At 33.3% G+C, this 461,373-nt stretch carries 441 protein-coding genes, 8 tRNA genes, 3 rRNA genes, 5 pseudogenes, 7 riboswitches and 5 other annotated features (1 of these 469 cut by a window edge); of the genes and pseudogenes, 373 read left to right on the plus strand and 84 right to left on the minus strand.

Annotation, left to right across the window (positions count from 1 at the left end):
- Positions 1–1,225: the 3' portion of a glutamine--tRNA ligase/YqeY domain fusion protein gene (locus tag HYG84_RS06400; RefSeq protein WP_212381384.1), read on the plus strand. It extends 428 nt beyond the left edge of the window; only the last 1,225 of its 1,653 coding nucleotides appear in the window; its start codon lies beyond the left edge, outside the window; its stop codon occupies positions 1,223–1,225.
- Between the two features lie 124 nt (positions 1,226–1,349).
- On the opposite strand, the gene HYG84_RS06405 is transcribed toward HYG84_RS06400, so the two are convergent.
- A complete protein-coding gene (locus tag HYG84_RS06405) occupies positions 1,350–1,604 on the minus strand; it encodes a TIGR03905 family TSCPD domain-containing protein (protein ID WP_212381385.1) in 255 nt (84 codons plus the stop codon).
- 223 nt (positions 1,605–1,827) lie between these two features.
- On the opposite strand from HYG84_RS06405, the gene HYG84_RS06410 reads away from it, so the two are divergent.
- The 4 genes from HYG84_RS06410 (at position 1,828) to HYG84_RS06425 (ending at position 7,593) form a co-directional block, all read left to right on the plus strand.
- Positions 1,828–3,219 carry an MATE family efflux transporter gene (locus tag HYG84_RS06410; RefSeq protein WP_249168725.1) on the plus strand — a complete coding sequence of 464 codons (1,392 nt, stop codon included), beginning with the start codon at positions 1,828–1,830 and terminating at the stop codon, positions 3,217–3,219.
- Positions 3,220–3,386: 167 nt separating this feature from the next.
- Positions 3,387–4,877 carry a flavocytochrome c gene (locus tag HYG84_RS06415; RefSeq protein WP_212381386.1) on the plus strand — a complete coding sequence of 497 codons (1,491 nt, stop codon included), beginning with the start codon at positions 3,387–3,389 and terminating at the stop codon, positions 4,875–4,877.
- Positions 4,878–5,027: 150 nt separating this feature from the next.
- Positions 5,028–6,770 (plus strand): cache domain-containing sensor histidine kinase, encoded by a 1,743-nt coding sequence (locus tag HYG84_RS06420; RefSeq protein WP_212381388.1) that lies wholly within the window; start codon positions 5,028–5,030, stop codon positions 6,768–6,770.
- Between the two features lie 55 nt (positions 6,771–6,825).
- The gene (locus HYG84_RS06425; RefSeq protein ID WP_212381390.1) at positions 6,826–7,593 is read left to right on the plus strand and encodes a response regulator transcription factor; all 768 of its coding nucleotides are present in this window, start codon (positions 6,826–6,828) and stop codon (positions 7,591–7,593) included.
- A 130-nt stretch (positions 7,594–7,723) separates the two neighbouring features.
- On the opposite strand, the gene HYG84_RS06430 is transcribed toward HYG84_RS06425, so the two are convergent.
- Positions 7,724–8,128 (minus strand): bactofilin family protein, encoded by a 405-nt coding sequence (locus HYG84_RS06430; protein WP_212381392.1) that lies wholly within the window; start codon positions 8,126–8,128, stop codon positions 7,724–7,726.
- A gap of 75 nt (positions 8,129–8,203) precedes the next feature.
- Positions 8,204–9,160 carry a M23 family metallopeptidase gene (locus HYG84_RS06435; protein WP_212381394.1) on the minus strand — a complete coding sequence of 319 codons (957 nt, stop codon included), beginning with the start codon at positions 9,158–9,160 and terminating at the stop codon, positions 8,204–8,206.
- Between the two features lie 190 nt (positions 9,161–9,350).
- Here HYG84_RS06435 and HYG84_RS06440 point away from each other — a divergent pair, with 190 nt between their 5' ends.
- From HYG84_RS06440 to HYG84_RS06465, 6 genes are all read left to right on the plus strand, one after another.
- Positions 9,351–10,181 carry an ABC transporter substrate-binding protein gene (locus HYG84_RS06440; protein ID WP_212381396.1) on the plus strand — a complete coding sequence of 277 codons (831 nt, stop codon included), beginning with the start codon at positions 9,351–9,353 and terminating at the stop codon, positions 10,179–10,181.
- Positions 10,182–10,213: 32 nt separating this feature from the next.
- Positions 10,214–10,894, plus strand: a complete 681-nt coding sequence (locus HYG84_RS06445) for an amino acid ABC transporter permease (protein ID WP_212381398.1) — start codon at positions 10,214–10,216, stop codon at positions 10,892–10,894.
- Entirely contained in the window at positions 10,887–11,609 is a 723-nt protein-coding gene (locus tag HYG84_RS06450; RefSeq protein ID WP_212381400.1) for an amino acid ABC transporter ATP-binding protein, read from the plus strand. Before HYG84_RS06445 ends, HYG84_RS06450 begins: the two co-directional genes overlap by 8 nt.
- 255 nt (positions 11,610–11,864) lie before the next feature.
- Entirely contained in the window at positions 11,865–12,587 is a 723-nt protein-coding gene (locus HYG84_RS06455; RefSeq protein ID WP_212381402.1) for an AzlC family ABC transporter permease, read from the plus strand.
- Entirely contained in the window at positions 12,577–12,912 is a 336-nt protein-coding gene (locus HYG84_RS06460; protein WP_212381403.1) for a branched-chain amino acid transporter permease, read from the plus strand. The genes HYG84_RS06455 and HYG84_RS06460 overlap by 11 nt, the downstream gene beginning before the upstream one ends.
- A gap of 126 nt (positions 12,913–13,038) precedes the next feature.
- A complete protein-coding gene (locus HYG84_RS06465; protein WP_212381404.1) occupies positions 13,039–13,896 on the plus strand; it encodes a DegV family protein in 858 nt (285 codons plus the stop codon).
- A gap of 292 nt (positions 13,897–14,188) precedes the next feature.
- On the opposite strand, the gene HYG84_RS06470 is transcribed toward HYG84_RS06465, so the two are convergent.
- Positions 14,189–14,500: a hypothetical protein gene (locus HYG84_RS06470; RefSeq protein WP_212381405.1), complete on the minus strand. Its 312-nt coding sequence runs from the start codon at positions 14,498–14,500 to the stop codon at positions 14,189–14,191.
- A 404-nt stretch (positions 14,501–14,904) separates the two neighbouring features.
- On the opposite strand from HYG84_RS06470, the gene HYG84_RS06475 reads away from it, so the two are divergent.
- From HYG84_RS06475 to HYG84_RS06490, 4 genes are read left to right on the plus strand one after another with little or no spacing between them, the layout of a single operon-like run.
- On the plus strand, positions 14,905–15,927 hold the full coding sequence (locus tag HYG84_RS06475) for a siderophore ABC transporter substrate-binding protein (protein WP_212381406.1): 1,023 nt from the start codon (positions 14,905–14,907) through the stop codon (positions 15,925–15,927).
- Between the two features lie 19 nt (positions 15,928–15,946).
- Complete coding sequence (locus tag HYG84_RS06480; RefSeq protein WP_212381407.1) at positions 15,947–16,960, plus strand: ABC transporter permease; 1,014 nt, start codon at positions 15,947–15,949, stop codon at positions 16,958–16,960.
- On the plus strand, positions 16,957–18,021 hold the full coding sequence (locus HYG84_RS06485; protein ID WP_212381408.1) for an iron chelate uptake ABC transporter family permease subunit: 1,065 nt from the start codon (positions 16,957–16,959) through the stop codon (positions 18,019–18,021). Before HYG84_RS06480 ends, HYG84_RS06485 begins: the two co-directional genes overlap by 4 nt.
- Positions 18,018–18,770, plus strand: a complete 753-nt coding sequence (locus tag HYG84_RS06490) for an iron ABC transporter ATP-binding protein (protein ID WP_212381410.1) — start codon at positions 18,018–18,020, stop codon at positions 18,768–18,770. The genes HYG84_RS06485 and HYG84_RS06490 overlap by 4 nt, the downstream gene beginning before the upstream one ends.
- Positions 18,771–19,000: 230 nt before the next feature.
- On the opposite strand, the gene HYG84_RS06495 is transcribed toward HYG84_RS06490, so the two are convergent.
- The 3 genes from HYG84_RS06495 to HYG84_RS06505 form a co-directional block, all read right to left on the minus strand.
- Positions 19,001–19,771 carry a response regulator transcription factor gene (locus HYG84_RS06495; protein ID WP_212381412.1) on the minus strand — a complete coding sequence of 257 codons (771 nt, stop codon included), beginning with the start codon at positions 19,769–19,771 and terminating at the stop codon, positions 19,001–19,003.
- Positions 19,743–20,966 (minus strand): sensor histidine kinase, encoded by a 1,224-nt coding sequence (locus HYG84_RS06500; RefSeq protein ID WP_212381414.1) that lies wholly within the window; start codon positions 20,964–20,966, stop codon positions 19,743–19,745. Before HYG84_RS06500 ends, HYG84_RS06495 begins: the two co-directional genes overlap by 29 nt.
- 312 nt (positions 20,967–21,278) lie before the next feature.
- Entirely contained in the window at positions 21,279–22,436 is a 1,158-nt protein-coding gene (locus HYG84_RS06505) for a 1-propanol dehydrogenase PduQ (protein WP_212381416.1), read from the minus strand.
- A 469-nt stretch (positions 22,437–22,905) separates the two neighbouring features.
- On the opposite strand from HYG84_RS06505, the gene HYG84_RS06510 reads away from it, so the two are divergent.
- Entirely contained in the window at positions 22,906–23,835 is a 930-nt protein-coding gene (locus HYG84_RS06510; protein ID WP_330655596.1) for a choline kinase family protein, read from the plus strand.
- 300 nt (positions 23,836–24,135) lie between these two features.
- Here the strand turns inward: HYG84_RS06510 and HYG84_RS20825 are convergent.
- Positions 24,136–24,258, minus strand: a pseudogene (locus HYG84_RS20825) (hypothetical protein); the annotation flags it as partial.
- Positions 24,259–24,658: 400 nt separating this feature from the next.
- On the opposite strand from HYG84_RS20825, the gene HYG84_RS06520 reads away from it, so the two are divergent.
- Positions 24,659–25,360 (plus strand): hypothetical protein, encoded by a 702-nt coding sequence (locus HYG84_RS06520; protein ID WP_212381418.1) that lies wholly within the window; start codon positions 24,659–24,661, stop codon positions 25,358–25,360.
- Positions 25,361–25,654: 294 nt separating this feature from the next.
- Here HYG84_RS06520 and HYG84_RS06525 read toward each other — a convergent pair whose 3' ends face one another.
- On the minus strand, positions 25,655–25,861 hold the full coding sequence (locus HYG84_RS06525) for a hypothetical protein (RefSeq protein WP_212381420.1): 207 nt from the start codon (positions 25,859–25,861) through the stop codon (positions 25,655–25,657).
- A gap of 648 nt (positions 25,862–26,509) precedes the next feature.
- On the opposite strand from HYG84_RS06525, the gene HYG84_RS06530 reads away from it, so the two are divergent.
- The 21 genes and pseudogenes from HYG84_RS06530 (at position 26,510) to HYG84_RS06630 (ending at position 45,003) form a co-directional block, all read left to right on the plus strand.
- Positions 26,510–27,604, plus strand: coding sequence for a hypothetical protein (locus tag HYG84_RS06530; RefSeq protein ID WP_212381422.1), 1,095 nt, complete (start codon positions 26,510–26,512; stop codon positions 27,602–27,604).
- Positions 27,604–27,870 carry a hypothetical protein gene (locus HYG84_RS06535; protein WP_212381424.1) on the plus strand — a complete coding sequence of 89 codons (267 nt, stop codon included), beginning with the start codon at positions 27,604–27,606 and terminating at the stop codon, positions 27,868–27,870. The genes HYG84_RS06530 and HYG84_RS06535 overlap by 1 nt, the downstream gene beginning before the upstream one ends.
- 124 nt (positions 27,871–27,994) lie before the next feature.
- Positions 27,995–28,291: a BMC domain-containing protein gene (locus tag HYG84_RS06540; RefSeq protein WP_212381425.1), complete on the plus strand. Its 297-nt coding sequence runs from the start codon at positions 27,995–27,997 to the stop codon at positions 28,289–28,291.
- A 26-nt stretch (positions 28,292–28,317) separates the two neighbouring features.
- Positions 28,318–28,620 (plus strand): BMC domain-containing protein, encoded by a 303-nt coding sequence (locus HYG84_RS06545; RefSeq protein WP_212381426.1) that lies wholly within the window; start codon positions 28,318–28,320, stop codon positions 28,618–28,620.
- 48 nt (positions 28,621–28,668) lie between these two features.
- Complete coding sequence (locus HYG84_RS06550; RefSeq protein ID WP_212381427.1) at positions 28,669–30,159, plus strand: aldehyde dehydrogenase family protein; 1,491 nt, start codon at positions 28,669–28,671, stop codon at positions 30,157–30,159.
- An 83-nt stretch (positions 30,160–30,242) separates the two neighbouring features.
- Positions 30,243–32,789, plus strand: a complete 2,547-nt coding sequence (gene cutC, locus HYG84_RS06555; protein ID WP_334301088.1) for a choline trimethylamine-lyase — start codon at positions 30,243–30,245, stop codon at positions 32,787–32,789.
- A gap of 120 nt (positions 32,790–32,909) precedes the next feature.
- Entirely contained in the window at positions 32,910–33,860 is a 951-nt protein-coding gene (cutD, locus tag HYG84_RS06560; protein ID WP_212381429.1) for a choline TMA-lyase-activating enzyme, read from the plus strand.
- Between the two features lie 43 nt (positions 33,861–33,903).
- Entirely contained in the window at positions 33,904–34,257 is a 354-nt protein-coding gene (eutS, locus tag HYG84_RS06565; protein ID WP_212381430.1) for an ethanolamine utilization microcompartment protein EutS, read from the plus strand.
- Positions 34,254–34,700 carry a EutP/PduV family microcompartment system protein gene (locus HYG84_RS06570; RefSeq protein WP_212381432.1) on the plus strand — a complete coding sequence of 149 codons (447 nt, stop codon included), beginning with the start codon at positions 34,254–34,256 and terminating at the stop codon, positions 34,698–34,700. The genes eutS and HYG84_RS06570 overlap by 4 nt, the downstream gene beginning before the upstream one ends.
- Positions 34,701–34,712: 12 nt before the next feature.
- Positions 34,713–35,384, plus strand: a complete 672-nt coding sequence (locus HYG84_RS06575) for an ethanolamine utilization protein (protein WP_212381433.1) — start codon at positions 34,713–34,715, stop codon at positions 35,382–35,384.
- Positions 35,366–36,211 (plus strand): ethanolamine utilization protein EutJ, encoded by an 846-nt coding sequence (gene eutJ, locus HYG84_RS06580; protein WP_212381435.1) that lies wholly within the window; start codon positions 35,366–35,368, stop codon positions 36,209–36,211. The genes HYG84_RS06575 and eutJ overlap by 19 nt, the downstream gene beginning before the upstream one ends.
- 13 nt (positions 36,212–36,224) lie before the next feature.
- Positions 36,225–36,530 (plus strand): BMC domain-containing protein, encoded by a 306-nt coding sequence (locus HYG84_RS06585; protein WP_212381437.1) that lies wholly within the window; start codon positions 36,225–36,227, stop codon positions 36,528–36,530.
- On the plus strand, positions 36,524–36,787 hold the full coding sequence (locus tag HYG84_RS06590) for a EutN/CcmL family microcompartment protein (protein WP_212381439.1): 264 nt from the start codon (positions 36,524–36,526) through the stop codon (positions 36,785–36,787). Before HYG84_RS06585 ends, HYG84_RS06590 begins: the two co-directional genes overlap by 7 nt.
- Positions 36,788–36,804: 17 nt before the next feature.
- The gene (locus tag HYG84_RS06595; RefSeq protein ID WP_212381441.1) at positions 36,805–38,133 is read left to right on the plus strand and encodes a 4Fe-4S dicluster domain-containing protein; all 1,329 of its coding nucleotides are present in this window, start codon (positions 36,805–36,807) and stop codon (positions 38,131–38,133) included.
- Between the two features lies 1 nt (position 38,134).
- A complete protein-coding gene (locus HYG84_RS06600; RefSeq protein ID WP_212381443.1) occupies positions 38,135–38,683 on the plus strand; it encodes a BMC domain-containing protein in 549 nt (182 codons plus the stop codon).
- A 59-nt stretch (positions 38,684–38,742) separates the two neighbouring features.
- Positions 38,743–39,417 carry a cupin domain-containing protein gene (locus HYG84_RS06605; protein ID WP_212381445.1) on the plus strand — a complete coding sequence of 225 codons (675 nt, stop codon included), beginning with the start codon at positions 38,743–38,745 and terminating at the stop codon, positions 39,415–39,417.
- Between the two features lie 23 nt (positions 39,418–39,440).
- Positions 39,441–39,704, plus strand: a pseudogene (locus HYG84_RS20745) (BMC domain-containing protein); the annotation flags it as partial.
- A 504-nt stretch (positions 39,705–40,208) separates the two neighbouring features.
- Positions 40,209–41,744 carry an acetaldehyde dehydrogenase (acetylating) gene (locus tag HYG84_RS06615; protein WP_212381450.1) on the plus strand — a complete coding sequence of 512 codons (1,536 nt, stop codon included), beginning with the start codon at positions 40,209–40,211 and terminating at the stop codon, positions 41,742–41,744.
- A 1-nt stretch (position 41,745) separates the two neighbouring features.
- The gene (locus HYG84_RS06620) at positions 41,746–42,396 is read left to right on the plus strand and encodes a phosphate propanoyltransferase (RefSeq protein ID WP_212381452.1); all 651 of its coding nucleotides are present in this window, start codon (positions 41,746–41,748) and stop codon (positions 42,394–42,396) included.
- Positions 42,397–42,432: 36 nt separating this feature from the next.
- Positions 42,433–42,732, plus strand: a complete 300-nt coding sequence (gene eutM / locus HYG84_RS06625) for an ethanolamine utilization microcompartment protein EutM (protein ID WP_212381454.1) — start codon at positions 42,433–42,435, stop codon at positions 42,730–42,732.
- A 159-nt stretch (positions 42,733–42,891) separates the two neighbouring features.
- Entirely contained in the window at positions 42,892–45,003 is a 2,112-nt protein-coding gene (locus HYG84_RS06630; protein WP_212381456.1) for a methyl-accepting chemotaxis protein, read from the plus strand.
- Between the two features lie 384 nt (positions 45,004–45,387).
- Here HYG84_RS06630 and HYG84_RS06635 read toward each other — a convergent pair whose 3' ends face one another.
- Complete coding sequence (locus HYG84_RS06635; protein WP_212381458.1) at positions 45,388–45,573, minus strand: arginase family protein; 186 nt, start codon at positions 45,571–45,573, stop codon at positions 45,388–45,390.
- Positions 45,574–45,728: 155 nt separating this feature from the next.
- Here HYG84_RS06635 and HYG84_RS06640 point away from each other — a divergent pair, with 155 nt between their 5' ends.
- The 5 genes from HYG84_RS06640 to saoX all read left to right on the plus strand — a co-directional run bounded on the left by HYG84_RS06640 (position 45,729) and on the right by saoX (position 50,726).
- Positions 45,729–46,892, plus strand: coding sequence for a double-cubane-cluster-containing anaerobic reductase (locus tag HYG84_RS06640; protein ID WP_212381460.1), 1,164 nt, complete (start codon positions 45,729–45,731; stop codon positions 46,890–46,892).
- 28 nt (positions 46,893–46,920) lie between these two features.
- Positions 46,921–47,727 carry an ABC transporter substrate-binding (seleno)protein SaoB gene (gene saoB / locus HYG84_RS06650; protein ID WP_311144040.1) on the plus strand — a complete coding sequence of 269 codons (807 nt, stop codon included), beginning with the start codon at positions 46,921–46,923 and terminating at the stop codon, positions 47,725–47,727.
- A gap of 14 nt (positions 47,728–47,741) precedes the next feature.
- The gene (gene saoA, locus HYG84_RS06655) at positions 47,742–48,611 is read left to right on the plus strand and encodes an ABC transporter ATP-binding protein SaoA (protein ID WP_212381466.1); all 870 of its coding nucleotides are present in this window, start codon (positions 47,742–47,744) and stop codon (positions 48,609–48,611) included.
- 63 nt (positions 48,612–48,674) lie between these two features.
- Positions 48,675–49,502, plus strand: a complete 828-nt coding sequence (saoP, locus tag HYG84_RS06660; protein ID WP_249168726.1) for an ABC transporter permease subunit SaoP — start codon at positions 48,675–48,677, stop codon at positions 49,500–49,502.
- A gap of 42 nt (positions 49,503–49,544) precedes the next feature.
- On the plus strand, positions 49,545–50,726 hold the full coding sequence (saoX, locus tag HYG84_RS06670) for an ABC transporter substrate-binding subunit SaoX (RefSeq protein WP_212381468.1): 1,182 nt from the start codon (positions 49,545–49,547) through the stop codon (positions 50,724–50,726).
- Positions 50,727–50,811: 85 nt separating this feature from the next.
- On the opposite strand, the gene saoC is transcribed toward saoX, so the two are convergent.
- The 4 genes from saoC to saoD all read right to left on the minus strand — a co-directional run bounded on the left by saoC (position 50,812) and on the right by saoD (position 53,057).
- Positions 50,812–51,282, minus strand: a complete 471-nt coding sequence (saoC, locus tag HYG84_RS06675) for a Cys-Cys-COOH (seleno)protein SaoC (protein WP_212381469.1) — start codon at positions 51,280–51,282, stop codon at positions 50,812–50,814.
- Positions 51,283–51,285: 3 nt separating this feature from the next.
- Entirely contained in the window at positions 51,286–52,383 is a 1,098-nt protein-coding gene (gene saoE, locus HYG84_RS06680) for an efflux transporter SaoE (RefSeq protein WP_249168727.1), read from the minus strand.
- Between the two features lie 7 nt (positions 52,384–52,390).
- Entirely contained in the window at positions 52,391–52,660 is a 270-nt protein-coding gene (gene saoT / locus HYG84_RS06685) for a thioredoxin-like (seleno)protein SaoT (RefSeq protein WP_249168728.1), read from the minus strand.
- A 64-nt stretch (positions 52,661–52,724) separates the two neighbouring features.
- Entirely contained in the window at positions 52,725–53,057 is a 333-nt protein-coding gene (gene saoD, locus HYG84_RS06690) for a DsrE-related protein SaoD (protein WP_212381470.1), read from the minus strand.
- A gap of 197 nt (positions 53,058–53,254) precedes the next feature.
- On the opposite strand from saoD, the gene HYG84_RS06695 reads away from it, so the two are divergent.
- Positions 53,255–55,327 carry a molybdopterin-containing oxidoreductase family protein gene (locus tag HYG84_RS06695; protein ID WP_212381471.1) on the plus strand — a complete coding sequence of 691 codons (2,073 nt, stop codon included), beginning with the start codon at positions 53,255–53,257 and terminating at the stop codon, positions 55,325–55,327.
- Between the two features lie 134 nt (positions 55,328–55,461).
- Here the strand turns inward: HYG84_RS06695 and HYG84_RS06700 are convergent, their stop codons facing one another.
- A complete protein-coding gene (locus HYG84_RS06700) occupies positions 55,462–56,211 on the minus strand; it encodes a peptidylprolyl isomerase (RefSeq protein ID WP_212381472.1) in 750 nt (249 codons plus the stop codon).
- 113 nt (positions 56,212–56,324) lie between these two features.
- On the minus strand, positions 56,325–58,109 hold the full coding sequence (locus HYG84_RS06705) for a M3 family oligoendopeptidase (protein ID WP_212381473.1): 1,785 nt from the start codon (positions 58,107–58,109) through the stop codon (positions 56,325–56,327).
- A 243-nt stretch (positions 58,110–58,352) separates the two neighbouring features.
- A riboswitch (Lysine riboswitch) is annotated at positions 58,353–58,530 on the plus strand.
- Between the two features lie 142 nt (positions 58,531–58,672).
- Between HYG84_RS06705 and HYG84_RS06710 the strand changes: the two genes are divergently transcribed.
- The 11 genes from HYG84_RS06710 (at position 58,673) to cls (ending at position 74,385) form a co-directional block, all read left to right on the plus strand.
- A complete protein-coding gene (locus tag HYG84_RS06710; RefSeq protein ID WP_212381477.1) occupies positions 58,673–60,400 on the plus strand; it encodes a Na+/H+ antiporter NhaC family protein in 1,728 nt (575 codons plus the stop codon).
- 296 nt (positions 60,401–60,696) lie between these two features.
- Complete coding sequence (locus tag HYG84_RS06715; RefSeq protein WP_212381479.1) at positions 60,697–61,392, plus strand: response regulator transcription factor; 696 nt, start codon at positions 60,697–60,699, stop codon at positions 61,390–61,392.
- Positions 61,382–62,950 (plus strand): sensor histidine kinase, encoded by a 1,569-nt coding sequence (locus HYG84_RS06720; RefSeq protein WP_212381482.1) that lies wholly within the window; start codon positions 61,382–61,384, stop codon positions 62,948–62,950. The genes HYG84_RS06715 and HYG84_RS06720 overlap by 11 nt, the downstream gene beginning before the upstream one ends.
- Before the next feature lie 73 nt (positions 62,951–63,023).
- Positions 63,024–63,373: a binding site (T-box leader), on the plus strand.
- A gap of 91 nt (positions 63,374–63,464) precedes the next feature.
- The gene (gene asnA / locus HYG84_RS06725) at positions 63,465–64,487 is read left to right on the plus strand and encodes an aspartate--ammonia ligase (RefSeq protein WP_212381484.1); all 1,023 of its coding nucleotides are present in this window, start codon (positions 63,465–63,467) and stop codon (positions 64,485–64,487) included.
- A gap of 118 nt (positions 64,488–64,605) precedes the next feature.
- Positions 64,606–66,327, plus strand: a complete 1,722-nt coding sequence (locus HYG84_RS06730) for an ABC transporter ATP-binding protein (RefSeq protein WP_212381486.1) — start codon at positions 64,606–64,608, stop codon at positions 66,325–66,327.
- A 175-nt stretch (positions 66,328–66,502) separates the two neighbouring features.
- Entirely contained in the window at positions 66,503–67,102 is a 600-nt protein-coding gene (locus tag HYG84_RS06735) for an accessory gene regulator ArgB-like protein (protein WP_212381488.1), read from the plus strand.
- 21 nt (positions 67,103–67,123) lie between these two features.
- Positions 67,124–67,246, plus strand: coding sequence for a cyclic lactone autoinducer peptide (locus tag HYG84_RS06740; RefSeq protein WP_212381490.1), 123 nt, complete (start codon positions 67,124–67,126; stop codon positions 67,244–67,246).
- Positions 67,247–67,305: 59 nt separating this feature from the next.
- Positions 67,306–67,773 (plus strand): hypothetical protein, encoded by a 468-nt coding sequence (locus HYG84_RS06745; RefSeq protein WP_212381492.1) that lies wholly within the window; start codon positions 67,306–67,308, stop codon positions 67,771–67,773.
- Positions 67,774–68,123: 350 nt separating this feature from the next.
- On the plus strand, positions 68,124–69,023 hold the full coding sequence (locus HYG84_RS06750; RefSeq protein WP_212381494.1) for a sensor histidine kinase: 900 nt from the start codon (positions 68,124–68,126) through the stop codon (positions 69,021–69,023).
- Positions 69,024–69,288: 265 nt separating this feature from the next.
- Positions 69,289–72,807 carry a pyruvate:ferredoxin (flavodoxin) oxidoreductase gene (nifJ, locus tag HYG84_RS06755; RefSeq protein WP_212381496.1) on the plus strand — a complete coding sequence of 1,173 codons (3,519 nt, stop codon included), beginning with the start codon at positions 69,289–69,291 and terminating at the stop codon, positions 72,805–72,807.
- A 138-nt stretch (positions 72,808–72,945) separates the two neighbouring features.
- Positions 72,946–74,385, plus strand: coding sequence for a cardiolipin synthase (gene cls / locus HYG84_RS06760; protein ID WP_212381498.1), 1,440 nt, complete (start codon positions 72,946–72,948; stop codon positions 74,383–74,385).
- A 67-nt stretch (positions 74,386–74,452) separates the two neighbouring features.
- Here the strand turns inward: cls and HYG84_RS06765 are convergent, their stop codons facing one another.
- Positions 74,453–74,827: a class II SORL domain-containing protein gene (locus tag HYG84_RS06765; protein WP_212381500.1), complete on the minus strand. Its 375-nt coding sequence runs from the start codon at positions 74,825–74,827 to the stop codon at positions 74,453–74,455.
- A gap of 224 nt (positions 74,828–75,051) precedes the next feature.
- Positions 75,052–75,678: an energy-coupled thiamine transporter ThiT gene (gene thiT / locus HYG84_RS06770; protein WP_212381502.1), complete on the minus strand. Its 627-nt coding sequence runs from the start codon at positions 75,676–75,678 to the stop codon at positions 75,052–75,054.
- 76 nt (positions 75,679–75,754) lie between these two features.
- A riboswitch (TPP riboswitch) is annotated at positions 75,755–75,848 on the minus strand.
- Between the two features lie 184 nt (positions 75,849–76,032).
- Between thiT and HYG84_RS06775 the strand changes: the two genes are divergently transcribed.
- From HYG84_RS06775 to HYG84_RS06785, 3 genes are all read left to right on the plus strand, one after another.
- A complete protein-coding gene (locus tag HYG84_RS06775) occupies positions 76,033–78,036 on the plus strand; it encodes a methyl-accepting chemotaxis protein (protein WP_212381504.1) in 2,004 nt (667 codons plus the stop codon).
- Positions 78,037–78,177: 141 nt separating this feature from the next.
- The gene (locus HYG84_RS06780; RefSeq protein ID WP_212381506.1) at positions 78,178–78,675 is read left to right on the plus strand and encodes an SEC-C metal-binding domain-containing protein; all 498 of its coding nucleotides are present in this window, start codon (positions 78,178–78,180) and stop codon (positions 78,673–78,675) included.
- 99 nt (positions 78,676–78,774) lie between these two features.
- Positions 78,775–79,260, plus strand: coding sequence for a dUTP diphosphatase (locus HYG84_RS06785; protein WP_212381508.1), 486 nt, complete (start codon positions 78,775–78,777; stop codon positions 79,258–79,260).
- Positions 79,261–79,278: 18 nt separating this feature from the next.
- Here the strand turns inward: HYG84_RS06785 and HYG84_RS06790 are convergent, their stop codons facing one another.
- Entirely contained in the window at positions 79,279–80,646 is a 1,368-nt protein-coding gene (locus HYG84_RS06790; protein WP_249168729.1) for an MATE family efflux transporter, read from the minus strand.
- Between the two features lie 637 nt (positions 80,647–81,283).
- On the opposite strand from HYG84_RS06790, the gene HYG84_RS06795 reads away from it, so the two are divergent.
- The 4 genes from HYG84_RS06795 (at position 81,284) to HYG84_RS06810 (ending at position 84,631) form a co-directional block, all read left to right on the plus strand.
- The gene (locus HYG84_RS06795) at positions 81,284–81,766 is read left to right on the plus strand and encodes a metallophosphoesterase (protein WP_212382112.1); all 483 of its coding nucleotides are present in this window, start codon (positions 81,284–81,286) and stop codon (positions 81,764–81,766) included.
- A 21-nt stretch (positions 81,767–81,787) separates the two neighbouring features.
- Positions 81,788–82,789, plus strand: a complete 1,002-nt coding sequence (locus HYG84_RS06800) for a hypothetical protein (protein WP_212381510.1) — start codon at positions 81,788–81,790, stop codon at positions 82,787–82,789.
- Between the two features lie 113 nt (positions 82,790–82,902).
- Positions 82,903–83,733: a nitroreductase family protein gene (locus tag HYG84_RS06805; protein ID WP_212381512.1), complete on the plus strand. Its 831-nt coding sequence runs from the start codon at positions 82,903–82,905 to the stop codon at positions 83,731–83,733.
- A gap of 43 nt (positions 83,734–83,776) precedes the next feature.
- Positions 83,777–84,631: a bifunctional 5,10-methylenetetrahydrofolate dehydrogenase/5,10-methenyltetrahydrofolate cyclohydrolase gene (locus HYG84_RS06810; protein ID WP_212381514.1), complete on the plus strand. Its 855-nt coding sequence runs from the start codon at positions 83,777–83,779 to the stop codon at positions 84,629–84,631.
- A gap of 148 nt (positions 84,632–84,779) precedes the next feature.
- On the opposite strand, the gene HYG84_RS06815 is transcribed toward HYG84_RS06810, so the two are convergent.
- Positions 84,780–86,765, minus strand: a complete 1,986-nt coding sequence (locus HYG84_RS06815; RefSeq protein ID WP_212381516.1) for a methyl-accepting chemotaxis protein — start codon at positions 86,763–86,765, stop codon at positions 84,780–84,782.
- Positions 86,766–87,118: 353 nt separating this feature from the next.
- On the opposite strand from HYG84_RS06815, the gene HYG84_RS06820 reads away from it, so the two are divergent.
- The 9 genes from HYG84_RS06820 (at position 87,119) to HYG84_RS06860 (ending at position 97,444) form a co-directional block, all read left to right on the plus strand.
- Complete coding sequence (locus HYG84_RS06820; protein ID WP_212381518.1) at positions 87,119–88,447, plus strand: hypothetical protein; 1,329 nt, start codon at positions 87,119–87,121, stop codon at positions 88,445–88,447.
- A gap of 98 nt (positions 88,448–88,545) precedes the next feature.
- Positions 88,546–89,874 carry a glutamate--cysteine ligase gene (locus HYG84_RS06825; RefSeq protein WP_212381520.1) on the plus strand — a complete coding sequence of 443 codons (1,329 nt, stop codon included), beginning with the start codon at positions 88,546–88,548 and terminating at the stop codon, positions 89,872–89,874.
- Positions 89,849–91,183 (plus strand): circularly permuted type 2 ATP-grasp protein, encoded by a 1,335-nt coding sequence (locus tag HYG84_RS06830; RefSeq protein WP_212381522.1) that lies wholly within the window; start codon positions 89,849–89,851, stop codon positions 91,181–91,183. Before HYG84_RS06825 ends, HYG84_RS06830 begins: the two co-directional genes overlap by 26 nt.
- A 320-nt stretch (positions 91,184–91,503) precedes the next feature.
- Positions 91,504–91,722, plus strand: coding sequence for a FeoA family protein (locus HYG84_RS06835; protein WP_212381524.1), 219 nt, complete (start codon positions 91,504–91,506; stop codon positions 91,720–91,722).
- Positions 91,723–91,740: 18 nt separating this feature from the next.
- Entirely contained in the window at positions 91,741–93,600 is a 1,860-nt protein-coding gene (gene feoB / locus HYG84_RS06840) for a ferrous iron transport protein B (RefSeq protein ID WP_212381525.1), read from the plus strand.
- A gap of 22 nt (positions 93,601–93,622) precedes the next feature.
- Positions 93,623–93,769 carry a hypothetical protein gene (locus HYG84_RS06845; protein WP_212381526.1) on the plus strand — a complete coding sequence of 49 codons (147 nt, stop codon included), beginning with the start codon at positions 93,623–93,625 and terminating at the stop codon, positions 93,767–93,769.
- A 150-nt stretch (positions 93,770–93,919) separates the two neighbouring features.
- A complete protein-coding gene (locus HYG84_RS06850; protein ID WP_212381527.1) occupies positions 93,920–95,125 on the plus strand; it encodes an AI-2E family transporter in 1,206 nt (401 codons plus the stop codon).
- 363 nt (positions 95,126–95,488) lie between these two features.
- Complete coding sequence (locus tag HYG84_RS06855; protein ID WP_212381528.1) at positions 95,489–96,229, plus strand: beta-ketoacyl-ACP reductase; 741 nt, start codon at positions 95,489–95,491, stop codon at positions 96,227–96,229.
- A 36-nt stretch (positions 96,230–96,265) separates the two neighbouring features.
- Positions 96,266–97,444 (plus strand): acetyl-CoA C-acetyltransferase, encoded by a 1,179-nt coding sequence (locus HYG84_RS06860; protein WP_212381529.1) that lies wholly within the window; start codon positions 96,266–96,268, stop codon positions 97,442–97,444.
- Positions 97,445–97,534: 90 nt separating this feature from the next.
- Here HYG84_RS06860 and HYG84_RS06865 read toward each other — a convergent pair whose 3' ends face one another.
- On the minus strand, positions 97,535–98,392 hold the full coding sequence (locus HYG84_RS06865) for a DMT family transporter (protein WP_212381530.1): 858 nt from the start codon (positions 98,390–98,392) through the stop codon (positions 97,535–97,537).
- Between the two features lie 362 nt (positions 98,393–98,754).
- Here HYG84_RS06865 and HYG84_RS06870 point away from each other — a divergent pair, with 362 nt between their 5' ends.
- Positions 98,755–99,918 carry an MGDG synthase family glycosyltransferase gene (locus HYG84_RS06870; protein WP_212381532.1) on the plus strand — a complete coding sequence of 388 codons (1,164 nt, stop codon included), beginning with the start codon at positions 98,755–98,757 and terminating at the stop codon, positions 99,916–99,918.
- A 59-nt stretch (positions 99,919–99,977) separates the two neighbouring features.
- Here the strand turns inward: HYG84_RS06870 and HYG84_RS06875 are convergent, their stop codons facing one another.
- Complete coding sequence (locus tag HYG84_RS06875) at positions 99,978–101,207, minus strand: S8 family peptidase (protein WP_212381534.1); 1,230 nt, start codon at positions 101,205–101,207, stop codon at positions 99,978–99,980.
- A 330-nt stretch (positions 101,208–101,537) separates the two neighbouring features.
- Here HYG84_RS06875 and HYG84_RS06880 point away from each other — a divergent pair, with 330 nt between their 5' ends.
- Both HYG84_RS06880 and HYG84_RS06885 read left to right on the plus strand, forming a co-directional pair.
- Positions 101,538–102,002: a C-GCAxxG-C-C family protein gene (locus HYG84_RS06880; protein ID WP_212381536.1), complete on the plus strand. Its 465-nt coding sequence runs from the start codon at positions 101,538–101,540 to the stop codon at positions 102,000–102,002.
- A gap of 13 nt (positions 102,003–102,015) precedes the next feature.
- Positions 102,016–102,954, plus strand: a complete 939-nt coding sequence (locus HYG84_RS06885; RefSeq protein WP_212381538.1) for a TDT family transporter — start codon at positions 102,016–102,018, stop codon at positions 102,952–102,954.
- A gap of 135 nt (positions 102,955–103,089) precedes the next feature.
- Here HYG84_RS06885 and HYG84_RS06890 read toward each other — a convergent pair whose 3' ends face one another.
- A complete protein-coding gene (locus HYG84_RS06890) occupies positions 103,090–103,638 on the minus strand; it encodes a helix-turn-helix domain-containing protein (RefSeq protein ID WP_212381540.1) in 549 nt (182 codons plus the stop codon).
- Positions 103,639–103,776: 138 nt separating this feature from the next.
- Here HYG84_RS06890 and HYG84_RS06895 point away from each other — a divergent pair, with 138 nt between their 5' ends.
- Together HYG84_RS06895 and HYG84_RS20510 are read left to right on the plus strand one after the other, a co-directional pair.
- Positions 103,777–104,631 carry a DMT family transporter gene (locus HYG84_RS06895; RefSeq protein ID WP_212381542.1) on the plus strand — a complete coding sequence of 285 codons (855 nt, stop codon included), beginning with the start codon at positions 103,777–103,779 and terminating at the stop codon, positions 104,629–104,631.
- 23 nt (positions 104,632–104,654) lie between these two features.
- The gene (locus HYG84_RS20510; protein WP_256442587.1) at positions 104,655–104,777 is read left to right on the plus strand and encodes a hypothetical protein; all 123 of its coding nucleotides are present in this window, start codon (positions 104,655–104,657) and stop codon (positions 104,775–104,777) included.
- Between the two features lie 61 nt (positions 104,778–104,838).
- Here the strand turns inward: HYG84_RS20510 and HYG84_RS06900 are convergent, their stop codons facing one another.
- The 4 genes from HYG84_RS06900 to HYG84_RS06915 all read right to left on the minus strand — a co-directional run bounded on the left by HYG84_RS06900 (position 104,839) and on the right by HYG84_RS06915 (position 109,160).
- Complete coding sequence (locus HYG84_RS06900; protein WP_330655598.1) at positions 104,839–105,408, minus strand: nucleotidyltransferase family protein; 570 nt, start codon at positions 105,406–105,408, stop codon at positions 104,839–104,841.
- A 113-nt stretch (positions 105,409–105,521) separates the two neighbouring features.
- A complete protein-coding gene (locus HYG84_RS06905) occupies positions 105,522–105,992 on the minus strand; it encodes a (2Fe-2S)-binding protein (RefSeq protein WP_212381547.1) in 471 nt (156 codons plus the stop codon).
- Positions 105,992–106,828: an FAD binding domain-containing protein gene (locus tag HYG84_RS06910; RefSeq protein ID WP_212381549.1), complete on the minus strand. Its 837-nt coding sequence runs from the start codon at positions 106,826–106,828 to the stop codon at positions 105,992–105,994. Before HYG84_RS06910 ends, HYG84_RS06905 begins: the two co-directional genes overlap by 1 nt.
- On the minus strand, positions 106,815–109,160 hold the full coding sequence (locus HYG84_RS06915) for a xanthine dehydrogenase family protein molybdopterin-binding subunit (protein WP_212381551.1): 2,346 nt from the start codon (positions 109,158–109,160) through the stop codon (positions 106,815–106,817). The genes HYG84_RS06910 and HYG84_RS06915 overlap by 14 nt, the downstream gene beginning before the upstream one ends.
- A 295-nt stretch (positions 109,161–109,455) precedes the next feature.
- Here HYG84_RS06915 and HYG84_RS06920 point away from each other — a divergent pair, with 295 nt between their 5' ends.
- The 16 genes from HYG84_RS06920 (at position 109,456) to HYG84_RS06995 (ending at position 124,886) form a co-directional block, all read left to right on the plus strand.
- Positions 109,456–110,073, plus strand: a complete 618-nt coding sequence (locus HYG84_RS06920; protein WP_212381553.1) for a TetR/AcrR family transcriptional regulator — start codon at positions 109,456–109,458, stop codon at positions 110,071–110,073.
- Between the two features lie 110 nt (positions 110,074–110,183).
- On the plus strand, positions 110,184–111,038 hold the full coding sequence (locus HYG84_RS06925; protein WP_212381555.1) for an ABC transporter ATP-binding protein: 855 nt from the start codon (positions 110,184–110,186) through the stop codon (positions 111,036–111,038).
- Positions 111,035–111,739: a fluoroquinolone export ABC transporter permease subunit gene (locus HYG84_RS06930; protein ID WP_212381557.1), complete on the plus strand. Its 705-nt coding sequence runs from the start codon at positions 111,035–111,037 to the stop codon at positions 111,737–111,739. Before HYG84_RS06925 ends, HYG84_RS06930 begins: the two co-directional genes overlap by 4 nt.
- Position 111,740: 1 nt before the next feature.
- A complete protein-coding gene (locus HYG84_RS06935) occupies positions 111,741–112,460 on the plus strand; it encodes a hypothetical protein (protein WP_212381559.1) in 720 nt (239 codons plus the stop codon).
- Positions 112,461–112,804: 344 nt separating this feature from the next.
- Entirely contained in the window at positions 112,805–113,707 is a 903-nt protein-coding gene (locus HYG84_RS06940) for a PstS family phosphate ABC transporter substrate-binding protein (RefSeq protein ID WP_212381561.1), read from the plus strand.
- A gap of 225 nt (positions 113,708–113,932) precedes the next feature.
- Positions 113,933–114,748, plus strand: coding sequence for a phosphate ABC transporter permease subunit PstC (gene pstC, locus HYG84_RS06945; RefSeq protein WP_249168730.1), 816 nt, complete (start codon positions 113,933–113,935; stop codon positions 114,746–114,748).
- On the plus strand, positions 114,748–115,596 hold the full coding sequence (gene pstA / locus HYG84_RS06950; protein WP_212381562.1) for a phosphate ABC transporter permease PstA: 849 nt from the start codon (positions 114,748–114,750) through the stop codon (positions 115,594–115,596). Before pstC ends, pstA begins: the two co-directional genes overlap by 1 nt.
- A 22-nt stretch (positions 115,597–115,618) precedes the next feature.
- Positions 115,619–116,371 (plus strand): phosphate ABC transporter ATP-binding protein PstB, encoded by a 753-nt coding sequence (gene pstB, locus HYG84_RS06955; RefSeq protein ID WP_212381565.1) that lies wholly within the window; start codon positions 115,619–115,621, stop codon positions 116,369–116,371.
- A 12-nt stretch (positions 116,372–116,383) separates the two neighbouring features.
- Positions 116,384–117,034 (plus strand): phosphate signaling complex protein PhoU, encoded by a 651-nt coding sequence (phoU, locus tag HYG84_RS06960; RefSeq protein WP_212381567.1) that lies wholly within the window; start codon positions 116,384–116,386, stop codon positions 117,032–117,034.
- A 289-nt stretch (positions 117,035–117,323) separates the two neighbouring features.
- Entirely contained in the window at positions 117,324–118,175 is an 852-nt protein-coding gene (locus tag HYG84_RS06965) for a patatin-like phospholipase family protein (protein WP_212381569.1), read from the plus strand.
- 275 nt (positions 118,176–118,450) lie between these two features.
- Entirely contained in the window at positions 118,451–119,188 is a 738-nt protein-coding gene (gene sufC, locus HYG84_RS06970; protein WP_212381571.1) for a Fe-S cluster assembly ATPase SufC, read from the plus strand.
- Between the two features lie 84 nt (positions 119,189–119,272).
- On the plus strand, positions 119,273–120,676 hold the full coding sequence (gene sufB / locus HYG84_RS06975) for a Fe-S cluster assembly protein SufB (RefSeq protein ID WP_212381573.1): 1,404 nt from the start codon (positions 119,273–119,275) through the stop codon (positions 120,674–120,676).
- A gap of 11 nt (positions 120,677–120,687) precedes the next feature.
- Positions 120,688–121,872, plus strand: coding sequence for a Fe-S cluster assembly protein SufD (gene sufD / locus HYG84_RS06980; protein ID WP_212381575.1), 1,185 nt, complete (start codon positions 120,688–120,690; stop codon positions 121,870–121,872).
- Positions 121,865–123,106 carry a cysteine desulfurase gene (locus HYG84_RS06985; RefSeq protein WP_212381577.1) on the plus strand — a complete coding sequence of 414 codons (1,242 nt, stop codon included), beginning with the start codon at positions 121,865–121,867 and terminating at the stop codon, positions 123,104–123,106. Before sufD ends, HYG84_RS06985 begins: the two co-directional genes overlap by 8 nt.
- Positions 123,096–123,530, plus strand: a complete 435-nt coding sequence (sufU, locus tag HYG84_RS06990) for a Fe-S cluster assembly sulfur transfer protein SufU (protein WP_212381578.1) — start codon at positions 123,096–123,098, stop codon at positions 123,528–123,530. The genes HYG84_RS06985 and sufU overlap by 11 nt, the downstream gene beginning before the upstream one ends.
- 114 nt (positions 123,531–123,644) lie before the next feature.
- Positions 123,645–124,886 (plus strand): FMN-binding protein, encoded by a 1,242-nt coding sequence (locus tag HYG84_RS06995; RefSeq protein WP_212381581.1) that lies wholly within the window; start codon positions 123,645–123,647, stop codon positions 124,884–124,886.
- A 67-nt stretch (positions 124,887–124,953) separates the two neighbouring features.
- On the opposite strand, the gene nhaC is transcribed toward HYG84_RS06995, so the two are convergent.
- Positions 124,954–126,372, minus strand: coding sequence for a Na+/H+ antiporter NhaC (nhaC, locus tag HYG84_RS07000; protein WP_212381583.1), 1,419 nt, complete (start codon positions 126,370–126,372; stop codon positions 124,954–124,956).
- Positions 126,373–126,905: 533 nt separating this feature from the next.
- On the opposite strand from nhaC, the gene nuoE reads away from it, so the two are divergent.
- The 5 genes from nuoE to HYG84_RS07025 all read left to right on the plus strand — a co-directional run bounded on the left by nuoE (position 126,906) and on the right by HYG84_RS07025 (position 134,859).
- Entirely contained in the window at positions 126,906–127,436 is a 531-nt protein-coding gene (nuoE, locus tag HYG84_RS07005; protein ID WP_212381585.1) for an NADH-quinone oxidoreductase subunit NuoE, read from the plus strand.
- A 3-nt stretch (positions 127,437–127,439) separates the two neighbouring features.
- Complete coding sequence (locus tag HYG84_RS07010) at positions 127,440–129,194, plus strand: NADH-quinone oxidoreductase subunit NuoF (protein WP_212381587.1); 1,755 nt, start codon at positions 127,440–127,442, stop codon at positions 129,192–129,194.
- A 22-nt stretch (positions 129,195–129,216) separates the two neighbouring features.
- The gene (locus HYG84_RS07015) at positions 129,217–132,795 is read left to right on the plus strand and encodes an NAD(P)-binding protein (protein WP_212381589.1); all 3,579 of its coding nucleotides are present in this window, start codon (positions 129,217–129,219) and stop codon (positions 132,793–132,795) included.
- 161 nt (positions 132,796–132,956) lie between these two features.
- The gene (locus HYG84_RS07020) at positions 132,957–134,459 is read left to right on the plus strand and encodes a leucyl aminopeptidase (protein WP_212381591.1); all 1,503 of its coding nucleotides are present in this window, start codon (positions 132,957–132,959) and stop codon (positions 134,457–134,459) included.
- Positions 134,460–134,679: 220 nt separating this feature from the next.
- Entirely contained in the window at positions 134,680–134,859 is a 180-nt protein-coding gene (locus HYG84_RS07025; RefSeq protein WP_212381593.1) for a hypothetical protein, read from the plus strand.
- Positions 134,860–134,980: 121 nt separating this feature from the next.
- On the opposite strand, the gene HYG84_RS07030 is transcribed toward HYG84_RS07025, so the two are convergent.
- Positions 134,981–135,142: a hypothetical protein gene (locus tag HYG84_RS07030; RefSeq protein WP_212381595.1), complete on the minus strand. Its 162-nt coding sequence runs from the start codon at positions 135,140–135,142 to the stop codon at positions 134,981–134,983.
- 334 nt (positions 135,143–135,476) lie between these two features.
- On the opposite strand from HYG84_RS07030, the gene HYG84_RS07035 reads away from it, so the two are divergent.
- The 18 genes from HYG84_RS07035 to spoIIR all read left to right on the plus strand — a co-directional run bounded on the left by HYG84_RS07035 (position 135,477) and on the right by spoIIR (position 152,579).
- On the plus strand, positions 135,477–136,910 hold the full coding sequence (locus tag HYG84_RS07035; protein ID WP_212381596.1) for an N-acetylmuramoyl-L-alanine amidase: 1,434 nt from the start codon (positions 135,477–135,479) through the stop codon (positions 136,908–136,910).
- Between the two features lie 180 nt (positions 136,911–137,090).
- Positions 137,091–137,378, plus strand: coding sequence for a Veg family protein (locus HYG84_RS07040; RefSeq protein WP_212381598.1), 288 nt, complete (start codon positions 137,091–137,093; stop codon positions 137,376–137,378).
- Positions 137,379–137,581: 203 nt separating this feature from the next.
- Positions 137,582–138,805, plus strand: a complete 1,224-nt coding sequence (gene arcA / locus HYG84_RS07045) for an arginine deiminase (protein WP_212381600.1) — start codon at positions 137,582–137,584, stop codon at positions 138,803–138,805.
- A gap of 54 nt (positions 138,806–138,859) precedes the next feature.
- Positions 138,860–140,500 carry a M20/M25/M40 family metallo-hydrolase gene (locus tag HYG84_RS07050; protein ID WP_212381602.1) on the plus strand — a complete coding sequence of 547 codons (1,641 nt, stop codon included), beginning with the start codon at positions 138,860–138,862 and terminating at the stop codon, positions 140,498–140,500.
- Positions 140,501–140,539: 39 nt separating this feature from the next.
- A complete protein-coding gene (locus HYG84_RS07055) occupies positions 140,540–140,791 on the plus strand; it encodes a GIY-YIG nuclease family protein (protein ID WP_212381604.1) in 252 nt (83 codons plus the stop codon).
- Positions 140,792–140,876: 85 nt separating this feature from the next.
- Positions 140,877–140,962, plus strand: a riboswitch (cyclic di-GMP riboswitch).
- Positions 140,963–141,065: 103 nt separating this feature from the next.
- Positions 141,066–142,109 (plus strand): tetratricopeptide repeat protein, encoded by a 1,044-nt coding sequence (locus HYG84_RS07060; protein WP_212381606.1) that lies wholly within the window; start codon positions 141,066–141,068, stop codon positions 142,107–142,109.
- 64 nt (positions 142,110–142,173) lie between these two features.
- On the plus strand, positions 142,174–142,707 hold the full coding sequence (locus HYG84_RS07065; RefSeq protein WP_212381608.1) for a metalloprotease family protein: 534 nt from the start codon (positions 142,174–142,176) through the stop codon (positions 142,705–142,707).
- Positions 142,708–142,950: 243 nt separating this feature from the next.
- Positions 142,951–144,525 carry a DUF3794 and LysM peptidoglycan-binding domain-containing protein gene (locus tag HYG84_RS07070; protein WP_212381610.1) on the plus strand — a complete coding sequence of 525 codons (1,575 nt, stop codon included), beginning with the start codon at positions 142,951–142,953 and terminating at the stop codon, positions 144,523–144,525.
- Between the two features lie 122 nt (positions 144,526–144,647).
- Positions 144,648–145,526: a 4-(cytidine 5'-diphospho)-2-C-methyl-D-erythritol kinase gene (gene ispE, locus HYG84_RS07075; RefSeq protein ID WP_212381611.1), complete on the plus strand. Its 879-nt coding sequence runs from the start codon at positions 144,648–144,650 to the stop codon at positions 145,524–145,526.
- Complete coding sequence (locus tag HYG84_RS07080; protein WP_212381614.1) at positions 145,519–146,199, plus strand: GntR family transcriptional regulator; 681 nt, start codon at positions 145,519–145,521, stop codon at positions 146,197–146,199. The genes ispE and HYG84_RS07080 overlap by 8 nt, the downstream gene beginning before the upstream one ends.
- A 61-nt stretch (positions 146,200–146,260) precedes the next feature.
- On the plus strand, positions 146,261–146,995 hold the full coding sequence (locus HYG84_RS07085) for a nucleotidyltransferase family protein (RefSeq protein ID WP_212381615.1): 735 nt from the start codon (positions 146,261–146,263) through the stop codon (positions 146,993–146,995).
- Positions 146,996–147,165: 170 nt separating this feature from the next.
- Positions 147,166–147,477, plus strand: a complete 312-nt coding sequence (locus HYG84_RS07090; RefSeq protein WP_212381617.1) for a GerAB/ArcD/ProY family transporter — start codon at positions 147,166–147,168, stop codon at positions 147,475–147,477.
- Positions 147,474–147,692, plus strand: coding sequence for a hypothetical protein (locus tag HYG84_RS07095; RefSeq protein ID WP_212381619.1), 219 nt, complete (start codon positions 147,474–147,476; stop codon positions 147,690–147,692). Before HYG84_RS07090 ends, HYG84_RS07095 begins: the two co-directional genes overlap by 4 nt.
- A gap of 27 nt (positions 147,693–147,719) precedes the next feature.
- Positions 147,720–147,926, plus strand: coding sequence for a CLC_0170 family protein (locus HYG84_RS07100; protein WP_212381621.1), 207 nt, complete (start codon positions 147,720–147,722; stop codon positions 147,924–147,926).
- Between the two features lie 17 nt (positions 147,927–147,943).
- Complete coding sequence (locus tag HYG84_RS07105; RefSeq protein WP_212381623.1) at positions 147,944–149,524, plus strand: spore germination protein; 1,581 nt, start codon at positions 147,944–147,946, stop codon at positions 149,522–149,524.
- A 6-nt stretch (positions 149,525–149,530) separates the two neighbouring features.
- Positions 149,531–150,640, plus strand: coding sequence for a GerAB/ArcD/ProY family transporter (locus HYG84_RS07110; RefSeq protein ID WP_212381625.1), 1,110 nt, complete (start codon positions 149,531–149,533; stop codon positions 150,638–150,640).
- Positions 150,633–151,805 (plus strand): Ger(x)C family spore germination protein, encoded by a 1,173-nt coding sequence (locus HYG84_RS07115; RefSeq protein WP_212381627.1) that lies wholly within the window; start codon positions 150,633–150,635, stop codon positions 151,803–151,805. Before HYG84_RS07110 ends, HYG84_RS07115 begins: the two co-directional genes overlap by 8 nt.
- Positions 151,806–151,895: 90 nt before the next feature.
- Complete coding sequence (gene spoIIR, locus HYG84_RS07120) at positions 151,896–152,579, plus strand: stage II sporulation protein R (protein WP_212381629.1); 684 nt, start codon at positions 151,896–151,898, stop codon at positions 152,577–152,579.
- A gap of 110 nt (positions 152,580–152,689) precedes the next feature.
- On the opposite strand, the gene HYG84_RS07125 is transcribed toward spoIIR, so the two are convergent.
- Complete coding sequence (locus HYG84_RS07125) at positions 152,690–153,241, minus strand: cupin domain-containing protein (RefSeq protein WP_212381631.1); 552 nt, start codon at positions 153,239–153,241, stop codon at positions 152,690–152,692.
- A 274-nt stretch (positions 153,242–153,515) separates the two neighbouring features.
- On the opposite strand from HYG84_RS07125, the gene HYG84_RS07130 reads away from it, so the two are divergent.
- The 12 genes from HYG84_RS07130 to HYG84_RS07185 all read left to right on the plus strand — a co-directional run bounded on the left by HYG84_RS07130 (position 153,516) and on the right by HYG84_RS07185 (position 169,448).
- Positions 153,516–154,736 (plus strand): DUF819 family protein, encoded by a 1,221-nt coding sequence (locus HYG84_RS07130; RefSeq protein ID WP_212381633.1) that lies wholly within the window; start codon positions 153,516–153,518, stop codon positions 154,734–154,736.
- 58 nt (positions 154,737–154,794) lie between these two features.
- Complete coding sequence (locus tag HYG84_RS07135) at positions 154,795–155,769, plus strand: dipeptidase (RefSeq protein WP_212381634.1); 975 nt, start codon at positions 154,795–154,797, stop codon at positions 155,767–155,769.
- A 426-nt stretch (positions 155,770–156,195) separates the two neighbouring features.
- Complete coding sequence (locus HYG84_RS07140) at positions 156,196–157,287, plus strand: D-alanine--D-alanine ligase family protein (RefSeq protein ID WP_212382116.1); 1,092 nt, start codon at positions 156,196–156,198, stop codon at positions 157,285–157,287.
- A 21-nt stretch (positions 157,288–157,308) separates the two neighbouring features.
- A complete protein-coding gene (locus HYG84_RS07145) occupies positions 157,309–157,734 on the plus strand; it encodes a DUF1934 domain-containing protein (RefSeq protein ID WP_212381636.1) in 426 nt (141 codons plus the stop codon).
- 100 nt (positions 157,735–157,834) lie between these two features.
- On the plus strand, positions 157,835–158,476 hold the full coding sequence (locus tag HYG84_RS07150; protein WP_212381638.1) for a cyclodeaminase/cyclohydrolase family protein: 642 nt from the start codon (positions 157,835–157,837) through the stop codon (positions 158,474–158,476).
- Between the two features lie 114 nt (positions 158,477–158,590).
- A complete protein-coding gene (locus tag HYG84_RS07155; RefSeq protein WP_212381640.1) occupies positions 158,591–160,258 on the plus strand; it encodes a PucR family transcriptional regulator in 1,668 nt (555 codons plus the stop codon).
- A 116-nt stretch (positions 160,259–160,374) separates the two neighbouring features.
- Positions 160,375–162,375, plus strand: a complete 2,001-nt coding sequence (locus HYG84_RS07160; protein ID WP_212381642.1) for a methyl-accepting chemotaxis protein — start codon at positions 160,375–160,377, stop codon at positions 162,373–162,375.
- 168 nt (positions 162,376–162,543) lie between these two features.
- Entirely contained in the window at positions 162,544–163,905 is a 1,362-nt protein-coding gene (locus HYG84_RS07165; protein ID WP_212381644.1) for an MATE family efflux transporter, read from the plus strand.
- Positions 163,906–164,221: 316 nt separating this feature from the next.
- Positions 164,222–165,346, plus strand: a complete 1,125-nt coding sequence (locus HYG84_RS07170) for a DUF3798 domain-containing protein (protein WP_249168731.1) — start codon at positions 164,222–164,224, stop codon at positions 165,344–165,346.
- Between the two features lie 113 nt (positions 165,347–165,459).
- Complete coding sequence (locus HYG84_RS07175; RefSeq protein WP_330655600.1) at positions 165,460–167,064, plus strand: sugar ABC transporter ATP-binding protein; 1,605 nt, start codon at positions 165,460–165,462, stop codon at positions 167,062–167,064.
- 1 nt (position 167,065) lies between these two features.
- The gene (locus tag HYG84_RS07180) at positions 167,066–168,106 is read left to right on the plus strand and encodes an ABC transporter permease subunit (RefSeq protein ID WP_212381646.1); all 1,041 of its coding nucleotides are present in this window, start codon (positions 167,066–167,068) and stop codon (positions 168,104–168,106) included.
- A gap of 1 nt (position 168,107) precedes the next feature.
- Entirely contained in the window at positions 168,108–169,448 is a 1,341-nt protein-coding gene (locus HYG84_RS07185) for an ABC transporter permease subunit (RefSeq protein WP_212381648.1), read from the plus strand.
- A 217-nt stretch (positions 169,449–169,665) separates the two neighbouring features.
- On the opposite strand, the gene HYG84_RS07190 is transcribed toward HYG84_RS07185, so the two are convergent.
- Genes HYG84_RS07190 through HYG84_RS07200 form a run of 3 tightly spaced genes read right to left on the minus strand, consistent with a single transcriptional unit; the run spans position 169,666 to position 171,229 of the window.
- Positions 169,666–169,989 (minus strand): TfoX/Sxy family protein, encoded by a 324-nt coding sequence (locus HYG84_RS07190; protein WP_212381650.1) that lies wholly within the window; start codon positions 169,987–169,989, stop codon positions 169,666–169,668.
- Positions 169,990–169,998: 9 nt separating this feature from the next.
- Positions 169,999–170,259, minus strand: coding sequence for a DUF3795 domain-containing protein (locus tag HYG84_RS07195; protein WP_212381652.1), 261 nt, complete (start codon positions 170,257–170,259; stop codon positions 169,999–170,001).
- Between the two features lie 52 nt (positions 170,260–170,311).
- Positions 170,312–171,229: a helix-turn-helix transcriptional regulator gene (locus tag HYG84_RS07200; protein ID WP_212381654.1), complete on the minus strand. Its 918-nt coding sequence runs from the start codon at positions 171,227–171,229 to the stop codon at positions 170,312–170,314.
- 497 nt (positions 171,230–171,726) lie between these two features.
- Between HYG84_RS07200 and HYG84_RS07205 the strand changes: the two genes are divergently transcribed.
- The 5 genes from HYG84_RS07205 to HYG84_RS07225 all read left to right on the plus strand — a co-directional run bounded on the left by HYG84_RS07205 (position 171,727) and on the right by HYG84_RS07225 (position 177,210).
- A complete protein-coding gene (locus tag HYG84_RS07205; RefSeq protein WP_212381656.1) occupies positions 171,727–172,425 on the plus strand; it encodes a DUF5058 family protein in 699 nt (232 codons plus the stop codon).
- A 15-nt stretch (positions 172,426–172,440) separates the two neighbouring features.
- Complete coding sequence (locus HYG84_RS07210) at positions 172,441–173,112, plus strand: hypothetical protein (protein WP_212381658.1); 672 nt, start codon at positions 172,441–172,443, stop codon at positions 173,110–173,112.
- A 23-nt stretch (positions 173,113–173,135) separates the two neighbouring features.
- Positions 173,136–174,296 (plus strand): M20 family metallopeptidase, encoded by a 1,161-nt coding sequence (locus HYG84_RS07215; RefSeq protein ID WP_212381660.1) that lies wholly within the window; start codon positions 173,136–173,138, stop codon positions 174,294–174,296.
- A gap of 11 nt (positions 174,297–174,307) precedes the next feature.
- Positions 174,308–175,486: a M20 metallopeptidase family protein gene (locus tag HYG84_RS07220; protein WP_212381662.1), complete on the plus strand. Its 1,179-nt coding sequence runs from the start codon at positions 174,308–174,310 to the stop codon at positions 175,484–175,486.
- Between the two features lie 101 nt (positions 175,487–175,587).
- Complete coding sequence (locus HYG84_RS07225; protein WP_212381664.1) at positions 175,588–177,210, plus strand: PucR family transcriptional regulator; 1,623 nt, start codon at positions 175,588–175,590, stop codon at positions 177,208–177,210.
- Positions 177,211–177,257: 47 nt separating this feature from the next.
- On the opposite strand, the gene HYG84_RS07230 is transcribed toward HYG84_RS07225, so the two are convergent.
- Positions 177,258–177,797: a peroxiredoxin gene (locus tag HYG84_RS07230; RefSeq protein WP_212381666.1), complete on the minus strand. Its 540-nt coding sequence runs from the start codon at positions 177,795–177,797 to the stop codon at positions 177,258–177,260.
- 266 nt (positions 177,798–178,063) lie between these two features.
- Between HYG84_RS07230 and HYG84_RS20515 the strand changes: the two genes are divergently transcribed.
- The 10 genes from HYG84_RS20515 (at position 178,064) to HYG84_RS07275 (ending at position 188,176) form a co-directional block, all read left to right on the plus strand.
- Positions 178,064–178,195 carry a hypothetical protein gene (locus tag HYG84_RS20515; protein WP_256442590.1) on the plus strand — a complete coding sequence of 44 codons (132 nt, stop codon included), beginning with the start codon at positions 178,064–178,066 and terminating at the stop codon, positions 178,193–178,195.
- A gap of 1 nt (position 178,196) precedes the next feature.
- On the plus strand, positions 178,197–178,955 hold the full coding sequence (locus HYG84_RS07235) for an N-acetyltransferase (protein WP_212381667.1): 759 nt from the start codon (positions 178,197–178,199) through the stop codon (positions 178,953–178,955).
- A 1-nt stretch (position 178,956) separates the two neighbouring features.
- A complete protein-coding gene (locus tag HYG84_RS07240; protein ID WP_212381668.1) occupies positions 178,957–179,844 on the plus strand; it encodes an SPL family radical SAM protein in 888 nt (295 codons plus the stop codon).
- Positions 179,845–180,184: 340 nt separating this feature from the next.
- Positions 180,185–181,363, plus strand: a complete 1,179-nt coding sequence (locus HYG84_RS07245) for a carboxylate--amine ligase (RefSeq protein WP_212381669.1) — start codon at positions 180,185–180,187, stop codon at positions 181,361–181,363.
- A 51-nt stretch (positions 181,364–181,414) separates the two neighbouring features.
- Positions 181,415–182,920: a Mur ligase family protein gene (locus HYG84_RS07250; RefSeq protein ID WP_212381670.1), complete on the plus strand. Its 1,506-nt coding sequence runs from the start codon at positions 181,415–181,417 to the stop codon at positions 182,918–182,920.
- 8 nt (positions 182,921–182,928) lie between these two features.
- Positions 182,929–183,639 (plus strand): aspartate/glutamate racemase family protein, encoded by a 711-nt coding sequence (locus HYG84_RS07255; protein ID WP_212381671.1) that lies wholly within the window; start codon positions 182,929–182,931, stop codon positions 183,637–183,639.
- Positions 183,640–183,930: 291 nt separating this feature from the next.
- The gene (locus tag HYG84_RS07260; RefSeq protein WP_212381672.1) at positions 183,931–185,313 is read left to right on the plus strand and encodes an L-cystine transporter; all 1,383 of its coding nucleotides are present in this window, start codon (positions 183,931–183,933) and stop codon (positions 185,311–185,313) included.
- 50 nt (positions 185,314–185,363) lie between these two features.
- On the plus strand, positions 185,364–185,648 hold the full coding sequence (locus HYG84_RS20630) for a CC/Se motif family (seleno)protein (RefSeq protein WP_330655601.1): 285 nt from the start codon (positions 185,364–185,366) through the stop codon (positions 185,646–185,648).
- A 54-nt stretch (positions 185,649–185,702) separates the two neighbouring features.
- Complete coding sequence (locus HYG84_RS07270; RefSeq protein ID WP_212381676.1) at positions 185,703–185,855, plus strand: hypothetical protein; 153 nt, start codon at positions 185,703–185,705, stop codon at positions 185,853–185,855.
- 344 nt (positions 185,856–186,199) lie between these two features.
- On the plus strand, positions 186,200–188,176 hold the full coding sequence (locus tag HYG84_RS07275) for a methyl-accepting chemotaxis protein (RefSeq protein WP_212381678.1): 1,977 nt from the start codon (positions 186,200–186,202) through the stop codon (positions 188,174–188,176).
- 119 nt (positions 188,177–188,295) lie between these two features.
- Here the strand turns inward: HYG84_RS07275 and pepT are convergent, their stop codons facing one another.
- The 5 genes from pepT to ygiD all read right to left on the minus strand — a co-directional run bounded on the left by pepT (position 188,296) and on the right by ygiD (position 193,450).
- Entirely contained in the window at positions 188,296–189,519 is a 1,224-nt protein-coding gene (gene pepT / locus HYG84_RS07280) for a peptidase T (RefSeq protein ID WP_212381680.1), read from the minus strand.
- A 143-nt stretch (positions 189,520–189,662) separates the two neighbouring features.
- Positions 189,663–191,030, minus strand: coding sequence for a sensor histidine kinase (locus HYG84_RS07285; RefSeq protein WP_212381682.1), 1,368 nt, complete (start codon positions 191,028–191,030; stop codon positions 189,663–189,665).
- Positions 191,027–191,689: a response regulator transcription factor gene (locus tag HYG84_RS07290; protein WP_212381683.1), complete on the minus strand. Its 663-nt coding sequence runs from the start codon at positions 191,687–191,689 to the stop codon at positions 191,027–191,029. Before HYG84_RS07290 ends, HYG84_RS07285 begins: the two co-directional genes overlap by 4 nt.
- A gap of 94 nt (positions 191,690–191,783) precedes the next feature.
- Positions 191,784–192,446 (minus strand): SHOCT domain-containing protein, encoded by a 663-nt coding sequence (locus HYG84_RS07295; protein WP_212381685.1) that lies wholly within the window; start codon positions 192,444–192,446, stop codon positions 191,784–191,786.
- A 245-nt stretch (positions 192,447–192,691) separates the two neighbouring features.
- Positions 192,692–193,450, minus strand: coding sequence for a 4,5-DOPA dioxygenase extradiol (gene ygiD, locus HYG84_RS07300; RefSeq protein ID WP_212381687.1), 759 nt, complete (start codon positions 193,448–193,450; stop codon positions 192,692–192,694).
- A 295-nt stretch (positions 193,451–193,745) separates the two neighbouring features.
- On the opposite strand from ygiD, the gene HYG84_RS07305 reads away from it, so the two are divergent.
- Positions 193,746–194,630, plus strand: a complete 885-nt coding sequence (locus HYG84_RS07305) for a DUF4392 domain-containing protein (protein WP_212381689.1) — start codon at positions 193,746–193,748, stop codon at positions 194,628–194,630.
- Positions 194,631–194,794: 164 nt separating this feature from the next.
- A complete protein-coding gene (locus HYG84_RS07310) occupies positions 194,795–196,099 on the plus strand; it encodes a CAP-associated domain-containing protein (RefSeq protein WP_212381691.1) in 1,305 nt (434 codons plus the stop codon).
- Positions 196,100–196,217: 118 nt separating this feature from the next.
- Here the strand turns inward: HYG84_RS07310 and HYG84_RS07315 are convergent, their stop codons facing one another.
- Both HYG84_RS07315 and HYG84_RS07320 read right to left on the minus strand, forming a co-directional pair.
- Positions 196,218–196,937, minus strand: a complete 720-nt coding sequence (locus tag HYG84_RS07315) for a phosphatase (protein WP_212381693.1) — start codon at positions 196,935–196,937, stop codon at positions 196,218–196,220.
- Between the two features lie 129 nt (positions 196,938–197,066).
- The gene (locus HYG84_RS07320; RefSeq protein WP_212381695.1) at positions 197,067–198,248 is read right to left on the minus strand and encodes a cation:proton antiporter; all 1,182 of its coding nucleotides are present in this window, start codon (positions 198,246–198,248) and stop codon (positions 197,067–197,069) included.
- Positions 198,249–198,304: 56 nt separating this feature from the next.
- Positions 198,305–198,363: riboswitch (Fluoride riboswitch) on the minus strand.
- Positions 198,364–198,590: 227 nt separating this feature from the next.
- On the opposite strand from HYG84_RS07320, the pseudogene HYG84_RS07325 reads away from it, so the two are divergent.
- The 4 genes and pseudogenes from HYG84_RS07325 to HYG84_RS07340 all read left to right on the plus strand — a co-directional run bounded on the left by HYG84_RS07325 (position 198,591) and on the right by HYG84_RS07340 (position 201,029).
- Positions 198,591–199,216: pseudogene (locus tag HYG84_RS07325) on the plus strand (IS607 family transposase).
- Positions 199,194–200,327, plus strand: coding sequence for an RNA-guided endonuclease InsQ/TnpB family protein (locus HYG84_RS07330; RefSeq protein WP_212381697.1), 1,134 nt, complete (start codon positions 199,194–199,196; stop codon positions 200,325–200,327). Before HYG84_RS07325 ends, HYG84_RS07330 begins: the two are co-directional and overlap by 23 nt.
- Positions 200,328–200,500: 173 nt before the next feature.
- Positions 200,501–200,764 carry a YkgJ family cysteine cluster protein gene (locus HYG84_RS07335; RefSeq protein WP_212381699.1) on the plus strand — a complete coding sequence of 88 codons (264 nt, stop codon included), beginning with the start codon at positions 200,501–200,503 and terminating at the stop codon, positions 200,762–200,764.
- Positions 200,765–200,801: 37 nt separating this feature from the next.
- Complete coding sequence (locus HYG84_RS07340; protein ID WP_212381701.1) at positions 200,802–201,029, plus strand: EFR1 family ferrodoxin; 228 nt, start codon at positions 200,802–200,804, stop codon at positions 201,027–201,029.
- 68 nt (positions 201,030–201,097) lie between these two features.
- On the opposite strand, the gene HYG84_RS07345 is transcribed toward HYG84_RS07340, so the two are convergent.
- A complete protein-coding gene (locus HYG84_RS07345; RefSeq protein WP_212381703.1) occupies positions 201,098–201,487 on the minus strand; it encodes a hypothetical protein in 390 nt (129 codons plus the stop codon).
- Between the two features lie 133 nt (positions 201,488–201,620).
- On the opposite strand from HYG84_RS07345, the gene HYG84_RS07350 reads away from it, so the two are divergent.
- Positions 201,621–202,940: a pyridoxal-phosphate dependent enzyme gene (locus HYG84_RS07350; RefSeq protein ID WP_212381705.1), complete on the plus strand. Its 1,320-nt coding sequence runs from the start codon at positions 201,621–201,623 to the stop codon at positions 202,938–202,940.
- Positions 202,941–203,049: 109 nt separating this feature from the next.
- Here HYG84_RS07350 and HYG84_RS07355 read toward each other — a convergent pair whose 3' ends face one another.
- Genes HYG84_RS07355 through HYG84_RS07365 form a run of 3 tightly spaced genes read right to left on the minus strand, consistent with a single transcriptional unit; the run spans position 203,050 to position 206,379 of the window.
- Positions 203,050–204,957 (minus strand): CotH kinase family protein, encoded by a 1,908-nt coding sequence (locus tag HYG84_RS07355; RefSeq protein WP_212381707.1) that lies wholly within the window; start codon positions 204,955–204,957, stop codon positions 203,050–203,052.
- A 12-nt stretch (positions 204,958–204,969) separates the two neighbouring features.
- A complete protein-coding gene (locus tag HYG84_RS07360) occupies positions 204,970–205,662 on the minus strand; it encodes a DUF4956 domain-containing protein (RefSeq protein ID WP_212381709.1) in 693 nt (230 codons plus the stop codon).
- A 30-nt stretch (positions 205,663–205,692) separates the two neighbouring features.
- Positions 205,693–206,379, minus strand: coding sequence for a polyphosphate polymerase domain-containing protein (locus HYG84_RS07365; RefSeq protein WP_212381711.1), 687 nt, complete (start codon positions 206,377–206,379; stop codon positions 205,693–205,695).
- Positions 206,380–206,569: 190 nt separating this feature from the next.
- On the opposite strand from HYG84_RS07365, the gene HYG84_RS07370 reads away from it, so the two are divergent.
- Positions 206,570–207,241 carry a response regulator transcription factor gene (locus tag HYG84_RS07370; RefSeq protein WP_212381713.1) on the plus strand — a complete coding sequence of 224 codons (672 nt, stop codon included), beginning with the start codon at positions 206,570–206,572 and terminating at the stop codon, positions 207,239–207,241.
- A gap of 2 nt (positions 207,242–207,243) precedes the next feature.
- A complete protein-coding gene (locus tag HYG84_RS07375; protein WP_212381715.1) occupies positions 207,244–208,452 on the plus strand; it encodes a sensor histidine kinase in 1,209 nt (402 codons plus the stop codon).
- Between the two features lie 75 nt (positions 208,453–208,527).
- Here the strand turns inward: HYG84_RS07375 and HYG84_RS07380 are convergent, their stop codons facing one another.
- Positions 208,528–209,895 carry an MATE family efflux transporter gene (locus HYG84_RS07380; RefSeq protein WP_212381717.1) on the minus strand — a complete coding sequence of 456 codons (1,368 nt, stop codon included), beginning with the start codon at positions 209,893–209,895 and terminating at the stop codon, positions 208,528–208,530.
- A 288-nt stretch (positions 209,896–210,183) separates the two neighbouring features.
- Here HYG84_RS07380 and HYG84_RS07385 point away from each other — a divergent pair, with 288 nt between their 5' ends.
- Positions 210,184–210,681 (plus strand): methylglyoxal synthase, encoded by a 498-nt coding sequence (locus HYG84_RS07385; protein WP_212381719.1) that lies wholly within the window; start codon positions 210,184–210,186, stop codon positions 210,679–210,681.
- 188 nt (positions 210,682–210,869) lie between these two features.
- On the opposite strand, the gene HYG84_RS07390 is transcribed toward HYG84_RS07385, so the two are convergent.
- The 3 genes from HYG84_RS07390 to cysK all read right to left on the minus strand — a co-directional run bounded on the left by HYG84_RS07390 (position 210,870) and on the right by cysK (position 214,368).
- Complete coding sequence (locus tag HYG84_RS07390; RefSeq protein WP_212381720.1) at positions 210,870–211,769, minus strand: polysaccharide deacetylase family protein; 900 nt, start codon at positions 211,767–211,769, stop codon at positions 210,870–210,872.
- 33 nt (positions 211,770–211,802) lie between these two features.
- On the minus strand, positions 211,803–213,164 hold the full coding sequence (locus HYG84_RS07395; RefSeq protein ID WP_212381722.1) for an MATE family efflux transporter: 1,362 nt from the start codon (positions 213,162–213,164) through the stop codon (positions 211,803–211,805).
- Between the two features lie 271 nt (positions 213,165–213,435).
- On the minus strand, positions 213,436–214,368 hold the full coding sequence (gene cysK, locus HYG84_RS07400; RefSeq protein ID WP_212381724.1) for a cysteine synthase A: 933 nt from the start codon (positions 214,366–214,368) through the stop codon (positions 213,436–213,438).
- Positions 214,369–214,610: 242 nt separating this feature from the next.
- Here cysK and HYG84_RS07405 point away from each other — a divergent pair, with 242 nt between their 5' ends.
- From HYG84_RS07405 to HYG84_RS07415, 3 genes are all read left to right on the plus strand, one after another.
- Complete coding sequence (locus HYG84_RS07405; RefSeq protein WP_212381726.1) at positions 214,611–215,207, plus strand: hypothetical protein; 597 nt, start codon at positions 214,611–214,613, stop codon at positions 215,205–215,207.
- Positions 215,208–215,636: 429 nt separating this feature from the next.
- A complete protein-coding gene (locus HYG84_RS07410) occupies positions 215,637–216,644 on the plus strand; it encodes a GIY-YIG nuclease family protein (RefSeq protein ID WP_212381728.1) in 1,008 nt (335 codons plus the stop codon).
- A 144-nt stretch (positions 216,645–216,788) separates the two neighbouring features.
- The gene (locus tag HYG84_RS07415; protein WP_212381729.1) at positions 216,789–217,355 is read left to right on the plus strand and encodes an HDIG domain-containing metalloprotein; all 567 of its coding nucleotides are present in this window, start codon (positions 216,789–216,791) and stop codon (positions 217,353–217,355) included.
- Positions 217,356–217,627: 272 nt separating this feature from the next.
- On the opposite strand, the gene HYG84_RS07420 is transcribed toward HYG84_RS07415, so the two are convergent.
- Complete coding sequence (locus tag HYG84_RS07420) at positions 217,628–218,320, minus strand: cyclase family protein (protein WP_212381731.1); 693 nt, start codon at positions 218,318–218,320, stop codon at positions 217,628–217,630.
- 464 nt (positions 218,321–218,784) lie between these two features.
- On the opposite strand from HYG84_RS07420, the gene ftcD reads away from it, so the two are divergent.
- The 21 genes from ftcD (at position 218,785) to HYG84_RS07525 (ending at position 237,855) form a co-directional block, all read left to right on the plus strand.
- Positions 218,785–219,693 carry a glutamate formimidoyltransferase gene (ftcD, locus tag HYG84_RS07425; protein ID WP_212381733.1) on the plus strand — a complete coding sequence of 303 codons (909 nt, stop codon included), beginning with the start codon at positions 218,785–218,787 and terminating at the stop codon, positions 219,691–219,693.
- Between the two features lie 159 nt (positions 219,694–219,852).
- Positions 219,853–221,268: a dihydroorotase gene (locus HYG84_RS07430; RefSeq protein ID WP_212381735.1), complete on the plus strand. Its 1,416-nt coding sequence runs from the start codon at positions 219,853–219,855 to the stop codon at positions 221,266–221,268.
- A gap of 12 nt (positions 221,269–221,280) precedes the next feature.
- Positions 221,281–221,883, plus strand: a complete 603-nt coding sequence (locus HYG84_RS07435) for a cysteine hydrolase family protein (protein ID WP_212381736.1) — start codon at positions 221,281–221,283, stop codon at positions 221,881–221,883.
- 84 nt (positions 221,884–221,967) lie between these two features.
- Positions 221,968–222,522 (plus strand): UbiX family flavin prenyltransferase, encoded by a 555-nt coding sequence (locus tag HYG84_RS07440; protein WP_212381737.1) that lies wholly within the window; start codon positions 221,968–221,970, stop codon positions 222,520–222,522.
- 23 nt (positions 222,523–222,545) lie between these two features.
- Positions 222,546–223,898 (plus strand): UbiD family decarboxylase, encoded by a 1,353-nt coding sequence (locus tag HYG84_RS07445; protein WP_212381738.1) that lies wholly within the window; start codon positions 222,546–222,548, stop codon positions 223,896–223,898.
- Positions 223,899–223,969: 71 nt separating this feature from the next.
- Entirely contained in the window at positions 223,970–224,236 is a 267-nt protein-coding gene (locus HYG84_RS07450) for a BMC domain-containing protein (RefSeq protein ID WP_305829066.1), read from the plus strand.
- 22 nt (positions 224,237–224,258) lie between these two features.
- Positions 224,259–224,579, plus strand: coding sequence for a hypothetical protein (locus HYG84_RS07455; RefSeq protein WP_212381739.1), 321 nt, complete (start codon positions 224,259–224,261; stop codon positions 224,577–224,579).
- A gap of 22 nt (positions 224,580–224,601) precedes the next feature.
- Positions 224,602–225,039, plus strand: coding sequence for a BMC domain-containing protein (locus tag HYG84_RS20635; protein ID WP_330655603.1), 438 nt, complete (start codon positions 224,602–224,604; stop codon positions 225,037–225,039).
- A 3-nt stretch (positions 225,040–225,042) separates the two neighbouring features.
- A complete protein-coding gene (locus HYG84_RS07465; protein ID WP_212381741.1) occupies positions 225,043–225,318 on the plus strand; it encodes a BMC domain-containing protein in 276 nt (91 codons plus the stop codon).
- A 32-nt stretch (positions 225,319–225,350) separates the two neighbouring features.
- Positions 225,351–225,782, plus strand: a complete 432-nt coding sequence (locus HYG84_RS07470; RefSeq protein WP_212381742.1) for a hypothetical protein — start codon at positions 225,351–225,353, stop codon at positions 225,780–225,782.
- A gap of 33 nt (positions 225,783–225,815) precedes the next feature.
- A complete protein-coding gene (locus HYG84_RS07475) occupies positions 225,816–226,118 on the plus strand; it encodes a EutN/CcmL family microcompartment protein (RefSeq protein WP_212381744.1) in 303 nt (100 codons plus the stop codon).
- Between the two features lie 75 nt (positions 226,119–226,193).
- Complete coding sequence (gene ade, locus HYG84_RS07480) at positions 226,194–228,005, plus strand: adenine deaminase (protein WP_249168732.1); 1,812 nt, start codon at positions 226,194–226,196, stop codon at positions 228,003–228,005.
- Between the two features lie 117 nt (positions 228,006–228,122).
- Complete coding sequence (locus HYG84_RS07485; RefSeq protein WP_330655604.1) at positions 228,123–229,475, plus strand: NCS2 family permease; 1,353 nt, start codon at positions 228,123–228,125, stop codon at positions 229,473–229,475.
- 168 nt (positions 229,476–229,643) lie between these two features.
- Positions 229,644–230,981 carry a 5'-deoxyadenosine deaminase gene (locus HYG84_RS07490; protein WP_212381748.1) on the plus strand — a complete coding sequence of 446 codons (1,338 nt, stop codon included), beginning with the start codon at positions 229,644–229,646 and terminating at the stop codon, positions 230,979–230,981.
- A 103-nt stretch (positions 230,982–231,084) separates the two neighbouring features.
- Positions 231,085–231,972 carry an FAD binding domain-containing protein gene (locus tag HYG84_RS07495; RefSeq protein WP_212381750.1) on the plus strand — a complete coding sequence of 296 codons (888 nt, stop codon included), beginning with the start codon at positions 231,085–231,087 and terminating at the stop codon, positions 231,970–231,972.
- An 11-nt stretch (positions 231,973–231,983) separates the two neighbouring features.
- Entirely contained in the window at positions 231,984–232,460 is a 477-nt protein-coding gene (locus tag HYG84_RS07500; RefSeq protein WP_212381751.1) for a (2Fe-2S)-binding protein, read from the plus strand.
- Positions 232,457–233,713, plus strand: a complete 1,257-nt coding sequence (locus HYG84_RS20640; protein WP_212381752.1) for a xanthine dehydrogenase family protein molybdopterin-binding subunit — start codon at positions 232,457–232,459, stop codon at positions 233,711–233,713. Before HYG84_RS07500 ends, HYG84_RS20640 begins: the two co-directional genes overlap by 4 nt.
- Before the next feature lie 2 nt (positions 233,714–233,715).
- Entirely contained in the window at positions 233,716–234,702 is a 987-nt protein-coding gene (locus tag HYG84_RS20645; protein ID WP_212381753.1) for a xanthine dehydrogenase family protein molybdopterin-binding subunit, read from the plus strand.
- A 52-nt stretch (positions 234,703–234,754) separates the two neighbouring features.
- Positions 234,755–236,488, plus strand: a complete 1,734-nt coding sequence (gene ade / locus HYG84_RS07515) for an adenine deaminase (protein WP_330655605.1) — start codon at positions 234,755–234,757, stop codon at positions 236,486–236,488.
- Positions 236,489–236,518: 30 nt separating this feature from the next.
- On the plus strand, positions 236,519–237,289 hold the full coding sequence (gene yqeC, locus HYG84_RS07520; protein WP_212381754.1) for a selenium cofactor biosynthesis protein YqeC: 771 nt from the start codon (positions 236,519–236,521) through the stop codon (positions 237,287–237,289).
- Positions 237,286–237,855: a nucleotidyltransferase family protein gene (locus tag HYG84_RS07525; RefSeq protein ID WP_212381755.1), complete on the plus strand. Its 570-nt coding sequence runs from the start codon at positions 237,286–237,288 to the stop codon at positions 237,853–237,855. The genes yqeC and HYG84_RS07525 overlap by 4 nt, the downstream gene beginning before the upstream one ends.
- Positions 237,856–238,055: 200 nt before the next feature.
- Here the strand turns inward: HYG84_RS07525 and HYG84_RS07530 are convergent, their stop codons facing one another.
- The 3 genes from HYG84_RS07530 to HYG84_RS07540 form a co-directional block, all read right to left on the minus strand.
- On the minus strand, positions 238,056–239,525 hold the full coding sequence (locus HYG84_RS07530) for a methyl-accepting chemotaxis protein (protein WP_212381756.1): 1,470 nt from the start codon (positions 239,523–239,525) through the stop codon (positions 238,056–238,058).
- 428 nt (positions 239,526–239,953) lie between these two features.
- The gene (gene trhA / locus HYG84_RS07535) at positions 239,954–240,622 is read right to left on the minus strand and encodes a PAQR family membrane homeostasis protein TrhA (protein ID WP_212381757.1); all 669 of its coding nucleotides are present in this window, start codon (positions 240,620–240,622) and stop codon (positions 239,954–239,956) included.
- A gap of 98 nt (positions 240,623–240,720) precedes the next feature.
- Positions 240,721–241,233 carry a tryptophan transporter gene (locus tag HYG84_RS07540; protein WP_212381759.1) on the minus strand — a complete coding sequence of 171 codons (513 nt, stop codon included), beginning with the start codon at positions 241,231–241,233 and terminating at the stop codon, positions 240,721–240,723.
- A 239-nt stretch (positions 241,234–241,472) separates the two neighbouring features.
- Positions 241,473–241,731 (minus strand) — a binding site (T-box leader).
- Between the two features lie 250 nt (positions 241,732–241,981).
- On the opposite strand from HYG84_RS07540, the gene accB reads away from it, so the two are divergent.
- The 7 genes from accB to HYG84_RS07575 all read left to right on the plus strand — a co-directional run bounded on the left by accB (position 241,982) and on the right by HYG84_RS07575 (position 248,498).
- Positions 241,982–242,476 (plus strand): acetyl-CoA carboxylase biotin carboxyl carrier protein, encoded by a 495-nt coding sequence (gene accB / locus HYG84_RS07545; protein ID WP_212381761.1) that lies wholly within the window; start codon positions 241,982–241,984, stop codon positions 242,474–242,476.
- 6 nt (positions 242,477–242,482) lie between these two features.
- Complete coding sequence (locus HYG84_RS07550; protein ID WP_212381763.1) at positions 242,483–243,832, plus strand: acetyl-CoA carboxylase biotin carboxylase subunit; 1,350 nt, start codon at positions 242,483–242,485, stop codon at positions 243,830–243,832.
- 17 nt (positions 243,833–243,849) lie between these two features.
- Positions 243,850–244,707 (plus strand): acetyl-CoA carboxylase, carboxyltransferase subunit beta, encoded by an 858-nt coding sequence (gene accD / locus HYG84_RS07555; protein ID WP_212381765.1) that lies wholly within the window; start codon positions 243,850–243,852, stop codon positions 244,705–244,707.
- Positions 244,700–245,650: an acetyl-CoA carboxylase carboxyltransferase subunit alpha gene (locus HYG84_RS07560; RefSeq protein WP_212381767.1), complete on the plus strand. Its 951-nt coding sequence runs from the start codon at positions 244,700–244,702 to the stop codon at positions 245,648–245,650. The genes accD and HYG84_RS07560 overlap by 8 nt, the downstream gene beginning before the upstream one ends.
- A 560-nt stretch (positions 245,651–246,210) precedes the next feature.
- The gene (locus tag HYG84_RS07565; protein WP_212381769.1) at positions 246,211–246,972 is read left to right on the plus strand and encodes a MerR family transcriptional regulator; all 762 of its coding nucleotides are present in this window, start codon (positions 246,211–246,213) and stop codon (positions 246,970–246,972) included.
- Positions 246,973–247,036: 64 nt separating this feature from the next.
- On the plus strand, positions 247,037–247,768 hold the full coding sequence (locus HYG84_RS07570; protein ID WP_212381771.1) for an ABC transporter ATP-binding protein: 732 nt from the start codon (positions 247,037–247,039) through the stop codon (positions 247,766–247,768).
- Positions 247,755–248,498 (plus strand): ABC transporter permease, encoded by a 744-nt coding sequence (locus HYG84_RS07575; RefSeq protein WP_212381773.1) that lies wholly within the window; start codon positions 247,755–247,757, stop codon positions 248,496–248,498. Before HYG84_RS07570 ends, HYG84_RS07575 begins: the two co-directional genes overlap by 14 nt.
- A 180-nt stretch (positions 248,499–248,678) precedes the next feature.
- Here the strand turns inward: HYG84_RS07575 and HYG84_RS07580 are convergent, their stop codons facing one another.
- Entirely contained in the window at positions 248,679–249,374 is a 696-nt protein-coding gene (locus HYG84_RS07580) for a response regulator transcription factor (protein ID WP_212381774.1), read from the minus strand.
- A 173-nt stretch (positions 249,375–249,547) separates the two neighbouring features.
- Here HYG84_RS07580 and HYG84_RS07585 point away from each other — a divergent pair, with 173 nt between their 5' ends.
- Positions 249,548–251,389, plus strand: a complete 1,842-nt coding sequence (locus HYG84_RS07585; RefSeq protein WP_212381776.1) for a sensor histidine kinase — start codon at positions 249,548–249,550, stop codon at positions 251,387–251,389.
- Between the two features lie 86 nt (positions 251,390–251,475).
- A complete protein-coding gene (locus HYG84_RS07590; protein WP_212381778.1) occupies positions 251,476–253,230 on the plus strand; it encodes a flavocytochrome c in 1,755 nt (584 codons plus the stop codon).
- Positions 253,231–253,409: 179 nt separating this feature from the next.
- Here HYG84_RS07590 and HYG84_RS07595 read toward each other — a convergent pair whose 3' ends face one another.
- The 3 genes from HYG84_RS07595 to HYG84_RS07605 all read right to left on the minus strand — a co-directional run bounded on the left by HYG84_RS07595 (position 253,410) and on the right by HYG84_RS07605 (position 256,702).
- The gene (locus HYG84_RS07595; RefSeq protein WP_212381780.1) at positions 253,410–253,919 is read right to left on the minus strand and encodes a flavin reductase; all 510 of its coding nucleotides are present in this window, start codon (positions 253,917–253,919) and stop codon (positions 253,410–253,412) included.
- Positions 253,920–254,222: 303 nt separating this feature from the next.
- Positions 254,223–254,990 (minus strand): response regulator transcription factor, encoded by a 768-nt coding sequence (locus HYG84_RS07600; RefSeq protein WP_212381782.1) that lies wholly within the window; start codon positions 254,988–254,990, stop codon positions 254,223–254,225.
- Positions 254,978–256,702 (minus strand): sensor histidine kinase, encoded by a 1,725-nt coding sequence (locus tag HYG84_RS07605; protein ID WP_212381784.1) that lies wholly within the window; start codon positions 256,700–256,702, stop codon positions 254,978–254,980. The genes HYG84_RS07600 and HYG84_RS07605 overlap by 13 nt, the downstream gene beginning before the upstream one ends.
- 183 nt (positions 256,703–256,885) lie before the next feature.
- On the opposite strand from HYG84_RS07605, the gene HYG84_RS07610 reads away from it, so the two are divergent.
- On the plus strand, positions 256,886–258,670 hold the full coding sequence (locus HYG84_RS07610) for a flavocytochrome c (protein ID WP_212381786.1): 1,785 nt from the start codon (positions 256,886–256,888) through the stop codon (positions 258,668–258,670).
- 274 nt (positions 258,671–258,944) lie between these two features.
- Entirely contained in the window at positions 258,945–260,699 is a 1,755-nt protein-coding gene (locus HYG84_RS07615; RefSeq protein WP_212381788.1) for a flavocytochrome c, read from the plus strand.
- Positions 260,700–260,807: 108 nt separating this feature from the next.
- On the opposite strand, the gene namA is transcribed toward HYG84_RS07615, so the two are convergent.
- Positions 260,808–261,827: an NADPH dehydrogenase NamA gene (gene namA / locus HYG84_RS07620; protein ID WP_212381789.1), complete on the minus strand. Its 1,020-nt coding sequence runs from the start codon at positions 261,825–261,827 to the stop codon at positions 260,808–260,810.
- Positions 261,828–261,899: 72 nt separating this feature from the next.
- Between namA and HYG84_RS07625 the strand changes: the two genes are divergently transcribed.
- On the plus strand, positions 261,900–262,067 hold the full coding sequence (locus HYG84_RS07625) for a hypothetical protein (RefSeq protein ID WP_212381791.1): 168 nt from the start codon (positions 261,900–261,902) through the stop codon (positions 262,065–262,067).
- A 135-nt stretch (positions 262,068–262,202) separates the two neighbouring features.
- Here HYG84_RS07625 and HYG84_RS07630 read toward each other — a convergent pair whose 3' ends face one another.
- A complete protein-coding gene (locus HYG84_RS07630; protein WP_212381793.1) occupies positions 262,203–262,367 on the minus strand; it encodes a hypothetical protein in 165 nt (54 codons plus the stop codon).
- 332 nt (positions 262,368–262,699) lie between these two features.
- Here HYG84_RS07630 and lysA point away from each other — a divergent pair, with 332 nt between their 5' ends.
- Genes lysA through HYG84_RS07645 form a run of 3 tightly spaced genes read left to right on the plus strand, consistent with a single transcriptional unit; the run spans position 262,700 to position 266,266 of the window.
- Positions 262,700–264,094, plus strand: a complete 1,395-nt coding sequence (lysA, locus tag HYG84_RS07635) for a diaminopimelate decarboxylase (protein ID WP_330655606.1) — start codon at positions 262,700–262,702, stop codon at positions 264,092–264,094.
- Between the two features lie 52 nt (positions 264,095–264,146).
- Positions 264,147–265,076, plus strand: a complete 930-nt coding sequence (locus tag HYG84_RS07640; protein WP_212381795.1) for a S66 peptidase family protein — start codon at positions 264,147–264,149, stop codon at positions 265,074–265,076.
- On the plus strand, positions 265,076–266,266 hold the full coding sequence (locus HYG84_RS07645; RefSeq protein WP_212381797.1) for a M20 metallopeptidase family protein: 1,191 nt from the start codon (positions 265,076–265,078) through the stop codon (positions 266,264–266,266). Before HYG84_RS07640 ends, HYG84_RS07645 begins: the two co-directional genes overlap by 1 nt.
- Positions 266,267–266,636: 370 nt before the next feature.
- Here the strand turns inward: HYG84_RS07645 and HYG84_RS07650 are convergent, their stop codons facing one another.
- A complete protein-coding gene (locus HYG84_RS07650) occupies positions 266,637–266,867 on the minus strand; it encodes a hypothetical protein (RefSeq protein WP_212381799.1) in 231 nt (76 codons plus the stop codon).
- Between the two features lie 217 nt (positions 266,868–267,084).
- Between HYG84_RS07650 and HYG84_RS07655 the strand changes: the two genes are divergently transcribed.
- A complete protein-coding gene (locus HYG84_RS07655) occupies positions 267,085–271,227 on the plus strand; it encodes a DUF11 domain-containing protein (protein ID WP_212381801.1) in 4,143 nt (1,380 codons plus the stop codon).
- Positions 271,228–271,566: 339 nt separating this feature from the next.
- Here HYG84_RS07655 and HYG84_RS07660 read toward each other — a convergent pair whose 3' ends face one another.
- The 5 genes from HYG84_RS07660 to HYG84_RS07680 form a co-directional block, all read right to left on the minus strand.
- Positions 271,567–272,400 carry a sulfurtransferase gene (locus tag HYG84_RS07660; RefSeq protein WP_212381803.1) on the minus strand — a complete coding sequence of 278 codons (834 nt, stop codon included), beginning with the start codon at positions 272,398–272,400 and terminating at the stop codon, positions 271,567–271,569.
- Positions 272,401–272,772: 372 nt separating this feature from the next.
- The gene (locus HYG84_RS07665) at positions 272,773–273,252 is read right to left on the minus strand and encodes a DsrE/DsrF/DrsH-like family protein (RefSeq protein WP_212381805.1); all 480 of its coding nucleotides are present in this window, start codon (positions 273,250–273,252) and stop codon (positions 272,773–272,775) included.
- A 159-nt stretch (positions 273,253–273,411) separates the two neighbouring features.
- Positions 273,412–274,764 carry an aminotransferase class V-fold PLP-dependent enzyme gene (locus HYG84_RS07670; RefSeq protein ID WP_212381807.1) on the minus strand — a complete coding sequence of 451 codons (1,353 nt, stop codon included), beginning with the start codon at positions 274,762–274,764 and terminating at the stop codon, positions 273,412–273,414.
- A gap of 137 nt (positions 274,765–274,901) precedes the next feature.
- Positions 274,902–275,198 carry a YciI family protein gene (locus HYG84_RS07675; protein WP_212381809.1) on the minus strand — a complete coding sequence of 99 codons (297 nt, stop codon included), beginning with the start codon at positions 275,196–275,198 and terminating at the stop codon, positions 274,902–274,904.
- 114 nt (positions 275,199–275,312) lie between these two features.
- Positions 275,313–276,338, minus strand: coding sequence for a branched-chain amino acid aminotransferase (locus tag HYG84_RS07680; RefSeq protein WP_212381812.1), 1,026 nt, complete (start codon positions 276,336–276,338; stop codon positions 275,313–275,315).
- Between the two features lie 299 nt (positions 276,339–276,637).
- On the opposite strand from HYG84_RS07680, the gene HYG84_RS07685 reads away from it, so the two are divergent.
- A complete protein-coding gene (locus HYG84_RS07685) occupies positions 276,638–277,027 on the plus strand; it encodes a bacteriohemerythrin (protein WP_212381813.1) in 390 nt (129 codons plus the stop codon).
- A gap of 62 nt (positions 277,028–277,089) precedes the next feature.
- Here HYG84_RS07685 and HYG84_RS07690 read toward each other — a convergent pair whose 3' ends face one another.
- On the minus strand, positions 277,090–278,373 hold the full coding sequence (locus HYG84_RS07690; RefSeq protein WP_212381815.1) for a glycosyl hydrolase family 18 protein: 1,284 nt from the start codon (positions 278,371–278,373) through the stop codon (positions 277,090–277,092).
- 328 nt (positions 278,374–278,701) lie between these two features.
- Between HYG84_RS07690 and HYG84_RS07695 the strand changes: the two genes are divergently transcribed.
- The 4 genes from HYG84_RS07695 to HYG84_RS07710 all read left to right on the plus strand — a co-directional run bounded on the left by HYG84_RS07695 (position 278,702) and on the right by HYG84_RS07710 (position 282,936).
- Positions 278,702–279,844 carry a THUMP domain-containing class I SAM-dependent RNA methyltransferase gene (locus tag HYG84_RS07695; RefSeq protein WP_212381817.1) on the plus strand — a complete coding sequence of 381 codons (1,143 nt, stop codon included), beginning with the start codon at positions 278,702–278,704 and terminating at the stop codon, positions 279,842–279,844.
- 294 nt (positions 279,845–280,138) lie between these two features.
- Positions 280,139–281,299, plus strand: coding sequence for a DUF819 family protein (locus HYG84_RS07700; RefSeq protein WP_212381818.1), 1,161 nt, complete (start codon positions 280,139–280,141; stop codon positions 281,297–281,299).
- Between the two features lie 143 nt (positions 281,300–281,442).
- Entirely contained in the window at positions 281,443–281,769 is a 327-nt protein-coding gene (locus HYG84_RS07705; RefSeq protein WP_212381819.1) for a DUF3870 domain-containing protein, read from the plus strand.
- A gap of 81 nt (positions 281,770–281,850) precedes the next feature.
- Complete coding sequence (locus HYG84_RS07710) at positions 281,851–282,936, plus strand: dipeptide epimerase (RefSeq protein ID WP_212381820.1); 1,086 nt, start codon at positions 281,851–281,853, stop codon at positions 282,934–282,936.
- Positions 282,937–283,056: 120 nt separating this feature from the next.
- On the opposite strand, the gene HYG84_RS07715 is transcribed toward HYG84_RS07710, so the two are convergent.
- On the minus strand, positions 283,057–283,476 hold the full coding sequence (locus HYG84_RS07715) for an OsmC family protein (RefSeq protein WP_212381821.1): 420 nt from the start codon (positions 283,474–283,476) through the stop codon (positions 283,057–283,059).
- Between the two features lie 187 nt (positions 283,477–283,663).
- Here HYG84_RS07715 and HYG84_RS07720 point away from each other — a divergent pair, with 187 nt between their 5' ends.
- From HYG84_RS07720 to nrdJ, 38 genes are all read left to right on the plus strand, one after another.
- Positions 283,664–285,061, plus strand: coding sequence for a sigma-54 interaction domain-containing protein (locus HYG84_RS07720; protein WP_212381822.1), 1,398 nt, complete (start codon positions 283,664–283,666; stop codon positions 285,059–285,061).
- Positions 285,062–285,328: 267 nt separating this feature from the next.
- Positions 285,329–286,366: a zinc-binding dehydrogenase gene (locus HYG84_RS07725; protein WP_212381824.1), complete on the plus strand. Its 1,038-nt coding sequence runs from the start codon at positions 285,329–285,331 to the stop codon at positions 286,364–286,366.
- Positions 286,367–286,413: 47 nt separating this feature from the next.
- Positions 286,414–287,664, plus strand: a complete 1,251-nt coding sequence (gene ablA, locus HYG84_RS07730; protein WP_212381826.1) for a lysine 2,3-aminomutase — start codon at positions 286,414–286,416, stop codon at positions 287,662–287,664.
- A 125-nt stretch (positions 287,665–287,789) separates the two neighbouring features.
- Complete coding sequence (locus tag HYG84_RS07735) at positions 287,790–288,821, plus strand: hypothetical protein (protein WP_212381828.1); 1,032 nt, start codon at positions 287,790–287,792, stop codon at positions 288,819–288,821.
- Between the two features lie 2 nt (positions 288,822–288,823).
- Positions 288,824–290,356, plus strand: a complete 1,533-nt coding sequence (locus HYG84_RS07740; RefSeq protein ID WP_212381830.1) for a MutS-related protein — start codon at positions 288,824–288,826, stop codon at positions 290,354–290,356.
- Positions 290,357–290,367: 11 nt separating this feature from the next.
- Positions 290,368–291,921, plus strand: coding sequence for a lysine 5,6-aminomutase subunit alpha (locus HYG84_RS07745; RefSeq protein ID WP_212381832.1), 1,554 nt, complete (start codon positions 290,368–290,370; stop codon positions 291,919–291,921).
- Positions 291,921–292,676, plus strand: a complete 756-nt coding sequence (locus tag HYG84_RS07750) for an OAM dimerization domain-containing protein (protein WP_212381834.1) — start codon at positions 291,921–291,923, stop codon at positions 292,674–292,676. Before HYG84_RS07745 ends, HYG84_RS07750 begins: the two co-directional genes overlap by 1 nt.
- Before the next feature lie 403 nt (positions 292,677–293,079).
- Positions 293,080–293,445, plus strand: coding sequence for a hypothetical protein (locus tag HYG84_RS07755; protein WP_212381836.1), 366 nt, complete (start codon positions 293,080–293,082; stop codon positions 293,443–293,445).
- Between the two features lie 373 nt (positions 293,446–293,818).
- Positions 293,819–294,250, plus strand: coding sequence for a hypothetical protein (locus HYG84_RS07760; RefSeq protein WP_212381838.1), 432 nt, complete (start codon positions 293,819–293,821; stop codon positions 294,248–294,250).
- Between the two features lie 166 nt (positions 294,251–294,416).
- Entirely contained in the window at positions 294,417–295,145 is a 729-nt protein-coding gene (locus tag HYG84_RS07765; RefSeq protein ID WP_212381840.1) for a LytR/AlgR family response regulator transcription factor, read from the plus strand.
- Positions 295,146–295,208: 63 nt separating this feature from the next.
- On the plus strand, positions 295,209–296,558 hold the full coding sequence (locus HYG84_RS07770; protein WP_212381842.1) for a sensor histidine kinase: 1,350 nt from the start codon (positions 295,209–295,211) through the stop codon (positions 296,556–296,558).
- A 130-nt stretch (positions 296,559–296,688) separates the two neighbouring features.
- Positions 296,689–297,267, plus strand: a complete 579-nt coding sequence (locus tag HYG84_RS07775) for an accessory gene regulator ArgB-like protein (RefSeq protein WP_212381844.1) — start codon at positions 296,689–296,691, stop codon at positions 297,265–297,267.
- A gap of 26 nt (positions 297,268–297,293) precedes the next feature.
- Entirely contained in the window at positions 297,294–297,425 is a 132-nt protein-coding gene (locus HYG84_RS07780; protein WP_212381846.1) for a cyclic lactone autoinducer peptide, read from the plus strand.
- A 325-nt stretch (positions 297,426–297,750) separates the two neighbouring features.
- Positions 297,751–298,470 carry a DUF881 domain-containing protein gene (locus tag HYG84_RS07785; RefSeq protein ID WP_212381848.1) on the plus strand — a complete coding sequence of 240 codons (720 nt, stop codon included), beginning with the start codon at positions 297,751–297,753 and terminating at the stop codon, positions 298,468–298,470.
- A gap of 136 nt (positions 298,471–298,606) precedes the next feature.
- The gene (locus HYG84_RS07790) at positions 298,607–299,341 is read left to right on the plus strand and encodes a vWA domain-containing protein (RefSeq protein WP_212381850.1); all 735 of its coding nucleotides are present in this window, start codon (positions 298,607–298,609) and stop codon (positions 299,339–299,341) included.
- Positions 299,342–299,413: 72 nt separating this feature from the next.
- A complete protein-coding gene (locus HYG84_RS07795; protein ID WP_212381851.1) occupies positions 299,414–300,316 on the plus strand; it encodes a protein kinase domain-containing protein in 903 nt (300 codons plus the stop codon).
- A 99-nt stretch (positions 300,317–300,415) separates the two neighbouring features.
- Entirely contained in the window at positions 300,416–301,798 is a 1,383-nt protein-coding gene (gene tilS / locus HYG84_RS07800; RefSeq protein WP_212381852.1) for a tRNA lysidine(34) synthetase TilS, read from the plus strand.
- Positions 301,799–301,906: 108 nt separating this feature from the next.
- Complete coding sequence (ftsH, locus tag HYG84_RS07805; protein WP_212381853.1) at positions 301,907–303,844, plus strand: ATP-dependent zinc metalloprotease FtsH; 1,938 nt, start codon at positions 301,907–301,909, stop codon at positions 303,842–303,844.
- Positions 303,845–304,365: 521 nt separating this feature from the next.
- Entirely contained in the window at positions 304,366–306,045 is a 1,680-nt protein-coding gene (locus tag HYG84_RS07810; RefSeq protein ID WP_212381854.1) for an acyl-CoA mutase large subunit family protein, read from the plus strand.
- Positions 306,046–306,070: 25 nt separating this feature from the next.
- Positions 306,071–306,469, plus strand: coding sequence for a cobalamin B12-binding domain-containing protein (locus tag HYG84_RS07815; RefSeq protein WP_212381855.1), 399 nt, complete (start codon positions 306,071–306,073; stop codon positions 306,467–306,469).
- A 45-nt stretch (positions 306,470–306,514) separates the two neighbouring features.
- Complete coding sequence (gene meaB / locus HYG84_RS07820; protein ID WP_212381856.1) at positions 306,515–307,459, plus strand: methylmalonyl Co-A mutase-associated GTPase MeaB; 945 nt, start codon at positions 306,515–306,517, stop codon at positions 307,457–307,459.
- Between the two features lie 123 nt (positions 307,460–307,582).
- Positions 307,583–307,990 (plus strand): methylmalonyl-CoA epimerase, encoded by a 408-nt coding sequence (gene mce, locus HYG84_RS07825; RefSeq protein WP_212381858.1) that lies wholly within the window; start codon positions 307,583–307,585, stop codon positions 307,988–307,990.
- Between the two features lie 2 nt (positions 307,991–307,992).
- Positions 307,993–309,540 carry a methylmalonyl-CoA decarboxylase subunit alpha gene (gene mmdA, locus HYG84_RS07830; protein WP_212381860.1) on the plus strand — a complete coding sequence of 516 codons (1,548 nt, stop codon included), beginning with the start codon at positions 307,993–307,995 and terminating at the stop codon, positions 309,538–309,540.
- Positions 309,541–309,572: 32 nt separating this feature from the next.
- Entirely contained in the window at positions 309,573–309,968 is a 396-nt protein-coding gene (locus tag HYG84_RS07835) for an OadG family protein (RefSeq protein ID WP_212381861.1), read from the plus strand.
- Between the two features lie 65 nt (positions 309,969–310,033).
- Positions 310,034–310,426, plus strand: coding sequence for a biotin/lipoyl-containing protein (locus HYG84_RS07840; protein ID WP_212381862.1), 393 nt, complete (start codon positions 310,034–310,036; stop codon positions 310,424–310,426).
- Positions 310,427–310,462: 36 nt separating this feature from the next.
- Positions 310,463–311,662: a sodium ion-translocating decarboxylase subunit beta gene (locus tag HYG84_RS07845; RefSeq protein ID WP_212381863.1), complete on the plus strand. Its 1,200-nt coding sequence runs from the start codon at positions 310,463–310,465 to the stop codon at positions 311,660–311,662.
- Positions 311,663–311,734: 72 nt separating this feature from the next.
- The gene (locus HYG84_RS07850; RefSeq protein ID WP_212381864.1) at positions 311,735–312,715 is read left to right on the plus strand and encodes a biotin--[acetyl-CoA-carboxylase] ligase; all 981 of its coding nucleotides are present in this window, start codon (positions 311,735–311,737) and stop codon (positions 312,713–312,715) included.
- A gap of 224 nt (positions 312,716–312,939) precedes the next feature.
- Positions 312,940–313,431, plus strand: coding sequence for an ECF transporter S component (locus HYG84_RS07855; protein WP_334301089.1), 492 nt, complete (start codon positions 312,940–312,942; stop codon positions 313,429–313,431).
- 33 nt (positions 313,432–313,464) lie between these two features.
- Positions 313,465–314,268, plus strand: a complete 804-nt coding sequence (locus tag HYG84_RS07860; protein WP_212381865.1) for a type III pantothenate kinase — start codon at positions 313,465–313,467, stop codon at positions 314,266–314,268.
- Positions 314,269–314,379: 111 nt separating this feature from the next.
- Positions 314,380–315,354, plus strand: a complete 975-nt coding sequence (dusB, locus tag HYG84_RS07865; RefSeq protein WP_212381866.1) for a tRNA dihydrouridine synthase DusB — start codon at positions 314,380–314,382, stop codon at positions 315,352–315,354.
- A gap of 67 nt (positions 315,355–315,421) precedes the next feature.
- Positions 315,422–316,345: a quinate 5-dehydrogenase gene (locus HYG84_RS07870; RefSeq protein WP_212381867.1), complete on the plus strand. Its 924-nt coding sequence runs from the start codon at positions 315,422–315,424 to the stop codon at positions 316,343–316,345.
- A 302-nt stretch (positions 316,346–316,647) separates the two neighbouring features.
- Positions 316,648–317,127: a transcription elongation factor GreA gene (gene greA, locus HYG84_RS07875; protein WP_212381869.1), complete on the plus strand. Its 480-nt coding sequence runs from the start codon at positions 316,648–316,650 to the stop codon at positions 317,125–317,127.
- Between the two features lie 19 nt (positions 317,128–317,146).
- Positions 317,147–318,631: a lysine--tRNA ligase gene (gene lysS / locus HYG84_RS07880; RefSeq protein ID WP_212382125.1), complete on the plus strand. Its 1,485-nt coding sequence runs from the start codon at positions 317,147–317,149 to the stop codon at positions 318,629–318,631.
- A gap of 359 nt (positions 318,632–318,990) precedes the next feature.
- A 16S ribosomal RNA gene (locus tag HYG84_RS07885) occupies positions 318,991–320,519 on the plus strand.
- Between the two features lie 250 nt (positions 320,520–320,769).
- Positions 320,770–323,706, plus strand: a 23S ribosomal RNA gene (locus HYG84_RS07890).
- Between the two features lie 202 nt (positions 323,707–323,908).
- Positions 323,909–324,025 (plus strand): 5S ribosomal RNA (rrf, locus tag HYG84_RS07895).
- Together the 16S, 23S and 5S rRNA genes form the textbook arrangement of a ribosomal RNA operon.
- A 235-nt stretch (positions 324,026–324,260) precedes the next feature.
- On the plus strand, positions 324,261–324,773 hold the full coding sequence (locus HYG84_RS07900; RefSeq protein ID WP_212381871.1) for a thioredoxin family protein: 513 nt from the start codon (positions 324,261–324,263) through the stop codon (positions 324,771–324,773).
- A gap of 287 nt (positions 324,774–325,060) precedes the next feature.
- Positions 325,061–327,415, plus strand: coding sequence for a ribonucleoside-triphosphate reductase, adenosylcobalamin-dependent (gene nrdJ, locus HYG84_RS07905; RefSeq protein ID WP_212381873.1), 2,355 nt, complete (start codon positions 325,061–325,063; stop codon positions 327,413–327,415).
- A 119-nt stretch (positions 327,416–327,534) separates the two neighbouring features.
- On the opposite strand, the gene fusA (HYG84_RS07910) is transcribed toward nrdJ, so the two are convergent.
- Positions 327,535–329,601: an elongation factor G gene (fusA, locus tag HYG84_RS07910; RefSeq protein ID WP_212381874.1), complete on the minus strand. Its 2,067-nt coding sequence runs from the start codon at positions 329,599–329,601 to the stop codon at positions 327,535–327,537.
- Positions 329,602–330,049: 448 nt separating this feature from the next.
- Here fusA (HYG84_RS07910) and HYG84_RS07915 point away from each other — a divergent pair, with 448 nt between their 5' ends.
- The 6 genes from HYG84_RS07915 (at position 330,050) to disA (ending at position 337,074) form a co-directional block, all read left to right on the plus strand.
- Positions 330,050–330,559: a UvrB/UvrC motif-containing protein gene (locus HYG84_RS07915; RefSeq protein ID WP_212381876.1), complete on the plus strand. Its 510-nt coding sequence runs from the start codon at positions 330,050–330,052 to the stop codon at positions 330,557–330,559.
- A gap of 11 nt (positions 330,560–330,570) precedes the next feature.
- On the plus strand, positions 330,571–331,593 hold the full coding sequence (locus tag HYG84_RS07920; protein ID WP_212381878.1) for a protein arginine kinase: 1,023 nt from the start codon (positions 330,571–330,573) through the stop codon (positions 331,591–331,593).
- A gap of 23 nt (positions 331,594–331,616) precedes the next feature.
- The gene (locus tag HYG84_RS07925; protein ID WP_330655607.1) at positions 331,617–334,058 is read left to right on the plus strand and encodes an ATP-dependent Clp protease ATP-binding subunit; all 2,442 of its coding nucleotides are present in this window, start codon (positions 331,617–331,619) and stop codon (positions 334,056–334,058) included.
- A 185-nt stretch (positions 334,059–334,243) separates the two neighbouring features.
- Entirely contained in the window at positions 334,244–334,396 is a 153-nt protein-coding gene (locus HYG84_RS07930; protein WP_212381880.1) for a hypothetical protein, read from the plus strand.
- Between the two features lie 66 nt (positions 334,397–334,462).
- Positions 334,463–335,824 (plus strand): DNA repair protein RadA, encoded by a 1,362-nt coding sequence (radA, locus tag HYG84_RS07935; RefSeq protein WP_212381882.1) that lies wholly within the window; start codon positions 334,463–334,465, stop codon positions 335,822–335,824.
- Between the two features lie 173 nt (positions 335,825–335,997).
- The gene (gene disA / locus HYG84_RS07940; RefSeq protein WP_212381884.1) at positions 335,998–337,074 is read left to right on the plus strand and encodes a DNA integrity scanning diadenylate cyclase DisA; all 1,077 of its coding nucleotides are present in this window, start codon (positions 335,998–336,000) and stop codon (positions 337,072–337,074) included.
- 43 nt (positions 337,075–337,117) lie between these two features.
- On the opposite strand, the gene HYG84_RS07945 is transcribed toward disA, so the two are convergent.
- Positions 337,118–337,513 (minus strand): DUF1573 domain-containing protein, encoded by a 396-nt coding sequence (locus HYG84_RS07945; RefSeq protein WP_212381886.1) that lies wholly within the window; start codon positions 337,511–337,513, stop codon positions 337,118–337,120.
- Positions 337,514–337,898: 385 nt separating this feature from the next.
- Between HYG84_RS07945 and HYG84_RS07950 the strand changes: the two genes are divergently transcribed.
- From HYG84_RS07950 to HYG84_RS08320, 75 genes are all read left to right on the plus strand, one after another.
- Positions 337,899–338,402 carry a CarD family transcriptional regulator gene (locus HYG84_RS07950; protein ID WP_212381888.1) on the plus strand — a complete coding sequence of 168 codons (504 nt, stop codon included), beginning with the start codon at positions 337,899–337,901 and terminating at the stop codon, positions 338,400–338,402.
- A 172-nt stretch (positions 338,403–338,574) separates the two neighbouring features.
- Positions 338,575–339,684 carry a PIN/TRAM domain-containing protein gene (locus HYG84_RS07955; RefSeq protein ID WP_212381890.1) on the plus strand — a complete coding sequence of 370 codons (1,110 nt, stop codon included), beginning with the start codon at positions 338,575–338,577 and terminating at the stop codon, positions 339,682–339,684.
- A 217-nt stretch (positions 339,685–339,901) separates the two neighbouring features.
- A complete protein-coding gene (ispD, locus tag HYG84_RS07960; protein ID WP_330655608.1) occupies positions 339,902–340,612 on the plus strand; it encodes a 2-C-methyl-D-erythritol 4-phosphate cytidylyltransferase in 711 nt (236 codons plus the stop codon).
- Position 340,613: 1 nt separating this feature from the next.
- Positions 340,614–341,087: a 2-C-methyl-D-erythritol 2,4-cyclodiphosphate synthase gene (gene ispF, locus HYG84_RS07965; RefSeq protein ID WP_212381892.1), complete on the plus strand. Its 474-nt coding sequence runs from the start codon at positions 340,614–340,616 to the stop codon at positions 341,085–341,087.
- Positions 341,088–341,102: 15 nt separating this feature from the next.
- The gene (locus HYG84_RS07970) at positions 341,103–341,828 is read left to right on the plus strand and encodes an ABC transporter ATP-binding protein (RefSeq protein WP_212381894.1); all 726 of its coding nucleotides are present in this window, start codon (positions 341,103–341,105) and stop codon (positions 341,826–341,828) included.
- A complete protein-coding gene (locus tag HYG84_RS07975; RefSeq protein WP_212381896.1) occupies positions 341,821–343,017 on the plus strand; it encodes an ABC transporter permease in 1,197 nt (398 codons plus the stop codon). The genes HYG84_RS07970 and HYG84_RS07975 overlap by 8 nt, the downstream gene beginning before the upstream one ends.
- Before the next feature lie 170 nt (positions 343,018–343,187).
- Positions 343,188–343,399: a binding site (T-box leader), on the plus strand.
- A 63-nt stretch (positions 343,400–343,462) separates the two neighbouring features.
- Positions 343,463–344,905 (plus strand): proline--tRNA ligase, encoded by a 1,443-nt coding sequence (proS, locus tag HYG84_RS07980; RefSeq protein WP_212381898.1) that lies wholly within the window; start codon positions 343,463–343,465, stop codon positions 344,903–344,905.
- 202 nt (positions 344,906–345,107) lie between these two features.
- On the plus strand, positions 345,108–345,896 hold the full coding sequence (locus tag HYG84_RS07985; protein WP_212381899.1) for a TraX family protein: 789 nt from the start codon (positions 345,108–345,110) through the stop codon (positions 345,894–345,896).
- 267 nt (positions 345,897–346,163) lie between these two features.
- Positions 346,164–346,874 carry a response regulator transcription factor gene (locus tag HYG84_RS07990; RefSeq protein ID WP_212381900.1) on the plus strand — a complete coding sequence of 237 codons (711 nt, stop codon included), beginning with the start codon at positions 346,164–346,166 and terminating at the stop codon, positions 346,872–346,874.
- Between the two features lie 2 nt (positions 346,875–346,876).
- Entirely contained in the window at positions 346,877–348,295 is a 1,419-nt protein-coding gene (locus HYG84_RS07995; protein WP_212381901.1) for a sensor histidine kinase, read from the plus strand.
- A gap of 105 nt (positions 348,296–348,400) precedes the next feature.
- A complete protein-coding gene (locus HYG84_RS08000) occupies positions 348,401–349,273 on the plus strand; it encodes a DUF1002 domain-containing protein (RefSeq protein ID WP_212381902.1) in 873 nt (290 codons plus the stop codon).
- A 76-nt stretch (positions 349,274–349,349) separates the two neighbouring features.
- Positions 349,350–350,828, plus strand: coding sequence for a glutamate--tRNA ligase (gene gltX, locus HYG84_RS08005; RefSeq protein WP_212381903.1), 1,479 nt, complete (start codon positions 349,350–349,352; stop codon positions 350,826–350,828).
- A 5-nt stretch (positions 350,829–350,833) separates the two neighbouring features.
- Positions 350,834–351,053, plus strand: a binding site (T-box leader).
- Positions 351,054–351,109: 56 nt separating this feature from the next.
- Positions 351,110–351,775 carry a serine O-acetyltransferase gene (cysE, locus tag HYG84_RS08010; protein ID WP_212381904.1) on the plus strand — a complete coding sequence of 222 codons (666 nt, stop codon included), beginning with the start codon at positions 351,110–351,112 and terminating at the stop codon, positions 351,773–351,775.
- Positions 351,775–353,169, plus strand: coding sequence for a cysteine--tRNA ligase (gene cysS, locus HYG84_RS08015; RefSeq protein ID WP_212381905.1), 1,395 nt, complete (start codon positions 351,775–351,777; stop codon positions 353,167–353,169). The genes cysE and cysS overlap by 1 nt, the downstream gene beginning before the upstream one ends.
- A gap of 18 nt (positions 353,170–353,187) precedes the next feature.
- Positions 353,188–353,628, plus strand: a complete 441-nt coding sequence (locus HYG84_RS08020) for a Mini-ribonuclease 3 (protein WP_212381907.1) — start codon at positions 353,188–353,190, stop codon at positions 353,626–353,628.
- A 2-nt stretch (positions 353,629–353,630) separates the two neighbouring features.
- Positions 353,631–354,008 (plus strand): hypothetical protein, encoded by a 378-nt coding sequence (locus tag HYG84_RS08025; RefSeq protein ID WP_212381908.1) that lies wholly within the window; start codon positions 353,631–353,633, stop codon positions 354,006–354,008.
- Position 354,009: 1 nt separating this feature from the next.
- Positions 354,010–354,786: an FAD-dependent thymidylate synthase gene (gene thyX / locus HYG84_RS08030; RefSeq protein WP_442860802.1), complete on the plus strand. Its 777-nt coding sequence runs from the start codon at positions 354,010–354,012 to the stop codon at positions 354,784–354,786.
- 29 nt (positions 354,787–354,815) lie between these two features.
- The gene (rlmB, locus tag HYG84_RS08035; RefSeq protein ID WP_212381910.1) at positions 354,816–355,562 is read left to right on the plus strand and encodes a 23S rRNA (guanosine(2251)-2'-O)-methyltransferase RlmB; all 747 of its coding nucleotides are present in this window, start codon (positions 354,816–354,818) and stop codon (positions 355,560–355,562) included.
- A 15-nt stretch (positions 355,563–355,577) separates the two neighbouring features.
- A complete protein-coding gene (locus HYG84_RS08040) occupies positions 355,578–356,090 on the plus strand; it encodes an NYN domain-containing protein (RefSeq protein ID WP_212381911.1) in 513 nt (170 codons plus the stop codon).
- Between the two features lie 87 nt (positions 356,091–356,177).
- Positions 356,178–356,819 carry an RNA polymerase sporulation sigma factor SigH gene (sigH, locus tag HYG84_RS08045; RefSeq protein ID WP_212381912.1) on the plus strand — a complete coding sequence of 214 codons (642 nt, stop codon included), beginning with the start codon at positions 356,178–356,180 and terminating at the stop codon, positions 356,817–356,819.
- A gap of 177 nt (positions 356,820–356,996) precedes the next feature.
- Positions 356,997–358,190, plus strand: a complete 1,194-nt coding sequence (tuf, locus tag HYG84_RS08050) for an elongation factor Tu (protein WP_212381913.1) — start codon at positions 356,997–356,999, stop codon at positions 358,188–358,190.
- 258 nt (positions 358,191–358,448) lie between these two features.
- Positions 358,449–358,598, plus strand: coding sequence for a 50S ribosomal protein L33 (rpmG, locus tag HYG84_RS08055; RefSeq protein WP_012158354.1), 150 nt, complete (start codon positions 358,449–358,451; stop codon positions 358,596–358,598).
- A 40-nt stretch (positions 358,599–358,638) separates the two neighbouring features.
- Complete coding sequence (gene secE / locus HYG84_RS08060) at positions 358,639–358,857, plus strand: preprotein translocase subunit SecE (protein ID WP_212381914.1); 219 nt, start codon at positions 358,639–358,641, stop codon at positions 358,855–358,857.
- 59 nt (positions 358,858–358,916) lie between these two features.
- A complete protein-coding gene (nusG, locus tag HYG84_RS08065; protein WP_212381916.1) occupies positions 358,917–359,435 on the plus strand; it encodes a transcription termination/antitermination protein NusG in 519 nt (172 codons plus the stop codon).
- A gap of 79 nt (positions 359,436–359,514) precedes the next feature.
- On the plus strand, positions 359,515–359,940 hold the full coding sequence (gene rplK / locus HYG84_RS08070; RefSeq protein WP_212381918.1) for a 50S ribosomal protein L11: 426 nt from the start codon (positions 359,515–359,517) through the stop codon (positions 359,938–359,940).
- Between the two features lie 68 nt (positions 359,941–360,008).
- The gene (gene rplA, locus HYG84_RS08075) at positions 360,009–360,707 is read left to right on the plus strand and encodes a 50S ribosomal protein L1 (protein WP_212381920.1); all 699 of its coding nucleotides are present in this window, start codon (positions 360,009–360,011) and stop codon (positions 360,705–360,707) included.
- A gap of 69 nt (positions 360,708–360,776) precedes the next feature.
- Positions 360,777–360,907, plus strand: a sequence feature (ribosomal protein L10 leader region).
- Between the two features lie 44 nt (positions 360,908–360,951).
- Complete coding sequence (gene rplJ, locus HYG84_RS08080) at positions 360,952–361,455, plus strand: 50S ribosomal protein L10 (protein WP_212381922.1); 504 nt, start codon at positions 360,952–360,954, stop codon at positions 361,453–361,455.
- 61 nt (positions 361,456–361,516) lie between these two features.
- Positions 361,517–361,882 (plus strand): 50S ribosomal protein L7/L12, encoded by a 366-nt coding sequence (rplL, locus tag HYG84_RS08085; RefSeq protein ID WP_212381924.1) that lies wholly within the window; start codon positions 361,517–361,519, stop codon positions 361,880–361,882.
- Positions 361,883–362,435: 553 nt separating this feature from the next.
- A complete protein-coding gene (rpoB, locus tag HYG84_RS08090) occupies positions 362,436–366,158 on the plus strand; it encodes a DNA-directed RNA polymerase subunit beta (RefSeq protein WP_212382131.1) in 3,723 nt (1,240 codons plus the stop codon).
- A 97-nt stretch (positions 366,159–366,255) separates the two neighbouring features.
- Positions 366,256–369,792: a DNA-directed RNA polymerase subunit beta' gene (rpoC, locus tag HYG84_RS08095; RefSeq protein ID WP_212381926.1), complete on the plus strand. Its 3,537-nt coding sequence runs from the start codon at positions 366,256–366,258 to the stop codon at positions 369,790–369,792.
- A gap of 132 nt (positions 369,793–369,924) precedes the next feature.
- Positions 369,925–370,167 carry a ribosomal L7Ae/L30e/S12e/Gadd45 family protein gene (locus tag HYG84_RS08100; RefSeq protein WP_212381928.1) on the plus strand — a complete coding sequence of 81 codons (243 nt, stop codon included), beginning with the start codon at positions 369,925–369,927 and terminating at the stop codon, positions 370,165–370,167.
- A gap of 106 nt (positions 370,168–370,273) precedes the next feature.
- The gene (rpsL, locus tag HYG84_RS08105; RefSeq protein ID WP_212381930.1) at positions 370,274–370,696 is read left to right on the plus strand and encodes a 30S ribosomal protein S12; all 423 of its coding nucleotides are present in this window, start codon (positions 370,274–370,276) and stop codon (positions 370,694–370,696) included.
- A gap of 143 nt (positions 370,697–370,839) precedes the next feature.
- Positions 370,840–371,310, plus strand: a complete 471-nt coding sequence (gene rpsG, locus HYG84_RS08110; RefSeq protein WP_212381932.1) for a 30S ribosomal protein S7 — start codon at positions 370,840–370,842, stop codon at positions 371,308–371,310.
- 27 nt (positions 371,311–371,337) lie between these two features.
- Positions 371,338–373,464, plus strand: coding sequence for an elongation factor G (gene fusA, locus HYG84_RS08115; RefSeq protein ID WP_442860800.1), 2,127 nt, complete (start codon positions 371,338–371,340; stop codon positions 373,462–373,464).
- A gap of 107 nt (positions 373,465–373,571) precedes the next feature.
- Positions 373,572–374,765, plus strand: coding sequence for an elongation factor Tu (tuf, locus tag HYG84_RS08120; RefSeq protein ID WP_212381913.1), 1,194 nt, complete (start codon positions 373,572–373,574; stop codon positions 374,763–374,765).
- A gap of 328 nt (positions 374,766–375,093) precedes the next feature.
- Complete coding sequence (gene rpsJ / locus HYG84_RS08125) at positions 375,094–375,408, plus strand: 30S ribosomal protein S10 (protein WP_212381936.1); 315 nt, start codon at positions 375,094–375,096, stop codon at positions 375,406–375,408.
- Positions 375,409–375,503: 95 nt separating this feature from the next.
- Positions 375,504–376,136: a 50S ribosomal protein L3 gene (rplC, locus tag HYG84_RS08130; RefSeq protein ID WP_212381938.1), complete on the plus strand. Its 633-nt coding sequence runs from the start codon at positions 375,504–375,506 to the stop codon at positions 376,134–376,136.
- 26 nt (positions 376,137–376,162) lie between these two features.
- Complete coding sequence (gene rplD, locus HYG84_RS08135) at positions 376,163–376,786, plus strand: 50S ribosomal protein L4 (RefSeq protein WP_212381940.1); 624 nt, start codon at positions 376,163–376,165, stop codon at positions 376,784–376,786.
- A complete protein-coding gene (rplW, locus tag HYG84_RS08140) occupies positions 376,786–377,076 on the plus strand; it encodes a 50S ribosomal protein L23 (protein ID WP_212381941.1) in 291 nt (96 codons plus the stop codon). The genes rplD and rplW overlap by 1 nt, the downstream gene beginning before the upstream one ends.
- 35 nt (positions 377,077–377,111) lie before the next feature.
- Positions 377,112–377,942, plus strand: coding sequence for a 50S ribosomal protein L2 (rplB, locus tag HYG84_RS08145; protein WP_212381943.1), 831 nt, complete (start codon positions 377,112–377,114; stop codon positions 377,940–377,942).
- 43 nt (positions 377,943–377,985) lie between these two features.
- Positions 377,986–378,267 (plus strand): 30S ribosomal protein S19, encoded by a 282-nt coding sequence (gene rpsS / locus HYG84_RS08150; protein WP_212381946.1) that lies wholly within the window; start codon positions 377,986–377,988, stop codon positions 378,265–378,267.
- Between the two features lie 33 nt (positions 378,268–378,300).
- Positions 378,301–378,633, plus strand: a complete 333-nt coding sequence (gene rplV, locus HYG84_RS08155; RefSeq protein WP_212381948.1) for a 50S ribosomal protein L22 — start codon at positions 378,301–378,303, stop codon at positions 378,631–378,633.
- A gap of 19 nt (positions 378,634–378,652) precedes the next feature.
- Positions 378,653–379,375: a 30S ribosomal protein S3 gene (gene rpsC / locus HYG84_RS08160; RefSeq protein WP_212381950.1), complete on the plus strand. Its 723-nt coding sequence runs from the start codon at positions 378,653–378,655 to the stop codon at positions 379,373–379,375.
- 32 nt (positions 379,376–379,407) lie between these two features.
- Positions 379,408–379,851: a 50S ribosomal protein L16 gene (gene rplP / locus HYG84_RS08165; protein WP_212381952.1), complete on the plus strand. Its 444-nt coding sequence runs from the start codon at positions 379,408–379,410 to the stop codon at positions 379,849–379,851.
- Complete coding sequence (rpmC, locus tag HYG84_RS08170) at positions 379,841–380,044, plus strand: 50S ribosomal protein L29 (RefSeq protein ID WP_212381954.1); 204 nt, start codon at positions 379,841–379,843, stop codon at positions 380,042–380,044. The genes rplP and rpmC overlap by 11 nt, the downstream gene beginning before the upstream one ends.
- Positions 380,045–380,078: 34 nt before the next feature.
- Positions 380,079–380,333: a 30S ribosomal protein S17 gene (rpsQ, locus tag HYG84_RS08175; protein ID WP_212381956.1), complete on the plus strand. Its 255-nt coding sequence runs from the start codon at positions 380,079–380,081 to the stop codon at positions 380,331–380,333.
- A gap of 26 nt (positions 380,334–380,359) precedes the next feature.
- On the plus strand, positions 380,360–380,728 hold the full coding sequence (gene rplN, locus HYG84_RS08180) for a 50S ribosomal protein L14 (protein WP_212381958.1): 369 nt from the start codon (positions 380,360–380,362) through the stop codon (positions 380,726–380,728).
- A 17-nt stretch (positions 380,729–380,745) separates the two neighbouring features.
- Positions 380,746–381,057, plus strand: coding sequence for a 50S ribosomal protein L24 (gene rplX, locus HYG84_RS08185; protein ID WP_212381960.1), 312 nt, complete (start codon positions 380,746–380,748; stop codon positions 381,055–381,057).
- Between the two features lie 28 nt (positions 381,058–381,085).
- The gene (gene rplE, locus HYG84_RS08190; protein WP_212381962.1) at positions 381,086–381,625 is read left to right on the plus strand and encodes a 50S ribosomal protein L5; all 540 of its coding nucleotides are present in this window, start codon (positions 381,086–381,088) and stop codon (positions 381,623–381,625) included.
- Positions 381,626–381,642: 17 nt separating this feature from the next.
- Complete coding sequence (locus HYG84_RS08195; RefSeq protein ID WP_212381965.1) at positions 381,643–381,828, plus strand: type Z 30S ribosomal protein S14; 186 nt, start codon at positions 381,643–381,645, stop codon at positions 381,826–381,828.
- Positions 381,829–381,851: 23 nt separating this feature from the next.
- Positions 381,852–382,250 (plus strand): 30S ribosomal protein S8, encoded by a 399-nt coding sequence (gene rpsH / locus HYG84_RS08200; RefSeq protein WP_212381967.1) that lies wholly within the window; start codon positions 381,852–381,854, stop codon positions 382,248–382,250.
- 29 nt (positions 382,251–382,279) lie between these two features.
- Positions 382,280–382,819, plus strand: coding sequence for a 50S ribosomal protein L6 (gene rplF / locus HYG84_RS08205; RefSeq protein ID WP_212381969.1), 540 nt, complete (start codon positions 382,280–382,282; stop codon positions 382,817–382,819).
- 19 nt (positions 382,820–382,838) lie between these two features.
- Positions 382,839–383,207, plus strand: coding sequence for a 50S ribosomal protein L18 (rplR, locus tag HYG84_RS08210; RefSeq protein ID WP_212381971.1), 369 nt, complete (start codon positions 382,839–382,841; stop codon positions 383,205–383,207).
- An 18-nt stretch (positions 383,208–383,225) separates the two neighbouring features.
- On the plus strand, positions 383,226–383,732 hold the full coding sequence (gene rpsE, locus HYG84_RS08215; RefSeq protein ID WP_212381973.1) for a 30S ribosomal protein S5: 507 nt from the start codon (positions 383,226–383,228) through the stop codon (positions 383,730–383,732).
- A gap of 13 nt (positions 383,733–383,745) precedes the next feature.
- Positions 383,746–383,925 (plus strand): 50S ribosomal protein L30, encoded by a 180-nt coding sequence (rpmD, locus tag HYG84_RS08220; RefSeq protein WP_212381975.1) that lies wholly within the window; start codon positions 383,746–383,748, stop codon positions 383,923–383,925.
- A 17-nt stretch (positions 383,926–383,942) separates the two neighbouring features.
- Positions 383,943–384,386, plus strand: coding sequence for a 50S ribosomal protein L15 (gene rplO, locus HYG84_RS08225; protein ID WP_212381977.1), 444 nt, complete (start codon positions 383,943–383,945; stop codon positions 384,384–384,386).
- A 1-nt stretch (position 384,387) separates the two neighbouring features.
- Positions 384,388–385,662, plus strand: a complete 1,275-nt coding sequence (gene secY / locus HYG84_RS08230; protein WP_212381980.1) for a preprotein translocase subunit SecY — start codon at positions 384,388–384,390, stop codon at positions 385,660–385,662.
- Between the two features lie 72 nt (positions 385,663–385,734).
- Positions 385,735–386,385 (plus strand): adenylate kinase, encoded by a 651-nt coding sequence (locus tag HYG84_RS08235; protein WP_212381982.1) that lies wholly within the window; start codon positions 385,735–385,737, stop codon positions 386,383–386,385.
- Positions 386,385–387,131, plus strand: a complete 747-nt coding sequence (gene map / locus HYG84_RS08240; protein ID WP_212381984.1) for a type I methionyl aminopeptidase — start codon at positions 386,385–386,387, stop codon at positions 387,129–387,131. The genes HYG84_RS08235 and map overlap by 1 nt, the downstream gene beginning before the upstream one ends.
- A 22-nt stretch (positions 387,132–387,153) precedes the next feature.
- Positions 387,154–387,432 (plus strand): KOW domain-containing RNA-binding protein, encoded by a 279-nt coding sequence (locus tag HYG84_RS08245; RefSeq protein WP_212375625.1) that lies wholly within the window; start codon positions 387,154–387,156, stop codon positions 387,430–387,432.
- A gap of 27 nt (positions 387,433–387,459) precedes the next feature.
- Positions 387,460–387,678 carry a translation initiation factor IF-1 gene (gene infA, locus HYG84_RS08250; RefSeq protein WP_212375628.1) on the plus strand — a complete coding sequence of 73 codons (219 nt, stop codon included), beginning with the start codon at positions 387,460–387,462 and terminating at the stop codon, positions 387,676–387,678.
- 16 nt (positions 387,679–387,694) lie between these two features.
- Positions 387,695–387,808, plus strand: coding sequence for a 50S ribosomal protein L36 (gene rpmJ, locus HYG84_RS08255; protein ID WP_013382261.1), 114 nt, complete (start codon positions 387,695–387,697; stop codon positions 387,806–387,808).
- A 219-nt stretch (positions 387,809–388,027) separates the two neighbouring features.
- Positions 388,028–388,399, plus strand: coding sequence for a 30S ribosomal protein S13 (gene rpsM / locus HYG84_RS08260; protein ID WP_212375631.1), 372 nt, complete (start codon positions 388,028–388,030; stop codon positions 388,397–388,399).
- 22 nt (positions 388,400–388,421) lie between these two features.
- The gene (gene rpsK, locus HYG84_RS08265) at positions 388,422–388,823 is read left to right on the plus strand and encodes a 30S ribosomal protein S11 (RefSeq protein WP_212375634.1); all 402 of its coding nucleotides are present in this window, start codon (positions 388,422–388,424) and stop codon (positions 388,821–388,823) included.
- A gap of 23 nt (positions 388,824–388,846) precedes the next feature.
- Positions 388,847–389,470 carry a 30S ribosomal protein S4 gene (gene rpsD, locus HYG84_RS08270; protein WP_212375637.1) on the plus strand — a complete coding sequence of 208 codons (624 nt, stop codon included), beginning with the start codon at positions 388,847–388,849 and terminating at the stop codon, positions 389,468–389,470.
- Positions 389,471–389,532: 62 nt separating this feature from the next.
- Positions 389,533–390,480, plus strand: a complete 948-nt coding sequence (locus HYG84_RS08275; RefSeq protein WP_212375640.1) for a DNA-directed RNA polymerase subunit alpha — start codon at positions 389,533–389,535, stop codon at positions 390,478–390,480.
- Between the two features lie 22 nt (positions 390,481–390,502).
- Entirely contained in the window at positions 390,503–390,844 is a 342-nt protein-coding gene (gene rplQ / locus HYG84_RS08280) for a 50S ribosomal protein L17 (RefSeq protein WP_212375643.1), read from the plus strand.
- A 513-nt stretch (positions 390,845–391,357) separates the two neighbouring features.
- Positions 391,358–392,197 (plus strand): energy-coupling factor transporter ATPase, encoded by an 840-nt coding sequence (locus HYG84_RS08285; RefSeq protein WP_212375646.1) that lies wholly within the window; start codon positions 391,358–391,360, stop codon positions 392,195–392,197.
- Positions 392,182–393,045 (plus strand): energy-coupling factor transporter ATPase, encoded by an 864-nt coding sequence (locus tag HYG84_RS08290; RefSeq protein ID WP_212375649.1) that lies wholly within the window; start codon positions 392,182–392,184, stop codon positions 393,043–393,045. Before HYG84_RS08285 ends, HYG84_RS08290 begins: the two co-directional genes overlap by 16 nt.
- On the plus strand, positions 393,038–393,838 hold the full coding sequence (locus HYG84_RS08295; protein WP_212375652.1) for an energy-coupling factor transporter transmembrane component T family protein: 801 nt from the start codon (positions 393,038–393,040) through the stop codon (positions 393,836–393,838). Before HYG84_RS08290 ends, HYG84_RS08295 begins: the two co-directional genes overlap by 8 nt.
- 25 nt (positions 393,839–393,863) lie before the next feature.
- On the plus strand, positions 393,864–394,610 hold the full coding sequence (gene truA, locus HYG84_RS08300) for a tRNA pseudouridine(38-40) synthase TruA (protein ID WP_212375655.1): 747 nt from the start codon (positions 393,864–393,866) through the stop codon (positions 394,608–394,610).
- 127 nt (positions 394,611–394,737) lie between these two features.
- Complete coding sequence (gene rplM, locus HYG84_RS08305; RefSeq protein ID WP_212375658.1) at positions 394,738–395,166, plus strand: 50S ribosomal protein L13; 429 nt, start codon at positions 394,738–394,740, stop codon at positions 395,164–395,166.
- A gap of 30 nt (positions 395,167–395,196) precedes the next feature.
- Complete coding sequence (gene rpsI, locus HYG84_RS08310) at positions 395,197–395,589, plus strand: 30S ribosomal protein S9 (protein WP_212375661.1); 393 nt, start codon at positions 395,197–395,199, stop codon at positions 395,587–395,589.
- A 214-nt stretch (positions 395,590–395,803) separates the two neighbouring features.
- Positions 395,804–396,163 carry a spore coat protein gene (locus HYG84_RS08315; RefSeq protein WP_212375664.1) on the plus strand — a complete coding sequence of 120 codons (360 nt, stop codon included), beginning with the start codon at positions 395,804–395,806 and terminating at the stop codon, positions 396,161–396,163.
- Positions 396,164–396,409: 246 nt separating this feature from the next.
- Positions 396,410–396,949 (plus strand): YhcN/YlaJ family sporulation lipoprotein, encoded by a 540-nt coding sequence (locus HYG84_RS08320; protein WP_212375667.1) that lies wholly within the window; start codon positions 396,410–396,412, stop codon positions 396,947–396,949.
- Between the two features lie 112 nt (positions 396,950–397,061).
- Here the strand turns inward: HYG84_RS08320 and HYG84_RS08325 are convergent, their stop codons facing one another.
- Complete coding sequence (locus HYG84_RS08325) at positions 397,062–397,802, minus strand: N-acetylmuramoyl-L-alanine amidase family protein (protein ID WP_212375670.1); 741 nt, start codon at positions 397,800–397,802, stop codon at positions 397,062–397,064.
- 146 nt (positions 397,803–397,948) lie between these two features.
- Here HYG84_RS08325 and HYG84_RS20830 point away from each other — a divergent pair, with 146 nt between their 5' ends.
- Entirely contained in the window at positions 397,949–398,101 is a 153-nt protein-coding gene (locus tag HYG84_RS20830; protein WP_442860803.1) for a hypothetical protein, read from the plus strand.
- Positions 398,102–399,014: 913 nt separating this feature from the next.
- Positions 399,015–399,944 (plus strand): CsxC family protein, encoded by a 930-nt coding sequence (locus HYG84_RS08330; protein ID WP_212375672.1) that lies wholly within the window; start codon positions 399,015–399,017, stop codon positions 399,942–399,944.
- A gap of 604 nt (positions 399,945–400,548) precedes the next feature.
- Here the strand turns inward: HYG84_RS08330 and HYG84_RS08335 are convergent.
- On the minus strand, positions 400,549–400,773 hold the full coding sequence (locus tag HYG84_RS08335) for a hypothetical protein (RefSeq protein ID WP_212375675.1): 225 nt from the start codon (positions 400,771–400,773) through the stop codon (positions 400,549–400,551).
- A 167-nt stretch (positions 400,774–400,940) separates the two neighbouring features.
- Between HYG84_RS08335 and cwlD the strand changes: the two genes are divergently transcribed.
- Entirely contained in the window at positions 400,941–401,660 is a 720-nt protein-coding gene (cwlD, locus tag HYG84_RS08340) for an N-acetylmuramoyl-L-alanine amidase CwlD (protein WP_249168560.1), read from the plus strand.
- Here the strand turns inward: cwlD and HYG84_RS08345 are convergent.
- Positions 401,638–402,030, minus strand: a complete 393-nt coding sequence (locus HYG84_RS08345; RefSeq protein ID WP_212375678.1) for a phage holin family protein — start codon at positions 402,028–402,030, stop codon at positions 401,638–401,640. The genes cwlD and HYG84_RS08345 overlap by 23 nt on opposite strands.
- Before the next feature lie 189 nt (positions 402,031–402,219).
- On the opposite strand from HYG84_RS08345, the gene HYG84_RS08350 reads away from it, so the two are divergent.
- Positions 402,220–403,047 (plus strand): Mrp/NBP35 family ATP-binding protein, encoded by an 828-nt coding sequence (locus HYG84_RS08350; protein WP_212375681.1) that lies wholly within the window; start codon positions 402,220–402,222, stop codon positions 403,045–403,047.
- 171 nt (positions 403,048–403,218) lie between these two features.
- Here HYG84_RS08350 and HYG84_RS20835 read toward each other — a convergent pair whose 3' ends face one another.
- On the minus strand, positions 403,219–403,413 hold the full coding sequence (locus HYG84_RS20835; RefSeq protein WP_212382134.1) for a sodium:solute symporter family transporter: 195 nt from the start codon (positions 403,411–403,413) through the stop codon (positions 403,219–403,221).
- Positions 403,414–403,466: 53 nt separating this feature from the next.
- Between HYG84_RS20835 and HYG84_RS08360 the strand changes: the two are divergent.
- From HYG84_RS08360 to HYG84_RS08380, 5 genes and pseudogenes are all read left to right on the plus strand, one after another.
- Positions 403,467–403,631: pseudogene (locus tag HYG84_RS08360) on the plus strand (glycine/betaine/sarcosine/D-proline family reductase selenoprotein B); the annotation flags it as partial.
- A 153-nt stretch (positions 403,632–403,784) separates the two neighbouring features.
- Positions 403,785–404,960, plus strand: a complete 1,176-nt coding sequence (locus tag HYG84_RS08365) for an ATP-binding protein (protein ID WP_212375687.1) — start codon at positions 403,785–403,787, stop codon at positions 404,958–404,960.
- A 271-nt stretch (positions 404,961–405,231) separates the two neighbouring features.
- Positions 405,232–407,601, plus strand: a complete 2,370-nt coding sequence (locus HYG84_RS08370) for a DMSO/selenate family reductase complex A subunit (protein WP_212375689.1) — start codon at positions 405,232–405,234, stop codon at positions 407,599–407,601.
- 27 nt (positions 407,602–407,628) lie between these two features.
- A complete protein-coding gene (locus HYG84_RS08375) occupies positions 407,629–408,201 on the plus strand; it encodes a DMSO/selenate family reductase complex B subunit (protein ID WP_212375692.1) in 573 nt (190 codons plus the stop codon).
- A gap of 149 nt (positions 408,202–408,350) precedes the next feature.
- Positions 408,351–409,073 (plus strand): TorD/DmsD family molecular chaperone, encoded by a 723-nt coding sequence (locus HYG84_RS08380; RefSeq protein WP_212375695.1) that lies wholly within the window; start codon positions 408,351–408,353, stop codon positions 409,071–409,073.
- 414 nt (positions 409,074–409,487) lie between these two features.
- Here HYG84_RS08380 and HYG84_RS08385 read toward each other — a convergent pair whose 3' ends face one another.
- Both HYG84_RS08385 and HYG84_RS08390 read right to left on the minus strand, forming a co-directional pair.
- Positions 409,488–409,769 (minus strand): spore coat protein, encoded by a 282-nt coding sequence (locus HYG84_RS08385; protein WP_212375699.1) that lies wholly within the window; start codon positions 409,767–409,769, stop codon positions 409,488–409,490.
- 46 nt (positions 409,770–409,815) lie between these two features.
- Positions 409,816–410,058 (minus strand): hypothetical protein, encoded by a 243-nt coding sequence (locus tag HYG84_RS08390; protein ID WP_249168562.1) that lies wholly within the window; start codon positions 410,056–410,058, stop codon positions 409,816–409,818.
- A gap of 188 nt (positions 410,059–410,246) precedes the next feature.
- On the opposite strand from HYG84_RS08390, the gene HYG84_RS08395 reads away from it, so the two are divergent.
- The 3 genes from HYG84_RS08395 to guaA all read left to right on the plus strand — a co-directional run bounded on the left by HYG84_RS08395 (position 410,247) and on the right by guaA (position 414,784).
- Positions 410,247–411,341, plus strand: a complete 1,095-nt coding sequence (locus HYG84_RS08395; RefSeq protein WP_212375701.1) for an aldo/keto reductase — start codon at positions 410,247–410,249, stop codon at positions 411,339–411,341.
- A 130-nt stretch (positions 411,342–411,471) separates the two neighbouring features.
- Positions 411,472–411,573, plus strand: a riboswitch (purine riboswitch).
- A gap of 204 nt (positions 411,574–411,777) precedes the next feature.
- The gene (guaB, locus tag HYG84_RS08400) at positions 411,778–413,235 is read left to right on the plus strand and encodes an IMP dehydrogenase (protein ID WP_212375704.1); all 1,458 of its coding nucleotides are present in this window, start codon (positions 411,778–411,780) and stop codon (positions 413,233–413,235) included.
- Between the two features lie 16 nt (positions 413,236–413,251).
- Positions 413,252–414,784, plus strand: coding sequence for a glutamine-hydrolyzing GMP synthase (guaA, locus tag HYG84_RS08405; RefSeq protein WP_212375707.1), 1,533 nt, complete (start codon positions 413,252–413,254; stop codon positions 414,782–414,784).
- Between the two features lie 161 nt (positions 414,785–414,945).
- Here the strand turns inward: guaA and HYG84_RS08410 are convergent, their stop codons facing one another.
- On the minus strand, positions 414,946–415,119 hold the full coding sequence (locus HYG84_RS08410) for a helix-turn-helix domain-containing protein (RefSeq protein WP_212375710.1): 174 nt from the start codon (positions 415,117–415,119) through the stop codon (positions 414,946–414,948).
- Between the two features lie 281 nt (positions 415,120–415,400).
- A riboswitch (purine riboswitch) is annotated at positions 415,401–415,502 on the plus strand.
- Positions 415,503–415,695: 193 nt separating this feature from the next.
- Here HYG84_RS08410 and HYG84_RS08415 point away from each other — a divergent pair.
- From HYG84_RS08415 to purD, 9 genes are all read left to right on the plus strand, one after another.
- Entirely contained in the window at positions 415,696–417,054 is a 1,359-nt protein-coding gene (locus HYG84_RS08415; protein WP_212375713.1) for an NCS2 family permease, read from the plus strand.
- Positions 417,055–417,127: 73 nt separating this feature from the next.
- Complete coding sequence (locus HYG84_RS08420; protein ID WP_249168563.1) at positions 417,128–418,300, plus strand: 5-(carboxyamino)imidazole ribonucleotide synthase; 1,173 nt, start codon at positions 417,128–417,130, stop codon at positions 418,298–418,300.
- Between the two features lie 10 nt (positions 418,301–418,310).
- Entirely contained in the window at positions 418,311–418,817 is a 507-nt protein-coding gene (purE, locus tag HYG84_RS08425; RefSeq protein WP_212375716.1) for a 5-(carboxyamino)imidazole ribonucleotide mutase, read from the plus strand.
- Positions 418,818–418,845: 28 nt separating this feature from the next.
- Positions 418,846–421,038, plus strand: coding sequence for a phosphoribosylformylglycinamidine synthase subunit PurL (gene purL, locus HYG84_RS08430; RefSeq protein WP_212375719.1), 2,193 nt, complete (start codon positions 418,846–418,848; stop codon positions 421,036–421,038).
- Positions 421,005–422,402, plus strand: coding sequence for an amidophosphoribosyltransferase (purF, locus tag HYG84_RS08435; protein ID WP_212375721.1), 1,398 nt, complete (start codon positions 421,005–421,007; stop codon positions 422,400–422,402). Before purL ends, purF begins: the two co-directional genes overlap by 34 nt.
- A 19-nt stretch (positions 422,403–422,421) precedes the next feature.
- A complete protein-coding gene (gene purM / locus HYG84_RS08440) occupies positions 422,422–423,450 on the plus strand; it encodes a phosphoribosylformylglycinamidine cyclo-ligase (RefSeq protein WP_442860793.1) in 1,029 nt (342 codons plus the stop codon).
- Positions 423,447–424,070 carry a phosphoribosylglycinamide formyltransferase gene (gene purN / locus HYG84_RS08445; RefSeq protein WP_212375727.1) on the plus strand — a complete coding sequence of 208 codons (624 nt, stop codon included), beginning with the start codon at positions 423,447–423,449 and terminating at the stop codon, positions 424,068–424,070. Before purM ends, purN begins: the two co-directional genes overlap by 4 nt.
- Positions 424,071–424,099: 29 nt before the next feature.
- Entirely contained in the window at positions 424,100–425,629 is a 1,530-nt protein-coding gene (gene purH, locus HYG84_RS08450; RefSeq protein WP_212375730.1) for a bifunctional phosphoribosylaminoimidazolecarboxamide formyltransferase/IMP cyclohydrolase, read from the plus strand.
- A 20-nt stretch (positions 425,630–425,649) separates the two neighbouring features.
- The gene (purD, locus tag HYG84_RS08455; RefSeq protein ID WP_212375733.1) at positions 425,650–426,903 is read left to right on the plus strand and encodes a phosphoribosylamine--glycine ligase; all 1,254 of its coding nucleotides are present in this window, start codon (positions 425,650–425,652) and stop codon (positions 426,901–426,903) included.
- A gap of 91 nt (positions 426,904–426,994) precedes the next feature.
- On the opposite strand, the gene HYG84_RS08460 is transcribed toward purD, so the two are convergent.
- Positions 426,995–427,195, minus strand: coding sequence for a hypothetical protein (locus HYG84_RS08460; protein WP_212375736.1), 201 nt, complete (start codon positions 427,193–427,195; stop codon positions 426,995–426,997).
- 182 nt (positions 427,196–427,377) lie between these two features.
- On the opposite strand from HYG84_RS08460, the gene HYG84_RS08465 reads away from it, so the two are divergent.
- Positions 427,378–428,169, plus strand: a complete 792-nt coding sequence (locus HYG84_RS08465; protein ID WP_212375738.1) for a methyl-accepting chemotaxis protein — start codon at positions 427,378–427,380, stop codon at positions 428,167–428,169.
- Between the two features lie 67 nt (positions 428,170–428,236).
- Here HYG84_RS08465 and HYG84_RS08470 read toward each other — a convergent pair whose 3' ends face one another.
- The 4 genes from HYG84_RS08470 to dapG all read right to left on the minus strand — a co-directional run bounded on the left by HYG84_RS08470 (position 428,237) and on the right by dapG (position 432,016).
- On the minus strand, positions 428,237–429,073 hold the full coding sequence (locus HYG84_RS08470) for a MetQ/NlpA family ABC transporter substrate-binding protein (protein ID WP_212375741.1): 837 nt from the start codon (positions 429,071–429,073) through the stop codon (positions 428,237–428,239).
- Between the two features lie 6 nt (positions 429,074–429,079).
- Positions 429,080–429,730: a methionine ABC transporter permease gene (locus HYG84_RS08475; protein ID WP_212375744.1), complete on the minus strand. Its 651-nt coding sequence runs from the start codon at positions 429,728–429,730 to the stop codon at positions 429,080–429,082.
- A complete protein-coding gene (locus tag HYG84_RS08480; RefSeq protein ID WP_212375747.1) occupies positions 429,730–430,527 on the minus strand; it encodes a methionine ABC transporter ATP-binding protein in 798 nt (265 codons plus the stop codon). Before HYG84_RS08480 ends, HYG84_RS08475 begins: the two co-directional genes overlap by 1 nt.
- A gap of 92 nt (positions 430,528–430,619) precedes the next feature.
- A riboswitch (SAM riboswitch) is annotated at positions 430,620–430,723 on the minus strand.
- 69 nt (positions 430,724–430,792) lie between these two features.
- Positions 430,793–432,016, minus strand: a complete 1,224-nt coding sequence (gene dapG / locus HYG84_RS08485) for an aspartate kinase (protein WP_212375750.1) — start codon at positions 432,014–432,016, stop codon at positions 430,793–430,795.
- A 396-nt stretch (positions 432,017–432,412) separates the two neighbouring features.
- Between dapG and brnQ the strand changes: the two genes are divergently transcribed.
- The 6 genes from brnQ to HYG84_RS08515 all read left to right on the plus strand — a co-directional run bounded on the left by brnQ (position 432,413) and on the right by HYG84_RS08515 (position 441,517).
- Positions 432,413–433,720, plus strand: a complete 1,308-nt coding sequence (gene brnQ, locus HYG84_RS08490) for a branched-chain amino acid transport system II carrier protein (protein WP_249168564.1) — start codon at positions 432,413–432,415, stop codon at positions 433,718–433,720.
- A gap of 374 nt (positions 433,721–434,094) precedes the next feature.
- On the plus strand, positions 434,095–435,312 hold the full coding sequence (locus HYG84_RS08495; protein ID WP_212375756.1) for a dicarboxylate/amino acid:cation symporter: 1,218 nt from the start codon (positions 434,095–434,097) through the stop codon (positions 435,310–435,312).
- A 554-nt stretch (positions 435,313–435,866) separates the two neighbouring features.
- On the plus strand, positions 435,867–436,064 hold the full coding sequence (locus HYG84_RS08500) for a twin-arginine translocase TatA/TatE family subunit (protein WP_212375759.1): 198 nt from the start codon (positions 435,867–435,869) through the stop codon (positions 436,062–436,064).
- A 398-nt stretch (positions 436,065–436,462) separates the two neighbouring features.
- Positions 436,463–438,613 (plus strand): DNA helicase PcrA, encoded by a 2,151-nt coding sequence (pcrA, locus tag HYG84_RS08505; protein WP_249168752.1) that lies wholly within the window; start codon positions 436,463–436,465, stop codon positions 438,611–438,613.
- An 89-nt stretch (positions 438,614–438,702) separates the two neighbouring features.
- Entirely contained in the window at positions 438,703–440,670 is a 1,968-nt protein-coding gene (ligA, locus tag HYG84_RS08510; RefSeq protein WP_212382142.1) for an NAD-dependent DNA ligase LigA, read from the plus strand.
- Between the two features lie 157 nt (positions 440,671–440,827).
- Positions 440,828–441,517, plus strand: a complete 690-nt coding sequence (locus HYG84_RS08515) for a TIGR01906 family membrane protein (protein ID WP_212375762.1) — start codon at positions 440,828–440,830, stop codon at positions 441,515–441,517.
- Positions 441,518–441,550: 33 nt separating this feature from the next.
- Here HYG84_RS08515 and HYG84_RS08520 read toward each other — a convergent pair whose 3' ends face one another.
- Positions 441,551–441,946, minus strand: coding sequence for a rubrerythrin family protein (locus HYG84_RS08520; protein WP_212375765.1), 396 nt, complete (start codon positions 441,944–441,946; stop codon positions 441,551–441,553).
- Positions 441,947–442,106: 160 nt separating this feature from the next.
- Here HYG84_RS08520 and gatC point away from each other — a divergent pair, with 160 nt between their 5' ends.
- The 5 genes from gatC (at position 442,107) to HYG84_RS08545 (ending at position 447,641) form a co-directional block, all read left to right on the plus strand.
- Complete coding sequence (gene gatC, locus HYG84_RS08525; RefSeq protein WP_212375769.1) at positions 442,107–442,373, plus strand: Asp-tRNA(Asn)/Glu-tRNA(Gln) amidotransferase subunit GatC; 267 nt, start codon at positions 442,107–442,109, stop codon at positions 442,371–442,373.
- A gap of 10 nt (positions 442,374–442,383) precedes the next feature.
- Positions 442,384–443,844, plus strand: a complete 1,461-nt coding sequence (gene gatA / locus HYG84_RS08530) for an Asp-tRNA(Asn)/Glu-tRNA(Gln) amidotransferase subunit GatA (RefSeq protein ID WP_334301078.1) — start codon at positions 442,384–442,386, stop codon at positions 443,842–443,844.
- A 15-nt stretch (positions 443,845–443,859) separates the two neighbouring features.
- Entirely contained in the window at positions 443,860–445,287 is a 1,428-nt protein-coding gene (gatB, locus tag HYG84_RS08535; protein WP_212375775.1) for an Asp-tRNA(Asn)/Glu-tRNA(Gln) amidotransferase subunit GatB, read from the plus strand.
- A gap of 359 nt (positions 445,288–445,646) precedes the next feature.
- Positions 445,647–446,003 (plus strand): spore coat protein, encoded by a 357-nt coding sequence (locus tag HYG84_RS08540; protein ID WP_212375778.1) that lies wholly within the window; start codon positions 445,647–445,649, stop codon positions 446,001–446,003.
- Positions 446,004–446,255: 252 nt separating this feature from the next.
- Positions 446,256–447,641, plus strand: coding sequence for a hypothetical protein (locus HYG84_RS08545; RefSeq protein ID WP_212375780.1), 1,386 nt, complete (start codon positions 446,256–446,258; stop codon positions 447,639–447,641).
- Between the two features lie 113 nt (positions 447,642–447,754).
- On the opposite strand, the gene HYG84_RS08550 is transcribed toward HYG84_RS08545, so the two are convergent.
- Positions 447,755–447,916 carry a hypothetical protein gene (locus HYG84_RS08550; RefSeq protein ID WP_212375784.1) on the minus strand — a complete coding sequence of 54 codons (162 nt, stop codon included), beginning with the start codon at positions 447,914–447,916 and terminating at the stop codon, positions 447,755–447,757.
- A 91-nt stretch (positions 447,917–448,007) separates the two neighbouring features.
- Between HYG84_RS08550 and HYG84_RS08555 the strand changes: the two genes are divergently transcribed.
- The 16 genes from HYG84_RS08555 (at position 448,008) to HYG84_RS08630 (ending at position 457,197) form a co-directional block, all read left to right on the plus strand.
- The gene (locus tag HYG84_RS08555; protein ID WP_212375787.1) at positions 448,008–448,598 is read left to right on the plus strand and encodes a hypothetical protein; all 591 of its coding nucleotides are present in this window, start codon (positions 448,008–448,010) and stop codon (positions 448,596–448,598) included.
- 57 nt (positions 448,599–448,655) lie between these two features.
- Complete coding sequence (locus tag HYG84_RS08560) at positions 448,656–449,645, plus strand: AIR synthase family protein (protein ID WP_212375790.1); 990 nt, start codon at positions 448,656–448,658, stop codon at positions 449,643–449,645.
- Between the two features lie 252 nt (positions 449,646–449,897).
- A complete protein-coding gene (locus tag HYG84_RS08565) occupies positions 449,898–452,039 on the plus strand; it encodes an N-acetylmuramoyl-L-alanine amidase (RefSeq protein WP_212375793.1) in 2,142 nt (713 codons plus the stop codon).
- Between the two features lie 164 nt (positions 452,040–452,203).
- Positions 452,204–452,725: a DUF2179 domain-containing protein gene (locus HYG84_RS08570; protein WP_212375797.1), complete on the plus strand. Its 522-nt coding sequence runs from the start codon at positions 452,204–452,206 to the stop codon at positions 452,723–452,725.
- A 98-nt stretch (positions 452,726–452,823) separates the two neighbouring features.
- Entirely contained in the window at positions 452,824–453,795 is a 972-nt protein-coding gene (locus HYG84_RS08575; RefSeq protein WP_212375800.1) for a GerMN domain-containing protein, read from the plus strand.
- Positions 453,796–453,940: 145 nt separating this feature from the next.
- Entirely contained in the window at positions 453,941–454,738 is a 798-nt protein-coding gene (rph, locus tag HYG84_RS20840; RefSeq protein ID WP_212375803.1) for a ribonuclease PH, read from the plus strand.
- A complete protein-coding gene (locus HYG84_RS20845; protein ID WP_212375806.1) occupies positions 454,728–455,360 on the plus strand; it encodes an XTP/dITP diphosphatase in 633 nt (210 codons plus the stop codon). Before rph ends, HYG84_RS20845 begins: the two co-directional genes overlap by 11 nt.
- Positions 455,353–455,826 (plus strand): metallophosphoesterase, encoded by a 474-nt coding sequence (locus HYG84_RS08590; RefSeq protein WP_249168565.1) that lies wholly within the window; start codon positions 455,353–455,355, stop codon positions 455,824–455,826. Before HYG84_RS20845 ends, HYG84_RS08590 begins: the two co-directional genes overlap by 8 nt.
- A 419-nt stretch (positions 455,827–456,245) precedes the next feature.
- Positions 456,246–456,319 (plus strand) — tRNA-Gly (locus HYG84_RS08595).
- Between the two features lie 8 nt (positions 456,320–456,327).
- Positions 456,328–456,404: transfer RNA gene (locus tag HYG84_RS08600), tRNA-Arg, on the plus strand.
- 8 nt (positions 456,405–456,412) lie between these two features.
- Positions 456,413–456,488 (plus strand) — tRNA-His (locus HYG84_RS08605).
- 5 nt (positions 456,489–456,493) lie between these two features.
- Positions 456,494–456,570: transfer RNA gene (locus tag HYG84_RS08610), tRNA-Gln, on the plus strand.
- A 33-nt stretch (positions 456,571–456,603) separates the two neighbouring features.
- Positions 456,604–456,686, plus strand: a tRNA-Leu gene (locus tag HYG84_RS08615).
- A gap of 3 nt (positions 456,687–456,689) precedes the next feature.
- Positions 456,690–456,764, plus strand: a tRNA-Gly gene (locus tag HYG84_RS08620).
- Positions 456,765–456,772: 8 nt separating this feature from the next.
- A tRNA-Arg gene (locus tag HYG84_RS08625) sits at positions 456,773–456,849 on the plus strand.
- Between the two features lie 271 nt (positions 456,850–457,120).
- Positions 457,121–457,197: transfer RNA gene (locus HYG84_RS08630), tRNA-Arg, on the plus strand.
- A gap of 405 nt (positions 457,198–457,602) precedes the next feature.
- Here HYG84_RS08630 and HYG84_RS08635 read toward each other — a convergent pair.
- Entirely contained in the window at positions 457,603–457,773 is a 171-nt protein-coding gene (locus HYG84_RS08635) for a helix-turn-helix domain-containing protein (RefSeq protein ID WP_212375809.1), read from the minus strand.
- A gap of 264 nt (positions 457,774–458,037) precedes the next feature.
- Between HYG84_RS08635 and HYG84_RS08640 the strand changes: the two genes are divergently transcribed.
- The 8 genes and pseudogenes from HYG84_RS08640 to HYG84_RS20850 all read left to right on the plus strand — a co-directional run bounded on the left by HYG84_RS08640 (position 458,038) and on the right by HYG84_RS20850 (position 461,330).
- A complete protein-coding gene (locus HYG84_RS08640) occupies positions 458,038–458,700 on the plus strand; it encodes a CPBP family intramembrane glutamic endopeptidase (protein ID WP_212375812.1) in 663 nt (220 codons plus the stop codon).
- Between the two features lie 120 nt (positions 458,701–458,820).
- The gene (locus tag HYG84_RS08645) at positions 458,821–459,102 is read left to right on the plus strand and encodes a hypothetical protein (RefSeq protein ID WP_212375814.1); all 282 of its coding nucleotides are present in this window, start codon (positions 458,821–458,823) and stop codon (positions 459,100–459,102) included.
- A gap of 19 nt (positions 459,103–459,121) precedes the next feature.
- Positions 459,122–459,547 (plus strand): annotated as a pseudogene (gene tnpA / locus HYG84_RS08650) (IS200/IS605 family transposase); the annotation flags it as partial.
- A gap of 209 nt (positions 459,548–459,756) precedes the next feature.
- Positions 459,757–459,975 (plus strand): alpha/beta-type small acid-soluble spore protein, encoded by a 219-nt coding sequence (locus HYG84_RS08655; RefSeq protein WP_212375817.1) that lies wholly within the window; start codon positions 459,757–459,759, stop codon positions 459,973–459,975.
- Positions 459,976–460,070: 95 nt separating this feature from the next.
- Positions 460,071–460,214, plus strand: coding sequence for a hypothetical protein (locus HYG84_RS08660; RefSeq protein ID WP_212375820.1), 144 nt, complete (start codon positions 460,071–460,073; stop codon positions 460,212–460,214).
- Between the two features lie 12 nt (positions 460,215–460,226).
- Positions 460,227–460,367: a phage holin family protein gene (locus HYG84_RS08665; protein WP_212375823.1), complete on the plus strand. Its 141-nt coding sequence runs from the start codon at positions 460,227–460,229 to the stop codon at positions 460,365–460,367.
- Positions 460,368–460,870: 503 nt separating this feature from the next.
- Positions 460,871–461,065, plus strand: coding sequence for a hypothetical protein (locus HYG84_RS08670; RefSeq protein WP_212375826.1), 195 nt, complete (start codon positions 460,871–460,873; stop codon positions 461,063–461,065).
- Between the two features lie 178 nt (positions 461,066–461,243).
- Positions 461,244–461,330 carry a Maff2 family mobile element protein gene (locus HYG84_RS20850; RefSeq protein WP_442860804.1) on the plus strand — a complete coding sequence of 29 codons (87 nt, stop codon included), beginning with the start codon at positions 461,244–461,246 and terminating at the stop codon, positions 461,328–461,330.
- The last annotated feature ends 43 nt before the right edge of the window (positions 461,331–461,373 follow it).

The following is a 461,373-nucleotide window of genomic DNA, read 5'->3' on the forward strand; positions in this document are numbered from 1 at the left end:
GTACAGAAATAGAAGTATTGAAGAAAACCTTGATCTTTTTGATAGAATGAGAAAAGGTGAATTTAAAGATGGTGAAAAGGTTTTAAGAGCAAAGATAGATATGAGCTCTCCAAATATGAATATGAGGGATCCTGTTATTTACCGTATAGTTCACGCAAGTCACCACAATACAGGAGATAAATGGTGTATTTATCCTATGTACGACTTTGCGCATCCATTAGAGGATGCTATAGAGGGTATAACTCACTCTATATGTACAATGGAATTTGAAGACCATAGACCTTTATATGATTGGGCTGTTAGAGAGTGTGAAATGGAGTCTCAGCCTCAACAAATAGAGTTCGCTAGACTAAATATGACTAATACTGTTATGAGTAAGCGAAAATTAAAGCAATTAGTGGATGAAGGGGTGGTAGACGGTTGGGATGACCCACGTATGCCAACTATTTCGGGATTAAGGAGAAAAGGATACACGCCTAAGGCTATTCGTAATTTCTGTAGAGAAATTGGAGTATCTAAAAACCAAAGTATTGTGGATGAGCAAATGCTAGAGCATTTTATCCGTCAAGATTTAAATGAAATTGCACCTAGAACTATGGCAGTTTTAAGACCACTTAAAGTAGTTATTACTAATTATCCAGAGGGACAAGTGGAAATGCTGGATGCAGAAAACAATCCAGATGATCCATCAATGGGAGTACGTAAGATTCCATTCTCTCGTGAAATATATATAGAGCAAGAGGATTTCATGGAAAATCCACCTGCAAAATATTTTAGACTATTCCCTGGTAATGAGGTTCGTTTAAAGCACGCTTACTTTATTAAATGCAACGATGTAATAAAGGATGCAGATGGCAATGTTGTGGAACTTCATTGTACTTATGATCCAGAAACAAAGAGTGGAACTGGATTTACAGGAAGAAAGGTAAAGGGTACTATCCATTGGGTAGATGCTAGTAATTCTACACCTGCAGAGTTCAGACTATATGAGCCACTAATATTAGATGAAGATGGGGAAGACGATAAACATTTTTTAGAACAAATTAATCCAAACTCCCTAGAAGTATTACATGGTTTTGTAGAAGATAATATGAAGGATGTAGAGGCACACTATAAGTTCCAATTCTTTAGACATGGATACTTTAACGTAGATCCAAAGCATAATAGTAATGATAATTTAGTGTTTAATAGAATAGTTTCTTTAAAAAGTTCTTTTAAACTCTAATTAAACTAAAAAACCTTATATCTTTAGAATATAAGGAATAAGTATTATTTTTATAGAGAGGCCATTAAGCTTTAATAGAAATGGCCTTTCTTTATTGCCTAATACTCTTCACAAAGGAATATTATTAATTATTGTTTTCTTCAATATATGCAACTAAGGCTTTAGACAACTGATCTGGACAGGAGGTACTCTTTGCTCCGCATTTAATACCCTGTAGTCTTTTAATAGCCTCATAAATATCCATACCTTCTACTAACTGACTGATCCCAAAAAGATTACCAGGACATCCAGATTCAAAGGATACATTGTGTAATTTGTCTTGTTTTACATCGAAGCTTATTTTTTTCGAACAAACCCCTGAAGGTGTATAACTGCTCATATGTAAAGTCTCCTTTCTAGTTATTGGTGCACTAATAATATACACGACAATTTAAATCATAATAGAAAGTATATAAGAGTGTCAAGGTATATAACAGCATTGTAGTACTTATTATTTAAAGTTAATAAATTAATTACATAAAGTGCTTGAAGAGTTTTTTAAAGATCTGATATAATACTTTAAGTTTGGAAATAAAATTTATAAATTAAAGGAGGTAGTGGCTTTGGTTAAAGAAAATCAACTAACGCAGGGAAGTATATCAAAAGCATTAATTAAACTAGCACTTCCTATTATGGGAACATCTTTTCTACAAACTGCATATACTATTACGGATATGTTTTGGATAGGGAGGGTAGGTACTAAAGCTGCTGCAGCCGTAGGTACAGGTGGTTTCTTTACATGGCTTGCTATGGCGTTTATCATACTATCTAAAGTTGGAGCAGAAGTAGGGGTCGCTCAATCTATAGGCAGGAATGATGTTAAAGAGGCAAGAAGATACATTAGACATACAATCCAACTAAATGTATTTTTAGCGATTATTTATAGCATTACGCTTATTACTTTTAGACATTCTCTTATAGGGTTTTTTAATTTAGGGGATACAGAGGTAATTGAAATGGCTACCTCTTATCTTGCTATTGTTTCTCTAGGATTAGTATTTTATTTTATAAATCCAGTATTTACAGGTATTTTAAATGGATATGGAGATAGCAAGACACCATTTTATATAAATATGATTGGATTGATTGCAAATATTGTATTAGATCCACTATTTATACATGGAATGGGCCCTATTCCTGCAATGGGAGTAAAGGGAGCTGCTATAGCCACAGTAATAGCACAAGCTATTGTAAGCTTGGTCTTTATATTTAGAATTGCTTTTGCAAAGGGAGAGCTTTTTAGCGATATTGGATTTTTAAAAGCACCGGATATGGATCATATGAAGCATATTATAAGATTGAGCCTACCTGTTGCTTTACAAAATGCATTGTTCTCCATTATCGGAATGTTTATTGCTAAAATAATTGCGCCTTGGGGACACACGCCTATTGCGGTACAAAAAATTGGATCTCAAATAGAGGCCATTTCTTGGATGACGGCAGGAGGATTTTCTACAGCCCTTAGCACTTTTGTTGGACAAAATTATGGAGCTAAAAAATGGGATCGTATATATAAAGGATACTTTGTTGCAATTGGACTAGTAAGCATTATCGGAGTTGGAGCAACACTTTTATTGACATTTGGAGCAGGACCCGTTTTCTCTGTGTTCTTAAATGAAGAAGAAGCAGTTGCACACGGTATTGCATATTTAAAGATATTAGGATTATCCCAGTTATTTATGTGCATTGAAATTACTACAGCGGGAGCCTTTAATGGCTTGGGAAAAACAGTACCACCTTCTATTATAGGTATTGTATTTAATGCCCTACGTATTCCAGCTGCCATGATTCTATCTGCCCCCCATCTATTAGGATTAAATGGGATATGGTGGAGCATAAGTATAAGTAGTATATTTAAAGGAATTATATTAACAAGCTGGTTTATTTTATTTCTTAGAAAAAATTCATATCATCTACATGAAAAACAGTTAGAAGCTGTAGCGCAACAATTGTAGACTTTTAGAAACCACCCTTAGGGTGGTTTTATTGTATATTTTAAAATATAAACTGTACGAAAAAGTACAAAAAACTACGATAAATTACAAATACAATATATAAAAGTTGCCTTATAATAAATAATAGAAATTGACAAAAAAATAACATTTTATAGAGGAGGCACTTTATGAAAAGCTTTAAGAGGATTAGTATTATTTTATTAGCTATTGTTTTATCTTTATCAGCTGTTGGATGTGGTCAAAAAAATGGTGAAAATACAGACGCAGATACACCAAACAAAGATGGACAGGTTAAAGAAGAAGTTTATGATGTAGTTGTAATTGGTGGCGGAGGAGCAGGACTTTCTGCTGCAATAGAAGTGAAAGGTGCAGGAGCCAGTGTAGTTGTATTAGAAAAGATGTCATTTATAGGTGGTAATACATTAATATCTGGTGGAGAGTTAAATGCTCCTGAAACATGGATTCAAGAAAAATTAGGTATTGAAGATAGTATAGAACAATATAAAGAAGATACATTAAAGGGCGGAGACAACCAAGCTGATGAAAAATTAGTAACCGTTTTGGCTAACAATGCTCGTAGTGCCATAGAATGGTTAAGGGACGAAGTTAATGTTTCATTTAGAGAAGACTATTTAATGCAATTTGGTGGACATTCTGTTCCAAGAGCAGCTTACCCTGAAGGTGGTTCTGGCGATGAACTTATCAGTAAGCTAGGAGCTAAAGTAGAAGAAATGGATATACCTGTAAGAAAACAAACAAAAGCTGAGGAAATCCTTACAGATGAAAGTGGAAAAGTTAATGGAGTAAGAGCCGTAGATAAAGATGGTAACGAAATTATATTTAAAGCAAACAAAGGTGTTATAGTAGCAACAGGCGGATTTGGTTCTAGCTTAGAAATGAGAAAGAAATATAATCCTGAGTACGATGAAAGATATATGAGTACAGATCAACCAGGTTCTACCGGAGATGGAATTGTTATGGCAGAAGGATTAGGTGCTGCTTTAATAGGAATGGAAAATATTCAAACCTATCCAACTTGTAGCCCAGTAACAGGTGTTTTATCTTATGTAGCTGATACTAGATTTGATGGAGCTGTATTAGTTAATAAAGAAGGTAATAGATTTGTTGAGGAATTAGACAGACGTGATGTTATTTCTAAGGCTATTTTGTCTCAAACTGACGGAATGGGTTATTTAATATGGGATACAACTGTTAAAAACAAAAGTCATATGGATAATTATATGAAGGAATTTGATCAGTTAGTGAAACAAGGTACTCTTATTAAGGCAGATACAATTGAAGAAGCAGCAAAGTTTTTCGATATTAATGTTGATCAATTAAAAGAAACTATAGCGAAATATAACGAATATGCTGCTAATGGAAAAGATGAAGATTTTAATCGTAGAGGTGAAATTATAGGATTAACAGAAGCTCCTTACTATATTCAGAAAGTAACTCCTTCTGTACACCATACAATGGGTGGTCTTAAAATCGATACAGAAGCTAGAGTAATAAATAATGAAGGTAATCCTATTCCTGGATTATTTGCTGCTGGAGAAGTAACTGGAGGAATTCATGGAACAAATAGATTAGGTGGAAACGCAATTACAGATATTGTTGTATTTGGTAGAATAGCAGCTGAAAGTGTGCTTAAGTAAGTAAAATAAATAATGAAGAAAAATCCCTATGAGTTTTTAATTTTATAGGGATTTTTCTTCATATACCTTTTGTAATAGGTAGTATAAGGGTATACTTTAATAGGTAAATATAATTGTTGACTATAGAATCGAAAGGCTATGGTGTAATTTATGAAAACCTTAAGAACAAAAATACTTTTGTATTTTGCTACAGTTACTACAATAATGATCCTGCTATTAGTAGTATTGGTTAGAAATCAAATCAAAAATACTAACATACCATTGACAATAGATTTAAGTCAGCAAATTATTACTGCAAAGTCTGGAGAAGTAGGCGCTTGGATTAATCAGCGGATTGCAGAATTGAAGGTGTTTAGTGAAAACGAAACCCTAATTTCCATGGATATGGATAAAACAAAGCCATATATGAGAAAAATGGATGAAAGTCATGGGGAGGAATTTGAATCCTTTGCTATTATCACTCCAGAGGGACATGCCTGGGTAACCAACGATACCTATATTGATGTAACCAATAGATCCTATTTTGAAAAAATAAAGACAGAGGATTTGGATTATGTAATTAGCGATCCAATTATTTCTCGTTCTAATGAAGAGCCTATAGTTGTTATTATCCATACCATAAGGGATAATGCTGGAAAGCCGGTGGGCTATATTAATGGAGCAATATATATATCTAAGCTATCGGCTATTGCATCAGAGGTTAAGATGTATAATGGATTAGCTTGGATATGTGATAGAAATGGACAAGTATTTACTATGGAGGAAGGCTATATAAATAAATCCTTTAACATCTTTGAAAGTGAAACCTATGGATATATAGGAGCGAAACATATAGGTGGCAAAACAGTGGAAGGGATAGAAGGTATTGATAGAATACAAGATTTTATGGGAAATAATATTATAGTTTTATATGCACCTATTCCATATGCGGAAGGATGGTCCTTAGGTATTAATTTTCTTGAGAGGGAGATGACACAAGATACGGACAGACTCCTTCAAATGATTCTAGTTTTTGGATTTTTTATTATTACTAGTTTAATATTAATTTCTCTATTTCTATCATCCTCTATAGTTAAGCCGATTAAGGAATTACAAGGTTTAATGAAGGACGTAGAGGAAGGAAATTTAGATATTGTTTATTCCCATCCTGGAGAGGATGAAATTGGCCAACTGGGAAAAAGTTTTAACAAGATGGTAAGGCAGATTAAGAATTTAATTAGAACCGTTTATATAGAACAAAAAGACAAGAGAGAAGCAGAACTGAGGGCTCTACAGGCTCAGATTCAACCACATTTTTTATATAATACTTTAGATACAATTCATTGGATGGCGATAGAACATCAGGCCTATGATATTGTAGATATGGTAGATGCACTTACCAATCTGTTTAGAATATCTATAAGCAGGGGCGAAGAAATAATTTCATATTTAGAGGAGATTAAGCATATTGAAAGCTATTTATTTGTTCAAAAGGTTCGTTACGAAGATAAATTAGAATATGAAATGTCTTGGGATGAAAAACTAAAGGAATGTAAGGTTTTAAAGTTAATTATACAACCATTGGTGGAAAATGCTATATACCATGGCATTAAAGGAAAGAAGGGTACAGGAAAAGTATTAATAGAAGGAAAAATAATAGGTAAAGAAGTGGAGTTAAAAGTAGCAGATGATGGTATTGGAATGGAAAAAGAGAAGTTATTACAAATTATAGATGTATTAGAAGGTAGAAGTAAGGGCGAAGGGGTAGGCTATGGTATGTTTAATGTAAATGAAAGAATTAAGCTTATGTTTGGAAATAAATATGGTATTAGAATTAAAAGTGAATATGGAAAAGGTACGGAAGTTATACTTAGACATCCACTTATTATGGATAATATAAAGCTTATAGAGTGAAGGCTGTACATGCATTAGAACCATTTAAAATACATCGCAGGAAAGGTGAGGTCCTATGTGGAAAGTGCTTATTGCAGATGACGAGCCTAAAATTAGAAAAGGATTAAAAAAGATGCTACAGTCCTTTAATTTGGAGCTAGAAATAGTGGCGGAAGCAGAAGAAGGGGAGATGGCCTTAGATTTAGCAAAGGAGCATATACCTCATATTCTTTTAGTCGATATTAACATGCCTTTTTTAGATGGTCTAGGTTTTATTGAAAAAGTGCATAATTTTTTGCCATATTCTATTGTAATTATTATCACAGGATATGATGAATTTCATTATGCTCAGAGAGCTATTAAATTACAGGTATTTGATTATTTATTAAAGCCTATAAACTCTGAAGAACTGAAGAATATTATAATTAAGGGAATAGTACATCTACAGAATCAGCCTAAAAATATGGAAAATATAGGTGCAATAAATAATAATGAAGAGGAATATAGTCCAATAGTAGTGCTGCTTAAAAACTACATGGACAGTCATTACATGCAGGAGAATTTATCTCTACATGAAGTAGCTGAAAAATTTGATATTAGCCCCTCCTATTTAGGTAAGTTAATGAAACATGAGCTAGGTAAGACTTTTATAGAATACTTAACAGAAATAAGAATAGAAAATGCTAAAAAGATGCTTCAAGAAGAAAATATAGGCATAAAAATCCATGAAGTAGCGCAATTGGTCGGATATAGTAGCCAGCACTACTTTAGTAGAGTATTTAAGAAGGAAGTAGGAGTCAGTCCCATTGAATACAAACAGAATATAAAAATAGAACCATTATAAATTGACTTGTTGTACTAGTTAAAAATTACAAATAAAAAACTCTAGCTTCTACTGGTCGATTGCTTTTAAATAGAATCCACTTAAAAATTTATGGTACTTATATCTAAAATCAAGTAGTGTAGAAAATCAATTAATTTTCTACACTACTTGATTCAGATTTTTTTGACTTGTGTTTAGAATTTATTTCATTTGTTGTCATTTTAGAGCTACCTTCAAAAACTCCATTTTCATCGATTATTAGAGATTTAACAGAAATATCACCAATTACTTTTCCTGTAGAGGTTAGCCTAAGTTGTTCATTGGCTATTATATTACCGTCTACATTGCCACCTACTATTATATTTGAGCCCATAATATTTCCAATAACTTGACTACTCTCACCTATGTAAATGTCGCCTTCTACTTTTACATCACCCTTAATCTTACCGTCAATTCTAATAGTTCCTTCAGCAGTTAATGTTCCTTCAAAGGAAGTATTTTTACCTATAAGTGTATCAAATTTTGAGAAATCCGCTGTCTGTTTTTTACTGAACATAATTATTATCCCCCTATAAAGTGTATTTAATTAAAGATTGAAGATCCTTTAATTAGTTAAAATTAACGATAAAATCTAGTTTTCTATCAGGTCTAATGGATTTATAGGCTCATTATTAAGTCGTACTTCAAAATGAACGTGTGGACCTGTACTTCTCCCAGTACTCCCTACTTTAGCAATAACTTGTCCTTTTTCTATCTGGTCACCTACGGAAACAAGAATTTCTTGATTATGAGCATATATTGAGGTATATCCATAGCCATGGGAAATCATTACTACTTTCCCATATGCGCCATTATATCCAGAATATGTTACAATTCCACTTCCAGCAGCTATGATATCTGTTCCTAGTTTATTTGAAATATCTATCCCATTATGAAATTCTCTGTTTCTTCCTGTAGGTGAAATACGATATCCAAAGGGTGAAGATATCCTGCCAGGATTAGGCATTAAATTGGGGAGCGCATCCAGATATTCTAGCTGTTGCTCAACATTTAAAATAAGTTTTTCCATATTTTCTTTCTCACGGTCTATTAACTGTGTTAGGAAGTTTATTTCTTCCTCATATCCTTGAGAAGAAAAAATATTGCTTTGTGCAGATCGAGAGACTATATTCGGTGAATAAGAGTAAGCGAATAAAATATCTGTTATTTCTGGTAAACTAGTATCTTCATTATTAGTATCTAAACCTACCATGTTTAATACTTGATTTTGAATTTTATTTAAATCTGCTAATTTTTCATCTACCTTTATAGAGTAATTTTTTAATTCAGCTATTTCATATTTTTGACTTTCATTTTCTAATTTCAACTCAGCAATCTGGTTGTTTGCAGCAATTAGTTTATGCCTTATGCCAAAGTAGCCACTAGAAAATATGATAGAGCTTAAGATCACAAAAAATAAAGATAGAATTATTACTTTTGAAAGCAAATTAGGTAGAGAAAACTTTATAATTTTTTCTGAAGAATTAGGGAGAATCATAAAAGTAAGATTTGACTTTGTTCTATTTTGAAAATGCTTTAGTTTTTTCATAAATAAAAAACCTCCTCGAAACTTTAAGGACAGGCCTAACTGGTATAAATTATTCTACATAAAAAAGAAAATACCTTTTTAAAATTTTTAAAAAAGTTGTTGCATATTTATTTATATGATTGTATAATATTCCAATAGGATACATATACATAGATATGTATAATTATTAATAAATCGAGGGGGAATTAAAATGAAAAAGTTTTCTAAATCAGCTATTATATCACTTATAATAGGAGTAGCTATTTTATTTACTGCATGTGGTAATGCTACTGTTAGTAATAATAATGCAGAGGAGTCTCTTTCTAAGTTAGATCAAATAAAAAAAGCAGGTAAGATAGTTGTTGGTACAAGTGCAGATTATCCTCCATATGAGTTTCACAAGGAAGTTAATGGTAAGGACGAAATAGTAGGTTTTGATATTGAAATTGCAAAAGAAATTGCAAAGGATTTAGGTGTAGAACTTGAAATAAAGGATATGGATTTCGATGGATTACTATTAGCACTAAATGCTGATAAGGTAGACTTTGTAATGGCTGGTATGACTCCAGATCCAGAAAGAGTGAAAGCTGTAGACTTTTCTAAAATATACTATAATGCAGTTCATGGCATAGTTATTAAAGCAGAAAATAAAGATACATTTAAGACAGTAGATGATTTAACTGGTAAAAAAATAGGAGCACAAAAGGGTGCTATACAAGAAAAAATTGCAGAAGCTGAAATTAAAGACCTTCAATTAAAGTCATTGGCTAAAATACCAGATCTAGTTCTTGAAGTTAAAAATAATAAAATAGATGCATTAGTTATGGAAAAACCAGTAGCAGACTCTTATGTAGATAAAAACAAGGATTTAATGCTTATGGATGTTACATTTGACGATGGCGAAGGTGGTTCTGCAGTTGCTGTTAAGAAGGGAAGTACAGATCTAGTTAATGAGATAAACAAAACTCTAGACCGCTTAATCAAGGATGGATCTGTAGATAAATTTGTACTAGAAGCTATAGAAATGGTAGATGGGGAGTAGTAGTACGACTTAAAGGAAGGAAGGGCTAAAAAATGAATTTTAGTTTTTTACCAAAATATTATACATTCTTTATTAATGGAGCAAAAAATACAGTATTACTTGCATTTTTCACCGTGGCCTTAGGCGTAGTATTTGGTGTGTTTTTAGCCCTAATGAGAATCTCCAAAAATAAGGTTCTGAATTTTATTTCTACTGCCTATGTAGAGGTTATTAGAGGGACACCATTACTCGTTCAAATATTTATAATATATTATGGATTACCTGCTATAGGTATTAATTTCCCATCTGTTGCCTTTTTAGGCAGTACTGGCGAAGAGTTTGTGGCAGGAATTATAGCTCTATCAATTAATAGTGGAGCCTATGTTGCGGAAATTATACGTTCTGGTATTCAGTCGGTAGATAATGGGCAGATGGAGGCAGCACGTTCCTTGGGTATGTCCTACTCCATGTCTATGAGACATATTATTATACCTCAGGCATTTAAAAATATTTTGCCTGCTCTAGGTAACGAGTTTATTGTTATTATTAAGGAATCCTCCATAGTATCGGTTATTGGTATAAATGAGCTTATGTATAATGCCAACACTGTAAGGGGAAATACCTTCATACCTCTAGAACCTTTAATAGTGGCTGCGGGAATTTACTTTGTTTTAACATTTACCCTATCTAAACTACTGGGAATCGTCGAAAGGAGGATGAAGGTAAGTGATTAAAGTAAAAGGACTTGTAAAAAATTTTGGAAAACTTAATGTATTAAAGGATATAAATACGGACATTAAAAAGGGTGAAGTTGTAGTAGTTATTGGGCCCAGCGGATCTGGAAAAAGTACCTTTTTAAGATGTCTTAACCTACTAGAAGAGCCTACAGCTGGGGAAATAATCTTTGAAGAAAAGAAAGTTACTGATAAAGAGACTAATATAGACCTTTTAAGACAAAATATAGGAATGGTGTTTCAGCAATTTAATTTGTTTCCCCATATGACTGTTTTAGAAAATATTACTTTAGCACCCATTAAGCTTAAGAAGATTTCTAAGAAAGAGGCAGAAAAAATAGCTATGGACTTACTTAAGCAAGTAGGTCTTGAAGATAAGGCGGGGGCTTATCCTAACCAGTTATCTGGAGGACAAAAGCAAAGAATTGCCATAGTTAGAGCCTTAGCAATGTCTCCAGATGTAATGTTATTTGACGAACCTACATCAGCCCTAGACCCAGAAATGGTAGGGGAGGTATTAGAGGTAATGAAAAAGCTAGCAAAAGAAGGCATGACAATGATAGTAGTTACTCATGAAATGGGCTTTGCTAGAGAAGTAGGTACTAGGCTTATGTTTATGGACGGTGGAAACATTGTAGAAGAAGGTGCGCCAAAGGATATTTTTGACAACCCTCAGAATCAGAGAACAAAGGAGTTTTTAAGGAAAGTGTTGTAAATTTCACTTATTAAATACCTATAATAAGTATTTAATAGCACTTAGAAAGAAAAGTTAATAGAACTCCTGAAATTAGGGAGTAATATAACTAAGAATAATAGATGAACTGGATTATATAGTTCATCTATTATTCTTTTGACCATATTTAAGAATAATGTATTTTCTAATTCGAGCAATATTATTTATAATATAATTATGCTATAATATATTTTCATAATACAGCATAATAAATAGGGCAAATATGGAGGGACATATATGAAAAAAGCAATTAAAGCAGCATTTCCAGCTACAATACCAGTTATGCTAGGATACCTTTCAGTAGGAGTGGCCTTTGGATTGTTATTTGAAAAGTCTGGATATAATTTTATGTGGGCAATTTTTATGAGTATAGCTGTATATGCAGGATCTATGCAGTTTATAGCTATTAGCCTATTAACAAGTGGAGCAGGCTTAATGGAAATAGCATTGGTGACATTATTTGTAAATATTAGACATTTTTTCTATGGGTTATCGTTTATAGATAAGTTTAAAGGTATGGGAAAGAAAAAAACATATATGATTTATTCTCTTAGTGATGAAACTTACTCACTATTATGTTCTTCGAAAGCACCTGAAGGTGTTGATAATAATTCATTTCTTTTTTGCATTGCACTTTTGAATCAAATATATTGGATAGTAGGTACATTTATTGGCTCTATTGCAGGTTCACTGATAACATTTAATACAAATGGAATTGATTTTGCAATGACCGCCCTATTCGTAGTTATTTTTATTGAGCAGTGGTCTACTTATAAGACCCATATTCCAGTACTAATTGGTATTGCATCTACTATTCTATCGCTTTTAATCTTTGGAGTTGATAATTTAATTTTACCTTCTATGGTATTAATAACTGTTGCCCTGATGATATTTGAAAAACAGATAGATAGGAAAACTTCGGAAGATAATAGTGGGGAGGTAGTAAATAGTGAATGTTAATAGTAGTTATACTTTAATTGCAATATTAGTTATTGGAATTGTTACATTTGCTATAAGGATAGCCCCTTTTATTTTATTTGGAAAAGATAAAGCTACACCAAAATATATAGAGTATATAGGTAATTATTTACCTCCTGCAGTTATAGCTATGCTTATAATCTACTGCTTAAGAAACGTTAATATATCTGCATTTCCGTTTGGGATTCCGGAGGTAATCGGGGTTATAACAGTGGCAATTTTGCACATATGGAAACGTAATAACTTGATTAGCATAATTGGTGGAACAGCTATATATATGATTGCAATTCAGTTTATATTTATATAATTTTGATTTGTTCTAAATAAACAATAGTATTGTTTTTTTATAATCTATGAAAGCATGCATTTATAGATTTTTTATGTTAAAATTATATAAATATTAAAAACAAGTAAACTGGAGTGAAATGTACATATGGCTATTAAGATTTTAACTGACAGCACAAGCTATATTGAGGAATCTTTAAGAGAAATTTTAGATATAAGGGTAGTATCTTTGAATGTAGAGTTTGAAGATATTACTTTTAAGGAAACTGAAATAGACAATGAAAGTTTCTATAAGATGATGGATAAGAAAGGAATACCTAAATCATCACAGCCTTCTATAGCAGACTTATATGATGAAATGGAGAGAGTAGTAAAGCAAGGTGACGATTTAATTTGTATTTTTTTATCATCAGATATGAGTGGTGCATACTCAACTGCCCACTTGGCGAAGAATATGATTCTAGAAAATTACCCTAATGCTAATATAGAGATTATAGATTCCAGATCAAATTGTATGCAGTTAGGGTTTGCTACTATAGTAGCAGCAAGAGAGGCTAAAGAAGATAAGAGCTTAGAGCAAGTTAAAGAAGTAGCTGAGAACAATACTAAAAAAAGCAGATTTTTATTTATACCAGCTAATCTAGAGTACTTACAAAAGGGTGGAAGAATTGGAAAAGCAAATGCTATAATTGGAGATCTCCTAAAAATTATTCCTATTTTAACTGTAGAAAATGGAGTGACTACAGTATTTAAAAAAGTTAGAACAAAGGGAAAAGCTGTATTAACTATAGTAAAGCAAGTATTGAAGGATATAGAAGCTCTAGGGCTAGGGGAAATTGTAGTCCATCATATTAACTGTATTGATGAGGCTAAAAATGTAGTTAAACAAATAAAAGAATTTGTAGATGTGGATATTAAGATACAAGATATAGGACCAGTAATTGGGTTGCATGTTGGCCCAGGGGCAATAGGTATAGCATATTATACTAAAGAGGATATTAGATAGGTAACAGCATAATGGGCGAGTCTTCTTGATTTCTAATGATGAATTTAACAACTTGCGCAAGACCTTATTGTTTATACTACTATTACATGGGGTGGATAACATGAAAGTTATTGATTTAACACATAAAATGCATAAAGATTAGCATTATAATATAAAATATAGGTTGTGCGGTTTGACATTAATGTTAAGGCATGCTTAAAAAACGCTGCAAATATAAACAATAGATATGCTAGGGAAATAGCTAATCTATTGTTTTTTTATATAAAAAATATTAGTCTAGGGCACAGGGTAGCTATTTGGATTTTACAAGTTTAGCAGGTATTTCTGGTGGCGGTGCTGGGGGACCAGCTAGAGGATGCCTAGGGGCATGAACTATAGTAATGCTGTTTAATATAACTTCTTTTTCAATCAACCTTTGGTTTTCATCATACTTTTCTCTGATTTCTGCCCTTGGAACTACTACTGTTACTTCATGGGGAATTCCCTTGTCTGTTATTCTATTCATCTTTATATATAAGTCTTCAAGTTTCAATTCAATACAATCACATTGAGACTTTGCCTTTCTGCATAAAATAAACTTGGATAAGATAGATTGAATGGACATAAAATTTCCTCCCTCCTATATGTAGATTATTCAGCCGATGTACATTCGGTGAGGGATAAGTCTATACAATTAAACGAGCATATTGCTTGCATCAATTAAGAATACAAGGTTACAAAGCTTTTAATTTAGATGTTTAGTGAAAAACTCGGTAAGTGCAGGCTATACTCCCAAGTTAAAAAAATTAAAGCTATAAGAAATAGTTGACAATATTTTCTGATGTGATATACTTGACTAGAATATTGAGGTTGATAATCATTATCATAGCATTTGTATTGTAACTGTGCACTATAGTGAAATAAAGCAAATTATTACTTAAATTACGCATAAAAATATGGAATAGATATTGATTCCATCAATTCAATGATTTGATTGTCAATCATATTTATACATAAGGAGAGAGAGAGATGAAAAAATCTAAGTTTTTTAAATTAACTGCTATTATAGCAACTTTTGTTTTGATGTTGACAGCTTGCACAAATTCAGGTAATAAAGCTGGTGACGCTGAAACTAATGGGCAATTAAATGAGTCTGTTGAAGTTTCAACGGTTGATATCACTGATGCTCATGGAACTGTTACTGTTCCTGTAAATCCAAAGAATGTAGTTGCTTTAGATAATAGAACCTTTGAAACTTTATCTGATTGGCGAATTGAATTAGCAGCTGTTCCAAAGAGTGTAATGCCTGCGGATTCACCATATGTAGGTAATGAGTCAGTTCAAGATATTGGGAATCATCGTGAGCCAAATCTTGAAATTATAGCAGCTGTAGAACCTGAACTTGTAATCATTGGTCAAAGATTTGCTAGCTACTATGAAGAAATAAAAAAATTAGTGCCAAATGCAGCTGTTATCGATCTTAACTTTGATGTTTCTAAGGAAGCTGATACACCTGGAGATAACTTAGTAAATGGACTTAAGAATTCTACAATCGCTTTGGGACAAATTTTCGATAAAAATAAAGAGGCTGAACAATTGGTAGCTGATTTTGATCAAGCTATCGAAAAGGCTAAGTCTGCATATAATGGAACGGATACAGTTATGAGTGTTGTAGTTTCTGGTGGAGATATTGGTTTTTCAGCTCCTCGTTCTGGACGTGTTTGGGGACCAATGTATGAAATTTTTGGATGGATTTCTGCATTAGAAATTGGTGGTGCATCTTCGGACCATCAAGGTGATGATATTTCTGTTGAAGCTATTGCACAAAGTAATCCAGATTGGATTTTTGTACTAGATCGTGATGCTGCAGTATCTTCTACAACTGATGCAGTTCCTGCTCAGGATGTTATCGATAATTCACCTGCTCTTCAAAACACAACTGCTGTTTCTGAAGGACGAATAGTTTATGCACCAGCAGACACTTACACTAATGAATCAATACAAACTTATCTAGAGTTATTTGAAGAACTTGCAAATGCCTTAGCTAAGTAGCATAAAGGAGTGTAACGTAGTGCTGAAAAATACAATACAAAAAATGTATGGGGCTGAGAACTCTCAGCCCCAACATTATAATCACAATAAAATATGGACAAAACCTTTTATATTAGCAATTACAGTTGTTATTATGTTAGGTATTATATCATTGTTTACTGGAGTTTATGATATTCTAGGGCAAGAGGATGGAATGCGTATGTTTTTCATAACTCGTGTTCCAAGAACGGTTTCACTAATGCTTACTGGAGCTGCAATGTCAATGTCAGGACTCGTAATGCAACTTATTACACAGAATCGTTTAGTTGAATCTACCACAACAGGAACTATTGAATGGGCAGGTTTGGGTCTTATTTTCGTTTATTTATTATTTCCCGCACCAACTTTAGTTCAACGAATGACCGGTGCAATCCTTTTTTCTTTCATAGGAACTATGATTTTCTTTTTGTTTTTAAGAAGAGTTAAGCTTCGTTCGTCTTTAATCGTCCCAATTATTGGGATGATGCTTGGAGCAGTCATTTCTGCAATTTCCACTTTTATTGGACTCGTTTTTCAAATGACGCAAAATATTGAAGCTTGGTTTGTAGGTTCTTTTGCATCGGTTCAAATTGGAAGATATGAATATTTATGGCTAATTGTTATGGTTACTTTTTTTATTTTTATCTATGCTGATAGATTGACTTTAGCTGGACTAGGGGAAGATGTTGCAACAAGCCTTGGCGTAAATTATAATAAGATAGTTCTTTTGGGTACTGGTCTTATTTCTTTTGCAGTTGGAATTGTTGCAGCTGTTATTGGAAACTTACCTTTTTTAGGTTTAATTGTACCCAATATTGTTTCAATGTATAGAGGCGATGATCTTAGGAGTAATTTGCCATGGGTATGTGTGTTGGGAATGGGTACTATAACTGTCTGTGACATAATTTCTCGAACAATTATAATGCCTTTTGAAGTACCTGTTTCTTTGATACTTGGAACAGTGGGGTCAGTTGTATTTATTGTTATTTTATTGAGACAAAGGAGGCTAAGATGAACGAATTAATATATAGTAATAAAGAAAATATCGAAATCGATTCTAGCCTTCATAATGAAAATAGATCAGCTAGAGCTTTCCGCTCTAAGAAAGAAGAAAAACGTTATTGGATTTTGTTAATAACATTGATTACCTTGGGCGCTCTTGCTTCCTATGGACTTTTGGTTTATAACAATCCAGTTCCAGTAGGTTCCCCTTCTTTTATCCCGGTTGTTAGAAGAAGGATGGTAGCCCTTGTTGCAATGATTATTACTGCAACTTGTCAGAGTTTATCGACCGTTGCTTTCCAATCGATTACGAATAATAGGGTTATAACTCCTTCACTTTTAGGTTTTGAAGCACTTTACTCAACAATTCATACTAGTACAATACTTTTCTTTGGTGCTAGTGCGTTTATAAATTTTAGTGGTGTTGGGTCATTTATATTTCAAGTTGTTGTTATGGTCTTGATGTGTTTGATACTTTATGGATGGTTGCTTTCTGGAAAGTATGGGAATTTACAACTTATGCTTTTGGTTGGAGTTATTCTCGGAACTGGGCTGAGATCTTTGTCATCTTTTATGAGAAGACTTCTTGCGCCGTCTGAGTTTGATATTTTACAGGCAAGATTGTTTGGCTCTGTAAATAATGCGGATTCTGCATATTTTTCTGTTGCAATTCCAATTGTAATAATTGTAGCATTACTTCTTCTTGCTTTTTCTAAGAATTTAAATGTATTGTCACTTGGAAAGAATGTCGGTACTTCTTTGGGCGTTAATCATCAATTTAGTGTAATTTATACTCTGATATTAGTTTCTGTTTTAATGTCAATTTCAACGGCTCTGGTTGGACCACTTACTTTCTATGGATTTTTAGTTGCAACTTTGAGTTATCAAGTGGCACCAACTTATGATCACAGATATATTTTTCCAATGGCTCTTGCTGTAGGATTTTTGATACTAACGGGTGCATACTTTTTTATGTATCATGTATTCAATGCGCAAGGTGTAGTTTCAGTTATTATCGAAATGTTTGGTGGAATAACATTTTTAGTTGCAATTTTAAGGAAGGGGACGCTATGATAAATATTGATAATGTTAAAAAGGTATATGGTGATGAGGTAGAAATAGGACCTGTGAATATTAAAATACCAAAAGCTGGTCTTACTTCTTTAATTGGACCAAATGGTGCTGGAAAGTCTACGACACTTTTGATGATCGGAAGACTTTTGGATATGGATGAAGGCCAAATTAAGGTGGCAAATATGGATGTTTCTGAATCTAAATCAGAGGACTTAGCAAAAATTTTGACTATTCTAAGGCAAGAAAATCATTTTGTAACGAGGCTTACTGTTAGGCAATTAGTTGGATTTGGACGTTTTCCATATTCGAAGGGAAGACTAACTAAGGAGGATGAGGCTATTATTTCTAGATATATCGATTTTTTAGGCCTGACTAATCTAGAAAATAGATATTTAGATGAGCTTTCTGGTGGTCAAAGGCAAAGGGCATATGTAGCAATGGTTTTATGCCAAGAGACTGAATATGTACTTTTGGATGAGCCGCTGAACAATCTTGATGTTGCTCGTTCTGTTCAAATGATGGAGCATTTGAGGCATGCGGCTAATGAATTTGGAAGAACAATTCTGACTGTTATGCATGATATAAATTTTGCAGCCAAATATTCTGATAGAATTTGTGCTATGAAAAATGGACAAATTGCTGCTTTTGGAACAGTAGAAGAGGTTATGGACCCAGAAATTTTGACAGATATTTTTGAAACGAAAATAGAAATTATCGATGGTCCTCATGGGCCAGTAGCGATTTATTAGTTATAAGATTAAATAAAAAATTGTTTTGTTAAAGACAATTTTCAGTTTTTTAGAAAGTAGAGTGAAAATTTTGCTCTACTTTTTTGGTGCGCCCAGTAGTGGGGTTTTCTTTTTATTGATTTATTGTAACATTTAAAAGCATTAGGGACGGTTATTTCTGCTTTTGGGAGTCTATAACCTAGATCAACAAAAAGTATAGAAAACCCCACTTACAGTGAGGTTTCTGCAGTTCAATCATCTGATTTCAGTGAATATGCCTTTTTTCTATATGTCTGTGGAGTCATGTTCATCTGCGCACAGAATACCCTATTAAAATAAGATGGATCTGAAAAACCACATTCAGATGAAATCCGGTAAGCAGGATAATTGGTTGTCTCCAACAATCTGCAGGCATATTGAATTCTTAGTTGAGTGATATACTCAGTAAATGCAACACCCATTTCCTTTTTAAAAACACGGCTGAAATATTTGGGATGCATAAACACCTTGGATGCAGCCATTTCCAAAGTCAATTTTTCTCTCAAATGTTCTTTTATATATTTTATGGATTCATTGATAAAATATTGTTGGTCATCCTTAATATTCGCATTGTTTTCTTCAGGCTTGTCTTCTATTAGAACATGACTGTTGGATGTTGCATTTAACATTTTTTGGAATATCTCTTTGAAGGCGGTAGGTTTGACAGGCTTTAAAAGATATTCGAAAACCCTAAGATTGATGGCTTTTTGAGCATATGAAAAGTCTGAATGGGCGGACAAAATGGTGATACAAACGTTAGGTAAAAACTTTCTGATCTCCTGAATGGCAGTCAGACCATCTATTTCAGCAATCATTAAATCCATTATAATAATATTCGGTCGATACTGCTTTGCCAATTGAACAGCTTGAACTCCACTTCCACAAGTCAGTAGCTTATCCTCTGGAAGAAGCTGGTCAAGCACAACTGTTTTGAGGAACTCTTGTTCAAGTATTTCATCTTCTACAATTAATACCACATTCATCGCTAGCACCTCCCAATGGTTGTGTTGGAATCGTGATGGTTACTGTACTTCCAGAATAGTCAGACTTTGCGATTTCCAATCCATAACGTTCTCCATAATATTGTTTTAAACGTTTATCCGTACTTCTAAACCCTAGACCCGATTTATTTTCAGACTGTTGTATTTTATCTAAAACATCCTTTGGGAAACCGTTTCCATTATCTGCAATGGAAATAACGATCACCTTTTTATATTTTTCTGCATAAATACTGATTTTACCCCCATCACGTTTTGGGGTGATACCATGAATAAGGGCGTTCTCAACAATGGGTTGTATTACCATATTGGGGATTCTATAAGATTTAATTTTCTCCGGGACGTCTATGGTATATTCTAAACGATTTTTAAATCGTACCTTTTGTATATACAAATATTTTTCTATGTTGTCTATTTCAGAAGCTATAGTATGAAGCTGGTCATCTTGCTTTAAATTGTATCGTAGCAAATCGGAAAGACAGTAGATAAGTTCCTCTGTTGTATGGGAATGCTCAAAATACGCGATTCGGGCGATACAGTTCAAGGTATTAAACAAAAAATGCGGATTAATTACTAAAGACATGTTCTTAGCTTCTAAATCGATAATCTTTTTCTCAAGCATTTCCTTCTCAATTGATAGCCTTGTCACATTTGAATCCACATGACTAACACTTTCTGATAAGTCAAGAGAAATATTATTAGCAATGTGGCGGCACAACTGTTCGTGTATTTTAATTTTATCTAACTCTACAGTTTTCAATCCAGCAATAGACTTAGCGATAAATTCTAATTCAACGTTTCTGTCATTTTTTAGAGACTGCACATCAATCATATATTTTTTATATTCCGTATCCTGTGAATGCACTTGCATACCAGCTATATAACCCAAAGTCTTATCTTGCACCTTAATAGGTAAACAGATGTTTTGGAGTCCATATCGGCAGACAAAGCTACTCTCCTGATGAGGATTGAACTGGCTTTTGTAGTCACAGCATACCTGGCTTCTGTTTTCCATGCATACGTGACTACAAAAATCTGGGGCTGGGATAAGCTCAAGCAAAATATTGCCATTTGTATCTACTAAAAATAAAGAAATATCTGATAAGGATAAAATACCACTATAGCGGGTATATAAATTGGAGTTTATAAACTTTTTAAGTGGATTATCGACTTTATTCATTCTTATAATACACCTTCCCGAAATGCAATTCTTAATTGAAAAAATAAAAACTGCTGAGTTTATATTATTTGAAAAGACTTTTTCAAATTTTAAAAAGCTTCTGTTGTTATTTTAATATATAAAATTAACAAAGTAAATAACATATCTTAGGTTTACAATAAATAACACACAAGAAAAGACTGGAACTTTTTTTTCGAGGTACTAGATTTTGTCGGGTATAAGTAATAAATAAACCTCCCCTTTGTAAGAAATGGGGAGGTTATTTCGAGAATAAAATATTTTTTATCTAATTTTTATGATTTTGAAGATTTATTAATAACATTTTTGATAAATTCTAATCAGATCTTCCTTAGAAGGTTGTTTTGGATTAGTAGGGGTACATCGATCGAGCATAGCTGTTTGAGCCATTTGGTCCAGTACTCTCTCAAATTTAGTTTGCTCAATTCCAAGGGTTCTTATATTATCTTCAATATCCAGTGCTTTTTTCAGTCTGCTTACAGCAAGCATGAAATTAACAGCTCCTTCACGACGTGTCCTAGCCGGAAGTTGCAGAACTGTTGCCAGTTTTGCATATTTTTCGGTAGCATAACCACTGGCACTTCCATCTAAGTCAGAGTTAAACTCCATCACTGCATTTAGCATAAGCGCATTAGAGCGACCATGTGCAATGTGAAAAGTTCCCCCAAAGGCATGGGCAAGGCTATGATTGATGCCGAGGCCCGTATTTGTAAATGCCATTCCCGCCATACAGGAAGCATTCTGAACACGATCCCTCGCATTAGCATTATTGATGTCTTTGTAGAGGACTTCAAGATTTTCGAATATAAGTTTGATTGCTTTTTCTACAAGAGCGTCTGTAAAGTCGGTTGCTTTTGTGGAAACATAAGCCTCTATGGCATGAACCAAAACATCTATTCCTGTATCTGCTACCACACGTTGTGGAACATGCTGGATACAGGTAGAATCTAGTATAGCAATATCTGGTGCTATAAACTCATCTACGATGCATACCTTTTCTCCCTCATCAGAGGTAATGACGGAAAAGTCAGTTACTTCAGAGCCAGTTCCACTTGTAGAAGGAATCGCAATAAAGAGTGGTCTTTTTATTTCCATACCCTCTATGGCTCCAAACTTCCACGCAAAATAAAGAATTCCTTTGGCAGTATCAATGGCAGAACCTCCGCCGATTGCAACCAAAACATCTGCGTCACTTTCCCTATAGAGCTTTAGCCCGTCTGCAATTACTTTAACATCAGGATCAGGGCACACCTCTGAAAAAACTTTGGAGCTTATTCCTGCTTCGCTTAAGTAGTCTACCGTTTTTTGAAGATATCCTAATGTTTCCATTATTGAATCAGCAACAATAAATGCTCGAGATCCGGAAATCTGTTTTAAAAGCTGTAGGGATTGATTGTTAAAATAAACCTTCGATTTAAGCATAAACTTGTCTTTTATGATAATTACCTCCATTCCTAGGAAATTTTATTAGACAACACAATTAGTTAATTAATTAATTAACTAACATAATAAGTTAAGCTAATGATTATTTATGATATCATACAAAACAATGGTTTTATTGAAGATTCACCATATAATTGTAGTACTATTGTATCTGATTGAAATCCGACATTGTACAAAATCTATCTTCTTGAATAATGGCTGTTTAATGTGGATAAAGGTTTACTCTATGCTCAATAATTATCTATAAAAATATCAATTTTTTTATAGCATAAAAATGGTAACTGCTCTAAATAGTTCAGATAGAGTGAATTGAAAGTATGTATAAAGTAATGTATTGATTCTCTAGACTATTCTTGCTATAATAGATTAAACTTCCGTTGGTTAACAACTCGCTTTTTAGGTCATTGTTTTCGTTTAGAAAGTTGGACCTATCTAAAAATTGGATTTTCATAATGATAAATAATAAATTTTAATATGTATGGTGGAATTACTGATGAAAATAGAAGAAATAGTACAAAAAAAACTACGTATCGTTTTTAACGATGAAAGTATTGTATTCGATAAATCTCGTTTTACAGGTGGGCTTACTAATTACAACTATATTATGAATATCAAGGGTAAGGAATATGTTATTCGACAACCGGGTGGTATGACGGATCAGATGATTGACCGGAAAATTGAAAAGATCAATAATAATATTGCATCGGAACTGGGACTGAATTCTGAGTGTATTTATTTTGATGAGATCAACGGGATTAAAATTAGCGCATATATTCAAAATAGCAAAAACATTGCTCTTTCCAATCCTCACTGTCCTGCTAACTTGAGAGCTGTATCTAGTTTAATGAAAAAAACCCACTCCAGCCCAAAGTATTTTCCGAACTCTTTTGATTTTGAGACTGAGTTAAATAAATATGAACAAATAGTTAAAAAGCTTAACGGTGATTTTTTCTTTGACTATATTACATTGAAAAAACAACTGATTGACTTTCTAAGAGAAAATGCCAAAAATGTAATTTCTGTCCCCTGTCATAACGACACAGTTCCCGAAAATTTTGTCATTGACAATAATGGCAGAATATATCTTATAGACTGGGAATATTCTGGAATGAACGATCCAAGCTGGGATGTGGCTGCATATATTCTTGAATCGAAGCTAACAGAAGAGTCAATTGAATACCTTATTTTGGATTACTATGGGCAATTACCCACACCTGAAGAAGTATTAAAGATAAAATGCTTTATGTTAGCACAGGATTTGCTTTGGACAGTATGGGCATTGATTAGACACTACAATGGTGACGATTTTCTGGACTACTGTTACATTCGATACGAACGTTTTCGAAAGAACATGAAGGCAATTACAGTTTCATCGGAATACTCCATTGCTGATATGGTAAAGGATTAAGCAGTTATATTTATAACTCCTTCTGTAGGAGATTATTGTATGATGTATCATACTGCAACATTTATAAATATATAATATAGGGACTTATCACTGGTAAAGCGATAATGTTTAGATGATTTAAAAAAGACACTTTGAGAAAGCCCCGTGCTAATAAGGATGTTTTCAGTTTTTGAGATTTGCCGTAGGATTTTAAAGTCCTACGGCTTTTCTCTTGCCTTAAACCCTGCCCACAAAGTTGAAATAAACATCAACCTGCTGGATGTAGTTTTTCTTCTTGTACGGCTCGGAACGCTCATGATCCTATTCCGTGCTGATTCCTGCTTCATGTTCCGTATGCTCCTTAGCTTCGGAGGTTACACGCTGAATCTCCGCCAGCACGATTTGGCGCAGTGCCATGACCTTGATGGTGTGGGGCGTACACTCGTCCTTGTGCTTATGGTACTTTCCACAGACATAAGTAAATTGCCTTTCATTCCATCTCCCCTTGCCGCAAGCGGCAGGAAGTCACTTTGCTCCAAAAGCTAAAAATCATGCTCGTACCTCCTTTCGGTACGGCCTTTTCTACCGTAAATTTATGGTAGCAGATCCGGCGAAATTTGTCGAGCTGAAACGTGAATGTCAAAGGAAGAAATTATGACAAAATACGACTGCTATGGTATACTGAATTAAAGTAATATTTTGCTAATTTGTTTAAATTTGAAAGCTGAAGTTGTTACTGAACAGGCCAAATAATACAGTTTGATTATCTGAATTTAAATTAGATCCAAATATACTTTTATCGTAAACAGATTACACTATATAGAATGAATTTGGAGGAAAGAAAATGAATTATTATGAAGCATGGTTACAATCGGGCGCAACTTGGATGAAGGCTTACCGCAAGCAGCTGATGCGCAAGCATACGCATTTTATTATCCCTGCTGTTGTGCTGGTATTGGTGGCGGTTTTTGCTTTTGCTGCGGTGTCAAACGGCGGTACCAGTGAAGATATTACCGGCGGTATATTTACAGGGATTTTGCTTGGAGCAGTAGTTTGTGGAATCTATATGCTAATATTGCTCCCCGGGCTCAGTCCCAAACGAATGAGCCGGAATATCAAGAGCGCCGTTAAACTATTGGATATGAGCGAAACAGAACAGGAGCAGCTTGGCCGCGAAATGCTGGAAGCAGAAAAAGACCCTGCGTGCGTATTGGAGTATAAGATGGTGGGGCCTAATTCGAAGGGTACTCCCGCGAAATTCATTATCTCTCCGAACTATGCCTGCTTATGGGGTGGCTATCCGCTTGTAATTTTGGTGAGCCTTTCAAGGCTTGCGGATGTGCGCGCGGCGGAGGAACGCAAAACAGCGGTAACACACGGGGCAAAAATAGACACCCATCACCGCTTTGATCTCCATACCATCACCTTTTACTACAAAGGCTCAGATCAAGACGGGGACAATGGCATGGGATTTTTTGATGAGGCGATTCGGGACGAGGTGTTTAGAATGATTGAGGCGCAGCGAGCAGATACCGTTTTGCACTAAAAATGGCGGCTGAAAGGGGACATTGTATGGACAACATGAAAAATCAGATAAAGGAACTCATAAATACAAATAAGGAGATTTTTGCAGACGCATTTTTAAACAGGTATCCTTAGCCACAGCGATACTTATTTGCATTCAGGGATGTTTCCGACAGCCAAAATCCAGATGGGAAGGGCATCGATTTATAATAACCGATAATTTGGGCGCGGAAGTAGTCTTGCTTGATCAAGATAATGAAAAGAATAACAAGTATGTTTTTAAATTTGAATAACAATATAAGAGGAAGCGCTCTGTTCAAAATGAACAGGCGCTTCCTCTGTCTATATCGCTAAGTCGGATGCGCTCCATTGTATCTTTTTCCGGCATAGGGTGTACATTCAGATAATTCGGACGTATCCGTCCATATTTCCCCAATTTGTCAAGCTCTCCTTTTCCGTCAATTTCAATGTTGAGGTACAGTAACCCATCAATCTCCGTGTATTCAAATTCAAACTTTGCCATAAAGCAAATTCTCCAATAAAGATTATTTACAATTCATCGGTCATCGTTCGGCTGTGTGCGAAACAATTATGATTTTCATAAACATCCTTATTGGAGGATTGCTAAATCAAGGTGTCTTTTTTGTTTTTATGGATATTATGAAATAAAAATTTCATTTTGGATGTGAATATTGATGTACTTAAAGTACAACAAAATATACAACATATTAGCTAAAAAATAAAACTGGGTACCATTAGTACAAAAAAGTTACGATAGTACAATAACACTAAAAAATTGAAGGATTTTATACAGCAAAGTAGTACGATTTATGCCATGGAAAAATGCATTGTTAAGTTATTATTAATATAAGAAATTATAAATGTTTAAAAATTAAGAAAATCATGAGGTAATGCATTACTAGCTAAAAATAAATCTTAGAGTAACTAGAATCACATAAAAATAACATAAAGTTATGGAAAGAGATCATCATTATATTTATATTTTTATATAGTTTTGCACGAATTGTAATTTAATTTTTAAGAGAAAACTTTCTAAAGCTCAAGCTCAAATAAGATTTTGCTATTATTTTAACAAGCGCAAAACTATAGTGTATTTTTAAATGATGATATAAAAAAACAAAAGAAAACCTAAATGAGGGGAGTTTTGCTAATGAACAAAGCAACACCAGCAGCCAATGCACCTGCAATTGCTGCTAAAAACAAATTATCATCACAGTTCTTCAAAAAAGGTGTAACAATCGGCTTATTATCTGGCCTTGTTTACGGGCTGTATACAGCGTTTCTAACGCTGGGTATGGCAAAAGGGGTTTGGGCTGACTGGTATGGTCCTAACACAGCTGGTTTATCAGCTTTCTTTATTACTTTTGTCCTAGGAGCATTAGGCAGTGCAGTAAATGATAGTATCAGTGGTGTTTTTGCATTGATCAACGTAGGAATTAAAGGTAAGATGAGTGACTTTTTTAGAACGATTAAAACTGTTCCTGGGGTTATGATGATTTTGGCAGCGTTAATCGGAGGACCGATCGCCAGTGCAGCATACATTATTGCGATCCAACAGGCAGGTTCTATCGTTATTCCAATTGCCGCTTTAAACACAGCAGTTGGTGCTGTTTTAGGTAAGGTTTTATTCAAGCAAGAGCTGAGCAAGAGAATGGTAGCCGGCGTTGCGATTTGTGTTTCAGCTGGTGCTTTAATCGGTAGTACAGGTCTTGGTGGCGATGCACCGGAGGGATTAGTAACTGGAATTGGTATCGCATTGATTGCAGCTTTAGGATGGGGTCTTGAAGGATGTGTGGCTGGTTTCGGAACATCAATGATTGACTCTGAAATTGGAATTACCATCAGACAAACAACATCTGGTTTAGGAAACTTACTTATTTTACTTCCAGTCTTCGGTATAATTGGTGGAAATCCAAAGCTTTCCATGAGCTTAACACTTCAAGCCTTTACTAGTGGTCCTGCAATGATTTGGTTCCTTGTATCTGGTATTTGTGCATATTATACTTTTATGTTCTGGTATAAAGGAAATGGAATGTGCGGTGCTGCTCTAGGAATGGCTTGTAATGGTACTTATTCATTCTGGGGACCTTTCTTCAGCTGGATTTTATTAGGTGTAATCTTTGGAATGGAAGGCATGGAATTACCTCCAGTTGCTTGGGTTGCTGCTGTATTAATGGCAATTGGTATTTCAGTAATTGCAATGAACCCAATGGACTTATTTAAAAAAGAAGGAGGACAAGCTTAATGAAACCACTGAATTATGCTATTTTAAAACATTTTACAAAGGTTAAAGAAGCTTGCACAGAAGATGTTATTGAGGCTTTGAAAGGTGAATATGGAAACTTTAAAGCTCTTAATAAAGATGAAGTACTGGCTGCTTTAATGACAGCAGAGGCTAATGGTCTTCTTGAAGAATCAAGATTTGAACTAGATAAAACAAATGCGTTAAGAATTTACTATCGTGCACACAAAGAAGGTGCAGATACAATAAATAAATACATTAAAGACTAATAAACTAATAACTTGATTATTACTTAAATTATATGAGCTTAAATAATAAATGGACATTTATCAAGCAGGAGCGAAATGATTGAAAATAAACTAAACAATAAAGATTTGAAAGGATGAAAATAGGATGAGATACTACGGAGAAGAAGCATTAGGTCTTATTGAAACAGTAGGTATGGTTCCTGCGATTGAGGCGGCAGATAAAATGCTAAAGGCTGCTAATGTTGAGCTGGTATCATATGAAAATGTGGGGTCTACTCTTGTTACGATTATGGTAAAGGGTGATGTTGGCGCTGTTAAGGCATCTGTAGAAGCAGGAGCTGCTGCTGCCGCAGCAATAGGTAAATTAACAGCACAAAATGTTATGCCACGACCTATTCGAGCTATTGGAGATATTGTTTCAATATATGATATTGATAAATAAAATAACAGAGGAGAGTGAAGCTGCATATGAGCAATTATAAGGCTTTAGGTTTAATAGAAACATTTGGTATAGTTTATGTTTTGGAGGCTGCAGATGCAATGTGTAAGGCTGCGGATGTTGAATTGATTGGTTTTGAAAACGTAGCTTCTGGCTATATTTCTGTATTAGTTAGAGGAGACGTAGGGGCATGTAAAGCAGCTGTAGAAACCGGGATAAAAGCTGTTGAAGATATGGGCTCTGAAGTTTATAGCTCGGTTGTTATTGCAAGTCCCCATCAAGACGTTGAAAAGATTATTTCGCGCTATTCGCTTGAAACTTTAAATCTTTAATAGATCACTAATACAGATATTTAATAGAGATGAAAGGGAGAGATATAAATGAACATTATAGATAATGATTTGCTCTCCATACAAGAGGCTCGAATTCTTATAGAAAATGCAAGTGAAGCACATAAACAATTGGCAACCTTTCCGCAGGAAAAACTGGATGAGATTGTTGAACGTATGGCAGAAGAAGTTGGAAAATATGCATGTGAACTTGCAGTGATGTCTCGAGATGAAACTGATTATGGAAAATGGCAGGATAAGCATACTAAAAATCGGTTTGTTTGCGAATATGTTCCGACTAGACTTAGAGGAATGCGCTGTGTCGGTATTATTAGCGAAGATAGAGAGAATAAGACTATGGATGTAGGGGTACCCATGGGTGTAATCGTTGCATTAAGTCCTGCAACTAGTCCTGTTTCCACTACCATATATAAAGCTTTAATTGCAATCAAGTCGGGAAATGCAATTGTTTTTTCACCACATCCTAGAGCAAAGAATACAATTGGTAAAGCTCTGGACAGTGTGATACGAGCTGCTGAAGGATATGGATTACCAGCAGGGGCTCTTTCATATTTGCACACTGTAACATCTGCCGGGACAATAGAATTAATGAATCACAAAGAAACTTCACTTATTATGAACACTGGTGTTCCAGGGATGCTTAAGGCGGCACATAGGTCTGGAAAGCCTGTAATTTATGGTGGAAATGGTAATGGACCTGCATTTATTGAACGCACAGCTGATATAAAGCAGGCGGTGAAAGATATTATTGCCAGTAAGACATTTGATAATGGAATGGTATCAGCGTCGGAACAATCTATTATTGTAGATAGTTGTATTGCAGCAGAGGTTAAACAGGAGATGCAAAACAATGGTGCGTATTTCATGACAGAGGAAGAGGCACAAAAACTTGGGTCACTGTTATTTCATCCAGATGGGAGAGTAAACTCTGAGGTGGTAGGTAAATCTGCATTAGAATTGACCAAGAGAGCAGGCTTTTGCGTTCCTACGGGCACATTAGTACTAATTTCTGAGCAGAAATACGTTTCTGAGACTAATCCTTATTCTAGAGAAAAGCTTTGTCCAGTTGTGGCTTACTATATTGAAGACGATTGGATGCATGCCTGCGAAAAATGTATAGAGCTATTATTAAGCGAGAGAAATGGACATACCCTTGTTATCCATTCTAAAGATGAAGAGGTAATTCGCCAGTTTGCATTGAAAAAGCCAGTTGGCAGAGTGCTTGTAAATACGCCAGCCTCCTTTGGAAGTATGGGCGCAACAACCAATTTATTTCCTGCCTTAACTCTTGGAAGTGGATCAGCAGGTAAGGGAATGACTTCAGATAATGTTTCACCTATGAATTTAATTTATATTCGTAAAGTAGGATATGGTGTCAGAAATATAGATGATATGACTAATGGAGCTTTAACAAGTCAAAAGATATCTATGGGCTGTATGCCACAGGCTGAAGAGCATAATCAAGATGGAATTAAGATGTTACATCATATCTTAGAAAAGGTTTTAAAAGAAATAAAATAGTTATTTAGATTTGTTTAAGTATTGTAGATAAATATATACAATCAGATAGTTAAATAAGAAATAATAAAAAAGAACTGGAGGTAATGATTTTGGATATTCGTGAATTTTCAAATAAACTTGCAGAAGCCACCCAAAATATGTCTACAGAGGAACGATCATCTTTAATAAAGATTTTTGAAGGCATTTCAAAAGAAATCACAAAAAATGATACTACTAGTTACACACAGTCAGATACGAAAGATATGGGAGTTCCAGATGGAATAACAGAACGACTAAAGAGACTAAAGGAAACATATTTAAAGTGGCAACCTACTATAACTACACATCGTGCTCGTGCTATTACTAAGATTGCTAAGGAAAATCCTGGTATGCCGAAAACCTTACTAAGGGCTAAAAGTTTTCGCTATTGCTGTGAAACTGCACCTTTAGTAATTCAAGAAAACGAGTTAATTGTTGGGGCTCCTTGTGGTGCACCTCGTGCTGGAGCTTTTTCTCCCGATATAGCATGGAGATGGATGGAAGATGAAATTGATACAATCGGTACTCGTCCTCAAGATCCATTTTATATATCAGAAGAAGATAAAAAGTATATGCGTGAAGAGCTTTTTCCATTCTGGAAAGGTAAATCTGTTGATGAATACTGTGAAGACCAATATCGTGATGCTGGAGTTTGGGAAATTTCAGGAGAATCCTTTGTTTCAGATTGCTCATACCATGCATTAAACGGTGGTGGGGATTCTAACCCAGGTTACGATGTAATCCTAATGAAAAAAGGTATGTTAGATATTCAGAGGGAAGCACAAGATCATTTAGATAAGCTAAGCTATGAAAATCCTGATGATATTGAAAAAATTTACTACTATAAAGCTGTTATTGAAACTACTGAAGGAGTTATGATTTATGCTAAGCGCTTATCTGATTATGCAGCTGAACTAGCAGCAAAAGAGACAAATCCTAAGCGTAAGGCAGAATTACAAAAGGTTTCTGAAATAAATAAAAGAGTTCCAGCTCATAAACCTAGCACTTTCTGGGAAGCAATTCAAGCTGTTTGGACTGTAGAGTCTTTGTTAGTAGTTGAAGAAAACCAAACAGGTATGTCAATTGGTCGTGTTGACCAATATATGTATCCTTTCTACAAGGCAGATATAGAAAGTGGACGTATGTCTGAATTTGAAGCGTTTGAATTAGCAGGCTGTATGTTAATTAAAATGTCAGAAATGATGTGGGTTACTAGTGAAGGTGGTTCTAAATTCTTCGCAGGATATCAGCCATTTGTTAATATGTGCGTTGGTGGTGTTACCCGTGAAGGTCTTGATGCAACAAACGATCTGACATATCTATTAATGGATGCAGTTCGCCACGTTAAAATTTATCAACCGTCCTTAGCAACACGTATTCATAGTAAGTCACCTAAGAAATATTTAAAGAAAATTGTTGAAGTTGTTCGCTCTGGTATGGGATTCCCAGCATGCCATTTCGATGATGTTCATATTAAGATGATGCTAGCAAAAGGTGTCTCTATAGAGGATGCCCGTGACTATTGTTTAATGGGCTGCGTAGAACCACAAAAATCTGGCCGTCTATATCAGTGGACTTCTACAGCCTATACACAATGGCCTATTGCTATTGAACTAGTTCTTAACAAGGGTGTTCCACTATGGTATGGCAAGCAGGTTTGTCCTGATATGGGTGATTTAAATAGCTTTAAAACTTACGAGGACTTTGAAAATGCTGTTAAAGAGCAGATTAAATATATTACAAAGTTAAGTGGTATAGCTACTGTTATATCACAGCGTGTCCACAGAGAATTAGCTCCAAAGCCTCTAATGTCCATCATGTATGAAGGCTGTATGGAAAAGGGTAGAGATGTTTCTGCTGGTGGTGCTATGTATAACTTTGGTCCAGGTGTTGTGTGGAGTGGTTTAGCAACATATGTAGATTCTATGGCTGCTATTAAGAAGCTTGTATATGATGAAAAGAAATATACATTACAAGAGCTGAATGAAGCATTAAAAGCTGATTTTGTAGGCTACGATCAACTGAGAAACGATTGCCTAAAGGCTCCTAAATATGGTAACGACGATGACTATGTAGATTTAATTGCTGCTGATCTAATTAACTTTACTGAGCAAGAACATCGTAAGTACAGAACTTTATATTCTGTTATGTGCCATGGTACGCTATCTATTTCTAACAACACTCCTTTTGGTCAGTTAACTGGTGCATCTGCAAACGGACGTAAAGCTTGGGTACCATTATCCGATGGTATAAGCCCAACTCAAGGAGCAGATTTTAAAGGACCTACTGCAATAATTAAATCTGTTTCTAAAATGGCTTGCGATAACATGAACCTAGGTATGGTTCATAACTTTAAGCTAATGGCGGGGCTATTAGATACAGCAGAAGGTGAGGAAGGCATTATAACATTATTACGTACTGCTTGTACGATAGGTGTTGGTGAAATGCAGTTCAATTATTTAGACAACAATACTTTAATAGAAGCGCAGAAACATCCAGAGCAATACCGTGACCTGATAGTTCGTGTGGCAGGCTATAGTGCATTCTTCGTTGAACTTTGCAAGGATGTTCAAGATGAGATAATAAGCAGAACTATGTTAACACATCTTTAGTCATAATTATTTAAAAAAATTAGTCTAATTTATCTGACATCCAGTGCTAATATGCCTTATAGAGTATTAGCACTGGCTCAGATGAATTATCTAAATGAATCAAACGGGGGATTAGATGATATGAGTAATAAAAAGGCAGCTATAGTTGAAAGAAAAGCAGTTATATTTAATGTACAAAAATACAATATGTATGATGGACCAGGAATAAGAACATTGGTATTTTTTAAAGGATGTCCATTACGTTGTAAGTGGTGCGCCAATCCCGAAGGATTAGAACGAAAATATCAAATTATGTTTAAAAGTGCTTCCTGTATAGATTGCGGTACTTGTGCATCTGTTTGCCCTGTTGGAATTCATTCTATAAATCAGGAAGGAAAGCATGTAGTTAATCGTAGTATTGATTGTCTAGGATGTCGTAAGTGCGAGGAAGTCTGCACTGAATCCGCATTATCTATTGTGGGAGAGGTAAAAACAGTTTCGGAGCTTTTGAAAATTATAGAAGAAGATACAGCTTTTTATGATATTTCAGGTGGTGGTGTCACTTTAGGTGGCGGTGAAGTAACAATGCAGTCAGAATTTGCCGCAAATCTACTTATGGTTTGCAAGCAAGAGGGAATAAATACAGCCATTGAAACCTGTGGCTATGCAAAGCTTGAATCCATGCTTGAAGTTGCTGAATTTACAGATTTATTCCTTTATGATTTAAAGCATATCGATTCGGAAAAACATTACCAGTTCACGGGAGTGCGTAATGAACGAATCCTAGAGAATCTAAAGGAGCTGCTTCATCGTAGGTATAACGTAAAGGTAAGAATGCCACTTTTAAAGGGTGTAAATGATAGCCAAGATGAGATTGAAAGAGTAATACAGTTTTTAATGCCTTATCGTGATTACAAAAACTTTAAGGGCATAGATCTACTTCCTTATCATAAACTGGGCGTAAATAAGTACAAGCAGTTAGATATGGAGTATCAAATGCAAGGAGAATTCTCATTAAACAATGATGAGTTGGAAACTATTGAAAGCTGGATTAAACAGTATGATTTTCCAGTTTCAGTGATAAAACATTGATAAACTAATGCTTATATAGAAAATAGATTGAGAGGTAGTTTTTATGGGAGCTGTTGGAGAAAAGCCAATAGAACGTATAATACAAGAATCAGTACCTGGAAAGCAGGTTACAATCGCCCATATCATTGCATCACCTATGCCGGACATCTATGAACGTTTAGGAATAGATGATAAAGGAGCCATTGGAATTTTAACATTAACACCATATGAAACGGCTATTATTGCAGCTGATATTGTAACTAAGACTGCGGATGTTGAAATTGGTTTTCTAGATAGATTTACGGGATCTTTGATTATTACTGGGGATGTACAGTCTGTTGAGACAGCACTTAATGCGGCAAATGACACTCTGAAAAATCTGTTAAATTTTACGACAGCACCTATTACAAGAACATGAGAAAGAAAAGAGTAATGATAATTGGGCCTACAAAAAGTGGGAAGACCACATTGATAAATGCGTTAAATGATTATGATGGCCCACTTAGAAAGACCCAAGATATTATTTATGGAAAAAATACCATAGACATTCCTGGTTCTTATATTGAAAATACGTGGATGTACAAGCATCTAATTGCAGTATCTCAAGATGCATCCCATGTTTTAATATTAGTGGATCAGTCAAGATGTGACAATGTGTACTCACCTGGCTTTGCAAGGTCTTTTAGATGTCCAGTAATCGGTGTAATAACTAAAGTTGATTTAATGCCAGAAAACGAGAAGTTATGCTATAAGCAGTTAAAAGAAATAGGAGTAGAAGAGCCTTATTATAAAATAAGTGTTCCAATGGGAAAAGGTATAGAAACACTAAAAGAACGCTTGTTTTCAAGACAAGAAAAGTAAAGGGGAATTAATATGAGGTTTATAACCGAAGAAGATTTACGGAACTTATTTAGAAAAGAACCTTTTACTGTTTATGAGATAAAAGCAGGAGAAAGACTTACACCCGGAGGACGTCAGTTTTTATTAGATCGAGGGATAAATATGGTTGAGGGTGACTCCTTGATTGAAAAAGGTACTGAAGGTGAGAAGATACAGCATAATTGGATAGAAACAAGAAATGACTGGAAGCAGAAAATGTTCTATACAAAGATGAAATCAATGGAAGTATTGTTTCTTATTACTGCAGAAGAACTTTTAAGTAGAGATGTTCTTTTAGCTCAAAGTGTTATAAATTTGGGTAAAGAATTTTCAAATATTAAAAGTGATTTAAAGAATAATACCGTTGAAACACTTTGCTGTAAGGAATGTACAGGGATAAAAGGAGATAATATTTCTGATGATTTGGATGACTGCTTTGAAATCACAGGTTTCCACATACAATTAGAAAATGGCAGAGATATCATTATTCTCCATAGACTTAGGTGTGCTCTTAGGGAGCTAGAGCCTTTTATTTTAGAACTATTTGAGAACAATGACAATGAATTTTGTAAAGGGGTTATCGGGAAGGTTAATCAGAGTATTAATACCTTATCCCAAATGATTTGTTCTATTTTTGGAGGGAAAAAATGTCAAAGAGAGATTTAAATTATGAATATTGTGATCAGCTTATCCGAGACTTCGAAGATGTAGTGGAACAACCAATTATAAATAAATCTTCAGTTTACTATACTGGAGTAGATTTAGGTACGGCATGTGTTGTTTTGGCAGTTCTAGATGAAAACTATAAACCAGTTGCAGGTGCTTACCGATATGCTGACGTAGTTCGTGATGGTATGGTTGTAGACTACATTGGTGCAATAAAGGTTGTTAGAGAATTAAAGCAGGAGCTAGAAGAAAAATTAGATACAGAGCTAATTTATGGAGCTGCTGCAATACCACCAGGAACAGATATTTTGGACTCAGGAGCAGTTAAAAATGTGGTTCAGGCTGCTGGTTTTGAACTAACTAATCTACTTGATGAGCCTACAGCAGCTAATAAGGTTCTAAAGATTCAAAATGGTGCAGTTGTTGACATAGGTGGTGGAACAACTGGAATTTCAATACTAAAGAATGGTGAAGTTGTTTATATTGCTGATGAACCAACGGGAGGTACTCATTTCTCTTTAGTTGTTTCTGGTGCATATGGAATGTCATTTCAAGAGGCTGAGCTGTATAAAAGAGACCCTAGAAATCATAGAGAGCTATTACCTGTATTAAAGCCAGTAGTTGAAAAAATAGCATCTATTATAAATCAGCATATTAAGGATCATGATGTGAAGGAAATATATTTAGTTGGAGGAACCTGCTGTCTAACAGGCCTCGAAGATATTATAGAAAAAAAGACAGGTATCTTTACTCATAAACCTCAAAATCCTATGTTTGTGACTCCTTTGGGAATAGCATTTAGCTGCACACAAGAAAGTATAGGTTAGGAGATGTTTGATTATGGAATTTAGAATTATTAAATCTCCATCAAAAAGTACTATTGATATTCTTATGAAGCGATTAGGAACTGGAGCTAGTAAGGACTTGAATTGCATCGATGCTATTGGTCTGGTGCAAGGCAGAATGATAGATATGATTTGTGCAGCTGATATTGCTGAGAAAGCTGTTGGTGTTACAGTGTCAGATATTCGAGGAAGTTGTCCTCAAAACATGATAATGATAGCTATCTTTGGTGATACTGCATCTGTTGAATCAGCTATTTCGGAGATTAAATGCAATTTAGAAAAGGAGAAAGCTATATGTTAACTGGAAGGCTAATTGATAATATATGGGCAACTAGAAAAGCAGATTCACTGAATGGATTAAAATTTATGCTGGCAGAGGTAATTGGCGGTAGTAACATGGGACAACGGTTAATAGTTATAGATAATATTGGTGCTGGTATAGGCGATAGAGTTATTATTTGCACAGGATCAGCCGCTCGTAGAATGCTATGCAATGATGATATTCCAGTTGATGCAGCTGTTATTGGAATTATTGATGAAGATTGTAATTTTGAATAAATTCGGGAGGTACAATAATGAATCTTCTTGATATGGTAAGAGAAGCCGGTATTGTCGGTGCAGGAGGGGCAGGGTTTCCTACCCATGTAAAACTTGAATCAAAGGCTGAATATATACTGCTTAATGGAGCTGAATGTGAACCTTTATTGAGGGTAGACCAACAGCTTATGGAATTGTTTCCAGATGAAATTATAAAAGGCTTTGAAGCAGCAGGGAGATTTGTTGGTGCAAGTAAAGCCCTTATAGGTATAAAAGGAAAGCATAAAAAAGTAATTTCTATATTGCAGGATAGAATTGATATGCTTCAGCTAAGAGACTTTGTTGAAGTAAAGGAATTACCAGATATTTATCCAGCAGGTGATGAACAGGTACTAGTTTATGAGCTAACAGGCAGAGTTGTTCCTGAAGCTGGTATACCAATTCAAGTTGGATGTGTAGTAGTTAATTCAGAGACTGCATTAAATATATACTATGCAACTAATAAAGAACCAGTTACACAAAAGTATATTACAGTTGCAGGTGATATTCCGAAACCTTTAACAGTTAAAGTTCCGGTAGGTACACCTATTATGGATGTTTTAAAGCTAAGTGGCATTGAAAACTTTCATGATTATGCAGTTATTGATGGTGGTCCTATGATGGGGCCTGTTATGAGCAACTTAGATGGGTATGTTACCAAGAAAAACAAGGGCTTCGTAATTTTAAAGAAGGATCACCATTTAATAAGAAAAAAATCTGTTAGCTTAGAGCAGGCAAGAAGAGTTAATAGGTCAGCCTGTGAGCAGTGCCGTATGTGTACGGATATGTGTCCACGTTATCTGCTTGGACATGAAATGCAGCCTCACAAGATGATGAATGCTTTAAATTATGCTCTAACAGATATGGAAGGTCAAAAGATTGCGCAGCTCTGTTGCCAGTGCAATTTATGTGAATTATTTTCATGTCCAGCAGGGCTTTATCCTAAATCTGCAAATACCTATTTCAAAGAAAAACTGGCAGAGGAAAATATAAGATACAAACCGAAGAAGTCGGAGTTTACATCCCGTAAAAGTCGAGAATATCGTATGCTTCCAAGTAAGCGTCTTATAGCTAGATTAGGCCTGATGAGTTTTGATAATCCAGCTCCTATGACAGAAGTTGAATTAAGCTCAGAAATGGTATATATCTCAACGAGGCAGCATGTAGGGGCACCTGCGGTTCCTATTGTTTCTGTTGGAGAGCATGTTGAGGCAGGTCAACAAATAGGTAGAATTTCTGAAGGCAGCTTAGGGGCTACTATACATGCAAGTATCTCAGGAAGTGTAGTTGAAATTGAAAAAGATTTTATTGTAATAAGGAGGGACTAATATGCCAAAAGCAATAGGAATGGTTGAATTTTCAAGTATCGCCCGGGGAATATATGCAGCAGATCAAATGGTAAAGGTTTCTGATGTTGAAATAGTTACAGCTGGTTCTACCTGTCCCGGCAAATATATTGCAATTGTTCATGGTGATGTTGCATCAGTTTATGATGCAGTGAGTACCGGTGAAAGAGTAGCAGAAGAATATTTAGTGGATTCAATTGTTATACCAAATGTTAGCCCTCAGATATTTCCAGCAATTACAGGTGCAACCATGCCAGATAGTATTCAGGCTTTAGGCATTATCGAGTCTTTCGCTCAAGCGACCATGATTATCGCTGCCGATGCAGTCCTTAAGGCAGCAGAGTTACAGCCCTTAGAATTGCGTTTAGGAAATGGATTGGGAGGGAAGTCATTCTTTACTTTCACTGGCGATGTGGCGGCTGTACAGGCTGGTATTGAAGTTGGGAAGGCTGCTGCTAAGGATAATGGACTCTTAGTAAATGTAGAGATTATACCTTCTCCATCCCCTGTATTGGTGACATCTTTACTTTAATATATAAGAATTTATTTGGATAAAAGGTGTCTTAATACTATAGGAGAGGATGTGAAAACATGAAAAAATTGATCTGTGCAAAGGATGTTGAGGCTGCTGGAAATCAAGGGGAAAAAGTGATTTGCATTGACAGCAATACAATTATTACTCCTTCAGCAAAAGATGTAGCAAAAGCATGTGGAATAGAATTTTCTACAGAAGCATCTGTTTGTGAGTCAAAGAGTGCTTGTGAAGCAAAAGTAGCTGAAACAGTTAAAAACTGTGGTGAAGGACTGGACAGTGAAATGATTTATAATCTACTCAAGACTATGATGGATAAGGGACTTTTAAATGGAATACTGGATTCAATTATGAAGCCTAAGCCCTATGAAGCTGAAACTGCTTCTAATGGATTAAAGGTAGTACGTGGCAGCTCTGTAAAGTTTGACACTTTTGATACTGGAAATCCTAATGCAAAGGTATCCTATCAAGAGTTAATCAGTAAAGAAGAGTCTGCTATGAGTGCTGGCTTCCTAACTATTGATAATTCTAAATTTGACTGGGAGCTGACTTATGAAGAAATTGATTATGTAATTGAAGGAACTTTAACAGTTACTATTGATGGTAAGACTTTAACAGCATATCCTGGCGATGTAGTCTATGTTCCATCAGGTTCAAAAGTTATTTGGGGTTCCCCTGATAAAGCTAAGGTGTTTTATGTTACCTATCCAGCCAATTGGGCTGATCTTGTATAAGCTAAAGCTAGGGAGGGTTAGCAATGCAGGCACTTGGATTAATTGAAACAAAAGGACTTATTGCAGCTACAGAGAGTGCAGATGCTATGCTAAAGTCGGCAGCTGTGAATCTCTTAGAAAAAACATATGTTGGAGGCGGTCTCGTTTCCATTGCCATAACTGGTGATGTTGGAGCTGTGAAGGCAGCTGTAGAGGCTGGTGGGGCAGCAGTAAGAAACATTGATGAAAAACTACTGGTCTCACAACATATAATTCCTCGTCCCCATGAGGAATTAAACAGCATAATTTTAGCAGCTAAAACAGAACAAGAAGAAATAGTAGAAGAAACTGTAACAACAGAGACAGAACAAGAAGTACCAATTGATGAAAGTGTAACAGCAGAAATAGAAAAAAAAGAAACATTAATTGAAGAAGTTGTAGCGATAAAGTCTGAGCCAGAAGCAGTAACTCAAAATTCAATAGTGAAAGATTCAAACATAGATAAATCTGAAGAAGAAGCTGTTGGTTCTATACAAATAGATTTTAGTGAGTCTCATAATAAGGAAGCTATAGATAATATGCTACTTGAATATGGTTTAGAAAAAACCATTGAACTTATTAAAAGTTTCAAGGTTGTAAAACTTCGAGATTTAGCTCGTGAATATAAGGATTTTGGCATAGTAGGAAGAAAGATTTCTAAAGCAGACAAGAAGCTATTAATTGCAGAGTTTAGAAAATATTACGAGAATAACTAATTAAATTCAAAATTTAAAATATAGATTAAAGCACCACAAAGAAGGAGGGCTATAATTTTGGAAAGCATTGATCGTGATTTACGTTCAGTACAAGAAGTAAGAGATCTTGCACGATTAGGAAAAGTTGCTGCAAATCAGCTTGCTGACTATACTGAAGAACAAATTAATAGGATTTTATGCAACATGGTTAAAGTAGCGAAAGAAAATGCAGTTTCTCTGGCTAAAATGGCTGTAGAGGAAACTGGATTTGGTAAAGTTGAAGATAAAACATATAAAAATCATATGGCTTCTGTTATGCTCTATGAATCAATTAAAGATATGAAGACTATTGGTGTGATCAAAGAAGATATTAATCAGCAAGTAATAGATATTGCTGAGCCTATGGGTTTATTAATGGGTATTGTACCATCAACGAACCCAACATCTACTGCTATTTTTAAAGCAATAATAGCAATTAAATCACGTAATGGGATTGTTTTTTCACCCCATCCTTCAGCATTAAAATGTACACTTAAAGCTGTAAGTTTAATGCATGATGCAGCAGTAGAAGCAGGAGCTCCTGCAAATATTATAAGCAGCATTTATACACCAACTATACAAGCTACAAACGAGCTAATGAAACATAATGATATTGCCATGATTATTGCAACAGGAGGCCCAGGAATGGTAAAGGCAGCCTATAGTGCTGGCAAGCCTGCTTTAGGTGTTGGTGCTGGTAACTCACCAGCCTATATTGAAAGAACTGCTAATATCCAAAAAGCAGTTAGCAATATTATTGCAAGTAAGACTTTTGATAATGGTACAATTTGTGCATCTGAACAATCAATAATTGTGGAAGAGTGTAATCGTGAAGAAGTAGTAGCTGAGCTTAAGAAGCAAGGCGGATACTTTATGACAGCAGAAGAAACTGAAAAAGTTTGTAGGCTGCTATTTAAGAATGGTCACACAATGAATGCTAAGTTTGTAGGTAGAACTCCACAGGTTATTGCAGAAGCAGCAGGAATTTCGATTCCAGCAGGAACAAAAATTCTAATTGGAGAGCAGCAAGGTGTTGGTGCGGAATATCCATTATCATATGAAAAGCTTACAACAGTTATAGCTTTCTACACAGTTAAGGACTGGCATGAGGCATGTGAGCTTAGTATACAACTACTTCAAAATGGTATAGGCCATACTATGAGCCTTCATACTGAAGATAGAGATATAGTAATGAAGTTTGCTAAAAAGCCAGCGGCTCGTATTTTAGTGAATACAGGTAGCGCCCAAGGTGGAACTGGTGCAAGTACAGGCCTTATGCCTTCATTTACACTAGGTTGTGGTACATGGGGAGGAAGCTCAGTTTCCGAAAATGTTACTCCAATGCACTTGGTTAATATAAAAAGGGTAGCATATGGATTAAAGGACTGTAGTACATTAGCTTCTGCTGATTCTTCTTTCAACTATCCTGAACTTAATAACTATGAAGTAAAGAGTGAAACAGGATGCTCTGCAACTAATTCTGCTTTAAATGGATTAAAAATAGATTGTACTGATAATGAAAAACTTTTAAACCTAGTAAGTGAATTAGTAAAAGCTATGAAGGGAGCCAACTAAAATGGATAATTTCGAAGCTGTCTTAAAGCTTTTTCTAGAGGCAGTTCAAGCTAACATATCTTCAGTAGAAACAAAACAAGATATACACGAAATTCCAGTAGGGGTTTCCAACCGCCATGTTCATCTGTCACAGGCAGATGTGAACTGTTTATTTGGAGAAGGTTATCAGATGACAAAAATGAAAGATTTGTCACAGCCTGGACAATATGCTTGTAAGGAAACAGTGACAATCTGTGGACCAAAGGGCGCAATTGAAAAAGTTAGAGTTTTAGGTCCAGTGCGTAGTAAGACCCAGGTAGAAGTTTTAACAGGAGATTCCTTTAAGTTAGGTGTAGCATCGCCCATAAGGTTATCAGGTGATTTACATGGAACGCCTAGAATAACATTAGTTGGCCCAAAGGGTTCTGTTCAAATTACTGAAGGTCTAGTTGTAGCACAACGACATATTCATATGAATTGTGAAGATGCTAAGCGCTTAGGCGTACAAGATGGACAGGTAGTCTCAATTGAGGTTAATGGTCCAAGAGGTGGTATTTACAATAATGTTGCCATTAGAGCAAATGGTACTTCTGCTTTAGAGCTTCATGTTGATACTGAAGAAGCAAATGCTATGAGTATTAATTCGTTATCTAAAATTAAAATTATAAAATAAAAAATAAAAAATAAAAAAAATTAGGAGGAATAAAAAATGAAATATGATGCATTAGGAATGATAGAAACAAAAGGTTTAGTTGGAGCTGTTGAGGCTGCAGATGCAATGGTTAAGGCGGCAAATGTTTACCTAGTAGGTAAAGAGCATATTGGTGGAGGTTTAGTAACAGTAATGGTAAGAGGAGATGTTGGAGCTGTAAAGGCAGCAACAGATGCTGGAGCTGCAGCTGCACAAAGAGTTGGAGAGTTAATTTCAGTTCATGTTATTCCACGTCCACATGTTGAAGTTGAAGGTATTCTTCCAGCAGGAAAGATAGCAAAGGAATCTGTAAAGTAATAGCATCAATATGATTTTAACTAAACGGTAGGGCTTAAGCCCTACCGTTTAGTTATATATGCACCCGGAACAAACAAAAAGGAATATATGGTCAATGAAATCAATTAAATGGAGAATGCTTTGAAAATATGGAATGTAAAAAAAGGAGGCATAAAAAATATGAAATCAATTAAATCAAGAATGGTTGTAAGTATTTTGTCAATTGTTTTAGTAATATTCGCATCAGTTATTGGATTTTTTACATTTAAGTTCAACAGTATGGAAAGAGAAAATGCCATAGATTATGTAGAAACAGTAGCAGAAAAATATGTAGAGTTAGTCCAAAGTGAATTAGAGGAGGCATTGACTATTGCTGAAACAATATCTGATGCATTTGAAGGAATGAAACAAAGTGGAAATGCTGATAGATCCACAATGAATGAAATTATGAAAAATACCATAAATAAAAATAAAAATCTAGTAGGAGTATGGACAACTTGGGAGCCAAATGCTTTAGATGGAAAAGATAGTGAATATGCAAATACTAATGCACACGATCATACAGGACGATTTAATCCGTACTGGAATAGAGTGAGTGGTACAGTTGTTCACGAACACGGTTCAGATACATATGATAATTTAGATGATAGTGGGTTATGGTATCAAACTTCTAAGCAATCAAAACAACCAGCAGTTTTAGAACCATTTACATATAGATTTCAAGGTCGAGATATAACCCTGGTTTCTGTTACAGCTCCTATTATATATAATAATGCAGTTGTTGGAGTTGTCGGAGTAGATATTTCTTTAGATAGGCTGCAAGAAATCATATCAAATATAACTTTGTATGATAATGGGTATGCCCAATTGGTTACCGGTCAGGGAGAAATTATAGCACATAGAGATAATGAGCTTCTTGGAAAAAATATATTTGGAATATTGGACGATAATGAAGCTAAAGAAGCTATATCTAGTGGAGAACATTTGATGTTAGAAGGAAATATCTCTTCTAATGGAGAAAAACAAACTTTAGTATTAGATCCTGTAATGACTGCTGATACAGATTTTAAATGGTCTTTTATATCCGTTATACCTGAACATGAAATATATAAAGAATTAGATAAATTTATAACTATAGCTATCATTATAAGTACTATAGGAATTCTAATATTAATAGGGTTTATTCTAATTATTACACAATCTATAGCGAGGCCAATTATAGATGTATCCGAATCCATTAAAAAGCTATCTAATTTTGATCTAAGTATTGATAAAAATAGTAAATCAAAACAATATTCAAATAGAAAAGATGAAATAGGGATTATGTCTAAATCTTTAGAAACGATGCAGGAAAATTTCATTAGTTTAATTAAAAGTGTTTCAGATACTTCCCACCAGGTAGCTTCTTCTTCTCAGGAGCTAACAGCTATTATTGAACAATCACTTATGACCTCAGAGGAAATAGCTAGAGCAATTGACGGAATAGCTAGAGCAACTAATGAACAAGCCAAGGATACAGAAATAGGAGCAGAAGAAATCTATATGTTAGGAAAAGAGATAGAAAACAATAAAGAATGTGCAAATAAATTAAGCAAGGCTGCAAATGAAGTAGATAGTTTAAAAAATGATGGAATTAAAATTGTGGAAGATCTTGTTGAAAAAACTAAGGCTAGTAATAGCTCTGCTACTGAAATATCTGAAATTATAATAAATGCCAATCAAAGTGCAGAGAAAATTGAAAATGCCAGTCAAATGATAAAAAGCATTGCAGAGCAAACAAATTTATTGGCTTTAAATGCAGCTATAGAAGCAGCCAGAGCAGGGGAAGCTGGTAGAGGATTTGCAGTTGTTGCAGATGAAATAAGAAAACTGGCAGATGAATCTAACAGATTTGCAGGAGAAATAACTATAGCCATAGAGGATTTAACAGATAAAACAGAATATGCAGTTGGCACAATACAGGAAGTTAGCCAAATAATAAAACTTCAAACAGATAGCGTAGCAATAACAAGCACTAAATTTGATGGTATTGCTTCTGCTATCGAAAATGTAAAAGAAGCAATAGAATCTATTATTCAATCAGGATTAAAAATGGAAAATAAAAAGGAAGAGATTATACAAGTAATACAGAGCTTATCTGCTATATCTGAGGAAAATGCAGCTACAACAGAAGAAGTATCCGCTTCTGTAGAGGAACAAGCTTCATCTATGGCAGAGATCTCAAATGCCAGTGAGGCCTTATCAAAACTAGCAGAAGAAATGCAAGATGGTATTGCTAAATTTAAATATTAGATTATATGGTGTCTAGTTGTATATGAGAGCTTCTTTATGCTTAAAAGCTTTGCAGATAATTTATCAAAATCATATTATAATAATAATAATATGATTAATAAAAAGAGGTGCTTTATAAGACCAAATTTAAGAAATCAGATGGATTACAGAAAATAGATATTAATTTAAAGGGAGCTAATAATATTATAGTAGAGTTTTCTGTGGAACAAAGTAGCAATTTAAATTATTTCGTTTTACTAGAGCCTAAATTAAAATAATTATGTTTATCAATAAAGGATATAAAAAACCTCACTAAGTAATAGCGAGGTTTTTTATATTGCAGATATTTAAAAGTATGGTCAAGCAGCCCCATGCAGGTTTTAACAGTTATTCCAGATTCGTCATCTAGTGTAGGATTAATTCTACAAAGTCCATTGAAGTTACAAATCTTTCTTTTAATAATTTTTCAATTGTAAATTTACCTTCATCTAAAGTAAAACCGTTAGGCTCAGGTGTTCCTGTACATGGCACAAGGGAGGGAGCTAAAACATCTATATCAAAGCTTAAGTGAACCCCATCTCTAAAAAGCATTGGGACGATTTTTTTTGATTGCTATTTTTTATATTTGTATTTAAAAAATATATAAATAGGGACTTAGATATAGATATATCCAATGATAAAGATTGGTACAAGTATGTTATATTGTTAATATAATAACTACCTATATAGTCTATGGAGGCTTAAAAATGTATAACTTACCTAAAATGTTTAATGAATATGATGAAGCAAGACAAAAAGGGTTTATAAAGGTAAAAGATTATAAAGAACAAGGTAGGAAGATAGTAGGCACATTTTGCACTTATACTCCAAAAGAAATAATTGAGGCGGCAGGTGCTATCTCTGTAAGTTTATGTGGTACTAGTGAAGAACCTATACAAGATGCAGAGAGGGATTTGCCTAGAAATCTTTGTCCTTTAATTAAATCAAGCTATGGATTTGCTATAACTGATAAGTGCCCTTATTTTTACTTTTCAGATTTAATAGTTGGAGAAACTACATGTGATGGAAAGAAAAAGATGTATGAACTACTGGGAAAATTAAAATCTATGTATGTGATGCAGCTTCCTCAAAACAATAAAGATGAAGAATCCTTAAATCTATGGAAAAAGGAAGTAATAAAGCTAAAGGAACGCTTAGAAAGTGAGTTCGGAGTAGATATAACTATAGAAAAGTTAAAACAAGCGATAAAACTTGTAAATGAGGAGCGAAGAGCAAAAGAGGAGTTTTATGGATTAGGGAAATTATGTCCACCACCAATGACAGGCCTAGAGATGCAAAAGGTTCTATATGGTTCTCAGTTTAAAATGGATATAAGAGAAAGCATAGAGAATCTAAGAGAACTTACGGATAAAATTAAAAAAGAATATGAATCAGGCAAGACTAATGTGTCTAAAGATGCACCAAGAATACTAATAACAGGTTGTCCTATAGGTGGTGCCTCTGAAAAGGTTATAAAAGCTATAGAAGATAATGGTGGAGTAGTAGTATGTTATGAAAATTGTGGAGGAGTTAAAGCTACATACACAAAAGTTGACGAAGAGAAAGATCCTATAGATGCAATAGCAGAAAAATATTTGAGTATACCATGTTCAGTAATGTCCCCTAATGAAGATAGACTTAACCTGATTTTGGAAATAATTCATGAATATAAGATAGACGGAGTGGTAGAAGTAATCCTTCAAGCTTGTCATACTTATAATATTGAAAGCTATTCTGTAAAGAAATTTGTTACAGAAGAGAAAAACACACCTTATATAAGTATAGAAACAGACTATTCTCAGAATGATATGGGGCAAATTGGAATAAGAGTAGGAACATTTATAGAAATGATTATAGAAATGATGTCTTAAGAAAGAGTAGTATTAGAGGGAGAATTATATGAATACAAATCAAAAATTATTTTTATTTTTTCTAGTAATATGCATCATAGGAATTGGATCTATTTTTATTCTACCTAAAGAAGAATATGTTGCAAATACAGATATGAGTCTAAGAATCGGAGCTGGAGATGATATTACAGGATTACTTCTACAGCAGATCATGAGAACAAGCAATAATATGGGGAGAGAGAATCTCGTCAAGGGAGAAGCTCAAAAAAGGATTTTTGAGGACTTTACTTTTAAGGATTGCTGAAGTAACACAGCACAATGGGCCTTGAGCTCAGAAGAAATCGATATGGCCTTTTATTGTAACCATATAGCTTTGCATTTAGTGCGTTCTAGTGATGACTTTGAAATTTATGCACCAGTCATTATGAATGGTGAAATTATTGCCTATAATAAGGAACTGGATAATATGTACAAGCTAGGTATGGGCCAAAAGAGAGAACATTTACATAAGGTCTCTAAGGAGAATTATCCACAGATTCAAGAGATTTTGGAGATGCAACCTATATCCTTGCCGTATTCTTTGGAAGAAGGACAAATAGATGGTGCAGTTATGGATGTAACTAAGGCAGCCTTATTGCCAAAATTCAATTTTGCATCCCTTTCAGAAAATGACTATGTTTCTTTCGTTCTAGTTGTTAGGAAGGATATTATAGATACCAGAGCTTTTAGAGATTTTTTAGATGTGTACAATAAGACAATAGAAGAGTTAAGCCAAACGGAAACACTTATTACACACATGGGTATGACAAAGGAATTTTGGGATAAAGCAAAATTAAAATTTCTAAGTTTAGAATAGGAAAGGTGGATTAAATGTCAATATCAATACAAGGAATAACTAAAGTTTTTCCCAACAGAAGAGATAAAAAGGCAAATAATATTGTATTACAAGATATCTCATTTGATGTGAATGAAGGTGAATTTGTTTCCTTATTAGGTCCCTCCGGTTGTGGAAAGACAACAACATTAACAATTGTTGCAGGGTTTTTAAAGCATAATGGTGGGAATGTTTTTGTCAATGGGAAAGAGGTGAATAAACCAGGGCCGGATAGAGCCTTTGTGTTTCAAAATTATGCTTTGTTTCCATGGATGAAGGTAAAGGAAAATATTATGTATCCTATGAAGCTGAGAGGTATACCAAAAAGAGAACGTGAGGAGAAGCTAAAAAATTTATTGGAGATGGCGCAGCTTGAAGATTATGGAAATTATTATATTCATGAAGTATCAGGTGGTATGAAGCAAAGAATAGCTTTACTACGAGCCTTAGCTTGTGACCCAGATATTTTGTTAATGGATGAACCCTTGGGTGCAGTTGATTTTCAAATGCGTCAATTACTTCAAATTCAATTAGAATCTATGTTGCAAGCAAACAAGAAAACAGCTCTTATGGTTACTCATGATGTTGATGAAGCTATCTATTTAAGTGACAGAGTTATTGTTATGTCAAGAGATCATGGAAAAATATTGGCTGATTTAAAAATTCAGCTTCCTAGACCTAGAGATAGAAAGAATGAAAAATATCATCAATATACTAATGAATTAACTGACATCTTAAGAACTGCACTAGATGGTGATGTTAAAAATAAAGAAGATGAGGAATTATTAGAATTTATTAATACATCAAAACAAAAAGAGAATACAAACAAACCTTATTCTCAAAAACCAGCTCTTCAAGGAAGATAATAAATTTAGTTTTGAATTAGATTTAAGACATATTTTGAAATACTAGGAGGTGAGTAAATAAAAATGAACGCACAACAGAAACAAGTTAATAGAATGGTACACGCAACCAAAATGAAAGATAGACGTGCATGGAAAAACTCAAGTGGAAAGGACTTTAATTATCATACTCCTATAGCTATTATTATACTGGGAATTATATGGATGATAGCAGCTAGAATTGTAAATAAACCATTTATTTTCCCTTCCCTAGAAAGTGTAATTGAAGCATTTTTTAAAGCGATTACAGACTTATATGTATTGAGAAATATTGGAATTACCATACGCCGAGTTATGACAGGTGTATTCTATGCATTTATTATAGGGTTACCTATTGGTATGATTATGGGATATTCACAAAATATGTTACGAGCTTTTGCACCATTTATCAATTCACTTAGGCAAGTTCCAATTATGGCCTGGGTACCATTGTCCATTATATGGTTCGGCCTTGGAGATGGACCAACAATTTTCATGATTGCATTTACTGGAATATTTACAGTTATTTTAAATACCATTGCTGGAGTACAGGATATTAGTAAGGAATATTATCATGCTGCTCGTAGTATGGGTGCAAGAACAATTGATATTATTAAAGACATTGTACTTCCTGGTTCTCTACCAGGAATCATCACAGGGATTAGATTAGCAATTGGTTTGGGCTGGATGTCGGTTATCTGAGCGGAGTTCATTGCGACGAGTGCCGGGTTCGGTTACTGTATAGTAGAAGCTCAATCTAGAATGGAAACCCATACAATAATTGCGTATATGATTATAGCTGGATTGATTGGATTTTCCATTGACAAGGTGATGCTCTTAATTGAAAGTATGTTATTAAGATGGAAGGCAGACTAGAAAGTATTTTTTAGACAGCAAAACTAGAGGGAGAGATCAATTATGAAAAAAAGGGTGATTTTAGCTATTCTTGCATTATCGATGATGCTAGCTGGTTGTACAGATAGCAGTCAACAAAGTGTTGTAATCGAAGATATTGATTATGACCCTGCTGCAGAGGTAGTAAGGTATGAGTTAGAAGAATTAAATGATGCAGACAAGGAATATGTTGTACAGTTAGGATATAGAGATTGTGATCACATGGTGCCAGCTATTATAGGGGAAAAGGCAGGGATTTATAAAGCTTTAGGGCTTAATGTTGTAGTTACAAAGACAGGTAAGATTATGGAAGCCATGTCCTCAGGAGAATTAGATGTAGGATATCAAGGTATTGAAGGAGCTATTAATTCTGTTAATCAGGGAGCACCACTATTTATGGCAGCAGCTAATCATTTAGGAGGGTCTAGATACTTAGTTGTAAGCAATGACATTAAAGAACCAAAGGACTTAATAGGAAAAAAAATAGCTGTTGGATCTGGGGCAGAAGCAAAGCCAGAATGGCGAAAATGGGCTGAAGAGTTGGGCATTCCAGCTGAGTTAGAAAACTATGAAGTAGTGGATATGTCTGATAAGGATAAAGTTTTTGCATTAAAAGCAGGACAGCTAGATGCCTTTTCTGCCTGCGATCCTTATGGTTCTCTAGTAGAATTTGAAGGTTTTGGTCGTATTATGGCAACTGGTTGGGGTGCACATGTTTCAGAGGATATGGAAGAAGGTTGGGGAATATGCTGTATTTACGCTATGAACAATGATTTCCTAGAGGAACATCCAGAATTGGCGAGAAGATTAGTTCTTGCACATTCTCTTGCTATTAAATACTTGTATGAACATCCATACAATGCAGCTATGATGTTTGCTGATGGATTTGGAACAGTACCAGAAGTTGCACTAAAAACTGTGTATATGAAAACTGTTGCTGAAGGAAGAACAATTACATGGCAATTCTCAGAAGAAAACTTAAATAATTATATTGATTACTTCTATGACTATGAAATTGCAGAAGATAATATTCCAAATATAAATGATATTGAAAAATTCATGTCAACAGATTTACTAGAAACCTGCGGTATTGAAGATTTCGATACATTCATTGAAGAAGCAAATATTGATAAGGAGTTCCCAGTTGGTATGAGCTATGACGATTGGCTAGCTAAGGCAAAAGCTATAGATGGTATTACAGAGTAGAAGTATAAGAAATAGTTAAAAATATTACATAAATAAAGAGGATATAACAAAGTACTTTGTTATATCCTCTTTATTATTTTATAAGTTAACAACAATCTTCCATACCTTCCCCAAACAAATTTTTCAGCTCTGTATCATCAATTAACCTAAATATAGAGTAACCGAAATTCTCATCCTTTGAACCAGATATAATAATCTCTATTGGTCCAGTTTTATCGATATCCTTAAATTCTATTTTTAGGTTTTCTATTGGAGCAGGAATGTGGTCAGATAACTGAAATCCATCTTCTTTATCTATAACTACAAGCATTGCATTTTTTCTTTTAGATTCATTATAGATTACCAGTAAGTCCTTACGTCCATCATCATTTAAGTCTTCATATCCACACTTTAAAACCTCATTGTTTGGAAAATTTTCTTTAAAGTATATAAGAAGTTCATTATCTGGCTCTACCCCTAGTGCCTCTATAGTATTACTTTTTTTTAGAGAAAAAGAATAGAGCCCTAATGCAAAAATTACAAATATGATTAGTAGATTTTTAAATTTTTTATTCATATTTTACATCACCTGCTCAGTACTTTTTTTAAAGAAATCCTTAACTTTAGGATACATTCCCTTTAGGAAAAATAGGAAAATGATGAATGAGCATAAGTACTTAACTGGTTCTGGCAAGTTAAAAAGTAATTTATTTGCACTTTCAATGCTATTATCAATCCTATTAAAGTTAACAGCAGGCTTAAACCCAGGCATAAGCCATAAATTAGTTAGATAACCAACTATTAATGAAAAGACAGAGATAGTTACTCCATATATTACAGCTGTTTTCTTACCAATTAACTTATAAATACTAAGTAGCTCAGGAATATTAGTAGCTGCACCTGCCATCAAAAAGGTAATAGCAGCACCAGGTGAAGCACCACTTGCAATTAGAGCAGCTATAAAAGGAATATGTCCAACAGCACAAACATACATGAATGCAGCAAGAACTGCTACATTCCAAAGTGATAGCATACTAGGATTTCCTAAATACTTTTGTATAAATGTATCTGGAAATGCAGTTAGAATAAATCCTCCAAACAACATACCTAAAACTACGTATTTACTTAATACTACAGCTAAATCACCTATTACCCACTGAATACCGGATCTAAATTTTTCTAGTAAAGTGATTTTTTCTATCGGTTTTAATGAACTAGCTATTATTTCTTCTTCTAGGCCTTCTTTTCTTACTTCATTGCCTCCCAGTTTATTGCCGATTATTCCTACAATAAAAGGAAGCAAAAGTCCTGCAACTATATTTATTATAGTTATTTCTTTACCTAATAAGCCATAGCTAAGTATTAGTGCTATAGGATTTAGTACAGGAGTAGATGCCATAAAAGCTAGTGTGGGCCCTACATATGCTCCAGAGTAGTATAGGCTAATGCCAAGTGGAATTGTACCGCAACTACAAATAGGTAAGCAAGTACCTGAAAGTGTTGACTTTAAAATAGAGCTAAGCTTAGTATTTCCTAAGGCTTTATGAAATCTCCTAGGAGAAATAACATCATGCAAAAGCCCTGCTACTATGTAACTAAAAACAAGCCAACCAGAAGCTCCATTTAATAAACTTATTGAGGTAAATATAATGTCCTTTAAAAAATCTAGTATTAACAATAAAACATCACCTCATATCATCTAGCTCACTAACAGCTAGAGCAATTTCATTTTCGATAATATTCTTAGATATTCGTTGAATTTTCTTTTTTTCATTTATAATTAAAGTTCCTCTAAATATAACTCCATACTTCTTAACATAGCTCATATCTTTGCCTGCTATATAAATCTTCACATCGACCTTATCTTTGTATTTTGCTGCAGCAGCCTCTACAGCTCGGGTATACCCATCGCAGCTAGGTCAAGTATTAATAAACTCAACTAGAACCTTTGACATTTATACACCTCATTCCTAGTGAATAAAATAACAAAATCCGTAAAAACGGACTCTTTATTGTAGGTTAGAATGTAATTACCTGATCAAGTTCTACTGAACCAAGAGCACCATATAGTACTGGAAAACAACCGATTGCAGCACCTGGTATAAGTCTATTTTCAATTTGTCTCTCAAGGGCACATTGGTCACATGCTAATAATATCATACCTGTTTCTTCATGAAGTTTTTGAAGTCTTTCACCTATATCAGTTTCGTTCAATAATAAGAAGGTATTATCGAATAAGAAAAACATCCCTATTACCTCAGCACCATGATTACCAGCTTCTAATTGTGGAATTACCATATCTCTTAAAATAGCTCTTGAATTATCCGAGCTTATAACATATGCAACTTTCATCCAAATCCCTCCTTCCATCGTCAAAATTCGTCTTAATAATAACATATTTGTCTAAAAAATAACAATTGCAATATATTATAATAGAATTCTCATCTATTAATATTATCTATTTAACAATTACTGATTGTGATGTTATCATAACAAGTAAAAGGCAATAAAAGATGTGATATGAATAAGGGTATTGGGGGAATGTGTGAATGATTAAGGGAATATGTGGTTTTTGTGGCGGAAACTGTGGAATTGAACTACTGGTAAAGGACAATAAAATAATTGAAGTTAAGGGAGATAAAAACCATCCCATAAGTAAAGGATTTATCTGTCCAAAGGGAAAGGCCTTACCTGAAATAGTTCATTCTAAAGATAGATTATCCAAGCCAATGAAAAAAGATGAAAACGGTAATTGGATAGAGATAGACTATAAAGATGCTATTGATATTATAACTAGAAAATTAAAATCATTAAAAGATGAATTTGGAGCAGAAGTCTTATCAATGCATACGGGTGAAGCAGGAGTGAGAAGACAGTTTCCAGAGTATGTAAAAAGGTTTTGTCAGTGTTATGGAACACCTAACTACTCAGCAGCAGGAAGTCATTGTCACCTATCAAAACAAATGGCAAACATGGTGACTATGGGAATGCTACCAAGTGCTGATTATAAGAACAGTAAATGTATAGTTTTATGGGGTTATAATCCAGCTAATGCTCATCCATATATGATGATGGATATAAATGAAGCTGTTAGAAAAGGAGCTAAATTAATAGTCGTAGATCCTAATAGAATACAAACTGCTAAAAGAGCAGATATTCATTTAAAACTTAGACCTGGAACAGATGGAGCATTAGCCCTAGGACTTATTTATGTAATTATTAAGGAAAATAACTATGATAGAAAATTTGTAGAAAACTGGACTATAGGTTTTGACAAATTAGTGGATTTAGTTAAAGATTATACACCGGAGTATGTTGAAGGAATTACAAATATTCCTGCTGAAACTATTGTAGAAACAGCTAGAATGTTTGCAAAGAATAAACCAGCAAATATTTCTCCCGGAATAGCAATAGAGCTATTGACAAATGGATTTCAAACCGCAAGAGCAATTTCAATACTTCAAGCAATAACAGGAAATATTGATTTAGTTGGTGGAGCTATGATGAATTCACCTGCACCTTTATCTCCAATAAAGTGGGAAAACCCTAGATATAATAAGAAACCTATAGGAAGTACTGAGTTTCCTTTATTTTATGAAACCTTTGATGCAGCCCAAGCCAATATTATTAGTGATGTCATACTTGAAGGTAAGCCTTACCCATTAAAAGCTATGATAGTAATAGGAAGCAATCCAATACTGACATGGCCAAATGCTAATAAGTTAAAAAAGGCTTTAAAGTCCCTTGACTTATTAGTTGTAATGGACAACTTTATGACAGAGACGGCAAAACTTGCGGACTTAATTATTCCTGGGAGTTTCTTTGTGGAAAGATATGAAATATGGAATAAAAGGGGCATGTTGAATGAGGGTATCTTAGGCCTGTCATCTAAAATAATTGATAATGAATATGGCACTTCAGAATGGAAGTTTATTAGCGATATAGCAAAAGCCATGGGATACGAGGAAGAATTTCCTTGGAATACAGAAGAGGAGGCTATTGATTATAGGTTTAAAAAACTTGGACTAAGTTTTGAAGAAATATCTGAAATGTATTATGGATATAAATATGAGGATTTTAAAGAAAAGAAATACGAAGAAAAAAGATTTGATACACCTACAGGTAAAGTAGAAATATACTCAAAAAATTTAGAAGAATTAGGCTATGATCCTCTGCCTATATACTATGAACCACTAGAAAGTCCAATGTCTACTAAGGATTTAGCTAAGGAGTATCCTTTTGTACTTTCTACAGGAGCTAGATATTTAGAATATTACCACTCAAGATATAGAAATATAAAATCCATTAAGGACTATAAAAATGAGATCGAGCCAACAGTTAAAGTTCATCCTGAGGCAGCAGAAAAAGAAGGTATTAAGAATGGGGATATGGTGAAAGTTGAAAGTTTAAGAGGAAGCATAAAATTAAGGGCAGAAATAACAGATAATATACTTCCTACAACAGTTCTCATACCTCATGGTTGGAATAATGCAAATGCAAATGAGTTAACAGACAATGAGAAGCTAGATCCTATAAGCGGATTCCCACCGGGTAGGGCATTGTTAGTTAAAGTAAAGAAAATATTCAATTTAGATACTATTGATAAAGGATTAGGAGAGTGAATTTCCAAAGGAGAAAATCAATATTGACCAGGGTGTGCATTAAAAAACCTCACAATTGTGAGGTTTTTTAATGTGCGCCCAGCATGGGCGATAACTTGACGGAAAATAAAATAATTATTTTCCTTCTACTATATTTATTCGTTAATTGTAACTTCGTATTCTTTTTTTAATTCATCAACTCTATTAAGATATGTTTCTTGTTGTTTCATAGCCATTAATTGTTGGCTTAATTGACTTTTAACTTCATCGAAGGCTTTTATAGACTCCTCTTTCTTATCAACTACTTTAATAATGTGATAACCAAATTGAGTTTTAACAGGAGCGCTAACTTCTCCAGCTTTCATATTAAATGCAGCAGCTTCAAACTCAGGAACCATTCTTCCCTTTGTAAAGTATCCTAAATCTCCACCTTGAGCATTAGATGGGCAGTTAGAATATTTTGTAGCAGCTTCTTCAAATGCTAATCCGTCAATAATTTCCTTAGCAATTTCTTCAGCTTTTGCTTCATCCTCAACAAGAATGTGGCTTGCTTTTACACTTTCAGGCTCTTTAAACATATCTTTATGTTCGTTATAATAGTTTAAAAGGTCCCCTTCACTTACTTTAATATCTTTTAATAGGTTATGAATTGCAAATTGCTTCAAAATATTATCTTGCATTCTTTTCGCTTCTTGGATATAAATTTCATCTTTATCGAGTCCACTTTTAACTGCATCTAAGTAAAATAGTTCTTGGCTAACTAACTCTTGTAGTAATTGTTTTCTACCTTCTTCAGAGTTAAATTGCATTGCTCTTTGAGGATCTAAGCTATTTAAAAGCAGGTTAAAGTCTTGCTCTGTTACTTCTCTACCACCAACAGTGGCTAATACCTTTTTATTATCCATTAGTAGACGCTCCTTTATTAGTTTATCTTTATTCTTACCCATAATAACAAAAAAAGTAAAGTATGTCCAATAAACATAGTATATGGGACTTTTAAAGAATTAATAGAAGCATTTTATTTATTTTTCAATCTCTCATCTGCAAGCTCTACAAATTTTTCAATATCCTTTTTAATTAAATCCAAAGAGCTTCTCCAAAAATCAACTGATGTAACATCTATATCCATAACTTTACCCACATCTACAATGTTGTTTTTACCAGTTGCCTCTAGTAGATTATTGTACTCATTAACAAAGGATTCACCACGTTTTAAATACTCGGAGTAAAGTCCCTTTGAAAATAATAGTCCAAAAGCATAGGGGAAGTTGTAAAAATGGCGTTCTGGCATATAATAGTGAGACTTGTTTATCCACATAGAGTCATGTAGTACATTATGATCTAATCCATTTCCATAGGCTTCTTTTTGTGCGCTTATCATTATTTCTTTCAGCTCATTAACTGAAAGGGAACTATCTTCACGGCGTTTAAATACTTCAGATTCAAATAAGAAACGACTATATATATCCACTATTACCTGCCCTGCGTCAGAAATAGAGGTTTCTAATATTGCAAATGCTTCTTCTGCTGTGGCAGTTTTTAATGCCCCATTTATAATAATAGTTTCAGCAAATATAGATGCAGTTTCTGCAAGTGGCATTGGGTAACGACTGTTCAATAGACTTGCGTTTTTCAGGCAGTGCCCATGATAACCATGACCTAACTCGTGAGCTAATGTAGTCATATTACTGAAACTACCATCAAAGTTAGCTAAAATTCTACTTTCTTTAATAGGGTGTAAATTAGAGCAGAAGGCGCCACCTCTTTTACCAATTCGTGGCTCTGCATCTATCCAGTTTTTATCAAAGGCTTTTTGTGCAAAATCCCCGAGCTCTTTGCTAAAGGTATTAAAATTATCCACGATATACTTCTGTGCTTCTTCATATGTAAACTCCATACCTACATTTCCAATTGGTGCAAACATATCATAGAAAGGTAGTCCATTACTATGTCCTAATAGCTCTCCTTTTTTACGATAATATTGGTGAAAGAATGGTAGGCTTTCCTTCATAGCAGTTAGCATTGCATCTAAGGTTTCTCTATTCATCCTAGATGTAATAACCGCTTGCTCTAGAGGAGATGCAAAGCCACGTTTTTGTGAGATCGTAATTGATTCACCCTTAATACCATTTAATGCAGCTGCTGAGCTTTCTTCAATTTTTAAATAGGATTTTAATTCTGCTTCGTAGGCTGTTTTTCTTGTAGTGGCATCAGCACTATAGGCCATGTTTCTAACCACAGGTAGAGGAAGCTGTTTCTCTTCTCCATCTATTGTAATATCTACAAGTAGGGTAGAGGATAATAATTGTTGTAATTTAGTCCACGCCTTTGCTCCTGTTTGGCTCATTTTAGAAATTAATATTTCTTCCTTTTCGCTCAGAAGATACTGATTATTTAGCATAATATCCTCTAAGTAGAATTGATGTTCCTTTAAAAGAGGAGAAGACTGTATTATTTCTTCAATATTTTCTATATTACCAAGCCATTTTTCAAATTGAACAGTTGCTTCTGCTAAATTTGAAGCCTTACTTTGAAGTTGATCTGCTATTTTAAGAGCAGTTTCATTTTTGGCATCTACACTAGATATAAGCACAGAATAGCTTATTAATCTAATATATATGCTACCAAACTCTTGTTGCTTTTTAACATAGTTTTCTATTTTTTCTTTTGCTCCTTCAGTACTTTGTAACTCCTTTTTTACCCAAATAATTAATTCTTGAATATATTCGTTACACTTATCCATATCATTTCTAAATTCTGTTGATTCAAAGGATGTGTAAAGCTCATTTAAACTCCAACGCATAATAATCCCCCTTTTGATTTGAATAAAATATTTGGAAAATTCGGCTATTATCATAATACACTTTATTCATTTCGAATTCAATATATTTCGATAGTCTAATATATTTTATTTCAAATTTTATGTTTAAAATATCTATAACTTTATAATATACTTAGAAATTATTAGAAATATACAAAAAATAATCTACCTATTGACTAAATAAGCAAAATGGTGCATAATGTTTAAATAAGTGCAAAGTGAATAATTAAAGGTAGAGGCGCAATCTTTAATAGTACTATTGTGGAGGTAAGCACGATGATACGATAGGAAAGGAAAGATTGCCGAAGTATATGGTTTAAGCTAAAGGGCCATATAACTGGTCTTGCATATAATATATGTAAGATTGTCACAAATAACCTATTTGTGGGGAGCTATCATTCAAACTAAAACATAAAATAGACATAATTTATTATTGTCTATGTTTGAAAAGTCTTGAGTGAAAAAAGCTTAAGGCTTTTTGTTTTGTTGAAGAGTTCTCCCTCCTAACCGTTTAGTCACTACACAAAATTAAGGAGGAGAAGAAAATGAAAAGGAAAAATCTTATCGCAATTACCACTCTAGTTTTTACTTTATTACTATCTATTACTGCTTTTGCAGAACCAACTGTAGCAGAAACAAATGCTGCTAGGTTTGGTGTTTGGACAATTATTCCCCCACTGATTGCTATTATATTAGCATTCATTACAAAAAATGTTATCTTATCATTATTTATTGGTGTATTCTCGGGAACGTTTTTATTACAATTGAATGGTTTTAATGTAGGACCAGCATTTGTTAATGGGTTTTTAGATATTATTAACAGGGTTATAGAATCACTATCAGATCCATGGAATGCAGGTGTTATTCTTCAATGTTTAACTATTGGTGGACTAATAGCTTTAGTTAGTAAAATGGGAGGAGCAAAAGCTATTGCCGAAAGCTTAGCTAAAAAGGCGAAGTCTCCTACTAGTGCTCAGATTATTACCTGGTTAATGGGGCTTTTAGTATTCTTTGATGACTATGCAAACTCATTAATCGTCGGACCGATTATGAGACCTATTACTGATAAAATGAAGATTTCAAGAGAAAAATTAGCTTTTGTCGTTGATGCTACAGCAGCACCTATTGCAGGTATTGCTTTAATATCTACATGGATAGGACTTGAAATAAGTTTAATAAGGGATGGATATTTATCTATTGGTCAAGAGGTTAATGCTTATGGTATATTTATTTCTACTATTCCTTACAGATTCTATAATATATTAATGCTATTATTCGTAGTTATTACAGCTGTTTTGGTAAAAGAATTTGGTCCAATGCTTAAGGCTGAAAGAAGAGCAAGAACTACTGGAAAAGTAATGGCTGACAGCTCTCAAGTTGCAGCATTTTCTGAGGATAAATCCTTAGAGCCTAAAGAAGGAATTAAATTAAGCATTTGGAATGCTATTATTCCTATAGGTACTTTAATAGTTTTTGCATTTGTAGGTTTTTATTTTGATGGATATAAAGCTATAATGGGTGGAGAAGATGCAGCTCTTATTGAACTATTAAAAAGTTCTCCATTATCATTTGCATCTATTAGAGAAACATTTGGTAACTCTGATGCTAGTATCGTTTTATTTCAGGCAGCATTACTTGCAAGTATTGTAGCTGTTATAATGGCTGCTGGACAAAAAATTCTTACTGTCTCAGAAGCACTTGAAGTTTGGGTAGAGGGTATGAAATCTTTAGTAATTACAGGGGTTATTCTACTATTAGCTTGGTCATTAAGTAGTGTTGTTAAAGAACTTGGGACAGCAGCATTTTTAGTATCTACACTATCAAATACTATTCCAAAGTTTTTACTACCTTCTATTATTTTTATATTAGGTTCAATTATTTCATTTGCAACAGGAACTTCATATGGAACAATGGGAATATTAATGCCATTAGCTATTCCATTGGCTCATGCTATATCACCAGATGCAACCTTTATTGTGATTAGCGTTGGAGCAGTACTGACAGGATCTATTTTTGGAGATCATTGCTCTCCAATATCAGATTCAACTATTTTATCCTCTATGGGTAGTGGTTGCGATCATATTGATCACGTAAAAACTCAGCTTTTGTATTCTCTTACTGTAGGCGCAATTACAATAGTATTTGGATATATCCCAGCAGGATTAGGATTACCAATTTTTATAGTGCTACCAGTAGCTATGGTCGCGGTATGGGCTACTGTATACTTCTTTGGTGAATCTCCTGAAGTACCAGAAGAAGTTAAAGCTGCATAGAAACATAGGATACTACAGATTATAAAATAACAATTAAAAATAGAGGCTACCTTCTAGAAAAGAGGTAGCCTCTATTTGTAAAGATCTCCAGTATTTCTAGTATTATTAACCTATTGAAAAACTGGAGGATGTAAACATTTTGAGTACTTGAAAATTAATATAATTTTAAGTGCGACATGAAGCTTTACTATGAAAGCAACAGCAGAATTTTAAGCTTTTTTTAAGATTTTAACTATCATTTGTTAAGGACTTTTAGCTATAATATAGTTAGCATAGAGTAGAAGGAAGGGTTACTTATGGCAAAGGAAAAAATACTTGTTGTAGATGACGAGAAGGAAATAAGGGATCTAATAGAGATTTACCTAAAAAATGAGGGCTTTGATGTTATTAAAGCATCTGATGGTATAGAAGCCTTAGACATACTAGAAAAAGAAAAAGTTCATCTTATTATACTAGATATTATGATGCCTAAAATGGATGGTATAAAGGCTTGTATGAAGATTAGAGAAGAAAACAATGTGCCTATTATAATGCTTTCTGCAAAGGCAGAAGATATGGATAAAATATTTGGGTTAACTACTGGTGCAGATGACTATATAACAAAACCATTTAATCCATTGGAGTTAATTGCACGGGCTAAATCTCAAATTAGAAGATATACAAAGCTTAATAGTATAGCTACAACTACAGGCGAGGAAATAGAAATTGACGATTTAGTAATTAATGTATCTACTCATGAAGTTAAAATAAATGGTAAGGATGTTAAACTCACACCTAGAGAATTCGATATATTAGAACTATTAGCTAGAAATAGAGGTATGGTTTTTAGTATGGAGAAGATCTATGAAAAGGTTTGGAAGGAGGATTTTTTTGACTCCACTAACACTGTAATGGTACATGTAAGAAAAATTAGGGAGAAGATCGAAGAAAATCCCAGAAGTCCTCGATATATAAAAACTGTATGGGGGGTAGGATATAAAATTGAAAGTTAAGCCTAAAAAACCTAGATTTAGATTACTTCGTAAAATGTTTTCGCCAGTTAGAAAGCTATGTACTACTCTAGACAATGTTATCTCATTAGTAAGGGAGCGAGTTGGAAAGAGTGTACGTATGCAATTAATGGCTACTTTTATAGTTTGTCTTCTAAGTGCAATGGTGGTAGCATCTGCAACTGATAGCTATTTATCTAAGCTGAATAGAGATCCTGTTGTAGACTATTCAAATGGAGCAGAATCTATAGATTACTATGCTAGAAACATTGTACAAGACTTAACTGACTATATACAGGCTAGGTACGACGATAAGCATGAAATAATATGGGAAGAAGAGTATGGTAGAATAGAATTGGAAGAATATATTAAACATGTACTGAATAGATGGAATGGGAAAACAAAGGCTCTTATAGTTGATATGGACGGAAATGTCCTTTATCGTTCTGAAAATGCTACAGAAAATCAGGTAGATCTTCATAATACTATTCGTAATGCCATGAATACCCGTATTGATTCTTATAGGCTTCATGAGAGAGCAGAGTTTAGTAGCTTTTACCCTATTACCATAAATGATATAAGGGCATATGTAATTGTTAGTGGTATGCCTGAGGCAAGTATTACCTATCATGAAGGAGGAGGAGGATTTGTTCCTGTAATCCTAGGAGTTGCTACCTTTATATTGCTTTTTTACTTCGCAACACAGCAAAAGATGAAATATATTGAAGAACTAGCATCTGGACTTTTAGAAATTTCAAAGGGTAACTTAGACCATAGAATAGTCGGAAAAAGTGACGATGAGCTAGGGTCTTTAGCTAATAATATTAACTTTATGGCAGAGGAGTTAAAAAATAAAATAGAAGAGGAAAGAAGGGCAGAAGTGCTTAAAAATGAACTAATTACCAATGTTTCTCATGATTTAAGAACTCCCCTTACTTCCATTATGGGCTATTTAAATCTGTTGAAGGACAGAAAATATGAGACTGTGGATGAAGCTAAGCAATATTTAGATATTGCTTATGGAAAATCTGAAAAGCTAAAGGTTCTAATAGAGGACTTATTTGAATATACAAAGGTTACAAACCAAGGAATACAATTATCTCTAGAGAAGGTATATTTAAACGAACTTATAGATCAATTAACTGAAGAGTTAGTTCCCATTTTAGAAGAAAAACAATTAGTGTTTAAAAAGGAATTTTCAAAAGAGAAAGCTATAGTGTTTGCTGATACAGATAAAATGGTGAGAATATTTGAAAATCTTTTGACAAATGCAATTAGATACAGCAAAGAACAGGCAGAAATATTAATAAAAACTACAGTAGGAGAAAAGCATATTACAGTATGCATAGAAAACAAGGGAGAACCTATTAGCCGTGAAGATTTAGATCGTATATTTGATAGGTTTTTCAAGGTTGAAAAATCAAGAACATCTAATTCAGCAGGGTCTGGATTGGGATTAGCTATCTCTAAAAACTTAATAACACTTCATGGGGGAAGAATTTGGGCAGATTGTAAAGAGGACACAATACAATTTTTTGTTGAGTTAAATAAATTTTCTTAAAATCACAAATAATACTATTGACATTATAAATGTAATAATATACAATGTAATGAATAAATTTAATATAAACCTTTTAAAGACAATGAGGAAAAGAGTAAGCATGAGGAAGTAGTTTTAGCGAGTTGGTGACAGTGGAAGACCAATACGAAGCCTATGTTGAAGAACATTTCTGAGTTCCTAACCGAAATCTTGATGATAGTAGGCTTAGGCGGAGCCAAACCGTTATAGATTGGAAAGTATCGAAATCGTAGTTTGATAGCACTAGACGACTTTTGAACACTTGAAATTTTTTACCGAAGGCTAAAATTTTAGGTGAGACAGGAATCGAGGCTATAGAAACAGACGACTTTTTCCGTACTGATTTAAGAGAGCCGTTTGGCTAATTAAGGTGGTACCACGGAAGTTAAGTCTTTCGTCCTTATTTTTATAGGGATGAAGGGCTTTTTTTATTTTCTAAAAATATATTTTTAAAATTGCATCGGCCGTGCAAAAAACTAAAACTGGAGGTAAAACCATGAAAAATATAAAAGAAAGATTAATAATACCAGTAGGATATAAAACTAGTTTAAATATTAAAGAAACAGAAATAGCTATTAAAAAACTGAAGGATTTTTTCGAAACAGAACTATCTAAAGTTTTAAGATTAACTAGGGTTTCTGCGCCGCTATTTCTTTGCCCACAAACAGGAATGAACGATAACTTAAGTGGTGTGGAAAGGCCAGTATCCTTCGACATTAAAGATATGGAAGGACAGTATGTAGAGATAGTGCATTCTTTAGCCAAGTGGAAACGCATGGCACTACATCGGTATAAATTTGAGACTGGAGAAGGTTTATATACGGATATGGATGCTATTAGGAGGGATGAAGAATTAGATAATATTCATTCTATTTATGTGGATCAATGGGACTGGGAAAAGATTATTGACAAAGAACATAGAAACGAAACTACACTGAAAGAAATAGTTGAAGATATTTATGGTGTTTTTAAAAGCACTGAAGACTATGTACACAATCTATATCCTGAGTTAGATCATGTATTACCAGAAAAGATTACCTTCATTACATCTCAAGAATTAGAAGATATATATCCTAATTTATCATCTAAAGATAGAGAGAATGCAATAGCTAAAGAAAAAGGCGCAGTGTTTATTATGAAAATAGGAGGAAAGCTAAGATCAGGTGAAAGGCATGACGGTAGGGCGCCAGACTATGATGACTGGGAGTTAAACGGAGATATTATATTTTGGTATCCTACGCTAGATATGGCTTTAGAACTTTCATCAATGGGTATAAGGGTAGATGAGGAAAGTTTAGAAAAACAATTAAAGATAGCAGGTTGTGAGGAAAGAAGTAGCTTTGATTTTCATAGATTAGTTTTAGATAAAAAACTTCCGTATACAGTCGGTGGTGGAATAGGTCAATCTAGAATATGTATGTTTTTCTTAAAAAAAGCTCATATCGGAGAAGTGCAAGCAACTATATGGCCTAAGGAAATGATCGATACTTGTGAAGAATATAATATAGGGCTGCTTTAGTCTAAATACAGCAACAAAACTTTGCAGAGTATTATGAATATGGTATAATGTGAAAATAACAATAATTAGATATACGAAATAAATAGTATATCTTAATAGTAGAGGGAGAGTTATGCCTATGATAAAACTTTTTGCGAAGTATTACCGAAATCATTTACCATTGTTTTATTTAGATTTTGCATGTGCATTTTTAATGGCAGGATTAGACCTGGTTTTTCCTAATGTTGTTAGAAAAATGATAGATGATATTATACCTGCAAGGAATCTTTCCTTAATTATATGGGCAGGAGTAGGGTTGCTAATTTTATATGTTGTTAGGGCAGTTTTACAGTATATAGTTGATTATTGGGGACATGTTATGGGTACAAGGATTGAATATGATATGAGAAAAGATTTATTTAATCATATACACAAACTATCCTTTAGTTATTTTGATAATACAAAAACAGGTCATATTATGTCTCGTATAGTAAATGACTTAAATGAAATTTCAGAGTTAGCCCATCATGGACCAGAAGACCTCTTTATTGCCACAGTTACATTGTTAGGTTCATTTATTATTCTACTAAACCTTCATTGGCCTTTAGCTCTAATTACTTTTTCTGTAGTACCTATGATGTTAGGATTTGCTATTTTTAAAAATAAAAGAATGCAGTTCGCTTTTAGAGAAATGCGTTTAAAAATTGCAAATGTTAATGCTCAGGTAGAAGATAGTGTTTCGGGAGCAAGAGTAGTTAAATCTTTTACTAATGAGTGGTACGAAGAGCAAAAATTTGAGAAGGGGAACATGAACTTTAGAAAATCTAGAGAAAGTGCATTTAAAGTAATGGCTGGCTTCTTCTCTGGTGTAACCTTTTTTTCCAATTTGATTAATTTAGTTGTAATAGTGTTCGGCGGTATATTTGTATATTATGAACAAATGACACCTGGAACTTTAGTGGGATTTTTACTATATGTTTCTATGTTTTTACAACCAATTCGAAGACTTACAACATTAATAGAAAACTATCAGAATGGTATGTCTGGGTTTGCTCGATTTGTAGAAACTTTAAACTTAGAGCCTGATATTAAAGATGATCCAAAAGCTGTGGATATTGATAGAGTAAATGGAGAAATTATATTTGATAATGTCACCTTTAGTTATAATAATAAAGAAAATGTATTAGATAGTATAAGCCTATCAATTAAACCAGGAGAAACCATTGCTTTTGTAGGTCCATCTGGAGGTGGGAAAACCACACTATGTAGTCTAATACCAAGGTTCTATGAAGTGGATAAGGGTAGTGTTAAGGTTGATGGTATAGATATTAAAACAATTACACAGAGGTCACTAAGAGAAAATATAGGTATTGTTCAGCAAGATGTATTTCTATTTTCCGGCACAGTAAGAGATAATATTGCCTATGGACAAATAGGTGCAACAGATGAACAGGTTATAGATGCGGCTAAGAAAGCTAATGCTCATGAATTTATTATGGCACTTGAAAATGGTTACGACACTTATATTGGCGAAAGAGGAGTTAAGCTATCGGGAGGACAAAAACAGAGGCTTTCTATTGCTAGAATATTTTTGAAGAACCCTCCAATTCTAATATTAGATGAAGCTACATCTGCTTTAGATAATGAAACAGAAAAGGTTATTCAAGAATCTTTATTCGACCTAGCAGAAAATAGAACAACCTTAGTAATTGCTCACCGCTTAGCTACTATTAGAAATGCAGATAGAATTGTAGTTTTAACTGATGAAGGTATTGCAGAAGAAGGAACACATAAGAATTTATTGGAAAAAGACGCAATTTACGCAAACCTATATAAGACACAGTTTGATGGATTTATGTAATTACCCCCCTATTGGGGGTTTTGTTTTTTAACAATATGAAATTAGAACTATAGCCCTATTGTATGTGAAATAAATATATAAAATATTTTGAAGTAAAATAGAGGAGTATATCAAAATATGTCGAATAGATGTCTTGTATGCATTTATATATTACATAGGGAGAAGATGGATATATATGTGGATTGAAAAAAAGCTAATAGATGGTTTGAAAAATGAATTAAAGTTATCTGAAGATAAGCTAGAGATAGTAACATTTGGCTATAGATTACTTATATATAGTATTTTAGGCTATTCTTTTATAGTTTTAGTAGCCCTATTATTTGGAACATTAGGTGCCACATTAACTGCGGCTATAACAGCTTCTGTATTTAGAATTTTTTCAGGTGGTGCTCATGCCAGCACCCAAAAAAGATGCACAATTATAGGGGCTATAATTTTTAATTTAATTGGACTTATAGCTACTATTTGTTATAATAGCATATCTTTGTACTTAATAAATTTGCTCTCTTGGATTACTGCCATAGTTGCTTTAATTACTTTTATTTTATATGCTCCAGCTGACACTCCAGGTAAGCCAATTACTACTAAAGTCCAAAGGGATGAATTAAAAAAAATGTCTATTGCACTTTTAGTTATTTGGATTGTATTAAGTAAATTTGTTTTTAAAGGGGAAACAAATATATACAAACTATATTTTTTATCCAGCACATTAGGTTTAGCATGGCAGAGTGTAAGCTTATGGCCCTCTACTTATCGATGGAACATATTCAAGTGAAAGTATTAAGGAGGAATAAAAATGAAGAGAAAATTAATGGGATTAATAGTAACACTTTTAAGTTTTTTTGCTTTAGCTAATGTAGCTTCTGCAAGTACTGTTTTGAGCTATCAGCCAGAACTTCCAAAGTCTTTAAAAAAATAAGTACAAAATAAGTAAAAATAAGGCCTAGCAAATAATCATTACATCGAGGAGGAAGCCATATGCGATACTTAACACATTTTGTACATGCATTTTTAATGTTTGTTGCCCCTTTAAAATTTTTAAATTATAAGCCGACTATTAAACAAAGATCCTTATTTACATTAATTTATGGCTTAGCGATAATTTTTTCAAGGAGAATATATGATTTTCTTCCATTGACCTTTGGAGCGCATACTATATTACTGGTTCCTATAAGCATAGTATTATTTAAAAAGATATTAAAGGATTTTAGTTGGTCAAAATCCATATATACAGCTTTAATTCTTTTTATAGCTTTATTAATAAATGATGCACTTATATTGTTGCCTAGCATGAAATTATTTGATTTAACTGTTCTAAAAATAGAAACTAATAGTTTTTTAGCATTTTTAATAACAATGCTATTATCAAACTTTACTTTGATTTTAGTATATATTGTTGGATATTTAAAAAATAAAAAAGACAAACAAATTTCTTTAAATAGCTAAAAAACAACTTCAGCCCTTAACAGAGGTTGAAGTTGTTTTTATAACACATATGAAATTATGTACTTTTTAAAATTGGCAATAAGTCATAATTTCCGTAATAAGTTTAAATAAAATCTACATTGAGAATCTTTGAGAAAGATTTTGTTCTATTTTATTTAAGTAAATGGCATAATAAAATTCAATACTCAAGACCTATTGTGTATAAAAAGTAAGCGGAATATTTTTAGGGAAAATAAAGGGATATATCAAGATGCGTCGAATGTACTGTTGTTAGCTAGTATCAGTTTTGGATTATAATAAGTTAAAAAAAAGACAAGTATACACTTTCTAGAATAGTAGGTGAATAAATATTGAAGACTAAAATATTTAGGTTAAGTTTAAATGATAAAAAAGATAATGTTAAAATGTTATTTTTGGCCCAGATTTTTGTTATAATTGCAACCATGGTTTATTTTAGTTTAGCTAAATGGAACATGATAGAGGATCAGTACCATCCTATTGCTGGAGACAGGGTATTAATGTCCTTGCTTATATTATGTGGAGTTGTTGGAATTGGATCAATGTACTTATTTAATGAAGTAGTAAAGTTAATTGAGAAGGAAAAGGATTATGAATTACAGAGAATTAAAATTGTACAAATGCAGGAATTTAACGATTTGTTAAGGGCTCAAAAACATGATTTTTCCAACAATCTTCAAGTAATATGGGGAATGCTAAGTCTTGGAAAAGCTGAGAAAGCGAAGGCCTATTTAGAAAATTATACAAATATGTTAAAAATAGATGAAGAGGAACTAGAAGAAATTAATCAAATAAATAATACTTATCTATATACCTTGTTTTTAAACAAGTGCTATATGTGTAAAGATATGGAGATAGATATTCACTATAGTATAGATCCAAATATTTGTCTAGATAGATTTAATCCAATTGACCTTATTAGAATATTTGGCAACTTAATTGATAACGCTATTTATGCTGTAAAGGAGTTAGAAAAACAATATAGAGAGATTTTAGTAGATATATATTGTGATGACAATAATTACTTTTTTAGTGTTTGTAATAAAGGCTCTGTAATACCTAATGATATAAAGAATAAAATATTTAAACAAGGATTCACTACTAAAGGAAACAATGGGAGTGGTATGGGGTTATATAATGTTAATCAATTAATAAATAAGTATAGAGGAAAGGTTTGGGTTGAAAGTAACGAGCATAGTGGAACCCAATTTGTTGTAAATATACCTAAATAAGATGGGAAATAATGTATACACTGTAGGCGTCATATTAGACTATATTTTCTCAAAATTCATTAAAATATAAACTTTTCTAAAAAAGTATCATTATTAATTAGCTAAATTACAATGTTTGACATAGTATTAAACAAAATTTTTAACAATTCTAAAAAGTTGCTCTATAAATTTGCAATTTTTTTTTATATAATAGTATTGTATACAAGACACAAAATTTTGTCTTTTATAGATAATAATTTTAAATATATATTAAGGGGGAATAAAAATGGCAAGAAAAATGAAAACCATGGATGGTAATGCTGCAGCTGCCCATGTTGCTTATGCTTTTACAGATGTAGCCGCTATCTATCCTATTACACCATCTTCAAACATGGCAGAAAACGTTGATGAATGGAGTGCTAATGGACAAAAAAACATTTTTGGACAAACAGTTCAAGTAACCGAGATGCAATCTGAGGCAGGAGCCGCAGGAGCAGTTCACGGTTCATTATCAGCAGGTGCTTTAACTACAACATTTACAGCATCTCAAGGTTTATTATTAATGATTCCTAATATGTATAAAATTGCAGGAGAATTATTACCAGGAGTATTCCATGTAAGTGCTCGTGCTATTGCTGGACATGCACTTTCAATATTTGGTGATCACTCTGACGTAATGGCTGCAAGACAAACGGGATGTGCTATGCTTGCTTCTGGTAGTGTTCAAGAAGTTATGGACTTAGCAGGAGTAGCTCATTTAACTGCTATTAAAGGAAGAGTACCATTTATTAATTTCTTTGATGGTTTCAGAACTTCTCACGAAATGCAAAAAATTGAAGTATTAGAATATGATGAGCTTGCAAATCTTGTAGATTGGGAAGCTGTTAAGGCTTTCAGAAATAGAGGACTAAATCCAGAGCATCCATATTTAAAAGGAACAGCTCAAAACCCAGATATTTTCTTCCAAGCTAAGGAAGCTGCTAATACATATTACGCTGCTATTCCTGACCTTGTAAATGATTACATGAAGGAAATAACTAAATTAACAGGTAGACACTATGCTCCATTTACTTACTATGGTGCAGAAGATGCAGAAAATATTATTATTGCAATGGGTTCTGTAACAGAAACAACTGAAGAAGTAGTAGACCACCTAAATGCAAAGGGAGAAAAAGTAGGTCTTATAAAAGTACATCTTTATAGACCTTTCTCAGAAAAATATTTCTTTGATGTTCTTCCAAAAACAGTGAAGAGAATAGCTGTACTTGATAGAACTAAAGAGCCAGGTGCATTAGGCGAGCCATTATACCAAGATATTAGAACATTATTCTTCGATAAAGAAAATGCTCCTCTAATAATAGGCGGAAGATATGGTCTTGGATCTAAGGATACAATTCCAGCTCAAGTTAAAGCTGTATTTACTAACCTTAAATCAGAAAAACCTAAAAATGGATTCACTATTGGTATAGTAGATGATGTTACAAACACATCTCTACCTGTAGAAGAAGACGTTGTAACTGCTCCAGAAGGAACAATTAGATGTAAGTTCTGGGGATTAGGATCTGACGGAACAGTAGGTGCAAATAAGAGTGCTATCCAAATCATTGGAGATAATACAGACATGTACGCACAAGCATATTTTGCATATGACTCCAAAAAATCTGGTGGTGTTACAATTTCCCACTTGCGTTTTGGTAACCAGCCTATTAAATCTACCTATTTAATTGACCAAGCAGACTTTATTGCCTGCCATAACCAAGGATATGTATACCAATACGATCTAGTAAAAGGACTTAAAAAGGGTGGAATATTCCTACTTAACTGTATCTGGTCACCAGAAGAGTTAGAAGAAAGACTACCTGCATCAATTAAAAAATATATTGCAGATAACAACATTAATTTCTATACATTAAATGCAACTAAAATTGCATCTGAAATTGGACTAGGTGGAAGAATTAATATGATTATGCAATCTGCATTCTTTAAGTTATCACAGGTTATTCCAGTGGAAGATGCTATTAAGTACTTAAAGGAAGCTGTTGTAGATTCTTACGGATTAAAAGGTGAGAAAATAGTTAATATGAATAACGAGGCTATCGAGCGTGGTGTAGATGCATTAGTTAAGATTGATGTACCTGCTAGTTGGGGTAGTGTAGTTGAAGAAGCTGCTGCTACAGTTGCTCAAGATGAGCCAGATTTTATCAAGAACATCTTAAGACCAATGACAGCACAGCAAGGTGACGATCTTCCAGTAAGTGCTTTTGTTGATATGGCTGACGGAGTATTCCCAATGGGAACTACAAAATTTGAAAAGCGTGGTATTGCTGTTAATGTACCAGAGTGGTATAGCGATAAGTGTATCCAATGTAACCAATGTTCATTTGTATGTCCACATGCAGCTATTAGACCGTTTTTATTAGATGAAGAAGAGGCTAAAAATGCTCCGGAAGGATTCAACACAATAAAAGCAATGGGTAAAGAATTTGAAGGATTACAATATAAAATTCAAGTAAGTGCATTAGATTGTACAGGTTGTGGAAACTGTGTTGACATTTGTCCTGCAAAAGAAAAGGCTATAGCAATGATGCCTCTTGAGCCACAAGTAGAAGCGCAAAGAGAAAACTGGGAATATGCTATGACTGTAACAGATAAATCCCACTTAACAAATAAATTTACATTTAAAGGTAGCCAATTTGCTAAGCCTCTATTTGAGTTCTCAGGAGCTTGTGCAGGTTGTGGTGAAACTCCTTACATTAAGCTAGCTACCCAATTATTTGGAGATAGAATGATAATTGCCAATGCTACAGGTTGTTCTTCAATCTATGGTGGTAGTGCCCCATCTGTTCCGTACTGCACAAATGCAGAAGGACAAGGTCCTGCTTGGGCTAACTCATTATTTGAAGATAATGCTGAGTACGGATACGGTATGTTCTTAGCTGTTAAGCAAATGAGGAATAGATTAACAGACTTAATGACACAAGCATTAGAGCTTAATATTGCTGACGAATTAAAGGATGCTTTCAAAGCTTGGTTAGAAGGAAAAGATAATGCCGATGCATCTAAGAAGGCTACTTATGATATGCTATCATTACTTGATGCAGCTAAAGGTAATGCTGTAATCGATGAAATAATCGAGAAGAAAGACTTCTTAGTTAAAAAATCTCAATGGATCTTCGGTGGAGATGGTTGGGCTTATGACATCGGATTTGGTGGATTAGACCACGTAATAGCTTCTGGAGAAGATGTAAATATTCTTGTTGTAGATACAGAGGTTTATTCAAACACAGGAGGACAATCTTCAAAATCATCTCCAACAGCTGCTATTGCTAAGTTTGCATCTGCTGGTAAGAGAACTAAGAAGAAAGACCTTGGTATGATAGCAATGAGCTATGGATATGTTTATGTAGCGCAAGTATCTGTAGGAGCTGATAAAAATCAATTAATGAAGGCTATGAAAGAAGCAGAAGCATATAATGGACCATCTATTATCATTGCTTACTCACCATGTATTGCTCATGGTATTAAAGCAGGAATGGGCAAAACTCAAGAGCAAGGTAAGAAAGCTGTTGAGGCTGGATACTGGCATCTATACAGATTCAACCCAGAGTTAAAAGAGCAAGGACAAAATCCATTTACACTAGATTCTAAAGAGCCTACAGCATCATTTAAAGACTTCTTATTAAGTGAAGTACGTTACGATTCATTAGTTAAGACATTCCCAGAAGTAGCAGACATGCTATTCGAGAAGTCTCAAAAAGAAGCTAATGAAAGATATGAAACATACAAACGTTTAGCTGGAAAATAATATAAACGATAGAAGCGGGGCTTATGCCCCGTTTCTTTTTGCTAATAGTTAGCATATAATGGGTAATAATAATGAAATAATATACAGATCGAAATTGGTTATATGTTGTTTCTAGATTAGTATTTAGGGGGATTATGAATGAATGTACTTCAAGTTATTACTATACTGTATACAATAATAAATATAATTATTGGTGTAGATGTATTATTAGACAATCGTGATCCTTCTAGTACGATCGCATGGCTTATGGTTTTATTCATTTTACCAGGAGTAGGAATTTTTCTATACTTATATATTGGACGGAATCATCGTAAACAGAAAACCTTCATTAAAAAAAGAAGAGAAGATTATATTATTTTAGACCATCTATTAAATGAGCAATTAGTATCTACAAACTATGGAGAGCTATTTAAAAGAACTTTTAATGATACTAGAGGAAAGGTTATTCCGCTTCTATTAAATAATACCCGTTCTCCAATTACGGTAAATAATAAGGTGAAGGTACTACAGAATGGTGAGGTAACTTTTTCAGAAATGTTAGCCTCTATTAATAACGCAAAAGAGCATATTCACATGGAGTATTTTATTATAAAAGATAGCCATATAGGTAGAAAGTTTCAGCAAGCCTTAATAAAAAAGGCACAGGAAGGACTTGAGGTGCGTCTCATATATGATGCTGTTGGTAGCTGGAGGTTGAAAAAGAGTTTTCTTAAACCATTAAAAGATGCAGGAGTACAGATGGAAGCATTTTTACCTGTAACATTACCTTTGTTTGGAAGTAGACTAAACTATAGAAATCATAGAAAGATACTAGTTGTAGATGGTAAAGTAGGATTTGTCGGTGGGATTAATATAGGGGATGAATATTTAGGAAAAAATAAAAATATGGGATTTTGGAGAGATACCCATCTAAAACTTCAAGGGGAAGCTGTATATGTACTCCAAGGAATATTTTTAGCAGATTGGTACTTTGTTTCTAAGCAAACTATAGATAATTTAAAGTATTTTCCATCTCAAGGATATTGTGGAGAAAAAATTGTGCAAATTGCATCTAGTGGTCCAGATTCCTATTGGGCATCTATCCACCAAGCATATTTTTCTGCTATTAATAGTGCAAGAGATAGACTATATATTACAACTCCGTATCTTGTTCCAGATGAAGGTATTTTACTTGCATTAAAAACAGCTGCATTAAGAGGAGTAGATGTTAGATTACTTCTTCCGATTAAACCAGATCACAAAACTGTATTCTGGGCATCTAAGTCCCATTTTATTGAGTTGCTAGAGGCGGGGGTAAAAATTTATCAATATGGTAAAGGTTTTGTTCATGGGAAGGTATTTATTGTAGACAATAACTTTACTTCTATAGGTACAGCAAATTTAGATATACGAAGCTTCAATCTGAATTTTGAAGTAAATGCTTTTATTTATGATAAGGAAGTAAATTATAAAATAGCTAGAGATTTTATAGAGGACTTAAGAGTTAGTAAGGAAGTTCTATTAGACGAATATGAAAAAAGACCATTTATACACAAGGTTAAAGAGTCTATAGCTAGAGTTTTTTCACCTATACTATAGCAAAAAATCTAGGGGCTAGTATAAAGTTACCCCTAGACTTTTTATTATATTATATTGCAAGAAGAAGCTATTCTACTACGATTTCTTGGCTGCTTTCCCATAGACCGTGGATATTGCAGTAGCTTTGAGCATAAATAGTACCAGATTTATTTAATTTTACACTAGTGCATCCTACAGGTTCTGTAAAGTTTTCTCCCTCTCCATGAGCTGTAAATGTGAAGTTAGCAAGCTCCACTGGGAATTTTGCACCTTCTGCATGGAAATATACTTTAAACCAAGATATATAGTGTTCCAATGTATTTGGATGACCTATTGCATCACCTACAGATACCTTTAATTCAAAAGTTTCTCCTGCCTTTACTTTTTCAGGAGCATGTATTACTGGAACATGTTTTTCGCCTTTCCAATCTCCGCTTTGTAAAAATTGACCTAATGTTTTCATTAAAATCATCCTTCCTTATATGTTATGTATCTAAGTTTAATCGCTATAACCTCAGTTATATATATAACCATTATTTTAGTTTTATAACAATTTTATTCATAAAATATAAAAGAAATAATTATTTAGCTAATTTTTAGTTTTAGAGTAGATGCCACTTTCTTTAATTAAAAAAGTGGCATCTATGATTATTCTTATTAAATTTTATAATATATTTATATATGTTTTTAAGCAGAAATTTTTTGCACTTGCTTAATAGCATTTTGTATTTGTGGAATAAGGCTAATAATAGCACAAATTAATGTATCTGTTCCAATAACTAATCCGTTTACAATAAGTGAGTAAAGCAATGGATTCATTCCTTCTGGTGCATAGGAACCGAAGAAGATAACACCGGATAGGAAGCTCATAAAAAACTTACCAAAACCTCCAATAAGACAAGATATGGCAATGTTTTTACGATATAATCCAGCTAGTCCTAAGGCTCCATAGGCTAAAGGATAGTCTAGAAAAAATTGTGCCCAATGAATAATATACGGGTCTTGAATTAGTTTAATCATACCAAAGGCAAATCCAGCCAATATACCCGCAGTAGGACCAAACATAATAGCAAATATAAACATAGGTAACATGCTAGCTGGTGTTATACTACCACCTTGTGAGAAACGATATAGACGTATATAGGAAAGAACAAAAGATAGAGCTATACATAAACTGCCATATACTATTACCTGAGTATAATTAGATTTTTGAGACTCTTTTTTTCTTCTAAAAGCAAAGGCTACAGAAATTAATACTAAGGAAGCTAAAATGATGATGGTTATAGGCTTGAGTTGTAGTAATTTTTCAAACATAATAATACATCCTTTCTTTTGTATCTATCACTGTGTGGATATAAAAAAACGTGAAAAGAAAGCCTTTTCACGTTAATGTACATAGAATCCGCTTTCCTACGCAGGTTTTAACCTACAGGTTCTAAGGGTCGGAATACTCCTCTCAGCACATGGCACCCCCAGCGATAAATATTTTTTCTTTTATTATAACACAATTTCAGAAATAAGTCTTAGATATTTATTTAGAGGCAGGATAATTTTGTAAAAGTAGTACTTTAGACCTATATATATAAATATTACATAATTCTACAATATATGATAAAATGGTAACATATTTATATGTTGGTATTAATTTCTTAATGGGAGGAAAAAACTGTGAAATCTATACGTAAGCAAATAATAATGTTTTTTGGATTGTCAATTACTACTTTATTAGTAATAATGGGGTTTTTTGTTCACACGCAAGTTAGAGATACTATTATACCTCTAACGGAAGGAATGATAGTTCAAGTAGCTGATGCTAGAGATGGGGAAATATCTCAATGGATGCAAGGAAATAGCCATGAAGTTAAAGCAATATCATCAGAAAAAATTATTAGGTCTGGTAATTGGGAAGAAATAAAACCATATTTAGAGTATAGAGGCACCCAATTAAGAGAGGATTTTCTATTAATGTGGTTTGCAGACTTAGATGGAAATTTTCATACAACAACCGGTGGTTCAGGCAACATAAGAAATAGAGAAGACTTTAAGGCTATTGTAGATGAAAAGAAAGAAATGTACATATCTAATCCTATGATATCTGAAGTAACAAAGGAGCCAATAGTAACAATTGTACATCCTGTTAAGAATGAAGGTGGAGAATTAATTGGTGCCTTTGCTGGGGTAATAAAAATTGATAAACTATCAGAAATCGCTAATGATATTGGTATAGGAAATAATGGATTTGGTATGATTGTAGATGGTGCTGGTTTAGTTTTGGCTCATCCTGATGATGAAACAAGATTAAAATTAAATCTTAATACTGGTTCCGAAAATGGGTATGAGGGGCTGGAAGAAATAGCACAAAGAATGGCAGCTGGTGAGACGGGTAGTCAAATATATAAAGATGCAGATGGTCAAAGAAACTTTTTGATATTTTCTCCTATTGGTGCTACTCCAGGTTGGAGTTTGGCTATTAAGATACCAGTGGATCAAATAAGACAGGCAAGCGATAGCATTTTAAATACTATTATTATATTGACATCTATTGTTATTGCGATAACTTTAGTTGTATTTTATATTATATCAGGTTCAATAAGTAGGCCTATAGTTGAAAGTGCAAATTATGCAAATCAAATTGCCAATTTAGATGCTTCAAAAAATGTACCTGATAAGCTTTTAGCAAGGAATGATGAAGTAGGTACTTTAGCACAGTCTCTACAATCAATTGTAGAGAAGTTAAGGGATTTTATAGGTACTGTTGGAGATTCTGCAGATCAGGTCTCTATCTCGTCACAAATTTTAGCAAACACATCTGAACAGTCGTCTGCTTCCTCAGAGGAAGTAGCAAGAACAATAGAACAAATAGCTGAAGGGGCTACAGAACAGGCTGAAAATACTGAAGAAGGAGTAAGAAAAACAGATGAATTAGGAGAGATTATTGAATTAGAGCTAGAGTGTATAGTCGAGATAATGAAGCAGGCGGAGGCAGTTATGCAACTAAAGGATGATGGAGCAGCCATTGTTTCACAATTAACAAATAAAACTAATGCAAGTATCAATGCTATTAAAGAAGTACATGATGGAATTATAAAAACAAATGCTAGTTCAGAAAAAATAGATGAAGCAAGTAAGGTGATACAAAGTATAGCAGAACAAACTAATTTATTAGCTTTAAATGCTGCTATAGAGGCTGCAAGGGCAGGTGAAGCTGGAAGAGGATTTGCTGTAGTGGCAGAAGAAATAAGAAAATTAGCAGAGCAATCTAGTAATTCTACTAGAGAGATTGAAGAAGTAGTTAGGGAGTTACAAAGCAATTCACAGATTGCAGTTGAAATTATTACTAATGTGGCTGAGATTACTAGAGATCAGGAAAATAGTGTTGAAATGACTAAAAATTCTTTTGACGGAATTTCAGATGCTATTATAATGACACAGGCAATGATGAATGAGCTCAATGAGGCTGGTAAAGATATGGCAGAAAAGAAGAACGAAATAATAGGAATTATTCAAAATTTATCTGCTATAGCTCAGGAAAATGCAGCTGCAACTGAGGAGGCTTCTGCTTCTACAGAAGAACAATCAGCTTCCATGGAGGAAATTTCTAGTGCTAGCAATGACATGGCTAACTTAGCAAATGAATTAAAAGAAGTAATTTCTAAATTCAAGATTAGCTAATATATATTTTATGAAATAAAAAAGAAATATAAAATAATTGGCAAAAAAATCAAAACTAACTATAGGAATATAGTTGAAAGGATAAATACAATATAATATAATAGTAACGGTCAAAGTTTATTTAGAGAAGGAGAAAGAGAAATGAGCTTATATAGTCAATGGAAACAAATTGCCTTTGAACATACAGAGGAACAGCAAGCTGTTAAATTCTGGAACGAATATTGCGCAGTAGAAAAAACAATATATGAAAAAGTTTTAGAAGGTCCTACAACTACTATAAAAGGGATACTTGCTGACTTGGCAAAAGAATATGGAGTTGACAACGTTACTTTTGTAGGATTTATTGATGGGATCAATACTAGTCTTCAGCCAGAGATCAATTTAGAAGAGTTAGATGAAAATAGTACTGTAGAGTTAAACATCGATTTAGAAAAGCTGTACTATAACATGTTAGGAGCTAATGCTGAATGGCTTTATACTTTACCTCAGTGGGATAATATTCTTACTGAAGAAAAGAGAAAAGAAATCAAAAAGTCCTATAACTCTACTAAAACTGTAGTTAAAGAAGATAAAATAGGTAGAAACGAAGTGTGCCCTTGTGGTAGTGGTAAAAAATATAAGAAGTGTTGTGGTAAATAACTAGTATATATAAGACTGTCTATAGATTAGTAGGCAGTCTTATTATTTTAGATATCAGTATAGGAATTTTTGATATGCTATATAGAATGGAGGATTAAAATGGATTTAATTAAATTATATGAAATACAAAAGCAACTAGATGATCGTATACATATAGAACATGGACTTAATGGTAAAAACCTTATACCATATAAAATATTAGCTCTGCAGGTAGAGTTAGGAGAATTAGCTAATGAAACTCGTTGTTTTAAGTTTTGGAGTAATAAAGGAGCTTCTTCTAAGGAGGTTATTTTAGAGGAATATGTAGACTGTCTTCATTTTATTTTAAGTATAGGTTTGGATAGTGGATTAACAAATATTAATTTAAAGCAAATTAATAATTCTAATGATCTAATAGATCAATTTCAAAATATATTTACCCGCGTTATTACATTTCAATATGAGCCTGTAATAGATAACTATGAAAAATTATTTAATCATTTCCTATTATTAGGCAAAAAATTAGATTTTACAGAGGAAGAAATATATGCCTCTTATTTAGAAAAGAATAGAATAAATCATCAAAGGCAGGATGAAGGATATTAAGTAATAAAGAAGAAGGCACTAAGCAAGCGCCTTCTTCTTTATTATTTGTTTTTGCCATTTGCCGCTTAGGTAAACTATAAGACCAAAAATACAGATTAATCCATTACTAAGTACCATAGCATACCAAACACCACTAGAACCCCAATGTGTATATTTTTTAAATAACATAATCATTGGAATACGTATACCCCACAGACGGCCCATATCCATCATCATAGCATATATAGTATGGCCAGAACCTTGGAAGGTGCCTACAAAAACTTGGAAGAATCCCATTAGTGGTAATGATGCAGATATAAGTTTTAAGTATTCTGTACCTTGTCTAAAAACTTCAGGATCATTTTTTACAAATATTGATACAATATTTGGAGAAGCAATAAATAAAATAATACCACCGATAATCATAAATATAGTAGAAAGTCTCATTGATGTTTTAAAAGCTAATGTAGTCCTATCCTTTTTATTTGCACCTAAATTTTGACCAATAATAGTAGCAAGAGCATTGCCAATTCCCATAACAGGCATTAATATTAGAGAGTTAATTCTATTTCCTATCCCAAAAGCGGCTAAAGTATCTGCACCGTATGAAATAACAAATCCATTTAAAATAACAAATCCAAAAGCTGCTGCAGATTGGCCTAAGGAAGCGGGTAATCCAATACTAATAATCTCACCAAGAGTTTTTCGATCTAATCCTAAATTATTTTTGTCTAAATAAATTCCGTTTTTCTGGGCAAATAAAGTGTAAATAGCGTATAAGGCAAAAATCATTCTAGATAAAACCGTTGCTATTGCTGCTCCCCTAATACCCATTCCAAAGGTAAATATGAATATTGGATCTAAAATGATATTAAGAATTACACCCATTACATTTAAAACCATAGGCGTAACTGTATCTCCCTGACCTTGCTTTATAGAAGTGTAAACAAGAAATAGGAACATACCTGGGATTTCCCAAAACATAATTGATAAATATTCAGTGCTATAGGTAAATACATCACCATTTCCCCCCATAGCCTTTACTATGTAGGGAGTAGAAAAATAACCTATAATACCAAGAATAATAGATAAAATTACAGAAAAGCTGAACATCTGGGTGGCTACTCTTGTTGCATCTTTTTCTCCATTAGAGCCAATATACTGAGATATTAAGGCAGTTCCAGCAACATTAATACCTGTTCCTACGGATAGGGTTAAAAAAATCACAGGAAATACTAATGTAATAGAGGCCATTTCTAGGGTTCCTAACTTACTTACCCAATAAGTATCTGCTAAATTATATAGGGTTTGAACCAAATTGTTAAACATAATTGGGGCAGCTAAGGTTAATATAACTCTAGACATGTTTCCTTCTAAGATGAGTTTTTGTTTTTCTTTGTAGTTCATCCTTATTTAGGCAAAATCAGTGCCCATTTCAATATGGGATGTATTGCCAACTCCTTTCTTTTTTAAAATCTATTCTATGGCGTATAGGAAGGTATAGAACTTATTAATATATTTCCGTAAAATACATTTCAACAAAGTTTTCTCCGATTTAAAAAGATTTGCTAGAAGCCCTTGTTCATATATTTAGATACGCTAAATATATTATAGCAGATTTATTTAAAAATTCAAAAACCTTTTTTATTATCAATTTTACACATACAATTGTTAAAAACAGCTTGATATCCATCATCTCTCTATATTACGTATATATAATTATATCAATTGATTGGCAAAAAAATAGATAATGGATAAATACGCACTGAGTAGTCAAACTATTTTGACTTGTACATACAATCCATGTAAAATTATAATAGAGATATATTGAAATAGAGTATTGCACAATTTCAGTACTAGAGAATTACAGTAACAATGGGGTTAAAGGTTGTAAGAGAGGAGGAGATTAATTATCAGATCTAGACTAAAGGAAAAAATATATCTGTGTATAAACAGGCCGTATATACCACCGGAGATAAAGAACGAAAAAGGTCCTATCTTATTACATATCAGCGATACTCCAGAAGAATCTTACCAATACATTATGAAGGCTATTAATAATATTAATCCACAATATATTGTGCATACTGGGGATATCGTAGACAATATAAAGTTAGAGACTAACCATAAATATTTACCGCTGTATGAAAGGGGCCTAAAAAAATTTATTGATTGTATAGAAGGCCATAGTGCAACCCCCTATTATGTGATGGGAAACCATGATGATATAGATAGTGTTATAAAGTTCTCAAATAAGGGTATTATTTTTAAAAAAGGAGTAATAGAAATAGAAGGGTGCTCATTTTATGTAAGTCACGAGTATGAAAAATCCAATAATAAGACAGACTATTGTCTATTTGGTCATTCCTTTGATCCTGTTCATCATAAAGAGGAGGATAAAGTTATTTTAAATGGGTTACTCAACATGAATGCTATTGCCTTATCCACAGGAAAAATTTATAAAATTGAATATCCCTTGGGGATAAACTATTATAGAAAAATGGAAAGAGGCAGTATAGGACTATAGAATCATTAGGGGGAGATAACTATGCTTTTTTTAAGAATGGGAGCTAGACTTTTATTTTTAAGAACAGATAATACAGAAGAGTTGAAAGACTTTATTGTAAAAAAATTGGATGGCAAACTTAGAGAATTTGAGCAATGTTTAGATGAATCAACAGAGGATAGTACAATTGTTTTTATAACAGATGCGCAACGAGAAAAGACAGATATAGATGATGCAAAATATATTATTTTAATAAGAGAGCCATCTTCTATATTTTTAGCTTCTATTTTAACTAGCCATCTAAGTGGACTTATACATAGGGCAGATTTGGGACCAGCTTGTCTAATAATGAGAATTGCCGGGGATGAAAACAAAGTAGTAGATAGATTGAAAAAATCCTATGATGGAGAAATTATTTCCTGGAAGGAAGGTATTAGAAAAGGCGAAAAAATGGATACGCTACTGGCACTAACGAATAAGCCTATAGGTGGTAAATTAGGTGGAAAGGATTTTATTGAAAGCTTACTATTATTACCTCATCCTGTTAATAATGTTCAAAAAAGGCTTAGGCTAGAGGGGATTGTATTTCTTACTCAAAGTATGGATGGTGGACAATGGTACGAATTAAGGATTAATATATATGATTCTAAGGGATACTATTCTGAACATTATAGAAGACTTATGTTAGTTTTAAATCAGCTAGAGCTAGGTATGGCTTTAGGAGAGACTTGGACACGGGACCATGCTCTAGTACTATACTCTGTACTAGCCTATCAAGTGCGATTGTTTACACTTTACCCTCCGGAAAAAGTAAAAAAAATATTATTAGGATTAGAGTATAATGAAGAAGGAGAACGTTTAGTAGACTTTGATCTATACTATCGTAACAAGAAGGTATCTTGGGTAGATATTGAAAGAAAGCAGAAAAAACGAAATAAGGTAGACGAATGTAAACAATACAGGAAAGAGTTACTTGAAAAATTACCTGAGGCAACTATAGAAAAGTTGATACAATTAGAGTTAGAAATTAAGCAAAAGGAATAGTGAAATCGGCTATTTTGCTTTTGTATAAATTTAGATTATTAAAGATTGGATTTGTATTTAAGAGGGTATACAAAAATAATATATTATATAGAATATAAAAAGGAGTGAGGGTCATGAGATTTATTAATTTACTTGAAAATCGGAAATCTGTTAGGGAGTATCAGAAAAGTCGATTAAGTTCTAAGGAAATTAAAGAGCTGGAGAAGTTTTTAGATGAAGTAAAGGTATTACGAAAGAATATAGAGGTTAATTTTGCTTTTATTGAAGATGGTTGGGGAAAAGAGGAGATTTTAAGAGGAAGAGCAGGCTATGTGGGTAACCCAATTTTAGCCCCTAATTATATTGCATTACTTAGCGAACCTAAGGAAGGATATTTATTAAATACAGCTTATATTTTAGAACAATTAGTGTTAAAGGCAGTAGAGCTTAACATAGGAAGTTGTTGGGTTTCAGTAGAGAAGGATGCAAGTGGGTTGAAAGATGCTCTTGGAATAGATAAACCAGGCGAAATAGTTGCTATGGTGGCTCTTGGATATCCAAAGACACGTATACCATTTACTAAAAAGAGTGTAAGTTCACGTATAGGAGTAGAAGATTTTGTATTTAAGGGTCAGTGGGGCAAGTCTATTTCTCATGAGGAGCTAGAGATGATGGGAATAGAGAGAATATTACATAGTATTAGGTTAGCACCATCTTGGGCAAATCTTCAGCCATGGAGACTAATTATAGATAATGATCAGATTATTTTAACTGTAGGTGGAAAAGATGTTGCGGAAAAGCATCTTATGTTAGATGCTGGTATTATGATGCTTTACATGGAAAGAGCCTTTAACCAAGAAGGATTAGTAGCAAATTGGAGTATATATACAAAGGAACTAGATGGCGACTTTTCTGAATATAATATACCTTCGGAATACAGAGCTATTGGCACACTACATATTTAAATAAAAACTAGGCTACAAATATTACTAGAGAGGGGTTATGTAAGTGGCTACATTATTAAAAGGAAAGCCTGTTGCTGATAATATTAGTGAAGGCTTAATAAAAGAAGTGGAGATTTTGAAAGAAAAAGAAACAACTCCAAAGCTTGCAATTATTAGGGTAGGTGCAAGACCAGATGACTTGGCATATGAAAGGGGTGCATTAAACAGATGTGCTAAGGTTGGAGTACAAACAGATGTAAAGGAGTTACCAGAAGATATTACACAAGAAGACTTCATCGAAGAATTGAGAAAGGTAAATAAGGATACCAATATTCATGGAATATTGGTGTTTAGACCTCTTCCTAAGCATTTAAACGAAGAAGTTATTAAATATGAAATTGCACCAGAAAAAGATGTAGATTGCTTTAGTCCTATTAATGCTGCAAAACTACTAGAGGGAGATGATACAGGTTTTCCTCCGTGTACACCTATGGCAGTTATTGAAATTTTAAAGCACTATCAGGTCCCTATGGAAGGGAAAAAGGCAGTGGTTTTAGGAAGATCAATGGTTGTAGGTAAGCCTGCTGCATTATTACTACTTAAGGAAAATGCTACAGTAACAATTTGCCACTCCAGAACACAAGAACTCTCTCGGGTTACCCAAGAAGGAGATATTTTAGTAGCAGCAATAGGTAAGGGTAAATTTGTAAAAGAGGATTTTGTAAAAGAAGGGTCAGTAGTTATTGATGTTGGTATAAATGTAGATGAAGAAGGAAATTTACATGGTGATGTGGATTTTGGTCAGTGCGAAAAGAAGGCTAGTATGATAACACCTGTACCTGGTGGTGTAGGATCTGTAACCACTTCAATTTTAGCTAAACATGTAATTAAAGCTTGCAAACTCCAAAATAATCTTTAAAAAATTATCCACCACTATCACATCGATCTTTGTACCACTGAAATTTCTAATTTTCATTAAAAATTTCAAGTGTAAAGAATATTATTTGTTTAATTTTTAGATAGAAAACAGAAATAGTCTCTAGGAATTTCCTAGAGACTATTTTTAACTATATTTTAAATACTTCTACTTGAGACTTTAATTGTCCAGCCAAGTCATTTAAGTGATCTGCTGCATTGGCTACTTCATCAACAGCTGAAGCAGTTTGTTCCATGGCAGCAGTAACTTCTTCAGAGGCAGCCGCTGTCTGTTCGGACACTGCAGATATATTTTCTATAAAAGAAACAATATGGCCACTATTTTCAGTCATCTCATCTATGTGGGTAGTTAACCCCTTAATTTTTTCCGTCATTTTCTCTATTGAATCATATATACTTCCAAAGGAAGTGCTCACATCCTCTACTGCTAAAATTTGATCATCAGTTTGAGATTTTACCTCACCCATTATTGATACTGCATTACTACTTTTTGTTAATATATCCGTAGTAATATACCTTATTTCATCAGTAGACGAACTAGATTGCTCAGCTAATTTCCTAATTTCTTCAGCAACTACTGCAAATCCCCTACCAGCTTCTCCAGCTCTGGCAGCTTCAATAGCAGCATTAAGAGCTAATAAATTAGTTTGGTCTGCTATAGAGCTAATGGTCTGTAATATTACACCAATTGACTGTGTGTGTTCATCAAGTTCCTTGATAGCTATTTCAACTCGATGAATTGCATCTTTATTGCGATCTGTTTTTTCTGTTAACTCTTGTACAGTTTCAACACCTTTTTCATTGGCACCTACCACCTCATTTGATAATTCTAACATTTCTATAGTTTCATTATTTAATTCAGTAAATTTTTCAGATAACTGATGAATCATAACAGCACCTTGCTCTGCATCTCTAGCTTGATCAGAAGCACCTCTTGCGATTTCTTCTACCGTTCTACTAACTTCTTCAGTGGAAGCACTAGTTTGTTGTGAAGATGCAGCTAAACTGTCAGCAGCCAAATTAATTTCACTTGAAGCTTTTTGTACATTAAATAACAATTGTCTAGTATGCTCTATAGTTTTATTTATAGTTATTGATAGTGATCCTATCTCATCATGTGAAGTGATATTAGTACGTACAGTAAAGTCTCCACTTCCTATTCTATCCATATCTTTAACTAGTTTACCTGTAGCCCTTGTAATACCTAATGCAAAGAAAATACCGATAATGATAGTAATTAATAGAGATAATCCTCCGTATAACATACTTTGATTGAGTATTGTAGAAGTATTATGCTCTATTTCGCTAATAAAAACTGTACCTATTACTTTCCAACCAGTTCTGTCTATATTATCAAATACTCCAATACGATCTTTATCTCCATAAGTATATTCTACCGGCTCCATATTGTTGGATCTAATAGCATTAAGAAGATCTGGTACTGGAAGCTCTTGTCCTACAAGTTCTTTATCCGGATGTATTATTAAGACACCGTTATTATCTGATAATGATAAATATCCTTCTTCTCCTATGGTGGCATCTGTTAACATGGTCGATATGCTATCTAAGGACACATCAATACCTACAACACCAATAAACTCATTGTCGTTTCTCCTATTATATACAGGTTTTGAAACCGTAATTGTAAGGTTACCTGTAGCTTCATCCACATATGGACTAGTCCAAGAGATGCCATTATTTTTAATCGCACCTGTATACCATTCTCTAGTTTGAGGATCAAAATCTACTGATAAATCTATATGAGGATAAATAAGAGTTTCTTTATCCCTTGTACCTAAATAAATAGATTGTATATTTTTATGGGTATCTTTAATGGATTTTAAACTCTCCATCATCCAAGATTTAGATGCCTCAACCGTGTATATTTGCTGAACATTAGCATCTTCTGACAACATATTCGTAGCTTCTTCCATAGAGTTCATAAATACATTAAATGTATCACTCATTCTATAGGTAATTTCATGGGAACTTTCTTCTAGTGATGTAGTTAAAATTTTATTCGCAACTCGATAGTTAACAAAGCCCAAAAATACAGTAGGAAGCAAAGTTAGGACTACGAGCAAGGCGACAATTTTCCACTTTAAAGACATTTTCATTATAAATCTCCTCTCATAAAAAATTTGACTATAATTGTCTAGAAAATTGCATATTATAATTTTACAAAATATTTGGTAGAATCCATTATGCAATCTCTTTAGTCAAGTAATTTGCTTAATTATGTAATTGCCCTAAAAGTACATTATATAATTCAACAAGTTTTTTAGCAATCCTTTATTTGAGTCCTAGAAAGTTATTGCATTCAATCTAAATTTAAATAAGTCTAAACTGGGTTTAAATTGAAATACGTTATTTTTAAGAAATATATAGAACCTTAGAACTATTAACTATTGAATTAATTTATTAAAAAAGGGAAAAATACAATAAACATAGTGTAAGGTGGTGCAATGTTATGAAAAAAAGGTCATTTTTATGTATAAATATCCTTGTAATTTTAATAGTATTTATAGGGTGTTCTAAAATATCAAAGGAAGAAAGTAATAATAATTTGCCTATTAATATGAAAAAGGGAGAACTTTTTCAAGTAAAATCAGTAGGAAAATTTTCTAGTATTAATGGATTTAAAGTAGAAGATGGCAAGTTCTTTTTTAGTGGAATTAAAAATGATAAATGGGGATTTTATGCATTAGATTTAAATAGCCACAGTCTAGAACAAAGATATAGTCAAGTTGGAGAATATGATGTTTTTATTCCACTAAATGGGCGGGATGCTATATATGTAGATTTAGATGGAAGACTATTTGTTAGACAGAATGGTAATGATAGAAAAATAGATGAGGAAATATATGGATCTTATAGTCCTAATATATTGGTTTCACCAGATCAGAAAGGAATTTTATATACTAAGGGAGTTCGAGGAGAATCAGATTTATATAGATATATGCTGGATGAAGATGCTCCTATAAAAATAAAGGATAAGATTTCTAAGGATGCATTTTTTACATTTTCATACACAACTCATTGGAGTAACAAAAGTCACTGCTTTATATTTGACAATAGAGAAATTTATGATAGCAATGGTAAACTATATGATACTATAGATGCAACTGCAGCAAAGTGGTCTCCAAATGATGAGATGGTAGCATTTATTAGAGAACCAAAAATATTGAAAAACAAACAAATTTTTGTAGGAGATTGGCAGTCTTACATAGGTACTGAGTTCGCTGTTTATAATATAGATGACAAAAATGACAAGACTATATATAAAAATGATATAGGTTTAATAGATGCTATAGATAATATCCAGTGGTCCAAGGATAGCTCTCTTGTAGGGCTTTCAGTGGGGAAAATAAACAGGAATACAAATGGAGAACTTGAGAATATAGATTACGAAAAAATATTTATTTATAGCTTTAAAACTAAAACAGGAAAAGAAGTAGGTAATATGCCTTATAACTTTTATGAGGTATTGTTTGACACATACATATATGGAAGCAGTATAGGAAAAAGGGATAGGGTAGAGATTGTTGAGGTTTTTGAAGATAATAGAAAAATCTTTGATAAACCAGTTATTTTGAATAGTAAAGATATGTTTGTTATTTCATATGAGGATACGGCATATTTAATTAACGGACGCGAGTTGATAGAAATAAATAGAGCAGGAGAGAGTAAAAAGATTATAGATCTTCCATGGGATATTAGTGAGATGTATTTTGATTCTAAAACACAACAATTAATTATTATTGATAAGGATTATTTTTTATTTGTAATAAAAATGTAATAAATATGTGAAAAAAATGTGTAAAACTGTTTTGTTTAGGGTACTAAAGTATTAATGTATAATTTATATGAATTTTTATCGAGATGAGGGTAGGTCATATGAAATATGAAAAAAATCTAGAATCGATTGTATCAATAATTAAACAAGGGGAAAAATCACTAAATCAGTTTAGAATAGGCGTTGAGTTTGAACATATTGTTGTTAAGGAAGATACCTTACAATCTGTTACTTATTATGGAGAGGAAGGTATAGAAGGAATCCTCAACAAGCTACTATTAAAAGGATATAAAGGTAAATATGAAGAAGAATATCTAGTAGGGTTAACTGGAGAAGACAGAGAAATTACATTAGAACCTGGGGGACAGTTAGAGATCAGCATCAAACCCTGTGGTACTATAGATGAGATAAAGTCTATTTATTTTAATTTTTTAAATGACATAGTACCTATATTAGAAGAACGAAATCTATTACTAATGGCAATAGGATACCATCCAAAGTCATCTATTGACCAAATTCCTTTTAATCCTAAAAAAAGATATGAATATATGTCTAAATATCTTGGAGAAAAGGGAAAGTATGCTCATAATATGATGAAGGGTACAGCGGCTCTTCAAGTATCTATAGATTATATTAATGAGGAGGATTTTATTAGAAAGTTTAGGGTGGCTAATTTTATTAGCCCATTACTATATTTAATATCAGATAATTCACCTATTTTTGAAGGACAAATTTATTATAAATTTGGTTTGAGAAGTCTTATATGGGAAAATACAGATAAACAAAGAAGTGACATTGTGCCTAATTCATTAAACAAGAAATTTGGCTATAAAGATTATGGGAAATATATATTAAGTGTTCCGCCTATTTTAGTTATGAAAGATGGAGAGTTTATTGGTACCGGCGATAAGACTGTAGAGCAGATTATGGAAGAATATACTTTTTCTGAAGAGGAAATAGCTCATATTATGACCATGGTATTCCCAGATGTTAGGGCAAAACACTATATAGAACTTCGCATGGGAGATTCTTTACCATATCCATATAACTTCTCCTATATTACCTTAATTAAAGGGATATTTTACAATGAAATCGCTTTAGAGTACTTATACAAATTATCTTTGAGAGCTGAGGATGATCAAATTCATATAGCTAAAGATCTTATGCACGAAAAGGGATTTGGTGCGCACATAGGATCAAAAGCCGCATATGATTTTATTCGTATAATGTTTGATTTAGCGAAAAAAGCTTTAAGTCCAGAAGAGAAGGAATTGTTAATGCCCTTGGAGAAACTATTAATCAATAAAAATAATTTATCCACCATATCTAAAGAGAGAGTCAGAAATGAGGGAGTAAGCGGATTAAAGTGGTGCAATTTAAACCAATGGGTGAGAGGGGAAGAAGATGTCCATAACAAGGGAATTATATAATACTTATGAAGATATTGTAATGAAAAACAAAGATGCTTTCCTTAAAGATTATAGTCAAGTAATGCGAAGAGTAGAAGAGTCACCAGCAAAATATAAAGGGAATCCGGTAGAGTTTTTGTATCAGCCAATGCTTCTAGCTGAAGATGATTTTAAGCGTTTTAAAAGCCTTACAGATCAATTGATAAAAATACTGAATAAAGTTATAGATAAATATATAGAGGATGAAAACTTTCGATCTTACTTTGGATTTTCACCTCTTCTAGAGCAACTTATTTTAAAAGATCCGGGGTATAGTATAAATATACCAATGGGTAGATTTGATATTTTTTATAATCTGGACGGTAGTTTTCAATTTTGTGAATTAAATGCTGACGGTTCCTCGGGAATGGTAGAAGCCAGGGAATTACAAAAAATAATTGGAGAATCCTTTGCAGTAGATAAATTGAAAAAGTCGCATATATTACAGGATTTTGAGCTGTTTGATTCTTGGACAGAGGCTTTATTAGCTAATTATAAGGAATTTAGTAAGAGTGATGACAAGCCTCAAATTGCAATTATAGACTGGTTAGATGGTGACCCTCCTAGTGAGTTTGTAGAATTTAAAAAAACCTTTGAAAACTTTGGATGTAAAACAGTTATTGCAGACCCAAGAGATCTAGTTTATAGAGATAATAAACTCTACTATGGAGACTTTAGAATAGACTGCATATATCGTAGAGCCGTAACATGGGAGATTGTAGAAAAGCAAGATGAAGTAAAGGACTTTATTAATGCGTATTTAGATGGGAAGATATGTGTAGTAGGGCCTATACGGTCTCAAGTAATCCATAACAAAATAATATTTGCAATTTTGCACGATTCTACAAAGACACCTTTCTTAACAGAAGAAGAAAGAGAGTTTGTGAAAAAACATATTCCATATACTACTATATTTGATATAGAAAACGAAGAACTATTAGAATTTACTATTAGGAATAAAGATGAATTGGTTTTGAAGCCTATGGATAAATACGCATCAAGAGGAGTACGTATAGGTGCTGATTTTACTAAAGAAGAGTGGAAAAAGATTATAAAAGAAGAAGCGAAAGATGAATATATATTGCAGCAGCTTTGCAAAATACCTAAACTACCAATGGCTATGGTAAAGGATAATGATATTAAATTTGTAGAAAACAATTACTTAATTGGACTGTTTATGTATAACGGAAAGCTTCAAGGGCTATATACTCGTACAGGTACTAAGAATATTATAGGAAGTATAGTGGAGTGTTATACAGTACCTAACTTTATTGTGTCTAAGAATATGTAAGCTTTATAAATATAGAGAGTTTTTTAAAGAAAGAGTAGATTGGTAATACTTTCGGCATTTAATAGGGTAGCATTAAACTAGCTTTTATTGTTGACGAGAAGCAGAAACTTCAAATAATAATTATATTCTAAGATAATGAGAGAATTCTAAAATAGAGTTCTCTTTTATTTTTGTATAATAGCGTCAGGCGATTTTGTTTTTTTGTTGACAAAAAAATATAAGAGGAGTATATTATAAATGAAAATGGTAATCACTTACATTGTTCTAATGATAATGACTTTTAAATTCAAATTCATATAATTACTTGGAGGTGTACTGTAATGACGTTAGATAGTGCAGTAAAGGGGCAGAGAATTGAAATACTTAATATACCTGATGCTGGTATTCGTGCTCAGGCTATAAGATTTGGAATTTGTGAAGGGGCACAGCTTATATGTGCAGAAAAATTGCCAGCTGGACCAATTATTTTGCAAAATAGAATGCAAGAAATAGCGATTGGGCGTAGACTTGCAGAGACTATACAAATAAAAATTATATAATGAATGTGAGGTATAAGTATGAGTGGTCATGATTTAGATACGGTTGTAGAAATTCCTGAAGGTAGCAAGAAAATAGTATTAGTAGGGAATCCGAACGTAGGAAAATCAGTTTTTTTCAATGCTTTAACAGGCGTATATGTGGATGTATCTAACTTTCCAGGAACTACAGTTGATATTAGCCATGGAAAGTATAAAGATGATTTTGTAATGGATACTCCTGGTGTATATGGAGTATCATCATTTAACGATGAAGAAAAAGTAGCTAGGGACGTTATACTCAATGGAGATATTATTTTAAATGTAGTAGATGCTGTACATTTAGAGAGGGATCTATTTTTAACTCAGCAAATAATAGATATGGGTAAGCCTGTAATTGTGGCACTTAATATGATGGATGATGTTAAAAGAAATGGAATGAATATTGATATTAAACAACTTTCAAAAGAGCTAGGTGTTAAGGTAATAGCTACCACAGCCATAAAGGGAGAAGGAATTGAAGATGTAAAAGATGCCATCTGCTGTGCTACATCAGGAAATCAACTAGATATAGTAAAAAAATATATGCCTGCTGTAGAAGATCAAGTTGAAGTAGCTTCGGAGGCTCTATTAGTACTAGAAGAAGATGAAAATGTTATTTCTCGTAATAATGTTACATTTAATGATAAACTCCGAGAAACAATCTATATGGAAAGAAGACGAAGAGTAGATGCAATAATTAATAAGGTAGTTTCTGAAAATACTCAAGGAGCATCTTTTAAAACTAAGCTTGGAAGATGGATGGTCCAACCTTTAACAGGTATTCCTATTTTAGCTTTTACATTATTTATTATGTACCAACTTATAGGAGTATTTGTAGCACAAACAGTTGTAGGAGTTACAGAAGAAGTTATAATGGGCACTTATTATAATAATTTTATTATGAATTTATTCTCTGGATTAATTGTAGAAGAGAGTTTTATAGGTAAGTTATTAATTGGAGAATTTGGATTATTTACTATGACTCCAATCTATTTATTGGGACTGTTATTACCTTTAGTAGTTGGTTTTTATCTTATACTTTCAGCTCTGGAGGACTCGGGATATTTGCCAAGAATAGCTACCTTAGTAGACCGTATGCTTATGAGTTTAGGTCTAAATGGTAGGGCAGTTATACCAATGATACTTGGGTTTGGGTGTGTTACTATGGCCACTATTACGACCCGACTATTAGGATCAAAAAGAGAGCGTTTTATTGCAACTATGCTATTAGGATTAGCAATACCTTGTTCTGCCCAGATTGGAGTTATTGCAGGATTAGTTGCTCCATTAGGATTTAAATATACTATGATATATGTTATTACTATATTTGCTGTATTTGTAATTATAGGAACATTACTAAATAAAGTAATGCCTGGAAAGTCAACTGACTTATTAATAGATTTACCACCACTACGATTACCACAGTTATCTAATGTGCTTAAGAAAACTTACACTAAATCTATTATGTTTATGAAGGAAGCGGGACCATTGTTCGCACTAGGAGCAGTAATAATTACAGTTATGCAGTATACTGGTGCTTTAGATGGGGTAATAGGAGTTTTTGCACCAATAACACAAGGATTCTTAAGGCTAGATCCTCGAGTAGCTACAGCTTTTATTATGGGTATAGTTAGAAGGGACTTTGGAGCAGCAGGACTAGACTCTTTAGTTAAGGCAGGTTTATTATCCCCTCCACAAATAATAGTATCTTTAGTTGCTATTACTTTATTTGTTCCTTGTATCGCAGCTATCATGGTTATATTTAAGGAAAGAAGCTGGCAAGAATCAGTAGGTATTTGGATTGGTAGCTTTGTAATTTCTTTCTTAACAGCTGGAATATTAGCGCAAATTATTATATAAGTGTAAAAGAGAGGGTGAAGTAATGATGGTTACTTGTCCTAAATGTAAGTTAGAAATAAAAGATGGTGAAGAAGGACGTTGTCCTAGATGTTATACTATTTTAAAAGTGTATAAAAAATGTGAGGATTGTAAAGGATGCACCTTATTTAGAGCATGTAAAAAAGATTAATGTAGCCCCAAGCTAATCCCCTTTGGACCAAATAAGTGTAACCGAAGGGGGTTATTTTAAAATTAAGTTAAATATAAGTGGAATTTATAGGCCATATACTGTAGAATCATATTAAAGAAAAGTTTAAACATACAGATAAGGGTGAGAAGAATGAAAATTAAGCTAGATAAGCAATATTTAAAGTACTCTTTATATGCTTTTTTAACAATAGCACTATCCATTGTTTTCTATTTATCCTTAGGAAATTTAGGTTATTTTTTACAATGGATATCTATTCAGACGAGTAGACTTAAGAAGGTTTTAAGTCCTGTTATAATGGCTATTTTCATAGCTTATTTATTAAATCCAGGTGTTAGGTGGTTCGAGACCCAGGTATATAATAAAATTGGTAGAATAAAATCTATTAGGAAGCTACCGAGAGTATTGAGTATTTTAACTATATACCTATTCTTATTCGGCCTAATTGCGATGGTAATAGTTTTTGTTGCTCCACAGATTGGTAGTAACATAGCTGAAATTAGCCGAAGGGTTCCAGAATATATAAACTCTACAATTGATATTGTAGATGAGTGGTCCAACAAATGGTCTAACGAGCTTAGTGCAGCTAATAATGTTTATAACATTACTGGGCACATTGAAAAGAATATTAATGAAATATTTACAAATGCAAGTAAATTGCTGGATTATATTTTCAACAATATTGTTATGGGAGTTATGAATATTACATCTGGAATATTCAATTTCATACTAGGTATAATTATTTCCTTCTATTTATTAGGCGATAAGGAATCTTTTAAGAGGGGGATAGAAAGAATATTACGTGCAATATTTCATGGAAAAACAGTAGATAGATTAAAAGATTTTGGAAGAGAAGCGGATACAATATTTGGGAAGTTTATAGTAGGAAAATTTATAGATTCTTTTATTATAGGTGCACTTTGCTTTGTGGGATTAACTATATTAAAAATACGATATGCTTTACTAATTAGTGTTATTATAGGAGTTACTAACATGATTCCTTATTTTGGACCATTTATCGGTGCGGTACCAGCAGTAATTATAACATTTTTTGATAGCCCTATAAACGCCTTATGGGTTACAATATTTATATTTATACTTCAACAGTTTGACGGATTGATTTTAGGACCTAAAATCCTTGGAGAGAGTGTAGGGCTAAGTCCATTTTGGATTATTTTTTCTATAGTTTTAGGTGGAGGACTTTATGGAGTAATCGGAATGTTCCTTGGAGTACCTGTAGTAGCTATTGTAATAACCTTTGCTAATAGATTAATTGATTGGCAGTTAGAGAAAAAGAGTATAAAAATATATGAAGAAGATATACGACTAGATAAATAAAAGCAACATTTTAAATGTTAATTGTAGATAAAAGGAACAGTTTCCCATAGATATGTACAAGAAATGTACATGTATAATTCACATAATATAAATGATAAAGCAGCTGTATAATTCAATGTAAAAGAAATATACAGCTGCTATTTTCATATATTATATAGAGTAAGGTTTGTAGGTGATTATATTCACTGCTATAGTCAGCAAAGGTAAAAGTTTTCTTGAGTAAAAGCAGTTAAGGTGCTTATTTTTACATACAATAAGGTGGTCAATTGTAGGGGATAAAAAATGGCATGGAATTTGCAATGCTTATTGATGATAGAAAATTCAAATAAATTATATATTAATAATATAAAGGGAGGGGTTTAAATGAGATTAGATGGAAAAGTTGCAGTAGTAACAGGTTCAACTTCAGGTATTGGTAAGGCAACTGTATTAAGGTTTGCAGAAGAAGGAGCAAAAGTAGTTGTTTGGGGTATTTCAAATGAAGAAGTTAATCCGATGGTGACTGAGCTTAAAGATAAAGGCGCAGATGTTTTAGGTGTGGTAGCAAACGTAGTTAATAGCGAAGAAGTTAATAAAACTATGAATGATATTAAAAATCACTTTGGCAAAATCGATATTATTGTTAATAATGCAGGCATTACAGCAGATGCACAAATATTAAAAATGACTGAGGATCAATTTGATAAGGTAATAGCTGTTAATCTAAAAGGAGTATATAATACAGGGCAGGCGGCAGCCAAAATAATGGCTGAGCAAGGCTTTGGTGTTATCCTAAGTACATCCTCGGTAGTAGGTTTATATGGAAACTTTGGTCAAACAAACTATGCGGCAACAAAATTTGCTGTCATTGGTATGACAAAAACATGGGCAAAGGAGCTAGGTAGAAAAGGTATTAGAGCTAATGCAGTAGCACCAGGATTTATTGCTACAGAAATGACTGCTAAAATGCCTGAAAAGGTTTTAGATATGATGAAGGATAAATCTCCACTAAAAACATTGGGGGATCCATCTGATGTTGCCAATGCTTTCTTGTTTTTAGCCTCCGACGAAGCCAAGTTTATAAGTGGTGAAGTACTATCTGTAGATGGAGCTGTTACATTATAGATTTATATATTAAATGATAATAAAGAGGTGTAATACATGAGAGAAATTGTAATAGTGAGTGCTGCTAGGACACCAATAGGAAACTTTGGTGGGGCACTTAAAGATATAAGTGCGGCAGATTTAGGTGCAACAGCTATTAAGGGTGCATTAGATAGAGCAGGAATTACAGGAGATATGGTAGATGAAGTTCTTATTGGATGTGTTTTACAAGGAGGAGTTGGACAAAATGTAGCAAGGCAGGCAGCCACTAAAGCAGGTATACCTTATGAAGTATCTTCTATGGCTATTAATAAGATATGTGGATCAGGACTTAGGGCAGTTTCTCTAGGCGCTCAAACGATTATTGCTGGTGATAATGACATTGTAGTAGTAGGTGGAACAGAGAGTATGTCTCAGGCTCCATATGTTTTAAAGGATATGAGATGGGGATCTAGAATGGGAGATACAAAGGTAGTAGATACTTTAATTAACGATGCATTAACCTGTGCCTTTAATGATTACCACATGGGTATAACTGCAGAAAACCTTGCAGAAAAATACAATATTTCTAGAGAAGAGCAAGATAAATTTGCAGTCGAAAGTCAAAACAAAGCTGAAAAAGCACAGAAAACTGGATTATTTGATGCAGAAATAGTACCTGTTATTGTAAAGACCCGAAAAGGAGATATCCTTGTAGATAAGGACGAGTATATAAAATATGGAACAACTATGGAATCTGTAGAAAAATTAAGACCAGCATTTAAAAAGGATGGTACAGTAACAGCTGCAAATGCTTCTGGAATTAATGATGGAGCTGCTGCATTGGTACTTATGAGTAAAGAAAAGGCTGATGAGCTAGGAATTAAACCATTAGCTAAATTAGTAGCCTATGCTTCAGGCGGAGTAGAGCCTGCTATTATGGGCTATGGACCTGTAGCTTCTACGGAAAAAGCATTAAAAAAATCAGGCTGGAAGGTTGAAGATTTAGATATTATTGAGGCCAACGAAGCGTTTGCTGCTCAAGCTCTATCTGTAGCTAAGGGACTAAACTTCAATGATGAGATAGTTAATGTTAAAGGTGGGGCAATAGCTTTAGGTCATCCGGTAGGAGCAAGTGGAGCAAGAATTTTAACTACTCTGCTTTATGCAATGGAAGAAAGAGATGCTAAAAAAGGATTAGCAACACTTTGTATCGGTGGAGGTATGGGTACATCTGTGTTAGTAGAAAGAATATAGTATTGACAAAATGCCACATGGAGTTAATTCTCCTTGTGGCATTTTTAATGAAAGCTTTGTTATTTTGGCAAATTCTATATAAGCTAATATTTATTGAACATCTAGGACATGCTTCCTAGCCCTATAGTTTAAATAAGCTCCTGTTAAAATACAAAGTACACCTAATGTACTTAATAGATTAGGTATCTCTCCCCATAAGATAATTCCTATAAATATAGAAAATATAGTATTGCCATATGAATAAATAGATAAATCCCCTGCCTCTGCATAACGATAAGCATGGGTCATTAGATATTGAGCAAATGTTGAGAATACGCCCACAGTCAGTAAAGATATAAAGGATACTGTATCTGGCATAACAAAATCACCTAATACCATAAAGGGTATAGTTATAATAGTCGATATTCCTGTAAAGTAAAATACAATCATATGAGGTGTATCAGTTAGTCTTAAATGACGTATCATTGTGTATGCGGAAGCCGCAAATATTGAGGATAGTATTCCTACTACTGCTGGTAAAATAGTATAGTTAAATTGAGGTTGAGCTATAAAAACCACGCCTATTAATGCTAATATGATAGCAGGAATTTGAAGCTTCTTAATTTTTTCGCCTAAAAACATGGCAGCTAGAATAATTATAAAGAATGGGTTTAATTGGTTTAATACTACTGCATCAGCTAAGGGAAGATTATCTATTGCATAAAAATAAAAAACGACTCCTAAAAAACCTAAAATAGCACGATAGGATAAATACTTAGTATTATTTCCTCTAAAACTTTCCCCCGATTTAAAAATCATATATCCAGATACTACAAAACCGACTATATTTCTGAAAAACACCTTTTCCATTGTAGGTATATTGCCAGAAAACTTAACTGCCCCTGCCATTAAGGCGAAGAATAAAGATGATGCTAACATATATAAAATGCCTTTATTTCGATCCGCCACCCTATTACCCCCTTACAAAATTTTTGAAAAATCTTCTGTGTATTATACTATGATATTATACTATGATATTATAGTTGGGATGGTACTGTAAAAAATGAGGAATGATATATCTAGTATCTATAGAGCTTGATATATTTTAACAATTATTCATTATATATTATTATATGGAAATTTTAAGAGAAATTTAATATTTGATTAAGACCGCTTTAACATTATGCTGATATAATTAAAATAAATCCAGTAGGAATGTTATTAAGTTGAAGAATTAATTTTAATATATATATAAATATATAGATGAGAAATGGATAGTAAATACATTAATTGGGTAATGTTGTAATATATATAATGGGGGATGAAAGAGTATGTTAACAAACAAATATAAAATAATGATTATGACAGCTTCTGTAGGTTGTGGACATGACCAGGCAGCTAAGGTTATAAAAAAACATCTATTAGATAAACACGACAATTTAGATATAGAGATTATTGATTTTATTGATATTTTTCCGTCTACAATTGGAAGTCTTATTAAGGCAACCTATTTAAAGATGATAGATATGGTTCCTAGCTGGTATAATCTTTTATACCAAGGAACTATGAGGCTTAATCAACAAAGCAAGGTAAGCAGTATATTTGCACATAAATATAAAAAGAAAGTCGCGACACTAATTGAAGCTTCAAACCCAGATATGATTTTATTTACTAATCCTTTTCCATCAACTCTAGTATCGCATTTAAAAAGGAAAAATAAAATTAACACATATACTGCGAGTATAATTACTGACTATACTGCTCATAGCGTGTGGCTTGATTCCACTATTGACAGCTACTTTGTTGGCAGCAATATTTTAAAACAGGAGATGATAGATAGAGGTATAGAAGGTTCAAAGATACGTGTAACGGGAATACCTATTGAAGGTAAATTTAATACACCAGTTAATAGGGAAGAAAAAATGATAGAGTTAGGTTTAGAATTAGATATACCTACTGTATTAATTATGGGTGGTGGTCTAGGATTAGGATCAATAGAAGAGGTTCTAAAAACTACAGATAAAATTAATAAACCCTTACAGCTAATAGTAGTTGCAGGTAAAAATCAATATTTAAAGGAAGAACTAGAAAATAGGGTCTATAATCTAAAACATAATGTGAAGATACTAGGATTTTGTGATAATGTTCATGAGTTGATGGAATGTTCGCATCTTTTAGTTTCGAAGGCTGGGGGGCTAACAATGACAGAAGCAGTTACTAAAGAGCTACCAGTATTAGTTTTTGATCCTATACCAGGTCAAGAAGTAAAAAATGCTCAATACTTTTCAGATATAGGGGCAGCAATGTATCTAAAAGACTTAAATGAGCTAAGAGATGCCATTGAAGAACTATTATATGAAAGCCCACAAAAGAGAGAAAAGATGGTAAAATGTTGTTCTGTAATTCGTAAACCACATGCTGCAGAAGATGTTTCGAAATTTATATTTAAAAAAATAGACAATAGAGCTTCTAAAAAAACTCCTATGATTAAGTAGGAGTTTTTTTGTGGTGCGCCCAGCATAGGTGATAACTTGCTGTCCTTTTGTATTTTTTCTTAATTATTAATGGTTGAAGTAATCGTGGAAATTAGTTTTTTAGGATTAACTATTTTCATGTTTTTACCTTCATATTTATTATCTTGTTTTATCTCATCGAGTGTGTCTCCAGTTGATAAAGCTAAATCCCAAAATATATCTGGAGTTATGTCCGGATTTACTTCACATGCCAACGCATATAGTCCACTAATGTATGGTATAACCATACTCCACGCACCTTTACTATACATTACATACTCATCTTTTCCAGTTGGACTGGCTAGCCATCTTGCATCCATAGGCACCATTAATATATCCTCTGCTGCCTCATATGGTTCAAGATAATAGTCTGCACTATATGATTCTATATACTTTGGATCAGACATTGGATTCCTGTTAAGTCCAGCAAAGTGAAGATTATCAGTGTCAAAAAGTCGTGCTGTCACGATAAATATGTTCTCTTGTCTTGCTTTTTCAATAGCATTGTAAATTGCTTCTGCATTTTTGCTGTTTGGATCCCAACCAGATGATATTGATACTACTTTGATTTTATTGTCTTCTGGTAAATCTTTATTTATTTCAATCATTCTTTCTATAGCGTTTGCTAGATGTATATATCCATTTTCATACTCTGTATCCTCGTCTAAATATGCAATATAGTATATGTTGGCATCAGGAGCTACCCCTACATCTCTTCCACATAGTATTGATGTTATAGGCGTTCCATGATAGTGAGCTGGTCCATCCATATCGAATATCTCTTCATATACTTTTATATTATCTTTAAATTCTTTATGGTCTACTAATAAGCGCCCATCAATTATCCCTACATTTACACCTTTTCCAGTAATCTTTTCTTTGTGCAGATAATCGATATCTAGTCCTGGTTGCTTACCATACTTTATAATGGTTTCTATATTAAATCCGTCAGGAAGCTTTTTCGGCCATTTTGTTTGACTATCAAATATAAAACGTTCAAAATTTACTTGTGTTAAATCTAAGTCAGATATATCGTATCCCCTTAACTCATACTGGCCCCTATTTTCATCAAAAACTTCCTTAATATCTAATAGTTTTCCCCTATTATAATTTATAGGTTCTGGATATACTTCTATTTTCTGTTCAAAGTTCTGTTTCTCTCCTGAATCAAATTTTTCAGTTATAGACTGAGCTGCTTGGCTTGTACACCCTACAAAAACTGTGCTAATTAGTACAATAATTAATACTATACTTAATAATTTGTTTCTCACTTTAATACCCCCTTCGTTTACCACTCTAGTACCCCCTTTAAGATTTGTAAGAGCAAAACATTTACCTAATTATACCAATAAAGAACCAAGAAGTCTACGCTCTTTGTTGCTTTAATTGATTTAACCCTGAAACTACCAACTTATCTACTTGTGTCTCTACATTTAATGGGATACCAATATGTATAATTATATTTATTTTTTCAATACATAATGATTGTTTAATAGATAGAATCTATTTTTAATTCCTTATTCCCTATGCTATATTGAAATTATTCAGATATTGTATAAATATTTAACGATTTTATTTAATTTAAAGGGAGGGATTACCAAATGAAAAAAGAAATAAGTATACGCAAAGTTAAAGAGGATGCAGAGGCTTTATATAGAAAGGGAGATTTCTTTTGCTCTGAAGCTATAGTTAGTTCTATTAGAGATAACTTTGAAATTGATATGCCTGAAGAAATGGTGGCTATGGCGTCTGGATTTCCTATAGGAATTGGTAAGTCAAAATGTGTATGTGGAGCTGTATCTGGTGGTATTATGTGTCTTGGGTACTTCTTTGGAAGAACCAAGGGTGGAGACACTAAAGTTCAAAATACCTTAGCACTTGCTAATGAATTACAAGAGAGCTTTAAAAACAACCATAAGGTTTTATGTTGTAAGGTATTAACACACGGAATGGATATGGGCTCCGGAGAGCATAAAGAACAATGTATTTCTTTTACAGGTGAAATAGCAGAAAAGGCAGCTGAGATTATAGCTAGAGAATTAAACATTGTAAATATTGATAAATAATGGGGTGATGGATATGGGGCGAATCATTAAAAAAGTACCTATACCAATGGCAGGCTTAATGCTAGGTTTAGCTGCATTAGGCAACTTAATTCAATCCTATGGAGATGTGTATAGAAATATATTAGGAGGAATATCGGCAGTTTTGCTACTTTTACTTATACTAAAGATAGTTGCAGATCCTAAAGGAGTAAAAGAGAGCATGGATAATCCAGTTGTGGCTAGTGTAAGTCCCACTTTATCAATGGGAATTATGCTTTTAGCTACTTATATTAAACCATATTATCCTTCTGTTTCCTATGGTATGTGGATAGTAGGACTTGGACTACATGTTGTTTTAATACTTTACTTTACAAAGAAATACTTGTTAAATTTTAATATTAAAAAGGTTTTCCCAAGCTGGTTTATTGTTTATGTAGGAATTGTGGTAGGAAGCGTAACTGCACCTGCTTATAATCAAGCTATAATTGGACAGTATTTATTTTGGTTTGGATTTATTTCTTATTTAGTATTACTGCCAATTGTTATATATCGGATTGTAAAGGTAAAGGGAATTCCAGAACCTGCGCTACCTACTATAGCCATATTTGCGGCACCTGCTAGCCTTTGTTTAGCTGGATATATAAATTCTTTCCCCAATAAAAATATGGGTATTGTAGGATTTTTAGCGGCATTATCCTTAATTATGTTAGCAGCAGTCTTATTATATATGCCAAAACTATTAAAGCTTCCTTTTTATCCTAGTTATTCTTCATATACCTTCCCATTGGTAATTAGTGGAGTTGCAATTAAGCTTACTAACGGATTTTTAGCGAAATCAGGTAATCCGATAGCTTGGTTAAAACCTATTGTGAAGTTTGAGGAAGTTATAGCCGTATTATTTGTATTATATGTATTGATTAAGTATATTCAATTCCTGTTCTCAAGTCCAAAGGCAACAACTGTAAAAGCTTAATAAGTTTAAAATAAAAAATATAGTGTAATACCTTAAAACCACCCTAAGAGTAAATATATAGGGTGGCTTTTTCTATTCTCACATTATAATCCTTCCTAGACTAAAAATGCTGCTATCATAACGAAGGCAGCATTTTTAGTAGTAATAAATTATATCTGTAAATTCAAGAACCGTATCCAAATTATTGATAAAGGTATGTGGAAGGGAACAGTCAAATTGGATAGAGTCACCTTCTTGAAGCACATATTCCTCTGTAGTCAGCCGAATTGTCAATTCACCCCGAATTACAAAAATATATTCCTGAGTTTTAGTATTATGACCGTCAGAGCTATGCTTACAATGAGGCTGCAGCTCAACCTTAAATAATTCAAAACTACGGTTGGGGTTGGTGGTGTAGTAACAGTAGGAGACAAAGGAATTCTTATTCTCTGACTGCTTCTTACAGTCACTCTTGCGGATGATAACGGCATCGTTCATTGGAGAATCGATCAGTCGGGTATAGGGCACATTTAGACCGATGGCAATCTTCCAAATTGTGTTAATAGTTGGATTAGACTCACCTTTCTCTATCTGAGAGAGCATTACCTTACTGACACCTGACAACTCGGATAACTGACCGAGACTAAGATTGCGATCCGTTCTTAATCTCCTTAAATTTGTAGAAATTATATAATTTAAGTTCATAAAAATCCTCCTATTGACAAATATACCGTACATTTGTATAATTTATTTAACGTTTAATAAAACGAATGATTGTAAAATATATTGTAGCAGATTGCCATCTATATTTCAAGTAAAAAGGCAGTTCGAAAGGAGACCATTATGAAGAAGGCAAGGATTCAATTTGTTTTGTCAATGCTGATTGTAGGAAGCATGGGTTTGTTTGTTAAGAACATTCCATTTTCATCTGCTCAGATTGCACTGGTAAGAGGCATATTGGGCTGTGCATTTATATTTGTGTTTGGCTTACTATCAAGTGAGAAAGTCAGTGGAGAGAAAATAAAAGCAAACCGATGGATTTTAATTGCTTCTGGTATTGCACTTGGAGGGAACTGGATTCTTCTTTTTCAGGCTTATAAGTACACAACCATATCTAATGCGACCATCTGCTATTACTTTGCTCCTGTACTTGTAATGATTCTGTCTCCATTGATTTTGAAAGAGTCACTCAATACATTAAAGGTGATGTGTATCGTTGCTGCCTTAGTTGGGCTAGTTTGTATTGCAGGTGTAAGCCAGACATCAGGTGTAAATGATTTTGTAGGTGTTCTGTACGGTCTTGTAGCGGCGGTTCTATATGCAACTGTCATATTCTTAAATAAGCAATTGAAGGATATTACAGGAATTGAAAGCTCTATTGTGCAATTGGGGATTGCAGCTGTATCACTGCTTCCGTATGTGCTTCTGGTTGATGGTATCCAGCTTGACAAAATGACAGTAAAGCCGATTGTGTTGCTTTTGATTGTAGGTGTCGTACATACCGGAGTTGTCTACCTATTATATTTTTCATCTATGAGAGAACTTTCTGGTCAGAGCATAGCAGCACTAAGTTATATTGATCCAGTAGTCGCCATCATTTTAGCTACCATATTTCTGCATGAAAAAATGACGATTGTGCAGCTAATTGGTGGGATTCTTATACTTGGGGCAACATTTGTAAATGAGATATATGGATAAAGAAAAAAATAAGGAAGAAGATTTTGAAGAAGATATTATATATGCCAAAACTATTAAAGCTTCCTTTTCATCCTAGTTATTCTTCATATACCTTCCCATTTGTATTTAGTGGAGTTGCAATTAAGCTTAATAAGTTCAAAATATAATCATAAAAACCATCCTAACATGAACATAGGATGGTTTTGCAATTGAATAAAAACTTGGCTTCTAATCCTTTGTTTGAAAATACATAAGAACCTTTTTGTAGTCCTCAATAGTATCTATATCCATTAGTATACCAGGGTCTGTAACATTTATAGACGCGAATCCTTTTTTAGTAGTAAAATCACGTAAGGTTTTACAAGTATGATCTTTTGATAATTCTTCTATTAAATAGCTTTTCATCAATAATGGATGACCTTTCCTTCCATTGTATGTAGGAATGACTATGTCTTCATCAATTTTTAACATATCTATGTAAGTTTGTTTATCAACTACAGGATAGTCTCCAGGAATTAGAAATACTCTTTCTCCTACAATATGACTAAATCCCATTTTTACCGAACTAAACATACCATCTAAATAATTAGGATTATCAATTAATTCTACTTTAGGATATTTATTCAATATATGCTTTATATCTTTTGAACTATGACCACCTACTACTATGATTCTCGAGCATAGATCACGCATTCCACAAATACATCTCTCGATTACAGTGGATCCATTTATGTTTAGTAGTAATTTATTAGTACCTAATCTCGTTGATAATCCACCAGCTAAAATTATTCCTTCCACTTTCATCTCTTCTAAATTCCATTCTATTTTAAATTAATTACTGAATGAAGAATATGAACACGCTTACATATATGGAAAATAATGGTTTATATTTTATAATTATTTAATATTTTTTAAACCTCACTATTCAAAATTGACTTTATAGCATTTTCAATCTCTTCATATCCTGTGCATCTACATAAATTAGACTGAAGCCACTCTTGTATTACATAATCATTTGCATTAGGATGAATATTTGAAAGTGCATGACAAACCATTAAAAATCCAGAAGTGCAGTAACCACATTGGAAACCCCAATTTTCAACAAAGGCTTTTTGAATAGGAGCATCTTTTAGTCCTTCCACAGTAAGGATTTTCTTTCCTACGGCCTCTACGGTAAGCATAAGGCAAGCTTTTATAGGCCAGCCATCTACTAAAACAGTACAGGCGCCGCAGTCTCCATTTTCGCAGCCAGGCTTTACACTAGTAAGGCCAAGTTCTTTTCGTAGAGTGTGCAATAAAATATCGGAGGGCTCAGCAATTATTTTTCTATCTTCTCCATTTATATTTAGGGTTAAGACGGTAGCATTTAAAATTTTAAGCATTAACTTATCACCTCAAATTTATTTAAGGTCTCATGTAACATTGTATTTAGTATAAATTTTCTATATTCCGAAGAACCACTAATATCGTTTAATATCTGACTAGGTATATTGTTAATAGCCGTATTTATTCTTTCATCTATAGAAATTAAATTATCGTTTAAAATATCTTCAATTAAAGACGATCTAAAAGGGTATTCACACAAACCACTGAAAGCAATATTTATATTATTATTATTTTTCAAAGCAGCTATTGTAATTAGAGGGTAATCTATCTTCTCATTTTTTGTTCTCTTTACATGTATATAAGGTAGAGAAAGAAATTGATTATCTATAATTACTTTAACAATCATCTCTCCTTCGGTAAGCTGAATCTGTTTATCAAATACTTCCCTTAAGGGCACTCTTTTGTTTCCGTCTATACCTGCTATTACTATTTCACTATCTGTCACTAAAAGGGGTAGTATAGCCTCACGATATATTATGGTAGCGGCTAAATTACCACCAAGTGTAATTTTTCCTTGTATTGTATGATCTGCTATTCTTTTAACGGTTAAACTAAGCAGAGGGAAAAGGTTTAATTCGGCAATATTGGTAAGCGTTACAGCTGAACCAATTATTAGTTCGTTATTTCTCAATTGATGTATATTGCATTCTGGGATACCTTTAATATCGATGACTCCCTCCGTATATACATTGTGCATTCTAGCCATACTAATAAATTCTGTTCCACCCCCATAATAGATGGGCTTTTTTCCTATAGTTTTTAATTTGTTAAATAGATTAACAGCCTCTTCCACTGTTTCTGGTTTATAATATTCAAAATCAAAAGGTATCATACTTACCTCCAGTTTTCATTTTCCATATTTCTTCAGGTGAAATAGGTATTTTATTAAAATCAGATTCAGTTGCTAAGGATATTGCATTAGCAAAAGCAGCAGGTATTCCAAGAATACCATGTTCACCCATACCTCTAGCACCAAATGGGGCATCAATCTGAGGTGTTTCAATAAAATCAACTATATATTTAGGATTTTCTCCAAATCTCATTAATTTATAAGTTCTCAGTGAAGTATTTTCTAATATTCCAGCATTATCATAAGAAAATTCCTCTCTAGTAGCTAAGCCTAGACCCATGTTCATACCGCCCATTATAAGCCCTGCAGCTGTTTTGGGGTTAATAACTTTACCTACATCAATAACGGTTACAGCTTTTAACAATCTATAAGTATAACTTTTAGGATCATACTCTATTTCTACAGCTTGAGCGCCTACAGTCCAAGACACTCCTACCTTACCTTTTCCTGTTTCCTTATTCAATGGAGTTAAATGCTTCATCATGTAGTTGCCATGTGAAATTATTTGCCCACCTATAGATGTTCCATCTGGATATCTATATCCATGGGCTAAATCCTTAAATTCAATATATATTTCAGGATTATCTTTTAAATATACTCTCTGATCCCCTATATCTAAATCATCTGGAGGACATTTAAGCACTATGGCTCCAATAGAGCGGAGCTGCCGTATTAGATCCGCAGCTGCATTAATGGCAGCATTTCCAGCCATAAAGGTTGTCATGCTTGCAACTGTTTTCCAATGTTTAGGAGTAACTTGAGTATCTACATCCATAACTACGTGGATTTTATTAACGTCGATTTTCATTTTTTCTGCTAGTATTTGAGATACAGTAGTTTTCATTCCAGGACCGATTTCAACAGCTCCAAAGTTAAGGTTTATACTCCCGTCAGTGTTTAAAGTAAGTATAACTCCAGATGTGGCATTAGTCGGAGAATCAGATGTTTTCCAAAAACAACTTATTCCTTTTGCTAGTATCATATCATTTGCTGTTTCTATTCTGGCACCTTCCTGCCAATTGATAATTTCCTTTAACCTTAGTAGGCAGTTTGTTAAGTGTCCTGTATTACTTAGTGTCACCTTTGATTGTGTTGGAGTAAAGTTACCTTGGGTTATGGAATTTTTTATTCTTAATGCTATAGGATCTATTCCCAATGAAGACGCTAACTTATCTAGCATTCTTTCAATACAGAAAGTAAATGCTGTATGGCCAAAGCCACGGTAAGACGTAACATAAGTATTATTAGTATAAACGGTAAATGAATCGCACCATACATTTTCAATATTATAGGGCCCAGAACAATTAACTGCTATTGCTTTAGCCATGCGTGGTCCAGTATCGGAATAAGCACCGCAACCTACAAAATAAGTACATTCTAAAGCTTTTATTAAGCCATCTTTAGTGGCTCCAACTTTAAGCTTAGCTTCAACATCTATTTTAGATGGCGAGCTAGTTATATCCTCTTCTCTAGAATTAGCTACTTCAACTAATCTTCCTCCAACTGCCTTTGAAGCAAGATACGCTATAAATTCAAGATCGACAGTAGCTTTTCCACCAAATGCCCCCCCAACCAATGGAACACGAACAATAACATTGCCTTCTGGTATATTATAAAGTTTACTTAATCTTTTCTTTACCGAGAAAGGGGCTTGTGAAGATGTATATATTATTACATTCCCATCTGGCAATATTTGAGCTTTAGCATTTCTAGTTTCCATAGCAAGATGATCTGATTTAGGAAGTGAAAAATTTGATTCTATAATAACATCACTTTCTGCCCATCCTTGAGATATATTTCCTTTTCGTATTTTTACATGATCTGCGATATTTGAATTAGCTTTTGGATATACATCGTTAACTGTACAATGATAATGTCCTAAGTTTTTGTGTATTAAAGGTGCATCTGATTTTATAGAATCACTTATGGAATTTACTATAGGTAGAGGTTCGTAGACAACATTTATAAGCTTTACAGCTTTCATAGCCTCTGCCTCGCTATTTGCTACTACTACAGCCACTGGCTCACCAAAATATCTTACCTTATCCCTTGCAATAGGAGGTCTATCTTCAATGATAGAACCACTTAGAATAGGAAAGTAATCACCCGTAATTACAGCTTGAACACCAGTGGCTTTAGCTGCTCTTGAAATATCAATGTGTTTTATTAATGCATGGGCATGGGAGCTAGTAAGCATTTTGGCGTATAAAGTATTAGGACTGGTTATATCCGCATTATATTTCGCAGCTCCAGTAACTTTATCCCAAGCCTCTTTCCTTGGAATACTTATTCCGATTCTCCCTACATCATTCATAGAGACCTCTCCTTGTAGATAAATATTTAATAAATAACTATATGCTTTAAAATATTTTCTCCATATATGCTCAGTATATTCAATGAATCATATATATATCTAAGAGTAAAAACCTACTAGGATTTAAGTCTAATAAAATAATAGAATAAAACATTTGATAAATCCTAATTAAACACAAAGATGCTTAAGGTAAAAATCTATTGATTTGTATGTTAAATCTTTTTTATTTTTTCTCAAATGCTTTATTTAAATTAGTATTGTGATATAATATATAAAAAAGAACAGGTGATTTTTTATGCAAGTACTTAAAGAGGAAGTAAAACAATCAATCTTGGATAGTGGAAAAGCAGAGTTCTTAAAGAATGGGTTTGAAAAAACATCTATGAGGCAAATTGCAAAGTCAGCTGGTACTACTATAGGAAATCTATATAACTACTTTACTAGCAAAGAGGAAATTTTTTATATTATTACTACTCCAGCGTTTGATGAATTTATTTCGCTTTTGAATAATCATGAGGATGAAAGCTTTAAAGATTTTACTTTTGATGAGGGTATTAATATCGATTTTTTAAAGACTATTATTAAATTTTGTCTTAATAAATATGATAGTATGTTTGATTCTAGTTTTTTAATTTTGGTTGATGGAAGTAAAGGAACTAAGTATGAAAATATAAAGTCTAAGTTTATTGACTTATTATCAGAACATTTATCAGTTCATCTAAAGAATACAAATATTTCAGATGAGAAGAAAGAGAATATCTTCGGATTTTGTCATGCTGTAGCTTCAGGGTTTATAGAAGGAATGATGGATATACTAAGAACCTCCTATTCAAGAGAAGAAAAGAAGAATTTATTGACAGAGTATTTTCTATTTTATATTATTGGTGTATTTAATATAACGGCAAACAGGTAATTATCATAAATAAGTGATTACCTGTATTGCTAGTACTTAACGACTTTATTTTTTTAATTTAAAAAAGAACAAGTGATTTTTATTATTCTATTTTACATGGAGGGATTATTGTGATAGTAGTTGAAAATTTGAGATTTTCATATCCTTATTCAAAAAAAGAAATATTAAAGGACTTAAATTTCAAAGTAGAAAAGGGGCAGATATTTGGATTTTTAGGACCAAGCGGTGCAGGGAAGAGCACAACCCAAAGAATATTAATAGGACTTATGAAAAATTATGATGGAAAAGCTATTGTAATGAACAAAGAAATAAGAGATTGGAGAGGAGATTATTATGAAGAAATAGGAGTTTCTTTTGAACTACCTAACTTATATCATAAGCTTACTGCCATAGAAAATTTAAACTTTATTCGATCTTTTTATAATGGACCTACAGAAGAGCCGAGAAAACTTTTAGAGTTAGTAGGATTAGAAGATAAAGCTAACATCAAGGTTGGTAAATATTCAAAGGGAATGAAGATGAGATTGAACTTTGTTAGGGCTTTAATTCATCAGCCCCAATTGATATTCCTTGATGAACCAACTTCAGGATTAGATCCTGTTAGTGCTAAGAAAATAAAAGAGATTATCTTACAAAAAAAGAAAGAAGGAAAAACTATTTTTTTAACTACTCATAATATGCAAGTAGCTGAAGAGCTTTGTGATCAAGTTGCTTTTATAGTAGATGGAGAAATTAAACTCATTAGTTCTCCAAAACAGTTAAAGTTGAGGGGAACTCGATCGATTGTTACCGTGGAATATGAAAGTAAAGGAATTATTCTATCTAAGGAATTTTCTTTGGAGTCTATAGGAGAGAATAAACAATTTATTAAATGCCTTCAAGAAAATAAAGTAAAGACAATGCATAGTCAGGAAGCAACTTTAGAAGATATTTTCATTGAGGTAACAGGAAGGGGACTAATATGAAAAGATTAATTAATAGTATTAAAGGTGATATAGCTTTACAAATAAAATATGGATTTTATACTGTGTATATTGTGATTACCTTAATATATATTCTAATTTTAAGATATTTACCAATAGAGCTAGTATCAAAAGGTATTATATTTGTCATTTTACAAGATCCATCTGTTCTTGGCTTTTTCTTTATTGGTGCAATTATATTATTAGAAAAAAGCGAAAATGTAATAGAGCATTTGGTCTGTACTCCATTAACTATTAATGAATATATAATTTCTAAGGTAATTTCTCTTTCGGTTCTATCCTTGGCTACAAGTTTGGTTATTGTATTTTTTGCATATGAATACCATGTAAATTATTTTTTATTAGTAACAGGCGTAGCTATAACTTCTTTTCTTTTTATTTTAATTGGTATAGTAGCGGTAGCTCGATTTAACACAGTTAATCGTTATATGTGGAGTTCAATTCCTTACATTATGGTGTTGTTTTTACCCTTGCTAGAGCACTTTTCTATAATTGAAAGTCCTTTGTTTTATATTTTTCCTACCTATGCTTCTTTGTTGTTGATAAGAGGGGCCTTTTATTCAATTAAGTTATGGCAATTTTTATATAGTGTTGTTTATTTGATGCTTTGGATTTTTCTAGTTTATAAATGGTCATATGCTTGGTTTTATAAATACATCATATTAGACCAGGGGGGAAAATAAGATGAAAAAGTTTCTTAAATTAATGATTAATGATATAAGGAATATGACAAGAGAACCTATGTTTATTTTAATGACTATAGGGCCTTTTATTTTAGCATTAATAGGACGTTATGGTATTCCCGTAATATCAAGGAAATTTAAACCCTATATTAATCTTGCTGCTCACTATAATATCATTTCAGCTTATTTTTTAGCTTTTCCAGCCTTGTTAATAGGGGTAATGATAGGTCTTTTATTGCTGGATGAAAAAGATGATGGTGTACATTTAGCGTTAATGACTACTCCACTTGAGAAAAAAGGATATATAGCATATAGATTGCTTTTTCCTACAATAATTAGTTTTTTCTATGCCATAGTTATATTACCTATTGTAGGTTTCACTTCTATCTCTTTTATACCCACTCTATTAATTGCTACTATGATGTCCTTAGAGGCACCAATGGCTGCTTTATTTATATCAAGCTTTGCAAGTAATAAAATAGAGGGATTAACATTGTCGAAAACATTAAGTGTTTTAATTTTATCACCTTTATTAGGATATATACTAAAGTCAATATGGCGATGGACTGGAGCTATATTTCCATATTATTGGTCAATACTATCGGTTGTTAGAGCAGTTGAAGGAGGAATAGAATTTTGGCTTTTTATTGTTATTGGAATGATTAATCATATCCTAATTTTAACAGTGCTTATAAAGCGGTTTAACCGCAACATATGCTAGAATTCATTTGATTAAAATAAGATATATATGACAAACATATATATCTTATTTTTTTATTTTATAAATTAGATTTTCCAATTTAGCAAATCAATTAACATCAAGTTAATATAAAATTAATTATCCTAACAAAGAAACCAAGTATACTGAACATTGTGGACAACTTTGCTTTGGAATGGGAATTGCAATGGGATTTAAAATAGTTAACACAAACATAACATGCGATTAACAAATATAACAGAGGATTAACTTAGGGTTAACCATTAAAAAGCAGCAGGATATTATAATTAATTTGTAAGGTAGGGAATACAAATTAAAACATTGGGATTACGAAGGGAGAATGTAAATTGAAAAAAATAGCTTTATTATTAGCATTGGTAATGGCGGCGTCAGTAGCATTAATAGGTTGTGGAAAAGATACACCAACCAACAAAGATAACAATTCAGGTTCTGTAGAGCAAAATGAAAATAATGGAGTTGATTTTAGTAAATTAGTAGAGATTAAGGGTTCTGATACTATGGTTAACCTTGGACAATTATGGGCAGAACAATTTATGGATAAAAACCCAGAGGCTCAACTGGCAGTTACAGGTGGAGGATCTGGTACAGGAATTGCAGCAATTATTAACGGAACTGCTGATATTGCACAGTCATCTAGACAAATAAAGGATAAGGAAATGGAAGAGGCAAAGGCTAACAGTTTTGAACTAAAAGAATTTGTTGTAGGTAGAGATGGTATTGCCATTGCAGTAAATAAAGATAATCCTATAGAAGCTTTAACATTAGAACAGCTTAAAGATATTTTTACAGGAAAGATAACTAACTGGAAAGAGATAGATGGTAATGACGAAAAAATTGTAATTATGTCAAGGGAATCTAACTCAGGAACCTATGTGTTTTTTAAGGAATTTGTATTAAAGGACGAAGAATATGCTACCTCTGCTCTATTAATGCCATCAAACCAAGCTATAGTTGAAGGATTAAAACAAGATACAAGTGGAATTGGCTATATAGGGCTTGCTTATGCTAACGATGAAATTAAGGTTATACCTGTTAAAAAAGACGATAACAGCGAAGGTGTAATGCCATCCTTAGAAACTATTAATGCAGGGGATTACCCGGTTTCTAGACCATTATTCTTATACACAGCAGGAGACCCAGATGGTGTTGTTAAATTATATATGGACTTTATTATGGGACAAGAAGGACAAGGTATTGTTGAAGAAATTGGATTTATTCCGGTTAAGTAGCAGATATTGATTATTAATAGACTTAGGGGTTCGGGTGGAGTTAAAGCTCTATCTGAACTTGGTCTTTGCTATAGAAAATACGAGATAATCGTGAGGTGATTATATAAGGAAGCTACTATAAACATACCAAAAACCCAGCATAGGAAAAGCCTTAAGAAGACTGTTGAGAATCAACTTGGAGAATATTTAATAGAAAAAGCAATTTTCATACTGGGTATCACTTCAGTGGTTATAGTTTTATTAATCTTCTTTTTCCTATTTAGATCTGGAATAGCACTTTTTAAAGACATATCTTTAAAAGACTTTTTGTTCGGGAAAAATTGGTTTCCGGTATCTAGCAATCCTCAATATGGGATTTTACCTTTAGTGGCAGGATCTCTATTGGTGACAGCAGGGGCTATTATCATTTCTGTCCCTATAGGAGTAGGTTGTGCCATATATATTTCTCAGGTTGCAGGACCTAAAACTAGAACTGGATTGAAGATTATTATAGAGTTTTTATCTGCAATTCCTTCTGTAGTGTTGGGGTTTTTAGGAATGGTAGTATTGTCTATGTTGGTAAAAAATGCTTTCTCCTTATCAACAGGGTTTACTGCCTTAACTGGTTCTATATTAGTATCATTAATGGCTTTACCAACAATAGTAAGTATTGCAGATGATGCTATTAATGCTTTGCCTAAGGAGTATAATGAGGCTTCCTTAGCCCTGGGGGCTACAAAATGGGAAACTATTCGATATGTTTTAGTTCCTGCTGCATCTTCGGGAATCATTGCTGGTATAATGCTCGGAATTGGAAGAGCTATTGGGGAAACAATGACTGTTATGATGGTAACAGGAAATGCAGCGAAGATAACTGGAAATATTTTATCTCCTGCTAGAACAATGACAGCTACAATTGCGGCGGAAATGGGGGATACAGTAAGAAATGGTACTCATTACAATGCCTTATTTGCTGTAGGTATTGTACTGTTATTAATGAGTACAGCTATAAATATAATTGCAGATTATGTAGTTTCCCGGTCTAAAAAGGAGGCACAGTAATGGATAAGAAAAAAATTCAAGAAAAAGTTGCCTTTAGCATTTTAACCTGTACTATGCTACTTGTAGTAATACCAATAATACTAATTATAGGATTTATTTTATATAAAGGAATTGAAACTATTAATTGGGGCTTTATAACCGAAATGCCTAGGAAGGGAATGAAGGAAGGTGGAATTTATCCTGCTATTGTTGGTACGGTGTATTTAGTACTTGGAACAATGGCCTTTGCACTACCTTTAGGTATTGGATCCGCTATATATTTAAATGAATATGCGAAAAGAGGAAGACTGACAAAGCTAATAAGACTTGCTATATTAAATCTTGCTGGAGTTCCTTCAGTTGTTTATGGTCTATTTGGATTAGGATTGTTTGTGTTTTTTTTAGGTTTTGGTACTTCAATTTTGGCGGGTTCATTGACATTAGCGTGTCTCATTCTTCCAGTAATAATTACGGCATCTGAAGAGGCTTTAAAAAGTGTGCCTGCAGAATATAGGGAAGCCTCTTTAGCACTAGGAGTTACAAAATGGCAAACTATAAGGCATGTAGTTTTGCCCTATGCAATGCCTGGAATTTTAACTGGAGCAATATTAGGTATAGGTAGGGCGGCGGGAGAAACAGCACCGATATTATTGACTGTAGCTGCATTCTTTTTACCTAGATTACCAAAATCAATTTTTGATCAGGCTATGGTTCTACCTTATCATCTATATATTATTTCTACTCAAGTACCTAATATGCCTGAAGGTATTCAATACGGAACTGCTCTTGTGCTATTAGGAGTAATTTCTATATTTTTTATTATTGCAACTACAATTCGAATTAAAATGAAAGTAGCCAATCGTAGTTAACTAAGGGATCAGGAGGTAAAATATGTCTAAAATTTTAGTTAAGGACCTAGATTTATATTATGGAAGCTTTCAAGCATTAAATAATATTTCCTTAAATATTGATGAAAAAAAGGTAACAGCTTTAATTGGACCTTCTGGCTGTGGTAAATCAACATTTTTAAGAACATTAAATCGAATGAATGATTTAATAGAAGGGATTCGTATAAATGGGAATTTAGAACTAGAAGGGCAAAATGTATATGAAAAAGATGTAGATGTAGTTGCCCTTAGAAGAAGGGTAGGTATGGTATTTCAAAAACCAAATCCTTTTCCAAAATCAATTTATGAAAATGTGGCCTACGGTTCTAAAAGATATGGAGTGAATTCTAAAATAGAGCTAGATGAGATCGTTGAGAAAAGCTTAAAAAAAGCAGCTCTATGGGATGAAGTTAAGGATCGGCTAAATAAATCTGCCCTTGGACTATCTGGTGGGCAACAGCAAAGGCTATGTATTGCAAGGGCACTGGCGATGGAGCCAGAGGTGTTGTTAATGGACGAACCTACATCTGCATTAGATCCAATTGCTACAGCTAAAATCGAAGAGCTTATTATGGAGCTAAAAAAAGAGTATACAATAATAATAGTAACTCATTCAATGCAACAGGCTGCAAGAATATCAGATAGTACTGCTTTTTTCCTAATGGGAGAATTAATTGAAGTAGGGAAGACAAAGGATATTTTCACAACACCTAGGGATAAGCGAACAGAGGACTATATTACAGGTCGTTTTGGATAGAGAGGAGATAAAATGAGAGAAAGATTTATTAACCAATTAAGAGAACTAAATATTAAGCTATTAAGAATGGGCTCTATGGTTGAAAATATTATTGAAGTATCCGTTCAATCCTTAGTAAACAAGGATCTAGATATGGCAAGGAAGGTGTACGAGCTGGATGACGAGATAGATGAATTAGAACTGAAGATTGAGAATGACTGTATGCAGTTACTAGCCCTTCAACAGCCAATGGCAAAGGATTTAAGAACTATAGGAACTATATTAAAAATTATAACTGACTTAGAAAGAATGGGGGATCATGCGGTTAATATTGCTAAGATTACTATTAAAATAGGGAACGCACCTCTTATTAAGCCTCTTATTGATATTCCTAGGATGGCAAAGTTAGCAGAAGACATGGTAAGTAAAAGTCTAGATGCTTTTATGAAGGAAGATGTAGAATTAGCTAAAGAGGTTGCTTTTGAGGATGAAGCAGTAGATGAAATTTACGAAGATATATATATGGAACTGATTGAAATGATGATTGAAAAACCAGAAATCATTCAACAAGCTACCTATTTACTTTTTATCGGTAGGTATTTAGAGCGTATCGCTGACCATGCTACCAATGTAGGAGAACGGATTATTTATATGGTAACAGGGGAAAGGGTGGAAATAAATTAAATAAAGTTATATTTATAGCCATGCAATGGATACAGGATATTTTACTGTATTCATTACATGGCTTTTGGAATTTAAATAGAAGCTTTAGGATCTAATAGTATATGTTTTGTTAAAGAGTACATTTAATTTTATATAAAAAAGGAATAAATATTATTAGTATAGAAGGGTATAAAGTGGAACATGTTCCTTATATATTTGTTTCTTAGTTCTAACTTTATAGAAAAAGAGAAGTTCTAGAACTGAAGTGTATCGGACATACTTTAAATAGACAGGAAGGGGGAGGTATATTATGAAAAAAATAGGATTAGTACTTGAAGGTGGAGGAATGAGGGGAGTTTATACCAGTGGTGTATTGGACTTTTTTATGGAGAACAATATGTATTTTCCTTACACAATAGGAGTTTCAGCAGGAGCTTGTAATGCTGTATCCTATATTTCTAGACAAATTGGGCGAAGTAAGAAAGCCACAGTAGATTCCATAGATGATCCTAACTATATAAGTTATAGAAACTTGATTCGTCACGGTTATTTATTTCATATGGATTTAATATTTGATGAAATGCCAAATAAACTTATACCCTTTGATTACGAAACCTTCTATAATTCTAAAGAGGAATGTGTAATTGTTGCATCCAACTGTGAGACTGGTAGGCCCGTATATTTTTCTAAAAAAGATTGTAAAGATATAATGATGGTTTGTAGAGCTTCTAGTAGTCTTCCATTAGTTTCTAATATTGTTGAAATAGATGGTATGCCTCTTATGGATGGTGGAATAACGGATTCTATACCCATAAGGAAATCAATAAATGATGGTAATGAAGTAAATGTCCTAATTTTAACTAGGGATAGGGAATATAGAAAGAAGCCTACTCGGGGTAAGTGGCTATTTGAAAAGGCATACGAAAAATATCCAAAGTTCCAAGAAGCTATTTTAAACCGATACAAATCATACAATAAAACTTTAGATTATATTGATGAACTTGAAAAAGAAAACAAGGTATTTGTTATTAGACCCAGTGAACCGGTCAAAATAAAGCGTATTGAAAAAGATACGGAAAAGCTTACAGAACTTTATAATGCAGGCTATGAAGATGCAAAAGTCATTTTTCCTAAGTTGTTAGAATGGATTAGTGACAAATAATAAGATAAGTCAGTTTAAAGGTTGAAACGAAATACACCTTTAGGCTGGCTTTTTTATTAGATGAAAGCATTCATTAAAGATGTTTTACCCAATATATGATGAAAATAATATAAATTTCTGTATACATTAAATAATTAATACAATAATTTAATGATAATGATTATTGCTATTAACCATAGTAATATGATAAAATAATAAATATAATTCCGAGCTACCAACTAGGAATTAAGAAAAAGCTAAATTAAAATAATAATAAATAAAAAGGAGTTATGAAAATGAGTAAATCGTTGCTTAAGATTAATAACTTACATGTTTCTATAGGAGAGAAAAGAATCTTAAAGGGTTTAAATTTAGAGATTAAACCTGGTGAAATTCACGCAATTATGGGACCTAACGGTGGGGGTAAAAGTACATTATCCAACACTATAATGGGAAGTCCAAAAGGTGTAGTGGAGGAAGGAAGTATTTTACTAGAAGGGGAAGAGATAAATAATTTAACAACAGATGAAAGAGCAAAAAAAGGAATCTTTTTATCCTTCCAATATCCAGAAGAAATTCCTGGAGTAACAGTACAAAATTTTTTAAGAACTGCTTACAATGCAGTTAAAAATGAAAATATTTCAATTTTAAAGTTTGAAAAGCTATTGAAAGATAAGATGGCTTTATTAGATATGAAGGAAGAATATGCAAATCGTTATTTAAATGAAGGCTTCTCTGGTGGAGAAAAGAAAAAGAATGAAATTTTACAAATGTCTATTTTAGGGCCTAAGCTTGCTATTTTAGATGAGACGGATTCAGGGTTAGATATTGATGCATTAAGAATAGTATCAGAAGGAGTTAATAAGGCAAAAGCAGAGGATACAGCAGTTCTTATTATTACTCACTATAATAGAATTCTTGATTATATTAAGCCAGATGTAGTGCACGTATTGATGGACGGTAAAATTGTAAAAAGCGGTGATCGTAATTTAGCTAAAATGCTAGAAGACACAGGATACGAAGATATTAAATGATATATTCAAAATAAGTTCTATTAGTATTTTATTTTAAGTCTGTAAAAAATGTATATTACAACTCTGCTTAAGGAGGTAAAATAAGTGAGCAAAAAATATATAGAAGATATCGATTTTAGTCGTTATGACGTTAAAAATGAAGTTAGATTTAGCTATAAAACAGAAAAAGGTCTAACAAGAGAAATAGTTGAAGCCATATCCAACCAAAAGAATGAGCCCGATTGGATGAGAGATTTTCGATTAAAGTCCTTAGATATTTACAATAGCAAACCAATCCCGACTTGGGGGGTAGATCTTAGTGAACTAAATCTAGATGAAATAATTACTTATTTAAGATCAGACACTAAAATGAATCATACTTGGGATGATGTGCCAGATGATATTAAAAATACCTTTGAGTTGTTAGGCATTCCAAAGGCAGAAAGAGAAGCCTTGGCAGGTGTGGGGGCCCAATACGATTCGGAAGTAGTATACCACAGTATGCAAGACGAATTAGCAAAGCAAGGTGTTATATTCACTGATATGGAAGCTGCTGTAAGAGATCATGGAGAAATGGTTAAGGAATATTTTATGACAAAATGTGTTCCTCCAAATGATCATAAATTTGCAGCCTTACATGGCGCAGTATGGAGTGGAGGTAGCTTTGTTTATGTACCACCTGGGGTAAAGGTAGAAATCCCACTACAAGCATACTTTAGAATGAATGCTCCAGGTTCTGGGCAGTTTGAGCATACTTTAATTATTGTAGATAAAGGGGCAGAACTTCATTTTATTGAAGGATGCTCGGCGCCTCAATATTCAGTCCATAACCTACATGCGGGTTGCGTGGAGCTTTTCGTAAAGGAAGGTGCTAGATTAAGATATAGTACGATAGAAAACTGGAGCCGTAATACTTATAACTTAAATACAAAGAGAGTTATCGTTGAAAAAGATGGAATAATGGAATGGGTATCTGGGTCCTTTGGTAGTAAAGTTTCTATGCTATATCCTTGTACAGTTTTAAAGGGTGAAGGTGCGAAGGTGGACCATACTCAAATTACCTTTTCAGCTAGGGGGCAAAACTTAGATACAGGATCTAAAATAATCCATGCGGCACCTAATACAACATCTAGAGTTATTTCAAAGAGCATTTCTAAGGATGGAGGTATTGCATTTTATAGAGGATTATTAAGAGTTGCTCCTAATGCACATGGTTGCAAGGCAAATGTGGAGTGTGAATCCCTAATGCTAGATAATGAATCAAGAGCGGATACTGTACCAATTATTGAACTTATGAATGATGATATAGATATTGGGCATGAAGCAAAGGTAGGAAGGATTAGTGAAGAACAAATATATTATTTAATGAGTAGAGGAATTGGAGAACAAGAGGCAAAAGCAATGATCGTAAGGGGCTTTGTTGAACCTATTGCAAACTCCTTGCCTTTAGAATATGCGGTTGAGCTTAATCGATTAATTAAACTAGAGCTAGAAGGAGCAATAGGTTAGGAGGGAGAAAAATGATAAAAGTGCAGCCAATGGATGAAAATACTTGTACAGAAATAAGCAGAGAAGATTCTTCGTATGTGCAAGTGGAAAGAAATAAGGCATTAAAATTGTTTTTGAATGAATCTGTGCCAAAGTGGAAGAGGGTAAAGCTAAATGATTTCAAAGTTCCGAGTTACAGTAGATATGAATATCCATATTTTAAAATTGGAGCAGAAACTGAATTTTGCCTAGAGGAAATATCAATTGCCCTTAATGATAACTCTAGGGTTAAGGAAGTCGTTAATATAAATAAAAGTTTCGGCGTTGGCAAAAAGTTTACATCAATGGTTGAAGCTTTTTACAATGCTGGAATAATGCTTCATGTTCCTAAAAATACTCAGGTTTCAAATGTTATTAAAATTGATTACAGATTGGATAGAGATAACCCACTACTATTAGATTACAACATTATTTTGGCAGAACAGAGCAGTAAGGTTACTATTGTAATAGACTACAATAGTGAGAATGGAGTAGATAGTCTATTCCACAATGGAATTACTAAAATAATTGCAAAGGCAGATTCAGAAGTAAATATTGTTAAACTACAAAGAATGCAGGATACTTCCTATCACTTTGACTCTAACATCGCTATAGTAGAAGGAGATGCAAGGGTAAATTGGTACACAATTGAAATGGGCAGTTTTTTGAGTGCAACAGATTTCAGCACCTATTTAGATGAAAGGGGAAGCGAAGGTACACTTAAGTCTTTATTTTTAGGTGATGGAGAAAGAAAACTAGATATGTCTTATCAAATGACACATTTAGGTGCTAACTCAAATAGTGATATTCAAAGCCACGGAGCATTAAAGGATAAAGCCTACTCTATTTTTAGAGGTAACTTAGACCTGAAAAAGGGTGCTAAAAAATCTGTTGGAGCAGAAAGTCAAACAGTTCTTTTGTTAGATAAGGAAGTTCGCTGCGATGCTTTACCTGTGTTGCTTTGTGAAGAGGACGATGTAAAAGCTAATCATGCAGCTAGTGCAGGGCAATTAGAAAAAAGTAAGCTTTATTACTTGATGAGCAGAGGACTATCTATGTTGGAAGCAAAAAAACTTATTATAGAGGGCTCTTTTAGACCTATCATAGATCAGATCCCTATGGTAGATATACGAGAAATTGTGGAAGAGGAAGTTACAAGGAGGATTATCCATGGATAATACTTTTGATATTAAACAAATAAGAAAAGACTTTCCTATACTTCAGACAACTGCCTACGGAAAACCTTTAATATATTTAGATAGTGGAGCCACTACTCAAAAACCTGTTCAAGTAATTAAGACTATGGAGAGATACTATAAGGAGTACAATGCCAATGTCCATCGTGGAGCACACTATTTAAGCATAATGGCTACAGAGGCCCATGAAACTGCGAGAGAAAGAGTTGCAGGTTTTATAGGAGCGTCTAACTCAAGTTCAATTATATTTACAAGAAATGCTACGGAAGGGATAAATTTAATAGCATATGCTTGGGCTATGGATCATCTTAAAGCAGGAGATGAAATTATTCTTACTATAGCAGAACATCACAGTAATATACTTCCTTGGCAATACGTCGCACAAAAAACTGGAGCGATTTTAAAATATGTCTATTTAACAGAAGATGAAAGATTAGATATAGACCAGTATAGAAAAATGATTAATAGTAAAGTAAGGCTAGTAACAATTCAGCATATGTCTAATGTTTTAGGTATTATCAATCCTGTAGAGGAAATTATTAGTCTAGCCCATGAAAAAGGAGCGAGGGTTTTAGTAGATGGAGCCCAAAGTGTTCCACATATGCCGGTTGATGTATCTAAACTAGACTGTGATTTTCTAGTGTTCTCTGCTCATAAAATGTGTGGGCCAATGGGGATAGGTGTACTATATATTAAGAAAAATATGTTAGATCAAGTAAACCCATTTCTCTTTGGTGGAGAAATGATTGCAGAAGTGGAGGAGCAAAGTGCAACCTTTGCACCAGCTCCACTAAAGTTTGAGGCAGGGACACCAAATGTAGGCGGAAGTATTGGTCTTGTAAGCGCTATTGACTATTTAGAGTCTATAGGAATGGATAAAATTTTAGAGCATGAAAGGCAGCTTACCTCCTTTGCAATAAAAAAAATGTCCTCTTTAGATTTTATAAAAATACACGGACCTTTAAATATGAAAAACAGAGGAGGAGTTATTTCCTTTAGCGTAAAGGGAGTTCATCCCCATGATGTGGCTACTATATTAGATCAAGATGGTATTGCTGTTAGAAGCGGTCATCATTGTGCCCAGCCTTTAATGAAATACTTAGATGTACCAGCTACATCTAGGGCAAGCTTTTATATTTATAACACTATGGAGGAAGTAGAGATATTTATCAATAGACTTAAAAATATAAGGAAGTGGTTTAAATATGGATCTTAATCAATTATATTCCCAAGTTATTTTAGAGCACTATGAAAATTCTACTCATCGTAGAGAAATGGAGGGAGATCACATATGTGAGAGGGGATATAGTCCTCTTTGTGGTGATGATATAACGCTACAGGTAAAGTTTAATAAAAATATTATTGAGGATGTAGCCTTTAAAGGTAAGGGCTGTGCTATAAGCCAGGCTTCTACTTCTATGCTTATTGATCTTATAAAAGGAAAAAATGTAGAAGAAGTTTTAAAACTTATTGATGAATTTTTGAAGATGATTAAAAAGGAAGATGGAGATTATGAAATTCTGGAGGATGCGCAGATTCTACAAGGCGTTTCAGACTTTCCAGCTAGGATTAAATGTGCAGTTTTAGCATGGCATACACTTAAAAATATAATTGTAAAACAATATGAAATGAGCAAGTAATAAATAACGTATATTGATTAATCTACATTATTAAAAAGTTGTTTTAAAAAGACAAGAACTATGATATGATGATGTAGTGTGATACAATTATAACAATTTTGGAGGTGTCTAGTTGTGGATAAACAACAAAAAATTGCACTTATTTTAATGCCTATATTAGCAATTGGTATTTTGGCAGGCGGAATGTTTATGTCAGGTAAAGCGAATCCGGCTTCAGCTGCTACTTATACAGACGGTGTATACGAAGGTGAAGGAGAAGGATTTGCAGGAGCAATTAAAGTTAAGGTTGCAGTAGAAGGTGGAAAAATTGCTTCTATAGAGCTATTAGAGCATGGTGAAACAGAAGGAATCGGCGATAAGGGAGCAGAAGCAGTTATTGCAAGCATTATTGCAGAGCAAAAAACAGATGTAGATGTATCATCTGGAGCTACATTATCAAGTAATGGTGTAATGGAAGCTGTTAAAAATGCTTTAGCTGGTGCTGGAGGATCACAAAGCTTTACAGATGGAGAGTTTGAAGGTGAGGCAGAAGGATTCCACGGAGTTCTTAAACTTAAGGTTAAAGTAGATAGCGGAAAAATCACTTCTATAGAATTATTAGAGCATGGCGAAACTGAAGGAATCGGTGACGTAGGAGCTCAAGAAGTTATTGATAGAATTATTGCAGAACAAAAAACAGATGTTGATGTATCAACTGGAGCTACATTCTCAAGTAATGCTGTAATGGAAGCTGTTAAAAATGCTTTAGCAGGAGGAACTGGTGGAGCAGAAGAAACTGCTGAAGAAATTGAATTTATTGATGGAGTTTACGAAGGAGCAGCAGAAGGCTTCCATGGAAATATTAAAGTTAAAGTAGAAGTTAAAGATGGAAAACTTGTAATTGTAGAGGTTTTAGAGCAGGATGAAACAGAAGGAATCGGTGATGTTGCTTTAGAAGAACTTTCAGAAACTATGGTTACAGAGCAAAATATTGAAATTGACAATGTATCAGGAGCAACTTATTCAAGCAAAGGAATTAAAGAGGCTGTTAAAAATGCTCTATTATCTGCTGGTTCTGCAGAAGCTGTAGAAGCTGTTGAGGAAATTGAATTTGTTGATGGAGTTTATGAGGGAGCTGCTGAAGGCTTCCACGGAGATGTTAAAGTAAAGGTTGAAGTTAAAGACGGAAAGCTTGCTAAAGTAGAAGTTTTAGAGCAAAGTGAAACAGAAGGAATAGGTGATGTTGCTCTAGAAGAATTAGCAAATACTATGGTTGAAAAGCAAACTGTTGAAGTTGACGATGTATCAGGAGCAACTTTCTCAAGTACAGGAATTAAAGAAGCTGTTAAAAGTGCATTAAAAGGTACATCTAAATAAATAAGGACACTAAAAAACCTCGAGGAAGCTCGAGGTTTTTTAATGTCTAGAATTCGATGCGATGTTATTAAATAGGCTTTATTTGCTTACTGCCGTTTTTTTTATTATTATCTATCTTGGTAATACTAAATCCTGTATATCCATAAATTATAGCAATAATAGGATTAATTATATTTAAGAAAGCAAATGGTGCAAATGCAAATGGTGAAACCAATAGAGCACTGTGCATAAATGCTCCACATGTGTTCCAAGGTATTAATGCTGATGTTAAAGTACCCGCATCCTCTAGGGTTCTTGATAATACTTTAGGATGAATTCCTCTTTCATCATAAACATCTTTGTACATTCTACCAGGTATTACTATTGATAGATACTGGTCTGCAGCAAGGAAGTTAACTGCTATACTAGTTAGAATGGTAGCTGTAATTAATGACCCTGTATTGTTGGCAAATTTTAAAATAGTATTGCCAATAGCTTGAAGCATTCCGGTTTTTTCCATAATACCGCCAAATGTCATAGCTAATAAAATTAGTGAAACTGTCCACATCATAGAGTCTAATCCACCACGGTTTAAAAGCTCATCAACCATTTCAACACCACTCTCAATTTCGAAACCATAGTGAGCAGCATTTATAATGTCTCCAATGTTAGATCCCTGGAATATTGCGGCAAATATACCACCAATTGTAGTACCTGCAATTAAGCCTGGTAGTGCAGGAATTTTAAGTACTACTAAAATAATAACTATAACTGGTGGAAGTAGAAGTAAAGGTGAAATATTAAAGTTGCTCGATATACCATTTAAAATGATATCAATATTAGCTGTATCTAGTACTTGCCCTGCATATTTGATACCTATAATACCATATAAAATTAGTGCTATTATAAAGCTAGGAAGAGTAGTATAAAGCATATGCTGTATATGCTCAAATAGTGTGGCTCCTGCCATTGCAGGTGCTAGATTTGTAGTATCTGAAAGGGGTGACATCTTATCTCCGAAGTATGCACCTGAAACAATTGCACCGGCCACTATTTCCATAGGTATGCCTAATCCTTGACCAACTCCCATAAGTGCTATACCTACAGTACCAGCTGTAGTCCAAGAACTACCTGTAGCTAGAGAAACTATGGCACATATGATTGCTGTAGCCACTAAGAATATTCCAGGTGATAAGATCTTTAATCCGTAATAAATCATTGTAGGAACTGTGCCACTTAAAATCCAAACTCCAATTACAGTACCTATTATCATTAATATTAATATAGCTTGCATTGCCATTTGAATAGTTTCAATTGATCCCTTTTCTATCTCATTCCATTTATATCCTAATGAGAATATAGCTATTCCAGCAGCTACTACAATAGCAACAATTATAGGAATATGAGGATCCGCTTCAAACTTTGTAATTGCTATAAATAATGATGCTACCAATACAATAATAGGGATAAAAGCATGAACAAGCGTAGCTTCTTTTTTGGTTTTCATAAAAATAAATTCCTCCCCCAAATAATGTTAATTAATTAACTATTCTGTTTTAATAATCAAGCTATATTTTAAATCCAATCCTCCCTTCTCAAATATATAAATTAATACTCTGTTTAGGTTAAGTTATCATCTAGCGCGAACCCTAACTTCTGTGGTTTAAAGAGGTAGACTTTGTTTAGATTCTTCTACTTGATACAATAGTTTTGAAAAACTGGCTCTTGAATCAAGTATAATTATAAATATATTACTATAAATTTATAGAAAATTCAAACATATTTTCAAATAGATAATTTATTAAAAGCAAAAGATATGCTTCCAAAAATAAGAAGATTACTTAACCTAAAAGTCATTTACAAGATTTTAGTACCATGTTATTATATAGTTGAAATGTTTTAAATGGTCAGTCAACGTTTAATTTTTAACTAATTATTAAGATAAATCTTAGAGAATATTAATAGGTTATTGAAGTTTTGTAGCATAAAAATATATTTTTATACTACAAAACACATTTATGTTGGAAGGAGTGGGGATAAATGGCTTGTTGTGAAGGAAAAAAGGATTATAAGAGCACAGCAAATGTTACAGTACGGGATGAGGGCAAGCTGGCATCAATTCTTAGTAAGTATGAGGGAAAAAAAGGGAGCCTTATTAGCATTTTACAAGATGTTCAGGAGTACTATAACTATTTACCAATAGATGCTCTAGACTATATAGCTAAGGAGACTGGTATTAAGCCTGCTAAGATACATGGCGTTGCTACATTCTATACTCAATTTCGATTAAAACCAGTAGGTGAAAATTTAATAATGCTTTGTCAAGGTACTGCCTGTCATGTAAATGGATCTAAGACTATTGAGGAAGCAATTAATGAGGAATTAAAAATAAAAGACGGAGAAACAACGGAAGATAACTTATTCACTTTAATAAATGTAGCCTGCCTAGGTTGTTGTAGCCTATCACCAGTAATGATGATAAATGATGAAACATATGGTAAATTAACACCAGAAAAAACAAAGAGCATTATTAGGGAAATTAAGGATAAACAACAAATAAAGGGGGCTTAATATATGAAAATTATTGTGGGGCAAGGTAGCTGTGGGATAGCTGCCGGTGCTAATAAAGTATATGATGCCATAGCAGAAGAAATAAAAGATATGAATATAGATGTGGAGTTAACTACTACTGGCTGCATAGGAATGTGTTATTTAGAACCAATTGTAGATTTTATTGATGATGATGGAGAAAAAACAGTTTTTGTAAAAGTTGATGCTAAAATGGCTAAGGAAATTGTTAATGGTATAGTTCAGAATAACGAGAACTCCAATGAGTATTTAATAGATGAGATTGATATAGGTATTCTATCTAAACAAAAACGTGTGGCTTTAAAAAACTGTGGAGTAATCAATCCAGAAAGTATTGATGAATATATAGCTTCTGGTGGGTATAAGGCTCTTAAAAAGTGTCTTGAAAGTATGACCCCGGAAGATGTTATAGAAGAGATTAAAATTGCAGGGTTAAAGGGAAGAGGAGGAGCAGGTTTTCCAACATGGTTTAAGTGGAATGCAGCGAAGCAATCTCAAGGCAATGTTAAATACGTGGTATGTAATGCAGATGAAGGTGATCCAGGTGCCTTTATGGATAGAAGTATACTAGAAGGTGATCCTCATAATTTAATAGAAGGAATGATAATAAACGGATATGCAATAGGGGCTTCGGAGGGAATTGTTTATGTAAGAGCCGAGTATCCATTGGCTATAAAACGACTAAATAATGCAATAGAACAAGCTAGAATTAGAGGTTATTTGGGCAAAAATATTTTTGGATTAGATAAATTTGATTTTGATTTAAGAATTAAGGCAGGTGCAGGGGCATTTGTATGTGGGGAGGAAACAGCACTTATTGAGTCTCTACAGGGTGAGAGAGGTATGCCTAGATTAAAGCCTCCGTTCCCAGCACAAAAAGGCTATTGGGATAAGCCTACTAATATTAATAATGTTGAAACCTTTGCAAATGTACCGTGGATATTAGCAAACGGTGGAAGTGCCTTTTCTTCTATGGGTGCAGAAAATAGTAAAGGGACAAAAGTTTTCGCCCTAACTGGCAAGATTAATAAAGGTGGACTAGTCGAAGTTCCTATGGGGATACCTCTAAGGGAAGTAATATTTGATATAGGTGGAGGAATTATCGACAATAAGCAGTTTAAGGCAGTACAAATGGGCGGGCCATCTGGAGGATGTATACCTGCTAATCTTTTAGATACATCAGTGGATTATGAGTCTATTTCTAGGGTAGGAGCCATTATGGGTTCTGGTGGTATGGTTGTTATGGATGAAACAACCTGTATGGTAGATATGGCAAGATTTTTCCTAGACTTTACTCGTAAAGAATCCTGTGGAAAGTGTATTCACTGCAGAATAGGTACAAAAAGGATGCTAGAGATATTAACCAGAATTTGTGAGGGTGAAGGACAAGAAGGAGACATCGAACTTTTAGAAGACCTAGGAGAAAAAATAAAGGAAGGCTCCTTATGTGGACTAGGTCAATCAGCACCAAATCCAGTACTAAGCACTATTAGGTACTTTAGAGATGAATATGAGCGTCACATTAATGATAAGAAGTGTCCTGCTAAGCAATGTACTAATTTATTAGAATATATGATTTTAGATGATAAATGTATTGGATGTGGTCTTTGTAAACGAAACTGCCCTGTCAATGCTATTGCAGGAGAACGTAAAGAAGCTCATAGAATTAACCAAGAAATATGTATTAAGTGTGGTAAGTGTTATGAGGCTTGCAAGTTTAGTGCAGTGACAGTTGACTAATACACATAGGGGGGAATAAAAAATGCCTAATATTAGGATGAATATAAATGGTACCGAAGTAATTGGATATAAGGGACAGACTATTTTAGAAGTAGCAAAAGCTAACAACATTGAAATTCCCACACTTTGTTATGATGAAAGAGTTAAGATATATGGTTCCTGCGGGCTTTGTGTTGTTGAAGTAGAAGGAACACCCAAGCTTTTAAGAGCCTGTGCTACAGAAGCTGCTGAGGGTATGATAGTTGCTACTAATACTGAAAGAGTTAAGGGTTCAAGGAAGATTGCCTTAGAATTACTTTTATCAGATCATGTTGGAGATTGTAGACCACCTTGCGTTTTAGCCTGTCCAGCAGGTACAGATTGTCAAGGTTATGTAGGACTTATTGCCAATGGACAATATAAAGAGGCAGTAGAATTAATAAAGGAAAAACTACCATTACCAGCTAGTATTGGTAGAGTTTGTCCTCATCCTTGCGAAACTGCCTGTAGAAGACAAACCTTAGATGATCCAATTTCAATCGCTTGGTTAAAGAGCTTTGTAGCCGACATTGATCTAAAAGATCCCAATGTATTTATGCCAGAAATGAAACCATCTACAGGTAAGAAGGTAGCTATTATCGGTGGAGGGCCAAGTGGACTTACTGCTGCTTACTATTTAGCTAAAGAAGGACATAAGCCAGTTATATACGAGGCAATGCCAGAACTTGGTGGTATGCTAAGATACGGTATTCCACAATATAGATTACCAAAGGAAGTCTTAAATAAGGAAATTGATATTATTAAAAAAATGGGAGTAGAAATGCTAACCAATATTAAAATTGGTAAAGACATAGACCTAACTCATTTAAGAGAAAATTACGATGGGGTATATGTTGCAATAGGTGCATGGAACAGTACAAAGCTTAACTGTGCTGGAGAAGACCTACAAGGAGTTATTGGAGGAATAGACTTTTTAAGTAAATTTGCAGTTAATGAGCCTATTAAAATAGGTGAAAGGGTGGCAGTAGTTGGTGGTGGAAATACAGCTATGGACGCTTGTAGAACAGCCATTAGATTAGGGGCAAAAGAAGTCTATAACATATATAGAAGAACAAAGGATGAGATGCCTGCAGAAGCGGTAGAAATAGAAGAAGCAGAAGAAGAGGGAGTTAACTTCAAGTTTTTAGTTAATCCTATCGAAATAATAGGAGAAAATGGAAAAGTGTCTAAAGTAAGACTTCAAAAAATGAAGTTAGGTGAGCCAGATGAAAGAGGAAGAAGAAGACCGATTCCAATAGAAGGTGAAGAAGATATAATCGAAGTAGATTCTGTTATAGCTGCAATAGGCCAACAGGTAGATATAAAAGGTTTCGAAGATATTTCATTGACTAGATGGGGAACTATTTATGCCGATGAAAACTCATTCCTTACAAATTTGCCTGGAGTATTTGCAGGAGGAGATGCTACTAATAAAGGTCCTGATATTGCTATTACTGCAATTGGAGAAGGAAAGAAAGCGGCGGATGTAATTTGTAAATATTTAGAGGGCAGGGTTATTCCGTATGAAAATTCTTTCTATGTGACTAGAGATAATGTACCAGAAGAAGAATTTGCTCATATAAAAAGAGAATATAGACCTAAAATGTCTCATTTAGCGCCAGAGGTAAGAAAGAAAAACTTTGGGGAAATCGTTGCAGGATATACAGAAGAAGATGCTAAAAGAGATGCTATGCGTTGTTTAGAGTGTGGTTGCCATGATGTATTCGAATGTAAGCTATTAGAATACTCTAATGAATACAAAGTAGAACCACAAAGATTATCCGGAGAAATGCACTATCGTCAAGAGGATGATGGGCATCCGTTCATCATTAGAAATTCTGATAAATGTATTTTATGTGGACTTTGTGTTAGGGTTTGCGATGAAGTTGTAGGTGCTACTGCTCTTGGACTCTTAAATAGAGGCTTCGATACTATAGTTCAACCAGCTTTTGATCTGCCTTTAAAGGATACAGACTGTGTAAGTTGTGGACAGTGTATAAGTGTATGTCCTACTGGAGCCTTGCAAGAAAGATTAACTATAGAAAAATCTGTACCTCTTGTTACTAAAACAACTCATACGGTTTGTTCACATTGTAGTGTGGGTTGTAATATGGATTTAAATACTAAAGGAGATCTATTAGTTAGGGCATTACCTAGAAAAGAGAATCCTTTAGACGATGAGCTTCTTTGTGCGAAGGGACGTTTTGGTTTTGATGTAACTCAAGCTGGAAAGAGGATAACCAAGCCATTAATTAGAAAAGAAGGAAAGTTAGAAGAAGTAACCTGGGATGAAGCTCTACTGTATACAGCTAAAAAGGCACAAAGCTTAGGTCTTTTATATGGTAGCAATTCTTTAGGTGTTTCCGTTTCAGATAGATATACAAACGAAGAAATTTATTTAATATCTAAGTTTGGTAAAGATGTATTAAAAACTCAAAACATAGGTTCTTTTAATAATACTGTGAGTGGACTTAAAGATGTTTTAGGTTACGATGCATCTACTAACACATTTGATGAGTTAACTGGAGCAGAGACCATTGTTCTTGTTGGATCCAACATTATGAAAAATCATCCTATAGCAGGATTTAAGATTAAAAAAGCTATAGAGCGAGGAGCTAAATTAATAGTAATAAATCCTGAAAAAACTAAGATAGACAGTATGGCTCATATTAAGGTGAATCCTTCTAATAGCACACTATTTTTAAAGGAAATCTTAAATGCTCTTATTAATGGCGGTTTTGCACCTAAGGCTAATAGCTGTCAAGGATTTGAGGAACTAAAGGAAAGTTTATCAAATGTTCAAATTAGTCCTCAAGCCGCTGATATTGCACAAATATATGGAAAATCTAAAAGGGCTATAATCTTATTTGAGCAGAAGAATATTACCTCTGATGCTGCAGCGCTTTTAGCGAATATGGCAGTTTTAAGTGGACATATTGGCAAACCACGTAGTGGTATTATTCAATTAAAGCAAAACAATAATAGTCAAGGGCTTAAAGACATGGGCGTTTATAAAGACTATAAAGAGTTAGAGAAATCTATAGACAATAAAGATATTAGAGGTTTATTAGTATTTGGCGAAGATATACCTAATATTGACCTTAATAACTTAGATTTTCTAATGGTTCAAGATACCCATATTACAGATACAGCTGACAAGGCAGATGTAGTTTTACCTGCTGTAAGCTTTGCGGAATCCAGCGGAACCTACACTAATACTGAGAGAAGAATACAAAGATTAAATAGAGCCATTAAGCCACTTGCTGAATATGAAAATTGGCAGGTAATTGTAAAACTTGCAAACACATTAAATAAAGATTTTGAGTATTATAGTCCAGCTGAAATATTAAAAGAGATAGAAATGACGAAACCAGAATATTTTGGACTAAACAAAGTAGAGGGTAAAGATGCATTCTGGCCGATAAATGGTAGTAGAGTATTGTATGAAAATGGATTTAATTTTACAGATGGTAAGGCAAGACTTAAAGTTGTAGAGGATGGTAAGTTATTTGTAAATAATGTAAACACAAATAATTTAACAAATGCCTTTGCGGAGTATTTAGAAAAGGAAAGACTTATATAGGCATTAAAAAACCCCTCGTATTAAAAACGAGGGGTTTTTAGCTATTAACTTTTTGAAAATTAAAATTAATATTTAATCCTTTTTATTTTGGTATATCTAAAGGATTAAAGGGTATTAATGTAGAAGAGAAAATGAAAATTATTTATAATGGAGGTTTTCAAATGAAGGTGCAGGTAATTAAAGATCAAATTAAAGATGTTATGACTGATGCAATAATCATTGGTATTTATGAAGGTGTAAAAAGCTTAAGTAGTGCATTACATAGCATTGATGAGCAATTAGGTGGTATTATTTCAGAAATGATCAGCAATGAGTCATTTAAAGGAAAAGAGGGAGAAACCTTATTAGTACATAGTCTTGGTAAGGTTCCAGCTAAAAAAATACTATTATTAGGACTTGGACAGGAAGAAAACCTTAAGGAAGATACTATACGTAGATTAGTGGCTAAGGCAGTTAAGGAAGTAGAAAAAGTTAAGGCAGCGACAGTTGCAATTATGCCTATAGGTTTAGATAGAAATATTGCTGCTGAGGTGGTTGGACAGTGCATTATGGAAGGGGCAATGTTAGCATTATATAAATTTAATAAATATAAAACAACTGATAAAAGCGGACCAGAAGTGGGTATAAAAGAAGTATACATACTAAATGAAGATGTATCAACAAATGAACGACTAGAAAGAGGAATTGGAGTAGGAGAAAAACTAGCAAATGGTACTATTATAGCCAGAGATCTTGTTAATGAACCAAGTAATGTATTAACACCGACAGCAATGTCTAATAAAGCTATTGAAATTGCAAATAAACATGGTCTTGAAGTTAGCATTCTAGAAAAAGAAGATATGGAAAAGTTAGGAATGGGAAGCTTCTTAGGAGTAACTAAAGGAAGTGAAGAGCCACCTAAATTAATAGCTATAAAATATTTTGGTAACAAAAATAATGATGAAATCATAGGATTAGTAGGAAAAGGATTAACTTTTGACTCTGGTGGAATATCCTTAAAGCCAGGTGCAGGAATGGATGAAATGAAGAATGATATGGGCGGAGGTGCGTCTGTATTAGGTGCGATGGATGTAATCGGAGCTCTTAAGCCAAAAGTTAATGTTATTGGTATAGTAGGTGCTTGTGAGAATATGCCGTCGGGTAAAGCCTACAAGCCAGGAGATATTCTAACTTCTATGGATGGAAAAACAATAGAAGTATTGAATACTGATGCAGAAGGTCGACTAGTTCTTATTGACTGTATTACATATGCCATACAGCAAGGAGCTACAAAATTAGTAGATATAGCTACATTAACAGGAGCTTGTATTGTTGCTCTAGGTAATATAACAACGGCTTTAATTTCCAATAATGATGATTTTGTAAAACAGGTAGAGAAAGCAGCTGAAAATGCAGGTGAAAGGGTATGGCAATTACCTTCATTTCCAGAGTATAAGGAATTAATTAAAAGTGATATAGCGGACCTTAAAAATGTTGGAGTTAGAGGAGCAGGTACGATTACAGCAGGATTATTCCTAGGAGAATTTGTGGGAGATCGTCCTTGGGTGCATATGGATATTGCTGGTACAGTTATGACATCTAGTGATAAAGGCTACAATGTTAAAGGTGCAACTGGTGTAGCTGTAAGAACACTTTATCATTTGGTAAAATCTATGGAAAAGTAAAATAAAAATAATTTGGATGATTGTATGTAAATGTAATATACTAATAAGGCTATAGTCAAAATACTATAGCCTTAATTAAACTATATATCCATAAGGAGGAAAAATTATGAATATAAACTTAACTGATTCTGCTAGAGAAGAAATATTAAAGCAAAATGCAAAGGATACGGGTGTAAGAATATATGTAGCATCTATGGGCTGAGCGGGCCCTAGTTTTTCATTGTCTCTGGAAGAGGCAACAGAAACAGATGTAGTAACAGATGTAAATGGTGTGAAATTTGTAGTTGATAAAAATATTGATAAGCGTTTTGGAGCTGTTAAGGTGGATTACGGCACTAAGATGTTTAGAAAAGGCTTTATGATTTCCTTAGAAAGCGACGATGGTGGAGGTTGTCACTAGTAAGTTTTTAAAGGTGTGAAGTTTGTACAAACTTTAAAAATCACCATATGTGTAAATAAAAAAGTCGAATTGGTAAATTATCAATTCGGCTTTTTAACGTAATAAATCTTTATTGATATTTTTAGCTAACACAAATAGGATGTGCTGACCCGTCTTCTAATATTCTAAAAAGTTGAAGCTGATCCTTTCTAGAGTAGAAAATTTCTACAAAACAATTGCTACAAAAATATCTAGACTTACTTAGTTTTCCAGTATTCTCATTACCGCATATAGGGCACTTCATTTTAATTCCTCCTGTTCTTTAAAACAGTAATATATTTATATTATATCATTCTGAAATGAAAATTTTGCAACTCGAAATAATTGGTTAAAATATTGCCATTAATATCATTATAATATAAAAAGTTAAATTCTGGCAAGATAAAAATAAAAATATCATACATTATATGCTACAAAAACAGTAGTTATGCACAATGAAAACAGCTTTCTCATATTATATATTACAATAACCCTATACTTAGCCTATGGCTTTTAAAATTACTATATACAAGTAGTTATAGAGTGGGGGAAGTTGATGTAAATAAAAAGCATATTGCGAAAGACTAGGAGGGTTAAATTTGTATGATGAAAGTAGAGAAGTTTATATAAATATATATGATAAAAAATCTGACAAAATAGTGATGAATGAACTGGAGGAACTGGTGAAACAGTTAGTGGCATGGAGTATTCCACTAAACTTTCATATAGAGGCGTTAAAGTGTCAAAGCATTATTATGAGAACTAAGTTAGTTAGACAGATGAGAGCCTATGGAGGATGTGGTGTAAATCAGCAGAAGGAAGCAGATATTTTAATGGAGAATTTTGTAGGAGCTATACCACTAGAGCAGTATAAAGAAATATGGGGGAGAGATTACGAAGATTATGTTAAAAAGATAGAAACAGCTGTAATGGAGACTAAGGGATCTGTTTTACTATTTAATAATAAGCCGATTGATGCGAGGGCTCATCTAGTATGTGGAGGATCTACAGAAAATAGTGAAAATGTTGAGGGCAATGTTGTTCAGTATTTAAGAAAAGTACTTTGCAATCATTGTCAAAACAGCCCGTATTCTTTAAACTACAAGGATATTCCTATAGAAGAGGTAGAAAACAAGTTAGGAGTAAAGCTAACTAATGATGAGGTTTTGAAGGATACTACCATCGATAATATTATTGATGATGTTCTTAGAGATGAGCAAAATAGAGTAACAAAAATAAAAATTGGTGGTAAAGAGTTTAAAGGAAAAGAAGTAATGGATATTTTGAATATAAATTCAACTAGATTTGGATGGAGACCACAAATAATGCGCTTTTTTACGATAGGTAAGGGCGATGGTTTAGGTCTTTGTCAGTATGGTGCAAATAATATGGCCTGTGAGGGTAGTTCTGCAGAAGAAATTTTAAAATATTATTATACAGGGATTGAAATTAAAAAAATACAAAATCCATGTATAAATATGCCCTTAAAAGGGAAACTAGTAGTGATTGATCCTGCCCATGGTGGTGAAGATAGTGATGATCATGTTGGAAGCCAAGGATTAAGAGAAAAAGATGTTAACTTATCTATTGCTTTACACTTAGAAAAGGAACTTCAAAGTTTAGGCGCAGAGGTTTATTTAACTAGACGAGAAGATATTGTTGTACATTTAAATGATAGAGCTCAAATGGCTAATAATACTGCACCTCATTTCTTTATTAGCATTCATCAAAATTATTTTAATCATCCTTCCAAATCTGGAACAGAAATTTATTATTTCCGAGGAGATACAGTTGCTAAAGAACTTGCAAGAGAAATAATGACTGCATTGACAGAGGAGATTGAGACCCTGGATAAAGGTATAAAGCCAGCTGACTTTTTTCTATTAAGGGAAGTAATTGTTAGTTCTATCCATGTGGAAGTAGCCTACATTTCTAATTTTGTAGAAGAAAAGATGTTAATGGATGATAACTTTAGAAAGAGAGCTGCTAAATCCATCGCAAAGGGATTTGTTAATTTTTATAGATATGTTTAGATGAAATAAGATAAGAGAATTAACAATTCTCTTATTTTATGTATAATAAATATTTAAAAAACAAATATATGCTATTTGACAAACAATCCATTTGCATTTATAATATATGGTTAACTATTTGACAATAGTTATCAAATATGTTATGATATAATTGTCAAAGTTGCGAAAGAAGGTGATTACTTGGCAATCAAAACTCCACTTGATGGAAGAAATCAATTACAAGAGATTAGAAAGAACATTGAAGGATATGTTGGACAAAAAATTGTTCTTAAGGCTAATAAAGGAAGAAAGAAAACTACTGTTCGAGAAGGAATCTTAGAGAACACATATCCTAATATCTTTATCGTAAGAATTGATGGAAAGTTTGATGACAATGTTAGAAGAGTTTCCTACAGTTATTCTGATATTCTTACAGAGACAGTTGAAATCACCGTGTGTAGTGACAACAAGAGTATTAAAGTTAGTTAATATAAACGCCACCCTCATGGGTGGTCTTTATTTTTAATAGGAAATGATATGGCATTATACAAGGTTAAACTTTTATACATTAAATGTATAAAAACTCTATAAACCTTATAAATACTAATATTGAATTATGCATAAAAAATGGATATACTATTATTAGAATAAAAAGACAATTCATAAAAGTTTAAACGGAGGCGGAAAAAACTATGCTAAATGGTGGCTTTTTAAATATTACATCGGAAATAGGCAAATTAAAGGCAGTACTTCTTCATAGACCAGGTCGAGAATTAGAGAGATTAACACCTCAATATTTACAAGAACTTCTATTCGATGATATACCATGGCTTAATAGAATGAGGCAGGAGCATGATGGCTTTGCAAAGGTAATGATTGATAGAGGAACTGATGTATACTATTACGAAGAATTATTAGAGGAAGTTTTAAAGGATAAAGCTACACATAAATCATTTGTTGAAGATTTAGTAAAGATATGTAATATTGATAATGAACTATTAGAAAAAAGCATTATAGAATATTTATTAACAAAAACACCAGAAGAAACTGTGGAGATATCTATATCAGGACTACATAAAGATGATTTACCAGAGATTAAACGTGAACCTTGTTTATTAGATTATATTAAAGAAGAATATCCTTTTTATATAAATCCTACACCAAATCTATATTTCACCAGAGATCCAGGAACTGTTATTGGTCAAGGTCTATCCATTAATAGAATGGAAATGAGTGCTAGAAATAGAGAAACTATGTTTTTACAATATATTTATAAATACAACCCATTATTTGATGGGAGAAATACTCCTCAATGGTACGATTATAACGACAAACACAGTATAGAGGGAGGAGATATTTTAGTATTAAGTGATAAAGTAGTAGCAATTGGCTGCAGTGAGAGGACTTCAGCTAAGGGTATAGAAATTTTAGCCCAAAGACTTTTTGAAAATAGTAACGTAGAAAAGGTGCTAGCTATTAAAATTCCATTTACCAGAGCATATATGCATCTAGATACGGTATTTACAATGGTTGATTATGATAAGTTTACAATTTATCCTGGAATAGAGGATAAGGTTAGTGTATATGAGTTAACCAAAGGTAGGAATATGCCAAAGATTACACCTATAGATACATTGGAAAACGGTTTGAAGTCAGCTTTAGGACTTCCAGCTATAAAACTAATTAAAACTGGTAGAGGAGATGCCATTACAGCGGCTAGGGAGCAATGGAACGATGCTACTAACACCCTAGCTGTTGCACCTGGAGTGATTATTACATATAATCGCAATGAGATATCAAATGAATATTTAAGAAATAATGGAATCGAGGTTATAGAGATTGAAGGATCTGAACTAGTAAGAGGACGGGGTGGTCCAAGATGTATGTCTATGCCTCTTGTGCGTGAAAAGCTTTAGAATTGGTGGTTTAAAGATTTAGAGTAAAACAATACATATTAAGGGGGTATTATAATGGACATTGGTAAAAGAGCTGAAGAGCTGGCTATAGAGCTTACAAGTATCCTTAGTGTTGTAGGTACTAAAGAAGAAAATAATGTAGTTGAAAGAATCTATGAATTCTTTGGTGAAATGGATTATTTTAAGAATAATCCTGAAAGCTTAAAATACGTAGATGTTATAAACGATGAGATTGGCAGAAAATCTACTTTAGCTACTATTAAAGGAAAAAAGGGAAATTCCAATAAGACCGTTATTTTAATTGGACATACAGACACTGTTGGTATAACTGATTATGGTGATTTAAAAGAGTATGCTACTAAACCTTTAGAATTAATTGAAAAATTAAAAGAAGTAATCATTCCTGAAGAAGCCAAAATTGATTTGGACACTGGAGATTATATCTTTGGTAGAGGAATTTTTGATATGAAATGCGGAGTAGCAATTATTATGACAATAATGGAAGAACTAGCTAAAAATGTAGATAACCTAGAGGGAAATGTTGTATTTGCTGCTGTATGTGATGAAGAAGGTAACTCTGGGGGAATGCTATCTGTAGTACCTGAGTTAGTTAGACTTAAGGAGTCTGAAGGCTATGAATACTTAGCAGTTATAGACACTGATTATAGTGCTCCTAGATATGTTGGTGATGAAAATAGATATGTATACATAGGTACTGTTGGTAAACTGATGCCTAGTTTCTTTATAGTAGGTAAAGAAACCCATGTAGGAGAGCCCTATAAAGGATTAGACCCTAATCAAATATCTTCTAGCATAACTAAGGAATTTAACTTAAATATGGAGTACTGTGATGTGGCTGAAGGGGAAGTGTCTCTTCCACCAATTACTTTGAGACAACAAGACTTAAAAACAGAATACTCAGTACAAATTGCAAAGACTTCATATCTTTACTTTAACTATGCTACCCATATATCTACTCCTGATGAAGTAATGAACAGAATGCTAGTAGGAGCTTTTAAAGCTTTTCAAAATACCATAGATGAGTTAAATAATCAATATAAGAGTTATTGTAAAATGAGTAGTTATCCTTATGCGGAGTTACCTTGGAAAGCAAGAGTTATTACTTATGAAGAGCTAGTTGAAAAAGTTAGGGCTGAAAAAGGTGAGGAACTTAATTTAATGCTTGAGAAATTAAGTAGAGAGCTACTTGATAACGATAAAATTGATGAAAGGGTTTTTGCGTTAAAACTTGTAGAGCAAGTACATAAAATGTGGTCTGACAAAGAACCTGTAGTTATAGCTTACTTCTCACCACCATATTACCCTCACATTTATGTAGAAGGTAATGAAGTTAAAGAGAAAATCCTTCTAAGAGCTGTTGATGATGCTATTGAAGCGGCTGACAACAAATTTAATATAGTTAGAAAAAAATTCTATCCTTATATATCAGATTTAAGCTATGCCGCTGCACCAAAAGAAAATTCTATCATCGGAGTTTTAAAAGAAAATATGCCAGGTTTTGGCGTAAAGTATAATCTTCCACTTAAAGAAATGCAAGAACTTAACCTTCCTGTAGTAAATATAGGGCCTTTTGGCAAAGATGCTCATAAGTTTACAGAGAGAGTAGAAAGAGATTATTCCTTTAATGTGCTTCCGAAGATGGTTTATGATACTATTTTAAATTTATTAAAGTAGGCTACTATAAAAAAAAATAAAATATATATGGTGATTAAGATGAACTACGTATACATATTAGAATGTGCTGATAAAAGTCTATATACTGGATGGACTAATAATTTAGAGAAGAGAGTTAAAACCCATGGAGGTGGGAATGGTGGAAAATATACGAGGGCTAGGCTTCCTGTAAAACTTGTATATTTTGAAGAGTATGATGATAAAATATCTGCCCAGAAGAGGGAGTATGAAATAAAGCAGATGAGAAGAAAGGAAAAATTAAAATTGATTGAAAGTGCCATTGTCGAATAGTGGCACTTTTTGTCGATATAATAATAAAGGATTTTGTAGAGAAATGTATAATTATATACCTGTTAAACAGAAAAATATAATGAGTATATGAAAAGGGCAAAATTATCGAAAGATAATGACGCAAAGCCTTGGGCCTAAAGTATATTTTACTATGGTAGCCAGGTTGCCGAAAAGGATAATACAATTATATAAGGATTATCCTTAGCTTTGTGCGCTTTTGTACAAAGCTTTTTTTATTTTAAAGTTATATTATCTATGGAAGGAGGCTAAAAATGTGTCGGAAGAAGTAATGGAGCAGGATTATGTCGATGATGGAGTATGTAAAAACTGTAATAGTCCCAATGTTGAGGAAGGATATAATCTAGCACTATGTAGAGAGTGTAGAGAAGAATTTGTTAGGAGACCCATACCTCTGTGGGTTAAGGGATTTATTATAATATTAATATCTACATTTATTGCTGGTATAATGAGATTTCCTCAAACATTAATCAGTGGTATTGCCTATGAAAGAGGGAAAAAGGCAGAAACAGCCCATAAATACAAAACAGCTATGGAGGAGTATGAAAAGGCATTAGAACAGTATCCAGATTCCACATTAATATTAGCTAAATTGGCGGTTACCTACTATCATAATAATAAAATTGAAGAAGTCATTAATACTATTGATATAATTGCTGGTAGGGATCTTGACGAACAGGATTTAGTTGAGGAAGTTAATGAAATTATGGATAAAATATCTAGAAATTTTTATCCAAGTGAGGAGTTAGTAAACGTATTAGATCAATATGATTTAGGAACCCAAGAGTTTTTTAATGAATTAGAAAATTGGGTCAATAAAAATCCAGATGATGTTTTTGCCATTTATTATTTAGCTAATATTTATTATGATCAAGAAAGATATGATGAATCAGAAGAGTACATGAATAAAATACTTAGTATTGATCCCACATTTTATGATGGCTATTTATTTCTTTCTGCGCTTTATAGGGAAAGAGGCGAGTTCGATCGAGGCATTGAATATTGCAACAAAGTTTTAGAACATAATATTGAAGATCCACGTGCTTATGTTGGATTAAGTAGAATTGAACTTAAAAGATATGAAGATAAAGCAGCATTGGACTTTGCAAAAAAGGCTCATGAGATTAGTCCGCAGGAACCATATTTTATATCAAATCTTGCTTTAGTATATCATTATAATGGTATGGAAGAAGAAAGAAATAAAACAATGGATTTACTTAGGAATCAGCAAAATGAGTACAGTGATAGGGAAATAGAATGGTTAGAAGATGTTATTTCGGGGCTTATCAAACTAAGATAGTAGATAATATAGGAAAAATGTTGAATTGTATTTATACTTATAAATATGAGAGGAGGTAGAATTAATGTATATAATACCAGGTTTTTTGGTTTCTATAGCAACCTTTCCAGGTGTAATTGTTCACGAACTTGCACATCAGTTGTTTTGTAGAATTACAAGGGTTGCAGTATTAGATGTTTGTTATTTTAGCCTAAAAAATCCAGCCGGATATGTAACACATGAGGTTCCTACAGAGCCTATTAAACAGTTATTAATAGGAATAGGACCATTTTTAATTAATACTACACTAGGTGCTTTGATAGCTCTTCCAGGAGCTATACCAGTAATTAGGTTTGGTGATGGTCATACAATAGATTATTTTTTTATATGGCTAGGTATTTCTATAGCAATGCACTCTTTTCCCAGTATTCAAGATGCTAAAAATATTTGGAGTGGAATTAAAAAAGAAGAAACACCAATGTGGATTAGAATATTAGCTACACCTATTGTTGGACTTATTTATCTATGCACTATTGCATCTGTATTATGGTTTGATGTTATTTATGGTCTGTTTGTAGCTATGTTAATTCCAAATATTGTTATAAAGCTATTGGCTTAGTTATTAAGTATCCGTTTAAATCTATAATATTATTGAGATTAAGGTTAATTCCTTTAAATAGAATAGCAAAAAAGAAGTGAAAATCCGGCATTTTCACTTCTTTTTTTTATTTAACAACATATATATGTAAAAGAGAAATTTTATTGGACTAACTAAAATAGTAATAAACTTTTTAACATATTTTGTACACAACAAAATATAGTATAGTAAGGATTTTAAAAGATTTCGGGAGGAGGCAAACATATGTCTGTTGAACTAATAAGAGATTTATTTAAACTGGATCAAGTAGTAGGTGAAAATATTGCTCAGACGATTGTAGAAGGAGATATTCTAGTACCTGATACAAAGCCTGATATTACAAGAGTTTTATCTGCCGATGGTAAAGTGCAATTAACTAAGCAAGAGGTAATGGATAACAGAATTGCTGTAGAAGGGACTACATATTTTAAGATTTTATATGTTTCTGAAAAAGGAGAACAACCTCTTTACAGCATAGATAGTAGCACAGAATTTAAGCAAAGCCTTGAAATGGAAGGTATTAATTCTAAAATGAAGGGTGAAGTAGTAGCAGAAGTTGAACATATTGACTTTCATATAAACAACGATAGGAAAATTGGGGTAAAGGCTGTAATTAACTTAATCGGTAAAGGTATTGAAGAAAAGACTATGGAAATTACTAAGGATCTTGCAGGCCTAGAGGATATTCAGGTGTTAAAGGAAACATTCCAATACACTGATATTGTAGGAGTCAACAAATCAGAAACATTAGTAAAAGATAACTTCGAAATAGATGAAGATGAATATGAGATTAAAGAAATTTTAAAATGGGACGCTACAGTATTAGAGAGGGAAACCAAAATTACCGATGGAAAAGTAATTGTAGGTGGTATAGTAAATATCGATTTACTATATGTTGACGAAGATGATGAAAATCCATTAAAGATGATTAAAAGAGAGATTCCATTTACTCACTTTGTAGAAATTACGGATGCCTTTAGCGATATGAAATATAAATTAAAACTTTCTGTTGACGAACTTTACTATGATATTAAAGAGAATATTCGCGGTGAGAGAAAGATAGTAGAAATTGAAGGGGTAATAAAAGTAGAGGCTAAGGTTATGGACACTCAAAGTAGGGAGATATTAGTTGATACATATTCACCAAGTAAAGCGCTTAAAATCAACAAAAAACAAATTGAATTAAATGAAAATATTGGTATGAATAGAGCACATGTACTTTTGAGAGAAACCTTAGATATACCTCATGGCCATCCTCCTATTAATGAAGTATTTTCTGTTAATGTTAAACCAATTTTAACAGATTATAGTCTTGTAGTAGATAAAACTATGATAGAAGGAATATTAGAAGCTACAATTATGTATAAGGCAATAGAAGGAATACAACCTTTATATAGCTTTATCCAGGAAGTTCCATTTAAACATTATGTTGATCTTGAAGGTCTACAAGAAGATATGGAAGCTGAAGTTGAATTATTTATAGAAGAAACAAACTATAATGTTATAAATGGAGAACAGGTTGAGCTGAAGATAAATGTAGGAGCTACCTGTGAAGCATATTGTAAAAAAGTTATAGATGTAATTGCAAATATTGATGAATTAGAAGAAGATGTTAATATAACGTCAAGACCGAGTTTAACTATATATTTTATGCAACCTGAGGACACTCTGTGGAAGGTTGCTAAAAGATATCATACGACTGTACAAAGGATTATGGAAACAAATCAAATTGAGAATCCAGTAGCTGTTAAGGCTGGAGATCATATTATTATTGAAAAAGTTCACAACTTTAAGCTATAGTAAAAAGGGCTGTCCTATTGACAGTCCTTTTATACTTTTGTTAAGTATTGCAGAAAAAGCCCCTATTAATATATAATAATAGATGATTTACCAGATATAATGTTGGTTGAGGAGAGAAAACAATGAAACAGATAAATTTGAGATCTAGGGCAAAGATTAACCTATCATTAGATGTGATAGGTAGAAGACCTGATGGTTACCATGAAGTAGAAATGATTATGCAGCAAATAAATTTATATGACAATATATGTATTAGAGAAAGAGATGATAAAGAAATAAAAATCTTCACCAACTGTGAATATATTCCTAAAAATGTTTCGAATATTGCATATAAAGCAGCGGATAGGCTCCGAAGAGTATTATCTATTTCTAAGGGTGTAGATATCTATATAGATAAGCAAATTCCAGTAGCAGCTGGGCTAGCAGGCGGGAGCTCTAATGCAGCCGCAGTTTTAAAAGGCCTTAATCATCTATGGGATCTAAGACTTTCCACAAAAGAGCTTATGGATATAGGGGTAACCATTGGAGCAGATGTTCCATTTTGTATTCTAGGAGGAACTGCCTTAGCAAAAGGTATAGGAGATAAGCTGACTCCTATAGATTCTAATATTAAAAATACTTGGATAGTATTAGCTAAACCTCCCATTTCTGTATCCACTGGGGAAGTATACGGACAGTTAGATTTGTCTAAAATAACAGATAGACCTAATACAACTCAATTAGTTGATGCTATTAAAGAGGGTAATATTTATGCCCTATCAGGTAATATGGGTAATATATTAGAAACTGTAACAGAAACAAAATATAATATTATTACTGAGATTAAAAGAAAAATGATGGAATATAACGCCTTAGGGGCGATGATGTCTGGAAGTGGTCCTACAGTTTTTGGTATATATAAAAATTATGAAAAAGCAAAATCCGCATATGAACATCTATCCTTATTTTATAAACAAACATATATGGTTCAAACCTATAATGGAGGTAAAAAAATTGGATAATTTAGAAAAGCTACATATAGAAAATTACAAGCCTTTAAGGGAAATCGTTTTTGAATATTTAAGACAATCAATATTAGATGGTAAGCTAGAACCTGGAAAAAGACTGATGGAAATCCAGATGGCAGAGCAGTTGGGAGTTAGTAGAACACCTGTAAGGGAAGCTATACGAAAACTAGAACTTGAAGGTCTAGTAGTTATGGTTCCTAGAAGGGGCGCCTATGTTGCAGATGTTTCAATAAAGGATGTATTAGAGGTATTAGAAGTAAGAATGGTATTGGAAGGATTAGCGGCATCTTTAGCAGCAGAAAGAATGTCTGACGATGAAATTAATGAACTTATATCTGTTTGTGATGAATTTAAATCTTATTACGAAGAAGATAATATTGAAGGAATGATCCAGAAAGATGTGGAGTTCCATGATCGTATTTTTAGTTCCACAGGCAACAATAAGCTGAATCAAATTTCTCAAGGTTTAAGAGAACAAATCTATCGCTTTCGTGTTCGTTATATTTCCCGGTATAATAAGGCTAAAGAACTTGTAGACGAGCATCAGGCTTTATTAGATGCAATATGTAATAGAGATCCAGACAAGGCCTATAAATGTGGAATGAAGCATATAGAAAATCTAACTGACCATATGATGGAGCAGTTAGAAATCTATAAAGAAGAATAAAAATAATAGTTTGAATGTTAGAACTTTTAGGTAAGCATTTGATAGGTTAGGGGGTTAACTAATGAAAGCCATTATATTAGCAGGCGAAGGGGAGCAGGACATTGAATATTTTGGACAAGGAAAAGCATTAATTAATTTTAAAGGGAAGCCTTTAATAGAGTATACTATTAATGCCTTAACCCAGTCAGAAATGATAGATTATATATTAGTTGTAGGCAATAAAGAGCTCTTAACTCCATATATAGGTAATAGGGTAGATGAAATAATTAATCAAGAAAAGAATATGTTAGATAATCTAATAAAAGGCATATCCTATTTTGATAAGAATGAAAAAATTCTAATATCTACCTGTGATATACCATTAATTACTTCTCAGGCTGTACAGGACTTTATGATTAAGTCCCTTAATTTAAATGCTGACCTATGTTATCCTATTATTGAAAGATCGATATGTGAAGGTAACTATCCGGATGCTAAACGTACATATGCTTCTTTAAAAGAAGGAGACTTTACTGGAGGCAATTTAATAATGGTTAATCCACTTAAAGTTAAATCTGTTGAGAATCATATTAGACTCCTTATAAAGCATAGAAAAAATCCATTAAAAATGACAAGAGCGTTAGGACCAAAGATTGTTTTACAAATGCTCTTAAAGCGTCTTACAATTGAAAAACTTGAAATCTATATAAAAGAAAGATTTAATATAGAGGGCAGAGCACTAATTATCCCCTACCCCGAAGTTGGCAGTGATATAGATCGTATAGAAGACATTGAGATATTAGAAAAATATATTTAAAAAACCTAAGGAAAACCTTATTCCTTAGGTTTTTTATTGTTATAAATGAATATAAAAATGTAAAAGTGTAAAGATTATTAAATAATATTTCAGATATAGAAAGCAAAACACATGTACTTGATGATATATAAGTTCTCTTAAATAAGTAATAAATGGGGGGAGGTGTTATAGTGAATAAAAGTGAGAAGCTATCAGGTTTTGAGATGGTTACGATATTAACTTTATTAATGGTAGGTACCGGTATTCTATCTCTACCCAGGTTTTTACTTGAAGCCTCCGAAGTAGATACTTGGTTAATAATATTATCAGGAGGAATAATTCTAGCTATAGTTGCATTTATATATGGGTATATTATAATCCGATTCCCTGGTAAGGGATACTTTGAAATACTTTCAATAACTTTAACTAGACCTATCGCATGTATATTATCCATTCCTATTTACCTAATTGTATGGCTAATAGTGTATTACTTGATCAAATGACTGGATATAGAGAAAATAACTTTTTCTCGGTATGTCAGCTACCACTTATTTATTTAGCTGCTATGCTTCCGAGCAATATTACTCATATATATGTGATTTTAGATGGAACTACTAAATATTTAGGTCCTTTATTTGTATTTATAGTGCCAACACTTATTTTAATAGTAATGGGGATGAAAAGCTTAAAAAATAAAGTAGTAGAATCTGAGTCCTAGTTTAGAAAATTAAAAGGAGAATTAACTATGAACATAATTTTATATTATATTAAGGCATTATTTAACGTTAATATGCTAGTTATATTTATATTAGTAGGACTATTTTTGCTCTTAAGAGATGTTCCACTTTTAAAAAAAAGAAAGCTTAATAAGGAAAGTACAATTGCAAAGATATTAGCTTATACATATATATTTGGAAGTATTGCTTTATTCATAATTGGAAAGATGATATAGACTTAGGAGGAATTTAGATGAGCCTATGGGAAAAGCTATTTGGTAAAAAAAATGAAAATCAAAATATAAAACTGCAAGAAACTAAGGTAGATAAAAACCTCGACAAAAATCTTGAGTCTATTAAAAATATGCTAGTAGACTGTGATGATATTGTATATAGAGAGTTTAAAATAGGAACAGATGAAAGCTATAGAGCAACACTGATATATATAGATGGTATGGCAGATAAGGATTTACTAAATGACTATGTACTTAAAAATTCAATGGTATCTAGCCGAATTACTCCTCCTAATGAGAAATTTATTAAAAAGGAACTAAGTAATATTCTAAAGGATAAGACTCTAACCATAACAGAGATGAAGGAAGTAGAGACTATTGAACAGGGTGTTTTAGATATATTAAGTGGAGATACAGTACTTATACTAGATAATTATGAAAAACTAATTATTATTGCATCTAAGGGGTGGGATGGCAGGTCTATTTCTCAACCTGAAACAGAATCCGTTATTAGGGGACCTCGGGAGGGTTTTGTAGAGAGCCTTAGAGTTAATACTGCCTTAGTTAGAAGAAGAATTAGGGATCATAAGTTAAAATTAAAGGGGTACAAAATTGGAAAAAGATCCCAAAGTGATGTGTGTGTTATGTATATTGAAGATATAGTTAATCAAGATGCATTAAAAGAGCTGAATAAAAGGCTAATGGCAATAGATATAGATGCAATAATTGATAGTGGATATATAGAACAGCTTATAGAGGATAACTGGCGATCACCATTTCCACAAATACAAATTACAGAAAGGCCAGATGTTGCATCAGCGGCTCTATACGAGGGTAAGATTACAATTATAGTGGACAATAGCCCTTTTGTCCTAATAGTGCCATCTACTTTAAATGCTATGATGCAATCTGCTGAAGATTACTATGAGCGCTGGGGTATTGCTACATTTATTAGAATTTTAAGATATATTGGCGCTGTCATATCTCTATATGCTCCAGCACTATATATTGCAATTACATCCTTCCATCCTCAAATGCTCCCTTCTAAGCTGTCTATGTCAATAGCAGCTAATAGAGCTGGGGTTCCATTCCCTTCTGTAATAGAGGCTATTATTATGGAAATAACCCTAGAAATATTAAGGGAGGCAGGGATACGACTTCCTGGGCCCATAGGAGCGACTATAGGTATTGTAGGTGGTCTTGTAGTTGGGCAGGCAGCAGTAGAAGCGGGAATAGTAGGACCTATAATGGTAATTATAGTAGCTATAACTGCCATATCATCCTTTGCTATTCCAAGCTATAGCATGGCAATTGGTCTTAGACTATTAAGATTTTTACTAATAATTATATCTGCAATTTTAGGTCTATACGGTATTATGCTAGGAACAATAGTAATACTAATACATTTGTGCAGCCTAAAGAGCTTCGGAGTCCCATATTTATCTCCTTATACAGCCTATATTACACAACATACAGATTTAAAGGACACATTTTTTAAGGCTCCATTACCATCTATGCATAATAGAGATACAACAGCTAATAAAAATCAAAGTAAAAGAATGCAGGATCTTAGAGACGAGGATTTTAATAAAGAGGAGTGAAGATAGATGCAAGACAATAATGATATCATCCCAATAGGGCAGATGATATTTATTTTAATGATAGCTATGGTAGGAGCAGGTATACTTACTTTACCTCGAGATCTGGCGGAGATAGTACCTTATGATCATTGGATTGTTTTATTGGCTGGAGGGTTGGTAGCAATAGTAGGGGCTCTAATACATGGTGCAATTATAAGACTAAAACCTAGAAAGCAATATTTTGAAATCCTTTGCGATGCATTAACCAAGCCTATTGCCTATATAGTAGGGCTTACATATGTATTATATTTAGTAGGATTTATTGGATTACTTACAAGGATTTTCGGTGAAGTTATAAAGGTGTATTTACTTACAAATACACCTTTAGAGGTAATAACCATAAGCATATTGGCTGCGGCTATTTATTCAGCAAGAAAAGGAATAGAAGTATTAGGAAGAATGATGCAGTTTGGATTTCCATCTGTTGTAACAACTATAGTGTTTATATTTGCTTTATCCTTTACGAGATCAGATTTTGCAAATTTACTTCCGGTATTTGAAATCACCCCTGCTGAAATTTTAAAGGGTACACCTACTACTATACTTAGTTTTATAGGTATTGAAATGATACTTTTTTTCGGGGTACACTTGGAACAACCTAAAAAGGCTACAAAGGCTTATATTGCTGTTGTTGCAATATTGTTGTTTTACATGCTAATTGTAACAGCGACCCTTGCGCAATTTGGGCCTATACAAGTGAAATCTTTACTTTGGCCAACATTAGACTTGTTTGACACTATAGAATTGCCTGGACTTTTTATAGAAAATATCCAGGTAGTAGTTATGAGCCTATGGGTGTTAACTATATTTTCTACTACAGCCCCTATGTTTTTAGCAGCGACAGTTATGACCGAGTCATTAACTGGCTCTAAAGATCATGCTTATTTAGCTGCACCATTTTTGCCACTTGTATATCTTGTTTCTATAATTCCTGAAAATATATCTAAGACATATGAAATCATGAATATATATACTAGATATGTTGCAAGTGCTATGATTTTTGTAGTTCCACTAATTGTTTTAATATCTTTAGTTATACAAAAAAAACTAAGGAGGGAGGAAAAGGTTAATGTATAAAAGGAAAGCTATTTTTCTACTATTAATTTCATTTTTACTAACTGGATGTTGGGATAAAGTAGAAATAGAAGATAGAGCTCACATTAACGCTGTAGGCATTGACAAATATAGTTCTTCTGCCGAGGACGATAAGGTAGCAGATATAGATGAACAGACAAAAGAGGCTAAAGAAGCTAAGGATACTGAAAGAAATAAGTATACCTTTACATTTTCATTTCCAGACGAAACCAAGAAGGAAGGGGCAGATATTACTATTGCAACTGTTGGAGATGCTCTATATAGTGTATCTAGAATAATGGCAGACCGTACTAATAAAGAAATATTTTTAGGACATCTAAGGACTGTGATTATAGATGTAGATGTTGCTAAAGACTCAAAATCATTTCGAGAAATATTAGATGGAATAGAAAACAATGAGCTTTTAAGTAGAAGGGTTGTACTTGCAATGACAGATGATTCAGCAGGGGATATTATTAAGGTTAAGCCAACCATGCAGCCAAGGGTGGGACAATTTATTGCAGAACTATTTAGAAGAAGAGATAGAACTCCTAGAGCACCTAGCGGATCTGTAGGGGATATACTTAAAGATCTACATGAAACAGGAAACGCACTTATACCTAGAATAACAGCTGGAAAAACTGATGTAAAGGTGGCTGGTGCTGGCATAATTAGCGACTATCAGTTTAAGGGTTGGTTAGGAGAGATAGAAACTGCACTATTAATGCTTTTGAAGGGTGAAACTCGTATATTAGGAGGCATGAGAGTCGACTACAAGGGGTATAGTATTCCTATTGATATGAGGCCTAAAAAACCTAAAATGAGCCTAATCGACGATGAGAGTAATATGAAAATTTTAATAGAAATAGAGGCAGAGGCAGACGTTAAGCAAACATATTTTGAGTCTAAGGAAGATATGTTAAAAGCTGAAGTTATTAAAGAAGTAGAAGAACTGGCTAATAGAGAAATAAAGAAAAGAACAGAAGAAACAATACATAAAATTCAAAAAGAGTTTGGAGTAGACGTAATAGGGGTGGATAGATTTTTAAGACAACGCCACTATAGTTTGTGGAAAAGTTTAGAAAAGGATTGGAGAGATATTTTTCCGAATATAGATATTGAAGTAAAGATGGATGTTAAAATACGAAGGATAGGTTTGATTAGGTAGTAGGTTATATAAAATATACTTGTATAAAATTTCCCCTAATTGTACATAATGAGAGTATAACAATCAAATGGATGAAAAGGGGAAATGAAGATGTATAGAAAATGGGCTAATAAATTAGTAGTATGTTTTTTAATGGGATTAGTTTTGATAAATGTTCTATATGTAAATGAGGAAGTCGAGGCTCTAGAAAGAAGGGGAGAAAACTTAATACGTTTCCATGTGTTGGCTAATAGTGATTCTCCAGAGGATCAGGAGCTAAAGCTTAAAGTAAGAGATAAAGTAATAGACGCAATGGCCGAAGAATTAGGGAAGTCTAAAGATGTAGATCAAACTAGAGAAATTTTAGCAGCTAATTTAGAAAAAATAGAAGAAGTTGCTAAAGCAGAGATAGAGCGAAATGGAGAAAGTTATGGTGTAAGAGCATCTTTAGGGGAGCATAAATTTCCAACTAAAAGATATGGTAATGTGGTTTTCCCTGCAGGGGTATATGAGGCACTGCGTATAGAAATAGGTAAGGCGGAAGGGCAAAATTGGTGGTGTGTAATGTTTCCGCCACTATGCTTTGTAGACGTAAAGCATGGGTTGACAGATGAAAAAACAAAGCAAGAATTAAAAAGTGCCTTAACGGAGGAAGAGTATTATCTAGTATATAGTAGTGTAAATGAAAAGGAGCTACCACTTCAATTAAAATCTAAAGTGTTTGAAATCTTTGAACAATCTAAAGGACAGATTAAGGTGCAAGTTAACCGTTTAGCCTCCATATTTGAAATATAAAGTTTATAAAAGGGCAGCTATCTAATTTACTTGAATAGCTACCCTTTTATTATTTGTCTATTTAACAACTATGCATTAAAATTCTCTAAAACTTTTTTATTACATAAGAATTAAAAGCTAGGTGGCGTCATAGCCCACATAGAAATACACATACTATCTCCTATATTTATATATCTATGGGGTATCGCACTATCTAGATAGATACTATCACCTTTTTCAAGTATGTAATCTCTATTTGTAGTTTTTACAAGTAATCTCCCTTCCAATACTATTCCACATTCTTCACCATCATGACTTATTAATTCTTTAGTTGAGGAATCATCTTTTTGAAGGGTTATGCAAAGAAATTCAATTTTTCTATTTAAATCGGGAGAGAGCAATTCATATACTGCATTAGAATCTGAAATTACAAGTTTTTTTCTATTTTCTTTCTTTACTATAGGATTTATGGCAACCTTATTTTCTTCATCAAAAAAATATCCTATTGAAACATTAAGGGTTCTTGCAATTTTCCATAAAGAGGCTACGGAAGGAACAACTATATTTCTTTCAATCTGACTAATAAGTCCTGTGCTGAGCTCTGCGGCCTTTGAAAGATCTGATATACTCATATTTAAATCTTTTCTAAGTAATCTTATCTTTGATCCTATATCTATATTCAAAAAATATCACCTCTATATTTTGGTATTATTGTTATTTAATTAGTATTTTATCATAGCTAGTATAGCTTATTCAAACTATGAAATGATATTTATCTAATTTATTCAATATATTAAAAAAATTTCAGTATACTTGAAGGAATTTAAGAAATGATGCAGAAATATATAAATATATAGAATATTAACTCAATAATAAAATATTCTATATATTGCAAAATATTATTTTGTAGGAATAGTTATGATATTTTGTATACAAATATTTTAAAGGAGTGGTTATATGTTTAGCGGTACTTTAATTAGCCCAGACAGCACGTGGATATTGTGGGCTATACTCACAGGATGGGCGGCAGTTAGTATTTGGTTAGAACAAAAATACAGTTGGGCATCAAAAATAACAGGTGCTATAATTGCACTTATAGGTGCTATGATTCTTGCGAATTTAGGTGTTATCCCTACTGATTCACCTGTATATGATCAGGTTTGGGGATATGTAGTTCCTTTAGCGATTCCATTACTTCTTTTCAATGCAAATATAAAAAAGATATGGAAAGAAAGTGGACGTATACTAATCATATATCTTATAAGTTCAGTAGGAACAATGATAGGAGCATTTGTAGGCTTTCTATTATTGAAGGATGTAGTACCTTCATTATATAAGGTAGGAGCTATGATGGCAGGATCTTATATAGGTGGAGGCGTTAACTTTGTAGCTATGGCAGATGCCTTTGATGCACCAGGAGAATTAGTTTCTGCAGCTGTAGTTGCAGATAATCTACTGATGGCTTTATACTTTTTCGTACTTATTGCTATACCTTCTATGACATTTTTTAGAAAGCATTTTAAACATCCATATATAGATGAAATGGAGAGCCAAGTAGCAACAACTAAAGAAGGAGAAACACAAGCAGCTTCATATTGGGGAAGAAAAGAAATATCTCTAAAAGATATTGCATTTGCTATAGGTTCATCTTTTATCATTGTTGCAGTTTCAAGAGAAATAGCAGGTTTACTAGGTTCTATTATACCTACTGGAAATTTTATAGGAAATTTATTTAATGGTCTATTAGGTAATCAGTATCTCATTATGACGACTTTAACCATGTTATTAGCAACATATGCTCACAATTTCTTTGGTAAAATCAGTGGAGCGCAGGAAATAGGAACGTATTTAATTTACATATTCTTTGTTGTAATAGGTGTTCCAGCTTCAATACCTGTAATTTTATCAAAATCACCGTTATTGCTGGTATTCAGCGCAATAATGGTTTTAGTAAACATGGCAGTTACATTAATCTTTGCTAAGTTACTTAAATTTAATCTTGAGGAAGCTATACTTGCATCAAATGCTAACATTGGTGGACCGACCACAGCAGCAGCTATGGCTATTGCAAAAGGATGGACCGCATTAATAGTACCTATACTACTAGTAGGAACATTAGGCTATGTAATAGGAAATTATTTCGGTATATTTATGGGTAATATATTACAAATGCTTTAACAAAATAGCCAAGTAGGGAAGAAATTTCTTTCCTACTTACTTTTTAGGAGATGGTAAGATGATTTTTGATGGACATGCTGATATTTGGACAGATGTTGCTATAAGAAGACAAAAAGGTATTTCAGATGTCTTTAAAAAAGTTCATTTAGAAAGATTTAATAAAGGTGAAATCAATGGAGGGATCTTTGTAATTTGGGCTGATCCTCCGTATAATAATGAACCACAAAAAAGAGTTTTTGAAATCATAGAGCATACTGCTATAGAAATAATGGAGAATCGAGATATATTTAAAATTATAAAAAAGACTAAAGATTTTGACACGGCAATAAGCAGCGGCAGAATGCCAATCATAATAGGAATTGAAGGACTTAGTGCTTTAGGATCAAATTTTAATTTGCTTAATTTATTATATATGTTTGGTGTAAGACATGCATCTCTAACATGGAATGAGGAAAATAAGTTTGCAACTGGCGTGAAAGGATCATCTAATAGGGGATTGACCGAATATGGAATCCAAGCAGTAAAAAAAATTGAAGATTTAGGTATTATACTGGATGTATCTCATTTAAATGAAAAGAGTTTTTGGGATGTTTATAGGTATTCAAATAAACCTTTTATCGCTTCCCATTCAAACTGTAGGAGTTTATGTGATGTTCCAAGAAATCTAACAGATAAGCAATTGAAGGCAATAGCAGAAAAAGGTGGATTAGTAGGAGTTAATGCTTTTAGGGAGTTTGTACATGTTGAAGAGGACAAGCAAGACATCGAGCACCTTGCAGACCATATTGACCACATGGTAGAAGTTATGGGAATTGATTGTGTTGGGTTTGGTTTTGATTTCTTTGACTATCTCGGAGACGAGACTAAAAATAGTTTTGCTGGTAGTGGAAATATAGGGGTTAAAGGGATTGAAGATACTACAAAAGCAAAAAACATTATAAGGATTATGGAAAAACGTGGATATAGTAAAGATGATATTGAAAAAATAAGTTATAAGAATTTTTATAGGATTATAAATCAAATTTTAAAATAATTGAGGAAATTGCATATTTAACTTTTTATAAAAAATTTTATATATACTGTATATTTAAAGCGATCAACATACAATATATAGTTGTTTTAATTTCAGACTTTGAATTATGCAATTTCCTCAATTAAATAAACAAAGCATTATTTAGTTTAAAAAGTGCTAAAAGTACTAAAAGTACTTATCGCTCATATTAATGACAAACCCACAAGTTTTTTACTCGCAGGTTTGTCATTTTTATGTTATTTCTTAAAAAATATATTATCCTGAGGATTTTGATGTTATCTTTATTAATTGTTAATAGATATATTTGCTAATGAAGTATTTTTACTAGATTTAAACATGGATATACTCATGTAAAAATGTTGAATAATAAGATGAACAAAGGTAGAATATTAATTATATAAGAAAGAAGGTGTCAATGTGAGAAAGATGAATGTTATGGTAATATTCGGTGGAAAATCAGGAGAACATGAGGTTTCATTAATGTCAGCTACCTCTATACTTAGGGCAATGAATAAGGATAAATACAATATTATTACTGTTGGAATTACTAAAGAAGGTGTTTGGAAGTTATATGAAGGACCTATAGATGAGATTCAAAGTGGAGCTTGGGAGAAAACTGCAGATGAAGGATCAGAAAATGCAGGTTTAAATACACATATGTCCTTGTTGCCAACTGAGAAAGGCAATGGAATGATAGCTTTTGGTAATGGAAGAATTGAAAAAGTAGACGTTGTTTTTCCAGTTCTTCATGGTCCATTTGGAGAAGATGGAACAATACAGGGGTTATTTGAAATGATAAACATACCCTATGTAGGAACAGGGGTTTTAGCTTCTTCTGTAGCAATGGATAAAGCAATATCGAAAAAACTTTTACAGGTAGATAGCATTCCACAGGCAAAGTATGGTGTAGTTATGTTTAAGGAATATAAAAAAGATAAGATGGAAGTTATATCTAAAATAGAAGCAAAATTCAAATATCCTATTTTTGTTAAGCCTGCTAATATGGGATCAAGCGTAGGTATAACAAAGGCTAATACTAGAGAAAAACTAAAGGAAGCTATTGAACTAGCAGGAGAATATGATAGGAAGATTGTAATAGAGGAAACTATTATTGGTAAGGAGATAGAATGTTCTGTGCTAGGAAATGATGATCCTATTGCATCTCTACCAGCAGAAATAATACCATCAGCGGAGTTTTATGACTATAATGATAAATATTTTGCAGGGACTAGTAAATTTGTAATACCAGCTAACTTACCAGAGAGTATACTTAATGAGGTAAGAGATATGGCTATTAGGGTATATAAGCTTTTAGATTGCAGCGGACTATCTAGGGTAGATTTTTTTGTTGAAAGTACTACTAATCGTGTTTTACTTAACGAAGTTAATACAATGCCAGGGTTTACAAAGATTAGCATGTATCCTAAAATGTGGGAAGCTACAGGAATTAAATACGAAGATTTAATAGATAGATTAATAGAACTAGCTATTGAACGTTTTAACGAGAGAGCTAATTAATATAAGAGAAGGATGAGTAAAATGAAATCTACACGTATGATAAGGGTTATAGGGATACAACAGAATTCTGATGGTGAGGAAAGTACAATTGAACTAACTACAGAAGGTTCTTTTTATAAAAAAAATGGTAGTTACTATATTCTTTATGATGAGTCAGAAATTTCAGGAATGGAGGGATCCACAACTAGAATAAAGATAGAAAACAATAACAAAGTATCTATGAAACGTTCTGGAGCCTCTGCTGTAGATTTTATATTTGAGCAGGGAAAAAAATATGAGAGTAATTATATGACTGCCTATGGGGACTTTACTATGAAGGTAACCACAAATGTATTAGATGTAGAAATTAGTGAAGAAACAGGAAAGGGCAAAATAGATATAGATTATGATTTGAAAATTTTAGGAGGCGTAAGAACTTCTAATAAATTACAAATACAATTGATGTAGTTTTGTATTTAATAAGGGTAATATAGACGAAATATCTTTAGTATGATAAAGTGGTAATGAAAACTGAAAATTAAAAACATTTATGCGAGGGGGAAGATTTATGTTATTGGTTGACAGACCTATTAGAGAGTTTGTAGATGCGGTAGAAAGCAAAGAGCCAACGCCAGGGGGTGGAAGTGTAGCTGCTTTAGCAGGAAGTCTTGGAGCTGCTCTTACAGCAATGGTTGGTAATTTAACCTTTGGTAGAAAAGCCTATGAATCCTTAGATGAAGCAACAAAGGCGACTTTAAATAATAATTTTAATGAGGTTGCTAAACTAAAAGATAGATTAAATAAACTAGTGGATAAAGATGTAGAAGCTTTTGAAGGGTTTATGCAAGCTCTAAAAATGCCAAAGGAAACAGAAGAGGAAAAGACAGCAAGGAAGAAAGCTATGGAAAGAGCAACAATAGAGGCTCTTGAAGTACCACTAACAACTGCTAATGAATGTCTGAGCATACTTAAATTGCAAAAAGTATTTGCTAATTATGGAAATGTAAATGCAATTACAGATGTAGGTGTGGGAGCATTAATGGCTTATGCTGGAGTAGAGGGAGCTTTATTTAACGTAATTATAAACTTACAAGGCTTAAGTGATAATACTTATGTCGAAGCGAAAAAGACAGAGTGTGATAATATTTTAGCTGAAGCTAAAAAGCTTAAAGAAGAGGTACTGTCCATTACTTATTCTAAATTAGCGTAATGTAAATAGTAGAAGAAACAAGGAGATTATATAGATTTCCCTGTTTCTTTTTTGTTTAAAATAATAAAGGATTTTTTCTAAATATTTAGAACTGTACAAAGGGGGTGGGGAATAATGAGAAGGCAGAATGGGATTACTGTTGAAGATGTTTTAAAAATGGAATGTATGGAAAAGTGCAAGCTAATCGCAGGATTTAATGGGTTGCATAATACAGTTTCAAAGGTAAATATTATGGCAGATCCAGAAATTTTAGATTGGGTAGATCAAGGGGAATTTTTGCTAACTACAGCCTATTCCTTTAAACTCGGAGGACTAGAAGAACAAAAATTATTTATAAAAGAATGTGCAAACAAAGGGTTAGCAGGTATAGGAATAAAGATATATCCATATTTAGAGTCCTTTCCAATTGAAATTATTGAACTGGCCAACGGACTAAATCTTCCCATTATAGACTTACACTATGGAACTCCCTTTAGTGATATAATGACACCTGTTTTTAAGGAAATTTTTAACAAGCAGACCTCACTGCTTCAACGATTAGAAAGAGCCCACGAGCAATTGATGGATGTAGTACTAGAAGGTGGAACTATAGGGGATATTGGAAGAGTAACCTGTGAAAATTTAAGAAATCCTCTTATAATTAAAATTGGGTTTCCAGATCAATGGTTTTTACAATTGGAGTCTATTGATAATATTACGAAAAATATTTTATTTGAAAATGCAAAAAAATTTTATGATCCTAATTCTACAAAAAGTGGCGAAAGAAAGTTGAATGAAGGAATAGAAATAATTGAAGGGAAGCCTATACGAAGGATGGTAATGCCTATTGTTCTAAAAGACAGTATATATGGGCATATTTTCTCTTGGGCTATAAATACTCCACTAGGGGGATTTGATCTTTCTGTATTAGAAAATACATCAACCATAATTTCCTTAGAAATATTAAAGCAACTTTCCGTAAGAGATGTTGAAAATAGATATAGATCGGAATTTTTGGAAGACCTACTTTCTATGGAGGAAAAAAGAAAGGAAAAGGCAGAGGAACGAGCTCACTTATTTAAGCTAGATATTAATGACACCTTCATTATAGTGTTGATACATACTGATGAAAAAGAAGAAATTATGGTTGATAATTTTGATCACAGACTAGTAACTTTACATAGCGCTTTGGAAGGATTAATAGAAGGACATAGTTTAAATGGTTTTGTCGCTAGGAAAACTGACAGTATATATATGTTATTAGCTTTTCATAATAAAAAGAAAATAGATTTTACTATTAAATCATTTAGCATCGATTTGGAAAATTTATTAAAGAAAAGATTTGAAAAGCTTAATTATAAAATAGGAATAGGAAGGGCTTATGAAGGTTTAAGAGAGGTACATAAAAGCTATATGGACTCTTTAAAGGCTATACAAGCTGGGGAAATACTAAATGAAAGATCTTTAGTATTTTTTGAAGATCTGGGTGTATATAAAATACTTTTTCAAGATCACTTGTATGACGAGCTAAATAGATTCTATAATATGACTATTAAGCCACTTGCAGCTTATGATGAAAAAAAATCGACAGAATTAGTTAAAACCCTAGAAGCTTATTTTATGTACAATGGCAATTTAAAAAGGATTTCAGAAGTGCTTTTTACCCACTACAATACTACACTTTATCGTATTGAAAGGATACAGAAAATTACAGGTCTCAACCTAGAAAACCCAGAACATAGGCTGAACTTACAAATAGGACTTAAAATTAAAAAGTTATTAGGTAATATATCTAAAATATAGTATGAAAATAATAATATCTCGATAAATTTTTTGTCTAAAAATAACTAAAATTGTAAAGATATTTAAGAAATCCGCCGATATACATTAAACAACGAATAATGGGAGGGTTTGATAATATGAAAAGTATACGAAATAAATTAATCGCTATTTTCACACTAATATTACTAATTACATCATTAACATTAGGCTTTGTATCTATTCAAACTGCTTCAAATAAGCTTATTGATGAGGAGAGTGAGTTCTTAGAAGCTTTATCTATACAAGCCTCAAAGTATATTGAAGCAAGAACCAATCACCAATTAAGCCATATTGAAACATTAGCGGCCAATATGGATTTAATCGACGGTCTATCCTGGGAGAAGAAGGTTGATTTTTTTGAAAGAGAAGCGAAAAGGTCAGGTTATAATAATTTTACTATGATAGATTTGAGTGGTAATTCAACTACTATAGATGATAAGATGACTAGTACTAATGTAAGCCATAGAGATTATTTCAAAAAGGCATTGTCTGGAGTACCTGCTATGTCCGATGTTATAATTAGTAATGTAGATAATAATACAATTATTGTATATGCATCTCCAATTATTCAAAATGGACAAGTAATAGGAGTATTAAACGGTGCTAGAAAAGGAGACATACTGAGTGAGATTGTAAGTGATATGGAGTATGGAAAAACTGGAACTTTTTTCATAGTGAATGAAACTGGAACCATTATAGGAGATATAGATAGGGACTTGGTTATGCAACAGTATAATCCTATAGAAGAATCGAAAAATGATCCTGCTTCAGAATCTTTAGCTAATTTTATTGAAAGTAGTATTTCAGAAAAGACATCTGGAACAGGAAGTTATACGTATAAAGGAATAGAAAAAATGTCAGCCTTTGCTCCAATAGGTGATAGTGGATGGACTATATTTGTAGGAATAGAGAAACAAGAAGTATTATCAGGTATAAATCAACTAAGAAACAACTTGGGTTTATTTACATTAATGGCAATTGTAGTAGGGGCACTAATCACATTTTTTGTTAGTAAAAGTATTGCAGCACCAATAGTGTTGCTTACAGGTTTCGCAGAGAAGGTGGCTAATTTAGATATTACTGAAGATGTAGAAAACAAACTTCTTTTGAGAAAAGATGAAATAGGAGGATTAGGTCGTGCATTTAAAGAAATAATATACAGTTTGAGAGAATTTATAAAAAATGTATCCTATAATTCTGAGTACCTAGCATCCTCCTCGGAAGAGCTAACCGCTGTTACTCAACAGTTAGTTGTTACAGGCGAAGAAGTAGGCAGAACTATTGAAGAAATTGCAAAAGGGGCAAATGATCAAGCAAAGGATACTGAAGAAGGTGCAACTAATATTGATGAATTAGGTAAGCAAATATTCAAAAATCGTCAAGATATATTAAGCTTAAGCAGTGCATCGGAAGAAGTAAATATTCTAAAGGATGAAGGTTTAAATATATTAACTGAGCTTGTAGAAAAAAATAAAGAGTGTAACATGGCAATGAAGGAAGTAGGAGAAATTATTGCTAATACGAATAAAAGTGCGGAAAAAATAGAAGTTGCCAGTGAGATGGTTAAAAATATAACACAGCAGACTAATTTATTGGCGCTAAATGCAGCAATTGAGGCGGCACGAGCAGGAGAAGCTGGTAAGGGATTTGCGGTAGTGGCAGATGAAATAAGAAAACTATCCGAACAATCCAATCAATTTACACAGCAAATTACTGATATAGTGGTAGATTTAACTAATAAAACTGGTCAAGCTGTAAATACTATGGGCGAAGTTGATAAAATAGTGATGTCTCAAACTGAGAGTGTAGAACTAACAAATATTAAATTTGAGGGAATCGCTGATGCGATAGACAAAGTAAAGGAAGCGATAGAAGATATTAATCAATCTGGAAATGAGATGGATAGAAAAAAAGAAAGTATTATAGAGACTATCCAAAACCTATCAGCAATATCTGAGGAAAATGCAGCAGGAACAGAAGAAGCAGCGGCTTCTGTAGAAGAACAAATAGCATCTATAGAAGAAATTGCTAATGCTAGTGAATCTTTAGCGAAGCTTGCTGAAGAAATGCAGGAGAGTATTTCTAAATTTAAATATTAGGAGTTAAATAAATATTATCTGTTGACATAATCATAACATTTAGTTATAATACATAAGTAGATTTTTCCAAAATTATAATTGATAAATAATCAGAAGCACATGGGCAGCTTTATAAAACACCCAGTTGCTTCTGTTTTTTTATTTTTGTAGGCAGAGGAGGAATAGGATATGAAGAAACTACTAAAAGATAAGAAATTTTTTATTTTATTGTTTACACTAGCTTTACCGATTACTTTTCAAAATCTGATCAGTTCATCCCTTAATCTAATTGATAATTTGATGATTGGTAAGCTAGGAGAAACAGAAATTGCTGCTGTAGGCTTAATCAATCAGTTCTTTTTTATTTTTATGTTATGTTTATCAGGTATTAATGCTGGGGCCAGTATATTTATGTCTCAATATTGGGGAAAAAAGAATATAGATAGAATAAAAAAGGTATTAGGCTTAAATATTATACTGGGACTATTAACAGCTATTGTATTTTCAATTGTAGGGCTGGCATTTCCTAGTTTTGTAATTAGAGTGTTTACTAAAGATCAACATGTTATTGCTTTAGGTACTACTTATTTAAGATTTGTTGCTTTAGGTTTTGTTATGACGAGTATTACACAAGCATATTCTACTGCATTGAGAAGTACAGAACAACCAAATACTCCTATGTATGCTAGCTTAATAGGGGTTGCTTGTAATGCTATTTTAAACTGGGTATTAATTTTTGGAAACTTAGGTTTTCCTCCAATGGGTGTCAAGGGCGCAGCTATAGCTACAACTATAGCAAGAGGAGCTGAAATGTTTTACGTTTTAATTGTAGTATATGGAATTAATAATATTATTGGTGTAAAGCTTAGAGAAATATTTAGCTTTAATAGAGAATTTGTAATGGTATACTTTAGGACATCATATTCAGTAATTATAAATGAAATTATATGGGCTTTAGGTATGACAGCCTATTCAGTTGTTTATGCTAAAATAAGTATTAGTGCTGTAGCTGGGATGCAAATTGCAACTACAATAAGTAATATTTTTATGGTAGTATGTATTGGTTTAGCTAGTGCCTCTGCTATAATGATAGGAACTCAGATTGGGGCAGAGCATGAAGATATAGCTAAGGACTATGCATTTAAACTAGGAGTATTATCACCTTTTATTGGAATCTTGATAGGAATAGGTATATGGGTTTCTGCTCCTTTTATTTTACAATCCTTTAATATTAGCCACACAACATATCAATCTACTCTTATGGTTTTAAGAATTATGGCAGTATTTTGTCCACTACGCTTCTTTAATGTGCTTATGATAATTGGGGTATTTAGAGGTGGAGGAGATACAACATATTCTATGATAGTCCAGGGAGTTACCCTATGGTTATATGCAATACCACTTTCATTTGTTGCCGCAGTCTATTTTAAAATATCATTGCCTATGGTATACTTTATTATCTGTACAGAAGAAATTATAAAAGCAATCTTTGAGGTTAAAAGATTTCTATCGAATAAATGGATGCGGAATGTAATTGAACAAGCTGTATAGCAATAAAATGTTAAAAATTATTATAAATATTTAAAGTTATATAAATCACCTAGTACTATTTTGAAATAGACACTAGGTGATTTATTAATATTTAATTTCTATAGTTCTATTTAAAAGAATGTAAGAATAAAAATAAGGAAAGGACAGACTAATTAAATTAACTAAACACTTTCTCTACATAAGAAATTATCAGAATATTTAAAATTATAGAATTTCAACTTCGTATATTGTTTCCTATATCTACTCTCCTGGATATTTATATGAAATAGCGAACCTTGTAGAAAGTGTTAAGTTAAAAAAGAAATTATTAAAGGGGATGAAAATTTTGAAAAGATTTTTAGTGTTACTAGTAGCATTAACTATGATTTTAAGCCTAGCAGCTTGCGGCAACAAGCAAGGCACAGCAGCAGTACCTAAATATAAAATAGGTATTATGTCTGGTACGGTATCTCAAGGTGAAGAGGAGTTTAGAGCGGCTGAAAATATGAAGGCAAAATACGGTGATATGATTGTTACCAGTACGTATCCAGATCGCTTTATGCAAGAGCAAGAAACTACGATTACTAATATGATGGCTATGGCATCTGACCCAGATGTAAAGGCTATTGTTATGACTCAAGCTGTACCAGGTGCGGCAGCGGCTGTCGACAGAGTTAGAGAGATTAGACCAGATATACTATTTATATTAGGATCTCCCCAAGAAGATCAAGATGTTATTGCATCTAAGGGTGATATTGTACTGAACACAGATGATTTAGGTAGAGGAGAGCAAATAGCAGAGCATGCTCATAATATGGGTGCAAAAACCTTAGTCCACTACACATTCCCAAGGCATATGTCTATTGAATTCTTAGCTGTAAGAAGAGATAGAATGAAGGCTAAGGCAGAAGAACTAGGTATGAAATTTGTGCAAGAGGATGCTCCAGATCCAACAGGGGATGCAGGAGTTCCTGGAACACAACAATTCATTATTGAAGATGTGCCAAGAAAAATTACTGAATATGGTAAAGATACGGCATTCTTTGCTACTAATTGTGCTATGATGGAACCTCTTATTAGACAAAGTATAGAAGGTGGAGCTATATTTCCAGTACAATGTTGTCCGTCTCCTTATCATGCAATGCCAGCTGCACTAGGTATTGCTGTTCCTGATGAAAAAGCAGGCGATTTAGGTTATATAATCGATGAAATAGGCAAGAAAGTTGAAAAAGCTGGAATGAAAGGAAGGGTTGCTACTTGGCCAGTTCCTGTAAACATGATGTTTATTGAAGGTGGAGTAGAATATGCTAGAGCTTACTTAGAAGGTAAGACAAATGGAAAAGTGGATAAAGAAAAACTTGTTGAAGTTCTAGAAAAAATAGCAGGTGGTTCTGTTCAATTAACAGAGTATGAAGGTCATAATAACTATTTCTTATATCTTTCAGATCATATTATTTTTTAACCTTCTAGAAAAGTGTAAATTTTAAAAATTAAATTTCTACCTACAAGATTGCCACTAGATGGCAATCTTGTACTATTAATTCCTTATGAGTAATAACAAAGGAGGTATAAGCGTTGGAAAAAGAAGAGTATGTATTACAGATGAATAATATTGCAAAGGAATATTACGGAACCCGTGTGCTAAAAGGGGTGGATTTATGCGTTAGACCAGGAGAAATCCATGCTCTGTTAGGTGAAAATGGAGCAGGTAAGTCTACATTAATGAATATACTTTTTGGAATGTCTGTAATTCACTCAACAGGCGGGTTTGAAGGGGATGTGCTAATCGATAATGAAATTACCCATGTTAAGTCCCCTATAGAGGCTATGGAGCTAGGTATTGGTATGGTACATCAAGAATTTATGTTAATACCAGGATATTCAATTACTGAAAACATAAAGCTTAATAGAGAAATAAATAAGGATAATTTTATAAATAAATTTTTAGGGTCGAAATTAAAGATATTAGATTTTAAAAATATGAGTAGGGATGCTAGAGCAGCCCTAGATACGGTAGGAATGGATGTAGATGAGTGGGTAAAGGTTGCAGGATTACCTGTTGGCTATATGCAGTTTATTGAAATAGCAAGGGAACTGGATAAGAAGAATTTAAAAATTATTGTATTTGATGAACCTACTGCCGTTCTTACAGAAAGCGAAGCTAGTGGACTTTTAAAGGCTATGAGAAAAATTGCCGACTCTGGGATTGCGATTCTTTTTATTACCCATAGACTAGAAGAGGTAATGGAAGTAGCTGATAATATAACTATCTTACGGGATGGAGAGCTTGTAGCAAAGGTTAAAAAGGAAGATACTAATCCATTAGAACTTGCAGAGTTAATGGTTGGAAGAAAAATAGATGGAATTTTAAACAATACTACCAGTAGTATCCAGAATAAAAATACAATATTATCTATTAAAAACCTAACTGTACATATGCCTGGCGAAGAAGTAAAGGGAGCGAACTTAGATATTAAAGAAGGTGAGATTTTAGGAATCGGAGGCTTGGCGGGTCAAGGAAAGATTGGTATTGCTAATGGAATTATGGGACTTTATCCTGCCAGTGGAGAAGTTTATTTAAAGGAGAGAGAGCTTAAGTTAGGTGATCCTAAGGAAGCTCTTAAAAATAATTTAGCTTTTGTATCTGAAGATAGAAGAGGCACCGGCTTGCTTTTGGACTCATCTATCGAATTAAATATTGTTATTACAGCTATGCATAATCAAAGAAAGTATATTAAAAATTATGGACCATTTACTCAAATAAAGTCAAAGGAAATTAGGGAATATAGTTTAAAAATGATAGAGGATTTAGATATTAGATGTACTGGCCCAACTCAGATTACAAGAAGGTTAAGCGGGGGAAATCAACAAAAAGTTTGTATTGCTAGAGCTCTTACATTAGAGCCTACTATTTTATTTATTTCTGAGCCTACTAGAGGGATAGATGTTGGGGCTAAAAAAATAGTTTTAGAAACATTAGTTAAGCTTAATAAGGAATTAGGAATGACAATAGTTATGACTTCTAGTGAGCTTTCTGAATTAAGATCAATATGTAATAGAATAGCTATCGTAACTGAAGGTAAAATACAAGGTATATTAAAACCAGATGACAGTGATGCTAACTATGGTTTGATGATGGCAGGCAATAAGCTGGAAACCCTTAGCGAAGGAGTTGAATAAATTGAAAGCGAGAGTAAAGCAATTTATTGAAAAGTTTGGTCTTCCTCGAATTATTATTGTAGGGTTTTTAATTTTTCTTTCTATTTTAGCAGCTATTGTAGAAATACCTTTTGGAGAATTAATTAAAGATTCCTTAGTTAGAACAGGAATGAATGGTGTATTAGTTTTAGCCATGGTTCCAGGTATATTAAGTGGTGTGGGATTGAATTTTGGTCTGCCTTTAGGAATACTTTGTGGTCTTTTAGGTGGACTTATAAGTATAGAGCTAAACCTTTCTGGAGGGATAGGATTTTTTGCAGCTGTATTGTTTTCTATACCATTTGCTGCAATAGTTGGATTTGGATACGGTTGGCTTTTAAATAAGGTAAAGGGATCAGAAATGATGGTAGCAACATATGTAGGGTTTTCAGCAGTATCTTTAATGAGTATAGGTTGGATGATTCTACCCTTTAAGAGTCCAGAAATGGCTTGGCCTATAGGTAAGGGTGTCAGAACTACCATATCCCTAGCAGGTAGATTTGATAAAATATTAAATGATTTTGCTACTTTTAATATAGGTAGCATAACTATTCCTACAGGCTTAATTTTATTCACATTAGCTCTTTGTGGTATTGTTTGGATTTTTCTAAGAAGTAAAACAGGTGTTGCTATGAAGGCTGCTGGGGATAATCCTAGATTTGCTATGGCAGCTGGAATTAATGTTAACAAACATAGAATAATAGGTACAATATTGTCTACTATTTTAGGGGCAATAGGTATTATAGTTTACTCTCAAAGCTTTGGTTTCCTTCAATTATATCAAGCACCGATGTTTATGGGCTTTGCAGCTGTAGCTGCTATATTAATTGGTGGAGCTACCGTAAAAAAGGCATCAATCTCTAATGTGTTAATAGGGACCTTTCTATTTCAATCTCTTTTAGTTGTTGCATTGCCAGTTGCAAATAAGATTATGACCTTAGGAAGCTTAGCGGAAATCACAAGAATTATAGTTAGTAATGGTATAATTTTATATGCACTTACGCAAGTTCGTGGAGGTGAATAATATGATTGATAAAATAAATGACACTGAAAATCAAAAGGATAATTTCAAGGAAAAAATAAAGAACTTACTAACAAATCATATAGTAACAGTGGTATTTGCAGTACTTTGCTTAATCGGATTTAAGGCCTCAGGATTAACATTTTCTTTTTATTTAAATGATATTATTACTAGAATTTCTAGAAATGCATTTTTAGTATTAGCCCTTATTATTCCAGTACTAGCAGGAATGGGTCTAAACTTTGCTATAGTTTTGGGTGCAATGGCTGGGCAAGCAGCTATTATTGCAGTGGCTCATTGGGGAATTACAGGATGGCAAGGGATTCTACTGTGTGCAGTAATAGCAGCACCCCTAGCAATTATTTTTGGATATTTAACAGGAAAGCTATTAAATAATACTAAGGGGCAGGAAATGATAACAAGCTTAATTTTAGGTTTTTTTGCGAATGGTATTTATCAAATGGTATTTCTTATTTTAGTTGGATCTATAATTCCTATGAAAAATGAGGAACTTATTTTAAGCACTGGCGTAGGGGTTAGAACTACAATAGACCTAACCGGCAAATTGAAATATGGTTTGGATGATATTTTTAAGCTTTCATTTCCTATGTTTGTATTATTATTTTCAGTTGCTTTAGCTATATACGTTATTTTCAAATATCACAACAATAGATCCCTAAAAGAATTCAATAATAAAAAATATAAGGCCATTGGTGTAACTAGCCTATTATTAATAACTTTTAGTATTATATCTATGAATGCTGCTGGATTGTTTCAATCCTTCGGAGATTCCTCAGAAATTGCAAGAAAAATTTTGCTAGAATTAATTATGATTAATAATGTGAAAGTACCAATAGTAACAGGTGTTTTAATTACCCTATTATGCTTGTTTAATATATTTATTTCAAAAACAAAGATTGGGCAAGATTTTAAATCCGTTGGGCAAGATATGCATATTGCAACCGTATCTGGTATTAACTCTAATAAAATTAGAGTTATTGCAATAGTAATCTCTACAGTACTTGCCGCATGGGGACAGATTATTTATCTTCAAAATCTTGGTACCTTTAGTACATATGGCAGTCATGAACAGGTAGGTATGTTTGCAATAGCAGCCCTTCTAATTGGAGGGGCATCAGTAACTAAGGCAACCATTGGCCAGGCCTTATTAGGTACAGTTTTATTTCATACATTATTTATTGTTTCGCCACTAGCAGGTAGAAATTTATTTGGTGATCCACAACTTGGAGAGTTTTTTAGAGCCTTTGTAGCTTATGGGGTTATAGGACTCTCACTAGGTATGCATGCTTGGAAGCAACAGATACAGGCAAGGCATAAATTATAGCTTAGAAAAGAAGATTTTTGGAAGAGGGTGCAAATTCGTGCACAAGCAAGAGATATTGCAGATGAAATTATACTTGCCGGATTGATTTATAAATAAGAAAAGCCACCTTGTTGACCGTAAAGAGTCAGTAAGGTGGCTTTTTTCTGCGGAATACTCATATGCAAGATAGCGTTTGGCAATAACCTCCATAGATTTACCAATTTCAATCATGTGATTGCTAAGATTTTTTCTTTTTTGGTTTGGGCATTGGTAATTCGTCACAGGTTTTACGGATAAAGTTAGATATGAACTCCATATCCTCAACACTTTCAATTAGAAAATGAGGTTTTGCACCTGTATATGGAGATGCTTCCTCGCAATCTGGCAAAAGGTTTGTGCAGACATTGGTTTTCTTTACAAAAAACTGATTATCACAAATTACGCCTATAACTTTCCCATCACAGTAAATGCCGTATTCACCAAACATTTTCTTATATGTAATTTCACCTGCACCGCTGATTTGGTCGCAAACATATTCTACAAAATCCAGACTTGAAGCCATAAATTTCTCCTATCTTGAACACCATTTTTTACATTGTTCAATTCTTTTCCCATTATCGCCTTGTTGTTCGTCATAAGCAAACTGATTTAATAGGTTACATGGAAATTCGCTGCATTCGCCACAGTGAGTATAATTTTTGCTTTCACAGCAAGCCTTTACAGGGCAGCTTTCACCCCAAAAAGGCTTGTCTATATTGATACATCCTTTGCAATTCACCTGCTCCTTATATATACACTCACTACACAAAATACCACATCTTGATTCTATCATAACGATATACCTCCATTATTTTTATAAAAGTATATCATATCAAACATGACAACTATATGTCATGTTGAGAATATTTTTTTAATGACTTTTTCAGCCTTTGAGATATTTCAGTGCGAAGCTCCTGCGGCTCAATAATTTCAGCCTTATCACCAAAGCTAAGTATCCATTGGAATAAGCTTTCTTTGTTGGTAAAAGGAAATTTAAAAAGCAGTTGATTATCCTCCGCATAAGAAAAGCAATCCACACCATATTCCTCAACAAGTCTGTACTTTACACTTTCATCAAAGATAGCCACAAGATTTATTTCATCTGAAAAATACTGGTCAAACTCTGTTTTTGATGGTGGGAGGTCACGAAGCTCAAATTTTATATCAGTAACGGCTAAATTCCATAAACGATTCAGCTTAAACAAACGAAAATCCTGCTTTTCTATACAGTATCCAAATACATACCATGATGACCATTTAAATATGATAAGATATGGCTCAATTTTTTTTAATGCTTCTCCTTTATCATAAAAGTAGTCAAAGTAGACTATCCATTTTTCTGATATAGCTTGCTGTATCCTTTCGATTTTAGGTGCAAGTGTATTTTTGTAGTGTGATGAAAGGTCAATCAAAATGTTGTTCTGATCAGAGTAAACTGTATCATCACCACCAGAAAATTTGTTAATAATCTGTTTGTATTTTGTAACCTCTGAAATACTGTCAAGACTTTGAAGCCCTGCAAATATTGTTTTTAACTCATCGGAGGTGAAAACTGTCTTATCAATTTTGAAACCGTCTGCAATCCTGATACCACCACCTGTACCCTGTAAGGTGACAACAGGTATGCCTGCTTTGCAAATGTCCTCAATATCACGATTTATTGTGCGTCTTGAAACCTCAAATTTCTCTGCAAGATAAGGAGCAGTTACCTTTTCGTTTTGTAATAAAATGGTCAATATTCCTATCAATCTATCAATCTTCACGGTAATCAGCCCTTTCTCAAATTTATATAAAATTTATTCATCAAACAGTGAGTAAGATTATTTTCATACTTCTATTGTACCATCTCCTTGTGAATATTTATATCATCAATCGCTCCATAAACACTTCGTCCCAAATCGTTAGAGAGTACATTGACTGTATTGTTATCCATAAACGTTCCGAACCTTGAAAGAAGAAAAACTATACCTAACAAGTTGATATTTACTTCAACTTTGTGGGCAGGTCTAAAAAGCGAAAAGCCACAGGATACCAAAATATTCTGTGGCAAATCTTAAAATCAAAAAATATCCTTATCGGGTAGAGCGCAAGCATCAGAGGGTTTTATTGTAAATTCATACAAAAAGATTATGAATTTTTGTAGCATTAAATAATATTACAAAAATACTAATTAATATCTAAAATACCCACAAATCTATTTAAGGCTTTTTCTACTATACTAAGTATAAGGGTAGTTAACTAATATGAGGGGGTTGAAAAGATGAAAGAATACTTAGAGGTAGCGAATGATCCAATATTGTGGTTGATGAGCTTACCAGTGGTAGTTTTAGTAGCAATACAAGCAATTATATTTTCTAAAAAAGCATTTAAAACGGCTAGTTTAGTACAGCTAACTAAAAAAGAAGCTAAAGATGCATTTAGAGTTGGCGCTATATCGGCTATTGGGCCAGCATTAGCAGTATTTGTAGTAATGCTTGGTATGATGGCAGTAGTAGGAGCACCAATGACTTGGCTTAGACTATCTGTAATTGGTGCAGCCCCTACAGAATTAGCAGCATCTACAATGGGTGCCCAAGCTATGGGAGTCGAATTTGGAGGAGAAGGTTATGGTGTTCTTCAATTTGCTAACTCCGTATGGGCAATGACTTTAAATGGAATTGGATGGCTTTTATTTGTTGGTTTATTTGCCCATAAATTAGAAGGAATAAGAGATAGAGTATCAGGAGGAGATTCAAAACTTACAGGTGAAATTGGTGGGGCAGCTATGCTAGGGGCTATGGCTTATTTAGTAGGAGGACATCTAATAGCAGGTAGTGGAAGATTAATTGCTGCTTTAGCTTCAGCAATAGCAATGATAGTTCTTGTTAAGTTGTCAGGTAAAATACCTAAGCTTGTGGAATATAATTTAGGAATTTCAATGGTTATTGGAATGGTGGCCGCAATCATTTATATGGGATAGAGGGGTGATATAAGTATGGAAAAGACAAATAATCAAACTTATCATGAAAGTTTTACAAAACCAATAATAAAGGTAGGCAGAATTACTTTGCTTCTTGCAGTAGCATTTAGCTTTCTTCCGCCACTTTATTTATGGATGAGGTATGATGCGTTACCACCATTGAATGCCATATTGACAGGTTGGTTTCTTATTGCATCAATTTACGGTACTTATTATTTTATTGAGCCTATATCATTTTTTCCGATATTAGGGGTGGCAGGCACATATATGTCATTTTTATCTGGAAACATAGGTAATATGAGACTACCTTGCGCTGCAGTTGCTCAAGAGGCATTAAAGGTTGAACCAGGATCTGAAAAAGCTGAGCTTGTAGCAACATTAGGTATAGCTGGATCTATCATTACAAATATAATAGTAGTTACAATTGCAGCTATTGCGGGGAATCAATTGATGGCAATCTTTCCACCAGTAGTAGTAAAAGCTTTTGAATATGTTTTACCATCAATATTCGGTGCAATGTTTGCCATGTTTGCAGTAAAATATCCTAAATATGGTGGGTTTGCAATAACAGTTACTTTATTCCTATTAGGAGTTGTAAAGGTATTACCTGTATGGGTATTAATTCCTGTTTGTGTATTTAGTACAATTTCATTTGCCACATTTTCATATAAAAAGAAGGCTAAATAATAGAATTGAAGGGGGATATTAATATGAATAGGGACTCATTAAAAAAAGAGGCTATCGAAGTATTACAAAAGATGATTAAGTTTAAGACTGTAAATGAACCTGGAGATGAAAAGCCATTAGCAGAATATATAAAAGATTTATTGGAGGAAATTGGATTAAAAGTTAAGCTGGACGATTTAGGGAATAATAGGGCTAATGTTATTGGAAGGCTAAAGGGAACTGGAGAAAGAGAGGCTTTACTATTCAATGGTCATTTAGATACCGTTCCACCTGGAGATATTCAGTGGAAGTATGCACCCTATAGTGGAGATGTAGTAGATGGGAAAATTTATGGAAGAGGTTCAGCAGATATGAAGGGTGGCCTAGCCGCTATGCTAATTGCATTAAAGCTTATAAATGATTCAGGCCTAAAGTTAAAAGGAGACTTTATCTACTCTGCAACTGCTGGTGAAGAAACGGATAGTATAGGCGCCATAAAATTTGTTAAAGATGGTGGACTTGATGGAGTAGGAGCTATAATTATAGGAGAACCAAGCTCTAATGGGGTTAATATAGCTGAAAAAGGTGCATTTTGGGTAAAAATATCTACATATGGCAAGACAGCACATGGGGCTTTTCCAGATGAAGGAATAAATGCTGTAGTTCATATGAATGCCTTCTTATCTGAGTTAATAAGCTATAAATTTAAATATGAAGAAAATGAACTAGTGGGCCAACCTACGATGAATATTTCTACCATTAGCGGTGGAATCAAAACAAATGTAGTACCTGATAAATGTACTATTACTATTGATATGAGAACCGTGCCAGGTATGGATCATTATGAAATAGTTAGGGATTTTGAAAAAATCATAAATAAGCTTTCGAATGAGATAAAAGATTTTAAAGCAGATATTAAGGTGCTAAATAATAGGGCAGCTGTAGAAACAAAATCTACTGATCCATTTGTGAAACTTGCGGTAGATACTATTAAGCAAGAATTTAATAAAGAAGTAAAGCCACAGGGGGTTAATTTCTATACAGATGCTTCAGTATTTCTGCCAGCTAAAAACATTCCATGCATATTTTATGGGCCAGGGGACGCTAATATGGCTCATCAGCCAAATGAATGTATTACGATAGATAGTTTAATAGAATCTGTACATTTCTATTATAAAATGATTGAAAATTATTTAGTTAAATAGGAGGGAGAACTTTGAATATATTTGAAAAAGTTAAAGAGGTTGAGGAATATATAATAAATTGTAGACGTGATTTGCACCAAATACCAGAAATAGGATTGGATTTGCCACAAACATCGACCTATGTGGCAAGTCAGCTTAAAGATATGGGTATAGGAATTAAAGAAGGAGTTGGAGTTTCAGGAGTAGTAGGTCTTATTAAAGGCAAGCAAGATGGAAAAACTATTGCTTTAAGAGCTGACATGGATGGTCTTGCTATAAAAGAAGAAACAGGATTACCTTTTGCATCGACAAATGGAAATATGCATGCATGTGGACATGATGGTCATACAGCTATACTTCTTGGGGTAGCTAAGGTATTAAGTGAAAATAAGGATAAAATTAAAGGAAATGTAAAGCTTATTTTTCAACCTGCTGAAGAAGGGCCAGGTGGAGCTAAACCTATGATAGAAGAAGGTGCTTTAGAAAATCCTAAAGTTGATGCTATATTGGGGCTGCATATTGGCTCCTTAATAGAAGGTGAAAAACATGGTCTAGTTATGGTATCTTATGGCAACATGATGGCATGTTTAGATAGTTTTAGAGTAAAACTAGTTGGTAAGGGATGCCATGGGGCTTATCCAGAGACTGGTGTAGACCCTATAACTATGGCAGGTTACTTTTTAACAAATCTCCAGACTATAGTTAGTAGAGAGATAAGTCCCACAGATCCGTCCGTTGTTACAGTAGGAAAAATACTTGGTGGTACAGCATATAATATTATTCCCGGAAGTGTAGAAATTGAAGGAACAGTAAGAGCTGTAGATCAAAATGTACGTGAAAAGATTGCTAAAAGAATAGAAAACATCGCTAGAGGAATATCTGAAACTATGAGGGGAAGTTATGAATTCGACTATACATTTGGATATCCGCCATTAGTAAATGATGAAAATTTTACAAAAGCATTTGTAGAGTCGGCTAAACACATAATTCCTAAAGAAGACATTATGGTAATGAAAAAGCCTGTAATGGGTGGGGAGGACATGGCATACTTCTTAAGAGAAGTTCCAGGAACATTCTTTTTCCTAAATAACCCTAAAGCAATAGATGGAAAGTTCTATCCCCATCATAACTCTAAATTTGATATAAACGAAGCTATGTTATCTAGAGGAGCAGCTCTTATAATACAAGCAGCTTTAGACTATTTAGGATAATTACTAACAACTTCTTTTATAGCTTACTATAAAAGAAGTTGTTTCATTTTTCATACAATATAATCATTAATATGATATAATTATTACAGCGAGGTGATTATATGGGGGTTAGTATTAGAGAAGTACTTCAGTCAAAATTCTTTAAAGATTACTATGTAATTGCTGGAGAAAATGGACTAAATAGAGAAACCCAAGCAGTTGTACTTTTTGATGCTCCAGATGGATATAAGTGGTTTAAAGGAAAAGAACTTGTATTAACCACAGGTTTTTTTTTCAAAGATAATACTGAACTTTTTAAGAATGTTATTTCATTTTTACATAATAAAAATTCAGCCGCTATGGCTATTAAGAAGGATAGATATTTAAATGAAATTCCAGAGGAAATCCTTAATCTATGCGATGATCTAGAGTTTCCATTAGTAGTTGTACCGTATAATGTAGCTTGGATTGATATAATAAATGCAGTAAATTCAATTGTTGTAAATAGGTATATAACTCGATTAAATGATGCTAATTTTATAAAAAAAAATGTTGCAAGTAATGATTTCTATAAAAAAATTGAAAATATAATCATAAATCTGTCTAAAGAGTTAAATTCCCCAATTTCTGTGAGAGATATTATAGATAAAAATATTATTAGTTATCCGACAAACTATAAATCAGAAGAGGAGATTAATAATTTATCTGAGAATATCTTGTTTAATTATCAAAAAGAAATATTATGCGACAAATTAAATATCTGTCGTATAACAAATATAGAGGACGAAAAATCTTGGATTGAAATGATTATTAAAATAAACAGCACCCCTGTAACAAAAATAATAGTTTGGGAAGAGCATAGAAGCATAGACTATTATGACTTATTTGCATTAAGATTAAGTTATACTTTGCTCTTGGAAATATATGAGCAAATATATGTAATGAATTCTTTCGAGAGAAAATTTTACGACGATCTTATAAAGTCACTATTTGATGAAATATTTGATACTAAAGAAAAATTAGTTAAAGTAATAAAAGGAATGCAAAACTTTAAGTTAAATATAGATAATAAATTTATCTGTATAATTATACGACAGGAGGAGAAAAATCCTTCTTTCTATACAATACGTGAAAAAATATACAATACTTTGCTTTTAAGAATTCCTAAAGATGAAGCTATATTTGGAATTGTAGATGATAATACAGTAGCGATTGTTAAAGATACATCAAAATATAATAGGAATATAATTATAAATGTACAGAAAGAGCTAAATGACTTATTAATAAATATTGAGAATACATTTCCGGGAAACGGATTAAAAATTGGTATAGGTAATGTTACAGATGATATTTGCTTTATAAATGGTAGCTATATTGAGGCATTGAGGGCAATTGAGGTAGGAAATTATATCTATCCTAAAAAAAAGATAATCAGTTTTGAAGAACTAGGACCATTTGGTTTACTAAGATTAGATAATATTCATAAGAAGAGTTTTGGAAGAAGTTTTAATAACCTATATCCTTTATTAAAAGAAGGATTTAATGAAGAATTGCTAACCACACTAAAAGTATATTTAGAAAGTGAGTCAAATTGTAATATAGCGGCGCAAAAGTTATACATCCATAGTAATTCTGTAAGATATAGAATAGCTAAAGTACAGCAGTTATGTAATATTGACCTTGACGATCCAATAGAAAGATTAAAGACGGAAATAACTTTAAACTTTATGGAGCTTTTTAAATAAAAGATGTAAAAGTCCCCAGCTACTTAAGTATCTGGGGACTACTATTTTTATAGAGTATCGTCTCCAGGATTCCAGTCAATAGGGCATAGTCCGCCAGATTGTAGGCCTTGAAGTACTCTTAATGTTTCATCTACACTTCGTCCAACATTTAAATCGTGTACTACTGAATATCTAAGTACTCCTTCAGGGTCTATAATAAATAATCCTCTTAAGGCAATTCCTTCTTCCTCTATTAGTACACCATAATCTCTAGCTACTTGGTGAGTCATATCAGAAGCTAATGGGAAGGATAGTTGTCCTAATCCACCTTGATCTTGAGCTGCATTTATCCAAGCTTTGTGGGAATGCTCACTATCTGTACTTACACCAAGTACCTCTGTATTAAGCTTATTAAAGTCAGCTAGTCTTTTATTTATTGCTGTAATTTCTGTCGGGCATACAAAGGTAAAGTCTAGTGGATAAAAGAACATTACTAACCACTTTCCTTTATAATCATCTAAAGAAACCTTTCCAAAGTCCTTACCATCACCGTTAGCTGTATTCATTGCAAAATAAGGTGCTTTTAACCCAACCATTCTTTCTGCCATAATAAAATCCTCCTTATTAATTGTAATTTAATACTTGTCCAATATATTTATTCCCAAATATTTCGATCCTAAACACTAATGATTATTATTTTCAATAAAATTAGGATGTGTTATATTTAGCATGATTTATCTCACTCCTAGATTCATGATGGTGTATGAGTACTTAAAAAAATTTGCTGCTTTTAAAATTAATCTTTTTACAAGGTGTAATATGACATGGTGTTGTCATATAATTGTGGTATTCTATACTTAATTAGAGGGAATATATGAATAAATTAGATTATAGAAAAGAGTATAAAGATCTATATATTCCGAAAAAAAATCCTGTTATCGTCGCAGTACCACCTAATAAACTTAAAACCGTATTGCGATATAAGATTGAAGCTGAGGTGAAGTAAAATGAAGATTATAAACGTTGATTATCATAATATTGATAGGGAACATATTTGCTGTGCCATTACAGATAGAAAAGGGGAAAGTTGTGCTTCCTTAAAAAAAGCATGGATGATGGAGCGCTTTGATGAGGGATTGATCTTTAAAAAGCTTGATGTACGGGGGAAGGTTTTTATTGAGTATATCCCTGCTGAAAATGCCTGGTGTCCTGTAGAAGCTGCTGGATATATGTTTATAAGCTGTTTCTGGGTTTCAGGTCAATTTAAAGGACAAGGTTATGGGAATAAGTTGTTAGAAGAATGCATCCGTGATTCAAAGATGCATGGAAAGAAAGGGCTGGTCATTCTTTCTTCAAAAAAGAAGATGCCTTTTTTATCAGATCCCAAATATTTAAAATATAAGGGCTTTCAATTATGCGATGTTGCTGATCCTTATTTTGAACTGCTGTATCTACCTTTTGAAAAGGATGCAGAAAAACCAAGATTAAAAGAATGCTGTAAAAAGGGTGTAGTTGATAAGATGGGAATCGTATTATATTATTCTAATCAGTGTCCACATACTGAAAAATACGCCATCATGATTGCAAAGATCGCTGATATAGAAGGTCTTGACTTTACTCTAATAAAGTATAAAACAAAAGAGCAGGCACAAAACTCACCTGCACCATTTACAACATACAGTCTTTTTTATGATGGCAAATTTGTAACTAACGAAGTGTTATCGGAAAAGAAGTTTAGAAACTTTCTTGCCGAACGGGGATTGTAAAATGGAGTTTATTAAGGCAAAAACAATCATTTCAAGCTATGCTACTAATAATTCTTGGTTTGGGAATAATTACAATATGAATATTTATAAGGGTTGTTGCCATGGCTGCATCTACTGCGATAGTCGTAGTGAATGTTATCGTGTAGAGAACTTTGATAGGGTAAGGGCAAAAGAAAATGCACTTGCCTTAATTGCACGTGAGCTTAAATCAAAACGTAAAACTGGTGTTATTGGCACTGGATCAATGAGTGACCCATATAATCCATTTGAGAAAGAGTTTAAGCTAACAAGAGGGGCACTTGAGCTGATTGATCATTATCGGTTTGGGGTTTCTATTGCTACAAAAAGTGATTTAATTTCAAGAGATATAGATATTCTAAAATCAATAGCGGTACATTCTCCAGTGCTGATTAAGATGACAATAACAACGTCTGACGATCAATTGTGTAAAAAGATTGAGCCAAATGTGGCTGAATCATCACAACGATTTGCCACAATAAAAAAACTGACTGATAATGGTATTTTTACAGGCATATTGTTAATGCCTGTACTTCCATTTATAGAAGATAATGAAGAAAACATCAGGAGTATTGTTAAGCTTGCACATGAAAATGGCGCAAAATTTATATATCCTGCTTTTGGAGTGACCCTACGACAGAATCAGAGAGAATGGTATTATAATAAGTTGGAAGAACACTTTCCATTCATTAAAGAGAAATACATTAAGCAATTTGGAAATGCCTATGAGTGTCTTTCTCCAAAGGCAAAAGAGCTATGGAAATTGTTTCAAGGTGAATGTGACAGATATGGTATTTTTTACAGGATGAATGATATTATCAAAAATTATAAGCAGGGGTATAAAGATGCTCAGCTCTCATTTTTTGATTAAGCATTTTATTTGTTTTTCAAAGCTGTGTGCTTTGATAAAGGGAACACTTGGTTTCGGCTTTTTAAATTAAAATTTTTTTAGTTTTTACTTAACACAGGATATGAATATTATCATGAGACTTAAGATTTATATGATAAAATAATCAATTATCTTAAATCAGATATATTTGTTATATTTCTCATAGAAGATGCTTTTTAGAAGCATATTATTACCAGTAATTAACATGCATCAGTATACCTGCTTACCCAAAAAATAGTTGTAAACTCTTTGTTAATGTGGCACTATATATATATTCAGTTAATAATATAATGTCTGTTTATGATATATATGGGGTGATTTTATGGAAAATAAAAATAAGGCTGTAATTTTAGGTTCAAATTATTATATAGGTTTAAGTACGATTCGTTGTTTAGGTATTCATGGTATATATACTGTAGCTGTAGATTATTCAGATAAGGATAGATATGGTGCAGAATCTAAATATTGCTCGGAAAAGCTTATTGCACCTCACTATAGACAAAATAAAGAAGATTTTATTCGTTTTTTAAAGGATTATGCAAGGAAACAAAGTGCACCTCCTGTGCTTATTCCCTGTCATGATTCATACGTCGAGGTCATTGATGAATATTTAGATGAATTAAAAGAATATTATCTTATCCCCCAGACTGAAAAGGGTTTATACACTAAGGCAATGAACAAAGAAACCCTACATCGACTAGCAACAGAAAAAGGAGTTCTTGTACCAGAAACAGTTAGGGTAAATGAGGATAATTTTTTTGAAAAAATAGAAACTATAATTAAATATCCTTGCATAGTTAAGCCTACAGACTCACCATCCTTTGTAGCAAAGTTTAGAAAGAAGATATTTAAAGTTAATAATAGAAAAGAATTAGAGGAAGCTTTAGAAAAAGCACATAATGCAGAACTAGAGGTAATTGTGCAGAGAATTATACCAGGCTTTGATGACCATATGCATACATTTGATGCATATTTAAATCAGGATGCAAAGGTAACTCACTGGACAACCTGTCAGAAGTTTCGTCAATATCCCATAAATTTTGGAGCATCTGTTTATACTGGACAAAAGTATATTCCAGAGCTTTATGGAATTGGTGCTAAATTTTTAGAAGATATAGGATATAAGGGATTTGCTGAAATCGAATTTAAAAAAGATGCTGAAACAGGGAAATATTACTTAATAGAAATCAATGTAAGAATTACAAACTTTAATAATTTATTATATAAAGTTGGACTTAATATCCCATATATAACTTATAGAGAATTAACGGGAGAACCTTTAGAACCTAAAGCTATTACAGAAAATACAAACCGAGTATTTTGGTATCTATATGAAGATTTGTTAGCTATAAGAGACTACATTAAAACGGGACAACTTTCTTTAGGTGATGTAATAAGCTCATTATTTAAGCCTAAGGCTTATGCAATATGGAGTCTAGATGATCTTAAGCCGACTTTTAGCTTTTTTAAAATGATGGCTAGTAAACTATTTAAAAGATAAATAATCTGAGTAAAAGACAGATTATAAGAAGGTAGAAAAGAGGAATAACAAATGGTAATATTAGAGAATTTGCTTAACTCTATACAGATTAAAGAGTCTTATAATGAAAAAGACATAAATATTGATGGAATTTCATATCATTCTAAAAAGGTAACTAATGGACACCTGTTTGTTTGTATTAAAGGATATAAAACTGACGGACACAAATATTTGCCTCAAGCTATAGAGAATGGGGCAGTAGCTGCTATTGTTGAAGAGTTTCAAGAGGGTATAAGCATTCCTCAATATGTTGTTGAAAATAGTAGGATAGCATTAGCTAGATTAGGTGCAGCTTTTTATAATAACCCATCTAAAAAAATGAAAATGATAGGAATTACTGCTACTAATGGTAAAACAACTACTTCATTTATGACAAATGCTATGTTAGAAAATGAAGGGCTTAAGACAGGATTAATTGGAACTGTATTAATAAAGATGGATGATTATTGTACTCCTGCTGAACTTACAACACCAGAGTCTCTAGATTTACAATATTATTTAAGCCAAATGGTAGACAAGCATGTTTCACACGTAACTATGGAGGTTTCATCTGCTGCTTTAGAGACTTATCGTGTTGAAGATGTTGATTATGATATTGTTACATTAAATAATATAAGTCGAGAGCATATTGATTCTCATGGTTCTTTTGAAAAATACTTTGAAGCTAAGTCTAGTTTAATAAGGAATGCTAGTGAAAAGAGCTTTGCTGTTCTTAACTTAGATTGTCCTTATTCAGCATCGCTTATAAATGAAACAAAGGCTCAAGTTATAACATTTGGTGTTAATAGCAGAGAAGGCCATATTGCTTGTAAAAATTTAGATTTAACTACTGGAAGAGCTAAATTTGTACTAGAAATCTTAAAGTCTTTTGAAATAAATGGTACTTCATATGAACCAACAGAGTTTGAAGTACAGCTATCAGTACCAGGGCTACATTCTGTATATAACTCTATGGTAGCTATTACAATAGCACTTTTATGTGGAGTATCTATTTCTACAATACAAAAAACATTAAAAACTTTCGCAGGTGTGGAAAGAAGATTCCAGTTTATCTTTGAAGAAGATATCAAAATTATTGATGATCACTTTGCTAATTCTGGAAATATAGATGTTACTTTGGAGACACTAAAGTATATGGATTATGAAAAACTTCATGTTGTTTACGCAATAAGAGGAGAAAGAGGGCCTACAGTAAATAGAGAGAATGCTGAAACTATTGTAAAATGGGCATCTAAGCTTGGATTAAATGAAATAACTGCTACTAAGAGTGTATCCCACGTAACTTCTAAGGATAGAGTTACAGATGAAGAACTGCAGGCATTTCAAGAAGTAATGGATAAAGCAAAAATTAAGGTTAACTTATATGATGAGCTGCCAGATTCTATATCTCATGCTATTTCTAATGCTAAAACAGGAGATTTAATTCTATTAGCAGGCTGTCAAGGGATGGATTTTGGGGCAGAAATCGCATTAAAGCAACTTGCTATAATAAAAGATAATTTAAAAGAGGTAAGGTAGGTAAAAATATGAAATATAAGAATTTAGGTGTAATAGGTGGCATGGGACCTAAAGCGACATCAGTATTTTTTGAAAAGGTAATTGAAAATACAGATGCAAATAAAGACCAAGATCATATAAATATGATTATACTTAACCATGCTACTCTGCCAGATAGGACTACTGCTATTTTTGAAAATACAGGAGAAGTTTTTTTAGAACATATTAAAGAGGACATAAAGTTACTTGAAGTGGCTGGGGTTGCTAATATAGCTATACCATGTAATACTGCACATTACTTCTATGATGATATTAAAAATATGACAGATATTAATATAATAAATATGATAGAGGAAACTGCCAAAGATTTATATAGAAAATATGGTGAAAAAAGTAAAGTAGGTATACTAGGAACTAAAGGAACTATAAGTAGTGGAATATATGAAAAAGCATGTAATAAGTACAATATTAAACTTCTTGTTCCAAGTGAGAGTGTTCAGGATCAAACTATGAAAATAATATATGATAATGTTAAAGGCGGCTTAACGGAAGATGCTAGTAAACTGGAATCCTTAGTAATGGATTTTATAGAAAAAGAGAATTGTAAATGTGTTATTATAGCATGTACTGAGCTATCCAGTATTAACCTAAGTGCTGAAGTTAAAAAGTACTGCATAGATGCTATGGAGATTCTAGTTAACAAATCTATAGAGTTATCTGGAAAAAATCTTAAGAAATAAACCAATAGAATATTTAATTGATTTTATAATTAATTTATAAAGCCCATCTAAAACTTATATTAAATAGTTTTAGATGGGTTTTATTTATATAACTAATAAATCAACCTGTTCTAAAATGAATTATCCAGAATATTTTATATATAGTGTGACTTCGCTTTGAATTTGGGAATAAATAGAACAAATGGTTCTACTCAAAATCAAAGAAGCCCTTATTTATTAAAATACATATGAGATTATGTACTAAGGCCTACATACTCTCATATGAGTTAAAAAAGAATGGGAGGAATAAAAATGAGTACAACTTTATTAGTAGTGATTAATATCGTTATAATGGCTGTCATTATTTATGGACTTATGACGATGAAAAAGATGAACTTTTCTTTTACAACTAGGGTACTTTTAGCACTTGCTGTTGGAATAGTATTTGGTGCTATATTACAGTTAATCTATGGGGATTCCTCTGAAGTAGTATCTAAATCTAATAGCTGGTTTGCTGTTGTAGGTACAGGGTATGTAAGATTGCTTCGTATGATAGTAATTCCACTTATATTTATATCTATAACTGGTGCTATAGTTAATCAAAAATCTAAAAATTTAGGAAAGATGGCGATTCTAATACTTGCTGTACTTTTAATTACAACTGCCATATCAGCATTTATAGGTGCTGGTACTGCGAAAATTTTTAATTTATCTGCTGAAGGATTACAATCAGGTGAAAGTGAGCAAAAAGCTTCTGAAAGATTAGAAACTAATCTTGAATCATTCCAAGCAAAACCGATACAAGAGCAAATTGTAGAAATAATACCTACAAATCCATTTTACTCTATGACGGGTCAAGGTAGCTCTGCTACATTATCAGTTGTAGTATTTGCAGCTTTTCTAGCTATCGCTACTCTGGGAATTAGGCATTCTAAACCAGAATCTGCAGAGCTGTTTTCAAACATTATTAAGGCACTGCACGATGTTATTATGCGTATGGTTACTATGGTATTGAGATTAACTCCCTATGGAGTATTAGCATTAATGACTCGAATAGTTTCATCTAGTAATTTTAGTGAAATATTGAGATTAGTTCAGTTTGTAATAGCATCTTATGTAGCTCTAATAATTATGTTTGTAATCCATCTAATAATTTTATCAATATTTGGATTAAATCCACTTATCTATCTGAAAAAATCTGCAACTACTTTAATGTTTGCATTTTCTTCAAGATCAAGTGCGGGTACGCTTCCTCTAAATGTAGAAACTCAAATAGATAAGTTAGGTGTGTCTGATGGGCATGCAAATCTATCTGCATCACTTGGAACTAGTATCGGCCAAAATGGTTGTGCAGGTATATATCCTGCAATGTTAGCAGTTATGATAGCTCCGACCTTAGGAATCAATCCTATGGCTCCAGCATTTTTAATTAAGCTAATTATTATAACAACTCTAGCTTCATTTGGTATTGCAGGGGTTGGCGGTGGCGCTACATTTGCAGCACTAACAGTTTTCTCAGCCATGGGATTACCTGTAGGCTTAGTCGGACTTTTAATAGCTATAGAGCCACTAATAGATATGGGTAGAACAGCACTTAATGTAAGTGGATCTATGTTATCTGGATTATTATCTAGTAAATTTATGAATGAATTAGACCTAGAAAAATATAATAGTGAAATTAAAGTAGATGCTTAAAATATTGTTTTAAATATATTATTATAATTAATTAAACAGGGGGGATTTACGTGAAAGTTACTATTGATAACAAGACTTTAAAATTTTTAAAGTCTAAAGGAGAAAGTGCATTAACAATTTGGATAAAAGGATGCTCAAGTTGAGGCACTGGTGAGCCACAACCATCGGTCTCGATGGGAAAACCTCAAGACACAGATGAGTACTATATGTATAAAGTCGGAGATATAGAGGTATATGTAAAGTCTGATGTCAAGGCTAAAGATGATGAAATTACAGTTAAATATATAAAGATTTTATGGACAGAAAAATTATCTGTTGAAGGGATTTTAATTTGAAGGAAATGCCTAGAAAAGATAAATGCTTTTCTAGGAGCTTTAAAAGCTCAAGATATGTTAGGGAAGGATAGTGTAGTTGTAACTATATTCTCTGATGATAGTAAAAAGTATTTAAGTACGGATTTAATGAAAGAAGAACCAGTTAAAGAGAAATTTTTATCTCAACATATTGAGTTGATTAGTGTGAAGGCTTATAAAATGAAGTAATATAGAAAATGTAATAAGAATAAAAAAGCTAAGGGCCGTTTAAAATTATAATTTAAAACGGCCCTTAGCTGTATTACTATTAATCTATTAAAATATGGCCTAAACTAAACTTCCCCTCATAAGCCTATTGTTTGCGAATTTTAAATATGATAATATAAGAAATTGTTATGTCCATGTTTTAATTTATGAAAATAAAGAAAAAATGCTCAAAAGCTTTTAAAGCAGAAATAAGGTCTAGTAGTAGAGCATATATAGAGCTGTTTTGCAATTCTATTATGCGGTATATATAAATATGATAATTTTTTAACGATTTAAACTTTTAAAAAATATAAGGAGGAGTAAATATGTCTTTAAAATCCAAAATATTTATCGGTTTTACTGTTTCTGTTTTATTAATATTTTCAATACTTTCTTATTATACTTCTAGTACGACAACTAAAATTATAATTGAAAGAGAGCAGGAGATGTTGGAAGTATTAAGACAATCTGTTCAGATCCAAATGGAGAAACAGTTAGAGGCTGCGGAAATAAGTGTTTTAGCATTAGCAAACAATACGGAAGTTCAAAGAAGCTTTGCAGAGGGAAATCGTGAAGAATTAGAAAAAATGCTTGTACCTGTATATAAAAGTATTTCTTCAAAAATTTCTCAAATACAGTTTCACCTACCTGATTCTACATCTTTTCTTAGATTGCATCAGCCAGAAAAATTTGGAGATAGTTTAAAGGATTTTAGATTTACAGTGAATGAAACAAATGCTAAAAAAGAAATTATTAAAGGCCTTGAAGAAGGTGTTGGCGGCTATGGATTTAGAGCTGTAGTTCCAATGTTTTATGAAGGTGTACATACTGGTAGTGTAGAATATGGTAGTGACTTTGGAATAAGCTTTTTAAAAGGATTAAAAAATAATTATTCTGGGGAATATTTTATATATAATCTAGAAGCTAATGCAGATTCTGATTCTAATATGTTAGCTTCCACTAGTGAAGATAGCTGGAAAATCGAAAATGACGATCATTTAGAAAGATTGGGCAATGACGAAATATTATATTTAACTACTAAAGATAATAGGTACAATGTAATGCTTATTCCTTTTAAAGACTATAGGGATAATGTTCGTGGTTATTTTAAAGTAGTAAATAATAGATCCTCTTTAGTTGAGCAAATAAACGGAATAAAAAGAAATTCTATATTATATACAGTAGGACTATCATCTATAGCACTCGTGTTATTCTACTTATTTTTAAATTACTCGTTGAAACCTATTAAAGAACTAATAAATGTAACTGAAAAGGTAGCATCTGGAGATTTAACTCAAAAAATTACTATTAATACAAAGGATGAAATAAGTATACTCGCAAACTCCTTTAATATAATGACATCTAGCCTTAGAGATGTTATTTCTCGTGCTGGAAATGTATCGGAGAATGTGGCTACTATAAGTCAACAGTTATCCGCTTCATCTGAGGAAGTATCTGCTTCGGCTGAAGAAGTTGCAGGCACTATTACTCAAGTGTCAATAGCTGCACAAAATCAATTTGATTCAATAGAAGTATCAAGAGGTGCTATGGATACTATGGTTGAAAATATTAAAAATGCTGCTACAAACATAGGTAATATAAATATATCATCTAAAAACACACTAGACTCTGCACAAGAAGGTATATTATCTTCTAAAGATGCTGTAGAAAAAATTAACAATTTAAAGGATTCTACAGAAAAAACAGCGGAGGAAATATTTAAACTTAACGAAAGTTCAAGAGAGATTGAAAAAATTGTAGTTACCATAAGTGATATTGCAGAGCAAACTAATTTATTAGCTCTTAATGCAGCTATTGAAGCTGCAAGGGCCGGCGAGGCAGGAAGAGGCTTTTCTGTAGTAGCTGAAGAAGTAAGGAAACTGGCAGAACAATCCTCCCAGTCTTCTAGACAAATTGCAGAGCTTATATCAAATATTCAATATGAAATAAATGAAACAGTAAAGGCAATGGAATCTAACAATAAAGAAGTGGAGTATGGAGTAGCTAGCGTAACAGAATCTAGCAATCGGTTTTCAGATATACTTAATGAAATAAATATTATAGCAGGGCAAATAGGAGAAGTTACAACATTAACTCATGGAGTATATACAAATGCTTTAGAAGTTACAAAGAGTTTTGATATCATGACAGATATTTCTCGCGAAACAGTAGATTCTTCTAGCAATGTTGCTGCTAGCTCTCAAGAGCAAACAGCGGCAATGGAGGAGATAGCAAATGCAGTAGCAAGCCTTGCAACTACAGCATCTGAGCTTAGAGATTCCATTTTAATATTTAAATATTAAACAAAACACCACTAGAATATAGGAGGCAAACTAAACGCCTCATTGGTACACTAGTGGTGTTTCGTTTTAGAAAAAACTAATCAGCAATTCATATCTAGTATTATTGGATTTTTATATTTTTATTTGCTATACAGCTCCACAATTTTTAGAATAACCTCAACAGCCTTATCCATAGATTCTACACAAATATATTCATATTTACCGTGAAAGTTATGGCCTCCTGTAAAAATATTAGGGCAAGGCAGACCCATAAATGAAAGTCTTGCACCATCGGTACCGCCTCGAATAGCCTTAATAATAGGAGTAACTCCTACCTCCTCCATAGCTAATTTAGCAGTATCTATTATATGCATTACAGGCTCAATTTTTTCTTTCATATTATAGTATTGATCTTTTATTACAACCTCTATAGTATTTTCTCCATATTTACCATTTAAATAATCCACTGCATTTTGCATTAATGTTTTCTTTTCCTCAAAAGAATCTTTAAAGTGATCCCTTATTATGTAGTTAGCCTTAGTTTCTTCTACATCTCCATTTATTGATGTAAGTAAGAAAAAGCCTTCGTACCCTTCAGTATATGGAGGTTTATGATTTTCGGGTAACATTGAATTAAGTTCCATAGCTATTTCCATAGAATTGATCATTTTATTTTTAGCTGTTCCAGGGTGAATATTTCTACCGTGGATAGTTACTTTAACTCCTGCGGCATTAAAGTTCTCATATTCAAGCTCACCTATTTCTCCACCATCAATTGTATATGCAAAGTCTGCGCCAAACTTTTGGACATCAAAATGGTCTGCCCCTCTGCCAACTTCTTCGTCAGGGGTAAAGGCTACTTTAATGGTTCCATGTTTTACCTCAGGATTATTGACTAAATATTCAACAGCACTCATTATTTCAGCTATACCGGCTTTATTATCTGCCCCAAGCAGCGTAGTTCCATCTGTGGTAATTAAGGTTTTTCCTACATAGTTTTTTAAGTCTGGAAAATCTGCTGGAGATAAAACTATATTTTTATCCCCGTTTAAAATAATATCCTCACCATTGTAGTTTTCTACCATTTTAGGATTAACATCTTTACCAGACATATCAGGACTAGTGTCCATATGGGCAATAAATCCTATGGTAGGAACATCTTTGTCCATATTTGATGGGAGAGTTGCCATTACATAACAGTTTTCGTCCACAGATGCATCACTCAGTCCTAGTTCTTTAAGCTCCCTTACTAAAACATTTGCTAGTTCAAATTGGGTTTCAGTGCTAGGAACATTTTGAGAGTCATGCTCTGATTTTGTATCAATAGTTACATAGTTTAAAAACCTTTTAATCATATTTTCCATATATGTCGCCCCTTTCTAATTAATATTTTATAATATTTATTAAATAAATGATAGAAAAGATTGAATTAAAACATTTCTGAACTCGGCAGACCTTATTTTTTATAGGCTATAGACGGCTTATTTATTTTTTTTTATTGTTTGATTTACCAAGAAGGAATTTCTAAATAAAAAGAGACACCCTCGGCTTCATTTTTAGCCCTAATTTTACCATTGACTAAAGAAATAGCACGATGAACAATGGCTAACCCGAGTCCAACTTGTCCCTGAGGTCCTTTCTGAAACTTACGAAAAATATCATCTATGTTTTCAACTGGAATACTTGGTCCATCATTCCAAATGCGAAGGTATGCCAATTTTTCATTAGGGCATTCCGAATTTGTTAAAGATATAAGGATTTGACTCTGAGCATAGCGAATTTGATTATCTAATAAATTTTCTAAGACTACTCGCCATTGGTCTATATTTCCTTTAACAAAGGTGGGGGTAAGTTCTAAGGTCCAATTTAGCTCATTACGTCGCCAACGAAATCTTTCTACTACATCTTTTATGAGTTGATCCATAGCCACCTGTTCATTGGATGGATTGTGGGTAGCTAAGTACTCAAGCTTTGTTAAGTAAAGGAGATTACTAATAGATTTTTCTAAACGCATGGCCTCTTCTTCAATGGTTTTGACACTATTTGTTAAATTCCCTTTAGGATATATGCCATCTTGGATTGCCTGTGTATAGCTACGAATTACCATAACAGGTGTTTTAAGCTCGTGGGATGTATGCTGTAGAAAGGATTGTTGAGCTTCATCCTGTTTGATAAGTTGATTTCTCAGTTGTTCTATAGACTGACCTAATCTTCCAATTTCGTCTTCTCTTTTTAATTGTATAGGCTCCTGCCAATCTCGATTAGCAAGCTTTTTAACTCTCATTTCCAAAGTAACTAAAGGCTTAGATAAATACTTTGCTAATCCTAAAGAAGGCAACCAGCTTAGTATAAAAACTAAACTCATTATAAAAACTAACCTTTTTAAGAGGGTCTGTACTAAATCTTCACGATATGAGTCCCACATGTAAGAAACTAGAAAAATATTTTGATTTAATATTTTTTCTTTAGCAACCACATAAAAAATTTTTTTATCTCCAATTTGTCCACTATATCGTTGCACATCTGATGTTTGACTTTTTATTTGATCCCTGACCTTATATAAAAATTCTACAGGAAGGCGAGATGCAATAACCTCTGGACTATCCTCTATTAGTATAAAATGATTAACTGTTCGTATATCCTGAATTTGCTGCTTTCGATCTATTAGAATACCGTTTTTCCATGTTTCTCCTAAAAGCTCATTATTAAATCGAGCAAGAGTTAAATTTTGTGCACTTTCGATGGTGGCATAGATCTCCCTAGTAAAAAAGTCTCGTAGAGTCCAAGGAAACAGTATTGATAATAGTATTGAAATGCTTAACATTATAGCTGCAATAACTAACCAAATCTGCATTGATAATGGAAGATTCTTCATGATTTCACCATCCTATAGCCATATCCATACATTGTTTCAATACGCAACTTAGACATTTTTTTCCGAAGTCGTCTAACTAGATCGTCTACTACACGGTCAGTTCCAAAATAATCATTACCCCAAATATGAATGAGGAGCTGTTCGCGAGTTAAAGCTTGTCCTTGATTTTTAGTAAAACAAAGAAGAAGATCAAACTCCTTAGAGGTGAGATCTATTACTTTATTTTGGAATATAACTTTCCTGCTTACTTCATCTATACTATATGGAGGAATAGTTTGTGGCTGATATTGATTCGGGTAGACACGCTCTAGAAGTTTTCGGGTCCGAATTACCAGTTCGCGAGGTAGAAACGGCTTAGATAAGTAATCATCACTCCCTAGCTCTAAACCAATAACTCGATCTAAGTCAGCATCTCTTGCAGATATAAAAATGACAGGAATTTGTGGGGAGGTGGCTTTAATTTCACCAATGAGCTGATAACCATCTACATCAGGGAGCATAATATCTAATATCCATAAATCAGGTGGAGAACTGATTTCTTCTCTTGCTTTTTCACCAGTAAAAAAAGAAGAAACATTCCATCCTTCTTTTTCTAAGTAAGAAGTAAGAACTAAATTTAAATTACTATCATCTTCCACTAAATAGATTCGAAATGACATACAATCAACCTCCTTAATTTAGATTATAGCAAAAAGGACGTGAAATATCACGTCCTTTGAATCTTGCTTGGGAGGTACGTATTTTGTTCTAAGTCTAAATTAAATTGCTGATTTCTTTATTAGAAGAGTCTTTTCTTTGTATTTTAACTCGAAAACCTTCAGGCATCAATTCCTTCATCTCTTCGTGGAACTGATCCTCAGTAATTTCTTTATTTTCTAGTTTAGTTCTAAGCTCTTGTAATTTTGTCTTAACTTCCTCTAGAATATCCATTTTTTTAATAAGCTTTTTTCCCACACCTTTAAATTGAGATCCCTCAGGCATCAATTCCTTCATTTCTCCATGAAACTGATCCTTAGTAATTTCCCCATTTTCTAGTTTAGCTTTCAGTTCTTCTAATTTTACCTTAACTTCTCCGGGGATCTCTGCTTTTTCAATAAGCTTTTTTTCCACACCTTTAACTCGAGATCCCTCAGGCATCAATTCCTTCATTTCTTCGCGAAACTGATCCTTAGTAATTTCTCCACTATCTAGTTTAGCTTTCAGTTCTTCTAATTTTATCTTAACTTCTTCAGTAACCTCTATGTTACTATAAAAGACTTCATTTTCATGTGAAGATCTATTGGTAATTACTGTTCTAAGTCCTCCAAACCCTTTTGTATTTTCTGAAACATTTGCATCATTATCAGCAAAAGCAGCTGTAGGAATTAATAGAGTTAGCGAAAGCGTAGCTGGGATAATACTTTTTTTCCAATTCATAAAATCTACTCCCTTCAAATTATTGATATCTGTAAGGTACCTCCTGATTAATAGTATAGGAGAAAACTGTGGAATAATTGTCATGGAATTATGGGAAATTATGAAATGTAAGAGTAACTTATTATAGATAAATATATAAATACCTAGTGTAATTTTTATAAAATTTTACATAGATGTTTTTACTGTTATGTTCTAAAATTGATTGCGAAACTGCCTAAAACTTATTGATAGGCTCTATGTGGTTTTTATTTATATAAGAAACTTAATTGAGATATGGATTTATTTTGTATTCCCGAATATATTATCTCAAATTCATCATCTTCATCTACCATACCTAATATATAAAGAAGAGGTAGATAGTGGTCTTTGGTTGGTATAGATAAAGTTTTCATATCTCCATACTTAATAAGATCTTCGAAATCTTTTCTTTTTAAAGATTCTATTACTTCTCTTTCAAAATCTATAGCCCAATTATAAGGTTCAGAATCCCCACGTAAATCTGCTTTAAATAAGTTATGTACAAGATTGCCACTTCCTAAGACTAGTACACCTTTTTCGCGTAAAAATCTCATAGACTTTCCTAGGTTATAATGATACTCAGCTGGTTGAGCCATATCCAAACTAAGAGCAACTACAGGAATATCCGCCTTTGGATACATAAACTTCATTATAGCCCATACGCCATGGTCCAGCCCATAATCTCTAGATGGAACTATGTTTAACCCTTTTAAAATGTCCTCAATTTCAGGATATCCGGGACAATCGTATTTAATCTTGTATAATTCTTCAGGAAACCCATAAAAATCATAAATTAAATGGGGGTTGCTTGCAGTAGTAATAGCAGTAACTCCATCTGACATCCAATGGGCAGTAATTACTAAAATTGCCTTTGGTTTGGGGAGATTATTCCCAATATTATAAATACTTCGAGTGTAGGGATTATCAGAGATTATATTCATAGGTGATCCATGACCGATAAATCCAATTGGAAGCTTATTTGACATTTAATTCAGTCCTTTCAAAAGTTTTTAATAGTGTACTCTTTTAAATAAATATATATTACCCTAAACTATGATGATTTATCACAGAGGCTAGTTGTTTTCAATGGGATTTTTAAAGGTAGTGCCATTATATAATAGTTCTTATTCACATATACATATCTAAGATTTAATTCTTTAAGCTTCTCTACTAAAATCTTTGTTAGATCAAATTAGAAATTGTTTGTTATAATAACAGAGATGGTTTGAACAGAATACTAACTTACTTATATAATATTTTATTTAAGGAGAATTTGAATATATGAATTATTTTAAGAGACTAGAAGAGATTATTAGTGAAAACCTAAATAGTAGGGGTATGGATAAAGCCTATCTAGCTGGTGAAATTGAAAATGCAGCAAAGGAACTTATAAAATCAAATACTATTATAATTACTACTGGATTCGTAATTAAAGATACATTGACTGGAGAAACCGATGGGCCATTAGGTGCTATTTCGGTTGCCAGCGCATTAGAGAAACTAGGGAAAAGTGTAGTTATTATTACAGATATATATTCTAAATCAATGCTACAAGCTGCTTTAAAACTGGTAGGTTTAAAAGCACCACTAGAAATATTTATTAAAGGTGAGGAGGATATTCTTTCTCAAAGTATACTTAGTACATATAAGCCAGATTGTTTACTAGCAGTAGAAAGACCAGGCGAAGCCTCAGATGGTAATATTTATTCTATGAGAGGAGAATGCCTTAGTGATATTATTCCAAGTATGGACTGTTTGTTTAGGGAAGCAGGGCGTTTAGGATTAACTACAATTGGTATTGGTGATGGTGGAAATGAAATTGGAATGGGAAAAATAAAACAGTATGTAATAGAAAATATTCCAAATGGGGATATAATAGCGGCATCCTTTGTTACAGATTATCTTATAGTAGCAGGTGTATCTAACTGGGGCGGACACGCTCTAGCTTCTGCACTTTCCATGTTTTCACAAGAGGACTTACTTTATAATGTTGAAACAGAAAGACAGGCTTTGGAAGCTATAGTAAATGCTGGAGCTGTAGATGGTTTGACTAAAGAAAGAACCTTAACAGTTGATGGTATAAGCCTAGAAGATAATATTAGAATTTTTGAGATGATAAAATCCACAATAGAAGAAAGTCTAGCACTAGATAAAGGTGCATCTTGACATAATTCCTTTTCTTTTATAATTAGTCAATATGACACTAGAAAAATTTTAAATTAGCAAGTCTTACTTATTTGCTTTAAATACATTCATGTAACAAGTTATGATACAATTCTAATAGATGAAGCAATTTTGGAGTAAAATACATAAGAAAAGCAGGTGAAATAATGAGAAACAAGAGTAAAAGTCTTATTCTTATACTATTAATTTTGTTAACACTGATTTCAAGCTCAATATTTATTTCTGCACAAAGCGAAGTTACTATTAAACTAAATAATATTAAAATTAGTTTCCCTAATGTTAAACCATATATGGATGCTAAAGCTGGTAGGGTGCTCGTTCCAGTTAGCTTTGTAGCAGAGCGTTTAGGAGCAGAAGTTAAGTGGGATCAAGCTAATAAGGCAGTAGATATTATTAAAGATAATACTAATATGAGATTTAAAATCGGAGAAGAAAGATTTACATTGAATGGTATAAATAAATCAATGGATACTGTTGCCTTTTTAAAGGATGGAAGGACTTTTGTTCCTTTAAGATTTATTAGTGAAAGCTTAGGCATAGATATTGGATGGGACCCAAAGACATACACAGTATCATTGAAGGAGAGAAATATCAATAAAGAATTTGTCGTTCAAGGTATTTCGGTAGGTTCAACCGAAGAAGATCTAATCTCTAAGCTTGGGCAACCTGATAGGAAGGATTTAAGTAAATACGGATTTGAATGGTATATTTATAATAGGGATTATAGTAAATATATTCAGGTGGGAATAAAAGATAAAAAGGTAGTAGGTATATATACAAATGTGGATAATTGGAAGTCGACAAAGGGAATAAAGATAGGCATGGAAAGAGCCGAGGTAGAGAGGTTACTAGGAAAATCTTTAAACAGTGTTAGAAAAGGTAATACTGTTTACTCTATATATAATGTAGATGAAAAAGGACTTTATCTTATTGATGGAAGCTATGTATCTATTTTCTATGATATTCATGAAAATAATACTGTAACATCTCTGCAAATTATAGATGAAGATATAGAGCTTGGATTAGATGGATATTATGGGGTATACAGTGAAAAGCTAAGGAATAGCTTTGAAAGACAGATATTTGATCTTGCAAATGTTATCAGGATAAGGAATGGTTTAGAACCATTTACATGGAGTGACGAGGCAATGATTAGTTCAAGAAAACATAGTCAAGATATGGCTGATAGTGATTATTTTGAACATATTAATTTAAAAGGAGAAAGTCCTTTTGACAGAATGAAAAAGGAAGGGATAACCTATATATCAGCGGCTGAAAATATAGCTGCAGGAACTTCAGATGCTATTGAAACACATGAAGGCTGGATGAACTCAAGTGAACATAGAAATAGTATTTTAGGTGAATATAAAACCATTGGAGTAGGTGGAGCCTACAACTCAAGTAGCACATATAAATACTATTACACACAAAACTTTTTTACAGGGATATAAACAAAGACTCAGCTTATATGGAATTTTAATTTCATCATTATATAAATATTAAAAGAAAAACTACTAGGTACATTGAATATGCCTAGTAGTTTTTCTTTTAATTACAAATAAGATAAGATTAGAGTATATTTTCACCTAATAAATTATTTATAGCTTCTGTGCTATAGTTTATTATAAGTTCTTTAGGAAAATCTATTTCTTCCATAATATCTATACAATTAGTAAATTCTCCAATATCATAGGAAATATGAGCATCACTACCAAATATAACTTTAGTTTCATATTTTTTACATAGGTTTAAAATAGATTTTACGTTTTCATAGGCTCCTGTTCTAAAGCTATCAGGCTTTAAAGAAGAATTATTAACTTCGAGGGCCACATTATATTTTTTAGAAGCCTTTACTATAGCCTCATGATCTATAGGATATCTAGAGTCATCAGGATGGGCTATAATCTTTACATAAGGATTTTTCATGGTATTTATAATAGCATTAGTATTTTCTTCAATTGTACCTGGATCTATGCAAGGTGGATGTAAACTAGCTATAACATAGTCTAATTTTTCTAAAATCTCTACAGGCATGTCGATATTTCCTTCATAGTCCATAATATTAGCTTCTACACCTTTTAGTAAAATTAATTCATCTATTTTTCTAGGCACTACGGATAAATTAGAAAAGTAAAATACGTGAGTACTGCCAGGCATAGAAGGTGCATGATCCGCAATACCTAAAACCCTAAGGCCTTTCTCCTTAGCTCTTGATATCATTTCCTCCATTGTACTGTAAGCATGTCCACTAACAATAGTATGACAGTGTATATCTATTAGTGCTTTCATTTGTTCAACCCTTTCAAATTCTGTTTATTTAAAGAATCTATTATTTAAATTATATCATATGTGGTCAATATTTTTTATGATGTAGCAGGTCCTTTGGTCAAATTTAAAATTAAGGTATAACAAAATATATTATTCAACTATTAATAATTTTTCTGCAGATTTACTAATACCTATAGCGCCCAATGGTGCAGTCAAGATTATTGATAACACTGAAATAGCTAGAATAATGTCTCCAGAGGCCACATCTAGCGATAAAGGGATAGAACCTATTGCAGCTTGGACTGTGGCTTTGGGTACATACGAAATAACACAAAATAGCCTCTCTTTTAAGTTTAAGTTGCTTCCTATTAGTGATATTAATACTCCCAAACTTCTGCCTAAAAGTCCTATTAATATTAATTCAATACCCACTTTTCCTGCATTGGTAGCTACATTTATATTTACCTCCGAACCCACTAATACAAAAAGAAGTATCTCTGCAAATATCCATACCTTATTAAACTTTACAGCTAATCTTTTACCTATGTCAGGGCTCTTCTCTAATATTATAAATCCTATGGTCATAACCCCCAATAATCCCGCCAATTGAATTCTGCTCTTTAACAGATCTTCAAGTGCGGAAAGTAAAACTCCTGCGCCAAGAATAATTAATACTTTTTTTGTATCACGGATATGGCGCTTTTTAAAAAGTTTAATTAATATTAGGCCTATAATAATACCAACAAAAATACCTAAAATAATAGCTAATGGAATTTCAATAACTTTAATCCCTATATTAATTTGCTTTCCACTATATAAACCTAAAAATGTACTAAATATTGTAATAGCAAAAACATCATCTATCGAAGCGCCTGCCAATATTAAAGTCGGTATATTTTTATTAGTGCCTATCCTTTTTTCCATAAGATTCAGCATTTGAGGAACTACTACAGCTGGAGAAACAGCGGCAATTATAAAACCAAGTATTCCACCTTGAATAAAAGAAAAGCCTAAAAGCTTAATAGAAGCAAATGCAATAAAAAATCCTTCTATTAAACCTGGAATACAACTTAGTTTTAGAGCTGTTTTGCCTATTCCTCTCAAAGATTTTTTATTTATACCTAGTCCAGCCCTTAATAAAATAATAATTAGGGCAATTCTTCTAAAATCTGCGGAAACGCTGAGTATATCAGAACTAAGTATATTTAGTCCGTATGGACCTATAACTACTCCAATAACAAGCATTCCTAATAGTCCTGGTAAATGAATTCTTTCAAAAACTGCATTTGCAAATAGTCCAAGCAAAATAATTATAGCCAAATCTACTGCCATCATAATACCTCCTTAATATTAAACAAAAAAACTCCTACAGATACAATTATAAAATTGAATCTGTAGGAGTCATTAGCCTTTGGCAATTATGGTGAACTCCATCACCTTATATTATGTTTTATTTTAATTACACTATACTTTAAATTTATATATAGGTCAAGATAAAGTATTTGGTAAGAATATTATAGATAAAAATCTTATAATGAATATATAAATATGTTATTATTGTTTTTAAGTAGATTAGGAGGATGAGTAACAGTTAATAAAACGTTGTAAAACTTTATAAGGCTATTTTGAATTTATATAATATTTGCATTATAATAAATTCAAGAGGTGATATAAATGATATATTATTCAATAGGAAAGTTTTCTAAATTAATAGGAAAAACTTCTCAAACATTAAGGGAATGGGATAATAAAAATATATTAAAACCACATCATGTTGCTCCAACAGGATATAGATATTATTCACAAGAACAACTCAATCATTTTTAGGTACAAAAGGTATTGAAACTAAAACTAAAAAGGTAATTAGATATTGTAGAGTTAGTTCCCACAAACAAAAAGATGATTTAGAAAGACAAGTTGATAATGTTAAAACTTATATGATTGCTAAAGGTTACTCTTTTGGCATTATTACTGACATAGGAAGTGGAATAAATTACAATAAAAAAGGATTAAATCAATTAATAGATATGATAACTAATTCAGAAATTGATAAGATAGTAATTCTATATAAAGATAGATTATTAAGATTTGGTTTTGAAATTATAGAAAATCTATGTAATAAATATGGTACTACTATTGAAATTATAGATAATACTGAAAAGACCGAACAACAAGAATTAGTTGAAGATTTAATTCAGATAGTTACAGTTTTTAGTTGTAGGCTTCAAGGCAAGAGAGCAAATAAAGCAAAGAAAATGATTAAGGAGTTGTTAGAGGATGATACTAGCGAAGAAAGTTAGATTATTTCCAACTAAGAAGCAGGAAAAATCACTTTGGAAATCAGTTGGTACTGCTAGATATATTTATAATTGGACACTCGCCAAACAAGAAGAAAATTATAAAAATGGTGGCAAATTTATAAGCGATATAGATTTAAGAAAAGAGATAACTATTTTAAAAAAATCCGAATTAAATTGGTTAAATGAAGTATCTAACAATGTGGCAAAACAGGCTGTAAAAGATGCTTGTAATGCTTATAAAAACTTTTTTAAAGGATTAGCAGATAAACCTAGATTTAAAAGTAGAAAAAGAAGTAAAAAATCTTTTTACAATGACAATATGAAACTAAAAGTTAAAGAAAACAAGTTAGTTAATATTGAAAAAGTTGGTTGGATAAGAACGAATGAGCAGATACCTGTGAATGTTAAATACTCAAACCCTAGAATATCATTTGACAATAAGTATTGGTATTTATCTGTTGGCATAGAACAAGAAGAACAACATCAAGAATTAACAGATGTTAGTTTAGGAATAGATTTGGGATTGAAAGATTTAGCAATATGTTCAGATGGTAAAGTTTATAAGAATATTAATAAAACAAGAGTTGTTAAAAAAATAGAAAAAAGACTGCGTAGGTTGCAACGTCAAGTCAGTCGTAAATACGATAAAAATAAAAAAGGAAAGGAGTATACCAAAACTAGCAACATTATAAAACTCGAAAAGAATATACAACTACTGCATAGAAAATTAGCAAATATCAGAAAAGATTATCTTCATCAAACTACTACTGAAATAGTGAAAATCAAGCCATTCAGAGTAGTTATGGAAGATATTAATGTAAAAGGCATAATGAAGAATAAGCACTTATCAAAAGCCATAGCAAAACAAGGCTTTTATGAGTTTAGAAGAATGTTAGAATACAAATGTAAATTTAACGGAATAGAGTTGGTTGTTGCAGATAGATTTTATCCATCTTCTAAAACTTGTAGTAAGTGTGGAAATATCAATAAAAGCCTTAAACTTTCTGATAGAGTTTATAAATGTGAATGTGGGTTATCTATTGATAGAGATTTGAACGCATGTATAAACTTATCTAATTACGTGTGCCCTAATGGGTATAAATCAGCATAAAATCACCAACAAGATAACGCTGATATGTAGGATTCGTTGTATCCGAATTTACGCTCTCGGACTACTATATCAAACTAAAGTAGATTAACTTCGGTTATTCAAAATAGGGTAGGTTGAACAGAGAATTAAACAAAATCTTTAGAGTTTTATAAGGTTTTGGCAACGGTATGTTTATGGAATGTAGAACTGGCTGTGGAGCTTGTTGTATTGCGCCTTCAATATCATCACCAATACCAGGTATGAATGGTGGTAAACCTGCAGGCGTTAGATGTATTCAGCTAACAACGGATAATAAATGTATGTTATTTGGAAAAAGAGAAAGACCAGCTGTATGTATTAATCTAAGGGCCTCAGAGGAAATGTGTGGCAAAGCTTCAGAAGAAGCTTACTCATATTTAGAATATCTTGAGAGGGCTACAGATATTATTAATATGTAATATATATTTTATAATAGATTGGGGGAGGGGATATAATATGATAGTTTACTTTACAGGTACAGGAAATTCTCTACAAGTAGCTAAAGATATATCTAAGTATCATGGAGAAAAGCTTTTTTCTATATCTGCTTTAATGTATAAGGGAAAAGAGATCTATGAATACATCCTAAAAGATGATGAAAAAATAGGCTTTGTTTTTCCTGTATATGCTTGGGGCGCTCCTAAGATGGTATTAGATTTTATTGCAAAACTAAAACTAAGTTAGTAGTGAGATAAAATAAGGGGGACGATTCCTCGGCACTATGTGGCAAAGGAACCGCTCCCTTTAATTATTTAAGGCTTTAGAATATCGTCCCATTTAGCTAATTCCACCTTATCATTACTTATATCTTTAATTTTAATAGAATTTTTAAACCTATTAAGTCTATCTTTAGCCATATTTATCATTTTTAGAACTCCTGCATTCTTTGTTGTTGATGTTCCTCTAATTAGCTCATTTAATGCAGGGTCATTAACTATAATAGTTATTTCGTCATCCTGATACTTTTCTAATTCTTTCAAAACAGTCAACAGTGCAAATGGACCTACTACTGCCGGTTTTTTATAATCCTTTAGAAGGGACTCTTTTAATATAAGGTCTTCACCGTTATAAATACGATATCTGATCTCTATATCTTCTCCTTCATAATATGCTGAAATTCCAGTTAAATAAACTGTAATCATTTAAATCACCATCTCTTTCTTTTGTAATCTTTTTCATGTAATATATCCTTTATTATAGAACAAACTAATATTATTTAATACTTAAATTTATAAAAGGAGTGATTTTTTGAATAAGCCAGGAAGGACCCCCTTAATGAGAGCTAAAAATCTAGAAAAGTATCTGGGCGTAGAAAAAATATATTTAAAACTTGAAGGAACAAATCCTTTTGGACATAAGTTTGATAGAATTTCTGAGGTAATAGTTAAAGATGCACTAAGCCATAAAAGTAAAGGTCTTTTGGTGGATGGTTCTGATGATTATATTAATTCAATTATCCATTTTTGTGATAAGAATGATCTAGGTGTAAAAATTCCTTTATTCAAAACCGAGAAATGGAAGGAAAGTTTATTTGATAATAAGTTTATTATAGACTTTAGAACAGAAAAAATAGATAATAAACATCAGTTTGTAGATAAATATTGTAGAGAAAATAATTTCTATAATGCATCTAATCAGTATGCAAATAAACATCTTAGCATGATCTCTCTGCAGAAAATAGGCGAAGAGATCGCTGAAAAATTAGGAGATAATATAAGTACCGTGTTCACTCAGCTGAGTTATGGATATACAGTATCAAGCCTTTATAACGGATTTGTCAATAAGTGGGTTGAAGGGGATATAAATAAATATCCTAAAATATTTTCATGTACCATACCAAAGGGCAATGCTATATTTGATGATTACAAGAAAAATATGAAGATAGGTGATCTTGAAGAGTATGACATAAAGGTTAATAAATATACGAGAAATCTATTTACGGGAGAAGGGGTACTTCTTGGAGATACTTTGAAAGCTATACATGATACAGATGGTAAAATAATATCTATAGATGAAAAAATTTTAAAAGAAAGTGTTCAAGTTTTAAGAAAACAAGAAAATATAATACTATCTACGGAAGAAGGTTATTCATTTGCTGGATTTTACAAGCTTGCTAAAGAAGGGAAGATAAAAGATGGAAAGCATGTAATAGTTCTTAATGATGGTAAAAGTGACCTAGAGCTTTATCGAGTTACTAACTTTGACAGATATTCTAAGGAAACAATTGTACAGTGGATAAAAGAGTGGCTACAAAATTATTCGGATCCTATACAAGAAACTGAAGATGCAGTTGAATCTGCAGTAAAATCTGGATTTATAATTATAGCCCTTAGAAATAACGTACCTCAAGCTGTATGTGTAGTTGTAAACCTCGGTTTTAAAGATTTTATTCCTACATATCATCTAGGTTATATAGCTACAAAGGAAGGAAATAAGGGCCGAGGTATAGCTACAGAGCTTATTAATCAAATAATAGAACTAACAGATGGTAAGTTATCTCTTCATGTAGACCTCGATAATAAAAGGGCTAGAAAGCTATATGGAAAGTTAGGGTTTAAAACAGCATATTATAGAATGATATATTCTGCTGAATAATATAAGATAATTGAGTATGTTAAGAAAAGACCTAAACGTTGCATATTATATAAACGTTTAGGTCTTTTAAATAGGGAGATTACAATAATTTTCTTGAAAAAGCATTATATTATTTTGCTAATCCTCGAATATATTTACGTCTTTTAAACTTATATACAAAGAATATAGCTAATATCATAATCAAAGTACATACTCCTGTCACTATTAAAGAGGGAATAAGGTTTCTAGTATTTGATCTATTCCTACCTCCACCCATGTCTCCACCAGGAAAACCGCCACCTCTTCCAGGACCATTTTGGAAATTTTCTAGATTCATATTTGAAGGTATATTTTTCATAAATTCTATTGCTGTATCATCAAGTCCTAATTCTTTTAGCTTGTTAATTTGAGAATCAGTTAATTCTCCTCCATCAGCTGTTTGTATAATTTCCATAATCTCTTCCATATTTTCTGAGTTAATAGTATCCTGCATAAAACCACCTTGAATATTGTTAGGAGGATTATCTCTATTTATATTTTCTTGGTTTCCAACATTAGGAGGGTTACCCATATTCATATTATCTTGATTCCTATTATTAAGACGATTCTCACTACCCATATCATTAGGCATATTACCTGGTTGCCCCATATTATTAGGTCTATCCCTATTATTGCCGCCACCAGCTCTGTTAGGTCCGGCCATTCCACCAGCTCCACCCATACCCATACTACCAAGGGCATTTAAGTCCAAATCTACTGCGCCTGCTGTTGTTTCTCCTGCCAATTGTGCAATAACACTTTTAGCCCTTAGTTTACCAAACTCCTTAAGTACTGGAAGGGACGCAGTATATTGCTCGTAGGTGTAAAAGGCAGTTGCATCATTTTTAACATATTCATTTATTAAATTATCTAGATTAGTAACAGTTGTTTTAAACAGTCCACTATTAAAATATAATTTAACTGCCTCTTCTAGATACTTATTATAAATCTCTTTATACTCTGGAACTTCAAGTAGCTTGCTAATAAGAGGGTAATTTTCTCCATTGCCGCTATAAGGAGTGTTAATCGAAAAATCTACTGCTTGTTGTCCATTTCTAACTTGAAAACCTCCAAAGGCCATATTAAGATCCCAAGGTAAAATAGAGAATACACCATCTTTTTCATATAGAAGATAATTATGATTAAAATTACCGACATAACTATCTAAATTAACAAGTAAATTGTTTACAGCGAAATAGCGAAGTACCTCGTCAACGTCCAAGTATTTTTCAAGGTCTGTTCCACTGTTAAGGTTTTTAATCATTTCAACTACCTTATCAAAATCTTTGTCTGTAATTTTTATTTGAGCGTTATCTTTAATACCCTGATAGCTGGAATGATTTTCATCTGCCAACTTTAGCGAAGAACCAGTATCTTCAGGTTTATAAAGACTGCCATAGTCATTACCAAAATTTCTACTTAGAAAGCTTTCTTCAGTGGCTTCTACTGCAAGATAAAGTCCCCAAGGTTCACCATTTATATTTATATTTGTAAAGGAATTTAGAGGGGTAACTATATCCATTTTTTCAAACAAATCATAGGCAAGATATTCCTTCATATATGTTGTATCGCTTATCATATTATTGATAACAAATTTATCAAGTCCATAATAGGTTTGCCCCTTAACATATTTATCAAATTTTATTTTAAAGCTAAATCGATCTGTTGTATCATCTTGTGCAACAGATCTAAGGCTAGAATTTCCCTTTGGACGAATACCAACATTATAAAAAGTTTCACCATTTATAGTTATATCAGCACTTCTATACTCTTCATCTAAAGCATTTTCTATAATCCAATCCCAATCTTCTTGTTTCATTTTTATACTAATTTCTGCTACCTCATCTTTTTTGAACAAACGGCTAGCATACTCAACTTCAGTAGTTGAAGATGGAGTTATGCCTAAGCTTTGGGGGGATAATATAAAAATAGATGTAAAGATTATAGTAACAATCATCAAAATTATTATAATTAAATTGATATGTCTATTCCCTAACATTTAACATCACTCCTAAGACATATATTCACCGTTGTAGCTTACAAGTACAGCGTTATTTACTCCTTCAAACTTAGTTATATCGTTGATAAATGTTGTGGACATATTTTTAAGTCTTACTTCTACAGATAGTTCTACATTGTTGCTAGATGATACAGTCTTTGATTTTACAATATATTTGCTAACTCTACTGCTTATAAACTCCATTACATTGTCTTCGCATTTATCTCCGGTCATATTAACAAGTACTATATATGGATTATCTGTACTCTTCTTATTAACAAATACAAGTAAAACTAGACCTATAAATAAGGATCCTAATACTGCAAGGGGAATAAGCCCTGCACCAATGACAATACCAACACTTATAGACCAGAATAAGAAGGCAATATCGATGGGCTCTTTAACAGCAGAACGGAATCTAACAATAGAGAGTGCACCAACCATACCAAGAGATAGCACCACATTAGATGTAATTGCTAGAATTATAAAGGTTGTAATCATTGTCATTGCCATAAGGGAAGCACCAAAGTTAATAGAGTACATTACACCTTTAAATGTTTTTTTGTAAACTAAGAATATAAATAAGCCTAATACAAAGGCAAGGCCCATGGCTAAAACCATATCTAAAAGAGAGAAAGATGTTACTTTTTCAAGAAAACTTGACTTAAAAATATCATTAAAAGTAATTTGTTTTGCTGCATTCATTTTTCAAACCTCCATTATTAATATTTTAAATTAGCCATATATTCTACAAGCTGCATATTTAGAAACTGATGTACTTCTATGCTCATTTGTTTGTAGCATATCGCTTATTATCTCAGGTAGAAACTCATCAAATTTAACCTCTAAAATGCTATATCCTGGAGGATACATGCCTATTGTAGGTAAATTTGGATTAAGCAAATCCTTAGAAAAAATACCAGTCTTAATATTACTATCTATAGTAATTCTTACATTACCAGGTTTATACATATAGGCTTCTCTAGTGTAGTCCACCACAGTTTTAGGTCGTAAAAACTCGGTTTGCATTTTAATATAAAGCTCTAAAAGTAAAGGGTTATTAGAGTCTGACATCCAAGCTATATCTCCTTCTACTATACGTTTACAGTTTTCATAGCTTATTTGCACAGAATCCTTTAAACATAAGCCCCTGGTTTTACTTTTCTTTTCAAGCTTTATAAATGAATGATCATCATTATAAAAACGAATTCTAAACTTTTCACGGTTATTAAGTCCATCTAGCTTCTCTAAAAGAGCTTTGTCATTAAAGTTATCGAAGTATAAACTTCTAATTTTATATTTGCCATCTTCAAGAGCAAAAGTATCTGGACTCATTATTTGTTTTAACCTAGTCCTTAAAATACAACCGTCTAAACTATTAATAAAATGTTTTATTTCATGTCTGAATTTTGGTTTATCCATTTATTCACCTCCTAGTATCAATGTCCACATATTTAATTTACAGTATGATCCTTAATTTAATCTTAAACTGAAGATTAAATTGAATAATTTTAAATTTAATTTTGTTTTAAGCTTTGTATGCTATAATAAAGAAAATTTATATCAATATATAGTCAAGTTAAAAATATAAAAATAAAAGGCGTGATACAAAATGAAGGTTTTGTTAGTTGAGGATGAAAAACAATTATCAGAAGCATTAATACAAATTTTAAAGCAAAATAAGTACATGGTAGATGGGGTTTATAACGGTGAAGATGGTCTAGACTATGCTTTAACAGGTATTTATGATGTAATAATTTTAGATATAATGCTACCAAAACTGAATGGACTTGAAATATTGAAAAAGATAAGAGAAGAAAATATCTCTACCCCTGTTATATTACTTACAGCCAAAGGAGAAGTATTAGACAAGATAAAGGGACTGGACTGTGGTGCCGATGATTATCTTCCGAAACCATTTTCTACGGATGAGTTATTGGCAAGGTTAAGAGCATTAACTAGAAGAAAAGGCGAAGTGATAAACGATGACACATTGTATTTTGAAGATTTTTCTTTAAATTTATCTACCTACATACTTGAAGGTAGGAAAGGTAATGTAAGACTAGCACTTAAAGAATTAGAAATACTTAAATATTTTCTATTAAGACCTGGAATAGTAGTCAACAAAGAGGATCTTATAATAAAGATATGGGGGTATGAATCTGAAGCTGAGAATAATAATATAGAGGTATATATATCTTTTTTACGGAAAAAACTTCAATATATTGGGACGCAGGCTAAAATATCTACCATTAGGGGAGTAGGTTATAAATTGGAGGAGTAAATATGTTTAAAGAATTAAAACAAAAGTTTGTTATTATAAACATGTCCCTTTTAACATTTGTTTTTGTAGCTATTTTTATTGCAATATATATACTAACTGCATTCGGCGGGGAGCGTCAACTAGCTTTTGACCTTGATAAAATTATTAATGCCCCTCCGAAGCCATTCCCAGGAGGGCCGAGGGTAGCTACAAGTTTAGTTGTAGAGTTAAATAAAAACAATGAAATTATTGTATTTTCGTCTTTTATAGCTATGGAGGAAGATATTATTAAAGAAGCCGTATCAAAGGCCATAGAAATACACGAGAATTCTGGAAAAATTAAAGCGGGAGATTTTAATTATTCTTTTATTAAGAGAGAAACTCCTTTTGGCACAAAAATAGCATTTGTTGATAGAAGTCGGCTTCAGGAAAGTTTGAGAGATATTTTGATTATATTTGTTATAGTAGGTGGGGGTAGTCTTATTGTGTTATTTTTAATTAGCGTATATTTAGCTAATCGTACTATTAAACCTATTAAAGAAGCATTTGAAAAACAAGAGCAGTTTGTTGCAGATGCATCCCATGAACTCAAAACCCCGCTAGCCATAATTAAAACCAATTTAGCTGTAATTTCATCGAATCAAGAGGAAACTATAGAAAGCCAGTCAAAGTGGATCGGCTTTATACACTCACAAACCGAAAGAATGTCAAATCTTATTAATGATATGCTGTCTTTAGCTAAAATGGATTCATTAGAACAACCATTACTTTTCCAAAGTTTTAATTTAAGTAATGTGTTAGATGGAGTCCTATTATCCTTTGAGGCAGTCCTATTTGAAAATAGTATTGAACTAGAAACAGATATTCAGGAGGAGATATATTTTTACGGGCATAAAGAAAGTTTTGAGCGTTTAATTAATATATTAGTGGATAATGCAATAAAAAATACACCTAAAGAAGGGATAATTTCAGCAAGTTTAAGCTCTAAGAAAAACAATATAGAAATCATAGTAAAAAATACTGGTGCAGGTATTGCTTCGGAAAATACTGAAAAAATATTTGAAAGGTTTTATCGTGAAGATTCTTCCCGTTCAAGAGAGAGTGGTGGCTATGGATTAGGCTTAGCTATTGCAAAATCAATTGTACAAAAGCATAACGGTAAAATATATGTTGAAAGCAATATTGGAGTTGATACTTCATTTATTGTGCAGCTACCTCAAGGTAGGTTATAGGTGTTAGTAAAATGTATTAATGGTATAGTTAATCGACATAATGTGTCGATTAACTATACCATTGTTTATCATTAATTATTCTTCTGCAATTATTCCGCTAAACTCCAGTTTATCTTCTAATAAAGATAAGCCCCTCTTAATAAATATTACACCGGTAATAGCTGCAATAGCATCTGTTACTGGATATGTTATCCATGCTCCATTTACACCCATAGTACTTACTAAAACAATAACTATAGGTATGAATAATAACAGTTGTCGGTATATAGATAAAAAGAAACTAACTTTTGCTTTATTTATTGCCTGATTATAGTAAATAGAAACATAGTAGATTCCGATAACTGGGAAAATAATAATTGTAGTCCTAAAGGCTTTAACCGTTTCAACTAAAATATCAGGCTCTTTTATAAAACTTGCAAATATTTGAGTTGAAAAGATCATCATTCCACTCCATAAAACTACCGAAGTGGCGGAAACCATTTTAGTTGTTATATCAATAATTTTATTTAGTTTTTGATAATCCTTAGCGCCATAATTATAGGCTGCCAAAGGCTGCATTCCAGAACTAATCCCAATAATAGTAATATACATAAACATAGATACCCTTGTAATTGCTCCTACAATGATAATAGCTGTATCTCCACCAGTAGGTAGTAATAAATTATTTAAAACAGCTATTACTATAGCATCTGATATTTCCACTATAAAGGTTGCAAATCCTATTGATATAATAGATTTTGATATATCTAAATCAAAGGACATTTTAAGTTTTAAATTAAAATCTCTTTTACAGCTATACATTTTTACTAAGGCGTAGATAAAACCAATAGTTTGTGATGAAACAGTTGCAATTGCAGCTCCTGCTACGCCCATTCCAAATATTGCTACTAATAAATAATCTAACACTATATTAACAATAGTACCAATGGAAAGTGCAGTTACGGTTACCTTAGGATTACCAAGTGCAATAATACAATATCCAAAGATATTAGTAAAACTCAAAAATAAACTGCCTATTAAAACTATTGAAATATATTTTTCGGCAATTGGATATATTACATCACTCGCACCTAAATTGTAAATTAAACCTTTTCTAAATAAAAAGATTAATATTGGAAGCACTATAGAAGCTATTAGTCCTAAAGTGATAGCATTAGCAATATTTTTATTTACCTTACTATAATCCTTTTCGCCTAAGGATCTAGCAATAGAAGTAGAAGTCCCAACTCCTATTAGTAGAGATGTAGCTATTATTAATCTTTGAATAGGAAAGGCAATGCCTAAGGCTCCAACAGCATTTGCACTTACATATTTACCTACAAAAAATGTGTCTACCATATTGTAGAGCTCCGAAACTAAAATGGTTATTACTCCAGGCACAGCAAATTGAATTAGTGCTTTTAATACATTTTTCTCTCTAAATATTTTAGTTTGATCTTTCATATTATCACCTCATAGTCAACGCGGCTTAGTAAAACCCACCAGCTGGCTTATTTGGTTGTACTTTACGTTAATTTTCATTTTATATTTTATTTCCTGCATTGTTTCGTTCGTCTAACTATTATATCATAGGATATCCCAATCTCATAACTTTAAAGAAGTTTTAAGAAAAATGGTGAAATTTGTGGAATATTAAAGCGACAATTTTTTTTACTAGAAGAAGCGTATATTTAAGCCTATATGGACAATATAAAACTAGTTTAGTAAAATTAAATTAAAGGGGGAGTTTAGATGGATATAGTAAATGATTATACTATAATTAAAATGAAAAAGCAAAAGAATATAGCACTTATTGCACATGATAACAGAAAAGAAGATTTAGTAAATTGGGTAAAGGTAAATAAAGATAGGTTAGAAAATCACTTTTTATGTGGAACTGGAACTACTGCTAAGCTTATTGCAGACACTGCTAAGCTACCAATTATAGCTTTTAAAAGTGGACCTTTAGGTGGAGATCAGCAGATAGGATCTCGTATAGCAGAAGGGAATATAGACTTTATGATATTTTTCTGGGATCCATTAGAAGCCCAACCTCATGACCCCGATGTTAAAGCATTACTTCGTATTGCAGTTTTATATGATGTACCTGTTGCAAACAATCGTTCTACAGCGGACTTTCTACTTTCTTCTCCACTGATGAATGAGGAATACAATAGGAAAATAATTGATTACTCTAAAAGGATAAGTAGTAGGGCTAAAGAGTACAGTAATAATATAGGTAATAAGTAAAGAAGCCAATGAAAATTTAGATAAGTGAAGCTCATATGATTAAAAGAATAACAGTAAGATTAAATGTTATTGAAGGAATGCTTTATTATTGGCAAGCAACTGCTGAAATTGACGAAAAATTGATAGAATTGATTAGTGAGTAAATATTTTATCTAAAACTAATAAAAGACCTAAACACTTCTAACCAATTAGTATTTAGGTCTTATTAAGTTTAAAAAACTTTTTATTAATTTTTTAAATAAAGGCTCTCGGCTTAGTCCAACTTTGATCTTAAATTTTGCTATTGTGGTAGATGGAAAAACACCCTGTCTATTAAGTTCAAATATAGGGTCTCCAGTTTTTACGAAGCCTTCTTTAACTGTAAAGGCCATCTCGTATTCCAAATCTTGTAAAATCTGAATGGTTTCATCCGTATAGTGACCATATGGATAAGCGAAGTAGGGATTATGTACAAGCTCTAGGTTTTTCCTTAAATCTTCTTCTACTTCTGTCCTAGGCTTGGTTACTACATAACTTTTATTATCATCAGTTAAGTAATGAAGTTTATGTGTATGACATGCAAACTTAAAAACATCTTGGCTTAACTCCATCTCTTCCCAGCTAAGATATTGTATCTGGGTAGGATCAAATGAAACTGTTGTATCGGAAATTCTATCTGTAATCATAAATATTGTGGAAATAAATCCGTATTCTTTTAAAATTGGATAAGCATATTCATAATTACTCTTGTAGCCATCATCAAAGGTAATTAGAACACTTCTTGAAGGTAGGTCCCTTTCTCCTAGTATAAATCCTTCAAGCTCTTCTAAGGTTATACTCCTATATCCTTCGTTGTATAATAACTCCATTTGTTCTTGGAAATTTTCTACGGATATAATAGAAGGATTATTTTTCATAGTATTCTCTTCATCTCTAAGTAGATGATGATAGACCAAAACAGGAATTTTTTTAGCAAACCTAGTCGAATCAGAGATAGAACTATTATTGATACCCACAGGCTTTACTATATTAGGAGAATAGATAGATCTAACAATAAGAACTGTAAATATTAAAGTTAGCATTAGTAATAATCGTGATTTTTTACTCATGATGTATCTCCTCCTCAAATAGTATAGGAACAATTAGTCAGTAACCTGACGTATCCATTCGTTTGTTTTTAATCTTTTTAATGTGAACGCTACCTTTGCTACCTCCTCTAATCCTACCAATAGTACTACTATTTCCACTGGAAGTTTAAACACAAATGATCCTAGAAAAGCTAAAGGAACTCCTACTCCCCACATAGTTAAGGCTTCCACCTTGAGGGCATGGCCTGCATCCCCTCCACCCCTTAAAATTCCTACTATAATAACTACACCAAGCACTTTTATACACATTATAAGGGAAGTAATATATAAAATTTTTAGTGCGCTATTGTACACTTCTTCGGAAATATTAAAGAATGAAAGTACAGTGGGTGCACTAAGGGCAAGTATAATTCCTATAAAAATTCCTACAATTATAGAAAGTTTTACAAATCTTCTTGTATATTCCTTGCCTTTTTCTATGTTTCCGGCCCCAACTTGATGTCCTATCATTACTGCGGCACCGTTTGCAAGACCAAAGGTAAATACCATAAAAATATTTTGAATTGTAGTTGTAATCTGCACGGCAGCCATAGCCTGTGTACCTAAATTACCATAGGCAATAGCATAAATAATCATAGCTATAGCCCAACACATGTCATTTATAACTACAGGAATAATAGTTCGCAAAGCTCTTTGTATAAAGCTTTTGTTTATATCTAACATTTGTTTCCACTTAGCTGATAAAACTCCTTTTTTAGTATAAATATAAAAGATTAAAACTATAGCTTCCGCTATTCTAGCAATCAGAGTAGCAAGGGCAGCTCCTTTTACACCCATTGCAGGGAAACCTAAGTGTCCAAAGATAAAAATATAGTTTAAGCTTGCATTTACTAGCAGGGCTACTATGCTAACTAGCATAGGTGCAACTGTATCTTCAACACATCGGGATGATACTCCAAATACTAAGGATACAGCAGTAAAAGCATAGCTTATAGAAACTATCTTTAAATAATGTACCCCAAGCCCGATTACATAAGGGTCTTTATTAAACAATTTCATTATTGTCTCTGGCATTATAAAGGCTATTATTGTGAAAAGGATAGAAAATATTATACTGGATATTAGACTGAGTCCTAGAGTTCTACGAATATTTTCTTTATCTTTTTGTCCCCAATATTGAGATATAAATATTCCAGCTCCGCTTGTTATACCGACTATTAGAAGATTAAATAAAAAGAAATATTGGTTAGCTATACCTACGGCTGCAATTTCAATTTCTCCTATTTTACCTATCATTATAGTATCCACCATGTTTATAGAAGATGTAATAAGGTTTTGTATAACAATTGGTATTGCTAGTTTTAATAGTGTATTATAAAAACTTGATTGTCTGTTTTGTAATTTTTCTACTATCATTGTTATCACCTTTCATTAAATAAGGACCCAGTTTATACGGAGTCTTACAGTCTCTAACTATCAATAAAAAAACACCTTGTGGATTCAGACAAAGTGTTTTGTACTGTTTGGCTATCACCATACATGTATGCTATTATACCATATAAAAGATACTTCTGCTAATAGAATAAATATATCCCATACAATCTAAGACTTCGAGGAACTGTTATATAGAAAAGAGAAGATAGACTCCATAAAATTGTATGGAGCTCCTTCTCTTTTTAAATGATTATTAACCTTCAAATAATGGAGTAGATAAATAACGTTCACCTGTGTCTGGAAGAATTACAACAATGTTTTTTCCTACATTTTCAGCGCGTTTTGCAAGCTCTGTTGCTGCAACTATAGCGGCACCAGATGATATTCCTACAAGAAGACCTTCTGTTTGTGCAAGTTTTTTCCCAACTGCAAAAGCATCCTCATTACTAACTTTAATTATTTCATCATAAATTTTTGTATTAAGAGTATCAGGAACAAAGCCTGCACCAATACCTTGAATTTTGTGCGGACCTGCCATGCCCTCTGAAAGAACAGGAGAGTCAGTAGGCTCAATTGCCACAATTTTAATATCAGGATTTTTTGATTTTAAATATTCACCAGCCCCTGTTATTGTTCCTCCTGTACCAATACCAGAAACAAAAATATCAACCTGACCATCAGTATCATCCCAAATTTCTGGTCCTGTTGTTCTTTTATGGATTAACGGATTGGAAGGGTTAGAAAATTGACTTGGAACAAATGAGTTTTCTATCTCTGCTGACAGTTCATCAGCTTTCTCAATTGCACCCTTCATACCCTTTGCACCATCTGTAAGTACAATCTCTGCGCCATAGGCTTTTAAAAGATTACGTCGCTCTATACTCATCGTTTCAGGCATTGTAAGAATTATTCGGTATCCTCTTGCAGCTGCAACAGATGCAAGACCTATTCCTGTATTCCCACTTGTCGGTTCAATGATAACTGAATCAGTTTTTAACAAGCCCTTTTCTTCAGCATCAACAATCATTGCATATGCAATTCTGTCCTTTACGCTACCTGCCGGATTAAAATATTCCAGTTTTGCAATTATCTTTGCTTCCAAATCATGCTTTTTATTATAGTTTGAAAGCTCTAGAAGTGGGGTTTTCCCAATAAGCTCAGTTAAACTTTTATGAATTTTTGACATAATCAACACCTCCATTTATACCATACTAAATAGGTATGTTTAGTATGGTATCATTATATTCCTTTAGTTTAAAATTATCAATAGTTTTCCCTAAAATTTTAATTTGATAAAAAATAAATAATGAAAATCATTTAAATTTAGAAGATTCAATGTTTCAAAATCAATTGGGCCATTAAAGGATTGATTTTAGCTGAATTTTTATATTATAATGATTCTATTGATAGAAAAGGTGGTGGGATTTTATGAAAGATAACATTACATTGGCGGAAGCGTTCCTTATCCTTAAAAATAAAGAAAATGAATTGGATGAGATATTAACTGCTAGATTTGCATGCCTTCAAAATACTTACAAGAAGGTAAATGGACAAAAAGAACTTATGCATGAACCACATGAAATATCAGTAAATGAATTAACATCAAAATCAGAGATACTAATGAAAGAAATTAGAAAATTAAGGCTTATAGTTGCTAAGGCTAATCTAGAAACCTTAGTAGAATTTACAATAGACGGAGAAAAGATTAGTTTACAAGAGGCTATTTATCTTGTAAAGCAATATAGAAATGAGTTGCCTAGATTAAAGCAAATGGGTGAAATGAGAATCCACAGTGAAATTGTAGACCCCACTCCAAGATATACTCCTCGAGTGCCTGGTGGCATAGTGTCTGGCGGAATAGATCGTAGTTATGAGCAAGTAATGGAGCCTAGCTTTGATACTAAGGAATATAGAAAAAAAGCAGAAAAAATGGAAGTTCTTATTACAAAATTAGAAGTAGCAATTAATCAAGCAAATTATTCTATTTTTGTTGATTTAGATGGAATAGGAGTAAAACAAATATAACTAGAATTCTTAGGATGATAAGAGTAAAGATTAGTTTCTTGGTGTAAGGGAACTCTTCATTTAGTTGTGGATACTATAAAATCCCTCTTATCGCATAAAGATGCTACTTTTATGAGTGAAGACGGTTCTCTCATGCGAACTATGGACATGGGTGGGAGTAGTACCGAATTTACTACAAAAAATAAATCTATAGAGATTGAGCTTTTTAAATTGTGAAGCGGACAGTTGAAAGATTACATTTGACAAGTTATAAGACTGACAATTCTCAAATTAAAACTGACAATTGAATCTGATACGGTAAATCAAAAACTTAATGTCTCGTCATAAAAGTAGCCAACCAATATAAATAATTAAGGGTTCGGTTTATTTACGTATTACGTAAAGAACTGAACCCTTGTATTATTAAAATTATAATAGTAGGTGATTAACTTGCCAAGGATACCTGAAAATTTGATAGAGAAAATTGAATCTATACCAGCGAAACCGGGAATTTATCAAATGATGGATATTGATGGAAATATTATATATGTTGGCAAAAGTAAGACCCTTAAATCGAGGGTAAAATCCTATTTTTATACGGAACATAAATTGAATAAAATAAAGAGAATGGTATGTAATATACATGATATCAATTATATAGTTACTGATACACATTTAGAAGCCCAAATACTTGAATGTGCTCTTATAAAAAAATTAAAGCCGATATATAACAAGCAATTTAAAAATGATAAAAGGTATATGTATTTAAAAATAGAAAACTATAATAGATTCAAACCAATATCAATGGTATATGATAGACAAAGCGAATATTGCTTTGGACCATATAGAAATAAAAACATTTTATTAGATATAATTAAATTTTTTCAGAACATATGTCCAATAACAAAATTCGGGAACATATATGAATTTAAGTACAAAATATTGCTACAATCCATGGATAGGGAGAGCTTTGAAAAGAATAAAGAATGCCTAATAGAAATATTTTATAATAAAGAATGTATGTTGGATTTTTTATCTGACCTTCAAGGGAGGATGGATAGGGCAGCCTCCGACCTACAGTTTGAGATGGCTACAATTTATAGAGATATGATAAATCATATAAAGTATTTGTATGATAATAACACAAATGAGTCACATGAAATAAGTGATAAAATTTTGATGGGAGAAAAAATAGACGATGGATACAAGATTTTTTATATTTCAAAGAATCGAATTATATTAAAAAAGAAATATAAAGAGCTAACAAAAGAATCCATAGGAGAGTTTTTGAAACAAGCTCAAGAACTAGAGATTAAGGTGCCACATGTTATAGATGAAAAAAGAGATTTAGATTTTAAGAAGATAGTTACTAGGGAAGTTAAAGATGATGCTTTAAAGGCTATACTATTTATTCATAATGACTACAGTGTGGATGAGTTTATAAATAATATGTGTTAATTTAAAATTTTCTGTTATTTCTTTGATTTGACTGAACCTTTGGAGTATAATTAAAATTACATTCCAGTTCACAGAAATAAGGAAAATAAAGATACTGGATTACAATTAAATACTAATGAATAATGGAAAAGGAGAAGAAGTACTATGGAAACACGTCGAGAAGCATACGAATTACTTACAAAATATAATACGAGCAGTAGTCTGATAAAACATGGCTTTGCAGTCGAAGCTGTTATGCGCTATTTTGCACGAAAGTTTGGAGAAGATGAGGAATATTGGGGAAATATCGGACTGATTCATGACCTCGATTATGAACTTTATCCTGAAGAGCACTGCCATAAAACAAAGGAAATTATGGAGAAAGAAGGAATAAGTGAGGATATAATACGTTCTGTGATTTCACATGGATGGAATATATGTATTGATGTAAAACCAGAACATAAAATGGAAAAAGTTCTTTATACGATCGATGAGCTTACAGGCCTTATTACAGCTACAGTTTATATGCGTCCAAATAAGAGTATACTTGACCTCGAAGTCAAATCCGTTAAGAAGAAATTTAAATCAACGGGCTTTGCTGCTGGAGTTAATCGTGAAGTAATACTTGCAGGCTGTGAAATGCTGGAAATGGAACTTGATACGGTTATTCTTTGGACAATAGATGGTATGAAGGAGGCGGCGAAAGAACTGGAGCTTGTAGGGGAACTTTAAACTTGAAAAAACGAAAAGAAACCGTATAAATATTTTTGATTGTGCTAATGCCTATGTGCATTTTTGATTATTGATAGTTACTTTTAAAATGTACATAGATGTATCAAGTATAAACAAATTATTTTAAATGTTATCCATAAAAAATCTACAAAAAAGCTGATGTATTGAGGTTATATCCCTAATACATCAGCTTTTTACTTTCAGCACCAGTTGCCGCACCTTCAATTATTGCAGTGGTTTTATAAATCTTAGTTTTTAAAATTAACTTTTCTCTATTCCTCAACCAAGGCCACAGCCCTAATAGGCGAACCAGAGCCATCTCGTATTTTAAGAGGTAACCCAAAATATAAAAATCTTTTATTTACAAGCTTATCAAGATTGCATAGGTTTTCTGTATTTGTAATGTCGTACTCTCCACATACTAAATGCCCAGAAAAGTCTAGATCATCGGGATGATCTATGGCAGGGGCATCCACTCCGATATTTACGACACCCTTTTCTGCAAGCCACTTTGCAGCGTTATAACTAAGTCCTGTATATGTGGTTTGCCACTTATCTGTACCAAAATTCCTATCATAATGACCAGTGTATAGAAGGATAATATCTCCATGTTCCAGCCTTTGTCCGGATTTAGAGAGAGCAGTTTCTAAATCATTAGGCTCGATTTTCCTTGTAGGTGGTATGTGAGATAAGTCTATACATATGGCACTTCCCCAAAAATACTCTAGAGACATTTTGTCTATAGTAGCACCAGAGGGTTTATACTCCCACACGGCATCACAGTGGGTTCCGCCATGCTCGCTAATAAGCAGGTTGCGGGCAGAGAAACCTAGTTTTTTACTTCCTGTGGCCTCCATATTTTCTTCATGGGTCATATTAGTCATTATAAAAGTTGGTTGGTGCATTGGAAAAACTGACATTCCTTGAAAAATCTCCTGAGACAAATCAATTAAACGTAAAGCCATTTTTATTGCTCCTTTCTTATTATAGGTTGTTTGTAATTTCATCATATACCTAAAAATCTTAACATATTATTTGTATGAAGCATTTGTTTGCTAAAATTACTTCTAAGCCTAGAAAGGAATAATTAAGATTGAGTGAGTTGTCTATACAATACTACTTAATTTAATATAATCCTTCTTTTATTTTACCTCCTAGTATCTTAGTAATTTTTAAAGAGTCCATAGATTAATATTGAAAATTAAAGGGTTATGGTAGAGGCAATTAATCCTATGCTTAAGGATTAAAAAATATAATCGTAGATTTTATACAAAAACCACTTAATTTAACATATTGATTTAATGGATTAATTGTAGAAAGACTCCAAAGGATAAAAAAAATTTTTATTGAAATTGTTGGTAATATTTTAAAAAATTTAAAATTTATTAAATATTAAAAATTAAATAAATATATACAAGGAGGTTTTGAAATGTCAACAGAAAAACAATATGTATTGGCTGTACCAAACTTTAGTGACGGAAGAAGAAAGGATGTAATTGAGAGTATAGTTAATGAGCTACAAGATATAGAAGGGGTAAAGCTTGTGAGCTATGAGCCAGAGCATGACTTTAACAGAACAGTTGTAACTGTAATAGGGGAGCCTGAGCCTTTAAAGGAGGCACTACTTAAGATGGCAGGGAAAAGCTATGAGCTAATAAATATGGAAGAACAAAGCGGAACCCATCCAAGAATTGGAGCCCAAGATACTATTCCAATATTCCCATTTAAAAACATAACAATAGAAGAGTGTATAGATATTGCAGAGGAAATAGGTAAAGAAGTATACGAAAAGTATAATGTTCCTGTTTATTTTTCAGGATTTAATGCACGTTGTGAGGAGAGAAAAGCTCTGTCATTTATTAGAAAAGGTCAATATGAAGGATTAAAGGAAGTCGCTCATTTAGATGAAAGAAAACCAGACATTGGTCCAGCTGCACTACATCCAACAGCAGGAGCAACTATAGTAAGTGCAGATAATGAAGGATTAACTGCTTACAATATTTTTTTAGCAACGGAGGATCTTGAAATTGCTAAGAAAATAGCTAAGGGAGTAAGAGGACCTAGTGGTGGATTCTCCACAGTAAGAGCAGTAGGAATTAAATTCCCGGAAAGATCTGGAGTTGTAGTTTCGATGAATATGTTTGATTGTGCTTCTACCCCTCTCTATAGAGCATTTAACTTTGTAAAAGGTGAGGCAGCCCGATATGGGGTAGCAGTGACGGGCTCAGAAGTAGTAGGACCTGTAAAACTAGATTATCTTCTTAACTCCCTAGAATACTATTTAGGACTAGAAAACTTTAGAAAAGATCAAATACTTGAAAGTCATTTAATGGGATAAAAAATCATCTGATGCTATTCCATCGACTTCTGTTCCACTCAACTTTAAAGCTAAGCTTTAGTATTTCAAGTATTCAAAACATTGCCGAAGATGTATTTCTATAATGGATTTGTGAGTAATAATAATTAGTTAATAGGATAAAAAAGGGGGATATAAATTATGAAATATGATGTAATTGTTAAAAATGCGAGAATTCCACAGGGAGATAACACAATACTTACGAATATACTCATTAAGGATGAAAAAATTGCAGGCTTTATTCAAGACTTAGAAGGAGTCGATTATGCTAAAGAAATTGATGCAGAAGGTCACCTAACAATTCCAGGATGCTTTGATTCCCATACCCACTTTATGGATCCAGGATTTACCCATAGGGAAAACTTCTTAACAGGAACTTCCTCAGCAGCTGCTGGTGGTATTACTACCATTATGGATATGCCATGTTGTTCTAAGCCTTCAGTTAGAAGTATTCCAGAGTTGGAGTCTAAATTAAATGCAATAAAAGACAAGGCAATAATTGACTTTGCATTCTGGGGTGGGGTAACTGGAGAAGACGTAAGAAATGATAATTTAGAGCATGTTCAGGCTCAAGCAGATTATGGAGTATGTGCTTTTAAAGTATATATGACACCATCTGTACCAACCTATGAAAGAGTAACAGATCCAGAAATGTTGGAAGCCTTTAGAGCAGTAGCAAAGACAGGACTTCCAGTGGGAATACATGCAGAAAACTATGCAATGTGCGACTATTACGTTAAAAAGTTCCAAAAAGAAGGAAGAATGGATGGACCTGCTTGGGCAGAGGCTAGGTTAGAATTAGCTGAAAAGGCTGCAATTCAACTAGGTATAAGCTTTGCAGAGGAAACAGGAGCAAGGCTTCATATTGTTCATATGAGTACAGGAATTGGTGCAAAACTGGTAGGAGATGCGAAGAAGAGAGGCCTTGATGTTACTTCTGAAACTTGTCCGCATTATTTAACATTAAATTATCAAGATGCAATGACAGAACATAAGCAATATGCAAAAATTGCTCCGCCACTTAGAACTAAAAAAGACAATAAGGAGCTATGGGAAGGCTTGCAAAATGGAAGTGTGGACTTTATAGGTACAGACCATGCTCCCTATGAAATAGAGACAGAAAAAGAAGCTGAAGGTGTTAATATTTGGACTGCTTTTCCTGGTATTCCAGGGGTAGAAACTATGGTCCCTATACTTGTTAGCGAAGGCTATAACAAAGGTAGATTAACTCTTAGTAGATTAGTAGAAGTACTAAGTACCAATGCTGCAAAGCAATATGGACTTTATCCTAAGAAGGGGGCTATGCATATAGGTTCAGATGCAGACCTTACAATTATAGATCTTGATAGAGAGTGGACTATAGACCAGAAGAAAACATATTCAATGGCAAAATATAACCCACTTCATGGATTACAACTAAAGGGTAAGCCAGTAAAAACTATTGTACGTGGTACTCTTGTTTATGATGATAAAGAGGGTATTGTAGGTAAAGAAGGTTTTGGTCAATTTGTAAAGAGACAAAGCATTCAAAAATTAGATAAATTAATTAAATATTAAGGAGGAGAAATTATGCCAAGACACGCTATTTTAGTAATAGATATGTTAAATGATTTCGTGGGAGAAAAGGCATCCTTAAGATGTCCAGGTGGAGAGACTATAACTCCAGATCTTCAAAGACTTTTTAAATGGGTACGTGGAAGGGAAAATGATGATGTTCATCTTGTTCATATTCAAGAGGCACATCGTAAAAATGATGCAGATTTCAGAGTAAGACCAGTCCACGCTGTAGATGGAACTTGGGGTTCAGATTTTATTCCAGAGCTTTATCCAGAAGAAGATGAATATATAGTTAAAAAAAGAAGACATAGTGGTTTTGCACATACAGACTTAGATCTATATTTAAGAGAAGAAAATATAGATACTGTTGTAGTAACAGGAGTATGGACTAATGTTTGTGTAAGAAGTACAGCTACAGATGCTCTTGCTAATGCCTATAAAGTAATTACATTGAGTGATGGGTGCGCTTCCAAAACTGAAGAAATGCATGAATATGGATTAAACGACTTAAGTATTTTTACTAAAGTAATGACAATAGACGAATATATTGATGCTTGGGATAATGGCCAAGATCCATGGATAGGCGGAGGAGATAAAGAAAACAAAGTTAAGTAGTGTATAGGTGCAAGTCTGTCTACCCTTTTTGGGTAGACAGATGTAACCATACACTATACAGATAGGAGAAAGTGGTGAGGCTAGTTGAAAATTATTGTGGGTCTTTCTGGAGGTAGTTGCACCATATATGGCATAGGAGTATTGAAGGTACTTAAAGAGCTAGGAATAGAAACCCATTTGGTAGTTTCTACAATGGGAGAATATGTAGCAAAGCATGAATGTGGTATTTTACTAAATGAATTAAAGGATATGGCCACATATTTTCATGATAATAAAGACCTTGCAGCACCTATTGCATCTGGCTCATTTAAGACTGATGGGATGATAATAGTTCCTTGCTCTATGCGTACTTTAGGGGCAGTGGCCAACGGTCTATCCGACAACCTGCTAACTAGAGCAGCGGATGTTGTTATTAAAGAAAGAAGAAAGCTTATTGTGGTCCCAAGAGAAACACCTTTAAGTGTAATTCATTTAGAAAACATGTTAAAGCTTGCAAAGATAGGCGTTACAATAATGCCTGCATCTCCTGGGTTTTATCATAGGCCAGAAACTATGGGAGATATTGTAAGCATAATGGTAGGTAGAACATTAGATCAATTAGATATAGAACATAACCTCTTTAAACGATGGGGAGCTTAGACAGGAGGGAGGAAAAAAAGAAAATGGAAAGACAAATGTTACGGGCCTCCATACAGGAACTTAGGGACAGGGAGCAATTACTCCACTGTAATAAAGAAGTTGACCCAAGGTTTGAATTAGGGGCAGTTTTAAAACATTTTAACAATGAGCGGCCTATTCTATTTAATAAGGTAAAGGGTGGCAAAATTCCAGTTATAGGAGCTATGTTCGGAAATAGGAATCTATACTACCAAATGATAAGAGCCACTAGGGAAGATCGTATTTTTAAAATGATGAATGCCATAGCGAACCCTAAGCCTACAAAGCTTCTGACAAAAGGGCCAGTAATGGAAAATATTATTACTAGAAATATTGATTTGCCAAAGATGTTTCCTATTCCAACCTTTCATGGAGGAGATTCTTCTAGCTATATTACAGCAGGGATTGTTGTGTTAAAGGACCCCGAAACAGGACAGAGGCATACATCTGTTAGAAGGCTTCAAGTTAATGGTGAAAATGAAATGAATATTTTAGTAGCATCTCCATTAGCTAAGAATCAGTATGCATTTATGGAAAATCAGAATAAGCCTTTGGAGGTTGCTATTATATTAGGTTACGACTATTACCTGCTTTTGGCATCCCAAATTAGTGCCGCTACCTATGGCGTAGATAAATATGAGGTAGATTCTGCTCTAAGGGGAGAGGCATTAGAACTAGTAAAATGTAAGAGTGTAGATTTAGAAGTACCAGCCTATGCAGAAATTGTTTTAGAAGGTATCATGCCTCCTAATAAAAGGGTAGAAGAAGGCCCCTTTGGAGAACTAATGGGATATTACGGAGAGAGGGCGCTCCATCCTGTAGTTCAGGTAAAAACAATAATGCATAGAAACAATCCAATTTTTCAAACTTCTTTTCCATGTAGGGAAGAGCATCTAGCAAATGGATTGATAAGGGAGATTGAGTTATATAGCATATTAAAGAATTTAGTCGATGTAAAGGATGTAAATGTAACTGTATCAGGGGGATGTCGTTTTCATGCCTTTATATCTATTAATAAAAAATTTGAAGGAGAAGGAAAGAGCGCAATAATGGGGGCATTAGCAAGTAGCAAGGATGTTAAACACGTTGTAGTAGTAGATGAAGACGTTGATATTTATAATCATGATGATATAGAATGGGCAATTGCGACTAGGGTACAGGGGTCCAAAGATATGGTTATAGTTCCTGGTGCATTAGGGTCTGGCCTTGAACCATCTCATGTTGTAAGAGGAGTAACAGATAAAGTAGGAATAGATGCTACTAAGCCTTTAGGGGAGGCTGGTAAAGGTTTTAAGAGGGCAATAATCCCTGGATATGGAAAGATAGATATTGAAAAGTATTTTCCAGGGTTAGGCTAACATTGAGTCTGGATTGAGTATTAGCAGTGTTAGTTATAGGATGAAAATTTAGGCAAAGGTGGTAGTTAATTATGAAGCAAGCCTTAGGAATGATTGAGACGAGGAGCTTGGTGGCCGCCATTCAGGCAGCAGATACAATGGCAAAGTCAGCAGATGTTAAAATAGTGGATTTAAATTATGTAGGCTCTGGAATAATTTCCGTAATAGTTTCTGGAGAAGTAGCTGCGGTTCAGGCCGCTGTAGCTAATGGTCGAGAAACAGCAGAAGAATTGGCCGAAATCATATCCACAAATGTAATACCAAGACCCCATGAGGAAGTTGGCAAAATACTAGATTAGATCAATAGGGGTGGTGAAAAACTTGGCAAATCTATTAACTAGAAAGGTTATGGACAATATAGCAAGGCAATATAGAAAGGACAATGCTACTAATAGCTCTAGTTCTATTGGGCAGGAGAGCAATGGGAATATAGATTCTAGGGAAGAAGCCTTGATCCTAAGTTTAATAAATAACAGTTCAATTAATCCAAATAGCAATAATATTAGATACCAAAAACCACAAGAAATAAAAAAAATACAGCTAGAGAATTTAATAGAATATAGTAATCAGTCAGCAGAAAAAGCCACAAAATCTTCTTTTGCTATTACTCTAGAAGAGTTAGCAAATAAACAAAGTAAGTGATATGAAAATAGGAGGTGGACTTGTGAGGGCAGCCTTAGGATTAATAGAGGCAGTAGGCTTAACAGCTGCTATTACAGCCTTAGACGCAGCTAGTAAGGCGGCGGATATAAAGCTAGTTGGCTATGAGAAAGTTATTGGTGCTGGTAAGGCAGTTAGCGTAACTATACAAATAGCTGGAGAAGTAGCAGCAGTGCAGGCAAGTGTAGATGCAGGTGTGGCAGCAGCAAACCGTATAGGTAGAGTTTTATCTTACCATGTTATACCACGCCCACATGAAGAGGTAGATTTATTAATTAAAGGCTTTGAAAAAAATTTAAAGTCGGATTTTAGTAAGAAAAATCTAGATAAAAATAATTCTAGCAAGGATGACTCTAAAAAATCTTCTGAGAAAGCAGAAGAAACAAAATCAAAAAATAAAGATAAAAATAAAGATGAAAAGACTAAAAAAGAGGAGGAATAATCCATGGGTCAGGCATTAGGAATGATAGAAACTAAAGGTTTAGTAGGTGCGGTTGAAGCGGCAGATGCTATGGTAAAGGCGGCAAATGTTACTTTAGTAGGCTACGAGAAAATAGGATTTGGATTAGTAACAGTTATGGTAAGAGGAGATGTTGGTGCAGTAAAAGCTGCAACGGATGCAGGTGCTGAGGCAGCTAGAGCAGTTGGAGAGCTACATTCAGTACACGTAATACCAAGACCACATTCAGAGGTTGAAAGGGTTCTATTAAAGGGAGAATAGTATGAAAAGCTCCTTAAGGGAGGAGGCAAAGCATGAACTCCTATAATCAGACTAGAAAAATCATGGAAGAACTAGGTATGAAGGTAAACACTGTTTCTTCTACTCAAAATAGAAAAGTCTTTGTTGTTGTGTTAGAAGGAACAGATTCTGAGTTTGATGAGCTAAAAAGATTGGGGGCAGTAGAGGTAGAAAATATGGATATTTTATCAAAACTTCCTAGCCTTTTAACTGATATAAAGAGAGAAAGCGACTTAGGCAAAAACATAAAGCTAGAGAGTAATTCTATATATACTAATTCAGTATGCAAGAGTCAATATATTAGCAGTAGTTCTGTAATTACGGAAAGAGACGTAGATAAATTGCCAGAGGAAACCAAGGAAATAGTATTGAGGGAAAGAGGAATAATCACTCCTTTAGCTAGAGATTTAGCAAAAAAGCGAGGGATTAAAGTAGTTAAGGGTTAAGGCCTAGGTCTGAGGCCCAAAGGAGATGGTAATATGCACATAGGCAGAGTAGTTGGAACAGTAGTAGCCACAAGAAAAGATGAAAGGTTAATAGGATGCAAATTAATGATTACACAGCCTCTTAATGTGGAGGAAAAACCTATAGGAGAAGCTTTAATTACAGTAGACACTGTAGGCGCTGGCATTGGAGAGCTTGTAATCTATACTGTAGGTACGGCGGCTAGATATGCGGCGGATAAATTGCAATCTCCTATTGATGCGTCTATTGTAGGGATTATTGATAATATTGATATTTATAAGGAGCTTATATCCTCCGACCATGAAAACATGAAATAAAAAATTTAAATGTAAGATGGACTATTTAACAGTTTAAAATTATTTATGGATGATACAGGAAAGGAGGAATTATTATTGAATGCATTAACAATAAAGCAGGCTATGGAATATAGACAGTTGGTTGATGTATTAATGTCGGATCAGCATTTTGCTGACATTGTTTTAACTGGTGGCCATGTAATTAATGTTCTAACCCGAGAAATATATAGTGCAGATATTGCAATTAAGGGAAAATATATTTTACTAGTGGGAGAGAGTAATAGTCTAATAGGCTCTAAAACAATAGTAGTAGATGTGGCTGATAGATTTTTGGCTCCAGGTTTTATTGACTCTCATATGCATTTTGAAAGCAGTATGTTAACTATTACAGAGTTTTCAAGGCTTTCTATACCTTCAGGTACCACTACGTTAGTAGCGGATCCTCACGAAATAGGAAACGCCTTAGGTCCTATTGGCATGAAGGCAATGGCTATTGAAGCTACTACTGTGCCTAATCATGTACATTTAGTCGTTCCAGCTCTTACCCCAGATTGCCCAGGACTAGAAACTGCCGGCTATGATGTTAATTCAAAGGACATGGAAGAAATTTTAAACTATCCGAATGTAATAGGTATTGGAGAACTTCAAGGATTTAGTAATGCGAAGCATGTATACAATCATACTCCAGAAATTATTACAGATTTAATAGCTTCTACTATATATGCTAAAAGCATGGGTAAGGTAATCGATGGCAATGCTCCAGAACTATTTGGTTCAGAACTGGCAGCTCATATAATAGCTACTGGTGGAAAGTGCTCCTGTCATGAAACTACTACTAAAGAAGAGTGCGTAGAAAAGCTTCGCCAAGGAGTTTATGTGTTTATGAGAGAAGGTTCCACACAGAGAAATATGGCAGAGTGTATTAGGGCAGTTACAGAAGAAGGATTTGACTCTAGAAGATGTATATTAGCTACAGATGATATGGTAGCTGAGGATTTAGAAAAACTGGGCCATATGAACGAAATAGTAAAGCGTACAATAGCTGAAGGTGTAGATCCTGTTGAAGCAATACAAATGGTTACCATTAATCCTGCAACATATTTTGGACTAGAGGATGTGGGTGTACTATCACCAGGGAAGTTAGCAGATATAGCTATCATTAGTGATCTAAGAGAAATGAAGGTGGAAGCTGTTCTCTTAGAAGGAAAACTGGTGGCATCTAAGGGTAAGTTGTTAATAGATATGCCTAAATATACATATCCAGAGGAAGTAAAGTGCTCTGTAAAGCGATTACCTATAGATGAAGAAGACTTAAAAATATATGCGGATGGAAGAGAAGTAGATGTTAGATGTATTGAACTAATTCCCGACCAGAATCTATCAGGAAGTTTAGAGGCAAAGGTAAGAGTTCAGAGTGGCGTGGCACTACCAGACATAGATAATGATGTACTTCAAATTGTTTGTGTAGAACGCTATGGTAGAAATGGGAATACAGGTAAGGCATTTGTTAAGGGCTTTGGATTAAAGCATGGAGCCTTTGCAGAAAGCGTTGCCCACGACACCCACAATATTATAGCTGTAGGAACAAACTTAAAGGATATGACAGAGGCTATTAATCATGTGATTAGGATGAATGGCGGTATTGCTGTAGCAAAAGGGGGAAAAATAATAGAAGAGTTAAGACTGCCAGTTGGTGGACTTATAACAGATGAGTTAACCGGTCCCGAGGTTAGTAGAAGAATTTCTAATCTTGAAATGGTAGTTAAAGAACAATTAGGCTGCAAGGTCCATGCGCCTTTTATGCACCTATCTTTCTTAGCTCTATCTACTAGTCCAAAATGGAAGATCACTGATATGGGTTTAATAGATGTTAATAACTTTAAAGTTCTACCTCCATTAATAAAATAGATGAATTAAGGTAGAAAAATAAAGACAAAGGAGATAATATAGTTGGCTTGACAGGTAGAAAAGTGGAAGGTCTTCCACAGATATAAGGGGCTATATGCCTAAAAAGGGGGCTTAAAAATGAGTGTGAAAATGAGTAAAGACACTGGTTTTTTGGAAAGGACCTTTAAGTTAAATGAACACAAAACCAATGTAAAAACAGAAATTATTGCAGGTATTACAACATTTATGACTATGGCTTATATTCTAATTGTAAATCCATTAATTTTACATGATGCGGGAATGGATTTTGGAGCGGTATTTACTGCAACAGCATTAGCTTCTGTAGTAGCTACATTAATAATGGCTTTCTATGCAAATCTTCCATTCGCTCTAGCACCTGGTATGGGGCTAAATGCATACTTTGCCTATACTGTGGTATTAGGAATGGGATATCCCTGGGAATTTGCTCTAACAGCTGTATTACTTGAAGGCTTAATATTTATACTTCTTTCATTTTTTAATGTAAGAGAAGCCATAATCGATAGTATACCTATTAATTTAAAACATGCAGTTTCTGTAGGTATTGGATTATTTATTGCTTTTATCGGTCTTGCAAATGCAGGAATTGTTGATTCTGCTAAGTTTATAACTCCAGAAGGTAAGTTGGATGGACTAATCGTAGGTCTTGGTGACTTAACACAAGCAGCTCCACTATTGGCTATTATCGGTATTGTTATTACTGGATTATTGTTAGCAAAAGGAGTTAAAGGTGCATTACTTCTTGGTATTTTAATTACTACAGTAATTGGAATTCCTATGCGAGTAACATCATTACCAGAGCAAATGAAATTTGTAAGCTTACCACCTTCGCTATCACCGATTTTCTTTAAGTTTGATTTTTCGCAAATATTCTCTCTAAATATGTTGATAGTTCTATTTTCATTCTTATTTGTAGATATATTCGATACTATTGGAACCTTAGTAGGCGTATCTTCTAAGGCAGATATGTTAGATAAAGACGGCAAGGTTCCAAATGCAAAGCAAGCTTTATTTGCAGACGCTGTAGGTACAACAGTAGGTGCCTGTCTAGGAACAAGTACAGTAACAACCTATGTTGAAAGTGCTGCAGGGGTTGCTGAAGGTGGAAGAACAGGATTAACTGCTCTATCAGCAGCAGGAATGTTTGCACTATCACTATTACTTTCACCATTATTTATTATGATTCCAAGTGCAGCTACAGCTCCGGCCTTAGTAATAGTAGGATTATTTATGATGTCTCCTATTAAAAAGATAGATTTAGATGATTTTACAGAAGCAATTCCAGCATTCTTAACTATTGTAATGATGCCTCTAGCATACAGTATAGCAGAAGGTATAGTATTTGGTATGGTTTCCTATGTGGCGCTTAAGGTTTTAACTGGTAAAGGAAACAAAGTTTCTCCTGTTATGTATGTGTTAGCTCTATTATTTATACTTAAGTTTATAATCTAATAAAACTAGTTATTCGCCCTCTAAACGAGGGCGGATAACTACAATAAACTGAGAAAAGTGTATAACATTATTTTCTTTTATGCAATTTTCTTAGTTTATTAATAGGCAATATAGATTTTATTGGAATCCAACATTTACTATATACATTTATCAAAAAGGGGTGTAAATATGAGTAAATTGTTAATTAAAAATGGTACTATCGTAACCATGAACAAGGGAAGAGAAATATTAAAGGGAGATATTTTAATTGAGGGGGATGAAATTAAAGAAGTAGGTGGTAGTCTAACAATAGAAGCAGACCATACCATAGATGCCACAGGGAGGGTAGTAATACCAGGACTTATACAAAGTCATATACATCTTACACAAACCTTATATCGTGGTCAGGCTGACGATATGGAGCTAATGGATTGGCTTAAGAAAAGGGTATGGCCTCTAGAGGGCTCCCACACATCAGAGTCAAACCACATATCTGCAAAGCTTGGGATAGCAGAGCTAATTAAAGGTGGAAACACTTCAATAATAGATATGGAATCCGTACATCATACAGAAGCAGCAATAGAAGCCATATATGAAAGTGGAATAAGGGCTATTACGGGAAAATGCATGATGGACTATGGTGCAGGAGTACCAAAGGTGTTGATGGAAAGTATAGAGGATTCTATAAAAGTAAGTATTAGAATACTTAAGAAGTGGCATGGCAAGGGAAACGGTAGAATACAATATGCCTTTGCACCAAGATTTGTAGTTTCCTGTACCGAGGAACTTTTAATAAAGGTTAGGGATTTGGCAAAGGAATACAATGTTAGTGTACATACACATGCTTCAGAAAATAGAGGAGAAATAGAGATTGTTCAAAAAGATCGTGGAATGAGGAACATTGCTTATTTACATAAATTAGGTTTAACAGGTCCAAATCTTATTTTAGCCCACTGCATATGGTTAGATGATGAAGAAATGAAAATATTAGCTGAAACTGGAACCCATATAGTCCATTGTCCGAATTCTAATATGAAGTTGGCATCGGGAATTGCTAAAGTTCCAGAGCTTATGGAAATGGGAGCAAATGTTGCAATTGGAATAGATGGTGCACCTTGTAACAATAATTTAGACATGTTTAAAGAAATGAGTTCTGCTGCTCTTATCCAAAAAGCCAGACTATTAAGCCCTACAGTAATGCCTGCAAACAAGGTATTTGAAATGGCTACGCTAAATGGTGCTAAAGCATTGGGTATGGAAGATAAAGTAGGGAGCTTAGAAGCTGGTAAAAAAGCTGACCTTGCTATAGTTAATCTAGATAATTTACATTCAACACCAAGTGTGGAAGTAGATATCATTTCTCAGCTTGTATACTCTGCTAAGACGTCGGACGTAGAAACTACTATTATTGACGGTAAGGTTGTGATGGAAAATAGAAAATTAGTAACTTTAGATGAAAAATATATAAAGGCAGAAGCAAATAGACTTATTAAACAGCAAATTGATTTAGCTAGAGTCAAAAAGTAAATAAGGAGGGAAACCTCCTTTTTTGCTAATTATATATCTGAGTTAGTATAAAAAATTAAAATACAAGTTCATCTGGAGTATCTGGATAAAGGGGGAGAAGAAATTGGTAGAGAAGGTTGTAAAATGTAAAACTGTAGAGGGTGTATTAGACTTACTTATGAAATATGAAAGGGATGCCAGGATTATTGCAGGGGGAACAGATATTATTATACAACTTAGACAAGGCAGGCTATCACCTAAAATATTAATTGATATTTCAAGTATAGAAGAGCTTAAATATATAGAAGAAAAAGATGGATTTATAGAAATTGGTGGAGCTACCACCTTTCAAGAAATTCAAAAAAGCTCCTACCTTAGTGGAAATATGAAAGGACTTTCAAAGGCGGCAAGTATGGTAGGTTCTCCACAAATAAGAAGTACAGCCACTGTAGGGGGTAATATTTGCAACGGTTCCCCTGCTGCAGACATTGTTCCCCCATTACTAGCACTAGATGCAGTAGCAATAATTAAAAGTAGAAAAGGGACTAGAGAAGTTCAGTTAGAAAACTTTTTTATAGGTAAAGGAAAGGTAGATATGGGCCACGATGAGATTCTTACATCTGTAAGATTTAAAGCCTTAGAAAACAGGAGTGGACTTAGCTTTAGCAAGCTAGGACTTAGAAAGGCCCTAGCTATTTCTAGAATATGTACCTCAATTATGCTCCAGTTAGATGAAGATCAAAACTGTAGTATTATTAAAATAGCAAATGGATCTTTGGGAGAATACGGGGTTAGAGAAAAAGACGTCGAGGCATTTTATATTAATAATAAAATAAATGATAAGACAATAGAAGAAGGTTTAGAACTAATTAAAAGGTCTATATATAAGCGTTTACATGGAAGATCGAGTCTTCCATATAAAATTGAAGCAGTAGATAGAACCTTTACAGATGCTATTAAAAATGCTATGAAAGAAGCCATGAAAGAAAATTTGGTTCTATGTGCCAACTAGGGGGAATTTAGGTGAATGAGATCGCATTAAATGTTAATGGAATAGATCATATAATAAAAATAGATGGGGAAGATAGACTTATTGATGTATTGAGAGAAGGACTAAAGCTTACAGGAACTAAGGAAGGCTGTGGAGAGGGAGAGTGCGGAGCCTGTACAGTAATTATGGATGGCGTAACTGTTAATTCATGTATGGTTATGGCATTTCAAGCAGATGGTAAAGAAATAATTACTATTGAAGGACTTGGAACAGATGAGGAGATAGATCCTATACAGCAGGCTTTTTTAGAAGAGGGAGCTGTACAATGTGGATTTTGTATTCCAGGAATGGTGCTTTCTGCTAAGGTTGTGCTAGACAATAATCCTTCCCCTAGTAGAGAAGAAATAAGAGAATCTATTTCAGGTAATCTTTGTCGATGTACAGGATATAACAAAATTGTAGATGCTATTGAAAGGGCAGGAAAGCTTTTGAGGGGGGAAAGTCTATGAAAGAACTTGAAGTAATAGGAAAGAATATAATTAGAGTAGATGGACTTTCGAAGGTAAGGGGAAGGGCTATTTATCCTGAAGATATAAACATGGATGGTATGCTCTATGGAAAAACTCTACGCTCAATCAAACCTCATGCCTATATAAAAGTAGATACAAGCAAAGCAGAAAAAGTAGACGGAGTAATAAAGATATTTACTGCAAAAGATGTTCCTTTTAATAGCCACGGAGTACTATACAAGGATCATGAAGTGTTTTGTAGTAAAAAAGTAAGACGAATAGGCGACCCTATTGCATTTGTTGTTGCAAAGAATAATCGAATTGCAGAAACGGCAGTTAGAAAAATAGAGGTAGAATATGAAGAAATAGAAGGAGTATTTGATCCGATAGACGCAATGAAGGAGGGTGCTCCAAAGGTTCATGATGGGGGTAACATTGTACACCACTGTAAAATTAGAAAAGGGAATGTAGAGGAAGCTTTTAAGAATTGTGCGGTAATTATAGAAGAGGAATATAAAACATCTATGGTGGATCATGCCTTTCTACAGCCAGAAGCAGGTATAGCATATGTAGATGAAGATGGAAAGATTGTAGTTTGTGCTGCTACCCAATATCCTCATTTTGACCAAGAAGAAATAGCAGAGGCTCTATCTTTACAAAAAGAGGATGTAAAAGTTATCAATCCAGCAGTAGGAGGTGCCTTTGGAGGCAGGGAGGATATTACTTTACAAATCCATATTGCTCTTGCGGCGAAATTACTTAGAAAGCCGATAAAGACAGTATATTCAAGAGAGGAATCATTTAGGGCTCATTGTAAACGACATCCTATGATAATGAATTATAAAACAGGAGCGGATAAGGAAGGAATGCTAATTGGAATGCAGGCTGAAATAATTGCAGATACTGGTGCCTACGCATCTTGGGTAAATAATGTTGTTAGAAAGGCAGTAACCCATGCCACTGGCCCTTATGAAATACCAAATGTAAAAATAGATGGTTATGGGGTATATACAAATAACCCATTTGCAGGAGCCATGAGAGGGTTTGGGGCAGCTCAAGTACCAATTGCCCACGAACTACAAATGGATAGATTAGCAGAAAAATTAAACATAGATCCTATTACAATTAGGATTAGAAATGGTTTTCGTGTAGGCTCCACAACATCTACAGGTCAAGTGCTAAACGAAAGTGTGCCCCTAATAAATTGCATAGAAGCAGTGGCAAAGTCACTAAATCTTTTGGGGGGGAAGTAAAAATGAAAAAACGAGGTATTGGAATAGGTAGTATAATGTATGGAACAGGATATGGAAATGGTTTTCCGGATGTTTCAAAGGCAGTAGCAGAGCTTTGCATAGATGGTAGAGTGGCTATTTATGTGGGTGCAACAGAGGTTGGGCAAGGAGCAAAGACTATAATGAGTCAAATTCCTGCGGAGATATTAGGCCTTTCTGTAGAAAAAATTATATTTATTTGCGAGGACTCTAGCATAACTCCAGATGCAGGAACAGCAGCGGCAAGCAGACAAACATATAATACTGGAAATGCGATTAAAATAGCAGCAGAAAGTTTAAAAGAGGCTATACTTATAAATAGCAAAGAAAAGCTAGGGTTAAATACTATAATAGGTATGGAATTGAAAAATGGAAGAGTATTTGTAAGTAACTTCCCAACTAAAAGTATATCATTAAAAGAACTAGCCCAATCTCTTGATGGTAATCCACTTAAAAGAGAAGGCGAATTTATTGCTCAGACAACACAAATAGATGTGGAAACAGGTCAGGGAGCGCCCTATTGGCCCTACACCTTTAGTGTATATGGAGTAGAGGTTGAGGTAGATACAAAAACAGGTATTGTAGAAATAATTAGAGCGGTTTGCGCCCAAGACGTAGGGAGGGCAATTAATCCAAAGCTAATAGAAGGGCAAATGGATGGGGGCTTTGCAATGGGGCTGGGTTATGGAATATTTGAAGATCTAAACCTTAGAGAAGGTGAAATAAAACATGACCGTTTTAGCAATTATTTAATCCCTACTTCTATGGACATTCCAGAGTTAGAAAAAATTATAATAGAAGATCCAGAATCTACAGGACCCTTTGGTGCCAAGGGAATAGGTGAGCCCGTAATGTTGGGTGTTGCACCAGCTATATTAAATGCAATATACGATGCTATAGGTGTAAGGATAAATGAAATACCAGTAACTCCAGAGGTATTACTAAGAGCTCTAAAGAAAAGTATGATATAATTATAAAAATTAATATTTAGATTTATTAGATATTAGCAAAAGGAGCGATTACATGATATATGAGTTAAAAAGAAGAATTGACATAGCCGCTGGAAGATTACGACCTTCTTTAGTATTAAAAAACGGAAAAATAGTTAATGTTTTTTCAGGTGAAATAATAGAAGGAGATATTGCAATAGAGGGAGAAAAGGTAGTTGGTATTGGTAACTATGAAGGAGTAGGAGAAATAGACTTAGGGGGCAAATATGTATCTCCGGGGTTTATTGATGGTCACGTCCATATAGAGTCATCTATGGCAACCCCTGAACAGTTTGCAAGGGCAATAATACCTAGGGGAACTACTACTATAATAGCTGATCCCCACGAGATAGCTAATGTATGCGGTATGGAAGGAATAGATTATATTTTAGAATCGAGCAAAAATATTCCACTTGGTGTTTATGTTATGCTGCCATCTTGTGTTCCTGCAACTCCATTTGAAAATGCAGGAGCAATTTTAAAAGCTGAAGATTTACGAAGATTAATCAATCATGAAAGAGTATTAGGTTTAGGAGAGCTAATGGATTACCCTGGTGTTATTAAAGGAGAAGATGATATTATAGATAAACTAATTATGGCAGAGGGTAAAACTGTAGATGGACATGGACCGGTAATAGCGGGTAAAGATTTAAATGCCTATGTTGTAGCGGGAATAAAGACAGAGCACGAGTGTTCTACACCAGAGGAAATGATAGATCGACTAAGACTTGGTATGTATATATTAATTAGAGAAGGCTCAGCAGCTAGAAATCTTAAGACATTAATAAAAGCTGTAAATAAAGAAAATATGAGAAGATGTCTTTTTTGTGCAGACGATAAGCATCCAGAGGATTTACTTTTAAAGGGTCATTTGGACTATAATATTCGCTTAGCAGTAGAGGAAGGGATGGATCCAATTAGTGCAATTCAAATGGCAACGATTAATGCTGCCGAGTGCTATGGCTTAAAGCATCTAGGAGCTATTGCACCTGGGTATGATGCAGATATTGTAATTTTAGATGATTTAAAGAACTTTAAAGTAGCGAAGGTATTTAAGAAGGGTAAATTAGTTGCACAAGACAATAAAGCCTTATTCAGTGTAACTATGGGAGACTACTCTAAAGTTACAGACACGGTTAACATAAAACCGGTAACAGAGGAAGATTTGAAAATTAAGCTAGAGTCAGATACTGCAAATATTATGAGACTATTACCTCATAGTCTTGTTACTAAAAAAATTATAGAAAAAGTATCAACAGAAGAAGGTTTCTATAAATACAATAGAGATAGAGATATTTTAAAGTTAGTAGTAGTAGAAAGACATAAGGCTACTGGAAATATAGGTCTTGGATTAGTAGAAAACTTCCATCTGAAGAAAGGTGCAATAGCTTCTACAGTAGCACATGACTCCCATAATTTAATTGTAATAGGAGACAACGATCAGGATATTTTATTAGCAATTGAAGAAGTTTCAAAGGTGGGAGGAGGCATAACTATTGCGTCAAATGGTGAAATCCTAAAAACCTTAAAACTGCCCATTGCAGGGTTAATGTCTACAGAACCTGTTGAGAATATAAAAGTAGATTTAGAAGAAATGCTTAATATAGCATATGAAAAATTAGGTGTAAACCGTGAAATTGAACCTTTTATGACTTTAGCATTTTTAGCTCTGCCTGTTATACCAGATTTAAAATTAACAGACATGGGACTCTTTGATGTTAAAAACTTTAAATTTATAGAACTAGATGCAACTAAAGACTCAATCTAAGTGTACTTCACTAATGTAAAGGAGTAGAATATGAAACTAATAGAAGCTCTAGGGCTAAAAGAACCTATCTTAATCACATTAATTGGGGGTGGTGGTAAAACCACTACCCTCTTCCGTTTGGGAGAGGAACTGTCACATTCCGATGAATCAGTTATGTTAACTACGACAACCGCCATGTTTATGCCACCATCTTCTACATACGACCTTAGCATTATTACTAAAAATGCTGATGAAGCTAAAAAAAGGATTAAAGAAAATCTAAATATAAAGAGAATATTGTTAGGTAAAGAAATTACCACTGAAAACAAATTAAAGGGGTTTACCCCTGAAGAGATGGACGAAATATATAAAGAAAATAAAGGGCGTTGGTTTTTAGTAGAGGGAGATGGATCTAATGGTAGAAGCTTAAAAGTACCTGATACCCATGAGCCACAAGTACCCTCAACAAGTAGTATAACTATAATTTTAATAGGGACAGATATTTTAGGAAAAGAGATTAACAAAGAAAATGTGCATAGGCATCATTTAATTAGTGAGCTTATACAAAAATGTGGAAGTAATGTGGATAGAAAACTAATTATAGACTTGGCTGTACATCCATTGGGGATAACTAAGGGTATTCCAAATGATAGTAAGAAAGTTATTTTATTTAATAAGGTTAGAAGCAATAAGGAGGGTTATTCCTGTTTACTTAAGTTATCCAGTGAAATATTACAAAGAAGCGATAATATAAAATACATACTATTAGGGGAAGTTCAAGATAAAGATCCTATTTTAGAAATATTAGGGGGAAAAAGATGATAGGCATTATTTTAGCGGCAGGGTATTCTAGAAGAATGGGGACTAATAAATTATTGTTACCCTTTAAAAATAAAAGAATTATTGAAGTGATAATAGAAGAGGCAATATCTTCAAAGTTTAAAAAGGTCTATATAGTCTGTCGTAATAACGAAATAAAAGATATAGCCAGTAAATACCCTATAAATATTGTAATTAACGAAAGGGCTCATGAAGGACAAAGTACTTCTGTGGTTGAAGCGATAAAAGAAGCGGGAGATAATGCTGATAGTTATATGTTTTTAATGGGAGATCAGCCATTAATTCATAGGGATTTTATAAATGAAATGATAGATTTTTATTATAGCAACAACTCTTCTATACTTGTTCCATTATACAATGGTAAGAGAGGTACCCCTGTAGTTTTTTCATCTAATTGGAAAACAGAGATTCTTAAGTTAGAAGGAGATGAGGGTGGAAGACAAATTATTAAGGAAAATATTGAAGAGGTGTTAGAATATAGGATAGATATGGAAGATTTAGGTAGAGATATAGATAATAGAGAAGATTATGAGAGTATTTTATTATGATACTATTTTTATCAAGATTAAGATTCAAAAATAAGTAGGTCTATATAAAAAATTATAACACTTGATATTAGCAAGTGTTATAATTTTTTATTAGCATAACTTTTAATTAATACATTATTTTATTTTAACTTTTCTGAAAAATTTTGGATTGTAGTATATGGAAAAATAGAACGTCTCTTTAGTTCCTTGTCTTTTAAAGTTTAAAAAATACGTATATTTTTGTTAATAAGCTGACCTATTTTTTCATTAACTTTTTTTAAGGTATTTAGCATTTGATCAGAAAGCTGTTCAGCCTTTTTATAAAGTTGTTTAGCACTTTTTTCATCTCCTTGCTTAACAGCAGCTATTACCTGGTCTCCTATGCCATGAAATTCATGATGAATTTCATCTATTAGATTCCAATCATCTAAAATTTCAGGATGTTCTACTTTAATAGCATGGTAGAAATGGCCAAATGCACATTTTTTTGAATTAGTTTGTAGTGGATGTGTACGCATCTCAGTTATAATTTGATTAAGTCCTTTTATCCACTCAATATGGGATTTCATGGCTTTTTCAATAACATTTTGTAGCTCTTCATTTGTAACTGCATTACTTCCACCCTTTAGTGCCTCAAGCATATAACTTATTATTAAGGAAAGATTGTCGTCTACTTGAGATATTTGTCCGGCAAACTCTACACTCTTCACTGCGTCCTTATGTATGCTTTGAGTCATATAGCTAAGTTTTTCTGCATCACTGCTAGAAGCCTCCATAGCATGATTAATTTCATTAGCTGCAATCCGAATACCTTCAATATATTTATGTATAGCATCAACATCTACAATTACATTTTTGAGCATTTCAACATTTTTGCCAACGGTATTAGACACTAATTCTATTTTTTGGCTTATTTGCTCCGTAGATTTCAATGTGCTATTTAAGCTTTCCATTCCATCATGGGCTGCAATATGTATATGATTGACGAATTGTCGCATTCCTTCTAAATTTTGTTTCGTATCATCAGCTAATTTTCTAGTCTCTTCGGCTACAACTGCAAATCCCCGCCCATGCTCGCCAGCTCTGGCAGCCTCTATTGCAGCATTCAATGCTAAAAGATTTGTTTGTTCCGCAATAGCTTGTACGCTATCAACTATTTTACCAACTTCTGCGGCAAGGCCGACTAATAGCTGAATTTTTTTACTCATTATTCCAGTGTCCTGCATAACATCTTCCTTGAGTATTTGAACTTCGTTGAGAAGATTAAGACTTTCATCATTTTTTTTTGCTAAAGCTCCAGACTCTTCTGCTAAATCATTTAAAGTTTGGGAGGTTATATCAATAGATTGGTTTACTTCATTCATATTTGCCGTAGTTTCTTCTACTATGGCTAGATTGGATTCGCTTAAAGATGTCATTTCTTTTGCAAAATCCATCAATTGATATGAGATATGAGACATACCTACATCAAAGCTGCTTATTGAACTTACTATATCAAGTATTTGTTTTGCCGATTGCGACATTTTAGCCTCGTTGGCAAGTAGTTTTTCAAAATTGCTTAATACCTTGGTATGAAGGGGATATTTAATATCTGGGCTTTTAGCAAGTTTACCTTTTAACGAGTCCTCTACATATTTAACAATATATTCTGCTTCTTCACAGGGTGCTTTACGAAAAAATCTAGCAGTCACAAAATATCACTCCTTATATTTGCTAATACAAATACTCCCCTTATTTTATTATATATTCTTAATTAATAATAGGAGAATTAGTTTGGTATATACTATTCGTGATTAACTATAAAAATTTTTTTCTTAACAATAGGCTACATCCTTAAAATTGATTCGAAAAAACAAGGATAAATTAAATATTTAATATATGAATTTCAAATAAAAGGTACTTAAAATAGGGTAATGACTATGCTAGACATATTATAGCACATATAATAAAATTAGTGTATAATTTTAACAATTCAATACTTTAGTAGGAGTGATTATTTTGGAAACTGATAGGTATCTAAATCTTTTACTTTAAGTTCTTATTAAAATACAGTTAATAAAAGGACAGCTAATTAAAGCTGTCCCAATTCAAGTTTAAACATAAATTATATTAGGTTGTTCTATGCCAAATATAAGAATATACCCAAAAAGTGAATTACACTAGCGCCTAAAACAAACACATGCCAAACTGCGTGGCTATAGGGAATTCTTTTCATACTGTAAAATATAGTCCCTAAGGTATAAATTAATCCTCCAACTAAAATCCATATAAAAAATCTTAAGGATGCCATTTGAATTATTGGCTTCACTGTAAACACTGTTATCCAACCCATACCTAAGTATAATGCTAGAGATAACTTTTTAAATTTATCCATTTTTGTATAAGTAGTTATTTTAAATACTATACCGAATATGGCTATGGACCATACGGCCGTTAAAACCCCAATCCTTAAATATCCCTTCATAGCGAGTAGTGCAATAGGTGTATAGGTTCCAGCAATAAACAAGTATATAGAAGAATGATCAAATACTCTAAGTATCTTTTTAATATTTTGATTAGTTATGCTGTGATAAAGTGTTGAAGATAGGTACATTAATATTATACAAGAACCATAAATGCTAAAAGAAACAATAGATAAAAGATCTCTCTTTTTTATTGAAAGAAACAGTAAAATAGTTAAAGCTGCAATTCCAAATAATATACCAATACCATGTGTTATGCCATTGGCTATCTCTTCCTTTACAGTGTACCTTTTATTCAATATTGACTTTTCAAGATTATCTTTCATGCGATCACCCATCCTTCATATTGTTATATATTTAAATCCTATATTTATTATATAAGATTATATCCTATACTAAACATTATATATCAATAATCTATCCTTTAGAGATTTATTTTCGATACTTTCATTGCATGTTTAACTATTTGATAAATAAATACTGTAATAACTGCATTTACTAGTATTGTAGGAAGAACTACAGTTGTCAATAATATTTTAAAGGATACGGGTAATCCTGTAATTAAAAGAGCAGAGAGTAAAAATACTGTTCCACTAATGAATGTGCCTAAACCACTAATAAAGCCAACTAATAGAGAGTTGAAATCAAACCTACGAAGGTACTTAATAACAAAAAATAGTACAATGCAAGTAATTAACTTGTCAATTATGTTAGGGATCTGTCCTCCAGGAAATGTAGTGGTCATTGCAGACAGTGAGCCACCTAATAGTGCTGTTAATATAGTATTCTTAAAAGTATCGTTTATTAATAAAGAAATAAAAATAAAAGATAGTAGAAAATCAAACTTCATTCCTCCGAATATTCCAGGGGTTATTTGGTGCAAAATAAACCCGATGGCCAATAGTAATGCTGTAAAAATATTGTTTTGTAATTTCATAGCAATTCGCTCCTTTTATTTGTATTATTTTTTTATCCTGCCAGTCTCCCTCTGTTCACAACATACTATCACCACCTGTATATATAAGATTCTACTTTACTTGAATATATTACGCAGTTTCGCAACTCAAATTTGTTCATTCCTTTCAGTCGTGCAAATTTGGTGCTCATTGCGTTTGACCTACCATCGATTTGTTTCACAAATCGGGTTAGGTCATAAAAAAAGTCCTTCATCCTTATAAAAAGGACGAAAGACATATTTCGCGGTACCACCTTCATTAGATTATTAATTAAATAATCTCACTCTACAGATACAGAGCATATACTCGATATCCTGTTTCTATAACGGGAAACCCCCGGCATTAGATACTTTGAACCAAGTTCATTTCCCCAAGCTTCTTGTAGGTCCATTCATTAACAATCTGGCATCGGACTTCCACCAACTCCGACTCGCTAAAACCGTCTCTGTTTAACTACTACTCCTACGCATTGAATTTACCTTGTATTAAGATAATATTTTAATACATTAAATAGTTAATGTCAATCCATAAAAATTTACCTATACGAAAATACTGAGGTTTTATAGCTTTAACATATATTATAAATTAACATTCAATTCAGAGTAAACTCAGAGATTATAGTTTATAGGATAAATTAATAATTGCTATAGTATTTATTATTATGTTATAATACGAATTATTAGGATCTGGTACTAATACAATGTGGTAATATTAGGAGGGGTAGATAAAATGGATATAAAAGATATTAAAGAGTTGATTATTACAATAGATAAAACAAGTATAGAAGAAGTAAAAATAGAGAAAAGTGATATCAAAATAATGATATCAAAACGATCAGATATTGAAGGCAGGAACGAAACGAAAACAATTATAGACAATTTAGAAACCAAAAATATAGAAACAAAAGTAATTAATAATGAGAAGGACAAGTCCAAAAGTGAATGTTGTAGTGAAGACCCTATGGAAGTATTAGCTGATGATGAAAATACTTTTATAGTAAAGTCACCTATAGTAGGTACATTTTATGAAGCAGCAAGTCCAGATTCTGCTCCTTTCGTAAAAATAGGAGATAAGGTAGAAAAGGGTCAAACGTTATGTATAATCGAAGCTATGAAAATAATGAATGAAATAGAGTGTGAGGCAGAAGGTCAGGTTGTTGAAATATTTGTAGCTGATGAAGATATAGTTGAGTACGCTCAGCCTTTAATCAAGATTAGGAGGTAGGGCTTAATGTTTAATAAAATACTTATTGCTAACAGGGGTGAAATAGCAATTAGAATCATTAGAGCTTGTAAAGAAATGGGGATAAAAACAGTAGCAGTATATTCTAAAATAGATGAGGAATCAGTTCACGTGCATATGGCAGATGAAGCTATTTGTATAGGACCTGCACAGTCAAGAAAAAGCTATTTAAATATAGATAATATAATAACTGCGGCTTTGCTTACAGAGTCTGAAGCTATACACCCTGGCTATGGGTTTCTTTCAGAAGATTCCAGATTAGTAGATGCATGTATATCAAATGGTATAAAGTTTATTGGACCTTATAAAGATCATATAGAGAAGATGGGAAACAAATCAGAGGCTAGAAAGACAATGATAGAAGCAGGAGTTCCCGTTGTACCAGGGTCAGAAAATTCTACAAACAAAGCAGAAGAAGCACTTAAAATAGCTAAAGAAATTGGTTTTCCAGTTATGGTTAAGGCTGCTAGCGGTGGGGGTGGAAGAGGAATGAGAATAGTCCATACAAAAGAAGAGTTTGTTGATAAGTTTAACATGGCTAAATCTGAAGCTAGTACAGCATTTAATGATGACTCTATGTATGTAGAAAAGTTTATAGAAAATCCTAGACATATAGAATTTCAAATATTAGCTGATTCTTATGGTAATATTATTCATCTAGGAGAAAGAGACTGTTCTATTCAAAGAAGGAACCAAAAAGTTCTAGAAGAAGCGCCATGTATAGTTATTAATAATGAGTTAAGAAATAAAATGGGGGAGATGGCTCTTCGTGCAGCTAAAGCTGTAGGATATGTAAGTGCTGGAACTATAGAATTTTTATTAGATAAATATAATAATTTTTACTTTATAGAGATGAACACAAGAATACAGGTAGAACATCCAATTACAGAAATGATAACTGGTATAGATTTAATAAAAGAGCAGATAAAAATAGGATACGGAGAAAAGCTAGATATTACACAAGATCAAATTAAAATAAATGGTCATGCTATTGAATGTAGAATAAATGCTGAAGATGCTACTGAAAACTTTAGACCTTCTCCAGGGCAAATAGAAGGATATTTTGCTCCTGGAGGCTATGGTGTTAGGGTAGATAGCCATATTTATAATGGATATACTATTCCCCCTACTTATGATTCTATGATTGGAAAGCTTATAGTATGGGGAAAAGATAGAAATGAAGCTATTAGTAGAATGAAGAGAGCTTTAGATGAAATAGTAGTTACTGGAGTAAAAACAAATATTGATTTTCAAAAGCAGATATTAGACAATGAAGGCTTTTTAATAAATAATATAGACACTTCATTTATAGAAAGAGAAATATCTAATAACAAGTAATAGTTAGGAGGGAAAAAATGCTTAAAGACCTCTTTGGTAAAAAGAAATATGCAACCTTAACTTTATATAAAGATGAGAATAACGAAATAAAAACTTCGACTATAAGTAGTGCTACCAATAATTCTGATGAGGTACAAAGTATTCCTAAACAAACTGTGGACATTTCTAATCAAAGTAAACAGTCTAGAATGAGTGCTAGAGAAAGAATAAAAATGGTAATAGATGAAGACACATTTATAGAATATGATGCAGACTTAATAGCAGCTAACCCGTTAAATTTTCCAAATTATACTGAAAAGGTTACACAAGCAATGGAAAATTCAAATGAAAATGAAGCTGTAATTACTGGTGAAGGGAAAATAAAGGGAGAAGATTGTATTATATGTGTTATGAATCCTAATTTTATGATGGGAAGTATGGGTTCAGTAGTAGGAGAAAAGATTACTAGAGCTATAGAGAAAGCAATTGAAAAAAGGGTTTCTATCATTATTTTTTCAGCATCTGGAGGAGCAAGAATGCAGGAAGGGATTTTATCATTAATGCAAATGGCTAAAACATCAGCAGCTCTAGGTAGATTATCTGAAGAAGGACTATTATATATATCTGTTCTAACAGATCCAACAACAGGTGGGGTTACTGCTAGCTTTGCTATGTTAGGAGATATAATTATTGCAGAACCAGGAGCACTAATCGGATTTGCAGGACCTAGGGTTATAGAACAAACTATTAGACAGAAGCTTCCTGAGGGGTTCCAAAGGGCGGAGCTTTTACAAGAAAAAGGGTTTATTGATAAGATTGTAAACAGAAAAGATATGAAGACTTTCTTAGCTAAAGTACTAAAAATTCATGCACCAGGTGGTGAAGCAAATGCATAATATTTTAGAATTTGAAAAGCCAGTTATTGAACTTGAAAATAAGATTACTGAATTTAATAATTTTGCTAAGGAAAATAATGTAGATTTAGATAATGAGATAGATATATTGTATAAAAAATTAGAAACAATGAAAAATGAAGTTTATGAAAAACTAAATCCTTCCGGAAAAGTTAAAATTGCACGACTTCAAGAAAGGCCTACTTCATTGGATTATATTAATAAGTTAATATCAGATTTTATAGAGTTTCATGGAGATAGGCTTTATGGAGATGATAGCTCAATAGTAGGAGGAATAGGTAAGTTTGAGGGTATACCTGTTACAGTAATAGGCCATCAAAAAGGAAAGGATACAAAGGAGAATATTAAAAGAAACTTTGGTATGCCTCATCCAGAAGGATATAGAAAATCTCTAAGATTAATGAAACAGGCAGAAAAGTTTAAAAGACCTATTATAACTTTTATAGATACACCTGGAGCTTACTGTGGACTAGGTGCAGAAGAAAGAGGGCAGGGAGAGGCAATAGCTGTAAATCTTATTGAAATGAGTAAACTAAAAACTCCTATTATAGCAATAGTTATAGGAGAAGGAGGAAGTGGTGGAGCTCTAGCCCTTGGTGTTGCAGATAGAGTAGCTATGCTAGAAAACTCTATATACTCAGTAATATCACCAGAAGGACTTTCTAGTATATTGTGGAAGGACTCTAGCCTTGCTCAAAAGGCGGCAGATATTATGAAACTAACAGCTCAAGATTTATTATCACTGAATGTAATAGATGGAATTATAAAAGAATCTTTAGGTGGAGCACATAAAGATGTAGATTTTACAGCATACAATATAAAGGAATATTTATTAAATGAGTTAAAACTTATTATGAAGCTAGATACATTGGAATTACTAGATAAAAGATATGAAAAGGTTAGAAGGATAGGAGTTTGGGGATAAAAATAATGTAATGAGTATATATTGACCCAAATATATACTTTTAGATGGAATAAGCCCAACTAGCATTGAAATTAATGTTGGTTGGGCTTTTCCATATTTAAGCGTATTTATCGCAATATATGACAAGGTTCTACAAATGGTTATAGTACAATAAGTCTTGACTGCAGTCAAATTAATAATAAAGGTTACTTTATCCTTGACTTATGATAAAGTAACCTTTATTTACACTGAAAAGAGGAAGATCTAAATTATAACGACTAAAAAAATGATACAGTGTTCATTATTATTGTTACATTGCTTTATTTGTTAAGTTATCTTTTTCTAACATATATAGAAGAACAAAATAAATTATTGTTTTAATAATATAACATTCTAATATAGTTAACAGCTAATGTTAACATAATAAATTAATAATTGCACTGATATTCATACTGTAATATTTGGTACTGTGGTGGATACTTGCTCTTGTTCTTCCTATTGCTTATAATTAAACCCTCCACTATAACACCAGACTTTTAATTGATGATATGATGTTTAGCAAAAATGGAGGTGATTTATTCTTGAATGTTTATAAAACATCAGAAGTTGCGCATATAATTGCCATACACCCAAACACAGTGCGACTTTATGAGAAACTTGAGCTGATACCCAAAGCCAAGCGACAGGCAAATAACTATAGGGTATTTACCGATTTTCATATTGAACAATTCAAACTCGCAAGAACCGCTTTGCAAGTTGAAGTACTGCAAAATGGTTTGCGGAAAAAAGCCATTGATATTATTAAAACATCAGCGACTGGAGATTTTGATAAAGCCATTTGTCTTACCAAGGATTATTTGCTTCATATTCAAAAAGAGCGAAGTAATGCAGAAGAAGCTATAGTAATTGCAAAGCAATTACTTACTGGTAATGAGGAAGAAGATATAAACGTATGTCTTAAACGAAAAGAAACTGCTGATTATCTGCAAATTTCAATAGACACATTGAGAAATTGGGAAATGAATGGGCTATTGACCGTAAAGAGAAAAGAAAATGGCTATCGAGTATATACTGGTGCAGATATTAGATGTTTGAAAATTATTCGTTCCCTACGCTGTGCAAATTACTCTCTTTCGGCTATTCTTCGGATGTTAGGTGCTTTATCTCATAATCCACAAGCAGATATACGAAAAGCCATAGACACTCCGAAAGAAGATGACAATATTATTTCTGTATGTGATAAGTTGCTAACGTCTTTGCTATACGCAGAGAAAAATGCACAAGAGATGCAATTGCATATTGAAAATATGAAAAAACAATTTAATTCAAACCGTACACTTTAACACCAGACTTTGATCTGGTGCTATTCTTTTTATACAGGTTAAAAGAATAGGAGGCTTTGAAATCATGGAAACAACAATTAAAGTAGAAAAATTATGCAAGTCATATACTGGTATTCAAGCGATTAAAGATGTTGATATTGCAGTTGCCCGTGGGGAAGTGTTCGGCTTGCTAGGTGCTAATGGTGCGGGAAAAACTACTACCATCGAGTGTATTTTAGGTACTAAAATGCAAGACAGTGGAACTGTATCTATTCTAGGGATGAACCCGCAAGCAGATCGCAAAAAGTTATTTGAAAAGGTCGGTGTGCAATTTCAAGAAGCAAATTACCAAGATAAGATAAGGGTTGACGAATTGTGTCAAGTTACACAATCCCTTTATAAAGCTCCATCGAATTATGAGAACTTACTAAAGCAATTTGGGCTTATGGAAAAACACAAAAGTCCAGTGAGTGAACTCTCCGGTGGCCAAAAACAACGACTGTTTATCATCCTTGCTTTAATCCCTAATCCCGAAGTCGTGTTTTTGGATGAACTGACAACAGGGCTTGACGCAAAAGCAAGACGAGATGTATGGAAATGTCTTTCTGAGCTGAAAAATAAAGGGATGACAATTCTTTTGACTTCTCATTTTATGGATGAAGTCGAAGCCTTGTGTGATAGGATTTGCATTCTCAAAAAAGGACAAATGATATTCAATGGAACCGTACAGGAAGCAATTGCATCCAGCTCTTGTGAAAAATTTGAGGATGCTTATCTTTGGTTCACAGAGGAGGAAAATAGGAATGAAAGCATTTAGAATAATGTTAAAAAACGAATTGAAACTATCTATACGTGGCATGGATATGTTCATTTTTGCAATTTGTATGCCTATTGTAGTGATGTCCATTCACGGTATTATTTACGGAAACAAACCAGCCTTTGACGGTGCAAAATACACTTTTTTAGAGCAATCCTTTGGAGCAGTAGCAACTATCGCCGTATGTGCTGGTGGTGTAATGGGGCTTCCATTGGTTGTATCTGATTACAGAAATAAAAAAATCTTGAAACGATTCAAGGTAACACCTATAAGCCCCGCCATGATTTTGGCGGTACAAGTTTCGATATATGCCCTCTATTCTATTGTTTCACTTATCCTTGTTTATGCTACAGCAACAATTTTCTTTGAATATCAGTTAGATGGTTCGTGGCTCCAATTTTTAGGTGCCTATTTCTTGGTGATGCTATCCATGTTCAGCATTGGCATTATGGTGGGAGGAGTCGCACCGAATGTAAAAACAGCGGGTGTCATAACAAGTATATTATATTTTCCGATGCTCATTTTCTCGGGTGCTACTTTGCCTTACGAAATTATGCCAACAGCACTTCAAAAAGTGGCTGATTTTCTACCATTGACACAGGGAATAAAACTTCTTAAGGCCGCTTCCCTTGGCTTGCCAATTGATAGCGTTATGGCCTCGGTTATCGTGATGATTGCACTTGCAGTAGTTTGCATAAGTGCTTCCATTCGATTTTTTAGATGGGAATAGCTTATCTTAGCGTCTTATTGCGAAATTATATGAACTACCTAGCGATAAATAGAAAAACTGTGATTTAGCAGATGATTTCTTGCAGGCAAATATGAAAACATAGTGAAACAGCGGCTTTGAACTATCAAAGCCGCCGTTGTTTCTAATGATAGACCGTATTTTTAAATTAGCAGGAATATATTATGGAACAAATTTATAACCTATCCCCCAAACTGTTATAATATGTTTTGGAGATTTAGGATCATCCTCAATTTTTCTTCTTAACTGATGGATGTATACCATAATTGCATTATCATCGATAATAGTATCGCTCCAAATATTTTCATAAAGCTGTTCTTTAGTAAAAACCTGTTGAGGACTTTCTATAAAGAACTTAATTAGCAGATTTTCTTTATATGATAAATCAATTAGTTTTTCATTTTTATAGAATTTATAGGTTTTTAGATCGAATTTAAATGGGCCTTCAATGATAAAGCTTGATGAGATTCTTTTATCTTCAATATATTGTTGATAGCTTCTTATTTGTGCTTTTACATGGGCGCATAAAATAGCAGGACTAAAGGGTTTTGTTATATAATTAACTGCACCAAGACCTAATCCTAAAATTTTATCATAGTCTTCACTTCTTCCGCTTACAAATATAATCGGTGTTTTAACTCCTAAATTTTTAATTTCTCCGATTAACTCAAATCCATCTTGGTCTCCTAACATAACATCTAAAATAATTAAATCAAACACATTGTTTTTTAAATGAATAAGTGCTTCTTCAGCACATGATGCTTCTTCGATTAAGTAATTTTCAAGTAGTAAGCTTCTCTTAATGAGTTTCCGTATATATTCTTCATCGTCTACAATAAGAACCCTTTCATTTGCCATAAAAATCCTCCTCAGGATTGCTTTACAAGATAATAATGGATATATTTAACAGATTAGAAATCAAAATAGAAGATATTTTAAAAATCAATTAGATATATTAATCTGCTATAATATAAATATAACAAAATTCGTCTATAACTTCAATAATTCGACATTTCAATAGGGGGATTACTATGAGAATTGATGGCTCCTTCAGGAAAATACTATCAATAATACTTGTATTTATTATGTTATTAACTATGATAATTGTAGTAGGATATAATAATTTTATTCATCATAAGAATACAGTTATTAGGCAACAACAGGAGCATTTACTCACAATAGCAAAGTCTATTTCTAGAAGTCTTGATGTATTTATTAATTATAAAACTAATAGTTTATCTGTATTGGCTAAAGAACCAATTATTATAAAAGCATTGAAGATGAATGAAGAAGGACAAGTCTATTATCGACATGAAGAAGTTTTAGAAACTTTTTTTGAAAAATATAAAGATGAAATGGAAAGGGTATTATTTTTTAATAATAAAGGAGAGTTGATTTATCAATATCCACTTATGAATTCAACTAATGGGAAAGTTATAGAAGATTCTATCATAAATAGAGCCTTGAATAGTAAACAGATATTTATAAGTAAAGAGTATTTATCCAGCCCTAATCAATTCTCAATTGATATATTGCAGCCAGTTATAAACAATAATGAGGTTATAGGTGTTTTGGTTAATACTATTAACTTAAATAAAACGTATGAAAATTTAATCCATCCTATAAGACCTGGAAAAAAGGGTTATGCAATGGTAAAAAATATGGATGGTTTTATTGTGATGCATCCAGTAACAGACCAAATAGGTATAGAATCCATAAAAGTGAGAAAGAAAAGGTTCCCACAAAATGATTGGAAAGAACTTGAAGAATTAAATAGGAGACAGGTTGAAGAAGGGGAAGGTTATTTTGTCTATCACTCTAAATGGTGGCAAGATGCTGAAGAAGAATTAACCAAGAAAATTAATGCGTATACTACATTTAAAAAAGGTGATATTTTCTGGAGTATATCTGTTCAAATGGACTATAAGGAAATAGAGGCACCTATTAAAGGTACACTTGTGAATACATCATTAATAGCATTAATTATTGCGGTTTTTTTAATGAGTGTACTTTATATAATTTTGAAAATGGATAAGAAAAGAAAAGCACTGGAAATTGAAGCTAAATATTTAAAAGAATTAAATAAAGCATGGGAAGAGTTAATTAAAAGTGAAGCAAGATTAAGACATTCTCAAAAACTTGAAACCATTGGCACATTAACTAGTGGGGTAGCTCACGAATTTAATAATCTATTATGTCCTATATTAGGTTATTCGGAAATGCTACTACAAAGTGTTGATGCCAATAAGACTATGCATGAAGATATATTAGAAATAAATAAAGGTGCTTTAAGGGCCAAGGAGCTAATAGAACAAATTTTAGCATTTAGTAGAGATGATGCTACAGTTCCTAAGTTTAAATACTTAGAAGTAAATTATGTTGTAAAGGAAAGTATAAAGCTTATTAAATCAATTTTACCAAATAACATTAAAATTGTAGAGAATATTAATAGCAATCAACTGATCTTTGGAAACTCAACACAATTACAACAAGTTTTGCTTAATTTATACACAAATTCATATCATTCTATGAAAAGTGAAGATGGAGTACTAGAGGTTAATACTGAAGATGTATATATTAGCCATGAAGAGTGGGAAAAACTTAATTTACCGAATGGAAATTATGTAAAAATTCAGGTTAAAGATGATGGTGCTGGCATGAATGAGGAAACATTAGAACAAATATTTGATTACTATTTTACTACAAAGGAAACAGGGAAAGGTACAGGGTTAGGTCTACCAGTCGTACGCAATATTGTAGAAAATCACAAGGGTAGAATTTTTGTAAAAAGTCAAGTAGATGTAGGAACAAGTGTTGATATATATTTACCTTCTGCTGAAGAAAATTATAGGGAAAATCTTAATGAATTTTAAGAATTACTAAGAATTGCTTAAGATTTGTATAATATACTTTATTTAAAAGTTAGTTAAATATCAAACTTAAGATAGGGAGGATAAATATGAACAAAATTAAAAAATCATTGGTTGTAATCCTAACTTTAATATTAGTATTTTCGCTAGCTGCTTGTCAGCCAAAAGACACTAATGATAAAATAGGTCAGGAGCCTGTAAGCAGTGTAGTCGTAGGTGAGGGAAGAGGTAAAGGTGGCCCAGTTAAACTAGAGGTTACTTTTGAAAACTCTGAAATTAAAGATATTAAGGTTGTAGAAAATAAGGAGTCAGATTATACTAAACCAGTTATTGCAGATCTAACTAAACAAATTATTGACACAAACTCTACAAATGTTGATATTGTTTCAGGTGCTACATTAACTAGTCATGCTATAATTAATGCTGTAAAGGATGCTATACAAAAAGCAGGAGTTACTTTAACTGCTAAAGATGCAACTAAAGAAGCTGAAAAAGCAGAGGATATCTCAACTGATATAGTTATTATTGGAGCAGGTGGTGCAGGGCTTTCAGCAGCTATAGAGGCAACTAATCAAGGCGCTAAAGTAATAGTTGTAGAAAAAAATGCTTTTATGGGCGGAAATACAAACTATGCAACTGGTGGAATGAATGCGGCTGGTACAAAGTATCAAGAAGCTAAAGGGATACAAGATAGCCCAGAGTTATATTTTAAAGATACAATGAAGGGCGGACATGATAAAAATGATCCAGCACTGTTAAAGGTTTTAACTGAAAAATCAGCAGAAACCATATATTGGCTTGAAGAATTAGGAGCAAAATTATCTGAAATTGGAAGATCAGGTGGGCAAAGTGTAGATAGAATTCATAAAGGTCCAGAAGGTATGCCTGTAGGAACTCACCTTATGGATGTATTTGCTGACCAGGTAGAAGAACTTAATATTGATGTTAGATTAAATACAAAGGCAATAGAAATTCTTGCAGAAGGCAATAAGGCAACAGGTATAAAAGTAGAAAATAAAGATGGAAATGCTTACAACATAAATGCTAAGGCAGTAATACTTGCATCTGGCGGATTTGGTGCTAATCCAGAGTTAGTAACAAAATACAAACCAGAATTAGAAGGCTTTGGAACAACTAACCAACCAGGAGCAACAGGCGATGCTCTTGCTATGGTAGAAAAGTTGGATGTAGCTTTAACAGACATAAAAGAAATTCAAACTCACCCTACAGTAGTTCCTAAAATAAATGAAATGATAACTGAAGGGGTAAGAGGAGACGGTGCTATCTTAGTAAACAGAGATGGTAAAAGATTTATAAATGAACTTGAAACTAGAGACGTAGTATCTAAAGCTATATTATCACAAGAAGGTAACACTGCATTTTTACTCTTTGATCAACAAGTAGTAGAAGAGGCAAGTGCGATTCAAAAGTATAAGGATGCTGGATTATTAACAGAGGCTGCTTCCTTAAAAGAGCTAGGTGAAAAACTTAAAATAGATGCTGAAACTCTTGAAAAAACTGTAAACACATACAATGAGTATTATAGAAATAAAGAAGATAAGGAATTTGGAAGAAGGCTAATGAATGTAGAGCTTACAAAAACACCATTTTATGCAGTAGAAATAGCTCCAGCTATTCACCATACTATGGGAGGAGTTAGAATAAACACTGACACTGAGGTAATTAACAACTCAGGAAATGTGGTAGAAGGTCTATATGCTGCTGGAGAAGTTACAGGAGGAGTACATGGTGGTAATAGAATTGGTGGTAATGCGGTATCTGATATAACTGTATTTGGAAGAATAGCAGGAAAAAATGCTGCAGAAGCTGTAAAAGGTAAATAACAGGCAATAAATAATAAATATTGAGAAGGACAAGGAGTATTAGATGAAAATTATCTATATTCCTTGTCTTTTCTTACATTTTTAGGTTTAGCCAAGACTTTTTCAGTATAAACTGGAGACGATTTATGATAGAAACTCTTCATTTAACTACTTTTTAAAATTATTTACTTAAGACGCTTTTACTCTTTTATAAGAATTTTTGTAATCTCTGCTATGTATAATGTGTGATGATCAGAATTAGGGTACCATTTTTCGTTAATTTCTTGGTAAATAAAAGACTCTGGCTTATACTCCTGTGCGAAAAGCTTTTTGCATAAAACAACTTTAGTTGCTTCTTCAAAATATGGAATATTATCTTCATGAATAACTGTAAGGTTTGATTTTTTAATTTTATCTTCATCTCTACCAGAAGTTGTGCCAAGGTAACTTAGCATTTTTCTACTGCTATCATCAAAAAAGCTTAATGAAAAGGTTGCTGAGTTATCTACAAACTCCTTTGTATATCGCTGGGGACCTATAACGATATAAGCAACATTTTTTCCCCACATTACACCAAAACCGCCCCAGGCAGCCGTCATAGTATTTACCTTTCCATCCTTTTCAGCTGTAATTAGCATCCAATCCTTACCTATAAGTTTAAATGGACTTTCGTTAAACTCCTCAGGTTTTACTTTCATAAATTCAGACATAATACAATCCCCTTTCAAGTTAATTTAATTTTTTATCCTTCTATAAAAATATATACTTACTTTTCTTATGTAAAATTATTAGTAATAATAAGCTGATATGCATTAATATGAATAGGTTTCGATATAAGTAAGATAACTTTCATATAGAGCCTAAGCCATCTGACAGGATATTCAAGATTTTATCAGGTGGCTTTTAGTAGTAGTAGATTACATAGGTATATTATATATTAAAGATGCTAAAACAGGTATTTAGAGGATATACAGATTCAAATATATTACATAATTCTAGATACATGAATTAACCTATAGATTAACATTTGTTTTCTCATTTCTATATTGATTAGGTGAGAGTCCTACATAATTTTTAAATGCCCTACTAAAATAATGCTGACTATTATAGCCTACCATATATGATATTTCATTAATGGTATATACCTTGTCCTTATCCATTAATAGGTTAATAGCCATACTAATTCTTAACTTATTAAGATAATCAGTAAACGTTAGTCCTGTTTTTTGCTTAATAACCCTAGTGAGATAAGATTCACTAATATGATACTTTTCAGCCACTAAATTTAAAGATAAATAATTTTTTGAGAAGTTTTCTTTTATATAATTAATTGCTAGATTTCCCACATCTTCAGATCCAGCTCTGTTAGTTATCCCATCTTTTAATATACTTGTTTCCCATATTCTATTAGAATAAGCTTCTACAGCCTTTGTTATGATATTTTTAAAAGAACGATAGTCAATAGGCTTTAACAAATAACTAAACACTCCCAGCTCTAAGGCTTTTTGAGCGTACTCGAATTGATCATATCCTGATATAATAATAATCTTAGAGTCCTTATCTAACTCTCGAGCTCTTTCTATTACCTTAAGTCCGTTTATAAATGGCATATTAATATCCATTAAAATAATCTCTGGACGGTATTCTTCAATTACTTCAATGGCTTCCTTACCATCTTCTACAGTTGCTACAACGTGTAAATCCAGGTGGTAAGATTCTATTAAGCTTTTTAATCCATTGCGTATTGTTACTTCATCATCTGCAATAACTACCCTAAACATTCAAATCCCTCACCTATCATAGGTATTTTTAACAAAACTGTAGTGCCTACCTGTAATTCGCTTTCTATAGTTATACTATATTTTTCACTAAAGGCAAGCTTTAAACGTTCATTTACGTTGTATAATCCATAGTGATCTGATTCAATCGATTCATGAAGGTTTTTGGAAATTTCCGCAAGGTGGCTCTTATCTATGCCTAAACCATTATCCATCACTTCTATAAAAATACAATTTTCTTTTGCAAACACATTTATATCTATAATACCTAGTTGTTTTCTAGGTTTTAAGCCATGATATATAGAGTTTTCTACTAGAGGCTGAATAAGTAATTTGGGAACTAGATTTTCCTCTATTGAAAAATCCACATTAATATTATAGTTTATTTTATCCTTATATCTTATCTTTTGGATTTCAAGATAATTTCGTACATGTTCTATTTCATCGGAAATTGTTATAAACTCCTTGCCAGCACTTAATGAAATTCTAAAAAAACGAGATAAAGAGTTAATCATGTCTGCAACCTCAAAAGCATTGTATTCTAAAGCCTTCCACTGTAATGTGTCTAATGTATTATAGAGGAAATGAGGATTTATTTGGGATTGCAGTGCTCTAAGCTCGGCATTTCTTTTCTGAGATTGTACTTGAAATACCTGATTAATTAGATTTTCTATTTCGTTTAGCATTTGATTAAAAACTTGGCCTAAAACAGAAACCTCATCATTATTCTCTATTTCATAATAGGAGTGTAGATTACCTTTAGAAACCTCTATCATATTATGTTTTAATACTTGTAAAGGTTTTCCTATTGAGCTTGAAATAATAATAGCAAGAAAAATAGCTACTATAAGCAAAATTATTCCTATTAAAATTACAAAATTTGTAATGCTGTTGGTTTGTGCATGGATCATGCTATTTTCAACTAGAGTACATAAAATCCAGTCCTCTGTATAAGGAATCGAAGAAAAAAACACTGTAGAGTCATCGTCAGATAGATTTTTTAGTGAAGCTGTACCTGATTTATTTTCTTGAAAATTATTGATTATTATATTTAATCCATCTGAAGAAATATACTTTTTCTTTAGTTCCCCTGCATCTATTGAATAAATATCCTTATTTTTATTCATTATCCAAGTGAAACCATTGTAGATGTCTATATTACCGGCTATCTTAGAAAATTTTTCTAAGTTGATTGATCCATTTATAAAACCTATCTTTTTGTTACTCTCATTTATTATAGGATAACATATTATAAAAATTAGTTTACTGTCGGATTTTGAAACTATAGGATTGCTTATAACATATTCAGATTTTGTAGCCATAGCTCTTCTAAAGTATTCACGGCTAGATACGTCAATAGTCATTTCATCATTTATCCATCCCTGACCATCTATACCTCCTATTGCAAATGTTTCATATGGATTTCCATATTGATTTCTTAGAACCTTATTTAACTGTGTCACATAGGGTTTTAACTCATAGAAATCAAGATTTTTAGTAGATGGATTTTCATGTATAATTCTAATTTCACTAATACGTTGATTTAACCAAGAGCCTATTTCGTTTGCTTTAGAATCAATGAGCTGAATAGTCTGATATTCCAGTTCTTTCATTCTTAAGTTCTTCACCCTTGTTTGCAGTATAAACAAAAGAGGTGATAAGGTTAAAACGATGATTAAAATAAAAGATGTAGTTATTTTTGAACGTAATGACATTTTTTTCACCTTTTCAGAAGAATTTACTTAGTTAATTCTATTATATATCATTTAGTCATTGTTTAAAATATTGTACCTTAAAGTGCAAAAACAAGAAATTTGGTGTAAATACAAATTTAGCATAGGATGTTAAACTTATATCAAAAGTGTTAAAGTATTAACAATAAAATAGGAGGGATTAAATTGAAAAAGCTTTTAATTATTCTATTAGCTATTATTATGGCAATAAGTGTCGTAGGTTGTAATAATGAAGGTAAAGAAATAGTTGGTAATGAGGCTACAGTAATTAAAAATGGTACTTATAAAGGAGTAGGAAATGGAAAAGGCGGTGAAATATCTGTTGAAGTAACAATTGAAGATGATATGATTAAAGATATTAAAGTTTTAAGTCAAAACGAAACATCGGGATTTGACACAGCAATGGATACTTTAGCAGAAAACATTATCACAAAAAACAGTGTTGATGTTGATACTGTATCTGGATGTACTTTAACTTCTAAAGGTTTTCTTGAAGCGATTAATTCAGCCTTAGTGGCAGCAAATACAACCCCAGATATGCTTAAAAAGGTAGAAGGGGTTGCTAAGAGTGGAGCAAAAGAAGATGTTACGGAAACCCACGATATAGTTGTAATAGGTGCTGGTGGAGCAGGACTTGCAGCTGCCATAGAGGCTAAAGCCGCTGGAGCAGATGTTATTGTTTTAGAAAAAATGCCCCTAGCTGGTGGTAATACACTTATATCAGGTGCAGAATATGCTGCTTCCAACAACTGGTTACAGGAAAAAGAAGGAATTAAGGATAGTGTAGAGCAACATATTGAAGATACTCTAAAGGGTGGAGATAATATAAACAATCCAGAACTGGTGAGAGTTGTTGCAGAAAATGCCCTAGAAGGTGCTATATGGCTTAGAGACGAAGTTGGAGTTGTATGGGAAGATGAGCTAATGCAATTTGGTGGTCATACAGCTAAAAGAAGCTTAGTTCCCCTAGGAGCAAGTGGTAAAGAGATAATAAATAAACAATTAAAAAAAGCTAAAGAAATGAATATACCTATTCTTCTAAATACTAAAGCAACTGTTCTAATTACGGATACAAATGGTAAAGTCATAGGGGTAGAGGCAGAGGGTGAAGATAAAAATTATACCTTTAACACTAATAAGGCAGTAATAGTAGCCTCAGGAGGATTTGGATCTAACGTAGAGATGAGAGTAAAGTATAACCCAGATATTGATAACGCTATACTTTCCACCAACACACCTGGTAGTACCGGAGATGGTATCGTTATGACAGAAAATATTGGTGCAGATTTAGTTGGCATGGAACATATTCAGACATATCCTATATGTGATCCACTAACAGGAACTCTACTTTATTTTGATGATGCAAGATTATATGGACATACAGTGATTGTAAATAAAGAAGGAAAAAGATTTGTTGAGGAGCTTGGAAGACGTGATGTTATGTCAATGGGAATAAAAGCTCAAACAGGTAGTGTTTGTTATGAATTACTTGATCAAAATGGATTTGATGCTAGTAACTTACAAGAGAATCATGGTCCTGAACTCGATTACCTTTTCAAAAACAATCTACTTGTTAAAGCAGATACTTTAGAAGAAGCCGCAGCACTCTTTGAAATAGATGCAAAAGAATTGAAAGCAACAGTTGATAAGTATAATAGCTATGTTAAAGATGGTAAAGATCCTGAGTTTAATAAACGTATGTTACCATCTACAGTGGATACTGCACCTTTCTATATTTTAAAAGCAGCTCCAGCTGTCCATCACACAATGGGTGGTATTAAAATAAATACAAATGCTCAAGTAATAAATAAAGATGGTAAAGTTATAGAAGGTCTATATGCAGCAGGAGAGGTTACAGGAGGAATTCATGGTACAAACAGATTAGGTAGCAATGCTCTTGCCGATATTATAGTATTTGGTAGAATTGCAGGACAAAACGCAGTTAAATAATATAGCCATAAATAGAATACTCAAAGAATAAAGGAATGTTTTATAAAACATTCCTTTATTCTTTTTTATATTAAGAATATAAACTGTAGATACATTATCATCGATAAAAGGACAAATATTAACCTTATTAGGTCAATTTCTTCGCATAATATTGGCATTGAGGAGAATATTAACAGTAGTGAGCTTCTACTTGGAAACTTAATGCAGACATAACAGTTATTAATTAAAATGATTTGGCTAGTAAAATATCAAACTGAAAGTGAGGATGAAAAAGATGAAAAAAATTAAAAAATCACTAGCTGTAATACTAACGCTAATATTAGTATTCTCTATAGCAGCTTGTCGGCCAAAAGAAACTAAAGAGAAAGTAACTCAGAAACCTGTGAATGGTACATTTGTAGGTGAAGGTAGAGGTAGGGGAGGACCACTTAAACTAGAGGTCGCTCTTGAAAACTCTGAAATTAAAAATATTAAAGTTTTAGAAAGTAAAGAATCAAGCTATACTAAGCCAGTTATTGCCGACTTAACTAAGCAGATAGTAGATACAAACTCTACAAAAGTTGATATTGTTTCAGGCGCTACATTAACTAGCCATGCAATAATTAATGCTGTAAAAGATGCTGTAAAAAAGGCAAATGTTACTTTAGCCGCAAAAGAAGTAACTAAAAAGCCTGTGAAGGCAGAAGATGTTTCAACTGATATAGTTATTATTGGAGCAGGTGGTGCAGGGCTTTCGGCTGCTATAGAGGCGACTAATCAAGGAGTGAAAGTAATAGTTGTAGAAAAAAATGGATTTATGGGTGGAAATACAAACTATGCAACTGCTGGAATGAACGCTGCATATACAAAATATCAAGAAGAGAAGGGTATAAAAGATAGCCCAGAGCTATTTTTTGAAGATACAATGAAGGGCGGGCACGAAAAAAATAATCCAGAATTGGTAAAGGTTTTAACTGGGGAATCAGCAGAAACCGTATATTGGCTTGAAGATTTAGGGGCGAAACTATCTGAAATTGGAGCAACTGGTGGACAAAGTGCAGATAGAACTCATAAGGGTCCAGAAGGAATGGCTATAGGGCCACATCTTATGGATGTATTTACTAATCAGGTAGAAGACCTTGGCATTGAAGTTAGATTAAATACAAAGGCAGTAGATATTCTTTCAGAAGATAATAAGGCAACTGGTGTAAAAGTAGAGAATAAAGATGGAAATGCTTACAATATAAATGCTAAGGCAGTAATACTTGCATCTGGCGGATTTGGAGCTAATGCAGAGCTAATAACAAAATACAAGCCTGAACTAGAAGGATTTGGAACAACTAACCAACCAGGAGCAACAGGTGATGCCCTTGTTATTACAGAGAAATTAGATGTGGCTTTAGTAGATATAAAAGAGATTCAAACTCATCCTACAGTAGTTCCTAAAATAAATGAGCTGATAACTGAAGGAGTAAGAGGAGACGGTGCTATTCTAGTAAACAGAGAAGGTAAAAGATTTGTAGATGAGCTTGAAACTAGAGATACAGTGTCTAAAGCTATATTATCTCAAGATGGTAAAACAGCATTTTTAGTCTTTGATCAACAAGTAGTAGATAAAACTAGTGCTATTAAAAAGTACAAAGATGCTGGATTATTAACAGAGGCGAGTTCAATAAAAGAGTTAGCTGAAAAGCTTAAAATAGATGTTAAAGGACTTGAAGAAACAGTAAACACTTATAATGAGTATGTTAAAAAGAAGGAAGATCCAGAGTTTGGTAGAAGAACATTACCTCTAGAGATTACAAAAGCATCATTTTATGGAGTCGAAGTAGCACCAGCTATACACCATACCATGGGAGGAATAAAAATAAACAATAATACTGAAGTTATTAATAAATCAGGAAATATTATTGAAGGCTTGTATGCCGCTGGAGAGGTTACAGGGGGAGTGCATGGTGGTAATCGAATTGGAGGAAATGCGATAACTGATATAACTGTATTTGGAAGAACAGCAGGAAAAAATGCTGCAACTGCTGTGAAAAATAAATAATAATAAAAAAAGACAATGAATATTGGATATAGATTACCCATATTCATTGTTTTTTTATATGCTAAATCTTAGTATGTAAAGTTGAAATTAAAAATATGCTTTATTTAATTACTTACTTCTTTCATATTGCATTGGCCATTTAATATTATCACGAACTTCTTTAGCTGCATGTAAAGGCCAGTAAGGATTTCGAAGAAGCTCTCTACCGAAGAATACTAAATCTGATCTGTTATTTCTTAAAATTTCCTCTGCCATAAGTGGATTTGTAATTAAACCACCAGCAATTGTAGGTAAACCAGTTTCTTTTTTTATCACTTCGGCAAAAGGAACTTGATAGCCTGGATATGCCTTAATTTCAGCAGGAACTACTGCACCAGAACTTACATTAACAATATCAACTTCGTATTCTCTAAGTAAATTGATAATATTAGCTAAATCCTCAGGATGGTTTCCATTAGTCACATAATCTTCTGCAGAAACTCTTAGGATAATAGGTAGTTCCCTAGGCCATACCTCTCGTACACCTTGAAGAATTTCTTTTAAGAATCTTGCTCTGTTTTCTAAGCTACCTCCGTATTTATCAGTCCGATGATTAGATAAAGGAGATAAAAACTCATTGATTAAATATCCATGGGCTCCATGAATTTCAATTATATCAAAACCTGCTTCCAAGGAACGTCTTGCACCCATTTTAAAGGATTCAATTATATTCTGGATTTCATCTTGTGTAAGTTCAATAGGAGTTTTGTAGTCTTCACTGAAGGGGATAGCACTGGGAGCTACAATATTTTCTGAAGCTACACTACACTTTCTTCCTGCATGGGCCAGTTGAATACCAACCTTGGCACCATGTTTTTTACATTCTTCCACAATTCTTTTTAACCCATTTACATGCTCATCTTTCCAAATTCCTAAATCATTGGCAGAAATTCGCCCTCTAGGTTCTACAGCAGTAGCTTCAATAATAATAAGGCCTACTCCGCCAATGGCCCTACTAGCGTAATGGATTATATGCCAATTATCCACATTACCATCCTCATCTGCACTATATTGGCACATTGGAGCCATTACAATTCGATTTTTAATCTCTAAATTTTTCAATGTAAAAGAACTAAATAATATAGACATAAAATTCTCTCCTTTCTTATATTATATGATTATACCCTTTATCTAACATTATATAGTATTGAACTATCTTACATGATATTCATTTTAAAATATGCTACAACAGCAATCATCTTTGTAGTAGCTAATAAAATGACTACTGGGGCGAATGCCATATTGCTTCAATATACTGCATCAATTTATGTAGCTTTAGCTTTAAGAATGCAAAAGGATGCCTCGCCATTAAGTCAGTTTCTGCATTAGAGGCCACATTAATTCCAGTTATAGAACCCATTATGAATCCTAATAGAATACATTGATCATTAAAAAATAAGGTATGGACGCTTAGCTGGAGGCCATACCTTATTTAAAATACTGTTTAAAAAAGATGACAATGGCTTATTTTTTATTTTTTGATTGAGATTTTTTATTTTGATCAGAAATGAGCTTTCGATTATTTAGCATATCTTCATTATCAATTGCGCCAACTTCACCAGCAATTTCATAGTTTAGTGCTTTAAAAAAGTTTTTATCGACTGTGCTTTTAGTTTGTTTTTCTTTCATAATTATCACCTCATATTTATTTTTTGCGGAATCTATTCTAAAATACAAGGTAATTTGAGGAATCATACTTTGTATATCCGATATAAGACGAGCAATTTGTTTATATAATTTAAAAAGGATGATTATACACAAATTGATAAAATTTTTTTGTAATTAAACTTTTTAAGTCGTTAAAATGTTTCAATGAATATAAAATAACATGTTAATATGATTTTATAACAGAATAGAGTCTTTATAAAACTCTAGTTTCATCTTGTAATATAGCTATGATATAATAATTGCCAAGATGTAAAATATGCTAAAGGCTTATAAATATAGAAATAAGGATAGGTTTGATTATAATTTATTTTAAAGAAAAGAATAAAGATAAGAAAGGAGTAGATATTGAAATGAATTTTAAAAATATTAATGAAACAAACTTTATATTTGACAACTGTGATACAGTAGAGCTTGCACAAACCTTTGGGACACCTTTATATGTGATTTCAGAGGATAGAATTAAAAGTAAATGCGAAGACATTAGAAGAAATTTTTTAATGAAATATCCAAATACAAAGGCAGCATATGCCAGTAAGGCATTTTTAACCATGGCTATGTGTAAAATTATAGATCGTGAGGGACTCGGACTTGATGTTGTTTCGGGTGGAGAACTTTATACTGCCATAAAGGCAAATTTTCCTATGGAAAGAATAATGTTTCATGGAAGCAATAAATCCTACGAAGAATTAGTCCTAGCGGTAACCCATAACATTGGGAGGATTATTGTAGATAATGTATATGAGTTAGAAATGTTAGAGCGCATTGCAAAGGAGCAAGGTAAAAAGGTAGCAATCCTTTTTAGAATCACCCCAGGGGTAGGAGGAAATACTCATGAGTATATTACTACAGGACAAAAGGATTCTAAGTTTGGTATTCCACTAGAGAAAGAAATTATTGAATATGCAGTTAGAAAATCAATGGACTCATCTAACATCGATCTGAAAGGATTTCACTTTCATGTAGGTTCTCAGCTATTTGGAATTAGTTCACATATATTAGCTATACAGGTTGTATTAGATCTTATGAAAAATTTAAAAGAAGAACTTGGTTTTATTACACATGAATTAAATACTGGAGGAGGCTTCGGAATTCAATATACAGATGAAGATGAGGCAACAAAATCCGTACCTTTTTTTATTGATCCTATTATGGAAACTATAAAAGAAGGATGTAGCGAAGCAAACTTGGACATGCCTACGATTATTATAGAGCCAGGTAGATGGATTGTGGGAGAGGCTGGAATAACTCTGTATACACTTGGAGCGATTAAAGAAATACCAAAGGTGAGAACCTATGCAAGTGTTGATGGGGGACTTCCAGATAATCCGAGACCTGCTTTATATAAGGCAAAATATGATGCAATTGTAGCGAACAGAGCTAATCAAAAAGCAGAAGAGGTTGTTACAATAGCAGGTAAATGCTGTGAAACAGGAGATATTTTAATTTGGGATTTAAAGGTGCCAAAGGTTACATCTGGGGATATTTTAGCAGTTTTAAATACAGGAGCATATAATTATTCAATGGCAAGTAATTATAATAAGCTACCAAGACCTGCTGTAGTATTAGTCAGTAAAGGAAATGCCCAGCTTATAGTAGAAAGAGAAAAATATGAACATTTATTAGATAGGGAAGTAATCCCTGAGCATTTAGATAATATTCAAAGCACAAAATTAACATTCGGAGCATAACTATTTATTAGGGCTATTTATAGCCCTAATTTTTTTATAGGGAGAGATAAATATGCTTAAACCAAAAGCACTGAAATTAGGTGATATGATAGGGATAATAGCACCTTCGAGTCCAACTACAGAGGCCAATGTGAAACTAGCAAAGGAGCAGGTAGAAGGTTTAGGTTTCAAGGTGAAATTAGGACCTAGCTGTTATGCTACCCATGGCTATTTAGCTGGTACAGATCAGCTAAGGGCAGACGATCTAAATAATATGTTCTATGATAAAGAAATAAAAGGGATTATATGTCTAAGGGGGGGCTATGGGGCTCCTAGAATACTAAATAAGATAGACTTTGAACTAATTAAAGCAAATCCAAAGGTGTTTGTAGGGTATAGTGATATTACAGCTCTACATATGTCTATAAATCAAATCAGTAATTTGGTAACTTTTCATGGTCCTATGGCATCTTCAGACATTGCAGATGGATTAGATGATTTCTCCAAGAAGGAATTTTTAAGAGCTATTATGGAGCCACAGCCAATGGGGCACATATTTAATCCAAAAGATAAGAATATACAATGTCTTGTAGGCGGAAAAGCTAGGGGAGTAATTATTGGAGGAAATCTATCCTTAGTGACAGCTACAATAGGAACTACCTATGAAATTGATACAAGGGGAAAGATATTGTTTTTAGAAGAAATAGGAGAAGAGCCTTATAAAGTAGATAGGATGCTTACTCAACTAGCTTTAGCAGGAAAGCTTAAGGATGCAACTGGCATTATCCTTGGAGATTGGAATGACTGCGAATCTACAAAACACTACGAAAGTTTAAGTTTAATGGAAGTTTTTCAGGAGATTATAGTTCCTCACGGAAAACCAACTATTTTTGATCTAAAGGCAGGACATTGCACGCCGCAAGTAACACTTCCTTTTGGAGTGAATGCATGTTTAGATGCATATGAATGTAAGCTTACCATAGAGGAGAGTGGATTAATATAATGGAAGGAGTTCATTCGATATTACTTGAAGCAGAAAAAATAAAGAATTGGATGGTTGAAATTAGAAGAGACTTTCATATGAATCCCGAGTTAGGTATGGAAGAATTTCGCACAAGAGATAAAATTGTTGAATATCTACAGGGGATGGGAATTGAGTATATAACAGGAGTAGCAGGTACTGGTATCCTAGGTATAATACGAGGTAGAGAAGATGGAAAAACCATTGCACTTAGGGCTGATATGGATGCATTACCTATTCAAGATGAAAAAGCTGTGTCTTATCGTTCTACTGTTCCAGGGAAAATGCATGCTTGTGGACATGATGCTCATATGGCTGTTCTTTTAGGAGCTGCAAGGATGCTTAAGGGAAAGCAGGAACAGTTAAAAGGAAATGTAAAATTATTTTTTCAGCCAGCAGAAGAAACTGTTGGAGGTGCCAAGCCTATGATTGAGGCTGGTGTAATGGAAGAGCCTAAGGTAGATGCAGTCCTAGGATTACATGTAACTCCAGAGATACCAGCAGGAGAAATTGGAATAAAATATGGTCAAATGAATGCCTCATCAGATTCTATTAAGATTATTCTTCGTGGGAAAAGTAGTCATGGGGCCTACCCCCAAGATGGAGTCGATACTATAATGATGGCTGGTCAAGTACTTACATCTCTACAAACTATTGTGAGTAGAAATGTGGACCCCAGAAGCTCTGTCGTAGTAACCATAGGTACTATTAATGGAGGAACACAAAGTAATATAATAGCTGACAAGGTAGAACTAGTTGGGACAGTAAGAACCTTAGATTCTGATACCAGATCCCTAGTAATAAGCAGGATAGAGGAAATTGTAACTAAAGTCACTGAAGCTATGGGTGGCAGTGCACAATTTATTCGAGAAGAAGGTTACACAGCATTAATTAATACAGATAAAATTGTAGATGTTGTAAAGGCGAATGCAGAAAAAGTTCTAGGGTTAGATAAGGTGCATGTGCTTAAACAAGCAAGTTTAGGTGTGGAAGATTTCGCATACTTTGCTAAAGAATCTCCCTCAGCTTTCTATAGGCTGGGGTGTAGGAACTATGAAAAAGGAATTGTACATGATGCCCATTATTGTCTCTTCGATATAGATGAAGACTGTCTAGTGATAGGTGCAGCGTTACAGGTACAAAATGTTTTATCGCTTTTGGAGGAACAGTAATTTAACCTGTTGTGCTAGTAAAGCTTACAAATAGAAAAAGCTCCAACAATTATGTTAATCTATCTTTGATAACCATCACGAAATCAAGATAGGGGGATAACATATGCTGGAGCTTATTAAGAAATATTCTATCAAAGAAATTGGTGATTTAAAAGAATTTTTACTGTCACCTATATATTAATTGGGGTCTCGCCAACATTTCCGACAAATCTCACGCTAAGCCTAAAACATTACAAAAAGTAGGATATTTGTGACATGTAAAAAACCATATCACAAAAGCCTACTCTTTTATTTTTGTGATATCACAATATTGTATAAGGGATTTTGTGATATATTTTATCTATATTATTATTGTTGTTTTTTAATGCGATCAGTATTCTTCACCTGTATTAATACTCATCGCTTCCAAAATCATCCTATTCTTTTCGTCTCTCCAAGAATCGTCCTTTGTAATTACAGTAATATTATTTTCATCTTTAGTAGTATTAGCTGCAGCTGCTTTATATACTTTTTCTCTATTCGATTTCATAAATTCTGCGAAGAAAGTAATAGTCTTATCGTCCTTTTTATATTTATATCTCTTGATCTTATTCTTATTCATATTATGCCACTCCTGATCTTACCTAATCAACACCATATATATACTATAGTTTATTTAAATCTACTTTGCCCGCATGGAATATATGCTGAAACTGATAATAATATTTTTTTGCTTATAAACAATCACCAATGTAACCTTAAACTTCAGACTACATAATATATTGTGCGTCACAAGATATATTATTATATAACAAATTATTCAAGAAAGGTGTGGTATTATGGCTACAGTATCAGGTCGAGTTGTATTCGACAGAGATAGAAGCGCCACAATAAATGCTGGAGACTCAGGTTTAGCCAACGTGCCTGTGGTATTACAGAATACTGCAACAAATACTAGACTTGTAGTTCTTACAGATGCTAATGGAAATTATTCCTTTGAAAATGTCCCAAACAGTGATTATAGAATAGTAGAATCCTTTGGAACACCCGGAGGCGTTCCAACACCAGGAGATTTCAATAACGCAGTAGTTGGACCTGTTCCAGTTGGAACAAATCCTCCAATAAGTTTTGCAACGAATCCTCCACCAGGTTCAACTAATTTAGATTCTTTAACTCCAGATACACTTTTAGTAACTGTTACCGGAGCAAATTTAACAAATGAAAATTTCCTTGATGGTCCAGTTATATATACACCTATACAAAATATACTAGATCCATGTGTGTCAGTTTCAAATGTAAATCTTATTAATGTTGCTGATAATGGAACATTTGGTTTTTTTCCTCCAGGTACTCCTGCTAATACGGGTGTTCCAGTTGAACCTTACCCAGGCGTAACCCCAGATTTCACCTATGTATTACCGGATCCAACTAAGTTTACACCTATTGGTGGTGAATATACAGTACAAAACATTATGACTGATGCAATGAGTAATGAAATAGGTGCTTGGTGGCGTATTGCTGATCATACTACAGGAAATGAAACAGGAAGAATGATGGTGATAAATGGCTTTAATCCAGGGGCTGTTTTTTTTAGAGCTGTAGTTCCAGTACAGCCTAATACAAACTTTTTATTTAGTTCTTGGATTTTAAATCTATTTAAAGTAACAGGATATCCAAATCCTGAACTTGGTGTACGAATACTTGATCAAAACGGTAATGTACTATATAGTGCAACATTGGGAGCTCAGATTCCAGTTAATACAAATGCTCCTGAATGGAAACAAATAGGTACTGTAATCAATTCACAAAATAACACAAGCTTAACGGTAGAATTTTTAAGTGAAGGGCCAGAGGTTATTGGAAATGATTATGCTATAGATGATGTATCATTAAACGAAGTTCAGGTTCCTCTATTTATACCTGTAAAAACTATTAGTACCCCTGTTGCAAGTGTTGGGGAAACAGTAACCTATACAGTAACATTAGAAAATACTTGTACTAGTCCTTTAACAAATGTATTTTTTAAAGATATCGTACCAAATGGATTATTATTTGTGGCTGGTAGCGTAACAGTTAATGGAGTATCAGAGGAATCATTAGATCCTGGTATTGGATTTACTATACCGAATATTCCAGGCGGTTCTACTGCTACTGTAACTTTTGATGCTGTAGTTAACACTGTGCCAATTCCTAATCCAGCCCTTAATACAGCAACAATAAATTATTCTTATACACCTGTAGAAGGGGGAATAGAAAACAATTTTACTGTGGATTCTAATACTGTATCACTTGAAGTTAGGGCTCCTGTAGTAGCAGATATTTCAGTTATAAAAGCAGGAAGTCCAAACCCAGTAATGTCAGGACAGATTTTGACCTATACAATTGATGTATCAAACTTTGGACCATCAGATGCCGAAAATGTTGTTTTTACGGATACTATTCCAACTGAAATAACAGGAGCAGAATTCTCAACAGATGGAGGAATAACCTTTAATCCATGGCCAGGAACTCTTAGTATAGGGACATTACTAAATCAGGAAACAAAAACTATTTTAATAAGAGGAACAGTAGCTCAGGTAGCTCCAGGTTTCATAACTAATACCGCGACTGTAACATCAACAACACCAGATCCTAATCCAAGTAATAACACATCAACATCAGTTATAGAAGTTAACGAATCTACCCAAGAAGCAGATGTTGGAGTTTTTAAATCAGTAGGGCTGAATCCAGTACCGGCAGGAGGAATGGTAGTTTATCCGATTACAGTATCAAATTTTGGACCAGCAGATGCTCAAAATGTTGTTTTAACGGATGCTATTCCGCCCGAAATTACAGGAGTAGAATTCTCAACAGATGGAGGATCAACTTTTAGTCCATGGCCAGGAAGTCTTAATATAGGAACATTACCAGCTGGAGCATCAAGAACTATTATAATTAGAGCGACAGTATCGCAATCAGCTACAGGGATTATAAGTAATACCGCAGAGGTAAGTTCAACAACGCCAGATCCTAATCCAAGCAATAACACATCTACAGTAGATGTGGAAGTTATTCCAGTTGTAAGGGAAGCCGATGTTTCAGTTGTAAAAACAGCAAATCCAAACCCAGTAATAGCAGGAGAAGTACTAACCTATACACTTGTAGTATCCAACGCAGGACCAAATGATGCACAAAATGTTATTGTAAATGATAATGTTTCACCTAGCATTATAGGGCCAGAATTCTCAACAAATGGAGGAGTAACATTTAATCCATGGCCAGGAAGTCTTAATATAGGAACATTACCAGCTGGAGCATCAAGAACTATTATAATTAGAGGGACAGTATCGCAATCAGCTACAGGATGTATAAATAATACTGCAATTGTAACTTCAACAACGCCAGATCCTAATCTTCTTAATAATGTATCATCTATATGTGTAGAGGTCCAGGCTGCAGTACCAGGAGAAGCCGATGTTTCAGTTGTAAAAACAGCAAATCCAAACCCAGTAATAGCAGGAGAAGTACTAACCTATACACTTGTAGTATCCAACGCAGGACCAAATGATGCACAAAATGTTATTGTAAATGATAATGTTTCACCTAGCATTATAGGGCCAGAATTCTCAACAAATGGAGGAGTAACATTTAATCCATGGCCAGGAAGTCTTAATATAGGAACATTACCAGCTGGAGCATCAAGAACTATTATAATTAGAGGGACAGTATCGCAATCAGCTACAGGATGTATAAATAATACTGCAATTGTAACTTCAACAACGCCGGATCCTAATCTTCTTAATAATGTATCATCTATATGTGTAGAGGTCCAGGCTGCAGTACCAGGAGAAGCCGATGTTTCAGTTGTAAAAACAGCAAATCCAAACCCAGTAATAGCAGGAGAAGTACTGACCTATACACTTGTAGTATCCAACGCAGGACCAAATGATGCACAAAATGTTATTGTAAATGATAATGTTTCACCTAGCATTATAGGGCCAGAATTCTCAACAAATGGAGGAGTAACATTTAATCCATGGCCAGGAAGTCTTAATATAGGAACATTACCAGCTGGAGCATCAAGAACTATTATAATTAGAGGGACAGTATCGCAATCAGCTACAGGATGTATAAATAATACTGCATTAGTAACTTCAACAACGCCGGATCCTAATTTTCTTAATAATGTATCATCTATATGTGTAAAGGTCCAGTCTGCAGTACCAGGAGAAGTCGATATTTCAGTTACAAAATCAGCAATTCCTAATCCAGTAGCGCTGGGGCAGACATTAAAGTATACAATTGTAGTATCAAATGCAGGACCATCAGATGCTCAAAATGTTGTTTTGACAGATGCCATTCCATCAGAGATTATCAATCCAGAGTTCTCTACAGACGGAGGGGTAACTTGGAATCCTTGGACGGGAAGCTATAATATAGGCACATTAGCAAATGGTGCTTCCATAACCATTTTAATTAGAGGAACAGTAGGTTCATCAGCTACAGGTACCATATCCAATACTGCTAATATTACTTCTACTACACCAGATCCTGATCTATGCAATAACACATTTACAGTAATTTCAGTAGTATCAAGTGCATCAGCTGATATTTCAGTTAAAAAATCAGCAGCTCCTAATCCAGTAGCGGCAGGACAGAGATTAAAGTATAGAATTGTAGCATCGAATGCTGGACCATCAGATGCTCAAAATGTTGTTTTGACAGATGCTATTCCACCAGAGATTATCAATCCAGAATTCTCTACAGACGGAGGCGTAACTTGGAATCCTTGGACGGGAAGCTATAATATAGGCACATTACCACATAGTGCTTCCGTAACTATTTTAATTAGAGGGACAGTAGATCCATCGGCTGCAGGTACTTTATGTAATACTGCTAATATTACTTCTACAACGCCAGATCCAAATCCAAACAACAACACATCAACGGTAAATGTATTCGTTCACAATTATTTCAAAAAATCTATTATTTGTAAAAAATAAAGGCCATAAGTATTATAATAATATGTTCTAGTGCCCTTAATATAATAGAAAAAAACCTAAACTTTAGGTAATTTAGATTGACTTAAAGCTTAGCTCCTTAATAGAATGTTAGGATTAAAACTAAAAGGAGATACCTGTAATCTTCATTAAAGGGTATCTCCTTATTTATGCATTTTGCCTACACAACTGTAGGAGGAATTGTGGGGGAGCAGGATCTGTAGTTAGTTTTTCATCTATGTTAAAAGGCTATATTACTATTTTTGCTAGTGTATTTATGATTCTTATGGACTTAAGTATGTTGCAGCCATTTTCATTTTCTATGGATAGGCTTAAAACCTATTATTTATTCTTTTCAACAACAGGATTATCTTCATAGCTAACCCAATCGCTATATCCACCTACATACAGCTTCGGATTCAGTCCAATCTCTTCCATAAACAGAATATTAACTGTTCCAGTTATACCCGAACCACAATGTACAATTACTTCTTCGAATTTTTTCAGAGGTTCAAAATAATTTATTAAATCTTCTATAGACATTATTTGCCCATCAGATACTAAATTCATCCAAGGATAGTTTAATGCATTAGGAATGTGTCCTGCTACCCTATCAATTGGCTCAATCTCACCAGAATACCTTTCTGATGCTCGTGAATCAACTATAGCTGTACTATTAGAATCAATAGCTGCTTTTACATATCTCATATCTACTTGCATAGAATAATCTACATTTAAACTTAAAGAATTAGATGGCTCAGGTTTTACTACTTCGCTGGTTACTTCAGGGTTGTTATCAAGCCACTTCTTCATACCGCCTTCTAGAATAAATACATCACTTTTCCCGATATATTTTAAAAGCCACCATAGTCTTCCAGCTATTGCTAGATCACCACTATCATATATTACTATTATAGAATCATCATTTACACCTAACATTTTCATATCTTCTATAAATTTCTCCATATTTGGAAGTGGGTGTCTACCGCCATGTATACCTAATTCACCTGTCATAGTTTCTTCAAGATTAACAAATTGGGCTCCTATAATATGACTTTTTTTATATTCCCTAAAACCAAGATCAGGTTCATTTAGATCTCCTCGAACATCTAATATAATCAAATCTTCTTTTGATAAATTATCTAATAACCACTGTTGAGACACTATATTTTTCATGTTTGCCTCCATAATATTTATTGTTTTTTAAGTTAAATAGCTATTATAATTAGATTATACCCTCTTACTATATTGTCTAACTTCAAAAAATTAAAGAAAAGATATTTAGTTTATTCCTTTAAAATATATTACATAATTTTCGCAAAATTTTGTGTTAAAATATGATAATATTGTAGTTGAAAAATTTAAGGGAGTGATTTAGTACTTGATGAAAATGTAGATATGGAAGAGATAAAAGTAAGAGAAAGAGCTTTAAAGCTATAATTAAATAAATTAGTCTAACTAAGAATCAATTGAATTTTTAAGTTTTAAAAATAAAATGAGAAAAAACTAAGTAAAGGTTCTTTCTCATTCTATTTCCAGGAATAGTATTTATATAAATAACTGCATATCAGATTCTAATGCATCCTTTAAATAAGTTTTTGCATCAATTACTTCCAGTTCTGGGATTAGCTCTTCTTCTTTAAAACCCATAATCTCCATTGATAACTTACAGCCACAGAAACGAACTCCTTTTTTTCTAGCTCCATTTAAGAAATCTATTAAACGGGGTGCTTCATTATCATCCATCATGTCTAACATCATCTCTTTCCCTATTCCACTAAAATTCATTTTGGAAAGAGGTAGCTGTTCAGCCCCTTTAGGTGTCATTGCACTAAACATTTTTTCATACATTGTTTTATCATTCATTATAACCTTGTCTGGTTCTCTTAATAAACATAGTCCCCAAAATGCAAAGAACATAGTTACGTCTACATCCATTTCCTTTGCAGAGTTGGCTAATATTAATGCAGCCATTGCTTTGTCATATTCTCCACTAAACATAAGTAGATTTATCTTTTTATTTTCCAAGCGTATGCCTCCTTCAAATAATCTATAGCAGTAGTTATTTTGTTTTAGTATCTTTAACTCTTATTCTAATCAAAGTTCAGGATTTTATTTATAAGGCATAGGAAAATATAAAATTTCTTAATAGACACTTTTGGACAATATGTTTTGACGGAGGTTCTTCTAATTTAAAAAGTTTGAATAAAGATCTTTTTTATATTTTTCAAAATAGAATTTTCTGTTTAAGGAAATGTGGTAGAGAGCTTTTACCAAGGTATTTATCTCTTCTATGGTGTTATATATTCCCAAGCTAATCCTGACCATTCCAGGAATAGGTAGGTGACTATTCCCTATATATTTTTTTGTGTCCTCTGGGGATATGTTTAATAATCTTTGTATATAGGGCTGTGCGCAGAAACATCCATTTCTTACTGCAATACCAAACTCATGGGAAAGAATATTTGCAACTATTGAATGGTGTAGGCCCTTAATGTTAAAGGGAATAATACTTACACTTTTTCCCCTCTTTATTGGATTATGGTATAACTCAACATAAGGTATGTTTTGGAGACTGTCTATTGCATGATCCGTTAACATTTTCTCATAATCCTCTATATTATGCATACCTAGTTCATTTAAAAGTTTAATAGCCCATGTTATAGCTAAAACCCCCATAATATTAGGTGTTCCAGCCTCTTCTCTTTCCGGTGGGTCAAGCCATTCTATATGGTCATGTGTAACTATTTTTACAGTTCCTCCTCCAGAATAATCAGGAGGACTTTTCATAAAAGTTGTTTTAGGTCCAATTAAAACACCTGTACCAAAGGGAGCATACATCTTATGACCAGAGAAAACAAGATAATCGATGTGCTCTGGGCTATCAAGAGATTTCATATCTACGGGGGCATGAGGTACTAGTTGAGCACCGTCTACTAATATTTTGGCTCCATGACTATGGGCTAACTCTGCAATTTTATGAATAGGATTAATATATCCGGTTACATTGGAAGCGCCAGTAACAGTAACTAACTTTACCTTGTCATCGTATTTTATTAACTTAGATTTTAAATCTTCCATAGATAACTGTCCATATTTATCTATAGATATGTAGTCCATTTTATATTTTCCTCTCCAGGGCAAATCATTTGAATGATGTTCCATACAAGTAGATATAACTACTCCGTCTTTATATAGAGGGAGTAATTTATTAGAGAGTTTATTGATAGCCTCTGTTGCGTTTTTGACAAATATTATTGAGTGATAGTCTATATTTGCTCCTACAAATTCAGCTATTATATTTCGTGCATCATCGTAGAGCTTGGAAGAAACTTGAGACTTATATCCTGCACCACGATGTATAGAAGAATACCATGGGGAAAATTTAACAATCTCGTTCATTACATGGTTAAAAGGTGGTGTAGTTGCAGCATTATCGAAATTTATAGCAGTTGTATATGTTTGATCAGTCAGAGGTATATTTGTATCTACACCTACAACTAAATCTCTAAAGTGATAAAAAGAATTTATATATTCCATTTAGCATCACCGCCTAAAAAATATTTACTGCTTTATTTTATGCTAGATATAAGAATAAGTGATTGAAGAAAAGAAAATTAAACGCCCTCTGCTATTGTACTAACACATAGCGAGGGCAGTGTAATTTTGATGGACTATTAAGATAAAAATAGTGGAGGCACTTTACAAGGTTTTACTTCTATTTCCTTCCATACATTTCCTTTAATATATGGTTCAATCTTCAACCATTCATCTAGTTCTTCTCTCGTTGGAAAATCTACAATTAGAATAGAACCAATCATCTTTTCGTTATCATCTAATATGGCAGCAGCATATAAAAACCTTTTTTCTTTTTTCATGGAATCCATAAGTTTAACATGTTCGTCACGAGCTGCAAGACGCCTTTCTAATGCCGCCTCATCTGTTCCATCATAACCGGTAACTATAAATTGCATACACTCTCACATCCTTTTTTCTGTAGTTTAAGTATTAAGGAGCATATTATTAGTTGTATTAATTATATTCTACACTAAATATAGGGGACGCTAATTTTAGCGTCCCCATTTAAATTATTTTACTTCAACAATCCATCCTTCTGGAGCTTCAACATCACCAAATTGAATACCACAAAGAGTTTCGTATAGTTTTTTAGTAATAGGACCTACTTCAGTTTCGCTATGGAATACGTGAAGATTTCCTTTATATTCTATTCCACCAATTGGAGTAATAACTGCAGCTGTACCACATGCTCCAGCTTCTTTAAATTCATCAAGTTTGTCAACCAATACATCTCTTTCTTCTACTTCTAAACCTAAGTATTCCTTAGCTACGTGCATTAGTGAGTATTTAGTAATACTAGGTAATATAGATGGTGATTTTGGTGTTACAAACTTATTATCTTTAGTTATACCGAAAAAGTTAGCTGCACCTACCTCTTCGATTTTTGTATGGGTTGCAGGATCTAGGTAAATACAATCTGCAAATCCTTTATCAACTGCCATTTTATGAGGCATAAGACTACCCGCATAGTTACCACCTACTTTAGCGGCACCTGTGCCGTATGGAGCAGCTCTATCATAATCTGATATAGTAAAGTTTACTGGAGCCATACCGCCTTTAAAATAAGGACCTACTGGTGAGCAGAAAATACAGAATAAAAACTCTGGAGCTGGTCTTACACCTAGGTTATCTCCAACACCTATAACAAATGGACGTAGATATAGAGTTGCACCAGTTCCATAAGGTGGAACATAGGCCTCATTAGCCTTAACTAGTTGAATACAAGCATCAATGAATTTTTCCTCAGGTATTTCTGGCATTAGAATACGTCTACAACTTTCGTTCATTCTTTTAGCGTTACGATCAGGTCTGAAAAGTTGAATTTTACCATCTTTTGTTCTGTAAGCTTTCATCCCTTCAAAACATTGTTGGCCGTAGTGAAGAGCTGTAGAAGCTTCACTAATAGTTAATGTGTTGTCTTCTACTAGTTTACCTTCATCCCATTTACCATCTGACCATTTGGATACATATCTTAAATCAGTTTTTATGTATGCAAATCCTAGTTTACTCCAGTCGATATCCATAATTTTACTCATTAGTGTTCCTCCTTATAATAAATTAATCTAGACTGCCTAATTATATTATAAAAGGTTTATTAATAATTTACAAATTTAATTTATATTGTCTACAAAAGGTTTATTAGTAATTCACAAATTTAATTCATATTATCTACTTTTATAAAATGATATATATGATGATTCATTTATACTTAAGCCAATGATAATTAATAATGATATAAATACACTTTCAAGAAAAATTCCGGGATGATATACTATAGTTAGAATAGAGTAAGCAAATTATGTAAAAGTGTGATGTGAAAGGGGATAGATTTTAGATGTTGTGGTGGAGAGAAAATTTAGCAACGGGCATAAAGAGGATAGATGATCAGCATAAGGGTATTTTTGAAAAGACCGAAAAAGTTCTTTCTTTGGATTCATCATCAGATAAAAAAGCTGTTAATGATACTTTTATTTTTCTAATGAATTATTGCGTTAACCATTTTAGTGAAGAGGAACAAGCTATGTTAGAGTATGGATATAAAGACTTTAAGCATCATAGAGAGCAACATAGTTATTTTATTGAGGAACTTTATAAAATTCATACAGATGTTAAAACCAATGGCATAAACGAAGATGCACTGGACTCATTAAAAGTATTGGTAATAAATTGGTTAGCAAACCATATTAGCGAGGAAGATAAAAAGTTCGCTGGCTCTATAAATTAGTTTTAAAACGGCTTATTTAAAACCAAGGGATATATAACAATTGCCCTTGGTTTTAATAAACACTAGATAAGTTTAATAATATCAAACATACTACTAAGCACAGGCCAATTTTGTGGGGCTGATAATCCTAAAGCCCAGTAGCTAACACCCCTTAAATTGTATTCATTAACTAAGTTGTATTTAGCTTGGAAGCTTCTAGCATCGTCATACCAAACAACGTGTTGACGTCCTGATGTATCAACATAGTTAAAAAATGGAGCTTGAAATAGGGTATCATATTGTATAGTGGCACCGTACCGTGCAGCCAATTGTAATGCCTCTCTGTAATCTACTAGATTAGCTCTATCACCTGATACAAATGGTAGAGTCCAGTCAAAGCCATAAAAAGGAACTCCCATCAATATTTTTTCTCTTGGAATAACAGTAACTGCATAGTCTAAAACCTTTCTTATTTCATTAACAGGTGCTACTGCCATAGGTGGACAAGCTATACATCCCCAATCATAAGTCATAATTATTACAAAATCTAATATTTCACCTTGTGCTTTATAATCATGTCCGCCCCACCATTCTCCTGTGGTCATATCATAGGTTTTAGGTACAAGTGCAGTAGATACGGGATAGTTATATTGATGAAAGAAATTAACAGCATTTCTTAAAAAATCATTATATAACTCTCTATCTTCAGGAAATAATCTTTCAAAGTTAATATTGAGTCCATAATATCCCTTAGTTCTCATAATATTAAGTATGTTATTAAAAAGTATATTTTGTACTTCCTCGTTAATAAAAATTGCATGGGCCAAGGCTGGATCGAAATTAGCCTCTCCCTCGTTGCTGATACTAAGCAAAGGTGCCACTCCATAGTTCTTAGATGTGGTTACAATTGCATCATCATTCAGGGGCTTTAAGCTACCATCCATATTTACTACATAGCTTGATGGAGTAATATAGGTTAAATAAGTACCTACCTCATGGACTACATTTGTATCGGCTTCTGGTGTATTGGGTACAATATAACCATTTACTTCTAGTGATCTGCGGAGAATATTTATTGATGGAATGGCTAATATCATACCTGGATAAATTAAATCTGACATATTTAGGTTGTTAAAGCTTGCAATAGCTAAAGGGGATATACCAAACTTTCTGCCAATGCTGAAAAGGGTATCTCCTGGTTGAACTGAATATAATACCTGATTTGTAATTATTACTAGGGACTGACCGAGTATTAAATGGGGAAGATTTTCTAATCCGTTGTCTCTTATAAGTTGTTCTATACTTATCCCATATAAATTTGCTACAGACCACATGGTATCCCCCGGTTGCACTATATGAATATACATACATCCACTCTCCTTTTTGATATATTAATCAGTATATTCAATAGCATAGCAAGATGCCCTCATATATGTATAAGAAAATATAAAGTTTCTAACCTCTGATGGTTTTTATTTTTTTATATATTATAAAAAAGGAATTACATTGAAGAAATAGAAAGAATAATTATATGACGTAGTATTAATAGTGAGATCTATGTAACAAAACTATATAGTAAAAGACATAAAAAATAATATAATTTAAAATCGTTGACCAAAAATTTTCCTAATAGTATAATTAGTAGTTAAAAACTTGAGAATAAACTATATAGGAAAAATAGATAGGAGAGATATAATGGGAAAGGTTCAATTAATTGCCACAGCAACATTTGGCTTAGAGGCTGTAGTAGCTAGGGAAGTAAAAAGCTTAGGATATGAAGATGTAACTGTAGAAAATGGAAAGGTGATTTTTACAGCAGATGAGTCTGCTATTTGTAGAGCAAACCTTTGGCTTAGGTCAGCAGATCGTGTTTTATTAAAGGTAGGGGAGTTTAAGGCATTAACCTTCGATGAGTTATTTGAAAAAACAAAGGCACTTCCATGGGGAGATATAATACCTGAGAATGCAATATTTCCTGTTAACGGAAAGTCTATTAACTCTAAGCTTTCCAGTGTACCAGATTGCCAAGCTATTGTTAAAAAGGCAGTAGTAGAAAAAATGAAGCAAAAATACAAGAAAGAATGGTTTGAGGAAAGTGGAGCTACATACTCTATTGAAGTAGCACTATTAAAGGATATGGCTACTTTAACTATCGATACTACTGGAGCCGGATTACATAAAAGAGGGTATAGAACCCTATCAAATAAAGCTCCATTAAAGGAAACTTTGGCGGCAGCTCTTATTATGCTAAGCTACTGGAATCCTGACAGAGTACTTATAGATCCATTCTGTGGTTCCGGCACAATTCCAATAGAGGCAGCTTTAATTGGAAAAAATATTGCTCCAGGTATGAATAGAAACTTTGCTTCTGAGGAATGGGGAATGGTTTCTAAAGAACTATGGAGAAATGCGAGAAAAGAAACCCACGACTTAGCTCAGTATGACCGTCCTTTAAGAATATACGGATCAGATGTGGATGGCGATGTATTAAGTATAGCTAGATACCATGCTAGAGAAGCTGGTGTAGATGAAGATGTTCATTTCCAAAAACTAGGTGTAGCCGATTTAAGATCTAGATTTGATTATGGATGTATAATAACTAACCCACCTTACGGAGAGCGTATAGGTGAGAGAGAAGAGGTAGAAGAGCTATATAAAACTATGGGTAAGGTTTTTGGTCAGATGGATACATGGTCTAAATATGTAATTACTTCCCATGATGGATTTGAACAATTGTTTGGTAAAAAGGCAGATAGAAGAAGAAAACTTTATAACGGAAGACTTGAGTGCCAATATTATCAATATCAAGGACCGAGACCACCTAGAAGAGAAGAGTGATACTTACTTTTGAATTATTTAATTTCTTAGGTTTATTAGATTACTAAAAAAACCTTGATTTCTTGACTATAATGATATACAATAGTCTAAACAGAATATTCTTACTATTAATCTACTGCTTGTTTATCTTGATGTCACAAAACATTGCCGTAAACAAAGCTCAGTAAATGAACCTTATCATTTATTGGGCTTTTTTTGTTTTTTTGGCGATGATGATTTTCTTAGAAGAAAGGGGGCTTATAGTAATCGATATAGTGGTGAAAATAAATGAAAATATTAAGGGGGATTAGTTGTATGATTACTAGTGGGTTTACTTATTTGTCATTTATTATATTTTTTGCAGGATTAGTAGTGTGGATTGAGAAAAAGTCAGACAATAAAATTTTTAAATATGTACCTGCAGTTGTAATGATTTATTTTATTGCTATGCTGCTTTCTACTTTTGGTCTGTGGCAAAAAACAGATGATGTAAATATGTATTATTCAGCGGCTAAGAATAACTTATTACCAGCTATGATATTTCTAATGTTATTAAGATGTGATTTGCGAAAAATTATAAAACTAGGACCTAAAATGCTATTAGGATTTTTTTCAGCATCAATTAGTATTGGAATAGGGTTTATAGTTACTTATATTATTTTTAAAGGAATGTACGAGGCAGATACTTGGAAAGCCTTTGCAGCATTAGCTGGCAGTTGGATGGGTGGTACTGGAAATATGGTTGCTGTTCAAGGGGCCTTAAATTTACCAGACTCTTCCTTAGGATATACTCTTTTAATGGATTCTATTAACTACGCAGTATGGGTAATGATGTTATTAGCATGTGTACCTTATTCTAAGAAATTTAATAAATGGACTAAGTCAAATTCAGCTATTCTTGATGAGGTAGCGGAAGAATTAGCTAGTACAGATGAAAATACTAGAAAGAATATAGAGTTTGCCGATATGATTTTACTCTTAGGGACTAGTTTGTTTGTTTCTGCAATAGCAATGTTTGTATCAAACAAATTACCAAGTGGAGATTTTCTATCACCTTCAACATGGACAGTTATTATAGTTACTGTACTGGGCATTTTATTTGCTATGACTCCTTTATCTAAAGTACCTGGTTCCTCTCAAATTTCTAATGTAATGCTATATATAATAGTAGGCCTTATTGCTTCTAGAGCTAACTTTGCAGAATTAACCCAAGCACCTTTATATATTATTTCTGGATTTGTTATTTTAGCAGTACATGCAATTGTATTAGCTTTAGCCGCTAAATTATTTAAACTAGATTTATTTACTTGTGGAGTTGCAAGTTTAGCTAATATTGGTGGTGTAGCATCAGCACCAATTCTGGCTGCATCCTATAGTGAGGCACTTATCCCAATTGGGGTTCTAATGGCCATGATGGGTTATATTATAGGCACTGGAGGAGGTTTGATTGTAGGAAGAATTTTATCGATTTTATAGTTAAGTTAAAAGGAAAATCTACAATATATATAGAAATAGATAGCTATCAAAGATAAATAATAATTTCTAGAGATGCTATAATCCAAATAGCACTTAAGAATTATTATATATTAATCATATATTTAAGTTAAGGAAGTGATTTTATGTATGATAGAAATACAGTATATATTGTAGGAAATGCAAGAACCACCAGTGATAACGCTATAACTCAAAATTTCAATTCTTTTTTTATTGGATTTGTAGTAGATAGAACTACTGGAGAAATAGTAGATGTAAGTTGTTCTGCAACTATTAGTACTACTGAAAAATTCATTGCTAGCCTATTTTTAGGTAAGACTCTTAAATATTTTGATCAAAATTTGGAAGAGGAAATAAAGAGTAGATATTTTGGATCTTCCCAGAAAGCTATTATTGTTGCATATAAAGATGGAATAAAGAAATATAATGAGGCAATATGTAAAAAATCTTAAAAATATTACTAGTTGAATTTTTCAGGGGATAAAGCTCATTAAAATGAGCCAATAGATATATTAGGAAATGGGGGACACAAAATGAAAATAGTAGATATTAAATTAGGCCACATATCAATTCCCTTGAAAAAACCTTTTAAAACTGCATTAAGAACTGTAAATAGTGTAGAGGATGTTGTAGTTAAAATAATTACAGATACTGGTCATGTAGGATATGGAGAGGCACCACCTACTGGAGTTATTACTGGGGATACTACTGGAGCTATTAAAGGAGCGATAGAAGACCATATTAAAAAGCATATAGTAGGTTTAGACATATCTAACCTTGAAGAAATTATGATTAGGCTGGAAAAATCCTTAGTTAAAAACTCTAGTGCTAAGGCAGCTGTAGATATTGCACTATATGATTTGTTTGGACAGCTACATAATGCACCATTGTATAAGCTTTTAGGTGGATATAGAAAAGAGATTATAACGGATATTACAATTAGCGTAAATGATCCAGAAGAGATGGCAAAAGATAGCCTAGAAGCAGTAAATTTGGGTTACAAAACATTGAAGATAAAGGTTGGAAAGGATGCAAATCTTGATATTAAGAGGATGGAAGCTATACGAAAAGCTGTAGGCTATAATGTAGACCTGCGAATAGATGCTAACCAAGGTTGGAAGCCAAAGGAAGCTATTTATGCTCTAAGGAAGATGGAGGATGCAGGACTTAATATTGAGTTTGTGGAGCAACCTGTTTTAGCACAGGACTTTGAAGGGTTAAAGATGGTAACAGACAACGTGTTTATACCCGTATTAGCTGATGAAAGTGTTTTTTCTCCAATGGATGCTATTAAAATAATGGAAATGAGGGCCGCAGATCTTGTTAACATTAAATTAATGAAGGCTGGGGGAATACACAATGCCCTCAAAATATGTGCAGCAGCAGAAACCTATGGAGTAGAGTGTATGATAGGCTGTATGCTAGAAAGTAAAATAAGCGTAACGGCAGCAGTTCACTTAGCGGCGGCAAAGAGTATAATTACTAAAATCGACTTAGACGGACCTGTGCTATGTAGCGAAGATCCTGTAGATGGTGGAGCAATATTTGATGAATATAAAATAACTTTAACCGATGATCCAGGACTTGGATTTAAGGATGTTCGAGGGGTTAAATATTAATAGAATATAGAATGAAAATAAGATGGTTATTAGCCATCTTATTTTAACTTGCTTGCATAATAGATTTAATCTGGGCTTCTATTGATTAATGGTTAATATAAAACCATTATATTAATAATATTATTCTTCAGTACGTATTTCATATGTTATAGGTGAAGCTTTCTCTAGCATAGCAGTTACTCCACAGTATTTTTCTTGGGATAAAGATACGGCTTTCTTTAATTTGTCCATAGGAAGGTCTTTCCCTTTAAAAGTAAATACCAAATGAATCGATTTATAAATTTTTGGATGTTCCTCAGTTTGATCTGCTTCAGCTGTAATTATTACATCGTCTAATTCTACTCTCATTTTCTTTAATATGGACATAATATCAATTCCTGTACAACCAATTAATCCTGCTAATAGAAGTGCTTTTGGCCGTGGTCCTAAATCATTTCCACCGATTTCTGGAGATGCATCCGTAATAAGGGTATGACCATTTAGTTGCATTTCAAATGCCATATTTTCTTTTAAATTAGCTGTTAATTTTGTTTTACTCATTAAATTAGCTCCCTTCAATAAACTATATATCTCTATTACCCAATAATTATAAAAATATTTATTATAATTTTAAATTATGTAAATAATAAAATATTTAATTTAGTCAATACCTAAAATATGATATAGTATATACAAATACATATGCTGGAAATTAGGCACTTTATGCTGAAAAAAGGGCGGTGAAAATTTGAATACTTTATTTTCTAAATTGCAGTTTGAAAAAATATTAGATCATGTTGGCGAAGGGGTACAAGTGATTGACATTAGTGGAAAAATAGTATTTTGCAATACCTTTGCAGCTCAGCTAGATAATGTGTGTCGTGAAGAGGCAATAGGAAAGTATATTTTAGATATTTATCCTTCTTTAACAGAAGAAACAAGTACAATACTACAAGCTATTAAAACAAAAGAGCCTATTTTGAATATGCAACAAACCTTTCTTAACTATAAAGGCCATAAAATTACTACGGTTAATTCATCCATACCTATATTAGATGGTGAAGAAATATTAGGAGTGCTTGAGGTTTCAAGAGATATTACTGAAGTTAAGGCATTATCAGAAAAGCTGGTGGACTTACAGGAAAGGTTATATTCTAATACTGGTGCTAGTAAAAAAACTAGGGAAAAGGGTATGGCTAAATATACTACAAAGGATTTAATAGGAAATAGCGAAGTAATGCTAAAGCTAAAGCATAGGATTTTAAAGGCAGGGGAGACTCAGTCCCCCGTAATAGTTTTTGGAGAAACTGGAACTGGTAAAGAGCTTGTAGTACAGTCTATACATAATGCTAGCAAAAGGAAGGATAGGCCATTTGTCGCGCAAAACTGTGCTGCTCTTCCTGCTAGCTTATTAGAGAGTATTTTATTTGGTACAGTCAAAGGAAGCTTTACTGGTGCAGAGGATAGGGCAGGTTTATTTGAACTTGCTAATGGGGGGACTCTATTTCTAGATGAAATTAATTCTATGCCTGTAGAGCTTCAAGCAAAGCTTTTGAGGGTTCTACAAGAGGGATATATTCGAAGAGTAGGGGATATTCGAACCAGAGATGTAGATGTTAGAGTGATTGCAGCTATGAATATAGACCCTGTGGAGGCTGTTGAAAAAGGCAATTTGAGAAAAGACCTATTTTACCGTTTAAATGTTGTTTCTATTAGAGTACCACATTTAGCTGAAAGAAAAGAAGATATACAACACCTAGTTAAATTTTTTGTCCGAAGATTTAATTACAGATTACATAAGCAGGTACTAGGCGTTACAGATGAGATTATGGATATTTTTATGACCTACGATTGGCCGGGGAATGTTAGAGAGTTAGAGCATATTATAGAAGGTGCAATGAATGTTATGGATGGTAGATTTATAGAAAAGGATGACCTGTCCTACCATTTGCCTATAAATCAATATGGCTACCAAAACAAGAATATAAAAGAAGATTTAGATTTGAAGGGAAGACTAGAGAAGGTGGAAAAGCAATATATACAAGAAGCTTTGAATAGCTCTAGTGGTAATATTACAAATGCCGCGAAAGAGCTTGGAATACCTAGACAAACACTTCAATATAAAAAAATTAAATATAATCTATAAGGGAAATTATACTAAAGATGTAATGGTACAAAAAATACTGACCACTTAAAAAAACCGCCTAATTTTGGGCGGTTATTATTATGTAAACTATTATGGATATTAATTACTAACTATTTATTACATTGTAATCCCTTGAATTTACATGATTACAAAAAAATACGCTCGATAATTTAGCATATATTCTAAATTTGCAGAATTGGCATAAAAATTGCATTTTTATAATAAGGTGGTAGTAAAATCTTAGTGAATATAGGGGGATTGATGATTATGAAAAAGGGATGTCCTTACGGCACCCATAGGGTAATTGAACCTAAGGGAGTTTTGCCGCAGCCAGCAATTAAAATTTCTAATGATATGGAAATTTACGATAACGAAATATTGATTGATGTACAGACATTAAATATAGACTCTGCAAGCTTTACTCAAATAAAAGAAGAAGCTGGAGGAGACTTAGAAAAGATAAAGGAAATTATGTTAAACATAGTGGAAACAAAGGGAAAACATCAAAATCCTGTTACTGGTTCTGGTGGGATGTTAATAGGATCAGTGGAAAAAATCGGACCGGCACTTGAAGGAAAAACTAATTTAAAAGTAGGGGACAAGATAGCAACCTTAGTATCTCTATCACTTACACCACTTAGAATTGATAACATAAAGGAAATTCGTAAAGACATAGATCAGGTAGATATTGATGGGAAAGCTATTTTATTTGAAAGTGGCATTTACGCAGTTATTCCAGAGGATCTTCCAGAGAATCTAGTCCTTTCTGTATTAGATGTGGCTGGTGCTCCTGCTCAAACAGCAAAGCTAGTAAAACCAGGCAACAATGTTGTAATTATTGGCGGTACAGGAAAGTCTGGTATGCTCTGCTTATACGAAGCAAAAAAACGTGCTGGTGTTACTGGAAAGGTAGTTTGTGTAGATTATAGCGCAAAATCAATTGAAAGAGCAAAAAATGCTAACTTAGCCGATTTCTATGTTGAAGCGGATGCAACAGATGCAGTTGGATTAATGGAAAAAATAAAGGAAGTAACCAATGGAGAAATGGCTGATATCGTTATTAATTGCGTTAATATTCCTAATACAGAAATGGGAAGTATTTTATCTGCAAAAAATGATGGTATAGTTTATTTCTTTAGCATGGCAACCAGCTTTACAAAGGCTGCATTAGGAGCAGAAGGGGTAGGCCAGGATACTACTATGATAATGGGTAATGGATATACAAAGGGACATGGGGAAATAGCTCTTCAAATTATGAGGGAAAGTGAAGTTTTAAGTAAAATTTATCAGGAGTTATATGCTTAGAATGTTAAATTTTCAATAAACACTATTTAATAAGGGGAGAGTGTATTATGTCTAATTATAAGGATATAAAGATGTGGGAAGATGTACCAGAAGACCAATGGAATGATTGGCAATGGCAGGTTAGAAATAGAATCACAACTGTAGAAGACCTAAAGAAAGTAATAAACATTACGGAAGAAGAAGAAAAGGGTATAAATGAATGTCTTAAAACACTTAGAATGGGCATTACACCATACTATGCTTCTTTAATGGATAAGGACGATCCTAGCTGTCCTATTAGAAAGCAAGCAGTACCTATTATGACAGAACTCCATAAAAGTGATGCAGATATGGATGACCCACTTCATGAGGATGCAGACTCTCCAGTTCCAGGTCTTACTCACAGATATCCAGATAGAGTCTTACTACTTATTACAGATATGTGTTCTATGTACTGCAGACACTGTACTAGAAGAAGATTTGCAGGACAAAATGATACAGCTATGCCAATACATAGAATAGATGCCGCTATCGAATATATTGCAAAAACGCCTCAAGTAAGGGATGTACTTTTATCTGGTGGAGATTGCCTATTAGTTTCTGATGAAAAGCTTGAATATATTATTAGTAAATTAAGACAAATAGAGCATGTTGAAATTATCCGTTTAGGTAGTAGGACTCCTGTAGTTATGCCACAGAGAATTACACCAAACCTTGTAAATATGCTAAAAAAATATCATCCAATTTGGCTAAATACCCACTTCAATCATCCTAAGGAGCTAACTGAAGAAGCTAAAAAAGCATTGGATTTACTTGCAGATTCGGGTATACCACTTGGAAATCAATCTGTGCTTTTAAGAGGGGTTAACGATTGTGTTCATGTAATGAAGGATTTGGTACAAGGATTAGTTAAAGAAAGAGTTAGACCTTACTATATTTATCAATGTGACCTATCCATGGGTATTGAGCACTTTAGAACTTCAGTAGCTAAAGGAATCGAAATTATAGAAGGGCTAAGGGGCCATACATCTGGCTATGCAGTACCTACATTTGTAGTAGACGCACCTGGTGGTGGTGGAAAGATACCAGTAATGCCGAATTATGTTATATCTCAATCTCACAATAAGGTTGTGCTTCGTAACTACGAAGGAGTTATTACAACATATACAGAGCCAGATAAATATAAGGATAAATGTAGCTGCCCTGTATGTTCAGGAGAAAAAGAAGTTAAGCTACATGGAGTGGCAGGACTTGTACAAGGTAATGGAATATCCTTAGAGCCTGCACAGCTGGAAAGACATAATCGTAGTAATCACTAGAAAGAACGGAGGACTTAGGTCCTCCTCAATTTAAGTACTTGAATTTTTTAGCAAATGTTAAAAGTTGAGTGCGTCATGGAGCGGTGCGGTAGCAACAATGAAATTTTAAGATTGGGTGAGTCTGTATGAAATTATTCGATTTAATATATCCCTACTATAAAATAGTATCTTTAATAGGAATGGCAAAAAATGCAGGTAAAACTATGGTTCTCAATCATATAATAGAGGAAGCTATTGAAAATGATGTTAAAATAGGACTTACCTCTACTGGTAGAGATGGGGAAAGAGAAGACATAGTTACCAAGACTGAAAAACCAACTATTTATGTTGAAAGAGGAACAATAATAGCTACTGCAAAAGATCTTTTATTAAAATGTGAAGCTAAGGTAGAAATTTTAGAAGTTACACCCTACACCACTTCTTTAGGAGAAGTTATAATAGGAAAAGTACGTTCCTGTGGACTAATCCAGTTGGCAGGACCAGACGTAAATGCATATATGAAGGATGTAGCTAATAAAATGCTAAGCTATGGTGCGGCTATTGTTCTAATAGATGGCGCTATAGACAGAAAAAGTGTAGCTTCTCCTTGGATAGCAGATGCAGCTATTTTATCCACTGGAGCAGTGATTAGCAGAAATGTTGAAGTGGTTAAAAATGAAACCATTCATCAAGTAGAGCTTTTTCAATTGGAAGAGGTTAAGTGTGAGAGCCTTAAAAAGATAGCGGCTGAAATATATGAAAGAAAAGGCTACGCTATAGTAGATAAAAATGGAAGTGTAGAGGAATTATCAATAAAAACCGCATTAAATAGTGGTACTATTATTGGAAGTGCAATAAATGAAGATAGTAAATTTGTTATATTAAGTGGATCTTTAGTAGAGAGAGTAATTACACATATTATGGATGTATGTCCCTATTATAAAGATGTAACCTTTATAGTACAGGACGCCACGAAGATTTTTATAGATAGGAGAAGCTGGAGAGCTTTCAAAAGTAGAGGAATTAAAGTTAAAGTTTTGCATCCGATTAAAATTTTAGCAGTTACTACAAATCCCTATGCACCAGAAGGGTATTTTTTCGAGCCTCAAGGCTTTCTGCAACATATGAGGCAAGCATTGTCCCCTATATCTGTTATTGATGTGAAGCTGGAGGAATAAAAATGTCTAATGATTGGATTAACCCACAAATAAAGAAAGAAATTGGACTGGTGGAGGTACTAGATAAACTGGTTGTAATATCTCAGTATGGCATGTCTAAAAAACTAGGTTTGAAGCCATTTCTACAGGAAGAAATACAATACCTAATACAGGAGCTGGATGATGTATCTATTGTAAAAAGCTTTATGGAAAATAGTCCTCAAATTTGTAATAGCATCATTAGGATATTAAAGGAAATAAAAGATATAAGAGGGTCTTTTGAAAGAGCCTTAAGGAATGAAATACTAAATGAGATAGAATTATTTGAAATTAAAAATCAGCTAATGGTAATGGCAGAGCTTAGAAGACTTTTATTAAGAGAAGAAGAATTAAGTATAGAAAAAATTAAGCTCATAAATATAGATGACATAATAAAGCTTCTAGATCCTGAAGAAACAGGTACGAGAACCTTTTATATTTATGACAAATATTCTACACTATTAACGGAACTTAGGGATAATATAGCCCATATAGAAAAGCAAATGTGGATAGAAAAAAAGAAAAGTAAGGGAAATCTACAAAGCCGCTTAGATGAATCTTCGAATAATGCGCGGAATGAAAGCTTAGAAGTACTGATGATAGAGCTAGAAAATCTTAAAATAAAAGAAGAAGAAGAGGAGCTACGAATTAGGAAATGGCTATCTTTAGAGATAAAAAACAACAACAAGGTTATTTTGCAAAATATAAATGCCATAGGTGAGCTGGATTTTATGTTAGCAAAGGCAAGACTAGCAATTGAAACTAAATCGGTAAAGCCTAATATAGTTGATAAAGGACGAGTAACTTTTGTAGATGGAAGGCATATTCCACTGGAAAGCTATTTGAAGGAAAAAGGGACTGCCTATACTCCAATTGATATTGAACTACATGAAGGTGTTACAGTAATTACTGGTTCTAATATGGGAGGTAAGACAGTTTCACTAAAGTTGGTTGGGCTTATAGTAGCTATGGCTCAATTAGGTTTTTATGTACCAGCTAAGAAAGCTACTGTTGGATTATTTGATTTTATTTATTTTTCCTCTGGAGATCAGCAATCTATTCAGTCTGGACTTTCTACATTTGGCGGAGAAATACATGGTTTAAGTAAAGTATTAAATCGAAATGGTAAAAAAGGACTGGTATTAATAGATGAATTAGCAAGAGGGACAAATCCAATAGAGGGTTATGGTATTTCCAAGGGTATAATAACCTATTTAAAAAAGTCCACCTTTGTTTCCCTAATAACTACCCACTTTGACGGACTTAGCAATATAAAAGGGATTAAGCATCTTCAAGTAGTTGGACTAAAAAATATAGAGGTAGATAGTCTTAAAGCACACATCCAAAAACAGGATTATGGAAATCAAATATTAGAAAAATATATGGACTACAGACTTGAAGAAATAAAAGAAGGAACTAAAGTACCTAAGGATGCTATTTTGGTAGCTGGGCTTATGGGACTTAATAAAGAGATTTTAGATATTGCTAAAAGGGCAGTAGAAGAAGTCGATAGATAGGGGGAATACAGTTGAGTAAATTGAATTTAGATAAAGGGCTAATAGAAAAGGCAAGAGGTGCGGCTTATAATATTGCAAATGATGTACAAAGCTTTATAGATTCTCACACTACTATTACAGTAGAGAGAACCATTGCAAGGTTACTTGGTGTAGACGGTGTAGATGAAATGGAAACACCTCTACCTAACGTTGTAGTTAATCATATATTAAAAGGTGGAGGACTTTCTGAGGGTATAGCATATTGGATAGGAAATGCTATGGTCTATACTGGAAAAACTCCACAAGAAATAGCTGAATCTGTAAGCAAAGGAGAGTTAGATTTAATTAAAATACCTGCACAGTCAAATGAAGCAATAGCTGATGCAATAAAGAATATCGCCCTAAAAACAGTCGATAGAATAAAGGATAATAGAAAAAAGAGAGAAGATTATATAAATAATCTAGGAGAAGGACCAAAACCTTACCTTTATGTTATAGTTGCAACTGGAAATATTTACGAAGATGTGGTGCAAGCGCAGGCTGCCGTAAGACAAGGAGCGGATGTTGTTGCAGTTATTAGAAGTACAGCACAAAGTTTACTAGATTACGTTCCATATGGTGCTACTACGGAAGGCTTTGGTGGTACATTTGCAACACAAGAGAACTTTAAAATAATGAGAAAAGCACTAGACGAAGTAGGCGAAGAGGTAGGTCGTTATATTAGACTTTGTAACTATTGCTCTGGACTTTGTATGCCCGAAATAGCAGCAATGGGAGCTATGGAAAGACTAGATATGATGCTAAATGATGCTCTATATGGTATTTTATTTAGAGATATTAATATGCAAAGAACATTGGTGGATCAATATTTCTCTAGAGCAATAAACGGATTTGCAGGAATAATTATTAATACGGGTGAGGATAACTACTTAACTACAGCGGATGCAGTAGAAGAAGCTCACACAGTACTTGCATCCCAGTTTATTAACGAGCAATTTGCTATTAAAGCTGGTATACCAGAGGAGCAAATGGGACTTGGACACGCATTTGAAATGAATCCAGATGTTACAAATGGTTTCCTTTGGGAGCTAGCGCAAGCACAAATGGCGAGAGAAATATTTCCTAAAGCACCACTTAAATATATGCCCCCTACTAAGTTTATGACAGGTAATATTTTTAAAGGTCATATACAAAATGCTTTATTTAACCTTGTATCTATTTGGACAAATCAAGGTATTCAGTTATTAGGAATGCTTACAGAAGCCATACATACACCACATATGCATGATAGAGCTTTATCTATTGAAAATGCTAAATATATATTTAATAACTGTAGAGATTTAGGAGAAGAAATTGAGTTTAAAAAAGATGGACAGATTCAAAAAAGAGCTCAGGAGGTTCTGAAGGACGCTACTGCATTACTGGAGCAAATAGAAGGAGACGGGCTATTCTCTACTATAGAAGAAGGTAAGTTTGGTGGAGTAAAAAGATCAAGGACAGGCGGCAAGGGCTTAAATGGAGTAGTTAGAAAGACAGAAGGCTATTTTAATCCTTTCATAGATTTATTTTTAGGAGGGGATAAATAATGTTAGTTGAAAAAGTAGATTTAACAAAGGTAAAACCCTATGGCGATACTTTAAATGATGGAATGGTACAGCTTAGCTTTACACTTCCTGTACCATTTGGAGAGGAAGGTAAGGAGGCGGCAAAACAGCTTGCAGTAAAAATGGGATTAGATGAACCAAGTGTAGTAAGTTATCAGGACTTAGGAGGAGGGTTTACCTATTTTATAATGTACGGCAAATGTCAGCATACTGTAGATTTTACTTCTATAGAGGTACCAAAAGTTGATGTAGATATTATGTCGAAAGAAGAAGTAGAAGAGTATATAGAACAAAACATTGGCAGAGATGTTGTCATTATTGGAGCCTGTACAGGGACTGATGCACATACGGTAGGAATAGACGCTATTATGAATATGAAGGGCTATAATGGACACTATGGACTAGAAAGATATAAGGGAGTTGAGGCTCATAACTTAGGTAGTCAGGTTCCAAATGAAGAGCTTATAGCAAAAGCTATTGAGCTAAAAGCTGATGCCATATTGGTTTCTCAAGTAGTTACACAAAAAGATGTTCATATTTCTAATATGACAAACCTAGTAGAACTGTTAGAGGCAGAAGGTATTAGGGATAAAATAATAGTAGTTGGTGGTGGACCAAGAATTTCTCACGAGCTAGCTAAGGAATTAGGCTACGACGCAGGCTTCGGAACAGGAAGCTATGCAGAGGATGTGGCATCATTTGTAGTTACTCAAATAGTAGAAAGAAAATTAGTTTAAGATTAAATTGTTGTTTAATATAAAATAAATAGGAAAAAAATAAAAAATGTAATTTATTATTACCAGAAAAAACATATGGAACTTTCACGCCATCACCTCCATACATATATTCAACTCATGCTTTTCCTGCTGGAGTAATAGGAAGTGTAAGAATTGGGGATGTTTCAATACCTACAGATAAATCTAGTGTTAGAGTTAATACTTCCGATTTACAGGTTTTTTATATGTCTGGAGGCTGGAATAGTTTTTCAAATATAACTGGTTGTTGGACATTAAATTAGCTAAAAAACAGGAGGAATATAGCAATGGGTGATTATATAGAATATTTATTAAAAACATTTAAAGATAAAGTTGTTCCAGGGAAAAAAGTGTAGAAGAAATAATACATCTACTATCTTTAGAATTGACACTGGTTGAGGTTGATAGCTCGTCTGTTTCTCAAAGCTATTTAAATATAATCAAATGTAATATGGTCAACAGTTTGCTCAATGAAGAAAAACAGTTGGATAGTGAATCACTAGAAATAGTTATTTATAAAGTAATAGAGGATGAATTTAGTTCCAGTTATTTTAAAGAAATAAAGAGAACCGGACAAAATGAAATAATTATTTTTTGTGAAAAAAATCTAGAATATTTTGATTCAAATTCAAACCTTCTTAAAATAAAGATATGGCTTATGCAAGGGGTTGATTTTTATGATTATAATAATAATACGCTAAAATTAATAGATTATTTGTCCATATTAGACAGATGCGAAAATGATTGCTGATTATGGCAAAGGTATCAGAAAAAAACTAGGATATTATATATGTAAGGTTAATATCTTAATCAATGGAAATAAAAGAAGAGAGATCTTGTATGAGAATTGATGGAATATAGAATGAAAGTTAGCGAGAGAAGTATTTAAAATAAAAATTATAAGAGACTACTGTAGGTCAATTTATAAAATAACTACAGTGGTCTTTTTTATCTGCTAATCAGTACGCTAAAACTACTAGTTGTGCAATTTATATTGAATAAAACTTTAACAGGGGATATGTTTTCAGTAACTTATATATTGAACCATAGTTTAAAGTAGATAGATTTGATAATGGTGTAACTATTGATTAATTTTAAAATTTATAGATAAGAGGAGGCTACAAATGATATTTAGGAAAAAATATACTATAGAATCTAAGCTAGAAAATCCTGATAGGATAGAATTTAGATTTAGTCGTAATGAAACCAAAAACAAAAATCAAACATATCATCAAAGTATATGTATTACATTTATTATTTCAGATAAAGCAGATAATATATATGATAATTACTATAATAATATAAGTAACACAGAGATTAAAATAGATAAAGAGGTATACTATTCTGTGCATAGAAAAGAAGATAATAATTTAAATGCATTATATAAAAAAGTTGAGGTAAAGGATAAGGTATATAATATAATGATTAGTCCATATTATGGAGAAGACTGGCAGTATGAAACTATAGACGAAATAGTTTTAGAATATAGAGAATTAGGTATAGCAGATTTTATTGAAAATATAATCGATACATTATCCGTTAATAACAAATACTAATATTATTTATATAATGTAAAAAGGGAAGATATCTGATTCAGATGTCTTCTCTTTTTAAATTTTATCCTACCATTTATACAATTGATATCATAATAGAGCAGGGAAAAAAACAATCATGTAGAACTACTATATTATAGCAAATTTGGAATGAAGGGGGAATTTAGTCTTGATATTAAATATTGCTATTTGCGATGATGACTATGTTCATGTAGATTTGATTAAAAGTTATATTGAGTCTATGGATATGCCCTATAAAGTTAACTATATTTTAGCCTATAGTGGAGAAGAGCTATTAGAAAAAGCAATAGGATATGTAATTGATGTTGTTTTTTTAGATATAGAAATGAAGGATTTAGATGGAATTCAAACAGGGAGAAAGATTAGAGAAAAGAATAAAGATACAGTTATTGTCTATTTAACAGGGTATAGGAATTATGCCTTAGAAGCTTTTGAAATTGAGTCCTTTAATTATTTAATTAAGCCTATTATCAAAGAAAAATTTATAAGGGTAATGGATAAGATATTACTTCGGCTTGAAGAAAGAAAAGCTTTACAGGAAAAGAAAAAGACATTTCCTATTCAAACGAAGGACAAGTTGATACAACTACAATATGATGACATATATTACTTTGAAAAACATTTTAGAAAAATAAAGATTTACACATTAAATGAAACTATAGAATTCTATGGGTCTATGAAGGATTTATTAGAAAAAATAGATCTTAAATATTTTGTTAGATGTCATCAAAGTTATATAGTTAATAAGGGGAAAATTAGAGAAATAAGAGAGAATACAATTATATTAAAGGAAAGAGATGAATGGAATATTCCAATTAGTAGAACATACAAGAAAGAAACTGTAGATTCATTTTATGAAATATTATTTAAATCTTAATAGATATTGCGTATGTAAAGAAGATTGTTAGGGATGTTTTATAACATATTGGGGGGATTACATATGACAAGTTTGGTTATGATGAATTTTTTTACTAACGTAATTGATGTTTATCTACTGTATTATTTTATAAAATGCTTAACAGATAATCCTAAAAAAGAAAATTTAAGAACATATTTATTATTATTGTTTGCAATCCTATGTAACACTGTTATCAATACAACAGCAGGATTAGTAACTATAACTGGATTTATTATGATAGTAATTTCTTTAACGTTAATATTTAATTTTATATTTGATAAAAATAAACTTTTGAAAATTTTTATATTGCTATCTCTTGGACTACTATTAATATTGCTAATAGAATTGATAATAGTGAATATTATAAGTATATTTTTTAGGATTCCACCTAAGATGCTATTGGAGATTAACTACTATAAATTGATAGCAGTAATATTGACTAGAACCATATTTATCTTAGTTGTACATTATAGGAAAAAAGTTTTTAAAGAAATGTTTAATCGGGTTAAACAGTTAAGTATTTATCCAATTTTAATATTAATAATTGTTAATTTACTTGCTGTTTTTATGGCATTTATTTTTTATAGCTATGCAGATGTAAACAGTAAGGTAGAGAGTGCCTATATTATAGGAATGGGTATAGCTGCTATTATAGTTAGCTGTATTATTATTTGGATTATTAAAAAGATGATAGATCAGCAAAAAATGGAATTTCTATGGCAGATGAGAGAAAAAGAATATGAAAATCAGCACATATACATAGAGCATATTCAGGATGTGATTCAAACCTTAAGAGCTCAAAGACATGACTTTAATAATTACGTTAGCACTATATATGGACTAATTCAACTAGGAAAGCTAGAAGAGGCAAAAAAATATATTTTAAACCTGTCTAAGGATGTAGTAGATTTGAACGAAATAGTTAATGTGTATCATCCTGTAGTAGGAGCTGTACTAAATATGAAGAAAGAGAAGGCGACAATAAGTAAAATTGATTTTAACGTTGATGTAGATATACCTACAAAGCTACCATTTGATTTTGTGGACTTATCCACTATATTGGGAAACTTACTTGATAACGCAATCGAAGCCTGTGAAAAAATCCCCCATCTTTCGCCTAAGGTTGATATAAAAATTTATATGAAAGATATACATATGATTATTAAGATAGAAAATAGCAAAAGTGATAAAGTTATTTATAACAATGATAAGTTAGGAAGATTTGTAACAACAAAAGCTGATAAAGAAAATCATGGTTTAGGCCTTAGAAATGTAAAAAAAGCAGTTAATAAATATAATGGAGTTATGAAAATACAAGATAAAGGTACAGAATTTATAGTAGATATAGCGTTGCCCGCCAAAGAAAGTGTTGCTTTTCAGTTAAATATTTAATTTTTTATGCTAATTATTACATTTAAACGACCAGTTATGCAATGTATATTGAATAAAATTTGGACAAGTGATATTTTAATTATAGGACAGAATATTTTGAAATTATATAAATTGATTTCTTGAAGGGTGGGTGGAGATAATTAATTTTGTAGCTGAAAGTTTAGTTAATAGATTAATAAATAGCGAAGTTATTAACAATGATGATAAGGATATTTATAAATATGGATTAGAGGTGTTCCTTTCATTATTAACTAAAATAGTGTTACTTACTACTATTTCCTATATTTTTAATATAATGATAGAGATGACTATTTTCGCATCTACCTTTTTTATATTGAGAATTAATGCAGGAGGATATCATGCAAAAACGTTTTTAGGATGTTTTATTGCAACTATAATGTTTATCTTTCTTACAATAGGAACTCTTAAAATTATATCAATTCCATTTTACTTAACATTAATTTTATTATTTATAGCTAATACGTTAATATTTTTATATGCTCCAGTAGATACTGAAAATAAAAGATTAACACCAAAGGAATATTCAATATATAGAAAACGAAGTTTAAAATTTGCTGTCTTATTTACTTTAGGAATTATAATAATCTACTTAGCAAGAGCTACAACACTTTATTATTGCAATATTGGGGTTTTTGCATTTTTATCAGAATCTATTACATTAACCCCATTAATCAATAAAAAAATATAATAAAACTAAAGAAGGGGGATTTTACCATGAAAAAGGGAAATATTTTATTAAACGTGCTAGCAGTAGTAGCAGCTCAATCAGCTAATTTAGGTGCAGAAATCAACTGTGTAGGATTTTTATATCAGCCTAAATGCCCAAACAGACTAAGAAAAAACTAATAGCATTAGGGTAGAGAGATTAAGTTTTAAAACATGTGATCATCCTTGGGAATGGGTGACTTAAAAGAAATAAGAAATAACAATGTTAATTGCTAATTAGTAATTAACATTGTTATTTTTATTAAGATTACTATAATAAGTTGAGGAAATAATAATTTTAAAATATTGTTTTATACAATTAATAAGCTATGTCAGCCCCTAAAGAATTTAAAATAGAACATTTTGTTAAATCAGTTTTAATAAATAATAAAGGGACTTTAATAGACATCTTCAAGGTAAAATAATGTTATTTAAATTGGATTCTAATATAGTAGGGAGATAATCTATGATCAATTATAAAAGGGGTTTATATTTGTCTATATGTGGTCTAACTATAGGGATGCTAATAACTATCCAATATACAACTGTTAAAGCACTGACTGATAAATCTTTGTTAACTTCTCAAAAAGCTCAACAATTATTAAAAGAGTTAGAGGATTTAAACGAAGAAAAAAAGGAACTACATGATATGGTAATTAAGTTAGATAGCGAGATTAGCAAATACGAAGAAATAGAATTAGCTGATAGTACTATGATGAGGATACTTCAAGAAGATTTAAGTAAATTTCGTATTATATCGGGGCAGAAGAGTGTAGAAGGTTTAGGAATATCAATTACAATTTTTGAACCTGATAAAGAAGATAGATATCGTCCAAAAGAACATGAGGAGGCGATAATAGCTATGCTCTTGTTTTTAATAAACACATTAAATATCTCAGGTGCAGAAGCTATATCTATTAATGATCAAAGATATACAGCTTTAACTGAAATTAACTATAGGGAAGGTGGGTTGTTTGTCAATTCATCCCTAATAACATCACCCATAGAGATTTTAGCAGTTGGAGATTCTGATATTTTAAAAAATGCGCTAACTTTACCATTTGGATTTATGTGGGGAATCGAAAAGGAAGGATATTTTAAAGCTGATATAAAAAAGCAGAACAACATTGTGGTTCCTAGATATAATAAATCTATTAATTATAAATATGCGAAACCTATTTTGTGATCAATTAGTATATTTAAGCAATCATTATACAATAATTTAGTTGGATATTTAAATCTCTACCAGTATATTAGTTGTTTTGTATAAGTCTCTTGTGTTTTGGAAACAATTCCTAAAAAACAAAGGAGGGAATTGTAACATGGAAAGAGATGTAACTATTAAGCAGATTATTCTTGTAACTGATGGTCAGTCTAATGTTGGTAGTAACCCTGTAGAGTCTGCAGCAAAGGCATATAGAAATGGAATTATTGTTAATACTATAGGAATTGTAGATCAAAAAGGTTCTGATGAAGATGCGTTAAATGAAATTGTACATATAGCGAAGGCAGGAGGAGGCAGTTATGAATATAGCTACATTGATGAACTGTTTCAAACAATGCAAAGCTTAACATATAAAACTGTAAACCAAACCCTTCAAGAGGTTGTGAGTAAGCAATTAAAGGAAATGATAGGTCAAGATATTAATAGTATGGAGCCTGCATCTAGAAGCAAAATATTAAATTATATTGATAGTTTTTCTGATGATGTAGGTGTACAGTGTTGTATTCTTTTGGATAGTAGCGGCAGTATGGCAAATAAAATCCATGTGGCAAGACATAGTATTTTAGATTTAATACATTCCTTTAAAGGTAGGAGGGGGAAAATGGATGTAGCAGTTATAGCTTTTCCGGGAGAGGATACTCATGCTTGTAAGGTGCTACATAATTTTGATGATGCTCCTGATAGGCTAGAAAGAAGTCTTTATGATGTAGAGCCAAAGGGAGGAACCCCTACAGCTTTAGCCATTGAAGAAGCTATAAAGTTAATAAATAAATCTAATATGGTTAGATTTAAAGATAGTGAAGTAATAGAAGTAAATGAGTATATTATTTAAATATAAGTTAATTATTTAGGTAGGGTAAAAAACCCTGCCTATTTTTGTTGTTTAAATCCAGGGGGTGTTATAATGGAATTACCTATATTATTTCCTAATAATATTATAAAAGGTAAATGGAATAACAATTCATATAGAGTAATTAAGAAGCTAGGTGAAGGTGGCATAGGCGCAGTTTATCAAGTTATAGACACGACTAGCAATAAGAAGTATGCACTAAAGCTTAGTGAAGATAATCTTTCTCTTAATAGGGAGTACTGGCTTTTAAAGGAGCTAGAAGGAATAGATATTGTTGTAAAAGGTTATGAAATAGATGATATAGACATTGGTAATAAAATCTACTATTTTATAGTTATAGAATATATTCCTGGTGTTACGTTACACAGCTACAGCAAAAATAAAAAAACAACTGTAGTCGATGCATTAGGCACAGTAATAATTTTATTAAAATTTATGGGGGAACTTCACGAAAAAGGGTATATCTTAGGAGATACAAAGTTAGATAATATTATGGTTAATAATGATGGAAATGCTATTAGGCTTATTGATCTAGGAGGGGTAGTAAAGATAGGCTCTACAATTAAAGAGTTTACACCCGCTTATGATAGAGCTAGTTGGAAATGTGGAGATCGTATTTCTGAGGATTCATATGACTTATTTAGTGCTATAATGATTCTAATTCAGCTAATATTAGGAATAGACCTTAATCCCCGAATTCAATCTGTAATTAAAATAAAAGAAAAATTAAATTATAAGGCCATAGATAATGACTTAAAAGGGAATATTATAGGAGTGTTAGATGGAAAAAAATATAATATCAAAGCTTTTGCAAATACTTTACTAACACTATATAATAAAGAGAGGAAAAAGCAACATATTATAAAAAAGAAGAATATAAATTATAGAATAAATTTATTTTTTGTAGGGAGCATATCTTTATTAATTTCTACTCTATGGTTAATTTTTGTTAAATAAAAAATTAAATAGTACTTATTATATATAACAAGCAGGAATATTATTACTAATACCGAAATAGTTTAGGTAAAAGGACGAAAGATGAAGGATGAATATAATATGCTAGATAAAATGAGAAAAATAATTGAAGATAATAATCTTATAGAGCAAGGCGATAGAATTATTGTAGCTATATCTGGGGGGCCAGACTCTGTGTGTTTGCTACATGCACTTTATCAGATAAGAGAGGAGTATAATTTAGAGTTATACGGTGCACATTTAAACCATAACTTTAGAGGTATAGAGGCACAAATAGATGCTCAATATGTATCTAATCTTTGTGACGATTTGAATATCTTATGTTTTATTAAAAGTATGGATGTGCCCCAATATGCAAAGGAAAATGGATTATCTCCAGAAGAAGCAGGAAGAATACTTAGATATGACTTTTTCGAAGAGATTGCAGAGAGAGTTGGTGCAACTAAAATTGCTGTAGCTCACAATGAAAACGATCAGGCAGAAACGGTGCTTATGAGACTTTTAAGAGGCACAGGACTTCAAGGGCTAACAGCAATACATATTAATCGTGGGAAAATTATCAGACCACTATTGAATATTGATAGGAATAGTATAGAAGAATATTGCGAAATACATAAACTTTCCCCAAGGATTGATAAAACTAATTTAGAGTCTATATATAAAAGAAATAAAATTAGACTAGAGTTAATTCCATATTTAGAGGAAAACTATAATCCAAACATTAAGGATAATCTAGTTAAAACTGCAGAAATATTAAAGGAGGATTTTGACTTTATAGAGGAAAAGGCAAGGGAGGTTTATAAAGAACTAGTAAATTTACAAAGGGACGATAGCTTAATACTACCATTACAAAGTATAAAAGAGTTGCATCCAGCCCTTCAATCTAGAGTCATTCGACTATCAGCAGAACAATTATTAGGCAGGCAGGAGGTTTTAGAATATAAACATGTACAAAATGTATTAGAGTTAATTGAAAGAGGAGCTACTGGTAAAAAAATAGTTCTACCATTAGGATTAGTTGCTAAAATAAGCTATGAAAATCTTTGTTTTAGTACCGGAGAAGAGGGCAACAAGTTATTTCATTATGAATTGCCATTGGAAGACACCTTTTATATGGAAGAGTTGGAAGGAAGCTTCGCGGTTAGGGTTGTAGATCGTGGAGAAGTTAAGGAAATTTCTAGAGATAAATACCGTAAATGTTTTGACTACGACCAAGTTAAAAGTATATTAAATGTTAGAAATCGTCGAGAAGGAGATCGCTTTTATCCTTTAGGCTTAACTGGCAGTAAAAAACTAAAGGATTTTTTTATTGACTATAAAATCGACCGAGATGAAAGGGATAGAATACCTTTAGTATGTGACGGGGATGAAATTATGTGGATAGTAGGACTTAGAATTAGTGAAAAATATAAAATAACAGATAAGACTACCCGTATACTAGAAATAGTATTTTATAATGATTAAAAAGCATGTGCTAATTAATGGTAGTATTTCGGTTGTTTTTAAATATATACTATGGTAAAATATTAAAATGTAGTAATTTGAGCATCAGAGACGAGAGGAGGACTTTGCTTGAGGAAATTTTTTCGAGGGGCCAGTTTTTATATCTTGCTGTTCATTATTTTGCTAATTATAGTTCAACAATTTGGAAGCCAGCCCCCGCAAACAGTAGATATTGAATTCTCTAGCCTATATGAAGCGCTTTTAGAGGAAAATGTAAAAGAGATGTATTTGGTTGATCGCTCTATTGAAGGAGTTATGATACAAAACAATGAGAAGGTTAAATTTAAATCTTTTGTGCCAGAGGTATTTAATGAAAGGGAATTTGGTCAGGTAATAGATGAACAAATGAGAGCAAAGAAGCTAAAATTTGAAGCATCACCACCTCCAAGCACGCCTTGGTTTGTCAGCTTACTACCTTCAGCTCTTATGATCTTAATATTTGTGGTGTTTTGGTTTGTATTTATGCAACAATCTCAGGGTGGCGGCAACCGTGTAATGTCTTTTGGCAAAAGCCGTGCAAAACTTCACAAAGATGATGAGAAGAAAAAGGTAACTTTTAAGGATGTTGCAGGATTAGATGAAGAAAAAGAAGAACTACAAGAAGTTGTAGACTTTTTAAGAACCCCTAAAAAATATATGGATTTAGGTGCTAGAATACCAAAGGGTATTTTAATGGTAGGTCCTCCAGGAACAGGTAAGACCTATTTAACAAAGGCTGTTGCTGGTGAGGCAGGAGTACCCTTCTTTAGTATTAGTGGTTCTGACTTTGTGGAAATGTTCGTAGGTGTTGGTGCATCTCGTGTACGTGATCTTTTCGAACAAGCAAAGAAAAGTGCACCATGTATAATATTTATTGACGAGATTGATGCCGTTGGTAGAAGAAGAGGTGCGGGACTTGGTGGAGGTCATGACGAAAGAGAACAAACCTTAAACCAATTGCTAGTTGAGATGGATGGTTTTGGTGTAAATGAAGGTATTATTATTGTAGCTGCAACTAATAGACCTGATATTTTAGACCCTGCACTATTAAGACCTGGTAGATTCGACCGTCAAGTAATGGTAGGAGCACCCGATGTTAAAGGTAGAGAAGAAATATTAAAGGTTCATTCAAAAGGCAAGCCTTTAGCAGAAGATGTAGATTTAAAGGTACTTGCGAGAAGAACCCCTGGTTTTACCCCAGCTGATATTGAAAATCTTATGAATGAAGCTGCACTTCTTACTGCAAGAAAAAATGGCAAAACTATAGAAATGGCTACTGTGGAAGAAGCTATTACTAAAGTAATTGCTGGTGTAGAGAAGAAGAGTCGTGTAATAAGTGAAAAGGAAAGAAAATTAACTGCTTATCACGAAGCAGGTCATGCTGTAATTGCTAGGTTACTTCCTGGTTATGACCCTGTGCACCAAGTAACTATTATTCCGAGAGGTAGAGCTGGTGGGTTCACCATGACTTTACCTACAGAGGACAAATATTATGCTACTAAAACAGAAATGGAAGACGATATTGTTGATCTTTTAGGAGGACGTATGGCAGAAAAACTTGTACTACATGATATAAGTACAGGGGCACAAAATGACCTTCAAAGAGTAACTTCAATTGCGAGAGCTATGGTAACTAAATATGGTATGAGTGAGAAACTAGGATCTATGGCATTTAGTGATGATGAAGAAGTATTTATTGGTAGAGACTACCACTCCACAAGAAATTACTCAGAGGCAGTGGCAGCTGAAATCGATAATGAAATTAGACGAATTGTTGATGAAGCATATGAAAGAACAGAAGAACTATTAACTGAAAATATCGATAAGCTTCATACTGTAGCTCAAGCGCTTCTAAAAATTGAAACATTAGATGCAGATCAATTTGAAATGATTTTTAGCGGTGAAGTAACAATTGAAGAAAAAGACACATTAGAAGATGTTGAAACAAAAATTGTTGAAGCTAAGAAGAATAGAAAAAACAATGGAGTAGCTCTAGAAAAAGAAGAAGATAAAGAACAAGATAAGTAAATAGCATTTTAAATAACCTCAGGGATATCCCTGGGGTTATTTTATAGTATAATGAAAGTATAAGTTGTATTGTTAAAGATGGATTATTTAAAGAAGCATAATGTTAGTAGTAATAAATAATAGGGTAATATTGATATGGATATAGACTTATATTGTTTTTAAAAAAATCAACGAAGCTTTTGCCCTAGTGGGGTTTATGGAAAGTATATATTAAGAATAGTTATAATTTGCTGCGAGTTATAGAATAGTTACAAAATTTGTGTAATTTTTATAAAATAAGTTGCAACTATGAGGAAAAAGCTGTAGAATAACATGTAGTAGTGCAATATATATTTCAGTGTGTGCAAGCGATGAATTAAAACTTGCAAATAACAAAATATATAAAAATTTTTAAATTTACAAAGGCGTTGTTCTACTGTAATCATAGTGATTAAGGTATAATAAGTGATATAAGAGCTCTACTTGAAAATTGAAAGAATATATTTTTGGACTTCAATTTGAAAAATGAGGGAGGAAAAGAAATGTTTGAGAAGGAAAGTATTGAGCAATTGAGGCAAAAACAAAATGATTGGAACGAAAATAAGGTTGGTAAAGCTTTATCTAAGTTTCCAGAAAGAAAAGCGCAGTTTGTAACAGGATCTAACCAAGAAGTAGAAAGACTTTATACAGCGGCAGACGTTGAAGGATTTAATTACGAAGATGATCTAGGATTCCCCGGACAGTATCCATTTACGAGAGGTGTTCAGCCTACTATGTATCGCGGACGTTTTTGGACTATGAGGCAGTATGCTGGATTTGCTACAGCAGAAGAGTCTAATAAGCGTTATAAATATTTATTAGAACAGGGGCAAACTGGACTATCAGTTGCTTTTGACCTTCCAACACAAATTGGATACGACTCAAACCACCCATTAGCAGAAGGTGAAGTAGGTAAGGTTGGAGTTGCTATCGACTCACTAAAAGATATGGAAATTTTATTTGATGGTATTCCATTAGATAAAGTAAGTACATCTATGACTATTAATGCTCCTGCGTCTGTGCTACTTGCAATGTATATTGTGGTGGCAGAAAAGCAGGGGGTATCCTCAGATAAGCTTAGAGGAACCATTCAAAATGACATATTAAAAGAATATATTGCAAGAGGTACATATATTTTCCCACCAGAGCCTTCAATGAGATTAATAACTGATATTTTTGAGTACTGCTCAAAGGAAGTACCACAATGGAATACAATAAGTATTTCTGGTTATCACATCCGTGAGGCAGGTTCTACGGCGGTACAAGAGGTTGCATTTACATTAGCAGACGGTATAGCTTATGTTGAGGCAGCTATTAAGGCAGGTCTTGATGTAGATACATTTGCCCCAAGATTGTCATTTTTCTTTAATGCTCACAACGATCTTTTAGAAGAAGTTGCAAAGTTTAGAGCTGCAAGAAGATTATGGGCAAAAATTATGAAAGATTACTTTGGAGCAAAAGATCCAAAGTCTATGCAACTTAAGTTTCATACACAAACAGGGGGTTGTACATTAACTGCGCAGCAACCTGATAATAATATTGTACGTGTAGCTATACAAACATTGGCGGCAGTCCTTGGAGGTACTCAGTCTTTACACACTAACTCTAAGGATGAGGCCCTTGCACTTCCGACAGAGGAGTCTGTAAGAATAGCTCTAAGAACACAACAAATAGTTGCTCATGAAAGTGGCGTAGCTGAAACGATAGATCCACTCGCTGGTTCTTATTATGTAGAGAGCTTAACAAATAAAATTGAAAATGAAGCTATGGACTATATTAATAAAATTAAAGAATTAGGTGGAGCACCTAAGGCTATAGAAAAAGGATTTATACAAAAAGAAATTATGGACAGTTCTTATGAGTATCAAAAACAGATTGAAAGTGGAGATCGAGTTGTAGTTGGTATGAATAAGTTCCAAATTAAAGAGGATTCTCCAAAGGGACTTTTAAGAGTAGACCCAGCTGTTGGCGAGCTTCAAAAGCAAAAAATTAGAAGTCTTGAAGAGGAAAGAAATAATAATGAAGTACAAGAGAAGCTAGAAGCTTTAAGAAAAGCAGCAGAAGGAGATTCAAACTTAATGCCGTTTATTTTAGATGCAGTAAGGGAATATGCAACTCTAGGAGAAATTTGTGGTGTGCTTAGGGAAGTATTTGGTGAATATCAACAAAGCGTTATTCTATAATATAGTATAAAGGAGGCTCATATTCATGGAAAGACCTATTAGAGTATTGGTGGCAAAACCAGGATTAGATGGACATGATCGCGGTGCAAAGGTTATTGCAAGAGCTTTAAGGGATGCGGGTATGGAAGTAATTTATACAGGTCTAAGACAAACACCTGAGCAAATAGTGGCAGCAGCTGTACAAGAAGACGTTGAAGTAGTGGCATTAAGTATTTTATCTGGCGCTCATAACCATTTATTACCAAAGGTAGTAGAGCTTTTAAAGGCAGAAGGTGCTTATGATGAAACATTAGTTATTGGTGGTGGAGTAATTCCAGATGAAGATATTCCTTTTTTAAAAGAAAAAGGAGTTGCAGAAGTTTTCACTCCAGGAACACCTACACAGGTTACTATAGATTTTATTAAGAATAATTTAAAGAGATAAGAATATATATAGTGTGGCATTAAAGACAAATTAGGTGGTGTCATTATGAATTTAGCCGAAAGACTTTTAAATGGTGATAAGAGAGCAGCAGCCAGACTTATTACTATGTTTGAAAACAACGATCAAGAGGCTATTGATCTATTAACAGCACTTTATAAAAATACTGGTAGGGCTCAAGTAATTGGTATTACAGGACCTCCAGGAGCTGGAAAAAGCACTCTTACTGATAAATTAGCTAAAGCCTTAAGAAAAGAAGGTAAAACTGTTGGAATTATTGCTATAGATCCTACTAGCCCATTTACGGGAGGCTCTATTTTAGGGGATAGGGTAAGGATGTCCGATCTTTATACTGATCCAGGTGTTTTTATTAGAAGTATGGGTACAAGGGGACATCTTGGAGGACTTTCTAAATCTACTCTGGGGGCAGCAAAGGTTCTTGATATTTATGGATGTGACTATATATTTGTTGAGACAGTAGGGGTTGGACAGTCAGAAGTAGATATTGTAAAGGCGGCAGATACAATACTTATGGTAATGGTGCCTGGCCTGGGGGATGATATTCAGGCTATTAAGGCAGGGATAATGGAAATTGGTGATGTGTTTGCTATTAATAAAGCAGATCGTGATGGTGCTTCAAAAACTAAGGTAGAGATAGAAATGGCCTTAGATTTTAATCATAGTGAGTGGCGGCCTCCTGTTTGCGAAGTGGTGGCCCTTTACAATAAAGGTATTGATGAGTTAGTAGAAGAACTAAAAAGGCATAGAGCCTACTTAGAAACTTCTGGGCAACTAATAAAAAGAAGAACTAAAAATAGCGAATTAGAAATATTAGATTTAACTCAACAAACATTAATGAAAAGAATACTTGGAGATGCAAAGAGCCAGGAGGATATTCATACTTTATCTGAGCAGGTTGCAAATAGAGATTTAGATCCATATAGTGCCAGCAGGCAAATAATAAATAAAATAATGCAGTTTTCTAACGTATAGGAGAGTATAAAATATTATAATATACGCTTTTCGTAACATACGTTCAATAAAGGCTTATTTAATTTAAAAAGCTTACATATAAGCCTTTGTTTAAATAAAATTAAAGAAAGGTAGGACTTACCCATGAATGTTAAAAAAGTGGATCACATTGGAATAGCTGTGAAAAATTTAGATGAAACATTGAAGTTTTACCAAGATATTTTAGGTCTTGAGTGTGCAGGTACAGAGGTTGTAGAAGAACAAAAAGTAAAGGTTGCATTTTTACCAGTAGGTGATACGGAGGTAGAGCTCTTAGAGTCTACAGAAGATGATGGACCAATTGCAAAATTCATCGAGAAAAAAGGTGAAGGTATCCAGCACATTGCTTTTAGAGTAGATAACATAGAGGAAGCCATTGAAGAGATGAAGGCAAAGGGAGTAAGAATGATTGACGAGAAGCCAAGATATGGAGCAGGAGGGGCTAAAATAGCTTTTTGTCATCCTAAAAGTACAGGTGGAGTTCTTGTGGAGTTAAGTGAGAGGGAGGGATAAAAATGTCCATAAACAAATTAGAAGACCTTCGTAACCGCAAAGCAAAGATTGAGCTTGGTGGTGGCGAAAAAAGAATTGCCAGCCAGCATGAAAAAGGTAAGTTGACAGCTAGAGAAAGAATTAACCTCTTATTTGATGAAGGAAGTTTTGTAGAATTAGACGCCTTTATCAAGCATAGATGCGTTAACTTCGGCATGGAAAAGGTAGATTCTCCAGGTGAAGGTGTTGTAACAGGCTATGGTTTAGTTGATGGTAGATTGGTATATGCCTATGCACAAGACTTTACTGTTGTAGGTGGATCATTAGGGGAAATGCATGCAAAGAAAATTTGCAAGGTACAAGATTTAGCATTAAAGATGGGAGCGCCAATAGTGGGTATGAATGACTCTGGCGGGGCTAGAATCCAAGAGGGAGTAGATGCTCTATCTGGATATGGAGATATCTTCTACAGAAATACTATTGCTTCTGGGGTAGTGCCACAGATTTCTGCAATTATGGGACCTTGTGCAGGTGGAGCAGTATACTCTCCAGCACTAACAGACTTTATTTTTATGGTAGATAAAACAAGTCAAATGTTTATTACAGGTCCACAAGTTATTAAAACTGTAACTGGTGAAGAGGTAAGTGCAGAGGCCCTTGGCGGAGCAATGACACACAATAAAACTAGTGGGGTAGCACACTTTGTAACAGCGAATGATGAGGCTTGTATAGAAGAAATTAGAAGATTACTTAGCTTTTTACCTTCTAATAATATGGAAACTGCTCCTGTTTTCTATACAGAAGATGATATAAACAAAATTATTCCAGAGTTAGATGAAATTGTGCCAGAAAATCCAAATAAGCCATACGATATGAAGGCAATAATTACAGCTATTGCAGATGATTCAGATTTCTTTGAAGTACAACCCTATTATGCACAAAATATGATTACAGGTTTTGTTCGTATTAATGGACAGTCTGTAGGTATTATTGCAAACCAACCTAAAGTATTGGCAGGTTGTTTAGATATTAATGCTTCTGACAAAGCAGGAAGATTCATTAGAACATGTGACTGCTTTAATATTCCAATATTAACTCTTGTAGATGTACCAGGATTTTTACCTGGAACAAGCCAAGAATATGGTGGAATTATTCGTCATGGTGCTAAAATGCTTTATGCCTATAGTGAAGCTACGGTACCACTTATAACATTAATCGTTAGAAAAGCATACGGTGGAGCATATTTAGCTATGTCTAGTAAACATTTAGGTGCTGATATGGTACTTGCCTGGCCAACTGCTGAAATTGCGGTAATGGGACCAGAAGGAGCGGCTAACATTATATTCAAAAATGAAATTGCAGATTCTGAGGACCCACAATCTACAAGAAATCAAAAAATTGACGAATATAAAGGAGAGTTTGCTACACCTTATAAAGCTGCAGAAAGAGGTTTCGTTGATGATGTTATAGAGCCATCGGCTACTAGACCAAGAATAGTAGATGCTCTTAATATGCTAGCAAGTAAGAGAGAGAGTAGACCAGCTAAAAAACACGGTAACTTACCAGTATAGATCCTTCAATAGAAAAAAGAGGTGATTAATATATGAACTTACTGGAAAGAATGAAAGTTTCCATTGATACTATGACAATGGGAGAGAAGTTTTTAGGCAGTATAATGGTAACACTTGTGGGAGTCGGTATAGTATTTGCAGCATTAGCTATATTATACTTTGCTATTATTATTATGCAAAAAGTGGTAGGTAAATCTCAACCTAAAAAAATAGTCGATTCAAAACCTTCTCCTACTATTGAAGATGAAGTTGTAGAAGAAGAAACAGTGGATAATACAGAGCTTGTAGCGGTTATTACAGCTGCAGTAGCTGCTAGCTTAAATACTTCCACTCATAACATTATTGTTAGAAATATTACTCGTATATCGGATCAAACACCTTCTTGGGCTAAAATGGGAAGGGTAGATCAAATTAGTAATAAGCTTTAATTTAAAGAATTACATATTAAAACAATGCATTATAATCTAAACTACTATTAAGGAGGAATTGTACGATGAGAAAGTTTAATATAACTGTAAATGGTGTTTCCTATGATGTAGAAGTAGAAGAAATTAAGGATGGTATGCCAGCGCCTGCACCAAGAGCTGCAGCTCCAGTAGCACCAGTGGCAAAACCAGCAGCTTCAAAGCCATCTCCAGCGGCGAAATCAGCGCCATCGGCAGCTCCAGCAGGTGCTACAACTATTGAGGCACCAATGCCGGGAAACATTTGGAAGATAGAAGTTAAGGAAGGTCAACAAGTAAAATCTGGGGATGTACTTCTAATTTTAGAAGCTATGAAGATGGAAAATGAAATTATGGCTCCAGCTGATGGAGTTGTTGCATCTATTCATGTTGCTGAAGGTGCTGCAGTAAATGGTGGAGATATTCTAGTATCTCTTAAATAATAAAAGCACCTAAAACAATTGAAAGGAGATGCACAGATGGTTGATATAGTTGTGGAATTTTTAGGGACCACAGGTTTTGTAAACATGACAGGTGGTCAACTACTTATGATAGTTGTTTCATGTGTTTTACTATATCTAGCAATCGCAAAAGGCTTCGAACCTTTACTGCTTATTCCTATAGCTTTTGGTATGTTACTTGTTAATTTACCTCTATCTGGAATAATGGATGCTGGAGCAAATTTATTAAAATTAGGTTCACCTACAGCTGACATGATAGAAAAAGGAATACCTGCAAGTATGTATGTTGATTCACCAGGAGGATTATTGTATTATATTTATAATTCGGGAATCAAACTAGGGGTTTTTCCGCCTTTAATCTTCTTAGGTGTTGGAGCAATGACTGATTTCGGTCCACTTATTGCTAACCCAAAAAGCTTATTTTTAGGGGCAGCAGCACAGGCTGGAATATTCTTTACATTCATTGGAGCCACAGTGCTTGGCTTTACAGCTCAAGAAGCTTCTTCTATTGGAATTATAGGTGGAGCAGATGGACCTACAGCAATATTTTTAACTTCTAAGTTAGCACCTCATCTTCTAGGACCAATAGCGGTTGCAGCCTACTCTTACATGGCACTAGTTCCAATTATTCAACCTCCTATTATGAAGGCGCTTACTACAAAAGAAGAGCGAATGATTAAGATGGAGCAATTAAGAACAGTATCAAAGGTTGAGAGAGTAGTTTTTCCTATAATGGTAACTATTATAGTTTCATTAATAGTGCCAAGTGCAACAGCTTTAGTTGGTATGCTTATGCTTGGAAACCTATTTAAGGAATCTGGAGTAACAGATCGTCTTTCTAAAACAGCACAAAATGAATTAATTAATATTGTAACTATTTTACTAGGAATAAGTGTTGGAGCAACAGCTAATGCAGAAACATTTTTAAAATTAGAAACGCTTAAAATAATTGCACTAGGTATAGTTGCTTTTGGGGTAGGTACAGCAGCCGGAGTATTACTTGGAAAAGTAATGAATAAACTATCTGGTGGTAAAGTAAATCCACTTATAGGATCAGCTGGAGTTTCGGCAGTACCTATGGCAGCTAGAGTTTCTCAAGTTGTTGGACAAAAAGAAAATCCAAGTAATTTCCTATTAATGCATGCTATGGGACCTAACGTTGCAGGGGTAATTGGATCTGCTGTTGCGGCAGGTGTATTATTAACATTGTTTGGTTAAGGGAAAATATTATATTCAGTTAAGAGATACGGTGCATAGCCGTATCTTTTTCTGCTGGTGAGGAGTGAAAAAATGAGGAGTAAAATACTAGAAGAGTTATATATTAATAAGGGAAACTATATATCAGGAGAAGTGTTAAGAACTAAGCTAGGCGTTTCTCGTACTGCTATATGGAAGCATATTAATGCATTAAAGGAAGAAGGATATAATATCGAAACTATTCCTAGAAAGGGGTATATGCTTCTTGAAATGAAAGATAAACTTTTACCTAAGGAAATAGAAGCACTTATTTCTAACAATACTATGGGCCAGCAAATTGTTTATTTCGATAGTATTGATTCTACTAATAGCTATGCTAAAAAAGAGGCCAACAAACTAAAAGATGGGACTGTTATTTTAAGTGAAGAACAGCTACTGGGTAGAGGAAGAAGAGGGAGAAGCTGGTCTTCGCCTAAAGGTACGGGAATTTGGATGTCCTTAGTTTTAAAACCTAATATACCACCTACTGAAGGGGTCAAGATGACACAAATAGCAGCAGCGGCTGTATGCAAGGCCATTCGAGAATTAACGGGTCTAAATGCCTTAATTAAATGGCCAAACGATATTGTTATTAATGGCAAAAAGATTTGTGGGATTTTAACTGAGATGGCTGGAGAATTAAACGAAGTTAACTATATTATTGTAGGTATAGGTATAAATGTAAATACCGATGGATTTGAATGTGAATTGAAGGAAAAAGCTACATCCCTATTTATTGAAGGAGGTAAAAAAATAGATCGCAGGGAACTAGTAGTTAATATCTTGAAAAACTTTGAGGTATTATATAATATCTATATTAAGGATTTAGATTTAGATGAAACTTTAGTTATAGTTAAAAACTATTCTGCTATATTAGGAAAAGAAATTAAAATTATTCAAGGGAATTTAGAAAAAAAAGCTAGAGCTATAGATATTAACGACGAAGGACTATTATTAGTACAGATGGATGATGGTAGCAAAGAATTAATTTCATCGGGAGAGGTTTCAATTAGAGGTGAGAATGGGTACATATAAAACAGACCCATTGTTAATAATGAAATTATAACTAAACTGTGATTTTTTTTCGTTAATTTTATCATAATTATTGCAATATAAATTTCAACCTGTTAAAATAATATGGTGAAATAGCTGGCATCAAATTTTGAGCTAGACTAGATCTCAGTGTTTTGAAAAATTTAAATTGTCCGGCATCTGTAAAGAGCTGGAACGGAGGTGGCGAAATGATTCAAAGTACAAAAATGTCAACAAAAAAAGTAACAATCGCTGGTATGTTAGGTGCATTTTCAGTAGTACTAAGTATGACTCCAATAGGGTATATACCTATACCGATACTTGGGGTTAATGCAACCACTATGCACATTCCTGTTATTATTGGTGCAATTTTAGGTGGACCATTGGTAGGGACTATAGTAGGATTAATGTTTGGAGTTAGTAGCTTTTTAAGAGTGGGATCACCTTTTTTTGCAGATCCTTTAGTTTCTATATTGCCAAGACTATTTATAGGAGTTATGAGCTACTATACCTACAAGGCATTTAAACATTCTATCCCAGCAGCTATAGTAGGTACGCTAACTAACACTCTTGGAGTACTGTCTATGGTATATTTAAGAGGATATCTACCGTTAAATGCAGTTATTGGTGTTGCCACGCTAAATGGAATTACCGAAGCTATTGTTTCTTCTGTTATAGTGTATATAGTAATGAAAGGTTTGAAAAACTATAAAATATAATAGATAAAATAGACTAGTTGAGAAGGTGAACAAATGATCGTAGTTTTTGATGTAGGTAATACTAATATTGTATTAGGTGTTTACCGTGGAAAAGAGTTAATAGACTATTGGAGAATCGCAACGGATAAGGAAAAGACATCTGATGAATATAGTATGGTTATTCATCAATTCTTTCAATATAATGGTTTAGACATTAATGATGTTGAAGATATTATTATTTCTTCAGTAGTACCAAACATTATGTATTCTTTAGAACATGCATCAAGAAAACTTTTTAATAAAGAGCCTTTAATAGTAGGACCTGGTATTAAGACAGGTATGAATATAAAATACGATAATCCTAAACAGGTTGGAGCAGATAGAATTGTTAATGCTATTGCTGCCTATGAAAAATACGGTGGGCCATTAATAATTGTAGACTTTGGAACAGCAACAACCTTCTGTGCTATTTCGGAAACGGGAGAATACTTAGGTGGTACCATTTCACCGGGGATTAAGATTTCAAGTGATGCACTATTTGAAAAAGCCGCAAAGCTTCCAAGAGTAGAACTTGTAAAGCCGGGAAAGGTAATTTGCAAAAATACTGTTAACAGTATGCAGGCTGGCATAATATATGGTTATGTTGGTTTAGTAGAGTATATTGTAAATAAGATGAAAAAAGAGATTAGGTGTAGCTCTTGTAGGGTAATTGCTACAGGTGGACTATCAACTTTAATAGCTAGTGAAACAGAAAGTATAGACACAGTAGATAAGTTTTTATCCCTAGAAGGCTTAAATATTATTTATGAACGTAACAAGGAAGACCGAATTGCATTAAACAATAAGAGCTGGGTGTAAACCTGGCTTTTATTGTTTATATTATATATAACTGCTTTTAGTGTATTTTTATTTATATATGCAACGTGGCAGAATCAAAACTGTCCTACTTAGTAACTGGAGGTAAAAAGTATGAAAATAGATAATGTGACTTTAGATAATCCTGTTTTCTTAGCTCCTATGGCAGGTGTAACAGACCTTTCTTTTAGATTAATTTGTAAAGAGATGGGATGCGGAATGGTATATATGGAGATGGTAAGCTCCAAGGGGTTATATTATGAAGATAAGAAAACTGAAGGATTACTAAAGATTCATCCAAAAGAAAAACCTGTTGCCCTACAAATATTCGGTTCAGACCCTAATATTATGTCGAAGGCTGCTTATATGCTCAATAATCGCGAAAATGCCATATTAGATATTAACATGGGATGCCCTACACCTAAAATAGTAAAAAATGGAGATGGTAGTGCACTTATGAAGGATGTTAAGTTGGCTGGGGAAGTTGTTAAAGCAGTGGTTAAGGAATCTGTAAAGCCAGTTACGGTTAAAATACGTAAGGGTTGGGATGAAAACAGTGTTAATGCAGTGGAATTAGCAAAGATTATTGAAGAAAATGGGGCAAAGGCTATAGCTGTCCATGGTAGAACAAGAGAACAATTCTACTCAGGTAAAGCTGACTGGGATATTATTAGAAGAGTAAAGGAAGCTGTAACTATTCCTGTAATCGGAAATGGGGACGTATTTACAGTAGAAGACGGAATCAATCTATTAAAAGCAACTAAATGTGATGGTATTATGATTGGTAGGGGGAGTCAAGGGAATCCTTGGTTATTTAAAAGATTAGTACAATATATGAAAACTGGTGAACTTATTTCTGAGCCTACTGCTAGGGAGCGGATTCTTATGGCACTAAAGCATATGGATCTAGTAATTGCACATAAAAGTGAATATATTGGAATTAAAGAAATGAGAAAGCATATTGCATGGTACTTAAAAGGTTTAAAGGGAACAGCAAGCCTAAGAAATAAGATTAATACAATTGGAACTAAAGTTGAAATGGAAAATGTTTTAATAGAATATTTGAATAGTGAAGGAATAGAAGTTTAAAATAGCATAACCTTCTGACAAAGGGCAATAATAGAAATATATTTTTTCTTGTCCAGGAGGTATTAAAGTGAAGAGAGTAGTTAGTATAAGTATCGGAAGCTCTAAAAGAGATCATTATGTGGAAACTGAAATAATGGGAGAAAAGTTTATTATTGAGCGTATTGGTACTGATGGTAGTATAGAAAAGGCAATTGATTTAATAAAAAGCATAGATGGTAAAGTTGATGCTATAGGAATGGGTGGTATTGATTTATATTTATGGGCAGGTAGGCGTTCGTATATTATTAAAGGAGCACTACCACTTAAGGAAGCAGCTAAGATTACCCCAATAGTTGATGGATCAGGATTAAAAAACACATTAGAAAAAAATGTTATTTATTATTTGCAACAAAATGAATACATTAATTTTAAAGAGAAAAGAGTACTAATCACTAGTGCGATGGATCGTTTTGGTATGGCTGATAGTTTAGAATGTTGTGGGTCTAATTTAACCGTAGGAGATTTAATATTTGCTCTTGGTATAAATATTCCTATACATTCATTAAAAAACCTACATAGAATAGCAGCGATAGTAGCGCCGGTTGCTTGTCGGCTTCCATTCCATATTTTATATCCAACAGGTGATAAGCAAAATAAAAGTATTTCAAATAAGTTTACTACATATTTTGATAGAGCTGAAGTTGTAGCAGGAGATTTTCATTATATTAAAAGATTTATGCCTATTAATATGAATGATAAAATAATAATTACGAACACAGTTACAAAAGAAGATGTAGGGCTTTTAAAAGATAGAGGAGCAAAACTGCTTATTACTACTACACCAGAATTTGAAGGTAGATCTTTTGGTACTAATGTAATAGAGGGAGTAATAGTTGCTATGCTTAGAGCGCAAGGGAAAGAAGGGACATTAAACGAATATGAGGAACTTTTGAGTAAACTTGACTTAAAACCTAGAATAGAATATTTAAATAAGAGTCAAGGAGTTATATAGCATTATGAAGGGTTTGTTTTCCCTTGACATTTAATAGTGACTATTCTATAATATGTACAATATATTTATCAGAATAATTAGCCCATAAAAAGGGGCTAAACTATTTTTTAAAGTTATTAGATGAATATTAATTCTTATAGATGCATATTAATTAAATTTTTCATCGAAAAAGGATAAAATTACTACATATATAAAAGTATAAAATGGTTATAAGAACATATATTATGAACTAATATCATAAGAATAAATATTAAATATATATTTTTAAATTTAGATCAATTAAGGATGAGGAGAGAGAGATTATGATGGCAGATAGAGAAGTTGTTTTAACAGCTCAGGGGTTAAAAAAGTTAGAGGACGAACTAGAATTACTTAAAACTGTAAGAAGAAAAGAAATAGCTGAAAGAATAAAGCAAGCAATTGCTTTCGGAGATATAAGTGAAAACTCTGAATATGATGAAGCTAAAAATGAACAAGCACAAGTAGAGGATAGAATAAATAGACTTGAAACCATGCTTCGTAAGGCGATTATAATAGACGAAGAAGATATTAATACAGATGTTGTTAGCATAGGTGCAACTGTACAAGTAAAGGACTTAGAATTTGATGAAGTAGTTGAGTATATGATAGTTGGGTCAACTGAAGCAGATCCGTATGAACTTAAAATATCTAATGAATCCCCTGTAGGTAAGACTTTATTAGGATCTAAAGTTGGGGATGTTGTAGAGGTGCAAATTCCAGACGGAATTACCAAGTACGAGATATTAAAAATTACAAGATAGTTTGGGGGAAACACTAGTGATGAATGAAGAACAAAATTTGAATGAGCTTTTGAAAATACGTATAGATAAGTTAAAGCATTTACAAGAAATAGGAAAAGATCCCTTCAAAATTGAAAAAGTTTATGTTACTCATTATAGTGAACAAATAAAAGAAGAATTTGAACAACTTGAAGGTCAAAATGTAACAATTGCTGGTCGTATAATGACCAAACGCGGTCATGGTAAAGCTAGCTTTGTTAATATTCAGGACAAAGATGGTCAAATACAGGCATACATTAGAGAAGATAGAATTGGAGAAGAAGATTATAATCTCTTTGTTACCTATGATTTAGGAGATATTATAGAGATAAATGGTGAAGTTTTCAGAACCAATAAAGGTGAAATTTCTGTAAAGGCTGGTCAAATTCGTCTATTAACGAAATCTATCCAAACATTACCAGAAAAGTGGCATGGATTAAAGGATCACGACTTAAGATATAGACAAAGGTATGTAGACTTAATAGTTAATCCAGAAGTAAAGAAAACTTTTATTACTCGCTCCAAAGCAATTAAGGCAATAAGAGAGTTTTTAGATAATAGAGGATATTTAGAGGTGGAAACCCCTATATTAGGTACTATAGCTGGGGGAGCTAGCGCTAGACCTTTTATTACCCATCATAATACATTGGATATAGATATGTATCTTAGAATAGCTACTGAATTACATCTAAAGAGATTAATCGTTGGTGGTATTGACCGTGTGTACGAAATTGGTAGGCTATTTAGAAATGAAGGAATGTCTATTAAGCACAATCCTGAATTTACAACAATTGAGCTGTATGAAGCTTATGCAGACTATAATGATATGATGGATATTACTGAAAATATCGTAGCCTATGCTGCTGAAAAAGCTTTAGGTACTACTAAAATTACTTACCAAGGACAAGAAATAGACCTTACCCCTCCTTGGAATAGAATGACCATGGTAGAGGCATGTAAACAATATGCTAATGTAGATTTCGATGAAATAAAGACTGATGAAGAAGCAATTGAAGTAGCTAAAAAGTTGGGAATTGAAATTAGACCCGGAATGAAAAAGGGACATATTATTAGTGAAGTATTTGAAGAGTATGGTGAAAAACATTTAATACAACCTACTTTCATAACTCAGCATCCAGTGGAAATATCACCTTTAGCAAAGCGTAATCCTGATAATCCTGAGTTTACAAATCGTTTTGAAGCTTTTGTTAACACTTGGGAAATTGCAAATGCTTTTTCAGAGCTTAATGATCCTATTGATCAACGTCAAAGATTTATGGACCAGTTAGTACAACGTGAATTTGGCGATGATGAAGCTCATATGTTAGATGAAGACTTTTTAAATGCTATAGAAGTAGGTATGCCTCCAACTGGTGGATTAGGAATAGGGATAGATCGTTTGATGATGTTAATAACAGATTCACCATCTATTCGTGATGTATTATTATTTCCTACAATGAAACCACTAGAGTCTAGCAGAGACTAACTATATATAAGAACATAATATAATCCTGCTGATGTTCTCTAGTTCAGTAGGATTATATTATTATAGCGAAAAAACAGAAAATATGTTGACAAGCTTAATGGAAAGTAGTATAGTAAATGAAGTCAACAAGATAAATTGAAACAAAAGCAAAAGCTTGAGGAAAATAAAACATTACAACAGCAATCCAAAAAATAAATTTTAAAAAGTTGTTGACATAATATTTTAGATGTGATATATTAAATAAGTCGCCGAAACAAGGCGGTAGGGCATAAGCCCTTAAAGAGGTCTTTGAAAACTAAACAGTATAGATTAAGCCAGCAAATAATAAATCCATCTTTAAAAGATGGTACCCAGAAATTTTATTTAAGAGTTTGATCCTGGCTCAGGATGAACGCTGGCGGCGTGCCTAACACATGCAAGTCGAGCGGAGTTATTTTCAGGAAGCCTTCGGGTGGAATGATTTTAACTTAGCGGCGGACGGGTGAGTAACGCGTGGGCAACCTACCCTGTACAGGGGAATAACAATGGGAAACCATTGCTAATACCCCATAATACCTTTTAGGGGCATCCCTAAAAGGTCAAAGAATTTCGGTATAGGATGGGCCCGCGTCTGATTAGCTAGTTGGTGAGGTAATGGCTCACCAAGGCGACGATCAGTAGCCGGCCTGAGAGGGTGAACGGCCACACTGGAACTGAGACACGGTCCAGACTCCTACGGGAGGCAGCAGTGGGGAATATTGCACAATGGGGGAAACCCTGATGCAGCAACGCCGCGTGAGCGATGAAGGCTTTCGAGTCGTAAAGCTCTGTCCTAAGGGAAGATAATGACGGTACCTTAGGAGGAAGCCCCGGCTAACTACGTGCCAGCAGCCGCGGTAATACGTAGGGGGCAAGCGTTATCCGGAATCATTGGGCGTAAAGGGTGCGTAGGCGGCCCTATGGGTCAGAGGTTAAAGGCTACGGCTCAACCGTAGTAAGCCTTTGAAACTGTAGGGCTTGAGTGCAGGAGAGGAGAGTGGAATTCCTAGTGTAGCGGTGAAATGCGTAGATATTAGGAGGAACACCAGTGGCGAAGGCGACTCTCTGGACTGCAACTGACGCTGAGGCACGAAAGCGTGGGTAGCGAACAGGATTAGATACCCTGGTAGTCCACGCCGTAAACGATGAGTGCTAGGTGTTGGGGGTCAAACCTCGGTGCCGCAGTTAACGCATTAAGCACTCCGCCTGGGGAGTACGTTCGCAAGAATGAAACTCAAAGGAATTGACGGGGACCCGCACAAGCAGCGGAGCATGTGGTTTAATTCGAAGCAACGCGAAGAACCTTACCTGGACTTGACATCCCTCGGACAGCTTTTTAATCGAAGCCTTCCCTTCGGGGACTGAGGTGACAGGTGGTGCATGGTTGTCGTCAGCTCGTGTCGTGAGATGTTGGGTTAAGTCCCGCAACGAGCGCAACCCTTGTCTTTAGTTGCCAGCAGTTCGGCTGGGCACTCTAGAGAGACTGCCGGGGATAACTCGGAGGAAGGTGGGGATGACGTCAAATCATCATGCCCCTTATGTTCAGGGCTACACACGTGCTACAATGGCCGATACAACGGGCAGCCAAGGAGTAATCCGGAGCGAATCCTACAAAATCGGTCCCAGTTCGGATTGTGGGCTGAAACTCGCCCACATGAAGTCGGAGTTGCTAGTAATCGCGGATCAGAATGTCGCGGTGAATGCGTTCCCGGGTCTTGTACACACCGCCCGTCACACCACGGGAGTCGGAAGCACCCGAAGCCAGCTATCCAACCTTTATTGGAGGAAGCTGTCGAAGGTGAAGCCAATGACTGGGGTGAAGTCGTAACAAGGTAGCCGTATCGGAAGGTGCGGCTGGATCACCTCCTTTCTAAGGAGAATTGGCAATCTATACTGTCTAGTTTTGAGAGACCTCTCTCACTAAGTATTATCAACATACTAGCTATATGCTAGAGGTTAGTAATGCTTTGATAAATAGTTCCTTGAAAACTACACAATGTTAGATTATGACCTAACCCGATTTGCAAAGCAAATCGAAGGTAGGTCAAACGCAATGAGCATCAAATTTGTGCGACCGTAAGGGAGTAAACAAATTTGTAATGCGAAACTGCGAATAGCATGGTCAAGCTAATAAGGGCAGAAGGCGGATGCCTTGGCACCAGGAGTCGATGAAGGACGTGGTAAGCTGCGATAAGCCTCGGGGAGATGCAAGCAATCTTTGATCCGGGGATTTCCGAATGGGGAAACCTACTTAGGTTAATACCTAAGTATCTATTACTCAATCAATAGGTAATAGAAGACATACCAGGGGAACTGAAACATCTAAGTACCCTGAGGAAGAGAAAGAAAAATCGATTCCCTAAGTAGCGGCGAGCGAAAGGGGATAAGCCCAAACCGATAGGGTTTTCTCTATCGGGGTTGCGGACCGGTCATATATGATGACTCATCGTAATAGAAGAGGTTTGGAAAGACTCACCATAGAAGGTAATAGTCCTGTACATGAAACGATGATATTCTAGACCGTGATCCAGAGTACCACGAGGCACGTGAAACCTTGTGGGAAGCAGGGGGGACCACCCCCCAAGGCTAAATACTACCTGGTGACCGATAGCGCATAGTACCGTGAGGGAAAGGTGAAAAGAACCCCGGAAGGGGAGTGAAATAGAACCTGAAACCTTCTGCTTACAAACTGTGGGAGCACTTTTTATGTGTGACCGCGTACTTTTTGTAGAACGGGCCAACGAGTTACGGTATGGAGCAAGGTTAAGCACCTATGGTGCGAAGCCGTAGGGAAACCGAGTCTTAATAGGGCGTCTAGTTTCATGCCGTAGACCCGAAACCGGGCGACCTACCCATGGTCAGGATGAAGCGGAAGTAAAATTTCGTGGAGGTCCGAACCGATTGACGTTGAAAAGTCACCGGATGAACTGTGGGTAGCGGTGAAATTCCAATCGAGCCCGGAGATAGCTGGTTCTCGCCGAAATAGCTTTAGGGCTAGCCTCGAGGTTAAGAGATACGGAGGTAGAGCACTGAATGGTCTAGGGGCCTTCACCGGTTACCAAAACCTATCAAACTCCGAATGCCGTTATCTTTTACTCGGGAGTCAGACTGCGAGTGATAAGATCCGTAGTCAAGAGGGAAAGAGCCCAGACCATCAGCTAAGGTCCCAAAGTATACGTTAAGTGGAAAAGGATGTGGAGTTGCATAGACAACCAGGATGTTGGCTTAGAAGCAGCCATTCATTCAAAGAGTGCGTAATAGCTCACTGGTCGAGTGATTCTGCGCCGAAAATGTCCGGGGCTCAAACGTATCACCGAAGCTATGGATCCGTAAGGATGGTAGGCGAGCGTTCTATATAGGTTGAAGCTGTACCGGAAGGAGCAGTGGACTGTATAGAAGTGAGAATGTTGGCATGAGTAACGAGAGGCAGGTGAGAATCCTGCCCGTCGAAAACCTAAGGTTTCCTGAGGAAGGCTCGTCCGCTCAGGGTTAGTCGGGACCTAAGCCCAGGCCGAAAGGCGTAGGCGATGGACAACAGGTTGAAATTCCTGTACCACCTAAAATCGTTTGAGAGATGGAGTGACACAGTAGGATAGGCTCAGCGCACCGTTGGTTGTGTGCGTCTAAGCTGGTAGGGAGTTAGAAGAGGCAAATCCCTTTTAACATTAATCCTGAGAAGTGATGGGGAGCGAAATTTAAGTAGCGAACTGGCTGATTCCACACTGTCGAGAAAAGCTTCTATCGAGATTTCTAGGTGCCCGTACCGCAAACCGACACAGGTAGGTGAGGAGAGAATCCTAAGACGATCGGGAGAACTATTGTTAAGGAACTCGGCAAAATGACCCCGTAACTTCGGGATAAGGGGAGCCGGTTTTGGTTAAAGATTTACTCTGTAAGCCTCAACCGGCCGCAGAGAATAGGCCCAAGCGACTGTTTACCATAAACATAGGTCTCTGCTAAGTCGAAAGACGACGTATAGGGGCTGACGCCTGCCCGGTGCTGGAAGGTTAAGGGGAATTGTTAGCATCTGCGAAGCAATGAACTTAAGCCCCAGTAAACGGCGGCCGTAACTATAACGGTCCTAAGGTAGCGAAATTCCTTGTCGGGTAAGTTCCGACCCGCACGAAAGGCGTAACGATTTGGGCGCTGTCTCAACAATAGACCCGGTGAAATTGTAATACCAGTGAAGATGCTGGTTACCCGCGACAGGACGGAAAGACCCCGTGGAGCTTTACTGCAACTTGACATTGGATTTCGGTGCTACATGTACAGCATAGGTGGGAGACTTAGAAGCTGGGACGCCAGTCTCAGTGGAGTCATCGTTGGGATACCACTCTTGTAGTACTGAAGTTCTAACCATAGACTGTGAATCCAGTCTTGGGACACTGTCAGGTGGGCAGTTTGACTGGGGCGGTCGCCTCCCAAAAAGTAACGGAGGCGCCCAAAGGTTCCCTCAGCACGGTCGGAAATCGTGCGTAGAGTGTAAAGGCAAAAGGGAGCTTGATTGCGAGACATACAGGTCGAGCAAGGACGAAAGTCGGGCTTAGTGATCCGGTGGTTCCGAGTGGAAGGGCCATCGCTCAACGGATAAAAGCTACCCCGGGGATAACAGGCTTATCTCCCCCAAGAGTCCACATCGACGGGGAGGTTTGGCACCTCGATGTCGGCTCATCACATCCTGGGGCTGTAGTAGGTCCCAAGGGTTGGGCTGTTCGCCCATTAAAGTGGTACGCGAGCTGGGTTCAGAACGTCGTGAGACAGTTCGGTCCCTATCCGTCGCGGGCGCAGGAAATTTGAGAGGAGCTGTCCTTAGTACGAGAGGACCGGGATGGACGCACCTCTGGTGTACCAGTTGTTCTGCCAAGAGCATCGCTGGGTAGCTAAGTGCGGAAGGGATAAGTGCTGAAGGCATCTAAGCACGAAGCCCCCCTCAAGATAAGATTTCCCACTCCGTAAGGAGGTAAGACCCCAAGAAGACTACTTGGTTGATAGGCCTAGGGTGTAAGTGCAGCAATGTACTTAGCTGATAGGTACTAATAGGTCGAGGGCTTGACCAATATATTCTAACATTGTATAGTTTTGAGGGAATTTTATGACCTAACCCAATTTATGAAATAAATTGATGGTAGGTTAAAGGCAATGAGCACCAAATTTGTATGACCGTAAGGGAATAAACAAATTTGCTATGCGAAACTGCAAAGTATTAAGATTCTCTTGAAAATTATTGACGAAGATGATACAATAAGAATCTAGTCAAAATATCGTGGCAATAGCGAAGGGGTCACACCTGTTCCCATACCGAACACAGTAGTTAAGCCCTTCAGCGCTGATGGTACTTGGCGGGAAGCTGCCTGGGAGAGTAGGTCGCTGCGATATATTTAAAAACACAGTTACATAAATTGTAACTGTGTTTTTTTATTTTTATAAGAATATCAATAAGAATCCTTCAATAGAATATATAAAGAGACTAATGTATATTAGTTAACATAACACATGGCAAAATAAGGATATAATATTCTCTATAAAATATAACATAAGTACCTTAAATTTAAAACTGAATAATGGTATAATAGTAACAAAGAATTGTGGAGAAATACTAGGGGGTATGAAAATGATATTTCAACAATTATTTGAATCAGGCATGTCTTTCGAAGTATTCGCTCCTAATAGTCAAGATGCGAATATAGAGAAGTTACTAGAAGTATATAATGGAATTGAACTTGACGAAGAATTGATTAGTAAAATTCAGTCAATAGATAAGCCAATATACATACTGGCCTTTGCAGAATTATGGTGTCCCGACTGTATTATCAATTTACCCGCTATAAAAAAGTTAAATGATATTAATCCAAACATCACATTTAGTATTTTGCCTAGAGAAGGTAATGAAAACTACATGGACAATTACAAAATAAGTGGAAAACCTAAAATCCCAACCTTTGTTGTACTAAATGATAGGTTTGAGGAAATAGGAGTATTTATTGAAACTCCAAAGATAGTTAAAGAAATTGTTAACAAGGGAAATCAAGTAGAGATTATTGTGGCAAAACGTAAGTACCGTAAGGGAGAATACATTAAAGATACTATAAAAGAAATTACTAATATAATAATGAAAAGAAATTAGGTTCAAAAAGGCAGCTGTGCTGCCTTTTTGATTGCTCAGGAAAGTATAAAATCGATACCATAGCATCAGAGGAATTTTTAAATTAAGCAAGAAAGTAAGATAAACATATATATTTCTAAATAACATATAAAAAATGGGCTAGAAAAGAGCTACAGTGGTGATATGTATTTTGACTTTAAGCATTACTGGTGCTACAATATTTAGTATATATTAACAAAAAGAAGTACCATATGTAGTTTATTTGGTGCTTTTTGTTGCTATTTTACACATTAGCAAGGAGGAGTTTTATGATACACGTGATAAAACGAGATGGCAGACCAGTTAAGTTTAACTCAGCTAAAATTATCAATGCAATTAACAAAGCTATGGCAGAAACAAAGATAGGTATTGATGAAAACTTGAGTGCAAAGATTACATCAGAAATTGAAGAAAAGATTAAAAGTGAGTCCGAGCCTATTCATGTGGAGGAGATACAAGATATTGTAGAAATGATGCTAATGTCTTCAGATAGAAAAGATGTTGCTAAACGATATATTATTTATAGAAATGAAAGAGCTAAGGTTAGAACCATGCAAAAAAACTCTGATGAAAAATTATTAACTGATGAATTTATTAGCAAATATAAACATCAACTTTCGCCGTTAAATCAATTAGGAAACTTTGTATATTACCGTACATATTCTAGATGGCTACCAGAGGAAGGTAGAAGAGAGTACTGGTGGGAAACCGTTAGAAGGGCAGTTGAATATAATTGTAGTTTAGTACCAACTAGAAGAGAAGAGGCAGAGAGGTTATTTGACAATGTTTATAACCTTAGACAATTTTTATCTGGAAGAACATTTTGGGTAGGTGGAACTTCTGTTGCTCAGAACTATCCTATGTCAAATTACAACTGTTCTTTTCTAGTTATTGATAGTTTTGAAGCCTTTAGAGATCTTTTTTACCTGTTAATGATTGGTTCAGGGGTAGGGGCTAGAGTTTTAAAGGATGATGTAAAAAACCTACCTAAAATAAGAACAGATTATGAAATTATACATAAGGATTACAGTCCTATACCATCAAATGGGAGAGAAGATAATACAAGTCTTCAGTTTTCATATAATAATACAGTTAAAATAACAGTAGGAGATAGTAAAGAAGGCTGGATACAATCTTTAGATTTCTTCTTTAAATTGCTATATAGCAATGAATATAGAAATATTAAAACAATTATTGTAGATTATGATCACGTTAGACCGAAAGGAGCAAAATTAAAATCTTTTGGAGGTACTGCTAGCGGACATTCAAGTCTTAAGAATATGTTCTATAAAATAGATAAAGTAATTAAAAATAATAAAAAAATAAATGGTTCTGGTAAAGTAAAGCTTAGACCAATCGATTGTTTAGATATTGCTAATATTATTGGAGAAAATGTTGTTGTAGGTGGAGTTAGACGTACTGCTGAAATGATTTTAATTGATGCTGACGATCAACAATGTATTGAGGCTAAATCTAATCTATACAAGCAGATAGATGGTCAATGGATAGTTGATGAAAAAATTATACATAGACAGATGAGTAATAACTCAATTTATTATACAAAAAAACCAACTCGTGAAAAACTTCATTGGCAAATACAGCAGATGCGTTATTCTGGTGAGCCTGGATGGGTTAATTCAGAAGCTGCAGCAAAGCGTAGACCTAATATGAATGGAGTAAATCCATGTGGAGAGATTCTATTAGATTCTCAAGGATTATGTAACTTAACTACAATTAATGTTTTGGCCTTTGTAAAAGATGATGGCACATTAGATTTAGAAGGTATTAAAGAAGCTCAAAGATTATCTGTAAGAGCAGGTTATAGAATGACCTGCGTAGAGCTAGAACTATCACATTGGGATCAAGTACAACAAAGGGATAAGCTAGTTGGTTGTTCAATGACAGGATGGCAAGACATGGTTAATGCTACATCTATGACAAGGGGAGAACAAGCTAAATTACTTAATATATTAAGAAAATCGGCACGAGATGAAGTGGATTTATATGCTAGGGAAATTGGACAAAATCCACCACTATTGGTGACTACTGTAAAGCCAGAAGGGACATTAAGTCAATTACCTACTGTATCTAGTGGTGTTCATTATTCTCATTCTCCTTATTATATAAGAAGAATAAGAGTTAGTTCTCATGACCCGTTAGTAAAGGTATGTGAGGAGTTAGAATATCCAGTTTATCCTGAGGTAGGGCAAGATTGGGAGACATGTTCTACTAAGGTTGTAGAATTCCCTGTTAAAGCACCAATAGGTAAAACTAAGTATGATATTTCTGCAATAGAGCAGTTAGAAAATTACAAGCTATTTATGGAAAACTATGTGGATCACAATTGTTCTATAACTGTTCATGTAAGAAACCAGGAATGGGAAGAAGTAGAAGAGTGGATATGGAATAACTGGGATGATGTTGTTGCACTTTCATTTTTGGCTTTAGAAGATAATTTTTATCAATTATTACCATACGAAGCAATTGATGAAGAGGAGTATAACGAAAGAATCAGTAAAATGAAGCCTTTTATACCTTCACTAATTAGCAAATACGAAAAACAGGAAATGGACTTAGATATTGGCGATGATGGCTGCGAGAACGGTATTTGTCCAGTAAGATAAAATAAAATTTGTTCGCTTTGCCTCAGAAACTTTATATCGTACTCAATTCTAAGCTTTGCTTAGAGTTTCAAGTACTCAAATAAAAGAAGCATGTGCAAGTATTTGCACATGCTTTGTTTCTATTTAGCCGCCCTAGCAGCATCTACTACTTTTTCGCTAATTATTTGAGGCACTTCTTCATATCGTGTAAATTCCATTGTAAAGCTACCTCTTGCTTGAGTCATTGATCTTAGGTCTGTAGCATATTTAAACATTTCAGATTGAGGCGCTTCTGCAACTACTAATTGCATTCCTTTTGGTTGTGGCTCCATGCCTAAAATTCTACCTCTACGTTTGTTTAAATCTCCCATTACATCTCCCATATATTCTTCAGGAATAATGACACTCACTTTTACAATAGGCTCTAGTAATACAGGTTTAGCTGCTTCCATACCTTTTTTGAAAGCTAATGATGCAGCAATTTTAAATGCCATCTCTGATGAATCTACGTCATGATATGATCCATCATATAGCGTAGCCTTAAGGTTTACTACAGGATAACCAGCAAGCACTCCTGTTTCTAGGCAGTCCTTTAGCCCTTTTTCTACTGCTGGTATATAAGACTTAGGAACAGATCCTCCAAATATTTCTTCTGCAAACTCGAAATCATTAGCAGCAGGTTCAAAACGAATTTTAACGTCTCCGTATTGTCCATGACCTCCAGATTGTTTTTTATGTTTTCCTTGAACATCTGATTTACCCTTAATAGTTTCACGATAAGGAACTTTAGGATCCTTAAGTTCAACATCTACTCCAAACTTATTTTTAAGTTTACTTGTAATGATTTTAACGTGTAACTCTCCTTGACCAAATATAAGAGTTTGTTTAGTTTCAGCATTTCTTTCAAATAAGAAAGAAGGGTCTTCTTCCGATAGACGCTGAAGTCCAGAACTTATTTTTTCTTCATCACCTTTTGCTTTTGGTTCAACACTTAAAGCAAGTTGTGGTTTAACAAAATCTATATTACTAAACACAATTGGGTGGTTAACACTACATAGAGTATCCCCAGTATTTGTATGCTGAAGTTTAGCAACAGCTACAATATCCCCAGCGGAAATTTCTTTTATATCAATTTGATTTTTTCCTCTTAATAAAAATAAGGAAGCAATTTTTTCTTTTTCATCTTTATTTGAATTTAATACTTCAGTATCTGATGTAAGTTTTCCTGAAATGACTTTTAAAATAGAGATTTTACCTACATATGGATCGACAACTGTTTTAAACACTTGCGCAGAGAAAGGCTGATTTGGTTCTAGAGTGCGTTCTACGATTTCGTCTGTATAAGGATTTGTTCCCTTCTTCGAAGGCATATCCATAGGTGATGGGGAGTAATCTATTAACATATCTAGTAAGGTGTGAGTGCCTATATTTTTCATAGAGGCTCCACAAAGAACCGGAACTATATCACCGTTAATAACACCTTTTCTAAGTCCGTCATGTATTTCCTGTTCGGTGAAGACTTCGCCTGAAAAGTATTTTTCTAATAAAGCTTCATCACTTTCAGCAACTGATTCTAATAATAGCTCTCGAATTGATTCAGCCTGAGGTAATAGTGCTTCTGGAATAGGCTTTTCTACACAATCCTTTCCGTTATATTCCCTAGCTATCATTTTTACAACGTTAATATTGCCTACAAAGTGCTCATTTTCTCCAAGTGGAATTTGAAATGGAGCAATTTTTTTGCCAAACTTTTCTCTTAAATCATTTAATACCTTATCAAAGTTGGCATTTTCACGATCCATCTTATTAATAAATATAAAAGTAGGTTTTTTACTATCTGCAATAAAGTCCCAAGCTTTTTCTGTTCCTACTTCTACTCCACTTGTGGCATCTACTAAAATAACTGTTCCACCAGCGGCTTTTAATGCACTTTGCACTTCTCCAATAAAGTCAAAATATCCAGGGGTGTCTAGAAGGTTAATTTTATAATTCTGCCATTCTATAGGGATAATGGATGTACTAATGGATATACTTCTTGAAGCTTCTTCTTTATCAAAATCAGAAATTGTATTTCCATCTTCAACTCTGCCCATACGATTAGTCAATTTTGCTGAATATAGAACTGCTTCTGCCAATGTTGTTTTACCACAACCTCCATGTCCTAAAAAAGCAATGTTTCTAATGTGGTCAGCTTGATACCCTTTCATGTCCCTTCCTCCTCGCTATTTGTGTAATAGATTTTAGATTAATAAAAACATTCTATATCTTTATTAAAAATCCTCTTTATTTTTAAAAAATTCTAAAAATACCTTTCTTAAAGGGGAATTATTAACAAATTCTTTAGTTTTAATTTTAAGGCATTACAATGATTGAGCTACTGCTGATAATATGTCCATAGTCTAATATATTTTTTTTGAACTAAATTATGTATTAAATTTATAGATGCAGGGTATAAAGTGATAAAAAGAGATAAGCTTTGAAATCTAGTAATTAATTTAGTTATCTGTTTAAATTTAATCAAATTGTGGAATTATTGTAATAGAGCATACTTGTAGATAAGTATAAGATTAATTATAATATTATAAAAATTTTAATATAAAGTATAATATGAGACTTAAGTTTTGGAAGTTTTTTATAGATAGGAGGGAAAATGAAATGCTTTGTGAAGACTGTAAGAGTAAAGATTCAACGGTACATATGACTAAGTTTATAAATGGTAAAAAAGAAGAAATAAACTTATGTGATGAATGTGCAAAGAAAAAGGAAATATCAAGTTTTGAAAATAATTTCTCAATACACAGTTTTTTAGCCAGTCTATTAGAAGGGAATACATCTCCAAGTGTAAATATTGCTTATAAACAAAATAAAAAATGTCCGCAGTGCGGATCTACATATAATGATTTTAAAGAAACTGGACGATTAGGGTGTAATATATGTTATGAGACTTTTAGTGATATGCTCACCCCTTTAATTAGAAGGATACAAGGTAACACTGTTCATGTTGGTAAAGTTCCTAAAAGATCAGGTGCTTCTATTAGGTTGAAGAATGAATTAAAAAGCTTAAAAGTCAAATTACAACAGTTAGTGGAGCAAGAGGAGTTTGAAGAGGCAGCAAAGATAAGGGATGATATTAGACGACTTGAAGGTGAAATTGATAGGATGTAGGAGGTGTTAATATGCCTAAATGGCTAAAGGGAATTGGACCAGAATCAGATATAGTTATTAGTAGTAGAACTCGCATGGCTCGTAATATAGAGTCAATACCATTTCCACACTATTTAAATGAAGAGAAGTCTCAAAATATTATAGATAAGGTATATACAACTATAAGCAGTGGTAATTTATCCCTTAAAAATGATTTTAGTCTAATTAGGATGAAAGAAAGTGACGTAATAGATAGATTAAACTATGTTGAAAAGCATTTAATTAGCCCTGCATTAGCTAGAAATACTTTAGGTGGTGCAGTACTAATTAACAAAGAAGAAACAATTAGTATTATGATAAATGAAGAGGATCATATTCGTATTCAATGCCTTTTGCCAGGGTTGCAGTTAGATAAGTGTCTAGATATAGGAGATAAAATAGATGACTTATTGGAGGAAAATATTAAATATACCTTCGATGAGCAATTAGGATATTTAACCTCCTGTCCTACTAATGTAGGCACTGGAATTAGAGCTTCTGTTATGGTTCATTTGCCTGCGCTTAGCTTAATCGGATATATTAACGGTGTTTTTCATATTGCCAGTAAAATAGGCCTTGCGGTTAGAGGTATCTATGGCGAAGGTACACAATATCTAGGGAATATTTATCAAATTTCTAATCAAGTGACATTAGGAGCATCTGAAGAGGAACTAGTTAATAATCTTCAGAATGTCACTCTACAGATTATTCAAAATGAAAGGGCAGCTAGGGAGAATTTATTAAAAACAAAAAGTATTGAATTGGAGGATAAGGTATTTAGGTCCTATGGAACTCTTAAACAAGCTAGACTACTGTCATCTAATGAAGCCATGCAATTGATTTCAGATGTAAAGTTAGGAGTTAACTTAGAGTTAATTAAAGAAGTATCTACAGAAAAATTAAATGAGCTTATTGCAATAATACAGCCAGGATATTTACAAAAATATTTTAAGTCAGAATTAACTGGTATTGAAAGAGATATAAAAAGGGCACAATTAGTAAGAGAAAGTTTATGATAACAATTTAGGAGGGGTTATATATGGCCATGTTTGGAAGATTTACTGAAAGAGCTCAAAGAGTTATTACTCTTTCCCAACAAGTGGCTCAACAGTTGGGGCATAGCTATGTAGGCACAGAACACTTATTATTAGCAATTATTAAAGAGGAAGAGAGTATTGCTGCTAAGGCACTAAAAAATCTAGGTATAGAAATTGAAAGCATACAGCAGATAATAGTAAACGCAATAGGTGTGGGGAATAAACCTGTAGAGTTATTGGGCTATACTCCGCGGACTAAAAAGGTTTTTGAACTTAGTGTTGCAGAGGCTAGAAATTTAAATCATAACTATGTAGGTACAGAACATTTGCTTTTAGGATTAATAAAAGAAGGAGATGGAATTGCATCTAAAATTCTAATACAATTAGGAGTAAATTTACAAAATGTTAGAGAAGAAGTACTAAAACTATTAAATAATGGTGGAACTGCTGGAACAAATAAGAAACCTTCAGTAGATAATAATAAAAATACACCTACTTTAAACCAATTTGGTCGAGATCTTAATGAGCTTGCTCGTGAAGGAAAAATTGATCCTGTAATTGGAAGGAGTAAAGAAATAGATAGAGTTATACAAGTGCTAAGCCGTAGAACAAAGAATAATCCTTGTCTAATCGGAGAACCTGGAGTAGGTAAAACTGCTGTAGCCGAGGGACTGGCACAAAAAATAGTAGAAGGTAATGTTCCTGAATTATTAAAAGATAAAAGGGTAGTCACTTTAGACTTAGCATCTATGGTGGCTGGAGCTAAGTATCGTGGAGAGTTTGAAGATCGATTAAAAAAGGTAATGGAGGAGCTACGCACAGCAACTAATGTAATATTATTTATAGATGAAATGCATACTATAATAGGTGCAGGTGCGGCAGAAGGGGCAATAGATGCAGCTAATATATTAAAGCCTGCTCTAGCTAGAGGAGAGATACAAGTAATCGGAGCTACTACATTAGATGAATACAGAAAGCATATAGAAAAGGATGCCGCCCTTGAGAGAAGATTCCAACCTATTACTGTTGATGAGCCAACAGTCGAAGATAGTATTAAAATACTAGAGGGATTAAGAGATAAATATGAGGCCCATCATGGAGTTAAAATTACCGATGAAGCTTTAAAAGCAGCCGCAGAACTTTCTGCAAGATATATTACAGATCGGTTTTTACCTGATAAAGCTATAGACTTAATTGATGAAGCTGCATCTAAGGTTAGAATATTTACAGTTACTACACCACCAGATTTAAAGGACTTAGAGGAAAAAATAGAGCAGCTTTCTAAAGAAAAAGAAGAGGCTATTAGTGTACAGGATTTTGAGAGAGCCGCTAAAATAAGAGACGAAGAAAAGAGAACAAATGAGGAATTAGAAGAAAGAAAAAATACTTGGAGAAATAAAGATAAAGAGGCTACAGTTTCTGTTGAAGAAATAGCTAATATTGTATCTGATTGGACAGGTGTACCTGTAAATAAGCTTCAACAGGAAGAATCTCAAAAACTACTTAATATGGAGGAAATCCTTCATAAAAGGGTAATAGGACAACAAGAAGCAGTAAAGTCCGTTGCAAGGGCGATTAGAAGGGCGCGAGTTGGACTGAAGGATCCTAAAAGGCCAATTGGTTCATTTATATTTTTAGGACCTACAGGAGTAGGAAAAACAGAATTATCAAAAGCACTGGCAGAGTCTATGTTTGGTGATGAAGACGCTATGATTCGTATTGATATGTCTGAATACATGGAAAAACATACAGTTTCAAGGCTTATAGGATCTCCACCAGGATATGTAGGATTTGACGAAGGTGGACAGCTGACAGAAAAGGTTAGAAGAAAACCATACTCTGTAATACTATTTGATGAGGTAGAAAAGGCACATCCGGACGTATTTAATATATTATTGCAAATATTAGATGATGGTCGGCTAACAGATGCTCAAGGCAGAACAGTAGACTTTAAAAATACTGTAGTTATTATGACTTCCAACGTTGGTGCTCATACTATTAGAAAGCAAAAAACTTTAGGCTTTACCGTTAATGAAGATGATTTTGCTAAAAATGAATATGAAAAAATGAAAGAAAATATTATGGAAGAACTTAGGAGAACCTTTAGACCTGAGTTTTTAAATAGGATAGATGACATTATAGTATTCCATGCATTAGAAAGAGAGCATATAGGAGAGATTGTAGACTTAATGCTAGAAGATTTAAGAAAGCGATTACAAGATTTAAATATTAATCTTGAAGTAAGTAATGAAGCAAAAGTATTTATTGCACATAAAGGTTTTGATGCACAATTTGGTGCAAGACCTCTAAAAAGGGCGATACAAAAAATGGTGGAAGATCAGCTATCTGAAGAATTATTAAAAGGAACTATTAAGTCAGGTAGCGACATATTAGTTGATTTATATGGCGATAAGCTTGTAATTAGACCTAAGGTAAGTTTATAAAATTAGATTATATAAAATATATTAGAAGCAGACCTATATGTCTATTCTTGATAAAATAAGCCGATTATAGGATTATAACCTAGGTCGGTTTATTTTGTTGTGAAATTTTTAAATGACCATAGTATATGAAGAAATTTAATTAATATAAAAGGAATTAACACAAAAATGAAGAATGATATAAATATATGTATACTTTACCAATATTAAGAAATAATTTAATGTATAATTTTAAGGCTAATAATCTTGAATTATTTAAAGAATTTACAAGAAAATCGGAAAAAGTAATGTTAGAACAGCTCCAAAAATTAGATATAAATGTTAATACATATATAAACTAGGACAGTTTAACTGTCCTAGTTTTATGTTACAATATAAGGATAGAGAAAATAGGAGCAGGTGATTATATGGCGAAGGTTAAGAGTAAGTTTGTATGTCAAGAATGTGGGTATGAGAGTGCTAAATGGTTAGGACGGTGTCCGGGATGTAGTAACTGGAATAGTATGGAGGAAGAGATAGTAGGAGGTAAAAAGGAATTTAAACGATCCCCTACAATAGTTAGTCAATCTAAACCTCAGCCTATTAAAGATGTCAAATCTGGTGCTTATGAAAGATATGATACTCAGATTAAAGAATTAAATAGAGTTTTAGGAGGAGGATTAGTAAAAGGATCTCTAACATTAATAACTGGAGAACCAGGTATTGGTAAATCTACTTTAATTTTACAGGCCAGTAGCACTGTTGCAGAAACCTATGGAAAAACCCTTTATGTATCTGGAGAGGAATCTGAGGAGCAAATAAAGATGAGGGGAGAAAGATTAAGCTCTCTTTCTGATAATTTATATATAGTTTCAGAAACAAATGTGGATGTTATTGAAAAGTATATTGAGGAGTACGAGCCCGTGTTTGTTATTATAGACTCTATACAAACATTATTTAAAGAAGATCTTTCTTCCGCCCCTGGGAGTGTTTCGCAGGTTAAGGAGTGTGCTAATAATTTAATGAGAATTGGTAAATCCAAAAATATTCCTATGTTTATAGTAGCTCATGTTACAAAGCAAGGTGAATTGGCAGGACCTAGGGTTTTAGAGCATATGGTTGACACGGTACTGCATTTTGAAGGAGAAAGAACTCAAGAGTTTAGAATATTAAGGGCTTTAAAAAATAGATTTGGTACTACTAGTGAAATTGGTGTTTTTGAAATGAGGGAAGAGGGGTTGGTTGAAGTTAGTAATCCTTCGGCTATATTTTTAGAATCATTAACTCCAGAGGCGGAAGGTGCTATTGTAGTTGCAACGGTTGAAGGCACTAGACCACTTTTAGTGGAAATACAAGCATTGGTAGCTCCTACTAATGCAGGTTTCCCAAGGCGAACTGCTGTAGGAATTGATCTAAACAGATTAAATTTAATTATTGCGGTTTTAGAAAAGAAAATAGGGCTACCTTTAATGAATCAAGATATTTATGTGAATGTAGTGGGAGGATTAAAACTCGAAGGAACCTCTGCAGATTTAGGTGTTGCTATGGCTATTTATTCTAGTATGCGAGGTGTACCTATTCCATCAAAGGAAATGGTTGCTATGGGAGAGATAAGCTTAACAGGAGAGCTAAGACCTATTAGTCAGCTAGAAAAAATGATGAAAGAAGCTGAAAAAATGGGATTCATAACTGCTATAATACCTGATAAAAATAAGTTTAAATTTGATGGGAATATTATGAAATATAAGGGCGTAAATACATTAAGAGATGCTCTAGAATTATTATCATAGGTTAATCTATTGTCATAATTATTAAAAAAAATAGGAATTGAGTAGGAAATTAGATAATATTACATTAATATGGTAGAATTTGTAGATTAATTGGAGAAATAATGTTAAAATTATTAATCGTAGGGGAAAATATTGATTATAGCTATGAATAGGTTGTAAGGGAGGCGTAAATTTTGAAAGAATCACGAATTGAAGAGGCTCAGTTATTTGAGGCCATTAAGATGGTAGCCCCCGGAACCCATTTAAGGGAAGGCTTAGAAAATGTATTAAAGGCGAAAACCGGTGCACTTATAGTTGTTGGTGATAGTGAAGATGTAAGAAGTATGATAGATGGAGGCTTTGCTATAAATGTAGATTTTTCTCCCGCATATCTTTATGAGCTATGTAAAATGGATGGAGCTATTGTTTTAAGTAGTGATAGTAAAAAAATTCTATATGCTAATACGCAAATAATGACAGATCCATCAATTTTTTCAGCAGAGACAGGCACGCGCCATAGAACAGCTGAAAGGGTGGCGAAGGCAACTGGACAAGTGGTTATTTCGATTTCTCAGAGGCGACATATTATAACTTTGTATAGAGGATATAGTAAGTATATTGTACAGGATACTAACAAAATTTTGACTAAAGCTAATCAGGCTATTCAAACCCTTGAAAAATATAAATCTGTATTGGATCAAGCTATGATAAATCTAAGTGCTTTAGAGTTTGAAGATTTAGTTACTGTATATGATGTAACTACTGTAATACAAAGAACAGAAATGGTTATAAAGATAGTACATGAAATAGAGAAGTATATTTATGAGCTAGGTAATGAAGGTAGACTAGTAAATATGCAGATGGAAGAGCTAGTAGCTAATGTTGTAGAGGACGGGAAGCACGTAATTAAGGATTATAATCTTAATTTAGAAGTTGAAGAGAGTAATATTCATAAGATGATCCATGGATTATCTTCAGAAGAATTGTTGGATTTATCCTCGATAGCAAAAATACTAGGATATGGTTCTAATGTTAATGCATTAGATATTGCAGTGTCTCCTAGGGGATATAGAATTTTAAATAAAATACCGAGACTTCCTTTAGCGGTAATTGATAATTTGTTAAAACAATTCGCCAGTTTTCAAAAAATACTTAAGGCGTCTACAGATCAATTAGATGATGTTGAAGGTATCGGAGAGGTTAGAGCTAGAGCTATAAAAGAAGGACTAAGGAGATTACAAGAACAAGTACTTTTAGACAGGCATATATAGGATAAAGGGGATGAAGAATTTCTTTATCCCCTAATATTTACAATTACAGTAGTCCATATTTTCCTAATGCTTTTACTTGAGAGGCATAGTTTGCTAACATATCATCTATGTTTATGTTAAATGAATTACACAGTGCTGTAATATAGAATATGGTAGTAGATATCTCTTCTTCTATCTTCTCTCTGCAAATATCACATAAATAGCCTTCTACATGATTTGACATATAATTCTTTAATTCTGAATATGAGATATCTTCTGGTATCCCTTGTTTCTGACTATGAATTTGAATACAACCACAGTGAGTAACGGATTTTGCCACCGCTCGATTAACTTTGGCACTACTTTCTTGAAGCTTACTTAAAATATCTAAAATACTTTTGTGCCTTATTAATACTTCATCCACTTGATCTTGAAATTGGTTAAAATAAAATTGCTCCATAAAGTCAACTCCTAAAGTCTTTTTATTGTTTAAGTAACGTATGAATTTCAACTATTGAGTATTTTTTTAAAAAGTGGTAGCTAGAACTATTTTAAGCACTTTGAAATCTAGAGTAGTTTTTAAGTGCACCATAAGTCGATGTGATAGCATCAGACGAATTTTAACTTAATTATACTTTTAGATACTTGTATTTGTCAATGTCGTAGAACAAAAATATATATTTAAATGCGAAACCTAAATATATTAAAAATATCTTAAAAAAATCTTAAAAAGTATTTGACAACTAATAATTCATATGATAAAATTATCGTTTTAGTTGACATATTTGACTATATAATGTATACTATAATAGATAACAAATCACCATTTTCTGGGAGGGTCAAATATGTTTAACATTGGAGAAAAAGTTGTCTATCCTATGCATGGTGCTGGTGTGATAGAATCTATTGAAGAGAGAGAAATTTTAGGTGAAAGAAGAAAGTATTATATAATGAGAATGCCTATTGGAGATATGAAGGTAATGATTCCTTTAGATCAGATGGATGATATAGGTATTAGAAAGGTAATTGATTCTGAGGAAATTGAAAATGTGCTAGATGTATTAGCTTCTGACACAACTAAAATGCATCAAAACTGGAATCGTAGATATCGAGCTAATATGGATTTGATTAAAACTGGAGATGTTTATGAGATAGCTGAAGTTGTAAGAAATTTAACATTAATGGACAAGGAAAAAGGACTATCTACAGGAGAGAGAAAAATGCTTAGCAACGCAAGACAAATTTTAATTAGTGAACTTGTTCTTGTGGCTGAATTATCAGAAGAAGAAGCATCTAATCTTGTTGAATCGGTTATCTTACAACAAACTGTGCCAGATACAGTTTTGTAAAAAACTTAACTTAGTAGTTATGCTTTTATTGAATGTATCTATGGAAACTTCATTTTGAAAGATATATACAAAAGAAGTTTCCTATTAGTTTATAAAAATTATTTAATTATTTATTGTATTTGCTTTTAAAAACAATAAAATGGGGCATAATGGATGAATAGGAGGTGGTCTAATGATAAATAAAATAATCCGAGGAATTTTGACAATACTCGGTGGCGTAACGGGTCTTGCATTATATGTGTATGTTGCTAATGCTATGGCTTTGGTGAATATCGCCAATGATCTTAAAAGTTATATAATAGGAATTATAATTGCTTCATTAACAAGTGGTAGTATGTTATTTATTTTATCACCTTGGTTAATTAATCAGGGTAGAAACACTGCTAATTGGATAGAGAGGGAACTTGCTAAGGTTCCTACTGTAGACGTTGTTTCAGGATCTATAGGACTAATAATTGGACTTATAATTTCTTATTTAATTACCAACCTAATTACTAGCATTATACCGATCCCTTTACTTAGCTCTATTTTGTCTACCTTAATCTATATATTTATGGGTTATCTTGGTATAAAGATTGCAACTAAGAAAATGGGAGAACTACCTAATAATATTCAAGCTGTGTTTAAGAAAAATTTATTAAAAGAACGTAATGCTAAAAAAGAAAATCAAGGATGTCCTAAGGTTTTAGATACTAGTGTAATTATTGATGGTAGAATTGCTGATATTTGCAAAACTGGATTTGTAGAGGGGCCTTTAATAATTCCAGGCTTTGTATTAGAGGAGTTAAGGCATATAGCTGACTCATCTGATGCATTAAAGCGTAATCGTGGAAGAAGAGGATTAGATATTTTAAATATGATTCAAAAAGAATTAGATATTGAAGTGAAAATGTATGAAAAAGATTTTCCAGATATTGCAGAAGTAGACTCTAAATTATTAAAGCTTGCTCAAGTATTAGATGGCAAGGTTATAACTAATGATTATAATTTAAATAAGGTAGCTGAGTTTCAAGGTGTGCCAGTCCTGAATATTAATGAGCTAGCCAATGCGGTAAAACCTGTAGTACTGCCTGGGGAGGAAATGCTTGTACAGGTAGTGAAGGATGGTAAGGAATCTGGCCAAGGGTTAGCCTACTTAGATGATGGTACAATGATAGTTGTAGAAAGTGGTAAAAAATATATAGGCCAAACTATAGATGTATTAGTAACTAGTGTATTGCAAACAGCAGCTGGTCGTATGATTTTTGCAAAACCAAAGGCATTAGTTGATAAATCTGCATAGAATAAAAACTTAACTAATATTGAATTTTAAATTCTAATAATAGCCTTCTTACTAAGAAAGTAAGAAGGCTATTATCGTATAACAAAGAAAAAATTTCTGATTGCGGAGAACTTGTAAGAAACAGGAGCTTGACAATATTTGAGCACTTGAAATTTTCAAAACTATGTTTTAAAATTTAAGTGCGAATTAAAATAAAACAAAGTATATATAAAGGGAGATGGAAGAGATTTTAAAAACTAGTGCTATTATTGTAGCGGCAGGAAAAGGACGCCGTATGGGAAGAGAATATAATAAACAGTACATACTTTTAGGCAATAAACCAATAGTTGCCCATACTATAGAGGTTTTTGAAGATAGTAGTTTGATAGATGAAATAATTTTAGTTGTAGGTAAGGGTGAAGTTGATTTAATTAAACAAATTATTATAGATAAATATAATTTTAAAAAGGTTATTAGTATTGTAGAAGGGGGAGACCGTCGTCAAGATTCTGTTTACAATGGACTAAGAGCTATAGGTAATAATTGCAATATTGTATTGATTCACGATGGAGCTAGGCCTTTTATCACTGATAGCATTATAGAAGAAGGTATAGATGTAGCAAATAAAACTGGTGCTTGTATTGCTGCTGTGCCTGTAAAGGATACTATTAAAGTATCAAATGAAAGCATGGATGTAGTAAATACTCCCAATAGAGAAACTCTATGGGCTGTTCAAACACCCCAGGTTTTTAAATACCAACTAGTAATGGATGCCTATGAAAAATTACAAAATAGCAATATAGAGGCTACTGATGATGCTATGATTATTGAAAGACTAGGCTATACTGTGAAGATTATAAAGGGAAGTTATGAAAATATAAAAATTACAACACCAGAGGATCTAATATTAGGTGAAGGAATTTTAAAAAATAGAAAGGTTGAAGGATAAAATGAGGGTAGGAATAGGATATGATGTACATAAATTAGTAGCGGATAGAAAATTAATAATTGGGGGCGTGGACATTCCTTATGAAAAGGGACTATTAGGGCATTCTGATGCAGATGTATTGCTCCATGCTATTAAGGATGCCATACTGGGAGCGGCAGCCTTAGGCGATATAGGAAAACATTTTCCAGATACTGATGACAAATATAAAGGGGCAAATAGCCTAGATCTTTTACGAGAGGTTGCAATATTGATAGATAGTAAAGGTTATGTAGTTAATAATTTGGATGCTATCATTATTGCACAAAAACCTAAAATGGCTCCTTATATTGAAGAAATGAGAAATAATATTGCACTAGCTTTAAATATTGAAGTAGATAGAGTAAACATTAAGGCTACAACTACAGAGGGGCTAGGTTTTGTAGGCGTAGGCGACGGTATAGCTGCTAACTCAATAGCCAGTATTATAAAAAAATAGGAATAGGGTGATTGAATGATTGAAGTAAAAGGTCTTACAAAGTCTTTTAAAGATGCAGACGCACTTAAAGGTATAAGCTTTAAGGTACCAAAGGGAGAGGTGTTAGGGCTTTTAGGTGAAAATGGCGCGGGTAAAACTACAACTTTACGTATTTTAGCAACTATGCTAAAGCCTACTAAGGGTACTGCAATTTTAAGTGGTCATGATATCTTGAAAAACCAACAAGCTGTAAGAAGGGAGATTGGTATTTTATTCGGTGGTGAAAGCGGTTTATATGACAGACTTACTGCTAGAGAGAATATTGCTTACTATGCTGAATTAAATGACATATCTAAGGAAGAAATTAAGGAAAGAATAGACTATTTAACAAAGATATTAGATATGGAAGAGTATATAGACAGAAGGGTAGGTAAATTTTCTAAGGGTATGAAGCAAAAGGTAGCTATTGCACGTTCTATTGTGCATAATCCTCCTATTATGTTATTCGATGAACCTACTTCTGGATTAGATGTTACAGCTGCTAGAACTATACATAGTTTTATTGAAGAGTGCAGAAAGGAAGGTAAGACTGTAATATTTTCATCCCACTCTATGGTAGAGGTCGAAAAATTATGTGAGCGTGTAGCTATTATACATAAAGGTAATATAATAGAAGAAGGATCAATAGAAGAGCTTAAAACAAAGTATAATAAAAATTTAGAAGACTTATTTGTAGAATTGGTAGGTGGAACAAATGAATAGTAAACATATATTGCTTGTTTTTAAAAAAGAGGTTAAAGATATTTTTAGAGATAAACGAACCTGGATTGCAAGTGTTTTAATACCTATGTTAATTTTTCCGCTCTTATTTTTCTTTATGAATATGGGAGTAAGCAAGATGGAGAAAAACTTACAAAATGATATTGTTGTTTTTATTGAAACAAATGAGCAAGAGGCAGATATTATACAATATCTAAAAAGTGGAGTAGGACTTAAAGTAGTTGATGTTGATAATCCTTATGAAGCTTTACAAAAGGGAGATATTAAGGCGATAATACAAATAGGAGAAAACTTTCAGAGTAAAATAAATGAGAAAGTACCTGGAGATATTAAAATAATATTCGATGAGGTAAGTAATGAATCCAGCATGGCTACATCTGTTGTGGAAGGAATTATTAATAAATATAGTGAAGAGGTTAGGCTTGAAAGACTAGCAGATATAGGAGTTGATCCAAAGATTCTTCAACCTGCCATTATAAATAGAGAGGCCTATGTACCTGAAGGACAGGAATCTAAGGGAGATGCTACAGCTTTAATGATGATAACATTTTTGCTTCCGTTTTTCTTAATGATGTATCCTGTGGTAGGTGGTATGCCAGCGGCAATAGACCTAGGAGCAGGAGAAAAGGAGAGGATGTCTTTAGAGCCTTTATTGGCAAGTGGCGCTGATAGACTTTCTATATTGACTGGTAAATACTTAACTGTACTGTTAGCTTCTGTACTAGGGACAATTACTTCGTTAATTGGCGTTCTTGCAGCAGCTAAAATAGCTCCAAATATAATGCCTTTAGAAGTTCGCATTTCTCCGCTGTCTATGTTGATTTTGGTAGCTACATCATTACTTATAGCTATGATGTTAAGCGGATTGATGCTTTCTATAAGTGTATTTGCTAAATCTTATAAGGAAGCAGGTACCTACTTAAGTCCTGTTACAATTGTACTAATGGTTCCTGCATATTTAACTATGTTTATGGATATTCGTACATTATCAAACCGCATGTTTTTCGTACCATTACTTAATGCTGTGTTGCTAATGAAGGAAGTCCTAGTGGACATTATTAACCCCCTTCATATTGCGACTACATTTGGTGTTTCTATCCTATTGGTAGTGGCATCACTTCTATTTATGAAATACATGTTTAATAAAGAATCTGTTATTTTTAGATCTTAGCAGATAATAAAATCTTCCTTTAAGAGGTCTGAATTTAAATTTTATTGGAATAAATTACTTAAATTATAACTTATTCACATTTTTTAGTACATAATTTTCTATGTGTTAGAAAAATATTGACATTATATGAATAATTGGCTATTCTAATAAGAAGAATATAACAAAATAGTTATAAATCTATGATAGGAAATAGTAAAAAATGATGCTTTGCAGAGAGAAAACCGTTGGTGGAAGGTTTTTAAGCTTTAGTTTTTGAACCAGTCCTTGAGTGAAGGGTTGAAAAAAGTAGATCCTTTCGGTTCGTGCCGTTATACGATTAAGAGAACCTTTTTAGGTTAATTAGAGTGGTACCACGGGTGAAATATAATCTCTCGTCTCTATTGTTTATAGAGATGAGGGATTTTTTATTGTATAAAACCTGTATAAAAAAGGAAGGAGATTCAATATGTCAAAAAAAGATAAGCAATTTGTTGAAGAAATCACCCCAATGGAGGTAGACTTTGCACAATGGTATACAGATGTAATTAGAAAAACAGACTTAGTTGATTACTCACCAGTTAAAGGCTTTATGGTTATTAAGCACTATGGTTATGCTATTTGGGAAAATATTCAAAAGTATATGGATAACAGATTTAAAGATACAGGACATAAAAACTGTTATTTCCCACTACTTATTCCAGAAAGTTTACTAAAGAAAGAAGCCGAGCATGTAGAAGGATTTGCTCCTGAAGTGGCGTGGGTTACTCATGGGGGAGATGAAGAACTGGCAGAAAGGCTTTGTGTTAGACCGACATCAGAAACTATTATTTGTGAAATGTATTCAAGATGGTTAAAGTCCTATAGAGATTTACCATTTTTATATAACCAATGGTGTTCAGTTGTTCGTTGGGAAAAGAGTACGAGACCATTCCTTAGAACCTCAGAATTTTTATGGCAGGAAGGGCATACTCTACACGAAACTTATGAAGAAGCCCAAGATGAGACTTTGCAAATGTTAAATATTTACAAAGAAACTGCAGAAGAATTATTAGCTATGCCAGTTGTTGTGGGACAAAAGAGTGAGAAAGAAAAATTTGCTGGAGCATATGCTACTTATACTATGGAAGCTTTAATGCATGACGGTAAAGCACTTCAAGCTGGTACTTCCCATAACTTAGGTCAACACTTTACAACAGCCTTTGATATTACTTACTCAGATAGAAATGGGGATCTTAAACATCCTTATCACACATCTTGGGGTGTTTCTACAAGGTTAATCGGTGGACTTATTATGGTTCATGGTGATAATAGGGGACTTGTATTACCTCCAGGAGTGGCTCCTGTTCAGGTTGTTATAGTTCCGATAGCATCCCACAAAGAAGGCGTGCTAGATAAAGCTAATGAATTATTTAGTCAGCTAAAAGGCAAGTTTAGAGTTGAGCTAGATGATCGTGACAACTATTCTCCAGGTTGGAAGTTTAATGAATGGGAAATGAAAGGTGTTCCAATAAGAATAGAAATTGGACCAAAAGATATCGAAAAAAATCAAGCCATGTTATTTAGAAGAGATGAATTAGAAAAAGAAGCTATTTCTCTAGATAATCTAGAGGAGGCAGTAGAAAATCTCTTAAGAGATATTAATAACAACTTGCTATATAAAGCTAAGAAAATGAGGGATGAAAAAACCTATATAGTAAAAAGTTTTGATGAAATGAAGGAAGTTATGGAAATAAAGCCTGGTTTTGTTAAAGCCATGTGGTGTGGAGAAAGAGAATGTGAAGAACATATTAAAGCTGAAACTGGTGTTACTATAAGATGTATCCCATTTGAGCAGGAGGACTTAGGCCATACTTGTGCATTCTGCGGTAAAGAAGCAAAACATATGGTATATTTAGCTAAAGCATACTAATCTAAGACTCCATCTCAACTAAGTCTTTGCGTATCTGTATAAAAAGTTGCTCTTAAACTTATATTAGAGTTTAAGAGCAACTTTATTTTTTAGGATATGAACAAAACTCTTAATAGTTAAGGTTTATTTAAGGTTAAAGTAATAAGGAATTAAAATTGTCCTTTTATAATATGCTTAAAGATTAATTTACAGGAGGATAATTATGGATAAAAAAGGAATTGCAGGATTTCAATTAAAAATTATAGGATTAATATTGATGGTATTTGATCATATTTATAGTTTTTTAGATAATATGCCAATTCAATTTAAATGGGTAGGAAGGATAGTAGCCCCAATATTTATATTTATGACTGTGGAGGGGTATTATCATACAAGTAACAAAAAGAAATATATGCTTAGATTATTTATAGGTTCTTTTGTTATGAACCTAGGAAATTTAATGGTACCCCAATATTTTCCTTCAACAAATAATATAGCACTAACAGCTAATATATTTAGCACATTATTTATGATTACTATATATTTATGTATAGTAGATTTTATAATTAGAGCTATAAAAGAGAAAAATATATTAAAAATTGTTTTAGGAATAGCACTGTTTATTTTACCAGTAGCTTTAGGAATAGTAATAATTATGAATATACAAACTCTATTAAGTATACAGATTTTAAGACATTTGGTACTTTTTATTCCTAATCCTCTATTTATTGAAGGAGGTCCTCTATTTTTACTTATAGGTATAGTAATGTATTTATTAAGAAAAAATAGAAACAAACAATTATTAATATATGCAATAATTTCTTTAGCAATTATGTTTACCGGCGAACTTAGTATACAAGGAATACTGTATAATAATTATCAGTGGATGATGGTATTTGCAGCTCCGTTATTATATCTATACAACGGGCAAAAGGGTAGAGGAATGAAATATTTATTTTATATATTCTATCCAGTTCATATATATATACTTTATATAATTTCAACTTTATAGCTATAGCTGTAATAAATGACAGAGTTATAGACTTAGGATTTGTGTAATGAAAAATATAAATATCCTTTTAAGTATATACTTAAAAGGATATTTTGTAATATAAAATGCAAATTAAAATCAAGATTTATATTTAGTTGTGTAGATTTTTAGAATTATTATATAATTAACTTTAGATTAAATATAGCTATTTAGGATAAACATTATAGTAGCCTAGGATAAATAATTTATATTTTATATTTAAGATAAGCTTAAGAAAAGAGGTGTAGTATGGAAAATATATTAAATAAAAAGATTTTAATAATAGATGACGAAAAAGATCTTTTGAAATTAATACATACTGTTTTAACAAAAGAGGGATTTACAAAGGTATATACAGCAGAGACTGGAAATGAAGGCTTAAGATTTTTCAATGAAATTTTGCCAGACTTAATTATATTAGATATAATGCTTCCAGACTCTGAAGGCTATGAAATATGCAGTACAATTAGAAGCACATCCAAAGTACCAATATTATTTTTATCGGCTAAATCTGAAGAGCTGGATAAAGTATTGGGATTTGCCATTGGTGGAGATGATTATATCACTAAACCATTTAGTCCAAAAGAATTGGCATACAGGGTGAGGGCACATTTAAGAAGAAGTGAATATCAAATAGAGCCTTCAGATAAAGCTACATTAAAGTTTGGTCCATTTATAATGGATACAAAAAAAGTTGAACTTTTAAAAAATAATAAGGTGATAGAGTTAAAACCTAAAGAGTATAAAATTTTAGAGTATTTAGCTAAACATAAAAATCAGATTATAAGCAAGGAACAATTGTGCGATGCAGTCTGGGGAGATGAATACATAGGCTACGATAATACTATAATGGTTCATATAAGGAAGATTAGGAAGAAAATTGAAGATAATCCCTCTAACCCTAAATTTTTAGTTACTGTAAAGGGGTTAGGGTATAAGTTTGTACCAGAGGATAAATAGATATGAAATGGAAACTTACATCCGGCTTCATTATTAGTATAGTTTTAATAGTAACAATTGTTATTTTTACAAATGTAGTAGTTATATTATTGCTTTTTATTTCTGGCTCTAATAATATGGATTTGTTTTTTTATAATATGCAAAATACAAATCATCTGAAACCAGAGGAATATGTTAGAGATTTTAATGAAAATATACAAATAAATAATGGACAAATCTTTATTACTGAAAGTGGAAAAGAATCCTTAGATCAAAATAAGGCATGGATACAAATATTAGATAAGGATAGTACTGAAATTTATAGTTACAAAAAAGAAAAAACTGTTCCTACTAAATATACACCAATAGAGCTTATTCATAATTATAAATATGCAAACCCATCCTCTGTATTTGTGGGTGAAAGGGTAGTAAACGGGTATCAGTATAGTTATTTGATAGGATTCCCATATCAAACAGTTGAAAAACATGTAATTACATATAATAAACAGCAAATTAAAACCATTACTGGTAGCGTTTTTGTTTTGTTATTAGGAATAGATTTAATAATAGCCCTAATATTTGGATTATATTTTAGTGGGAAGCTAACAAAACCTGTCAAGATTATTATTGAAGGTATAGGCAATTTATATAATGGAGATTATAGGACTCATTATGATGAACATGGTTTGTATAAGGAAGTATATTCTAATATGAATAATTTAGCTTCCATTCTACAAGAGAATAAAATAGAGAGAATGAACTTAGATCGTATGAGAGAAGAATGGTTTGCTAATATTTCTCACGATATAAAAACTCCTCTAGCTTCTATAAAAGGATATGCAGAGCTATTGAATGGTGAATATGATTTTACTAATGAAGAAATTAAGGAATATTCTGAAATAATTGAACAAAAGTCTATATACATAAAAGAGTTAGTTGATGATTTTAACCTGAGTGCTAGATTGCAAAACAGAAACATAATCCTCAACCTAGAAAAGTGTAATGTTGTAAAAGTTTTAAAAGGAATAGTAATTGATATATTAAACATTCCTGAAAACAATAACAGGAATATTGAATTTATAAGCGATATAAAAAATATAGAGAAGAAAATAGATTTAATTTTATTTAAAAGAGCAATAAATAACATAATACACAATGCTATTGTTCATAATGATGAAAATGTAAATGTACAAGTAAAGATTGAAAATAAAAATAATCAAGCCCATATAACTATAAAAGATAATGGAAAAGGGATTAGCGATGAAGAACTAAAATATATATTTACTAGATATTATAGAGGAACTAATACTGGTAAGAAACATGAAGGCTCAGGATTAGGAATGGCTATAGCTAGAGATATAATAAAGGCCCATGGAGGAGATATTTTAGTAGAGAGTGAGCTAGGTAAAGGAACTACTTTTAGAATTATAATCATCTGTTAAATCCTTAAGTTAATCATATGCGTTGCTTTTGTAGAAAATGTATAGTTTGTATAAAGTGTATAGTATGTGGTAGAATAACAAATAAAACTTAGCGAGGTGGAAAAAATGAAAAATAGTAGATTAATAAAGTATACAACTATAATGACAGTTTTTGTTTTTATATTTAATACTTTTGCCTATGCAGATAGTAGTAGAGTTGTAACATTAGGAAAAGATTTAAATGAGGCTCAAAGAAAACAAATATTAGATATTTTTAAGGTTTCTGAAAATGAAGCAACAATAATTGAAGTAAACAATCAAGAAGAAAGAGCATATTTAGAAGGCGTTGCTACGGAAGCACAGCTGGGTAAAATAACTATGTCATCAGCTTATGTTGAACTACTAGAAGCAGGATCTGGAATTGGAGTAGAGACTTATAATATATCATGGGTAACAAAAGAGATGTATCAGAGTGCATTAGTTACTGCTGGTGTAAAAGACGCTAAGATTATTGCGGCAGCACCATTTCCGGTTTCTGGTACAGGTGCTCTTACTGGAATATTAAAAGCATTTGAGCAAGCTACTGGAAAGAAAATCAGTGATGAACAGAAAAAAGTAGCCAACCAAGAAGTTATACAAACTGGAAAATTAGGTGAAGAAATTGGGAAAGAAAAGGCTACTGAATTAATAAGGGTAGTAAAAGAAGAAGTTATCGAAAAAAGAGTAAAAAATCCAGAAGAAATAAAGAGAATCGTTTTAGATATAGCTGCACGTTTAGATATAAATTTGAATGCAAATCAAATTGAAGAAATTTCTAAGCTTATGGAGCGAATAAATAAATTAAATTTAAATACAGAAGAAATTAAAGAACAGCTTAAAGGCATTGGTAAAAAGATTGATCAAACTTTAAAGGATAACGAACAGGTAAAGTCTTTGCTTCAAAGGATTATAGATATGATAAAAAGTTTATTTAGTTCTTTGTTTAGTATGTTTAAATAAACTTAACCTTTTCTTGATTGAAACTAAGGAATAGGTTATAATAATATGATATTAGAGGGTAAACTGGAGGGATATCATGTCTGTAAGAGTAAGATTTGCACCGAGTCCTACGGGATTCGTACATATAGGAAGTTTGAGAACAGCATTGTATAATTATTTATTTGCCAGAAAAAATAATGGTAAATATATTTTAAGAGTGGAAGATACAGATCAAAGTCGTTATGTTGAAGGAGCAATTGAAGGAATGCTTCGTTCTATGGAATGGGCAGGAGTTAACCATGATGAAGGCGTTATTCTAAACGGAGAACATTTAGGGCAAAGAGGAGAATTTGGACCTTATATCCAGTCACAGAGATTAGATATTTATAAACAATATATTAAGACACTATTGGAAAATGGGTATGCTTATTATTGTTTCTGTTCTAAGGAAAGATTAGATGAGGTAAGAGAAAAACAAAAAGCTGAAGGCCTTACCGCTGGTTATGATGGTCATTGTCGTAATCTTTCTAAAGAAGAGGTGGAGGAAAAAATAAAGGCTGGGCATCCTCATGTTATTAGATTAAGACTACCTGAAAACAAAGATATTAAGTTTACTGATATAGTACGTGGTGAAGTAGTTATGAACACTGTAGATTTAGATGATCAAGTATTAATGAAATCTGATGGTTTTCCAACCTATCATTTTGCTGTAGTAGTTGATGATCATTTAATGGGAATTACACATGTAATTCGGGGAGAAGAGTGGTTACCATCTACGCCAAAGCATGTTTATTTATATGAAGCATTTGGATGGGAAGCACCACAGTATGTACATTTACCTAATATCTTAAATGCAGATCGTAAAAAGCTTAGCAAACGTCAAGGAGATGTAGCTGTAGAGGACTTTTTAAATAAAGGATATTTACCAGAAGGTCTAGTAAACTATATTGCTTTAGTAGGTTGGAGTCCAGAAGATAACCAAGAAATTTTCTCTATGAAAGAGCTTGAGGAAAGCTTTTCATTAGAACGAGTTTCTAAAAGTGGTGGAGTTTTTGATGTTAATAAATTAAATTGGATAAATGGGCACTATATTAGAGAAAGTAGTGTAGAGCGTATTACGGATCTTGCTATACCTCATTTAATTGAAGTAGGTTATATTACTGAAGACGAGGCTAAAGAAAGATATGAATGGCTAAAGGACTTAGTAAGCGTACTTCAGGATAGAATATCCTATGTTGCAGAAATTAAGGATAAGTCAGATATTTTCTTTAAGACGGAAATTGAGCTAAAGGATGATGAGTCTAAGGAGCTTATTAAGGTAGAACACTTGCCGCAGTTATTAGATGTGTTTCAAAGTAAGGTAGAAGAAGCAGAGGTTATAGATGAGGATTTTGGTAAGAAGGTATTTAAAGAAATACAAAAGGAAACTGGTATTAAAGGACCGAATCTATTTAAGCCAATTCGTGTAGTGCTAACTGGAGAGGTACATGGGCCAGATTTACCTCTGGTTATGAAAGTTTTAGGTAGCGAAAACATACTTAAGCGCATACAATATGTAAAGGAACATTTAGTTTAATAAAGTTAAAGGCAAAGAACAGAAGAAGTAAGTCTATACTCCTTGCAAGAGATAAGCTGTCATTGGCTGAAAGCAGCTTTCAAGAAAAGATAGACCCAAATGCATCTGGGAGCTATAGCTTGAAATTTTTAGTAGGGCTAGTCGGGTGGTTCCGTTAAAAACTTGGAGTGGGATGCTTTTTATGATCCAACCAGAGTGGAACCGCGGAATAAAAGCGCCTCTGAATTTTTCAGGGCGTTTTTTGTTTTTTGCAGATATATTTTATTGAAAGGGAGATATGTATGCTTAGGTTTGTTAGAATGATTAAAGATGATGTTGATGCGATATTTGAAAGAGACCCTGCAGCTAAAAGTCTTATAGAGGTATTGTTGTGTTATCCAGGTCTCCATGCTGTTATGTTTCATCGTATTTCTCATGGTCTATATAAAAGAGGACTTATAGTTCTTCCAAGGATTATTTCCAATATAGCACGGTTTTTTACTGGAATTGAAATACATCCTGGAGCTAAAATTGGAAGAAGGGTTTTTATTGATCATGGAATGGGGGTAGTAATAGGAGAAACAGCTGAGGTTGGTGATAATGTAACAATTTACCAAGGATCAACCTTAGGTGGTACTGGAAAGGAAAAGGGTAAGAGACATCCTACTATAGGAAATAATGTGGTTATTTCTTCAGGGGCAAAGGTTTTAGGACCTTTTACAGTAGGAGATAACTCGAAAATTGGTGCGGGATCTGTTGTACTAAAGGAGGTACCGCCAAATTGTACGGTGGTTGGTGTGCCTGGAAGAATTGTAGTTAAAGACGATAAAAAAGTTAATAAGGAAGATACAAGTATAGACTTAGACCAAGTTAAACTGCCAGATCCGATTATGGAGGAACTGATTTATTTGAGAGATAAGGTTTTAGAACTTCAAAATAAAATTATTGAATTGGAGGAGAAAAAGTAATGAGGTTTTATAATACATTGACTAGAAAAAAAGAAGAATTTATTCCATTAATTGCTGGAGAGGTTAAGATGTATGCTTGCGGGCCTACTGTATATAACTACTTTCATATAGGGAATGCTAGAACATTTATGGTGTTTGATGCTCTAAGAAGATATTTAAAATATAGGGGATTTGATGTAACCTTTGTTCAAAACTTTACTGATGTTGATGATAAAATAATAAATAAGGCTAAGGAGGAAGGTGTATCTCCAGAGGAAATTAGCCAGCGATTTATTGATGCTTACTTTTATGATGCTGATACTCTAGGTATAGAGAAGGCCGATATTCATCCGAAGGTAACTGAAAATATGGTAGAAATTATTGAATTCGTTAAAGAACTAGTAGATAAAGGCTATGCTTATCAGTCTGGTGGTGATGTATATTTTGATGTATCAAAATATAAGGAATATGGAAAGCTTTCAAAACAAAACTTAGAGGATTTACAGGCTGGAGCTAGGATAGAAATAAACGAACAAAAAAGAAATCCTTTAGATTTTGCACTTTGGAAGGAAGTAAAGCCGGGTGAACCTAGTTGGGAAAGTCCTTGGGGATTAGGTAGACCTGGCTGGCATATAGAGTGCTCTGCTATGTCTAAAAAATATCTGGGAGAAACTATTGATATCCATGGAGGTGGTGGAGATTTAGTATTTCCACACCATGAAAATGAAATTGCGCAAAGTGAGGCTTGCTCAGGGAGACCATTTGCAAAATATTGGCTACATGTAGGTTATTTAAATGTGGATAACAAAAAGATGTCTAAGTCATTAAATAATTTCTTTACTCCCCGTGAGATTGCTGAAGAATTTGACTTAGAGAACCTTAGATTTTTCATGCTTTCTGCTCATTATAGAAACCCTATTAACTTTAGTAGAGAGTTATTAGAGTCAGCTAAAAATGGCTTAGATAGATTATATACTGGAAAAAATAATTTAGAATATCTATTAAATAATTCAGAGGACTTATCTCCAGTTGCCGAGGAGATAAAATGGACTCAAAGTTTAGTTTCGTATAAAGAACGTTTCAATGAAGTAATGGATGACGATTTTAATACTGCTGATGGTATTGCGGTTATATTTGATTTAATAAGAGATATAAATACTAATATATCTGAGAAAACTGCAAAAACAGTATTACAAGAAGCTTATGATCTATTTATGGAATTAACAGGAGTACTAGGACTATTAAATAAAGAAGGGGAAGTTTTAGAAGAAGAAATAGAAAGACTTATAGAACAAAGACAGAATGCTAGAAAAGAAAAAAACTTTGCTCTTTCTGATAAAATTAGAGATAATTTAAAGAAAAAAGGAATCGTATTAGAAGATACTCCACAAGGAGTTAAATGGAGACGTATATAGGAGTGAAAAAATTATAATATGGATGAATTTTTGAATAATATACAGGAAAATACGAAAATAAAAACCGAGTCAGAAGTTAGGATGATGGCTCCATTAGTACTTGCATATGTGGGGGATGCCATATTTGAAGTGTTTATTCGTAATTATTTAGTAAAGGAAATGAATGTATCCGTGAATCAATATCATAAAAAGGCTACCCGTTATGTACGGGCTAAGTCTCAGGCGGAAGTTGTACATGCTCTTGAGCCGGAACTAACGGAGGTAGAGTGGACAATAGTGAAAAGAGGGAGAAATCAAAAATCAGCAACTGTACCTAAAAATGCAAATTTAACTGACTATAGATATGCCACAGGATTTGAAGCATTACTAGGATATTTATTCTATATAGGAGAGTACAGTAGATTATCTCTATTAATGAATAGGGCTGTAGAGATTATTAATAATGGAATGGATGTGTAAGTATGGACAAGCGTTCTAAAACTATGATTATAGTTACGATCTTTCTTTTATTTCTTCTTATAATTAAATCTACTGTAATTGATCCTGTAGGAGAGTTAGTAGGAGATTCAGAAAAATATAGACTATATACACTTCAAACTTCTCCATTAAATGGAGGGCTTTTAGAAAAAGCAGGACTACTTACCTATAGGGTTGTTAAGGTTAAGCAAGATAGTATAGAGGGTAATACGGAAGTGTTACTAAAGATTGAAAATAGCGATGAATGGACTAGTGATATTTTAGAAGGGCAATACAGCGGAAAAGTACGTGCATATTTATTTTACTTTATTCCGGTTAAAGATATAAATTTTAGAGGGGGATTTGTAAAAGATGAAAAGTAAGATGAAGGTTAGTCTAATTACCTATACACCTGAGCCAGAAAAGTTAGTTGCTGGAGCTGCTAAGCTCTGTTATTCCCATAGTGGAATAGATGAGTTAATGAGTAATTTGGAGCAAGGTAATATTGAAAAGTTTATTGCTATGCTCGCGATTATGGGACATGAATCCCCTTTTGAGCATATTAACTTTACCTTTGGTATAGAAGGAGTATCTAGAAGTCTAACACACCAGTTAGTTCGACACCGTATTGGATCTAGCTATTCTCAAAAAAGTCAGAGATATGTTAAAGAAGGCAGTTTTGAATATGTAGTTCCTCCTCACATTGCAGATATACCTGAGGCAAAGGAAATGTATATTAAGACTATGGATGATATTCAAATAGCCTATGATAGTTTAACAAGTATTTTGTTTGAAAAACATTATGAGTATTATTTAAATAAAGGAAAATCAGAGAAGGCTGCAAAAAGTGCGGCCGAGAAGCAAGCTATTGAAGATGCGAGATATGTTTTACCTAATAGCTGTGAAACTAAAATAGTGGTAACGATGAATGCCAGGGCTCTATTTAATTTCTTTAAAAAGAGATGCTGCAATCGTGCTCAGTGGGAAATTAGAGAACTTGCTATAGAAATGTTAAAACTTGTACTAGAAGTTGCTCCTAATATATTTAAAATTGCAGGACCGGGCTGTTTAACTGGAAAATGTCCAGAAGGAAATATGAGCTGTGGGGAGAGCGTGGCAGTTAAGGATAGGTTTAGGAACCTATCTATTAGGGAAATATAGGGTAATGTATATGAGGAAGGAAGGATAATATGTCAACAGATAAAATAGTAGGACGAAATCCAGTAATGGAGGCACTAAAATCTGGTAGAGAGATTGATAAAATTTTAATCGCTAAAGGAACTGAAGGTGGTTCCTTAATTAAAATAATTGGGAAAGCAAAAGATAGGGGCATACCTATTCAATATGTTGAAAGACAAAAATTAAATGAAATATCGGAATCTAATGCACATCAAGGAATTATAGCAACTGTAGCTGCTTACGAATATAGCGACTTAGAGGATATTCTTGATAGAGCTAAACGAAGAGGTAAAGATCCTTTTATTCTAATTTTAGATGAAATTATGGATCCTCACAATTTAGGATCTATTATGAGAACAGCTGATGCAGTAGGAGTAGATGGTATTATTATTCCTAAAAGGCGATCTGTAGGTTTAACAGCAACTGTTGCTAAGAGTTCTGCTGGGGCTATTGAATATGTTCCTGTAGCAAAGGTTTCTAATATTGCGCAGACAATTGATCGTATTAAAGAGAAGGGTATATGGGTTGCTGGAGCAGATATGAGTGGAGCTAAAGAACATTATAATACTGACTTAAAAGGACCTCTTGCATTAGTTATAGGGAATGAAGGTCAGGGGATTTCAAGATTAATTAAAGAAAAATGTGATTTCTTAGTAAAACTTCCTATGGCTGGTCAAGTATCTTCATTAAATGCTTCAGTAGCAGCAGCTGTTTTAATGTATGAAGTCTTCAGACAAAGATCAACTGCTGATAATTAGCTAGAGGAAATAGCTTTGAATGAATATTTAATTTTAGATGGTTATAATGTGATTAATTCTTGGCCTAAATTAAAGCTACTAATGAATGAAAGCTTAGAAATTGCGCGAGGTGAACTGATTGAAATAATGGCAGAATACAGGGCATTCAAGGGTGTTAATGTCATTATTGTATTCGATGCTTATTTAGTAAAAGGAAGCACAAAGAAGAGTGAGAAATTAAGAGGAGTAGAGATTGTGTTTACTAAGGAGAGAGAAACAGCTGACTCTTATATAGAAAGACTTATTGTTGAACTATCTAAAAATAGGAGAAATAGAGTATCGGTTGTAACTAATGACTGGACAGAACAGCAGATGGTGTTAGGCGGAGGAGCTACAAGAGTCTCGGTTAGAGAAATGGTATTGGATTTTGATCAAATAAAAAATAAAATAAATAAGAAGATTGAAACCCCTAGAAAGCAAAAAGATACATTATCCGACAGGATTGATCCGCTAATTTTGGAAAAACTTGAAAAATTCCGACGAGGATAAGGAAACTCCTTGACTTAACATAATCTGTTCAGTTATAATGAAATCATGAAAATTGCGGATTATACAAAAGTGTTGGAGGCGATGGGTATGGGTGCTGGCATAGCAAAAGAAACTGTAGAAAATTATGAAATAGTAGATGAGGTTATGGTTGAAATTGCTAAAGATGGTGATTTGGAAGCTTTAGAATATCTGATTAAAAAATATAAAAATTTTGTTCGTGCTAAAGCTAGATCTTATTTTTTAATTGGTGCCGATCGTGAAGATATTGTACAAGAAGGCATGATTGGATTATATAAGGCAATTCGTGATTTTAAACCCGATAAACTGTCTTCATTTAGAGCTTTTGCTGAACTTTGTATTACACGCCAAATAATAACTGCTATAAAAACAGCTACTAGGCAAAAACACATTCCTTTAAACTCATATGTATCGCTAAACAAACCAATATATGATGAGGAGTCTGATAGGACACTATTAGACGTGATTTCTGGCCAAAAGGTTACTGATCCTGAGGAGTTGGTAATCTGTAGAGAAGAGTTAGGTCACATAGAAGGAAAAATAGGCGAAATTTTGAGTGACTTGGAATGGAAGGTATTGGCTCTTTATTTAGAAGGAAGGTCTTATCAAGAAATTGCCTGTGATTTAGATAGACACGTAAAGTCTATAGACAATGCCCTTCAAAGGGTGAAAAGAAAATTAGAGAAATATTTGGAGTCAAGAAATGGATAAGCCTATACTGTATTAACAATACATAACAATATTGACAACATCGCATTACAAATAGTAAAATGATGTTGGGTACAAGTGATTATAGGACATAATTAGGTTTTTAAAAACACCCGGCATCGTTTAAATAAAAAGATGTAAAAAATAAAATAAGGCTTTTTATTAAGGAGGAAAATAACAATGGCAAAGGCAAAATTTGATAGAAGTAAACCACATGTTAATATTGGAACAATTGGACACGTTGACCATGGTAAAACAACATTAACAGCAGCGATCACAAATACATTAAATGTAAGATACGGAACAGGTGCAGCTGTAGCGTTTGATAAAATTGACAAGGCACCAGAAGAAAGAGAAAGAGGAATCACAATATCTACATCACACGTAGAGTACGAAACACCAAACAGACACTACGCACACGTAGACTGTCCAGGTCACGCTGACTATGTAAAGAACATGATTACAGGAGCAGCACAAATGGATGGAGCGATCTTAGTATGTTCAGCAGCGGATGGTCCAATGCCACAAACAAGAGAGCACATTCTATTATCAAGACAGGTAGGGGTACCATACATCGTAGTATTCTTAAACAAATGTGATATGGTAGATGACGAAGAGTTATTAGAACTAGTAGAAATGGAAGTAAGAGACTTACTTAACGAATACGAATTCCCAGGAGATGATACACCAATCGTCAGAGGATCAGCACTACAAGCATTAAACAATCCAGAAGGACCATGGGGAGATAAGATCGTAGAATTATTCGAGCAAATCGACACATACGTTCCAGAACCAGTAAGAGCAACAGACAAAACATTCCTAATGCCAGTAGAGGACGTATTCTCAATTACAGGTAGAGGAACAGTAGCAACAGGAAGAGTAGAAAGAGGAGTAATAAAAGTACAAGACGAAGTAGAACTTGTGGGAATTGCAGAAGAATCAAGAAAAGTAGTAGTAACAGGAGTAGAGATGTTCAGAAAGTTATTAGACCAAGCACAAGCTGGAGATAACGTAGGATTACTATTAAGAGGAATCCAAAGAACAGAGATTCAAAGAGGACAAGTATTATGTAAACCAGGAACAATTAAGCCACACACAAAGTTCAAAGCAGAAGTATACGTATTAAAGAAAGAAGAAGGTGGAAGACATACACCATTCTTTGATGGATACAGACCACAATTCTACTTTAGAACAACAGACGTAACAGGATCAACAAAATTACCAGAAGGAATGGAAATGGTAATGCCAGGAGATAACGTTACAATGGAAATTGAATTAATTCACCCAATCGCTATTGAAGAAGGACTAAGATTTGCTATTCGTGAAGGTGGAAGAACAGTTGGATCTGGAGTAGTTGCTTCTATTATAGAATAATTAAATGCTATTAGAACGATAATAAAGGGACTAGGTTAACCTAGTCCTTTAAAAAAACAATAACCTACCTAGTAGCGAATGTTCTTATGGCTTAAGAATGCAAAAATATTTTTGTGATAGCATCAGTCTAATTTTTTTATTGACATAAAATTAAAAATATGATAGATTTTAAAAAGTAATCAATTATATAATAAGAGCTAACTATGTGCTTAAGCAATAGATATGTTCGTTAGGCAACTGTAATAGGAGGTGTAACTGGTGCGAGTGAATATTACATTAGCATGTACAGAGTGCAAGCAAAGAAATTACAACACAAGCAAAAATAAAAAAAGCAATCCAGATCGTATGGAGCTTAAAAAATATTGTAAGTTCTGCAAAACTCATACTGCCCACAGAGAAACAAAGTAGGATAGCGCTAGAACTTCTTTAAAAGGATGTGAAGTAAACAATGACTACCCAAGCAAATGCCAACAATGGAGAAAAGGCAAGAAATCTTGGTAAGTTTTTAAAAGGTGTTCGATCAGAACTTAAGAAAGTAAATTGGCCTAACCGGAAAGAATTAACAAACAACACTATTGTTGTAGTTGTTTCTGTTGCATTAGCCACACTTGCATTATGGGCGCTAGATTCAGCCTTTGGTTTTGGGTTAAATCTTATCATACGATAATATATTATGCTTAAAAGGAGGGGAGAGTATCCGGTTATAAAGGTGGATGCTCCTGATATATGTCCGAAAAAGCAAGATGGTATGTTATGCATACCTATTCAGGTCATGAAAACAAAGTGAAAATGAATATTGAAAAAATGGTTGAAAACAGAGGGATGGAAGACATTATTTTGGAGGTAAAAGTACCTACAGAAGAAAAAGTCGAAATTAAAAATGGCAAAAAAAAGATAAAAGAGTCCAAATTGTTTCCGGGATATGTACTTGTTAAAATGCTTATGACTGATGAATCTTGGTATTTAGTACGGAATACAAGAGGTGTTACAGGTTTTGTTGGTCCAAGTTCAAAACCAATACCACTAACAGACCAAGAGATAAAGTCTATGGGAGTAGAAGAGCCTAGAATTGAAGTAGATGTTAAAGTTGGAGAAAGTATAAAAGTTACTTCAGGTCCTTTTGAAACCTTTATTGGAACTATTGAACATATCAACATGGAAAAACAAACCCTTAAAGTTCGCATTTCAATGTTCGGAAGAGAAACACCAGTTGAGCTAGGATTTGATCAAATTGAGAAAATTTAGATCAAATAATAGTTCAAGAGAATAGTTTTTTATGTAAATTTTTAAGTGTATTGCAATGATTAAGGAGGTGTAAAACAATATGGCAAAGAAAATAATAGGACAAATCAAATTACAAATTTCTGCAGGAAAAGCTACTCCAGCACCACCGGTTGGACCAGCACTTGGACAACATGGTGTAAATATAATGGGATTCTGTAAAGAATTTAATGCTAAAACTGCTGATCAAGCTGGTTTAATTATTCCAGTTGTTATTTCAGTTTACCAAGACAGATCATTTAGCTTCATTACAAAAACTCCACCTGCTGCAGTATTAATTAAAAAAGCTGCTGGTATTCAAAGTGGATCTGGTGAAGCAAATAAGAAAAAAGTTGCAAAAATCTCTAAAGATAAAATTAGAGAAATTGCTGAATTAAAAATGCCTGACCTAAATGCTGCATCTATAGAAGCTGCTATTAGCATGATTTCTGGAACAGCAAGAAGTATGGGTGTTGTAGTAGAAGACTAATTTATAAGTAGTTTATAGAAGTGGGAGGTTCTCACTAAAAACCGTTAATACCACAAGGAGGTAAAGAAATGGCTAAACAAGGTAAGAAATATCAAGAAGCAGCAAAACAAATTGATAAAATGCGATTATATGACCCAGCAGAAGCAATAGAACTTGCAAAAAAAGTTGCTACTGCTAAATTTGATGAAACTGTAGAAGCACACATAAAATTAGGTGTTGACTCAAGACACGCTGATCAACAAGTAAGAGGTGCTGTTGTATTACCACATGGTACTGGTAAAACTGTTAAAATCCTTGTATTTGCAAAGGGTGAAAAGGCGATTGAAGCTGAAAAGGCAGGAGCAGACTATGTAGGTGGAGACGAATTAGTAGCAAAGATTCAAGGTGAAAACTGGTTCGATTTTGACGTAGTAGTTGCAACTCCTGATATGATGGGTGTTGTAGGTAAATTAGGTAGAGTATTAGGACCAAAAGGTTTAATGCCAAACCCTAAGTCAGGAACAGTAACGTTTGATTTAGTAAAAGCTGTTAATGAGATTAAAGCTGGTAAAGTTGAGTACAGGTTAGATAAAACAAATATTATCCATGTGCCAATTGGAAAAGCTTCATTCGAAAAAGAAAAATTAGTAGAGAACTTTAGAACATTATTAGATGCTATTGTAAAAGCAAAGCCAGCGGCTGCTAAAGGACAATACTTAAAGAGTATTACAGTAACAGCAACAATGAGCCCTGGAATTAAAGTTAACCCAGTTAAGGTAATGGAATAATTTACTTGTTATAAAGCAAGAATTAACCGTTGACATATATCAAATTTATTGATAAAATTATTTACGTTGTTAAATTTGAATATTTTGCCGTAGATAGTAGGTGCTAATGCTTAAACATCCTACCGAGGCTTTGAATAAATAAAATCAAAGGTCTCGTTATGTCTATGAAAAGACAAAATGAGGCCTTATTTTAATAAAACGGCAAAGTACGGTGTAAATAATTAAAAAGGAGGTGGATCCCCTAATGGCAAAAGCAATTGACATTAAAAAAGAGGTAGTAGCTGAAATTACTGATAAACTTCAAAGATCTGCTGCAACTGTAGTAGTAGATTATAGAGGCTTAAAGGTAGACGAAGTAACAGAGCTTAGAAAGCAATGTAGGGAAAAAGGTCTTGAGTATAAGGTGTATAAAAACACTTTAACTAGAATGGCTGCTGAAAATGCAGGTATGAACGAACTTGTACAAGAGTTAGTAGGACCTAACGCAATTGTATTTAGCTATGATGATCCTGTAGCTGCTGCTAAAATTGCAAGTGAATTTGCAAAAACTCATAAAAACTTAGAGTTAAAAGCCGGGATTGTAGAAGGCGTACTTTATAAAGAAGATAAGCTTACAGAGTTTGCTTCTATTCCATCAAGAGAAGAGCTTATTGCAAAACTTCTTGGAAGCTTCAAAGCTCCATTATCAAACTTTGCTTACTTAGTTAAAGCAATCATTGATAAAAAAGAGGCAGAAGGACAAGCGTAATAGGATTAATTTAAAACAATAAAAATTATAAAAATGAAATGGAAAAGCGGAGGTGCTTGTAATGACAATTGAACAAATTTTAGAAGCAATTGAGAATATGAAAGTATTAGAATTAAACGAGTTAGTTAAAGCAGCTGAAGAAAAATTTGGAGTATCAGCATCAGCTCCAGTAGTAGTTGGAGGAGCAGTAGCTGGAGGAGCAGTAGCTGAAGAACAAACAGAATTTGAAGTAGTTCTTGAAAGTGCTGGTGCATCTAAAATCAACGTAATCAAAGTAGTAAGAGAATTAACAGGTCTTGGATTAAAAGAAGCTAAAGAAGTTGTAGATGGCGCTCCTAAGACATTAAAAGAAGGCGTAGCTAAAGAAGAAGCTGATCAAATTAAAGCTAAATTAGAAGAAGCAGGCGCAACTGTAACAGTTAAGTAATTAATTTCTTATATTTAAAAAAGGGACTCCAGGAAACTGGAGTACCTTTTTGTATTTTTTCAAAAAAAATAACCTCTTGCTTTCGCCAGAGGTTATAATGAATAAATTTCGACAATAAATATTAATCTTTTCTAAATTATACTATAATTTTCAAAAAAACGCTAGTGTTATGTTAAACAAATATTAAAAAGTATTTAAACCCATAGAAATAAAATATTGACAACTTGACAACCTTATGGTAGAATTATAAATTGCATACTAGTCTTTAATTTAGAGTTTTTTTATTGGCACTAGTATAAAAAAAAGCTAAAAGGCAATAGTATAGGAATAGTTATATATGGAAAAAACCATAAAGTATAAAAGCATTTGGATATTTTAAGGATAGAACTACATTTATGCAAATTTTCTAATAGTTGAGTGCTTTTAAAAGAAGCAGGAGGTTAGAAATATTTTGAGCTTTTGAGGTTTTTAACGAAATTTAAAGAATTAAGTGCGACATTGAGCATTGCGAAAGCAATAGCGGAATTTTATATTACAAGGGGTGAATTGTATGATGCCACATCCTGTCCAGCTCGGTAAGAAAACTAGAATGAGCTATGCACAAATTGATGAGGTTTTGGAAATGCCTAATCTTATCGAACTGCAGAAAGAATCCTATCAATGGTTTCTAGATGAAGGATTAAAAGAGGTTTTCAATGATGTTTCACCAATTGAAGACTATACAGGTAATCTTATCTTAGAGTTTGTTGACTATTCACTTGATGAAAAACCAAAGTACGATATCGAAGATTCAAAGGAACGAGACGTTACATACGCGGCACCATTAAAAGTAAAGGTTAGGCTAATCAATAAGGCAACTGGAGAAGTTAAGGAGCAAGAGGTCTTTATGGGAGATTTTCCTTTAATGACCGATACTGGAACCTTTATTATTAATGGAGCAGAAAGGGTAATCGTTAGTCAGCTAGTACGTTCTCCAGGAGTGTATTACAGTAGAGAGTTTGATAAAACCGGAAAACAACTTTTCTCTGCTACCGTTATTCCTAATAGGGGAGCATGGCTTGAATATGAAACAGATTCCAATGAAATAGTATCTGTAAGAATTGATCGTACTCGTAAACAACCTGTTACAGTACTACTTAGAGCATTAGGTTATGGATCAGATACTCAAATAAAGGAATTGTTAGGTGAAGATGAACGTTTATTAACTACGCTTGAAAAGGATAGTACTAAAACTACAGATGAAGCATTATTAGAAATATATAAGAAATTACGTCCAGGCGAACCACCTACAGTTGAAAATGCCAAGTCTCTATTAAATACTTTATTTTTTGATCCTAAACGATATGACTTGGCTAAAGTAGGTAGATATAAGTTTAATAAAAAGCTATCATTGGCTAATAGAATTCTGGGTAAACGTGCAGCTAGTAATATAGTAGATCCAAATACTGGAGAGATATTAGTAGAAGAAGGTACTAAGATAGATCGTGATATGTCTATATTTATACAAGATTCTGGTATAAACGAAGTACTAGTCTATGTAGAAGATAATAAACAAATAAAGGTTTTAGGAAATCATTTTGTTAATATCAAGAAACATGTTCCATTTAATATAGACGAATTGAAAATTACTGGTAAGGTTTATTATCCAGTTCTTAAGGAAATTCTTGATACCTTTAATACAGAGAATGAAATTAAAGAAGCTATTAAAGAGAGAATGAGAGAACTTTCTCCAAGACATATTATTGTTGCAGATATTATAGCTTCTATAAGTTATGAATTTAACTTAGCTCATGAAACTGGTAATGTGGATGACATCGACCATTTAGGAAACAGAAGATTACGTTCTGTTGGAGAACTTTTACAAAACCAATTTAGGATTGGACTTTCTCGTATGGAAAGAGTTGTAAAAGAGCGTATGACTATACAAGATGTTGATCTTGCAACACCGCAGGCTCTTATTAATATTAGGCCAGTAGCGGCATCAATTAAGGAGTTTTTTGGAAGTTCACAATTATCACAGTTTATGGATCAAACTAATCCTTTAGCGGAATTAACCCATAAACGAAGATTATCAGCTTTAGGACCAGGAGGACTTTCAAGGGAAAGAGCCGGATTTGAGGTTCGTGACGTTCATCACTCTCATTATGGACGTATGTGTCCAATTGAAACCCCAGAGGGACCTAATATAGGACTTATTAACTCATTAAGTACCTATGCAAGAGTCAACGAATATGGATTTATTGAATCACCTTATCGAAAACTAGATAAAAAGAGAAATGTTGTAACTAATGACATTGAGTACTTAACTGCTGATGAAGAAGATCTACTAATTATAGCCCAAGCAAATGAACCTTTAGATGAAGAGGGTAGATTTGTAAATAAGAGAGTAACTTGCAGAACCCATTTCGGTGGTATAGATGTTATGCCAGCTAATGAGGTAGACTATATGGATGTATCACCTAAACAGGTAGTGTCCGTTGCTACTGCTATGATTCCTTTCCTTGAAAATGACGATGCTAACCGTGCCTTAATGGGATCAAACATGCAACGTCAGGCAGTACCCCTTCTAATTACCGATGCTCCAATTATCGGTACAGGAATGGAATATCAGTCTGCAAAGGATTCGGGAGTTGTTGTTGTAGCTAGACATAGTGGTATTGTAGATAAGGTAGCATCTAATGAAATTGTAATTAAAAGAGATGATAATGGCCAGAAAGAACGCTATAAACTATTGAAATTTAAGCGGTCTAATCAGGGAACCTGCATCAATCAACGTCCTATTGTAAATAAAGGTGAAGTAGTTAAGGCTGGAGATGTAATAGCAGACGGTCCTTCTACAAATCAAGGAGAAATTGCCCTTGGTAGAAACTGTTTAATAGGATTTATGACTTGGGAAGGTTATAATTACGAAGATGCTATATTAATCAATGAAAAGTTAGTAAAAGAAGATGCTTTAACCTCTATACATATTGAGGAATATGAGGCGGAGGCAAGAGATACTAAATTAGGTCCTGAGGAAATAACAAGAGATATTCCTAATGTTGGAGAAGAAGCCCTAAAGGATCTAGATGAAAGAGGAATAATCCGAATTGGTGCTGAAGTTCAGTCTGGAGATATTTTGGTTGGTAAGGTTACGCCAAAAGGAGAGACCGAACTTACGGCTGAGGAAAGACTTCTAAGAGCAATCTTTGGAGAAAAGGCAAGAGAAGTAAGAGATACTTCTTTAAAAGTACCACACGGTGAATCTGGTATCATCGTAGATATTAAAGTGTTCTCTCGTGAAAATGGAGATGAATTACCTCCAGGAGTAAATGAGCTTGTAAGAGCATATATTGCTAAAAAGAGAAAAATCAATGTTGGGGATAAAATGGCTGGTCGCCATGGTAATAAAGGGGTTATATCTAGGGTACTTCCAGCAGAGGATATGCCATTCTTAGCTGATGGTACTCCACTAGAAATAGTTCTTAACCCATTAGGCGTACCATCTCGTATGAATATTGGTCAGGTACTTGAAGTGCATCTAGGGTTAGCTGCTAAAACCTTAGGTTGGCAAGTTGCTACACCAGTATTTGACGGTGCTAACGAGCATGATATTATGGATGCATTAGAAATAGCAGGTTATTCAAGAAGTGGAAAGGTGAAATTATACGATGGAAGAACAGGTGAGTCCTTCGATAATGATGTAACCGTAGGATATATGTATATGCTTAAGTTACATCACCTTGTTGATGATAAGATTCATGCTAGAAGTACAGGTCCATACTCATTGGTTACACAACAACCATTAGGCGGTAAAGCTCAATTTGGTGGTCAAAGATTTGGTGAGATGGAGGTATGGGCACTTGAAGCTTATGGTGCTGCCCACACACTTCAAGAAATCTTGACTGTAAAATCTGACGACGTAATAGGCCGTGTTAAAACCTATGAATGCATTGTTAAAGGTGAAAATATACCTGAACCAGGAGTGCCGGAATCCTTTAAAGTATTAATTAAGGAATTACAAAGTTTATGTTTAGATGTAAAGGTATTAACAGAAGAAGATTCTGAAATTGAGATTAAAGAATCTGTAGAAGATGATAGTAGTGAGCTTAATATGGAATATGCAGATTTTGGCTATGAAGCAGAAGAAGTTGCTGAGCAGCCAGACACAAATGAAGAGGAACAAGACTCTGACATCGACTATATGACAGAAGAAGATTTTGAAAGCCAAGATCAAGATATAGAGTTTGATGAAAAGTACCTCGATGATGATTTTAATTCCTATGATGACTTTTAAATAGTCGGATGCGATTTTAATTCCTATGATGACTTTTAAATAGTCGGTTAAGTTAATAAGGAAGCTTAGTAGACTATATAGAAGGGAGAGAAACTCCTTGTACGAATTAAATAATTTTGAATCAATTAGAATAGCTTTGGCTTCTCCAGAAAAGATTAGACAGTGGTCTAAGGGAGAAGTAAAAAAACCTGAAACTATTAATTATAGAACATTGAAGCCAGAAAAAGAAGGTCTGTTTTGCGAAAAAATATTTGGACCTACTAAAGACTGGGAATGTCATTGCGGAAAATATAAAAGGGTTAGATACAAAGGGGTTGTATGTGATCGTTGTGGCGTTGAAGTAACAAAATCTAAAGTAAGAAGAGAGAGAATGGGGCATATAGAGCTTGCTGCCCCTGTCTCACATATTTGGTATTTTAAAGGAATACCAAGTAGGATGGGACTCTTATTAGATATGTCACCTAGATCTTTAGAAAAGGTATTGTACTTTGCGGCCTATATTGTAATCGATCCAGGTGAAACTGCCTTGACGGAAAAACAGGTTTTAACAGAGAAGGAATATAGCGAAGCTATTGAAAAATATGGCAGTAACAGCTTTAAAGCTGGAATGGGAGCAGAGGCAGTTAAGAAACTGCTAGAAAATATAGACCTTGAGGAACTATATAAAGACTTAAGACACAAGTTAAAGGAAAGTACGGGACAAAAAAGAGTACGTACTATTAGAAGATTAGAAGTAGTTGATGCATTTAAACATTCAGGAAATTTACCAGAATGGATGATATTAGATGTAGTCCCGGTTATACCGCCAGATTTAAGACCAATGGTTCAATTAGACGGTGGACGTTTTGCTACTTCTGACTTAAATGACTTATATAGAAGAGTAATTAACCGTAATAATCGACTAAAAAGATTATTAGATTTAGGAGCACCGGATATTATTGTACGAAATGAAAAAAGAATGCTTCAAGAAGCAGTGGATGCACTTATAGACAATGGTAGAAGAGGTAAACCTGTTACAGGTCCTGGAAATAGACCATTGAAATCACTCTCCGATATGTTGAAAGGAAAACAAGGTCGTTTCCGTCAAAACTTATTAGGTAAACGTGTAGATTACTCTGGTCGTTCTGTTATTGTTGTTGGTCCTGACCTTAAGTTTTATCAATGTGGATTACCTAAAAAAATGGCATTAGAGTTATTTAAGCCATTTGTTATGAAAAAGCTAGTTGAAGAAAACCACGCTCACAATATAAAAAGTGCAAAAAGGATGGTAGAGAAGGTTAAGCCAGAAGTTTGGGATGTACTCGAAGAAGTAATTAGGGAGCATCCAGTACTTCTTAACCGTGCTCCTACGCTGCACAGACTTGGTATCCAAGCTTTTGAACCAGTACTAGTAGAAGGAAAGGCTATTAAACTTCATCCATTAGTATGTACTGCATATAATGCAGACTTTGATGGTGACCAGATGGCAGTTCACGTACCTTTATCTGTAGAAGCTCAGGCAGAAGCTAGATTCTTAATGCTTGCGCCTAATAATATTTTAGCACCTAAAGATGGCCAACCGATTACAACACCAACTCAGGATATGATACTTGGAAGCTACTATTTAACTATAGAGCGAGAGGGTGCCAAAGGTGAAGGAATGGTGTTTAAAGACTTTGAAGAAATGCTAATGGCCTATGAAAATGATGCTGTTAGTTTACATGCTAAAGTAAAGGTAAGGATGAAACTTCACAAGGATGACCCTGGTAAACTGGTTGAAAGCACTGTTGGAAGATTCATATTCAATGAAGAAATTCCTCAAAACTTAGGTTTTGTTGATCGTAAGAAGGATTCATATGCACTAGAAGTTGATTTCCTATGTGATAAAAAGGCATTAGGAAAGGTTATAGATAAGTGCTTTAGGAAACATGGAAATACAATCACTTCTGTTATGCTTGACTATATTAAGCGAACAGGATTCAAATTTTCCACTCGAGGAGCTATTACAATAGCAGTAGGAGATATGGAAGTTCCAAAAGAGAAGACAGAACTTATATCTTTGGCAGAAGAAAAGGTTGATAAGTATGAGAAGGCCTTCAGGAGAGGGTTGATTTCTGACGAAGAAAGATATGAAAAGGTTATTGAAACTTGGAGTGAAACTACTGAAAAAGTAACAGAAGCCTTGATGGCGAACTTGGGCTCTATGAATAATATGTTTATTATGGCACACTCTGGTGCTAGGGGTAGTAAAAATCAAATTCGTCAGCTTGGTGGTATGCGTGGTCTAATGGCCAACGCCACTGGTAAAACTGTGGAAATTCCAATTAAAGCTAACTTCCGTGAAGGACTTACAGTACTTGAGTATTTCATTTCTACCCACGGTGCTAGAAAGGGTCTAGCGGATACTGCATTACGTACTGCCGACTCTGGATACTTAACAAGACGTTTAGTTGATGTTAGTCAGGATGTTATAATAAGAGAAATAGACTGTGGTACTGAAGATGGAAGCTTAGTTAAGGCTTTTAAAGATGGAAATGAAGTAATTGAAGAGCTATACGATCGTATAGTAGGAAGATATGCACTAGAAGATATAATTAATCCTCAAACAGGAGAGGTTATTGTTCCAAAGAATGAAATGATACTAGAGGATGAAGCAGAGGAAATATGCTCTCTTGGCATTGAAGCTGTTAAGATTCGATCAACTTTAAAATGTAATACAAGACATGGAGTTTGTGCAAATTGTTATGGTAGAAACTTGGCAACTGGAGAGCCTGTTAAAGTGGGTGAGGCAGTAGGTATTATTGCTGCACAGTCCATCGGTGAACCTGGTACTCAGCTTACAATGCGTACATTCCATACCGGTGGGGTTGCAGGTGCAGATATTACCCAAGGTCTTCCAAGGGTTGAAGAACTTTTTGAAGCTAGAAAGCCAAAAGGACTTGCAATTATCAGTGAAACCGGAGGAACTGTTAAGATTGTTGAAACTAAGAAAAAACGTGAAGTTGTAATCACTGATGAACACGGGGAAAGTATAAACTACACTATTCCTTATGGATCAAGACTAAATGTAAGAGATGGAGCAGTTTTAGAGCCTGGAGATGAAATTACAGATGGTTCAGTCAATCCACATGATATTTTAAGAATTAAGGGTGTGGCTGGTGTACAAAACTATATTATTAAAGAAGTGCAAAGAGTATATCGTCTACAGGGTGTTGATATTAATGATAAACATATCGAAGTAATTGTACGTCAAATGTTAAACAAGGTAAAAGTTGAAGAGGCAGGGGATTCAAATCTATTGCCAGGAAGTTTAGAGACAATATTTGCATTTGAAGAGGAAAATGCTAAAGTAGTTACCAAAGGTGGAGAGCCAGCTGAAGGTAAACCAGTGTTATTAGGAATTACAAAAGCATCTCTTGCTACAGAATCATTCCTATCTGCCGCTTCTTTCCAAGAAACTACTAGAGTATTAACGGAAGCTGCAATTAAAGGGAAAGAAGATCACCTAATTGGTCTTAAGGAAAATGTAATTATTGGTAAACTTATTCCAGCAGGAACTGGAATGAAGCGATATAAAAATATTGCCCTAAATACCGAGAAAACAGAAGTTGAAGTAATCAATGAAATTGATGATACAATAAATGAATGCTTATAGTTTAAAAATAAATAGTTGACACATATTTTAACAAGTGTTAAAATATTAAAGTGTGTTAATTAAAAGTTGACTTTTTTATGGTCTGGGAGATGATATCATCTCCCAGGTATTTAAAAAGGGAGGAAACTTTTCATGTTAGAAAATTTAGAAGTCCAAAACAAGATTGTTGGAATTAAACAATCCACTAAAGCATTAAACCAAGATAAAGTAAAAGTTTTATTTGTTGCAGAGGATGCAGATAATCATTTACTACAACATATGAAGCAGATTGCAAAGGAAAAAAATGTCGAAGTGGTTCATGTTGATTCTATGAAAAAACTAGGGAAAGCCTGCGGTATTGATGTAGGTGCAGCTGTTGCTGCAATTTTAAAGTAACTGATTACACAATACAACTTAGGTAAAGACAGTTTATCTGTAGCATGTCTATCAGATAAATCTTTTATTTTATTTAAACCTTTACTATTGGAAGGAGGTGCAATAGATGCCAACAATTAGCCAGTTAGTACGTAAGGGAAGAAAGCAAGAAGAGTACAAATCAACAGCCCCAGCGCTGCAAAAAGGAATGAACTCCTTAAGAAAAAGAACAACTGACTTAAGTTCACCACAAAAAAGAGGAGTTTGTACTGCTGTTAAAACTGTTACTCCTAAAAAACCTAACTCAGCCCTAAGAAAGGTAGCGAGGGTTAGATTAACAAATGGTATTGAAGTAACAGCTTACATCCCGGGTATTGGTCATAACCTACAAGAACACAGTGTTGTTCTAATTAGAGGTGGAAGAGTAAAAGACTTACCAGGGGTTAGATACCATATTGTTAGAGGTGCATTAGATACAGCAGGAGTTGCTAACAGAATGCAATCAAGATCTAAATATGGTGCTAAGAAACCTAAAGCAGCTAAGAAGTAATTGATATCGGAGCGGTTATTAATATAGACTTCACCTATTTAGTTTATAAATAAGTGATACAATATAAAAACAGCGCACTACGGCAATAGTTAATTGTCGAGTACCGATGAACAACTCTATTTATTATTGAGGAGGGAAGAAAAGTGCCAAGAAAAGGAAATGTACCTAAAAGAGAAGTATTACCTGATCCATTATACGGTAGCAAGGTGATATCAAAATTAATCAATGCTATTATGCTAGATGGTAAAAAGGGTATTGCACAAAAAATCGTTTACGATGCTCTAGAGCTAGTACACGAAAGAACAGGTGAAGATGCACTGGAAGTATTTGAAAAGGCTATGAACAACATTATGCCTGTACTAGAAGTTAAGGCTAGACGTGTTGGAGGATCCAACTATCAAGTACCAATAGAAGTAAGACCTGAGAGAAGACAAACATTAGGACTTAGATGGTTAGTAAACTATACTAGAGCTAGAGGCGAAAAAGGTATGGTTGAGAGACTAGCTAAGGAAATTATAGATGCATCTAATAGTACTGGTGCAACTGTTAAAAAGAAAGAAGATACACACAAAATGGCAGAAGCTAACAAGGCCTTTGCACACTACAGATGGTAAAAAAATGCTTATAAAGGCATTTTGCATATGCTATCTGTAGAAGGGTCACAAGCTACAGATTTGCATGAGAGGAGGATTACTGTGCCAAGGCAAACTTCACTTGAGAATACAAGAAATATTGGCATAATGGCGCATATTGACGCCGGGAAAACAACAACAACCGAAAGAATTTTGTTCTATGCCGGAAAAATCCGTAAAGTTGCTGAAACTCATGAGGGTGGAGCACAAATGGACTGGATGGAACAAGAAAAAGAAAGAGGTATCACTATTACTTCAGCGGCTACAACATGTCACTGGAAAGATCATAAAATAAATGTTATTGACACACCAGGTCACGTGGACTTTACTGTAGAAGTAGAACGTTCACTAAGAGTGCTTGATGGATCTGTAGCAGTATTTTGTGCTAAAGGTGGAGTAGAACCTCAATCTGAAACTGTTTGGAGACAAGCAGACAAATATAGAGTACCAAGAATGGCATTTATTAATAAAATGGATATTTTAGGTGCTGACTTCTTCCAAGCTGTAGGCATGATGAAGGATAGATTAGGGACTAATGCAGTTCCTTGTCAATTACCTATAGGTAAAGAAGATACTTTTAAAGGAATAGTTGACTTAGTTAAAATGAATGCAGTAATGTATTTAGATGATTTAGGACAACAAATGGAAATTGTAGAGATTCCTGAAGATATGAAGGAATTAGCTGCTGAATATAGAGAAAAATTAGTTGAGGCAGTATCTGAAACTGACGAAGAACTGATGATGAAATATTTAGAAGGTGAAGAGTTAACTGAAGAAGAAATCGTTAATGGACTAAGAAGAGGTACAATTAACGTTCAATTTACTCCGGTTTTCTGTGGATCATCCTATAAAAACAAAGGTGTACAATTACTTCTTGATGCTGTAGTAGCATATATGCCATCACCATTAGATATTCCAGCAATTAAAGGTATTTGTGGAGATACAGAAGAAGAAGTTGAAAGACATTCAGACGATAGCGAACCATTCTCAGCTTTAGCATTTAAAATTATGGCTGACCCTTATGTAGGAAAACTAGCTTTCTTCAGAGTTTACTCTGGAACAATTGAATCTGGTTCCTATGTTTTAAACTCAACAAAGGGTAAGAAAGAGAGAATTGGACGTATTCTTCAAATGCATGCTAATACAAGAGAAGAAATATCAACTGTTTATGCTGGAGATATTGCAGCTGCTGTAGGTCTTAAAGATACAACTACAGGAGATACACTATGTGATCCTGATAGTGTTGTTATTCTAGAATCTATGGTTTTCCCAGAACCAGTTATCCATGTTGCTGTTGAACCAAAAACAAAAGCTGGCCAAGAAAAAATGGGTGTTGCTCTACAAAAGCTTGCAGAAGAGGACCCAACATTTAAAACTTATACAGATGAAGAAACAGGTCAAACAATTATTGCAGGTATGGGTGAACTTCACTTAGAAATCATCGTAGATAGAATGCTAAGAGAGTTTAAAGTTGAAGCAAATGTTGGTAAACCACAAGTTGCATACAAGGAAACAATTACACAGGCTGTTGAAGTTGACTCTAAGTACTCTCGTCAATCTGGTGGTCGTGGACAATATGGTCACGTTAAACTAAGAGTAACACCTCAAGAACCTGGTGTAGGATATGAATTTGTTAACAGTGTTGTTGGTGGATCTATTCCAAGAGAATATATCCCAGCTGTTGATGCTGGTATTCAAGGAGCTATGAAGAGTGGTGTTCTTGGAGGATATGAAGTTGTTGACGTTAAGGTTGAACTTTATGATGGTTCTTACCATGAAGTTGACTCTTCTGAAATGGCCTTTAAAATTGCAGGTTCTATGGGCTTTAAAGATGCTATGAGAAAAGGAAAAGCAGTGCTTCTTGAACCATATATGAAGGTTGAAGTTACAACACCTGAAGATTATATGGGAGAAGTTATTGGTGACCTTAACTCAAGACGTGGTAAGATTGAAGGTATGGATGCAAGATCAAATGGTACTCAAGTTATTAGATCATATGTACCTCTATCAGAAATGTTTGGTTATGCAACTGATCTTCGTTCTAAAACACAAGGACGTGCAACTTATTCAATGCACTTTGATCATTACGAAGCAGTACCAGCAAGTATTGCTGAAAAAGTTACTGCTAGTAAGTAGTATAAAATTTTTAATAATAGAATAGCAGATAAGATATTTTGTTCTGCTATTCTAACATATATAATAAATTAATAAATTTAAATTGTATATTAAGGAGGAAAATAACAATGGCAAAGGCAAAATTTGATAGAAGTAAACCACATGTTAATATTGGAACAATTGGACACGTTGACCATGGTAAAACAACATTAACAGCAGCGATCACAAATACATTAAATGTAAGATACGGAACAGGTGCAGCTGTAGCGTTTGATAAAATTGACAAGGCACCAGAAGAAAGAGAAAGAGGAATCACAATATCTACATCACACGTAGAGTACGAAACACCAAACAGACACTACGCACACGTAGACTGTCCAGGTCACGCTGACTATGTAAAGAACATGATTACAGGAGCAGCACAAATGGATGGAGCGATCTTAGTATGTTCAGCAGCGGATGGTCCAATGCCACAAACAAGAGAGCACATTCTATTATCAAGACAGGTAGGGGTACCATACATCGTAGTATTCTTAAACAAATGTGATATGGTAGATGACGAAGAGTTATTAGAACTAGTAGAAATGGAAGTAAGAGACTTACTTAACGAATACGAATTCCCAGGAGATGATACACCAATCGTCAGAGGATCAGCACTACAAGCATTAAACAATCCAGAAGGACCATGGGGAGATAAGATCGTAGAATTATTCGAGCAAATCGACACATACGTTCCAGAACCAGTAAGAGCAACAGACAAAACATTCCTAATGCCAGTAGAGGACGTATTCTCAATTACAGGTAGAGGAACAGTAGCAACAGGAAGAGTAGAAAGAGGAGTAATAAAAGTACAAGACGAAGTAGAACTTGTGGGAATTGCAGAAGAATCAAGAAAAGTAGTAGTAACAGGAGTAGAGATGTTCAGAAAGTTATTAGACCAAGCACAAGCTGGAGATAACGTAGGATTACTATTAAGAGGAATCCAAAGAACAGAGATTCAAAGAGGACAAGTATTATGTAAACCAGGAACAATTAAGCCACACACAAAGTTCAAAGCAGAAGTATACGTATTAAAGAAAGAAGAAGGTGGAAGACATACACCATTCTTTGATGGATACAGACCACAATTCTACTTTAGAACAACAGACGTAACAGGATCAACAAAATTACCAGAAGGAATGGAAATGGTAATGCCAGGAGATAACGTTACAATGGAAATTGAATTAATTCACCCAATCGCTATTGAAGAAGGACTAAGATTTGCTATTCGTGAAGGTGGAAGAACAGTTGGATCTGGAGTAGTTGCTTCTATTATAGAATAATTAAATAACTAATAATATATACAAATTTAGAAGAAGGGTTAGCTCTTCTTCTAAATTTGCATTATGTGAAATAAAAATAAAAAAAGAGTTGAAAAAAGACTTGAAATTTACAACAGTATATTATAAAATATATTAGTGTGTTAAGAGGCGATGATGTGAAAGGTTGCCCAAAGGGGAAATTTTCACTGAGCATGTCTTGATCAAAGAATCGGGCGACAAGGCCTAATTGTCCTGTTTTTTAAAAACATATCAACACACCCGGGACAGTGTATCATGGCCTGAGTCGTACGTAAAGGAAATCACGTGCGATGAGAAGGAGGGAAATTAAATGGCTAAAGGCAATCAGAAAATCAGAATCAGATTAAAAGCATATGATCACAAAGCATTAGATCAATCTGCTGAAAAAATTGTTGAAACAGCTAAAAGAAGTGGAGCAGAGGTATCCGGTCCAGTACCATTACCAACTGAAAAACAAGTTATCACTATTCTAAGAGCTGTTCACAAGTACAAAGATTCTAGAGAACAGTTTGAAATGAGAACACATAAGAGATTAATTGATATCTTAAACCCAACTCCAAAAACTGTTGATTCATTAATGAGATTAGATTTACCAGCAGGAGTTGACATTGAAATTAAGTTATAAACTCAATAGAGCTAAGATAAAGAGATGGATATTCATCCTATCTTAGAATGATTAGCAAAAGCTAATCCTCTGTAAGATTAATAGGAGGTGTAGATATGAAAGGTTTAATAGGAAGAAAAATTGGGATGACACAAATATTTGATGAAATCGGTCTTGTTATTCCAGTAACAGTAATTGAAATTGAATCAAACGTTGTAACACAAGTAAAAACTATTGAAAAAGATGGCTACAATGCTCTTCAAGTTGGACATGGGGATGTTAGAGAAAAAAATATTAACAAACCACAAAAAGGTCATCTTGATAAAGCAGGGGTAGGTCCAAAGAGAACTCTACAAGAATTTAGAGTAGAAAGTACTGAAGGATTTACTGCTGGTCAAGAGTTAAAAGCGGATCTTTTTAAGGTAGGAGATAAGGTTGATGTTTCTGGAGTATCTAAAGGTAAAGGATTCCAAGGTACTATTAAGAGACATAACCAAAGTAGAGGACCTATGAGTCATGGTTCTAGATACCATAGAGGACCAGGATCAATGGGAGCAGCATCATACCCAGCAAGAGTATTTAAAGGTAAAAAACTTCCAGGGCATATGGGTAGTGAAAATGTAACAATTCAAAATCTTGAAGTTGTTAAAGTAGATGTTGAGAGAAATCTGTTAATTGTAAAAGGTGCGGTGCCAGGTCCAAAGAAAGGCCTAATAACAATTAACGAAAGTATAAAGCAAGGTAAATAATCTGGCAAGAGGAAGGAGGATGTAAAATGCCTAAAGTAGCTATATATAACATTTCAGGACAACAAGTTAGCGAAATTGAATTAAATGACAGTGTGTTCGGAGTAGAAGTAAATGAACATGCAATGTACGAGGTTGTAAAAAACCAACTAGCAAATAAAAGACAAGGAACACAATCAGCAAAGACAAGAGCTGAGGTAAGAGGTGGCGGTAGAAAACCTTGGAAACAAAAAGGAACAGGTAGAGCTCGTGTAGGAAGTATCCGTTCACCATTATGGGTTGGCGGAGGTACTGTATTTGCACCAAAGCCAAGAGATTACAGCTACACAATACCAAAGAAAGTAAGAAGATTAGCAATGAAATCTGCACTTACTTCAAAGGTAAACAGCAATGAATTAATAGTATTAGATGAATTAAGCTTAAAGACTCCAAAAACAAAGGAAATGGTAAACATCCTTAAAAACTTAAATGTGGATAAGAAAGCTCTTATCGTAATGAGCGAAAAGAGTGAGGCTGTTATCAAATCGGCTCAAAATATTCCTGGAGTACAAACAGCATTAGTTAACACAATAAACGTGTATGATATCTTAAAATATGACAAGTTCATTATTACAAAGGATGCTGTTCAAAAAGTGGAGGAGGTGTACGCATAATGACAAATCCACATGATATTATTTTAAAGCCTGTAATTACTGAAAACAGTATGGACGATATGGCTAATAAAAAGTATACATTTGTTGTTAGCAAAAAAGCTAATAAAATCGAAGTTAAACAAGCAGTTGAAAAAATCTTCGGTGTAAAAGTGGAAAAAGTAAACACCATGAATATGATTGGTAAAGTAAAAAGAATGGGCGCGAAAGAAGGAAAACGTGCTGACTGGAAAAAGGCTATTGTAACATTAACACCAGAGAGTAAAGAAATTGAATTCTTCGAAGGTATGTAATTAGCCGATCTGGAATAAGAAGGAGGGAAACCGAAATGTCTATTAAGAAGTTAAAACCTACTTCACCTGCGAGAAGACAAATGACTGTTTCTACTTTTGAAGAAATAACTAGAGTTGAACCAGAAAAGTCATTATTAGAACCTATTAAAAAAAGCGGTGGTAGAAACTCATACGGTAGAATTACTGTGCGTCATAGAGGTGGCGGAGCAAGAAGACATTATAGAATTATTGACTTTAAGAGAAATAAAGATGGTATACCTGCAAAGGTTGCAACAATTGAGTATGACCCAAATAGAAGTGCCAATATAGCATTATTACACTATGTTGATGGTGAGAAAAGATATATTATAGCTCCACAAGGATTAAAAGTTGGGGATATGTTAGAATCTGGACCAAACGCAGATATTAAGATTGGTAATGCACTACCACTTCAAAATATGCCTGTTGGTACAGTTATACACAATATCGAAATGAAGCCTGGAAAAGGTGGTCAGCTTGTTAGATCAGCTGGAAACTCAGCGCAGCTAATGGCTAAAGAAGGCAAACATGCTCTAGTAAGACTACCATCTAGTGAAGTAAGATATCTTCCAGTAAATTGTAAAGCAACAATTGGTCAAGTTGGTAACCAAGAGCATGAAAATATTACAATCGGAAAAGCAGGTAGAAAAAGAAATATGGGTATTAGACCTACAGTTAGAGGATCTGCAATGAACCCTAATGACCATCCACACGGTGGTGGAGAAGGTAGATCACCTATTGGACGACCAGCTCCTGTTACACCATGGGGTAAACCTGCACTTGGATACAAAACTCGTGATAAGAAAAAAGCTTCAGATAAGATGATTGTATCAAGAAGAAAGAAATAGGATAAAATCCTAGAATGGTAAGCAACTGAAGGGAGGAAAAGTAATGAGCAGATCGCTTAAAAAAGGACCTTTTGTTCACCAAGGACTTCTTAAGAAAATAGAAGAGATGAACGATAAGAGCGAAAAAAAGGTAATTAAGACATGGTCTAGGGCGTCCACAATTTTCCCACAAATGATCGGTCATACAATTGCTGTTCATGACGGAAGAAAACACGTTCCAGTATATGTTACTGAAGATATGGTAGGTCATAAGCTTGGAGAGTTCGCTCTAACAAGAACTTATAGAGGCCATGATGATAACGAAAAAACAACTAAGAGAAAATAATTAAGATTTTCTATAAGGAAGGAGGTAGTTGTTGTGGAAGCAAGAGCAATCGTTAGATACGTAAGAATCGCTCCTAGAAAGGCACAACAAGTAGTTGACCTTGTAAGAGGTAAAAAGGTTGATGAAGCATTAGCAATTTTGAAGTATACTCCAAAGGCAGCAGCTCCAATCGTTGAGAAGTTAGTAAAGTCTGCTATCGCCAATGCTGAAAACAATAATAACATGGACATAGATCGTTTGTATATTTCTGAGATATATGCAAATCAAGGACCGACAATGAAGAGATTCAGACCAAGAGCTATGGGTCGTGCAACAACTATTAGAAAAAGAACTAGTCACATCGAGGTTGTATTGAAGGAAAAATAAGGCTTAAGGAGGGAAAAGAATGGGTCAAAAAGTAAATCCACATGGATTGCGTGTTGGTGTCATTAAGGACTGGGATACAAAATGGTATGCCAACAAAAGAGACTTCGGAGATCTTCTTGTAGAAGATAATAACATTCGTAAATTTGTTAAGAAAAAGCTTTTCTTATCTGGAATTGCTAAGATTGAAATAGAAAGAGCAGCTAATAATAGAGTTAAAATAAACGTTCACACAGCTAAACCAGGAATGGTTATAGGTAAGGGTGGCCAAGGCGTTGAAGATTTAAGAAAAGATATCGAAAAATTAACTAAAAAGAGCGTTGCTGTAAACGTGGTAGAAGTAAAACGCCCAGAAACAGATGCACAATTAGTGGCAGAAAACATTGCTTTCCAACTTGAAAGAAGGGTTTCATTTAGAAGAGCAATGAAGCAAGCTATGCAAAGAGCAATTAAATCTGGTGCAAAAGGTATTAAAGTATCCACATCAGGTAGACTTGGTGGAGCTGAGATGGCGCGTACAGAAGGATATAATCAAGGAAATGTACCACTACACACATTAAGAGCAGATATCGATTATGGATTTGCAGAAGCCGATACTACTTATGGTAAATTAGGAGTAAAGGTTTGGATATACAAAGGAGAAGTACTTCCTACTAAAGGAAAAGTAGCTTCTATGGATAATAATCAAGAAAAACAAGAGAATAATGATAAAAATACAAGAGGTAGAAGAAGAGAAGCGAAATAAGTGTAATGCCTTTCGGGAAGGAGGAATAGTTCATGTTAATGCCTAAAAGAGTTAAACGTAGAAGAGTGCATAGAGGAAAAATGAGAGGTCAAGCCCACAAAGGGAACACTGTTTCCTATGGTGACTTCGGCTTAATGGCAATGGAGCCTGCATGGATTACTTCAAATCAAATTGAAGCAGCGCGTATTGCGATGACAAGATATATTAAAAGAGGGGGTAAAGTTTGGATTAAAATTTTCCCTCACAAACCTGTTACTAAGAAACCAGCTGAAACTCGTATGGGTGCCGGAAAAGGTTCACCAGAATATTGGGTAGCAGTTGTAAAACCGGGAAGAATTATGTTCGAACTTTCAGGTGTTTCTGAAGAAAGAGCGAGAGAAGCTATGAGACTTGCTGCACATAAGCTCCCAATTAAATGTAAGTTTGTAACACGTGAAGATCAAGAAGTAAAGGGTGGTGAAGCTAATGAAAACTAAAGAAATGAGAGATATGACTAATGTTGAATTAGATCAAAGGCTGACAGAATTAAAAGGTGAATTATTTAATTTACGTTTTCAATTAGCAACAGGCCAGCTTGAAAACCCTTTGAGAATTAGAAATGTTCGTAAGGATATTGCTAGAATTAAAACAATCATTAGGGAAAATGAATTAAAGCAGGCAAGAGCGTAATATATAAAGTTCACAAGGAAGGGAGGCCAATCTCGTGGAAAGAAATTTAAGAAAAACAAGAGTAGGTCGAGTTGTAAGCGACAAAATGGAAAAAACAATTGTTGTTTTAGTTGAAGATTTTGTTCGACATCCATTGTACGGAAAAGCCGTTAAAAGAACAAAAAAGTTCAAGGCTCATGATGAAATGAATGAGTGTGGAATTGGTGATCGTGTAAGAATTATGGAAACTAAGCCATTATCTAAGGATAAAAGATGGAGATTAGTTAAAATTGTAGAAAAAGCTAAGTAGGATAAGTAGCGAAGGGAGGTATTGTCATGATACAACAAGAATCACGTCTTAAAGTTGCTGATAACTCTGGAGCAAAGGAATTACTTTGTATTCGTGTATTAGGTGGAACAAGAAGAAGATACGCTAATATTGGTGATGTAATCGTTTGTTCGGTTAAAAGTGCAACACCAGGCGGAGTTGTTAAAAAAGGACAAGTCGTTAAAGCTGTAGTAGTAAGAACTAAGAGCACTACAAGAAGAAAAGATGGAAGCTATATTAAGTTCGATGAAAATGCTGCGGTTGTAATCAAAGATGATAAACAACCTACAGGAACACGTATATTTGGACCAGTAGCAAGAGAACTTAGAGATAAAAACTTTATGAAAATAGTATCATTAGCTCCGGAAGTACTATAGTCGAGGAGGTGTTTTAAGTGCACGTTAAGAAGGGCGATACAGTAGTAGTTATAACTGGAAAAGATAAAGGCAAAAAAGGAAAAGTACTTCAAGTACTACCAAAGAAAAATAGAGTAATTGTTGAAGGGGTAAATATGGTAACTAAGCACCAAAAACCAAATCAACAAATGCAACAAGGTGGAATAATCCATCAAGAAGCAGCAGTTAATGCATCAAATGTAATGCTTTGGGATAAAAAAGCTAACCAAGGTGTTAGAGTAGGATATAAATTTTTAGCTAACGGTGAGAAAGTAAGAGTAAGTAAAAAGACCGGCGAAGTAATCGACTAAGGATATATGAAAGGAGGTCCGCTTGAGCATGGCTAGACTTAAAGATATGTATAAAAGTGAAATTGCTCCTAGTATGATGGAGAAGTTCGGATATAAAAGTGTAATGGAAATTCCAAAACTAGAAAAAATAGTAGTAAACATGGGTCTTGGTAGTGAAAAAGATAACCCAAAGGCGCTTGAAGCAGCAGTTAAAGAATTAGGAATAATTGCAGGACAAAAGCCTGTAGTTACAAGAGCTAAGAAATCAGTTGCTAACTTTAAACTTCGTCAAGGAATGCCAATCGGCGCTAAAGTAACTCTAAGAGGAGAAAAAATGTATGAGTTTGCTGACAGACTATTAAACATTGCTCTTCCAAGGGTAAGAGACTTTAGAGGTGTTAATCCTAATGCTTTTGATGGTAGAGGAAATTATGCATTAGGTATTAAAGAGCAATTAATTTTCCCGGAAATTGAATATGATAAAGTAGAAAAAGTGCATGGAATGGACATCATCTTTGTAACAACAGCAAAAACTGATGAAGAATGTCGTGAATTACTAAGATTAATGGGAATGCCTTTTGCAAAGTAATGTAAGGAGGGAAAAACGTGGCAAAAACGTCTCTTAAAGTAAAACAACAAAGAACACAAAAATACCAAACAAGAGAATATAGTAGATGTAAAATTTGTGGTAGACCACATGCTTATTTAAGAAAATTTGGTATCTGCCGTATTTGTTTTAGAGAATTAGCCTATAAAGGCCAAATACCAGGTGTTAGAAAAGCAAGCTGGTAAAGTAGAGGAAGGAGGGTTACGATATGACAATGACAGATCCAATTGCGGATATGCTGACTCGTATAAGAAATGCTAATATGGTAAAACATGAAACAGTTGATGTTCCAGCTTCAAACCTGAAGAAAGAAATTGCAAACATCCTTCTTGAAGAAGGTTTCATAAAAGGGTTCGATGTTATTGAAGACGGGAAACAAGGTCTTATTAGAATGCAATTAAAGTACGGAAAAAACAAAGAAAAAGTAATTACAGGTATTAAGAAAATATCTAAGCCTGGATTAAGAGTATATGCGAAGAAGGATGAAATTCCTAGAGTATTAGGTGGATTAGGAATTGCAATCATCTCCACTTCAAAAGGAATTATTACTGATAAGGTAGCTAGAAAAGAAGGCGTTGGCGGAGAGGTTATTGCTTACATCTGGTAATAGCAATCAACTTACAAGGAGGTGCGAATATGTCAAGAATAGGTTTAAAGCCAATTGAAATACCACAAGGTGTGGAAGTTAAAATAGATGAAAAAAACTTTGCTGTTGTAAAAGGCCCAAAAGGACAACTTGAGCAACAATTAAGCAAAGATATGGAAATAAAGATTGAAGAAAATATAATTAATGTTGTAAGACCTACTGATAATAAAAAACATAAATCATTACATGGTTTAACAAGAACACTTCTTTCTAACATGGTAGAAGGAGTAACTAAGGGATACGAAAAGAAACTTGAATTAGTAGGTGTTGGATATAGAGCAAATAAGCAAGGAGATAAACTTGTACTAAGTCTTGGTTTCTCTCATCCAGTAGAAATGGTGGACCCAGAAGGTATCACTGTTGAAGTTCCTTCCCAAACTGAAATCTTCGTTAAGGGAATTAATAAACAATTAGTAGGAAACTATGCTGCTAAAATTAGAGAATTAAGAAAACCTGAGCCATATAAAGGTAAGGGAGTAAAATACGCTGGTGAAGTAATAAGACGTAAAGTAGGTAAGACAGGTAAGTAAGGGAAAGGAGTGAAATAAGGTGTTTAAAAAAGTGAGCAAAAACGCTAACAGATTATCTAGACATCAAAGAGTTCGTAACAAAATTACTGGAACTCAAGAACGTCCAAGATTAAACGTATATAGAAGCTTAACAAACATCTATGCTCAATTAATTGATGACGTAGCTGGAGTAACATTAGTTGCGGCTTCATCTTTAGATAAAGAAATTAAAGATCAAGTTAAGTCAACTGGAAATGCAGAAGCTGCTAAATTGGTTGGTCAATTAGTTGGAAAGAGAGCCGTAGAAAAAGGAATAGATAATGTAACATTTGACCGTGGTGGAAATATTTATCATGGTAGAGTCAAGGCTTTAGCAGAAGGTGCTAGAGAAGCTGGACTTAAGTTTTAATAAGAAGGAGGGAAAGTAATGCACAACAAGCGAATCGATGCTAGCCAACTTGATTTAAAAGAGCAAGTTGTTGATATAAAACGTGTTACAAAGGTTGTAAAAGGCGGTAGAAACTTTAGATTTGCGGCCCTAGTGATCGTTGGAGATGAAAATGGTCATGTTGGAGTTGGTTCAGGTAAGGCAATGGAAATTCCAGATGCTATTAAAAAAGGAATTGAAGATGCTAAGAAAAACCTTATCCATGTACCAATAGTTGGAACTACAGTTCCTCATGAAACTATTGGACATTTTGGAGCCGGAAACGTTTTAATTATGCCAGCTAAAGAAGGTACAGGAATTATCGCTGGTGGACCAGTGCGTACTGTATTAGAATTAGCAGGTGTTAAAGATGTTAGAGCTAAATCTCTAGGAACAAACAACTCCAAAAACATGGTAAGTGCTGCAATAGATGGATTAAGCCAGTTAAAGAGAGCTGAAGAAGTAGCAAAACTAAGAGGTAAGTCCGTAGAAGAACTCTTAGGTTAGGAGGGAAGATACGATGGCAAAGGTAAGTATAAAACTAATAAGAAGTGTGATTGGTACAAAGCCTAATCAAAGAAAAACAGTTGAAGCTTTAGGACTTAACAAAATTGGGCAAACAACTGAAAAAGAAGTTACTCCTCAAATAAGAGGTATGATTGAAACAGTAAAACATTTAGTAGAAGTAAAGGAAATATAAACTGAGGAGGTGTAGACATGAAACTACATGAACTTAGACCTGCAGAAGGTGCCGTTAGAGATAGAAAAAGAAAAGGTAGAGGTACTGCAAGTGGTCTTGGAAAGACTGCTGGTCGTGGATCAAACGGTCAAAAAGCTCGTAGTGGTGGAGGAGTAAGACCAGGATTTGAAGGGGGTCAAATGCCTCTATACAGAAGATTACCAAAACGTGGATTTACAAATATATTTGCAAAGGTTTACAACGAAATTAGTATTGAAAGATTAAATGCTTTTGAAAATGGTACAGTAGTTACACCAGAGCTTTTAAAAGAAACAGGTGTTATTAAAAAGATAGAAAAAGACGGAATCAAGATTCTAGGCAATGGCAACTTAGAGAAAAGCTTAACAGTACAAGCGCAAAGATTCACTAAGTCAGCTGCTGAGAAAATTGAAGCTGCTGGAGGAAAGGCAGAGGTGATGTAAGGTGATACAAACTCTAAAAAATGCTTGGAAAATCCCAGATTTACGTAGGCGGATTTTATACACCTTTATGATGCTTGCTATTTTCAGACTAGGTTCTGTTATTCCAGTACCTGGCATCAATATTGAGTATGTAAAGAACATAGTAGATAATGCCGGATTACTTTCATTCTTCAACTTAGTATCCGGAGGGGCCTTTGGTAATATGACGATTTTTGCACTAAGCATTACACCTTACATCACAGCATCTATTATTATGCAACTACTAACTATAGCAATTCCCAGTCTTGAAGAAATGGCGAAGGAAGGCGAGGAAGGTAGTAAAAAAATTGCTCAATATCAAAGATATGCAACTATCGTATTAGCTTTAATACAAGCAACAGGTATTAGTATAGGTTTATTTAGAGGAGCATTAATCAATCAAGATACTTTTAGTATTATAGTAGTTATTCTTACTTTAACTGCTGGTACTTCATTTTTAATGTGGTTAGGAGAAGAAATAACAGAAAAAGGAATTGGAAATGGTATTTCACTTTTAATCTTTGCTGGTATTGTATCAGGACTACCTAATGGTATCTACAGTACCTTTGCTTTAGCAAAACAAGGAGAATTAAATCCTATAGCTATTGTAGTATTTATAGTTTTAGTGCTACTAATCGTAGTTGGTGTTGTTGCTATTCAAGAAGGAACAAGAAAAATTCCTGTACAATATGCTAAAAGAGTTGTTGGAAGAAAAATGTATGGTGGACAAAGTTCTCATATTCCACTAAAAGTAAATCAATCAGGTGTTATTCCAGTGATCTTTGCTATGTCACTTCTTCAGTTCCCTCATACAATTGCCTACTTTATTGGGCAAGATAATGGGTTCTCTAGATTTTTAGCAACATGGTTATCACCTAATGCTATGCCAGGAGTGTTTATTTATAACCTTTTAAGTGCAGTATTAATTATATTCTTTACCTATTTCTATACTGCGGTAACATTTAATCCTGTAGAAGTATCTACCAATATGAAAAAGAATGGTGGATTTATACCAGGTATTAGACCAGGAAAGCCTACAGCGGATTATTTAAATAAGGTTCTTACAAGAATTACATTAGCAGGAGCAATATTCTTAGCAGTAATTACAATTGTTCCTACAGTTATTCTTAGTGCAACAAGAATACCAATTGCTTTTGGCGGTACGACAATTTTAATTGTTGTAGGTGTTGCATTAGAAACAATGAAGCAAATTGAAGCACAACTTTTAATGAGACATTACCAAGGATTCTTGAAGTAAGAATAAGAAAAGGACTCATGGGGCGTTTACCCCATGAATCTAATCCTTATAATTTAACCAGGAGATGGTATAATGAGATTAATTTTACTTGGTCCCCCAGGGGCGGGGAAAGGAACACAGGCTGCAGCTATTGTTGAAAAATACAACATTCCTCATATTTCCACTGGAGACATTTTTAGATATAACATTAAACAAGGTACTGAACTTGGCAAAAAAGCTAAAGGTTACATGGATCAAGGTCTTTTAGTTCCAGATGAAGTTGTAGTGGAAATTGTGGAAGATCGTTTAAAGCAAGAAGACTGTACAGGTGGATTTCTATTAGATGGATTTCCAAGAACGGTAGTGCAGGCTGAAGCTTTAGATAAAGTGTTAGCAAATATGGATGGCGCCTTAGATAGAGTAATAAATATAGAGGTTGATAAAGGCATTTTAGTGGAAAGAGCCGTTGGAAGAAGAATATGTAGAGAATGTGGTGCTACATTCCACGTAAAATATAATCCATCAATAAAGGGAGAAAATTGCGACCAATGCGGTGGTAATCTTTATCAACGAGATGATGACAACGAAGAAACAGTAACAAAACGTATCGAAGTTTATTTGAAGGAAACAACTCCATTAATAGAGTACTACAATAAACAAGATAAGCTAGTTACTATAGATGGCGACAGAAAAATAAGTGTAGTGTTTGAAGATATTGTGACCTCTTTAGGGAGCGAGCTATAATGATATATATAAAATCGCGTAAAGAAATTGAATTAATGCGAGAAGCTGGAAAAATTGTTGCTGAAGCCCATGAACTTGTTAGAGAGGCAATAAAACCGGGAATTACGACAAAGGAACTAGATGCGATAGCTGAAAAACATATTCTTAAAAAAGGAGCAATTCCTGCATTTAAAGGATATGGAGGTTTTCCAGCTAGCATATGTGCCTCCGTTAATCACGAAGTAGTCCATGGTGTACCTGGATTAAAAACACTAGAAGATGGCGATATTATCAGTATAGATATCGGGGCACTCTACAAAGGTTATTATGGTGACTCTGCAAAAACTCATGCCATAGGAAAGATTAGTCAGAGAGCACAGGAGCTTATAGAAGTAACTAGGCAAAGCTTTTATGAGGGAATTAAGTTTGCAAAGTTAGGCTATCGGTTATCAGATATATCCTATGCTATTCAAGCCCATGTTGAAGACAGGGGTTTTTCAGTGGTTAGAAACTACGTAGGCCATGGAATCGGTACAAGTATGCATGAAGAACCACAAATTCCTAACTATGGTCCTCCAGGAAAAGGACCAAGATTAAAAGAAGGAATGGTCTTAGCTATAGAACCAATGATTAACATAGGAACCTACGAAGTTAAAGTACTTTCAGATGGTTGGACAGTAGTAACCTTAGATGGTGAATACTCAGCTCATTACGAGCATACCGTAGCAATTACGGATGGGGAACCTGAGATTCTTACAAAGCTATAATCCAGACAAATGAGGTGACTATATGGAACGAACTGATTTAGACATAGGACAAATAGTTAAGTCAAAAACTGGACGCGATCAGGGAAGAGTTTTCGTCGTGTTTGGTAAGGCGGATAACAATCATGTCTTAATTGTTGATGGATCATTAAGAAGGATAGATAGACCTAAGAAAAAAAAGATTAAACACTTGGCAAAGTTGAATATTGTATCTAAAGAAATTAAAGATGCAATTTTAAACAATGAGAAAATAAATAATGCCTTTATACGTAGAGAGCTTGAAAGACTAGGTGTGAAATCCTAGGGTTAGAAATGGAGGTTTGATTGCTCAATGTCGAAGCAAGATGTAATTGAATTAGAAGGTACAGTAAAAGAAGCATTACCAAATGCGATGTTTATTGTAGAACTTGAAAATGGTCATGAGGTTTTAGGACACATATCAGGAAAATTAAGAATGAACTTTATTAGGATTCTGCCTGGGGATAAGGTTACGGTAGAGTTATCTCCATATGATTTGACTCGTGGTAGAATAACATGGCGAAAGAAGTAGTCAAGGAGGGATAACAATGAAGGTTAGACCATCGGTTAAACCAATTTGTGAAAAGTGTAAAATAATCAAAAGGAATGGCAGAGTTATGGTTATCTGCGAAAATCCTAAACACAAACAAAAACAAGGTTAAACTAGTTTAAATACTACTGGAACTTTCAGTTGTTTTATAGTATAATACAGTATTGTAGTTATAAGCTTTCGGGAGCGGCTGCGTCAGTTTCTAACTGATTCCCCAAAAGCTATTGCGATACAAAATATTCATTTTAAATCTAAATTTACATTAGAAAAAGACTAGTAATACAAAGAATATAAGATGGTGGAACAATAGAATTAGGAGGTGTAAATCAATATGGCTAGAATAGCTGGTGTTGACTTGCCAAGGGATAAAAGAGTTGAAGTTGGCTTAACATATATATTTGGTATCGGTAGAAAAACATCAAATGGTATATTAGCTGCTGCAGGTATTAATCCTGATACAAGAGTAAAGGATTTAACAGAGGAAGAAGTAAATAACTTAAGAAAAATTATCGACTCAGATCATCATGTTGAAGGGGATTTAAGAAGAGAAATCGCTTTAAACATTAAAAGATTAAAAGAGATCAGATGTTATAGAGGATTAAGACATATTAAAGGATTGCCAGTAAGAGGACAAAAGACAAAAACTAATGCTCGTACAAGAAAAGGTCCTAAGAAAACTGTTGGTCGTAAGAAGAAAAAATAGTAGGTAAGGAGGTACAGCGAGAATGGCAAAGGTAGCTAAGAAAAAAGGCGTTCGTACTCGAAGAAGAGAACGTAAAAATATAGAACGTGGTCAAGCACATATTCAATCAACATTTAACAATTCAATTATTACTTTAACTGACATGCAAGGAAATGTAATTTCTTGGGCTAGTGCAGGTCAATTAGGATTTAAAGGATCAAGAAAATCAACTCCTTTCGCTGCTCAAATGGCTGCAGAAACTGCTGCTAAGGCTGCTATGGAGCATGGATTAAAAACTGTAGAAGTTTATGTTAAGGGACCAGGTGCAGGAAGAGAAGCTGCAATTCGTTCACTACAAGCTGCAGGACTTGAAGTTAACCTTATTAAAGATGTAACTCCAATTCCACATAACGGTTGTAGACCGCCAAAACGTAGAAGAGTTTAATGAAGATCGGGAGGTGTAAGTAAATGGCAAGATATACAGAAGCGGTATGTAGATTATGTCGTAGAGAGGGTATGAAATTATACCTAAAAGGCGATAGATGCTACACAGATAAATGTGCAATTTCCAAAAGAGCTTATGCTCCAGGACAGCACGGTAACAGTAGAAAAAAACTATCAAACTATGGAATTCAATTAAGAGAAAAACAAAAAGCAAAAAGATTCTATGGTGTATTAGAGTCTCAATTTAGAAAATACTTTGAGATGGCTGATAAGCAAGCTGGTATTACAGGTGAAAACCTTTTAAGAATATTAGAAACTCGTCTAGATAACGTTGTTTATAGATTAGGTTTTGGAGCTTCTAGAGCAGAAGCTAGACAATTAGTTGTTCATGGACACTTTTTAGTAAATGGTAAAAAAGTAGATATCCCTTCATATTTAGTTAGTGCAGGAGATACTATTGTTGTTGCTGAAAAGTCTAAGTCATCAAATAAATTTAAAGCTTTAGCTGAAAACTTTAAAGGAAATGTTCCAAATTGGTTAACAGCTGATGCAGAAAAATTAGAGGGAAAAATAGTTTCATTACCTTCAAGAGAAGATATAGATTTACCAATCGCAGAAAACTTAATCGTAGAGCTATACTCTAAATAATAATTTTTAGAATCAGTTGCCCTCAATATAATAGAGAAAATGCTAAAGGAGGGTTCAAATCAATGATAGAAATGGAAAAGCCAAAGGTAGAAGTAGTAGAGATTAATGAGGAAAATACCTATGGAAAGTTTACAGTGGAGCCGCTAGAGAGAGGTTATGGAACCACATTAGGGAATTCCCTAAGAAGAATTATGCTATCTTCATTACCTGGGGCGGCGGTAACGTCTGTAAAAATTGATGGTGTCTTACATGAATTTTCTACAATCCCAGGTGTAAAAGAAGATGTTTCAGAGATTATAATTAACTTAAAAGGCTTGTCTATTCGTATGCACGGAAATGAGCCTAAAACGGTTCGTATTGAAGCAAAAGGCGAAGGAACTATAACTGCAGGTGACATTATTGCAGATGCAGACATTGAAATCCTTAGTCCAGAAATGCATATTGCTACCTTAGATAGTGATGGAACTCTAACAATGGAATTAACCATTGCTAAAGGGAGAGGATATGTACCATCAGAAAACAACAAAACCCCAGGAATGCCTATCGGTGTACTACCTATAGACTCAATATTTACTCCTGTAACAAAGGTTAGTTATTATGTTGAGAACACAAGGGTAGGTCAAGTTACTGACTATGATCGACTGATCATTGAAGTGTTTACCGATGGAAGTATTATGCCTGATGAAGCTATATCTTTAGCAGCAAAGATAATGAATGAGCACTTAAATCTATTCATTACATTAACAGAGCATGTTAATGATGTAGAGATCATGGTACAGAAAGAAGAGGATAAAAAGGAAAAGGTTCTTGAAATGACTATAGAAGAACTTGACCTTTCAGTAAGATCCTATAACTGTCTGAAACGTGCAGGCATTAATACAGTAGATGAACTTGCTCAAAAGTCTGAAGAGGATATGATGAAGGTAAGAAACCTTGGAAGAAAATCTCTTGAAGAAGTTCAGAAAAAGCTTGACGAGTTAGGTCTTGGATTAAAACCTAGCGATGAATAGGATGTAGTAAGGAGGGATAGACATGGCACATTATCGTAAATTAGGACGTGTAAGCGCTCATAGAAATTTAATGCTTAGAAACCTAGTAACTAGTTTATTAAAAAGCGGTAGAATTGAAACAACAGAAACAAGAGCTAAAGAAACAAGAAGACTAGCTGAAAAAATGATTACTCTTGCAAAAAGAGGAGATCTACATGCTAGAAGACAAGTTCTTAGCTTTATAACAGAAGAAACTGTAGTTAAGAATTTATTTGATGAAATTGCGCCAAAATATCAAGAGCGTAATGGTGGATATACACGTATTATGAAGCTTGGACCAAGAAGAGGCGACGCTGCAGAGATGGTAATCATCGAATTAGTATAATAGATAGGAGGGATTAAGTTAATAGGCTTAGTCCCTGTTTTTTTTTAAGCACTTGAAATCTTTAGCATAGCTAAAGATTGAGTGCGCCATAAAGTTTGTGAGTGAAAACGAACAAATTTTATTTTATGACCTAACCCGATTTGCAAAATTACGCAACTAAAGTTGCTTCATGGCGCACTCAATTTTTAATGGTAATTAAAAATTTCAAGTGCTTAAAGGCAAATCGATGGTAGGTCAAACGCAACATTCGCGTAGCTCATTTCTACGCTCGCGTTGCTCACTCCGCTGTCCGTTTTGTCAACAACTCACAGAGTTCGTTGGACAAAAAGGCAATGAGCACCAAATTTATGCGACCGAAGGAAGCAAATAAATTTGAGTTGCGAAACTGCGTAAAACTCTAGTTATTTAATTATCTTACTCATAAATCATAGTCAACAAGTAGAAAATAAGTTATAATATAAGATGTTTAGATTTTGACGTATGATTATATGAAAATAAAGAAGGGACTATAGGATGAGTAAAATGATAGAGGTTAATAATATACAATTTCAGTATAAAAATAATGATGATGAAGGTATGCTAGCCCTAAACGATGTTACAGTTACGGTTGAGTCCGGCGAATTTGTTGTAGTAATTGGACACAATGGTTCAGGAAAGTCAACTTTGGCCAAACATATGAATGCTCTTTTATTACCTACAAAGGGAGACGTACTTGTTAAAGGGCTAAATACAAAAGAGGAAGAAAACATATGGAATATTAGGCAGACAGCTGGAATGGTATTCCAAAATCCTGACAACCAAATTGTAGCTACAATTGTAGAAGAAGATGTTGCATTTGGGCCTGAAAACTTAGGTGTTCCTCCGGTGGAGATTGTAAGAAGAGTGGAAGAAGCTCTTAATATTGTAGATATGCTAGAATATAGAGGTAAAGCTCCACATTTATTATCTGGTGGACAAAAACAAAGAATTGCTATTGCAGGAGTCATTGCTATGAGACCCAATTGTATAATCTTTGATGAGCCAACTGCGATGTTAGATCCATCGGGCCGTAAAGAAGTAATTAATACTATAAAAAAGCTTAATAAAGAAGAAAATATTACAATAGTTCATATTACCCACTTTATGGAAGAGGCTGTAGATGCAGATAGGGTTATAGTAATGGAAAATGGGCAAATCGTTTTGGAAGGTAAACCCAAAGAAGTGTTCTCTAAAGTTGAGCAGTTAAAAGAGTTAGGATTAGATGTACCTCAAATAACAGACTTAACTAATGAATTGATAAAAGAGGGAATTGATTTACCTCAAGATATATTAACTGTTGATGAAATGGTGATGAGATTATGTCAATTAAAATAGAAAATTTAACATATGTATATAACCCAGGTAGTCCATTTAAAACTAAGGCATTAGATGATGTTAATGTTGAGATTAAATCTGGAGAATTTATAGGTCTTATAGGTCATACTGGATCAGGTAAGTCTACTTTAACTCAGCATTTAAATGGATTGATAAAACCCACTTCTGGTAAAATTATTATTAGTGGTACTGATATTACGGACAAATCAGTTAAGTTAAGAGATGTAAGAAAAAAGGTTGGTTTAGTTTTTCAATATCCAGAACATCAACTATTTGAAGAGACAATATATAAGGATATTGCCTTTGGACCCCTGAACTTAGGGTTATCAGAATCTGAAGTAGAAGAAAGGATTAAGGAGGCTATGGAATTTGTAAAGCTTCCATTTGAAGAATTAAAAGACAGATCTCCATTTGAATTAAGTGGGGGTCAAAGAAGAAGGGTAGCTATTGCTGGAGTATTCGCCATGAAACCAGAAGTGTTAATATTAGACGAACCTACGGCAGGCTTAGATCCTAGAACAAGGGATGAAATTTTAGAAGAAATAAAAATGCTGCATAGCCAATATAAAAATACGGTTATTTTAGTATCTCATAGTATGGAGGATATTGCAAAGCTAGTAGACCGTATTATTGTTATGCATAGAGGAAAGGTTGCACTTATTGGGAATCCTAGAGAAGTATTCCAACAGGTAGAAACCTTAGAATCTATAGGACTTGGAGTTCCACAAATAAGCTATTTAGTTAGAGCATTAAAGGCAAAGGGTATTGAGATAAGGGAAGATATATTTACAGTGGAAGAAGCTAAGGAAGAAATTTTAAAATGGATAAGGAGTAATAAAAATGCTTAAAGATATTACAATTGGCCAATATTATCCAACAGGATCCTATGTTCATAAATTAGACCCGAGGACTAAGATACTAATTACCTTTGCATTAATAATAGGATTATTTATTATTAATACCTTTATTCCTTATGCTTATATTATTGCTTTTATATTTGTTTCTGTATATATATCTAAAATACCTATAAAGTACATTCTTAAAGGATTAAAGCCTTTAAGAATAATAATAATAATTACATTTATAATTAATATATTTATGACACAAGGAGAACCTATTCTCAATCTAGGCCCTTTAGTTATGACAAGAGAAGGCTTATATCAGGCGTTTTTTATGGCTATTAGACTAGTATTATTAGTTATGGGAACTTCATTATTAACATTAACTACTTCACCAATAGCGCTAACAGATGGGATAGAACATTTATTAAATCCATTTAAAAAAATAGGTGTACCAGCTCATGAGTTAGCTATGATGATGACAATTGCTCTTAGGTTTATCCCTACTTTACTTGAAGAGACTGATAAGATTATGAAAGCACAAATGGCTCGTGGAGCTGATTTCGAAAGTGGGAATATTATTAGTAGAGCAAAAAGCTTAGTGCCTTTATTAGTTCCCTTGTTTATTAGTGCATTTAGAAGAGCTGATGAATTAGCCATGGCTATGGAAGCAAGATGCTATCGTGGTGGCGAAAATCGTACTAGAATGAAGGAATTAAAAATGACAGGGAAAGATACAGTAGCTCTAGTAGTAACCACATTTCTATTAGCAGTTTTAATTTTTCATAGAGTTGCATTATAACATGTTAGGTGTTAGGAATGATACAATGAAAAATATTATGATCGAAATTCAATATGATGGAACAAACTATAGTGGATGGCAAATTCAACCTAATAGTAGGACAATACAGGAAGAAATAATGAGAGCTCTAAAAAAACTTACAGGTAAAGAAATTAGTATTAATGGGTCTGGAAGAACAGATGCTGGTGTTCATGCCTATGGTCAAGTGGCAAGTTTTATACTTGAAAGCAATATTCCAGTAGATAGGCTTCCATTAGCTTTTAATAGCAACCTACCAAATGATATTTCTATTATTAATGCAATGGAGGTTCCTATGGATTTTCATGCTCGATATAGTGCTATTGGCAAACGATATATTTATCATATTTATGAAGGTAGATATAGAAACCCCTTACTTAGAAACTATAGCTATCATGTCCATTATAAGTTAGACCATAAGAAAATGAGAGATGGAGCAAAACTTTTACTAGGAACCCATGACTTTAGAGGTTTTATGTCCAGTGGCAGTAGTGTTGAAAATACAGTAAGAACTATCCGAAATTTAGATATCATAATTAAAGATAATAGCCTATATGTTTATATAGAGGGCGATGGTTTTCTATACAATATGGTTAGAATTATTACAGGGACTTTAGTGGAAGTTGGTATGGGAAAAATATCGATAGAGCATATTAATAGGGCGCTTGAAACCAAGGATAGAACAATGGCAGGTCATACAGCGCCACCTCAAGGATTATTTTTAGATAAGGTATTTTACCCCTTGACACACTAGGCTCATTGTATTAAAATATACGAGAGTGTGTAAATATGATCCACTGCCCCGGATCTTGACACATATATAGAACGTGACAAAAACAAGATAACATTTAAAAATCGATGATTTACAAGGAGGGAAAACAATGAAATCATATATGGCAAAACCGAATGAAGTTGAAAGAAAGTGGTATATTGTCGATGCTGAAGGAAAAACTTTAGGTAGACTTTCAACAGAAATCGCTACAATTTTAAGAGGAAAAAACAAGCCAGAATTTACACCTTATGTAGACACTGGTGATTTTGTAATCGTTGTTAATGCAGAGAAGGTAGTTTTAACTGGTAAGAAATTAGATCAATCTTTCTATACTTATCATACAGGACATCCAGGTGGATTAAGACAAGTTTCTTTTAGAAGACTTCTTGCTGAAAAACCTGAAAAGCTTGTTTACAATGCGGTAAAAGGTATGCTTCCAAAAAATAGACTTGGAAGACAAATGCTTACAAAATTAAAAGTATATGCTGGACCAAACCACAATCACGAAGCTCAAAAACCAGAAGCATTAGATATATAAAAGTAGGAAATTTGAAAGGAGGAGTTATGGATGGCAAGAGTAGCTTATTACGGAACAGGTAGAAGAAAGCAATCTATCGCTAGAGTAAGATTAGTTCCTGGTGAAGGAAATGTTAAAGTAAACAACAGAGATATTGAAGAATATTTTAAATATGAAACTTTAAAGAGAGATGTTAGAATGCCTCTAACAATTACAGAAACATTAGGCAGATTCGATGTAATCGCAACAGTGGCAGGTGGAGGATACACTGGACAAGCTGGAGCTTTAAGACACGGAATCGCTAGAGCATTAGTAAAGTCTGATGAAGAATTAAGAGGAACTCTTAAAAAAGCTGGTTTCCTAACTAGAGATGCAAGAGCTAAAGAAAGAAAGAAATACGGTTTAAAAGCAGCAAGACGTGCACCACAATTCTCAAAGAGATAATATTTATAAAATACAAAGCCCCTCAAATGCTGAATTTGAGGGGTTTCTTTATGCCCAAAACCATATTGAAATACATGAAATTTTACTTACAACTAACACACAACTAACAAAATTTTTATAGGAACACTTTTTCAAGCTCGTAATATACTTGTATTGGGAAAGAAGCAAAGCAGTAAGCAACTTTTCTAATATAAAAAAAGGGAAGGCGAAAATAATGGATTATAGTCAAGAAATTAATACACAAAGATGCAACAAGCCATGCAAAGATCCAATTTTCACAATAACATCATGTGTAGCTCAAATAGATGGGAGATTTTTCCTGCTCGTGGAAATAGAGATTGAGGGTACAGAGATTGAACAATTTACTATAAGGGAGATAACAGCAGCTGAAGCAGCAATACTAATAGCAGCGGGAGTTATGCGTTGTCAAATAGTTACCACAATTCCTACAGGAAGAGAAGTAGAGATTATTTGCGCATTCGTAGTAGGTGCAAATGTATTCGTAGTATTTAGTGTGGAAAATGCAACTGACCGTCTTGTTTTAGTTAGAGTACCTTTATGTACTATTGTTTAATCAAATTGTGTTAGAGTGAGAGTTTCTGAATGTAAGGATGAAAGAAATTATGGGGTAGCTTAGGCTACCCTGTTTTTAAAATTTTGTGTAAAGATATCACAATATAATAGCGCAACTAGGCTAACTTTTAGTTAGCTTAGTTGCTTTTTAGCTTTGGAAATATTTTCATCGTATAAATTATGTGTTATATAGCAAAATATTAACGTATTAGTAATGTTATTTATAAGATATGAAAGGAGAATACATATGAAATCATGGAAAAAGCCACTCAAGTTTATTACTATTTTGCTAGTGATTATTATTGGATTAGTGGGCTGTCGTACTGCCAAAAGACCAATAAATGAAAGAACTAAAACTACTACTGAAAAAGCAACAGAAAGAACAACCGAAGAAACAGCTCCAGCAAAATCTAAGACACCACCTTCCAAGACGCAAACTGCTGTGAATGAAGAAGGAAAAATTCAGAAAGATATAGCTGAAGAAGTAAAAAAAGTAAAAGATGTAAAAGAAGCTACTGTATTGATTCATGATAAAACTGCTTATGTTGGAGTAGAATTAGTTGCCAGTCTTAAAGGAAATGAAAAAGAAATAACTAGGATAAAAGATGAAATAATTGAAAAGGTTAAGAAAAGAGACACTAATATTACTACTGTTCATGTATCAGAGGAGGAACATGTATCTAACAGATTGAGAGATTATGTAAGAGATGTAGAACAAGGAAAACCAATAACAGGATTTATTACTGAGCTAGAAGAAATGTTTAGAAAACCGGTTCCTAGAACCTAAGATTTAAGAGTAAAAAGCATAAAATGTATAGAAAATAATAATAAAACACTCCTTTCTGATAAGATCTATATAATTCAAAAAAGAGTGTTTTGTTATATATTATTTTAAAGTTTTAATTTCTATTTGCTATATATTCAATAATTCCTTGAGCAATAGCTGTAACCATTTTATATTGATAATCTTCATTTTGAATAAGTTCTCTATCTTCAGGGGTTGTTATAAATCCTATTTCTACTATAACACCTGGAGACTTAGATTCTCTTAGTACATAGAAATTTCCAGTCAATACTTCTGCCTTAATTTGTTCTGTTTTTAAAAATTCATTAAAAACTATCTTATTGATTGAATCGGAAATTTCCTTAGCCAAATGCTCACTATCTCTTGATTCGGGATAGTGAATTACCTGAACCCCTTGGGCTTTAGTATTTTTAGGATGGGCATTTACATGAATACTGACGAATAACTCAGCATTGTTTTTATCAATAATACTCTTCCTAGCATTCAAGTCTCTTCTATATCTTGATGACTTTAGATCACTCTTAGATTCAAGAGATATATCTTTATCCCTTGTCATAACAACTCTTATATTTTTATCAGATAGAATTTTTTTTAATTTTAATGATACTTCTAGATTAATATTCTTCTCTAATAAATCATTATGACTAGATCCACCATCTATTCCACCATGGCCAGGGTCTATGACAATGGGTTTTGAAGAAGTGTTATTAAAAACAGGATGAGAAATATTAAAAATAAACATAGAAAGAATTAGTAGAGATATAAGTAGAATGCAAAAAAGGATAGCTCTTTTTTTATAAGACCCAATAATTATTATGATAGGCTTTTTATGCATGTACTCACTCCTTATAAAATCATATAATCTATTATATGCTCATATAATTTATATAGAATTGGAGGGATATAAGAAATGAAATCTAACAAAAGTGAAAAACTGATTACAATCATGTAATTACGCAAGGGGTAAGAGAAGAAAAGGTTATAGCTCTAACATTTGATGATGGGCCATATTCTGAATTCACACCACAAATTATAAATACAATATATAAAATTATCAAAGAGATAATATTTATAAAATACAAAATCCCTCAAATATTGATTTTTAGGGTATTTATTAATGTTGGGGTACCTTAGCCTTCCCCTTTTTATTTTTATAGAAAAATATAGAACAACTTATAGATAATTTCATAATATATTACAACTATAGATAGCCTTAGGGCTGAAAGAGAAAAAAATTGTATATTTAGCACTACTTAAAATTTGAAAAGGTGGGCGCAATATATGCGAGAAAGTATGCTGTTCTTCTTCTTATTGATTATTGTGCTATTTTGCGGATGTGGGTTTTTCTTCTGCTAAAAAGATGAATTAACCGAAATAGGGTAGAGCTTAGGCTTTACCCTGTTTTTTAATGTGTATAAATAAAAAAATAATATGCTATAATACATGCTTATTTGATCAATAAAACTCTACCCATTTTCTTATGAAACAACTGATAATTTTCATATATAACAGATTAAAAGACTGGTTTAGATTATTTAGGCAATTTGTCTAGTAACGACAAATTGCCTAAATAACCTCTTACACTAAAGGTGATAAAGTATCTTAAATTAAAGTAGTAAAGGTGGTTTTGTGGCAATGAACATCATCTAATGTGTATTATAGAACAAAATCATATTAATACCTTGATTTGTACAAATATTTTTAAATATGGTCGAGCTAGAGATTCACATTTTTTAAAATCTTTATATGAACATTTTTTCAAGTCTACAATATACTTGTATTGGGAAAGAAGCAAAGCGGTAAGCAACTTTTCTAATAAAAAACTGGTTCTAGCTAGAATACCTTCATGTCCAGTCATTTAATATAATCAAATATTGCTGTACCATGGTTTTAAAATGAATGATTGTAAAGAAATGCTGTGTAAACTCAGGTAACCTAAAAAGTTTTAAAATAAAATTCACCAAAATATAATGACAGAATACTATGTACTAGGTAAAAGGACAATAGGATTTTAGACATCATAAAAGACTGATAGGAGGAAATTAAATTGAATAATAGAGAAGTTTTCGTAAATAAAAGAGATGTAGATTGTCATAATAATAGATTTGAAAATGCTATAGTACACAAAAAAACTGAATGTGAGACATCTTGCGTTGAAGTTAAAGCTGAAACTCTAGGAGATTGCGACAGTAATCCAGTAAGATTAAACCCAATTAGAGCAGGTGTTGTAGCGAAAATACCAGTAGTTTTAGCTGAGTTAACAGTTCGGTTCAATGTTAATGCAAAAATTGATCTACCTGAGCCGGCTATTGAAATTAAAAGGATTAAGAAAAAGATAAAAATAGTTCAATGTATGCTTATACAAGGTACTGACATTTTATTTATTAAAGGATTTGTTCGTAAAAACATTGAATTCGCAACAAGAGAATGCTCAAGTCGTCATGGAATGTGTGGAGACATTCGTCACTGCACAGTAGATGTTCCATTTGAATGTACAACAGTAGTTAGATTTAATGGTACTTGTCCAGCACCTATTGTTACTAATACATCAAATGAATTTGAATTCTTTACATCAAAAGAATTATCAAATGATTTTGCTGAAAAAGATAGACTATTATCAGGAGATTTATCAGAATTTAATCAAGTCAGCACAGAATTTTTTAATGAACTAGTATTTTGTGAATTAATAAGTGCTAAAATTGTTGAGTTCGACGAGTTTATACATCGTGAACATCCACATCATATGCACCTACCTGTAGGCGAAAAAGTATTCACAAAAATTGAGGAAAAAATGGTTATAGCTATTACACTTAAACTTTTACAAAATAGACAGGTTGCAATTGGTCGAACCAGTAGTATAGAATGTCCAAGGGAAGAAGAATGCCCAAGAGAGCGAGAACATCATAGAGAATGCCCGAGAGAACGAGAACGTCATAGAGAATGTCTAAGAGAGCAAGAAGACTGTAGAGTTTACTAAACATATCAAGAATAATATTTTACTAATAGGGTATGTAAAGCTACATACCCTATTTTATTTCTTAGATAAAAAAGAACACTGGAGAAAAATATATTATACTTCCATACTATGTTGCGTATAAAAATGTGTGAAGGATTTGTTGAAAATATATTAAAAAACAAAAAAATAGAAAATTACAAATAAGATTTAATGTATTAATTAAACAACGCATCAGATTAGTTTGTATTAAATTATTTTATAGGTGCTTATAAATTACACCATTTCGAGGATGAAACTACTTAGAATTGAATTTAGAGTTTTATAAAACTTTACAAAAAATTTATCAAAATTAACTTACAACTAACAACTAACAAATAAGGTTGAAGGATTTGCAAATGTAAAATTCAACACATAAAATTCTCAAGGAGATAGTATTTTTAAAATACAAAATCCCCCAAATACTGATGCTTGGGGGACTTCTTTGTTTCTATATTTTATTCCAGAGTATTAGACAACTGTCGATTAATAATATGCAAACTTTCTCATTGCAAGCTGTAATTTTTGAATGAAAAAATAAAAATTTCCCAGGAAATAATCATATTATAAATAAATATGTCGAAATATATTAGCTTAAACTTCTTTCAATAGTATTAATTGATGTAGATATAGAATTTATTTGTTTTGATAAATTATCAAGTTCATTTGTTACAGATTCATCTTTAATGCGACTATTATTGTTATCTACCATTAACAATTGTATTGCTGACAAGCACTCTTTAATCTTATCATTGTGCATCTTTAATTGATTCATTTGATCTATTACATGTTTTTTATCTTTATTATTTTCCATTTGTATCCTCCTAACGTATATTTTCAAATATATTTTCCCCTTAAACTACTAAATTATTAATCAATTATATATGGATGAATAATTAATTAATTATGTAGTGAAACAACCTATACAATTCATATAATAATAAGCAATAAAGATAAAGCAAAGGAAGGAGGAATTAGAAGTTGAGATTAATTATTGTACGTAAGTATTGGATAATTAGAATTTGTCTATTATTGATTTCAATCACAGTATTAATTGCGTCATTTAATTATTATAAATCTATAGAGACGTATAGTATTCCTACTACAGCTAAAGTAATAGTTATAGACCCTGGGCATGGTGGGTTCGACCCTGGCAAATTAGGACATAATGGTAAGCATGAAAAGGAAATTAATTTAGCAATATCATTATATCTACGTGAATATTTAGAACAAAGTGGTTCTATTGTAATTATGACTAGGGAAGAGGATATTGATTTATATATAGATGATGGTAGCAATAGAAAGATGAAAAGCGTAGACTTAACAAATAGGAAAAATATTGTAATAGAAAATGCACCACATGTTTTTTTATCTATTCACGTAAATAGTTTTACACAATCTAAGTACTATGGTGCTCAAACCTTCTATCCAAAGAATAATGAGAGTGGAAAGCAATTGGCTAATATGATTCAGGAAGAATTGGTTAGAGTATTAGACAACGATAATAGAAGGGTACCTTTAGAAAATGATTCTGTTTATATAATAAAAGAGTTAGACATCCCCACAGTTCTAATAGAATGTGGTTTTTTGTCTAACCCTCAGGAGGAGCAAAAACTAAATGACCCACATTACCAGCAAAAAATTGCATGGTCTATTTATGTAGGACTTCAAAGATATTTTAAAATGTCTGTCCAGGGATAATCATATCTATTATACCTATTGCAAGTGCACCCAAAATAGCTCCCCACATTGTGACTCTCATAGTAGGTATCAAAAATTGGGTTCCATAAAGCACAATTGCGGATATAATAAAACCAGAAAATCCTCTACCAAAAGGTGAAGCATGTAGGCCTGTCATTCTTTGAATTAAATAATCAACAACTGAAATAACTACAGCTGCTAGCAATACTGCCCAAATGCCGCGAATAGTAAAACCTGGAGTAAGGAATGCGGCAACTGATAGGACTATGGCGGAAAGTATAACTCTTAATATTAAACTCCCCCAACCATCAGCATGTTGTGTTCTGTTATCAGTACGTTCTGTTCTATTGTTGTCTCGTTCTTCAGACATATAAACACTCCTTTACAAAATAATTATAGTTAGCTTGTAGCCTAATATAATTATCTGTAGAATTGATTAAATTTATTCTTATAATAGAATATCTTCTTATTTAAATCATTAATATTGTGATGGATTAACTTGTTTATTAGGGGTATACTGAAATTATAGTAAAATTTAGCTGTATTGGAGGAACTAAAGATGAGTGATAAATGTAATGGATGCTCATATAGTGTTGAAGGCAAATGTACTTCTAATAGTTGTATTGTGCCAGAAAAAGAAAATAAATTTAGTAGCATAAAAAATGTTATTGGTATTATGAGTGGTAAAGGAGGTGTTGGTAAATCATCAGTTACATCAATGCTGGCATCGGCCTTAGCTAAAAAAGGATATTTAGTAGGTATTTTAGATGGTGACATAACAGGACCTAGTATTCCAAAGTTATTTGGTCTAAAAGGACCCGCTAGACAATTGGATCAGAGCATTGTGCCTATTATAGCAGAAAATGGTGTAAAGGTAATGTCGATGAATTTGTTGCTACCAAATGAAACAGAACCTGTAATTTGGAGAGGTCCTGTAGTTGGTGGTGTAGTAAAACAATTTTGGACAGATGTTGCATGGGGAGAACTGGACTATTTGCTAATTGATTTCCCACCAGGTACAGGAGATGTGGCTCTTACAGTAATGCAGTCTATTCCTATAGAGGGTATTGTAATGGTAACATCACCTCAAAGTCTTGTTTCTATGATTGTAACTAAGGGTATTAATATGGCAGAAAAAATGAATATACCGGTTATAGGTTTAATAGAAAACATGAGCTATGTACAGCCACCATCATATCCAGAACCGTACTATTTATTTGGAGAAGGAAAAACAGAAGAAGTAGCAAATGAGCTTGGAATTGATTTTTTAGGGAATATTGCAATTGAAAAAGAGTTTGTAGAACTATCAGACCGTGGTAGGGTGTTTGAATATAAGAGCACTATTTTTGATGAAATAGCAGATAAATTAGTTAAAAAATTAAAATAAAGATATTGTACAAATAAAATGCCTAGATGGTTTAATTAGATGATAAACCCTAGGTATTTTATTTTTAATATAAAAGCCAATTTAAAATTTAGGAATATGAAATATGAAATTTAAAAGATATTTACAAAAAATAAAGAAGTTTAGTACATTCAGTACTATGAAGATGCAAAATTACTTTGTTAAAGAACTTTCAATTCTATTAAACCCGCCAACTGCCTTTAAAGCAGTATATACAAGAATAGCTTCTATAAAAAACATAGGCATACCTTGTATTAAAGATGTCCACATTACGGAACAAAGACCGCCTGTTGCACAATAGAAAGCTATTATTACTGAGAAGATAAAAATACCAGTATTAAATGGAATATTTGTAAAAGATTATAGAAGTATAGCAGCACCTTTAAATTGAGCTACTAAAGGAGAGATATGGTATTCCTATAGTTCATATGTCTACAATAACAACTATTTCTCAATCTGTAGGGGCCAATAGAATAGTTCCAACTATAGCTATACCTTATCCTGTAGGTAAGCCTAATATGCCGAAGAATAAAGAGTTAGATTTAAGAAGTAATCTATATAAGTAATATTGACATTAATATGATATCCTGTAAAATGTAAAATGAGGTAGATAAAATTGTTTTAATGCATATAAGTCTGATTAGATAAATAAAAGTAGTTATTTAATGAATAAAGCTGTATAAGTAGTTTTAGAAATATTGAACTGATTATATGGCTTTATGTCATTTGAAATAAGGGTAAATTTTTTAAAAATAGAAGGGGTGAGGATAATTAATTTAGAAAAAATTATAAACTCTGTAACAGCTCGCATAGCCCCATTGTCTGTAGATGCTAATAGATGCTGCAAAATAAATTCCCCCCAAAGTAAATGCACTATATGTGAAACCAACTGTCCACAAGGTGCAATTAAGATTAATAGAAAGCAAAAACAAATTCTCTTTGATGATAATTGCTTAGAATGTGGTTTATGCGCATCTAACTGTCCTTTAGGAGCTATTGAGTTACAGGAACCAACAGAAATAGGTTTACTAAATAAAATAAAAAGTATAGGTGAGGGTGGGGGAACGGTTGTTTTGAGCTGTCACTTAAACAAGGAAGTGTCTTCAAAAGCTATTAAAGTACCATGCTTAGGCAGTTTGTCTCTAGAATTTCTCTTAGCGGTGAGCTTGTTAGAATTTCCAGTTTATATTATTTATAGAGAAGAAAAATGCAATGCTTGCACTGTAAGGAGTGGAATAAAGACTTATTTAGGTCAATTAGAAAAAGTAATGACATTAAGGGAAGCACTGTCAGTATCAGAAAATGCTATAAAACATAACCACACATCGCCTAAAATAGTACCACCTAAAAAAGGGGATAAAGAAAATAAAGTAGACTTAGAGCGTAGACAATTTTTTGGCTTTATGGCAGCTGAAGTTAAAAATGCACCCAAAACAATCTTAGATAATCTTATAGGTGTTTCTGTAAAGAATAATAATAGAGGATTAGATTCATCTCAAATATTAACAAATCGTTTAAGATTGTTACAGCTAGTACTAGAAAAGAAGATGGATAAGGAAGTATTAGAAGTATCAAGTAGTTTTCATTTAAGTCCTATTTTGAAAGACGATTGTTATTTTTGCAAAGCATGTATTAAGCTTTGTCCTGTAGGAGCTTTACAATATATTGAAGGACAAGGAATATTTATGGATAATGGATACTGTACAGGCTGTGGACTTTGTGTAGATGCATGTTATTATAAAGGATTAGTATTAGAGCCAAGCAGTCTAGTATCAATAAGAAATAAAGATAAGGCAATTTTAGCAAAAGAAGAAAAAAAGCATTGCAAAAGCTGTGGTAAAAGTATTGTAGTTAATGAAGAAGCAGAGATATGTTTTTCCTGCAAAAACAAGTAAGTAATATTTTTTTATGGAGAATAGATAGAAAAAAAGCACATAAAGTTTTGAGTAAAATACTCAAAACTTTATGTGCTTTTATCGAAATGATAAAAAATGTCGAATTTTACCACATTATGATAAAAAATATCAAATTTTGTCACATTAAAGCTTTAATCTTATCACAGAAAATGTTAAAATTAAAACGTAGTTGGTTTATAAAATAACAAATGCTTTGCAGATAGTTCCTAAATGGAAAGTATTTCAAGAAACACAGAAGGAGGAATGAAGAGTGAATAAAATTAAAAACAAATTTGACTTATCAAGAAGATCTTTTTTAAAGATGTGTGGAATTGTTGGAGGATCTGTTGTATTAGGAGGGTGTGGTAATGAAGGGCTAGAAGAAGATACTGCTACAGATTCTATAATTAACGTAGATGAAGGAATAGAAATAATTCCTACAGCTGGAACTAACAACTGTGGTGGTAGATGTGTTATTAAGGCACATGTAAAAGACGGTGTAGTTGTAAGGTTAAGCACTGACGACGAACCAGATGATCCTAAATCTCCTCAAGTTAGAGCTTGTGTCAGAGGAAGAAGCTATCGTAAAACAGTTTTCCATCCAGATAGATTAAAATATCCTATGAAAAGAGTAGGAAAAAGAGGAGAGGGAGAATTTGAACGAATTACTTGGGAAGAAGCTATAGATATTATTGCTTCCGAAACTAAGCGTATCAAAGAAGAATATGGTCCAGCTTCTCGTTTTGTACATTATGCCTCCGGTGTCAGTGCAACTATTAGAGGAAACACCTTATGTCAAAGACTATTAGCTTTAGATGGAGGGCACTTGGGATACTATAATAGCTATAGTACTGCTTGTACTGCACAAGCAACGCCTTATACGTATGGTACTAGTTCAACTGGAAATACTCCTGACGACTGGGTAAATTCTAAATTAATTATACTTTGGGGACATAACCCAGCAGAAAGTATTTTTGGTACAACGTTATATCATTTAAGAAGAGCTAAGGAAGCAGGAGTAAAAATTATAGTTGTAGATCCTAGATATAGCGATACTGCTATTGCTTTTGCGGATGAATGGGTTCCGATTTTACCAGGCACAGATAACGCTGTTATGGATGCTATGGCTTATGTGATGATTACAGAAAATTTACATGATGAAGACTTTTTAAATAAATATACAGTAGGTTTCGATGGTGAACATATGCCTGAAGGGATTGACGGTAAGGAATCTTACAAGTCCTATGTTTTAGGAGAAGCAGACGGTATACCTAAGACACCTGAGTGGGCAGAAAAAATTTCTAAAACCCCAGCAGAAACTATAATAAAGTTAGCTAGAGAATATGCTACTACAAAACCAGCGGCACTAATACAAGGATGGGGACCACAAAGAAATGCTCATGGAGAACAAATTGTTAGGGGAGCTACAGTATTAGCTACTATGACAGGAAATGTAGGAATTAATGGGGGATGGGCATCTGGCGCTGGAAATGCTGGAAGACAAAGCATACCAAGTGTACCAATCCCAGAAAATCCTTTCCCAGGAAAAATTCCAGTGTTTTTATGGACAGATGCCATTGTTCGAGGAACAGAAATGGGAGCAAAAGATGGAGTAACTGGTGTAGATAAGCTACCTAGCAACATTAAGCTTATTTATAACTTAGCTGGAAACACTTTGCTTAATCAGCATTCTGATTGTAATAAAACAGCAGAAATTTTAAAGGATGAGAGCAAAGTAGAATTTATTGTAGTAAGCGATATATTTATGACACCTAGTGCAAAATTTGCTGATATATTACTTCCTGCTAACTCTATGTTTGAAAGAAATAATATCACTACTCCTTGGAATTCAGGGGATTTTGTAGTGTATGCCAATAAAGTAGTAGATCCTCCTTTTGAGTGTAAGTTTGAATATGAATGGCTAATTGAAGTAGCTGATAGATTAGGAATAAGAGAAGAGTTTACTGAAGGTAAGGAAACAATAGAAGATTGGTGTAAATGGATAGTAGAGGGAATTAAGAATAATCATCCAGAATTCCCAAGCTATGAAGAATTTAAAGCTCGCGGTATTTATAAATGGACATATGACGAGCCACTGGTAGCGTTTAAAGCTCAAATTGAAGATCCAGAAAATAATCCATTCCCAACACCATCTGGAAAAATAGAAATATTCTCTAAGCGTCTTTATGATATGAAGAATCCTGCAGAAATTCCAGCAGTACCTAAGTACATTTCTTCATGGGAAGGACCAGAAGATCCATTAACTAAGAAATATCCTCTACAATGTATTGGACATCATACTAAGAGACGTTGTCACTCTACTCATGATAACAATCCATGGGCTGAGGAAGTAGAAGCTCAATCTATTTGGATTAATACACAAGATGCAGAGGCGAGAGGTATACAGAATGGACAGATGGTTAAGGTTTTTAATGATCGTGGAGTGGTGATTCTACCTGCAAAAGTAACGACTAGAATCATGCCAGGTGTAACTAGCATGCCTCAAGGTGCTTGGTACGATCCAGATAAAGATGGTATCGATCGTAGAGGAAATATTAATACCCTTACCAGTCATAAGCCGACACCACTAGCTAAGGGTAATCCGCAGCATACTAATTTAGTAGAAATTGAAAGTATATAAATAGCTTAGTATAAGGAGGTATGAGTTATGTCAGAACAATTAGGATTTTGTATAGAGCAACATCTATGTACTGGTTGTAAAGCGTGTCAAGTCGCTTGTAAAGATAAAAATAATTTGGAATTAGGACAGCTATGGAGGAAGGTTACTGAAAGTGAAGGAGGTAATTATACACGTGAAGGTAATGGATTAAAACAAAATGTTTATGCATACTGGACAAGTATGTCTTGTAACCATTGTGTTAATCCTTCCTGCGTGGAAGCCTGTCCTACAGGAGCTATGTATAAAAGAGAACAAGATGGTATTGTATTAATTGATCAAGAAAAATGTATTGGCTGTGGTGTGTGTAAACAAAACTGCCCGTATGATGCACCACAATTAATAGAAGAAGGCAAAATGGGAAAATGCAACTATTGTATTGATTTAATACAGCAAGGAAAAGAACCACAATGCGTAGCTGCTTGCCCGCTACGAGCACTTCACAGTGGTCCTATTGAGGAGCTAAAAAATAAATACAAAGGAACTAATAAAACTCAAGATTTTGCTGAAACAAGTACAGAACCATCAATAGTTATTGTGCCACATAAGAATGCGGTAAGATAAGAAACCCTACGTAAATAGAGGTGTTAAACTATAACACCTCTATTTATATAGAACTATGAAATTAAATCTAAAGATGTTAGGGTATACTAGTGAATACATACCTAGTAAATACCTATATGGAAGTTTATGCAATTAAAAGGAGGTTTTTTATGACTGCAGATATTAAAGCTAAATCAGAAATGCTTAACTTTGAGACACTACCATTAGATCATATATTAAAATCTAGAGGTTGGATGTATAATTTTTTAGCAAAATATTTTTACAAAGAACCTGATTTTAAAGCATTGGAAAAATTAATGGAAAATAACTTATTTCAAACCCTAAAGGAATTAGGAGAAGATCATGAAGGCATAAAAATTTTAGCAGATTTTATCCATAAGTCCCCTAAGTTAAGTGATGAAGAAAAATTGAGCATAAAGAGACAGTATGAAACATTATTTTATGGACCAGGTCACCTACCGGCACCTCCTTGGGAATCAGTGTATAGGAGTGACGAAAGAATTATTTTGGATGAACATACCTTAGCTGTAAGAGAATTTTATAGAAAATGGGGCGTAAAGCTAAGTGAAGAAGACAAGCAACCAGATGATCATATTGGCTTAGAATTAGAATTTATATCTATATTAAACAAAAGAACAATAGAAGCTCTAGAAGAGAGTGATATAGAAAAAGCAAAAGAAATTTTGAATGGACAAAAAACTTTTTTAGAAAAGCATCTATTAATCTGGATAGATGAATTTTGTGGAATGCTAAAGGATAATGTTAACATAGATCTTTATAAAGGAATGGCACTTTTTACTCCTTATTATTTAAAAATGGATAGACACATATTAGAAGAACTTATTACGCAAATAGATGAATTTCAGAAATAAAGGGTGTTAGAATAATAAAATATTAAAGCAGTTAAAAGGAAAGACAAAGAAGCAAACTAAGATAAAGAAGTATTTTAAAGAAATAGAGACCTTACACTAGGGGGTTTCTATTTTTTGTTGAAGAAATGATAGTTTTATAAAAATATTTCTCTTTGATTTGATAAATGTACTAAAGTTGCCATAATTTTTCAAAAGAAAAATGACTTCAACAGATACTAAATCCGTCAAATACAGAATTATTACTGTCATATTTTTCTTGTCTATCTTTAAATTCATTTGGTATAAAATAGTTGTGGCGATTATATTATACCAAAGAGATAGATTCTTCGGAGTTTGTCTTTTTTACTTTTTGCAGAAAAAAAGGGCGTCTCAGCCCTAGGTTAATTATCTATTTTGAGACAGCCCTTTTTAATATTATTGCAGTTCGCTTTTCATTTGGTTATATTTTGTTTTTGCGCTTTGAACATCTTGACTTTGAGCTGGCTTAGTTTGATACCATCCTCTTTGCTTCATTGCATTAAATATTTGATATTGAATTTCTTGTGTATCTGTTAAGCATTTAGTTAAATGCTGTCTTAAATTAGTGCAAGATGCTTCGGTTATTCCTACGTTATATGCAGAAGTTACTTGTTTTTCGGAAGTTAACAAGTCATTCATCAATTCCTTTTCTGTAAATGTTGGATGATTCATTTGCATAAAAAAACCTCCCTAATATATTATATAATTCATATTGCCATACTAATTATTGGTGAGAATTCAAATAGTTTAATAGCTCATTATAGTGCTGCTTATGCTTTTGAGACGCTTGTTGACAAAGGTTTTTCAGTTCAGTATCAGTACAATAGCTAGCATAGTTGCTAAATTTTTTTGTCATTAGAGATTCATGATTTAACTGATCCTCCAGTACTTTTAAATTATTAGAATCAAGTTTTTTGCTTCCTTGCCCTACTGGAGTATTCATTTGATCTTGCATAGTATTTGTCATTTTATCAATTACCTCCTTATCAAGTAAGTTTATTGTATTCCAATATTATTATTTGAAAAAATTAAAAACATATAGCTGGAAAACAATACAGTTGTGGTAAATTATTATTTGCATTACAAAAAATAGAAAAATAATTTGAAATATTGTATAATATTATTTATGTAGTAAATAAATAAGGGGGAGATTTAATGATTTATCGCGAATATGGTAAGACAAGGAAAAAGGTCTCGGTTATTGGATTTGGCGGAATGCGTTTTGGGGAAGATAATGACTATAGCGCAGAGGTAGTTAGAAGGGCTAACGCCCTAGGGATTAACTATTTTGATACTGCTCCAGGCTATTGCGACGATAGAAGCGAAGCAATATTCGGACAAGCATTTAAAAATATGCCTGGACAATACTTTGTATCTACAAAAAGTAGCATAAATAAGGAAAAAACTGCGGATCAAGTTCGCTGGAGAATAGAAAACTCACTTAAAGTCATGGGTATAGAAAAAATTAATTTCTTTCATATGTGGTGCGTTATGGATTTAGATCAATACCATAATATAATGGCTCCGGGAGGACCATACGAAGGTGCTCTAAAGGCCAAGGAAGAGGGACTAATTGAGCATTTGGTATTTTCGACCCACTGTAAGGGTGAGGATATACGTAAGATTATTGAGGATAATGTGTTTGAAGGTGTACTTTTAGGTTATAATTTAGTAAACCATCCCTATAGGCAGGAAGGGGTAGAAGCTGCATTTGAACATAACTTAGGTGTAGTTACAATGAATCCTCAAGGTGGAGGATTAATTCCTCAACATAGGGATTATTTCGATTTTATTAGAGAGAGAGAAGATGAAACAGTGTCTCAAGCAGCACTAAGATTTAATGCAGCACAGAAAGGAATTACAGTAGTGTTAGCTGGTATGAAAACTATTGAAGAGGTAGAGGAAAATGTAAATGTAGCAGACTACCCACTTATAGTTTCAGATGAAAAACTAAAAGAAATTAAAAGTCGAATTACAGACAGTATGAACTTACTATGTACTACCTGTGGCTATTGTAGTAAATGCCCTCAAAAGATAAAAATACCTTCCTACATGGAAGCCTACAATCTTTCTTTATTAAAGGATGAAAACGAAACTAAGAAACGTATTAATTGGTTTAAGGATCAAGGTGTTTTAAAAGATGGAGCCAGTACAGCTGCCGATTGTATAGCGTGTGGCCTTTGCGAGACTCTTTGTACACAAAAACTTCCTATTATTGAGAGATTGAAGGAGATAGCTTTAAAATATTAAGATTACAATGAAGATTGAATACTCAGAAAATACAATCATAAAACAAAGCACTTGACAAGATAATTATAATTTGATATTTTATTATGAAACAATCTTATTAGACAGTAGAAAACTTTATATTTTGTAGAATATTTTTAAAAAAAATATCACTCATATAATACCGATAATATGGTTCGGAAGTATCTACCGGATGACCGATAATCATTCGACTATGAGTGGAATTATTATACTGAAAAGCTGGATCTATTTGTTTATATGCAATATAGGTTGTATTTATTAATCCTATATATTAGTATAATCAATATTAGTTTCATTAAACCCGTATAATAATTTCACTCTAAGGTTATATCTATAGAGAGAAATTACTATATGGGTTTTTGTGTTTAAAATTTATTTTTATATAAAAGATGAAAATAATAGAATGGAGGAGAGAATTATGGAAGATAAAATTGTAAAAGAAGGTATAACCTTTGATGACGTACTATTAATTCCATCAAAGTCTGAGGTATTGCCAAACCAAGTAGATGTTTCAACATATTTAACTAAAAAAATAAAACTTAATATTCCACTTATGAGTGCAGGAATGGACACGGTAACAGAGGCGAAGATGGCTATTTCTATGGCAAGAGAAGGCGGAATTGGAATTATCCATAAAAACATGTCTATAGAAGAGCAAGCACTAGAGGTAGATAAGGTTAAAAGAAGTGAGCACGGTGTTATTGTAGATCCATTCTTTTTATCTCCAGATCATATAATAGAGGATGCCTTAGAATTAATGGCAAGATATAGAATTTCTGGAGTGCCAATTACAGAAGCAGGTAAGCTTGTAGGGATTATTACTAATAGAGATATTCGTTTTGAAACAAACCATAAAAAGAAAATTAGTGATGCTATGACAAAGGACAATCTAATTACTGCAAGAGAAGGAATCTCTATGGATGAAGCACAAAAAATTCTAATGGCACATAAAATTGAAAAGCTACCTATTGTGGATGGAAATGGAATGTTAAAGGGATTAATTACAATTAAAGATATAGAAAAGGCAATTCAATATCCAAATTCTGCGAAAGATAGTAGCGGACGACTATTAGCAGGAGCTGCTGTTGGAGTTTCGAATGATATTATGGATAGAGTAGAAGCATTATATAAGGCTAAAGTAGACGTTATAGTTATAGATACTGCCCATGGACATTCTAAAGGAGTAATTGAAACAGTTAAAAAAGTTAAAGAAAAGTATAAAGATCTTCAAGTTATTGCTGGAAACATTGCAACAGGAGAAGCAGCTAGAGAGCTAATTGAAGCAGGAGTTGACGCTATAAAAGTAGGTATTGGACCGGGTTCTATTTGTACAACTAGAATAGTTGCTGGAATAGGTGTACCACAAGTTACTGCTGTTTATGACTGTGCAAAGGTAGCAAATGAATATGGTATTCCAGTTATTGCAGATGGTGGCATTAAGTATTCAGGAGATATTCCAAAGGCGATTGCAGCTGGCGCAAGTGCTGTTATGATAGGTTCTTTATTTGCTGGAACAGAAGAGAGCCCAGGAGAGACTATTATATTTAATGGTAGAAGCTTTAAAGTATACAGAGGTATGGGTTCTATTGCATCTATGGAAAAAGGAAGTAAGGATCGTTACTTCCAACAGGATAATAAAAAGTTAGTACCAGAAGGTGTAGAAGGTAAAGTGCCTTATAAAGGATATGTTAGAGAAACTATTTATCAACTAATTGGTGGGCTAAGAGCGAGCATGGGCTATTGCGGAACTGCAACTACGAAAGACCTACAGGAAAATGGTAAGTTTGTACGTATTACCGGAGCTGCTCTTCGTGAAAGCCATCCACATGATATAATAATTACAAAAGAAGCACCTAACTATAGTATCAGCGAATAAGAAAGAGGTGACCTATATGAAACAGGAATTAATATTAATATTAGATTTTGGCGGTCAGTATAATCAATTAATTGCACGTAGAGTAAGGGAACATAATATTTATTGTGAAGTTGTTCCTTATAAAATAAGCGCTGAAGAAATTAAAGCTAAAGATCCAAAAGGATTAATCTTTACTGGAGGGCCATCAAGTGTGTATGGGGAAAAAGCTCCTCAATGTGATAAAGAAATTTTTGAATTAGGAATTCCAGTTTTGGGAATTTGCTATGGTGGACAACTAATGGCTCATACATTAGGTGGAAAAGTAAATCGTGCTAAAAATAGAGAGTATGGAAAAACTGCTTTACAAATGAATAAAGACTCTAAGCTATTTAAAGGAATTCTACAAGACTCTATTTGTTGGATGAGTCACACTGATTTTATTGAAGCGGCACCTTCTGATTTTGAAATTAGTGCTACAACTTCAGATTGTCCCGTAGCTGCAATGGAAAATCAAAAAAGAGGACTTTACGCCGTACAATTTCATCCAGAAGTAGAACATACAGAAAAAGGGAAAGATATTATAAAGAACTTTCTATATGAAATCTGTAATTGTCAAGGAGATTGGACAATGGGGAATTATATAGAAAAAGAAGTAGAAGATATCAGAAAGTTAGTAGGAAATAGAAAAGTTCTATGTGCTTTATCTGGTGGGGTAGATTCTTCTGTAGCAGCTGTCCTTGTTCATAAAGCAATCGGTGATAACCTAACATGTGTATTTGTAGATCATGGATTACTTCGAAAAAATGAAGGGGATTGGGTTGAAGACATCTTTAAAAATCAATTTAAAATGAATTTTATTCGTGTTAATGCAAAGGATAGATTCTTAGAAAAACTAAAAGGTATAACAGATCCAGAAACAAAGAGAAAGTATATTGGAGAGTTATTTATCCGTGTTTTTGAAGAGGAATCTCAAAAACTTGGAGATTTTGAATTCTTAGTTCAAGGTACTCTATATCCAGATATTATTGAGAGTGGAACAGAAACAGCATCAGTTATTAAGAGTCATCATAATGTTGGGGGCTTACCAGAGGATATGAAGTTTGAGTTGATTGAGCCTTTTAAATTCCTTTTTAAAGATGAAGTTAGAATGGTAGGTACAGAATTAGGCGTACCAGAAGAAATTGTATGGAGACAACCTTTCCCAGGACCAGGACTAGCCGTAAGGGTATTAGGAGAGATAACAGAAGAAAAGCTGAACATTGTGAGTGAAGCTGATGCTATCGTTCGGGATGAGATTAAAAAAGCAGGATTAGATCGTGAAATATGGCAATACTTTGCTGTATTACCTAATATTAAGAGTGTTGGTGTTATGGGTGATGAGAGAACTTATTCTCATACAATTGGAATTCGTGCTATTACAAGCTCCGATGCTATGACAGCAGACTGGGCACGAATTCCTTATGAAGTTTTAGAGAATATGTCAAGACGAATTGTTAATGAAGTTGAAGGGGTTAATAGGATAGTTTATGATATTACCTCTAAACCACCAGCTACAGTTGAGTGGGAATAAAAGTAGATAGACGTGAAACCAATGTTTCCAATAGATTAAACATAATTTAATAAAAAAATTAAGTAGTTATGATACTTGTTAATTGAAACAAGGTCATAACTACTTTTATAGGTATTTTAAATTTCATCCCCATCTTCTACATATTCTAAAATATCACTAGGTTAACAGTCTAAAATTTTGCATAATGCTTCAAGTGTAGAGAAACGTATAGCTTTAGCTTTATTAGTTTTTAAAATTGAAAGGTTAGCCATGGTGATATCTAATTTCTTAGAAAGCTCAGTAGAACTAATTTTCCTTTTTGCTATCGTTACATCTAGATTTACTATAATCGCCATAACAGTCATCCTTTTATATAGTTTTATCATTTAATTCTATAGTTGTTTTAATAAAACAATAAATACACAAAATATATCATGAATAGTATTTTGTTTTTTATGGCGAAAAAATATATATGAAATGGAATAGAAATAATTCGAATATTAAATAGGATTCTATATTGTATAGTTCGGAAAATAGCATATTTAAAATAAAAAAAATATAAAAATGTTCGAAAATCCTATTGACCATAAAAGATATCTCTGTTATTATTAAAATGTAGTTAAGAAGTGTTAGAAAAACTGAATATAAATTCTAAATTTATATAATGCTAATAATATGGTTTAGCAGTCTCTACCGAATAACCGTAAATTATTCGACTATGAATGAAAGTGTACCTAGGGTTCCGACTAATATAATATGATATTAGTGCTGGTCCGAGCGGTACAAGCATGTTGTATGCTACACCGATGGGATAAAAACCCGGACGGATAGGTTTCATTCCTTGTAACCTATCTGTTCGGGTTTAATTTATTTATTTTAATAAGGCAATTATAAATATTCATAAATTTATTTTACTTAAGGAGGACTAAAAAATGAGTACAAAAAACACTAATGCATCAACATCAGCCTTAGATAGGTACTTTAGACTATCAGAAAATAAAACTGATGTAAAAACTGAAATTATTGCTGGTATTACTACTTTCATTACTATGGCCTATATTTTATTTGTAAATCCAGATATACTTTCAAAGGCAGGAATGGATTATAACGCAGTATTTTTAGCAACATGTTTATCAGCTGCACTTGGAACACTTATTATGGGACTTCATGCTAATATTCCATTTGCACAGGCACCTGGAATGGGACTTAATGCTTTCTTCACATACGGAGTTGTAATGAGCTTAGGATATACATGGCAACAAGGTTTAGCCGCAATCTTTATTTCAGGAATTTTATTTATAGTATTGACTGTTACTGGTGCAAGAGAATCTATTGTAGATTCAATTCCAGTATCTTTAAAACATGCTATCAGTGGAGGTATTGGACTATTTATCGCATTACTTGGATTCACAAATTCAGGAATCATTGTAGCAGATCCAAATACATTTTTAGCATTTAGTAGTTTTAACAGTGCTCCTGTTATTTTGGCTGTTATAGGCTTAGTGATTACGGGTGTATTGATGGTTAGGAATGTAAAAGGTGCTATTTTAATTGGTATAGTTACTACTACTCTTATAGGTATTCCTATGGGGGTAACTAATACAACTATAAATACATCATTTAATTTTGATTTAAGTCCAACATTTATGCAAATGGACTTTAAAGGACTATTGAAAATTGGTGAAGCAAGCTTTGTAGGTGCTTTAGCCAGTGTAGCAACGGTGGTTATTTCATTCAGTTTAGTAGATATGTTTGATACTATTGGAACTTTAATTGGTACAGCTACTAAGGCTGGAATGTTAGACGAAAATGGAAAACTTCCTAGTATGAATAAAGCTCTATTAGCAGACGCTGTAGCAACTTCTGCAGGGGCTATTTTAGGTACATCTACAGTTACAACCTTTGTTGAGTCAGCAGCAGGTGTAGCAGAGGGAGGAAAAACAGGTTTAACAGCTGTAACATCAGGACTATTATTCTTATTCTCAATATTTTTAGCACCATTTGCTTTAATGGTACCTGCACAGGCTACTGCTCCAGCCTTAATTATAGTTGGTGTTTTAATGATGGGAGCAGTTAAACAAGTTAATTTTGATGACTTTTCAGAAGCTTTGCCAGCCTTCTTTACAATTGCAATTATGCCATTTACCTATAGTATAGCTAATGGAATTGCTGCAGGATTAATATTCTATCCTATTATGAAAATAGCAACTGGCAAATCAAAAGAAGTTCATCCTACAGTGTATGTATTGGCATTATTGTTTATCCTTCGATTTACAATATTACCTCACTAGGCAAGACATAAGCAGCTAAGAAATTTCTTAGCTGCTTTAAAAAAACCAAAATTAGGTCAAAGGGGCGAGGGTTTTGGATAAAGATTTAAAATATGGAATAAATAGAATAAAAATAGGAATTATTGGCGGAGGACAATTAGGTAAGATGATGATTTTAGAAGGCAAAAAACTTGGAATACAGTTTATTATCCTAGACCCTGATAAAAGTTGTCCTGCCTCATCTATAGCCGATGAACAAATAGTTGGAGATTATTATGATGCCTCTAAAATTGAAGAACTGGCAGTAAAATGTCATATAGTAACTTATGAGCTGGAACATATAAATGCAAACATATTAATTGAGCTTGAGGAGAAGGGTTATAAAATAGAACCTTCACCTAGCACATTAAAAATGATTCAAAATAAATATAGACAAAAGCAATTTTTAAAAGGCCATAATATTGCAACTACCCCATTTGAGAAGGTAAATACTATAGATGATATTAAGAGCTATATTGCTAAAGAAGGTCTGCCAGTAGTGTTAAAAAGTTGTTATGGTGGTTATGATGGAAAAGGTAATAAGCTTATTAGAAAGGTTGAAGACATTGAAGTTGCCTACAAATTATTAAAAGTTGAGGGTAGAGAACTTATGGTTGAAAAGTATATTTCATTTACTAGTGAGGTTTCGATAATTGCGGCACGTAGTACCATAGGAGAAGTCAAAATCTATCCATTATCTGAAAATGTTCATGAAGACAATATATTAAGAACTACTATAGTACCAGCACGGTTTATGGATGACGTAGCAGATAAGGCAGAAAACTTGGCACTAAATATAATGGAAAAGCTAGATGGCGCAGGAGTATTTTGTATAGAGATGTTTATAGATAAAAATAAAGAAGTATTAATTAATGAAATAGCACCAAGAGTTCATAATTCTGGCCATTATACCTTAGAAGGATGTAATATATCCCAATTTGAACAACATTTAAGAGCTATTTTAGGATACCCTTTGGCAACTCCTTATTTAATTAAGCCGAGTGTAATGATTAATCTTTTAGGAGAAGAAGGTATAGAGGGTAAGGCTGTAATTCGCGGGTTAACAAGTACCTTGGAGAAGCAAGATGTGTATGTGCATTTTTATGGAAAAGAGTATACAAAGCCTTTAAGAAAAATGGGACATGCCACTTTATTAGGCGAAGATATTGAAGAAATATTAAAACGAGCTGAAATTATAAGGAATACACTTAAAATAACTAGTTGCTAGGAGTGATACTATGAAAAATCCAATTGTTAGTATTATTATGGGAAGTGATTCCGATCTTCCTATTATGAAGAATGCAGCAGAGATATTAGACAAGCTAGGTGTTTTATATGAACTTACTATAGTTTCTGCGCACCGTACTCCAGAGAGAATGTTTAGCTTTGCAAAAGGTGCAGCGGATAGAGGAATTAAGGTTATTATAGCGGGGGCAGGAGGTGCGGCCCACTTGCCAGGTATGGTGGCCTCAATTACTCATATACCAGTAATAGGAGTACCTATTAAAAGTAAAACCTTAGATGGAATAGATTCTTTATATTCTATAGTACAAATGCCATCTGGAGTTCCTGTAGCAACGGTAGGAATAAACGGTGGAACAAATGCTGGTATATTGGCGGCTCAAATTATTAGCATTGTAGATGAAAATGTAGGAAAAAAATTAATTAATTATAAATCAAACTTAACTAAAGCAGTTGAAGAAAAGGCAAAGAAACTTGAAGAAGTTGGATATAAAAACTATTAACTAAAATTATTGAATAGGGGGAAAAACAATGGAAAATAAATATGAAACTTTAGGATTAAAAAAGACAGAATACGAAAGAATAGTAGAAATTTTAGGAAGAGAACCTAATGAACTGGAATTAAATCTATACAGTGCTATGTGGTCAGAACATTGTAGTTATAAACATTCAAGAATTTTATTTAAACATTTTCCGACCTCAGGTAAAAGAGTATTACAAGGACCAGGAGAAAATGCTGGAATAGTGGATATAGGAGACAATATGGCAATTGCTATGAAAATAGAAAGCCATAACCATCCTTCTGCAATAGAGCCTTACCAAGGGGCTGCTACAGGGGTAGGAGGAATTTTAAGAGACATATATGCTATGGGAGCAAGACCTATTGCTTTATTAAGCTCATTAAGATTTGGGGATATAAAAACAGATGATAGAACTAAATTTCTAGTAGAAAAAGTATTTGAAGGAATGGCAGACTATTGTGATGGTGTAGATGTGCCAGCAGTTGGAGGAGAAATATACTTTAACGATTCTTACCAAGGAAACCCATTGGTAAATGCTATGTGTATCGGATTAATAAATCACGATAAAATACACCGTGCCAATGCTTCGGGAGTTGGCAACTCTATAATGTATCTAGGAGCTGCAACAGGAAGAGATGGTATTGGTGGTGCTAGCTTCGCATCAGCAGGGTTAGAAAACCAAACAGAAGGTGTATGTCCAATAGGGAATCCTGAAATAGGAAAGAAATTACTAGAAGCTTCTCTTGAGCTATTAGATACTGGTTGTATTGTAGGACTACAGGACTTAGGAGCTGCAGGACTTACATCAGCAAGCTGTGAAACAGCTACCCGTGGTGAAGGTGGTATGGAAATAGATGTTCTTAAAGTGCCTAGAAGGGTAGAAGGAATGTTACCAGTAGAAGTTATGATTTCAGAATCCCAAGAGAGAATGCTTTTAATAGTTGAAAAAGGTAGGGAAGAAGAAGTTAATAAAATTGTAGAAAAATGGGGGCTTCATTCAGTTATCATAGGTAAAGTAACTGACGATAATATGTTAACCATAAAAGAAGGAGATAAAATAGTAGGTAAAGTACCTGCTGCTAGCTTAGATTCTTCTGGAGCACCAAAATATGATAGTGATTTTGAAACACCTAAATATATTGATGAAGTTAGAAATATTAATCTTGACGAAATAAAGGAGCCGGAAAATTATAATGATGTATTATTAAAGCTTTTAGCTTCTCCTAATATTGCAAGTAGAGATTGGATGCATAAACAGTTTAATATTAATGATACTGAACAAGTAGAGGTAAAGGCTGGATCGGCAGCATCGGTTATTAAGATTAAAGGAACTAATAAGGGAATTGCTTTAACCACAGATTGTAATAGTCGCTATTGCTATTTAGATCCTAGAGAAGGTAGTAAAATTGCGGTGGTAGAAGCATCAAGAAACCTTGTATGTAGCGGTGCTAAACCTTTGGCTGTAACAGATGGACTTAACTTTGGAAATCCAGAGACAAAAGACGGATTTTGGCAGCTAAGAGAGAGTGCATTAGGCATAGGTGAAGCTTGTCGTGAACTAGATACTCCAGTTGTAGGCGGGAATGTTAGTCTTTATAATGAAACAGAAACAGGAAGTATTTATCCTACACCTATTATTGGAATGATTGGATTAATAGAAGATATAAATAAATCTATTACTATGAACTTTAAAGAAGATGGTGATGTAGTAATTCTTCTAGGAAAAACCAAAGAGGAGTTAGGAGGAAGTGAATATTTAGCAGAGATACATGGACTTGAAAAGGGTAAAATTTCAGATGTTAATTTTGCACTGGAAAGAAGATTACACAAGCTTATATTAGATGCGAATGATAAAAAACTGTTACAATCTGCCCAAGATGTATCAGAAGGTGGTTTAGCGGTAGCACTAGCAGAATGCGCAATGGAAAATGAAATGGGAGTAGAAGTTAAATTAGATAGTGAGCTTAGAAAAGATATTGCTTTATTTGGTGAAAGCCAATCAAGATTTATTATAAGTGTAAGACCTGAAAATCTAAATACTATAAAAGAGCTTATAGCTGAGAATAAAATACCAAACACAGTATTAGGAACTATTGGAGGAGAAAGCTTTAAAATTAGTATAAGTGGAGAAGAGATAATTAATCTGCCAATAGAGGGGATGAAAAAAACATGGAAAGATACCTTCGAACTTTTAATGAAATAAATAATGATAAGTTAGGTGAAGAATGCGGCATTATAGGTATGTATAAGTGGAAGGAAGATAATGCCTCTAAATTGCTTTTCTATGGACTTTATGCTCTGCAACACAGGGGACAGGAGAGTGCAGGTATTGCAAGTAATGATGGACAGAGGAGTTATCATTATAAACAAATGGGCCTTGTATCAGAAGTATTTGATGATAAAATATTAAGCCAGTTAGGTGGACATATAAGTATAGGCCATGTAAGATACGGGACTGTTGGTGGAAGTAAAGTGGAAAATGCCCAGCCCCTTATTGCTAAAATAGGGGAGAGTAGCATTTCAATGGCTCATAATGGAAGCTTAGTTAATGCAAAAGAAATAAAAAAAACATTGGAAAATAATGGGGAGGTTTTTAAAACCGCAATTGACAGTGAAGTAATCATTAAACTACTTTCTAAATATAGTGATGAGAATATTTTAAGTTCTATAGGAAAAACCATGGATTTAATTAAAGGTGCCTATGCATTAGTAATTATGACAGAAGAAGAACTTATTGGGATTAGAGACCCCTATGCCTTAAGACCTCTGTGTTTAGGTAAGCTAGATGATGGCTATGTATTGGCTTCCGAAAGTTGTGCTCTTGATGCTGTAGGTGCAACCTTAATTAGAGATATAAAACCTGGTGAAATTATAACTATTAATAAAGAAGGAATTACTTCAACCTATTATACTAAAAAAGAAAAAAGAGCTTCCTGCATATTTGAATATGTTTATTTTGCAAGACCAGATAGCTTAATCGATGGTGTTAACGTATACGAGGCAAGAAAAAATGCAGGTAGGATATTAGCAAAGGAGCATCCTATAGATGTGGATATGGTAATGGCCGTACCAGATTCATCTATTCCTGTAGCTTTAGGATATGCCGAGGAGCTAGGTATTCCATTTGGAGAAGGATTGTTTAAAAATCGTTATGTAGGCAGAACTTTTATAGAGCCAGATCAGTCCTCTAGGGAAAGAGCCTTAAGATTAAAGCTGAGTCCTTTAGGACAAAACATTAAAGGAAAAAAAGTTGTTTTGGTGGATGATTCTATCGTAAGAGGTACTACTAGCAAAAAGATTGTGGCAGATTTAAGAAGTGCAGGAGCTAAAGAAGTTCATCTTAGAATAAGCTCTCCACCTGTTGCTTATAGCTGTTATTTTGGTATAGATACTCCAGATGCTAGTAAATTGCTGGGAGCAACTAAATCTATTGAAGAAATAAGACAAATAGTAGGAGCAGATAGTCTAGGATATATAAGCCTAGATGGTTTAGTGGAATCGACAGGGTTAACTAAGGAGAATTTTTGTATTGCTTGCTTTAATGGAGATTATCCTATAAAGATTTAATGTCTATTGGGAGGTAAGGATGATGGATATAACTTATAAAAGTGCTGGCGTAGATGTTGATGAGGGACAAAGGGCTGTTAAGCTAATGAAGGAACATGTTAAGAGTACTTTTAATTCCAATGTTTTGGCAGACCTAGGTGGTTTTGGAGGATTATTTTCCTTAAATATTAATGACTATAAAGAGCCAGTTTTAGTATCTGGAACTGATGGAGTAGGGACAAAGCTAAAGCTAGCATTTATGATGGATAAACACGATACTATTGGACAGGACTGTGTGGCAATGTGCGTTAATGATATTTTATGCCAAGGTGGAAAACCTTTGTTTTTTCTAGACTATATTGCAACAGGAAAGTTGGTAGGGGAAAAGATAGCACAGATTGTAGGTGGAATTGCTGAAGGATGTAAGCTAGCTGGTAGTGCATTAATAGGAGGAGAAACAGCAGAAATGCCTGGTTTATACAAGGAAGATGAATACGACCTAGCAGGTTTTGCTGTTGGTATTGTTGATAAGGCTGATATAATTACAGGAAAAAATATAGAAGCTGGGGATATTATTTTAGCTTTACCATCTAGTGGTATTCATAGCAACGGTTACTCATTAGTTAGAAAGCTTTTCTTTGATATTTTGGACATGAAAACTACAGATTATGTTGAAGAATTTGGACAAACCTTGGGCGAAGTGTTACTTACACCTACTAAAATATATGTAAATCAAATTTTAAGTCTAATTAAGGACATAAATGTCAAGGGAATTTGTCATATTACAGGTGGAGGTTTTTATGAAAATATTCCGCGTATATTGCCGGAAAATGTAGACGCAAAAATTGACATAAAATCCTGGCAAATACCCCCTATATTTAAATTCATACAGCAAAAAGGAAATATTAGCTATAAAGAAATGTTTAGCACATTTAATATGGGAGTGGGAATGGCAATAGTTGTTTCTCAAGAGGATGCTCAAAGGTCAATGGAAATATTAAAAGCTATTGGCGAAGATGTGAAAGAGATAGGTAAAATAGTTAAAGGGAACAAACAGGTGATTTTATGAAGAATATAAAAATTGCTGTTATGATTTCTGGTGGAGGTACAAACCTACAGTCTCTAATTGATGAAGTTCACAATAAAAGTGTAGGTGGAGAAATTGTATTGGTAGTTTCTAATAGAGAGGATGCTTACGGATTAACTAGAGCTAAAAGTAACGGGATTAAAAGTATAGTTATTAATAGAAAACAATATAAATCGGATTCAGAGTATGAACAAAACCTAGTTAATACTTTAGAAGAAGCAGAGGTTGAGTTAATAGTTTTAGCAGGATACTTAGCTTTTATTCCTATAGAAGTTATTAAAAAATATGAAAATCGTATTATTAATATACATCCTTCTTTAATACCAAGCTTTTGTGGAAAAGGATTTTATGGAGAAAAAGTTCATCAAGAGGCAATTAGGAGAGGCGTAAAAGTTACGGGAGCAACAGTACATTTTGTTAATGAAGAAATGGACGGGGGACCTATAATTATTCAAAAAGATGTAAATGTGGATTTCAATGATACGGTAGAAAGTCTACAGAAAAAGGTATTAAAGGTAGAGCATGAAATTTTACCATTGGCGGTTAGATTGTTTATAGATGATAGATTAAGAATTACAGATAATCGAGTTAATATATTGTAAACTTCTTATAAAACTGAGGGGTGGATAAAATGATAAAACGGGCTTTAATAAGCGTATCTAATAAAGAAGGAATTGTGGAATTAGCAAAAAAACTTGTAGACTTAAATATAGAAATACTCTCAACAGGTGGTACAGCAAAGCTATTAAGAGAAGCAAAAGTTGAAGTAAAGGATGTTTCGGATATAACAGGCTTTCCAGAATGCCTAGATGGAAGGGTAAAAACTTTACATCCTTCGGTACATGGTGGAATACTAGCTATTAGAAGTAATAATGAGCATATGCAGACACTAGAAAACTTAAATATTAGACCTATAGATTTAGTTATAATTAACCTGTATCCCTTTAAAGAGACAATTTTAAAAGAAGGTGTACAGTTAGAGGAAGCAATTGAAAACATAGACATTGGAGGCCCTACAATGTTGAGGGCAGCAGCAAAAAATTATAGCGATGTAACTGTAGTAATAGATCCAATGGATTATGATGGGATTATTGAAGAAATAAAAAACAAGGGAAATACTAGCACAGAAACAAGATATAATCTTGCGTTAAAAGTATTCGAGCATACAGCACATTATGACAGCTTAATAGCTAATTATTTGCGAAAGAAATCTGATATATTTCCTGAAAATTTGACTTTAACTTATGAAAAAGTACAAGATCTGCGTTATGGAGAAAATCCACATCAAATGGCAGCATTTTATAAAGAAGTGGGTAATAATAAAGCTACATTAGTAGATGGAATTCAGATTCAAGGTAAGGAGTTATCTTTTAACAATATTAATGATGCAAACGGAGCATTAGAGTTGTTAAAGGAATTTGAAGAGCCAACAGTAGTGGCAGTAAAGCATACCAATCCTTGTGGTGTAGCATCTGGTAAAGATATTAACGAAGCTTGGGATAAGGCCTACCGTGCCGATCCACTTTCAATATTTGGTGGTATTATTGCAGCTAACAGACCTATTACAAAAAAAATAGCCAACTCTATGAAGGAAATTTTTCTTGAAGTAGTTATAGCTCCAGATTTTACAGAAGAAGCATTACAAGTGTTTGAAGAGAAGAAAAATCTTCGTTTAATTAAAATAGAAAACATATGTAGTCTTTCTGAAAAACAATGGCAGATAAAGAAAGTACAGGGTGGTATTTTAGTGCAGGAAGAGAATAATACCCTAATGAAGGAACTAAAAGTAGTAACTAATACAGCACCAAATGAAGAAGAAAATCAAGACTTGGTATTCGCCTTTAAGATAGTAAAACATGTAAAATCAAATGCTATTGTCTTAGTAAAAAACAAACAAACATTAGCTATAGGGCCAGGTCAGACGAGTCGAATTTGGGCATTACAAAACGCTATTAGAAATAGTACTCACTCTCTTAAAGGAAGTGTTTTAGCATCAGATGCTTTCTTTCCATTTAGAGATTGTGTAGATGATGCAGCAAAGGCAGGAGTTAGTGCTATCATTCAACCTGGTGGATCTATTAAAGATGACACATCTATTGAAGCTTGTAATGAACACGGTATTTCTATGGTGTTTACGGGAATGAGACATTTTAAACATTAATTTGAAAAAGGGGTGAAAAGATGAAGCTATTAGTAATAGGTGGTGGCGGCAGAGAACACGCTATAGTTTGGAAGCTAAGCCAAAGCCCTTTAGTTACAGAAATTTTTTGTGCTCCTGGGAATGCTGGTATAGGTAAAATTGCTAAAAATGTTGATATTTCTTCTAATAATATAGATAAACTTGTAGAATTTTCTCTTGAAATGAATATTGATCTGATTATAGTAGGACCAGAAGAGCCTTTAGTAGAAGGTATAGTCGACACTTTTAGGCAAAATAATTTAAAAGTTATAGGTCCGACTAAGCAGGCGGCACAACTTGAAGGGAGTAAAGCCTTTGCTAAGGACTTTATGAAAAAATATGACATCCCTACAGCACAGTACCATGAAGTTACCACCTTTGAAGAAGCAAAACTAGTTATAGAAGGATATTCCTATCCTGTAGTAGTTAAGGCCGATGGCCTGGCAGCAGGTAAGGGGGTATTTATTTGCGAAAATAAAGAAGAAGCCTTAAGTGTAATAAAACAATTATTAGATGATAAAATATTAGGAGATGCTGGCAAAAGTATAGTTATAGAAGAATTTTTAAAGGGCACAGAAACTTCTATATTATGTTTTATAGATGGACATACTATTATTCCTATGGTAAGTAGCCAAGATCATAAAAGAGCTTTTGATGGGGATAATGGGCCGAATACTGGGGGAATGGGCACTTATTCTCCTAACTATGTGTATACAGAAGAAATTGCAAAACAAGTAGAGAAAGAAATTTTATATCCTACATTAATTGGTATACAACAGGAGAAAATGGATTATAGAGGTATTATTTTTATAGGACTTATGATTACAGAAGATGGTCCAAAGGTTTTAGAATATAATGTGCGTTTTGGAGACCCGGAAACACAAGTAGTACTGCCTAGATTAAAAACTGATTTAATAGAAATATTTGATAATATAATAGATAGAAAATTAGAGGATACAGATATTCAATGGAGTGAAGATGGAGTAGTTTGTGTTATACTGGCCTCTGGAGGATATCCAAATAAATATGAAAATGGATTAGAGATTACAGGTTTAGATACAATCGAGAATGAACTATTAATATTTCATTCTGGCACAATAGAAAATGAAAATAAAATTGTGACAAAGGGTGGTAGAGTTTTAGGTGTAGTAGGTATAGATAAAAATGTACAAGAAGCTAGGGAAAAAGTTTATGCTAATATAGATAAAATTAGATTTAAAGGAAGCTTTTATCGTAAGGATATAGGAATTAAATAGTTAAAATGCCATAGCTTTAAACAATTTTAAAATGGATATCCAACATATTTTTTACGGTATATGTTGGATATCCATTTTCTTAAATTATGGCTTAATGTTGTTTGTTTATACCACTAATAATCCTATCCCATTCTTCTTGATAAAAATGCTTAGAATCCAAAGCATCAATATCTTTTACCATATCTAGTGGCATTACTAATGGATTAATTGTTTTTTCTATTACTTTAAATGCATCTGCATTATATGTTTCATTAATTAAATCTTTAGGGTTATTGTAATATCTTCTTTTCATAATTATCACATCCTTATATATTTATGATAATCATAATTAGTATGTGTAAAATGTAATAAAAATAAAAATGAAAAAATTACAAAAAATTTAGAGGAATTCTAAGAAAAATGTCTAATAATTATGAAAGGATACTTATTGTTAATCTGGAATATTTTTTAATATAAAATATGGGGGAGAAAGTTATGAGAATAGCAATTATTGGCGGTGGTCAAGGAGGACGTTCGATTTTAAGTACTCTTATGAGAATGCAGGAAATTGAAATTGCTGGGATAGTAGACATAGATGAAAATGCTCCTGGAATTCAACTGGCGAAAAATTTAGGAGTATATCATACTGACAGTATTCAAGAAATACTATCAAAAAGAGTTGACTTAATTATCGAAGTAACTGGAAGTAACAAGGTAGCTGATGAAATTAATATGCACAATGTTCATAATGCAGAAATTATTCGTAGTCAAGCAGCTAAATTAATGACCATTCTTGTAGGCAATGAGGAAGAGCTTACTAGCCAATTGGAAATGCAAATGAACGAAATAAGAAATATTAGTAATGTAACATCAAGTAGTGTAATGAAAATGCATGAGAGTATTTCTCAAACTACTACACTTAGTAATACATTAAATGACTTTGCAGATAGAACTATACAGCATGTAAAAGAGACAGACAAGATTATTCAATTTATGAATAAAATTACTCAACAGACAAATATTTTAGGGTTAAATGCGTCCATTGAAGCTGCTAGAGCTGGAGAACATGGAAGAGGATTTTCTATTGTTGCTAAAGAGGTACAAAAACTTGCAACTAATAGTGAAGACTTTACAAAGAAAATAGCAGAAATATTAAGCAAGATTAGTGACGAAGTATTTTCTATTAATACGGAAATTGAGCAGCTTAATACTATATCTCAAAACCAACATCAAATGGGAGCAGAATTACAAACAGCAGTTGCAGAGCTCGCTGCTTCTTTAAAATAATAAAATAGGGTGTAAATAAATAAAAAAATGATGATATACTATACCATCATTTTTTTATTTAAGTTACCTAAAATGCAGGAATAATTGCACCCTTATATTTTTCATTGATAAAGTTCTTTACTTCAGGTGAGTTAAGCGCCTTTACTAGTTTCTGTATGTTTTCATCATTAGCACTTTCTGCCCTAATGGCCAATATGTTGGCATAAGGAGAATCCTCATCTTCCAAAATTAATGCATCATTAAGAGGATTTAAATTAGCTTCTAAAGCATAATTGGTATTTATAATTGCAGCATCTGTATCACCTAAAGATACTGGTAGTTGTGGAGCATCTAGAGCAATGAAAGATAGGTTTTTTGGATTATCAATAATATCATTTTCTGTTGCTTCTAAACCTGCATTTTCGTCTAATTTAATAATTCCATATTTCTCAAGAAGAAGTAAAGCTCTACCTCCATTAGTAGGGTCATTAGGAATTGCAATTTTAGCTCCATCCTTAAGATCTTCAATTTTATCTAACTTTTTAGAGTAGAGTCCTAGAGGCTCGACATGAACTTTAGTGGCTGCTTCTAGTTTAATATTGTGGCTATTAACAAAGGACTCCATGTAAGGAGCGTGTTGAAAAAAGTTAGCGTCGATTTCTTTGTCGTTAAGGGCTAAATTTGGAAGCACATAGTCAGTAAATTCTACAATTTTAAGTTCAACGCCCTCTTTTTCTAGTATAGGTTGAACAATTTTTAATATTCCTGCATGGGGTTCGGGGGTGGCACCAACATTTAATACATTAGCTATAGTTCCTTCTTCGTTATTTGAAGCAGTATTGTTAGTTGGAGCTTTTCCACAGCTACTTAGTATTAAAGATAAAATAATAATCCCTACAATAGATAGTACAATATTTTTTTTCATTTTCAATTACCTCCTATTAATTTGTTTTGATATAAAGTTGCCGCTAAATTGTATGATTTGAACTATTACTATCAATAGTAATACGGTCCAAACCATAATTTCTTTATCAAATCTATGATAGCCATACCTAATTGCTAAATCTCCTAGTCCACCTCCTCCTACTGCTCCTGCCATGGCGGAATACCCTATAACGTTAACAAGGGTAATTGTAATACCTAAAACAATAGCTGGCATGCTCTCTGGAATTAAAACCTTAAATATTATTTGAATAGGGGTAGCACCCATTGCCTGAGATGCTTCAATAATTCCCCAATTAACTTCTAGTAATGCATTTTCGATAACCCTTGCATAGAATGGTATAGTGGCTACTGTCAAAGGCACTATAGCTGCCTTTGTGCCTATAGATGTACCAACTATTAGTCTAGTAAAGGGTATAATAGAAATCATTAATATAATAAATGGGAAAGAACGCCCAAAGTTTACTATATAAGAAAGGGTTTGATGTAAAATATTATTTTCTAAAATGTGTTTTTTTCTTGTAGAAACTAACAAAACTCCAATAGGGGTACCTATTAATACTGCAAATAACGTTGTAATTGAAACCATAAAAAGGGTTTCTTTAAATGCAGGTACAATTAATGTAATAAGTCTTGACACTATAAAACACCTACCTTTTTTGTTTTAAATAATTTAATAGATTCTTTAATATGGGTATTACTATCATCTTTATCTAATAAAAGCCTTGTATATGGATTTTGTGGAGATGAAAACACTTTGTTTACAGGGCCTTCCTCCACTATACTTCCGTCTTGTAATACTGCAACTCTATGACATATTTGCTCTATAACTTCCATTTGATGGGTTATTAACACTATAGTCACACCTAATCTTTCATTTATTTCCTTTAATAATTCTAGAATGCTTCTACTAGTAATTGGGTCTAGGGCAGAAGTAGACTCATCACTTAAAAGTATTTGTGGATTTGTGGCAAGTGCTCTAGCTATTGCTATACGTTGCCTTTGACCACCGCTAAGCTGAGACGGATAATGGTTTTTCTTATCGGCAAGATCTACCAAATTAAGCAATTCCTCTATTCGTTTGTTTCGCTCTTGTTTTTTGACACCAGCTAATTCTAAGGGATATGCTATATTATCAAAAACATTTCTGCTACTTAATAGATTGTAGTGTTGAAAAATCATACCTATATTCTTTCTTTCCTCTCTAAGCAGAGATGTAGGTAGATTGGTTAAATTAACATTATTAACCCATACTTCACCCGAAGTTGGTTCCTCTAACAAATTTATACAACGAATAAGTGTAGACTTTCCAGCACCACTAACTCCCATTATCCCGTATATTTCACCCTTTTTGATATTTAAAGAAATATCCTTAATAGCTAAAACATTACCTTCCTTAGCCTCATATATCTTTGTAATGCTGTTTAGACTTATCATAAAATCACCTCATAAAAGTATTTTAAAGAAATAAAAAACCTCTTTCAAAATGAAAGAGGTTAACTAATAAACATAATAAAATTAGACTTCCTCTCTCATCTCCCAACACAACTGTGTTGCTGGAATTAGCACCTTCGACTAAAGTCGTGGTTGCCGGGTTTCATCGGGCCAGTCCCTCCACCTCTCTGGATAAGAGTTTTCGTGTTATTCAATTTAAAATTTATTATAGTGCCCTTTTTAATTAATGTCAAGTGCTTTTTAAAAATTATTGATTTAAATTAAAAGCATCATGTAGTAGGTTTACAGCCTTATTTGTATCCTCTTCTTTGATTAGGCAGGAAATAGTAGCATGAGAATCTGAACTTTGCAGTATTCTAATATTTTCTTTAGATAGGGCTGTAACTACAGTTGCCATTACACCAGGAATACCAGTAATTCTACTACCAATAATTGTAACCTTGCTACAGGCATTTAAAATATTATATTTGAATTGAAATCTATCCATTAATCTTTTCGTTAAATCTATTTGGTTTTCATCTATAGTAAAAACTTTTTTATCTATAAAAAAATTTATCATATCGATACTTATATTAGCATCAGCTAAAGAGGAAAATAATATGCTATCACCTTGTAAATTATCATCCATGGTAATAGAAACTTGAGAAATACGATTTTTGCTTGTAATTGCTGTCAATAGTTTTTCCTTATTAGGTCGAGTGGAGTATAGTTCTTTGCCTGTATGTGTATAATAATGAACTTTAGTTCCTGGGTGAGATGACATTGTATTTTTAATTTTTATGGTAATATTTCCTTTTTTTGAGATTTCTACAGCTCTAGGATGGATAACTTGAGCACCTTTGTCTGCCATTTGAAATACTTCTTCATAATTAATTTCATCTATAATTTTTGCATTAGGAACAATATTAGGATCAGCAGTCATAATGCCATCAACATCTGTATAGATATCTACACTCTCTGCATTAAGTGCAACCCCTAAGGCAGCGGCTGTTGTATCACTACCGCCACGACCTAATGTTGTAATCTCACCTAGCTCAGTAGCACCTTGAAATCCTGTGACTATTACTATAGCACCATTACTAAGATGCGAAAGTATTTGCTTGTTGTCTATAGCTAGAATTTCTGCATTACCAAAAACAGAGTCGGTCAAAATACCAGCTTGGGGACCTGTAAGTATCACAACTTTTTCTCCCATTGCTTCTAATTGTGCACCTATTATTGATGAAGATATTATTTCTCCACAGGACATTAGTAAATCTAGGGTTTTTAGACTGTGTCCCGGGCAAGTAGAGGATATTAAATCCTTTAAAGTATCAGTTGCATAAGGTTCTCCTTTTCTGCCCATTGCAGAAAGAACTACTACAACAGATTTGCCTGCTTCTTTACATTTTAGTATTTTGCTTATTACCATTGCTCTTCTATCTTTAGTAGATAATGATGTTCCTCCAAATTTTTGGACTACTATTTTCATAAACAACACCTCTGATTTTCAAATTTCATAAACATTCAATCATACATTACATTATGCTAGAGGAATATAAATGTTTATCTTTCAATTTAAGTAAATAAAATAGAAAAAACTTATCACAAAAAGCACAATTATATTATGATTTCATAATATAAATACTTATTACTCAATAAATAAGATTAAGAAAGTTAAAAATATAACAAAGTTTTTGCTTTTTTCAAAATTATATATGTTTACAGATTTAAAAATATATTGGGAAGGATATTAAAATTCTAACAATTTTTCCTTTTTTGATTATTTTATAATGTCTTTAAACATAGGAAAATTGATGATATAATGATTTTATACAAAATCTAATAAACATAAGATTGAGAATTGTTTAACAAAGGAGACGAGATGATGAATAATAAGAGGCAAGATATCTTGGTTGTAGGTTTTGCACTATTTGCAATGTTTTTTGGGGCGGGTAACTTAATATTTCCTCCATCATTAGGGCAACAGACAGGAACTCAGGTAATTTCTTCAATCGTAGGATTTCTTTTAACAGGTGTAGGATTACCACTGGTAGGAATTATTGCAGTAGCTAAGTTTGGTGGAAATTTAGAGGTGTTAGGTTCAAGGGTAAATCAAAGCTTTGGAGTTGTAATAACTATAATAGTTACATTGGCAATAGGTCCATTTTTAGCTATTCCAAGAACTAGTGCCACTACTTTTGAAATGGGAATACTCCCATTCTTTCCAAATATGAATAGTGTAATATTTTCAATAATTTATTTTGCAATAGTTCTATTTTTTGTATTAAGACCAAGTTCATTAATTGATAATATAGGTAAGATACTGACACCGGCATTATTTATAACTTTACTAGTGATTATTATTAAAGGTATTATCTCACCTATAGGTACAATAGGAGCAAGTCAAATAGCTACACCGTTTGCTACAGGATTTAAAGAAGGATATCAAACTATGGATGCTTTAGCATCTACAGTATTAGGGTCTATTATTGTAGGATCTATTATGGCTAAGGGATATAAAAATCCTAGGGATGTATCTAGCTTAACTATTAAGGCAGGTATAGTTGCTACTATTGGACTCGGAGTTATTTATGGAGGGTTAGCTTACCTTGGTGCAACAGCTACAAGTTTTCCAACTGATATATCTAGAGCTCAATTAATAATTGGAATAACAGAAAGCATACTTGGTAACTTTGGTAAAATACTATTAGGAATAGCTGTAGGACTTGCATGTCTAACAACCTCTATTGGATTAACAGCTGCAACAGGAGAATACTTCAGTAAATTAACTAAAAACAAGTTAAGCTATAAGTTGGTCTGTATTTTGACGGCAATAATTAGTATGGTAATATCTAATGCTGGGGTAGATCAAATTACTAGTTTAGCTGTTCCACTATTGGTTGTTCTTTATCCTGTTGTTATTGCACTAATAATGATTACATTCTTAGATAAATATATACAACATAAAGCAATATATTCTGGTGTTGTATATACTGCATTAGTAGTTAGTGTGTTAGAAGTCCTTGTAGGATACAATGTTGCAATACCAGGTGCAAAGAAAGTGTTAGCAGCTCTACCGTTAGCAGATCAAGGTTTTGCTTGGGTAGTACCTACTATTGTAGTGGGAATATTGTTAATGGTTTTCTTTAAAGCATCAGAACTTTTAAGTGGACAAGCTTATACAGAGAAATAATATAACTGTATAGTAAAAATATATAATGGTGATAGCCACATTAAGTGCTGTCATCATTATTATTTTTTATAAGATAAAGTATATTTTTATGATCATTAATGGTTTTAAGAAAGCAGAGGGGTGGAAAAATTTGACCAGTGATCAACTAGAACAGGAATGATATAATAACATTAAACGATCTTTTTCAAAAAAATGAATATGTTGATTTGTATTATTGCACAAAGTCAATATATTATGATATAATAATAAAAATTATGAATAAGTACAATATCACTTGATTAATATTTTAATTATTCTAAATACAATCATAATTTTGATAATAATACAATATGTTAAATGTAATTAAGAGATTAAATTTAAAGGAGGGAGTTTAATTGAAATTAACAACAAAAATCTTATTAGGTTTATTAGCTGGTATTATTGTTGGCCTATTATTTACTGGAAGTCCTGAACTAATAAAAACCTTTGTTGCTCCAATAGGAACATTATTTTTAAACCTTATTAAAATGATTATAGTACCGCTTGTTTTTTCATCTCTAATAGTAGGGGCTGCAAGTACAGGAGATGCAAAAACTTTAGGAAGAATAGGTGGTAAAACTATGGTATATTACTTATTAACAACTGCTATTGCCATAGTTATAGGGTTGTTTTTAGGAGGAGTACTTCAGCCAGGGGCTGGGCTTACTATACCAGTAGGAGTTGAAGTGGCTCAGCAAGAAGCACCATCACTTGTAGATACTTTTCTTAATATTATACCTTCAAATCCGCTGAAAGGTTTAGTAGAAGGAAATATGCTACAAATTATAACATTTGCATTATTTCTTGGAATAGGTTTAACAAGTTTACCAGAAGAAAAAGGAAGACCATTTCTTAATTTCTTTGATAGTCTAGCTGAAATTATGTATAAGATAACAGCTTTTATTATGGAACTCGCACCTTATGGCGTGTTTGGTCTTATGGCACCAGTTGTAGCTAGCAACGGTCCAGCGGTTTTACTACCACTTATTAAAGTAATTGCCGCCGTTTATATAGGATGTATAGTACATGCATTAGTTGTATATGCACCAGCAGTAAAATTGCTTGGTAAAATGAATCCTATTACTTTCTTCAAAGGGGTTATGCCAGCTGCTGTTACAGCTTTTACAACAAGTAGTAGTTCAGGAACATTGCCTATAACTATAAAATCTGTTAAAGAAAACCTTGGAGTATCTGATAAAATAGCAAGTTTTGTTCTTCCACTTGGTGCTACAATAAATATGGATGGAACTGCACTCTATCAAGGAGTTTGTGCCTTATTTGTTGCTCAAGCATATGGGATTACTTTGACTATGCCTCAGTTAGTAACAATAGTTCTTACTGCTACATTAGGCTCAATTGGTACCGCAGGAGTACCTGGAGCTGGAATGATTATGCTAACGATAGTTCTTAACTCTGTAGGATTACCACTGGAGGGTATTGCTCTAATAGCTGGTATCGATAGAGTTTTAGATATGGCAAGAACTTGTGTAAATGTTGTTGGGGACACTTCGGCTGCAGTTGTAGTAGCTGCATCTGAAAATGAAATAGATGTGCCTTGTTCTAGTATAGTATAAATGAAGTATAAACTTTAATTATTATATATAAATCATATATCGTGATAACAAAAAGAAAGAGTCTTTATCTCTTTCTTTTGTTATTTATAAAGATATATTATTATTAAAAAAGCGATAAATAGCAGAAACAAAAATTAAATTTTCAAAGGAAATAAAAGAATGATAATGGGATCTAAAAAATATATGGATTATGGGTATACTATGTACTATATAAAGAAAATTTTCAAAAGGCTAAAATAATAACATTAAATACTGTTACTTTGTGTAGATATATGTTATTATTTAAATAGGAACTTGTATTATCATAAAAAAATAAAGATATCCAGAAATAAAAAGTTAATTTTTTAACAAAAAAATACAAACAAACAAAATGGATGTGTAAAAAAATTTTTAAAACGTGAAAAAACAGAAGCATTCATTGGAGCTACTTTAGAAAAGTTAGCATGGAAGATGTAGCGGAAGAACTTGCAAAGCTAAAATTATTACCATAATAGTAAGCATACACTACAAAAATTACTAGGTTTTGTAGTAAAATTTGGTAGGGAGGTGTTTTTATGTTTGGAAGATTAGGTACTACAGAGCTTATTTTAATACTTGGAATAGCCCTAGTTATATTTGGACCTGCAAAGCTGCCAGAACTTGGTAAGGCAATGGGTAAAGGGTTAAATGAGTTTAAATCACATGCTAACAGAATTACAGAAGATGTTAAAGAAAGTGTAGATGTAGAAGACAAGAAAGATAAAGAAAACTAATTTTAAAGCCCTAGGTATATCTAGGGCTTTAAAATTAATTGAGATTTCTTTTCCTCCTTTCTAAACATATCATTCTACGTTAGATTTTTTTAATCGATAATCCGAGGGCAACTTTAAGAGTTGCTCTTTTTATGCTCTAAATAGTATAAACAAGATTTATAGAAATTATATTTATTTTACTTACATCAAACTCATTTTCAAATTTAATACTTAAATATGGTATACTATTTTAGAAAAGAAATAATTGAGGAAGTATCATATTAGAAATTTTGTTCTTAATTATGTAATTTTCTCAAGTATATATGAAGGGTGAAATAGCTATGGTTAATGAAGGTATATTAATAGAAAATTCGGGTTTAGGACATAAAAGTGAATCTAGATATAATCATTTAAATACAATGCAAAAAAAAGCTGTACTTACTACTGAAGGTCCTGTATTGGTATTGGCCGGAGCTGGTTCTGGAAAGACAAGGGTACTTACACATCGTATAGCCTATTTAGTAGAGGAAAAAGGGGTATCGCCTTATAATATTTTAGCAATTACATTTACTAATAAAGCAGCAAAGGAAATGAAGGAAAGGGTAGAAGATTTATTAGGAGACTACTATAGGGACTTATGGGTAAGTACCTTTCACTCTTCCTGCGTACGTATTTTGCGTATGGAAATAGATAAGCTTGGTTACGAGAAAAATTTTGTTATTTATGATACTACAGATCAACAGGTTGTTATGAAGGAATGTCTAAAGAAGCTAAATTTAGATGAAAAAATGTTCCAGCCTAGAATGGTTTTAAGTGAAATAGGAAGAGCTAAGGATCAGTTAATTGGTCCAGCAGAGTACTTATCTGAGTTTGGAAATGATTTTAAAAATCAGAAGGTTGCTGAACTATATAAAATGTACCAAGATAGACTAAGAAGTAATAATGCTCTAGATTTTGATGATCTAATTATGAAAACTGTACAACTTTTTCAAACTAACCCTACAGTTTTACATTACTATCAAAACAAGTTTAAGTACATATTAGTAGATGAGTTTCAAGATACTAATATGGCTCAATATACTTTAATTAGTTTATTAGCTAGAAGTCATGGAAATCTATGTGTAGTTGGGGATGATGACCAGTCCATATATGGCTGGAGAGGTGCGGATATAAGAAATATTTTAGGATTTGAAAAGGACTTTCCAAACACTCAGGTTGTTAAGCTAGAACAAAACTACCGTTCAACAAAAAGTATTTTAGATGCTGCTAATATGGTAGTAGCCAATAATACAGATAGAAAATCAAAAAAATTGTGGACAGATAATAAAGACGGAGAAATTATACAATATTATCGTGCAAATAACGAATATGACGAATCAAGTTTTATAGCATCTACTATTGAGAAGCTTAATGATGAAGAAAATAGGCCATACTCACAGTTTGCAGTACTCTATCGTACTAATGCTCAATCTCGTGCAATAGAGGAAATGCTAATGAAGAAGGGAATACCATATAAAATTTACAGTGGTACTCGTTTCTATGATCGTAAGGAAATTAAAGATATTTTGGCTTATCTACGAACTATTGAAAATCCGGTAGATGATGTAAGTGTTAAGCGAATTATAAATGTACCTAAAAGAGGGATTGGTCTTAAAAGTATAGACAAATTTGATGAATATGCAGATGTAAGGGGAGAAAACTTTTTTAGTGCGCTTTTAGATGTAGATAAGATGGCAGATCAATCTACTAGAGTTAAAGTCCAGACAGGTAAGTTTACGAACCTTATAATGTCACTAAGAGAAAAACGTGATGAAATGACAGTTACAGATATAGTAAAGGAAATATATGAAGGTACTGGTTATATAGAAGCCTTAATGGCAGAAGATAAGGTAGAGGCAGAAAGTAGGATCGAAAACCTTCAGGAGTTTTTATCTTTAACAAAGGACTTTGATGAAAATGCAGAAGTAAAAACTCTAGAGGAATTTTTAGCAAGAACATCTCTTGAAACTACTATGGACGGAGACGATGATGAGGAAAATACAGTAGTTTTAATGACACTGCACAGTGCTAAGGGATTAGAGTTTCCAGTAGTTTTCATACCAGGTATGGAGGAAGGAATATTTCCATCATCTATGTCTTTGCAAGAAAATAATGAAGAAGAAGAAAGAAGATTATGCTATGTAGGTATTACAAGAGCTAGGGAAAAACTATATATGAGCCATGCTATGACTAGAACATTATATGGAAGAACTAGCGCAAATGCAATTTCAAGATTTTTAGGTGAAATTCCAGAGGAACTTATTCATATGGATAAGCCTTATAACAGGAAGAAGGATTTAAGAGAGATGCAAACTTCTCCACTATTTACTGGGGCTATGATGCATCAAAAGAAAGAGACTATAAGTAGTGTTGACCTAAAACAAGTAAAGGCAGGAAATAGAATTAAGCATCCTAAATTTGGCGTAGGAACAGTAGTTTCTGTTGCAGGAGAAATGCTTACCATAGCTTTTCCAAATGCAGGTATTAAAAAGATTGCATCGACTTTTATTCAAATGGAAATAATAGGATAAACTAAGACTCAATTTAAATGGAGTTTTAGAACTCTCAGCTATGAGATAAGTTTTTAAAATAGTGTGAAGGAGCGAGTCTATTGGATGAAATGAGAAAGCTAGTAGATAAGTTAAACGAGTATAGTTATCGATATTATGTTTTGGATGACCCTGTAGTTAGTGATAAGGAATATGATGAACTTTATGATCAATTAGTAGCCTTAGAGAAAAAAACAGATACAATACTTCCAGATTCACCAACTATTAGAGTAGGGGGAGAAGTATTAAAAGGCTTTAAAACCCATGAACATTTAGCACCATTATGGAGCTTAGATAAATGTAAAACACCAGAAGAGCTAATTGCCTGGGATATTAGAGTAAAAAGATTGCTTCAAAACAGTCTATTACCTATAGAATATGTTATGGAGTTCAAGTTTGATGGACTGACATTAAACCTTACATATGAAGGTGGACAGCTAGTGCAGGCTGCCACTCGAGGTAATGGTATTGTTGGTGAAGGTATTTTAGAGCAGGTAAAAACAATAAAATCTATCCCTCTTACAATACCATATAAAGAAAAAATTGAAGCACAAGGAGAAGGACTAATGGGTCTTTCTGTACTTGAGGAATATAATAAAATAGCACCAGAGCCTTTGAAGAATGCTAGAAATGCGGCGGCAGGAGCCCTTAGAAATCTTGATCCTAAGGTAACAGCAACAAGAAAGTTAGATGCATTTTGCTATAATGTTGGCTACTATGAGGGAATAGAGTTTAATACTCATATGGAAATAATAGACTTTTTAAAGAATAATAGATTCCCTGTGAGTAAATATGTAAAGAAGTTTGATAATATTAATGATGTTATAGATGAAATTAATATTATCAAAGAAGAACTAAAGAATTTTGACTTTTTAACGGATGGATTAGTTATTAAGATTAATAGTATAGAAACTAGAAGACAATTAGGTTATACGCAGAAATTTCCACGTTGGGCTATGGCTTTTAAATTTGAAGCAGAAGAAGTTACAACTCAGCTAAAAGATGTAATTTGGCAGGTGGGTAGAACGGGAAAATTAACACCCTCAGCAGTTTTAGAGGCAGTAGATATCGGTGGGGTTACTGTTAGTCGTGCAACATTAAACAACTGGGATGATATTCAGCGTAAAGGAGTTAAAATAGGCTGTGATGTTTGGCTTAGAAGATCAAACGATGTAATACCAGAAATAATGGGTTCTATTGAAGAAACCTGTGAAAATGCAGTAGATATTGAAAGACCTGAATACTGCCCTGCATGTCATAGTGAAGTGGTTGAAAAGGGAGCACATATTTTCTGTCCTAATTCACTATCCTGTAAACCTCAGTTAGTGTCTAGAATTGTTCATTATGCCAGCCGAGATGCTATGGATATAATAGGCTTTAGTGAAAAAACAGCAGAACAGCTTTTTGAAGAGCTAGATTTAAGAGATATTGCAGATTTATATGAGATTAAATATGAGGACTTAATTAAATTATCACGTTTTGGAGATAAAAAAGCCCGAAATCTTTTAGATGCAATTGAAAATAGTAAGAGTTGTAAACTAGATGCCTTTATATTTGCTCTAGGTATTCCTAATGTAGGTAGAAAAACGGCAATGGACCTGGCAAAACATTACAAGTCTTTTAAGGCTATAGAAGAATCTAAGTTTGATGAGCTTATAACCCTGCCAGATGTTGGGGATATAGTTGCACAAAGTATAATTGATTTCTTCCATGATGAAGAGATTAAAAAGAGTATAGAAAAGCTATTGGGTGAAGGAGTTAGTCCTAAATATGAAGAAGTAGAAAAGAAAGAAAGTATTTTTTCGGGTAAGACAGTTGTAGTTACGGGAACACTAGAGAAATATGGACGTAAAGAAATTAAGGAACTACTTGAAAAACTAGGGGCTAAAGTGGCCAGTAGCGTTAGTAAAAATACAGATTTTGTATTGGCTGGCGAGGTAGCGGGATCTAAGTTAGATAAGGCTAGAGAAATTATCGAATCTGGAGTAGATACTAATTTAAAAATTATTTCTGAAAAAGAATTTGAGGAAATAATTTAACGACATTAAGGAATCAATTAGCCTTTGTTTACTTTATAATATGGATCATCATAAAAACTGTACTCTGTTAGTAAATATAGATAATAGCAATTTAAAAAAGATGATATAATTAATAATGAAAAACAGAGGATAATGCTAAAAAGAGGTGAATAGCTTGATGTTCTTTAAAAAATTAGGTTATATTATCTTAGGAATTTTATTATCTATAATATTATTACTTACTTCTATAGAAATTGTTGCGTTTAATTTAACGCACTACAGAAAATCCTTTGATAAATATAACATTACAGAAGCTACAAGTATGGATATGGAAAACCTTGAACATACAATAGATGATCTGTTAAAATACTTAAAGGATGACAGAGATGAATTAGATACTAGGGCAGTTGTTAAGGGCGAGGAAAGAGAAGTATTTGGAAATAGAGAAAAGCTTCATATGATAGATGTTAAAGAGCTTTTTATGAAGGGAAGGCTTATTCGTAATATTAGTATTCCTTTAATAATTATAATTTCTTTTTTTATTATTAGAAATGATAAGCATTGGAAAAAGGGTCTTTCTAAAACTTTGCTATATACTGCAATTTGTAATATAGTCATTTTAGCCACTCTATTAATATTAATGGCAATTGATTTTTATAAATACTTTACCTATTTCCATCTTATATTCTTTACCAATGATCTATGGCTATTAAATCCAAATACAGATGTACTTATACAAATGGTTCCAGAAGCATTTTTCTATGATACTGCTGTTAAGATAATTATATACTTTGTGGGTTCTTTAATGATACTAGGGCTATTAGGATTATATTCTATTAAAAAAAACAAAACACAATATGGTAGCTAGGTCCCATATTGTGTTTTACTTTTATTTTAAAATTTATTTATCTAATATATCTTTAAGTAATTGAGAAAGTTTTCTTTCATGTTCTTTTTCTATTTTGGCTACTTCTCTAAAAAAAGCTGCTATTTCTATAAAACCCTCTTCTAATGCAATTTTTTCATATTCTTTATACATTGTATTTGATTCATAGTTTTCAGCCTGAATAGATCGTTTTAAGTTTGATTTTGTATCCTTTATACCATCTAAAAATGTAAGAATTACTCTTGCATGTTCTTCTTCTTGATTAGCTGTTCTTTCAAAAACCGAGGCAACATTATTGTATCCTTCATTTTCAGCTACCTTAGCAAAATATATATATTTATTTCTTGCCTGACTTTCACCAGAAAAGGCTGTCCACAGGTTTTTTTCTGTTTTACTTCCTTTAATATCCACTAATAAACACCCCCAAAAAATCATTATCTAGTTCATTCTAACATATTAAGAATTAACTTAAAATAGTAGAGAAAAACTAACTAGGAATATTATGAACGGTGGTAAAAATATTTCAAATTATATATAATCAGTTAAAAGAGGATATTATGGAGGATGAGAAATGGATAGTATTATTAGTCTTGCTAAATTTACCTTTAGTGAAGGTGAAAAAGAAGCACTTAGAGAACATATGGCAGATATTTTAAATTATGTTGAAATATTAAAAGAAATAGATGTAAAAATAGAAAATTTAGATAGTAATTTTAATAAAGAGTTTGCAGTTTTAAGGGAAGATAAGATAGAGAGCTCTTTTAATAGAGAGAGTATTCTTGGAAATGCATCTAGCAAAAAAGATGGATACTTTATGATCCCTAATATTTTGGATTAATAGGCGGTGAATGAAATTGGAACTCTATAACCTTAGTATGTATGAAATAAAGAAGAAAATAGAAAAAAAAGAAATAAAGGCTGTGGAGGTACTTGAAAGTACCTTAAAGAGAATAGAGAGTGTTGAAGATAAAGTACAATCTTATTTAACTTTGACTAAAGACATAGCCTTTTGCAAGGCTAATGAAATAGATAAAAGGATTGCTAATAATGAAGCTATAGGAGAGTTAGGTGGTATACCTATGGCGATTAAAGATAATATTTGCACAGAAGAAATATTAACAACATGTGCCTCTAAAATGCTACATAATTTTGTGCCGCCCTATAGCGCTACAGTTTATGAAAAACTCTTGATGGAAGATGGAGTTATGCTAGGGAAAACTAATATGGATGAGTTTGCTATGGGATCATCTACGGAAAGCTCATTTCATAAAAAAACTAGAAATCCTTGGGATATAAGTAAAGTACCAGGTGGATCTAGCGGAGGGTCAGCATCTGCTGTGGCAGCAGGCGAGGCTTTTTTTGCTTTGGGCTCAGATACAGGAGGATCGATTAGGCAGCCGGCGGCGTTTTGTGGTGTAGTAGGGTTAAAGCCTACATACGGATTAGTATCTAGATATGGATTAGTTGCTATGGCTAATTCTTTGGATCATATAGGTCCTATTACAAAGGATGTAACTGACTGTGCTCTAGTTTTAAATGCTATTATAGGATATGATTCTAAGGATGGAACTTCTATTAAAAGAGATAAGATAGATTATTTGAAAACCTTAAATGGGGAAATAAAAGGATTAAGAATTGCTATACCTAGAGAATACTTTGATGAAAATTTAAGTGAACCTGTTAGAAAGGCCCTAATTGAAGCAATACAGGTATTTGAAAATTTAGGTGCTGTCTGTGAGGAAGTATCATTACCAAATACAAAATATGCCATGGCAGTTTATTATATAATATCCCAAACTGAGGTTAGCCTTGCTTTGGCACGTTTTGATGGAATTAGATATGGACATAGGGCTTTAAACTACAGAAACATAGAAGAATTAGTTAAGTATACAAGAAGTGAAGGCTTCGGACCAGAGGTTAAAACAAGAATTGTACTAGGGACACATTGGCTAAGTGGTGATAACTATAAGGAATACTATCAGAAGGCTAATGAAGTAAGGAAATTAATTAGACTAGATTTTAATAATATATTTTCTAACTATGATGTTGTGCTTACGCCTACTTCAGCTACTGCTGCTTTTGAGCTAGGTTCGAGTCAGGAAAAATCTTTAGCAAGACAAAAAATAGATAAATACACAGTAGCTGCTAATTTAGCAGGTATTCCAGCAATATCTATTCCTTGTGGTTTTGACAAAGGCTTACCTATCGGTATGCAGTTAATGGGAAAGAATTTTGACGAGGAGACTCTTCTAAGGGTAGCTAGGGCTTTTGAAAGAAATACTAGTTTAGATCATAAACCAAGCCTATAGGATAGGGGTGATAAAATGAGTATAAGAACAATTATTGGATTAGAAATTCATGTTGAGCTTTCCACAAAATCTAAAATATTTTGTAGCTGTAGTACAGACTTTGGTAGTACAGCAAATAGTCAATGTTGCCCTATTTGTATCGGAATGCCAGGTAGCCTCCCTACACTGAATAAAAAGGTGGTAGATTATGCAGTTAAGGCAGGACTCGCTCTAAATTGCAATATCGCTAGAGAAAGTAATATGGATAGAAAAAATTACTTTTATCCAGATCTAGTAAAGGGATATCAAATTACCCAATACGATCAACCTCTATGCAAAAATGGTTTTTTAGAAATTGGACAAGGGAAAAATATAAAAAAGATAGGTATAAAGAGAATCCATATAGAAGAAGATACGGGAAAATCCTTGCATACTAATCAAGATGTAACATTACTTGACTATAATCGGAGCGGGGTACCTTTAATAGAAATTGTTACAGAGCCTGATTTAAGCAGTGCAGAGGAAACTAAGGAGTTTCTAGAAAGCTTGAGGGATATTTTAAAATACATTGGAATTTCAGATGTAAAGATGGAAGAAGGTTCGCTTCGTTGTGATGTTAATATTAACGTTGCAAATGAGAATGGAAAGTCTTTTTCTAATATAACTGAATTAAAAAACCTTAACTCTTTTAAATCTGTAGTTAAGGCAATAGAGTTTGAAGAAAATCGACATAGATTGCTTTTACAAGAGGATAAAAATACTTCTAAAGAAACAAGACGCTGGGATGATATAGCAAATATAACTATCTCTATGAGATCTAAGGAAACTGAATATGACTATAGATACTTTCTGGAGCCAGACATTATGAATATTGCACTTAGCGAAGATGAAATAAACAAAATTAAAGAGACCTTACCAGAACTACCTAGGGATAAAAGGGAGAGATGGGCAACTATCTTTAAATTACCAGAATACGATATTAATATTTTAACTTCTTTCTTAGAACTAGCTAATTTTTTTGAAGAAACTATGGCCTATTATAATAGCCCTAAAAAACTAAGCAATTGGATTATGACAGAGCTTTTAAGAAGGTTAAAGGAAGAGGAAATGGATATTAATCAGCTAATATTTACACCTAAGGACTTGGCGGAACTATTAGATCTAATTGATAAGGGGGTAATTAATAACTCCATTGGAAAAAAGGTATTTATGGAGATGTTTAATGGTGAAGGGAAACCAAAGATCATTGCAGAGAAAAATGGGTGGATACAAATAGAAGATATTAAAGTTATTGATGAAGTGCTCCGAGGAATATTAAGAGAAAATCCTCATTCGGTGAATGATTATAGAAATGGTAAAGACAGAGCCTTTGGGTATTTAGTGGGTCAAAGTATGAAGGCTTTAAAAGGTAAAGGAAACCCCCAACTTATTAATAAGGTGCTAAAAAAATTACTAGAGGAATAAACAGAAACTCTGATAATATGGAATGTTATATAGAATAATTAAAAAAATCTCTATAGGAGCGATTAGAAAGTGAAAAGATGGGTTATGGATGATACAATTTTTGATAAAGATCATAAAAAGAAGAACATTTTAGAATAGGCATTATTAAACCTTCTATCAATAGGGCTTTTGTATTGCCTACTCCCCAAAAATATCATCTTAAATGGAGTTATGTTAGGTATTAGAAGGCTTAGGCTTTACCCTCTTTTTTTAGATCTATTTCGTAGTAACACTTTTGCTAGTCTGTAATATATTTGTATTAGAAAAGGAGTAAAGCAATAATCAACTTTTCTAATATAAAAATAGGGAAGGCGAACATAATGAATTATAGCCAAGAAATTAATACACAAAGGTGCGATGATCTAATTAGTATAGGTGCAACATGTGTAGCTCAGATAGAAGCAAGGTTTTTCTGGCTTATAGAAGTCGAAATGGACGTTATGGGTAAATTAAGGGAAGAAGTGATTGTAAGAGAAATAACAGCGACTCAAGCAACAGTACTAATAGCAACAGGAGTTATGCGTTGTCAAATAGTTGATACACCTCCTACTTCAATTCCAGGAACAGAAGAGGAGCCTATTTGTGCGTTTGTAGTAGGTAAAAATGTGTTCTTAGTATTTAGTGTGAAAAATAAAACTGACCGTCTGGTTCTAGTTAGAGCACCTTTATGTATGTAGAATTATTTAATCAAATTATGTCACGGTGATAGTTTCTAAATGAAATACTGAAATAAAATGGTGGGGTAGCTTATGCTTTACCCTATTTTTTTATTTTAATTTATTGTAACTAAAGCTTCTAAACGTTAATATCATAGCTTTAAGAGTATATTTTATTTTCTATTAATCTTTTTATTATATGCTTTCATATTCATAATATGAGTTAATAGAGGGATTTTTTGAAATTTATAATAGTTGAAAGGAGGACACATTATGGTTGAATTAACCTTAGTACACTGGATTTATGTAGTAGTGGTTATCATTGTTCTAGCAGTAATGATTATGAGAAGGGATACGTTAATACCATGTGTTATAGGAATATTTTTAATGGGGTTGGCTTCTAAAAAGGGTATTGTGGGAGCCGCAGGAGGTATATTTAATTCCTTCGTTGTTGCAGGGGTGGAATTACTAGGAATTATATTTATTATTTCTGTAATTGTATCCATGTCTAGATTACTAGAAGATATAGGGGCAAACCAATTAATGATTAGGCCATTGACAAAACTAATAAAAACACCAAATCAAGCTTTTTGGTTTATTGGAATTGTAATGCTTCTTGTATCTTGGTTTTTTTGGCCTTCTCCTGCTACTGCATTGGTAGGAGCTGTATTACTACCAGTAGCTTTAAAGGTAGGGTTACCTGCAATTGGGGCTGCTGTAGCTATTAATTTATTTGGCCATGGACTAGCTTTATCAAGTGACCTTGTTATTCAAGGAGCACCTACAATAACCGCAAGCACTGCAGGAGTAAATGTAGCAGAACTTACGAGCAAAGGTATACCTTTATTTGCAGTTATGGCAGTTGTTACTATTACTGCAGCCTATATTTTATTAAAAAGGGATATGAAAAATGGCACTCTAAAGCTTGACAATACAATGATTAAAGAAAGCGATACTGAGGAAAAAGAAGTGCGGCCAGTTGCAAAGATTGCAGCTTTTATAGTTCCTATAGCTTTCGGATTAAATATTTTAGCTATGTTTATGTTTGAGCTAAGGGGTGGAGATGCTACAGCCCTAATAGGCGGAACAGCAGTCTTAATATTAGTAGTTTTATGTTTCTTAGAATATAAATCTAAGGCTTTAGAAAAAATCACCGACTACATTAAAGCAGGATTTGTATTTGGTATAGAGATATTTGGACCTATTATTCCAATAGCTGCATTTTTCTACATGGGAGATATGGGATCTTTTTCTCAAGTAATGGGAGCAGGAGCACTACCAGCAGCATCTCAAGGCATTTTAGCTGATCTTGGTACAGCTTTAGCTTCAGTAGCACCGATGAATAGACCTACAGTCGCCATTATGGAAATGGGTATAGGTGGCCTTACTGGACTTGATGGATCTGGTTTTTCTGGTTTATCATTAGCAGGAGCAGTAGCTAAGGTATTTGGTACGGCAGTAAATGGAAGCATAGCTGTATTAGCAGCTTTAGGTCAAATAGGATCAGTCTGGGTTGGAGGAGGAACTATAGTACCTTGGAGTTTAATTCCTGCAGCAGCTATTTGTAATGTACCACCTATGGAATTAGCACGTAGAAATCTTGTCCCCGTAATGATAGGATTGATTGTTACCACTATTGTAGCCATATTTTTAATCTAGAACACTTTAATTAGAACAACAAAGCTCACTAGTAATACTTTTACTGATGAGCTTTGTCTTTACATAACTGAAATAATATCGGAAAACTTTAAACATAATAAGTATAAAAAACACTAATAATAACTAATATTAGATTTTTTTATCCCACCATCCTTTTTGTTCTTAAAATACGCACAATCTTGTTCTTGTGTGTTTGATACCGAGGTTACATGGGTTAAAGTACATTCGCCTTCCTTTTCATAAACACAAGGACTAATACATTGGATCATAGTCACAAAAACCACCTCCTAATATATATTTTGTCTAAAATAAGTTTTAAAATGCCATGCAATTATTGTTATTTAAACAAAAGGAGGCAGATTATTAATGTTCTTTGATGATTATTTAAAAACTAATAAGGTTTATCATATTGCACCTATTAATGATTTAAACCAAATTTTATTAAATGGAATTAAATATGATGATAAAGTCACTTATGGAGATAAATATTATGACTTTCATTGCTTTATTGATAGCTTAAAGCCATCACATATACCATCTTGGGTAAAAAGAAAAAAATCTATATTTGCAACAATGAATTATCGTGATCATCCTAATTTTTACTCTCACAATGTTGTAATGGCATTAACTATAGACCCATCAAGATGTTGGGTTGCTAACGAAAATACAGCGAATCAAACATATGAACCCTTTGTTTTACAAGAAGTAGAACTCTTAAATGGAGCCAAGGAATATATGAAACAGGAAGGTAAACGTCTAATAGAAGAATATTGGGAAACATCATTAAGCTTTGAAGATAACTTAAATAAACGTATGGATTTAAAGGAAGGCTATGATGCAGAAGTTTTAATATTACATTCTATTGATCCTAAAGATATTGAAATATTATATATAGTTTCTGATCATAAGGTTATGGAATTTAATGAGTGGAAGAAAGTATTTTGTAAAGGTAAATAAGACATTCTATGATATAATATTTGCATAAACAAGTAAGGATAGGGGATGCAAATACAGATGGAAATAGGCAAAATACCTACAGAAGTGTTAAAGGAAGTAATTTTTTCTAATATTAAACATAGACGGTCTGAAGTGTTGGTTAGGCCTAATATTGGCGAGGATTGTGCAGTAGTAGATTTTGGTGATTATGTTTGTGTAATGAGTACTGATCCTATTACTGGAGCTATTAAGGACATTGGTAGTTTGGCAATACATATTTCCTGTAATGATATAGCTTCTAGTGGTGTTGAACCACTTGGAATAATGTTGACTATTATGGCACCGCCGAATACAACTAAAGAAGATTTAAGTTATGTTATGGCAGAGGCAAATAAAGCTGCTGCTTCTATTAATGTAGAAATAATCGGAGGCCATACAGAAATTACAGATGCTGTTAACCGAATGATAATTAGTGCTACAGCCATAGGCAGACAACTTAAAAGTAAATTAGTACTTTCTGAAGGTGCAAAAATTGAAGATGCAGTGTTTATGACTAAACACGTAGGACTGGAAGGGGTAGCTATAATAGCTAGAGATTTAGAAGAAAAATTAAAGGACAAGATTAGTTACGATATAATTAAATCTGCTCAGGAATTTTCTAAAGATATAAGTGTAGTTAAAGAAGGAATTCTGGCTAGCAGTGTAGGAGTGCATAGTATGCACGATGTTACTGAGGGTGGAATTTTTGGTGCTCTATGGGAATTAGCAGAAGCATCGGGACTAGGTATAGAAGTATATGAGGATAATATAAATATAAGGGAAGAAACAATGCAAATATGTAAGTTGTTTTCAATTAATCCAATGAGATTAATTTCTAGCGGAGTTATGGTTATTACTGTTTCTCAAGATAAGAAGGATTTGATGGTTGAAGCTTTTAATAGTAAAGGCATGGATATAACAGAGATTGGAAAAGTTATAAAAGAAGGACGTATAGTTGTAAAAGGAGATAAACTAATAGATTTAGAACCTCCATATGTAGATGAGTTATACAAAGCATTTGAAGGTTAGCATATTATTAATTATGGGGAAGGGCATAAGTCCTTCTTTTTCGTGCGCAATTTTTTATTATATGCAACCTTTTTCCATTTTATTCGTCAAAAACTATAGTATTATTACATCTTAATTACAATTTACCATATTCATTGACATAAGATTTTACATAATGATATAAATAATAGTAAAGGAAGTCATTGGTAATAGAAATTAATATTATTGAGCGGGCTAATGTTTAAATTGTTAATAAAAAATAGGAGGGGACCAATGAGAAAATTAATTTCGAGTATATTATTTCTAATAATTTTAATTACTTCTCTTACAGTTTCTTTTGCAGATGGATCTTTGAATAAGATTTTATTAAAAGAAAATGGTATAGGGAAAAACTATCAAGTAGTAAATCTTAAAATAGATGGCAGAACAGTAAAATCTGCAGATGTGCCTCCTATAATTTACCCACTAAATAATCAAGAAAGAACTTTAGTACCATTAAGAGTTATTATAGAACACTTAGGGGACAAGCTAAATGCTGATATTGAGTGGGATGAAGCTAAACAAGAAGTAAAAGTTAAGACTAAAGATAAGGAAATACTTTTAAAAATTGATAGTCCTATAGCTTTAGTTAATGGCGTTCAAAAAAGGCTTCCAGACAATATTCCTGCAAAGCTTCTTGCAATAGGAGATAATAGTAGAACTATGGTACCGGTTCGCTTTTTTGCAGATGAGCTTGGACTTAGCGTATCTTGGGATGAAAAAACTGTAACTGCTTCAATAGACATGCCTAAAGTGCCTGAAGAAGAACCTATCATCAATCCACAGCCTCCGCAAGAAAACGTTGCAGACGTTACAGATGTTAGAGTTGAAATGAATGGATCTATACCTCAAGTTCGTATTAAAACATCAAAACAAATTGACTACGAACAATTTAAGTTAGCAAATCCTGAAAGATTGGTAATTGATCTAAATAATGCGAGATTTAATTTAAGTGACAGGAATAAGCTAGAGAGTAATGGAACTTTACATATTCAGACCAATAGTGAGGTAATAAAAGGTGTTAGAGTATCACAATTTCAAAATGATCCATTTGTAACTAGAGTTGTAATGGAGCTAGGAAGGCAAAATGAACATGAAATAAGCTTTGATGAGAAAAGTGGAGAAATTGTAATAAACTTTACTAATTATATTCGTAATGTAAAAAAAGAAATTATGAATACAAAAGAAGTTATTGTTATTGAAGGAGATTCTGTTGCTGATTATAGTATAATGCAATTAAGTGACCCAGAACGTTTAGTAGTAGACATTAAAGGTGGAGTGCTACATAGTGACTTTAAAAATAATCTTATAAGCATAGATGGTAAAGTAGCAAAGACAATTAGGGTTTCTGAGTACACGCCAGAAAATAACAGTACAAATGAGAAAAATGTACGTGTAGTAATAGATTTTCAGGAGAATAGTGCTTATAATGAAGCTTATGCAGAAATAAATGGTAATAAATTGTATTTACATTTAGAGGGTGAACCTTTTAAAGCAATAAAGTATGAAGAAACTGGATGGACGACTTCAAGACTTACACTTAAGGGTTCAACAGTTACTAGATATAGTATAGGACGTCAATTAGCATCTAATTTGATAGAGATAACAGTTCCTAAAAAAGATATTGAGCTTGAACTGGCAAGTCTTAATATTAATGACCATATTATAAAGTCAATTAATATATCAGAAGACCTAAGCCAAGGTAATTACAATGTAAAATTAGAATTACAAGATTCTGTAGAACATAAGTTACTTTCAGCTGAACAAAGTCAAGATTTAGTATTAGAATTAAATAACAAAAATGCTAAATACAGAGAAATGCTTGTTGTTATTGATCCTGGACATGGAGGTAGAGACCCGGGTACTACTTCTTCAATACTTAAGATGCATGAATCAGAAATTGTATTGGATATATCTACAAGACTTAATAAATTATTGACAGAAGCCGGATTTAGAACTTATATGACCCGTGTAGATAACCTAACCCCTAACATCAAATTAGAACTACAAGATCGTGCAGATGTGGCAAATAGTTTGAATGCAGATATATTTATTAGTATTCACGCAAATGCTGTAGAAAATGTCCCCACGGCTAATGGACTTGAAAACTTTTATCATCCCGATGATATAAGGGGTAAAAAGCTTGCAGAGGTATTTCAATCCGAAATGATTAAGAATTTAGGTATAAACAATAGAGGGGTAAAGCCAAATAACCTGTCTGTACTTAGAAATACAACAATGCCGGCAGTATTAACAGAAACAGGATTTTTAACAAATGCTGGAGATGAGGCAAAGCTTGCAACAAGCGAGTATCGTCAGCAAGTTGCAGAGGCAATGTTTAAAGCAACTGTTAAATATTTTGAAGAAACAAGATAAGTATTAAAGAATAGAGACTATTTTTAGTCTCTATTTTATTGTTTTGATATTAAGTGTTAAATTTCTAGTTAATAATTCTGAAATATTAATAAATAATATTAGATGATTAAAGACAAATTTGAGGTATAATAATTATTAAAAGGAAATGTTTTGGAGGGGAAAATATGGAAGCTGTTTTGGGTTATTTATTAATTTTTTTAGCACGATTAACTGATGTGAGTATGGCTACTATTCGTATGATTATGGTAGTAAGGGGTAAACGAGTAATCGCTGCATGTATTGGATTTGTCGAGGTAACCATTTATGTGTTGGCAATAGGAAAGGTACTTAGTGGTATGGATAATCCATTAAATGTGCTCGCGTATGCCTCAGGTTTTGCTACAGGTAACTATGTAGGTATTTTCCTAGAAGAGAAAATGGCCCTAGGAAATATTATTGTACAAGTAATTTCAGACTATGAGGTTACACAATTAGTTGAAAAACTAAGAGATAATGGTTTTGGAGTTACAGTAATAGAAGGCTATGGACGAGAGGGTATAAGACACCTTTTAAATGTATCCCTACAAAGAAAACATTTATCCAAACTATATAATGTAGTAGATAACCACGATAAAAAAGCTTTTGTTACAGTAACCGATGCCCGTGCTATTCGTGGTGGATATTTTGCAGGTTTGAAGAAGAAATAATGAATAGTTAAGAGTCCTCTATAATATAATTGCAATATAAGACTTTCATCTAACGCATGGAAAGTATAAAGGAATTATATGATTGGGGGACGGAGTATATGAGATATTTGCGGTGGTTGGCTATTTTGCTTATAGTTTTATCCGTATTTTCATTAACTGCTTGTGGAGTTTTTAGAAAAGACAAAGATGTTAGTCTAGTTATTGATACAGGTGTACTAGAAGAAGATGGATTAAGAGAAACCGTTCTTTATTATCGAGATCAAAAAGGGATTATAGTTCCAGTTATGAAAAAGATACCATGGGAAGATGGAATTGCAAAGGCTGCTGTAAGCCTACTAGTAGATGACCCAGGGGTTAGAGATGACTTAGCTACCGTAGGATTATTACCAGTATTGCCTACTGGAACAGAGGTAATAGGAATGTCAATAAACGAAGGATTAGCTAAAGTAGATTTCAATAATAATATTCTATCCTATGATACTGAAATTGATGAAAAGACTATAGTTCAATCACTTGTATACACATTAACTGAATTTGAAGCAATTGATAAAGTTCAGTTATTGGTAGATGGCAAGGAAATGAGTAAGCTTTCCTTCGGCACAAAGGTTAAAACTCCTCTGGAAAGAGAAAATATTAACTTGAGCTTAGAGTTACAAGAAGAAGAGGTACCAGTAGTAGTATATTACAAAACTACTACCAATGGTGAAGATTCTTTTTATATTCCGGTAACTAAGGGGGTTAGTGCAATAAAGGCAGATATTAAAAGTGTTTTAACAGCATTAATTGAAGGTGCTCCTGAAAGCACTGGACTGTATAGCGAATTGCCAGCAGGTGTAATGTTAAATGATGTTTATGTAAAAGATGGAGTTGCATACATTGATTTAAGTAAAGAAATTGAAAATATGCCGAATAACAAAGCACATCAACAATCAATGATCTACGAATTAGGCCTTACATTAAGAGAAATAGAACCTTCAATTTCTCAGATTCGTATTTTATCTGGAGGAAAGGAAATAAAGTTAAATTCAGATGTAAGCTTAAATTTACCAACCTATTCAAATAAACATTAATTAAACCGAGATAATATCTCGGTTTTTTGTTGTAGTAGTGAAATCATCAAAGATGATTTTTTGTATATAAAAGGCAAACTATGATACAATATTACATGAAAAACATTTTATAAATACATATAACTTGAGGAAAGGAAGATGATCTTTGAATAGAAATAATGGAAGAGGCTATGACGAGTTAAGACCTGTAAAATTTACAAGGAATTATACAAAATATGCCCAAGGTTCGGTATTAGTAGAAATGGGGGAAACAAAGGTAATTTGTACAGCTACTATCGAAGATCGTGTACCTCCTTTTTTGAAAAATACGGGAAAAGGCTGGATAACAGCAGAGTACTCTATGTTACCTAGTTCTACACAAAGTAGAAAAGTAAGGGAATCCAGTAGAGGAAAAGTAGAAGGAAGAACCCAAGAAATTCAAAGATTAATAGGTAGAGCATTACGTTCTGTAGTCGATTTAGATTCTATTGGAGAAAGAACTATATGGATAGACTGCGATGTAATACAAGCTGATGGTGGCACCCGTACAGCTTCAATTACTGGATCTTTTGTGGCATTAGTGGATGCTTTAAATAAGCTTAAAGAAGAAGGAGCATTAAAATACATACCAGTTAGTAACTTTGTATCTGCTGTTAGTGTAGGTATAATAGATGGGCAGACTATGCTAGATTTATGTTATACAGAAGATTCAACTGCTAAGGTAGATATGAATATAGTAATGACAGATAAAGGGGAATTTGTTGAGGTTCAGGGCACAGGAGAAGAATCACCATTTAGTAGAGAGGATTTAATGGAGCTATTAAGACTCGGTGAAAAAGGAAATACCGAGCTAATTAGACTTCAAAAAGAGGTTTTAGGCACTATAGCTGAGGAAGTTGGTGAAATTAAAGAAAATAAAACTGAAGAGAAAGATGCGCATAATGGAGGCAACAATGAAAAGTAGAGAAGAGTTTAAAACTGTATACCAGGCAGTAATTGCAACAGGAAATAAACATAAATTAGAGGAAATAGGTGTAATTTTAAAAGATTTTCAGTTAGAGGTTCTTTCCATGAAGGATGTTGGATTAGACGGACTAGAAATAATAGAAGATGGTAATACATTTGAAGAAAATGCACTAATCAAGGCAAAAACAGTTATGGAGAAAACGGGAAAACTAGCGCTTGCAGATGATTCTGGATTAGAGGTTGATATATTAAACAATCAGCCTGGAATATATTCAGCTAGATTTGCTGGAGAGCATGCAACTGATAAGGAAAATAATGATAAGCTTCTTAAACTACTTAAAGATATTCCGTTAGAGAAGAGGAGAGCTAGATTCGTTTGTGCCATGGCGGCTGTATTTCCTAACGGAGATATTGTTGTTTTAAGAGGAGAGTGTTCTGGTGTAATTGGTTTCGAGCCAAAAGGTACGTCTGGTTTTGGTTATGATCCTTTGTTTATAATAGAGGAATATGGTAAGACATTCGCAGAATTAGGAGAAGAAAGGAAAAATAAGATTAGCCATCGGGCTATTGCTCTAGAGAAATTAAAAGAGGAGCTAAAGACACGATTAGAAGGTGAGTAGCTTGAAAATAGGTGTAATTAGTGATAGTCATGGAATGTGTAAATATATTGATTTAGCTATGGCGCATTTAAAAGATGTGGATTTAATTATCCATGCAGGAGACAACTATAAAGATGCAAAGTATATAGAAAAAAATTATAATATTAAGGTAGTAGCGGTTTCTGGTAATTGTGACATAGGTGGCATAGACGAACGGATTGAATTAATAGGTGGTAAAAAAGTTTTTATTACTCATGGTCATAATTATGAAGTAAAAATGAATATAAATGTAATCTTCTATGCAGGTAAACAAAATGATGCGGATATAGTTATATTTGGTCATAGTCATATACCATTTTATGCAGTAGAAGAAGGTATGGTATTACTTAATCCAGGCAGTACTAGTCTGCCTAGAGGCGGATCAGAAAAAAGCTGCTGTATTATTACTATTGAAGAAGATATAAAGGTGGAATTCATTAATATATAGTTTCGGGGGGAAGGTAGTTTGCCTTCTCTTTGTACTATAAAAAATATATAGTATAATATAAAGCTGTAAAATTGCTAGATATCTGATGAAAATTATTAAATATTAATTTTTGAGGAATAATAAGAAAAACTTTGAAAAACAAAGTATAACTTTTGTATTTTATGTACATCTTTAATAAGGAAGATTTATATGGATTGAAGTTTAGTCTTAAATTATGTATACTAGATTTTGTCGCTAAATGAACCTTCTAGGGTGGTAGCTATATTTTGAACGCTTGAAAATTTAGGATAAATTTCAAGTGGCCCAGGAGTCGGTATGATAGCAAGATACGACTTTTCTTTAGTTGACAACTAATAAGTACTTGACATAATAATGATTATATGGTAACATTATTAAATGTTAAGGCATTAATTAAATATGCGGGTGTAGTTCAATGGTAGAACGTCAGCCTTCCAAGCTGATCGCGAGGGTTCGATTCCCTTCACCCGCTCCATTAAACACGTACCTATAGCTCAGCAGGATAGAGCAATGGCCTTCTAAGCCATGTGTCCGGGGTTCGAATCCCTGTAGGTACGCCATTTTTATGGTGGATGTAGTCAAGTGGTTAAGACACAGGATTGTGGCTCCTGCACTCGTGGGTTCGACTCCCATCATCCACCCCAAATGTTGGGATATAGCCAAGTCGGTAAGGCAACGGACTTTGACTCCGTCATTCCGCAGGTTCGAGTCCTGCTATCCCAGCCAACTTAATATTTTCTACGGGTATGCCGTAGACATGCAGGTGTGGCGGAATTGGCAGACGCACTAGACTTAGGATCTAGCGGGTAACCGTGGGGGTTCGACTCCCTTCACCTGCACCACATGCGGAAGTGGCTCAGTGGTAGAGCATCGCCTTGCCAAGGCGAGGGTCGCGGGTTCGAGTCCCGTCTTCCGCTCCAATAAATAGGTATCTATAGCTCAGCAGGATAGAGCAATGGCCTTCTAAGCCATGTGTCCGGGGTTCGAATCCCTGTAGGTACGCCAAAGTAAAAAGTTAGATTAAGATAATTAATCTAACTTTTTTGTTTTTGATAATATATATATATATTTCTAGTATTATAAATAGGTACAAGAAATATTGCACTAGGAAAAGATATATCAATTAGAATAAGTGTAGAGGTAAGTTAATGGCATCTATTATGATGTGTCTTATGATAAAACTACTGTGTCTTATATAAAATGAAAATACGTATATTGCAAAAAATATTATAGTATGTTATATTTAGAAGGTATCTATTTTATAATCTAAATACATGCGCCCTTAGCTCAGCTGGATAGAGTAGCTGACTTCGAATCAGTTGGTCGCAGGTTCGAATCCTGCAGGGCGTGCCAAAACCTTAATTTGTCAACGTAGCCACACGTTGGCATTTTTTATTGTTTACTAGTTTTCCCACATAAGGAAAGATGTAAATTATAAAAATATATCATTAATTTTGCTCGCCGCCTCAATTTTCTTTTCAGAACTAACATACGGCAATAGGTAAGACTTTGAAGTTGTCTCTGTCCTTTGCCCTGCTCTAAACCATACATGAGACTTTCACCTCATACGACTTTCCATAAAAGATTAAAGTTTTCTAATTTAAAACGTTATTTCCAGCTAATATTCGGTACTTATTAATAGTTTTTACTAGACTTTTACTAGGGTTAATTAGTTCCGTGTATTTCTTGATTGTTTGACTTTCGGTGGCATAAATTAATTTGTGTATCTCATATGTTATGATCATTAGATTTTTATATTCATAAGAGTAAGATTTTAGTTTCATCCTGAACATACAATACTGTATCAGAGGTATTCCCAATTATATTTAGTAGCTTGCCAGCTTTTTTAAAAGCTTCTTGAAGCTCGGGATCTCCTTTTGTAGGTTTATATTGACCTCTTTTATATGAAAAACCTATTTTAATTAACATCTGTCGTATCCATTCTGAATTATTCAGAAATGAATTTTGCGGTATTTTTATGTTGTATTTCAAGTATTAGCTACAACTAATGAAGAAAATATAACGTAACTACTAAAACTTAAATTAAGAATAATGTTCTTTGGAAGCTGAATAATACGGTGTTAAAAACAGAAATTTGCTATAATAATGTAGAAAATATGGTATGATTTTCTTGTAGGTAAAACGTAGTTGTTAAATATGGCGAACTAATTTGCAGTTAAAGGGGATACTTTTATGAAAAGTATTAATAAAAGGCAATTTATTATACTTTGCACCGCACCAATTCTTTGTATTTCAATGTTGTTATTAATACCATTGCTAACCAACAAAATAGGGAAAACCAGAGGATATATTGGAGGGTTTTGGATATATTGGCTTGTTTTTTGCCTTCCAGTTTCTTTATATAGCTGTAATGGGCTTAGTGGATTGAAAGGAGTCTATTCTCAAAGATCTAACATTAAGACATCAGAAAGAATTATATGGTATCTAATAGCATTTATGCCTTGTATAGCTACTTTTTTTATTGTATTTAAGAATTTTGTTCCGATAGCAGGATTCCAGGTTTTGGTGATTGCTTTAGCGTATGCACTAATAAATGGAACTATTGAAGAACTGTTTTGGCGTGGAATTTTTAATAAAGTTTTTAATAATAATATTTTTTTAGCATACATATATCCGACGATATTTTTTGGTACTTGGCATATAGCATTATATTTTGCAAAAGGAATGGTATATCAAGGTGGATTTGTTTCATTAGTTGGTGGTGCATTTTTTATGGGATTATTATGGGGCTGGGTTGCATATAAAACAAAATCTATTAAAATTGTGACAGTTGCTCATATAATAACTAATTTTTTTGCTTTTACAGGTATGATTTTTGAGAACTGGTTTATTTAATTATATTGCACATTATTCATATTAGATGTAATAATGATAAAAACGAATAAATATAAAAAATACCGTATTATAAAGTGTAATTTGTATTATTAATAAATTAATGAAAGGGATATAATTATTATGAAAAATTGGATTAATACAGAGGCTGATATTTTTATTAAAGCCAAAGAAATTGTAAATAAATATGATGTAGCAGACTTACTTACAAGCGCGCCAGAAGATGAGTATGAATCTGAAATTGTTGATATCTTAAATAGATGTTGGCACATAACTGATGTAAATGTAATGTCGGATAAGTTGGAAGGGATATTTGATTATTGGTTTACTAAAAATGCTTATGATGATAGAAAGATACCCAATTTAGCTAAAGATTTAACGAATCTTTTCAATAATATAGAGTAGTATGTTAAAAATTATAATTATAAATACAAGAATTGGAAAGATCCTAAGGAAATTGTGCCAACAAAAAGGAGTAGAAATATTAGAAGCAACAGTTTGTACAGATCATATACATATGTTCATAGCTATACCACCCAAATATAGTGTTTCAAGCGTCATGGGATATTTAAAAGGGAAAAGTTCATTAATGATATTTGATAGACACGCAAATTTGAAATACAAATATGGAAATAGACATTTCTGGTGCAGAGGATATTATGTAGATACAGTAGGACGCAATGAAAAAGCAATCAGAGAATATGTTAGAAATCAAATACAAGACGATATAGCCAGTGATCAAATAAGTCTTAAAGAATATATGGACCCGTTTAAGGGCGAGCAAGAAGAATGGGTATTACGGAAAGCATATGCTTATTTACATAAGTGGATTGCTTTTGCAATACCATAAGAAACAATGCGGAAAATTATTTCTTATTTATATCATATGGATAAGGATCATTTGGATGATGGGGAACTAAATAAGAGTGTATAGAATGTTAGGGTAGGGGTTAGGCTCTACCTCTTTTTTTATTTTTGCAGATATTAATAATTGTCTAGTATTTAAATAAATATTATGCAAAAAATAAGATCAACTAAATATAAAAGAGGTGAATTAATTTGAGTAGGAGAGGTCCGCTAGATCCTAATGCAGTAAAAGCATTAAACGAAATGAGACTTGAAATAGCCAAAGAATTAGGTGTTACTAATAATATTATTGCAGAAAAGGATAATACACATATATATGAGCAGATTAAAATTGGTGGAAAAATTGGAGGTAACATGACAAGAAGATTAGTAGAGATTGGACAAAATCAACTGATTAATAAAAAACAATAAAAGAGTAAAGGACAGCTTCGATATTCTATATAACAAAATATTAAAGTATCAAAGTATCAATAATGTCATTCATAAGATATGAAAGGAGAATACATATGAAATCGTGGAAAAAGCCACTCAAGTTTATTACCATTTCGCTAGTAATTATTATTGGGTTAGTAAGTTGCCGCGCTGCCAAGATACCAATAAATGAAAGAATTCAAACTCCTACTGAAAAAACAACACCAGTAAAACCTTAGACATTTAGAACTATGGCAGTTTTATTTTATACAGCGAATGAAGGTATAAGTGTAACTGAAAATATAGTGTTGTTTGGTGTGCATTTACCTCCTGATATATTAGATGCGCTTAAAAAACTAAAAGATAATACAGAAAATAAAATGTTAGGGTAGAAATTGACAAATTACATGTTTATAGGCAAAACAGTTACATAGCATGTAGTATGCAACCATTTAAGGGGAGCACCTATTAATTTAGGTTACTCCTCTTTTTATTTCTACACAAATATATCACAATATATAATTTGTTACATAATATATATTACAGCTACTAACAATTGAAATTGAGAAAGGTGGTGTAATGTATGAGCGGAATTGTTGAAAATAAAGGATGTAACGGAGGTTTCGATGGTCTTTTCGGAGGTAATTTCATTTTTATCATCTTTTTAATTATTATCTTATGTTGTGTATGTGGAGGCAGACGCGGTTTTTTCGGTTTCTAAACTTTAAAAACAGTGTTAGGGTAGAGCATAAGCTCTACTCTTTTTTTTATTTTGTATAGAGATATCACAATTTATAGATAACTTCATAATATATTATAGCTACTAAAATTTTAGAACAGAAAGAAAAAAGTTCTATACTTAGTGGTAATTAAAGTAAAAAGGTAGGTGTAATATATGTCTGAAATTGCTAAAAAAGGTGGAGGTTTTGGTGGTTTTTTTGGAAATCAAAGTAGTATGCTTTTCTTCTTCTTGATTTTGGTTATAATTTTCTGTAACTGTGGTGCTTTTGTAGAATCTGGAGATAGTTTATTATTCTTCTTCCTATTACTTGTTGTACTATTTTGCGGACGTGGCTTTTTCTGTATCTAAATAGAAAAAATAAAATTAGGGTAGAGCTTAAGCTTTGCCCTCTTTTTTTTATGCATTTTTAAAACAAAACACCTCACAGAATTAGTTATATTCAATTATTTTTTACATATCCATATGTTATATCATTTATATACATGCGCTTGTTAATCGCTTACTTTTTAATTCAGCAGTAGACATATTGCAGACACTTGTTATTTGGGGCGTTATTAACCTTTTGGAAGGTTATGGTAACCATAACACCAGTGCAAATGGGCAAGGTGCATAAGGAAGCAACTACGCAACACTAAAACAACATGATAGACAGCCAA

This window comes from Alkaliphilus sp. B6464 (assembly GCF_018141165.1).
In the GTDB taxonomy this organism is placed as follows: Bacteria; Bacillota; Clostridia; order Peptostreptococcales; family Natronincolaceae; genus Alkaliphilus_B.

Excerpts from the sequence above, each read along its gene's own strand:
- HYG84_RS06405 (WP_212381385.1), bottom strand. The coding sequence starts at position 1,604 with ATGAGCAGTTATACACCTTCAGGGGTTTGTTCGAAAAAAATAAGCTTC.
- HYG84_RS06415 (WP_212381386.1), top strand. The coding sequence starts at position 3,387 with ATGAAAAGCTTTAAGAGGATTAGTATTATTTTATTAGCTATTGTTTTA.
- HYG84_RS06420 (WP_212381388.1), top strand. The coding sequence starts at position 5,028 with ATGAAAACCTTAAGAACAAAAATACTTTTGTATTTTGCTACAGTTACT.
- HYG84_RS06425 (WP_212381390.1), top strand. The coding sequence starts at position 6,826 with ATGTGGAAAGTGCTTATTGCAGATGACGAGCCTAAAATTAGAAAAGGA.
- HYG84_RS06430 (WP_212381392.1), bottom strand. The coding sequence starts at position 8,128 with ATGTTCAGTAAAAAACAGACAGCGGATTTCTCAAAATTTGATACACTT.
- HYG84_RS06435 (WP_212381394.1), bottom strand. The coding sequence starts at position 9,160 with ATGAAAAAACTAAAGCATTTTCAAAATAGAACAAAGTCAAATCTTACT.
- HYG84_RS06440 (WP_212381396.1), top strand. The coding sequence starts at position 9,351 with ATGAAAAAGTTTTCTAAATCAGCTATTATATCACTTATAATAGGAGTA.
- HYG84_RS06445 (WP_212381398.1), top strand. The coding sequence starts at position 10,214 with ATGAATTTTAGTTTTTTACCAAAATATTATACATTCTTTATTAATGGA.
- HYG84_RS06455 (WP_212381402.1), top strand. The coding sequence starts at position 11,865 with ATGAAAAAAGCAATTAAAGCAGCATTTCCAGCTACAATACCAGTTATG.
- HYG84_RS06465 (WP_212381404.1), top strand. The coding sequence starts at position 13,039 with ATGGCTATTAAGATTTTAACTGACAGCACAAGCTATATTGAGGAATCT.
- HYG84_RS06470 (WP_212381405.1), bottom strand. The coding sequence starts at position 14,500 with ATGTCCATTCAATCTATCTTATCCAAGTTTATTTTATGCAGAAAGGCA.
- HYG84_RS06475 (WP_212381406.1), top strand. The coding sequence starts at position 14,905 with ATGAAAAAATCTAAGTTTTTTAAATTAACTGCTATTATAGCAACTTTT.
- HYG84_RS06485 (WP_212381408.1), top strand. The coding sequence starts at position 16,957 with ATGAACGAATTAATATATAGTAATAAAGAAAATATCGAAATCGATTCT.
- HYG84_RS06490 (WP_212381410.1), top strand. The coding sequence starts at position 18,018 with ATGATAAATATTGATAATGTTAAAAAGGTATATGGTGATGAGGTAGAA.
- HYG84_RS06495 (WP_212381412.1), bottom strand. The coding sequence starts at position 19,771 with ATGAATGTGGTATTAATTGTAGAAGATGAAATACTTGAACAAGAGTTC.
- HYG84_RS06500 (WP_212381414.1), bottom strand. The coding sequence starts at position 20,966 with ATGAATAAAGTCGATAATCCACTTAAAAAGTTTATAAACTCCAATTTA.
- HYG84_RS06505 (WP_212381416.1), bottom strand. The coding sequence starts at position 22,436 with ATGGAGGTAATTATCATAAAAGACAAGTTTATGCTTAAATCGAAGGTT.
- HYG84_RS06510 (WP_330655596.1), top strand. The coding sequence starts at position 22,906 with ATGGTGGAATTACTGATGAAAATAGAAGAAATAGTACAAAAAAAACTA.
- HYG84_RS06520 (WP_212381418.1), top strand. The coding sequence starts at position 24,659 with ATGAATTATTATGAAGCATGGTTACAATCGGGCGCAACTTGGATGAAG.
- HYG84_RS06525 (WP_212381420.1), bottom strand. The coding sequence starts at position 25,861 with ATGGCAAAGTTTGAATTTGAATACACGGAGATTGATGGGTTACTGTAC.
- HYG84_RS06530 (WP_212381422.1), top strand. The coding sequence starts at position 26,510 with ATGAACAAAGCAACACCAGCAGCCAATGCACCTGCAATTGCTGCTAAA.
- HYG84_RS06535 (WP_212381424.1), top strand. The coding sequence starts at position 27,604 with ATGAAACCACTGAATTATGCTATTTTAAAACATTTTACAAAGGTTAAA.
- HYG84_RS06540 (WP_212381425.1), top strand. The coding sequence starts at position 27,995 with ATGAGATACTACGGAGAAGAAGCATTAGGTCTTATTGAAACAGTAGGT.
- HYG84_RS06545 (WP_212381426.1), top strand. The coding sequence starts at position 28,318 with ATGAGCAATTATAAGGCTTTAGGTTTAATAGAAACATTTGGTATAGTT.
- HYG84_RS06550 (WP_212381427.1), top strand. The coding sequence starts at position 28,669 with ATGAACATTATAGATAATGATTTGCTCTCCATACAAGAGGCTCGAATT.
- cutC (WP_334301088.1), top strand. The coding sequence starts at position 30,243 with ATGATTTTGGATATTCGTGAATTTTCAAATAAACTTGCAGAAGCCACC.
- cutD (WP_212381429.1), top strand. The coding sequence starts at position 32,910 with ATGAGTAATAAAAAGGCAGCTATAGTTGAAAGAAAAGCAGTTATATTT.
- eutS (WP_212381430.1), top strand. The coding sequence starts at position 33,904 with ATGGGAGCTGTTGGAGAAAAGCCAATAGAACGTATAATACAAGAATCA.
- HYG84_RS06570 (WP_212381432.1), top strand. The coding sequence starts at position 34,254 with ATGAGAAAGAAAAGAGTAATGATAATTGGGCCTACAAAAAGTGGGAAG.
- HYG84_RS06575 (WP_212381433.1), top strand. The coding sequence starts at position 34,713 with ATGAGGTTTATAACCGAAGAAGATTTACGGAACTTATTTAGAAAAGAA.
- eutJ (WP_212381435.1), top strand. The coding sequence starts at position 35,366 with ATGTCAAAGAGAGATTTAAATTATGAATATTGTGATCAGCTTATCCGA.
- HYG84_RS06585 (WP_212381437.1), top strand. The coding sequence starts at position 36,225 with ATGGAATTTAGAATTATTAAATCTCCATCAAAAAGTACTATTGATATT.
- HYG84_RS06590 (WP_212381439.1), top strand. The coding sequence starts at position 36,524 with ATGTTAACTGGAAGGCTAATTGATAATATATGGGCAACTAGAAAAGCA.
- HYG84_RS06595 (WP_212381441.1), top strand. The coding sequence starts at position 36,805 with ATGAATCTTCTTGATATGGTAAGAGAAGCCGGTATTGTCGGTGCAGGA.
- HYG84_RS06600 (WP_212381443.1), top strand. The coding sequence starts at position 38,135 with ATGCCAAAAGCAATAGGAATGGTTGAATTTTCAAGTATCGCCCGGGGA.
- HYG84_RS06605 (WP_212381445.1), top strand. The coding sequence starts at position 38,743 with ATGAAAAAATTGATCTGTGCAAAGGATGTTGAGGCTGCTGGAAATCAA.
- HYG84_RS06620 (WP_212381452.1), top strand. The coding sequence starts at position 41,746 with ATGGATAATTTCGAAGCTGTCTTAAAGCTTTTTCTAGAGGCAGTTCAA.
- eutM (WP_212381454.1), top strand. The coding sequence starts at position 42,433 with ATGAAATATGATGCATTAGGAATGATAGAAACAAAAGGTTTAGTTGGA.
- HYG84_RS06630 (WP_212381456.1), top strand. The coding sequence starts at position 42,892 with ATGAAATCAATTAAATCAAGAATGGTTGTAAGTATTTTGTCAATTGTT.
- HYG84_RS06635 (WP_212381458.1), bottom strand. The coding sequence starts at position 45,573 with ATGCTTTTTAGAGATGGGGTTCACTTAAGCTTTGATATAGATGTTTTA.
- HYG84_RS06640 (WP_212381460.1), top strand. The coding sequence starts at position 45,729 with ATGTATAACTTACCTAAAATGTTTAATGAATATGATGAAGCAAGACAA.
- saoA (WP_212381466.1), top strand. The coding sequence starts at position 47,742 with ATGTCAATATCAATACAAGGAATAACTAAAGTTTTTCCCAACAGAAGA.
- saoX (WP_212381468.1), top strand. The coding sequence starts at position 49,545 with ATGAAAAAAAGGGTGATTTTAGCTATTCTTGCATTATCGATGATGCTA.
- saoC (WP_212381469.1), bottom strand. The coding sequence starts at position 51,282 with ATGAATAAAAAATTTAAAAATCTACTAATCATATTTGTAATTTTTGCA.
- saoD (WP_212381470.1), bottom strand. The coding sequence starts at position 53,057 with ATGAAAGTTGCATATGTTATAAGCTCGGATAATTCAAGAGCTATTTTA.
- HYG84_RS06695 (WP_212381471.1), top strand. The coding sequence starts at position 53,255 with ATGATTAAGGGAATATGTGGTTTTTGTGGCGGAAACTGTGGAATTGAA.
- HYG84_RS06700 (WP_212381472.1), bottom strand. The coding sequence starts at position 56,211 with ATGGATAATAAAAAGGTATTAGCCACTGTTGGTGGTAGAGAAGTAACA.
- HYG84_RS06705 (WP_212381473.1), bottom strand. The coding sequence starts at position 58,109 with ATGCGTTGGAGTTTAAATGAGCTTTACACATCCTTTGAATCAACAGAA.
- HYG84_RS06710 (WP_212381477.1), top strand. The coding sequence starts at position 58,673 with ATGAAAAGGAAAAATCTTATCGCAATTACCACTCTAGTTTTTACTTTA.
- HYG84_RS06715 (WP_212381479.1), top strand. The coding sequence starts at position 60,697 with ATGGCAAAGGAAAAAATACTTGTTGTAGATGACGAGAAGGAAATAAGG.
- asnA (WP_212381484.1), top strand. The coding sequence starts at position 63,465 with ATGAAAAATATAAAAGAAAGATTAATAATACCAGTAGGATATAAAACT.
- HYG84_RS06730 (WP_212381486.1), top strand. The coding sequence starts at position 64,606 with ATGATAAAACTTTTTGCGAAGTATTACCGAAATCATTTACCATTGTTT.
- HYG84_RS06735 (WP_212381488.1), top strand. The coding sequence starts at position 66,503 with ATGTGGATTGAAAAAAAGCTAATAGATGGTTTGAAAAATGAATTAAAG.
- HYG84_RS06740 (WP_212381490.1), top strand. The coding sequence starts at position 67,124 with ATGAAGAGAAAATTAATGGGATTAATAGTAACACTTTTAAGTTTTTTT.
- HYG84_RS06745 (WP_212381492.1), top strand. The coding sequence starts at position 67,306 with ATGCGATACTTAACACATTTTGTACATGCATTTTTAATGTTTGTTGCC.
- nifJ (WP_212381496.1), top strand. The coding sequence starts at position 69,289 with ATGGCAAGAAAAATGAAAACCATGGATGGTAATGCTGCAGCTGCCCAT.
- cls (WP_212381498.1), top strand. The coding sequence starts at position 72,946 with ATGAATGTACTTCAAGTTATTACTATACTGTATACAATAATAAATATA.
- HYG84_RS06765 (WP_212381500.1), bottom strand. The coding sequence starts at position 74,827 with ATGAAAACATTAGGTCAATTTTTACAAAGCGGAGATTGGAAAGGCGAA.
- thiT (WP_212381502.1), bottom strand. The coding sequence starts at position 75,678 with ATGTTTGAAAAATTACTACAACTCAAGCCTATAACCATCATCATTTTA.
- HYG84_RS06780 (WP_212381506.1), top strand. The coding sequence starts at position 78,178 with ATGAGCTTATATAGTCAATGGAAACAAATTGCCTTTGAACATACAGAG.
- HYG84_RS06785 (WP_212381508.1), top strand. The coding sequence starts at position 78,775 with ATGGATTTAATTAAATTATATGAAATACAAAAGCAACTAGATGATCGT.
- HYG84_RS06790 (WP_249168729.1), bottom strand. The coding sequence starts at position 80,646 with ATGAACTACAAAGAAAAACAAAAACTCATCTTAGAAGGAAACATGTCT.
- HYG84_RS06795 (WP_212382112.1), top strand. The coding sequence starts at position 81,284 with ATGAAGGCTATTAATAATATTAATCCACAATATATTGTGCATACTGGG.
- HYG84_RS06800 (WP_212381510.1), top strand. The coding sequence starts at position 81,788 with ATGCTTTTTTTAAGAATGGGAGCTAGACTTTTATTTTTAAGAACAGAT.
- HYG84_RS06805 (WP_212381512.1), top strand. The coding sequence starts at position 82,903 with ATGAGATTTATTAATTTACTTGAAAATCGGAAATCTGTTAGGGAGTAT.
- HYG84_RS06815 (WP_212381516.1), bottom strand. The coding sequence starts at position 86,765 with ATGAAAATGTCTTTAAAGTGGAAAATTGTCGCCTTGCTCGTAGTCCTA.
- HYG84_RS06820 (WP_212381518.1), top strand. The coding sequence starts at position 87,119 with ATGAAAAAAAGGTCATTTTTATGTATAAATATCCTTGTAATTTTAATA.
- HYG84_RS06825 (WP_212381520.1), top strand. The coding sequence starts at position 88,546 with ATGAAATATGAAAAAAATCTAGAATCGATTGTATCAATAATTAAACAA.
- HYG84_RS06830 (WP_212381522.1), top strand. The coding sequence starts at position 89,849 with ATGTCCATAACAAGGGAATTATATAATACTTATGAAGATATTGTAATG.
- HYG84_RS06835 (WP_212381524.1), top strand. The coding sequence starts at position 91,504 with ATGACGTTAGATAGTGCAGTAAAGGGGCAGAGAATTGAAATACTTAAT.
- feoB (WP_212381525.1), top strand. The coding sequence starts at position 91,741 with ATGAGTGGTCATGATTTAGATACGGTTGTAGAAATTCCTGAAGGTAGC.
- HYG84_RS06845 (WP_212381526.1), top strand. The coding sequence starts at position 93,623 with ATGATGGTTACTTGTCCTAAATGTAAGTTAGAAATAAAAGATGGTGAA.
- HYG84_RS06850 (WP_212381527.1), top strand. The coding sequence starts at position 93,920 with ATGAAAATTAAGCTAGATAAGCAATATTTAAAGTACTCTTTATATGCT.
- HYG84_RS06855 (WP_212381528.1), top strand. The coding sequence starts at position 95,489 with ATGAGATTAGATGGAAAAGTTGCAGTAGTAACAGGTTCAACTTCAGGT.
- HYG84_RS06860 (WP_212381529.1), top strand. The coding sequence starts at position 96,266 with ATGAGAGAAATTGTAATAGTGAGTGCTGCTAGGACACCAATAGGAAAC.
- HYG84_RS06870 (WP_212381532.1), top strand. The coding sequence starts at position 98,755 with ATGTTAACAAACAAATATAAAATAATGATTATGACAGCTTCTGTAGGT.
- HYG84_RS06880 (WP_212381536.1), top strand. The coding sequence starts at position 101,538 with ATGAAAAAAGAAATAAGTATACGCAAAGTTAAAGAGGATGCAGAGGCT.
- HYG84_RS06885 (WP_212381538.1), top strand. The coding sequence starts at position 102,016 with ATGGGGCGAATCATTAAAAAAGTACCTATACCAATGGCAGGCTTAATG.
- HYG84_RS06890 (WP_212381540.1), bottom strand. The coding sequence starts at position 103,638 with ATGAACTTAAATTATATAATTTCTACAAATTTAAGGAGATTAAGAACG.
- HYG84_RS06895 (WP_212381542.1), top strand. The coding sequence starts at position 103,777 with ATGAAGAAGGCAAGGATTCAATTTGTTTTGTCAATGCTGATTGTAGGA.
- HYG84_RS06905 (WP_212381547.1), bottom strand. The coding sequence starts at position 105,992 with ATGCTTAAAATTTTAAATGCTACCGTCTTAACCCTAAATATAAATGGA.
- HYG84_RS06910 (WP_212381549.1), bottom strand. The coding sequence starts at position 106,828 with ATGATACCTTTTGATTTTGAATATTATAAACCAGAAACAGTGGAAGAG.
- HYG84_RS06915 (WP_212381551.1), bottom strand. The coding sequence starts at position 109,160 with ATGAATGATGTAGGGAGAATCGGAATAAGTATTCCAAGGAAAGAGGCT.
- HYG84_RS06920 (WP_212381553.1), top strand. The coding sequence starts at position 109,456 with ATGCAAGTACTTAAAGAGGAAGTAAAACAATCAATCTTGGATAGTGGA.
- HYG84_RS06930 (WP_212381557.1), top strand. The coding sequence starts at position 111,035 with ATGAAAAGATTAATTAATAGTATTAAAGGTGATATAGCTTTACAAATA.
- HYG84_RS06935 (WP_212381559.1), top strand. The coding sequence starts at position 111,741 with ATGAAAAAGTTTCTTAAATTAATGATTAATGATATAAGGAATATGACA.
- pstA (WP_212381562.1), top strand. The coding sequence starts at position 114,748 with ATGGATAAGAAAAAAATTCAAGAAAAAGTTGCCTTTAGCATTTTAACC.
- pstB (WP_212381565.1), top strand. The coding sequence starts at position 115,619 with ATGTCTAAAATTTTAGTTAAGGACCTAGATTTATATTATGGAAGCTTT.
- phoU (WP_212381567.1), top strand. The coding sequence starts at position 116,384 with ATGAGAGAAAGATTTATTAACCAATTAAGAGAACTAAATATTAAGCTA.
- HYG84_RS06965 (WP_212381569.1), top strand. The coding sequence starts at position 117,324 with ATGAAAAAAATAGGATTAGTACTTGAAGGTGGAGGAATGAGGGGAGTT.
- sufC (WP_212381571.1), top strand. The coding sequence starts at position 118,451 with ATGAGTAAATCGTTGCTTAAGATTAATAACTTACATGTTTCTATAGGA.
- sufD (WP_212381575.1), top strand. The coding sequence starts at position 120,688 with ATGATAAAAGTGCAGCCAATGGATGAAAATACTTGTACAGAAATAAGC.
- HYG84_RS06985 (WP_212381577.1), top strand. The coding sequence starts at position 121,865 with ATGGATAATACTTTTGATATTAAACAAATAAGAAAAGACTTTCCTATA.
- sufU (WP_212381578.1), top strand. The coding sequence starts at position 123,096 with ATGGATCTTAATCAATTATATTCCCAAGTTATTTTAGAGCACTATGAA.
- nhaC (WP_212381583.1), bottom strand. The coding sequence starts at position 126,372 with ATGAAAACCAAAAAAGAAGCTACGCTTGTTCATGCTTTTATCCCTATT.
- nuoE (WP_212381585.1), top strand. The coding sequence starts at position 126,906 with ATGGCTTGTTGTGAAGGAAAAAAGGATTATAAGAGCACAGCAAATGTT.
- HYG84_RS07010 (WP_212381587.1), top strand. The coding sequence starts at position 127,440 with ATGAAAATTATTGTGGGGCAAGGTAGCTGTGGGATAGCTGCCGGTGCT.
- HYG84_RS07015 (WP_212381589.1), top strand. The coding sequence starts at position 129,217 with ATGCCTAATATTAGGATGAATATAAATGGTACCGAAGTAATTGGATAT.
- HYG84_RS07020 (WP_212381591.1), top strand. The coding sequence starts at position 132,957 with ATGAAGGTGCAGGTAATTAAAGATCAAATTAAAGATGTTATGACTGAT.
- HYG84_RS07030 (WP_212381595.1), bottom strand. The coding sequence starts at position 135,142 with ATGAAGTGCCCTATATGCGGTAATGAGAATACTGGAAAACTAAGTAAG.
- arcA (WP_212381600.1), top strand. The coding sequence starts at position 137,582 with ATGCTAAATGGTGGCTTTTTAAATATTACATCGGAAATAGGCAAATTA.
- HYG84_RS07050 (WP_212381602.1), top strand. The coding sequence starts at position 138,860 with ATGGACATTGGTAAAAGAGCTGAAGAGCTGGCTATAGAGCTTACAAGT.
- HYG84_RS07055 (WP_212381604.1), top strand. The coding sequence starts at position 140,540 with ATGAACTACGTATACATATTAGAATGTGCTGATAAAAGTCTATATACT.
- HYG84_RS07065 (WP_212381608.1), top strand. The coding sequence starts at position 142,174 with ATGTATATAATACCAGGTTTTTTGGTTTCTATAGCAACCTTTCCAGGT.
- HYG84_RS07070 (WP_212381610.1), top strand. The coding sequence starts at position 142,951 with ATGTCTGTTGAACTAATAAGAGATTTATTTAAACTGGATCAAGTAGTA.
- ispE (WP_212381611.1), top strand. The coding sequence starts at position 144,648 with ATGAAACAGATAAATTTGAGATCTAGGGCAAAGATTAACCTATCATTA.
- HYG84_RS07085 (WP_212381615.1), top strand. The coding sequence starts at position 146,261 with ATGAAAGCCATTATATTAGCAGGCGAAGGGGAGCAGGACATTGAATAT.
- HYG84_RS07095 (WP_212381619.1), top strand. The coding sequence starts at position 147,474 with ATGACTGGATATAGAGAAAATAACTTTTTCTCGGTATGTCAGCTACCA.
- HYG84_RS07100 (WP_212381621.1), top strand. The coding sequence starts at position 147,720 with ATGAACATAATTTTATATTATATTAAGGCATTATTTAACGTTAATATG.
- HYG84_RS07105 (WP_212381623.1), top strand. The coding sequence starts at position 147,944 with ATGAGCCTATGGGAAAAGCTATTTGGTAAAAAAAATGAAAATCAAAAT.
- HYG84_RS07110 (WP_212381625.1), top strand. The coding sequence starts at position 149,531 with ATGCAAGACAATAATGATATCATCCCAATAGGGCAGATGATATTTATT.
- HYG84_RS07115 (WP_212381627.1), top strand. The coding sequence starts at position 150,633 with ATGTATAAAAGGAAAGCTATTTTTCTACTATTAATTTCATTTTTACTA.
- spoIIR (WP_212381629.1), top strand. The coding sequence starts at position 151,896 with ATGTATAGAAAATGGGCTAATAAATTAGTAGTATGTTTTTTAATGGGA.
- HYG84_RS07130 (WP_212381633.1), top strand. The coding sequence starts at position 153,516 with ATGTTTAGCGGTACTTTAATTAGCCCAGACAGCACGTGGATATTGTGG.
- HYG84_RS07135 (WP_212381634.1), top strand. The coding sequence starts at position 154,795 with ATGATTTTTGATGGACATGCTGATATTTGGACAGATGTTGCTATAAGA.
- HYG84_RS07140 (WP_212382116.1), top strand. The coding sequence starts at position 156,196 with ATGAATGTTATGGTAATATTCGGTGGAAAATCAGGAGAACATGAGGTT.
- HYG84_RS07145 (WP_212381636.1), top strand. The coding sequence starts at position 157,309 with ATGAAATCTACACGTATGATAAGGGTTATAGGGATACAACAGAATTCT.
- HYG84_RS07150 (WP_212381638.1), top strand. The coding sequence starts at position 157,835 with ATGTTATTGGTTGACAGACCTATTAGAGAGTTTGTAGATGCGGTAGAA.
- HYG84_RS07155 (WP_212381640.1), top strand. The coding sequence starts at position 158,591 with ATGAGAAGGCAGAATGGGATTACTGTTGAAGATGTTTTAAAAATGGAA.
- HYG84_RS07160 (WP_212381642.1), top strand. The coding sequence starts at position 160,375 with ATGAAAAGTATACGAAATAAATTAATCGCTATTTTCACACTAATATTA.
- HYG84_RS07165 (WP_212381644.1), top strand. The coding sequence starts at position 162,544 with ATGAAGAAACTACTAAAAGATAAGAAATTTTTTATTTTATTGTTTACA.
- HYG84_RS07170 (WP_249168731.1), top strand. The coding sequence starts at position 164,222 with ATGAAAATTTTGAAAAGATTTTTAGTGTTACTAGTAGCATTAACTATG.
- HYG84_RS07185 (WP_212381648.1), top strand. The coding sequence starts at position 168,108 with ATGATTGATAAAATAAATGACACTGAAAATCAAAAGGATAATTTCAAG.
- HYG84_RS07190 (WP_212381650.1), bottom strand. The coding sequence starts at position 169,989 with ATGGCTTCAAGTCTGGATTTTGTAGAATATGTTTGCGACCAAATCAGC.
- HYG84_RS07195 (WP_212381652.1), bottom strand. The coding sequence starts at position 170,259 with ATGATAGAATCAAGATGTGGTATTTTGTGTAGTGAGTGTATATATAAG.
- HYG84_RS07205 (WP_212381656.1), top strand. The coding sequence starts at position 171,727 with ATGAAAGAATACTTAGAGGTAGCGAATGATCCAATATTGTGGTTGATG.
- HYG84_RS07210 (WP_212381658.1), top strand. The coding sequence starts at position 172,441 with ATGGAAAAGACAAATAATCAAACTTATCATGAAAGTTTTACAAAACCA.
- HYG84_RS07215 (WP_212381660.1), top strand. The coding sequence starts at position 173,136 with ATGAATAGGGACTCATTAAAAAAAGAGGCTATCGAAGTATTACAAAAG.
- HYG84_RS07225 (WP_212381664.1), top strand. The coding sequence starts at position 175,588 with ATGGGGGTTAGTATTAGAGAAGTACTTCAGTCAAAATTCTTTAAAGAT.
- HYG84_RS07230 (WP_212381666.1), bottom strand. The coding sequence starts at position 177,797 with ATGGCAGAAAGAATGGTTGGGTTAAAAGCACCTTATTTTGCAATGAAT.
- HYG84_RS20515 (WP_256442590.1), top strand. The coding sequence starts at position 178,064 with ATGAATAAATTAGATTATAGAAAAGAGTATAAAGATCTATATATTCCG.
- HYG84_RS07235 (WP_212381667.1), top strand. The coding sequence starts at position 178,197 with ATGAAGATTATAAACGTTGATTATCATAATATTGATAGGGAACATATT.
- HYG84_RS07240 (WP_212381668.1), top strand. The coding sequence starts at position 178,957 with ATGGAGTTTATTAAGGCAAAAACAATCATTTCAAGCTATGCTACTAAT.
- HYG84_RS07245 (WP_212381669.1), top strand. The coding sequence starts at position 180,185 with ATGGAAAATAAAAATAAGGCTGTAATTTTAGGTTCAAATTATTATATA.
- HYG84_RS07250 (WP_212381670.1), top strand. The coding sequence starts at position 181,415 with ATGGTAATATTAGAGAATTTGCTTAACTCTATACAGATTAAAGAGTCT.
- HYG84_RS07255 (WP_212381671.1), top strand. The coding sequence starts at position 182,929 with ATGAAATATAAGAATTTAGGTGTAATAGGTGGCATGGGACCTAAAGCG.
- HYG84_RS07260 (WP_212381672.1), top strand. The coding sequence starts at position 183,931 with ATGAGTACAACTTTATTAGTAGTGATTAATATCGTTATAATGGCTGTC.
- HYG84_RS07270 (WP_212381676.1), top strand. The coding sequence starts at position 185,703 with ATGTTAGGGAAGGATAGTGTAGTTGTAACTATATTCTCTGATGATAGT.
- HYG84_RS07275 (WP_212381678.1), top strand. The coding sequence starts at position 186,200 with ATGTCTTTAAAATCCAAAATATTTATCGGTTTTACTGTTTCTGTTTTA.
- pepT (WP_212381680.1), bottom strand. The coding sequence starts at position 189,519 with ATGGAAAATATGATTAAAAGGTTTTTAAACTATGTAACTATTGATACA.
- HYG84_RS07285 (WP_212381682.1), bottom strand. The coding sequence starts at position 191,030 with ATGAAGAATCTTCCATTATCAATGCAGATTTGGTTAGTTATTGCAGCT.
- HYG84_RS07290 (WP_212381683.1), bottom strand. The coding sequence starts at position 191,689 with ATGTCATTTCGAATCTATTTAGTGGAAGATGATAGTAATTTAAATTTA.
- HYG84_RS07295 (WP_212381685.1), bottom strand. The coding sequence starts at position 192,446 with ATGAATTGGAAAAAAAGTATTATCCCAGCTACGCTTTCGCTAACTCTA.
- ygiD (WP_212381687.1), bottom strand. The coding sequence starts at position 193,450 with ATGTCAAATAAGCTTCCAATTGGATTTATCGGTCATGGATCACCTATG.
- HYG84_RS07305 (WP_212381689.1), top strand. The coding sequence starts at position 193,746 with ATGAATTATTTTAAGAGACTAGAAGAGATTATTAGTGAAAACCTAAAT.
- HYG84_RS07310 (WP_212381691.1), top strand. The coding sequence starts at position 194,795 with ATGAGAAACAAGAGTAAAAGTCTTATTCTTATACTATTAATTTTGTTA.
- HYG84_RS07315 (WP_212381693.1), bottom strand. The coding sequence starts at position 196,937 with ATGAAAGCACTAATAGATATACACTGTCATACTATTGTTAGTGGACAT.
- HYG84_RS07320 (WP_212381695.1), bottom strand. The coding sequence starts at position 198,248 with ATGGCAGTAGATTTGGCTATAATTATTTTGCTTGGACTATTTGCAAAT.
- HYG84_RS07330 (WP_212381697.1), top strand. The coding sequence starts at position 199,194 with ATGATACTAGCGAAGAAAGTTAGATTATTTCCAACTAAGAAGCAGGAA.
- HYG84_RS07335 (WP_212381699.1), top strand. The coding sequence starts at position 200,501 with ATGGAATGTAGAACTGGCTGTGGAGCTTGTTGTATTGCGCCTTCAATA.
- HYG84_RS07340 (WP_212381701.1), top strand. The coding sequence starts at position 200,802 with ATGATAGTTTACTTTACAGGTACAGGAAATTCTCTACAAGTAGCTAAA.
- HYG84_RS07345 (WP_212381703.1), bottom strand. The coding sequence starts at position 201,487 with ATGATTACAGTTTATTTAACTGGAATTTCAGCATATTATGAAGGAGAA.
- HYG84_RS07350 (WP_212381705.1), top strand. The coding sequence starts at position 201,621 with ATGAGAGCTAAAAATCTAGAAAAGTATCTGGGCGTAGAAAAAATATAT.
- HYG84_RS07355 (WP_212381707.1), bottom strand. The coding sequence starts at position 204,957 with ATGTTAGGGAATAGACATATCAATTTAATTATAATAATTTTGATGATT.
- HYG84_RS07360 (WP_212381709.1), bottom strand. The coding sequence starts at position 205,662 with ATGAATGCAGCAAAACAAATTACTTTTAATGATATTTTTAAGTCAAGT.
- HYG84_RS07365 (WP_212381711.1), bottom strand. The coding sequence starts at position 206,379 with ATGGATAAACCAAAATTCAGACATGAAATAAAACATTTTATTAATAGT.
- HYG84_RS07370 (WP_212381713.1), top strand. The coding sequence starts at position 206,570 with ATGAAGGTTTTGTTAGTTGAGGATGAAAAACAATTATCAGAAGCATTA.
- HYG84_RS07375 (WP_212381715.1), top strand. The coding sequence starts at position 207,244 with ATGTTTAAAGAATTAAAACAAAAGTTTGTTATTATAAACATGTCCCTT.
- HYG84_RS07380 (WP_212381717.1), bottom strand. The coding sequence starts at position 209,895 with ATGAAAGATCAAACTAAAATATTTAGAGAGAAAAATGTATTAAAAGCA.
- HYG84_RS07385 (WP_212381719.1), top strand. The coding sequence starts at position 210,184 with ATGGATATAGTAAATGATTATACTATAATTAAAATGAAAAAGCAAAAG.
- HYG84_RS07390 (WP_212381720.1), bottom strand. The coding sequence starts at position 211,769 with ATGAGTAAAAAATCACGATTATTACTAATGCTAACTTTAATATTTACA.
- HYG84_RS07395 (WP_212381722.1), bottom strand. The coding sequence starts at position 213,164 with ATGATAGTAGAAAAATTACAAAACAGACAATCAAGTTTTTATAATACA.
- cysK (WP_212381724.1), bottom strand. The coding sequence starts at position 214,368 with ATGTCAAAAATTCATAAAAGTTTAACTGAGCTTATTGGGAAAACCCCA.
- HYG84_RS07405 (WP_212381726.1), top strand. The coding sequence starts at position 214,611 with ATGAAAGATAACATTACATTGGCGGAAGCGTTCCTTATCCTTAAAAAT.
- HYG84_RS07415 (WP_212381729.1), top strand. The coding sequence starts at position 216,789 with ATGGAAACACGTCGAGAAGCATACGAATTACTTACAAAATATAATACG.
- HYG84_RS07420 (WP_212381731.1), bottom strand. The coding sequence starts at position 218,320 with ATGGCTTTACGTTTAATTGATTTGTCTCAGGAGATTTTTCAAGGAATG.
- ftcD (WP_212381733.1), top strand. The coding sequence starts at position 218,785 with ATGTCAACAGAAAAACAATATGTATTGGCTGTACCAAACTTTAGTGAC.
- HYG84_RS07430 (WP_212381735.1), top strand. The coding sequence starts at position 219,853 with ATGAAATATGATGTAATTGTTAAAAATGCGAGAATTCCACAGGGAGAT.
- HYG84_RS07435 (WP_212381736.1), top strand. The coding sequence starts at position 221,281 with ATGCCAAGACACGCTATTTTAGTAATAGATATGTTAAATGATTTCGTG.
- HYG84_RS07445 (WP_212381738.1), top strand. The coding sequence starts at position 222,546 with ATGGAAAGACAAATGTTACGGGCCTCCATACAGGAACTTAGGGACAGG.
- HYG84_RS07450 (WP_305829066.1), top strand. The coding sequence starts at position 223,970 with ATGAAGCAAGCCTTAGGAATGATTGAGACGAGGAGCTTGGTGGCCGCC.
- HYG84_RS07465 (WP_212381741.1), top strand. The coding sequence starts at position 225,043 with ATGGGTCAGGCATTAGGAATGATAGAAACTAAAGGTTTAGTAGGTGCG.
- HYG84_RS07470 (WP_212381742.1), top strand. The coding sequence starts at position 225,351 with ATGAACTCCTATAATCAGACTAGAAAAATCATGGAAGAACTAGGTATG.
- HYG84_RS07475 (WP_212381744.1), top strand. The coding sequence starts at position 225,816 with ATGCACATAGGCAGAGTAGTTGGAACAGTAGTAGCCACAAGAAAAGAT.
- HYG84_RS07485 (WP_330655604.1), top strand. The coding sequence starts at position 228,123 with ATGAGTGTGAAAATGAGTAAAGACACTGGTTTTTTGGAAAGGACCTTT.
- HYG84_RS07490 (WP_212381748.1), top strand. The coding sequence starts at position 229,644 with ATGAGTAAATTGTTAATTAAAAATGGTACTATCGTAACCATGAACAAG.
- HYG84_RS20640 (WP_212381752.1), top strand. The coding sequence starts at position 232,457 with ATGAAAGAACTTGAAGTAATAGGAAAGAATATAATTAGAGTAGATGGA.
- HYG84_RS20645 (WP_212381753.1), top strand. The coding sequence starts at position 233,716 with ATGAAAAAACGAGGTATTGGAATAGGTAGTATAATGTATGGAACAGGA.
- ade (WP_330655605.1), top strand. The coding sequence starts at position 234,755 with ATGATATATGAGTTAAAAAGAAGAATTGACATAGCCGCTGGAAGATTA.
- yqeC (WP_212381754.1), top strand. The coding sequence starts at position 236,519 with ATGAAACTAATAGAAGCTCTAGGGCTAAAAGAACCTATCTTAATCACA.
- HYG84_RS07525 (WP_212381755.1), top strand. The coding sequence starts at position 237,286 with ATGATAGGCATTATTTTAGCGGCAGGGTATTCTAGAAGAATGGGGACT.
- trhA (WP_212381757.1), bottom strand. The coding sequence starts at position 240,622 with ATGAAAGATAATCTTGAAAAGTCAATATTGAATAAAAGGTACACTGTA.
- HYG84_RS07540 (WP_212381759.1), bottom strand. The coding sequence starts at position 241,233 with ATGAAATTACAAAACAATATTTTTACAGCATTACTATTGGCCATCGGG.
- accB (WP_212381761.1), top strand. The coding sequence starts at position 241,982 with ATGGATATAAAAGATATTAAAGAGTTGATTATTACAATAGATAAAACA.
- HYG84_RS07550 (WP_212381763.1), top strand. The coding sequence starts at position 242,483 with ATGTTTAATAAAATACTTATTGCTAACAGGGGTGAAATAGCAATTAGA.
- accD (WP_212381765.1), top strand. The coding sequence starts at position 243,850 with ATGCTTAAAGACCTCTTTGGTAAAAAGAAATATGCAACCTTAACTTTA.
- HYG84_RS07560 (WP_212381767.1), top strand. The coding sequence starts at position 244,700 with ATGCATAATATTTTAGAATTTGAAAAGCCAGTTATTGAACTTGAAAAT.
- HYG84_RS07570 (WP_212381771.1), top strand. The coding sequence starts at position 247,037 with ATGGAAACAACAATTAAAGTAGAAAAATTATGCAAGTCATATACTGGT.
- HYG84_RS07575 (WP_212381773.1), top strand. The coding sequence starts at position 247,755 with ATGAAAGCATTTAGAATAATGTTAAAAAACGAATTGAAACTATCTATA.
- HYG84_RS07580 (WP_212381774.1), bottom strand. The coding sequence starts at position 249,374 with ATGGCAAATGAAAGGGTTCTTATTGTAGACGATGAAGAATATATACGG.
- HYG84_RS07585 (WP_212381776.1), top strand. The coding sequence starts at position 249,548 with ATGAGAATTGATGGCTCCTTCAGGAAAATACTATCAATAATACTTGTA.
- HYG84_RS07590 (WP_212381778.1), top strand. The coding sequence starts at position 251,476 with ATGAACAAAATTAAAAAATCATTGGTTGTAATCCTAACTTTAATATTA.
- HYG84_RS07595 (WP_212381780.1), bottom strand. The coding sequence starts at position 253,919 with ATGTCTGAATTTATGAAAGTAAAACCTGAGGAGTTTAACGAAAGTCCA.
- HYG84_RS07600 (WP_212381782.1), bottom strand. The coding sequence starts at position 254,990 with ATGTTTAGGGTAGTTATTGCAGATGATGAAGTAACAATACGCAATGGA.
- HYG84_RS07605 (WP_212381784.1), bottom strand. The coding sequence starts at position 256,702 with ATGTCATTACGTTCAAAAATAACTACATCTTTTATTTTAATCATCGTT.
- HYG84_RS07615 (WP_212381788.1), top strand. The coding sequence starts at position 258,945 with ATGAAAAAAATTAAAAAATCACTAGCTGTAATACTAACGCTAATATTA.
- namA (WP_212381789.1), bottom strand. The coding sequence starts at position 261,827 with ATGTCTATATTATTTAGTTCTTTTACATTGAAAAATTTAGAGATTAAA.
- HYG84_RS07625 (WP_212381791.1), top strand. The coding sequence starts at position 261,900 with ATGATATTCATTTTAAAATATGCTACAACAGCAATCATCTTTGTAGTA.
- HYG84_RS07630 (WP_212381793.1), bottom strand. The coding sequence starts at position 262,367 with ATGAAAGAAAAACAAACTAAAAGCACAGTCGATAAAAACTTTTTTAAA.
- HYG84_RS07640 (WP_212381795.1), top strand. The coding sequence starts at position 264,147 with ATGCTTAAACCAAAAGCACTGAAATTAGGTGATATGATAGGGATAATA.
- HYG84_RS07645 (WP_212381797.1), top strand. The coding sequence starts at position 265,076 with ATGGAAGGAGTTCATTCGATATTACTTGAAGCAGAAAAAATAAAGAAT.
- HYG84_RS07650 (WP_212381799.1), bottom strand. The coding sequence starts at position 266,867 with ATGAATAAGAATAAGATCAAGAGATATAAATATAAAAAGGACGATAAG.
- HYG84_RS07655 (WP_212381801.1), top strand. The coding sequence starts at position 267,085 with ATGGCTACAGTATCAGGTCGAGTTGTATTCGACAGAGATAGAAGCGCC.
- HYG84_RS07660 (WP_212381803.1), bottom strand. The coding sequence starts at position 272,400 with ATGAAAAATATAGTGTCTCAACAGTGGTTATTAGATAATTTATCAAAA.
- HYG84_RS07670 (WP_212381807.1), bottom strand. The coding sequence starts at position 274,764 with ATGGAATATATAAATTCTTTTTATCACTTTAGAGATTTAGTTGTAGGT.
- HYG84_RS07675 (WP_212381809.1), bottom strand. The coding sequence starts at position 275,198 with ATGCAATTTATAGTTACCGGTTATGATGGAACAGATGAGGCGGCATTA.
- HYG84_RS07680 (WP_212381812.1), bottom strand. The coding sequence starts at position 276,338 with ATGAGTAAAATTATGGATATCGACTGGAGTAAACTAGGATTTGCATAC.
- HYG84_RS07685 (WP_212381813.1), top strand. The coding sequence starts at position 276,638 with ATGTTGTGGTGGAGAGAAAATTTAGCAACGGGCATAAAGAGGATAGAT.
- HYG84_RS07690 (WP_212381815.1), bottom strand. The coding sequence starts at position 278,373 with ATGTATATTCATATAGTGCAACCGGGGGATACCATGTGGTCTGTAGCA.
- HYG84_RS07695 (WP_212381817.1), top strand. The coding sequence starts at position 278,702 with ATGGGAAAGGTTCAATTAATTGCCACAGCAACATTTGGCTTAGAGGCT.
- HYG84_RS07700 (WP_212381818.1), top strand. The coding sequence starts at position 280,139 with ATGATTACTAGTGGGTTTACTTATTTGTCATTTATTATATTTTTTGCA.
- HYG84_RS07705 (WP_212381819.1), top strand. The coding sequence starts at position 281,443 with ATGTATGATAGAAATACAGTATATATTGTAGGAAATGCAAGAACCACC.
- HYG84_RS07710 (WP_212381820.1), top strand. The coding sequence starts at position 281,851 with ATGAAAATAGTAGATATTAAATTAGGCCACATATCAATTCCCTTGAAA.
- HYG84_RS07715 (WP_212381821.1), bottom strand. The coding sequence starts at position 283,476 with ATGAGTAAAACAAAATTAACAGCTAATTTAAAAGAAAATATGGCATTT.
- HYG84_RS07725 (WP_212381824.1), top strand. The coding sequence starts at position 285,329 with ATGAAAAAGGGATGTCCTTACGGCACCCATAGGGTAATTGAACCTAAG.
- ablA (WP_212381826.1), top strand. The coding sequence starts at position 286,414 with ATGTCTAATTATAAGGATATAAAGATGTGGGAAGATGTACCAGAAGAC.
- HYG84_RS07735 (WP_212381828.1), top strand. The coding sequence starts at position 287,790 with ATGAAATTATTCGATTTAATATATCCCTACTATAAAATAGTATCTTTA.
- HYG84_RS07740 (WP_212381830.1), top strand. The coding sequence starts at position 288,824 with ATGTCTAATGATTGGATTAACCCACAAATAAAGAAAGAAATTGGACTG.
- HYG84_RS07750 (WP_212381834.1), top strand. The coding sequence starts at position 291,921 with ATGTTAGTTGAAAAAGTAGATTTAACAAAGGTAAAACCCTATGGCGAT.
- HYG84_RS07760 (WP_212381838.1), top strand. The coding sequence starts at position 293,819 with ATGATATTTAGGAAAAAATATACTATAGAATCTAAGCTAGAAAATCCT.
- HYG84_RS07770 (WP_212381842.1), top strand. The coding sequence starts at position 295,209 with ATGACAAGTTTGGTTATGATGAATTTTTTTACTAACGTAATTGATGTT.
- HYG84_RS07780 (WP_212381846.1), top strand. The coding sequence starts at position 297,294 with ATGAAAAAGGGAAATATTTTATTAAACGTGCTAGCAGTAGTAGCAGCT.
- HYG84_RS07785 (WP_212381848.1), top strand. The coding sequence starts at position 297,751 with ATGATCAATTATAAAAGGGGTTTATATTTGTCTATATGTGGTCTAACT.
- HYG84_RS07790 (WP_212381850.1), top strand. The coding sequence starts at position 298,607 with ATGGAAAGAGATGTAACTATTAAGCAGATTATTCTTGTAACTGATGGT.
- HYG84_RS07795 (WP_212381851.1), top strand. The coding sequence starts at position 299,414 with ATGGAATTACCTATATTATTTCCTAATAATATTATAAAAGGTAAATGG.
- tilS (WP_212381852.1), top strand. The coding sequence starts at position 300,416 with ATGCTAGATAAAATGAGAAAAATAATTGAAGATAATAATCTTATAGAG.
- HYG84_RS07810 (WP_212381854.1), top strand. The coding sequence starts at position 304,366 with ATGTTTGAGAAGGAAAGTATTGAGCAATTGAGGCAAAAACAAAATGAT.
- HYG84_RS07815 (WP_212381855.1), top strand. The coding sequence starts at position 306,071 with ATGGAAAGACCTATTAGAGTATTGGTGGCAAAACCAGGATTAGATGGA.
- meaB (WP_212381856.1), top strand. The coding sequence starts at position 306,515 with ATGAATTTAGCCGAAAGACTTTTAAATGGTGATAAGAGAGCAGCAGCC.
- mce (WP_212381858.1), top strand. The coding sequence starts at position 307,583 with ATGAATGTTAAAAAAGTGGATCACATTGGAATAGCTGTGAAAAATTTA.
- mmdA (WP_212381860.1), top strand. The coding sequence starts at position 307,993 with ATGTCCATAAACAAATTAGAAGACCTTCGTAACCGCAAAGCAAAGATT.
- HYG84_RS07835 (WP_212381861.1), top strand. The coding sequence starts at position 309,573 with ATGAACTTACTGGAAAGAATGAAAGTTTCCATTGATACTATGACAATG.
- HYG84_RS07840 (WP_212381862.1), top strand. The coding sequence starts at position 310,034 with ATGAGAAAGTTTAATATAACTGTAAATGGTGTTTCCTATGATGTAGAA.
- HYG84_RS07845 (WP_212381863.1), top strand. The coding sequence starts at position 310,463 with ATGGTTGATATAGTTGTGGAATTTTTAGGGACCACAGGTTTTGTAAAC.
- HYG84_RS07850 (WP_212381864.1), top strand. The coding sequence starts at position 311,735 with ATGAGGAGTAAAATACTAGAAGAGTTATATATTAATAAGGGAAACTAT.
- HYG84_RS07855 (WP_334301089.1), top strand. The coding sequence starts at position 312,940 with ATGTCAACAAAAAAAGTAACAATCGCTGGTATGTTAGGTGCATTTTCA.
- HYG84_RS07860 (WP_212381865.1), top strand. The coding sequence starts at position 313,465 with ATGATCGTAGTTTTTGATGTAGGTAATACTAATATTGTATTAGGTGTT.
- dusB (WP_212381866.1), top strand. The coding sequence starts at position 314,380 with ATGAAAATAGATAATGTGACTTTAGATAATCCTGTTTTCTTAGCTCCT.
- greA (WP_212381869.1), top strand. The coding sequence starts at position 316,648 with ATGATGGCAGATAGAGAAGTTGTTTTAACAGCTCAGGGGTTAAAAAAG.
- lysS (WP_212382125.1), top strand. The coding sequence starts at position 317,147 with ATGAATGAAGAACAAAATTTGAATGAGCTTTTGAAAATACGTATAGAT.
- HYG84_RS07900 (WP_212381871.1), top strand. The coding sequence starts at position 324,261 with ATGATATTTCAACAATTATTTGAATCAGGCATGTCTTTCGAAGTATTC.
- nrdJ (WP_212381873.1), top strand. The coding sequence starts at position 325,061 with ATGATACACGTGATAAAACGAGATGGCAGACCAGTTAAGTTTAACTCA.
- fusA (WP_212381874.1), bottom strand. The coding sequence starts at position 329,601 with ATGAAAGGGTATCAAGCTGACCACATTAGAAACATTGCTTTTTTAGGA.
- HYG84_RS07915 (WP_212381876.1), top strand. The coding sequence starts at position 330,050 with ATGCTTTGTGAAGACTGTAAGAGTAAAGATTCAACGGTACATATGACT.
- HYG84_RS07920 (WP_212381878.1), top strand. The coding sequence starts at position 330,571 with ATGCCTAAATGGCTAAAGGGAATTGGACCAGAATCAGATATAGTTATT.
- HYG84_RS07925 (WP_330655607.1), top strand. The coding sequence starts at position 331,617 with ATGGCCATGTTTGGAAGATTTACTGAAAGAGCTCAAAGAGTTATTACT.
- HYG84_RS07930 (WP_212381880.1), top strand. The coding sequence starts at position 334,244 with ATGTATACTTTACCAATATTAAGAAATAATTTAATGTATAATTTTAAG.
- radA (WP_212381882.1), top strand. The coding sequence starts at position 334,463 with ATGGCGAAGGTTAAGAGTAAGTTTGTATGTCAAGAATGTGGGTATGAG.
- HYG84_RS07945 (WP_212381886.1), bottom strand. The coding sequence starts at position 337,513 with ATGGAGCAATTTTATTTTAACCAATTTCAAGATCAAGTGGATGAAGTA.
- HYG84_RS07950 (WP_212381888.1), top strand. The coding sequence starts at position 337,899 with ATGTTTAACATTGGAGAAAAAGTTGTCTATCCTATGCATGGTGCTGGT.
- HYG84_RS07955 (WP_212381890.1), top strand. The coding sequence starts at position 338,575 with ATGATAAATAAAATAATCCGAGGAATTTTGACAATACTCGGTGGCGTA.
- ispD (WP_330655608.1), top strand. The coding sequence starts at position 339,902 with ATGGAAGAGATTTTAAAAACTAGTGCTATTATTGTAGCGGCAGGAAAA.
- ispF (WP_212381892.1), top strand. The coding sequence starts at position 340,614 with ATGAGGGTAGGAATAGGATATGATGTACATAAATTAGTAGCGGATAGA.
- HYG84_RS07970 (WP_212381894.1), top strand. The coding sequence starts at position 341,103 with ATGATTGAAGTAAAAGGTCTTACAAAGTCTTTTAAAGATGCAGACGCA.
- HYG84_RS07975 (WP_212381896.1), top strand. The coding sequence starts at position 341,821 with ATGAATAGTAAACATATATTGCTTGTTTTTAAAAAAGAGGTTAAAGAT.
- proS (WP_212381898.1), top strand. The coding sequence starts at position 343,463 with ATGTCAAAAAAAGATAAGCAATTTGTTGAAGAAATCACCCCAATGGAG.
- HYG84_RS07985 (WP_212381899.1), top strand. The coding sequence starts at position 345,108 with ATGGATAAAAAAGGAATTGCAGGATTTCAATTAAAAATTATAGGATTA.
- HYG84_RS07990 (WP_212381900.1), top strand. The coding sequence starts at position 346,164 with ATGGAAAATATATTAAATAAAAAGATTTTAATAATAGATGACGAAAAA.
- HYG84_RS07995 (WP_212381901.1), top strand. The coding sequence starts at position 346,877 with ATGAAATGGAAACTTACATCCGGCTTCATTATTAGTATAGTTTTAATA.
- HYG84_RS08000 (WP_212381902.1), top strand. The coding sequence starts at position 348,401 with ATGAAAAATAGTAGATTAATAAAGTATACAACTATAATGACAGTTTTT.
- gltX (WP_212381903.1), top strand. The coding sequence starts at position 349,350 with ATGTCTGTAAGAGTAAGATTTGCACCGAGTCCTACGGGATTCGTACAT.
- cysE (WP_212381904.1), top strand. The coding sequence starts at position 351,110 with ATGCTTAGGTTTGTTAGAATGATTAAAGATGATGTTGATGCGATATTT.
- cysS (WP_212381905.1), top strand. The coding sequence starts at position 351,775 with ATGAGGTTTTATAATACATTGACTAGAAAAAAAGAAGAATTTATTCCA.
- HYG84_RS08020 (WP_212381907.1), top strand. The coding sequence starts at position 353,188 with ATGGATGAATTTTTGAATAATATACAGGAAAATACGAAAATAAAAACC.
- HYG84_RS08025 (WP_212381908.1), top strand. The coding sequence starts at position 353,631 with ATGGACAAGCGTTCTAAAACTATGATTATAGTTACGATCTTTCTTTTA.
- thyX (WP_442860802.1), top strand. The coding sequence starts at position 354,010 with ATGAAGGTTAGTCTAATTACCTATACACCTGAGCCAGAAAAGTTAGTT.
- rlmB (WP_212381910.1), top strand. The coding sequence starts at position 354,816 with ATGTCAACAGATAAAATAGTAGGACGAAATCCAGTAATGGAGGCACTA.
- sigH (WP_212381912.1), top strand. The coding sequence starts at position 356,178 with ATGGGTGCTGGCATAGCAAAAGAAACTGTAGAAAATTATGAAATAGTA.
- tuf (WP_212381913.1), top strand. The coding sequence starts at position 356,997 with ATGGCAAAGGCAAAATTTGATAGAAGTAAACCACATGTTAATATTGGA.
- secE (WP_212381914.1), top strand. The coding sequence starts at position 358,639 with ATGACTACCCAAGCAAATGCCAACAATGGAGAAAAGGCAAGAAATCTT.
- nusG (WP_212381916.1), top strand. The coding sequence starts at position 358,917 with ATGTCCGAAAAAGCAAGATGGTATGTTATGCATACCTATTCAGGTCAT.
- rplK (WP_212381918.1), top strand. The coding sequence starts at position 359,515 with ATGGCAAAGAAAATAATAGGACAAATCAAATTACAAATTTCTGCAGGA.
- rplA (WP_212381920.1), top strand. The coding sequence starts at position 360,009 with ATGGCTAAACAAGGTAAGAAATATCAAGAAGCAGCAAAACAAATTGAT.
- rplJ (WP_212381922.1), top strand. The coding sequence starts at position 360,952 with ATGGCAAAAGCAATTGACATTAAAAAAGAGGTAGTAGCTGAAATTACT.
- rplL (WP_212381924.1), top strand. The coding sequence starts at position 361,517 with ATGACAATTGAACAAATTTTAGAAGCAATTGAGAATATGAAAGTATTA.
- rpoB (WP_212382131.1), top strand. The coding sequence starts at position 362,436 with ATGCCACATCCTGTCCAGCTCGGTAAGAAAACTAGAATGAGCTATGCA.
- HYG84_RS08100 (WP_212381928.1), top strand. The coding sequence starts at position 369,925 with ATGTTAGAAAATTTAGAAGTCCAAAACAAGATTGTTGGAATTAAACAA.
- rpsL (WP_212381930.1), top strand. The coding sequence starts at position 370,274 with ATGCCAACAATTAGCCAGTTAGTACGTAAGGGAAGAAAGCAAGAAGAG.
- fusA (WP_442860800.1), top strand. The coding sequence starts at position 371,338 with ATGCTATCTGTAGAAGGGTCACAAGCTACAGATTTGCATGAGAGGAGG.
- tuf (WP_212381913.1), top strand. The coding sequence starts at position 373,572 with ATGGCAAAGGCAAAATTTGATAGAAGTAAACCACATGTTAATATTGGA.
- rpsJ (WP_212381936.1), top strand. The coding sequence starts at position 375,094 with ATGGCTAAAGGCAATCAGAAAATCAGAATCAGATTAAAAGCATATGAT.
- rplC (WP_212381938.1), top strand. The coding sequence starts at position 375,504 with ATGAAAGGTTTAATAGGAAGAAAAATTGGGATGACACAAATATTTGAT.
- rplD (WP_212381940.1), top strand. The coding sequence starts at position 376,163 with ATGCCTAAAGTAGCTATATATAACATTTCAGGACAACAAGTTAGCGAA.
- rplW (WP_212381941.1), top strand. The coding sequence starts at position 376,786 with ATGACAAATCCACATGATATTATTTTAAAGCCTGTAATTACTGAAAAC.
- rplB (WP_212381943.1), top strand. The coding sequence starts at position 377,112 with ATGTCTATTAAGAAGTTAAAACCTACTTCACCTGCGAGAAGACAAATG.
- rpsS (WP_212381946.1), top strand. The coding sequence starts at position 377,986 with ATGAGCAGATCGCTTAAAAAAGGACCTTTTGTTCACCAAGGACTTCTT.
- rpsC (WP_212381950.1), top strand. The coding sequence starts at position 378,653 with ATGGGTCAAAAAGTAAATCCACATGGATTGCGTGTTGGTGTCATTAAG.
- rplP (WP_212381952.1), top strand. The coding sequence starts at position 379,408 with ATGTTAATGCCTAAAAGAGTTAAACGTAGAAGAGTGCATAGAGGAAAA.
- rpmC (WP_212381954.1), top strand. The coding sequence starts at position 379,841 with ATGAAAACTAAAGAAATGAGAGATATGACTAATGTTGAATTAGATCAA.
- rplN (WP_212381958.1), top strand. The coding sequence starts at position 380,360 with ATGATACAACAAGAATCACGTCTTAAAGTTGCTGATAACTCTGGAGCA.
- rplE (WP_212381962.1), top strand. The coding sequence starts at position 381,086 with ATGGCTAGACTTAAAGATATGTATAAAAGTGAAATTGCTCCTAGTATG.
- rpsH (WP_212381967.1), top strand. The coding sequence starts at position 381,852 with ATGACAATGACAGATCCAATTGCGGATATGCTGACTCGTATAAGAAAT.
- rplF (WP_212381969.1), top strand. The coding sequence starts at position 382,280 with ATGTCAAGAATAGGTTTAAAGCCAATTGAAATACCACAAGGTGTGGAA.
- rpsE (WP_212381973.1), top strand. The coding sequence starts at position 383,226 with ATGCACAACAAGCGAATCGATGCTAGCCAACTTGATTTAAAAGAGCAA.
- rpmD (WP_212381975.1), top strand. The coding sequence starts at position 383,746 with ATGGCAAAGGTAAGTATAAAACTAATAAGAAGTGTGATTGGTACAAAG.
- rplO (WP_212381977.1), top strand. The coding sequence starts at position 383,943 with ATGAAACTACATGAACTTAGACCTGCAGAAGGTGCCGTTAGAGATAGA.
- HYG84_RS08235 (WP_212381982.1), top strand. The coding sequence starts at position 385,735 with ATGAGATTAATTTTACTTGGTCCCCCAGGGGCGGGGAAAGGAACACAG.
- map (WP_212381984.1), top strand. The coding sequence starts at position 386,385 with ATGATATATATAAAATCGCGTAAAGAAATTGAATTAATGCGAGAAGCT.
- HYG84_RS08245 (WP_212375625.1), top strand. The coding sequence starts at position 387,154 with ATGGAACGAACTGATTTAGACATAGGACAAATAGTTAAGTCAAAAACT.
- infA (WP_212375628.1), top strand. The coding sequence starts at position 387,460 with ATGTCGAAGCAAGATGTAATTGAATTAGAAGGTACAGTAAAAGAAGCA.
- rpmJ (WP_013382261.1), top strand. The coding sequence starts at position 387,695 with ATGAAGGTTAGACCATCGGTTAAACCAATTTGTGAAAAGTGTAAAATA.
- rpsM (WP_212375631.1), top strand. The coding sequence starts at position 388,028 with ATGGCTAGAATAGCTGGTGTTGACTTGCCAAGGGATAAAAGAGTTGAA.
- rpsK (WP_212375634.1), top strand. The coding sequence starts at position 388,422 with ATGGCAAAGGTAGCTAAGAAAAAAGGCGTTCGTACTCGAAGAAGAGAA.
- rpsD (WP_212375637.1), top strand. The coding sequence starts at position 388,847 with ATGGCAAGATATACAGAAGCGGTATGTAGATTATGTCGTAGAGAGGGT.
- HYG84_RS08275 (WP_212375640.1), top strand. The coding sequence starts at position 389,533 with ATGATAGAAATGGAAAAGCCAAAGGTAGAAGTAGTAGAGATTAATGAG.
- rplQ (WP_212375643.1), top strand. The coding sequence starts at position 390,503 with ATGGCACATTATCGTAAATTAGGACGTGTAAGCGCTCATAGAAATTTA.
- HYG84_RS08285 (WP_212375646.1), top strand. The coding sequence starts at position 391,358 with ATGAGTAAAATGATAGAGGTTAATAATATACAATTTCAGTATAAAAAT.
- HYG84_RS08290 (WP_212375649.1), top strand. The coding sequence starts at position 392,182 with ATGTCAATTAAAATAGAAAATTTAACATATGTATATAACCCAGGTAGT.
- HYG84_RS08295 (WP_212375652.1), top strand. The coding sequence starts at position 393,038 with ATGCTTAAAGATATTACAATTGGCCAATATTATCCAACAGGATCCTAT.
- truA (WP_212375655.1), top strand. The coding sequence starts at position 393,864 with ATGAAAAATATTATGATCGAAATTCAATATGATGGAACAAACTATAGT.
- rplM (WP_212375658.1), top strand. The coding sequence starts at position 394,738 with ATGAAATCATATATGGCAAAACCGAATGAAGTTGAAAGAAAGTGGTAT.
- rpsI (WP_212375661.1), top strand. The coding sequence starts at position 395,197 with ATGGCAAGAGTAGCTTATTACGGAACAGGTAGAAGAAAGCAATCTATC.
- HYG84_RS08315 (WP_212375664.1), top strand. The coding sequence starts at position 395,804 with ATGGATTATAGTCAAGAAATTAATACACAAAGATGCAACAAGCCATGC.
- HYG84_RS08320 (WP_212375667.1), top strand. The coding sequence starts at position 396,410 with ATGAAATCATGGAAAAAGCCACTCAAGTTTATTACTATTTTGCTAGTG.
- HYG84_RS08325 (WP_212375670.1), bottom strand. The coding sequence starts at position 397,802 with ATGCATAAAAAGCCTATCATAATAATTATTGGGTCTTATAAAAAAAGA.
- HYG84_RS08335 (WP_212375675.1), bottom strand. The coding sequence starts at position 400,773 with ATGGAAAATAATAAAGATAAAAAACATGTAATAGATCAAATGAATCAA.
- HYG84_RS08345 (WP_212375678.1), bottom strand. The coding sequence starts at position 402,030 with ATGTCTGAAGAACGAGACAACAATAGAACAGAACGTACTGATAACAGA.
- HYG84_RS08350 (WP_212375681.1), top strand. The coding sequence starts at position 402,220 with ATGAGTGATAAATGTAATGGATGCTCATATAGTGTTGAAGGCAAATGT.
- HYG84_RS08365 (WP_212375687.1), top strand. The coding sequence starts at position 403,785 with ATGTCATTTGAAATAAGGGTAAATTTTTTAAAAATAGAAGGGGTGAGG.
- HYG84_RS08375 (WP_212375692.1), top strand. The coding sequence starts at position 407,629 with ATGTCAGAACAATTAGGATTTTGTATAGAGCAACATCTATGTACTGGT.
- HYG84_RS08380 (WP_212375695.1), top strand. The coding sequence starts at position 408,351 with ATGACTGCAGATATTAAAGCTAAATCAGAAATGCTTAACTTTGAGACA.
- HYG84_RS08385 (WP_212375699.1), bottom strand. The coding sequence starts at position 409,769 with ATGCAAATGAATCATCCAACATTTACAGAAAAGGAATTGATGAATGAC.
- HYG84_RS08390 (WP_249168562.1), bottom strand. The coding sequence starts at position 410,058 with ATGACAAATACTATGCAAGATCAAATGAATACTCCAGTAGGGCAAGGA.
- HYG84_RS08395 (WP_212375701.1), top strand. The coding sequence starts at position 410,247 with ATGATTTATCGCGAATATGGTAAGACAAGGAAAAAGGTCTCGGTTATT.
- guaB (WP_212375704.1), top strand. The coding sequence starts at position 411,778 with ATGGAAGATAAAATTGTAAAAGAAGGTATAACCTTTGATGACGTACTA.
- guaA (WP_212375707.1), top strand. The coding sequence starts at position 413,252 with ATGAAACAGGAATTAATATTAATATTAGATTTTGGCGGTCAGTATAAT.
- HYG84_RS08410 (WP_212375710.1), bottom strand. The coding sequence starts at position 415,119 with ATGGCGATTATAGTAAATCTAGATGTAACGATAGCAAAAAGGAAAATT.
- HYG84_RS08415 (WP_212375713.1), top strand. The coding sequence starts at position 415,696 with ATGAGTACAAAAAACACTAATGCATCAACATCAGCCTTAGATAGGTAC.
- purE (WP_212375716.1), top strand. The coding sequence starts at position 418,311 with ATGAAAAATCCAATTGTTAGTATTATTATGGGAAGTGATTCCGATCTT.
- purL (WP_212375719.1), top strand. The coding sequence starts at position 418,846 with ATGGAAAATAAATATGAAACTTTAGGATTAAAAAAGACAGAATACGAA.
- purF (WP_212375721.1), top strand. The coding sequence starts at position 421,005 with ATGGAAAGATACCTTCGAACTTTTAATGAAATAAATAATGATAAGTTA.
- purM (WP_442860793.1), top strand. The coding sequence starts at position 422,422 with ATGATGGATATAACTTATAAAAGTGCTGGCGTAGATGTTGATGAGGGA.
- purN (WP_212375727.1), top strand. The coding sequence starts at position 423,447 with ATGAAGAATATAAAAATTGCTGTTATGATTTCTGGTGGAGGTACAAAC.
- purH (WP_212375730.1), top strand. The coding sequence starts at position 424,100 with ATGATAAAACGGGCTTTAATAAGCGTATCTAATAAAGAAGGAATTGTG.
- purD (WP_212375733.1), top strand. The coding sequence starts at position 425,650 with ATGAAGCTATTAGTAATAGGTGGTGGCGGCAGAGAACACGCTATAGTT.
- HYG84_RS08460 (WP_212375736.1), bottom strand. The coding sequence starts at position 427,195 with ATGAAAAGAAGATATTACAATAACCCTAAAGATTTAATTAATGAAACA.
- HYG84_RS08465 (WP_212375738.1), top strand. The coding sequence starts at position 427,378 with ATGAGAATAGCAATTATTGGCGGTGGTCAAGGAGGACGTTCGATTTTA.
- HYG84_RS08470 (WP_212375741.1), bottom strand. The coding sequence starts at position 429,073 with ATGAAAAAAAATATTGTACTATCTATTGTAGGGATTATTATTTTATCT.
- HYG84_RS08480 (WP_212375747.1), bottom strand. The coding sequence starts at position 430,527 with ATGATAAGTCTAAACAGCATTACAAAGATATATGAGGCTAAGGAAGGT.
- dapG (WP_212375750.1), bottom strand. The coding sequence starts at position 432,016 with ATGAAAATAGTAGTCCAAAAATTTGGAGGAACATCATTATCTACTAAA.
- brnQ (WP_249168564.1), top strand. The coding sequence starts at position 432,413 with ATGAATAATAAGAGGCAAGATATCTTGGTTGTAGGTTTTGCACTATTT.
- HYG84_RS08500 (WP_212375759.1), top strand. The coding sequence starts at position 435,867 with ATGTTTGGAAGATTAGGTACTACAGAGCTTATTTTAATACTTGGAATA.
- pcrA (WP_249168752.1), top strand. The coding sequence starts at position 436,463 with ATGCAAAAAAAAGCTGTACTTACTACTGAAGGTCCTGTATTGGTATTG.
- ligA (WP_212382142.1), top strand. The coding sequence starts at position 438,703 with ATGAGAAAGCTAGTAGATAAGTTAAACGAGTATAGTTATCGATATTAT.
- HYG84_RS08515 (WP_212375762.1), top strand. The coding sequence starts at position 440,828 with ATGTTCTTTAAAAAATTAGGTTATATTATCTTAGGAATTTTATTATCT.
- gatC (WP_212375769.1), top strand. The coding sequence starts at position 442,107 with ATGGATAGTATTATTAGTCTTGCTAAATTTACCTTTAGTGAAGGTGAA.
- gatA (WP_334301078.1), top strand. The coding sequence starts at position 442,384 with ATGAAATTGGAACTCTATAACCTTAGTATGTATGAAATAAAGAAGAAA.
- gatB (WP_212375775.1), top strand. The coding sequence starts at position 443,860 with ATGAGTATAAGAACAATTATTGGATTAGAAATTCATGTTGAGCTTTCC.
- HYG84_RS08540 (WP_212375778.1), top strand. The coding sequence starts at position 445,647 with ATGAATTATAGCCAAGAAATTAATACACAAAGGTGCGATGATCTAATT.
- HYG84_RS08545 (WP_212375780.1), top strand. The coding sequence starts at position 446,256 with ATGGTTGAATTAACCTTAGTACACTGGATTTATGTAGTAGTGGTTATC.
- HYG84_RS08555 (WP_212375787.1), top strand. The coding sequence starts at position 448,008 with ATGTTCTTTGATGATTATTTAAAAACTAATAAGGTTTATCATATTGCA.
- HYG84_RS08560 (WP_212375790.1), top strand. The coding sequence starts at position 448,656 with ATGGAAATAGGCAAAATACCTACAGAAGTGTTAAAGGAAGTAATTTTT.
- HYG84_RS08565 (WP_212375793.1), top strand. The coding sequence starts at position 449,898 with ATGAGAAAATTAATTTCGAGTATATTATTTCTAATAATTTTAATTACT.
- HYG84_RS08570 (WP_212375797.1), top strand. The coding sequence starts at position 452,204 with ATGGAAGCTGTTTTGGGTTATTTATTAATTTTTTTAGCACGATTAACT.
- HYG84_RS08575 (WP_212375800.1), top strand. The coding sequence starts at position 452,824 with ATGAGATATTTGCGGTGGTTGGCTATTTTGCTTATAGTTTTATCCGTA.
- HYG84_RS20845 (WP_212375806.1), top strand. The coding sequence starts at position 454,728 with ATGAAAAGTAGAGAAGAGTTTAAAACTGTATACCAGGCAGTAATTGCA.
- HYG84_RS08635 (WP_212375809.1), bottom strand. The coding sequence starts at position 457,773 with ATGTTAATTAAAATAGGTTTTTCATATAAAAGAGGTCAATATAAACCT.
- HYG84_RS08640 (WP_212375812.1), top strand. The coding sequence starts at position 458,038 with ATGAAAAGTATTAATAAAAGGCAATTTATTATACTTTGCACCGCACCA.
- HYG84_RS08645 (WP_212375814.1), top strand. The coding sequence starts at position 458,821 with ATGAAAAATTGGATTAATACAGAGGCTGATATTTTTATTAAAGCCAAA.
- HYG84_RS08660 (WP_212375820.1), top strand. The coding sequence starts at position 460,071 with ATGAAATCGTGGAAAAAGCCACTCAAGTTTATTACCATTTCGCTAGTA.
- HYG84_RS08665 (WP_212375823.1), top strand. The coding sequence starts at position 460,227 with ATGGCAGTTTTATTTTATACAGCGAATGAAGGTATAAGTGTAACTGAA.
- HYG84_RS08670 (WP_212375826.1), top strand. The coding sequence starts at position 460,871 with ATGTCTGAAATTGCTAAAAAAGGTGGAGGTTTTGGTGGTTTTTTTGGA.